The following is a 458,643-nucleotide window of genomic DNA, read 5'->3' on the forward strand; positions in this document are numbered from 1 at the left end:
GTTCTTCGAGCAACAGCCGGTTCGGCAGCTTGGTCAGGCTGTCCTGCAGGGCGAGCTCCATCAGCTTGCGGTTGGCCCGAGCCAGCGAAGAGCTGAGCAGCTCGGTTTTTGCAGCGAGGCGTGCGTCGAGCAGCGAGAGCAGGAGGGTTATTGCCAGAATGGCCACTGTGATGACGATCACCAGGCTCGCCAACCACTGTGTATCCAGTCCTTCGACCGCTGCCGCGCAATAGCTGCCCTCCGGGAAGTTGGCTGCCGCCATGCCGATATAGTGCATCCCGACGATGGCAAACCCCATGATGACCGCGGCGCCGCCGCGCATGACCTTGACCCGTACCAGGCGCCTGCGCAACGCGAAGGCGATGCGCAGGGCAGAGCCCGATGCGGCAGTGGCAACCAGCAGAGAGGCGACGACCAGCACCGGGTCATAAACGATGCCGGGCTGCATGCGCAGCGCACCCATGCCCAGATAGTGCATGGAGCTGATCCCCGCGCCCATGATCAACGCGCCGAGGAGATTGTCTCGCCAGGACATGTCAGGCTGGCTGACGAGCCAGAGAGCCAGGCCCGAGGTCAGTATGGCGAGGATCAGTGACCCCACCGTGAACGTCAGATCGTAACCAAGAGGAATCGGCAGCTTGAAGGCCAGCATGCCGATGAAATGCATCGACCAGATACCAAAGCCCATGGCCAGCGCGCCACCGCTTATCCAGTAGCGCACCGCTGCGCCCTTGGCCGACGCGATGCGTCCCGACAGGTCGAGTGCTGTGTAGGACGCAAGCATCGCGACGACAAAGGAGATCAATACCAGAAACAGATCGTAGCGGCCGGCCAGCATCGGGGACTCGTAATAACGGGGAGTGGCCTTGCGAAGGGTACGCCCAGGCCGTGATGGCACAATGATACGTGACCGTGCGGTTGGCCGATAACAACTTTGCACTATGGCCACATCGGTACCGACGAATGGACCCCGGGAAGGGCAAGGGGAGGAAGGGAGAGGAGAAGGACAAGGGATCAGGTGGCGACCTGATCCCTCATGCGCAACGTGCGCAGTTACTTCTCGTTGATCGAGATGGCCTTGATGTTGACGAACTCGTGCATGCCGAAGCCGCCGTGCTCGCGACCGTAGCCGCTGTCCTTCACGCCGCCGAAGGGCAGGTTGGGCTGGGCGAGGTTGTAGCCGTTGATGTTGATCATGCCGGTATCGAACTCGTCGCGAGCCAGCTTCACGGCGCGATCGGCGTCGGCTGAGAAGATGCCGCCGCCCAGGCCGAAAGGCGAATCGTTGGCTACGCGCATGGCTTCCGCTTCGTCGGCGACCTTGATCAGCGAGGCGACCGGACCGAACAGCTCGTCATCGTAGGCTGGCTGGCCGGGCTTGACGTTTTCCAGCACGGTGGCGGGGTAGTAATAGCCCTTGCCACCCGGGATCTCGCCGCCTACCGCGCAGGTAGCGCCGCCTTCGATGGAACGTTGGACCTGGTCATGCAGCTTGTCGCGCAGATCCTTACGGGCCATTGGCCCCATGACCGTATCCTTGCTGGTCGGATCGCCTGTGGTGATTTTGCCCATGGCCTCGACGAAGGCGTTACGGAACTGATCGTATACCGACTCGACAACGATGAAGCGTTTGGCCGCGACGCAGGTCTGGCCGGTGTTGTTGATACGACCCATGACGCAGAACTTCACCGCCTTTTCGATATCGGCGTCGTCCAGTACCAGATAGGCATCGTTGCTGCCTAGCTCCAGCACGGTTTTCTTCAGCACCCTGGCGGCTTTCTGTGCGATGTCAGCACCGGCACCCGGGCTGCCGGTCAAGGTAACGCCGCGTACCAGCTTGTGTTCGATCACCGCATCAGAGGTGTCGTGGTCGATCAATAGCGAACGGAAAGCGTTTTCCGGCAGGCCGGCATCGCGGTAGAGCTTCTCGACTTCCATCGCCATGCCCCAGACATTGCCAGCGTGCTTGAGCAGGATGGTGTTGCCGACCATGAGGTTGTCTGCGCTATAGCGGATCACCTGATAAAGCGGGAAATTCCAAGGCTGGATCCCATAGATCACGCCGATTGGCTGATAGCTGATCAACGCGCGACCCCCGCGGATGTCACGAGTCTGCTCCGCCAGTTCTTCCGGGCCATGCTCGGCAGCGTATTCGCAGATGGCCGCGCACAGTTCGCATTCCTGCTTGCCCGCGGCGATGGTCTTGCCCATCTCCTGGGTCATCAGCGCGGCGTAATCATCCTTGCGCTCGCGGATGAGACCGGCAACCTTGCGCAGCAGCGTGGCCCGTTCCTCGAAGGACGTCTTGCGCCATTGCAGGAAGGCTTCGTGGGTTTGCTCGATGACCTGATTGGCTTGCTCGCGGCTCATGAGGTCGTAGCTGGCGATGACTTCTTCGGTAGCGGGATTGATCGTCTGTTTGGAACGGGACATAAGGTCTCCTTGATCGTCGTGAGCGAAATCGCGGATTGAACAGGTTTGGGACGGCGCAGGCGGGGGAGAGTTCGTTGCCAGGTGTAGCGGGGTATTGCCGGTCACAGGCCAGGATAGCCGGAAGGTCGGTCTTTTCATGCGACCAGATCAGACGGCGACGATCCCACTCCGCAGGGATACCGTCTGAAGTTTCCGACAGCGCGTGCAACCGATGCCTCGACGAGAATCCGTGGCAGAAAGTCGTCGATTGAAACGCGCCGCGTCGACCGGCCCGTTCAGCGTCGCGACTTGAGCCATTCCTGCTTCAGCGAATTCCAAAAAACCTGCAGGCTGCTGAACTTGGTGTCCACTGCGTCGATATATCGATCGAGCTGGTCGATCTCTTCGTGCTGAGCCGCTTCCTCGCGCTCGAGGTCGTCCAGCTGCTGCTCGAGCGTGCCGAGCGAGTCGCGCAGTTCGCGCAGACGCTGCCGGGCTTCCAGTCGGTTCGGGTTCGAAGTCATGACAAAGGTCCTTTGAAATATCAGAGCTGGCTGAAGCCGATCATCAACAGTGGAAGGGCGAAGAAGACGCCCCCAATATAACCGACGACGTACAACTTGCTCCGTTCGGCAAGCCTGGCAAGTGTCTTTGCTATCCCAGGCGGGATACCACGCAGGAATGGCAGCGCATAGATAATGAAGATGCCGAGCAGGTTGAATAGCAGATGTACCAGCGCGATCTGCAGCGCCACTTCTGCTGTAGGGCCCGCAATCGCCGTCGCGGCCAGCAGGGCCGTCACACAGGTGCCTATGTTGGTTCCCAGGGTGAACGGATACACCTGTTTGAGAGAGAACACGCCAGTGCCCGCAAGCGGCACGATGAGCGCAGTCGTAGTGGAAGACGATTGAACAAGCACGGTGATAACGGCGCCCGAAGCGATGCCCGAGACCGGTCCGCGCCCTATGCTCGCGTGCATGATGCGTTTGGCACGACCAACCATCACGCGACGCAGTATCTTGCCGATGGCGGTAACGACGAACAGGATCGTACCGATGCCAATGATGATTAGCGCGACGCCGGTCCATACCGGGCCAGGCAGCCAGCTCACGCTGGCCTCGAGTATCTCGGAGGCCGGCGCGAGTAATGTATCCATGAAGTTGACGCTGTCCATGTCCAGGCTGGCGTCGGTGGACAGCAGCCCGGCTAGCGCCTCGGATACGCGCTCCAGAGGATGGAGGAGCAACTCAATCGGCAGCAGGATCGCGACGGCGGTGAAGTTGAAGGCGTCGTGAACGGTGGCCGCAGCGAAGGCTCGGCGAAATTCTGTCCCGCTGCGAACATGCCCGAGGCTGACGATGGTGCTGGTCAGTGACGTACCGATATTAGCGCCCATGATCATGGGAATCGCGATGGACACCGGCAACCCCCCGGCGACCAGCCCGACGATGATCGACGTGACGGTGCTCGAACTCTGAATGAGTGCGGTGGCGGCCAGCCCGATTGTGAGGCCGACCAGAGGGTTGGTAGCGAAGGCAAACAATTCTCTGGCATTGTCGCCCGCAGCAGCCTTGAATCCATCGCCAATCGCGCCGACACCGGCTAGCAGCAGGTAAATGAGCACCACTACAGCCAGCCAGGAGATCCATCGGCTACTGGTTGGTTCGGAACGTTGATCGGACAGCGTTTCGACATTGGTCGTCATGGCCAACACTCCATCAGAGAGGTGTGCAATCGATGATGGAAGCGGGGCGTGACTCTTTCATGACCTCCGATAGCTGCTGTCATACCTTCGGTCGGATGGGGACGAGCGGCGCGCTAATAAGGCCCGGCGTTTAAAGAAATCCGATCCATCGTCCAGCAACTACTGCACTCAGCCACAGGCATAACGAGAGCGCGGCCTGGAACCTGGTTGCGGCACGTTGGCTGCGTAGGTGCATCTCGCTACCGGATTGTCGACGGTGCAACCAGAGCGCATTGAGTACGGCCGCCGCGATCAGGCCCAGCTTGGCCTGGAACGCAGTATTTTCCACATAAACCGGGGCGTTCACGCTGAACAGCCACGCGCCGGTAAGGGCAGCCAGGCCGAGACCGCAGGCTGCCAGACGTGACAGCAGCGGCCATAGCGCAGACACCGGAACCGCGCGGAACGCTCCGAGCAAACGGAGATCCAGCGTGATAATGGTTCCGATCAACAGGCCGAGCGAGACGATGTGTGCAGCATTGACCAGCAGATAAGCAACGGCATTGCGCTGCAGCCAGATTGCAGGCGGTAAGGCCGATAGCGCTTGCCAGACGTCCGTCACGGCTTACTGCTTTTCGATTCGCTCCGGGTAGATGTCGTACGTCTTCCCCTCGATAGTGACCCGCACGGCTTTCATGCGCTTTTCGGACTTGTCCTGGCTGCGGTTGCCCACGGCGGTGATGCTGTCGCCCGGGCTGGCAGCGTTTTCATCGAAACCGGCTTTCGCCGTGTTGCGCGGGTTGCCCAGTTCGACTCGCCAGGTGCCATCCTCCGCCTCGACATCCAGCGAAGGATGGGGAGGTGCCATCTGAACGTTGGTGATGGTGCCGCTCAGTTGGGTCTGTTCCTGCTCGGCCCATGACCAGCCGTGATGAGCCGTCGCGGGTGAGACGAGCGAAGCCGTTAGCATGGCAATACCGAGCGTGCGCTTGATGAACATGGTGTGCTCCTTGAGGCTTGGGGACCGAGCGGTCGGCAGATGGAATGTGCACTGGCCGAATAGTCAGTATAGGAGTGCTGGCCGACGCTGCCGCGCGGAGACGTAACGCTTTGTTTGAAGCAAACGAACCACTCGTCTCGCTTCAGACAACCGCAACCAACCTATCATCGCGTCGTCATCTACGGGTGTTGCACTCAAGGTCCCGAAAAAACCTCACAGAGGACCTGATGATGAGTACTGATACGCCAAATGCCAGCCGTCGTAATCTTCTCAAGGGCAGTGTTGCGCTTGCCGTCGCCGCACCGTTCGTAGGTACCCTGCAAGCGTTCGCTACCCGACAGGCACATGCAGCCAATCCACTGCCACCCATTGCCGGTCCTTACGGCAGCCTGCGTCCGGTCAAGGATATGGCGACCGGGCTGGAGCTGCTCCAGCTTCCGCCGGGCTTCAATTACAAAAGCTTTTCATGGGCAGGCGACGTGATGAGCGACGGCCAGCCGGTACCGGGCAAGCATGACGGCATGGGCGTGGTGGGCGTGAGCCGTGGCCGTCGCGGTCGTGAGATCGTGCTCATCCGCAACCACGAAGTAGGCGGCAGCGCGAGCCGCATTCCCGCACCAGCGATTTATGATCAGGTTTCCCTGGCCAACGGTCAGCAGCCCGGTGGCGGCAACACCACGATCCGTTTCCCGTATGGCATTGGCCAGGACGTGCGGACCGAGCCGAGCCTCGGCGGTACGCTGGTCAACTGTGCCGGCGGCGTTACGCCCTGGGGCACCTGGCTGAGCTGCGAGGAAACCATTACCGACCTGACGTCATCAGGCGGCCTGAAGCATGGCTACGTGTTCGAAGTGCGCCCCGAGGCGGACAAGACCACTGGCCAGCCGATCGTCGCGATGGGCCGCTTCAAGCATGAAGCGGTATGCGTCGATCCGCGTACCAGCATCGTCTATCAGACCGAAGACCAGCGCAATGTGGCCGGGTATTATCGGTTTATTCCGGAGAACAGGAGCATGCGTCCCGCCGCGCTGGAAGAGGGCGGCCGGCTGCAGGCTGCCAGGGTGAAAGGCCTGAGCGGCGCCATGCTGCTGGCGCCCGAAGTGGGCGATGAGTACCAGCTGGAGTGGGTCGATATTGCCGAGCCCGACGCCGATCCACAGGGCAGCCAAAGTGGTCCCTATGTTCAGGCCAGGGCTGCGGGCGGTTTGACCATGAGCCGTGGTGAAGGCATCTGGTACCACCGGGGCAAGGCGTACATCGTCGACACCAGCGCCGGCCGCGACAGCCAGGGTCGCGAAGGGCAGGGCGAGGGGTGCGTTTGGATGCATGATCTGCGGACCGATCGCATCACCTGCATATTCGCCTCCAACGACAATGTCATCGCCAACAACCCGGACAACGTAACGGTTAGCCCGCGCGGTGGCGTACTGCTCTGTGAGGACGGCGGCGGCGTGCTGGATGAGTATGGTTTCGGTGAGCGTCTGATCGGCCTGACTGGCAGCGGCGAGCCGTATATCTTTGCCAAGAACAACATCGTGTTCAACGATGTCGAAGCGGCCGCGGCCGGCAAGAACGTGGCGGGCGGGGATTATCGCAACAAGGAGTTCGCCGGCGCCTGCTTCGATCCGACCGGCCATTTCCTCTTCGTCAACGCGCAGACTCCGGGCATCACCTTCGCCATCTGGGGGCCCTGGAAGCGCGGTTCCCTGTAGTTCAGGCGTCAGCTCAGGCAATACAGGATGCCCGCCATTTGGCGGGCATCCTGGTTCCGGTCAGAGCACCTCTACCCGGTCGCGGCCCTTGTTTTTGGCAGCATAGAGTGCCTGGTCTACCCGATCGAGCATGCGTTGCAAGGTTTCGTCTCCGCGGTACTGCGTGACGCCGAAACTCGCGGTCTTGCTCTGCACGGTGTCGAACTCGTGCCTGTTGATTCGCTGGCGGAGGATTTCCGCAGCTTCGTGCGCCTGCTTTTGCCCGGTTTCCGGCAGAACGATAAGAAACTCCTCGCCTCCCAGTCTGCCGACCTGATCAACCTGCCGCACGTTATTACGCAGTAGAGCGGCAAACTGACGAAGTACTGTGTCGCCGACGGTATGGCCGAAGGTGTCATTGACCTGCTTGAAGTGATCAATGTCGATCAGGATCACCGAGAAGGGTGTCCCGTAGCGGTTGGCGCGCAGGCACTCCTCGTTGAACAGCTGCTCGATTCTCGACCGGTTCCATAGTCCGGTAAGGCCATCGGTGCTGGCGGATAGGGCCAGCTCCTTGTGATTGATGAACATCACCTTGTGAGCCCGCTCGAGGATATACGCGTTGACGATACCGAAGGAGAAGGCTGCCATCAGCCAGATCAGGTGCAACCGTTCGATACCGGGCGCAATAGTGCCGGCCAGCGTCACCACGAGAATCAGCAGTGTTGACCCCGAGGCGGTGAGAATGGCCAGACGCAACTTCAGGCCCGAGATGGTGAACGTCCAGATGATGATGAAATAGAGTTCCGGCAGGAAATACACGAAGTCCTGATGGTGGCTGTTCAACCAGAGATTGGCTGCGGTGGAGGCTACCGGCGCGGTAGCGAGTAAAAACACCATAGGCTGACGCAAGCGATCGAAGAAACTCATCAGCAGGACCAGCAGCAGAGCAGCCGGGATCATGAGCCCGTGCACGGTCATCCGAGCGCCGTGCATGGATTCGGCAACGTCTTGCTCCATCCAGGCATAGAGCACGTACAGCACCATCGTGAGCAGTGCGATCAGCCGGATTTGCGGCAACTTCGTCTGGTGATACCAATCTGCAAACTCATCCCTGAAGGTGGCAGGGGACCCCTGCAAGGGGTCGAACGAACGTCGAATTGAATCCAAAGACTTCACAGGTACTCCGACAGCGGATGCCTGAACATCGGGTGATTGAGCTTCGTTGGCAATCAGATTGAACAATCACTTCCGATTCGATATCTATGCTGGACCCGCTTTGACCATCAGCGGTTCAATCGAAGCGGCAAAATGATGGCTCGCCCGACGCGACTGTGGCTTGGGGTGCCGCCTTTCCCGCCCATTCAGGTAAGCATTCGGCGTTATGGATTACTTCATTATTGCGATCATCACCGTGGCGGGGCTGGCCTTTCACTGGTGGATATTTGTGCTGATCAGGCGCTGGTCGCAGCGCGACCTGGCGTTGTCATTGGCAGGCAAGGACCCGATCAAGCAGGCATTCATGCTGGAAAAACTCGCCGAGGCGCAGCGCCTGAAGGTCAGGCGCAAGGAACTCGACGCGTGGCTCGAAGCCGCATCGCAGCGATACGATGCGCAGGCCGCTGGTACGGCTTCGTCTACGTAAGACCTACTTGTCGGTCACCGCCCCTTCCGAGGCGCTCGACACCAGTTTCGCGTATTTCGCCAGCACGCCGCGCGTGTAGTTGGCCGGAGGGCGTTTCCAGCGCCGTCTCCGTTCGGCAAGAACGTCCTCCCCGACGTCCAGCGTGATCTGCCGGCTCTCGGCATCGATGCTTATCGGATCGCCATCCTCGACCAGCGCAATCGGCCCGCCCTCGTAAGCTTCCGGGGTGATGTGGCCGACCACGAAGCCATGCGAGCCGCCGGAGAAACGGCCATCGGTGATCAGTGCGACCTCCTTGCCCAGACCCTTGCCCATGATCGCCGAGGTCGGCGAAAGCATCTCGCGCATGCCAGGCCCGCCCTTCGGCCCTTCGTAGCGGATCACCAATACGTCACCTGCCACGACCTCGCCGCCAAGGATCCCGGTCAGCGCCGCTTCTTCGCCGTGATACACCCGCGCCGTGCCCTTGAAATGCAAGCCTTCCTTGCCGGTGATCTTCGCGACGGCACCCTCCGGGGAGAGGTTGCCGTGCAGGATCACCAGATGCGAATTGGGTTTCACCGGGTTGGAGAAGGGTCTGATGATGTCTTGCCCTTCCGGATAGTCCTGCACGTCCGCCAGATTTTCAGCCAGCGTCCTGCCGGTCACCGTAAGCGTATCGCCGTGCAGCAGGCCGGCATCCAGCAGGCGCTTCATCAAGGGTTGAATGCCACCGATCGCCACCAGCTCGGACATCATGTACTGGCCGCTCGGGCGGAGATCGGCAAGGACCGGAGTGGTCTTGCCCAGCTCGGTAAAGTCGTCGAGAGACAGGTCCACGCCGACGGCGTGAGCCATGCCCAGGAGATGCAGCACGGCGTTGGTCGAGCCGGCGAGGGCGATAACGACGCGAATCGCATTCTCGAAAGCCTTCCGGGTCATGATATCGCTGGGCTTGATGTCCTGTCGCAGCAGCTCGAGAACCTGCCGTCCGGCGTTGATGCAATCTTCGCTCTTGTCGAGTGATACCGCGTTCTGCGCGGAGGAGCCGGGGAGCGACATGCCCAGCGCCTCGATCGCTGAAGCCATGGTGTTGGCGGTGTACATGCCGCCGCAGGAGCCTGGGCCGGGGATGGCGGTTTCCTCGATCTGCTGCACCTCGACCAGATCAATGTCACCCTTGGCGTGCTGGCCGACGGCTTCGAACACGGAGATGATGTCGGTGTGATTCGCCCCCGGTTTGATGGTGCCGCCATAAACGAAGATCGACGGCCGGTTCAGCCGCGCCATACCGATCAGGCAACCAGGCATGTTCTTGTCGCAGCCGCCTATGGCTACCAGGCCATCGAACCCTTCGCAGCCTGCGACCGTTTCGATCGAATCGGCGATCACTTCACGCGAGACCAGCGAGTACTTCATGCCCTCGGTACCGTTGGCGATACCGTCGGAGATGGTGATGGTGTTGAAAATCACGCTCTTGCCGCCGCTTGCATCCACGCCACGCCCGGCATCTTCGGCCAGCTTGTTGATATGCATGTTGCACGGGGTCACGTTGGCCCAGGTCGAAGCGATGCCCACCTGCGGCTTGGTGAAGTCGTCGTCGGTAAAGCCAACCGCGCGCAACATGGCGCGGGCAGGCGTTGCTGCGACGCCGTCCACTACTTGTGAGGAGTATTTTCGCATCGTGTCATCGGTCATCGCTCGGATCCTCGTGCTGGTTGTTGGTGTTGTGACAGGCCGGGCTCGAAAAGGTGTCCTTCTCTTCCGGCCCGGTCACCTCGGCTAAACACTCAAACCAGGTCGCGCTTTTCCTGACGCGCAGCCCGAGCGTCCTTGACCGTTGCGCCCAGAATCATCACCAGCACTGCCAGGGATACCGCCGGCCAGATAAGGACATAGCCTGCCAGAATGTAGGTTTGCATATTGATGTCTCCGATTATCACTTGGTTGGAAGCTCAGTCGTATCGTCGTAGTTGCCGACCGATTGTCCGATGCTGGCGAACTCGAACCTGTGTGAGCTCATCAGGCTTATCGTCACACAAACCAGTGTGCTCACACCGTAAGCGGTGAGCGACGCCAGCAGGATGGTGTAATCACGCAGGAAGCCGACAGCGAACCACGCCAGAACCACGGCGCCGAGTATTCCGACGATGACGCCGGCGCGACGTCCGAAGAAGCCGAAAGCCATCAGGCCGATCACTACGCCGCCGCCGATCGAAGCCAGCAGCTCGAAAAGCAGGCCAGTCACCCCGGCCATATTCAGCAGCTCGAAGCGGGCCACGCAGAACATCAACAGGCCGGCAATCACGGCCGAGGTGAACGCTGCGTTGGTCACGCGGTTCCAGAAGCAGCTGGCAATGACCGGGAAAACGATTGCGCCCCATAGCGCGCCCACGAAGACCAGCATGATGAGAATATCCATCGACAAGCTGGCAAGAACGACGCCGATGAGCGTGGCGACAATCATCGTCAGCCGACCAATGAATAGCATACGCGTCGGATCAGGCCGTCCCCTGGCGATGTTCTTGCCATAGACATCCGCCATGACGATCGCCGAGAGCGCGCAGAGATCCGAATCGGCAGTAGACGAGAGCGAGCCGATCACGAGGATGAAAAACAGTGCAATGAACACGGGCGACAGATACAGCGAAACCATCTGCGGGATGAGATTGTTCATGTCCCCGTCGATGGGCTCGAGGCCGGTCATCAGCGCCATCAGGCCGATCATGCCGAGGCCGATGACGATCGCGCCGTAGCCGATGGTCGCAGTGATGAAGGTCGGTTTGATGTGATCTTCGCGGACGGCGAACAAGCGTTGCGAAATGGTCTGGTTGCCAATGGCGTACGCCAGTACGGCGACGAAGAACGGCGCGCCCTGATTGAGGATGGCTTCGGTGGAAAACAGGTCGGCCTGCTCGGGCGTCAGTAGCGCCATCCCTTCACTCAACACGCCAGGCCCGCCCAGCGAGAACAGCACCGCAGGGATGATCAGGATGGCTATTGCCATCATTGCCATAAGCTGTGCGAAGTCGGTCAGTACCGAGGCGCGGAACCCGGACCACAAGGTATACGCCAGCACGCCGACACCGGCGATGATGACGCCGGCCTGGAAGGATAGGGGCGACAGCACCGAGACCAGCGCGCCGGAAGCAGTGAAATTGACCATCAGGCTGATGATGCTGCCCAGCACGTTGGACGAGGCCAGGATAAGCTGGCTGGAGGCACCGTGGCGCGCGTGGATCAATTCACCCAAGGTGTGCGCATTGGGAGCGAGTTTGCGAAACCGGCGACCGAACGGATAGATGAACAGGATCATCAACGCACCCCATAAGCCGTAGTGCAGAGGCCCGGAAATACCATAGGTGTAGCCGGAGGTGGCGGCAGCGTAAAACGAGGCTGCCCATATCCACGTGGCAGTCATGCTGGCCGCACCCAACCCGAAGCCGAGGTTGTGATTGGAAACCATGAACGCGTCGGTACTTTCCTTCTTGTTCTTGATCAACAGTGTGAGCAAGTAGGTGCCGCCATAAAAGGCGAGCAGGAGAGCGAGCACTGTAAAGGTCGAAAATTGGTAGAAGTCGGAGTCGTTCAAGCATATCCCTCTGTCGGTTCGCAAGGCTGCTTGCGCGGTCGGCCCGGCAGGGCGCTGCCAAACCCGGCAAGTAAAGATTTTCGCCGCACGGTCCCACCGGGACAGTTGCCTGGGTCGTGACGATCAGGTTACGCCGCGATCATTGGACGGTCAGAACAAATGGGGTCTGACCCGGGTGCGCCAGCGCAAAAGCTGGTAAACGAGACGTGCAAAACCGAGCTTTGCTGCAGCTCGGCGGAGACTTACCCTAACCGCTTGGGCGGGATTAGTCCACGACCGGAGCGCGCGTGCGGTGCGAAACAGGACGGGGAAAGGCTGGAGTTTCGCGCCACATAGCCGTCGTATCATCGAGGGCGGCTCTCACGGCAGCGGGCACGACAGTGAAGCGGGGCAAGTGCTTGGGAAGGTTGCGGCCGGTATGGAGATGCCCGGCCATATGGCCGGGCATCACTAGTGCGCCTACGGGGGGCAGTGCGGCTAGGCAGATGCTTCGGCTTCGTAATTTGCGTAGGAATGCTTCAGCGTCGCGTGGTTGAGTAACATCTCGGCCTTGAGCGTTTCGCCCTTGGCGTCATAAATTCGCGTCCGCACCCAATACGACTCGGTGCGCTTGCTTTCCGACAGCGCTGCGATTTCGCGGCGGATCACATACTCCTCGCCAACGAACAGCGGCCCGTCGACCATGCGGATTTCCTGGTCGGCAAACAGGCCGATTACCGGCTGCTTGACCGGGAAAGCGGCCTGCTTGCTGGTGTATTCAGCCAGCACACTGACCATCTCCAGCGGGATGATCGCCCGACCCCAAGGGGTGCTCTCGGCATCGGAGTACCACGGCGAATTTTCCGTTATGCGTTCGAGCTTCTGGTTGAGCGAGAACGGATACAGATTGCCCATATGCTGGTCGGCATCCATGCGCACGCGTTCTTCTTCAGCGCCTTTCATGCCTACCTGAAGATCCGACAGGATTACCAGCTTCTCCGGGGCGCGGAGCTTGGCCATGCGCTCGTCCAATAGCGTAGGTCCATCCCCAGGGCCGATGCTGGCGCTGGCTTCGAGCACTGGCGTGCCGTCGGCCTTTTCGGCCCAGCAGCGCAAGCGGGTTGCACCCGGGGCAGGCAGTTCGACGAAGGCGCGTACCTGCTCGCCTTCGACGACCATGTTCTGGAAGTGAGCGGAAAAACAGCCGCTCTCGAACCAGGCCTGGCCGAACACCTCGACCAGCAAGGGGACGAACTGGCTGAAGTGCGTGGGCCCTTCGATAGGGCCAGCCTTGAAGCCGAGCTTCTCGGCCATGCTGTCATCGTGGATCGATGTGTGGCCGCTGTATTCCTGTTCCTGCAGCATTTGCCGGGGCTCGCGCAGTGGGCCGCACAGGTGTAACGGAGTATCAAAACTCATGCGTGACTCCTTTATTTATCAGCCGTTGAGCATGCGGGTGAGGCGGTCACGCATGATCCCTTCAGCCTGGGCCATGATGCGATCGATCAGCTCTTTCACGGTCGGGACATCATTGATCAGCCCGGCGACCATGCCGCAGGACCAGGCACCGGCGTCCATCTCGCCAGTTTTCATGATGCGCGGATAGACGCCTGCAACTTCCTCGGCGATATCGGCGAATTTCAGGTCGGCGCCCAGCTTGCGCTCTTTCTCGAGCAGGCGCTCGACGGCACTGTTGTTCAGCACACGCTCGGTATTGCGCAGCGGGCGCATGACCAGGCGGGTATCCAGTTCGCTGGCCGCAACGATAGCCTGCTTGACGTTCTCGTGAACCGGGGCCTCCTTGGTGGCGATGAAGCGGGTACCCATGTTCATACCTTCGGCGCCCATCGCCAGCGCAGCGGCGAGCGAGCGGCCGTCTGCCATGCCGCCGGAAGCGACAAAGGGAATTTCCAGCTCATCCGCAGCGCGCGGCAACAGGATGAAGTTCGGTACATCATCTTCCCCGGGGTGCCCGCCACACTCGAATCCATCCACGCTGACCGCGTCGCAGCCGATCGCCTGGGCTTTGAGTGCATGACGTACCGCAGTGCATTTGTGGATCACCTTGACGCCGTGCTCTTTCAGCGCCGGTAGGTACTTCTGCGGATTGTTGCCGGCGGTCTCGACCACCTTCACGCCGCCCTTGATGATCGCCTCGACATAGCCCGGGTAGTCCGGCGGATTGACCGAAGGCAGGAAAGTCAGGTTGACACCGAAGGGCTTGTCGGTCATCTCGCGGCAACGGCGGATCTCTTCGGCCAGCGCGGCAGGGTTGGGCTGCGTGAGGGCGGTGATCATGCCCAGGCCGCCAGCATTGGCGACTGCGGAGGCGAGCTCGGCATAGCCGACATGGTGCATGCCGCCCTGGATGATCGGATGTTCGATGCCGAAAAGTTCGGTGATTCTGGTTTTCATATGGCCCTCTGTTCATTCCGCTGATCGGCCTGCCTGCAGCAGGCGCGGGTGGGAGAAGTTGGTCGAATCAACCGGAAGAGTGTAGGCGTGGTAACGCCTTAATTGCCATGTAAGTGCGGTATTCACCTGATTGATACTTCTCGCGCTAGCGACCGGCTGATGTAGGGTTCCACATACCTGCGACGACGTTGGCGAATGGGAGCGAGACAACATGTACAGCATCGAAGACGTCGAGCTACAGAAATGGACCGTCAGCGGGCTCGATGCTCGCGTCGCTGTACTCGGTCAAGGACCGGTCGCCCTCTGCGTACACGGCTGGCCAGAGTGCTGGTATTCCTGGCGGCATCAGATGGTCTTGTTGGCAAACGCCGGCTATCGCGTCATCGCGCCGGACATGCCCGGCTTCGGGCAAACGCAGGGATATGCGGAGATCGCCGATTACACGATCGAGCGGACAGGCAGGTTCCTCTCCGATTTGATCGCCGAGGCGGGCGTTTCCAACGTACTACTGCTTGGCCATGACTGGGGTGCGATCAACGTGTGGGGCTTCGCGCTGCAGTATCCGCACAAGGTCTCGAAGATGGTGGTCATGAGTGTGCCGCTGAAGCCCCTCGGCGAACAGCCGCCCACCGAACAGCTGCGTGAGTTGTTTCAGGATCGATTCTTCTACCAGTTGTACTTTCAGCAGCCCGGCGTCGCAGAAGCCGAATTTGACGCGGACCCGGAGGGAATATTGCGCGCATTGTTCTGCTCGCCCGACACGCCCCGCGCCAAACCGGTTCTGGGCAAGTCCATAAGTGAAGGCGGCGGCTGGATCGGCCGGCTGGGCAAGCCGCTGGAGCAACCCGGCTGGCTAACTGACGAGGCCATCGCCTATTACGTGAAAACCTATCGGCAGAGCGGCTTCGCCGGCGGGCTCCATTACTACCGAAACATCGACCGGAATTGGCGGATCATGCAGCGGTACGCCGATGCGCGTATCGATTGCCCGGTGTTGTTTTTATCCGGCGAAATGGATTACGCGACCCAGCGCGCTACGGCAGAGCATTTGGTCGCGCAAATGATCGATCGTGTGCCCAGCCTGACGGTCCAGGTTTTGCCAGACAAGGGACATTGGCTACAAGGTGAGGCGACCGAAGAGGTAAACCGGGCGCTGCTCCGATTTGTCGGGGTTCATGGTCAGTGAAGCCCGGCCGTCTCCCGGCACGTGTTTTTGCGACCCGGTCAATAACCGCAACCGACATGGCCTGGGGCGAGGGTTGCGATAAGTTTTCATAATAAGAAAGATAGCGACAATCCGCTTTGCCTATACGCCGCTTCGCTTGATGATGGCATACACACCTACACAAGAGGAGTATGTCAATGAAACTGATCAAGCGGATTCTGCAGCGCAAGCAATCTGACCAGATCGCCGGCCAGGATGCAGGCATCGAACACCCGAACTTCTGGATGTATCACTGAGTTGGCTGTGGGGGACCGACCGCCTCGGGCGCTGGTCCCTGCCTCGTTCTGCTATCCGCCGACCAAGCCAGATCGGTTTGGCTCCGACCGTTCTTCTGCGATGCGAGTGCTCGCGCATCGAGCAAGTTCCAGTACCTGTGCGTTCGTGTCGTTTTTCCTGAACTTGTTCGAAGGCGAGCAAGGTGAAACAGAGATTCTTCCTAAGCGAGAAATAAACTATCCCGGTGATAATAGCGTTATCTGAAGTTTCGCCATCACCCAAATAGGTGAATCGAGAGTAGTGCTGGAATCGTGTCATTGTGCCTGCAACCAGTTGATTTGGATCCATTGTTCGGCCATAACCCATACGGGTGAAATTGACGTTCTGACATTGACTTGCTTCTTTTCCAACTTACACTTCGAGAGTCTGATGTCCGGCTGTCCCCTGGAAACATCGGTCAAAGAAGTTTCGATAAAAACAAATTAGAAACTCTCGGAGTAAAAATGAATAACAAACTATTCCCGAAGTCGGCCCTGTCCCTGCTCGCCGCAAGTGCACTGCTTTTCTCTGCTTCCTCTATGGCTGGCAATCCCACGCCTCCGCCTCCGACTGATGGTGGTGACGGCAGCTACCAGCGCGGACCGGACCCAACCGTTTCGTATCTGCAAGCCGAAAGCGGGCCGTACAGCGTCCGGACCGAGAACGTTTCCAGCTATGTCAGCGGTTTTGGCGGCGGCACCATCCATTATCCGACGGGTACCACGGGCACCATGGCAGCGATCGTGGTCATCCCAGGCTTCGTTTCGTCCGAGTCGTCCATCGAGTGGTGGGGCCCCAAGCTCGCTTCCCACGGCTTCGTGGTGATGACCATCGACACCAACTCCGGTTATGACCAGCCCGCCAGCCGCGCGCGCCAGATCAACGCCGCGCTCGACTACATGATCGACCGCAACAACACCTCCAGCAGTGCTATCAACGGACTGATTGACGTCAATCGCCTCGGCGTGGTTGGTTGGTCGATGGGCGGTGGCGGTACGCTGCGCGTTGCCGAGGAAGGTCGCATCAAGGCGGCGATTCCGCTGGCTCCTTGGGATCAGACCACCTTCCGTGACGTTCAGGCTCCGACGCTGATCTTCGCTTGTGAATCGGACACCGTCGCTCCGGTTAGCCAGCATGCTTCGCCATTCTATAACCAGCTGCCAAGCGGCCTGCCGAAGGCGTTCTTCGAGTTGAACAACGGCAGCCACTACTGCGCCAATGGCGGCAACTCGTACAACCCTGCGCTGAGCCGCCTGGGCGTGTCCTGGATGAAATTGCACCTGGATAACGATGAGCGTTACGAGCAGTTCCTGTGTGGTCCTAACCACACTTCGGACTACACTATCTCCGAGTACCGCGGTAACTGCCCGTACTAAGCTGATAGTTGTGAAAAGCTCCGGTCACCACAGGTGGCCGGAGCTTTTTTTGTGCCGGCGAATTCATGCGTGCACGAGTATCGCCGCGCGACAGAGCCGCTCCATCTCGTTAGCCCAGGCGGCGGTCTCGTCACTTTCCAGCTGTAGCAACAAGGCGTAACGCCGCCCGCCCCACACAGCCAGATGCAGCGCTTCGATGGTCTGTGGCGATACTGAACAGGGCAGATCATCACAGGCATCGAATACCCGGTGCCACAGTTGCATGAACTCTTCATGAGCGCGCTGTTGATGTTTCAGCTCGGCCAGAGCCGGCTCCAGATCGAGCAGTTTCGGATGAAACCAGGGGAGGCCGGAGCGTTCGACACCACACACACGCTGCAGAAGACGGTGTATGCGCTCCTCCCACGGTAGACCGACCGGTTGTATAGCCGCCTCGTCCACGCAGCGGATGAGACTTTCGATGCAATACCGAATATATCCGGAATGCAGTGCCATCTTGTTGGGGAAATATTCGTACAGAGTGCCTACGCCAATTCCGCATTCAAGCGCGATGGCGCGGGTAGTAATCCGCTCCCAGCCATCGCGCTGCCAAATCCGAACATAGGTATCGAAAATGGCCTGCACGGTCGCTTTGGCACGGGCTTGAGAAGGGCGTTTCAGTGGCTTGAGCTTGGTTTCCGGCGGCGTCTTTTGCATGTCAGTGATAACCGAACCCGATAGGCGGAGCGATGCGATACAGTCCCTTCACACTTGGCCTCAGTCACGGAGAATAACGAGAGATGACTACTGTAACGCAGTTGCAAACCGACAAGTCTGCCTTGCATCACACCCGCATCGTCAGCGCGGGGCTGCCTGAGCTCAAGGCCGGCGAGGCGTTGTTGAAGATAACCGATCTGGCGGTCACGACAAACAACATCACCTACGCGGCCTTTGGCGACACCCCACATTTACGCTATTGGAGCTTTTTTCCGACGCACGCGGACGGCTGGGGGCTCATGCCTGCCTGGGGCTTCGCTGAAGTAGTCGAGTCGACCGTTGAGGGGCTAGCGAAGGGCGAGCGTTTCTACGGATACTGGCCGATTGCAACGCACCTGGTCATGCAGCCGGTCCGTGTCAGCGAGCGTGGATTCTACGATGGCACGCCGCATCGCCTGGAGCTGACCTCGGCCTATAACCAGTATCAGCGTACGACTACCGATGCGGCTTACCGTCCGGAGTACGAGCCCTATCAGGCGCTGCTACGTCCGCTGTTCATCACCTCGTTCATGCTTGCAGACTTTCTCGAAGACAACGACTTCTTCGGTGCCAGGCAGATCATCTTTTCCAGCGCCTCCAGCAAGACGGCATACGGCACGGCCTTTTGTCTGGAAAACCGCGATGACGTTCGCTTGCTCGGCTGGACCTCGACAGGCAACCGCCAGTTCGTCGAATCCCTGGGCTGCTACGCGCAAACCATCAGCTACGACGAGTTGGAATCGCTGGACCCCTCGATTCCGACGCTCTACGTCGACTTCGCCGGCAACAACGATCTGAGGGCGCGGGTGCATCGTCATTTCGGCGATCAGCTCAAGCACGACTGCTATGCCGGTTCGGCACAATCGCAGGACCATCTGGACAAGGCCGAGAAGAACCTCCCCGGCCCGCAACCACAGCCCTATTTCGCGCCCTATCAGATCAAGAAGCGAAACACTGACTGGGGCCCTGGTGAAGTCACCAGACGTTTCAATGAAGCGCAGCTGGCATTCATCAACCGCGTGAGCGATAGCAGCAACCCATGGATGAAGATCAATCAGCATGAAGGCTTCGAGGCGGCGCAAACGCTCGTCGCAGACTTGTGCGAAGGTCGGGTCGATCCCCGCGATGGCCATATCGTCTCGGTGAAGCAGGGCGCGAACTAAGCGCAGTGCGCCGATGGATCAGATGATCGAGCATTCATGTGGTTCATCGGCTTGTCGATTGCCAGACAGGGTTATACCGTCAGGCAAATTCGAACACGATCATCGGAGCTCAACATGTCCACCGACGCCCCTGTCTACACTCTCTATGGTGTATCGCATTCGCTCTATACCGGCAAAGCGCGTTGTTATCTGCGTAACCAGGGCATCGCCTACGTAGAACGGCCTACCTCCCACCCGGACTTTGCCAGCCGCATCCTGCCGCACATCGGTCGCGGCATCATTCCAGTGCTGGAAACGCCTGACGGCGAGATTATCCAGGACACCATCGACATCATCGATCACTTCGAGAAGCAGGGCGTGCCGTATCCCGCTTATCCCCAAGGTCCGCTTCAGCGGGTCATCGCGATCATCATCGAGTACTACGGCGGTCAGGCGATGCTCAAGCAGGCCATGCATTATCGATGGTCATATCGCGAGCAACAGGAAGCGTTTCTGCATCACGCGTTTGCCAGCGGCTCGGGCGCCGATTTCGCCGACAAGGTAATGGGCCGCATGCAGTCTTATTTGCCACGGTTGGGTGTCACCGAACAAAGCATCTCGCCTATCGAACGCTCCTACGAAACCTTGCTGGACCTGCTCGAAGAGCATTTCAGACACCTGCCGTATCTGCTGGGCGGTCGCCCATGCATCGCCGACTATGGGCTGATCGCCTCGATGTTCGCCCACCTCGGGCGCGATCCGGTTCCTGCACAGATCATGAAGACCCGGGCGCCGCGGGTATATCGTTGGGTCGAGCGCATGACTGCGCCAGGCCTGGACGTCGTCGAATATCAGAATGTGAACGCTGAGTTGTATGCCGATGATGAGATCCCGCCGAGCCTTGAGCCGGTGCTCAAGCACATCGCCGCCGATATATTCCCAGAGCTCAGCGACAAACTGGGTTTCATGGATGACTGGGTGGAGCGTGAACAGCCCGCTGACGGCCAACCTGTCACCGAGAAGCCGCAGCAGCGACAGCTGGGTATGGTGCAGACCCGCTACCACGATGCACCGATCGAAGTAGGCGTCGAGCCTTACCTGATGTTCGTCCTACAGCGTGCCGTGGATGTGTTCGATGGCCTTGAGGCAAGCCAGGCGGACCAGTTGAAAACCAGCTTGCGCCAGTACGGCCTCGAAGGCGCAGTACCGCTGGGACGCCGTTATGGCGTTGGCCGACAGAACAACATCGAGGTGTGGCGTCGGGGTTGAGTCGGCGGATTCTGCTTCGCGGTCATGCCCGCTCCTACTGGCAGGCGAGTCGAGCATCCACTGTAGGAGCGCACCTGGGCGCGAACGGGGTGGCGAAACGCGAGTTGACGGGTTCGATGCTACCTTGTCTGGTTGAACCGTAACCGATTCGACAGGGGAGCAATGATATGCGACAGGTACTTATCACCGGCGCCAACCGCGGTATTGGTCTGGAACTGGCGCGGCTGTATGCAGGCCGCGGCGACCAGGTTATCGGCGTATGCAGGGATACCTCTACAGAGCTCGACCAAGTGGCCACCCGGGTCATCAGCGGCATAGACGTGACGCGGCAGGAGAGTGTGGCGAAGCTGGTCGAGGCGCTCGGCAGCCAGCAAATCGACGTACTCATCAACAATGCCGGACTGCTGCACGACGAGCGCCTGGGCAGCATCGACTTCGACTCGATCCGCCAACAGATGGAAGTCAACGCCTATGCTCCGCTGCGCGTGACCGAAGCGCTGCTACCATTGCTGGGGCAGGGCGCCAAAATCGCCAACATCACCAGCCGTATGGGGTCCATGGCGGACAACGACTCCGGTGGGCGCTATGGCTATCGAGCTTCGAAAGCGGCGCTCAATGCATTCGGCAAGTCGCTGGCGATGGATCTCAAGCCTCGCGGCATTGCGGTCGCACTGCTGCACCCGGGGTATGTGAAAACCAGAATGACTGGGAACACCGGACAGCTCACCCCTGAAGAATCCGCTCGCGGCTTGGTGGCAAGAATCGATGCACTCAGTCTGGAGAACACCGGTTCGTTCTGGCATAGCAACGGTGAGTCGCTGCCCTGGTAATGGCAGCGACTCTGCGATTCGACGCGTTTCGGTGTATCGTTGCGGCTTCCTTTCCAAAACATCAGGCTCACCATGCACTGCGTTGTCACACAAGCCGACTACCATGACGCTGCGCACGCCCGCGCGATCGTCGAACTGCTCGATGCCTATGCACTGGACCCGATGGGCGGCGGCGAGCCGCTTCCCGAGCTGGTCCGGACTACGTTGGTCGGGCGTCTCGCATCGCTGCCGCACGCATTCAGCGTGTTGTGTTTCGTCGACGGCGTTCCCGCCGGGCTGGTGAATTGCTTCGAAGGGTTTTCCACTTTCGAAGCTCGGCCTCTGGTGAATATCCATGACGTCATCGTGTCGGCGCAGCATCGTGGCCAGGGCATCAGCCAGCAGATGATCGCAGAGGTCGAGCGCATTGCTCGGGAGCGCGATTGCTGCAAGTTGACCCTGGAGGTGCTGGAAGGCAACGAGGTCGCGCAAGGCGCCTACAGAAAGATCGGCTTCGCGAACTATGAGCTTGATCCGGCCATGGGGCGGGCCATGTTCTGGCAGAAGAAACTCTAACCACCCAAACGAGCGAGCCAGGAGCGAGCATGAGCCACAGCGAGTTGGCACCGAAGAAGGAAATATTCGGCTGGGCCATGTTCGACTTTGCCAACCAGGGCTATACGCTGCTGATCATTACGGTGATCTACGGCGATCTGTTCACCCGTGTGATCGTTGGTGACGCGCCGGACTACCGACTCGGCAACCTGCTGTGGAGCGTCGCGCTGGCGGCCAGCTATCTGCTGGTAGTGGTCGCCAACCCGATATGCGGTGCGATCATGGACTACACGCAGAGCCGCAAGCGTTTCCTGTTCGGCAGTTACGTGCTCACGGTCATCTCCACCGCCTTGCTGTACTTCATCGAACCGGGGTGGCACACCGCGGCGGTGCTGCTGATTATCCTGTCGAACTTCGCCTATTCCATCGGCGAAGGTTTCATCGCCAGCTTCCTGCCCGACCTCGGCCCGCGCAAGGCGCTTGGCTGGATTTCCGGCCTCGGCTGGGGGCTGGGGTACATAGGTGGACTGGTTGCCGCCATTTTTGCGCTGCTGTTTCTGGGCGATGTCTCGGCAGCGAACTACGAGACGATCCGCTGGGTCGGGCCCTTCGCTGGCGCCTTCTTTCTCATAGCGGCCATCCCGACCTTCCTCTGGCTCAAGGAACGACATGCGACGATGCCACCCGTCTCACAAACCGGGCTGGTGCGGATTGGCCTGCGTCGCGTGGCCACCACCTGGCGGGAAGTTCATCACTTCCGGGATCTTCGCGCGCTGCTGGTCTCGGTGTTCTTCACCATGTCCGGCGTGTACATCATCATCGCCTTCTCTTTCATCTACGGTGCGCAGGTCATCGGCTGGGACGAGGATGTGCGCGTGCTCATGTTCATTATCGTCCAGATCACCGCGGCGCTTGGCGCGGTAGGCTTTGGGTGGCTACAAAGCCGGCTCGGCGCGCGTACTACTTATCTGATGACGCTGGTGCTGTGGCTGGTGGCGATTCTGGCGATCTGGCAAACCCCGGCGCTGACCGAGGCGATGCGGGCCGGCTTTGGCGTCGATTGGGAAGCCCAATACGTGTTTCTAGTGGCCGGTGTGCTGGCTGGCGCAAGCCTCGGATCGTCCCAATCGGCAACGCGAGCGTTGGTCGGGGTACTGACGCCGCGCGGCAAGGAAGGGGAGTTTTTCGGCCTGTGGGGCATGGCCTCGAAGCTTGCTGCGGTGTTCGGCATGCTCGGCCTGGGTGCGCTGCAATGGGGGCTGGGGCTGGCCGATGCGATCGTGTTTTGCCTAGTGCTGTTCGCCATGGCGATCGTCACGGTATTGCCGGTCAACGAGAGCCGCGGCGCCGAGGCTGCCGAGCAGTGGCGTGACGCAGCGGCGCCTTAACTCGGAAGGGCAGTGTTCTCGGTAGTACTGTTGCTCAACGACTGTATCGCTCGGCCTAGCGTTCTGTTGCGTACACTGTCAGCCATTCCACCTGCAGGTGCCGACATGAGTCGAACGATTCCGGAATCGACCAAAGGCGTACTCTTCGGCCTGAGCGCCTATACGCTCTGGGGCTCGTTCCCATTGTTCTTTGCCCTGTTCGAAGGCGTCCCGGCCTTCGAAGTGCTCACCCACCGCATCATCTGGTCCTGCGTGTTCCTGGCATTGGTCATCAGCATTCTGCGGCGTTGGAATCCGGTGCTCGCAGCCTTGGCGCAGCCCCGGCGTCTGGGTCGGGTGCTGGGCTGTGCGGTGCTGATTGCGCTCAATTGGGGGATTTATATCTACGCCGTGGAAACGCGGCATGTGCTGCAGGCCAGTCTCGGTTACTTTCTGACGCCCTTGATCAACGTCGCGTTGGGTATGCTGGTGCTGCGCGAGCGAATGGAGCGCGTACAGGGGGTGGCGGTCGTTGTGGCTGCAATCGCCATCGTGGTGCAGATGGTCATGCTTGGCAGTCTGCCCTGGATCACGCTGGCGCTGGCTTTCAGCTTCGGTATGTACGGTCTGCTACGTAAGCAGGTCGAGCTTGACGGGCTTTCCGGCCTGTTCGTGGAGACCTTGCTGCTGCTGCCGCTGGGGCTGCTGGTGCTAGGTGGAATGGTGTGGATCGATGTCTCACACTTTGCCGACGAACCTCGTCTTACCGTTTTGCTGGTCGCCAGCGGGGTGGTTACCGCGGTGCCCTTGTTGGCCTTTGCCGGAGCGGCCCGGCGGCTGCGATTGGCCACGGTCGGTTTTCTGATGTACATCAACCCGACCCTGCAGTTCTTCATCGCTCTGCTGGTGTTCGACGAGCCGCTGAACCGCATCCAGCTGATCAGCTTCGTGATGATCTGGGCCGCGCTCGCTCTGTATTCATGGTCGGCCTGGCGCACTGCGGCCGGAGAGCGGCTGCGCGCACGTACCCATGCCAGCTCGACGGTTGCAGACTGATTCGCCTCTGGCCTTTTTCAGGCGCTGCGGACCACCGACAGCGGCACCGGGCGCGCTTCCCGCTGGGTTAGAAATCGGGTGCAGCTGACTCGGAGGAAGGAGGCGAAGTTGACCACCTCGCCGCGATACTCCATCAGTTCGTCGTATAGCTTGGTGATCAGCTGATTGGTGGTCATGCCGTCTACCTCGGCGATTTCCTGCAGGATGTTCCAGAACTGGTTTTCCAGGCGCAGTGTCGTCACCACCCCGCGAATGCGTAACGAGCGCGAGCGCGATTCATACAGAATCGGGTCGGCTTTGACGTAGAGTTCGCACATGTCGTTCTCCCAGCGAGGCCGCCCACCAGGGCGGCCAAAGCGATTTAAAGCGTGATCTTCGCGCCCAGCAGCTTGACGAACGCAGCCAGCCAGGCGGGGTGGGACGGCCATGCAGGAGCGGTCGCCAGATTGCCCTGCACGTGAACCTGGTCGGCCGGGATGTCGATGAAGGTGCCGCCTGCCATGCGTACATCCGGGCCACAGGCCGGGTAAGCGCTGCACTCGCGGCCTTCCAGAATGCCAGCCGCAGCGAGCAGTTGCGCACCGTGGCAAACCGCGGCGATCGGCTTGTCGGCCTGATCGAAGCTGCGCACGATATCATTAACCTTCTGGTTCAGCCGAAGATACTCCGGGGCGCGTCCACCCGGTACGACCAGCCCGACATATTCGGTCGTGTCGACCCGATCAAAATCGTAATTCAACACGAAGTTGTGGCCGGGCTTTTCAGTATAGGTCTGGTCGCCCTCGAAGTCGTGGATTGCCGTACGGACGCTATCGCCGGCGCGCTTGTCCGGACATACCGCGTGGACCACATAGCCGAGCATGCTCAGCGCTTGAAAGGGCACCATGGTTTCGTAGTCTTCGGTAAAGTCGCCGGCCAGCAACAGGATCTTCTTTTCGCTCATGCTGTGTTACTCCGCACCGTTTAGTGGAGAGCAGAGCTTGACGCGTATTGGGCTGGGGCGGGTAACAGCGGGGTACTACATGACCTTTGCACTTCCCGTTCTTCGGCGCACAGGTGCGCTGAGGTGGGCAGGAAAGCCGTGCTGACGGACGTGTGGAAGCCAGAAGGGCGCGGCTTTGCCGCGCCCTTCGTTGCGTCAATCGATCAGATCCCGGCCGAGCAGGACGGCAGGGACGGACGCTCTGGGGTGGTGAAGGTACAACCGTAGTCCGGGTCTGCGACCACCTTCGCATCGAGCACCTCGTCGCCCGCCGGCTTAATGCCGTTCTGCTCCCAGTTGATCATGTCGACGAACGCTTGCACCTGCTCCTCAGCGCTGAAGTCGCAATGCGAAGGAGCCCGAATGGCGCGCTGCACCAGTAGGTCATCGCTGCCACTGGCTTCGGCGCGCTCGCGGTGAATCTGCATGTGCTTGAAGGGCACGTACAGGTCGCCCAGTGTATGGATGCTCACGACCGGTACATCGAAGTCGCCGTTCACAACCGGAATCCAGCGCAGCCCGTCGTCACGCATGCCGTTAGCGGGCGGATGTCCAATTACGCGCAGAATGCTCTTGTTGAATTCGCGCTCTTCCTTGCTCTGACCGTCCTGTCCGTCGACGTTATAGCGGACCCCCTGATTGCCAGTAAGCGGCTTGGCCAGGATGCCGTTGATGCGACCATCACCGCCGCCGGTAGACATGACCGTGAACTGCAGAAAGGAGCGGAAACCTTCGGCGAAGATCGGGCGCTCGCCGCCGCTAAGGTCGCGTACGATATTCTCCAGCTTGAGCCCCTGCTCGTTAGGCACGAACGGGTAAGCTGTCCACAACTTGGTCTGAATCTGCGGTAGCTTCGCCTGGAAGTCAGTCGCCGGATAGCTGGTCGGCCCTAGCCCTGCCAGATGCTGGGCGGCGAAGGTGAAGTTGGCCAGATACTCGAACTCGTAGGTATCCCCCGTAACACCGCACATCGGCACCGAGCCCGCATAGCGCACTGGATTGTTGGCCGTCGCGAGGGTTTCTGCTTCCACGGCTGCCGCGGCTACATGACCGCCCATCGAGTGCCCGGTAATGTAGATCTTCGCAGGCTCCGCCTGGCCGGTAATCGAGCTGAATGCCAGCGCCAGGGCGTTGGTATCCTCCACGCCTACGCGCACGTCGTAGTAGTTCTTGCTATAGCTGGACGCTGCCCAGGCATAGCCGTTTTCCAGCAGCCAGGGCCGGAGTGCGGCCGGCGGCCCGACGGTCAGCGCGCTACCGGTTCCGCGATAGCCATGCGCATACATGACCAGCATGCCGTTCCAGTTCTGCGGCACCTCAACCTGATACGCGGCGCCCTGATTCACGCCAGTGAAGCGCTGTGTATCAGGAAAGGCCGCCAGTGGGGCAAGGGGCGATACGAGGGGAGTGAACTCGCGCGAATCCTGTTCGCGAACGTCGCTCCATTGCGATGGCGTCGGCGTTACGGGCTTGCCTTTGGCCATAGCTGGCGCAGTTGCAGCCACTCCGAGGGACAGCAGACCGGCGCAGATAAGCGCGGCCACGGGCTTTGTGGGGGTCAGGCTCATGGAAACTCCAGATATTGTTTTTATTGGTCAGGGTGCAGATCAGCAGGACCGAATGGGCGATCGAAGACTCGGCAAAACTGGCCAGCCATTCTGATATAAAGGGATACGCAAGCGGCGTCAACGAAGCGGCACTACCGCTGATCGGAAGAACTAATGTCAAATATCAGGCGTTTGGCGGGGAGGGCTCTGGCTCAGGTGTCTGGCAGTCCGGCAGACAGTGCGGGTTTGAAGCAGTGAGTCGGACTCGCCCGGGGCTCGGGACGAATCCGACCGATGGCGGAGGGATCAGTTGCCTTCGCGGCGCAAAGCCTGCGGCGAGAAGTCACGAGGCGACATCTGTGCGGTGAAATCGTACATCGGCTCGTTGTTGTCCAACCCGTCTACGAAGTAGTCACCGCTCTTGAGGTGATACAGCGTTTCCAGTGTGCTGTTGAACATCGGCAGCTCGTAATAGCTGATCGGATGGCTTTCCTGAACGCCAATCAGCTCACCTTTGCTGTCACGAAGGTCGACCGCAACGATCTGCCAGCTGTCTTCGTCGACGTAAAAACGGCGCGTCTGGTATGGGTGGTTATATCCGGTACGCAGGGTGGCATCGACTACCCAGACGCGGTGCAGCTCGTAGCGCAGCAGCTCGGGGTTCAAGTGCTGGGATTTGACGATACTGTCGTACGCGATGCCTTTCTGGTGTACGGCATAGCTGTTGTACGGAACGATCATCTCCTGCTTGCCTACCAGCTGCCATTCATAGCGATCCGGTGCGCCGTTGTAGGAATCCACGACGTCGGCGGTGGCCAGCCCGCTGGTGTCTGGTTGTACCGAATCGTAGGCGAGCGTGGGCAGGCGACGCACCCGGCGGTTGTCAGGGCTGTATCGCCAGGCTTTGCGAGTCGTCAGTACCTGGTCGAGCGGATCCTGCACCACCAATGCTGTGCCAGCCAGTTTGGCCGGCGCGGTAACGACGTATTTGTAGTACAGCAGGGTGTTGTCGAGATTCTCGAGCGTGGTGCCTTCGCGGTTGTATACGTAGTACAGATGGCGGTCGCGTCTGATCAGGCTGGTCTTGCCGTTGACGACTACCGCCTGGTTGTTGATGAAGCGGTTCTGCTCGCCCTTGTAGTGCAGGATGTGGTTCCAGATCACTTCCATCCCGTCCTGCGGGATCGGGAAGGGGATGCCGGCGGCAGCGCCACGAACGCCATTACCGTTGGCTATCAGCTCGGCGTTGACGGCATTTTCACGCGTGGCATCGTAAATGCGTTGGGGAGCGGCTGCGCTGCGGCGAGTAGGAAACACTTGCAGGAAATAATCGGGATAGCGCACGAGCAGATCGCTCAGACCTTCCGGAAGTTGCTGCCGATGCTGATCCAGGTTGCCGGCGTCGATGCGATAGAGCGATGCGTCCGCGCTATACGGATCGGGGTGGTGCATGCCCACTTCGTATCCTGCTGGCGGCTGTACGCCCCCGGTCCAGGCGGGAATGGTGCCGGCCTGATTGCCTGCAGCCTCGGCCCCGAGCGGGGTCAGATCGCGCCCGAGACGTTCTGCCTGGGTTGCGTCTACCTTGGCCTGCGTCTGACCGACGAACGCGGCCAGCATTGCGATTGCAAACTTCCTGTACATGTTTCACTCCCTGCAGCGCAGGCGCGGGCAAGCCCCGGCCTAGGGCTGATTCGGTTTGGTATAGGGGGGATTCGGCGGGATGCCTGGTTATTTTTCCGCCGATTGTAACCACGAAACAGGACGGCAAGCGCAGCGGCTACAAAAAGACACAATACATATCGACGAAAAGCGTGCGGCGAGTGTCGTTGCCCTATGGTGGCGCGTAATGGCGCGACTTTTCGGCGTCTGGAAGTTGTCATAATCGACTTTGGCGCGCGAACCTCGTCACAAATCCGCCACTGCAGATGTGCTCGGTTCCAGCATTGTCCTTATTCTTCTGGTCATGGATACGCTCGGTGCGCAACGCGCCGGGGCATGGCAGGAACAGGGTACGGACATGAGTTCTAAACGGGTTCTGATCGTCGACGATTCGCGCTCCGCTCGCCACGTCTTGAAGCGACAGCTGGTTCAATACGGTATTACCGTAGATGAGGTGGAGTCAGCCGAGGACGGACTGCAATATCTCCTATACAACAAGCCGCATGCGATTTTCATGGATCACATGATGCCCGGCATGGACGGGCTGCAGGCTGTGCGCATTATCAAGGGCAATCCGGCTACCGGCCTGATACCTATCATGATGTATACCTCCAAGGACGGTGGTGAAGTCTATGTCGGTCAAGCGCGTGCCCTGGGCGCGGTCGGCGTTCTACCCAAGGAAATCAAATCGGTCGACCTCGAGGCGGTGCTTCATTCCCTGCACTTGCTTGATGAAGAGCCTTCCGAGGCGCCGCCTGAGCAAGCGTGGCAGTCGTCTGCTGCCAGCGCAGCCGACCAGACGCGCTTGAAGGCCGATGCCGAAGCAGCCGCCATCGGCCCGCAACTGTCTGAACGGGAACTCGAAGTTCTGGCGCGCGAGGCAGCCGATGACGCCGTGGTCCGGCTACTGCGTCCGCATCTCGACGCGCACGCGCGCCGTCTGCAATCGAGCTTCAAGGCGGAGCTGCGCAATCTGGTCGAGAGCATTCCCGCCCCGCAAAACGAAGCGCCTCGGCGACGCTGGTCGACGACTGCCGCGGGAGTCGTGCTTGGCGCGTTGCTAGCGGGGGGGCTGCCACATCTGTTCGATGAAGATGAAGTGAGCGAGCCTGCGCAGGTGACGGTCGATCCTGCTCCTGCGAGAAGTGCTGCTCCGAAGGCCGGATTTTCACTGGCGTCGATGCCCCTCGGTCAGAGTGCTGCCCCGGCACCTGACGAGCCGCTCCTGCAGGCTCTGGAATGGGCGGTCAATCGAAACGGCGAATTCGCGCCGGGTGCAATGCCTTTCGACGATGCACGGCTGCGTTTCGTCGAAGAACTGGCCACGCGCCTGGATGCAAGCGGTTTCGCAGGCGTGATGCACGTCACTGCGTACCCGGGCAGCTTCTGCATGGTGCCGGACGATGAAGGCGTCATGAGGGTAGCGCCGGCCGACCTGCCGGTGACCGAGTGCCTGGACTTTGGTGTCGAAGCCGAGCGCCTGGAGCGTCGAGCTGAACTCGAGTCGGTTGCTTTCGCGTCGTTCGCCAATCGCAAGCCGTTATTTGACGATACAGCGCTGCGCATGGTTGTCGAAGCTTCGGCAGAGCCTGATGCGCGGGTCCCCTATCCGGTAATTGACGATCAGGTAGTCGCAGGGGAGTGGAACGCCATAGCACAGCAGAACCAGCGCGTTGAAGTGAAGCTTGTGCGTTGACTGTCGCGCGGTTTATGAGATGCAATAGCCCGTTGGCATATATTCGAAACGCCTGGTTGGGCGCCTGACACGTCCGGCCAGTTCCTTCACGGTCATGCCCGCTCCTGCGTGTTCCAGCGCAGGAGCCAGGCATGGACGCAGGCTGCTAACCAGGTACGGGAGCGTTCTCTTCCATCAAACCCTGTTGTTTCGCCGCTTTCCAGAATTCCGGGTTCACGGTTGCCGACATCGACGCTACGTTCTGGCGTACCTGTTCGGGAGTACTGGCGCCGTGGAGAACCGAGCTGACTACCGAAGGCGCGTTGCAGAAATGCAGAGCAGCGGTACGCAGATCGACATCGTGATCTTTCGCGAGCTGGCGGTAGCGCTCACGCTTCTGCTGCATCTCTTTCGGAACATCACGGCTGTAGTTGTAATACTCGCTACCCGCGAGATAACCGGAATTCAATGGCGCGCCCAACACGAACGATACATTGCGCTGTTCAGCCAGCGGAAACAGGTTGTCCAGGGCATCAGCGTGTTTGAGCAGCGAATACTGCGTGGCGAGCAAAATTACATCCGGATCCGATTCTTCGATGGCGCGCCGGGCTGGAGGGAGCTCGTTCACACCCATTCCCCACCCCTTGATCAGGCCTTCGTCACGCATCTTGCTGAGCTCGGGCATGGCCCCCTTCACCGCCACGTCGAAGTATTCGGTCCATTCGTCTCCCATGTCTTCGTTGTCTGGAGACAGATCATGGATGAACACCATGTCCAGGCTCGGCACACCCATGCGTTGCAGACTGTCTTCTATGGAACGACGGGTGGCAGAGGCGCTGTAGTCGTATTTGTAGTTGAAGTGGTTGGTGCCCTGCCAGGCCTCGTGTGAATAACCGGGGTCGGGGTAGAGCAGGCGGCCGGTCTTGGACGATAGCAGGTAGCTGTCGCGCTCGCGTGGCGACAACAGCATGGCATGGCGTCGTTCGCTCAGGCCCAAGCCGTACCAGGGAGAGGTGTCGTAATAACGGATGCCCTGTTCCCAGGCGGTCTTCAACAGCTCGAGCGCCTGCTCTTCGGACAGTTCCCGACGCATATCACCCAGGCCCACCGCGCCACCGAGTCCGACCCGCTGGGGTGGACGGTAGCGAGGTGAGTCGCCCGTGTTCATGGGTAATGCCTGGGAGGAACGGCCACCTTGGGAGCCCTGTGCATGAGCCAGAGCCAGAGCCGGTGCCAGCGCCAGACCGGCTCCGGCTATCGCGACATTTGAAAGAAAGGTACGGCGTTGCATGTTGCCTCCGATGGGTTAGGACGAGGACGGATGCTGCATTGGCTGTAGACGGGCTGGGTCATGACGGGTTCCGGGCTTCTGTGCAAATGCCAACCCATCGCAGCGACCACAACGACTTTCGGCTACGCTGAGTACCCATGACAGACATTCACCCGAGCCGTTTCGGCCTGCTGCTGATCGGCGACGAAATTCTCAACGGTCGCAAACAGGATGCTCATCTCCCTGCGATGATTCCGCGCTTCGCGCAGCGGGGCCTGGACATATCCTGGGTGCGTATGGTTACCGACGACGCGACGCTCATCACCGAAACGTTGAGTCAGACCTTTGCCGGCCCGGATATCGTTTTCAGTTTCGGTGGGATAGGGGCCACCCCGGATGATCTGACTCGTCAGTGTGCCGCCGCCGCCCTTGGTGTCGACATCGTCCTGCATCCTGAGGCGGAAAAGGAGATTCGGGCACAGCTTGGAGACCGGCTCAATGCCAATCACCTGCGCATGGGCGAGTTTCCGGTCGGCAGCCGCATAATTCCAAACCCTATCAATCGTATTCCGGGGTTTTCTCTCGGACGGCATCATTTCCTACCGGGTTTTCCCGACATGGCCTGGCCTATGGTCGAATGGGTGCTGGACCGGGATTATGCGGATATTCAGGCCCCGGGGCGCCAGGTTAGCCAGACGCTGCACCTGGCGGATACCAGCGAAGGGCCTCTGATTCCATTGATGGAAACCTTATTGCGCGAGTTTCCGGATCTGCGCCTGGCCTGTCTGCCGAACGCGCAGGGACGGCATGAAGTGGAGTTGAGCTTGAGGGGTGAGCCTGATCGCGTGGTGCAGGGCATGAATCGCTTTCGAGACATGCTACGCTCGGTCGGTAGTTGAGTGTGGCGAGACGCTTCGTTCATCTGAACTTCCGAGGCGGCTTCAGGGTCCCTCGGGTATCTGTCTGACTTTGGAAAAACGCGATCATGCCTACCCTGCGCTATCGACTTCCCAGTGGCCTGCTGGCTTTGCTGTTTCTGACAACGTTGTTGTCCGGTTGCGGTATCAACAACATCCCGCGTTACGATGAACAGGTGAAATCAGCCTGGTCGCAAGTAGAAAACCAGTACCAGCGCCGCGCCGATCTCATCCCGAACCTGGTCGAGACGGTTCAGGGTTTTGCCCGTCAGGAGCGCGAGACCCTGCGTGAAGTGACCGAAGCCCGCTCCAGGGCTACGTCGATCCAGATCAGTGCCGAAGATCTCGACGATCCGGAAAAGATGCGCCAGTTCGAACAGGCGCAAGCACAGTTGACCGGTGCACTCAGCCGGCTGATGGCGGTATCCGAGCGGTATCCTGAGCTACGTTCGAATGAGAACTTCCTGGCCTTGCAGTCTCAGCTCGAAGGCACCGAGAACCGCATCGCCGTAGCGCGTCGCGACTACGTGCAAGCCGTCGAGCGTTATAACACCGAGATTCGCACCTTCCCCGGCCGCATCTGGCACGGCATTCTTTATAGTGATATGCCGCTGCGCGAAAACTTCGAGGCGACCACAGCGAATGCGGATCAGGCACCGCAGGTGCAGTTCGAATGAGGGTTGTCAGCCTTTGCCTGTTGGGTCTGCTGTGCTGGGCGACAGGGCTGGCTGCCCAGCAGGCTGGCGACGAAACGGCTTTACCTGCACTCACCGGTCGGGTGGTGGATCAGGCCGAACTGCTCGATACTCAGGCCGAAGCGCGGTTGACGCAGATGCTTGCCGCGCACGAACAGGCGACCAGCGAGCAGGTCGTGGTGGTCACCGTTCCTGATCTGCAGGGGCAGAGCATCGAAGAATACGGCGTCGAGCTCGGTCGTAGCTGGGGCATCGGTCAGGAAGGCGAAGACAATGGTGCTTTGCTGATCGTGGCGCGAGATGATCGTCTGGTTCGGATTGAAGTCGGCTATGGTCTGGAAGGTCGACTGACCGACGCGCAGTCGTCGATCATCATCAACCGTATCCTGCTGCCTGCGTTTCGCGAAGGCGAATTTGAACGGGGCATCGTCGAGGGCACCCAGGCGATAGTCAGTGTGTTGGGCGGCGATCCATTGCGGGTGCCAGCCCAGCGGCCTGTTGGTCAGCGGCCGGATCAACCTCCGGTAGGCATCTTCATCCTATTGCTGTTCGTCGTGCTCGGCATGCTGGGTGGCGGGCGTGGTGGACGTGGTGGCCGGCGCGGTCGTTTCGGTCGCGCGCTGCTCGCCGGTGCGCTGCTTGGTGGGATGGGGCGTGGCGGCGGTGGCGGCTTTGGCGGCGGTGGTGGATTCGGTGGTGGTGGCGGCGGCTTTGGTGGCGGCGGTGCTTCAGGTGGCTGGTAAAACAAAGGACGACACAATATGACGCTTTTAACTGAGGCAGAGCAGCGCCAGGTCGCCGAGGCGATCGACCGCATCGAGCTGAAGACCGACGCCGAGGTGGTCACGGTGCTCGCCGAGCAAGCCGACGACTATCGCTATATTCCGGTATTATGGGCCAGTCTCATTGCGCTGATCGTGCCTGGCGCACTGCTGTTTTTGCCTGGGCTGCTCGGGGCCGGATACCTGTTGCTGGTGCAGTGGATCACCTTCGTGGTGCTCGCGTTGCTGTTTCGCATCCCGCGTATTGGCACCAACCTGATCCCGCGTTCGGTGAGGCATTGGCGGGCCAGCAATCTCGCACGTCGCAAGTTCGTCGAGCTTGATCTGCACCACACCGCTGGCGAGACCGGTATGCTGATTTTCGTCTCGGAGGCCGAGCGTTACGTGGAAATCATGGTCGATCGGGGCATTGCCAGCCACATCGACGACAGTGTCTGGGAGGCGATTGTCGAACGTTTCACCACGCGGGTTCGTCAGGGACAGGTGCTTGAAGGTTTCATCGAGTGCATCGACGCCTGTGGCAAGCAGCTCGAAACGCACCTCCCCGCCACCCATGAGCGAAACGAACTGCCCAATCGCCTGGTGGTGCTGTGAGGGTGGGGCGGGCTGTCTTCGTCATTGATTCAGATCAAGGCGAGATGACCGTCTAAAGAGTAGGGTTACTGCGCCGATATAGGAGAAGCTGGATGTAAAACGGACTTTGCCCGAACGGGCCCCAGCATCTCTGATGACTTTCGCTGGAGTGACCATGTTCAAGCTGTTCCGCAATATTGGCTTCCGTTGGAAGCTGACGCTGCCCCTAGGTTTGCTAGTAGCGCTCTTCTGCACGCTGGGGGCCGTATCCTATCTCGCCGTTTCCCAGCTGACCGGGCGGCTGCAACTGTTTTCCTCCGAACTCCTGCCGCAGGCTACCAACCTGCTCGAGGCCGACCGAGACCTTTACCAGGCGCTGGTGGCCGAGCGAACGCTGGTCCAGCTCGCGGGCAGCGCTAACCGATCCGAGCTTGAAGCAGAGCATCGGGACAATCTGCAGCAGGCCATGGATCGGGTGAAGGTCTATGCCGGCAAGACCGACTCCGCGCAGGGCCAGGCCCTGGCTCAGCGGTTTTACCAGGCGTTCGAGAGTTGGAAGCGGGCGAGCGATGAAGTGGTCGGGTTGACGCGCAGCGTGGCGCCGGCCGACGCCGAGCGAGCGCGTGCACTGAGCTTCGGTAGCTCGTATGAGCTGTTCAGCCAGGCGCGAGACCTGATCGATCAGATGACCCAGCAGGTCGATAGTCAGGCCGCGGCAGAATTGGCTGCTGCCGAGGCGGCGACCGCCCGCGACACGGCTACCTTCACTACGGTCGTACTGGTCGGCCTGGCCATCTGCGCGCTGTTGATCGTGTTCCTGCCTGGCCTAATCCTGAAGCCGTTGAACGCGATCCTCGGTCGGATCCGCGACATCGCGGACGGCGAGGGAGACCTCACCAAACGTGTCGAAGTCACCTCCACCGATGAGATCGGTCAGCTTGGTAGCAGCGTCAATACATTCCTCGAACAGCTGCAAGTGCTGATTCAGCAGGTAGCTGACTCGACTCTGCAGGTGGCCTCTGCCTCCCAGCAGATGAGTACGATAGCCGTCACTCAGCAGCAGCTGGTGACCGAACAATATTCGGCGATCGACCAGGTGAGTACGGCAGCGACAGAAATGAGCGCGGCGATTCACGAGGTCTCCGGTAACGCACACAACACCGCCGAAGCAGCTCGCCAGGCAGATATTCAGGGGCATTCAGCTTCGGGTCTGGTGGGCCAGACGATGGGAGCCCTGCGCAGACTGGCTGGCGACGTCGCCGAAGCAGCAGGCGTCATCAATCGCCTGGAGGAAGACAGCGACAGGATTGGCGGCGTGTTGAGCGTTATTCAGGCGATTGCCGAGCAGACCAATCTACTGGCGCTGAATGCCGCCATCGAAGCAGCACGCGCTGGCGAACAGGGCCGCGGCTTTGCGGTGGTGGCCGACGAAGTCCGCGCATTGGCTGGCCGTACCCAGGCTTCGACCCAGGACATCCAGAAGATGATACAAAGCTTGCAGACGGGCAGTGCTCAAGCGGTAAGCGTCATGCAGCGCAGCGCAGCGCTGGCAGCCGAGAGCGTCGAACAGGCCTCGGGCGCCGAGCGCTCGCTAGGCGAGACGGCTCAGTCGGTGGTGCGGATAAACGATATGGCCGCCCAGATCGCTGCGGCCTGTGAAGAGCAGAGCCAGACGACCGAGGAGATCGCCCGCAATATCAGTGGCATTCGAGACTTGTCGAATCAGGCCGCGCAAAGCTCTGAGGAAAGCCGTGACGCCAGCGAATCGTTGGCGCGCCTTGCGGCGGGACTGCAGCAGCAGGTGGGACGCTTCAGAACCTGACAGGGAAAGACGCAACGGCCGGGCACGATGAGGCACCCGGCCGATACGACTAGTGAGGAGCGGCAGCTACCTTATCGTGGCTGCTGCGGATGAACTCGGTGGTCACTTCCGGTTGGGTAATCGGAAGCATGTGCCCGCCGTCGACCAGTGTCAGCTCCGCCTGTGGCACGATGTCCTTCAAGGCCTGGCCCTGTTCGGCAGGATCGAGGATGCGGTCCTGGCGACCGTAGAGTATCGAGATCGGCAGCTGAAGGGTCGGGTAGCGCTGTTGCATCATCGGCAGGACGTCTTCCAGTGCATTCAGATCACGCGATGAAGCGATGAACTGACTGGGCCGCAGTCCAAGAAAGCCCCCGCCACGTACTCCAAAATCCTCCGGCGCGGCTTCCGGCCCGAATACGATGTTCATCACCTTGTCACGGTTGAGGATGGTCATCGGCGTCGCCAGGGTCCAGGCGATCAGGCGGCGCAGCCAGCTCTGGCGTACGGTCAGGCCAGCGAACGCCTTCGAAACGCCCTGCGGAAGATGCGTCAGCGGTGCGACCAGCGCCAGGCCGGAGACCTGGGTCGGGTGTCGCAACGCTGTGGCGAGGGCGACGGCTCCCCCCAGCGAGTGACCGACGATCAGCGGTCGTCTCAGGTCGAGCGCCTGAATCAGGCCGGCCATCACATCGGCTTGCACGTCCAGTCTGGCAGATGAGCGCCGGTGACGGCTGGAGTAACCGCTGCCAGGCCGGTCTACAGCCACCACCCGGAACTGCGTGGCGAGTTCGCCGAGTACCTGATAGTTGAAGTTGCGCGCGACGCCCCCCAGACCGTGGATCAGCAGAATGGTGGGGCCCTTACCGGCCTCGATGACGTGTAACCTGGCACCCATGACCTCGACGAACCGGCCTTCCGGGGGCAGGCCCGCTTCGACCCGCTTGGCGGTGAACAGGGTAAACAGCCAGAGTCCGGCCAGAACCAGCAGAACGATGACTGCCAATATCCCAATGATCTTCATGTCGATGTCTTCCCGGATGGTTAGGGTCGGTTGTTGGATGGCGCGGCCGGTTTGGCCAGCGCCGGGAAGAGGCGCCAGTAATTGACCGGTAGCAGCCGTTCAAGCCAGGACAGGATGCGCGCGTCGTTGCCGACCAGAACTCTGGGCTTATCGCGCTCGATGGCGGCAACGATGATCTCCGCCGCACGTTCCGGCGGCATGCGCAGCAGCTTCTGTGCTTGCTTGCGATTGCGCTCGACCTCTTCCGGGGCCACGTCTGCCGAGACCCGGGCGCTGGTGGCGATGGATGTCGCAACACCGCCCGGGTGCACGACGGTAACGCCTACGCTGGTGTCCTGCAGTTCCAGACGCAGCGCGTTGGAAAAGCCGCGTACGGCGAACTTGCTGGCGCAGTAGGCGGTCTGGCCGGCTGGAGTAACCAGCCCGAACAGGCTCGACACGTTGACGATGCGGGCCGCTGGGCGCTCCTGCAGAAACGGCAGGAAGGCCCGTGTCATGCGTACCACCGCTTCGAAGTTGATAGCCATGAGCCAATCGAAGTCGGCTTCGCTGACCTGATGAAAGTGACCGCCAAGCGCGACGCCAGCGTTGTTTATCAAAAGGTCCACCTGGCCATGCTCGGCAATGACGGCCTGGGGCAGGGCGGCAACCTGCTCCCGGCTGGCAACGTCGAGCTTATGCTCGCTGACGCGCACGCCCATCGCGCGAGCCTGTCGAGCCGTCTCCGCGAGCCCTTCCTCATTGATGTCGGCAATCGCCAGATGGCAGCTGCGACTTGCCAGTGCCAACGCGACCGCACGGCCTATGCCGCTACCTGCTCCGGTCAGAACCGCAACACAATCATTGATCTGCATGGCCTTTTCCCTGTTATTTGAATTGCATTACGCCGTCGTCGACACGGCCATATTGAATGGTAAGTTTGTCCTGCATGTAGTTCTGATAGACCTGCCAGGGCTTACGGTCGCCCTGACGCGGTAGCATCCCGGCGGCTCGCTGTACGTACCCCGAGGTGAAATCGAGGAATGGCGCGTCAGCTACCTGAGGGTCGCGTTTGGGCATGGCGATCTGGTAACCCTTGCGATCCATGTAACGCAGCAGTCGGCAGGTGTAATTCGCGGTGAGCTCAGCCTTCAATGTCCAGGACGAGTTGGTGTAGCCGAAGGTCAGCACGAGGTTGGGGATGTCGCTGAGCATCATTCCCTTGTAGGCCATGTGGTCGCCGGGCTTGACCGCCTCGCCGTCAACCGTGACTTTCACGTCGCCCAGCGCATTAAGCTTGAGCCCGGTGGCCGTGACGATGATGTCTGCCTCGATCTCTTCGCCAGAGCCAAGTTTGATGCCGGTCGGTGTGAAGCTGTCGATAGTATCGGTTACCACCGAGGCGCGACCGCTTCGTAGATCCTGGAACAGATCGCCGTCGGGCACCGCACAGATGCGTTGATCCCAGGGTTTGTATGATGGAGTGAAGTGCTTCATGTCGACCCCAGGGCCGACGTGCATCTTGACCATCTGCAACAACCGATCCTTGAACAGCTCCGGCTTGGTACGAGCGATACGGTAGAAGAAGCTGCCAACCAGAACGTTCTTCCATCGGGTGGCAGCATGCGCGGCCGGGAGCGGCAGCCATTTCTGCAAGTTCCTGGCGATACCGTCTTCGAGCGGGCGCGACACGACGTAGCTGGGAGAGCGTTGAAGCATGGTGACATGCGCGGCAGTCTTGGCCATTGCCGGGATCAGCGTAACGGCGGTCGCGCCACTGCCGATCACCACTACCCGCTTGCCAGCGTAATCGAGATTTTCCGGCCAGAACTGCGGATGGATGATCTGTCCCTTGAAGGCGGACTCGTTGGGAAAGTCCGGCCGGTAGCCTTCATCGTAGCTGTAGTAGCCAGCGCAAACAGAGAGAAGCCGTGCTTTGAAGATCTTGTCCTCGACCGTGCCGTCACTCACCGTCACCTGTGCGGTGACGGTCCAGCACGCTTCTTCCGTCGACCACTCAGCGGCTTTGACCTTGTGATGAAAACGGATGTTGTGGGCAATGCCGGCTTCTTCGGCTGTTTCTTCGATATAGCGCCGGATGTCCGCGCCGTCAGCGATCGCCTTGCGGTTGTACCAGGGCTTGAAGCTGTAGCTCAAGGTATACATGTCCGAGTCGGAACGGATACCCGGATAGCGAAACAGGTCCCAGGTGCCTCCAATCGTGTGGCGCGCTTCGAGGATCGTATAGCGCTTGTCCGGACATTGCGAGGCGAGCGCATGCGCTGTGCCGATGCCGGACAGGCCGGCACCGATAATCAGGACGTCCAGAGGCATGGGCTGGAATGTATTGTGTTGTGTGTTCATGTTGTTTTACCCACCGTGGTAGTGGTGACAATCTAAATTGTCACTTACAATTTGGCAATGCCCATTGTCAGAAACTAAACAACATGAATACACCGACCCCTGCGCAGCGGCGTTATCGCGGTTCCGCAGCAGAGGAACGCAAGGCGTTGAGACGGCAGCAACTGATCGACGCGGCGATAGATGTTTACGGGCGCAACGGCTACCGGCATTCCGGTGTGAAGCAGGTATGCGACGCGGCCGGGCTGACTCAACGTTACTTCTATGAGTCCTTTACGCATAGCGACGAGCTCCTCATCGCCTGTTATGAACAGGCTGCCAGGCAGATGCGCGAGGAGATCACCGCTGCGGCGGAAGCGGCTGGACCCGACCGAACGGAGCGGGGCAGGGCGATGCTCTTGGCCTATTTCCGCGCGCTCAAGGAGCGGCCGCTGATCGCGAACCTGCTCCTGGTGGAGATACGTGGTATCAGCCCGGCGGTAGACAAGGCGATCATCCGCGCGCTACAGGACATGAGCCGCGATATCACCCGCGTCGTCGCGCGTCCGGACCAGCAACCGGATGAGCTGTTGCGAGCCGGGATCATGGGCGGCGTCATCCATATCGCGTTGCACTGGATGGGTACCGGCTATCGGCAGCCAGCCGACATGGTCGCCGAGACGGCAGTCAAGCTCAGCGGTGCCATGCTCGGCGGCTGAGCAGGGAAACTTAACCGAAGCGTCACCAACGCGTCATTTCGGTGGGCCAATATCAAGCGCGCTACATCCACTCAACTTGTAAAGGGAGTCTGGTATGAAGTTACGCACGATGGCCGCGATGGTGCTGACCGCAGGAACGTTCGTTGTCGCTAGTCCGGTGGCACTGGGCAATAACTGGCAGAAACACGAGGATCGGTCCGCTCGACTGGAACATTTGCGCGATAAGATCGAGCAATTGCGACACAAGCACCGCAGGAGCAAATCGGTGGTGGAGTTGGGTCCACGTCCGATGTGGCTGGTTGACGACATGGACGACGGTCCGCTGAAGACCCGCCTGCAGGCATGCAGCAGCAAGCAGGCGAGGCCTACCGATTTTTCCATCGGCCATCGTGGCGCACCGCTGCAATTTCCTGAGCATACGTTGGAGTCGTATGTAGCTGCCGCTCGCATGGGCGCCGGAATCGTCGAGTGTGATGTCGCTTTCACCAAGGATCGGCAACTGGTATGTCGCCATGCGCAAAACGATCTGCACACTACGACCAACATCGTGGTCGTCCCCGAGCTGAACGCCAAGTGTACACAACCGTTCGTCCCGGCAGATCCGGCTACTGGTACTCCGGCAAAAGCCGAGTGCCGCACCAGCGACATTACCCTTGCCGAATTCAAGTCGCTCGAGGGCAAGATGGACGCATCCAATCCGATGGCCACCACCCCAGAGGAGTATCTTGGCGGTACGGCCGACTGGCGAACCGATCTGTATGCTTCACGAGGCACGCTGCTCAGCCACAAGGAAAGCATCGAGCTGTTCCAGGCGCTGGGTGTGAAGTACACGCCGGAATTGAAAACGCCGGTAGTCGATATGCCGTACGAGGGTGACTACAGTCAGGAGGACTACGCACGGCAGATGGTTGAGGAGTACGTGCAGGCTGGAATCGATCCGCGCAATGTCTGGCCGCAATCGTTCCGCCTCGATGACGTTCTGTTCTGGATTAACGAAACGCCCGAATTTGCATCCCAGGCGGTCTTCCTCGATGAGTCGCCTATCACGCCGGACACCAGCTCGCTGGCGTATATGGAAGAGTTGAGAGCGCAGGGGGTCCAGGTCTTGGCGCCGGCCATCTGGAAAATGCTGACGCTGAACGGCCGGGGCGACATCGTTCCGTCCGAGTATGCTGAAAATGCTCGCACCGCGGGGCTCGACATGATCGCCTGGTCAATGGAGCGCAGCGGTCCGCTCGCCAATGGCGGCGGTTGGTATTATCAGTCTATAAACGATGCGATTAACAACGACGGCGACATGCTCACGGTTATCGACGTGCTGGCACGTGACGTCGGGGTTATCGGGATCTTCTCCGATTGGCCGGCTACTACTACCTTCTATGCGAACTGCATGGGCCTGAAGTAAGCAAGACTGATCGGGGCCGATATGGCCCCGATCAGATTGCTGATGCCGCTTGGCCTCTCAAGTTCATTCGGTCGCTGGTTCGGTGAGGGCTTGAAGTGCTTCGGGGGTGCTTTTGAATGCCTTGGCAAATATGTCGCGATGCCGTGCCATATAGATGCTCACTTCCTCCGCATGTCGCTCACTCAGATCCGGAACACCGGCCTGCAATACAACCGATAGCGTTTCGGCCAGCTCCAGCATCTTGTCGTGACGGTCGGCTTCGGCTTTGTCCATGAACAGTTGCTCCGGGTCTCTGCTGCTTCGGTATACGATTTCTACGGCCACGTCGGCACCTCAAGCTGAATGAATCATTGGCTGCCCCTTGGGCCACCTGCAATGCAGGGCACGAGGATACTGTATATTCATACAGATATCGAGTGTCGGGCACAAAAAAGGGCAGCCGAAGCTGCCCCTTTTCAACTGTTGCTCTGGCTTATGCCTTGGGACCGAAGTCCGAGCAATTGCCTTTGCCAACGTATTTCTTCAACACTTTCCACTGCGGCTTTTCCTTGCCCTTCTTCGGTTCCATGGAAAGGAAATGGTTGCCCCATGCCGGGCCGCCAGCGAAGTAGGTGACCGGGATGCAGTTCTTCTGCAGGTGTGCCAGCGTGTTGTCCATCGCCTTCAACCAGCGCGCATCGTGCGGGGGAACACCCAGCTCGCCAATATGACCGCGCTTGCCGTTCTTCTTCAGCCAGTTGATGAAAGGTGTGACTCGCTTGACACCGACATTCATGTCGAAGTCCTTACCGGGCGACTCGACGTAGCGACCGCTGGCATCCTTGTCCAGGTATACGTGGGCAGAAAACACGATGTTGTCGGACGGATCCTTCAGGGCCAACAGTTTATCGGCGTACTTGGGCCAGCGCGCAGCGCTTGAATAAGACGCGCCTTCCACAAAGATGATGTTTTCACGGTCATACTTGCGCACGCCGTTGATGCCTGCCTGTGCTGCCTTCGGCCAATACTTGTCGGCCAGGCCGTAGGGCTCGTTCATTATGTCGTAGCCATACAGTGCCGAGTGCTTGCCCCAGCGCTTGGACATGCGTTGCAGAAGGTTCTGGTATGCGCCGTAGGGAACTGCTTTGGTACCCACGACTTGCTTGCGATACCGACCGTAATTGTGTACGTCGAGAATTACATCAATGTCGTTCAGTGCAGCGTTTGTCAGCATCTTGTCGATCTGTGCCGCGTAGAACGGATCGAACGCGCCGCGGAGTTTGGGCTGCAGACGTTCCCATTTGATCGGGAAGCGAATGGTTTTTATACCCCGCTCGGCCCAGTACTCAAAATAGGTGTTCTTGGGGAAGAAATAATGCTTGTTAAGTTGTCCCGGAAGAACGCCTCCGGTGAACTCGGCTCCTGCTACGTTCATGCCTACAAGATCAACTTTGGCGTGTGCGACGCCGGTAGTTACAAACAAGCCAAGTGCAATAGGTGCAAGCCACTTTCCGACTACTTTCTGGAATGTCATGCTAGCGATCTCTCCGCGTTTAATATATTTGTTACGCCACTACGAAGCCGTGGCCAAGCGCACTTATAAGTGCGGAGACCCGGGATCGAAACTTAAGGGTTGTTGTTTTCGAAGTGTTCGGAAAGTTGTCTTTCAGTTCGCTGCGAGAACGTGGGCATCCTACCCCAGGGTTCTAACTTGAAAAAGCATAAATTTGACGCCAGAACACGATCTGGGTAAGCGAAGCGGCGATATCGTTGTGACCTCATATAGATATCATTTGAAGGGCGACGGAGGACCGGCGTCAAAAACAAACCGCGCTATTTCGGTAAGCGAAGCATGATGGCACTTGGCGGAGACAAAAATAGGAAATGGATCACGCAGGGACTAGGAAGGGCTTGACGAGTCAGTAAAAGGCCGACGAACGGTCTAAAGAAAGTTCATTCACTACCGACGAGCGGTATCGATTTGTTTCAAGTTGGAAATACCTGGCGGCTTAGCCGCCTATGAGACGGTCAGATTTCGTGCATTGGCTGGTTTGAAGAAGGGAGCCGAGGCCGCCGTCGTCTGCAAGCAGAGTCGGACTGCGGCCACACCACGCCTAAGCCACGGGACCGAGGATCGACTATTACAAGCGCTAACGGGTAAGGCAGGACGAGAAGGTTGCTTTGTCAGTATTTGGGCTGGTGCAAGAAGGGCTTGTCAGCCGGAACGTTGCGAGAGGTCGCTTGGGCCGCGCCGTTGTTCATAGTCCGCTTCGTAAGCCCCGCCTGCCGAGAGGCAATGTTTTACCCAGGCCGAGCCGCGACTGGTGCTGAAATCCTCGTGAGGGCCAGTGATGATTGCTCGTTCCGCCTGTTCCCGGGAGTCGAATCGAACGGGCACGTGAAAGCCCGCCGCAGGCAGATTACTCATCGAAACCATCTGTATCCCAGGTCCATCCGCTACGCTCCATCCGGAATCGCTGAGCTGAACGGCAAATAGCCCCCGTTCGATGGGTACGGCCTGGATATAGTCGTTGCGTAGGGGCATCAGTATGTATCTCCGAGGAGGCGGGAGGGCACGGAAGCGAAACGTCTGAGGTTTGCTTCGATGTTTCATGCTGATCCGACATCCGGCAACTGGTGCGGTTCCTGAACCGCAGCCGTCTCCCGGCGGCTACGGTGCGGGTGCTGGATCGCTGGGAACAGTTGCGCCTGCCAGTACGCGCAACTGTCCGGGTACGGGTCCGCCTGCGCCACCACCGCGGGACTGGGCCCGGTAAGCTGCAGAACAACCTTCGGTTTCCGGCCGCAGGTGCAGGTGATCGTCAGGGGCTGAATCATGACGACAGTCAGCTGGTTGGCGCATTGCGGGCAGGCTTGAAGCTGACTGCTGCCGAGGCGGAGGTTGCGTTGATGCTGGCGGAAGGGGAGGGCGCGAACGATCGCAGAAGCGCGAAGCGTCTCTATCAATACGGTGCGCACCCAGTTACGCAATATTTACGACAAATTTGGGGAAAACGGCAGAGCGAGCCGGCCGCGCGTCTGCGGCCGCTTCGCTGAAAGCGGTCTGCGTCAGGAATCTGTCCGCTGAGCCTTAACTCTCGTTTCGTGCCCCTTCGTCGATGGTGATGATGGAGTCCGCTGTGACGGTGCGCGACCTGCCCAGCTCGGCGTCAAGAACGCCGTATACCATCACCGTGTCGCCCTGCTCGATTCGCATGGCGCCTTGCTCGTCCAAAGGGTTGTCCTTCATGGCGGACACGTCGACCATGAGCTCGCGGCGTCCGGTATCGATGGTAAAACGATCATCCTGGACCTTCCCCACCTCTCCCGTGTAGGTGAAAGCGCCCACGCGAACCGGAACGACCGGGATGATTTCTGGTTTGCCGAAGACCGTGTCGGTACGGGTGAAGAGCCTGCCCTCGCTTTCGACAAATACGCTGTTCGCGACGATTTCCGCAGCCGAGTCGGCCTGGTTGACTTCGCCATAGACCGAAACCGTAGCGCCTTCCTGAAACGGCCCCTGGGGCGCGTACCAGTCGGCATCGTTCATGTCGACACGAATCTGCCCTTCACCGTAGTTCAGCGTGAAGCCTTCTTCGGTGGGATTGGTTATCTGGCCGCTGATACTGACCCACGAGTTATGACTCTGCTCATGCGGTGCTTGAGCGTAGGAGAGGGGTGAGACAAGAGCGCTGGCTAGCGCGAGGGCGAGAAAATGGCGCTTCATGATTCTTCTCCTGCCGAATGATTCGGGTCAATGAGCAGGCGTGCTACCCGGTTCTCCGACTGCCATGACAAGGCACTGACCGGGAGGGTCACAGTGATGCTCTGCCGTCTGGCGCGGGCTACCGCTGCTTTTGGCCGCATCGCTCGGTAATTCCTGCAGCGTCGTGCAGCCGTGCGGTACTCGTATCGACCAGCGGCCTGCCGGACCTTTTCTGGTCCGGCAGGCCGCAGTCGTTCGCCGGTTATTGTTGCTGGCTGTTCTGCCCGCTGGTGCCGTTTTTCTGGTTATCGTCGGGCCCCAGCTCGCCGCCACCAATGGGCTTTTCGTTAGGGTAGGTCTTCTTGTACGCGCTTTCGTGCGTATCACGCGCATGCTTGGGGTCTTCGCGAGTCGTGGCTTCGCTTTGGCCCTGCTGCGAACCTTGGTTGCCAGCCGAGCTCTGGTTACCCGACGAGCCCATGCTGCCGGTTGTGCCCGAAGCGGAGCCCTGACCGGTGCTTTGAGTAGTGCTGGTAGTCTGACCACCAGCGGAGCCTGCCGAAGTAGAGCTTTCGGCCATAGCGGTGCCGGCCATGCCGAGCGAGGCAAAGGTGATTGCAGCTGTGAGCATCTTGAGGGTCTGCATTGTGCTTCTCCTTCTGTTAGAGGCCTAGTGCGCCTTTGTGCTATGGCGAGCCTCGGTTCTGGGTCGGACAGTCTGTCTGCGCTAGCGCAGCGGAGGCCTGAATCGACCACGGACTGTCGCTGGGTGTACGCAACGATAGACCAGTCCCAGGCCGGTCCGTTCAGCCGGTCTCGCTGTTCGGCTGCTGGCGGCTTGGCCGCAGGGGCCTGCTCAGCTATGCTCCGATTGTCGGGCGAGGCGTCTGGCATGGAGGTTTTCGAGTCATCAGGAGGAGTTTACGGATGGGACTGCAAAGGAAGGTATGCCTGGCTCTTGTTTCGTGGATATGGCTTGTCCCGGGAGCAGCATCGGCTGAGTCATTTCGCTGTGCAAACGGCATCGCCAGCGACGGAGACTCCAAAGCCGCCGTGCTGGGCAAGTGCGGTGAGCCGGTAATCCAGCATTCGTTTTGTCGCGCTGCTGCGCCGCCGAGCGAGGCGTCAGCGCGAGAGCCAGGGCCGGCGGTGACGGTAAATGTACTGCCTTGCATTACGGTCGATGAGTGGACCTTCAACCCCGGCAAGGGGAAATTTCTCACGACACTGCGATTCCACGATGGCGAGCTGGTTTCCATCGAGCAGGGCGACCGCATTCGCGACTAGCGCTTCACCACGTTCTTACGCGTCGGGGTCGCCAGGATACTGCGACTCCTTGAGCAGTCTGGCCAAATGCAGGCAATTTCGCGCCATGGCTGCAGTCGTCTGCACGACCTTCTCCGGGGTTTCGTTCAATTCCTTGAAGTCGGTGCCATGCATGGCTTCGCCGACCCAGTACGTGCAGCTGTTCGCGGGGATGGTAAAGCCGCAATCGTTGAGGCCCTGGAACAGTTCGGCGCAGACGTGATGAGCACCATCTTCGTTGCCGACTACCGCGACACCGGCAACCCGGCCGTACGAAACCATCCGCCCCTGATCGTCCATTTCACCCAGAAAAGCATTGAGGCGCTCCAGTACCCGTTGGCAGATACTCGATTGATGTCCCAGCCAGATGGGCGTCCCCAGGATGAGGATATCGGCTGCCAGGACCCGGGCGCGGATCGCCGGCCATTCGTCTCCGTCGCCTTCGTCTGACGTGACACCTGGTTTGATAGTATGGTCGGCCGCGCGGACCAGCTCGCCTTTGACGCCCAGCTTTTCCAATTCAGCAAGACTTTGGCGAAGCAGCAGATCGCAGGAAGAAGACGCGGGGGATTGCTTCAGGGTGCAGTTTATTGCCAATGCGGTAATGGCCATGTCGCCTCCGTTTTGCTTGAAGTGGCAGGGCTTTTGTCTTTCATCGGCAGACCTCGTTCCTCGCTCGGGACGGACGGCCAGGGCGCGACCGAGGCTGGCACAGCGCAAACAGTCAGCGAACCCCGGGCCGGGCCGATGGTCCCAAGCGAACATCCTCAAAGCGAATCGTCGTTATGGCTATTGTGCTAACGCTTCTTGCGGTCGTGCTGGCGGCCGTCATTCTCTGGGACCAGTTCGTCACGGTCTTCAGCACCAGTGGTGCCGGTCCGTTGACCCGCTTCGGTATGCGCCATGTATGGCACAGTTTGCTATTCGTTCACCGCCGGCGCCGCATGCACCGGGTATTAGCCTTCGCCGGCCCGTTTCTGTTGCTGCTGAGTATCGTGCTTTGGTATCTGCTGTTCGGTTTCGCGGTGTTTCTTGCTTTCGCGGCACATACCGGCTCGGTTATTGATAGCACCACGGACGTTCCGGCAAATAACATCGAAACGCTGTATTTCGTCAATACCACCATCTCAAGCCTCGGCTATGGCGATTGGGTTCCTTCGGGCTTTCCGTGGACGTTCGTCGGCACCCTGGCGACCCTGGCGGCCACGATCGTGCTCACGGTGTCGCTGTCCTATGTGCTGTCGGTGATATCGGCGGCGATTCAGCGACGAGCGCTGGCAAGCGGAATCTTCGCTATGGGCAGCAGCGTTTCGGAGGTCATCGAACACCTCCGGCTGGATGATCCTGAGGCATCGCTGAAAAACTATTTGCTGAGCCTGTCATCGACGATCGACAGTGTTGCTTTGCAGCATCTGGCTTACCCTGTGCTCAAGTACTTTCACTCGGCACGCGTCGATCTTTCGCCAGCCAGGGCTGTACTTCTGCTCTCCGACACGCTGTTCGTGATGAGTGTGAGCGACAGCAAGATGCCGGCCGGGGTTGTGAGCGTCGTACGAAGCAGTATCGACAACTTCGCCAAATATTCGCGAGCTGAGACCGGGTCTGCGCAGACGGCCAGTTCATTCCCGGGTTTTCTCAAGCAGTTGAGCATTGATCGCGGGATTCCCGCCGACGTGGTAGCGGCGGAGTTTGAGGCTTATTCGAAGGTTCGCGCTGGCCTGGTGGCCTTGACTTCCGAAGACGGTTGGCTGGAAGAAGCGCCCGCCCGACTGGACTGAACGCTGCGGTGCGCCGGGGTCAGGACTGAGGAGCTCAGATATCCGATGTACTAGCAGGCGCCTAGAACTCGGAGAATTCCACCCGGTTGCGTCCGTTTGCCTTGGCTCGGTAGAGGGCTTCGTCCGCGCGACGAATCAACTCGGCGGGCGTCACGGTGGTGGCTGGCGTCGCTACGCTGGTGACGCCCAGGCTGATGGTGACCTGTTGCTCGCTGCCCGGAACATGTGGCAGGCTCAGATCCTGCACTGCCAGCCGAAGTGTTTCGGCAACCTGCATGGCACCGAGTCGGTCGGTATTGGGAAGCACCACTGCGAATTCCTCGCCACCGTAGCGCGCCACCAGGTCGCCCTGACGGCAGACCGTATCACGCAGCGTATCGGCGATGCGCTGCAGGCAGGCGTCCCCGGCCGGATGGCCAAGAAGGTCGTTGTAGGGTTTGAAATGATCCACATCGCACATGATCAGTGACAGCGGCTGGAAGCGCCGCTGCAAGCGTTGGGAGGCTCGCTCGAGAAAATCATCCAGCCGCCTCCGGTTGGCCAGAGACGTGAGTGTGTCCGTGCTGCTCAGTTCTTCGAGGACGCGGTTGTTGCGCGTCATCTCCTGCTCGGCCATGTCGATTTCGCGATGGAACAGGTAGGAAAACACAGCCGAGAGCGTCAGGACGCCGAATACGCTTAGCGCGTACATGATCTGCAGATAGCGCTCAGGCAGAGTCAGCAGTGCGCGCTCGGGGGTGAAAACGAACTGGCAAACGCAATACAGTACGCCTACGCCCAGCGGTAACAGGATGAAACGCGAAGCGCGCATCTGTTCATGCACCAGCGCGAGGAATCCGGCTACCGCAAAGTAGAACAGATGTCCGCCCGCGGCCGAGCTCAGAAACACTGTCGCGGCCAGTGCATGCACGCAACCGCTTCCGACCAGCAAATTCCGCGCGGTAGTGCTTTCACCCCGGTAGTTCAGATACAGCACGGCCGCGTAGGCCAGCATGAACACCAGGTTGACGGTGAAGATGCCCGTGTACGGCGAGAGACCGTCCACCAGATAGAACAGCTGATACGGCAGAACGGTGACGCAGCCAAAAATCGCGACCTGATTGGTCAGGGCGATCTTCCTGCGCACGCGTGACGTCTTGCCCTGCGTCCCTGCCGACCAGAGCCAAGCGAGATTGTTTACCACCGACTGTCCTCATAACTGCATACGATGAGCACGTATCTGATCGCCATCCGTGCGATTTGGTTCAATTAGTATCGAAGTGCCAGCATATTGCTTTCCGGCCTGTCATACCAGCCAAAATACTGGTCCGTCCGGCACGGCCGTGCGGTCACGGTCCGGTGCGCACTCCGATGATCATCTCGCTGACCCATCGCGTCAACAAGTAGGTGTAAGCCTTCTGATGGCTTTCTCGGCTCAACGCATGATCTGCACCGTCGATGATCCGGTGGGTCAGCGAGTGGGCCTGCACGAAGGCTGACCGGTAGTTGACGATTGTCATGTGCGGGACATGCTCGTCGGATTCGGATTCAATCAGCAAGACGTCGCCGCGAAACGTGGCGCATGCCGCCAGAGCGCGGTTGGCTTCCGGACGAAGAGGCTGTTGGCGGTAATCGAGCAGCCGCGGCTTGTCGAGTTGTTGTTTCGGTGTCAGCCATTGGGCATCCCAGTAAATGGCTGGAACACGCAACGCCAGCCAGCACACTGGGCGCAGCTGCGTCAGGATGGCCGCCAGATAGCCTCCGTAGCTCGTGCCGATCACAGCGATGCAGGACGGGTCCACGTCCGGGTGGGCTATCAGTTGATCATACGCAGCCAGGATGTCGGTCAGGTTTTGCTCGCGGGTGACGCTCTTCTTCTGGTCCTGGGTTCCCTCATGACCGCGGAGATCGAAAGTCAGACACACGCAGCCCAAGCCGGAGATGCCTTGGGCCCGCTCGAGATCGCGCTGCTGGCTGCCGCCCCAGCCGTGTACGAATAGGATGCCGGGCAGCTTTTTCTGCGGCTCCATGAAGGTGGCGGCGATATGCTCACCGTCAACCAGCAGATCGAACGGAATCTTAACTGCGCTCATGACCCTGGATCCTTGTGTACTTGTTGATTCGTCCCGTCTCTTCGTCGTTACCAGAGTAGACAACGCTCGCACCGGCCGGTACGTCCTGTTCGGTACCGTAGCGCTCGATAGTCGACGCTTCGACGAAGGTCAGCGAAGGGTCGGTCGCGAATGCTTCCAGGGCGGCGATTTCGGCGCCGCTGGCGCCGCCGATGCGCCAGGATTGCTCCAGCACGCCGGATACCCGCTTGCCCTGCGCATCCTGCCCGGTCGCTACATCGTAATTGCGCCGCGATAGAATCAGGCCGGGCAAGGCGCTCAAGGCTGCAGCCTCGTACTGGCGTGCCTGCTTGATCACCAGTTGATAGCTTCGGGCCGCGGGGTGTTTCAACAGCGCTTCGTATTCCCCGCGGACTACGTATAGGTCAGACCCTCCGTATACCATTTGGCCGGTGGCGTCAGGTGTCAGATTTTGCGTGCCGCAATAGCTGGCGACAAGGCCGGCCGCGCGAACCTGCCCCACGCTGTAGGTGGCAACGTCGGTCAGATTGCTCTCTACCACCAGCCCCCAGGTGTTGAGCTCTCGTTCATCGAGCTGTCGAAGTGCTTGCCCCAGTTCTTTCGCGTCACGAATCACTACCTGTCCTCGGCCGGCCTTGGCGCGTACGGGCTTGATCCGAATCGATCCCGTTTCGAGCAAGTGTGTGCCGGCCATGCGCGCATCTTCTACACAGAACGCGCTGAAGCCGGGGAGCACGGAGTCGCCAGCAAGTTGGTGCAGCGCTTCGGCCCACCCGGATGGACGCTTACTGGCCCGAGGAAACAGCGGATGAGAAATCGCCTTGCCAGCCATATAAGGTTCGGAGACCACGCCGCCGAACAGGTCGGCTTCGCTGCGGATGCCGAGCGCTGCCGCTTCGCTCAGACTGGTGAGCGTGTCGGAAGGTATGTAGTAGGCGCGCTCGCCCTGGCCGGGTTCGTCACGACCAATAAAGGGGGCGTTCATCAGCCTCGACAGGCTCTGGCCGATGGCTTCATGGCAGGTTAGTTCGTGCGCAGGCACCGACTCGCTGGTAGGCAATAGTGCGATGCAGGTTGGTGATCTGGATGTCATGGATTCTCCGGCAGGGCAAACACCACCAGGCTGTCGCCCCGTTTGGTTTGCAATCGGACATGGCCGCCAGCGGCGATTGCCACATACAGGCGACGCTTATTCCGTTGAGGTATCGAACGCATGCAGAACGCGGCTTGCGCAGCGACCAAGCACATCAAACCACTGGCTGTCGTCGAGGTCCGTCTACCAACATGGATTTTCAGACGCGTCCTAGCCCTAAAAGGTCCCGTCTCATGACCAGTGCTGAGCGGCCGTATCGCCTTGCGTGCCTCAGTCCTTTATGAAGTGATTCGCTGAAAGTCGTTTTTCTCGAGTGTAGCGGTGTGCGCATGAGCGAACAGTTCCTGCTAGAACTCGATCAATACTCCGGCAGCGGTTTGCGCCCGCGCTGCGGGTGTTCAACCGCGAAGGATCCGACCTGCCACCAGCCCGGTAATAGTTCACGGACCTGAGGCTGGCCGAAGCGATCATCCAGCAGCATCACCATGCCGCGGTCAGATGTGGTGCGGATAACCCGGCCTGCCGCCTGAACCACCTTCTGCAGACCGGGATACAGATAGGCGTAGTCGTAGCCATTGCCGAACATGGTTTGCATGCGTGCACGGATTTCCTCGTTCACTGCGTTCACCTGAGGTAGACCTAGCGTGGCGATAAAGGCGCCAATCAGTCGCGCGCCAGGCAAATCGATGCCTTCGCCGAACGCCCCGCCGAGCACGGCGAAGCCGATGCCTCGCGACGAGTCGGTAAAACGGTCGAGGAAAGCCTGGCGCTCGGCTTCGCTCATACTGCGCGATTGTTCCCACAGCGGCACGTCGGGATGATGGATACGCACATGATCGAGCACTTGCTGCAGGTAGGCGTAGCTGCTGAAGAACGCCAGATAGTTACCCGGCTGCCTCCTGTATCGGTCAGCCAGCACCCGGCCGATTGCCTCAAGACTACCGCCACGGTGCTGGTAGCGCGTCGAAACGTTGCGCGCGATGCTCACGTCCAGCTGGTCGGCGGAAAACGGGGATTCGACTTCCAGCCAACGGGTACTCGAGGGCAGCCCAAGCAGGTCCATGTAATACCGCGATGGGCTCAGGGTGGCGGAGAACAGCGTTGCGCTGTGAGCCAGCGCGAAACGGGTCGCCAGATAAGGCGCGGGTACGATATTGCGCAGGCAGAGCGTGGAAAGCGTGCGCTTACCCGGCCGTGCGTGACGGGTTATATCGAAAAGGGAGTGGTCGCCGTACGTTTCCGCCAGGCGCGTGAACAGCATGGCGTCGAGGTAAAAGCGCAGCAGTGCGGCATCGTTGCCGGTGGGCTGGTCAGTCAGGTGATCCGTAATGGCGCTGACCGCTTTCTGCAAGCTGAGAATGAACAGGTCGGCGATGGCAGGATAGATCTGATAGTCGGCCTGCTGTTCCTTGTGTAGCTGGTTCCAGTGCCGGTTCACCCGGTCCAACGGTGACTTGAGCGCCGTCGGCGCGACCGCGCGCAACTCATTGAAGCGGCCCTGGTCGAGCTCGGCTGTGTACATGCCGCGCCCGCGATCGACCAGATTGTGCGCCTCGTCGACGAGCAGGGTCACACGCCACTCATTGAGCACGGTGAGACCGAACAGCAGTGCGGTCATGTCGAAATAATAGTTGTAGTCGCAGACCACCACGTCTACCCAGCGGCACAGCTCCTGACTCAGATAATACGGGCACACCTGGTGTTTGAGCGCAACGTCGCGAACCTGCTGCTGTGTCAGCCAGTTGCCAGCCAATGCTTCCTGGCGAGCGGCCGGCAGTCGATCGTAGAAGCCTGTCGCCAGCGGACAGGACTCCCCATGGCAAGCGCGATCCGGGTACTCGCAGGCCTTGTCTCGTGCCACGTGTTCCAACACTCGCAGCGGCATCGACTCTTCCTGACTGCGCAGCACCGCCAGCGCATCGAGCGCCAGGCGCCGGCCGGGAGTTTTCGCAGTGAGAAAAAACAGGCGGTCGAGGTTTTGTCCCGGGAAGGCCTTGAGTTGCGGGAACAGCGTGGCCAGCGTCTTGCCGATGCCTGTGGTGGCCTGCGTCATCAGTGTGTCGCCATCCCGTGCAGCGCGATATACGGCTTCGGCCAATTGACGCTGACCCTTACGGAAACTGTCGAACGGAAAGCGCAACTGCTCCAGGCTGGCATTGCGCGCCTGGCGGTGCGCATCTTCCTGACGCGCCCAGGCGACGAATCGCGAGCACTGCAGCTCGAAGAACGCACGCAGAGTGTCGGCGTCGAAGCGCTCGCGGAGCACCGTTTCCTTCTGCGAAATCACATTGAAATACACCACGGCCAGATCGATCTCGTCGAGCTCCTGCTCGGTGCACATCAGGTGTCCGTAGATTTTCGCCTGAGCCCAGTGCAGCATTCTATGGTTTTGCGGGATGCGATTGACGTCGCCGCGGTGAGTCTTGATCTCTTCGAGCAAATTGGCGACCGGGTCGTAGCCATCGGCGCGGCCAGCTACGAGCAGCCCCGGATACTCTCCGGCCAGCGATACCTCACTGAGGTAGGCAGGGCCCCTTCGCAGCACGACGGTGCGATGTCCGGCGATGCCTTCCTGGGCGGTGGGGGCGGGCGTGAAGCGCAGATCCAGATCGCCTTCCTTGGCGGTGAATTCGCACAGGGCGCGTACCGCGATGCGGTAGTTCATGCGCCCGCCCATCGGACCTGGCAGACGTCCACCGGTATGTCATGCACGGCACAGAACGCCAGCCAACGGCGCTGGTTATCCTGCAGCCGGTCGCCGGGGCCCTTCACCTCGATCATCCGGTAACGTTGCTCGGCTGGCCAGAACTGGATGAGGTCCGGCATGCCGGAACGGTTGGCCTTGATATCGTCAAGCAGGCGATGGAAGCAGGCCGAAAGCTGTCTGGCAGGCAAGCATTCGAGAGCAAGGTCGAGCAGGGCGTCATCCAGAGCGCCCCAGAACACGAACGGCGACTGAATCCCGCATTTCTCGCGAAACGCCCGGCGAATCTGCGTTGCGTGGCTTCCATCTTCCAGCGCGGCGAAACCCTTGGCGAACAAAGCCTGCCTGCGTGCGCGGAAATCGCTGTCGAGCAGGTCGGCAGGTGCGGCCTGGAACGGGTGGAAGAAGGCGCCCGGTAGCGGGGCGAAGATGGCATCCCAGAACAACAGCCCGAACAGGCCGTTGATGAGCGTGTTTTCAACGTAATATACCGGCGCTTCAGGCTGCGCGAGATGTTCGCGCACGGCATATTCCACCGAGCCGACGTCCGGGCGCGCTAGCACAAGCTCCAGCACCCCGTGGGTGGGCGTGGGGACGCGCGGGGGGCGGGGCTTGCCGAGCTTGCCCGCTAGCCGGGTCTGGGCGCGCAGCATGAGTTGCCGTTCGCTGTCGCTTTCCGGCGCTTCGAGTGCATTGCGTACAAGCTCCCAGGCCTCGTCAAAGCGCTCAAGCTTCTCCAGCACGCGGACGCAACGCTGACGCGCCCCGGGGAAAGCACTGATGCGGTAGAGCCCCAGCGCCATCTCGCAATCCTGGCTGCGTTCCAAGTGCTGAGCCATGCGAAACAGCAGCTTATGGTGACGCAGGCGCAGCTGACGGTTGGCGCTTTGGAACCCACTGACGCGTTCGAGCACAGCGTTTACGTCTTCGCCATTGTCGAATGCTTCGCGACAGCGGAACAGGTGCAAATAGTCATCCACGTCCTGGCGGCAGTCGAACCCACGTGATGCGCTGCAGAAAGCCACCTGTTCATAGCGGAACACTCCCAGATCCGCCAGTACGAACTCGGACCAGTCCTGATTCAGATTGCCGAAGAACATCAGCCGCAACCGATCACAGCAATCGCCGACGGTCAGGGTGAGGACGGTATCGGTCAGCGCAGGGCACCAGTCCGCCAGCGGCTGCTCGGCAGTGCAGGGCATCTTTAGCAAGACAACCAGTTCGCTCTTGGCGATCGAGCGGTGAGGCACCTTTTCGGCGAAGTGTTCGACCAGCTCATGGCGGCGCAGCAGGCTGCACACCTCGGCGATACTCAGGGGGTGATTATTTTTCAGCCAGCCGTTATCGAGCAGCGCAGCCGCGGCGGTGCGAATATCGCCGATCTCCACGTAGCTCAAGCGCGACAGCCGGAAGTGTGGCCCCTTCCGCATCACCAGGCGCACCAGTAACGCCTGACTCGGTTCTGGCAGCTGGGCGAACCCTGCAAGGAAGGTGGATTCGTCCTCGCCCAGCAGATCGCCGTAGCGGGTCGCCACCCAGTCCATTGCTGTGCGGAAGTTGCGCAGATAGTAATCGCTGGGAAGGTCTGGGAGCTGCATGGTCATCTAGCTGGTTGGTTATCCAGTATTCTCCTCGGCTACGCTGCACGGAACAAGTCGGCAAGGCTGCAGCCCGTCGGACATTCGCCAACACCCCCCGCCAGCCCGATACCCAGGCAAAAGGATCCCGAGTATCGGCCTGGAGCGCTGCGGGCTGGTGGGCCGCGGTGCTACTATTTCGCACATCGCGCTCAAGCGCCTCGTTCATGGACAAGCACGTGACTTTGGAAACCTGGCTGGCCTTTTTGCTGGCATGCTGGATCATCAGCCTCTCGCCAGGGGCCGGCGCAATCGCGTCGATGGCCAGCGGGCTCAACTACGGGTTCGCCCGTGGGTACTGGAACGCCATCGGGCTGCAGCTGGGGCTGCTGATGCAGGTCGGTATCGTCGCCGCTGGTGTCGGAGCGGTGTTGGCGACGTCTGCACTGGCGTTCACGCTGATCAAATGGTTCGGTGTGTTGTATCTGCTTTATCTCGCTTATCGGCAATGGAAGGCGCCGGTGGGGCAGATCGAGCCTAGCGCGCAACCCGCGCCTGCGGGCCGGCCTTTTGAACTGATAATGCGTGGTCTGGTTATCAACGCCAGCAATCCGAAGGCCGTGGTCTTCATGCTCGCCGTGCTGCCGCAGTTTCTCGACGTGACCAGGCCCTTGCTGGCCCAGTACACGGTTATTGCCGTGACGATGGTCGTCGTGGATCTGATCGTGATGGCCGGCTACACCGGGCTGGCCTCGAAAGTTCTGCGACTGCTGCGCTCGCAGCGTCAACAAAGGGTGGTTAACCGCAGCTTCGCCGGGTTGTTTGCCGCCGCGGCCGGGCTTCTCGCGCTGGTGAAGAAAGCCAGCGTCTAATCGGGCGGTGCTGTGTGCACCCGCTACGTAACCCCGATTTTTGAATGACTCGTCCTCTCGCCTGGGAGTGTAGTTGAACGGTCCTGGGCATTTCCGTGGTCGATGCTCTGTAGCGCGAATCGTCGCGGTTTCGACAGGGCGTGAACCCGGCCGAGCGTATATTTGCGTGCAAAAAGATCCGCAGTTTCCGCACTTTTTGTGTCTTCTGGTTTCAGACCGAATGGTACCCAGCGAAGCGATACGCACCCGCCGCGTACCGGCTCGATCAAACCAAACGTTCCAGACCGGACGGAAATGAGGAGGCACCGTGAGCCTGAAAGCGATCTGTTGGGCTTCTCTATTACTGTTAGCCACCGGGTGTGGCGGTGGCGGGGGCGGTTCAGATAGCCCGCCTCCAGAAGAGCCAGTTGAAACGCCTACAGAGCCAATTCCCGAGCCCGCGCCGACTCCGACGCCTGAGCCAGAACCCACCCCGGAACCGGAACCGGAACCAGAGCCGGATCCGGGTGGCGGAGGCGGAACAACCGATCCAGAACCAGAACCCGAGCCGGAACCTGAGCCCGAACCACTCCCTCCATCAGCCTCGCTGGGCTGCGGCGCAACCCAAATGTCTGCCGGCGTCAAATCGCTAACCATCAACGGCGTCCAGCGTCAGTACGAAGTGCAGCTTCCCAGTGGCTACGATGCGGACACGCCATACCCGGTGGTGTTCGGCTTCCATGGCCGCGGTCGAGAGGGAGAATTCCAGAATTCGTCATACGGCAATCTCCAGTCGACCATGGGCGACAGCGCCATTCTCGTTTATCCGAACGGACTCTACATCGAGGACCAGACTGCCACTGGAGAAAAGGTATCCAACAACGACGGAGAAAGCTGGGAGACCAGTGGGCCCGACGACTTGCTCTTTTTCGATGCCATGCTGACCGATCTTACCGAGGGCCTGTGCGTCAACGAAAATCGGGTGTTCGCCGCCGGTTTCAGCATGGGCGGGTACTTCAGCGCGAGGCTGGGCTGCGAACGCGGGGATGTCATCAGGGCATTCGCGGCAGCCGGAGCCGGGCCGCCGGAAGCCAGCGTGAACAGCTGCCCTGGTTTGTCTGGCGCCTGGGTCGCGCATGACCCGGAAGACGTCTATATCGACTACACCACAGGTGGTGTGGCGCTGCGCGAATATTGGAAGGACGCCAATATGTGCGGCGACGTCGAGACCGCGGTCGGTAGCAATGGCTGCGTTGAGTACACTTGTGGCGGCGAGAAGACCCGCTGGTGCGAATACAGCGAGGGCGCGCCCAACCACCACAGGTGGCCGGGCTTTGCGCCAAGCGAAGTGTGGAATTTCTTCCAGGCATTCAACTGAAGCGATCTATCCGACCGGCCCGCGTTGGGGGCCGGTCGGGCTGCTTCTCTGTTTGTGATACCCTTGCGCGCCGAGACAGCCTGAATCAGCAACTCGGATCAAAAATCAATGACTTCCAGCAAAGTATGGACCCACAAGGGTACCTTCCTTCTCGCCGCGGTAGGCTCTGCCGTCGGCCTCGGCAATCTGTGGCGCTTCCCGTATCTCGCCGGTGAAAACGGCGGTGGCGCGTTCATCCTCATATACGCGCTCACCATCGCCATGGTCGGCATCCCGATACTGATTGCCGAAACGCTCATCGGCCGGAACAGTCGGCGCAGCCCGATCATGGGTATGGCGCACCTGACCCGTACGCACGGGGCAAGCAGTGCCTGGCGCGTCATCGGCTGGATGGGTGCCGCGGCGGCGTTCATCATTCTGAGCTTCTATTCGGTCATTGCCGGGTGGGCGGTTCATTACACCGGGCTCATGTTCTCCGGATCCCTGGCCGGGGCGAGCGCCGAAACGATCAGCGGCTCGTTCGATACCTTGCTGGGTTCGCCCGGTTTGCTGCTGGCCTACCACAGCGTATTCATCCTTGTATCCGGTCTGATCGTGGGGATGGGCATTCACAAAGGTATCGAAGGCGGACTGCGCTTCATGATGCCGGCACTCTTTCTGATTCTGGTGATCGTGCTCGGATACGGCCTGGTGGTCGGTGACGCGGCGGCCGCTTTCAGCTTCCTGTTTACCTTCAATTTCGACGATCTGAGTCTCGAAGGCTGGCTGGAAGCCATGGGCCAGTCGTTCTTCACGCTGAGCCTGGGCATGGGCGCGATCATGGCGTACGGCGCCTACATGTCCAGCGAAGCGTCTCTCACCCGTACCGCTTTCTGGATTGCCGCAGTCGATACATTGATCGCTCTCATGGCCGGGCTTGCGATATTTGCCATTGTTTTTGGCAGCGGACTGGAAGCAGGGCAGGGGCCGGGTTTGATGTTCGTCACCCTACCCATTGCTTTCGCCGGCTTGCCGGGCGGCGCGATCCTTGGCGGCGTGTTCTTCGTGCTGGTTATCGGTGCGGCGCTGACCTCGGCAATTTCGCTGATCGAGCCGGTGGCTGCCTGGTTGGTGGAGCGCTTCTCCATGAGCCGTCCCGCCGCCGTCGCGCTGATGGTCGTATTATGCTGGGCGCTGGGTTTGGTCACGGTACTGAGCTTCAACCTCTGGTCAGAGGGAACGCTGACTCACGAACTGTTCGGCAAGTCGCCCTTCGATGTGCTGGAGTTCATCACCAATATTCTGATGCCGCTTGGCGGGCTGCTCATCGCCTTGTTCGCTGGCTGGACCCTGAGCCGCAACGAGGTGCTACGCGAGATGAACACCTCGGAAGGCTGGTTCAAACTGTGGCAATTCCTGGTGCGCTTCGTCGCACCGACCGCGGTCGCCTTCGTGTTCCTTCGGACCATCCCGCAGGTCGAAGGTTACGTAATCCCCGCAGTCGGCGCAGCGCTGATTATCGGCGGCTTTACCCTTGCGCGGACGCTCTTGGTGCGACGCTCCTGAGATAGGCAGCGGTATCCGTCGCTCCCATCGCCTGGGCAAGCTGCAGCGCAGTCTTGCCCTCGCTGTCGCGCATTTCGCTGTCGGCGCCTGCTTCGATCAATCGCAGCAGCAGGTCGGTGCGGTTGAACATCGCCGCGAACATCAGCGCCGTCTTGCCGCCCGGAGGCAGCTGGTCCACCTCGGCGCCATACTCCAATAGCAACTCGACGATCGCGTGGTCTCCCTTGAATACGGCGCCGGCCAGCGGCGTCTGGGCGCGGTCGTTGGCCAGAGAAGGGTCACCGCCGTGATCAAGCAGCAGGCGAGTGGTCTCAGTCCGGCCATGGTAACTGGCGAGCATGAGCAGACTGTCCCCGGTGGACGTCAACAAGTTGGCCGGCAAACCTGCGTCAAGCAGCGTGGCCAACTCGGCGGAATCCCCGTTGCGGCAGTGATTGAACACCTTGTGGGCAAAGGCAAGGGTGTCGTCGTCTAGCATCGTTGGCATGGAATGGTTCCTTTTGGCTACGGTCACAAGACTGGCACCGGATCGGGCGCAGGGAAAATAGATTTCGCCAATGCACTCGATCGGCACTGACAGCGCAACAGTCTGTTGCCGCCACGTCAGCGAGGTTTCTGTCATCATGTGTTGCTCCAGCGATCATTGTGTCTCGCTAGCCTTTCTGGTGGTTCATGACTTTACGACTGCTGCTCATACTGGGCGGCCTCAGCGCATTCGGCCCGCTGGCCATCGATCTGTATCTGCCAGCTTTTCCGGCTATGGCCGCCTCGTTCGGTACGGACAGCGAGCACATACAGCTTAGCCTGTCTGCCTATTTCATTGGGTTGGCTTCCGGTCAGCTGTTTTACGGGCCGGTCGCCGACCGCTTTGGCCGTCGCAAACCGTTGCTGTTCGGCATCGTGCTGTTCTGTCTGGCTTCGCTGGCCTGCGCGCTGGCGCCGTCACTGGAATGGCTGTTGGCGGCGCGTTTCGCGCAGGCCTTGGGCGGTTGTGCCGGCATAGTGGTGAACCGGGCGGTTGTGCGCGATCTGTGTACACCGATCGAAGCGGCGAAGGCGTTTTCCCAGTTGATGCTGGTGATGGGCGTCGCACCGATTCTCGCGCCTCTGGGCGGTGGCGCTCTGCTCGCCCTGGGCGGCTGGCCGCTGATCTTCCTGTTTCTGGCGGTGTTCTCCGGCGTGTATATCTTCGCGGTCTTCTTCGGCCTGCCGGAAACCATTTCGCAGACCACGCCCCGGGCGCCATTATCCAGTGCTTTGGGACGTTACGGCCGGCTGCTGCGCGAACCGGTGTTCATGTATCACGCGCTGACCGGTGGCATAGCCATGGCGGGGATGTTCGCTTACATCGCTGGTTCGCCTTTCGTCTTCATCGAACTCTATGGCGTGCCCGCGGAGCATTTCGGCTGGTTCTTCGGTGCGAACGCCGCAGGTTTCATTCTCTTCGCCCAGTTCAACAGCCGCCTGTTGCGCCGCCGCTCGCCGGTCAAGGTGCTCAAGCTGACCAGCACGATCTACCTGGTGTGCACCCTGTTGCTGCTGATTGTAGCGCTCAGCAATCCCTCTTCGTTGTGGGTGATGATGCCGCCGCTGTTTGGCAGTGTCGCGGTTATCGCGTTGGTGCTGCCAAACTCTTCGGCCAGCGCGATGGCTGGTCATGGCCACCAAGCAGGCGTGGCTTCCGCCTTGATGGGCACCATGCAATTCGTGATCGCCGGCATTACCTCGGCCGCAGTGGGCGTGCTGCACAACGGTACCGCGGTGCCCATGGCCGCTGTCATGGCAAGCTGCGGCGTGCTTGTGGTCATCATGGCGAGGCAGGCCCGGCGAGCCAGCGCCGCCCAAGCCTGAGGCGAGTCAGTCCACTGCGGTCGAAGTATTCCAGCACGGCAATGCTGTGATTGCGCCCGATCTTGGTCAGGTCACGGAATTCGGCTGCGGTGAAACCGCCGTCGGCGCTCTGGTTGGCCATACATTGCGCCGATCGATATAGCTGGTCGGCCAATTTGGGCAGCAGGTAGCGATTGCGTCCGACGAAGACGAGGATGCCCAAGGCACTCAGTTCATCCAGCGCCGTTTGCAAAACGCCACGCTCCAGTTCGAGCTCGTCGAGCAGCTCGCCAATGACTGGCGGACGCGGTTCGCAAGCTTCGAACAGAGGTTGCATGCGTGCGAAAAGCTCCTCGGTTGCTGCACTGGGTCTGGGTTGATGATCTGGCCAATGCAGCGACGGACCTGTCTGGACAATGCTGCCATCATCCAGTGCCACGCGCACCGCGTGTGACAGCAGCTGGCTGGGAAGCTTGATCTGCAATCGCCGCGCCAGTGCTGCGAAAGTCGGTCCGCGCAGCTGCGGTGATTCGGCATGGAACTCGCGCACGGTGGCGATAAGCGCCTGAGTGCATTGCGCGAACTGAGACGTCTTACAGGCCCAGTTCCCGCGTCGATACAGCTGGCCGGCCGCGAGCATCGAGGCGACCAGTGAATCCATTGCCTGCTCGCTGATGTGGCGGCCGCGACGAAGGTCGGCCAGGTCTATACCGTCTTCCGATGCCTCCAACCGATCCTGCAGGGTTCGCGGCAGGTCGCAGTTGTCCAACGCTCGCAGCATCACCAGGCGCTTGGCCGACTGCCGGCCGCGGGAAGGGGCCATTGGGTCGACGACGATCCCACTGCCGACCAGCCGATGGGTCGTCGCGTTGCGTATGACGAAACGATCGCCGCTGCGACAAGCGAGCGGTTCAGCGAGAATCCACTGTGAATAACCCTGGGGATGCCCGTCCTCGATACCGCGTAACGGCACCTGGCGCGCCACCACGGTACCACCACCCAGGTGCAGCTGCAGGTCGCCGCGTGCGGAATGCTTGGTCAGCCGATCCATCCGCGCGTCCAGCCGCTGGGTGAGCAGCCATGCCTTGTCGTCAAGCAATTGCGAGCCGCGCTCGTATGCGCCGTCTGCCAGGTCGCCGGCAAGGTCCAGTGCACCGCGTTGCCCAGCTGCCAAGCTGGCCGCTGGCTGGCCATGCCGTTGTATCGAGCGCACCCGGACCGTCGTGCCACCTGGTGTCAAGCGCAGCGTTTGACCCGGCTGCACCGACCCCTGGTACAGCGTACCGGTTACCACATGTGCCGCACCGGGGCGGTGGAAGTGCCGATCGATCCAGAACCGCGGCAGCAATTGCGTGTGAGCGGCGTGGTGACACCTGCCCAAAGCGAAGAGCATCTGGCGCAGGTGGTCGATGCCCAACCCGCTCAGACTGTCGACCTCTGCAATATGGACCGTCTCGATGCCGGCTTCGGCCAGCCGCTCACGCATGTCTTGCCGGAGCGCATCGCGCGCGTCGGCGGTGGCACGAGACACCTTCGTCAGTACTACGATCGCCATGTCCACTGCCAGTAAACGCATTAGTTCGACATGTTCCAGGGTCTGCGGCATCGGGCCGTCGTCTGCGGCCACCACGAGCATTACCGCATCAACCGCGCCGACTCCGGCCATAAGCGTGCGCATGAAGCGCTCATGCCCCGGAACGTCGACAATGTCGATCCCGCTGCCGTCAGGGGTCTGTAGCCAGGCGAAGCCAAGCTCGATGCTCAGCCCGCGGCGGCGTTCTTCTTCTGTACGGTCGGTATCCTGGCCGGTCAGGGCGCGCACCAATGCAGTCTTGCCATGGTCGACATGACCCGCAGTTGCAAGAATCACCGTCGATCCTTCAGCTGTTCAAGGAAAGCTGTTTCGTCATCCAGGCAGCGACAATCAAGAATCACCGAAGCATCCTGAATGCGCCCGATAATGGGTACCGGGAGTCCACGCAAGCTGGCAGCCAGAGCATTAAGCTGGCTACCGGACCGCTTCGCAGTGGCGCTGCGTAGCACCAGGGCTTGACTGGGGAGTTGCTCGATTGGTAGGGCGCCACTGCCAATCTGTCCCATTACGGCTTCACTGGTAACCTCGTAACCTTGCCCGACCCAGGCGGCGAGCGGTGCCATCAGCCGCTCGCATTGTTCCGCGATATTCTCGCGTGAGCGGCTCAGTGCCCGAAGGCTCGGCAAGCGTTCACCAAGCCGTTCAGGATCGGAATACAGGCGTAGCACGGCCTCAAGCGCTGCGATCGTCAGCTTGTCGCAACGCAAGGCACGCTTGAGCGGATTCTTTTTCAGACGGCCGATCAGTTCACGGCGGCCGACGATGATGCCGCACTGTGGCCCGCCGAGCAGCTTGTCGCCGCTGAACGACACCAGATCGGCGCCGTTGGCGATGCTGTCCATTGGCGTCGGTTCGGCTGGCAGACCCCAGCGACGCAAGTCGACAAGGCTGCCACTTCCCAGATCCACGATGTACGGCAGATCGTGATCGTGGGCGAGCTGAGCCAGGCGTTGTTCCGGCACGGTTGCCGTGAAGCCGACCACCTTGTAGTTGCTGGTGTGAACGGTCATCAGCAAGCTGGTGCGCGGGGTGATCGCCTCGGCGTAGTCGGCCAGGTGCGTGCGGTTGGTCGTGCCGACTTCGCGGAGTTTGCATTGGGCTCGGAGCATCACATCCGGCATACGGAATGCGCCGCCGATTTCCACCAGCTCACCGCGCGAGACGGGCACTTCCTTGCCTTTGGCCAGTGTGTTGAGCATCAACAGCACGGCGGCTGCGTTGTTGTTGACCACGGTGGCAGCTTCCGCGCCGGTGAGCCGGCACAGCCACGCTTCGAGGTGGGCATCGCGATCGCCACGCCGGCCGCTATCCAGATCGAACTCCAGATTGCTTGCGCCGCGAGCTACGGCTGTCATCGCCGCGATGGCTTCCTCGGGCAGTGGCGCGCGGCCCAGGTTGGTATGCAGCACGGTGCCGGTCAGGTTCAATACCCTGCGCAGCGAGGGCGATAGCCGGGTGGTCAGTATGTTTTGTACGGCGCCGCAGAAGGCATCGGCATCGAACGGAGTCACAGTGATTCGCAGCGTGGAAAGCGCCTGCGCAATGATCTCTTTTACCAGCGGCTGGCCATGCTGTGCAGCAAGCTCTGCCACCCACGGCCAGCGCAACAGCTGGTCGACCGAGGGAAGGGTGCGGCGGGGATCAGCGGAAAGGTCCATGTACATCCATAGCGTAACGGTTGAAAGGTTCGTTGAAACGCGTGGTTTCGGATGCCCGATAGGGAAGGGACGGGGCGACGAACCGCCCGCTGCCGTAAAGGCAGCGGGAACTACGAGACGTACTCGCGCGTGCCCAGGTTCGTTTCCGATCGGACCCGCAGCGATAGGTCAGGCTCGCTTGATGACTCAGGTGTCCTGTCTGGTCAGCGCCTCCAAGATGTTGGCGAACGCCTGATCAGCCAGTGCGCGTAGTTCATCATCGGTCCGGTCCTGAATCGGATGTGGTACGAAGACCATGTCCGGATTCATGCCCAATGCCTTGCTCTGCAGCGCCGCCGCTTCGACAAACTCGGTTGAAGCGATACCAACGCCCGGGATCTTGCGGCCTTCGAGGTCGCCTATGTCATGCATACAGCACGACGTACAGGAGCCTCAGTCAGCCAATCCTTCTACCAAAACGTCGCACTCGCTGGCGATGAGTTGCTTTAGTTCGGTCGGAGCGATCCGGGCGAACGTCGGCTTGCGATACCGCTTCACTTCGATACCGCGCTCCGAGAGCAGGGCATCCAGTCGATCGAGAAATACATCGCCGCGTGATTTGGAGATGTCCAGGAGACCGACGGTCAATCCTTCCAGGCTTGCCGGCCTGGCACTCAGGCTACGGCCGGCCGGGGACGATTCGGCGGTCGGGTCGAGCAGTGTGGTCGGCGCGTTCATGCCGTTACCTCCTTGCTTACCGGGGTGGAGCCAGTCGGGCCGGAGGCGGCCCAGCCAGCGATGACGGCGGAGAACAGACCGGCCGGACCTCCGGCCCGGACGATCAGCAACCCACCGGGTCGAAACTTGGGAATATCGGCGCTGGCGAAGTTCGCCGGCATGCCCTCGGCGATGCCATCGGCACCGACCACCAGATCCTTGCCAGGCATGACCAGCAACTTGTCCAACTCTTCGCGCAGGCGAGCCTTGCTCCAGCCCGCGTCAAGAAACACCCGCGCGTGCTCCGGAGAGACGACCAGCATGGCATCGCCATGCATGGCCAACTTGTAATGATCAACTGCGCGCAGCGAGAGGGCGAAGCTTCGGGCCAGCGACTCGGGCGTGCGGGACTTCTGATCGAGAATGCCCTGCACGCCTTCGGCAGCGAACAGGGTCACGACTGACTGGTCCTTGCCGAAGCCGCGCTCGACAGCCAGGGAGTCCCACTCGCCGTCCTCGGCTTCGGCAAAGCAGAAGGTGTATTTGCCGGGCGTACCGAGGGTGGCGCGATCAATCTCGCCGGGACGGCCGCCGCCGACGTTGCGTACGACCAGCTGCAGCGCGCGACCGATACTGGCGTTGGCGCGGTTTCCTTGCCCCAATGCATTCACGCCCGAATTCATTCCGATCTGCGTGGCGGCGGGGCCGTTTACCAGAACTAGCGGGCCCGCGAACATGGTCGTGCAGAGGAGACCGTGCATGCCGAACTCGTCGATCAGTGCAGCTTCCACTGCGGCAAGCACAACCGGCATATATTCGGGTTTGCAGCCAGCCATGACCGCGTTGATGGCGACTTTTTCGACGGTACAGGGCACCAGGTCTGGCGGCATCAACCCAAGCACTTCCTCCGGTTTGCGCGCGGTGCCTTGCAGCATCCGGTAAACGCGCTCCGGCGTCGGGGGCACAACCGGTAGTCCGTCGCTCCAGCCGCGATCGAAACAGGCTTCGATGGGGTCTTCGCTGTCGCCGATCTCAACTTCACGCGAAGCAAAGCTCACCGCGCCGAAGCGTATGGCGAGGCGATCCGAGACACCCGGGTCCTGGGTCTTCGAACCACAACCGGGACGGGAGGCGGGCAGGTCGGCGCCAAGCGCAGTGCAGCCGCTTATCCGCTCCCAATCTTCACGAAACCACCCGTAGGTCCGCTCGATCTCCGCACCGTGGTCACGGCGGATAAGCGTAGGGACGATTTCGCACTCAAGGGACCATGACCAGGCCAGGTCCGTGTCGTCTATCTGTCGCGCGTGACCGGCAGAGAAATCAGCGACGTCCTGGGCGACGACGGTGATGGGGATGCCGCTGTCGGACAGCTGAGCAAGCACCGGCTCGATGAGGCTGCAGGTCGGGCAGGCGCGCTTGACGATGACGATGAGTCCGTCAGGAAGAGCAGGGAGCAGATTATGTGTTGTCATCCCTTGTTTGTAGCAGGTTCCGTTCGGCAGGCAAGCACTATCAGCTGGGCTGATGAGTGCCGCCTTTTGTCGCAAATCGAGACACCCTCACCGGGAAGGAAGCAGCCCCGCGCATGATTCGTCACCGGTAGCGGTCTGTGGTCGGCTCTGGCCGGGTTGATTAAGCAGCGCCGAAAGCCGTACGTCGGCGCCCAGCACATAGCGCAACTGGCCCTGGCGATCGAATACCGGCGCCGATAAGGTGAAGCAGAATGCGTCGGTTGCGGATGAACGATACACCGGGCTGATGTACGGCTTGAGGTCGTCGCGCACGGCCTTGAACCACGGACGACCCACCCAGTTACGCCCACGGACGCTACCTTTGCCAGTGTCAGCCAGGTCTTTCGCAAAAATGTTCTCACTGACCTGGGTGCCATCGGCACCGACCAGATACATCAATTCGAAGCGATGATCACGCGCGATGTATTCCTGCATGGCGCGCTCGGCCTGAGCCGTTCCGTCGAGCAGAGCGGGTTCCGTTGCGAAGCGCTCGATTCGCTCGCGTACCTGCTGGTGCACGCCAAGCTGGAACCGGCCCAGTCCGTCGAGCAGGTGATCGCCTTCGCTTCTTACGGCCTCGCTGTGCTGGCTTACCTGAGCGGCCTTGCGCAGCAACTGATGGGCGACGCCCGAGATGCTTTGCACGTCTTCGCTAACCGAGCGAACTGCCGCACCGATCTGCTCGGTGCCGCTGGCCATGCTGGTCATGCGCTGATCGAGCTGCTCCATCCCCTGAACCGCATCGGCCAGCCGCTGATCGACGCGCAGGATGCCGTCGCGGCCCTCGGCGATCGAGCGATGCATGCTCTCACCGGCGTCCTGCAGGTGCTGCATGCCGCCACGAAACCCTTCGATGATGGTGCTTACCCGGTCGGTGGCTTCGGTGGTATGACCAGCCAGGCGCCGGACCTCCTCGGCGACGACGGCGAATCCACGACCCTGCTCGCCGGCGCGCGCCGCTTCGATGGCGGCATTCAGGGCGAGGAGGTTGGTCTGCTGGGAAATAGTGGCGATCATGCCGATTACCTGGGTGACTTCCTCGATCTGCTTGCCGAGTCGTTGTATTTCTCCGGCGAGCTGGCTCTCGGCATTTTGAATGGTGTCCACCTGTGTCAGCACCAGACGGCTGTCCGTTTCACACTGGCGAAGCTTGGAGGTGACCTGGCCGGCCAGGCCGGCAATCGCCGATGCGCTGGGCACCAGTTCCGACTCGAGCGTTGTGCTGATTTCCTCGATGGCGCTGGCAATCATCTCGGCGGACTGCGAGAGCTGTTCGCCGTTGCGTTCGGTCTCACCGGCGATCGAGGCGAGCTGGGGAGCGTGCGCGGCGATGCCGACTGCAGCGTCAAGGCTGGTTGCTATGCGCTGGTGCAACCGTTCGACGAATTCAGGCAGGCCGCTCAGCGAGCCGCGTTGCGCGGACGGCTTCACGCTCAGGTCAAGGTTGCCGAACAGGCGCGTGTATACAAGCGAATCGGCTGAGTTGATACGGGAAAAGGTAAACAGGCCCATGGTGTGTCCTTGCTCAGGGGGAACGATCAGGTTCGTCGAAGCAAGGATGGTGCCACTGGTACTGTGCCGATTTGTCAGGCTGGGAGACGGGAAGTTGCCCTGGAACAGGGCGAAACGGGAAGCAGATGCCCGCAGACGGGCGAGAAAGAGCAGTCTGGCGAGCGGCCTGGCAGGCCGCCCGCCAGCCGTATCAGGCTCCGGTCCAGCGCTTCATGATCAGGGTGGCGTTGGTGCCACCGAAACCGAAGCTGTTGGACATCACCACATCGACCGCTTGATCCAGTCGTTCACGCAAGATCGGCAGGTCACCGGCGTTCTCGTCCAGCTCCTCGATGTTTGCCGAGGCGGCCAGGAAGTTATCCCGAAGCATCAGCAGGCAATAGATCGCCTCCTGCACACCAGCGGCGCCGAGTGAGTGACCAGACAGGCTCTTGGTAGAGCTGATCTTCGGCGCCTTGTCGCCGAACACTTCACGAATCGCCTTGAGTTCGGCGACATCCCCGACCGGAGTAGAAGTGCCGTGCGTGTTCAGGTATTCGATGGTGTCGTCGACAGTCGCCAAAGCCTGCTGCATGCAGCGCACTGCACCTTCGCCGCTCGGCGCGACCATGTCGTGGCCGTCGGAAGTAGCCCCGTAACCAATGACCTCGGCATAGATCTTCGCACCGCGTGCCAGGGCATGCTCGAGCTCTTCCACCACGACCATGCCGCCACCGCCAGCGATCACGAAGCCGTCGCGCTTGGAGTCGTAGGCGCGCGATGCCTTCTCTGGTGTTTCGTTGTAATCGGTGGACAGGGCGCCCATGGCATCGAACAGCATCGCTTGGGACCAGTGCTCTTCCTCACCGCCACCGGCGAAGACGATGTCCTGTTTGCCGAGCTGAATCAGTTCCGCAGCGTGGCCAATACAATGCGCACTGGTCGCGCAGGCCGAGGAGATCGAATAGTTCACGCCCTTGATCTTGAAAGGCGTCGCCAGACAGGCCGATACGGTGCTGCCCATGGTACGCGGCACACGATATGGCCCGATCTTCTTGACGCCTTTTTCCCGCAGGATATCGACCGCTTCCATCTGGTTCAGCGTCGAGGCGCCGCCGCTACCGGCGACCAGGCCGGTGCGGACGTGACTGATCTGTTCATCGGTCAGACCTGCGTCAGCAATCGCCTGCTGCATGGACAGGTAGGCGAAAGCCGCTGCATCACCCATGAAGCGCTTGAGCTTGCGGTCGATCGCGGCATCCAGATCGATTTTCACGCTGCCGGAAACCTGACTGCGCAGGCCTTTCTCGGCGTATTCGGGGTTGAAGGTTATGCCCGGCTTGGCCGCCTTGAGGCTGGCCGCCACGCTGTCCAGATCCTGGCCAAGGCAGGAAATGATGCCCATGCCTGTAATCACGACGCGACGCATAATGGTGTCCTCAGAAGCTGTCTGTTGAAGTGAACAAACCTACCCGCAGCCCTTCCGCGGTGTAGATTTCACGGCCGTCGACGGCCATGCTGCCATCGGCGATGCCGAGGGTCAGCGAACGGTTGATGGTGCGCTTGATGTGAATGGTATAGGTCACTTTTTTCGCGACGGGAAGTACCTGACCAAAGAACTTGACTTCGCCGGAACCGAGTGCGCGACCGCGCCCTTCGTAGCCTAGCCAGCCGAGGTAAAAGCCGACCAGCTGCCACATCGCATCCAGCCCGAGACAGCCCGGCATTACCGGGTCGCCTTCGAAATGACAGGCGAAAAACCACAGATCAGGATGAATATCCAGCTCGGCCACGATCTCGCCCTTGCCGAACCGTCCCCCGGTATCGCTGATGTGCGTAACACGATCCATCATCAGCATGTTGGGTGCGGGCAACTGCGGGTTACCGGGGCCGAACAACTCGCCGCGACTGCACTTGAGCAGCTCTTCCCGGTCGTACGCGTTCTGTCTAGACATTAAAAGCTCCTGCTGTACCCCGCCTGGGCGGGATGCTGATTGTTCTGCTGGACGGTACTGATCCATCCGCCGGCGTAAGCTCAGACTGCCTGGCAGCGGTGAAAGTCACACCCGGTTTTAACCAGGCGCAGAGGATACCCGCAAGCCAGCCAAGAACAAAATTTCTTCGGTTCAGGCCGGCCAGGGCGATGACGCAGATCAATCCAGCTCGCCGAACTCCGCCTGGAAGCGGTCGCGCAGTTCGCGTTTCAGTACCTTGCCGATGGCGCTTCGCGGCAATTCGTCGGTCAGGATCATGCGGTTGAGCCGCTGGGTTTTGCCGACGCGCTGGTTGAACCAGTCAAGGATGTCCTCTGCCGCCGTGTTCGCACCCGGTTTGAGTACAGCATAGCCCACCGGAGTTTCGCCCCAGCTTCGCGACTGTACTCCGATCACCGTGACCTCCAGCAAGTCTGGATGCTGGCGGAGCTCTGCCTCCAGGTCGCTCGGATAAATGTTGAAGCCGCCACTGATGATCATGTCCTTGCGACGGTCCATCAGCGTCAGGAAACCATCCTCGTCGAAGCGACCGACATCGCCGGTTCGAATGAAGCGCTTGCCGTCGCTGTCGTACCACTCGGCTTCACGGGTTTTTTCCGGTTTGTTGAGGTAACCGGTCATCATCGCAGGGGAGTGTCCGACGACTTCGCCGATCTCGCCGTGTGCGAGTTCGTTGCCGTCTTCGTCAATCACGCGCATGTCATGGTTTTCCAGCGGCTTGCCGACGGTGCCGAGCTTGTCCGGGAATTGGTGAGCCGCAAGCATGCAAGAGCCACCGCCTTCGGTCATGCCGTAGAACTCGATCAGTCCGCCCGGCCAGCGAGCCAGGATGTCCGCCTTGAGTTCGGCATGGAAGGGTGCGCTGGTGCTGAATTTCATCACGAAGCTGGACAAGTCGTAGCTGCCGAAATCCTCCCGGGCCATGATGCGCTGGTACTGCACCGGCACCAGCATCGTATGAGTGACTCGATGCTCGGCGGCCAGCTTGAGATACTTCGCTGCGTCGAACTTGGCCATCAGCACGACGGTTCCGCCCAGGCCCAGCGTGGGCAAGAACGAGACCAGAGTGGTATTGGAATACAACGGAGTGGAAATCAGCGTGACGCAGTCCGGACCATAGCCGAAGACAATCCCGCGCTGAATGTGCGACCAGCGCATGCCATGGGATTGCACGATGCCCTTGGGTTCGCCTGTGGTGCCGGACGAATAGATCACGTTGAAGGATTGCTCGGGCTGGATCTGTACCGGTGCCGGCGCGCCTTCGGACAGCCAACCACTGAAGCCCTGCGCTGGGCGGCTATCGTCCAGCGTGAACAGCGGAATTTCGATTCGCTCCTTCACTCCAGCAAGAGCCTGGTCACTGCTCTGGTCGACAAAAAACAGCTTCGCCGCGGAGTCCTTGAGCATGGTCAGCAGACTCTCCGGCGTGGATGAAGGTGCCAGGGGGGCGACGATCACGCCGGCGCGTAGTGCGCCGAGAAACAGTACCGCGTAGGGAATCGAATTGGCCGAGCATATCGCGACCGATTCGCCGGGACGTACCCCGTCGCGCTGTAATGTCGCAGCGACCTGATCAACCAGCTTGTCGAGCTCACGATAGGTAACGACGCGCGCATCCTGAACCAGCGCCGGATGGTCCGCGCGCTCCCTGGCGTGCAGGGAAATCAAACTGGGCAGAGTGGTAAAAGGTGTCTCGAGGGTGATTGGAGAGCTGACGCTGGCATTCATTGTTGTTGGCCCTTGTACGGATGGGAATGGTCGCTAGTGTCGCCATTTGGCGCAGCGGAATCCATGCCGGACTGCTGCCGGCGGGGCGAAGAATGGTGAGCGATCAGTCTGGTCAATGATCGACTGTAGCGTCACCTATCCAGCGGCTCAGTGTCTGCTGCAGAGATTGGCGCGCCAGGGGCTTGCCGAGAAATGCCTGCATGCCGGCGTTCAGGCAGCGGCTGCGGTCGCCTTCGGTGGCGCTAGCGCTAAGCGCGATACAGGTAGTGACCGGGCGGCCATGGTTCTGGGCGAGCCGGCGGTAGCTGAGATAGACGCTTACGCCATCGCTGTCAGGAAGCTGAAGGTCCATCAGAACCGCCGCGAAGGGCTGTGCCGACGTCAGGTATTCCAGGGCTTGCTCGCCCGATTCGGCGACCACGACCTCATGCGAGAGGCTGCGCAACATACCCTCGATGACCATGCGGTTCACCGGGTTGTCCTCGACCAGCAGTATCGGGTCGCGAGAGCCTGTTCTCGAGACGGGGACGGGGAGTTCCGGCTCGGCGGGCGAGTCAGCCAGCTGCAGGGGAATGCTTAGCGTGAAACACGAGCCCTGGCCTTCCACGCTGCTGGCATACAGGTCGCCACCCATGCGACGAGCGAAAGTGCGCGCGATGGACAGCCCGAGCCCGGTCCCACCGAATCGGCGCGAGGTGCTGCTGTCGCCCTGACGGAAGGCGTCGAACATACTCTCCAGCCGGTCGTTAGCGATCCCGATCCCGGTGTCCTTGACCTGGCACTGCAACCAGACCCGGTCCGGCCCGTCTTCGTCCCAGTTTGCATGCACCGTGATCTCGCCTGTCTCGGTGAACTTCAAGGCATTGCCGATCAGGTTGACCAGAATCTGTCGTATGCGGGTCGGATCGCCAATGACCCGAGTCAACTCGGTCGGTCCGTGCAGGTCCGTGCGCAAACGCAAGGTTTTCTGCGAGGCGGGATGTTCGAAGGCAGCGACCGTCTGCCTGATCAGATCGGGCAGATCGAAGGTGAGCTCTTCCAGTTCTACCGCACCGTTTTCGATGCGCGAGAAGTCGAGGATATCGTTGATCACCTTGAGGAGATGGTGTGTGGAATCGCCGGCGATCTGCACATACTCGTCCTGCTCGCGATTGAGTTCGGTGGTTTCAAGCAGCTGCAGCATGCCCATTACCCCGTTCATCGGTGTGCGCAACTCGTGGCTCATCATCGCAAGAAACTCGGACTTGGCGCGGTTGGCCTGCTCGGCTTCTTCGCGCGCGGCAACGAGCTGAGCGATACTGCGCTGCTGGCTGTCCCGCGCTTGTTCCAGGTTCTGCGCCAGGGCATTGATGTTGCTCATCAACTGGCCGATCTCGTATCTGTCCTGGACAGGAAGCCGGGTATCCAGCTGGCCACCTTGCAGTGCTTTGACCGCCTTGCTCATCTGCTCCATCGGGCGGGCCAGCGCACGCGCCAGACGCACGGCCAGCGCGAGGGAAGCGAGTAGCACGATGAATGCCAGCAGGAGCGTATCGACCAGAATGTCAGCCTGCCGGGCGAGGAATGCACGCTTGCTGAGATACACCTGCACCTGACCCAGGTACTGGGAGCCCAATTCGGAAATGTCCGGCGCGTCGAGCAGGTAGCGGTCGCTGGCGATCGACACACGCTGGCGCCGGATGTCCGCAGTGAAAACGTTAAGCTCTTGCGACTCGATCTGTTCCGGTCTACTCAGACTCGCCAACCGCGTTCCGCGCGCATCATAGACCTCGGCACGCTGCACATTGGGCAGTTCCAGCGCGGCCTGAAGGAGCGCGCGCAGGTTGGCGGAGTTGCCGCTGATCACACTGTATTCGGCTGCGGGGGCGAGCTGGCCTGCAATGAGTTCGCCAGTGTCGCGCAATTCCCGGTCTACATCTTCGAGGCGAGTCGCGGTGAACCAGATCACGGCGAGCAAGGCGAAGAGAAGGGCGGGCACTACCGCAATGATGATCAGGCGGCCCTGGATCGTGCCTCTCTGCAGGACATTCACGGGAGCTGCTCCTGTTGGCTGAGGATCTCGGCCAGGCGGTCGTCGTCAGGAATCGGGAGCCCGAGCGAGCGCGCTACTTGCTGGTTGCTGAGTACGGAAAACTGCTCGGGATACCTCACTGCGGCGGGCGCCCAGGTCGCGTTGAGCATCTGATCGACGCTATCGGCCATCTCTCGCGCGGTGCTGTAAGTGGTGCTCAGGCTGCCAGCGGAGATGAACGGAGCGGAGGGCCCGATCAACACCTTGTTGCGCGCATAGCTGGTAAGCAGGATGGTCTTGAGGTTATCGGCGTTGTAAATGCTGGGATCGTCCAGCCCCACCAGCGCATCACTCGAGTCGAGTACATCGGCGACCCGGCGGGCCAGCTCGCTTGCTTCGCCAACCAGAGCCGCCGAAACCTCCAGCTGCTGCTCTTGCGCCGCCTTGCGCCAGGCATCAACCCGCGACGCCGTCGCCGGACTGTGCAACAGCCCGACCGTATCCAGGCGCGGTAGCAGCAGACGCGCCAGGGCCAACTGACGCTGTGGCTTCGGCGTTGCCAACAGTGCCTGAACCGAAGCCGGAAGCTGCGCTTCGATCGCCTGGACAGAGCTGGCAGTCACATAGGTAGCAATGGTCGGAGTGTCGGTCTGGCTTGCCAGCCGCCAAGCCATGCTGCGCTGACCCATGGTGACCAGAACGTCGGCGTCGGGTGTCGATTGCTCGTACTGTTGAACACTGGCGACAGTGACGCGGTCTTCAGGTCTCCGCTCGCGCAGCGCTTCGACGAACTCCTGAGTCAATGCCGTTTCGCCGGGAATGACCACGGCGATCTCGGCGGCATGCGCGAGCGAGGCTGCCAGCCAGACGAGTAGTGCCGATATCAGACGATGCGCGGGCAAGGCCGGTTACCTGATCCAAACCGATGAAGCATATGACATCCTTGTCTTGCGGTTGGGTGCGTTTTGGGTCGTTATTCGATCGGCCGTTAAAAACTCAATTCCGCGCTGAGATAGTACTGATCGCGTGTCTCGTACAGGTTTTCCGGCCAGGTAAGCCCTTCATCGTCCAGGCGATACTGCATGGTCAAGGCAAGCTCCAGGGCGCTGCTGGAGCCGATGGCCAATCGCTTGGCCAGGCGTCCATCGAGCCGCTCGAAGCGCCGCTCGTTCAGCTGATCGGCTCCATAATAGATCAGGCTGCTGTGGATCGCTGCGGGCCATTGGCGCAACCATGCGGCAGAACCGCTGTTGCGCGCGGTGAGACGCTGATCCAACCGGTTGCTCGCGGTGAAATCGACATAGGCATAGGTCAGGCGCAGGCGGTCGTGGCGAGTGGCCTCCCAATCAACCTGGATTTCGCCGCCGGTAAAACGAGCCGAAGCGTCGTTGGTGGGCCTGAAGTTGACGATCTGCAGCGGGTCGCTGATCAGATTGTCGATGTCTTCGTAGAAGCCGCGCACGTCCACTGCTAAGGCCAGAGCATGAAAGTATCCGTTATAGCCGACTTCGCTCGAACGGATCCGCTCCTGATCCAGGCCGCCAGGGGCCTCGGCAATAGCGTAATACTCGGCTCCGCTCACAGCCGGTCCGCTGAGATTTCTCGGTACGTAGGTCCAGCGTGCGTTGTTCTCGTACATGTCCGGCGAACGAACGGCTTCGGAATAGACCAGGCGCAGGCTGTGCGTCGGGCGGATGAAGTACTGCGCTGCGAGTCGCGGCGAGAAGGAGAAGCCGCTCAGCCGATCCTGTTCCGCCATCGCGCCGGCGTGGAACATCCAGCGGTCGAACGGTCGATACTCGAGATGCCCGAACAGCTGTCCGATGTGATTTTCCACCTTGCCACCAAACAGCGTTTCCGATTTGGCCTGGTCGTAGCGCAGATTGCCGCCGAAAACGCTGCGCAAGCGATCCGTGACCTGCAGTGTGTTCTGCAGCTCAGCCTCGTAGCGTGTTTCGCGCAGATTTTCATTGATGTCCCAGCAGGCTGGCGGGCCGCTGCGGGCGGCCGCGTGCTGGGCTACGACGCTTTCGACCAGGGGTAGCATGTCAGCAGGCAGGCCGTCGCCGGTCACCAGATAATCACGGTAGAAATCCGGATCGCCCCATTTTCCCCGGTTGCGGAGAATGTAATTGATGCGCCGCGGATAGACGTTGCCGGCCTCGTACAACGCTCTTAGCTCCGGTGAGAAAACCACCGGCGAGTCGCAGGCGCGCCAGTCGCTGAGGCGCTCCATGTGCTGCGCATAGGTTTTCAGCTCAATGCTGTGGGTGGGTGTCAGCTCGTTTTTCCAGCGCAGCTGCACAAAGTAGTCGCGCGCTGTCACGTCGGACACATCGTCATGCTGTGCCACCAGGCGGTCGTACAGATACGCATCGTTGGTCGGTTCGGCAAGCACGGTATAGTCGTTGTCGACCTGGTTGCTGCCTTCCTTCGCGCCAAGCTGCAAGTGAAGGCTTTGGCTCGCATCTATCTGCGTGGTCCCCAGCAGATTGACTGCGTTGAGTCGACGGCTGTCGCGATAGTCCTCGCCGTCATCGTCGAAATCGAAGCCGGTATCTTCCTTGGCAAAAAGGCTCAGCCGTGCGTGCGTACTGCCGATCACGCCCCCCTGACTGGCATACAGATCGCGCACGCCGCGGTTGCCGTCAGTGATTTTGAGGCGTGTGCCCTGACGCATCTCAGGGCGTGTGGAAATGATGTTGATGACGCCCATCAACGCGTTGGCACCGTAGGCGGCAGTATTCGGGCCGCGGAACACTTCGATGCGCTCGATGTCTTCGATGGCTAGCGGAATGTCGGTCCAATCGACCGTGGCCAGACCAGGACGGTAGACGGAGCGGCCATCAACCAGCACTTGCAGGCGCCGAGCCTCGGTAGTGTTCAGGCCATGATAATTGACGTTGCTACGATGGCCGACGGAATAGCCGACCATCATCCCGGGGACCAGACGCATGAGTTCCGGCACGTCGCGGGCGCCGCTGGCGCGGATCAGATCCCGGTCGAGCACGGTCATGCTGCCCGGCACCTCGGAAGGCGCCTGCTTCAAGCGCGTGGCGCTAAGCACGGTGGGCAACTCCATGCCCTGCAATTCCGGCTCGTCCATGGCTGCTGCCGGAACCCCTATCCCCATGAAAGCAAAAGAAAAAACAAAACCGCGTTGAAGCTTGTACATTTTTTAATTGCAACCTAGCACTGGCATTATGCGGCCATATTACCCAGCGCCATCCGATTTGCCAGCGGTTGTTCGCCGTCGGCGTGCCGGATGCTTATACTGGTCGGGTTTTGAACGACCAAGGAACTGTGCATGAGCGAGCAAAAGCAAGCTGTCTGCGTGTTGGGAGGCGGCAGCTTCGGCACGACACTGGCCAACCTGATGGCGACGAACGGTATTTCCGTGACCCTCTGGCTGCGCGACGAAGCCGTTGCCCGCCAGATGAACGAGGAGCGCGAAAATCGACGGTATCTGCCAGGGTTCAAGCTGGACCCGAGCCTGCGCATCACCACCGGTATCCAGGCAGCGCTGGGTTCGGCCGACATCATCTTTCTTGCCATCCCCAGCGGTGCCTTCCGCAGCGTATTGCAGCAGATCGGTGGTTCACTGGCCGGCAAGGCTGTTGTCAGCACGACCAAGGGAATCGAGCAGCCCGGCTTTCTGATGATGAGCGAAATCGTCGAGCAGGAGGCACCTGCCGCCCGTGTCGCGGTGCTCTCCGGCCCGAACCTGGCGAAGGAAATGGCCGCCGGCGCGTTGACGGCGACCGTCGTAGCCAGCGCCGACGAACAGCTTTGCCGTAAGGTTCAGGCTGTACTGGGCAGCAGGACGCTTCGTGTTTATGCCAGCCAGGATCGCTACGGGGTGGAGCTGGGCGGGGCGCTGAAAAACGTCTACGCCATCATCTCCGGCATGGCTGCCGCCATGGGCGTTGGCGAAAACACCAAGAGTATGTTGATAACCCGCGCGCTGGCGGAGATGACCCGCTTCGCCGTGCATATGGGTGCCAACCCCATGACCTTCCTCGGGCTCGCCGGGGTGGGTGATCTGATCGTTACGTGCACTTCGCCCATGTCGCGCAACTATCAAGTCGGTCATGCGCTGGGCAAAGGGCAAACGCTGGAGGAAAGCGTTGCCCAGCTCGGGCAGGTCGCAGAGGGGGTGAACACCCTGCGCGTACTCAAGCAGAAATCCGAAGAGGAGGGCGTCTATATGCCTTTGGTCACCGGCCTGCACGCGATCATCTTCGAACAGCGCACGCTCGAGGACGTTATCGCCCGGCTGATGTCGGGTGAACAGAAGGATGACGTCGAGTTCGCCGCGTTTTCGCAGCTAGGTCGGCGGGAGACGGGGCAATGAGTCGTTTCGCCGAAAATCTAGGCTCAGCTGATTTCTGGCTTCGCCTGCTTTACACATTGCTGTTCGGCGTCGCCTGGCAGGTGACAGAACTTCTGTTGCTGGCCATCGCCTTGTTGCAACTGGGCTTTCTGCTATTTACCGGAGCTCCTCACGCCCGTCTGACCGCGTTCGGTACCAGCCTGTCTCAGTATGCACGGCAAATCGGGCGCTATGTCAGCCAGGCCACCGAACAGAAACCGTGGCCGTTTCTCGAATGGCCGGCCCCTGACGTGCCAGCCGCGCCGTCACAATCAGACAAGCCCGACGCGCAAGCGACGGCCAGCGACAAGCCACCGCAGCCATGAGAATCTGGATACTCCGGCATGGCCAGGCCGAGGCCCGCGCCGCCAGTGATCCGGAAAGGGCCCTGACCGAGGACGGCCGCACCGAAGTCGCCAAGGTCGCGGCCCTGTTGCGCGATCAGCCAATCGACATGCTGCTGGCGAGTCCGTACCGCCGGGCGCAGCAAACCGCGGAAGTCGTTCGTGATGTGATCGGGTTCACCCGCGGCATTGCAACCGTGCCCTGGCTGACCCCGGACGATGAACCGTCGCTCTGCGTGGACTTTCTCGCGGAGCGTCCGGAGAGCAATCTTCTGCTGGTCAGCCACCAACCGCTCGTCAGCCAGCTGGTCAGTCTGCTGGTAGAGGGCAACAGGCGCGGCCACTATCCTTTACCGACGGCCGGACTCGCCTGCCTGGATACCGATTTCGTCGCGGCTGGGCTGGCACGTCTCAGCCTGCTGACCAATCCTGCGGACCTTGCCCAGCACAATAAGCTGTGCTGACTGTGGCTTGGGCGAGGGTGCTGCGGGTAGGATAGCGGATCACCCAAACGGGTGAGCATGGCTTTATCTGTTGAGAACAAAAACAATACCAAGAGGTCGATGCATGGCAGAACAGGCCAGGCCGGCGATATCGTCGGCTCTCGAGGCATTTTACCAGCGTGAGCTTGCGCACCCTGACAAGACCTATCTGGTCCAGCCGCTTGGCGATGGATCGGTTGTGTCGTATTCCTGGGCACAAGTAGGAGACCAGGCGCGGCGTATGGCCGCCTATCTGCGGAGCCTTCAATTCCCGGCGTCCAGTCATATCGCGCTGTTATCGCGCAACTGCGCGCACTGGATTATCGCTGACCTGGCGATCTGGATGGCTGGGCACGTATCCGTTCCGGTATACCCGACCCTCACGGCTGACTCGGTACGGCAGGTCCTGGAGCACTCGGATTGCCGCGCTGTTTTTGTCGGCAAGCTGGAGAACTGGCAGCAGCTGCGTGGCGGCCTGCCCGAGCAGCTCCCGTGGATAGCATTGCCGCTTGGTCCGGAGGATGCCCACCTGCTGCCCTGGCAGAGCCTGATCGACGCCAATGAACCCTGGACGCAAACGCATCGCGTAGCGCCTACCGATGTCGCGACGATCATCTATACCTCTGGCACGTCCGGAATCGCGAAAGGCGTCATGCTCAGCTTCGCGAGCATGTACTACGCCGCCAACAATGGTTTGCGGCTGTTCACTATCAGCGAGGATGACCGGCTGCTGTCCTACCTGCCGCTGAGCAACGTCGCCGAGCGTCAGTTCGTGGAAATCGCCTCGCTATTGTCCGGGCAGACCGTGTATTTCGTGCACAGCGCCCAGACGTTCGTCGAAGATAACCGACGCGCGCGTCCGACCGTGTTCTTCGGCGTACCGAGGATATGGTTCAAGCTCCAGCAAAGCGTGCTGCAGAAGGTCCCAGCGGGGCTGTTGAACACAGTGTTGGCGACGCCCCTGCTGGGTCCGCGTGTCGCAAGGCGTGTGCTGGAACGGCTCGGCTTCGACCAGATTCGCTACGCCGTCAGCGGCGCCGCTCCGATCGACGACCAGCTCCTGCTCTGGTATCACCGCCTCGGCATGAGCCTGGTGGAAATTTATGGCATGACCGAGAACGCCGGCTATTCGCATCTGGGCCGACCCAAACGCTTCAAGAGCGGTTGGATCGGTCTGCCGAATCCCGGAGTAGAGTGCCGCCTGTCCGGGGATGGAGAACTTCTGGTCCGCAGCCCGGCGAATATGCTCGGCTATTACAAGGATCCGGTCCGGACGGCGGAAACGCTCGATGAACATGGTTTTCTTCACACCGGCGATTGCGGTGCAATCGACAACGAAGGCTTCCTGCGCATCACCGGTCGTCGGAAGGACACCTTCAAGACCAGCAAGGGTCGCTACGTCGCGCCAGCGCCGATCGAAAAACGTCTACACGCCCACCCTTATATCGAGCAGGCGTGCGTCGTCGGCACGCAACTGCCGCAACCCATCGCACTCATACAGCTGTCTTCCGCGTCGATCGAGGGTGTCAGCCCGGTACGCGTCGAAGAATCGCTGTCAGCGGCACTGCTCGAACTGAACGGTCAGCTCAATCGGCAGGAACAGCTGGCTTGCGTAGTGGTGATATCCGACGCCTGGACCGTTGAGAACGGCTTCCTCACGCCCACGCTGAAGCTCAAGCGTCACGTAGTCGAGGCGACCTATCAGGATCAGCTGGAGTATTGGTCGGTGAGCGGTCGTACGGTAGTCGTGCAGTAAGGGATCGACACTTATGCCGCTGCATTCACGGCGCCGGCCGTTGCTTGTCGCGCCTGGCCCCGCGCCGTAGATTGCCAGCCTGACGAGTTCCAAACACAGGTTGATGACGATGGATTCAAACAGTCACGAGGTACGGTTTTCGTTGCCATCCATGGAGGTGGCAGCAAAGGTCTGGGGCGATCCGCAGGGCATCCCTGTGATCGGTTTGCATGGCTGGTTGGACAATGCAGCGACCTTCGACCTGATCGCGCCTCGCCTGAAAGGCGTTCACCTGGTCGCGCTGGATCTTGCCGGGCACGGGCTTTCAGGACATCTGGCGGCAGGCGGCTACAGCCTCTGGCAGCAGGCGGCGACGGTGTTGCAGGTAGCCGAAGACCTGGGTTGGGAACGCTTCGCGCTGTTCGGTCACTCGATGGGCGCCATCATCAGCGGTATCCTCACCGGCAGCCTCCCGGACCGCATAATCGGCGCGGCGATGATCGACGGTCTGCTGCCCTTCACATCAGAGGCTGACGATGCGCCGAAACAGATGGCACGCTTCTTCGAAGCGAGTCTGTCGGTGGGTAACAAGCGCAAGCCGGTCTACCCGGATGTCGACAAGGCAATCCGTGCACGCATGCTCGGCGGCAACACGTCCCTTTCACGCCAGGCAGCCACGTGTCTGGTCGAGCGCGGGCTGATGCCCCACGATGGCGGCTGGACCTGGCGAACCGATCCACAATTGATGCTGCCGTCACCGCTGCGCTTCACAAGCCGCCATGCAGAAGCCTTCATCGAAGCCATTCGCAGCCCGACCTGCGTGATTCTGGCCAACCAGGGCGTTATGCATAAACACCCTCAGGTTCTGGACCGCATAGAGCGCTTCGAACACATCCAGCGGCATCACATCGACGGCGGCCATCACCTGCATCTCGAAGAGCAGGCGCCCGAAGTCGCAACCATTCTTGACAATTTCTACCGCTCGCTGGCTTGACCCGGTGCGGTTGCTGGGCAAGGCTGTGTGCTGTGCGCCAGAATCGCGGTGCAGGGTCGGTCCTGATTATCGGCGGCCGGCAGCGCGATTTGGCATCCACCAAGGAGAGTCAATGCCATCGCAAAGTCGAGTAGCCCGGCTGATCATCAGTCTGGGTGTACTGCTGGCAACAGTCCCGGCCCTGGCCGCCGAGGAGTCCGCAACCCTGGTCATCGAACCCTTTCCGCGCGCCGAGCTGGTCGAACGCCGCCAACTGGACAATGCCGACCATGGCGTGGTCCTCGGCAATATCCGCCGTATCAACAATCAGCTGCGCGCCGAGCAGGAGGTACGGGCGGTGGGTGATCTGTTGCGCATGACCTGGCGTATTCCGGAAGGACACAGCGCTTCGGAAGCCTTTTTGCATGCCAAGCAGCAGTTGCTGGATCAGCCGCACACGATGCTGTACTTCTGCGAGGCGCGGGAATGCGGCAGCAGCAGCCTCTGGGCGAACCAGGTGTTTGGTTTTTCGCGCCTGTATGGACCAGAAGAAAATCAGGCATACGTTGCGATTCGGCTGGACAGCGAGCCGCAGCGTTTCGTAAGTCTCTACTCGATCACCCGTGGAAACCGAAAGGTCTATCTGCACATGGATCAGTTCACACCTGAGGACCCGGTGCAGACGCCCTTGTACCCAACGCCATCGACCCTCATCAAGGTCCTGCGCACCGATGGCGAGCTGCAGTTGCCCGAACTGGACGTGAGCGATGGTGACCGGGCTGACACCCGCACCTGGCTGGAGCTGCTCAACCGCATGCTGCGGTCCGATACGCGCCTGAGAGTGGCGCTGCACGGAGAGGACGCAGGCGCCGTCGCGCAGACATTGCGAGACCTGGGCCTGCGCGGTGACCGCGTGGAGATCGGCAATACCGAAGAGGCTGGATTGAGGGTGGAACGTCTTTGAGTGGTTAGCGTGGACGCCGCCGTGCGGGGATTAACTCCAGTCGATCGGGCAGGGCTTCGATTGCCCGCCAGTCGAACAGCTCGGCGCGGTAACGTCCTTCATTGAAGGCTTCTGCCTGATCCTTGTAATGCCTGTCCGACGGGTTACCCGACTGGCCGAGCGGGTTGATGCCCAGCCCCGCTTCCATATCTGCCAGATCGATCAGGCGCCGCGTAGATGGGCCGGCCTCGACGCGGTAGGCAGTGCCGCCCAAGGCGAAGCGCATGTTGTTCAGCGTTTCTCTGCCCCCATCGACCGGCACCGGAGCGGTGCTTAGGCGATCGGCGAAGGGCAGTTTGCCGTCGAGCGGGTGCTTATGCTGCAGATACGCAATCTTCTCCCAGCGCCACTGCTCGGGCTCGGTGCCCAGCTGGCTCGCCAGCGACTCGATGGTCTCTACCCAGGCGTATTCGATGGCCGCCTGCCGGCCGTCGCGGGTCGGCTGCTCCCGGTTGTCCCACCAGGGTGAAGCGGGGGTCCAGAACAGCTGCGCCAGGGTTTTTTGCGCCATGTTGGTGTTCTGGAAAAATTCGTAACGCGGTCCTAGTTCGTCGGCGAACAGGGCCCGCATGAGATTCTCCTCCCAGCGCTGGAATATGGTCGCACCGATGCTGTCGCGGTCGAACGCGCCGTCCCACTGCGCAAGTAACCCCCTGGCCTGGGCGGCGGGACCGCGCAATTCGGCGTTTAGCAGATCGTCACGTAGCAGGGGCAGCGCCTCGGTGACCATCGCCTGCGCCTGGGGCCGCCGACTATCCATCTGCATCGCCTTGAAATCGAGCAGATTCAGCGGCCGTTCGACATCCAGCAGCTCACCGATGCGATTGGCCCGGTCGGTAGGTGCATAGTAGCCCGGCAATACGCGCCTGGGATTGTCTGCTTCGGGCGGGTTGTTGGCACTCCACACCTGGCCTCGGCGCGGATTGATCTCCCGGGGGTTGGCGCTAAATGGCTGATAGCCCATGAATTCGTCGCGCTCCGCGGCGCCATTCAACAGCGCGAAACCGTTGTTGCTGTTGGGCCAGCGCTTGATGCGTCCGGCTGCCCATTTGGCGATATTGTCTTCGACGTCCGCATAGATGACGTTGAGCCCCGGCGACCAGTGTTTGGCCGCGGCTTCCTCGAACTCGGCCATGCTGGTCGCCCGCGAGAAACCGTAAAAAGCTTCGGTCGAATCGCTCTGCGGGTCGAGGAAAGTCCAGAACAGGCTCACTGGTCTGCGGTCGATCTCCTGCTGCAGTCCGCCGGGTTGATCGTTGATGATCGGGCCGCGTCGGGAGCTGAACATACGTACCAGCCGGTCTTCCTGGCCGCGTATACGGATGACTTCCTCGTGCTGCTCCAGCTCGCGCCAACGATTGCGATCCCATACCTGCCGCGGGTTGTCCGGGTTGACCCGCTCACGATAGAAATCAACCTCGTCATTCATCAGCATGGTCAGGCCCCAGCTGTGATGCCGGGTATGCCCCAGCAGCGGGAAGGGCAGGCCGGCGAGGAAGTGGCCATATACCTCATGCTCGGGCGTGCGGATGTGTGCCTCGTACCAGACCGCCGGCACGGCGAAGCCGATGTGAGGATCGTTGGCCAGCATGGGCTTGCCGCTCTGGCTACGGCGGCCATCGACTGCCCAGGCATTGCTGCCGAGGAACTGGCCGGCCGGCAACGCATGTTCGACCGCAGCCAGCTGTTCGAGCAATGGATCGAGGGTGGAGACCTGCCCCGTCGGAGCAGGCTTCGGACGGTTCGCCGGCCAGCCTGGGACCAGGTCGCGCAGATGACGCTCGCCGAGCGTACCGCGCACATGATCGACCAGCGCATCGGTCTTGAAGGCCTCGGCAAATGAATAGGCCATGTAGCCCATGACGTGCGCGATGTCCGCCAGGCTGAAGTAATCCGGGTGAGCCAGCAGCAGGCGATATTCCAGCGGCACGTTGCCTTGTTCGATGTATTGATTGATGCCGTCCTGGTAGGCCAGGATCAGCTTTACATGGGCTGCGTCCGGCTGGCTCTCAAGACGCTCGGCATAGGCTCGTGCATAACGGCTGATGCCGAGCGTGCGGAAAAAGCGGTCGGTAGCGTAGGATTCTTCGCCGAACAGCTCGGAAAGCCGGCCGGCGCCGATCCGGCGCAGAATATCCATCTGAAACAGGCGGTCCTGCGCATGGACGTAACCCAGCGCCCGGTAGGCGTCGGCGTCGTTGCCGGCGTCGATGTGCGGAATTCCCCAGGCGTCGTAGTGCACGGTCACCGGCTGCGTCAGTCCGGATAGCCCCAGTTCGCCGGAGCGTTGCGCCTGGGTTTGACGATAGGCCCACCAGCCCGCCGCGGCGATCAGTGCAACAATCAGCAGAAGCAGTGCAGTGAGTTTGAGCAGGGATCGGCGCTGGATCACAGGGTGCCTTGTATTAACGCAGATGAAGCCGGCATCATGCTGAGAGAGCCAATCGGCGTCAATCGGGATTCGCAAGGGAAGGGCAAATGGGAAAAAGCGTTGCGCTGGTGCTGGGCAGTGGCGGTGCCCGCGGGTATGCACATATCGGTGCGATTGCGGAAATCGAACGACGTGGCTATCAGATCGAATGTATCGCCGGCTGCTCCATGGGCGCCGTAGTAGGGGGTATTTACGCCGCTGGCGGGCTGGATGCCTACCGGGACTGGGTCTCCGGCTTGGACTATCTCGACGTGCTGCGGCTGTTGGATATCGGCTTTGGCAACCTCGGAGCGATACGCGGCGAAAAGGTCTTTGGACGCATCCGGGAAATCCTCGGTGAGGTGCAGATCGAAGATCTGCCGATCTCCTTCACCGCGGTGGCGACAGACCTGACCAACCAGCAGGAGGTCTGGTTTCAGCAGGGCTGCCTCCACCAGGCCATGCGTGCCTCGGCGGCAATCCCTAGCCTGTTCGCGCCGCTGCGCCAGGGCACTCGCGTGTTGGTGGACGGCGGGTTGCTCAATCCGTTGCCGATCGTGCCGGTGGTCTCGTCACACTGCGATCTGATCATGGCGGTCAATCTCAACGGGGTGCACACCAACGGCTACGCCATGCCGATCATCGAGCGCCCTGCGCCGATTCGTCAGCAGTGGGACCAACTGTTGGAGAACCTGAGTCCCCGCAGCTGGCTGGGACGCCGCGAAGCAGGCGAGGCGGATGTACTTGAACCGCTGCTCAGCGCCGAGGTGGAGGCGCCGGCGGAAGCCGCCGCCAAGCGACGCCGCGACGAGTCCGCACCGGTGGAAGTAGAGGAACATGTCGGCCCGGCGAGCATGCTGGATCTGGTCAACCTGTCGTTCGAAACCATGCAGGCCTCATTGACCCAGTACAAGATCGCAGGCTATCCGCCGGATCTGGTGATCGATATCCCCAAACGGCTGAGCCGCTTTTTCGACTTCCATCGCGCCCCGGAACTGATCGAGCTCGGGCGCCTGGTCGCCAGCGACACCCTGGATCGGTTCGAGGGCCGCCAGTCGCCCCGCTCGTAGGCCGGCATGGCGCAGCCTGCTAGAATGCACGGCTGGTTTACATCGAGAGGACGGCATGACAGAGCAGATCAGACTCACCGAATACAGCCATGGCGCCGGCTGCGGCTGCAAGATTGCGCCGAAGGTGCTCGACGAGATTCTCGCGGTGGGTCAGCCGGCCCCGTCGTTTGGCCAGCTCTGGGTTGGCAACGACAGTCGTGACGATGCGGCGGTATTCGGGCTGGACGACGAACAGGGCATCATCAGCACCACCGACTTCTTCATGCCCATCGTCGACGATGCCTTCGACTTCGGCCGCATCGCTGCGACCAATGCCATCAGTGATATATACGCGATGGGCGGCACGCCGATGATGGCAATCGCCATTCTCGGATGGCCGGTTAACGCGTTGCCGGCGGCGCTGGCGGGGGAAGTGGTGGCCGGTGCTCGTTCGGTATGCACCGAAGCAGGCATGCCGCTCGCCGGCGGGCACTCCATCGACGCACCCGAACCGATCTTCGGCCTGGCGGTGACCGGCCAGGTGCGTCGTGCTCAGCTCAAGCGCAACGATACTGCCCGGACCGGCGCACGCCTGTATCTGACCAAGCCGCTGGGTATCGGCATCCTCACAACCGCTGAAAAGCAGAAGAAACTCCGCCCGGAGGATATCGGCGTCGCCCGCGACCTGATGTGTCAGCTCAATCGTATCGGAGCCCGGTTCGCCACCCTCGAAGGCGTCCAGGCGATGACCGACGTGACCGGCTTCGGCCTGCTCGGGCATCTGGTAGAGATGGCCGAAGGCTCGAAGGTCAAGGCTCGTGTCGAGTACGCGAAGGTACCGCGGCTCGCCAGTGCCGAGCACTACTTGGCAGCCGGCTGCGTGCCCGGCGGTACTGGGCGAAACTTCGCGAGTTATGGACACAAGGTGGCCGAACTGCCCGAAGCCTGGCGTCACCTGCTGTGCGATCCGCAGACCAGCGGCGGTTTGCTGGTGGCCGTTGATCCGGCGCATGAGGCACGTTTCCTCGATCTAGCAGTGGCTAAGGGGCTGCATCTGACTGCGATCGGCGAATGCCTGCCGGCCGACGGCGGCGCCTGGGTCGAGGTTGTCTGATGCGGGACAACACAGAGGATTTTCGTCAGCTGTTTCTTTCCGGCGCCCCTCTGATGGACGTCCGGGCTCCCATCGAATTTTCCAAGGGCGCGTTTCCTAGCACCGTGAATCGTCCGCTGATGAACGACGGGGAGCGGCAGAAAGTTGGTACTTGCTACAAGGAGCATGGTCAGCAAGCTGCCATTGCGCTGGGTAATGAACTCGTTCGAGGCAAGACCAAACAGCAGCGTATCGATGAATGGAAGACCTTCGCCGAAGCTAATCCTGACGGCTATCTCTATTGTTTTCGCGGCGGGCTGCGCTCGCAGATCGTTCAGCAGTGGCTGAGTGAGGCGGGCGTGGAGTATCCGCGGGTGATCGGTGGCTACAAGGCCATGCGCCGGTTTCTCATCGATTCTCTGGAGCGCGCCATAACCGACAGCCGCTTGATGCTCGTCGCTGGCTTGACCGGCACCGGCAAGACCGAGGTCATCGCCGCGCTCGACAACAGCCTCGATCTGGAAGGGCACGCGCATCATCGCGGCTCGAGCTTCGGGCGACATGCTACGCCTCAGCCTGGGCAGATCGATTTCGAGAATCGCCTGGCGATTGAAGCGCTGCAGGTAGTGGAAGCCGGCCACCGTACGCTGGTGCTCGAAGATGAAGGACGCATCGTGGGTAGCTGCTCGGTGCCGGTCGAGCTCTTTCGTCAGATGCAGACGGCACCGCTGGTATGGCTGGATGATAGTTTCGACAACCGTGTCAGTCGCATTCTCAAGGACTACGTCATCGACATGCAGGCCGAGTTCGCCGAACTCTACCCGCAGGAGCCGGACAAGGCTTTCGCCGCGCTCTCCGAGCATCTGCTTGGCAGCCTTCTGCGCATCCGTAAACGTCTCGGCGGCGAGCGTCACCAGCAACTGGAAGCGCTCATGCAGTCGGCGCTCGACGTGCATCAGCGGACCGGAGACGTGCAGGAGCATCGATCCTGGATCGCCGCGCTGCTGGAGCACTATTACGACCCGATGTACGCCTATCAGCGCTCCGGGAAAGAAGAGCGAGTTGTATTCAGCGGCACGCAACATGAGGTCGTCGAGTATCTGCGTGCGCAGAGCAGCGTTGCTCGGCAATAGCGGGGACCACAGCTTTCCCTGACGCGTGCATCACGTCGGTCCTCGCGTTTTGAGAGCCTCCTGTTTCTTCGTGACCGCTATCATTAAAACGGATATCCGGTGAACAACATCGGGAATTCAGTCGGATTCTGACGCCCGCTCTCGTACTATTTCTCCCATTCGCCGGCCTCCGTCGGCGGCGCATGGGGAGACTGCGAAGTGAGCAAGCAATTCCAAGACAAGGTTGTTCTGGTGACCGGCGCGTCGGCCGGTATCGGTGAAGCTACCGCGCGCGCATTCGCCGCTGCTGGCGCCAGCGTGGTGTTGTCGGACATCAACAGCGAAGCAGGCGAGGCCGTATCAAAGGCCATTCGTGCCGAAGGCGGCGAAGCTACGTTCGTTGCCTGCGATGTGGTGAGCGGTCAGCAGGTCGCAGCGTTGATGGACGCGGTGATTGCACGCTACGGGCGGCTCGATTGTGCCTTCAACAACGCCGGTGTCGAGTTCGAAAAAGGTAAGCTTGCCGATGGCACGGAAGAGGAGTTCGACGGCATCATGGGCGTCAACGTCAAGGGCGTCTGGCAGTGCATGCGCCATGAAATTCCATTGATGCTCAAGCAGGGCGGCGGGTCGATCGTCAACACTGCCTCGGTCGCAGCCCTTGGCGCCGCGCCGAAGATGAGCATCTACAGTGCAAGCAAGCACGCGGTGTTGGGCCTGACTCGCTCCGCTGCGGTCGAATACGGGAAGAAGAACATTCGGGTCAATGCGGTGTGTCCGGCAGTGATCGACACCGATATGTTCCGCCGCGCCGCAGCGCTTGACCCGCGCAAGGCCGAGTTCGCTGCTGCCATGCATCCGGTAGGCCGGATCGGCACGGCAGAAGAGATCGCCGCCGCCGTGCTCTATCTATGCTCGGACGGTGCGGCCTTCACTACCGGCATCGCACTGCCGGTAGACGGTGGAGCAACCTGCGTCTGACAGCCGAGCGGCAAGCAGAGGGTCTGAACCCGGACCGACCCCTGCTTGCAGCTTGCAGCTTTCAGCTTTCGACCGAGATCTCGGTGCCTACTCGTCCCGCCCTTCAAGCATGGTGCGCTTGAGCAGTACATAGACCGATCCGGTTCCCCCGTGACGGGGAACGCAGGATGTGAAGCCAAGCACCTGCGCGTGCTGGCGTAGCCAGGTGTTGACGTGACTCTTGAGGATCGGCTTGCGGCCGTCCTTGCGCATCGCCTTGCCATGGGTCACCCGTACGCAGCGAATCTCCATGCGGGCAGCCTCGGCGAGAAATTCCCAGAGCAGTTCACGCGCCCGCTCCACGGTCATGCCGTGCAGGTCGATGCTTCCGTCGAACGGAATCTGACCGGTTTTTAGTTTCTTGAGCTGCGATTCCTGAACGCCATTGGCCGCCCACGCGAGCTCTTCCTCCGGATGCACATCGATGACGAACTGATCCGAAAGGCCATCCACCTTGATGCCTTGCTGGCTGCTGGTGGCGCGTGCCTGCAGCGTTTTCACCAGCTTCTTGTCGGTACGAGGTTTGCCGACGTCGGCCCGGTCGTTGGTGGTGATGCGCTTGACGCCCTGGGTGGCCTGCCGAAACAGATCCAGCTCGTCCGGTTCGTTGCTGTCCTGGGTCATGGGCGAGGCTATGCAGTGAACTGAAGTGGCCAGATTCTAACAGTAGTGCCGCACCGGGGCGATGCGGTTAGAATGGCGTTTTCCTCCTGCCGGGTCTGACCATGTTCGAAACTGCCGCACTCTCCACTATCCGGGACCTGGTGCGCTGGGGCGTGAGCCGTTTCCATCAGGCCGGCGTCTATTTCGGCCATGGCACTGACAATGCCTGGGACGAGTCGCGGCTGCTGGTGCTCGACGCGCTGTATCTGCCCTGGGAGACGCCGCTCGAATATCTGAACTGCCACGTTACCGACGACGAACGTGACGCCGTCCTGACTCTGCTTCAACGCCGAATCGACGAGCGCATTCCAGCCGCCTACCTCACAGGTCACGCACGGTTTGCCGGGTTTGATTTCATCGTCGACGAGCGCGTGCTGGTACCGCGTTCGCCGATCGCCGAGCTCATCGCAAACCGCTTCGAACCCTGGCTCGAACGCGACCCTCTGACCATTCTCGATCTGTGCACCGGCAGCGGCTGCATCGGTATCGCCTGCGCTCACGCCTTTACCGAGGCGGAGGTGGTGCTCGCCGACCTCTCCGGCGATGCGCTGGCAGTGGCGGAACTGAACATCGAGGCGCATGACCTGGGTGATCGTGTCGAAGCACGCTGGTCTGACGGATTCAGTGGCATGGCCGGGGAGCGCTTCGATCTGATCGTCAGCAACCCGCCTTATGTCGATGCCGAAGACATGCGTGACCTGCCCGACGAGTACCTGCACGAGCCGGAAATCGGTCTCGCCTGTGGCGAAGACGGCCTCGACCTGGTGCGCCGCATGCTGGCCGAGGCGGCCGATCACCTCACCGAAGACGGGTTACTTGTCATCGAGGTCGGCAACAGCATGGTTCACGTGATGGCCGAATGGCCGGAAGTGGACTTCGAATGGGTGAAATTCGAGCATGGCGGACATGGGGTATTCGTGTTGTCTGCCGAGCAATGCCGGCGATATCAGGATCTGTTCTAGCGCATCACTACCCAGAGCAGCAGCAATGCCTGGAAGATCGCCAGGGTCACCAGGCAGCCGATAGCAAAGCGGCTGCCCAGATCGCTCCGGCGTAGCTGATCGATCTGAGCGCGGAGCGTGGTGGTCTGCGATTGCAGTTTCAGATTTTCGGTTTCCTGTTCGCGCAGACGGCGCAGCAATTCGCCCACATCGATCGGCTCCACCCGCTGGGTGTCCCACGTGCTGATCAGATCACCGACGCGACGCACCTGAGCGCGTGCTCGCCCATCATCCAGTGCCTGAATGTCGAATCCCGCACGCCTGAGCAGCTTGTCGCGCGCCTCGACGACCTCGCTGCTCAATGCCGCATCGTTTTGCAAAAGAAGCGGGGTCACCACGTACTCGGGACAGGTCCGGTGACACCAGTCGATCAAACGCGCCAACATGAACCCGCCCAGACCCCGCCGTGCCGGTGCGATCTGAATGCCTTCTGTGGTAAAGCGCAGCCGCAGATTGCCGTGATCGACCAGCAGCTCCATGCGATTGCCCCCGGCAGCGCCCGCCTCGCCGTCCGCTTTGATCTCCAGGCGCAGCAATTCGAGCTTGCCGGCGCGCTGATTGGTCACGAGGATCTGAACCAGACGCTCGCTATGAATCAGCTGCCTTGCCTTGTACATCGGGCGCAGCAGAACCCAGAACTGTTCGGTGGGCTGTGCGCGCGCAAATGGATTCCGGGGAGGGGCTGTTTGCGCGTGCTCGATAAGGGTCGGTTCGCTGCTCATGGCTAGTACCTGCGGGTTACCCGGTGGTTATCGGCCGGGGCCTTGGATACTTGACTCACAGCCAGCCGTGGATAGCGGTCCAGGCCAGGCGCAGGGCAAGCAAGGTCAGCAGGACATTGAAGATCAAGGCGAAACGTTTGTCGCTCACCCGTTGCAACAGCCGCAGGCCGGCCCAGGTGCCAACTGCTCCGGAGGCGATCATGAGCAGCATCAAGCCCAGCCAGTCGCGAAACACGAAGCCTGCCGCACCGTACACCAAGGCCTTGGGGGCGTGCTGCAGGCTCATGGCCGCAGCAAAGGTCGCCACGGTGCTGAACCGCTCTCCGTTCTGCTGCTGTTTGACGAACGCTGCCACCAGTGGCCCCGTGGCCCCCACGAAGAGGCTGAGGAAGGTAGTCAAGGTGGAGGCGAGCAGGGTGCCGATACGGCCGGTCGCCACCTTGGGAATCGGTGGCCCCCAGCACAGCAGCAGGATAAAGACGGCAATGCACAGCTGCACCAGCGCGAGTGGCAGCTCCACCAGCAACAGGCTGCCGATGGCCGCGCCGACGATCACGCCGGGGGCGAACCAGGCGATCACCGGAAGGTTTATATGTCGAATGGTCATCAGTGCGCGGTTGGCGTTCGAGCCAAGCTGCACGACGCCGTGCACCGGAATGATGGCCGCTGGCGGCATGACCAGAGCCATGATCGCCAGGAGCAGGACCCCACCGCCGATTCCCAGCGCTGCGGTGACCGCCGAGGTGCAGCCTGCGGCGAGCACCAGCAACCAGATCGTGCCACTTCCCATGGCCGGTGGCATGAGCACTTCGAGCATGGCTTCCATTCAGAACGATCCGCTCGGCGAAACCCCAAGCGTAGCGCCGGAGGTTCGGACTGTCACGCATGCAGGCGTGACGCTATACTGCTCGCCTTTCGATAAACAGACGTCGGGTTCGAAGCATGTCCGGGAATACCATAGGCACCCTGTTCACCGTTACCTCCGCTGGCGAAAGCCATGGTCCGGCGCTGGTAGCCATCGTCGACGGTTGCCCACCCGGACTCGAGCTGAGTGCGGACGATTTGCAGCGTGACCTTGACCGCCGCAAGCCCGGAACCAGCCGGCATACGACCCAGCGCCAGGAGCCAGACGAAGTCGAGATACTTTCCGGTGTGTTCGAGGGCCGCACGACAGGCAGCCCGATCGGCCTGCTGATTCGCAATACCGATCAGAAGTCCAAGGACTACTCCGCGATCAAGGATCTGTTTCGTCCGGCGCACGCCGATTACACCTATCACCACAAGTACGGTACTCGCGACTATCGTGGCGGCGGGCGCTCGTCTGCACGGGAAACGGCGATGCGCGTGGCGGCCGGCGCCATTGCGCGCAAATATCTCGCGCAACAGGGTATTCAGGTGCGCGGGTACATGAGCCAGCTGGGACCGATCGACATCCCCTTCGTAAGCTGGGATGCGGTGCATGACAATGCCTTCTTCAGCGCCGACCCGAGCAAGGTCCCGGAGTTGGAAGCCTACATGGATCAGCTGCGGCGCGATCAGGACTCGGTGGGCGCACGCATCACCGTAGTCGCCGAGGGCGTTCCGCCCGGCCTGGGCGAGCCGATTTTCGATCGCCTCGATGCCGAACTGGCTTATGCCTTGATGAGCATCAACGCCGTGAAGGGCGTCGAGATCGGGGCAGGGTTCGCCTCGGTCGCCCAGCGCGGGACCGAGCATCGCGACGAACTGACGCCGGCCGGCTTTACCAGTAACAATGCAGGCGGTGTGCTCGGTGGCATCTCCTCCGGGCAGCCGATCGTCGCGCACATTGCGCTCAAGCCGACCTCCAGCATCACCACCCCGGGTCGCTCGATCGATGTGCATGGTCAGCCGGTGGAAGTGATCACCAAAGGCCGCCATGATCCATGCGTAGGCATTCGCGCCACCCCGATCGCCGAAGCGATGATGGCGCTGGTGCTCATGGATCATCTGCTGCGTCACCGCGGACAAAATGCCGAGGTGCGTGTCGATACGCCGGTATTGCCGCAGCTTTGAGCGGCGGTGGCGGCGCGTTGATCTTCCAGACCTGCGCGCCCGAAGTCGGTCATGACCAGCGCGGTTGAGCCTCCCCGGGCGGGGAGTGGCGTACCGGCGGTGCGCCTTTCGAGCTTCTACTTCGCTTACTTTGCCCTGCTCGGCGGCGTCGCGCCGTTCCTGTCGTTGTATTTCCACCATCTGGGCTTTTCGCCGGCACGCATCGGCGAGCTGGTCGCGATTCCGATGCTGATGCGCTGTCTTGCGCCGAACCTGTGGGGGTGGCTGGCCGATCGGTCTGGCCAGCGGCTGTTGATCGTCCGTCTCGGTGCGTTGTGTACGGCCGTGGCTTTCAGCGGGATCTTCATTCGCAACGACTACCTCTGGCTGGCCATGATCATGGTTTTGCACAGCTTCTTCTGGCATGCCGTGCTGCCCCAGTTCGAAGCAATCACCCTGTCACACCTGGGCGCGCAGTCCTCACGCTACGCGCGGATCCGGCTGTGGGGATCGGTTGGATTCATTGCGACCGTGGTGCTGCTGGGGATGGTGCTGGAATGGGCAACACTGGATCTGTACCCAGCGGTGATGCTTGGCATCATGCTGACGATATTTGCCTGCAGTTTGCTCGTCCCCGCTCCGCCGAGGCCTGCTGCGTCCATGGCGGGCGAGGCAGTGAGCGGGTTTCTCCAGCAATTGCGCCGGCCCGGTATCCTTGCTTTTTTCGTCTGCGTAGCCCTGATGCAGCTCTCGCACGGGCCCTATTACACCTTTCTGACCTTGCATCTTGAAGCGCTCGGCTACAGCAGATCCTTGATCGGTTTTCTCTGGGCGCTGGGCGTCGTTGCCGAGATCGTGCTTTTCCTGTTCATGGCCAGGGTCATGTCCGCGGTATCGCTCAAGCAACTGCTGGTGCTCAGCTTCGCTCTGGCTGCGATCCGCTGGCTCCTGCTTGGTTCGCTGGCGTCGAGCCTGCCGGTGCTGCTGTTCGCCCAGTTGCTGCATGCTGCGACGTTCGGCAGCTTTCACGTGGCTTCGATTCACTTCGTTCAACGCAGCTTCGACGAGCGTCTGCAAGGGCAGGGGCAAGCGCTCTATGCCACCTTGGCGGGGACTGGCGGAGCGCTGGGTGCACTGTATTCCGGCTATGCCTGGCATGGTCTCGGGCCGATGTGGACCTTCGCTCTGGCCAGCCTCGCGGCCGGCATCGCTGCGCTGGTGCTCTGGCGCCGCTTGCCGGGCTGAGGATCATACCAACGGAGTGTGCCGCTGATTGTCGGCTGAACCTATACTGCTCGAACGCTCTCGCGAAGGCCGCACCATGTTTCTAGCCGTGTACGATCTGGACAACCTGTTCTACCCGACGAAGGTTCTTACTCATCGGGACGATATCAACGCAGCGCTGGCGTCCAGCAGCATCGCCTGCGAGCGACACGAGTCTTTTGCCGCTCTGGATCCGTCCGTGCTTGAAAGCGATGCCGGTCTGCTCGCAGCATCGTCCGAGTACCGGACTGGCCCGTCCACCTGCAGCAGCGTGTTGTGCCTGGCTGGGCTGCCTGCCTACGTGAACCCTTCGGATGTTGTTGTCGAACCGGAGCAGCGCTGCGCAGATGCTGTCCGCTGGCTGTTCGTTCGGGGGACAGGGCAGCTGGCTGTCACCAGTCAGGATTCGCTTCTGGTGATGGAATGCAGCGCCGGTGACCTTGTCGCGCTGCCGTCGCAGGCCCGCCACTGGTTTCGCCCCGACCCCGGCCAATCCTGCGTCATCCTGACCATTGCGCAGAGCGCCGAGGGCCTGGTCCGGCGGCCGAGCGGCGGGGACCTCGCATCGCGTTTTCCCGGTTTTGGTCTGTAGGGTCCATCCAAATACGAACGATCACGCCTTGGTGCAGTCGGAAAACATGAGGCCCGAAGGCTCGTTCAGGAGCGTTTGGGATATGTCAATGTTCTACTAAGGGGGTTCATATGGATCTCGGTATAGGCGGAGGCCTGATCGGCCTGATCATTCTGGCGCTGGATATCTGGGCCATTATCAACATCGTCGGTAGCGCTTCGAGCACCGGCTCCAAAGTACTCTGGGTTCTTCTGGTCCTTTTCCTGCCTGTCATCGGCCTGATCATTTGGGCTATCGCCGGGCCGCGTAGCGCGAAGGCCTAGCAGCATGGCCTCGAAGGATGCTCGCGTCGCCTTGGTAACCGGCGCTGCGCAGGGGATCGGTCGCGGTATCGCGGCCGATCTGCTCGCTCGCGGATGGCTCGTGGTACTGGCCGATGTCAAGGCGGCGGAGGGCAACGACGCTGTAGACACGCTCGCGCCTGATGGCGGAGCGCTCTTCGTCGAGATCGATGTCTCGGACGAGTCCAGCGTCGAAGCCGGCCTCGAGACGGTTCGCTCACAGTTTGGCCGTCTCGATGCGCTGGTGAATAACGCTGGCATCGCGGATCCGGAAAACGGGCCGCTCGAACAGCTTTCTCTGGAGGAATGGAACAAGCGGTTGGGGACCAACCTGACCGGAGCCTTCCTGATGTCGAAACATGCCGTGCCGCTGTTGCGCGAGAGCCGCGGTAGCATCGTCAATATGGCCTCCACGCGAGCTGCACAGTCCGAACCGCACACTGAAGCTTACGCTGCGAGCAAGGGTGGGCTGGTGGCTTTGACCCATGCGATGGCCGTCAGTTTCGGTCCGGAGATTCGCGTCAACGCGGTAAGTCCGGGCTGGATCGATACCCGCAGCGAAGCCGAGCAGGACCAGGACCCGCTACGTCCGATCGACCACCGGCAGCATGCTGCTGGTCGTGTCGGTCGGCCCCAGGATGTGGCCTCGCTGGTGGCCTTTCTCATCGGTGAGGAAAGCGGGTTTGTGACCGGGCAGAATTACGTCATTGACGGCGGCATCAGTCGCCAGATGATCTACGCAGAATAGTACGGAGGCGTGACGTGCGCGGATGGCTTGAGCTGACGTGCGCGATCCTGTTGCTGTTCGCCAGCGCGCAGGCGGCCTCGGAACCGTTGGCCGCCGTTCGCGAGGGTAAAGCATTCGTGCTCCTGCGACATGCCCACGCTCCGGGAGTCGGCGATCCTGCTGATTTCAAGCTGGGCGACTGCAGTACCCAGCGCAATCTCAACGAGCAAGGTCGCAGGCAATCGAAGGCATGGGGCGAAAAACTGCGTCAGGTCGGTCTGGCTGATATCCGTTTGTATTCGAGCCGATGGTGCCGTGCGCTGGACACGGCCACCGCGATGGAGCTCGGTGCGGTCACCGAACTGCCGGTGCTCGACTCATTTTTCCAAGACCGGGATCGTGCCGCGCAGGTTACCGGAGCATTGAAAGGCTTTCTCTCGGAGACGCATGGGGACCAACCGGTCCTGCTGATCACCCATCAGGTCAACATCACTGCGCTTACCGGGCTTGTGCCTGCCTCCGGCGAAGCATTGTTGATTGCCTTGCCACTGGGGAATCCGCCCGAGGTTCTCTCGCGGATTCCCCCGCCGTGATCTGACTATTTCTCGACGAAGGCGCGCTCGATCACATAGTGACCCTGATCGCCGTGGCGTGCTTCCTTGAAGCCCTGCGAGTCGAGGATGGCGCAGGTGTCTTTGAGCATGCTCGGGCTACCACATAGCATGAACCGGTCATGTTCCAGATCAAGCGGTGGCAGACCGATATCTTCGTAAAGCTTGCCACTGCTCATCAGGTCAGTCAGCCGGCCCTGGTTGCGGAACGGTTCGCGGGTGACCGTGGGGTAGTAGATCAACTTCTCTCGTACCATGTCACCGAAGAACTCATGATTGGGCAGTTCTTCGGTGATCAGCTTTTCATACGCCAGTTCACGTACGTAACGGCAGCCGTGAGTCAGGATCACCTTGTCATACTGCTCATAGGTTTCGGGATCCTGGATGATGCTGATGAAGGGCGCCAGGCCAGTGCCGGTGCTCAACAGGTACAGGTTGCGACCCGGAAGCAGGTGGTCGAGTACCAGCGTGCCTGTCGGCTTGCGGCTCAGCATGATCTGGTCGCCCGGCTGGACGTTCTGCAGGCGCGAGGTCAGCGGGCCGTCCGGCACCTTGATGCTGAAGAACTCCAGGGTATCTTCGTAGTTGGGGCTGGCAATGCTGTAGGCCCGCATCAGCGGTCGTCCTTCGACCTCCAGCCCGATCATGATGAAATGACCGTTCTTGAAGCGGAAGGCCGGGTCGCGGGTAGTAGTGAAGCTGAACAGCGTGTCGGTCCAGTGATGGACCCTGAGTACGCGCTCGGTATTGAATCCGGACATTGCAGTTTCCCGTGATCGTTAGCGATGTGGGCAAGTCTATGGCCTGCTAACATATCGGTTAAGCGGGTTATATCCATAACTGTTAACGGAAAAACCGATAATGAGATTCACGTTGCGTCAGCTCGAGGTGTTCCTCGCCACCGCCTTTCATGAAAACCTCACGCGTGCCGCCGACAGTCTGGCGATGTCACAGTCGGCGGCGAGCAGCGCGCTGCGTGATCTTGAAAGTCAATTCGACGTGCAACTGTTCGATCGTGTCGGCAAGCGTCTGCAGCTCAACGAACTTGGCCAGACGATCCGGACCAGGGCACAAGGATTGATCGAACAGGCCGCGAGTCTCGAAACCGCATTGGCGCAGCACGAGGACGTCGGGCATCTGAAGGTCGGCGCGACGCTGAGTATCGGCAACTATCTCGCCGTCGAGATCATGGCCCGCTATATGGTCGAACAGCCGGGCGCGCGCGTCGAACTCGAGGTGGCCAACACCGCAACCATTGCGCGGAAGGTGGCCAATTTCGAGCTGGATATCGGCTTGATCGAAGGGGAGGTGTATCACCCTGAGCTGGACATGCAGCACTGGCGTGACGACGAACTGGTGGTGTTTTGTGCGCCTGATCATCCATGGGCCGGTAAGCCCTGGCTGACCGATGCCGAGCTGCTCAAGGCGGACTGGATCGTTAGGGAACCGGGCTCCGGTACTCGCCAGCATTTCGAATGGGCCATGCACGGTCTACTGCCAGAACTCGATATCAAGCTGGAGCTGCAGCATACCGAGGCGATCAAGCGAGCGGTGGAAGCCGGACTGGGGATTGGTTGTCTTTCGGCGATCACGCTCGGCGATGCGTTCCGCCGGGGCAGCCTGGTGCCGCTACCGGTTCCACAGCGGGACTTTCGTCGGGGCTTCTATTTTGTCCTGCAGAAAAACAAGTTTCGCAGCGCAGGAATTCAGCGCTGGATTCAGATGTGCCGTGAAGCGGTGCCGGGGGCAGGGGAGTAAGGTGCCCGCGGGCGGACACCTTACTGGGATTACTGCAGATTCAACGCCAGTTGGCCGTCCTGTAGCGCGATGCGATCGCCTGGATGACGATCCATGCGCACCGTGCCGGTCTGTTCGCCGATGCGGTAATCGACCTGATAGCCGACAAGCTTGTCAGAGATATCGTAAACAGTCTCGCAGCGCTGCTCGGTAGTGGTGTACGTGCTGTTGGCCTGCAACTGTTCCTGGGCCTTGTTCCCTGCGTATCCGCCAGCGGCCGCGCCTGCAACCGTCGCGACCTTCTTGCCGCTACCACCGCCCACCTGGTTGCCGAGCACACCGCCGATCACCGCACCAGCGACCGTGCCCAGTACCTGATGCTGGTCCTGGACCGGCTTCTGGCGTGTGACGCTGACGTCGCGGCATAGCTGACGCGGGGTTTTTTCCTGTTCCTTGATCTCGGCGACCTTGATTACCTCGGCATGGGTCGGGGTCTTGTTTGCCATCGCACTGTAGCCGGCAATGGCGCCGCCGGCTGTGGCGACGACAGCGCCGAGCACGATACCTGACAGCATTGACTTGTTCATGTTGTAGCTCCGCTAGGTTGATACCAGGAGGGAATCAGTTCCCGCCTGCGCGGATATTGCCACGCATGTGCCGCAGCCGTCTCGTTTGCGATCGACAGTGAACAAGCAAATATGTGAAGCAGGTCGCACGCGGAGTGCGGCGATCAGGTTCTCGACAGCAGATCCATGAATGCTGTTTCGTCAAGCGGTGGGCTGAACAGGTAGCCCTGGTAGCAATGGCAGGCCATCCCACGAAGAAACGTGAGTTGCTCTTCGGTTTCGACGCCTTCGGCGATCATGTCCAGCTTCAGACTGCGGGCGATGGCGACGATGGCTCGGACGATCTCGGCATCGTTACCGTTGCTCGCGCAGTCACGAACGAAAGACTGGTCGATTTTGAGCAGATCCAGCGGCAGACGCTTGAGATAGGACAGCGATGAATACCCCGTGCCGAAATCGTCGATGGCAAAGCTGACGCCAAGTTGCCGTAGCTCCTGCATTTTCTCCACCGTATCGCTGATATTTTCGATGACGACGCCTTCGGTGATCTCCAGTTTGATGCAACCCGGGGGCAGGTCCTGCGAGCCGATGCTGTCGCGAACAAGGTCGACGAAGCCGCTCTGACGGAATTGCCTCGGACTGATATTGACGCTGAGGCTGAAATTGTCGAACCCGACCAGGCCGCTTTCGCGCAGCCGCGAAAAGAACTGACAGGCTTCGGCAAGGACCCAGCGACCTGCCTCGATGATCATGCCACTTTCTTCCAGCACCTTGATGAAGCTGGCCGGACCGATCAGGCCCTGTTCGGGATGCTCCCAGCGAAGCAACGCCTCGGCGCCCACGACGCGGTGAGACAGGCTATCGAACTGGGGCTGGTAATACACTTTGAACTCGCCCAGAGCCAGAGCCCGGCGCAACTGATTCTCCACGACGAGTCGCTTGCTGGCGGTCACCTGCATGGATTGCTCGAAGAATGCCACGCCGTTGCGGCCGGCCTCCTTGACGCGATAAAGCGCTATATCGGCGCGCTTGAGCAAGTCGTCCGGGCTTTCCCCATGGTCCGGTATCAGCGCAACGCCAATGCTGGTGCTCAACTGCAGACTGTGGCCTTCGATGATCATCGGCTCGGACAGTACGAATCGCAGCTTTTCAGCGGTCGTCTGAACGCTGTCCGCGAAACTGCCATCATCGGCCTCCAATCCGCTGAGAAGCACGACGAACTCATCACCGCCGAGCCGCGCCACGGTGTCCTCGCGACGCACGTTCCCCGCCAGGCGTCGAGTCACTTCCTGAAGGACGGCGTCGCCGCATGAGTGCCCGAGCGAGTCATTGATGTGCTTGAAGTGGTCGAGGTCGAAGAACAGCAGGGCTCCCTTGAGCTGGTGCCGGTCATACAAGGCGATGTGTTGTTCCAGACGATCCTTGAGCAGGATACGGTTGGGCAGGTCGGTCAGCGCGTCGTGGTAGGCCAGATGCTTCACCTGCGCCTCGATAGCCTTGCGTTCGGTCACGTCGCGAAACCCGAATAGTACGCAGCGCTGTCGATTGATTGTCAGCAGCGAACTGGAGACCTCACAGATATGCGATCGGCGCTGGGCATCGCACAAGTCCATGGTTTCGTTGTGCAGCGACTCGCCGGTGGCCAGAACGCCGTGCACCCGATCGGCCAACGCGGTTTCGCTCCACAGACCGATCTCGCTCAGGGTTCGACCTATTATCTGCTCGGGTCGGTAGCCGAACACCTCCGCGAAACTGCGGTTGACTTCGATGAACACGTGCGTTTGCGTGTTGAGCAGAGCGTAAGGATCCGGAGAGCCTTGGAACAGCGAGGCAAACTTGTTCTCGCTATCGATCAGCGCCTGTTCGCTGCGTCGCCGTTCGGTGATATCCACCAGCGTGCCGACCATACCCAGGGGCCGGCCGCTGGCGTTGCGGTTGAGCGTGGCGATCGCTTCCAGCCAGCGCGGCTCGCCGGAGCGGCGTAGCAGGCGATAGGTTAGCCGGTAGCGCTGTTGCCCGCCGCGGCAGATGGCGACGAAGGCCTTGCGCATTGCTCGGCGGTCGCTCGGCGCGGTGTCTTCCATGAACGCTGCGAGTGTTCCTTCCCAGTCCGCCCCGGGGAACCCGTGCAGGCGCGCCGCCCTTGCCGAGGCGTGAAGCCTGCCGCTGCCCAGGTCGAGATCCCAAATTCCCATCTGAGCGGCGTCAAGCGCCAGGCGCAGACGCTCCTGGCTCTGTTCGAGCGCTGTATCGGTTTGCGCCAGGGCCGGCAGTCCGGGGCCGCCGATACTCCCTGCGTGGCCCTGGACGGTATATAGACGTGCCGCGACGCCGCCTACGTCGATGTATTCCATCGAGACCAGCGACGGCTTGATGGTGCCGTCGCGCCCGCGCAACAGCATTTCCAGCGGTTCGGATGCTCCTACAGCAGATCCTCCGTGCAGACGGCGCCGCTGCTGCGGGTCGCTCCACATCGGAAAATCGCGCTCAGGCTGGCCGATGATCAATTCGGGACGCCAGCCAAAACGCTGATGGAACGCTCGATTGAGATCAATGATGCGGCCGCTGCGGTGATCTACCAGCATGCACGCCATGGGCAGCCGATGAAAAAGCAGGCGAAAGGCCTCATCCTGATAAAACGAATTATCGGCCATGAATGCGCCCGGCGTATGGACCATAGCCTTTCCTCTGTTCAACTGTCCCGCAGTTCAACATAGTAGGCGGGGTTTGAAGCGACAAGTCGGACGGGCCGCCAGTGCGCGTCAGCCGTCGGTTTGCAGCAATTCGACCAGCGCACGTCCGGCGTTGGACAAGGTTCGGCCACTGTGCCAGATACAACCGAGTTGCCGGCTGATTTCGCCGTTGGACACCGCCACCGGTTTCACCTGTTCGTCGACCATGGTTCGCGGGAGCACGCTCCAGGCCAGGCCGATGGAAACCATCATCTTTATGGTTTCGAGATAGTTCGTGGTCATGCTGATTTGCGGCGTGACCCCCTCCCGCTGGAACAGACGGCTGACGACGCGGTGCGTGAAGGTGCTGGGCCCGGGAAATACTGCGGGGTATTCACCCAGCTGGCGGAGCGTAACCGAGCCCGAGTCCGCCAGGGGATGTTCGGGCGAGACGACGAAGTCCAGCGGATCGTCCCAGATGTGCCTGGCGACGACAGGTTCGTCGAGCGTAGGGGCCAGGGTGATCACCGCCAGCTCGATGTCGCCGTGCAGCACCTGGTCGTAGGCCACTTCGGAGTCGAGGAAGCGAATATCCAGCGCGACATCAGGATAGGTGGACGTGTAGCGGCGCAGTACCGGTGGCAGACGGTGCAGCCCGATGTGGTGACTGGTGCCGAGCACCAGACGCCCCTGCACCTGGCTGGACAGATTGCTCAGCGCGCGGCGGGTATCGTCCAGCGTCTGGAGGACCAGCGTCGCGCGAGGCAGCAATGCACGGCCGGCTTCGGTCAGCGAAACGTGCCGACCGATACGGTCGAACAGTCGCGTGGCGAGTTGCTGTTCCAGCGCGGCTATACGCTTGCTCACCGCGGGCTGGGTAAGGTGGAGAGCTTCTGCTGCCTGAGAGAACGAGCCGCTCTTGGCGACGGCTAGGAATGCGGTGAGGTTGGCGGTATCCATGAATTCCTCCTGGGAATACTTTCCATGAATATTATGAATTTGTTTTATTCGACGCCAGCTCTTACCATCGCTTCCTGATGATTCGAGGCCGATTCGAGCCCGGACGACCAGCCTGATTGGGAGCACAGCATGTCCGCCAAGACACTTTACGACAAGCTTTGGGATAGCCATCTGGTGAAGCAGCGCGACGACGGATCCGCGCTGCTGTACATCGATCGGCACCTGTTGCACGAAGTTACCTCGCCTCAGGCATTCGAAGGCCTTCGCTTGGCGGGTCGCAAGCCCTGGCGAATCGACGCCAACCTTGCCACGCCCGATCACAACGTGCCGACCACCAATCGCGCCGCGGGCGTTTCCGGGATCGACGATCAGGTATCCAAGCTGCAGGTCACCACACTGGACGACAACTGCCGTGACTTCGGAATTCTCGAATTCCAGATGACCGACCGCCGTCAGGGCATCGTGCATGTTGTCGGACCGGAGCAGGGCGCAACGCTGCCGGGCATGACCATCGTCTGTGGCGACTCCCACACCGCCACCCACGGCGCCTTCGCCGCGTTGGCGCACGGTATCGGCACCTCCGAGGTTGAGCATGTGCTGGCCACGCAGTGCCTGGTAGCGAAGAAAATGAAGAACATGCAGGTGCTGGTCGAAGGCAAGCTCGGCTTTGGCGTGACTGCCAAGGACATCGTACTTGCGGTGATCGGCAAGATCGGCACTGCCGGCGGCAACGGACACGCCATCGAATTTGCCGGCTCGGCGATCCGTGATCTGTCGGTCGAAGGGCGCATGACCATCTGCAACATGGCGATCGAGGCGGGTGCGCGCGTCGGCCTGGTTGCCTGCGACGAAAAGACTATCGAGTACGTCAAGGGTCGGCCGTATTCGCCGGCCGGCGAAGACTGGGACAAGGCCGTCGAGCTGTGGAAAGATCTGGTTTCCGATGCCGATGCGCAGTTCGACACGGTCGTGAAACTCGCTGCGGAAGACATCAAGCCGCAGGTTTCCTGGGGCACCTCTCCGGAGATGGTCGTAGCCGTGGATGCGGTCGTACCGAACCCGGTCGAAGAAGCCGATGCTGTGAAGCGCAACGGCTACGAGCGTGCGCTCAAATACATGGGACTGGAAGCCAATCAGCCCATCACCTCGATCAGGCTCGATCGAGTGTTCATCGGTTCGTGCACCAACTCGCGCATCGAGGATCTGCGGGCGGCAGCAGCGGTGGCCAAGGGTCGTCACGTATCGCCGTCGATCAAGCAGGCGATGGTCGTGCCGGGCTCCGGGCTGGTCAAGGAGCAGGCCGAGCGTGAAGGACTGGACATCATTTTCAAGGCAGCGGGTTTCGAATGGCGCGACCCGGGTTGCTCGATGTGTCTGGCGATGAATCCGGACCGCCTGCAGGCCGGCGAGCATTGCGCGTCGACCTCCAACCGCAACTTCGAAGGCCGTCAGGGCAATGGCGGGCGGACGCATCTGGTGAGTCCGGCCATGGCCGCTGCCGCAGCGATCGCCGGTCACTTCGTCGATGTTCGTGAAATGTTAAACAAAGAGGAGGCGCACGCATGAAGCCTTTTACACAGCACACAGGGCTTGTGGCGCCACTCGATCGCGCCAACGTCGATACCGACCAGATCATTCCCAAGCAGTTTTTGAAGTCGATCAAACGCACCGGCTTTGGCCCCAACCTGTTCGACGAATGGCGTTACCTGGACGAGGGCTATCCCGGCCAGGACAGCTCGCAGCGTCCGATCAACCCGGACTTCGTGCTCAACCTGCCGCGCTACCAGGGCGCCAGCGTGCTGCTGGCTCGCAAGAACTTCGGTTGCGGTTCGAGTCGGGAGCACGCGCCCTGGGCCTTGGACGAGTACGGATTCCGAGCGGTTCTTGCGCCGAGCTTCGCAGACATTTTCTATAACAACAGCTTCAAGAATGGGCTGTTACCCATTGTTTTAACTGAAGAAGAGATGGACGAGCTGTTCACTCAGGCTGAAGCGCAGGAAGGTTATCGCCTGACGGTCGATCTGGACACCCAGACCGTGACGCGGCCGGACGGCCAGCAATATAGCTTCGAGATCGACGCGTTCCGCAAACACTGCCTGCTCAATGGCCTGGATGACATTGGCCTTACCCTGCAGGACGGTGACGCCATCGCTTCATTCGAAGCCAGACACAAGGCCAGCCAGCCTTGGCTGTTTGGCGCGATCAAGTAGCTCAAGCGGGCATTCGGATACTGGCTCGCTATCGAGGGGTTTAAGGGATGGACCACCAGCAACTGATCGAGCAGCAGTTTGGAGATCGGGCCCAAGCCTATCTGGACAGCGAGGTTCATGCCCAGGGCGCGGAGCTGCAGATGCTTGCTGGCATTGTTCGCGAGCATCCCGTCGCGCAAGTGCTCGACCTCGGCTGTGGCGGCGGCCACGTCAGTTTCTCGGTCGCTCCGTGGGCGGACAGCGTCATTGCCTATGATCTGTCGGAGTCGATGTTGAGTACCGTCAGGTCCGCTGCAACAGCCCGAGGTTTTGCCAATGTGAAGGTCCAGCAAGGGGCTGCCGAAAGGCTGCCATTTGCGGACGACAGCTTCGACTTCGTGTTCAGCCGGTACTCGGCTCATCACTGGAGCGATCCTGCCGCCGCGTTGCGGGAGGTGAGGCGCGTGCTCAGGCCGCAAGGCGAGGCCATCTTCGTCGACGTGGTGTCGCCGGGTGTGGCTGTGCTCGACACGCATTTACAGAGCATCGAAGTGCTTCGCGACGCCAGCCACGTCCGAGACTATTCCGTCAATGAGTGGCTGAGCTTCATCACTTCGGCTGGGTTGATCGCGAGCGGGCACAGCATGCAGCGGTTGCGCCTGGACTTCGCTTCATGGACAGCGCGTATGCGCACTCCCGAGCTGCTTCGCCAGGCCATTCGCGCTTTGCAGGGGGCGGTCGGAGAAGAGGTGCGGCGGTATTTCGAGATCGAAATCGACGGGTCGTTTTCGGCCGACGTCGCGGTGTTGCGTTCGAGGAAATGATCCCGTCCGACACTGATATACATACACACCAGAGAGGAAACATGGTTAAGCATATTCTGATTCTGCCCGGCGACGGCATCGGCCCGGAAATCATGGCCGAAGCCGTGAAGGCGTTGAAAATAGCCAATGAGAAGTACAGCCTGGAAGTCGAACTGGAGTTCGACGACCTGGGCGGGGCGGCGTACGACCATTACGGCGTGCCATTGGCGGACGAGACCCTGGCTCGAGCGCGCGCTGCCGATGCGGTACTGCTTGGCGCCGTGGGCGGCCCCAAGTGGGACACCATCGAGCCGGCGCTTCGTCCGGAACGGGGTTTGCTGAAGATCCGCTCGCAGCTCGAGTTGTTCGGCAACCTGCGCCCGGCGATCCTCTATCCGCAATTGGCCAGCGCCTCGACCCTGAAGCCCGACGTGGTCTCAGGGTTGGATATCCTCATCGTCCGCGAACTCACCGGCGGAATTTACTTCGGCCAGCCGCGCGAGCGGCGCACGCTGGACAACGGCGAGCGGCAGGCATACGACACCTTGCCCTATAGCGAAAGCGAGATCCGCCGCATCGCCAAGGTCGGCTTCGATATGGCCATGGTGCGCAATCGCAAGCTGTGTTCAGTCGACAAGGCCAATGTCCTGGCTTCCAGCCAGCTCTGGCGGGAAGTGGTAGAAGAAGTCGCCAGGGACTATCCCGAGGTCGAGCTGTCACACATGTACGTCGACAACTGCGCCATGCAGCTGGTCCGCGCGCCGAAGCAGTTTGACGTGATCGTTACCGACAACATGTTTGGCGACATACTGTCAGACCAGGCTTCGATGTTGACAGGCTCGATTGGCATGCTGCCCTCGGCTTCGCTCGACCGGAATAACAAGGGCATGTACGAGCCGTGTCATGGCAGCGCGCCGGACATAGCCGGGCAGGGCGTCGCCAACCCGCTGGCAACGATTCTCTCTGTATCGATGATGCTGCGTTACACCTTCAATCAGGTGCAGGCCGCCGACGCGATCGAGAAAGCGGTCAGTCTGGTGCTCGACCAGGGCTTGCGCACAGGAGACATCATGTCCGACGGATGTCGCCGCGTGGGCACCGCCGAAATGGGTGATGCCGTGGCTTCCGCCCTGGAAAACCTGTAACCTGTACGGCTCTTTGCGCGCCCGGCAGGCAGCTGGGCGCCGTTGTCTTTGAATTTTTTACCCCACGGGGGTGGCTGTTATGAAAAGAGTAGGTTTGGTTGGCTGGCGCGGCATGGTGGGTTCCGTGCTGATGCAGCGCATGCGAGAAGAAGATGATTTCACCGGTATCGATCCGGTGTTTTTCACCACGTCCAATGTCGGCGGCAAAGGCCCGGATATCGGCAAGGACATTCCCGCGTTGCAGGACGCCTTCGACATCGAATCGCTCAAGCCCATGGAAGTGATCATCACCTGCCAGGGCGGCGATTACACCAAGGAAGTCTATCCGAAGCTGCGCGCCGAAGGCTGGAACGGCTATTGGATCGACGCCGCCTCGACACTGCGCATGGAAGACGATGCCGTGATCATTCTTGATCCGGTCAATCGCCGCAATATCGATCAGGCGGTACGTGATGGCATTCGCACCTACGTTGGCGGCAACTGCACCGTCAGCCTGATGCTGATGGGCCTGGGTGGCTTGTTCGAAAACGGGCTCGTCGAATGGATGAGCGCCATGACCTATCAGGCCGCGAGCGGTGCTGGTGCGCAAAACATGCGCGAGCTGATCGGCCAGATGGGCACCATTCACGCTTCGGTCGCCGACAACCTCGCGGACCCGGCCAGTGCAATTCTCGAGATCGATCGCACCGTTGCCGCGACGCTTCGTGAAGACTCGTTCCCGGCAGAGCATTTCGGCGTTCCGCTGGCGGGCAGCCTGATCCCCTGGATCGACAAACAGCTGCCCAACGGGCAGAGCCGTGAAGAATGGAAGGCTCAGGCCGAAACCAACAAGATCATCGGTCGCAGCGGTCGCCCGATCCCGGTCGATGGCATCTGCGTGCGTATCGGCGCCATGCGCTGCCATAGCCAGGCGCTGACCATCAAGCTCAACAAGGACGTACCGCTGGCTGATATCGAGGCGATGCTCGATCAACACAACCAGTGGTCGAAGGTCGTGCCCAACACCAAGGAAGACACCTTGCGTGATTTGACGCCGACTTCCGTCACCGGCACCTTGAGTGTACCGGTAGGGCGTTTGCGTAAGCTGAACATGGGCTCGCAGTATCTCTCGGCCTTCACGGTCGGTGATCAGTTGCTGTGGGGCGCGGCGGAGCCGCTGCGTCGCATGTTGCGGATTTTGCAGGAGAGCTGATACTCGGCAGAGTGCAGCACGATCAGGGCATCCCGGGAAACCGGGGTGCCCTTTGCGTTTTTAATGCTTAAAATTCAAGAGGCTGAATCGTATATGTCATGCGATATCGCAATTGTTGGAGTCACCGGGCTGGAGAGTGAAAGCCTCCTCGAGGTTCTGGAGGACGAAGGCTATCCATTCGCCAAAATCCACCTGCTTGAGCCAACCGATAGCGCTGGAGAGAGGCTGATGCTCAAAGGGCAGAGCCAGCGGGTCGAAGCGTTGGAGCGTTTCGATTTCTCCAGCGTCAAGGTGGTGATCTTCCTTGGTAGTCGCGAGGTGGCAACAGAATGGGCGCCCGCCATAACGGCCAAGGGCTGCGCCATAGTGGACGCCACCGGTGCGCATCGTGGCCAGAAAGACATCCCGGTCGTGGTGGCTGAGGTCAATCCGCAGCACATCGGCGAGTACGCGAGCCGACGCATCGTCGCTTGCCCGGATGCCCAGGTGGTGCAGACGGTTCTCGCGCTCAAGCCGCTACTCGATGAGGCGGGGCTGCGTTCCGTATCGCTGGCTACCTACCAGTCCATGTCGACCCACAGCAAGGATGCGCTGGAAGCTCTCGCGTTCCAGACCAGTCGTTTGCTCAATGGCCAGCCCGCGGAGCGCGGAGCCTTCGACAAGCAGTCGGCTTTCAATCTGCTCCCGCGTATTGGCGAAGTTGATGAGATGGGCGTGGCCGATGCTGAGCGCGCCCTGGCCGAGGACGTACGACGGGTGCTGGACCTACCCGACCTGCCGATCTCTGCGACCTGTGTTCTGGTTCCGGTGTTCTTCGGTAGCGCTCAGGCGATGCAAGCCGTGACCGAGCAGAAGGTCGCTTCAAAGCGTCTCGCCGGTCTGCTGCGCAAGGGAGCCGGTCTGAAGCTGCTTGACAAACCGGCCGCAGGCGGATATCCCACTCCTGTCAGCGATGCGACGGGCAGTGACCATGTGTGGATTGGACGATTGCGCCAGGACACGCTGGATCCGCACAGCGTCAGCATGTGGGTCGTCTCCGATAATCTTCGAAAAGGTGTCGTACTTAACAGTCTTGCGGTCGCAGCCCGGTTGATAAAAGACTTTTTGTAATCGATACTTGCTGGGGATTTTGTATCAAGCGGTTTAGGTTTGTACGGGAGCGCTGAAGGGAGCTCGTTGGACTCGCTGAATTGCTGGAATGACGCCTGTCGGCCGGATGGGGAGCAACACGATGGCTGGACGATGGGCGGCGAAATCTCTGGGACGCGTGAGAAAACGATAAAAGCAAAGGATTTTCGCTATGGTTCGCAAACTGGTTTTGGCTGTCGCCGCAGCAAGTGCGTTGATGTCTTCCAATATGGCGCACGCACTGGGAGTAGGGGACATCAACCTGCGTTCTGCCTTGAATCAGCCTCTCAATGCAGAGATAGAGCTGCTGCAGGTGAGAGATCTTTCCAGCGCCGAGATTCGCCCATCACTCGCTTCGCCAGACGACTTCGGCCGTGCCGGCATCGATCGTGACTTTTTCCTGACCGACCTGAAATTTACTCCTGAAGTGCGTTCAGATGGTCGCGCCATTATCCGCGTGACCTCGAACAAACCGGTCCGTGAGCCCTTCCTTAACTTCCTGATGGAAGTTAAATGGCCTTCCGGGCGAGTGCTACGCGAGTTCACGTTGCTTCTGGATCCGCCGCTCTATCAGCCGGGCCCTGCTCCAAGCCAGCCAGTGCCGGCAGCTGCCAGCGCTGCGCAGCCTGCTATGGCTCGTCAGCAACCACAGGTCACGCCGCCGCGCACCTCCGCTGCTCAGTCTGCGTCCGGTCCGGGCAGCGCCTCTGCTTCGTCCGATGCCAGTGGCGGGCAGGTCCAGGCCAACAGTGCCGACACGCTTTGGGAAATAGCCCAGCGTCATCGTCCCCAGGGTGCTTCCGTTCACCAGACCATGCTTGCGATCCAGGATCTGAATCCCAACGCGTTCATGGACGGCAACATCAACCGCATGCTGTCGGGCTCTACCCTTACACTGCCGAATTCCGAACAAGCCCATGCGCGCTCGCAGACAGAGGCGATCAACCAGGTTGCCGAGCAGAATGCAGCGTGGCAGCGTGGCCGACAGGTCGCCCAGCCTGCTCAACGGCAACTTGACGCACGCGAGCGCGACACCGCGGCGCCCGCCCCGGCTTCTGCCGATGGTGGTGATTCCTTACGTCTGCTTGCCGGAACCGGTGAAGGCGACGGTAGCGGGTCCGAAGCAGACGGCAACAATGGCGAATCGGCCCAGCTTCGTGACTCGCTCGACCGCACCAAGGAGCAGCTGGATTCAACCGAGCGGGAGAAGGCCGAGCTCGCCGATCGACTGCAGGATGTGCAGGGTCAGTTGGAGACGTTGCAGCGCCTGCTTTCCCTGAAGGATGCCCAGCTCGCCGCGTTACAGGGTCAGCTTGGCGCAGAAGAGCAGGCCGCGGGCGAGCAGGGTGACCCCGCAATCGCTCAGGTTCCGCCGCTGGCTACTACTGAAGAGGTCGCTGAGGCAAGTCCGAGCGAGAGCGGGGACGCGCCGGCGTCTGAGGCCGACCAGGCTGCCGAGACATCGCCTGCTGAGCCGGAACTGGCTGCTGAGCCGCTGCTGAACGATCAACAAGGGATGGTGGAGTCGGCGGACGCTGGCGACCAGGTAGAGACCGCCGAAGCAGCGGAAGCTGCCGAGACAACCGAAGTGGAACCGGCGGCCGAGGCCACTCCGGTGTTGCAACCGGCGCCGGCGGAGGAATCCGCGACAGCCCAGCAGACTTCGGCCGAACAGGATGACGGCGTTGAAGCAATGTTGCAGCGACTGTTGCAGAACCAGACGCTGATGCTGGTTGCCGGTGCGGCAGCCCTGTTGATCCTTCTGTTAATTCTCATGGCGCTTGCCCGTCGCAATGCGCGCCGCGAAGAGGCGATGTCGGGAGACTTCGTTGCCACGGCACCTCGCCATGAAGTAGAACCGGTGCGTGACGATTTCAACGTGGCGCTGGCTTCTTTCGATGCCAGCGAAGACGACCAGTCGATCGCTCAGGACCCGCTGACCGAGGCCGACGCTCTGGTCGCGTACGGTAAGCTGGAAGAAGCCGCCGAAGTCTTGCGCAACGGCATTGCCGACGACCCTGACCGTGCCGACCTGCGCCTCAAGCTTATGGAGGTCGAAGGTCTGCTGAATAATGAGCAGGGTTATGCCGCGCAGGCAGAGACTTTGCGCGCTATGGGTGGGCACGACGCCGACGTCGAAGCGTTGAACATGCGCTTCCCGATGATGGCCGCTGCGCTGCTGGGTGCCTCATCCGTATCGTCTGCCGATGACGATCGGGCGTACATGAACCTGGATGATGAAGCACCAGATACCGCAGCTGCTCCGGTCGCCGAAGAAGATCCGCAGGATTTCGATTTCAGTGACTTCGATCTGGGCAATGATGAGGTGACCGAACCTGTCTTGGTAGAACCGGAACCCGTGGTCCAGACGCAGCCGGCCGAAGAGGAACCGGAATTCGATCTGGACTTCGATCTGGAAGACACCCTCGCGGAAGAGGCTCAGCCGCAATCTCTCGAATACCCGACCGTAGACCAGGCTGATTCAGTTGAAACCGCGCCGACGACTGCCTCCTCGGAAGAGGTCGGTTTCGACGCGTCCGAGTTCGACTTGAACTTCAATCTGGACGAAACCGCAGCGACTGAAGAACCCAAGGCTCAGGCACCTCTGGATAGTTCTCTGGAAGCATCGCTCGACGATGATTACGATCTGTCGCTCACCGAGGATATGCAGGCCGAGCAGCTGCTTGCCGAGTTCGAGGCGATGCAGGACGACTCTGGTGAAGTCGAGTCAGCCGCACCTCGCACCGAAGCTTCCGTCGAAGATTTCAACCTGTCCGACGAAGACCTTGCCGGTTTCGAAGATGAATTGAATGCATCTATCGAGGCAGAAAGCGCCGAGGCTCAGCGCGTCGACGTTGCAACCGAGGAAGAACCGGTGGCGGAAGGTCGGGATGACGAACCGGCTGAGGAAGAGTCCGCGGGCCTCACCGACGCGCTGGATCCGTTTGCAGCGGATCTCCCGGCCGAGCAAGCGATGAGCGAAAGCATGGAAGACGAGTTCGATTTCCTCTCCGGTACTGACGAATGCGCGACCAAGCTGGATCTGGCGCGCGCATACATCGATATGGGTGACGAGGAAGGCGCGCGGGATATCCTTTCGGAGGTGGTCGATGAAGGTAGCGACCAACAGCAGCAGGACGCTCGGGACATGCTGGCTCAGTTGGGATGATTGATGGTTGAGAGTGACAAGGCGGCCGCCCCTGAGGCGGCCGCTGGCATTTCTAGGGTTGCCGCGTGCATCGAGTACCGCGGCACGGCCTACCGTGGCTGGCAGCGGCAGCAGCCTGGCGTCCGCAGCGTTCAGGAGGCGGTGGAGAAAGCTCTGTCCCGCGTCGCCAATCATCCGGTCCAGGTCTTTTGTGCAGGACGAACCGATGCAGGAGTTCACGCCTCTTGCCAGATCATTCATTTCGACAGCCCCGCACGTCGCTCACCGGAGAACTGGTTTCTCGGCACAAACGCTAATCTTCCCCCCGACATCAGCCTGGTCTGGGCGCGACCGATGGGCCTGGACTTCCATGCGCGTTTTTCCGCCATGGCAAGGCGATACCGCTATGTGATCTACAACGATCCGGTACGTCCGGCGCACCTTGCCCATGAAATCACCTGGAATTATCGTCCGCTTGATGTTGAGCGCATGCAGGCCGCTGCGAGCGTTCTTGTCGGCGAGCACGATTTCACGTCCTTTCGGGCCATTGGTTGTCAGGCCAAGTCGCCAATCAAGAAGATACATCACCTTCGTCTGGTGCGTTTTGGTCGGTTCATCGTGCTCGATATTCGGGCCAATGCGTTCCTCCATCACATGGTGCGCAACATTGCCGGGGTGCTCATGCAGATTGGCTGCGGCGAGCGACCGGTCGAATGGACGACAGAGATCCTCGAGGCGCGGGATCGACGGGCAGGGGGTGTGACCGCCCCGGCCTTCGGTCTCTATCTGGTGGACGTTACCTATCCCGATCGTTTCAGCCTGCCCGAGCGCTATTTAGGTCCGCATTTCCTCGCACCGCTCAATGAGTTGGACGACTGACGCCTCCGGACACATCTGCTACTATCGTCAGCCTTGTTGACAGCCTGTGTGGTCAAACCATGGTTCGAGTGAAAATCTGCGGTATCACCCGCCCGGAAGACGCGCTGGCTGCAGCGCAGGCCGGCGCAGATGCGATCGGCCTGGTGTTCTACCCGGAAAGTCCGCGCAACGTCTCGCCCCAGGTTGCGGCCCGCATCGTCAAGGCATTACCACCCTTTGTGACGTCTGTCGGCTTGTTCGTCGACGCCAGCGAGGCCGAAGTGCGAAGCGTGCTCGACGAGGTTCCGCTGGATATTCTTCAGTTTCACGGCGACGAGCCGGATGCATTCTGCCGACAGTTCGGACTTCCCTATATGAAAGCGCTTCGCGTGCGTCCCGGGGATGATCTCGACGCGCTGGCAGCCCAGTGGCCAGGGGCGTCAGGCATTTTGCTGGATGCTTATAAACCCGGGATTCCAGGCGGCACCGGCGAGCGTTTCGACTGGTCGATGATCCCTGCGCAGCGGAGCTGGACGCTGGTATTGGCTGGCGGTCTGGCTGTGGACAACGTGCGTCAGGCCATTGATCTGGCGCATCCCTGGGCTGTTGATGTCAGCGGCGGCGTCGAAGCCGGCAAGGGCATCAAGGATCCGCTCAAAATCAACGCTTTTATTCAAGAGGTGAAGCGTGTCTGATTCAAATCCCGTTGATTACAAGCTGATCCCCGATCAGCGTGGTCACTTCGGCCCCTATGGTGGCCGCTTCGTCTCGGAAACGCTGATGGACGCACTCCAGGAACTGGAGGCGCTGTACGCTCGTCTGTCGCAGGATCCGGACTTTCAGGCAGAATTCGACCGCGACCTGGCTTTCTACGTAGGACGTCCTTCGCCGCTCTATCTGGCCGAACGCCTGACCGCCAGGGTCGGCGGAGCGCAGATTTACCTGAAGCGCGAAGACCTGAACCACACCGGCGCCCACAAGGTGAACAACACCATCGGGCAGGCTTTGCTGGCCAAGCACATGGGCAAGCCACGCGTGATTGCCGAGACCGGTGCAGGTCAGCACGGTGTCGCGACGGCTACCGTGGCTGCGCGCCTCGGCCTCAAATGTCAGGTTTATATGGGCGCCGATGACGTCAAGCGCCAGTCGCTTAACGTGTACCGCATGAAGCTGCTCGGCGCCGAAGTCATCCCGGTTACCTCCGGCTCACGTACCCTCAAGGATGCGATGAACGAAGCGATGCGCGACTGGGTGACCAATGTCGACGATACCTTCTACATCATCGGTACCGTGGCTGGCCCGCATCCTTATCCGAAACTCGTGCGCGATTTCCAGTGCGTCATCGGCCGCGAAGCGCGGGAACAATGTCTGGCCCAGACAGGACGCCTGCCCGATGCGCTGGTTGCCTGTGTTGGCGGCGGATCCAACGCCATCGGGCTGTTCCATCCGTTCCTGGAAGATGACTCAGTCGCAATGTATGGCGTCGAAGCCGGCGGTCACGGAATCGCCACCGGCATGCACGCCGCACCGCTTAGTGCCGGTCGCCCCGGCGTGCTGCACGGCAACCGCACCTATCTGATGGAAGACGAAGCCGGCCAGATCATCGAGACCCATTCGGTCTCGGCGGGTCTGGATTATCCGGGTGTCGGACCGGAGCATAGCTGGCTGAAGGACATCGGTCGGGTCAGCTATGTCGACGCAACCGACGAGGAGGCTCTCGCAGCGTTCCGCGAGCTCACCCGCACCGAAGGCATCATGCCCGCGCTGGAGTCCAGCCACGCCGTGGCCTACGCGCTCAAGCTCGCCGCGACCATGCGCCCGGATCAGACCATCGTGGTCAACCTGTCCGGACGTGGTGACAAGGACATCCATACCGTAGCCGGCCTCGACGGCATCAGCATCTGACACGAGTACGCCATGAGCCGAATTCAAACATGTTTCCAGTCTTTGCGTGCCCAGGGTCGCAAGGCACTCATTCCTTACGTCACCGCGGGTGATCCGCAGCCGTCCATGACGCTGCCTCTGATGCACGCGCTGGTCGACGCAGGCGCCGACATTATCGAGCTGGGTATTCCATTCTCCGATCCGATGGCTGATGGTCCGGTGATCCAGTTGGCCATGGAGCGCGCGCTGGCTCACCACGTCAGCTTGCGCCAGGTGCTGGACATGGTCGCCCAGTTCCGCCAGACCAATGACTCGACGCCTGTCGTTCTGATGGGTTATCTGAACCCCATCGAGCGCATGGGCTACGAAGAATTCGCCCGGCATGCCTCCGAATCCGGCGTGGACGGCCTGCTGACCGTCGATCTGCCACCTGAGGAAGCTGACGATGTCATCGAGCTTTTCAAGCACCATGGCCTGGAGTGCATCTTTCTGCTCTCACCGACCACTACCTTGGATCGGGCGAGGGAGATTTGTACACGTGCCAGTGGCTATGTCTATTATGTTTCACTCAAGGGTGTGACCGGCTCCAGTGCATTGGACGTCACCGATGTAGCAGCAAAACTGGAAAAACTGCGCACCGTAACTGATCTGCCCATCGGAGTCGGTTTCGGTATCCGTGATGGCGCTTCGGCCAAGGCCGTCGCTGCCGTGGCGGACGGTGTTGTCGTCGGCTCGGTGCTGGTGAACGAAATCGCTCGCCACGCCGATCAGCCTGAACGCGCCCGCGAGGCGATCAGTGCGATCATTCGCGATATGCGCAGCGCAATGGACAGTTGAGCGACCCCCGAATTGGTACTGAATAACAGATAAGGATTGGCGATGAGCAACTGGCTGGTGGACAAACTGATTCCTTCCATCGTGCGCTCCGAGGCTCAGAAGAGCAGCGTACCCGAAGGACTTTGGCGGAAATGCCCGTCGTGCGACGCGGTGCAGTACCGGCCAGAGCTGGAAAAGAATCTGGACGTGTGCCCGAAGTGCAACCACCACTTGCGCATCAATGCCCGGCGGCGACTCGACATCTTCCTGGACGAAGATGGACGCAGCGAGATCGCCGCGGAACTCGAGCCGATCGACAAGCTGAAGTTTCGCGATACCAAGAAGTACAAGGATCGGCTCAGCGCGGCGCAGAAAGAGACAGGCGAGAAAGATGCGCTTGTCGTCATGCAGGGGACGCTGAAGGGCATGCCGCTGGTAGCGAGCGCATTCGAGTTCAACTTCATGGGCGGCTCCATGGGCAGTGTTGTCGGCGCCCGGTTCGTGCGCGGCGCCGAGGTCGCGCTACGCGAACGCATTCCCTATGTCTGCTTCCCCGCTTCAGGCGGCGCGCGCATGCAGGAGGCGCTGTTCTCGCTGATGCAGATGGCCAAGACCAGTGCTGCGCTCGCGCGGCTCAAGGAAGAAGGCATTCCCTTTATCTCCGTCATGACCGATCCGGTGTATGGTGGTGTATCCGCGAGTCTGGCCATGCTTGGTGATCTTAATATTGCCGAGCCCAACGCGCTGATCGGTTTCGCCGGACCGCGTGTCATCGAGCAAACGGTTCGAGAGAAACTGCCGGCCGGATTCCAGCGCAGCGAGTTTCTCCTCGAACATGGCGCGCTGGACATGATCATCCCGCGTAACGAAATGCGTGACCGTCTGGCCAGCATACTTTCCATGCTGCTTAACCAGCCCGCACCGGTCGACCAGCCGGTAGCGCTACCCGACGGCGAGGTCTGATGCTTCCGCGCAGCCTGCCCGAGTGGCTGGCACATCTCGAGGGGCTGCATCCGCGGGAAATCGACATGGGGCTTGCGCGAGTTGCCGAAGTGGCGGACCGACTCGGCGTGCTAAAGCCCGCCGATCTGGTCTTCACGGTAACCGGTACCAACGGCAAAGGCTCGGCCTGTGCCGGTCTCGACAGCTTGCTGCGTGCTGGCGGGTTGCGCACTGGTCTGTATACCTCACCTCATTTGTTGAATTACAACGAACGCGTCGCGATCGGCGGCGCTCCGGTTTCAGACGCAGACCTGTGTCTGGCATTCGAGGCAATCGAAGCGGCCCGCGAGCATGTTTCGCTTACCTATTTCGAATTTGGCACCCTCGCGGCGCTCTGGCTGTTCCGACGGGCTGAGGTTGCGGCAGTGGTGCTCGAAGTAGGCCTGGGCGGGCGTCTCGATGCGGTGAATCTGGTTGATGCGGACGTCGCTATCGTAACCAGCATCGGACTCGATCACGCCGAGTATCTAGGTGATACGCGTGATTCGGTCGGCTATGAAAAAGCCGGGATTGCCCGTGCCGCCCGGCCGCTTGTATGCGGCGAGCGGGACCTGCCCTCGAGCTTCACCGACGAAATCGAGCGTCGCCAGGCACGACTGGTACTACGCGATAGTGACTTTTCCGTCAGGCAGAGTGAACCCGGTCCCATCCTCGTCGGCCTCTCGGCTAGCGGGCAGCCGAAGCAATTGGCGCTGCCCGAGGTACAGCTACCCATCGACAACCTCGTTCTGGCCGTTCAAGCGTTCTGGCTGGCCGGGCTGGACCTGCCGGTCGCCGTTGCCGAGCAGGCCCTCCGCGACGCCTTCGTTGCGGGCCGACTGGAAAGACGGACCATTAGCTGGCATGGGCAGCCGCGTAAGCTGCTGCTCGATGTGGGACATAATCCACACGCAGCGGCGTTTCTTGCTCACACGCTGCGCACTGATCCAGTGCCGCGCCACGCTGTTTTCGGATTGCTCGCGGACAAGGATCTGAGCGGCATAGTGGCCGAGCTGCACGGCGTTTTCGAAAGCTGGTCGGTGGCGCCGCTGCCGAGCCCGCGCAGCCGTCCGGCGCGGGATCTGGTAACGCATCTGATCGCCACCGGAGAGCGCGCCGAGGCGTGCGACTCGGTGGCCGAGGCTCTGCAACTTTCTCTCGACGAGACACCGGCGGGCACGGAAATCGTTGTCTTCGGATCGTTTTTCTGTGTGGCTGAGGCCATACTCTGGCTTTCGAACCAGGTTCAGGAGTTGACCAATGGATAACGGACTCAAGCAGCGAATCATCGGCGCTATCGTTCTGGTGATCGCCGCTGTGATTTTCCTTCCCATGCTGCTATCCGGGCAGGACGAGACGGTTCGCGTGGAAATCGATGCGCCGGAGCCGCCGGAGCTGGACCCCACCCCCATCGCGCGAGCGGCGCCGGTCGAGCTGTCCGAGCCGGAACAACTTCCGGATATCCCGCCAAGTATCCCGACGCCTGATCCGATCGACCCGCCACGTCCTTCCGAGCCTGATGCGCCGCCTCAACCTGCTGTCGCCACCGCGGCACCGGTCGCTCCTGCGGTCGCACCGCCGCCAGCCCCGGCGACTCCTGCAGCTTCCGCCCCGGTTGCACCGCAGGGCGACTGGGTCGTGCAGCTTGGCAGCTTCTCCAGTGCCGGCAACGCTAGCGGGCTCGCGGAAAAGCTGCGCACCCAGGGCTATAACGCTTATACGGTCCCGTCCGAAGTTGACGGAAAGAGCATCACGCGCGTCTTCGTCGGTCCGGTTGTCGATCGAGAAGGGGCGAATCGGTTGCGCGACGAACTGGCTCGCCGTAGTGGAAGCAAAGGTTTGGTCGTCGCCTATGATGCGTCTACGCGTGCCCGTTAGATCGTCTGGATTGTTTCGAGACGGTATCCGCCTCTGTTAGAATGGCCTTCTTTCGGTAGCAGGGTAACGCAGCGTGACATTTGCCTGGGTGGATTGGCTGATCATAGGGATCGTGGCCGTATCGGCTCTGATCAGTCTGACGCGAGGCTTCGTCAAGGAAGCCCTGTCATTGGTGACCTGGGTGGTCGCCGGCTTGGTTGCATGGGCCTTCGGCGGGGCGCTGGCCGAGCTGCTGGTCGGCTACATAGAGACCCCCTCCATACGCGTCATCACTGCCTGCGCCATTCTGTTCGTGTTGACGCTGATCCTCGGAGGTCTGATCAACTATCTCATCGGGCAACTGGTGCTGGTCACCGGGCTCACTGGCACAGACCGGTTTCTCGGAATGGTTTTCGGCGCGGCTCGTGGTGTGTTGCTGGTAGTGGTCGCGGTAGGGCTGCTGAGTCTGGCGCCAGTGGAAGCCGATACCTGGTGGCGTGAGTCCGAGCTGATTCCTCATTTTCTTCTGGTGGCCGACTGGTCCAAGGGTTTCATTCTTGGCATGTTCGGACGCTGATGTCCGCGCCCGAAAGGCGTGAGCGTTTCAAATCTCAACGAAAGGTGTTCAGCCATGTGTGGCATTGTTGGCATTGTAGGTAAGTCGAACGTCAACCAGGCGCTCTATGATGCCCTGACCGTCCTGCAGCATCGCGGCCAGGACGCCGCCGGCATCGTGACCTGCGACAGCGGTCGGCTGTTCCTGCGCAAGGACAATGGCCTCGTTCGCGACGTCTTCCATCAACGTCACATGCAGCGGCTGATCGGAAACATGGGCATCGGGCATGTTCGCTACCCGACTGCAGGGTCTTCGAGTTCGGCCGAAGCGCAGCCGTTCTACGTCAACTCGCCCTATGGGATCACCTTGGCCCACAACGGCAACCTGACAAACGTGGAGCAGTTGTCGCGTGAAATCTACGAAGCCGATCTGCGCCATGTGAATACCAACTCCGATTCCGAAGTACTGCTGAACGTCTTCGCCCATGAATTGGCTGGCGGCGGAAAGCTGCGCCCGAATCAGGATGACATCTTCAATGCGGTCAGGGCAGTGCATAACCGCTGCCGTGGCGGATATGCCGCCATCGCAATGATCACCGGCTACGGCGTCGTCGGCTTCCGCGATCCCAACGGCATCCGTCCGATCGTCTTCGGCAAGCGTGACACCGAGCACGGTGTCGAATACATGATCGCCTCGGAAAGCGTGGCGCTGGACGTGCTCGGCTTCGAGCTGATCCGCGACCTTGAACCAGGTGAAGCGGTGTACATCACCAACGACGGCCAATTGCATACGCTGCAGTGCGCCACGAATGGTCATTACGCTCCGTGCATCTTCGAGCACGTGTATCTCGCTCGTCCTGATTCGATGATCGATGGCGTTCTGGTGTACAAGGCGCGTCTGCGCATGGGCGAGAAGCTCGCCGAGAAGATTCTTCGCGAGCGTCCCGATCACGGCATCGATGTGGTCATCCCGATCCCGGATACCAGTCGTACCTCGGCAGTGGAGCTGGCGAACCATCTCGGTGTGAAGTTTCGTGAGGGCTTCGTCAAGAATCGATATATCGGCCGCACGTTCATCATGCCCGGGCAGGCGGCACGGAAGAAATCGGTACGGCAGAAGCTCAACGCCATCGAATTGGAATTCCGCGGCAAGAACGTGATGCTGGTCGATGACTCCATCGTCCGTGGCACCACCTGCAAGCAGATCATCCAGATGGCCCGGGAAGCTGGAGCGAAAAACGTTTACTTCTGCTCGGCAGCCCCTGCGGTTCGCTACCCGAACGTCTACGGCATCGACATGCCCAGTGCGCATGAGCTGATCGCCCACGGTCGTACCACCGAAGAAGTGGCTGAGCTTATCGGTGCCGACTGGCTGATCTATCAGGATCTGGAAGATCTGGTCGAAGCGGTGCGCGAAGGCAACCCGAACATAACCGAGTTCGACTGCTCGGTTTTCGATGGCAAATACGTCACTGGTGATGTGAACGAAGCCTATCTTGGCAAGATCGAGCAGGCACGAAACGATGCGGCCATGTCGCAGGGCAACGTTGCCAGCGCGATCATTGACCTGCACAACAACTGAGCCCGGCTTAGCGGGCGGACGATAAGCCTCAGTGCCTCGCGGTGCTGTGGTGAGGGGAAAGAGCGATGAGCAATGAATGGGAAGCCGGCCGGCTCGACAGCGATCTGGATGACGTTGCGTTCGATACCCTGGCCGTGCGCGCTGGTCAGCGACGCGGGCCGGAGGCCGAGCATGGCGAGGCGTTGTACCTGACCTCGAGCTATGTGTTCCGCACCGCAGCGGACGCGGCAGCCTGTTTCGCCGGCGACGCGCCTGGCAACGTTTACTCTCGCTACATGAACCCGACCGTGCGGACCTTCGAGCAGCGCATTGCAGCGCTGGAGGGTGCCGAACAGGCCGTCGCTACGGCTTCAGGCATGGCGGCTATCCTCGCAACGGTCATGAGTCTGTGCTCGGCCGGCGATCACATCGTTGTCTCCCGCAGCGTGTTTGGCGCAACGGTTACGCTGTTCGAGAAATACTTCAAGCGCTTCGGTGTCGAGGTCGATTACGTTCCTCTCGCCGATCTGCAGGGTTGGCGCGCAGCGTGCCGTGCCAATACTCGCCTGTTCTTTGTCGAGTCTCCGTCCAACCCACTGGCCGAACTGGTCGACATTCGCGGTCTGGCCGACGTGGCTCACGAACAGGGCGCTCTGCTGGCCGTGGATAACTGCTTTTGCACCCCGGCGCTTCAGAAGCCCCTTGAGCTTGGTGCGGACATCATCATTCACTCCGCCACCAAGTACATCGATGGCCAGGGCCGGGCGCTCGGTGGTGTGGTTGCCGGTCGCCGCGAACATATGCAGGAAATTGTCGGATTCCTGCGCACGGCCGGGCCGACGATGAGTCCGTTCAACGCCTGGGTGTTCCTCAAAGGGCTCGAAACGCTGCGTCTGCGCATGCAGGCGCATTGTACTAGCGCGCAAGCGCTGGCCGAGTGGCTGGAGCAACAGCCGCAGGTCGAACATGTCTATTACGCCGGCTTGTCCAGCCACCCGCAGCATGCGCTAGCACGCGCGCAGCAAAGCGCCTTCGGTGCAGTGGTCAGCTTCGAGGTGCGCGGCGGGCGCGAGGAGGCGTGGCGTTTCATCGATGCGACTCGGTTGCTTTCCATCACCGCCAATCTAGGCGATGCCAAGTCGACCATCACTCATCCGGCCACCACAACCCACGGTCGGCTCACGCCGGACGCCCGGGCAGCGGCAGGCATCCGTGACAACCTGATTCGGGTTGCGGTTGGTCTGGAAGACGTTGCTGATATCCGTGCAGACCTGCAGCGCGGTCTCGACGCAGTCTGATCTGAATCGTGCCCGTCGTATGGCGGGCCGACTCCCTGCACCTCGCACGAAGCGGCGCTTTGGTTGCCTAGCGGTTCACATTTTCGGACATCCCGTTTGGCATCGATCGGATTTTGCCATAGGGTACGCCTGCCGCAGGGAAGCGGGTGTTTCGAGCAGTAAGCCTCTGTAGTCACCCTTGTTGTACGGCCCATATCAACTTCAAGGAGTGAATCATGAAAAAACTGATCAGCACGCTCATCCTCGTCGCATCCGCATGGCTCGTTACGCCAGCCTTCGCTGAAACCACTGCCCCAGCCGTCTCGGTCAACATCAATACCGCCAGCGCGGCAGAAATTGCGGAAAGCCTGCAGGGTGTGGGGGAGTCGAAAGCGCAGGCGATCGTTGCCTATCGCGAGGAGCACGGCCAGTTCGAGTCGGCGGATGCGCTCAGCTCGGTTACTGGTATCGGCGCCGCGACTGTCGAAAAGAATCGCGAACGTATTTCGTTGCAGTAACTCAATACCGGGCAGCGAGGCTGCCCGGCTCACGGATCAGGTCCGCAGCTTGCTGACCGATCCGCTCAGTTGGTGGGCGAGGGCGGCCAGCTGCTCGCTGGTCGAAGCGCTGCGGTGAGTCTGCTCCACGGTTTGTTCGGTAACATCGCGAATCTGCACCACGCTTTGGGTGATCGCTTCGGCTGCCTGGCTTTGCTGCTGCACCGCCGATGCGATTTCGCTATTGCCTGTCAGGATCTGACTAACGGCGGTAGTAATACGACCAAGCGAGGCACCTGCTTCCTCCACCTGTTCCACCGAGTCATGCGTCAGCTGCGCACTGGCTTGCATATCTCTTACCGCATCCTGAGTCCCGGCCTGCAGCGCCTCGATCATTCGATGGATTTCATCAGTCGACTTCTGTACGCGCTGGGCAAGAGCCCTTACTTCATCGGCAACCACAGCGAAGCCGCGACCGGATTCGCCGGCGCGCGCGGCCTCGATGGCTGCATTCAACGCAAGCAGGTTGGTCTGTTCGGCGATCTCTCGAATCACGCGGACCACGCCGCTGATTTCCTGGCTGTGGCCTTCGAGCTTCTGCATGTGTCGGGTACAACGCTCGATGCTGGTCGCCAACCCGGTAATGGTTTCGCTAACTTTGAGTACCTGATCGCGACCATTGCGCGCTAGCCGGTCCGCCTGGTCTGACTGGTCTCGCGATGCCGCAGTATTGCCGGCAATGTCCTGTACGGTAGCGCTCATTTCATTGGCTGCTGCGGCAACCATATCGGTTTCACCTTGCTGAGCGATCATGCCGTCGCGTACCTGGCTCATCAGCCGGGCGAGTTCCGCTGTGCCGCGGTCAAGATCTTCCGCTGCGCGTCGGACTGCCCCGACAACGTCCTGCTGCGAACTCTGCATAGCATTGAATGCGCGGGCGATGGAGCCAACCTCGTCGCGTGAATCGGCCCTGGCGCGAAGGGTCAGATCGCCGGTTTCCTGTACCGCCAACATGACATCACGCAGAGCGGTAATGTGCCGGGTGATGAAGAGGATCAGCAGCTGGGAGACGATCAATACGCCGAGCATCAGCACGAAGACCGCTACGGCGTAGAATGGCGCCTGGGCGACGAGCAATTCGAAATAGGGTTGTTGGCGCACCGCGAGATAGGCTGGCTGGCCATCCTTGTGCATGGCCCAGGCGCCATAGAGTTCATCCGAGATGCGCGGCGGCAAGTCTGCAGCGTCGATCCAGCGCGGCGTGGCGCCCAGCGACCCCTGGGCTGCATTCATCGCGTCAGCAGGCAACCAGCGCAGATGCGGCACCTCAACGCCCATCTGAATATGGCTAATCAGCTCTGAGGCGACCCCCTGGCGCTCCTGATGGAGGGTCCGCTGTTCGACCCATAGCGCGACCAGCACCAACAGCAAAGTGCTGATGAAGGTCACCCCATTGACCGCCCAGAACTTGTACTTCAACGGTAAATGCTGAAAAGCCATGCCTGCTCCACTCGCTGCGCTCGTTCCGTGCCATGCGGCGCGGTTGAGCGCCAATTATAAGAACCCATGGACTGTATCGGTTGATACGGATCAATCTTGATGGTGACAGGACACTTTCCGTATCGCTTTGAAGCCGAGCCTTGAGCCGTCGATCAGTTATACTGACGCCCCGCTCAAGGAACCGCGACATGACTGCAAACCGGGCCCGGCCCCTGATGATCGCCGAGAATTCCGAACTCGCCCGCTGGTGCGAGCGCTGGCAGCAGCTGCCGTTCGTGGCAGTCGACACCGAGTTCGTGCGCACCGAAACCTTCTACCCGATCGCCGGGCTGATCCAGATCGGAGATGGCGAGGCGGCTTATCTGATCGACCCGCTTGCGATTACGGACTGGTCGCCTCTGGTCGCGCTGCTGAGAAATCCGCGCGTAGTCAAGGTCTTGCACTCGTGCAGCGAAGATCTGGAAGTGTTTCATCACCTTTGTGGTGCGGTGCCGCAACCGCTGTTCGACACCCAGCTCGCGGCCGCGTATCTGGGCATGGATTTCTCGATGGGTTATTCCCGTCTGGTCAATGCACTGCTGGGTATAGAGTTGTCGAAGGACGAAACCCGCTCGGACTGGCTCCAGCGTCCCCTGAGCGAAACGCAGCTGCAATATGCTGCCGACGACGCCATTCACCTCGCCGCCATCTACCAGGTCCTCGCTCCGCGTATCGAGGAGGCGGGCTTTACCGGCTGGCTGCTTAGCGATACCGCAGAGCAGTCCGCTGCCGTCGGCTTGCAGCAGGATCCGGATCTTGCCTATCGGAGCATCAAGCAGGCGTGGCGGCTGCGACCGGATCAACTGGCTATCCTTCAGTTGCTGGCCGCCTGGCGCGAGCGTGAATCCCGCTCGCGCGACCAGGCGCGCAATCGTCTGTTGCGCGAGACGGCAATGGTGCCGCTCGCCCAACGTCAGCCGGAAAGCCTGCAGGATCTGGCTCGCATCGATGACATGCATCCGCGCTCGGTGCGACATGACGGGCAGCAAATTCTCGACCTGATTCGCCAGGGCAAGGCGGTGCCCCAGGAACAATGGCCGGACCGCCTGCCCGAGCCACTCCCGGCCGATGCCAATCGTGTGCTCAAGGCGCTTCGCAAAGTCGGACAGGCCCATGCCGTTCGCCTCGGCATCGCGCCGGAAATCATGTTGCGCAAGAAATTTCTCGAGGCATTGGTTCGTACTGGTTACCCCGGCGGCCCTTACGAGCTACCCGATGAACTCAGCGGTTGGCGGCGAGACCTGATGGGTGAGCAACTGCTGCAGGTAGCCAACGGTACCCAGGAGAGCAATGATGTCGATTGAATGCTCGATCTATCGGAGCAAGCGCAAGCAGGGCATGTATATCTACCTGAAACGCGGAGCGGATGTGACGAGTCTGCCTGAGCCGTTGATGCGCATGGCCGGCGCGCTGGAACATGCCATGGACCTCGAGCTCGACGAACAGCGCAAGCTGGCCAGGGAAGATGCAGCAACCGTCATTCGTAACCTGCAACAGCAGGGCTACCACGTGCAAATGCCGCCCCAGGCCGAGGACTGGATCGTTCATCTCCCGGACGAGCTGCTCACCCGCAATGATCCCATCTAAACGCGGGCGGTCTGGATCAGCAGCTCCGGACCGGTGTGGTGAATGTCTTCCAGCGCAGCCTGGACCATGGCGAGATCATGACCGGGTCAGCGCATTCGCGGCGTGGAGCGTAGCGGGTCGAGCAGGGGCGATAGCCCGTTGTGGTCGATTTCCTGCATCAACGCGAGCAGACGTCCGATCTCGCCCGGCGGAAATCCTTCGCGGGCGAACCAGTTGAGATAGTGACCAGGCAGATCGGCGATGAGCCGGCCTTTGTACTTTCCAAAGGGCATCTGCCGAGTGACCAGGAGTAGCAGATCTTCAGGTTTCATCACGTTGGGACCCTTGCAGCGAGACGCGCGCATTATGCCCAATCGGTTCGGCGAAATCCTCGCTCAGGGCTGTTCTTGCTTGTCGAGCCACTGCTCCATGCTGTCGGCGGACATGGGCCTGGCGATCAAATATCCCTGCAGCTCCTCGCAACCGAGATCGCTGAGGAAGTCTCTGGATTCTGTTGTCTCCACGCCTTCGGCAACCACGCTGTAACCCATCTCGTGCGCCATGGCGATCATGTTGCGCACCAGCGTCTGGCTACGTGTGTGGGTGTCCAGGCGACTGACGAATGAACGATCGATCTTGACCACGTGTGCCGGAATTTCCTGCAGGTAGGCAAGGCTGCTGTAGCCGGTACCGAAGTCGTCGATCGCCACAGTGATGCCTTGGGCGAGCAGGGTATTGAGCTGATCCGAAGCCGAGCGACTATTGCCAATCAGCGCGCTTTCCGTCAGCTCAATTTCCAATGCGGAGCTGGGAAGATCGAACTCAGCCATCATGGCCAGGACATTCGCCGCAAAGTCTTCCTCATCCAGGTTCGCTGCGGAAATGTTTACTGAAACGCGCAGGTTGCGTCCTTGCGCATTCCACGCAGCGCTGCGCTCGATGGCAGCGCGCATGACCCAGGCAGTCAAAGGACGGGCCAGCGGTGTCTCTTCGATCAGCGGAATGAACTCGGCCGGAGAGATCTCACCCAGGACTGGATGAGTCCAACGCAACAAGGCTTCGGCGCCGAGGCATTTCCCACTACCGGCGTCGACACGCGGTTGAAAGGCGAGGCGCAGCTGATGGTCGCTTGTAAGCGCACCACGCAGATCGGAAATGAGCGTAAAGCGGCGCTGGTGACCCGCATCGACCGTTACCGAAAACAGGCCTACCCCGGATTCCGTAGCGCGCGCATCGAGACAAGCGCTTTGCGCCGTACGTAGCAGGTCTGTCGCATCGACCGATCCTGGGCGGAACGGTGCGACCCCCAGGGCAGGGCGGATGTTGATCGACGTGCTGTGTTGCTGCGCCAGTAACAGCAGCTCCTGGCGCAGGCGCAAGGCGTGATTGACGACGCTGGTCTCGTCAGCGAGAGCGCATAGATAGAGATATTGACACGGGCCCAGCTGATAAACCCGCGCCCCGGCGGATAGCAAGCCGGACAGGAAACGAGCCGCTTCTCGCGACAGGCTGTCGAGTGCAGCCTGACCCACTACGCGCTGCACCGTCGAGATCTGCTGCGCATCGAGCAACTCGACGAACACAGCGAAGCGCTGCGTGTCGGGCGCATCCCGCGCCAGATCATCGAGATCTTCGACGAACTGGCTGCGGTTGGGCAGGCCGGTGGTCGGCTCGATCCTGCCGAAGGCGTGCTGCAGTTCGATTTGTGCCATGACCATCGCCGCCAGGTCCTGCAGCGCCGCGAGTTCCTCTGCGCTGGCCTTCCGTGGTTCCGTCCCCAGCACGCACATGGCGCCTAGGCAATACCCTTCCCGCGTAAGCAGCGGCGCGCCGGCATAAAAGCGGATGCCTGACTCTGCGAGCACGCTGTCGCGATAGATGTCGGACTCAAGCAGATCATCAACTACCAATAGTTGCGTGGTATCGGCCACTTCGCCGCAGCATGCCCGTTCACGCGGGATTTCCCAATGCTCGACACCCACCCTGGATTTGAACCACTGCCGATCCTCGTCGGTAAGCGACACCGCCGCAATGGGCAGATCGAACAGGCGAGCCGCCATACGCGTGATGCGATCGAAACTCTCGCTTGGTGGCGTATCCAGCAGGTTCAGCTGACGCAGCGCTTGAAGGCGGTCGCGCTCGTAACGGGCGAACGGGGGGACGGGATGCGCAATCATGGGATGGGTGGAGTCTCCTTTTGATGGTTGCAGTCTAGATAGCGGAGCGAAGCAAGCCTAATTGAAACAAACTATTCGTCGGTTAGCTCCTTTCTCCGACAGGCTGTGCGCGTTTCATGGCTTTGCGCAGCTCTTCAGGATGCATTGGGCGATCGAGGTAGTAGCCCTGAGCCTCAAAGCAGCCTAGGCGCTTCAGTTGTTCAAGCTGCTCGGCGGTTTCCACGCCCTCGGCGGTGATCGTCAAGTCAAGCGCGCTGCCCAGCGCGATAACCGCCTCGACTATTGCCTGACTGGAGGCGGACTCGCCGAGACCGGCGATAAACGCGCGATCGATCTTCAGGCCGTCGAAGGGAAAGTTGCTGAGGTAACTGAGCGAAGAATAGCCGGTACCGAAGTCATCCATAGCCAGCCGGACGCCCAGGGCTTTGAGCTGGTGCATGACTTCCAGGGCTCGGTCGGCATCCTCAAGCATGACGTTCTCGGTAATCTCCAGCTCCAGCCGCTGCGGGGCCAGGCCGGTTTCCTGCAGAACGTCGCGCACTTTGGCGACCAGGTCACCGCGGCGGAATTCGCTCGGTGACAGGTTGACCGAAACGCGCACGTCGTTCTCCCACGTCAATGCCTCGAGACAGGCGCTACGCATGATCCAGGCGCTCAGCGGATGAATGAGTCCTGTCTCTTCGGCGATCGGAATGAACAGGTCAGGCCCAAGCTGTCCTCGAACCGGGTGATACCAACGTACCAGCGTTTCCGCCGCGATCATTCGGCCGGAGCTGATGTGGTACCGCGGCTGCATGACGATATGCAGCGTCTGTTCCTTGATCGCCTGGCGCAAATCGCGCTCCAGCTGGTTTCGCTGGATGATGCGCTCGTTCATGTCGCTGGCGTAGAAGCACCAGGTCTTGCGACCGGCGCCCTTGGCCTCGTACAGTGCAATGTCTGCGTAGCGGAGGAGCTCCGCCGGATCGGTCGCATCGAGCGGTGCGATGGCAACGCCGATACTGGCGCTGATATAGATGCGCTGACTGCGGTAGTCGATGACGCGTTCAACGCTTTCGATCAGGCGCGAGCACAGTCTGGCGATGTCGTCCTGGTTGGCCAGCCCGCTGACGATGAGGATGAACTCATCGCCGCCCAGCCGCGCTACCAGGTCGCCCTCGCGAAGACAGCTCCGCAGTCGCCTGGCCACCTCCGTCAGTACCTGGTCACCAGCCTGATGTCCGAAGGTGTCGTTGACCGGCTTGAAGCGATCCAGATCAATGCTCAGCATCGCTAGAGGCTCGTTCTCGGCCGCGGTGCCCTTGAGCTTGCCATCCAGAAACTGCTGCAAGCGGTTGCGATTGGGCAGGCCGGTCAGTGCGTCGTGCTGTGAAAGATGCTCGATCTTCGCCCGCGCCTCGACTTCGTCGGTGATATCACGAGCGGTGCCGCGGTACCCTCCGGCGAACGGGCTATCTTCGATATACCGCAGGGACACCAGGCAGACCCGCCGTCGGCCGGCCCGATCGATGTAATAGCACTGCCAGGTCTCGCCGCCGGGGCCGCGCCCGATCTTTCCGTCCAGCCAGGCAGCCAGGTTTGCTGGGCATCTGAGGAATTCGGTGATCGGACGTCCGACCCAGTCCTTCTGGGCGTGGCCCGTGACCTTGGCAAAACGATCGGACAGGTAGGTGATCAGCAGCTCAGAATCGGTTTCCCATATCCAGTCGGATGACGCCTCGGCCACGTCTCGAAACCGCGCTTCGCTCGTTGCCAGAGCCGCCTGGCTGGCTGCCAGCGAGGCATAGCTCGCATCCACGTCCCGCGCAGTGCTGAACGCGCGGCGCAGAATCGCCAGAGTCAGGGCCGCACATAATGCTCCGGTCAGAAGAAGTAACGGCAACATGACGTAGAACAGTTGCTCGCCTGGCCGCGGCGGGTTCCACGTCAGGGCCATAGCGTCGGAGCTGCGCGTATCAAGGTTGAGTCTGGCGCCCTCGGGCGTGGACTTCTGGTCAGCGACGCGCAAGCCCTCGACGCCGAGATCCTCCCCTGCAGCACTTAGCTTGTCGGGTGTCATGAGCGAGACGAAAAAAACCACCGAGGCCGGACCGGGCACGGGTTCTACGGTGGGGTCGCTGCCTATGGTAATCGGCGCAGCTGAGACGAGCACCGGCTGGCCGTTCACACCGAGGATAGCGCTCAAGGGTTCTTCGGACTCGTATTGATCCCGGGCCTGAGCGACCAGTTCATCAAGTTCCCGACCGAGCCAGCGCTCGGCTGACAGATCGGTCAGCTCGCCGTTAATAACTGCGTAGGTGGTGTCATTCTCAGGGCCGACTACAAGCAGGCCTTCGTGCCCAAAGTCCTCGTAGATTGAAGGACCCATGTTGCGCCGCGTAAAGGCCCACTCGGTGTCGACGGTCACGTGCAGGTTGAGGTAAGCGTCACCCCAGAAAGCGTAATCGCTGGCAAGCGACTCCAGGGCGGTCAACCGAGCGTCGATGGCTCGGGTCGCGTACTGACGGGACTGCTCTATGGCAGCCTGATTCTGGTCAAGACCAATCTTGACCAGAGCTGCGCTGGCGACAACGAACAACGAAAGCATAAGCCCTGCGACCAGCAGCAGCGAGCGACGCGTGTGGCGAAAGCTGGGGCCGGCTTCAGTCAGAGCGACGGTGCGTTCGGATTGCTGCATTCACGAGTCCACGGATGGTTGCCACTGCGGTTGCGAGATGCAATAGCAGAATACTGACGTCAGTATATCGGCGATAGATGATAGCGCGTAGCCATCAGGTATCTTTTCGAAGGAATTTCCGACGGGTGATAGCTCAGCGGGCCGGAAGCCGTTGGCGGAGCGACCTCCGGAGGAGGCTGCGATAGTAATTCGCCGTTCGTGTTTCCCGGGAGTTCGGGATACCGCAACCAGCTTGCGGTTGCCTGCAGGTGGGGAGGCGAGAGCCTACAGCCAGTTTGGCATCATCAGTCGCCGCGGTAGATACAGCCGCTGGTGCAGGTTTCCCGAATGGTCACCTGACACAGTTCCGGTAACAGAGGCTTGAGTTCGCTCCAGATCCAGCGAGCCATGACTTCACTGGTAGGATTCTCCAGGCCCGGAATATCGTTCAGGTAGTTGTGGTCGAGTCGGTCGTAGATCGGCTTGAAGATCGACTTGAGCTCGGAGAAATCGCGGATCCAGCCGGTGTGTGGATCGACTTCACCGGCTATGTGAATAGCGACCATGAACGAATGGCCGTGCAGCCGCCCGCACTTGTGGCCTTCTGGAACATGCGGCAGGCGATGAGCCGCCTCGAAGGTGAATTCCTTGAAGATCTCCACGCTGGATCGCTACCTCGTCGCAAAAAAGGCGCAGTGTACCTGATCCGACATTTTTTCGAAGACTGGCTTTGCGCCATCGGCGGGCGCTGTCACCAGTCCCGCTGCATGTTCTTGACCGAGATCTGCTCGTTCAAGGTCCAGTAGTCGTACAGCACGCCAATCAGGAATAGCCCGCCGGTGCAGAAGTAGATGATCGCGGTGATCCACTTGCCCATGTACAGCCGATGGGCGCCGAAAATGCCGAGGAAAGTCAGCAGAATCCAGCAAAGGTTGAAGTTGGTCCGGCCGCTGCGAAAGCGCAGGTCAGCCTTGCGGTCCATTGCCGGAATCAGAAACAGATCGATGATCCAGCCGATGAAGAACAGGCCGAGCGTGAAGAACCAGAGAGTCCCGGTCCAGGGCTTGCCGTAATAAAAGCGGTGCGCGCCCATGAAACCGAAAATCCAGAGCAGGTATCCGATTCCCCTGCTATGTGTATCCGAATAAGCCATTGGCTCAATCCTCTATAGCGCTGAGTGGTTATGCAATACTGGGTTAGACCTTAAATGATTTTCGGAGTGAGTGCATGGCGGGAGTGAAAAATCAGCGTTGGTTGCGCCAGGCCAGAGAGCAGGCCGGGCGTCTGACTGGCCATCACCTTCGGGTGGGAGTGACTGGTCTGAGTGCTGCGGGTAAAACCACATTCATTACCAGCCTGATCAACCAGCTCGAGAACCATCGGCGTGGGCTGCTTGCGCGGCGGCCGCCATTCGATCGGCTGGAGTCGGTGCGCTGGCAGCGTGACGGCGTCGATCAGCCGTTCGGCTACCTCGACTCGCTCGCCGCACTGGCCTCGGAGCCGGCCGAGTGGCCAGCATCGACCACCGACCTGTCGCGGGTAGTCATTGATCTGCGATTCCGGCCTCAGGGTTTGCTCGGCAAGGTGCAGGGAGCCCGCTCACTACGGTTGGAAATACTCGATTACCCCGGCGAGTGGTTGTTGGACCTGCCGCTGCTGCGCGTCGATTACGGTCACTGGTGTGAGCAGATGCGCAGCTGGCTGGATGCCGAGCCGCGTCGCAGTATCGCCGGACCGCTGCGTGATCGGCTGCTGGCCATTGATCCGGCTCAGCCGCATGACCCGCAAGAACTGAACGAACTCACCGCGCAATGGACCGACTTTCTGCGCCGCTGCCGGACACAGGCCGGCCTCGCGCGTAACCAGCCCGGACGCTTTTTGCTCCCCGGTAGCGGCGTGTCTCCTGAAATGCTCGCGTTCGTTCCTTTGTTGGCGGGCAATCGTCACGCCAGCGGACCGGCCGGAAGCTGGTGGGCGCAATGCGAAGGGCGCTTTCGTTACTATCGCGATTATCTGGTAAAAGGCTTTTTCGACGAGCATTTCAGTCGCCTGGATCGGCAGGTGCTGCTAGTCGATATGCTCGCGCCCATGGACGCGGGCCAGCCGGCACTAAGCGATCTCAAAGGCGCGCTCGAGGCGGTTATGGAAAGCTTCCGTTACGGGCCTAGCAGCTTTTTCGAGCGGCTGTTCAAACCACGCATCAATCGACTGGCGATCTGCGCAACCAAGGTCGACCAGGTGACCCCCGGACAGCAGCGAGCTGTGCAGCAATGCCTGGAAGATCTGATCACCGATAGCCTGTCCGAGGTGCGCCATGGCGGGGTCAGCGTGCGGGGGCTACCGTTGTCTGCCGTCCGCGCCACACGTCAGGAAGGCGATGCCCTGGTAGCCGGCCTCGTTGGCCGGCAGGGTTGGGTGCGTTATCAGCCGGGCACTATTCCCGAACACCTGCCTCTGGATCTGACCGTCGACGGGCCGGAGCTACTCAAGCTGCGGCCGCCGCCAAGTCTGCATCGCAGTGAGCCCTTTCCGCATTACCGCATGGACGATCTGCTCGCCTGGATGCTGGAGGGACGGTCAATATGAAGGATCCCGGCAAGACGCGAATTCTCGAAACCTGGGAGCCGAGCGTGGCGAGCCAGCCGGACATCACCCGGGTGCTCGGCGAGGCGAACCTGTCGCCCCGGGAGCAGGAACTGGCAGAACAGCTTCCTTTGCCTGGCGCGCTCAACGCGCCGCCGCTCAGTCGTTGGCCGCAGCGGTTGGGCAAAATGGCTCTGGCCGCCGTATTCGGCGGCGCGGTTTACGAGTGGAGCCAATGGACGGTCTCGGCATGGCAATGGCAGCCGGCGGCTGGCGTTGTGCTGGGTGGCGTGGGAGCGGCGCTGGCGGTCAGCGGTTTGCTCGCCTGGCGTGACATCCGTCGTCAGCGTACCCGCCTCACCGCGTTGGAACAATTGCGCCTGGAGATGCAACGAGCCCTCGGCGACGGCCGCGAGCGGTTGAGTGTCGACTGGCTCGACCGACTTCAGGCGCTGTATCGCGATACGCCGCTGGCAGATCGACTGCGTGCCGTGTGCAAGGACCTGGATGTCTCGCACAGCGCTGAGGAAATCGCCCGGCGGCTCAACCTGCTGTTTTACCAGCCGCTTGATGAGCAGGCGCGGCGCATGGTCCGGCGCGACGCAATCGGCACCGGCATGCTGGTTGCCACCAGTCCGTGGGTGACCGTTGACCTGCTGCTGGTGGTCTGGCGAAATATCCGCATGATGCAGAAAGTAGCGGTCTGTTTCGGTCTGCCAATTGGTCAGTTGGGTCGCCTGCGCCTGGCGCGTCATGTATTGCGCAACATCGCTCTGGCTGGCGGCACGGAGATGGCAATCGGTGCTCTCAGCGACAGCCTTCTCTCCGGTTTGATGGAAAAGCTGGCCGCCCGTATCGGGCAGGGCGTCGGTATCAGTTTGTACAGCTCGCGTCTCGGACACTTCACCCTTGATCTTTGTCGAGCGGTGCCGATAACCGACAAAGACATGCTGATCGAAGACAATCGCGGCATCGTGCAAGGGCTCAAAGATCGGCTCGGCAGAGGCAAGGATGAAGAACAAGTTTAAATCCAGGCCGCGGTGGCTGGTTGAGCGTTGGGTGAAAGCCACGGCCGACGAGCTCAGCGAACGCTGGACCACGCTGCAAAAGCAGTTGTCGCCGGCTGACTGGCCGTCGCGCTGCGCGCGAATGCCTGGTTTGAGGGATGTCGATATCGGCCTGTGGCAACCGGCCGCTGGATCGAGCAGTGCGGAGCTGCTGTTGCTTTTGCAGGGTATCCCGGTGCGAGAGCGGCGCTGGCTAGGGGCACTGCTCGATGCGCCAGCGGCGGGTGCAGCGACTCTGGTCGAGGCGATCGAGCGCCAACAGCTTGGCTGGCGTGCGAAGCTCGATCCTCTGCATACGCATCGCCAATATGCCGATCAGCTGGCTACGCTGGCCGTGCAGTTGAGCTTGCCCAGCTCGGCAGCCGCGGCCTATCTGGACAACGAGCGAAAGATCGCGCCCCGCATCGATCAGTTGCTGTTCGAATCACTGCCGATGCGACTGCGCACGCGCATGGTCAACGAGGCGGAGCCGGGGAAGGGCGCCTATCTGATCTGGTGGCACGACCGCTTGCTGGCGCGCTGCGGCGAGGCGGACATGACGCTCGATGGTGCAGGTGAACATGACTGGCCCGACATTCCGCCAGCCTGGCTGGCGTTCGCCTGGATAGCGGCTTTGCGGGCAAGTGATGGCAAAAGAATGGCGCCTGGAAAATGACTGATCATTCCCTGTCGCTATGATACTCTTCGCGCCTTTGCGACCAAGCTACCGCCAGCCTACCATCGGCTGAAATCAACAACAGGGACTTTCCACACGATGACGTTCGCTGAGCTGCTTGCTGAACTAGCCGCATCCGATAATCAGGTGACAGTGCCGACCGGCTGGGCCCAGGGCCGCGCCGGATATGGTGGTCTGATCGCCGCGCTGGTATATGAAGGTATGCGCCAGAAGGTGGCCGAAGGTCGCCCGGTGCGCTCACTGGCGATCACCTTCGTCGGCCCGGTCGCGCCCGGTGAGCCGATGCAGGTCGAAGCCGATGTGCTGCGCGAAGGCAAGGCCGTCACCCAGATGCTCGGCCGCGCGATCCAGGGCGGGCAGGTGATGTGCATCATCCAGGGAAGCTTCGGTGCGTCCCGTGAATCGGTGGTCGACGTTGCCGCCAATCCGCCTCCGCATGCACGCCCGGCACATGACTGCGTCGAGATGCCCTTCGTCGAAGGCGTAAACCCGACCTTCCTCCGCCACTTCTCGGTGCGTTGGGCATTCGGAGATCTACCATTCAGCGGCAGCCGTAAACGCGAGATGGGCGGCTGGATGCGCTTCAAGGAAGACGAGGGTGCCATCGGTGCCGCCCATCTGCTTGGACTGGTCGATGTCTGGCCGCCAGCGGTCCTGCCTCATCTGAAGGAAAAGGCCCCAGCCAGTTCGCTCACCTGGACGATCGAATTCGTGCAACCCCAACCCGCCATAGCCAGCGACGACTGGCTGCTCTATCGCGCCGAGATCGAGCATGCGCGGGACGGGTATGGGCATGCTGCGGCAATGGTCTGGACTCCGCTGGGGGAGTTGGTCGCTATCAGCCGGCAAACCGTTACGGTATTTGGCTAGGCTATCGCCGTGCTGACGAGCCTTCGACCATACGCCGGTAGGATCATGTGCGTGTCAGCAGGATTGCTGGCGCTGCTCGCGGTGTCCATAGCGTTCATGCCGGTTCGGTATGTGCCGATGGCCGCAGGCCTGATGCTGATCTGCCTGGCGATACTGCTGGTGACGCTGCGATTGGGTCTTCGCGCCAGGGATCGCACCATCGCTACGATGCGGGACGATTCGGCACGTGTCATGCGCCGCAACATGCAGGTGCTTGGCAATATCCAGGACGTCATCTATCGCACCGACCTCGACGGGCGGGTCGCTTACATCAATCCGGCCTGGCAAGAGCTCACTGACATCCCGCCGACGCAGGTGATCGGCCGCAATCTGGTCGAATTTGTCCAGTCGGGGAATGGCTCGGAATTGGAAGACTTCTTCGCCCGGGTTCGGGACGGAGATAATGAAGCCCTCCAGACCACGGTAAAGGTGTTGGCGAAGGACGGCCGATATCGCTGGGCGACGCTTACCGCCAAACGCTTCACGACGCTTGAGACTGGCGCTGCGGTTATTGGAACGCTGCACGATACGCACGGCGAACAGCAACAGGCCCGGTTGCAGGCTGCCAGAACCAGTGTGCTCGACGGCCTGCTCAGCCATAGCAGTCTGGACTCGCTGCTCGACCGCATCGCTACTGAGTGGGAAACCTTCCAGCCCGGGCACCGGGTGACGATTCTCCTCGCTTGTTCCGACGGCTCGCTGCAGGTCGCCGCGGCGCCCAGCTTCGCCGCCGATTATCGGGAGCGGCTCAATGGGCTCGTGCCGGGCCCCTGTGTGGGTAGCTGCGGCACTGCGGTTTATCGCGGCGAACCGGTCTACGTGGCGGACGCTACCAGCGACCCGCTATGGGCTGACTTTCGGGATATTGTCGAGAAATGGAATGTACGCTCCAGCTGGTCGATTCCTTTCAAGGACGAGCATGGCGCTAGTCTTGGCTCCTTTGCTGTCTTTGGCGACCGCGTCGGCTTGCCGGACGAGAGAGAAGTGGCGGCGCTTGGCGAATTCAGCCGACTGGTGTCGCTGGTCGTGCAGAAATCACGGCTGGCTGCGGAACGAGAGGGCTCGGAAAAGCGCTTTCAGGCGATTTTCGAATACGCGGCAGTCTGCATTACGCTGGTGACACTCGAGGGCAGGCTGTTAAGCGGCAATCCCCGTTTCTACGAGCGTACGGGCCTGAACCGTGATGACGTCGTCGACTTCTATGCCAGGGAGCTGGTGCATCCGGATGACCTGGGCGAACTGCAGGCCGGGCTCAAGCAGCTGCTCGCGGGCGAAGTCGCCATCGTAGCGATGGAGGCGCGTTACCGCGGAGCCACCCAGCCCTTCAACTGGGTGAAGCTGACCATAACGCTGGTTCGAGATGATCAGGGCAAGGCCCTGTATTACGTGCTTTTTTCCGAAGAGATCGACGAGCGCAAAAAGAACGAGCAAGCGCTGCGCGAAGCGGCGGCCGTATTCGAAAGCAGTCGCGAGGGGATGCTGATCACGGATTCGGAATTCCGCATCGTCAATGTCAATCCTGCCTTCGAACGCATCACCGGAATGAGCCGCGAACAGGCGCTTGGCCGTCGGCCCTTCATGCGCGACCGCGTCCACGAGCATCGCAATCTGATACGTAACATTACCAACGCCCTGCGTGAGGACAGTTACTGGCAGGGCGAGGCGGTACTCGACACGCGGCGCGAGCAAGGGGTCACGCTGCTGGTGACGGCATCGGCGATCCGCGATGCCGAGGGCAAGGTCAGTCGTAACGTGATCATGTTCAGCGACATCAGTCGTCTGCGCCGGAGCCAGGAACAACTGCAGCAGCTGACTCAATATGACAGTCTTACGGGTCTGGCCAATCGCAACTTTGCCATGCAGCGCCTGGAAAGCGGGCTGCAGACCGCGGAGGTCAATCGGAGCAGCATCGCTGCGCTATTCATCGACCTGGACCGGTTCAAGGCGATCAACGACGGGCTGGGTCACGCGGCCGGTGATGCCGTACTCCGGCAGGTGGCGTCGCGCCTGCTGTCGATCTGCGAGTCCGGCAACCTTCTTGCGCGGCTGGGCGGTGACGAGTTTCTGCTCATTGCCCAGGATAGCACTCGTGACGCCATCCATCGGCTATCGGAAAATATCTGCTCGACGATGCGCATGCCGATCGTGCTGACTGACGGCCGCGAAGTATACGTCGGGGCAAGTGTCGGCTATGCCTGTTTCCCAGAGGATGGCCGGTGCGGTGCGGATCTGGTACGTAATGCCGACGCGGCGATGGACAACGCCAAGGTACTGGGCCGCGATCGGGTTTGCGGTTATTCCCGAGAAATGACCGAGGCGGCAAACGAGCGTTTCGAGCTGGACAGAGCGCTACGCAAGGCCCTCGAAAACGACCAACTGGAACTGTTTTATCAGCCGCTGATCCAGGTACGCAGCCGTCGAGCAGTGGGCGTCGAGGCGCTGCTGCGCTGGCGCCATCCAGAGCGGGGGCTGGTGGGTCCTGACGTGTTCATCCCGCTGGCCGAGCAGAACGGACTGATCGTGCCGATCGGCCGTTGGGTGCTCAACGAAGCCTGTCGCCAGGCAAGGCTGTGGCAGCAGCAGGGGTTGGGGCTGGAGTCGATCGCCGTGAATCTCTCGCCGCGTCAATTCGTGCAGCAGGATGTCGTCGAGCTGGTCAGCTCTGCGCTGCGCGAAAGCGGGCTGCCGGCGAGCATGCTGGAACTGGAGATCACCGAGAGCGCGTTGATGACCAATGCCGAGCAGGGCGAGCAGACCCTGCATGAACTCAAGAACCTCGGAGTCGGTGTGGCCATCGATGACTTCGGGACGGGGTATTCATCCCTGGCGTATTTGCGTCGCTTCCCGCTTGATCGACTGAAGATCGACAAGAGCTTTCTGGCCGGCGTCCCGGAGCGCCTGGAAGATAACCAGTTGGTTACCACCATCCTCGACATGGCCGCCAACCTGCAGCTGGATGTCGTGGCGGAAGGGGTCGAAAACGAAGCACAGTGGCGCTTCCTGCAAAGTCGAGGCTGCAACGTCTGCCAGGGTTATCTCTTCGCGCGACCGATGCCGGCCGCGGAGTTGGTTGAATGGTTGATCAGGCAATAGCCGTGTCAGCGTGTCGCTACGAGGGTCGCGCGTAGCGGAGCCGGATACCCCTCGCATGTTCGCGAGGCATCATGCGCATCGAGAAAATCAGGCAGGGACTGAAAGCGCATCCAGTCAGTGGTGCGCTGCTCCTCGGTGCTGGTCCGGTTCAGATCAACGCAGCGTACGGAACTGAACCCGGCGCGGCGCACGAACCGCTCAAGCATGCTTACCGACGGCAGGAACCATACGTTGCGCATTTGTGCATAGCGATCTTCTGGCACCAGACAAGCGGTCTCGTCGCCTTCGATAACCAGGGTTTCCAGCACCAGTTCGCCGCCCGGCCGCAGGCAGGCCCGCAACTGCAGAAGGTGGTCGATCGGCGAGCGGCGGTGGTACAGCACTCCCATTGAGAACACCGTATCGAAGCCTTCGGTCGGCTCCGGCAGATCCTCCAGCGTGAACGGCAGCTGCCACACTGGTGCCTCCGGCAGGTACTTGCGCACCGCTTCGAACTGGGTCATGAACAGCAGGTTTGGGTCGACCCCGATTACCATGGCCGCGCCGGCACCCCACATACGCCACATGTAATACCCATTACCGCAGCCGACGTCGAGTATCCGCTTGCCATGCAGATCGAGGTGGGGCGCGACGCGCTGCCACTTCCAGTCCGAACGCCATTCCGTATCGATATGCACCCCGAACAACTCGAACGGACCCTTGCGCCACGGATGCAAACCGCGCAGCGCCTGTTCCAGTTGCGCACGGCTGGTGTCGTCGAGCTGATCTGACCGACCGACCCGAACACCGTCAGCAAGCTCGGCGGGACTTTCTACGTCCGGCAACTGTGCCAGGCATGCTTGCCAGCGGGGCAGGTCGCCATGCCGGCTGGCTAGTGCCAGACGCTGGTCTAGCGCAGCGGGCAGCGGATCGAGCCAATGTTCCAGGGACGTGTTGCGTAGCTGTTCGAAAAGCGGGCTGTAATCAATCACGGGTAGGCAATCATCGAGCAGAAGTTGAGACATTGAAACCAGGCGTGTGCGTGACCGAAGCCCGCATCGGTCAACCGTTGCATATGAGTTTCCAGCGTGTCGGGGATCATGACGTTTTCGATCGCACTGCGTTTCTGCGCTATTTCCAGATCGCTGTAGCCATTGGCTCGCTTGAATGCATAGTGCAGCTGCTCGAGGCTGTGCTGGGTCGCTTCGTCGGCAAAGCGCAGCTTTTCGGAAAGAATCAATACGCCGCCGGGCAACAGTGCCTGGCGTATCCGCTGCAGCAGCTCGAGGCGCTGCTCGGGCGATATGAACTGCAAGGTGAAATTGAGTACCACGACGGAGCAGGGCCGGAGTTCCAGTGCCGTGATATCAGCTTCGATGACCTCCACCGGACAAAGCTCTTCCACCATCGAGTCCTGGGCGATCATGTATTCACGGCAGCGCTCGACCATCGCCGCGGCGTTGTCGACTGCGGTGATCCGGCAAGCGTCGGCGCTAACGTGGCGGCGCATCGACTGGGTCGCTGCCCCCAATGAACAGCCGAGGTCGTAGATGCGCGTGCCGGCCTGCGCGTGTTGTCCAGCAATGAGGCCGATGCTCTCGACGATGGTTGGGTAACCCGGCACGGATCGCTTGATCATGTCGGGAAAGACACGCGCCACATCGTGATCAAAGACGAAATCCGCCACGCGGGCCTGGCGAGTGGCGAACAGATTGTCGATGTGTGTCATGGCTGACGCTCGCAGTCGGGCAAAGCGCGATTCTACCGCAAGCTACCGGACATGACAGGACACTTGAACGGCCGGCTCGCTAACGGCAAGATGTGCGCATTGCGTCATGTTTACGTCTCTAGAGCTCTTTTCGCTGGTTTGTTGGAGCTTTTTTTGACGGATGGCGTGGGATTGTTCAGAATTTACTTCGCGTGATGGCATAATGATATCCAAGCATTCCCTCCGATTATGCCAGCGCAGGGACTCCCGCAGCGGGATGCGACGGACAGCATCGTTGAATGCAGGCCCATGCCTGCCATTCGTATGAATGAGGAATTGGTATGGCCGTGAAACGCCAGATAGTGTGGGGCGTCGCATCATTTGCGGCGTTGTATGTCGGCGTGGCCAGCGCACTGGGCCTGGGTGAGTTGAAACTCGACTCCGCGCTGAACCAGCCGCTCGATGCCACCATCGTCGTGCAGGGCGGTGAAAACCTCGATCCGACGGACATTCGTGTCAGCCTCGCAGATCCCGCTGCATTTCGTAATGCCGGACTGGACCGCCCGCATTTCCTCACCGAGTTGCGTTTCACGCCGACCGTTCAGAACAATCAACTGGTAGTTCGGGTACAGTCCCCGGCGCCCGTGCGTGAGCCTTACCTGAATTTTCTCGTCGAGTTGCGGCGTCCTAATGGGCGCTTACTGCGCGAATACACGCTGTTGCTCGACCCGCCGCTGTATCAGCCATCGAGCCCGGCCCAGCCCAGGCCTTTCGCCGCGCCGGCCACCAGCCCGGTGCGCGATAGCCGTCCGGCCAGCGCTGCGTCCACTCAGCCGAGGGCGTCCTCCGCAGCGGCATCGCTGCCCCAGTTGAGCCCGGCTGCCGATGCAGGCCAGTATCGTACCGCTGCGGGCGACAGCCTGTGGAGCATTGCATCCCGGGCGCGACCCAGCGAAGCCGTGTCCATTGCCGAGACGATGCGCGCTATACGCGCACTGAATCCCGATGCCTTCATTGATGGTGATCCCAGCCGGCTGCGTGTCGGCGAAGTGCTCACTCTGCCCACGGCTGAACAGCTCGGAGTGACCGGAGGTGTCTCAGTAGCGGTGGATGCCCCGGAGCGTGCACAACCAGATGAAACGCCCGCGCCGCTGATTCAGCCGCGCCGTGCCGCGCAGACATCATCGAGCACCGAAGGTGATGCCAGCCCGGGGAGCGCTATCGCTGCAGACCAGCGCGACAGGACCAACAGCACCGAGCCGGCCACCGCCCGCCTGCGTATCGAGGAGGAAGCTCTGCCCCAGCAGACCGGGGAGGACGCTGCGGTACTGGCCGAACGGTTGCGCAGCCTCGAGGCGCGTTTCAATGTGATGCTCGACGAACTCGATGCCCGCGATCGCCAGATCGCCAGCCTGCAAGCCGAGCTGGAAATCCTCCGTCAGGCGCAGGAGGCAGAAGGTGACAACACCGAGGGCGAAGGCGCTAACACGTCCGGGCCCGTTCTGACGCAAGCCGAAGGTACTGAAGGAGCCGTGTCCGCGACGGGGAATGAAAATCCCGCGTCCGGTGCAATCGATGCTGAAGTCCTGCCTGTACTCGCCGAGACACCTGAGCAGCCCATGGCCGATGCGGTCGAGCCACAGGAAGTCGAGTCTCAGGACGGCGTCCTCTCTCGTTGGTGGCCGGCGTTGCTTGGCCTGCTGGCGGTTCTGCTGGGGCTGCTGTTCTTCGCCCGTAAGCGCGCCGACGAGGATGACCAAGCGGAGCCGGAAGAACAGCCCATGCCGGCGCAGCCGACCCGGGTTGCTCCAGAAGCTGCGGCGCCGCTGGCTGCAGCGATCGCATCGAATCCGTCGTCCCGACCCGCTAGCGTCCGCGCAGCGCCCAAACCGGTGGATCCGCTCGATGGTGTCGAGTTGTACATCACCTATGGTCGCTTTGCAGAAGCCCGAAGCATGCTCGACAGGGCGATTGCCGACCAGCCGGACAGGCTCGACCTTCGCTACAAGCAGCTGCGAGTACTGGGCGAACTGGGCGACGCGCGTGCATTCAGCCTGCAGGAACAACGGATTCTGCAGAAGGGTGGTGATAGCGGACGGATCGAGCAAATCAAGGCGCGCTTTCCGAAGCTTTTCGCTTCCAACGATTCCGACATGGTCGAACACGTCGACCATCTCGAGCCCCTGTTACCGGATGAGCCTGCTTCTGAAGTCGAAGATCGGACCGCCAGGGAAAAAGCTGAGGATTTCACCGCTACCCAGCTGAACCTCAATGACTTCACGCTCGACCCGGATTGGGATCTGATCGAGGGCTTGACATCAGCGCCGCCACGCGAGGGCGGTGCAGGTGCAGGTCCCGCCGCGGTAGATGAAAGCTTCGAGAGCAGTCTGCACGAGTTTCCGGAGATCGAGGAGCTTGATGACGAGCACCACGAGCACTTCCCAAACATCCGCAAGGACGACAAGCCTCGCTCCGACGACAGATGACCGGCCTTGCTGATTTTAAAAAAGGGCGACCTCCGGGTCGCCCTTTTCATTTTGCCACTCAAGCGAACAGGCGCTTGGCGACATCCTTGTAATGGCTGGCAAAGTGAATGGTCATCCCCTCGGTCAGATATTCCGGTAATTCTTCGAAATCTCCTCGATTAGCTTCGGGCAGGATCAGCTCGAAGATGGATTGTCGCCGCGCGGCGATGACCTTTTCGCGAATCCCGCCCACTGGCAATACCTGACCGGTAAGCGTAATTTCGCCGGTCATGGCAAGGCCCGGCCGAGGTGCCTCGTTGCGTGCAAGCGAGAGCAGGGCGCTGGTGATCGTGACGCCCGCGCTGGGGCCATCCTTGGGCGTAGCGCCTTCCGGAACATGCAAATGCACGAAGGCCTCGTCGAAAAAGGTTTTGTCCGCCTTGTAACGTTCAAGGTTGGCACAGAGATAGCTGTAGGCGATCTCCGCCGACTCTTTCATGACATCGCCGAGTTTGCCGGTCAGCTTGAAGCCACGGTTCAGCGTGTGAATGCGCGTGGCCTCCACAGGCAGCGTTGCACCGCCCATTGAGGTCCAGGCCAGACCGGTAATGACGCCAACCCCTTTGAGCGTTTTTTCCACCCGGAAGGCCGGGGTACCCAGAAGGCCCTTGAGATCCTCCGGCTTGATACTGATTTTCGCATCCGGCTGCTCAAGCAGGGTGACCACTGACTTGCGCACCACCTTCGCCAGCTGTTTCTCCAGATTGCGTACGCCAGCCTCGCGGGCATAACCCTCGATCACCTGACGCATGGCCTTGTCGCTGATGCGCAACTGGCCCTTGCGCACGCCAGCGCGTTCCAGTTGCCTGGGCCAGAGGTGCTGTTTGGCGATCGCCAGCTTTTCCTCGGCGATGTAGCCGGAGAGACGGATCACGTCCATCCGGTCGAGTAGCGGGCCGGGAATCGAATCCAGGGTATTGGCCGTGCAGACGAACAGCACCTTAGACAGATCCAGACGCAGGTCGAGGTAATGATCGAGAAACTCGCCGTTCTGCTCAGGGTCGAGGGTCTCCAGCAAGGCCGAGGCCGGATCGCCCTGGTGGCTTGATCCAAGCTTGTCGATCTCATCGAGCATGATTACCGGATTCATGACCTTTACGTCCTTCAGCGCCTGGACGAACTTGCCCGGCATGGCGCCGATGTAGGTGCGTCGATGACCTTTGATCTCGGCCTCGTCACGCATACCGCCAACGCTGAAGCGGTAGAACGGCCGGCCCAGGCTCTCGGCAATCGAGTGTCCTATGCTGGTTTTGCCCACGCCGGGTGGGCCGACCAGCAGAACGATCGAGCCGGCGACCGATCCGCGATAAGCGCCCACTGCGAGAAACTCGAGGATGCGAGCCTTCACGTCTTCCAGTCCGCTGTGATCGCGGTCCAGCACCTTACGGGCATGCTGGATATCGAGCTTGTCTTCGTGAGTCACGCCCCAGGGCATCGCGGTGGCCCAGTCCAGATAGTTGCGCGTCACGCCGTATTCCGGCGATCCGGTTTCCAGCACCGACAGTTTCGCCAGCTCCTCGTCGATCTTGGTGCGCACGGTATCAGGCAACGTCTTGCCCTCGAGCCGCTCGCGAAACTGTTCGACGTCGGCGGTCCGGTCATCCTTGGAGAGTCCCAGTTCGCGCTGGATGATCTTCAGTTGTTCCTTGAGGAAGAATTTGCGCTGATGTTCGGAGATGGTGCGATTGACCTCGGCGCTGATTTCGCCTTGCAGTCTCGCGACATCGATTTCCTTCTTCAGCAGCACCAGGACCTTCTCCATACGACGCAGGATCGGAACAGTGTCGAGTACATCCTGCAGTTCGCCGGGTTTTGCCGACGTCAGCGCAGCGGCGAAGTCCGACAGCGGTGACGGCTGGTTCGGGCTGAAGCGGTTGAGATAGTTCTTCAGTTCTTCGCTGTATAGCGGATTGAGCGGCAGTAATTCCTTGATCGCATTGATCAGTGCCATCGCGTAGGCGCGTACTTCGTCGCGTTCGTCTGCTGGCGGCTCGGGATATTCCACCTCCACCAGATAGGGCGGTTTGCGGCTGAGCCATTGGGTGATCCGTACGCGAGTCAGCCCCTGGGCGATGAACTGGATTTTGCCGTCTTCCTTCACGGCGTGATGGATCTTTACGGCGCACCCGGTTTGCGGCAGATCCTCGCTGTCCAACGGACCGCTCTCGCCGAGTGGCGCATCGACGTAGAACAACGACAGGGCATGGTGGGGCGTATTCGATACCCGATCGATGGTTTCTGCCCAGGGAGTCTCGTTGACCACCACGGGCATCACCTGGGCGGGAAAGAACGGGCGGTTGTGGACCGGCAACAGGTAAAGCCTGTCGGGCAATCGCTGGTTCGGAATGACCAGCCCAGTGCCCGGCTGAAACCCGGTCTCCGGCTCCTGGCCTTCGATGATGTCTGGTTGAACGTTATCGTGCTCGGTCATCTACGCTACCTGTTCGGCGATGGATATGCCTACTGAGATGGTGGCGAGCGCCGAACAATTCAATCCGATCGATCTGGTTGTGACCTGACTCTGCGAGGACTACCATCACCTATGACCAGCAACGATGCCGTTTCATGCCGAAAACCAGGATTCTCGACCTTCCAGTAAAGAGCATCAGCCACGCCCATCCCGAGCACCAACTCGTGGTTGGCCTCGATGGCTGCGCAGATTTCGAGATCGCCGGGGCAGGGGCTGAGGTCAGCCGGCTCCACGCGTGCATCGTGCCGGGCGATGCGGCCCATGCCTTTTCTGGCCGCAGTGGTAACCGCATGCTGATCCTCGACGTTGCGCTGCACGAATTCGGTGATCGCGAATCAAGCCTGCAGCGACTCTTCGACAAGCCTCGCTTCGTCAATCTGGATGCTCGGCTGCATGGTCTGCTGGATTTCGCTTCCGTCGAGCTTGGTCAACAATCAAGCGATACGCCGCTCGCATGGCATCTGGGCAACACCCTGCTTCATGCGATCGGCGACCAGCTCGACGCATCTCCCGTGTCGCGCAGACCAACGCTGGACGTCGAAACCTTGAAGCAATACGTGATGAAGTACCTGGACAAACCGATCAGCGTCGAAGATCTAGCCAGACAGGTTCACATCAGCCCCAGTCATTTCTATTCCGTGTTCCGTCGCGCAACGGGTCACACCCCGCACCAGTACGTGCAGATCTGTCGGGTGCGCCAGGCCGCAAGCTGGCTCCGCGAGGGTCAGTTATCCATCGCGGAGGTGGCGAACCGCAGCGGCTTCTGCAGTCAGAGCGCGCTTACTCACGCCACGCGGCGGCATCTCGGACTCACTCCCGGGGCGATTCGGCAGGGCTTGCCCGCCGCTTCGTAGGTTTTCACAAGGCTTTCCGAGTTTTTTGCAAGAAGACGTCCGGTTTCGCTCCTACATTGGTCAGATGGCGCATTGCTTGATTTCGAGTGATGACAGCCACGAACAATGAATTCGATTCGCCGCCCGGGCGACCCTGAGCTAGGGTTACTGCAGGCGAATCCTTTTGTCCGGCAGCGTGCCGGGCGCGATTGGAGCGTGCCAGATGTTCAAAGCCAGTGAAGTGCTCGACGGTCAATTTCTTTCAGACGATCCTGAAGCGCTGTTCAGCGCCTTAAGCGCGACCTACGCCGTAGACGAAAACGCTTACCTCACCGAACTCATCACACTGGCCGAACCGGCCGATGCCGCTGCCTTGTCCGGTCGCGCACGCAAGCTGATCGAAGCCGTGCGCAAGCGGGACAATGCCGTGGACAGTATCGACGCGTTGCTGCAGCAATACAGTCTCGATACCCAGGAAGGCATCATGCTGATGTGTCTGGCCGAAGCCTTGCTTCGAGTCCCGGATTCGGAGACGGCCGATGCGCTGATCCGCGACAAGCTCAACGCCGCGCAGTGGGATCGTCACCTGGGCCAAAGTGAGCACACCCTGGTCAACGCTGCCGCATGGGGGCTGGTCATGACCGGCCGCGTGGTGAAAATGGACAAGCGCCAGGATGGCACTCCGGGCACGGTACTCGGCAAGTTGCTCAAGCGCAGCGGCGAACCGGTCATCCGTACCGCCATGCTGCAGGCCATGCGCATAATGGGCCGCCAGTTCGTACTCGGCCGTACCATCAAGGAAGCATTGAAGAACGGCAAGCCGCAGCGCGACGCCGGTTATACCTATTCCTTCGACATGCTCGGCGAGGCCGCGCTCACCCGCGCTGATGCCGATCGTTACCGGCAGGATTACAGCGACGCGATTCGCGCCATCGCCGAAGACAAATACAAGGGCAAGAGCCCGCGACCGACCATTTCGATCAAGTTGTCCGCACTGCATCCACACTACGAGCCGGCCCGCGAGAAACAGGTACTGCGCGAGTTGGGCGCGACACTGCTGGAGCTGGTGCGACAGGCGCGTGCAGGCGATGTCGGCATCACCATCGATGCAGAGGAAGCCGACCGGCTGGAGCTGTCGCTGAAACTGTTCCGCGAGGTCTACCAGCACCCCGACGTGCGAGGCTGGGGCAATTTCGGTCTGGTGGTCCAGGCCTATTCCAAGCGTGCGCTGCCGGTCCTGGCCTGGCTGACCCAGCTAGCCAAAGAACAGGGGGACCAGATCCCGGTTCGCCTGGTCAAGGGCGCTTACTGGGACACCGAAATCAAACTGTGCCAGCAGGCTGGGCTCGACGGTTACCCGGTGTTTACCCGCAAGGAAGCGACCGACGTCTCCTATCTTGCCTGTGCCCGCTACTTGCTGAGCCCGCTGACGGCTGGTCTGATCTATCCGCAGTTCGCTACCCACAATGCGCACACCGTCACCTGCATTCTCGATATGGGTCGCGGTCAGGAATTCGAGTTCCAGCGCCTGCATGGCATGGGCGACGCGCTGTACGACACCGTTATCGACGAAGTCGGCTGCCCGGTCCGCATCTACGCGCCGGTCGGGGCGCACAAGGATCTGCTTCCGTATCTCGTGCGCCGGCTGCTGGAGAACGGCGCCAACTCGTCGTTCGTGCATAAGCTGGTTGACCACCGGGTGCCAGTCGATACGTTGATCGAGCATCCAGTGGAGCGGCTGCGCCAATATTCGAGCCTGGCCAACGATCGGATTCCGTTGCCGCAGGCTATCTACGGTCCGGAGCGGCGCAATTCCCGCGGCATCAACATGAACGTGCAAAGCCAGTGGCTGCCACTCAAGCAGGAACTGGATGAGCATCTGGCGAGGACCTGGACCGGAGCGCCGATCGTCAGCGGCAAGCATCTGCAGGGCGAGGCGCGACCGGTGATGTGCCCTTATCAACTCGATCATCAAGTGGGCGAAGTTATCTGGGCGACCGGTGAGCAAACCCGTGATGCGATCACCGGGCTCTCGGCGGCCTTCGCGCAGTGGAACGCCACGCCTGTCGACACTCGCGCTTCGATTCTCGAGCGCACCGCTGATCTGCTCGAACAGAACATGCCGGAACTCATGGCCCTCTGCAGCCGAGAGGCGGGCAAGAGTTTGCAGGACGGCATCGACGAGGTGCGTGAAGCCGTCGATTTCTGTCGGTTCTATGCGCAGCAGGCTCGGCAGCGCTTCGCGGTGATCACCTTGCCAGGGCCCACCGGCGAAAGTAACGAGCTTTATCTGCAGGGCAGGGGCGTGTTCGCCTGCATCAGCCCGTGGAATTTCCCTCTGGCGATTTTCCTCGGTCAGGTATCGGCGGCGCTGGTCTCGGGCAACACCGTCGTCGCCAAGCCCGCCGAACAGGCCAGCCTGGTCGCGGTGCGCTGCGTCGAGCTGATGCTCCACGCAGGCTTGCCAGGCGAGGTCATCGCGCTGCTGCCGGGCGACGGCGCCCAGGTCGGTAGTGTGATCAGTTCTGATCCGCGAGTCGCAGGCGTGGCCTTCACCGGCTCGACGCAAACTGCGCACATCATCAACCGCGCATTGGCTGCACGCGACAGCGCGATCGCGCCGATGATTGCCGAAACCGGTGGGCAAAATGCGATGCTGGTCGACTCCACCGCGTTGCCGGAGCAGGTGATCAAGGACGTCCTGCATTCTTCTTTCACCAGCGCCGGTCAGCGCTGTTCGGCACTGCGTGTGCTGTTCATTCAGGAAGATATCGCCGAGCGGGTGATGGCGCTGCTCAAGGGTGCCATGGCCGAGCTGCATATCGGCGATCCATCGCGGCGGGATACCGACGTCGGCCCGGTGATCGACGCCGAGGCGCGCGACGGGCTGCGCGAGCACGTCAAGCGCATGAAAGACGCTGGTTACCTCATCGCCGAAGCGTCGATGCCCGAAGGGCTGAACGGGCACTTCCTGGCGCCGGTGGCATTCCGTCTGAAGAGCATCAGCGAGCTGGACCGCGAGCATTTCGGGCCGGTACTGCACCTGATCACCTGGCGTCACGACCAGCTCGACCAGATTATCGACGAAATCAACGCCACCGGGTTTGGCCTGACGCTGGGCATTCACAGCCGCAACGAAGACACCGCGCGCTACATCGATCAGCGGGTCCGCATCGGTAACGTCTACGTTAACCGGAACCAGATTGGCGCGGTGGTCGGGGTCCAGCCCTTCGGTGGGCAAGGGCTGTCCGGTACCGGGCCGAAGGCTGGCGGACCGCATTATCTGCTACGATTCGCCACCGAACGGACCCGTACTATCAATACGACAGCAGTGGGCGGCAATGCCAGCCTGTTGTCGCTGGGTAACGGTGAGCCATGAGCACTGGCCGGTTCCAGGCGGAGCCGGCAGCAAAGGGAGTGGAACGTCTCCCATACCAATAACAGGACAGGGATTGTCCGCAAGGAGATAAGCAAAATGACAGGTAACATCGGCACCGTCAGTGCCACCTTCGCAGTGTATATCGCGGTAATGCTCCTGTTGGGTTACGTCGCCTATAAACGCACGACCAACCTTTCCGACTATATCCTTGGCGGCCGAACCCTGGGCCCTGGCACGGCAGCGCTTTCGGCCGGTGCATCGGACATGAGCGGATGGTTGCTGTTGGGTCTGCCGGGTTATGCGATGGCTGCGGGCTATGAGGCTACCTGGATCGCCGCGGGCCTGTTGATCGGCACCTGGTTGAATTGGCTGATCGTCTCGCGTCGCCTGCGTGTTTATTCCCACGCCGTCAACGACTCGCTGACCCTGCCGGCCTACTTCGAATTTCGCTTCGAAGACAAGACCCGGCTGCTGCGAGTGATCTCGGCGATCTTCATTCTGCTGTTTTTCCTGTTCTACACCAGCTCCGGTCTGGTAGCGGCCGGCAAGCTGTTCGAAAGCACCTTCGGCCTTGATTATCGAATCGCCGTGGTCCTGGGGACGCTGATCATCGTTTCCTATACCTTCTTCGGTGGTTTCCTCGCGGTGTCCTGGACCGACGTCATACAGGGTCTGCTGATGGCCGCGGCGCTGGTGGTGGTGCCGATCTTGGCGCTGAATAGCGTAGGGGGCTGGGACCAGGCGCAGGCGTCGATGGAAGCCAGCAATCCGAACCTGCTGACCTTCTTCACCGATGTCGAGGGGGAGTCGCTGGGCTTCGTCGCGATCATTTCGCTGCTTGGCTGGGGCCTGGGCTATTTTGGCCAGCCGCACGTGCTGGCGCGCTTCAAGGCGATCGGTGACGACGCTGCGCTGCCGACCGCACGCCGCATCGCGGTTGTCTGGACCGCCGTGTGCCTGGTCGCTGCGCTGTTCACTGGCTGGATCGGCATCGGCTATTTTGGTGCCGAAAGTCTGGCGGACACCGAAACCGTGTTCCTCGCCCTGATTCAGGCGCTGACCCATCCGATCGTTGCCGGCATCCTGCTCGCTGCGGTGCTGGCGGCAATCATGTCTACGGCCGACTCGCAGTTGCTGGTATCTTCATCCGCGCTGGCCGAGGACTTCTACAAGGCGCTGTTCCGTCGTGACGCGTCTCAGCAACAGTTGGTATGGGTAGGCCGATTCGCCGTTGTCGGTATCGCCGTCATCGCGCTGATTTTCGCTTTCGATCCGGAAAGCACCGTGCTGGGACTGGTGTCCTATGCCTGGGCAGGTTTCGGTGCGGCGTTCGGCCCGGCGATACTGCTATCGCTGTTCTGGAAGCGCATGAACCGCAATGGCGCACTGGCAGGCATCATTGTCGGCGGCGTAACGGTCGTGATCTGGAAGCAGATCGACACGATCGGCCTTTACGAGATCATTCCCGGCTTCATTCTTGCCACCGTGGCAATCGTGATCGTATCGCTGGTCACCGCGCCTCCTTCGGCCTCGATCGAGCGTACCTTCGACGACGTGGCAGGGCGCTACTGATAGAGCCTGCACCGCTGCCGCCCGGCAGCGGTGTCCTTTTCCCGGACTGTTGTGCCACGCGCAACAGTCTTTTTCCGCCTGGCCGGCTTGTTCTAGCGCGTTAGCTGCTCTCTAATACGGACTGACTCGTCAGTCCATTAGCGAAACTCCATGCCAGACCGACCCAGCACGCCCGCAAGACGCCAGCGCAAATCCGCTGAGCAACGCCGGGAAGACATTCTCGTTGCCGCCGGCAAGGTGTTCGCGCAGCACGGTTTTCGCTGCGCGGAAGTACAGCAGATTGCGGACCTGGCCGGCATCGGCAAGGGCACCATTTACCGGTTTTACACAACCAAGGATGAGTTGTTCAAAGCCGCAGTCGAGGCTGCCATGCAGCGGCTCACGGGCAAGGTCGATACAGCGATCGAGCATTACGATGATCCGCTGGAACAACTGCGTGCTGCGTTTCGCGCCTATATCGAGTTCTTTCAGGATCATCCGGAAGTCGTCGAGCTGTTCGTGCATGAGCGAGCCGAGTTGCGCGGGAGCAAGCCGTTGTATTTCGTTTACTCCGACGCGCGGCGCCTGCGCTGGGTCGGCATATGTCAAAAACTGATCGATGCGCGTGATTGTCGGGTGACCGATGCCGAGCTGATCCTCGATGCGCTTGCCAACCTGGCCTATGGCAGCGTGTTCGCCAGCCGGATATCCGGACGCGACGACTCGCCGGACGACGAGGCCGAGAAACTGCTGGATCTGCTGTTTCACGGCATCCTCGGGCAACACTGACCATGATTCATCCGGCGTTGCTGCCGGACCAAAGATAACGACCAAGACGGAAATCAACATGAACTTGCGAGCCATCATTCCCGCGTTACCGCTTCGTTCAGCCTCGCGGCTGCTTGGCGTGACGACCGTCGCAGTCCTGCTCGGTGCGTGCGGCGGCGAGGAGCAGCCGGCCCAGGGGCAGAATCGCCCGGCGCCGGTCGTAACGACGCAGGAAGTGCAGCGTTCGGACGCACAGATGATCCAGGAATACCCGGCGCGGATCCGCGGCGCACGCGAAACGGAAGTGCGCGCGCGCATCTCCGGAGTACTGCTGGAGCGAGCCTATCAGGAAGGCGCGCATGTCGAAGAGGGTGATCTGCTGTTCCGCATCGACCCGACGCCGATGCGTATTCAGCTCAAGCAGGCCGAGGCGGCATTGGCCAATGCTCGTGCGGAGCAACGTCAGGCCGAGCGTGACTGGAAGCGCGCCGAACAATTGTTCGAACGTGGTGCTCTGAGCGCCAGTGAGCGCGATCGGATCCGCTCGCAGCTGGATTTTGCCGAGGCGGGGATGGCTCAGGCACAGGCGCAGCACGATGAGGCCAGGCTGAATCTGTCGTATACCGAAGTCCTCGCTCCGATCACCGGCGCGACCAGCCTGGAAGTGCTGCCCGAAGGCAGCTTGCTGGGCGTAGGCAGTCTGTTGACCACCGTGGTGCAGCAGGATCCGGTGCACATCATCTTCGCCTTGCCCGAACGCGATGCGGCGATTCAGCGCGCTGCACGTGTCGATGACACGTCTCTCGACTCGCACGTCGATATCCTGCTGCCGGATGGTTCGGTCTATCAGCGCCAGGCCAGCGTCGATTTCACCGCCAACAGCATCGACAGCGCCACTGGCACCATCACCGTTCGCGCCGTGGTCGATAATCCCGACCAACAGCTGATCCCGGGCCAGTTCGTTCGCGCCCGCGTGTTGCTGCGTCGGTTTGAAGACCAGATACTGGTGCCGACCGAGGCCGTGGGCGCTGACGCGCGCGGACCCAACGTCTGGGTCATCGACTCAGAATCCAAGGCTGAACTGCGGCCGGTGCGCACCGGCACGGTCATTGGCGATCGACAGGTGATCGAAGAAGGCCTTCAGCCAGGCGATCGCGTGGTGATCAATGGACAGGTTGGCTTGCAGCCCGGCATGCCGGTGCGCATCGCCGGCGACGAGCCGGCCAACGCTGCCGGCCGGGAGTAAGCGGCATGTTCCAGTTCTTCATTGATCGCCCGATCTTCTCCACCGTTCTGTCGATCCTGATTCTGATTGGCGGTGGTGCGTCGCTATGGCAGTTACCCGTCGAGCAATATCCGGAGGTCGTTCCGCCGCAGATCGTTGTACAGGCGACCTATCCAGGTGCCAGCGCGCAGGTCATCGCCGACACGGTGTCGGCCCCGCTCGAGCAGGCCATCAACGGCGTAGACGACATGTTGTACATGGAGTCGTATACCGCTGACTCCGGTGCCATGCAGCTGACCATTTCCTTTCGTATCGGGACCGATCCGGACCAGGCGACCATCAACGTCAACAACCGCGTCCAGCGGGCAACGGCCAAGCTGCCGCAAGAGGTGCGAGACCTGGGCGTATCGGTCCAGGCGCGTTCGACCTCGCTGTTGCAGGTCATTACGCTGTCCTCGGAAACCGGGCGCATGGGCACGCTGCCGATCAGCAACTACGCTCTGCTCAACGTGCTGGACGAGCTGGTACGTTTACCCGGGGTAGGCGACGCGGCACTGTTCGGCGCGCAGGACTATTCCATGCGCATCTGGCTGCGGCCGGACAAGCTCGCCGAGTATGGCCTGACCCCGAGCGATGTGGCGGCGGCGCTACGTGAGCAGAACGCCCAGTTTGCTGCCGGTCGGATCGGTGCCGAGCCGGCGCCGGACGATCAGGCGTTCACCTTCAGCGTCAGCACGCCAGGGCGCATGGTGTCGCCGGAGGACTTCGAGCGGATCATTCTGCGCAGCGACGCAGATGGCGCCACGCTACGCCTCGGTGACGTCGCTCGCGCCGAGCTGGGTGCGCAGAGCTACGACTTCACCGCAACGTTCAATGCCAAGGCAGCGGTGCCGATCGGCGTCTACACCCAGCCGGGTGCCAATGCGCTGGACACGGCTGCAGCGGTTCGTGAGGCCATGGCTGACCTGTCCGGACGCTTCCCGTCGGACCTGCGCTACGACATCCCCTACGACACCACTCTGTTTATCGACGTGTCGATTCGGGAGGTGATCATCACCTTCATTCAGGCTCTGCTGTTGGTGGTATTGGTCACGTTCCTGTTCCTGCAGCATTTGAAGGCGACGCTCATTCCACTCGTGGCGATTCCGGTTTCGCTGATCGGTACATTCGCGGGCATGTATCTGCTGGGCTTTTCGATCAACCTGTTGACGCTGTTCGGGTTGATTCTGGCCATCGGTGTGGTGGTCGACAACGCCATCATCGTCATGGAGAACGCCGAACGACTGATCAAGGAAGAAGGTCTGTCGGCATATGAAGCGGCCAGCAAGACCATGACGCAGGTATCGGGTGCGGTAGTCGGTTCGACCCTGGTTCTGGTGGCGGTGTTCGCGCCGGTAGCCTTTCTCGGCGGCTTGAGTGGTGAGCTTTACCGCCAGTTCGCCATCACCATTGCTGTGTCGGTGATGCTCTCCGGTGTAGTCGCGCTGACGCTGAGCCCGGTCATGTGCGCGTTGCTGTTGAGCCGGGAGGAAACCGAGCCTTCGAAGTACTTCGCCTGGTTCAACAACGGCTTCGACCGGCTGACGGATGGTTTCGCCTCCACCGTCGGTTGGATGTTGCGGCATGCAGTCGTGTCGCTGGTGCTGTTCATCGTCCTGATCGGCTCGACTGTCTTCATGCTCAATCGCATGTCTGGCGGCCTGGTGCCGCAAGAAGACCAGGGTTTCCTGATCACGGTGTTTCAACTACCACCGGTTTCTGCACTGGGCCGGACCGAAACCGTACGAGACGACCTGGCACGGAAGGTCGTCGATATGGAAGAGGTCAATGGCATCACTGCGTTTGCCGGTTTCGACATCCTCAACCGCGGGTTGAAGACCAACACCGGGGTGGGTTTCGTAACGCTGATTGACTGGGACGAACGGCCCGGTCCGGAGCACGGCGTAGAGGCCGTCGCCGGTCGCATCATGGGCCTCGGTGCCGGGATCCAGGAAGCAAACGTCATGGCCTTCGCGCCGCCGCCCATCCGAGGCTTGTCGCTCACCGGAGGCGTGGAGGGGTATCTGCAGGTTCGCGGGAACAGTGACCCGGTGAAACTCAAGGAGGAGGCCGACAAGCTTCTCGCCGCCGCTCGCGAGCGTCCGGAGCTGACCAATGTTCGAGCCGCAGTGAATGTCGGCGTGCCTCGTTTCGAAGCCAAGGTGGACTGGGACAAGGCCAAGGCGATGGGCATCGCCATCAACGATATCTTCACGACCATGCGTAGCACTTTCGGCGCGCTGTACGTCAATGACTTCACTCTGCAGGGTCGTAACTGGCAGGTGAACATGCAGGCCGAAGGCGAGTTCCGGAGCAACCCCGACGATCTGCGTCGCGTCTTCGTGCGCTCCGGCAGCGGCGAGCTGGTTCCGCTCAGCACCATCGTTACCCTCGAGCAGACCCAGGGCATCGACAGCGTCAGCCGCTTCAATATGTACCAGGCGACCAAGATCACCGCCGACCCTGCGCCCGGGTACAACACGGCCGCGGCGCTGGCCGCCATACAGGAGGTTGGCGCTGAGGCTCTGGGTGGTCAGGCACAGCTCGGCTGGATTGGTGAGGCCTACCAAATCGTCGACGCCGCTTCGGCAGGGGGCATCGCTTTCGCTCTGGGGATCATCATGGTGTTCCTGATTCTGGCCGCGCAGTACGAGCGCTGGAGTCTGCCGCTGGCGGTCGCCACAGCGATTCCCTTCGGTGTCTTCGGGGCGGTGATCGCTTCCATGCTGCGCGGCTTCCCCAACGATATCTATTTCCAGGTAGGGCTACTGGTGTTGATCGGTCTGGCTGCGAAAAACGCGATCCTCATCGTCGAGTTCGCCGCACAGAACCGCAAGGAGGGTATGGAGCCCTTCGATGCCGCTCTGACAGCCGCTCGCCAGCGCTTCAGGGCGATCATGATGACTGCCCTGACCTTCATCATTGGCAGCCTGCCGCTGGCGTTTAGCAGCGGTGCCGGGGCGGTGAGCCGGCAGGAGATTGGTACTGTGGTGGTCGGCGGGATGATTGCGGCGAGTACGCTGGCGTTGATTTTCGTACCGGTGTTCTACATGGTGCTGGAGCAGCGCGGCTTCAGGCGCAAGGCCTGAACGGACGGTCCGGGGCCCATGCCCCGGACATTCCCTGTCAGCTCTTCGGCTGTGTCCAGCCGGGGATCATCGCCAGAACGAAGCTGTACTCTTCCGCCAGCTCCCGGATCGCCTGATAGCGGCCACTCGCACCACCGTGACCCGCGGCCATCTGGGTTCTCAACAGCAACGGGTTCTGGTCGGTTTTCATGTAACGCAGCTTCGCTACCCACTTCGCTGCCTCCCAGTACTGCACTCGCATGTCGTGGTAGCCGGCTGTGACGAACAGGGCAGGGTAGGCTTGCGATTTCACCTGCTCGTAGGGTGCGTAGCCTTTGATCCGCTCGGCCACCTCCGGCTCGTTCGGATCGCCCCATTCTTCGTACTCACCGATCGTCAACGGCAGGTCAGGGTTGTTCATGGTGTTCCACACGTCGACGAAGGGAACGTCGGCAACCCCGGCGGCGAATAGTTCCGGACGCTGGTTGATGACGTTACCGATCAGCAAGCCGCCTGCGCTTCCGCCGGCGATAACCAGGCGATCGCGGTCGGTGACCTTGCTGTCCAGCAGCTCTTCGGCGCATGCGATGAAATCAGTAAAGGTGTTGTGCTTGTGTTCCAGCTTGCCAGCCAGATACCAGGCTTCGCCCATGTCTGCGCCGCCGCGGATATGGGCGATAGCGAAGATCCAGCCGCGGTCGAGTAGCGAAAGCCGGGCGTGGGAGAACCAGGGATCCATACTGGCGCCGTAGGAACCATACCCATACAGATACAGCGGAGCGGGTCGCTCGAACGCTTCCGGCCGACCAACCAGGCTGACGGGCACCCGGGTGCCGTCTGGCGCGGTAGCCCAGTGGCGCGCTACCCGGTAATCGTCCGCGCTGAACGTCCCTTCGACAGGTGTACGCTTGAGTACCGACTGCTCTCCCGTAGCCAGGCGCAGCGCTCGGATCTCTGCGGGCCGGTTGAGCGACTCATAACGGATCCGTAGCCTTTCACTGTCGTAGTCTTCGCCGCCCTGGACGCGTAAATTGTAGACCGCGTCAGGCATGCGCAGCGGGTAGGCTTCGCCCGTACAGGGCTGTACCTCGAGCAGGACCAGTCCCTGATCGCGGTAGTGCAGCACCAGCGCCTTTTGCTGGAGCGAGAAGTCTTCCAGCGTACGCCCGGGATCGACGTCGCGGAGAAGCGTCCAGGCTGCCCGCTCGGGTTGCAACGGATCGGCACTGTACAAGGCGAAGTTTTCACCGGCATCGTTGCTGCGGATGACCAGGCCGTCCGGACCGTGGTCGACATGGTACTCGTGGCCGGTTTTCCGCTCGCTGATCAGCCGCCACTCGCCAGTCGGCTGATCGGCGGCGAGCAAACGGATTTCGCTGGTGTTCTTGCTGTGACTGCCCGCCAGCAGCCATTCCTCGGAGCTACTGCGATACACGTGCAGCAGGAAACGCTGGTCGGCCTCGTGATAGACCTGCTGTGGAGCTTCGCTTCGGCTGAGGCGCCACAATGTACTCGGCCGCGACGCCTCATCCATGCTCACGGCGAACAGCGTGCTGCTGTCGTTCGCCCAGGTCATGCTGCCATCCGCGCGTTCGAGTGGTAACGTGAGAATATCGCCTGTGGCCAGCTCCTTCAGATACAGCGTGTATATCTCGTCCCCCTGGCGGTCGAGACTGTAACCGAGCCAGCGCTGGTCGGGACTGATGGCAAAATCGCCCAGCTGCAGGAATCCCTCGCCGGCCAGTTCGTTGAGGTCAAGCAACAGCATCTCGCTGGCCGCATCAACCTCCAGGCTATACGGTTCGCTTTGCCGACAACGGTAATAACGTGGGTACTCGGCACCGGCCTCGGTACGCTGGTAGTACAACCAACCCTGCCAGATGGATGGTAGCGACAGGTCGGTTTCACGGATGCGCCCGCGAATCTCGTTGAACAAGTCTTCCCGCCGGTCCTTGTGGTTAGCCAGCCAGGCCTCGGTGTGCTCGTTCTCTGCCTGCAGGTAGGCAACGACGTCGGGGTGGTCGCGCTGCTCCAGCCAAGCGTACGGATCGGATGCTGCGTCACGGCGGGCTACAGGTGGCATCGTGTTGGGACTCCTTGGCCAAAACCAGTATTATAGCGGCTCGCCCAAGCAACCCGGTCCACGCCACATGTTCAACGAGCAGGAATACCAGATCGTATGGATGATCTATCTCGCCGCGGCGGCTGGAGCGTTGCTGGTCTGGTGGCGCATGACGCGCTGGATTCGCTGGTGGTTTGTTCGTGAGCCCTTGGTCATTGCTATGGCCGTGTTGCTGTTTACACCGTCTCGGGTCGAACCGCTACAACCGGAATTGGCACCGGCCTTCATCGTTTGGCTGCTGGACACGCTATTCGCGACGGGCAGCAATCAGGCTCGCATGCTGGGCGATCTGGCCCTGACGATGGCGGTGGCGCTGGTGGCGTATGCAGGCCTGGCGTGCTTGAGAGCGGCCTGGCAATACTGGAGGGGTCGAAACGGGGAGCACGAAGGTGGCGGCCGGACGTCGAATCCGACCGCCTGATAGTTATTGCTCTTTGCCCTGCTCGTACAGGGTCCGGGCCAGGCGCATGATCTGTTCCTGAAATTCGGTACGCTGTTCGTCGGTCATCGGGCAGATACCGATCTGCTCGAACAGGCGGTAACCGCGTACAGAGAAAAACAGAATGCTCGCCTGAGCAAGGCCAAGCGGGGACTTGGCCAGAATGTCGAACAAGCCCTGAACATCATCGGCGGTCGTTTGCAGCAGCGCCGGATCGCTTGCCGCTGCAGCGAATATGGCCGAGTCGAGGTTCTTTTCTTCGCTGGATTCGCTGAGGTTGCTCAGCAATAGCGCCTTCAATTCGCGCATTGGCTCGTCCGGCAGGACGCTTTCATAGGCGCCCCAGCGAACGCGGAAGCGTTCCAGGCGGTGCTCGATCATCGCAACGAGTAACGCCTCGCGATCCGGAAACATACCGCGCAAGGTCGCTTCGTCGGTACCGGTACGCTCGCTCAAACTGGCGAAGCTGAGCTGTGATGCACCCAGCTCGCTGACGATGGCTTCGGCGGCTCGGAAGACCGTCAGCCGAAGAGAATCATTGGTCTTTTGTGATTGATTGCTTTCCACTGCGAAAACCCCTTCCGGACGTCTGGTTAGAGTCGGTCGCTACCGGGATCTGGCCGGCCTGTTGCGCCCACTACGAATGGGCATAGGGTACGATTTACCGGCTGCACAGGCGAGCGTTTTTTACCGGCATGCAGGAGCGGGGCGGAGGAAAAAAAGACATAAAAAAACCCGGCCAAGGCCGGGTTTTTTCTCAAATCATCGGTTAGATGATCTGAATGTTCGCAGCTTGCTTGCCCTTCGGACCAGTAGTGATGTCGAAAGACACCTTCTGGTTCTCGGCAAGGGACTTGAAGCCCTGAACCTTGATCTCGGAGAAGTGGGCAAACAGATCGTCACCGCCGCCGTCCGGAGTAATGAAGCCGAAGCCTTTAGTGTCGTTGAACCACTTAACTGTACCAGTTGCCATTTCGGTAATTCCTATCAAATTTAAGTACTTGAGCTTTCGCTCAATTTAGCGCGGGAATCAAAGATTGCGAGAATGACAAACTTACGTACTGGACAGTGCGCTTGCAGCCTACAACTCTATCTTGAAAACCTACGCGCCCACTCTGCGCCTTAAGACCGAACATGTCAAGCATTCGCCGTCTTTCAGTGGTCAGGCATATAAATGGACGAAATTCAGTATACGTCAGTTTCCAAAAAAGACATCCCTTTCGTCGGAAATTTTAAAAGACCTGGCTTACGGCTCGTTTCGTGCCGGTTTAGAGCGCCTGTACGGGTACACATCGATGATCAGGCCGGCGCGAATCTTGTCCTGCATGCCTTTCCAGTAGTCGGCATCGAACAGTTCGCCATGCATGCTGATGAACAGCCGGCGATGCTTGATATCCGCGAAGAGGAACACCGGAAACTCTTCAGGGAACACATCGTTCGGGCCGACGGAATACCAGGGCTCCCCCGACATCTCCTGTTCCGGGTACATGGGCTCGGGAATGTGTCGGAAATTCACTTCCGTGAGGTAGCTGATCTCATCGTAGTCGTAGAACACCACCCGACCGTGTCGGGTCACGCCAAAGTTCTTCAGCAGCATGTCGCCGGGGAAGATATTGGCTGCGGCGAGTTCCTTGATTGACTTGCCATAGTCATAGAGGGCCTCGCGGGTTTGCGTCTCGCTGGCGTTTTCCAGATAGATGTTGAGCGGGATCATGCGACGCTCGGTCCAGCAGTGACGAATCAGGATCACGTCGCCTTCTTCGATCACGGTCGAGGCAGCGACCTCCAGTAGCTCCGCCAGGCACTCCGGCTCGAACTTGTCGCGCGGGAAACGAAAGTCCGAAAACTCCTGGGTGTCGGCCATGCGTCCGACCCGGTCGTGTCGCTTCACCAGTCGGTATTTTTCGATGACGGTCGAGCGTTCGATGTTCTTGGACGGCGCGAAGCGGTCCTTGATGATCTTGAACACCGTGCTGAAGCCGGGGAGAGTGAACACGCTCATGACCATACCGCGCACACCTGGCGCCATCATGAAGCGGTCCTCGTTGTTCGCCAGGTGGTCGATCAGCGAACGATAGAATTCGGACTTGCCCTGCTTGTAGAAGCCAATCGCGGTATACAGTTCGGCAATGTGCTTGCCCGGCAGCAGACGCTTTATGAAGCCGACCACTTCGCACGGCACCGGTGCATCGACCATGAAATAGGAGCGGGTGAACGAGAAGATGATCGAGACTTCCGACTCGTCGGTAATCAGCGTGTCGACGCTGATACCCTGATTTTCCTTATGAACCAGCGCCAGCACGAAAGGCCACTGCTCGCCGTGGCTAAGCAGTCGCCCGACCAGGTAGGCTCCCTTGTTGCGATAGAACACCGATTGAATCATCTCTGCGGTCAGGTCGCTGTCGAGCTGTGCCCAGTCGGGCAGACCCTGCTTGAGCTGATCGACCACCAACTGACGGTCGCGGGCATAGTCTTCCCAGGGCACCTCGAAGGCGAATTCGTCGAGGATCTGTCTGGCCAAGTCGTCCAGCGATCCGCCGGAGATGAAGCCTCGGGTCAGCGGAATATGCGACGGCGGCCGTGTCAGCGGTCTGGTGCTATGTACGAACATGGTCTGGTCGCTGATCTCGTCGTGCTGATGCAGGCGACAGAAAATCGAGTTGAACCAGGTTTCAGCCAGCTCACCGTCGAAACGCTGATCGATCAGATCGATATACGCCTGCCGAATCCCAGGCCAGCTTTCCACTTGCATGCTGGTGTGTTCAGCGTCGACAGAGCCGAGGCTGTCAGCGGTCAGGTCTACACACTCTTCGTAAAGATTGATGCGGGCGGTCGAGGCATCCTGAATGTCGATCCAGCGCGCCTGCTCGAAGCGAGCCCGAGCGCCCAGGGTCAGCTGGCGAAAGCGTTTCCGGTAATCGTCGAAGCCGTCGATGATGTGTTGGGCAATGCGTTCGTAGCTGTTGGACATGAAGGGCCGCGCCTGGAAGAAGAAACAGCCGGCAGCATAGCCAGATTGTTTCGGTGGCGGAAGTGCTCTTCAGTCGCAGACGGTACGGCGAATGTGGCGGGGTAAGGGGAACAGCTCCGGCGTGATTGCGTTGCGCCGGAGCTGCTGCACAGACGGTTACTGCACGTTTTCCTGTTCGCTGAACAGGTCAGAGAACAGCATCGTCGAGAGGTAGCGCTCGCCGGAATCCGGAAGCACGACGACGATGGTTTTGTTCTGCATGGCCGGATCCTGCGCCAGGCGGACAGCAGCCGCCATCGCCGCACCACCTGAAATGCCGCAGAGAATGCCTTCTTCGCGCATCAGACGCAGCGCCACTTCCTTGGACTCGTCATCGGTGACCTGTTCGACCCGGTCGACCATGTCGAGATCGAGATTCTTCGGCACGAAACCTGCGCCGATGCCTTGAATCTTGTGGGGGCTGGGCTTGATCTCGTCGCCCGCCATGGCCTGGGTAATGACTGGAGAACTGACCGGCTCTACGGCGACCGAGAGAATGTTCTTGCCCTGAGTCTGCTTTATATAGCGGGAAACGCCGGTAATGGTGCCGCCGGTGCCGACGCCTGCAACCAGTACGTCGACCGCGCCGTCAGTATCGTTCCAGATCTCCGGTCCGGTGGTCTTCTCGTGGATGGCCGGGTTGGACGGGTTTTCAAACTGCTGAAGCAGCAGAAACTGCTCGGGATCGCTGTCGGCGAGCTCGCGGGCTTTTTCGATGGCGCCTTTCATGCCCTTGGCCGGCTCGGTAAGCACCAGTTCGGCACCCAGCGCCTTCAGCACCTTGCGCCGCTCGAGACTCATCGAGGCCGGCATGGTCAGGATAAGCTTGTAACCACGGCTGGCCGCGACGAAAGCCAGGCCGATGCCGGTGTTCCCGGACGTCGGCTCGACAATCGTCATGCCAGGCTTGAGCCGGCCGGCCGACTCTGCATCCCATACCATGCTTGCGCCAATACGGCATTTCACCGAGTAGGCGGGATTACGGCCTTCGATCTTGGCCAGGATGGTCACGCCCTTGGGCGCGAGTCGGTTGATGCGGACCAGAGGGGTATTGCCGATCGATTGGGAATTGTCGGCGAAGATGCGGGTCATGTCAGAAGACTCCATGTGGCGTTGCCAGAGTCATTCAGCGTAAAGCTGCCGGCCGAGACCTGCAAGCTGACCCTGAATAAACACCTGCCGCGGCTGATGCGCCGGGCACATGGTTATCAGACTTGTGAATATCCCCGTTCGTTTACACTCGATTCGGGAGCACGCTATAGTGATTTTTTCCCCGTATCCATGAATCGCCTGGTCAGCCGGGCTGTCGTCCAAGGAACATATTCAAGATGAAATTCGAAGGCACTCAGTCCTACGTCGCGACCGACGACCTGAAGCTCGCGGTCAACGCAGCCATTACCCTGCAGCGTCCGTTGCTGGTCAAGGGTGAGCCAGGTACCGGCAAGACCATGCTCGCCGAACAGCTGGCCGAGTCGCTGGGCGCCAATCTGATCACCTGGCATATCAAGTCCACGACCAAGGCACACCAGGGCCTGTATGAATACGATGCGGTAAGCCGTCTGCGTGATTCGCAGATGGGCGACGACAAGGTCCATGACATCCGCAACTACATCAAGAAGGGCAAGCTGTGGGAAGCGTTCGAGTCAGATCAGCGCGCCATTCTGTTGATTGACGAAATCGACAAGGCAGACATCGAGTTCCCCAATGACCTGTTGCAGGAACTGGACAAGATGGAATTCTACGTTTACGAGACCAATGAGACGATCAAGGCCAAGCAGCGCCCGATCATCATCATTACCTCGAACAACGAGAAAGAGCTGCCCGACGCCTTCCTGCGCCGCTGCTTCTTCCATTACATCGCCTTCCCCGACCGTGACACCATGCAGAAGATCGTCAACGTCCACTTCCCGGACATCAGCAAGGATCTGGTGGCCGAAGCGATGGACGTTTTCTTTGACGTGCGTAAGGTCCCGGGCCTGAAGAAGAAACCCTCGACGTCTGAACTGGTCGACTGGCTGAAGCTGCTGATGGCCGATCAGATTCCCGAAACAGTGCTGCGCGACCGCGACCCGACCAAGGCGATCCCGCCGCTGTATGGCGCCCTGTTGAAGAACGAGCAGGACGTCCAGCTGCTCGAGCGTCTGGCGTTCATGACGCGTCGGCAGAATCGCTGATCCAAACCTGCTCCGCGCTGGGGCAGGGCAACGGAGAAGGAGACTGACATGCATACTGGTAGCTGCCTATGTGGCGCAGTGAAATATCGCATCGATTCACCGATCCAGAGCCTGACCCACTGCCATTGCAGCATGTGCCGCAAGGCTCATGGCGCGGCGTTCGCGACATACGCGAGCGTGCCGCTGGACAGGTTTCACTTTACCCAGGGTAAGGATGAGCTGGGCGTTTACCACTCTTCCGAGCACGTCACGCGGACGTTCTGCAAGCATTGCGGGGCGAACCTGCAGTTTGTGGACAACCGCGAAGATGAAGTCGGTGTAGCGGCTGGCACGCTCGATTCGACGCTGGGCGTTCCGCAGCAATCGCATATCTTCGTCGCTTCCAAGGCCGACTGGTATGAGATTCGCGACGGGCTGCCCGAGCATGACGAAGACGCCTGACCCACATGATATTTCGCGCGCCTCGAGGCGCGCCCCAGAGGTTCCGTAACAATGCTGCTTGGCCTGTTTAATGAAATGCGCACCGCCAAGGTGCCGGTATCGGTCCGCGAGCTGCTGGATCTGATCAATGCGCTCAAGCATCACGTGGTGTTCGCGGATATGGACGAGTTCTACTATCTGTCGCGTACCATCATGGTCAAGGACGAGCGCCACTTCGACAAGTTCGACCGCGCGTTCGGGGCCTACTTCAATGGCTTGCAAGATTTGAATCAGTTGATCGAGGCGATGATCCCCGAAGACTGGTTGCGCAAGGAATTCGAGAAAATGCTCACCGACGAGGAGAAGGCCAAGATCCAATCGCTTGGCGGCCTCGACAAGCTCATCGAAGAGTTCAAGAAGCGTCTCGAAGAACAGAAGGAAAAGCATGCCGGTGGCAACAAGTGGATTGGCACCGGCGGTACCAGTCCGTTCGGCTCCGGTGGCTACAACCCCGAGGGCATTCGCGTGGGCGACGCCGGCAAACGTCAGGGCAGGGCGGCGAAGGTCTGGGATCAGCGCGAGTACAAGAATCTTGACGATTCGGTAGAGCTCGGTACGCGCAACATCAAGGTCGCGCTACGCCGCTTGCGCAAGTTTGCCCGCCAGGGTGCGCCGGACGAGCTGGATATCGACGGCACCATCGATCACACCGCCCGCGACGCCGGCCTGTTGAATATCCAGATGCGCCCCGAGCGCCGCAACGCGGTGAAGCTGTTGCTGCTGTTCGATATTGGCGGCTCGATGGATGCGCACATCAAGGTGTGCGAAGAGCTCTTTTCAGCCTGCCGGACCGAGTTCAAGCATCTGGAATATTTCTACTTTCACAACTGCGTCTACGAGTCGGTGTGGAAGAACAATCTGCGCCGGACGGCAGAGCGTACGCCGACCATCGATCTGCTGCACAAATACGGTCCTGACTACAAGGTCATTTTCGTCGGTGACGCGGCCATGGCGCCGTACGAGATCACCCAGCCCGGCGGCAGCGTCGAACATTGGAACGAAGAGGCCGGGCACGTGTGGATCCAGCGTTTCATGGAGAAGTACAAGAAGCTTATCTGGATCAACCCGTACCCGCGCGACACCTGGGACTACACCACCTCGACGCGGATCATCCGCGATCTGGTGGAAGACCGGATGTATCCCTTGACCCTGCAAGGGTTGGAAGACGGGATGAAGTTTCTCGCCAAGTAACGGTCAAGCGGGCAGCGAAACCCCTTCGCGGTCATACCCGCTCCTACAGCTCGAGGCTGGGTCGGGTGTTGATGTAGGAGCGCACCTGGGCGCGAAGCAGAGTCCCGAAACCCCTTCGCGGCCAGGTCCGCTCTTAAACAGGACGAGGCTGAATCGGTCTTGATGTGTTACCGCTCAGACCTCCGCCCAGCGTCTCAGCAGGTTGTGATACACCCCCGTCAATTGCAGGATATCGCCATCGCCCTTGGGCTGCCTTGGGGTAAGCGATTGGATTGACTGATCCAGATCGAACAGTAAGGTTCGCTTCCCTTCGTCGCGCACCATGCTCTGAATCCAGAAAAACGAACACACGCGGGCGCCCCGTGTAACGGGCTCCACCCGGTGCAGGCTGGACGAGGGGTAAAGCACCATGTCGCCCGCTTCCAGCTTGACCTGCTGCGCGCCGAAGGCAGTCTCGATCGTCAGTTCGCCACCGTCGTACTCATCCGGCTCGCAGAGGAACAAGGTGGCCGACAGGTCACTGCGCAGGGTGCCATGCACCCCAGGCAGCGGCATGACAGCTCCGTCGACATGTGCGCCGTAGTGCCCGCCGCCGCTGTAACGGTTGAACTTCGGTGGGTAGATCCTTTCCGGCAAGGCGGCCGAGATGAACAGCGGGTGGCTGCCCAGGCGTCGAAGGATGTGATTGCCGAGCTCGATCGCTACGCTCGCGTTCTCGTCCAGTTGCTGATTGTGCTTCACACCTGAAGCGAGCGAGCCGGCGGTCTTCGTACCGTCCTGCCAATCACTTTGATCGAGGTGCTTGCGAATTTGACGGACTTCGTCCTTGTTAAGAACACCGTCGATGGTCATCAGCATCGCGCTTCTCCAGTTACGCAGTCGGCAGTGATGTCGGCCAGGGCAGGGGTGCCGGCCAGCGCCATGCAAAGCTCGAGTTCGTCGCGTAGCAACTTGAGCATATGAGCGACGCCAAGTGCACCGGCGACAGCCAGTGCGTAACCCTGTAATCGCCCCACCAGCACAGCATCGGCACCGCAGGCTAACGCCTTGAAAATATCGGTTCCGCTGCGGATGCCGCCATCCATCAGCAACGGATAGTCAGCGCCGAGCGCTGCGCGGAGCCGGGGCAGGGCTGCCAGGGTCGAGGCGGAGCCGTCCAGTGCCCTACCGCCATGGTTGGACACGACGACACCGGTCACGCCCAGATCACGCATTTTCAGCGCATCGCCAGGATGCAAGGCACCTTTGGCGATTATTGGTAAACGGCTATGTTCCAACAGCCAGGCAAGATCGCTCCAGCGCGGAGCTTCGGACATCATCCCATGTAGCACGATGCTCTGCCCGGGCTCGAGTGTGACTTGCTCGGGAGGAGCGAATCCGGAGAGGTTGGTTGGCGGAAGATCGCTTGGAAAGCGAAAGTCGGCGACCTGCGCGCGACGACTCAGCGGCTGGACGGGGGTGTCCAGCGTGACGACGATAGCCTGATAGCCAGCTGCTTCGGCTCGGCGCAACAGCGCGAGGGTGTCGCTTCGACGCGGCTGGAAATACAACTGGAACCACTTTGGTGCGACCGTGATGTCAGCGATGTCTTCCAGACTGAGAGAGCTGAGCGTGCTGGAGACAAAGCCGCAGCCTGTCGCAGCCGCCGCCCGCGCCGATGCGCTTTCTGCGTCGGAATGCAGCAGTCGCTGATGTCCAAGCGGGGCAAGCAGAATGGGATGCTCAAGGGAAGTCCCGCAGAGCTCCACCCGCGTGCTGGCTGTGCTGAAATCATTCAGCAGGCGCGGCTGGATACGTACGTCGTCGAAGGCGTGTCGATTCGCACGCAGGGTTTGTTCAGTACCGCTGCCACCGGCCAGCCAGGCCAAAGTCGGCGGGGAAATATGGTCAGCTGCACGTTGTTCGTAATCGGCAGCTGAGAGAATATCGGCTGGAATTCGATCCAGCGGGGGAAGTACGGTCATGGTGATTCCTGGCGTAAACCCAGCGGGCACCGGTGACGATATCACCGGTGCCCGCCTGGCACGAATCAGAATTCGTAGGCCAGGGTCACGCGGGCGTTGCGACGGTCGCCGATGTAGGCGAACGAACCGCTACGATAGGCTGCGAAGTAGTAATCCTCGTCGGTGAGGTTGACCACGTTCAGTCGCGCCGACAGGTTGTCGGTGAAGTCGTAGGTGGCGAACGCATCGTATACCGTGTAGGAAGGCACACCGAGGTCGCTGGCCGCTGAGTCCGGCTGCCCTGTGTAGACTTCACTGCGGTAAGTCGCTGCGGTGCCGACCGCCAGAGCCGGTGTCAGCTGATAGCGCAGTTGGAGATACATGCTCTTGTCTGCAAACTGAGCCAGCGTGCCGCCTTCGTTCGCCTCCTCATAGCTCTCCAGCACCTTGGCATTCATCACCGTAGCGCCGAAAACAGTGCTCAGGTTCTCGGTGAGGTTGCCGGCCGCACTGACTTCAACGCCATGAACGCGGTTCTTTCCGGTGTTGTAGGTTCCGATGGTTTCATAGTCGTCACCCACGCTCTCCATCACGTCATCCTTGGTGATATGGAACGCGGCAGCAGTCAGGAGCAGCTTCTCGTCGAAGACGTTCCACTTGGTGCCGATCTCGTAGTTGGTGGACTTTTCCGGTTCGCTTTGCGTGATAGTGTCCGGGCTGCCGCAGATGCCGCCGTAGCCACAGTTGCCACCCACGTCGGACTCGCCGCCATTGATTTCTACCGCGGTGCTATAGGTCGCATAGACGTTGGCGTACTCGTTGATCTTGTAGGTCAGGCCGAGGTGCCCGTTCCACAGGGTGTCGGAATACTCGTAGCGGGTAACGTCGCCGTCATCAAAGATGTCGTTCGTGTATTCGAAGTGGTCTGCACGCACACCGGCTGCGAGGATCCACTTGTCCGTCAGATCAATGGTGTCCATCAGGGAGACGGAAACGGTCTCGATCGAATAGTCGGAGCTGCTTGCGCCACGCTCATCGCTGCGCTGAAGGAAGTCTCGCAGATTCGGTACCAGGTTACCGTTCGGATCAATTATGCAATACCCGGGAGATGTCCTACCACCGCGACCTGGCAGGACGCAGTTCGGCGTAGCGCCATTGCTGGTGTTGTAGTCCCCGTTTAGTACGTCGTGCTTGCTGTATTCCGTGCTGAACACGAACTGGTTGAGCTTGCCAGCCAGTTCCTTATCCCAGTACAGGTTGGTGATATTGGCGAAATAGTCGACTTCCTGCCAACCCTGATGCGTGCTCAGACCGATAGTCGGTGTGCCGGTGATCAAATCCGTATTGCCGCGCGCGCCGGTGACGACGTAGCCGTTCTCGGTAGTGCCGTAACGCATGGCGTTTTCGAGCCGCAGGTCGGTCGTGAAGTCGTAGCCGACGCGGAATGTGAAGGTTTCGACGTCCGACTCGAGGAAATCTCCGCGCTGCAGGTACACCGGGACGTCGTCATTGGGTTTGCCAGTGGCGCGATCAACGTAGGAGCCCAGATCCGGAGTGTCCTTCGCGTCGAGGTAGTAATAGTCGGCTTTGAAATCCAGCTTGTCCGTTGCCTGCCAGGCACCAGCGAGAGCAATACCGTTACGCTCACGGTCCGCTGGGCCGCGGTCCGGGATTTCGCGATAGGCATGGAGAAGGTTCAGGCGCACGGCGATATCATCTGTCAGCGCGACGTTGCTATCGAGAGTTGCGCGACGGTAGTCGTCAGTGCCGACGCCGCCTTCGATTTCGTTGAAGCTGTACTCGGTGCTTGCCTGCTTGGTCACACCATTGACAGCACCGCCAGTGGAACCGCGGCCTGCGAACGTCGAGCTCGGCCCTTTGGTGATTTCTACCTGCTCGAGAGCGAAGCTTTCACGCGTGGTCATGCCCGGATCACGCAGACCGTCAACGAACACGTCGCTGCGTGCTTCGTGGCCACGGATGATGTAACGGTCACCGAAGGCGTTGCCGTTTTCACCGGTACCCAGGGTCAGGCCAGGCTGGGCAGCGAGGATTTCTTTCAGATCGTCCTTGCCCGAATCCTTGATCTGGGTCTGGGTCAGAACAGTGATGGTCTGCGGGGTTTCGGCCAGCGGCTTGACCTTGCGCTTGTCACCGGAGTACTTCGCCTTGTACGGCGCGCCCGGCTCGGCGTAGGGGTTGGTGTCGATGGTGCGTTCTTCGATCTGCAGTGTGTCGAGTTCGAAGGTCTCTTCTTCCTGAGCCATGGCCAGCGGGCTGCACAGGGCGGCGGAGATGCTCAATGCCAGAGCAGTATGGGCACCAAAAGCAGGCTTGACCGGGTGGCGCAAGCTCAGAGGGCGCAAGGTTTTCGCTTGGTTCGCAGACATTCTGTTTTGATCCTTTATAAACGTCTATCGGGTGATGAGGGAGTATTCAACGGGTATGGCTATGCTGATCCGGTCCTTTTTCATCGAATCGGGGAGCGGCGGCAGTGGTTCAGCCTTCGCCAGCATGTCGAGCGCGGCTCGATCCAGCTCGGGGCTGCCCGAACTCTTCTTGATCGAGGCGCTCAATACATTGCCGCTCCGGTCGATGGCAAACTGCAGTGTGACGGTCCCCTGAATCTTTTCCTTCTTCAGGTGCGGCGGGTATTCCTTGTGTTCGTTCAGCCAGCTTTGCAGGTCGCTGAAGTAGTTCTTCGCATTGCTCTTGCGGCCTCCGGCATGGCGATCGGCCGCACGGCCAGTAGCACGATTGGCCGCAGCGACGCGCTTCTGAGCCGCTTTCCAAGGGTCGTCCGTCGCCGTCTCGGCTTGCGTCTCGATCTCAGGTTCAGCCTGCTCGGCTGGTTCCGGCTCGACAGGGGCGGGTTTCGCGGCGGGCTCCTGCTTGGTGACCTTCACGTCTTCAGCAGCTGGCTCGGCTTTTGCGGCCGTGCGTATTTCCGGGGCCGGCGCCGGGGTTGGCTTCGCCTCGGGGGCCGGCTCCGGTTTGGGCTCCGGTTTGGGCTCGGGCTGCGGTTCTGGCTCGGGAACCGGCTCCGGCGCAGGTTCGACCTTTTCCGCGACCGGCTCTGGTTCCGGTACTTCCTCTTCGGTGGTCTGTTCAGCGACATCTGCATAAGTGCCCGCCGCACCGAGTCCGATCTCCAGACCGAACTCGCCTTGATCCGCGGCACCGCCAATCGACATATCCGACCGCGCCACCAGCGCAATGGCCAGACCCACGTGCAGGACGATCGCGATCACGAAAGCGCTGATCCAGGTGCGCATCGGCATCAGTCGGCTTCCGTCAGTCGACTGTGCAACGTGATGGTGCTTACGCCGTGTTCACGCAGCTGATTGAACACGGCGTCGAGATCGGCGGCCGTGGCGTCCGTATCCGCTCGCAGCGACACACGCAGTTCCGCGCCGGCCTGCGTGAGTTCGGCGATGCGAGCTTCCAAAGCCGCTGCGTCAACCGGTTCCCCGCCGGAGCGAAGGTCTCCGGTAGCAGTGAGGGAAAGCTCCAGTTCGGCAGGCTCGAGCGCCTTCTCGCTGGCCGACTCCGGCGGATCGATGGTCATGTCCTGCTGCGGTGCGATCTGGCCTGCCACCATGAAGAAGATCAGCAGAAGAAATACGATATTGATCAGCGGTATGAGGTTGTCGTCAGGGTTGGCCGTGCCACGACGGGCCATCAGTGGATGATCTTGCATGTCCGCGTCTCAGTTCCCGCGACCGGTTGGGTCGGTCACGCCGCCCATCGTTACGGCCAGCCCCAGCCCCTTGAGCTCTTCGAGGCGGCTGACGATGATCTGTACTCTGGCGTCTGCCTCGGGTAGCAGCACCAGCACCGCATCGGTGGCGAAAGCACCCGCACCGACGGCCTCTCCAGCATTGAATGCATGGGACCCGTCGGCCATGCGCAGTGAGCCATCGGCGCTGAGAATCAGCACGTCGGGTTTTTTTAGGCTGGGTTCCGTGCTGGCGACCGGCGATTGGAAGTCCACTGCTTTCCACTGACTGAACGTCGAGGTCAGCATGAAGAACATGAGCAGAATGAACACCACATCGATCAACGCCGTGAGGCTTATCTTCTGTGGCTTGCGACTATAGAGACCGGCCGCTTGCATCAGGCGAGCTTCAACCGGGCCTTGGCGTCCGCCTGGGCATTGACCCGGGCCGCCTGCAAGCTCAACAGGTGTTCGAGATCATTCTGGATCACACCAGCCTGAGCCTCGACACGGCGCTCGAACCAGCTATTGAGCAGCGAGACCGGGATGGCCACGGCGAGGCCGACTGCGGTGGTCAGCAAAGCGACCCAGATGCCGCCGGACAGTACCGAGGGATCGACCTGAGTGCCGGCAGCTTCCATCGCCTGGAATGCCTGGATCATGCCCAGTACCGTGCCCAGCAGACCTAGAAGCGGGGCGAGGGTGGCGATGACTTCGAGCACGCGAAGGTAGCTGGCCAGACCAGCAACTGCCTGACGTGCCTGGCGCATGACTTCCTTGTGCAGCGCTTCGCCCTGCAGCTTTCCCGCCTCGATGAGCAGGAGTGTCTGGGCAATCAATTGCGGACGGGGAGCGCGACGCCCCTTGACCAGCACCAGTGCCTGGGAATGCTCGCCATTGGCGAAATGGTTGATCGCCTGTTCGGCTACGGCATTGCCGCCGTCTCGCATCGACCAGAACTGGATCGCCTTGACCAGCACTACGGTCAGTGCAATGACCGAGAACAGTGCCAGGATCCAGACTACCGGTCCGCCAAGGGCGAGAATCTCCAGAACAGGACCAAACATGTGAAGCGTTCCTAGGCAACAATGAGAAGGATTCGCATTCTACAGATTGGCCGCAAAGGTGCAACAGCTTTTTATTCGGTCAGCAACAGTGGCCGGAGGGGCAGCGAAGCTGCCGGTATAGACCCGCGTCGGCCGATCCGGACTGTCCGTGCAGGACGGCCGGCAGGGGCTGGCTTCGCAAAAAGCCGTCCCCGGCGGAGAAGCGGTTCAGTCCTGGATCGAGACCGATGGTAAAGAAGGGCGCGGCATGCTGGTCTTCTCGGTAGGCGCCATGACCGTAGCCACTCCATCCACAACTTGTTTGCCGTCCTGGTTGAACACCCGCGTGGCGATGCGAACGCGGTTCTTTGCGAGCTTCTCGAGCACCTCAAGCTCTACCCGTATCTCGTCATCCAGACGTACTGGGCGAAGAAAACTCATTTCCTGTCCTATATAAATGCTGCCTGGACCGGGCAGCTCGCAGGCAATGGCAGCAGAGATCAGCGCGCCGGAGAACATGCCATGGGCGATTCGTCCCTTGAACGGGGTGGTGGCGGCAAAGGCCTCATCAAGGTGCACAGGGTTGACGTCGCCCGAGACCGCAGCGAACAGCGTGAGGTCGCGCTCGGTTACCCGGTGGGTGACCTGGGCCTTATCGCCAAGGGCCAGTTCGTCATAGGTGCGGTTGTTCAGCATGTCCATGGAGATTTCCTTGTGGCGTCGTTAATCATTAACCGGCAGGCATTGTACTGCTGCGCTGGCTGATTGGGACGATGGCACTTTCATATACCAAATGAAACAGAACGGGGTTTCACGTTGCGTGACATAACTGGTAATTTTGCCGATCAGGCGTTTTGCCGTGAATACTTTCAACCCTGTCTTGCCGGGCAGGGTGACGATAAGCAGACGCATCAGCGTCGCCATACACCGTACAACGGGGAAGAGGATAAAAATAATGGAAGCATCGTTCTGGAGTGACAAGCGTCCCGCGGGCGTGCCGAACGACATTGACCTGACCGAGTACAGCTCGATCATCGATGTGCTCGAGCGCTCCTGCAAGAAGTATGCGGACCGTCCCGCCTTCAGCAACATGGGCGAAACCATGACTTACGGCGATCTGGACCGCTATTCGGCCGCCTTCGCCAGCTATCTCCAGAATCATACCGACCTGCAGCCTGGCGACCGCATTGCCGTGCAGATGCCCAACGTCCTGCAGTTCCCCATTGCCGTATTCGGAGCGGTGCGTGCCGGTCTGATCGTGGTCAACACGAATCCGCTGTATACCGCCCGCGAAATGCGCCACCAGTTCACTGACTCCGGCGCCAAGGCATTGGTGTACATGAACGTGTTCGGCCATCTGGTGCAGGAAGTACTTCCTGATACCAAGATCAAGTATCTGTTCGAAGCGCGCATGGGTGACATGCTGAGTCCGCTCAAGGGCTTCATGGTCAATACCGTGGTCAAGCGCGTGAAGAAGATGGTGCCGTCCTACGATCTGCCGCAGGCGGTGTCGCTGAAGACTGCACTGTCGCGCAGCAAGGGCGAGACGCCACGCCCGGTCACCAAAACCCTCGACGATGTCGCGGTGTTGCAATATACCGGCGGCACCACGGGCGTCGCCAAGGGCGCCATGCTGACCCACGGCAACCTTGTGGCGAACATGCTGCAGGTCTACGCCAACATGCAGCAGGTCGATAAAGACGGCAAGAAAATCATGAGCGACAGCGGCGAGACCGTTATCGCGCCGCTGCCGCTGTATCATATCTTCGCCTTCACCGCGAACCTGATGTGCATGATGCTCGCGGGTCATCACAACGTACTCATTACCAACCCGCGAGATATTCCTGGCTTCATCAAGGAGCTTAAAAAGTGGAATTTCTCTTCGATCGTCGGCTTGAACACGCTGTTCGTAGCCTTGATGGAGCACCCCGAATTCAGTGAGGTCGATTTCTCCAACCTCAAGAGCACTACCTCCGGTGGTACGGCGCTGGTCAAGGCGACTGCTGAACGGTGGGAAGGCAAGACGGGTAGCCGCATCGGTGAAGGTTACGGATTGACCGAATGTTCGCCCGTGGTCTGTTCCAGCCCGGGCGATGGCCAGGCACGGCTGGGTACTGTCGGTCTGCCGGTACCGGGCACGTCGCTCAAGGTCGTCGATGACGAAGGCAACGAAATGCCCATCGGCGAGCGCGGCGAGCTCTGCGTAAAAGGCCCGCAGGTGATGAAGGGCTACTGGGAGCGCCCCGAAGCCACCGCCGAAAGCATCGACCACGACGGCTGGTTGAAGACTGGCGACATCGCCATCATCGACGAGGACGGCTTCGTCGCCATTGTCGATCGCAAGAAGGATCTGATCATCGTTTCCGGCTTCAACGTCTATCCGAACGAGATCGAAGACGTCGTCGCCGCGCATCCGAAGGTAGCCAATGCGGCGGCGATCGGCGTGCCTGACGAGAAGTCCGGCGAGGCGGTGAAGCTGTTCGTCGTGCCCAGTGCCGACGATCTCACTATTGACGAACTGAAAGCTTATTGCCGGGCCAATTTCACCGGTTACAAGGTTCCTCGCCACTACGAAATCCGCGAGTCGCTGCCAATGACTCCGGTAGGCAAGATCCTGCGTCGCGAACTGCGCGACAAGTAAGTCCCGAGCGGCTCCGCCTGGCGGAGCCGCTTATCCTTTCGCTGCTCTGTCTCGCTTCGCGACACTTCTCCGGTTTACCCACTGTAACCGCCGCGCACTGGCCCGGGTTTTCAAAACCTGCTAGGCTTCGGCCACTTTTCGACTGCAAGCGGCAAAATGTTCACAAACTGCCTCGAAAAGACAAGAACTTCTATAAGAGCACCATCCCAAAAGAGAACATCGGTTGCAGGACGACCGAGCATGTTTCAGGAGCGAGCACGCATGCTTGAAGATTTCTGGAAGGACAAGTATCCCAAGGGTCTCCCCACCGAGATCAACCCGGATCAATACCCCAACATCCTCGCTGTAATGAAGGAGTCCTGCCAAAAGTTCGGCAACAAGCCGGCCTTCACCAATCTCGGCAAGACCATCACCTACGGGGATCTGTACCGTCTTTCCGGTCAGTTCGCTGCTTACCTGCAAAACCACACCGACCTCAAGCCTGGCGACCGCATCGCTATCCAGATGCCGAACGTACTGCAGTATCCGGTTGCCGTATTCGGTGCCATGCGCGCTGGCTTCGTCGTGGTCAATACCAACCCGTTGTACACCGCGCGGGAAATGGAACATCAGTTCAACGACTCCGGCGCCAAGGCCCTGGTTTGCCTAGCAAACATGGCGCATTTGGCTGAGCAGGTCGTGCCCAACACTGGCGTCAAGAAGGTCATCGTCACCGAAGTGGGCGATATGCTGCCGCCGCTCAAGCGCGCGCTGATCAACTTCGTCATCCGCAGCGTGAAGAAGATGGTGCCGGCCTACAACATTCCCGGCATGGTCAAGTTCAACGACGCCATGGCCAAGGGCAAGGGTGCGCGATTCACTGAAGCGAATCCGTCGAACGACGACATCGCGGTGTTGCAGTACACCGGCGGTACTACTGGCGTGGCCAAGGGCGCGATGCTGACCCACCGCAACCTGGTTGCCAACATGCTGCAGAGCAAGGCGCTGATGGGCTCGAACCTCCACGACGGTGAAGAAGTCATCATCTGCCCGCTGCCGCTCTACCACATCTACGCCTTTACCTTTCACTGCATGGCGATGATGATCAGCGGCAACCACAACATTCTGATCACCAATCCGCGGGATATCTCGGCGTTCGTCAAGGAACTGTCGAAGGTGAAGTTCTCCGGGTTTGTCGGTCTAAACACCCTGTTCGTCGCGCTGGCCAACGATGAAGGCTTCCGCAAGCTGGATTTCTCCAACTTCAAGGTGACCCTCTCCGGCGGTATGGCGTTGCAACTGGCTACGGCCGAGCGCTGGAAGCAGATCACTGGCTGCCAGATCTGTGAAGGCTATGGCATGACCGAAACCAGCCCTGTGGCGACGGTCAATCCGATCGATAACGTTCAGCTGGGCACAATCGGTATTCCGGTACCATCCACGCTGTGCAAGATCATCGACGACGCCGGCAACGAAGTGCCATTGGGCGAGCGTGGCGAGCTGTGCGTCAAGGGTCCGCAGGTGATGAAGGGCTACTGGAACCGCCCGGATGCCACGGCGGAAATCCTCGACAGCGAAGGCTGGTTGAAGACCGGCGACATCGCGATCATTCAGGAAGACGGTTACCTGCGTATCGTCGATCGCAAGAAGGACATGATCCTGGTGTCAGGCTTCAACGTGTATCCGAACGAGCTGGAAGACGTGATGGCTGCGATTCCCGGCGTCGCCCAGTGCGCCGCTATCGGCGTGCCGGATGAGAAGTCCGGTGAAGCGATCAAGGTGTTCCTGGTCAAGGCCGCTGGCGCAAGCCTGACCGAGCAACAGGTCAAGGATCACATGCGTGAAAACCTGACCGCGTACAAAGTGCCGAAGTTTGTCGAGTTCCGCGACGCGCTACCGACCACCAACGTCGGCAAGATTTTGCGCCGCGAGTTGCGCGACGAAGAGCTGAAGAAGCTCGGTACGAAGTAAGCGCACGTTGTGGGCCCAACACCCCGCTTCGGCGGGGTGTTTTCGTTCTGAACCTAGCCCGTCCGTCTTCGTAGGAGCGGGCATGACCGGGAAGAAGAATGCGCGGACCCCATTCGCGCCCAGGTGCGCTCCTACACGAAGCCGTCCGATCCTGCGCGGGTTGCCTGTAGGAGCGGGCATGACCGCGAAGAAGCATGCACGAACCCATTCGCGCCCAGGTGCGCTTCCACGCAAGGCATTGCTCATCCTGCCTCTCGACAGCCTCGCCGCGCCACCGGACAATACGCAAATGACCGATTCGTACAGCTCCGCACCCGATTTCAGCCACGCCATGGCCGCCGACCGCCATCGCCTGTCCCGGCAATTCAACGACCTTCGCAAGAAACCCGATCCGGGCGCCCAGAGCAAATGGCTGGAACGCTTCCAGTCTTCCTGCGCACGGGTTGAACAACGCCGTCAGAGCGTGCCGCCGATCCGCTATGACGACAATCTGCCAATCGCCGCCAAGCGCGACGACATTGCCGCAGCGATCCGCGACAACCAGGTAGTGGTGATCGCTGGTGAAACCGGCTCCGGCAAAACCACGCAGCTTCCCAAGATCTGTCTGGAGCTCGGCAGGGGCACTCACGGTCTGATCGGCCACACACAGCCTCGCCGACTCGCGGCTCGCAGCGTTGCGGCACGGGTCGCGGACGAGCTCGGCACGCCGCTCGGTGAAACGGTCGGCTATCAGGTACGCTTTACCGACCAGAGCAGCGAGAGCACGCTGGTCAAGCTGATGACTGACGGCATCCTGCTCGCCGAGACGCAGAACGACCGGTTCCTCAATCGCTACGACACGCTGATCATCGACGAGGCGCACGAGCGCAGCCTGAACATCGATTTCCTGCTGGGCTATCTCAGGACCATCCTGCCCAAGCGCCCAGATCTCAAGATCATCATCACCTCGGCGACCATCGATCTGGAGCGCTTCTCGGAACACTTCGACGGTGCACCCATCATCGAGGTATCCGGCCGGACTTTCCCTGTCGATGTCTGGTACCGCCCGCTGTCTGCGGAGATGGACGAGGAGGGCAACCGCGTCGAGGAAGACCTGAGCATCGACCAGGGCATCCTCGCTGCGCTGCGTGAGATTGACGAGCACGAGAAGGCCACGCGCGGCCTACCGGGCGACGTGCTGATCTTCCTGCCGGGTGAGCGGGAGATTCGCGACACTGCCGAATACCTGCGCAAAGCCAATCTCAGGCACACCGAAATCCTGCCGCTGTATGCGCGCCTGTCCGCTGCCGAGCAACAGAAAATCTTCGCCTCGCATTCCGGTCGCCGAGTGGTGTTGGCCACCAACGTGGCGGAAACCTCGCTCACCGTCCCGGGCATCCTCTATGTGATCGACCCGGGCGAGGCGCGAATCAGCCGCTACAGCCCCCGTTCGAAAGTGCAGCGGTTGCCGGTCGAGCCGGTATCCCAGGCCAGCGCTAACCAGCGCAAGGGGCGCTGCGGCCGCGTCGCGCCGGGTATCTGCATTCGTCTCTACAGCGAAGAGGATTTCAACAGCCGGCCGGCCTTTACCGATCCGGAGATTCTGCGCACCAACCTGGCCGCAGTGATCCTGCAGATGCTGCACCTGCGCCTGGGCCGGATCGAGGATTTCCCGTTCATCGAGCCGCCGGAAGGCCGCGCCATCAGCGATGGCTTCACGCTGCTGCAGGAGTTGGCTGCGGTGGACCGGAGCGGGGCGATCAGTGAGGTCGGGCGTCAACTCGCACGCCTTCCGGTCGACCCTCGCATCGGACGCATGCTACTCGAAGCGGTCAATCAGAACTGTCTGGAAGAGCTGTTGATCATCGCCAGTGGCCTGTCAGTGCAAGACCCGCGTGAACGACCGGTCGAGCGGCAACAGGCGTCCGATCAGGCGCATGCGCAGTGGGCGGATGAAGCCTCTGATTTCGCCGCGTTCGTCAATCTTTGGCGCGGTTTCGAAGAACAGCGTCAGGCAATGAGTCAGAACCAGCTGCGTAGCTGGTGTCGTCGCAATTTCCTCAATTATCTGCGCATGCGCGAGTGGCGCGAAACGCACCGGCAGCTGCTGCTTACCTGTCGCGACATGGGCTTCAGGACAAGCAACGAGCCAGCCGGTAGCGATCCGGTGCACAAGTCGTTACTGGCAGGCTTGCTCAGTCATCTGGGCAACAAGACCGAGGACGGCGATTACATGGGCGCGCGCCAAAGGCGTTTCATGATCCATCCTTCCTCGAAGCTGGCGAAGAAGCGACCGGTCTGGATCATGGTCGCCGAGCTGACCGAAACACGCCGGCTCTATGGGCGCATCGCCGCCAAGATCGACCCGGACTGGGTCGAGCCGCTGGCCGGGCATCTGGTCAAGACCAGCCACAGCGAGCCGCACTGGGAGAAGAAGCGCGGCCAGGTCATCGCTTACGAGCAGGTCAGCCTCTATGGTCTGGTCATCGTGCCGAAGCGCCGCGTGCACTTCGGGCCGATCGATCCGGTGATCGCGCGGGAGATCTTCATCCGGCAGGCTCTGGTTGCCGGCGAATGGCACGGCAAGGCTGCGTTCAACAAGGCGAATCAGACGCTGTTGGAGCAACTCGACGCACTGGAAGCCAAGGCGCGCAAGCGTGACATTCTGGTCGATGACGAGACGCTGTATCGCTATTTCGATGCGCGCATTCCGGCAAATATCTTCCAGCTGGCCAGTTTCGAGCGCTGGGTGAAAAAGGCGAGCGTGGATGAGCCAAGGCTACTGCACATGACCCGCGAGGATCTGCTGCAGCGTGATGCCAACGAGGTCACTGCCGAACAATACCCGGACACCTGGCGCTGGGAGCGTGTCGCGCTGCCGCTGACCTACCACTTCGAGCCGAATCACCCGGCGGATGGCGTCACCCTGAGAGTGCCGGCGGCGCTGCTTCGGCAATTGCCCGAAGAGCGGCTGGAATGGCTGGTGCCCGGGTTGATCTATGACAAATGCCTGGCGCTGGTGCGCGGTTTGCCCAAGGCGCTGCGCAAGAACTTTGTGCCGGTGCCGGATTTTGTTCGCGCGGCGCTGGAGCGCATGCCTTTCGGGCAGGGCAGTCTTACCCAGGCTTTGGCCCGGGAGCTGACGCGGATGACGGGCGCGCGTATTCCTGAAGACGCCTGGGCAGACGTCGACCTCGAGCCGCACCTGAAGATGCGCATTGAAGTGGTTGACGCGCAGGGGCGCGAAATCGCCTCGGGCCGCGACTATGGCGAGCTCTGTGCGCGCCTTGCTGGTCAGCCGATCGAAGCCGCTGCACCGGTAACCATTCAGGCCGAGCAGGATGCCAAACCTGCCGGTACCGCGGCCTTGCCTGAACAGGTCAGTCGCCGCCAGGCGGGCATTGACGTGACCTTCTGGCCGGCCTGGGTTGACCAGGGCGAGTCGGTGGTCGAGGAGTTGTTCGACGTCCAGGCCCAGGCCGAGGCAGCGCACCGCCGCGGAGTGCAGCGGTTGCTGTTGCAGTCGATGCCGGAACAGGCCAAGTTTCTCCGGCAGAAGGTCACTGCGCTGAAGGACGCATCCATCTACTATCGGGAGCTCGGTACCGTTCAGCAATTGACCGATGATGTACTGCTCGCGGCTATCGATCAGGTCTGTCTGCAACCGCTCGAAAGCCTGCCGCGCGATCCGCAGTCGCTCGCTGCGTGTGTCGAGCGCGGGCGTGCCGAATGGGTGCCGGCCACGGAGAAACTGGCAGGACGTGTATTGACCATCCTCAAGGATTGGCACGCGGTGCAAAAGCGGCTCAAGGGGCGCATCGATCTGTCCTGGGCGCTCGCGTTGAATGACATCCGCGAGCAATTGGCGAACCTTGTTTATCGTGGTTTCGTCCGTGATGTGCCGGGCGAGTGGCTGGAGCAATACCCGCGCTACCTGGCCGCGCTGCAGCAGCGGCTGGACAAGCTGCCGGGCCAGGTACAACGCGATCGTGTCTGGACCGATGAAATCCAGCATCTGTGGCAGCAGTATTCGGCGCGGTTGGAAAAACAGCGACAGGAAGGGCGGGTCGATCCACGGCTGCAAACCTGGCGCTGGATGCTCGAGGAATACCGCGTATCGCTGTTTGCCCAGCAGTTAGGGACGAAAATGCCGGTATCGCTCAAACGGCTGCAAAAACTTTGGCAGGAAATCACAGCCTGAATCGGCGACAGTCGATAAACTGAGATTTCGCTTCGCAAAGGACCAATCGTGCCCGACCTCAACGTCAGTACCTTGCAGTGCACCGTAACCGACGAGCTCGCGCTTCAGGTCAGTCGGCTCTTTACCGATCCGGGCGGGCCTGCCGTGTTGATGATTCATGGCCTGGCTGAAGACAGCGGCATCTTCTGTCCGCGCAACGGGGCAGGCCTGGCAGTGTTTCTGGCGGAAGCGGGCTTCGATGTCTTTGTGGCGGATCTGCGTGGCCATGGCGCGAGCCCTCCACGGCTGGCCCCGGGCGTCTCGATCACACAACACGATATCGTGTGCCAGGACATGCCAGCGCTGTTTGAGCTGATCGAAGCCCACCACCCGGGGGAGCATTTCTTCGCCGTTGGCCATGCCTGGGGCAGCGTGCTCCTGGCCGCTGCGCTGACCCGCCAACCGGCCTGGCTCGATCGCGTCGCCGGGCTCATCCATTTTGCTGCGCGGCGCGTGTCGCGTCGTGGAGGGTGGCGACATCGCCTCATGGTCGAAACGCTGTGGGCCAAGGTGATGCCGGCGCTGGGCAAGCGCCAGGGTCTGATTCCCGCCCGCTCCCTGGGCATCGGTTCCAATGATGTCTCGCTGGCGCTGCATGCCGGGCAATTGGCATGGTCGCGCGGCGCCGAATGGCGTGATCTGGAGGACGGATTCGACTATGCTTTGCGGCTAGAAGAGCTGTCATGGCCGGCGGGGTTGTATCTTGCGGGCAAACATGACAAATATTTGGGACAGTTTGATGACGTCAAGGCGTTTGCCCGGGAATTCGGGCCGCATGACATGCAACTGATCCTGCTGCAGAAAGGGACAGGCTGTTCTCGCAATTATGGCCACAACGACCTGCTCACCCACCCGCAGGCGTCACTGGATCATTTCCCCCTCGTGCTGGCCTGGATGCAGCAGCGAATCCACGGGGCGAAGACCAACGAGAGCGCCGCCTGACCTGTCGGCGGCACACAACGACATTGCCAACACCATAAAGAGGACCGACCGTGCAGAAAGTAGTGATCAGCGGAACGGGTTTGTACACACCGCCCTACAGCATCAGCAACGAAGAACTGGTTGAAAGCTTCAATGCCTACGTCGAGAAGTTCAACCAGGAGAACGCTGCCGCCATCGCTACCGGTGAAGTTGCACCGCTGGCTCCCTCGAGCACCGAATTCATCGAGAAAGCGTCCGGCATCAAGAGCCGTTACGTCGTTAACAAGGACGGCATTCTCGATATCAACCGTATGAAGCCGGACATTCCCGAGCGCGGCAATGACGAGCTGGCGGTACTGGCGGAGCTGGCGGTCAAGGCGGCCAATCAGGCGCTTGAGCGTGCCGGTAAGACCGCTGCCGACATCGATGGTGTGATCATGGCCTGCTCCAATCTGCAGCGCGCCTATCCGGCGATGGCAGTTGAAGTGCAGGAAGCGTTGGGTATCGAAGGGTTCGGCTTCGACATGAACGTCGCCTGTTCCTCGGCAACCTTCGGCATCCAGGCCGCAGCCAATGCTGTCCAGCTGGGTCAGGCACGTGCCGTGCTGATGGTGAACCCCGAGATCTGCACCGGTCACATGAACTTCCGCGACCGCGACAGCCATTTCATTTTCGGTGATGCCTGTACTGCTGTCGTAGTCGAACGCGCCGAAGACGCAACCTCGGCATATCAGTGGGAAATCCTCGGCACCAAGCTGCTGACCAAGTTCTCCAACAACATTCGCAACAACTTCGGCTTCCTCAATCGCGCCGATGATCAATACGCCGACCAGCCCGACAAGCTCTTCATTCAGCAGGGTCGAAAGGTGTTCAAGGACGTCTGTCCGATGGTCGCCGAGCTGATCGGCCAGCACCTGGAGCAAACCGGCCTGCCGGTCAGCGACATCCGTCGCTTCTGGCTGCACCAGGCCAACCTGAACATGAACATGCTGATTGCCCGCAAGTTGCTGGGGCGGGATCCGAACGAGCAGGAAGCGCCGGTAGTCCTCGACGAGTACGCCAACACCAGTTCGGCCGGCTCGATCATCGCTTTCCACAAACATCAGGACGATCTGCCCGCCGGCACTCATGGCGTGATCTGCTCATTTGGCGCGGGTTATTCGATCGGCAGCGTAATCGTTCGCAAACTCTGAGATTGCCTGTCACCAAAGCTTCACGACTGTGACATGGGCCCGCCATGACGGCCGGTCAGGATGACTTGCCGGGGATAGATGCTTCTGCATTGGTGCGCCCGGTCTGCTCCTTCAAACCCCACTCCGGTGGGGTTTTTTTATGGCTTTGATTTCTCCGGCTCCGGCGCCGCTGTGGCATGCTAGGGGCATGACCATACTGCAACTCGAATCGATCGATGAGGTCCAGCCGGAAGCGTGGGATGAGCTGGTTGGGCCGGGCTATCCCTTTCTCAGGCACGCTTTTCTGCATGCGCTGGAAGCCAGCGGCTCGGTATCGCCTGCGACGGGCTGGACGCCGGCGCATCTGGTTCTGCAAGGAGAAGGGGGCCGACTCGACGCGCTGTTACCGCTCTACCGGAAGATGCATTCCTACGGAGAATATGTGTTCGACTTCCAATGGGCCGATGCCTGGGAGCGGGCAGGGCAGCACTATTATCCGAAGTTGGTCGCGGCGGTACCGTTTTCGCCAGTGCAAGGACCGCGCCTGGTGGCGCGCGACGCGTCGCAGGCGGAACCGTTGCTGAATGGGCTGGACAGCCTGCTATCGAGTCGTGAGGCTTCCGGTGCGCATCTGCTATTCAACAACGGAGCCGAGAATCCGGCGCTTGAGCAGCACGGTTGGGTGCAGAGACTGGGCTGTCAGTTCCATTGGTTCAATCGAGACTACGCAACCTTCGACGACTTTCTCGCTGCGTGCAGCTCGCGCAAGCGCAAGAACTTCCGCAAGGAACGCGTGGCGGTGGCTGAACAGGGCTTCAGCTTTCATTGGGTGACCGCGCAGGACCTGAACGATTCGCACTGGGACACCTTCTACCCGTTCTACGCTGCGACCTACTACAAGCGCGGTCAGGAACCCTATTTGACCCGGGCGTTCTTTTCCATGCTGGGCTCGGGGATGGCCGACACGGTACGGCTGCTATTCGTCCGCCACGAAGGCCGAGACGTGGCTGGTGCGCTGTTCCTGGCCGGCGGCGACACCCTTTACGGCCGTTATTGGGGCTGCCTGGAGGAATACGACCGGCTGCACTTTGAAACCTGTTTCTACCAGGGGATGGAGCGCTGCATAGCCGAAGGATTCTCCCGCTTCGATGCTGGTGCGCAAGGCGAACACAAGCTGATCCGCGGATTCGAACCCGTCCTGACGCAGTCCTGGCACAAGCTGCAGCCTGGATTGCATGAGGCGGTGGCGGATTTTCTCAGGCGAGAGCGATCCGGTATCGAAGCCTATCGGGACGATGCGAGGAATTACCTGCCGTATAGGCAGCAGTAGGGCTTTGCCACCCGTTTGCCCCGAGCATCCTTCTTCGCGGTCATGCCCGCTCCTACAAGGGCGAGGGGTGCGCCGGACCGCTGTAGGAGCGCACCTGGGCGCGAAAGCGGAGTCCGTGCTCCTTCTTCGCGGTCATGCCCGCTCCTACATGAGCTGCGCGCTTACTCGGCGTCGCTCTCGACCCGCTTGGCATTGATGATGGTCACCGGGTTCTGCGGCACGTTCTGGTGCATCCCCTGGTTGCCGGTCGGTACCTTGGCGATGGTTTCGACTACATGCTGGCCATCGACGACTTTGCCGAACACGGCGTAACCGGCATTGCTATTGGTGCGATCCAGGAACTCGTTATTGGCCAGGTTGATGAAGAACTGGCTGGTGGCGCTGTCCGGATCGTTAGTACGTGCCATGGCCACGGTATAGCGCTCGTTCTTCAGATTGTTATCCGCCTCGTTCTTGATCGGCTTGCCGACGCTGCGCTGGCGCATGTCCGTGGTAAACCCGCCGCCCTGGATCATGAAGCCAGGAATGACGCGGTGGAACACTAGGTTGTCGTAGTGGCCTGCTTCGACGTAGCGAAGGAAATTGGCGACCGTAACAGGTGCCTTGTCTTCGTACAGCTCCAGTTCGATCTCGCCCAGGTTGGTATTGAGCACGACACGCGGATTGTCGGCGTGGGCGGTGGTGGCAAGCAGGAACAGGCCGCAGGCGGCGGCGAGGCGTTTGATCATTATCAAGCTCCGGTGATTTCTTGTTGGGGTTGCCTAGAAGACTCGGATTGGCGCAAAAAGTCCAGTATCAGGCGGTTGCAGTGCTCGGGCTGGTCGACGGGCGTGGCGTGGCAGGAATCGGCGATCACTTCCAGATGAGCGTCGCCGAGCCGGCAGACGTACTCGCGCTTGCGCTCGATGGGCATGTAGTCGTTGTCGCCGCTGATCACCAGAACCGGACAGCAGATCCGATCGAGCCGCTCGACCACACTCCATCCGATAATGGCCCGCAGCGAGGCGAGATAGGCCTTGCGGTCGTTCTCGCACCAACGCTGCTCAAAGGTCTCCCGCAGCGTCTGTTGTTCGGCTTTGGGGAAGAGTACCCGAGCCAGGCCGCGAGCAGTCACGCTCAAGGGCAGGGCATGCGCCAGGACAAGGCGCTGGGCGACCATCGCATATTCCTTCACGCGCTTGGGACGGACTTCTGGAGCGCTGTTGATGACGGTGAGGCTGGCGGGAATGTCGGGATGGTCGGTAGCAAGTTGAAAGGCGATCATGCCACCCATCGAGATTCCGATGATGTGAGGCCGCTGCAAATCCAGCGCTTCGGTCAGGCAGACAAGATCGTCGGAAAAGCCCTTGATGGAATAGTTGCCCTTCGGCTTGTCGCTCAGCCCGTGCCCGCGCATGTCAACGCAGACTACCCGATAGCGCTCGGACAGAGCGTCCGTTTGGTTCTCCCAGTCGCGGGTGCTGGATCCAAGGCCGTGAATCAGGACGACGGGCTCACCCTGGCCCTGGTCGGTGTAGTACAGGCGACATCCGTTGGCAGTAAGGTGCGGCATAGCAGTTCCTTTACAGGGTCGCTTATTCTTAACAGAGTCGCCGCACGGTTTGAAGCCTCAACCCTCGTCGGTCATCGAATGTTCAATCAAAAGGTCAGCCAGGATCCGCGTGGCCGGGCCCAGAGGCCGATCCTTGTTCGCATAGAGATACAAGAAGTGGGAGCGACTCGCGCCTTGCTGCAATGGCAGCGGCTTGAGCTGACCGTCCGACAGCTGTCGAGCGATCTCGTGGCCGGGGAGCCAGGCGAAGCCCAGTCCGCTGGCTACGAGTTCGGCCGCGGTGCTGAGGCTCGCGACGGTCCAGCGCTGCTCGGCGCCGAGCCAGCCGGTATCACGCGGCTGGCGCCGTCCCGAGTCGCGGATGACCACCTGCAGATGGGTTTCCAGGTCGGCGTGAGTCAGCTGCCGCTGAAGTTGGTGCAGAGGATGGTTGGGATTCGCCACAGCGACAAACTCCACGGCGTTCAGCTGCTGCGGCAGGTAGCCAGCGATGCTGATTCCCGAGATTGCCAGGTCAGCCGTCCCGGCCAGCAGACACTCCTCCACGCCAGACAGGACTTCTTCGCGCAACTGAACCCGGCAGCCCTGGCTCAGCGGCATGAACGCCTGCAGCGCCCTCGCCAGGCGGCCGGTCGGGTAGGCGGCGTCGACCACCAACTGAACCTCCGCTTCCCAGCCTTGGTCCATATTCCAAGCGAGCTGTTCCAATTGGCTTGCCTGTTTGACCAGTTGACGCGAGCGACGCAGCAATACCGCCCCGGCTTCGGTCAGCACTGCCTTGCGACCTTCGATCTCCAGCAGCGGCACGCCCAGTTGTTCCTGCATGCGCGCGACGGTATAGCTGATCGACGATTGCGAACGATGTAGCGCTTCGGCGGCCTGGGCAAAGCCGCCGTTGTCCACCACGGCTTGAAGTGTGCGCCACTGCTCCAGCGTGACCCGTGGTGCTTTCATAGAACTAGCCCTTGTGTCTGCCTATACGGAGAATCGATATGAAGCGGAAATTCCATGCGATCCTGGCTGCCTTGTTTCTGCCTGCCACTGCGTTTGCCTTCACCATCGACCTTAACGTGGAAAACGAAGGAGTCGATGTCAAAGGTACGACCGGTTACATCAGCAATGTTGCAACGATCACCTTGATCAACGAAGGCGACCAGGCGGCTCGTTGCGAGGTGTATTTCGAGAACGGACCTGAACGTCCACCCCGCAAGCGCCTGACGGTCGAGGCGGGCGAGAAGCTCACGGTGACCCAGGCGTTCGAACGGGAAATCAACCGCGTTCGCTCTCGCGTAGCATGCACACCCGAACAATAGCTTGTCATCGATAACATCGATCATTCTTAGCGTATATTTGTACTTTTATACAAGTGAATCTGATCATAGCATCTCTTCATCGAATCCACTGAAGAGGAACATGACATGACACAGATACTTGTATTGCAGACAAGCGCTCGCCGCGAAGGCTCTGCCTCACGCCAGCACACCGATCAACTGGTGCAGGCGCTTAGCGGTCAACACGCCGACGCCCGCATCGTGACCCGCGAATTGGGCATCGAGCCACTGCCGCATCTGGACGAAATCCTGCTGGGCGGCTGGACCAAACCGGCTGAGGCGCAAACCGAGGCCGAGCGCCAGGCTGCGGCACGGTCCGCTGAACTGATCGAGGAGCTCCTCGCCAGCGATATCGTTGTGATCGGCTCGGCCATGTACAACTTCGGCATCACCTCGACCTTGAAGGCCTGGTTGGACCATGTGCTGGCGGCTGGCAAGACGTTCCGCTACACCGAAAACGGCCCGATCGGTCTCGCCGGCGACCGCAAGGTTTATGTCGTTGCGGCGCGAGGCGGCCGCTATCAGGGCAGCCCGCTGGATCATCAGGAACCCTACCTGAGAACGGCGCTGGGCTTTATCGGGATCAGCGACGTGGTGTTCGTCTACGTGGAAGGGCAGGCCATGGGCGAAGCGGAGGCGGCGAAGGGCCGCGCCGAGGCGGAAGAAGCGATCAAGCGCGTCGCAGCCTGAATCGAAGCAATAAAAAAGCCTGTGTATCGCTACACAGGCTTTTTCAATTGGCTCCGCGACCTGGACTCGAACCAGGGACCCAATGATTAACAGTCATTTGCTCTACCGACTGAGCTATCGCGGAATTGACGCTGCGAACTTTATCAAAAACACCAGCCAAGTCAATGTCTTCACTGGATATTTTGCGTCAGGCGCAGCGCTTGACCCAGGTCTCAGGCGTCCTTCATTACGGCCGCGATGGCTTTGGCCACGTGATCGATATTTGCCGAGTTCAGTGCAGCCACGCAGATCCGTCCGCTGGACACGGCGTAGATTGCGAATTCGTCTGCCAGACGTTTGACCTGGTCCTTGTTCAGGCCAGAGTACGAGAACATGCCACGCTGCCGCTGGATGTAATCGACGTCCTGCGTGACGCCGGCTTCCTTGAGCTTCTCGGCCAGAGCTTGACGCATACCGCGAATACGCTCGCGCATCTCCGCCAGCTCGTCTTCCCACATGGCGTACAGTTCGGGGTTGTTCAACACCGCTGCAACCACCTTGGCTCCATGGGTCGGCGGGTTGGAGTAGTTGGTGCGGATCACACGCTTGAGCTGCGACAGAACGCGATCGCGCTCGTCCGGAGTGGACGTGACCAGGGTCAGCGCGCCAACGCGCTCGCCGTACAGCGAGAAAGACTTGGAGAACGAGCTTGCCACAAGGAACGGCATGCCGGTTTCGGCGAACAGCCGAACGGCCAGGGCGTCATCCTGCAGATTTTCGCCAAAGCCCTGATAGGCAATGTCGAGGAACGGGACATGGTTCTTGCGCTGGATCACATCTATCACCCGCGCCCAGTCAGCCAGACCCAGATCAACCCCGGTGGGGTTGTGGCAGCACGCGTGCAACAGCACGACACTGCCTTCCGGCAGGGCTTCGATGCCTTCGAGCATGCCATTCAGGTTCAGGCCGTTGGTCGCGGCGTCGTAGTAAGGGTAGGTCACGACTTCGTAGCCGGCCGCTTCGAACAATGCGCGGTGGTTTTCCCAGCTTGGGTCGCTGATCGCCACCAGCTTCTTGCCGGTCAGGCGAAACAGGAAGTCCGCGCCCAGCTTCAACGCACCAGTACCGCCGAGCGATTGCGCAGTGATCAAACGGCCTGATTCGACGATCGACGACTCGGTGCCGAACAGCAGCTTCTGCACGGCCAGGTCGTACGGCGCCAGACCTTCGATCGGCAGATAGGAGCGCGGCGCATGCTCGGCGACGCGTGCTTCTTCGGCGGCCTGTACGGCGCGCAGCAAAGGCACCTTGCCTGCTTCGTCGTAATACACCCCCACGCCCAGGTTGACCTTTTCCGCGCGCAGATCGGCGTTATAGGTTTCGTTCAGGCCCAGGATCGGATCATGTGGGGCCATTTCGACAGGGAAGAACAGACTCATGGTATCGGGGGTACTCGAGACAGGTGAATGTGAAGGTGTCGGCGAATGCGCTTGCGGCCGCACATTATAGACGTACCGAACAGGCGATGCGAGTGGCGCAGTGGACCCTTGAAACCATCCGACGCGGCCACCACTCTGATGGTCACAGGTGCCAGTGTTATGCTGGGGGCACGCAATCAAGAGGCAGAAGCGGTACTCATGAGCCAGTTCAAGTTGCAAACCCGGTTCAAGCCGGCAGGTGATCAGCCCGTAGCCATCCATCAACTGGTGGAAGGGCTGGAAGCGGGGCTGTCGCACCAGACGCTGCTGGGTGTGACCGGCTCCGGCAAGACCTTCACCATCGCCAATGTCATCAGCCAGGTACAGCGCCCGGCGATCATCATGGCGCCTAACAAAACGCTGGCCGCTCAGTTATACGGCGAGTTTCGCGAGTTCTTTCCGAACAACGCGGTCGAGTATTTCGTTTCCTATTACGACTATTACCAGCCGGAAGCCTATGTGCCGTCCTCCGATACCTTCATCGAGAAGGACGCCTCGATCAACGATCACATCGAGCAGATGCGCCTCTCGGCGACCAAGGCATTGCTGGAGCGGCCGGATGCGATCATCGTCGCGACCGTTTCAGCTATCTATGGTCTGGGTGACCCGTCGTCCTACCTGCGCATGGTGCTGCACATCAGCCGCGGCGATCAGCTAGACCAGCGCACCATGTTGCGGCGTCTCGCCGAGCTGCAGTACACGCGCAACGACATGGAGCTGGCGCGGGCCACGTATCGCGTGCGAGGCGACGTAATCGACGTGTTTCCGGCTGAATCGGATCTCGAGGCGATTCGTATCGAGCTGTTCGATGATGTGGTCGAGAACATCAGCTTTTTCGATCCGCTGACCGGTGAGGTTTTACGTAAGGTTCCGCGCACAACTATCTACCCCAAATCACATTATGTGACGCCACGTGAGAATCTTCTGGATGCCGTCGAGCAGATCAAGGTCGAGCTCAAGGAGCGTCTGGAGTATCTGCACGCGAACAACAAGCTGGTCGAGGCGCAGCGCCTGGAGCAGCGTACCCGGTTCGATATCGAGATGATCATGGAGCTCGGTTATTGCAACGGCATCGAGAACTACTCGCGCTATCTGTCCGGGCGCCCATCGGGTCTGCCGCCGCCGACGCTGTACGACTATCTGCCGGCCAACGCGCTATTGATCATCGACGAGTCTCACGTATCCGTGCCGCAGGTCGGCGCCATGTACAAGGGCGACCGTTCACGCAAGGAAACTCTGGTCGAGTACGGCTTCCGCCTGCCTTCGGCATTGGATAACCGCCCGATGCGCTTCGACGAGTGGGAGGCGATCTCGCCGCAGACCATCTTCGTTTCGGCGACGCCTGGCCCGTACGAGGCAGAACATGCCGGACGGGTGGTAGAGCAGGTGGTCCGCCCGACCGGTCTGGTCGACCCGCTCATCGAAGTACGGCCAGCGCGTACTCAGGTCGACGACCTGCTGTCCGAGATCAGCCTGCGCGTCGCGGAGAACCAGCGGGTGCTGGTCACCACGCTGACCAAACGCATGGCCGAAGACCTGACCGATTACCTGGCCGATCATGGTGCGAAGGTGCGCTACCTGCACTCGGACATCGATACCGTCGAGCGGGTAGAAATCATCCGCGACCTGCGCATCGGTAAGTTCGACGTGCTAGTCGGCATTAACTTGCTACGCGAAGGCCTTGATATGCCAGAGGTTTCTCTCGTTGCGATTCTTGATGCCGACAAGGAAGGCTTCCTGCGTTCAGAACGCTCGCTGATCCAGACCATCGGCCGAGCGGCGCGTAACCTTCACGGCAAGGCGATCCTGTATGCGGATCAGATGACCGGCTCCATGGAGCGGGCCATCAACGAGACCGAGCGTCGTCGTGAAAAGCAGATCGCGTTCAACCTTGAGCACGGCATCACGCCAAAGGGTGTCACCAAAAGCGTCGCAGACATCATGGAAGGCGCGGTGGTGCCGGGTAGCCGCTCGAACAAACGCAAGAAAGCCCAGGCGGCAGAAGAGGGCGGCGAGTACGCTGTCACGCTGCGCTCACCCTCCGAGATCACCAAACGGATTCGCCAGCTCGAGGAAAAGATGTTCCAGGCGGCAAGGGATCTGGAATTCGAGGCGGCGGCAGGGATTCGGGACGAAATCACCAAATTGCGCGATCAATTGAAAAAGGTCTGACCGGGGCGGCAAATGCCGCCTGGTCTTCGACCGATCGCGCCGGGGGCGACGCTCCCACGTCACGACCCTGCGGGAAACTTGCGGAGCGCATGCCTCCGCGGCTTCTTCTACGCGGCCCCGCCCGTTCCGACATCCGCGGTGGAATCGCCTGTAGGAGCGCACCTGGGCGCGAAGGGTTTTGCGGATTCTCCTTCGCAGTCATGACCGCTCCTACAGAACGTGTAGGTGGGGCCCGGCTCCATACGGTAGGCGCGCCGCGCTCGACGCGATGGGCTTCGCCACTGCAGCCCGCACCAATCCTGGCGCCTTGCCCGCCCACCCATTTAAATCGTATTTTTTCAGTCAGTTACGCTTGACAAGGTTCCGAGCCGTGCGTAAAGTTCGCGGCCATTGCAGGCACGTAGCTCAGTTGGTTAGAGCACCACCTTGACATGGTGGGGGTCGTTGGTTCGAATCCAATCGTGCCTACCAAACATTCCCGCACTGCACGGGACAAAAAAGGGCGATCCGAAAGGGTCGCCCTTTTTTATTCGCTAGCCGCGCTAAGCGGACCCCGCTAAGTCCCGTTCTGCCTCAGTTCGCACCCCGCACCGCTTCATTCTGCCCGCCGACGCGGACGTTTCCCCACAACTGCCGCGCCTGGCGTCCAATGATCCGATGCCGCGACTGGCAGTCGAGCTGCATCGCACGCTCAAGGAACCAAACAGCAGCGAACCGGCTCGCAGTTACAAATAACGACTCGGGGATGACGCAATGTACGAACTGAACATGAGTCTCGCCATTTTCGGGTTCGCCGCGATCCTGATCGCGCTGCTGTCGGGCCTCATCAAGCGCAGCGTCGTGTCCGAACCGATTTTGGCCATGACCATCGGCATCTTTGCGGGGCCCTATGGAGCAGGGTTGCTGGATATCGCCAAGTGGGGCGACCCCATGGTGATCCTCGAGCAGGCCGCGCGGCTTACGCTTGCCATCGGCTTGATGGGGATCGCGCTGCGACTCGATCGGGACAGCGTCAGACTGCTCCTGCGGCCTGTTTCGCTGCTACTGATCCTCGGCATGCTGGGGATGTGGTTGCTGTCGTCCGGCATTGCGCTGGTGTTCGGGTTGCCATTGCTTTCAGCGCTGCTGCTGGGTGCGATTGTGACGCCGACTGACCCGGTCGTCGCCAGCTCCGTGGTGACCGGCAAGTTTGCCCAAAAGTACCTTCCGCTTCGGGTTCGAGACGGGTTGTCCTATGAGTCGGGCGCTAACGACGGTCTCGCTTATCTCTTCGTCATGCTGCCCATCCTGGCCATGAGTCACCCACCTGCGGAGACGACACAGAAATGGCTGTTGGATGTCCTGGTGGTCGGCGTACTGCTCGCCACGGCCATAGGCGTGCTGGTCGGCTTTGCTGCAGCCAAGCTGCTGTCCGCAGCAGACCGCCGCGGGTTGGTAGCGAATCAGTCGATGCTGGGGTACACCGTTGCGTTTTCGCTGTTCACGCTCGGCGCGGCAAAGCTGGTTCACTCCGATGCGTTGATCGCCGTCTTCGCCGCAGGCCTCACCTTCAACCTCTGCAGCGATCGCAGCGAGGAACATGAGGAAGAAAACATTCAGGAAGCGGTTTCCAAGCTGTTTACGCTACCCATGTTTGTCCTGTTCGGGTTGAGTCTGCCTTTCAGCGAATGGTCCGGCATCGGCTGGCCATTGGTCATTCTGGTTGTGGCTCTTTTGCTATTTCGCCGGCTCCCGGTGCTCGCTGCGTTGATGCCACTGATCGGCCGGTCCTTCAATCGGGCGGATATTGCCTTTCTCGGCTGGTTCGGTCCGATCGGTATCGCAGCCATCTACTACGCGACGCTCGCCCACAAGCACACCCACGACCCCATGTTCTGGCACATAACGAGCGCGGTGGTTTTCGCTTCCATCCTGGTCCACGGCGTATCCGCGGCTTCGTTTACGCGGCTCCATCGCAAGCACGCAGGCGCCGCTCCCGATCGCACCAAACCACTCGATAGCGACGCATGAGGCGAAGCGAGACGGTACGGGCGATACCAAGTTGATCGGAACTAGCGCCATCCCCAGGGTCTGATTCTGCATAGGATCCTATTCGGAGGTCGCCATGAAATCGCTATCCACCGCCTTGCTGTCAGGTATCGCGCTGTCCCTCGTTATCGCAGCCGGCGCGCACGCCCAATCGACGGGCCCGGATTTCTCGAATCTGGACGCAAACGGCTCCGGCGAGATCGAGTTCGACGAATTTCACCATGAGCACTCGGACGGTGACGAGCCGCCGGCCGAGCAGACCGACGCCGAGCACGACGGCTTTGGTTACGACACCGGCGATTTCGATGCGCTTGAAGGTCGGGATCTGGACCAGACGTTGTTCGAGCGTTACGACGCTGACAACAGCCGCGGCCTCGATCGAGATGAATATCAGGAATATCAGGACAACGTTACCCGCCGCCTGCGGGACTTCTAACCCAGCCAACCCATAGGAGGCCCATCATGAAGCCTCGCTTGATCGTAATCCTTGCTGGCGTTGCCGTTGCCAGCACCCTGTCGTACGAATCGATGGCCCAGCAGCCGGTCGACAACCCGGTGATTCAGGATGCGGGTGAGAAGGGCGGTATCAATCTCAACCGTTTCCGTGATGATCCGGGCGAGCCGCTCGATCTGATGAATACCAATGATGACGACTATGACGAAGTCTCGGCCGAAGATCGGGAGCGCGAGCTGGACGATCGCGAGCGCAGGACGTATCAGCGTTATGACGCTGAGAAAACCGACCTGGGTCCCGAAGCGTATCGGATGGATCCGTCGCGCAGAGATTGATAGCGCAGGCTCGATCGCACCCCGCCCAGTTCACCATCTGCGAGCGTGCCGTCCGCCCCGGGATGTAGGAGCGGACCCGGCCGCGAAGAAGAATGCACAAAACCCTTCGCGCCAGGTGCGCTCCTACGCACGCACGGTCCCGCCTTGGGATGTAGGAGCGGACCCGGCCGCGAAGAAGGATGCACGAACCTTTATTCGCACCAGTTTGGTAGGAGCACCTATCCCGTTCTACCGCAGTACCACCGCAACGCTACAAGCCCCAGAACACTTGTGATAGAGTGCTCCGCTTCCCGTCGGGCGCACGTCGCCAGGCATTTCTCTCAGTCATTCGTGACGACCTTGCAGTAGCCCACCGGGGCTGTCGGCGATCGTGTGCCGCCTGAACTGCACCGTACACAGCGAATGGCAGTATCCATCACGTGGCCTTGCGTAGGGGTCACCACTGAGAAGGAGCGGCACATGCCCGTTATTACCCTTCCTGACGGCAGTCAGCGTACGTTCGAACAACCCGTATCCGTAGCCGACGTGGCTGCATCCATCGGCGCTGGACTGGCGAAAGCCACCGTAGCCGGCAAGGTCGACGGCCGCCTGGTCGACGCCTGCGATGTCATCGAACACGACGCCACGCTGCAGATCATCACGCCCAAGGACGAGGAAGGGCTGGAGATCATTCGCCACTCCTGCGCTCACCTGGTGGGCCATGCGGTCAAGCAGCTGTACCCGACTGCCAAGATGGTCATCGGCCCGGTGATCGAAGAAGGCTTCTATTACGACATCGCCTTCGAGCGCCCCTTCACACCCGAAGACCTGGCGGCGATCGAATCGCGCATGCGCGAGCTGATCGACACCGAGTACAACGTGATCAAAAAGGTGACGCCGCGCGAACAGGTGATCGAGGTGTTCAACGGCCGTGGCGAGGAATACAAGCTGCGCCTGGTCGAGGACATGCCCGACGAAAAGGCGATGGGCCTGTACTACCACGAAGAATACGTCGACATGTGCCGCGGTCCGCACGTGCCGAACACGCGCTTCCTGAAAGCCTTCAAGCTGACCCGCATTTCCGGTGCCTACTGGCGTGGCGATGCCAAGAACGAGCAGTTGCAGCGCGTTTACGGCACCGCCTGGGCCGACAAGAAGCAGCTGGCTGCGTACATCCAGCGCTTGGAAGAAGCCGAGAAGCGTGACCACCGCAAGATCGGCAAGCGCCTGGGCCTGTTCCACACCCAGGAAGAAGCGCCCGGCATGGTGTTCTGGCACCCGAACGGCTGGACCGTCTACCAGGTGCTCGAGCAATACATGCGCCAGGTGCAGCGCGCCGCCTCCTATAAAGAGATCAAGACGCCTCAAGTCGTCGATCGCGTGCTGTGGGAGCGCTCCGGCCACTGGGAGCATTACTCCCACGCCATGTTCACCACCGAATCGGAAAGCCGCGACTACGCCATCAAGCCGATGAACTGCCCGGGCCACATCCAGGTGTTCAATCAGGGCCTGAAGAGCTACCGCGAGCTGCCGCTGCGCCTGGCCGAGTTCGGCTCCTGTCACCGCAACGAGCCGTCCGGTTCCTTGCACGGTCTGATGCGCGTGCGTGCCTTTACTCAGGACGACGCCCACATCTTCTGTACCGATGAGCAGGTCAAGTCCGAGGCCGCCAACTTCATCGACCTGACCCTGCAGGTGTACAAGGACTTCGGCTTCGATGACGTCGAGCTCAAGCTGTCCACTCGTCCGGAAAGTCGCGTAGGCGACGATGCATTGTGGGATCAGGCCGAGAAGGGCCTGGAAGATGCGCTGAACGAGGCCGGCCTGCGGTGGGATCTGCAGCCGGGCGAGGGCGCGTTCTACGGTCCGAAGATCGAATTCTCCCTGCGTGACTGTATCGGTCGCGTCTGGCAGTGCGGCACCCTGCAGCTGGATTTCATGCTTCCGGGGCGTCTGGGTGCGCAGTATGTCGCCGAAGACGGCAGCCGCAAAACGCCGGTCATGCTGCACCGTGCAATCCTCGGATCCTTCGAGCGTTTCATCGGCATTCTGATCGAGCACTACGCGGGCGACTTCCCTGCCTGGCTGGCACCGACGCAGGCTGCGGTGCTGAATATCACCGATAATCAGGCCGAATTCTGCAAAGAAGTGGAGAAAACCCTCAATGAAAAGGGTTATCGAGCCGTAGCGGACTTGAGAAACGAGAAGATCGGCTTTAAAATCCGAGAGCATACTTTGCACAAGACTCCCTATCTGCTAGTGGTAGGTGATAGAGAAGTCGAATCGCACACAGTGGCCGTGCGCACGCGAGAGGGTAAAGACCTGGGTTCCATGACTGTTGCCGAGTTCTCCGAATTCCTGTCCCGCGCTGTCGCACAACGAGGCCGCCCGAATTCGGAGCTATAAAGATTAAACGCGAGATGAGACAAGACAAAAAAGCCGTACAGCGCCCGCCGATCAATGACAACATTACGGCGCGCGAAGTACGCCTGATTGGCGCCGAAGGTGAACAAATCGGTGTCGTGTCCATTCAGGAAGCGATGGCAGCCGCAGAGGAAGCCAAGCTGGACCTGGTTGAAATCTCTCCAGACGCGGCCCCGCCCGTTTGCCGAATCATGGATTACGGCAAGCACCTCTTCGAAAAGAAGAAGCAGCAGGCGGTCGCGCGCAAGAATCAGAAGCAGATTCAGATCAAGGAAATCAAGTTTCGTCCTGGGACGGAAGAGGGAGACTATCAGGTCAAGTTGCGTAACCTGATTCGTTTCCTATCTGAAGGGGACAAGGCCAAGGTATCGCTACGATTCCGTGGTCGCGAGATGGCTCATCAGGAGCTGGGCATGGAGCTGTTGAAGCGGGTCGAAGCTGACCTGCTTGAATACGGCACCGTTGAACAGCACCCGAAAATGGAAGGTCGTCAATTGATGATGGTCATCGCTCCCAAGAAGAAAAAGTAACCTCCGGGGCAACGCCAGGCCTCATGGTTATCTTATTAACGCTACATGCGGAGTACATGAACATGGCAAAAGTAAAAATGAAGACCAAGAGTGGTGCCGCCAAGCGCTTCAAGGTGACTGGCAAGGGCATCAAGCACAAGCATGCTTTCAAGAGCCACATCCTGACCAAGATGAGCACTAAGCGTAAGCGTCAACTCCGGGGTACCTCCGAGTTGAACCCTGCTGATGTGCAAAAAGTTGAGCGCATGTTGCGTCTCCGTTAAGTCTAGGTTAAGGAATTAGAGAATGGCTCGTGTTAAGCGTGGTGTAATGGCGCGCAAGCGTCACAAGAAAATCCTGAAACTCGCCAAAGGCTACTACGGTGCGCGCTCGCGCGTGTTCCGCGTTGCCAAGCAGGCGGTCATCAAGGCAGGTCAGTATGCCTATCGTGACCGCAAGCAGCGCAAGCGTCAGTTCCGTGCTCTGTGGATCGCCCGTATCAACGCCGGTGCTCGTCAGAATGGCATGTCCTATAGCCGTCTGATCGCTGGCCTGAAAAAGGCTTCCATCGAAATCGATCGCAAGGTTCTGGCCGATCTGGCCGTGAACGAAAAAGCGGCGTTTACCGCGATTGTCGAGAAAGCAAAGGCTAGCCTGGCTTAAGCCCTCGTTACGACAATCACCGGGGCCTCGGCTCCGGATGCAACGTCAATGATAGGGGAAGAGCCTCAAAGCTCTTCCCCTATTTTTGTTTCTGGAGTGCGTGTTAATGGAAAACCTCGACGCCCTGGTCTCCCAAGCCCTGGACGCAATCAAGCAGGCCGCTGACATCAATGCACTTGAGCAGCTGCGTGTGCAGTACCTCGGCAAGAAGGGCGAGCTGACCCAGGTGATGAAGACCCTAAGCAACATTCCTGCCGAAGAACGCCCCAAGGTCGGGGCGATGGTGAACGAAGCCAAGGAACAGGTTCAGAGCGTGCTCAACGCACGCAAGACCGAGATGGAAGCCGCCGCGCTGAATGCGCAGCTGGCCGCCGAGCGGGTTGACGTGACATTGCCGGGCCGCGGCCAGGTATCCGGTGGACTGCATCCAGTCACCCGCACCCTGGAACGGATCGAAGAATTCTTCACCCGCGTTGGTTATGCCGTCGCGGAAGGCCCCGAAGTCGAGGATGACTACCACAACTTCGAGGCGCTCAACATTCCCGGCCACCACCCGGCCCGGGCAATGCATGACACCTTCTACTTCAACGCGAACACGTTGCTGCGCACCCATACCTCACCGGTCCAGGTACGCACCATGGAAACCCAGGAGCCGCCGATCCGCATCGTTTGCCCGGGCCGTGTATACCGCTGCGATTCGGATATTACCCACTCGCCGATGTTCCACCAGGTCGAAGGCCTGCTGGTCGATCGTAAAGTGAGCTTCGCCGACCTCAAAGGCACCATCGAGGAGTTCCTGCGGGTGTTCTTCGAGAAGGACCTGGGGGTGCGTTTCCGTCCGTCCTTCTTCCCGTTCACCGAGCCGTCCGCCGAAGTCGACATGCAGTGCGTGATGTGCAACGGCAACGGCTGCCGCGTGTGCAAGCAGACCGGCTGGCTGGAAGTGATGGGCTGCGGCATGGTGCACCCCAACGTGTTCCGCTCCGCGGGAATCGATCCCGAGCAGTATCAGGGTTTTGCCTTCGGCATGGGCGTTGAGCGCCTGGCCATGTTGCGCTATGGCGTGAACGACCTGCGCCTGTTCTTCGATAACGACTTGCGCTTCCTTGCGCAGTTTCGCTGAACGCAGCCGCACCCGAGCAAACCCTTTGACAGCAGGAAACGACAATGAAATTCAGTGAACAATGGCTGCGCGGCTGGGTGAACCCCGAGGTCTCGCGTGACGAGCTGGTCGCCCGCCTGTCCATGACCGGCCTGGAAGTCGACAGCGTCACCCCGGCCGCGGGCGAGTTCAGTGGCGTGGTAGTCGGCGAGATCATCAGCGCCGAACAGCACCCGGACGCCGACAAGCTGCGCGTGTGCCAGGTCAGCGACGGCAAGGAACAGTTTCAGGTAGTGTGCGGCGCGCCCAACGCACGCGCCGGCATTCGCATCCCGTTTGCTCAGGTCGGCGCCGTACTCGGCGAAGACTTCAAGATCAAGAAGGCCAAGCTGCGCGGTGTGGAATCGCACGGCATGCTCTGTTCGGCTGCCGAGCTCAAGCTCTCCGAAGACCATTCCGGTCTGTACGAGCTGCCGGCCGATGCACCGGTAGGCCAGACGCTGCGTGAGTATCTGGGCCTGGACGACGCCATCATCGAAGTCGACCTGACGCCGAACCGCGGCGACTGCCTGTCGATCGCAGGTCTCGCCCGCGAAGTCGGCGCCAACTACAACGCACCGGTCGCGCGCCCGCAGATCGACGCCGTACCGTCCGTCAACGACGAAACCCGCCCTGTCGAACTGGTCGCACCCAAGGCCTGCCCGCGCTACGTTGGCCGCGTCATCCGCAACGTCGATCTATCCCGCGGCACACCGCTGTGGATGATCGAGCGTCTGCGCCGTAGCGACATTCGCAGCATCGACCCGGTGGTCGACATCACCAACTACGTGATGATCGAACTGGGCCAGCCGATGCATGCCTTCGATCTGTCCGAGATCAAGGGCGGCATTCGTGTCCGCATGGCCGAGGAGGGCGAGAAGCTCACCCTGCTCGACGGCCAGGACGTGACCCTGCGCAGCGACACCCTGGTCATCGCTGATCACGAACGCCCGCTGGCCATAGCCGGCATCATGGGTGGCGAGCACAGCGGCGTCAGCGACAAGAGCACTGACCTGTTCCTTGAAAGCGCCTTCTTCGACACCATCGCTATCGCCGGCAAGGCGCGTGGCTATGGCCTGCACACCGACTCTTCGCACCGCTTCGAGCGCGGCGTCGACTGGCAGCTGCAGCGCGAAGCGATCGAGCGCGCCACTGCACTGATTCTGGATATCGTCGGCGGCGAGCCGGGCCCGGTGATCGAAGCTGTAGAGCCCAGCGCACTGCCGACGATTGCCGAAGTGACCCTGCGCAACGAACGCATCACGCAGATGCTCGGCATGGAGCTGCCGGAAGCCGACATCGAGGCTTATCTGAGCAACCTGGGCCTGACTGTGAAGGCCAGCGGAGCAGGCGAGTGGCAGGTCACCGTGCCCAGCCACCGCTTCGACATCAGCCTGGAGATCGACCTGATCGAAGAACTGGCGCGCCTGTACGGCTACAACCGTCTGCCCGTTAGCGCACCAACCGCGTCGCTGAACCTGACCGCCAAGCCGGAAACCCGCGGCGAGCTGCCGATCCTGCGTCGTCTGCTGGTGGCCCGCGGGTATCAGGAAGCGATCACTTACAGCTTCGTCGAGCCGAGCCTGAACAAGCTGTTCGATCCGGAAGTCGAGCCGCTGGCCCTGGCCAACCCGATCTCAGCCGACATGGCCGTGATGCGCACCTCGCTGTGGCCGGGCCTGAGCAAGGCCGTGCAGCACAACCTCAACCGCCAGCAGTCGCGCGTGCGCCTGTTCGAAAGCGGCCTGCGCTTCGTCCCGCAAGCCAGTGGTGAGCTGCTTCAACAGCCCATGCTCGCGGGTATCGCCTGTGGCACCCGTCAGCCGGAAGGCTGGGCCAACGGCAACGACAAGCTCGACTTCTACGACGTCAAAGGCGACGTGGAAGCCGTACTGGGGCAGGGCGGTGCACTGGCCAGCTTCCGCTTCGAGCCGGCCAAGCACCCGGCGCTGCACCCGGGCCAGACCGCACGCATCACCCGCGACGGCGAAACTGTCGGCTGGCTGGGCGCGCTGCACCCGCAGCTGGTCAGTGAGCTGGACCTGCAGGCCCCGGTGTTCGCCTTCGAGCTGACGCTGAGCGCCATCACCGAAGGGCGCCTGCCGGCCTTCCGTGAACTGTCCCGCTTCCCCGAGGTGCGCCGCGACATCGCCGTGCTGGTCGATCAGTCCGTCGCTGCCGAAGACCTGCTCGCAACCATTCGCGACGCAGCAGGCGAGAACCTGACGAACCTCAGGCTGTTTGACGTTTACGCAGGTAAAGGCATTGATCCGAATAGAAAAAGTCTTGCCATCGGCTTGACGATGCAGCATTCATCGCGCACTCTTACTGACGATGAGGTGAACGCTGTCATGGACAAGGTACTCACGTCCCTGGAGCAAGGGTTCAATGCCACGTTAAGGAAATAAGGGTTATGGCGGCTCTGACGAAAGCAGAAATGGCCGAACGTCTCTACGAGGAGCTCGGCTTCAACAAGCGTGAAGCCAAGGAACTGGTCGAGCTGTTTTTCGAAGAGATCCGCAATGCTCTGGAGAGTAACGAGCAGGTCAAATTGTCCGGATTCGGCAACTTTGACCTGCGCGACAAGCGCCAGCGTCCCGGTCGCAACCCCAAGACCGGCGAAGAGATCCCAATCACTGCCCGGCGCGTGGTCACCTTCCGCCCCGGACAAAAACTCAAGGCCCGAGTAGAAGCCTATGCTGGAACCCACTCATAACGCCGAGCTGCCGGCGATCCCCGGCAAACGCTACTTCACCATCGGCGAAGTCAGCGACCTCTGCGCAGTCAAGCCTCATGTTCTGCGGTATTGGGAACAGGAATTTCCGCAGCTGTCACCCGTCAAGCGCCGTGGCAACCGTCGCTATTACCAGCGTCAGGACGTGATCATGATTCGCCAGATTCGCGGGCTGCTGTACGACCAGGGCTTTACCATCGGCGGCGCCCGTCAGCGGCTGTCCGGCGACGAAGCCAAGGAAGATGTCACCCACTTCAAGCAGCTGATCCGTCAAACGATCACCGAGCTCGAAGAGGTATTGCAGGTGTTGAAAGCGCACTGATACGACGGCCTGAAACCGAAAAAAACCTTTCTCATTTCAGGCGGTTAATGTATCATGCGACCCGCTTTGGCAGACAAATCAAAGCATCGTCGGGGCGTAGCGCAGCCTGGTAGCGCACTTGCATGGGGTGCAAGGGGTCGAGTGTTCGAATCACTCCGTCCCGACCAAATTAGATAAGGGGGATCAAGCACTTAGCGGCTTGGTCCCTTTTTTCGTTTCAGGCCTGCGCAATACCGGCGCAAAATACGCGCAAAACGTCACCCGGTAATCGCTGCAATGTCGAGGTCTGGCGTAGCATCGGCCCAGACGATTTCCGAATGGTCGCGCTGGTAGTTGCGCGTCATATCCTCGCTGGCGTGGCCAGCAATTCTCTGCCCGTCCTTGCCCGCCTTCTTGTACAGATGCAGTGACAGCGCTCTGATCTCATGAAAGCCTGGCTGCTCTTCGTCGGTCCAATCCTTGTAGCAACCGGCTGCTTCCCGCGCGGCTTTGAATGCCCTGGTCAGGTAGCGCTCTTCGATCTTCGTCCAGTGCACCTTGTTCTGTTGCTGCTTCTGCTTCATGCGCTCCGGTTGACGATGCACCAGAAACGGGGACAGTACGTTGTCCCGGCACCGGTCGATGACGGTCTGCAGTTGCGGTGTGACTTGGAAGCGGATCCATGCTGCGTCGGAGGCCTTAGCGGTTTTCTGCTGGACCACGTAGAGATACCCATCCTGTACATCTTCAAACTTCATCGTGAGCACATCCGAACGGCGCTGCGCTGTGATCAAGGCCAAGTCGATCGCGTTTTGTAGCCAGAGCGGGGCGGCTTCACGGATGGCACGGATCCCTTCGACCGTGTGACGCTTTCGCGCTTTCTTCTCGATCCTTGGCAGCGTGCTGGCTGCTGGGTTGTCAGGGCACAGACCTTTCGCGCAGGCGTGGTTGAACAGATCGATCAGCAGCGCCCGGCATTGGTTGCTTGCCCTGGGCGATAGCGGATCGAGCAGTGCTGCGATCATGCGGATAGTTACTTCGTCGATGGGCTGCGCGCCCATTGCTGCAATGATCTGGCGGAAACGGACGGCGTACAGCGCGAGCGTGGCCTTGGCCAGTTCTCGATGCGGGAGGACGTCTCGCTCGAACTGCGCGATGAAGTCGCGGACGAGCACCTTCTCGCTACCCATGACCCGCTGCACCAGGTCGACACCCGCCATCAGCAGGCTGTTCAGCTGGCGCGCTGCTGCGATTGCGTCTGCCTTGTTGCTGCCCATTGAATGCCAGCTGCCATCATCCGGCCGGCGATAACGATACGTACCGCGCCGCGCATCGGCGTAGAGGTTCGGCGGCAGTCCCTTGTTCTTCGAATTGCGCGGTCGCGGCGCCATCATGCTCTCCGTTTGTTCAGTACCCGGTCGACCAGGCTATTCCCTGTCTGCTGTTGATAGCGGGTCCAGTCGATGTAAAACAACTTGCCGATCTGTTTGCCGGGCAGGTCTCCGCGCTTGATCTGTTCGCGGATGGCGTTGGCGCACTGTGGGGTGCCGTTTTCACCCCAGACCCGGCGCTGGTAAACGCTGATCTTGATGAGCTCGCTCATAAGTACCTCATGGGGGCGGTTATTTGAAGCGGTAAAGCAACGCGATCGCCAGCGCTGAGATCAGGAGCAGTAGCGCGGCGGCGGGTAGGGCGTCTGGGTGGAGGGTCACGGGCCGAGCTCCTGCTGGGCTTGTGCCCAGGCCGTTTGCACCTGGTGGAACTGGTCGGAGCTGCCGCCGTGGTCTTCATGCGCTGCCTTGCGAGCGCGCATGTAGGCCTGGCGGGCTTCGGCCAGATCGGCGCCGTAGTAGTTCAGAACATCCCGCCACGAGCGACCCACTACCTGATCTGGCGCCGGCAGGCCTTGGAAGCCCACGAACGCGGCCTCGAACATCTGGCTGCCGTGTCGCTCTATCGTGCGCAGCGCTTCGATGGTGGCGGCTATCGCTGCGATGTTGTCCTCGATGCGGTTGTAGGTATCGCATGGGATGCAACGATCGCGCCCGTCGAGGTTGAAGTACACAGCGGCGCCCGGGTCGGCTGGCGCTCGCTGACCTGAACGAGGAAGGCCATCGCGGCGCAGTTGCAGGTCGGTGCTGATGATTACTGTGTCCGGATTGCAGCGCCAGGTGTGCCCGTGACGGGTGAACTTGCTGAGCTCTGCGAGAACGCGCCCGCAGGCCTGCTGCAACGTCAGCGACTTGTGGCTGTATCCCGAAGAGTTCTTGGTTTTAAAGCGGCCGTCCTTTCGTTCTCTCGCTGGAGTGCGCGGGAACCAGTGGGGCCAGGTGAGAGGGGAGCGGGTTGGTTCACTCATACATCACTTCCTTGTTACTCGGGGCGGACGTAGCGAATCATCGTGGTTCAGCTGACGAAACTCGGTGCAGATGACAACCGTGTCGGCGCCGTCTGTACGGTGTTTGGGCATGATGTTGAAGGGCAGTGCACTGCAATCTTCGCGCTGCTTGGCGCAGCCTCGGCAGCGGCCGCCTTTGGGGTAGTAGCGTTGCGTCATGCTGGCTGGCTCTGAAAGCTGATGCCGGGGATTGGCGCTGAGCCGTTCACAGGCGTGTGCAGTTGGACGCCATCCCCATCCCGGGCCCCGGCTGCAGCTGCGATAGCTGCTAGCTTGTTGCCTCGGGTGGCGGACTTGGGTTGCCGCGCCTCGGTGACCTTCTTGTTGTGGATCTCCTGCATGAAGCGGGTGTGCTTCCGGTCATCCTCCTCCCGGAGCGGGGCGGCGAACTCGAGTACGGTCGCCTGCACTGCCGACACCCAACCCTCGCAATAGCCCTGCGATATCTTTCGCTTTTGAGCCGGGGTGTACATGTTCGATACACGCTCTTCGAGGAAGCGTTTGCGTGCCTGTTTAATCTGGCGCATCAGAACCAAGGCGGTGAAGCCTGCGATATGCGCGTTCTCGGCGCGCCCCACGAACGATGTGGTGCGGTAGCCACTGAACACCGTGCACTGAAACGCACGGCCGATGATGGTGAGCAGCGCCTGCGCCCATAGCGGCTTATTGACGTGCTCGGATTCGATCTGCTCTAGGCCGAGTTCGGACAGCTCGACGTGTTCTTCGCTGAGGCCGTACTTGTCCATCATCTTGCGTGCCTGACGGAGCGCGGCTGCGGCTTCGTGTTCGTTGGCGCTGCTTGCAAGGGCCATGCACTTGCGCACCTTAGCGAGGATTTTGGCTTTGTTGTCCATAGTGGTGTCCTTGAGAGCTTCACTGGCTCTGGCATATCCGGGAAAACGTCAAGTGAATTAACTTCCGAAGAGCGGCAAAAATGATGAGCGTGCGTACTATTTCCGAACTTGGCACGAGGATTAGGCAATGCGATATTGGTGAGTAGGTCGATAAAGGGACTAGCGATGAACGAGCCACGTAGACGAATACCGTACGCTTTACACAGAGATGGATGGGAGGCCGACCCGGCTCAAGTAGCGACGCTGCGGGCGATCGCTAATGAAGTCACGATTGACCAGTACTCGCCTGAAATGGAGGGGTCTATCTTCTGCCCGCTTTGCGGAACGAATCTAAAGCGCGTACCCAAGTCCAAAGCGATCTTCAGTAATGAGCGAGAGCCATTTTTTTCCCACCAGCCCAAATGGCGACATGTTCGATGTGATCTGCGTTCTAAGAGGCCGGAGGGGAAACACTACGAGACGTGGGAAGAAGCGCGCCGCGCCGTAGAGAATGAAGAACTGGTAGTGATTAATGGTTTCATGCAAGGCGAGCCCGCTCTATCAGCCGCTGCTCCGGGTGAGTATCAAGAAACGATTGTCGAGGATGAAGAGGGGCCAGAAAGCAGCGTGCCCATAGGGAGACATGTCGGCGAAAATTTCACCGTTCCCAGTGTGGTGACGTCCGTGATGGGGATTTGCTCTCGTTTTGACACGCACCTATGGAAGTATTACCACTTGCCTGGCGCTGACAATGCCCGGCTGTTGGCCGATCTGCTGAGAGATGTAAAACAGGTGGACGACACCGAGGCTGTGCCTCGTTTGTACTTCGGGGTAGTCAGATCCGTGAGTGTGGCGGGTCAAGGTGGGCCCAACAACGTTTGTATGACGAGATTGGAATGCCACGAGGACGTCCGCGATTTCACCTTGAAAGTTTTGAATTCGACGGCTCAGCGCCGAGGACTGACCGCCAAGTCGGTTGGTCGTGTTGTGCTTGTCTATGGAGAAGTCACTCGCAGCGGGATTGGACTTGCTGTCGAACATCCAAGCTGGGGTGAATGGGCGCTCCTTCCTGATAAATACAAGCCGTTACTTGGATTTTCGCCCGCGTGACATGCCGCCGTGACTCTACGGCTGGCGCAGAAACTCGCGCAGCTTCTCGTCAGGTAGGCGGGCGGCGTTGTGGATGAGGCGGGTCAGGGCGTCTTGCTTCTCTTCGAGGTCACACACGGCCAGGACGCGGTCGAGGTGTTCGGCGGTAGCGTGGTAGACCTCGATCTGCAGGCGGTAGGCTAGGAGGCGGGCTTGCCGTTCTTCCTCGCGCAGCTTGTCGCGTTCGCGCTGCTCGCGCTTGCGCTCGGCGGCGGTCTTGGCTGACATCAGGTCGGCTCCAGCCGGTACCCGCGCTCGGCCTCCTGCTGGCGCTGTTGCTGCAGCTTGAAGTGCGCGGCGAGCGGCAGCTCTTTCACGGCGTAGTACACCGGTATGCCGAGGCGGCAGGCTTCGGCGATCTCGGCGCGGGTGCCGGCGCTGGCTTCGTGACCTGGTACGAGCACGACGGCGTCGCTGCGGCGCATGAGTTCAAGCGTTGCTTCGAGCCAGAACTCGTCTGGGATGGTCGGCGCGAAGAGGTCGAGGTCGCCGGTGTTGGCGTGAGGTATCAGCGCGGACCAGCCTTTCTCGATAGCGAGCAGGCCGACTGCGCGGGCGCTCTGGATATTGAGCGTGACCCGGGCGCGGTTTCCGGCGCGGTAGGGGCCGGCGACGTAGACGACGGGCAGGCTTGTGCTGGCGACGAGGCGAGGCAGCGTGCGTTCTTGCGTTCCCATGGCTATTCCTTCACGGCGCGCGCGGCCGGGCTGTGGTTGAGCTCGATTCCGTTCTCCTTGGCGGCGCGTACGATCATTGCGTAGCTGACGCCAAGGCTTTTGGATATCTGCAGGGTGGTGCACTGCTTTTCGCGCATTGGTGCGATCTGCTTGGCCAGCTCTTTGCGTCGTTCGCGGGCCTTGGCTGACCTGACCTCGTGAAGACTGGCGACTTTCGCCTTGTTGTCGGGCTTCGGCTTGGCGCAGTGTTTATCAGCGATGTTCTTGAGCTTGGCAGCCTGCGCCTCGTCAGCGCTGGCGCGGTTGCGACTGCGCCAGGTGTTGATTACGGGGCGCTGCGGCTGGACCGGCTCGGTAACCGGTGGGCGGTTCTTGGCGAGGAAATCTTTCACCAGGGCGTCGAGCTCTTCGCGCTCGGCTTGTTTGGCGAGGACTTCGGATGTGAGCATGGAGGTCATGATGCGGCTTTCCCTTCGCATTCTTGCCAGGCTTCCCACGCGGCTTGTGTCTCGCCGTAGCGATAGCCGCCGTGGTTGCTGCGGGTGATATCGAAACAGCGATCGACCGCCCAGGCTTCGAACCGGGCGCGCATGTCATCGCTGGGTGGCTGGTACGGGGCGAGGTGCAAGTATGTGCGTTCGTAGCGGTCCATGCCGGCCACCGGCAGCGGGAACTCAACGAACTGGGACTTGCCGCTGACGTCTAGCACGCGGCCATCCATAGGGCCGCCTATGAAGCGGTGGGCTGTCATGGGGACACCCCATGCTTGGCCGTCGGCCAGCGCAACGGCATCCCGTCTGGTTGGATCAAGTGGTTCGGCTGGTCGTCTTTAAGGCATCCCGGCACGCTACCCGCTCCGCAGCTTTCACAGCGGGCCACATCGACGCCACGGCAAAGCGGGTGAAGCTGGACGTGCCCACTGCGGCAAGTGTTTGTACGCGCTTCATATTCGCTGCATGGAGTAAGCATCACTCCCCCCCTTGGTCTGGCCGCGCCTGCTCAGCGATCTGCTTTGCTACCCAAGCCCGCATCCGAACCCACCGTTGCTCCGGCGTTTCTTGCTCGTAGCTACCGGTGGTTGGGTTCCGTCGATACATTCCACACTCGTCGTTCTCGTAAACGATTTCGCGCGCCAGGGCGTTAGCGATACCGAGCAGATTGGCGGCTTCCTCTGCATCTTCTGGATCGTTGGCTTTCAAGCCTCGTCCTGCAGCGACAACACCGAGCGTGCAGAACTCGCCGTCAGCTTCGAGCGCGCCTTCGACCAGTCGCTTCGATTCCATCGCGTCCATCTGCTCCAGTAGCTCGCGCAGGAACTGTTGGCCGCGCTTTCCTCGAATGGCTGAGTTAACCGCGCCTCGCCAACGGATAAGGTCCCAACCGCCGCTGTCGTCGCAATATCCTGAACGGCTCATGCCACCACCCTCAGCTGCGGCCGTGCTGGCGCCTGGCGGGCTTGTTCGAGCCGTTCGGCCTTGGCCAGGGCGTTGCTGTAGCTGGTGGCCCAGCCGACGACTGTGCCGCCGAGCGTGAGTTGCCAGAAGCCGCGGTCGTCGGGTTCGCTGGGAAGTACGCGGCGGCCGGCGGGCTTGATTACGATGGTGGTGTGCATGGGCATGGTCACGTCCTCGTGATGGTTACACGTCAAATGTGTCGTCGATGAAGTCGTCGCGGCGTCCGCCGCGCTGGGTGCGGGTGACGCGGTGTGGGCGTTGCATGTCGTCCGGTGCGCTGAGGCTGGCGCTGGTGCAGCAGACCATCAGCAGGAGGACGAGCGGGGCGATGATGGCGCGACGCATGGCTTCGGCGATCAGCTGGGCGCGGCGGGTGGCGCCGAGCTTGAACATGGCGCTGTATACGCGCTTGCGGACGCTGTCTGGCGCGAGGCCGGTTTCCCGGGCCATCTGCTTGTCGGTCTTGCCGGCGGCGACGCCGAGGGTGAACTCAAGTTCGCGCGGGCTGAGGATGCTGCCGACAAAGCCCTGCCAGTTGCCTCTGATCATGGTGTCCATACGTCACTCCCTGTGAATGTGTTGGCCGCTTACGCCCGGCCGGTCGCCCGTGTGTCGCCAGCGTCCGGGTGACGCTGCAATGGGGTCGCTTTCTCCCTGGCTTGCGGATTTCCTGCGGTGCGCCTTGCCTGTCCTGAGAACACAGGCGGGCCGTTGAGTAGAGACGGCCGGCTAACAGTCGCGGGCTTTGGCGATCCGCCGACGCGGTTGGGATGCTGTTACCCGCGAATCTGATCGCTCAGTTGCTTGATGCCGTCGAGCATCATTTGGAGCCGCTGTTCCTGGCTGGCAACAACGGACTGGGCGAGCGTGAAGGACCGAACTGCTTCGGTGATGGCGAGCATCTTGCGCCGCGCCTCGTCAGCCTGGCGTTCGGCGTATTCGGCACGGCGCTTAAGATCAATCTTCTGGTAGATCTCGTCATCGTCGTCGTCTTCATCGAAGTACTTGCCCAGCACCTCGGCGCCCGTCGCTTTCGCGGCCAGCTCCTCGATTCGCGCAACGAGATACTCCTCTCGGGGCGTGGTCGGTTCGATGACCGAGCGGATATGCTCGGGACGAGCTTCTCTGGCGATGACGGGTACGCCGGGCTGCCCGATCCAGTAGTCTGAAAACATCGCAAACCCTCCATGTTGGTTTCCCGGATGGCCCTGTCGCCAAGGCCATCGAGGAAACAGCCCTTACCAGTCCGCCAGGGTGGGGCGGGGCGCGGAGCGTGCCGGGTCATTCGCTCGGTTCGGTCGTACCAACCTCGTCCGCCGTCGGGTTCGTCCCGCGTGGGCAGGCTCATGCCTGTCGGATCGCCGGTCGCCGGTAGAGGCTGCGCGGTCTGTTTCATCAGGTTTACTGTTCTCCCCCTGAGGGTTGCCGGGAGTGACCTATGCCCAGCGATGCTGGGGGTAGTCGTTCATGGCGCTGATTGTTAATGAGCGTGGGGTCTCTTCGCCCCGGTGCGGCCTGCTGGCCGGCTTGGAACCAAATATGAACTACAGGTACACATCAAGTCAAGAACCATAAGTACATATTTTTCGTGAGCGGCTTCGCGACCTGGCGGTCACGGAATGCCAGGGTTTGCGGCCGATGGTAAGGTGCCGGCTCCACAGGAGGGAGGACTCGATATGCATACGAAGGATTGCGCACGCCTGGCAGGCTTGCTGCTGGCACCGGCCGGGCTGATCGTGATTGGTTCGCTGGCGCTGATGATGCTACCGATCCGCCCACCGGGGAGTACGGGTTATGAGCTGGACCCGATGCGGTGGGTGCCGGTAGGTTTGACGTTTGGTGGGTTGGTTTGGCTGACCGCAGCGATGGGGCGGTTGGTCAAATGGGAGTTCGAGGCGGAGCGGGAGGAGGGGTAGGGCGCAGGGCTACAAAAGCAAGGCCCGCAGAGGCGGGCCTTATTCTTCACACGAGGCGAGGATGCGGTCTGAAGCGCCGCAGATGCCTAAGCAATATTTCATACCGGCCGGACAACGAGTTCTGGTCGTTTGTCGTTCTGCCCATTGTGTAGTAATTCATCAACTCAGGGTCAGCCCTTTCCGGAGCCGTTCTCGACAGCTGCAGAGCTTCTTTTACCCGGGTGGTAAATTCTTCCAAGAAATCGCGCAGAACTCCTTTGCACAGATCCGGGTTCTCTCGCACTAACCAATAGTAAACTGGGATGTGCCCTTGGCTACCCAGCAGAGGATCGCGATCTCGGAATTCAGCGGCCATACTATCGAGCGTGAATAACGCTTTTTCTTCGGTATCCCGGTACTTCTCTAACAATGTTTGCCGTTCCTCCTCAGAAAGGCGAGGCCCACGTTTGCGGAACCCTTGGACAAAGTACGCTGCTCCTTGCTCGGCGAACTGATCCAGGTTCCGTGCCTTGGTATCAGTGAAACCGCCTTTGTACTCTATCAGCGCAAGTTTCGCGGCAAGGTTAAATTCCTGCATCCGCGATACATTGAAACGAATTTTGTTCATAAAAAAACGATTCGCAGTGATCTGTCTGATGACTGCTGTCGCGGGACCAGGGACTGCGTTGCGCTTTTCTGCGGAAGTAGTAGACATTCCGCTGTTCAGCCGCGTAAACATCTCTGTGATTTTAAGTTCATCATCCGTCACAATACTCATTACGGTCGGGACGTAATTTTCGAGCTTCGAAGCTAGCTTAGGATAGCGCTGCTGTACTTGCGCGAATGTCATGCCGGCAGCTTCCACGCTGGGATCTGCATCTAACGCAAAAGATTGGTTCAGCGGGAACTGGTTCGCGAGGAAATCGAAGAAAGCGCCGAATCGTTGCTTTCCATCGACGATAGAGTATGGTTTGCGAGCAGGGTTGAGTTCCGCGCTGCTGGATCGCGTGAAGTCCGCGACATAGAGTTTGGGGATGTCGAAGTCGTTTAGAACGGAGTCGATCAAATGTGCCTTTTTCCACTGGCTCCACAAGTTCCCCCGACGTTGATACTGGGGTTCCAGATCAAGCTGAGCTTGCTCATTCTGCGAAGCCCACCACCTGAGCGGACGGGGCTCGTGCTGAGTTACTCTGAAATGGCTCATGCGAAAAATCCATTCATCCGTTTGATCTCCAAAGCGAGCCCCTGGTGATCAGGGTACGCCACCGAGTCAGTATATCCAATGCAGAGCAAGTCGCGTAACAGCGCTTCGATATTCTCTTCCTTAATTACAAGTTCTTTCAGGCAGTTTTCTGGATAGCGCTTGGATTCGAATATCTTATCCATTGAATCCACACTCTTTCCGAATATGGTGAACACTCCCTTTTGCGCAAACATGCGCGCATTGTTAGCTGTGCCTAATATGGCCACAGGATCTTCGTACATGCCCACCTTTTCGGAGACCGTATAGTTGAGTCTCGGGAGATAACTGTTCAGTGTGCCGCTGTCCGGCGGCACCGGCCCGCGCTCGCCATAGGAGACCTGAACGAGCGATGCTTGGTTCCAAGACCACGGGTTCAAAATCCATACAGAGGCTGGTTCGGTATACTTCCCCCTTTTTTTACCGCGCTCTGCATCGGTGAGCGCAAAGTAGAGGGCAATAAAGGGGTTTGACGTCCAATCCAGCAGCCGCGTCGGTACGCCGTAATGCTGCATATAAAAAAGGGTGTCTATCTTCTCTTCTTCGTCTTTGTTCAACGAAGGAATCTGGTGCAATGTTCCCTGCCGTCTGAATTCCCGGATCATTCGCGACTCTAGGTCCAGGAGATCATTTGCCTCCTTAACAGACGGATGGCGATACAAACTGGGCTTGAGAGCATAGGATCGCATCCCATGGCCGCGGTACCAGTTATTGAGGTGAGCATCGTTCGCGTTTTCGGCTCTCGATGCCGTGAGCGCACCTTCAATGCAGCTCGCAAATGAGCTGAGCGAGTCCACTTCGATTCTCTTCGGCTTTGCCATCTTCAGTCCTTGTTTAGGCAGCTTTATCGCGCGTGACGTCTAGCTGGTCGCTCGTGTGTTGCTGTAGCAGGAATCTTTCGCAAACTCGCGCGACGGCATTTGCAAGAAGTGGCGGGACGGCGTTGCCGATTTGCATGATATTGGAAGTCGCCGAATGCGGAAAAACGAAGTCGTCGGGAAACGTCTGCAGCCGCGCGCACTCTCTAATAGTTAGTCTTCTCTGGAGAGAGTAGTGGAACTGAACACGAGACTTGGCATTAGCTCTTACCGTATATCCGGGCTTTCCTGCCTGCGATATTTCGTCGCCTTGGCCATGGCCGTTTTTCGCTCGGTTGGCTTTGAAATACTGACTCTGATTTGGGACGCTCTCGTCGTGAACACCAACCAGATCCCCAATAGCCCATTCAATTGATCGGTGGCTATCCGCGTACTGCGGGAGCGGCTTGTCCGGAAAACCGGAAATGTCGTTCCGGACGCCGACGATGAAGACTCGATAACGTGCTTGCGGCACCCCGTAGTCCGCAGCGTTGAGGCGCCAACACTCGACCCGGTAGCCCGCCTCACGAAAATCTCCCAAGATTCTTTCGATTACCTTTCCCTTATGCATGGTCAAAATATTTGCAACATTTTCAGCAACGAACATTTTCGGTTGGTGTATGGCGCAATATTGGACTAGCGAAGAGTAAAGTCGGCCGCGCTCTGATCCCAATCCCTTCCGGGGGCCACAAATCGAGAAGTCCTGACACGGGAAGCCGCCTATGAGCAAGTCGGCGCGGACCATCCCCGCAACGCAAGCTTGTGAAAGATCAGCACGATGGAAATGGTTGCCGATATTTTGCTTGTAGGTAATTTCGCAGAGCGGGTCGAGCTCGAACGCTTGCTCTATTTCGAAAGCCGTCCTGGGCACCGATTCACCCTTAAAGTGAAAGCCACCTTGAAACCCTAAATCCAAGCCGCCACAACCAGCGAAAAATGAGGCTACCGAGAAGGTTTCGGTCTGTGCTTGCATTATGATTGTCTCTTCAGGCGCCCAGCGGCGGTTCAAAGTTTATGCGCGTTCCAGACAAGAAGAGCGCGGGCGTGTACGGTAACCTCGGCGATCGGAATCTGGAAGGGGTCGTGCTCGCGGTTATCCGAGATGACTTTGAAGTGCGTCTTGGACTCTTTCTGAAGGCGTTTGATGTAGACCAGGTCGTCCCAGGTGAACACGTAGACGCCGTCGCCGTTGAAGGCGTTGACCCCGCGGTCGACGAACACTGGCTCACCGTGGTTGATGGTGCCGGCCATGCTCTGACCCCAGCCGGTGATCAGCGCGAGGTTGGCGGGGCTGGTATAGGTGATGCCGAGCATGTCCAGATGCGATTTGTGCATCGTGACATGGCGGATGATCTCGACGTAGTCGTTCGGCAGCTGGCCGCTGCCCATGGCTGCGCGTACGTTGAATTGGGGTATCGATAGTTCGCCAGTCTTGTCCTTGGCGGAGAAATCAGCAGCGATCACGTTGCTCTCCTTTTCCCTTACTGGGTAGCCGGCTTCCCGGTCGGCATCGCCCGTCGCATACCTAAAAGCTTGGTCTGCGTCGGAATTCATGGGTCCTTCCCCGTACTGCAACCACTCAACCCGCACGCCAAGTTCGCGGGCAATGCTCCGCATATTGGCCCGGCCGGGCATCGATTCTTCGTTCAGCCACTTGCTTGCTGCTTTGGGGGTCGTGCCGGTGACTTGCGCCAGGCGAACGCCCGCGCCCCATTCGCCGATCCCTGCGGCGGCTAAGGCTTGCTTCAAGCGCAAAACAAAAGCGCGGCGGAGATCATTGGACTGAACCATAGGTTCAGCATCGCATTTCCTTGCATGTACTTTCAGTTCCGCCATAATATGTACTCGAAGTTCAAATTCATAAGGGCGCTAGACCATGAGCTCTATCAAACTGGCAATTCAGAAGGCGGGCGGTCCGGCGCGTGCCGCACAGCTCTGCGGCATCAGTTCGCGGGCTATCTACAAGTGGATCTCTAGCGGCTCGCTACCTCGCACGGAGTACACCGGCGAGACCGACTATGCGCAGCGTCTCGCGGCTGCATCGGAGGGCGCGTTCACGGCTGAATGGCTTCTCGAAGAAGCCTCGCCGAGCAAGGCCGCCTGACATGAACAGATTACTGCGGTGCACGCTTTGCCATCAGCCCACTCGCAGTGCTGTGCAGCCATACAGGAGTTTTGACCTTCAGCACGATCGATAGCTAGGCCTGCCGGAGCGGCAGGAAAGGGCGCCTACGGGCGGGTCAGGAACGTGACGGGATAAGTCGCGGTAGACGAGAAGGAAGCCATGAAGGCCAAACAGTGTGATACCCCGGCTGCGCCTGGAGCGAGCCGAGCAGTAACCAAGGCAGAAAGGGCGCTGGCTCGTTACTTGAGGTCCGGCTCAGGGTTGGTCCGCTGCGCTTTAGTTTCAGTTCCCCGACCGAATGCTTCCCCGCGTTGCTTGCCGACGAATGGTCAGGCTGCGCGCGGGAAGTGTTTTGTGCAGGCAATAAAAAACCCCGGCTATTGGGTGACCGCCCAGCCGGGGCTTGTTACATCAGAGAGGTGATTATGAACACTGATGTCATGTTGGGCAATAGTGCGCCGGTGGCGTGGATGAGTAGCCAGGAGATAGCTGACCTGGTGGAGTCGCGGCACGACAGCGTGAAGCGGACGGTGGAGCGGCTGGTGGATCGGGGCGTTATATCCCAACCACCATTGGTGGATGGGCCGCGCTCCGGCAATGGGGTGGTGGTACAGGCGTATCGGATCAGCAAGCGCGACAGCTATGTGGTGGTGGCGCAGCTGTGCCCGGAGTTCACGGCGCGCTTGGTGGACCGGTGGCAGGCGCTGGAGGCGCAGGTGATGCAGCCGTCCGTGCCGCGCTCACTGCCGGAGGCATTGCGCCTGGCTGCCGACCTGGCCGAGCAGAACAACACGCTGCGGCTGGTGGTGCAGGAGCAGGCGCCACAGGTGGAAGCGCTGGCGCGCATATCCGCTGCGAGCGGGACGTTGTGCCTGACGGATGCGGCGAAGCACCTGGGCGTGCAGCGCAAGGCGTTGCTGGAGTGGATGCAGGCGAACCGCTGGATCTATCGGCGTGAGGGCGCGGCGCGCTGGTTGGCCTATCAGCCGCGGCTGCAGGCTGGGTTGCTGGAGCACAAGGTGACGGTGCTGGGTACCGAGGAGGATGGTGCGCAGCGGCTTGCGTCACAGGTGCGTGTCACGCCGCGTGGTTTGACGGTGCTGGCGCAGAAACTTGGGAGGGCCTGCTGATGGCTGGGGATTGGATCAAGTTCGAGATGGCGACCCTGGACAAGCCGGAGGTTTGCCAGATTGCCGACATGGCTGACATCGACGTGGATGCGGTGGTGGGCAAGCTGCTGCGGGTGTGGACGTGGTTCGACCAGCAGACGGCAGAAGGTAACGCTCCGAGCGTTACCAAACGGTTACTCGATCGTTTGGTTGGCGTTACCGGTTTCTGTGAACACATGAAAGCGGTGGGCTGGATGCATGAGGCGGAGGGCGTGATCAGCCTGCCCAATTTTGCCCGCCACAACGGGAAAACCGCCAAGAATAGGGCTCAGACGGCGAAGCGCGTGTCGCAGCACAAAACAGGTAACGCAAAAGGTAACGGTGGGAGCGTTACCAAAAGCGAAGAAAACGCGTTACCTAGAGAAGAGAAGAGAAGAGATATAAACCCCTCACACACACCGCGCGATGCTGCGGTGCCTTTTGCGATGTACCTCGACTGGCAACCCGACCCGAACACCCTGGCTGCGTACTGCCGCACCGCCGGCATGACTGTCGACCAGTTCACCCAGGAGGCGATCGGCCCGTTCATCTGCCACCACGAAGCCCGCGGTACGGTGAAGTCTGGCCCGGAGCACACGAGCGCGCTGGTTGCCTGGGTGAAACGGGACGCTGCGCGGGATGCCCGGGTGGTGCCGTTCGCTGGGCGCTCATCACGAGGGCCTGACCTCGATGACCGGGCCACCGGCTGGCTGGAGGAGCGCTGATGAAATCTGTGAACGCGTTGCTACCCGCCAACGGACAACTGCCGGTGATGCCTGCACAGACCACTGCGCCCATCCGTGCCGTGGACCTGCCGCCCGAGGTGAAGCGGCAGACCGAGCAGCTGATCAACCGAATGTTCGAGGAAATGCGGACGATCTTCACCGCCTGGAAACAGGCGTGGCCGACACAGGCGCTGTACCTGGTGGCGAAGGCGACCTGGACGCAGACGATGCTCGAGGAGGGCATTACCGATTGGGCGCAGGTGGAGCGGGCGCTGCGGGCGTGGCGGGCGGAGGGGGTCGAGTTTGTGCCGTCGCCGGGGAAGTTCTTCGCCCGCTGCTGGCCGACGCCGGAGGAGCTGGGAGCGCCTGGCACCGAGGCTGCGTACTGGGAGGCCCAGCGCAACAGTCACCCGTCAATGGCGGGTCATGAGCGCTGGAGCCACCGGGCGGTATTCCATGCGGCCAATGCGTGCAGCCGGCACAGCCTGCTGACCCTGCCTGCCGATGTGAGCCGGCTGAAGTTCGAGAAGGCGTATCAGGCGGTGATTCAGCGTATCGCCCGCGGTGAGGACTTGCCGGAGCCTGCGCCGTTGCTGCCGGCCGATGTGAAGCGAAAGGGTGACCCGGGCAAGGCCCGTGAGGCCTTGGCGGCGTTGCGGGCGGCTGTGAGCGGGGTGGCGGTATGAGGGAGCGTGAATTGCTGGAGCTGGCGGCTAAGGCGTATGGAATTGGACCGGTTATAGGCTTCGAAGACGGGCAACTGGTGATCGGCCCGATTCGCCAAAGGCGATATTGGGGCCCGCTCAACCAAGACGGCGATGCGGCGCGACTCGCTGCCAAGCTGAACATGGATGTCTCGTTTCGCGGGGAGGGCGACGAGCGAGTCGTACAGGTCAACGACACGATCATGTTCGTGAACAGCGACCTGGCTTGCGGAAACGAAATGAAGGCCTACCGAGAAGCGGTAGTTTCCGTCGCTGCCGAAATCGGGAGGTTGTTATGAGTCATCAGTTCAAGGCGGGGGATTTGGCGCTGACGCTGGTTGAAAACAAGGACTGGCCGGCGGGTTGCGTCGTCAGCTTGTATCTCTTCGTCCCAGAGGGCTCGACCGTTCGCGCTCCAAACGGGGTGTTCCATATGGATCGGGCCTGCTGGGTGTGTACCCGGGAAGGGCATGACTACGCCCAAGAATATTCGCCGAATCAGCTTATGCCCCTACGCGGCGACTTCCAGCCAGAGCGCGAAAAGGCGCAGGAGGTGCCGGTATGAGCGAGATCGAGATCGAGCGGCGCATGCAGCTGGACCTGCGCGGAGCGGTGCAGGAGAAGATTCAGCGTGGCTACGAGATCGTCAGCCGCGACCCGATCAGGCTGCGCCGGGTGGGCTGCGGGACGCAGTACGAGCTGCGCGGCAGAGTGCTGATCCAGATGCCGGTGAGCGAGACGACTGATGCATGACCGAGGAGGAGCGTTGTGCGGTACGCGCTGGCTGCAATCTGGCGACCCTGAGTGCCGCTGCGAAGGCAGCGCTGACGCAGGAGAGGGCAGCCAGTGCGGAGCGGCAGAGGTTGATTTACCAGCAGGCGGAGCGCTTGCACCGGATGAAGCGCAACAGCCTGAAGATTGAGCCAGAACTGGCCAAGTTGGGCGATCTGGAACCGGCCGTGCGCCGGCACCTGAAGAAGCTGATAGGAGCGGGACCGAATGGAGCAAGCCAGGGCAGTTGAGGGAGAGGCTGTTGAGCGCAAGACGGAGTACGCAGGGGTGACGATTCTGCGGTGGTTTGGGCTTTCGCTGGTTGGTTGGGTGGTGTTGGCGGGGCTGGCAGTGGTGGTTTGGGGCCTGTTGGTGCGGTTGATGTTCTGGTGGTGCAGCTGATGGCGTGTGTAGCGGTGGCGTTGAGCGATGCCGAGATCAAGCGGCAGGCGGAGGGGAGTGCGGCGGAGTTGCGCGACCCTCGGCATACGGGGCTGCGCTTGCGGTTCAGGCAGGATCGGGCCGGGGGCAGCTGGTTTCTGATCAAGGCGAAGAAGTGGCACAAGCTGGGCACCTGGCCGGAGTTGCCGGTGAAGACGGTGGTGGGGATGTTGCCGGAGGTGCGGGCGCGGTTGGCGGCGGATCCGGGGGCGTCTTTCGGCTCGTCGCAATGGCGGACGGTAGGCGAACTGCTTGAGTGGTACCGGGAGCGGTCCCAGCGTGACCGTGGGCTGTCGGCCAAGCGTCGAGCGGGCATCAAGTCGATGGTGGACTGCCACATGCTGCCGCGTCTGAAGGACGTTCTGTTGGCCGATCTCGACCGACCTCTGCTGGACCGCAAACTGATGTGGCCGCTGCAGGAGGAGCTTTCGCTGTCTTACACGCGCCAGGTGTTGCGAGCGCTGAGCAGCGCCTTCAAGCAGGCATTGCGGCTGCAGCTCATACCCAGCAATCCGCTGGACGGGGTTCGCTTCGTGGACTTCGTGCAGACGAAGGTGAAGCCCAAGGCGGCGCGGTTGCATGCGATGGATGTGCCGCGTCTGCTGCTGACGCTTCAGGACCTCTGGGATCGGGACCGGCAGGGCGCTCTACTGGCGCTGATGATGCTCTGCCACGGCACCCGGATTGGCGAGACCCGTCAGGCACGCTGGCGGCACATCAGCCTCAGCGACCGTGTGTGGATCATCCCTGCCGAAGTGACCAAGACCCGTACGGAGCATCAGTTGCCACTGACGGCGCAAGTCTGTGCGCTGCTGGAGCGGTACAGGGATGGCCTTGGTGCGAGACACAGAGATAGCGCATTTGTGTTTCCAGCGACTCCCGGCAAGTGCCTCAGTGAGAAGGGTGCCAGCGAGAAGTTCTGCCAGATGACGGGGGGCAACTGGTCGAGCCACGATCTGCGCAAGCTGGCCCGGACCGGATGGGCAGAGCTGGGCGTGGATTACCTGATCGGCGAGATGCTGCTGAACCACCAGATGAGCGCGATGGCGCGGACGTACATCCAGACCAGTGCGGATACCTTGAAGCGGGAGGCGCTGGAGAGGTGGCACGAGTGGTTAGATGCGCGGGGCTTCACCGCCGTTCATGGGTTGATCGACGGAGACAATGCGGATTGCGCTTTTCCTGCCGAGGCCGCATTGCAGAAGGCCGCGCAACGCAATGCCGCGTCCGCAATAGTGGAGGTACAGACGCATGGTTAAGCGCTGGGCGTCGGTACCGAAAAGCGCTTCGAAGGCCTCAGCCGGCAAGGTCGCCATACAGGCGCTGGGGCGACTCAAGCAAGGCCAGATGAACAAAACCGAGCAGGCTTATGCGGCGCACCTGGAGTTGCTAAAGGCCTGCGGCGAGGTGCTCTGGTACAGCTTCGAGGGTATGAAGTTTCGCCTGGCTGATTCAACCTTTTACACGCCTGACTTCCCGGGGATGCTGGCTGACGGTCACATCGAGATTCACGAGGTGAAGGGCGTCTGGACGGATGATGCCCGGGTGAAAATCAAGGTAGCGGCAGAGCTGTTCCCGTTCCCGTTTGTTGCAGTGAAGAAGGCGAAGACGGGGTGGGCCTATGAGCGCTTCGAATAAGCGGATCCAGTGGGAGCGCGTCGAGCCGGGCCTCGATGTCTGGGAAGCGGCCGGCGGTTACCGTCGCGAGCGGTATCGTCTGCGGGAGCGTGAAATATTCATCGTGACATGCCAGCGTGACGGCGGGTATTTCTTCAGCCATGACCCTGACGATCTGGACAAGTGCGTGCGCATCCACATGGAGGAGCACCAGTGAAGCGATCAGGGCCGGACTTGATGCAGCAGGTGACGATGCCGGAGCGCTGCGAGACCTGCAAAGGGCGCGGGGTGGTGCTCGGTGTTTTTCATGAACTGGACTGCCAGCCGTGCGAGGGGATCGGCTGGCTGCCGTCGGCAGGCCGCGATCTAGCCGTTGAGCTGGGCCGTATGTTGACGAAGCTGTATGCACACAATCGGCTGCTTCAAGCGCAGATGCCGCAACCAGCGGGTGCCGAAAGGGATTACCAAGCCAGCCCACGCGATGGCGCGCGCGGGCACTACACAGGGGACTGAGCCATGACCAAATGCGACGCGGAAAACTTGCTGCAGAACTGGGGCCGCTGGGTGTGGTATCAGGCTGGGGTTCCTACATATACGAGCCCCCTTTACGCGCTTATGCGTGACAACGTTGCTCAGACTTCAGCGCCAACCCCGGCTATTACCGACGACGAGGCGATGCTCGTAGACTCGATCGTGGCCAGAATGTGGCGTCGCGACGCGCAGATGGGAGACTGCGTTAGAGTTTACTACTGCACTGGGAGGTCGATGCACTCCGTCGGAATACTGCTTGGTCTGCCGAGGCTCAAAGTCCGAGAATTACTAGTTGCCGGAAGGGCTTACGTCGAGGCATGCCTCGACATGGCAGTCGTTGCCGCGTGAACTGAGTTGACTAGATCGAATACATCAATTAAGAAATCGGTTCGCGAACTCATCCAAGGAAAGGAATATGAAGCAAGGTCTAATCGCTTGTCTCTCTGCTGGATTCATCGCGGGGTGTGCTAGTCAACCACAGCTTACGAGAGACGAAGCGGCAATCGCTGCTGTGGACGCTAAGATCCTCGCTGCCCAGCAGCGGGATATCGAACCAGCCGACACGGGACGGACGCCTGCTGTTGGCTCGTTGCCAGACGTCGCAGTTCCACAGTCGACGGGTGGGGGCGGTGCCGATAGCAAGACCGTAGAAGACCTGCTTGCCGAACTCCAAACAGGCAATGTGGCGCTTGCTGCGGTTTTCCCTAATGCGGTATCCGCGGAAACCGACTACGCCTCCAGTTTGACTCCGCTCGACACTACCTTGAAAGTCAATCAATATCTGGAGCCCTGCGACACGTTCTTCGGAACCAGCAAGGTAGAAGCCGAAAACGGCGTATCGACCAGCTTGGTTATTACCGGAGTCGGGCTGGTCGCGGGGACTATGATTACCCCAGCACTATTAGCGGCGGCCCCCGCCGGAAACGCTGCATGGATCGCCCTTTCCAGCGGGCTGGCCGGAGCTTCCGCGGTAACCGTCAATGCGCTCGATGCTGCTGGTAAAAGTGGTAAGCACGGTTATGACTCGATGAACAAGGTGCGGCAGGAAATTAAGGGGCATGTGGCAGTCGCCATGAATGAAGCGAAGAAACCTTCCGAACGGCTACAGGCCGCGGCTGAGGCGGCGGTAGCGTGTAAATACCCGCTTTATCACGTGCCAGAGTTTAAAGTTGAAGACGGTTGATTTGTTAACAGCATTAACGTAGTTTTGCTTCATCTTGCGGTTTTACCGCTCAGGAACTCGAAACCCGGCCACCGCGCCGGGTTTTTTGTTGCCCAAACGTGCCCGCCTCGTGCGGGCATTTCTGTTTCTGGCTCCTGCACCTCTTCTCAGCTCCGAGCGGATAGATGCGTGACGGGAGCCAGGATCTACTTCCACGCGCTACGGACGGCCTGACAGCCACGCCTGGGAACACCCACCTATGAGGACGAGAGAGATGAGCGAGCCGGCTACTACAACTGCTGGCGGGCTGGCCCTGTACAAGATTGCGGCTTTCTGCGGCGTATTCGCGGTGCTGGCAGCGATCGTAGTCATGGCCATGACCATGCCGCGCAACCCTCGTGAGTACGGGGTTGCTCTCGTCTGTACCGTGGTGTCGGGACTCGCTGGCGGCGCGTTCGTCGTGCGCTGGTACGAGATGGCACATTGGGCTAATGACTACCTGGGCCTTGTCGCCATCGGAGGCGTGATCTTCGTGTGCAGCCTGCCGGGCTGGGTTTTGGTGCGCGCCTACTTCGCCTACGTCGAGGCGCGCAAGGAGCTGACCCTGCTCGAGCTGATCGTCGAGATCAAAGGGGCCATCTGGAAGTGATCAACATCGTTCCTGTCGGGTTCGCTGCAGCCCGCAAGGAGCTGGCCCGGCAGGAGAAGCAGATACCGTTCGCAACGGCCTTGGCGCTGACGCGGACGGCTCAGATCGCCGAGCGTGCGATCAAGCAGGAGATGGAGTCGGTGTTCGACCGGCCCACACGTTGGACGCTGAATAGCCTTCGCCTGATCCCCGCCAAGAAGACCAAGCTTCAGGCTCGCGTCGACCTGAAGGACGAGGCAGCCAAGGGCGTTCCTGCTGCACGCTGGCTGAACCCGGAGATCAAGGGCGGGCCGCGTCAGGACAAGCGCAGCGAGAAGCTACTCAGGGCGCGCGGGATCCTGCCCAATGACAAGTACATTGCCCCGGCTAAAAGCATGCGGCTCGATAAGTCGGGCAACGTGAGGCTCGGACAGATGCAGAAGATTCTGTCAGGGCTGGGTGCGCAGTTCGATCGGTACCAGAACAGCACCGACAGCGCCCGCAGCGCGGCCAACAAGCGCAAGTTCTTCGTCATGTATCAGGGCGATAAACCGCTCGGCATCGCTGAACGCACGAGCAGACGCAACATCAAGCTGCTGCTGGCCTTCGTAAGCCGGCCCACCTACAGCAAGCGGCTGGACTTCTACGGCATTGGCGATCGAGTGGCAGTGAAGAACCTGCCGATCGAGATGCGCAAGGCCTTCGAGCAGGCGATCCGCACTGCTCGCTAACTACACCAACCAACGCGTCGCGGGTCCTCCTGAGGGGGTACCCCGGCTGCGGGTAATTCGAGGCCCGATGTTTCGCTTCGTATGAGGTTTTTCTGGGGCGAGGTTGTTGTTTCGAAATGACCAAATCCGAACCCAAGAAGCAGCGCGGCTGGCTGAACAAATCCGAGATGGCGGCGAGCCTGGGCATTTCCGTCCAGGCCTTCGACAAATGGGGCGTCGAGCCGGTCGAGCGAATCGGCCGCGAAGCGTTCTACAACTGCCGATCCGTGGTCGCCAATCGCCTCGGCCGCGCCGAGGAGAAGCACCAACCGCCAGGCGACGAGGACCTCGACCCGCTGGCCGAGCACAAGCTGACGCAGGAAAAGCTGCGACTGACCGCGGCTCAGGCTGACGGACAAGAGCTGAAGAACGAGATCACCCGGCGCAAGTCGGTGCCGACCGAGTTCGCCACGTTCGTGCTTTCGCGCCTGGCTGCGGAGATCGGCTCGCTGCTGGACACCTTGCCGCTGACGCTCAAGCGCCGGCATCCCGACCTTGAGACGCGGCACATCGATTCGGTTCAGCGCGAGCTGGCGAAGGCACGCAACCGGGCCGCGACATTGGATGATCGCCTGCCCGGATTGCTGAATGAGTATCTCGACACCGCAGATTCATGAGTTCGCCGGAGCGATCCGACTCGGGCTGACGCCCTTGTCACGTCCGCTGCCGATGACTCCGGTGGAATGGGCAGATGCTGATGACGGTTTCTACCTGTCCAGCGAGTCGAGCTACCAGGAAGGCAAGTGGGAGACCCTGCCGTTTCAGGTCGCCATTCTGAACTCGATGGGCAACGACGAGATCCGCACTGTCAACGTGATCAAGTCTGCCCGGGTCGGTTACTCGAAGATGCTGCTCGCGGCATCGGCCTACCAGATCGAACACAAGCGCCGGAACATCCTGTTGCTGCTGCCAACCGATGGCGCCGCGCAAGGGTTCATGAAGGCGCACGTCGAGACCATGATCCGCGACGTGCCGAGCATCTACGCTCTGGCGCCGTGGTACGGCAAGAAGCACCGGGACAACACGCTCGACACCAAGCGCTTCTCACACTCGAAGCAGCTCTGGTGCCTGGGCGGCGCCGCGGCGAAGAACTACCGCGAGAAGTCCGTCGACACCATCATCTACGACGAGCTGGCTGCATTCGAGCCGGACGTGGAGAAAGAGGGGAGTCCGACCTTCCTAGGTGACAAGCGCATCGAAGGCTCGACCTTTCCGAAGTCGATCCGGGGCAGCACGCCAAAGATCAAAGGCACCTGCCAGATCGAGGCCGCCGCCAGCGAGTCTCCGCATTTCTTGCGACTGCACATTCCCTGTCCGCACTGCCGGGTAGAGCAGTACCTGAAGTGGGGCGGGAAGGATTGCAGCTTCGGCATCAAGTGGGATGCCGACCGGCCGCAGGATGCCTGGTATGTGTGTGAGGCGAACGGCTGCGTAGTCCAGCAGCACGAAATGCAGGATCAGCACGCCGCGGGCCGCTGGGTTTGCGAGAAAACCGGCATCTGGACCCGTGACGGCATCGACTTTTTCGACTCCGAAGACGAGCCGATACCCACGCCCGAATCACTGACCTACCACGTGTGGACGGCCTACAGCCCGTTCACCACCTGGGGGCGCATCGTTCTGGACTTCTACAAAGCCAAGGACGACATCAGCAAGCTCAAGACCTTTACAAACACCACGCTCGGCGAGACCTGGGAAGAAGACCGGGGCGAGAAAGTCGAGTGGGAAATGCTCTACGGCCGGCGCGAAGTCTACCCGCAAGTGCCCACCCGCGCGGTGGTGCTGGTAGGCGGAATCGATACGCAGGATGACCGGTATGAAGGTCGCGTCTGGGCGTTCGCACCAGGTGAGGAAAGCTGGCTCGTTGATCGCTGGATTCTCAACGGTGACCCGGCCAGCGACGAATTGCGGCGCAAGGTCGGGCTCAAGGTTCACGAGCTGTACACCCGGGCGGACGGCGTACCGATGAAAGTCGAGCGCTGGTGCTGGGACTCCGGCGGCCACTACACCGATGAGGTGTACGCAGAGAGTCGCAAGCATGGCGTGCACTGGGTGATCCCGATCAAGGGCGCCAACGTGTACGACAAGCCGATCGCCAGCTTCCCGCGCAAGCGCAACAAGGACCGGGTTTACCTGACCGAAGTCGGTACCGACAACGCCAAGGAACTGATCTACAGCCGCCTCCGGTTGCAGCCGCTGCCGAACGAGGCAGTGCCTGGCTGCGTACACCTGCCTGCCAATGACGAGATCTGCGGCGAGGACGAGCTCAAGCAGCTCACCGCCGAGACCAAGCGCCTGAAGATCGAGAAGGGCCGGCGCGTGTATCGGTGGGATGCCGGCGGGCGCAGGAACGAAGCGCTCGACTGCTTCGTGTATGCGCTGGCTGCCCTGCGCATCAGCCAGCAGCGCTACGGGCTGGACCTCGACGCGCTGGTTGAAGCAGTGCCGGCCGCGGCGGCCGAGCCAACACCTACACCCAAGCAAGCGGCCCCGGCAGCGGGGAGCTGGCTGCAAATTGACTCCGGAAGCTCCTGGCTATGACGATCGCTACCGACATGCTCGACAAGTACATCGAGGCCGAAGTGGCCGTGCTCGAAGGGCGCACCGTCACCTTCGGTGGTCGCACCCTGAGCATGGCCGACCTGAACCAGATCCGCGAAGGGCGCCAGGAGTGGGAGCGCCGCGTGCAGGCTGAGAGCACCAAAGGCCGCAGCAGCGGGCCGGCGCTGGCGAGGTTCGACTGATGAACATCATCGACCGATTGATTGCGCCGTTCGCCCCGGGCGCGGTTGCTCAGCGCCTGGCCGCGCGGCGCTTGATTCAGGCTTACGAAGCCGCCAAACCCAGCCGCACCCACAAGGCCAAGGGCGAGCCGCACAGCGCTGACCTCGCCATCAGCCTCGCTGGCAAGTCGCTGCGCGAGCAGGCCCGCTGGCTGGACGAGAATCATGACCTGGTCACCGGTCTGTTCGACCGACTGGAGGAGCGGGTCGTGGGTGGCGCAGGCATTGGCGTCGAGCCGCTGCCGCTGACTCTCGACGGCGAGGTCCATCTGGAATTCGCCGCTCAGATCAAATCGGCATGGGCTGAATGGTCGCTGCGGCCCGAGACATCGGGCGAGCTCAGCCGCCCGCAGATGGAACGGCTCGTGTGCCGCACCTGGCTGCGCGATGGCGAGGCCCTTGCGCAGAAGCTACGCGGTCGCGTGGCCAACTACGAATACAAGACCAGCATCCCGTTCGCGCTGGAGCTGCTGGAACCCGACTACCTGCCGCTCGAGTACAACGATCCGAGCCGCGGCATTTTGCAAGGCGTCGAGCGCGACGCATGGCGTCGTGTGCGCCGGTACCACCTGCACAAGTCTCACCCCGGCGACATGCAGGGTTACTACCAGGACACCAAGCCGGTCGAGGCTGACCGCATCATTCACATCGCGTATCGCAAGCGCCTTCGCCAGAACCGCGGCGTGCCGCTGCTGCACGCCGTGCTGATTCGCCTGGCCGAGATCAAGGATTACGAAGAGTCCGAGCGCGTCGCCGCGCGCATCAGTGCCGCGCTGGCCATGTACATCAAGAAGGGCGTGCCGGACCTGTACACCGCGCCGAAGGACGGCGCCGAGCGCCGCAGCTTCTCGATTGCCCCCGGCATGATCTTCGACGGCCTGGAGCCGGGCGAAGACGTCGGCATGATCAACAGCAACCGCCCGAACCCGTTCCTCGAAGGTTTCCGCAACGGCCAGCTTCGCGCCGTGGCGGCGGGTACACGCAGTGCGTACTCCACCGTTGCGCGCAGCTACGACGGCACCTATAGCGCGCAGCGCCAGGAGTTGGTCGAGTCGCAGTTGGGGTACGACCAGCTGCAGCATGACTTCGTCGACTACTGGTGCCGCCCGGTCTACCGCGAATGGCTAAGCATGGCGATCGCCTCCCGCGAGATCGTCGTTCCTGGTGACGTGGACCCGCTCACCGCATACGCCGCCGTTTACCAAGGACCGGTGATGCCGTGGATCAACCCGGTGCACGAAGCCAATGCCTGGGAGACGTTGGTCGAGGCTGGCTTCTCCGACGAGGCGGAAGTCGCTCGTGCCCGTGGCCGCAACCCGCAGGAGCTCAAGCGCTCCCGCGCCGCTGAGATCAAGACGAACCGGGAGCAGGGGCTGGTGTTCAGCTCCGACGCCTATCACCAGTACTACAGCAAACAGGAGGCGCCCAATGCGCAACCACAGGATGGCGGTGCTGCTGGCACCGATGGGAGCCCTGACGGCGACGAATAAGCCTGAGCAGAGCTGGTACACGATTCACGCACTGGCACGCGGCCAGGCCGAGGTGCTGCTGTACGACGAGATCGGCGCATGGGGCATTTCAGCCCAGCAGTTCGCGCGCGACCTCAAGGCAATGGGCGACCTGTCGTTGATCAGCCTGCGGATCCACTCGCCTGGCGGCGACGTGTTCGAAGGCACCGCAATCTACAACCTGCTCAAGCATCACCCGGCCCGGGTCGAGGCGCATATCGATGGGCTGGCCGCGTCGATGGCCTCTGTCATCGCTATGGCGGCCGACACCATCTACATGCCCGAGAACGCCATGATGATGGTGCACAAACCTTGGGGCATTCAGGGCGGCGACGCCGACGACATGCGCCGTTATGCCGAATTGCTGGACAAGGTCGAGGGCACGCTGGTGCAGGCCTACGTCAGCAAGACCGGGCAATCAGAAGAAGACATCAAGGCCTTGCTCAAGGGCGAGACCTGGATGACTGGCCGCGAGGCCGTAGAGGCCGGCTTTGCCGACCAACTCACCGAGCCGCTCGCAGCTGCAGCTCAGCTCAAATCAAAACGCATGCAGGAGTTTGACCACATGCCCGAAGCACTGAAAGCCCTGATGCAGCCGCGCGCGCAAGGTCCCCAAGCGCCCGTTACTGCTGAACCGATCGCGACCGCTCCGGTTGCTGCCACTCAACCCCCGGCACAGCCTGCCGTATCCGAGGCGGACATCCGCGCTCAGATGCAGGCCCGGGAAGAAGCGCGCCGCGCTGGCATTCGTGCTGCGTTCGGTGGCTTCAGCGAAGGCCACTCGGCACTGCTCAACGAGTGCCTGCTGGACATGAACGTCACCGCCGAGCAAGCCAAGGACAAGCTCCTGGCCAAGCTGGGCGAGTCCACCACGCCGAGCGCCGCGGCTACCAATCCGAACGTCATCATCCACGCCGGCAACGGCAACCTAGTTGGCGACTCGGTACGCAACGCTGTCGAGTCTCGCGTGGGGCTGGTCGCGGTTGAGTCCGGTAACTATTTCGCAGGCATGAGCCTGATGGAGCTGGCTCGCGCTTCCCTGAGTCATCGCGGCGTCGGCATCGCCGGCATGGACCGTAACGGCATCGTGGGTATGGCGTTCACTCACAGCTCGAGCGACTTCGGCACGCTGCTGGCAGACGTAGCCCGCAAGTCGATGCTCAAGGGTTTGGAAGAGGCGGGCGAGACCTTCCAGCAATGGACAGGGAAGGGCACGCTGACCGACTTCCGTCCGGCTCAGCGCGTTGACCTGACCAGCTTTCCCAATCTGGACAAGGTTGCCGAGGGCGCCGAGTACAAGTACGGCACCGTGGGCGATCGCGGCGAGCAGATCATGCTGGCCACCTACGGCAAGCTGTTCAGCATCACCCGCCAGGCCGTGATCAACGACGACCTGTCCGCCATGACCCGCGTACCGCAGATGATGGGCCGCGCTGCCATTCGCACTGTTGCGGATCTGGTGTACGCGGTGCTCACCAGCAACCCGGCCATGTCCGACGGCAAGGCGCTGTTCCACAACGACCACAAGAACCAGCTCGCCGCCGGTTCGCTGTCGGTCGGCCGTATCGACGAGGCCAAGAGCGCGATGCGTCTGCAGAAGGACGGGAAAGCCGCCCTGAACATTCGCCCGGCTTACCTGCTCACGCCGGTGGCGCTGGAGTCGACTGCCAAGGCGCTGCTCGCTGCCGAGTTCGATCCGGCTCTGGCTGATGCTCGCGTGCCGAACCCGATCCGCGGACTGGTTGAGGTGATCTCCGATCCGCGTCTCGACGACGCATCGAAGACCACCAGCTACATGACCGCCAGTGCATCCATGTACGACACCATCGAGGTTGCGTATCTGGATGGCAACGACCGTCCGTACCTAGAGCAGCAGCAGGGTTTCACCGTCGACGGCGCGGCCTTCAAGGTCCGCATCGACGCCGGTGTGGCGCCGCTGTCCTGGCGCACCATGGTCAAGCTGGCCGGCAACTAAGGCCCGCAACGCCCCGCCTCGGCGGGGTTTCTTTTTCGCCAATCGGAGAACGATCTCATGGCTAAGAATTACGTTCAGGACGGCCGCGTGCTGTCCTTCACCGCCCCTGCGGGCGGCGTGGTATCGGGTGGGCTGTATGCCATCGGCGCGCTGGTTGTCGTCGCGGCTTCCACTGCGGCAGAAGGTGAGCCCTTTGAAGGGCACACCGGCGGCGTATGGAACGTGCCGGCTGCTGCGGGCCTCACTGCCGGCGCGGCGGTTGGTTTGCTGGATGGCGAAGTGGTCGCGGCTGCTACGGCTGAGGCTGTTGCCTGCGGCAAGCTCGCCACCGCAACCGCTAGCGGCACTGCTGACCTGCTGTTGATCAACTGATGAGCAGCAGGTTCAGTCGGGCGGTGGGGCGCCTGAACAGCGTGGCCGCTGCCCGGCTGGCCGATGCGCTGGGCAGCTATCAGCACCAGTCCATTCTCGTCAGCAACATCCCGCTCCAGATCGATCGCGGTGTCAGCCTGGAAGGCGCCGAAGGCGTGTTTCGAGCCAGCACCGTGGCGATCACCTGGCCTGTGTCGAGTCTTGGGGCGGTGGACCGTGGCGGCCTTTTCATCCTCGACGGCGAGCGCTTCATCGTCGAGGACGAAATCGCCAACGACGGGCAGTGGATCACTGCAGCCTGCATGGAGCAGCGATGAACATTCTGTCCGAGGCGCGTAAGGCGCTGATTGCCAGGCTAGAGATGATCACCGTAGCAAACGGGTACCGGACTGACGCCGGCACCAACGTGCGCTCCGGCTGGTTAAACGAAGTGCTGGCTTCAAGCAAAACGGCCCTTCCGTTGATCGTCGTCAGCAAGGCGAAAGGTTTGGACCCGGAGCCGGGCGCGGGGGTGATCAAGACGTTCTGCGGCTTCAACATCATCGGCGCCGTGCAGGCGGGCGTCGACGATTACGAGGATGCGCTGGACGACCTCGAGCTAGATATCCTGCGCTGTGTGGGGCCTGTCATCGGCGCCCACATTCGCTGGGCCCCGCCGGGCGTGTGCGGTCTTTCTCTCGGCCCGGCGGAGCAATTCCCGCCTGGCGCTGGCGAGCCTGCCGCAAGCGTACTGGTACCCGTTTATTTGCACGCAGTGGTCAGGACTGAAACCTGACCGACACGAAGCCCGCACCTGCGGGTTCTTTTTTTGCTAGAGGAAACCCACCATGGATTCACGCGGCGCCTTCATCGGCAGCGGCAAGATTTACCTTGCCGACATCGCCACCCCGGAAAAGCTGATCTACATCGGCAACTGCTCCTCGCTCACGTACGAGGCCGAGCCGCAGGAAATCACGCTTCCCGATTACTCCACGCCTGGCGGCGGTACCGACGCGAGCATCAACCGCATCGTGGCCGTGAACATTGCCTATACCGCTCACCACTTCAACAAGGCAAACATTGCCCGGGCGCTGTATGCCACTGTCACTGACAAGGCGGCCGGCACTGTCGAAGGGGAGGCTCACACCGCCTACAAAGGCGCGCTGGTGAAAACCGCGTTCCCGAGCCCGTCCACGGTCGTGGTCAAGAATCAGGCGGGCGATACCACCTACGAGCTCGACACCGACTACATCGTCAACGAGGCGGGTATCGAGATCGTTGAAGGCGGCAACATCGCTGACGCTGCGGCCATCACCATCGATTACGCCTACCCACCGCACGCAGACATCCAGGCGCTGACCGCCAGCAACAAGAAATTCCGCATGGTGTTCAAGGGCTTGAACGAGGCGCGCACCGGTAAGCCGCAGATCATCGAGGTGTACAAGATCAGCCACAGTCCGTCGAGCCTGGGCGTGATCGGGGACAGTTTCGGCGAGATGCCCTTCAGTGGCAAAGCAGAGAAGGACGCGACCAAGATCGGTACCGGCCTGAGCCAGTACATGCAGATTCAGGACGTGGACTGAGAGATAGCGCGCTGCTACATCTGATTCCGGGCGATGACCGGAACACTGAAACCCGCTCCGGCGGGTTTTTTACGCCTGGAGATTGGCACATGTCACACAAGGTTTTGTTTCCCGAACGCCAGTTCGTGGATGTCGCTGGCCGAAAGGTAGAGGTGAAGCCGGTGCGCTTTCGCGACTTCGAGCGGTTCGGCAGGGCTGCGGGCAACGCGATCGCCATGGCAGCCAGCCAGACCACCGAACAGCTGTACGTGTACGCGACCAAATCCGGCGTGCTGCTTGATGTGCTTGGCCCGGCAACCAGCCTTTCGAAATGGCGGATCCGGCGGCTGCCTGCCGTCGTGGTGGTGCAGCTGATGTTCGAGGTGATCCGTGTGAACAAGGGTTTTTTCGAGCAAGCCCTGGTCAGCGCGGCAAGTGTGCTGGCTGGGGCCGAGTCGTCCAGCGACTGATTGCCCACGGGCACCGCTGGCAGGACGTTCAGGATTACACCCTCGACCAGATCGAGCTTTTCGCCGCCGAGTCCGGCGTCGACGACCGTGAGCGGCTCCGCGACATGATGGTTGCTGCGCGCGCGGCTCAATCCAAGAAAGAAGACTTTCAAAAGCTGATGAGGCAACTCGATGACAACTAAGACGCAGATCATCATCGAGGGCATCAACAAGGCCGGCCGGGCGTTCACCGACGCGAACAAGCAGCTGCTGAATCTCGACTCGGCTGCAAAGAAAGCCGGGGCTGCGATCGCTGGCGCGCTATCGGTTGGTGTCGTCAGCGCTTGGGTGAAGGAGAGCATCAACGCTGCCGACGAGTCGCGTAAGCTTGCTCAGGCGGCAGGCCTGACCACTGAGGCGTTTACCGGGCTGAGTTTCGCTGCCGGGCAGAGCGGTCTGAATGCGCAGCAGCTCACCAACTCGATGAGCCGGCTGAGCCAAGTGGTACAGCAAGCCGCAGAAGGTAGCGATCGACAAGCCACGCTGTTTCGCAGCATGGGCATCTCGATCAAGGATGCGGAAGGGAACCTGCGCTCGAGCGAGGCGATTCTCGGTGTAATCGCCGACCGCTTCCAGAGCATGCCTGACGGCATTGAGAAGTCCGCGCTGGCAGCCGAGCTGTTCGGTCGCAACCTCGGCGGCAAGATGATTCCGCTACTCAACGGTGGCGCTGAAGGTATCAAAGCACTGACCGACCAGGCCGAGCGGCTTGGGTTGGTAATCAGCGATGAGCAGGCGAAAGCGTCCGAGGAGTTCAACGACAATCTGTCTGTGCTCGGTGGCGTTTCCCGCGGTGCTGCGAACACCATCGCCGGCGAAGTACTGCCCACCTTGAACGAACTCTCTGGGCTGATGATCGACCTGTCCGAGGACGGCGATAACGCCCGCTCGGTTGCGGATGCGCTGGGTGCAGGACTGAAGTTGCTCGCGAGCATCGCCATCGGCGTAGCGACCGCATTCGGCATGGTCGGGCGCGCAATCGGCGGGGCGGCCGCAGCAGCAGCACTGGCTGCGCAAGGCGAGTTTTCTGCCGCAGCAGACGTATTGCGAAACGTCGTCGCTGACAACGAGGAAGCGCTGGCGAGCTCGTCGGAGCGGATCCGCAAATTGTGGGACGGCACCTACGCCGAGGTTGGGGCCGGAGCCGCTCAGGCGTCTGGAGATCTGCGTGAACTCAACGAAAGCATGGTCGAGAATGCCGAGCGCGCCCACCAGGCGATGTCCGATTCGTACAAGAACTTGGTGCGCGATGCGAAGGCCGCGTTACGCGAGCTGGTCAGCGACGAGAAGTCCGCTCAGCGCGACATTGCCAAGCTGCGAGAGGAGCGCCTGGCGATCGAGAGTCGCTATGCCGAGGCAATCGCCAAGTTCAATGGTGCCGGCGCTGGCGGTCCATCTTACTCGCAAGCGCAGGACCTCAAGCTAAGCGCCCGGCAAGCGTTGCAGCGCGGCGACATCGAGACCGCACAGAAGCAGGCTCAGGCAGCGCTGAAAATCCTCGAGCAGCTATCTGATGCCGGCGAGAACACCTACGGCTTCGAGGGGTTCGCGAAGGAGCTGCAGCGTATAGAGCTGGGAGCCAACGCCATCGAACAGTCGAATGCCGACAAGAAGATCGAGGGCATCAAAAGTCAGATGGAGTCGCTGCAGGCGAAAATCACTGAGCTTGAAAAGATCGACATCAAGATCGAGCTGCCGGAATCGGAAAAGCAGAACCTCATCAACCAGATGGAAGAGCTGCGGAAGAAGCTGGGTAAGCCGATCTCGATTCGTGCGGAGATTGCTGGCGCGAGTGGTTCTACGGGGTCGGATATTCCCGGCTTCGCTACAGGCGGTTCGATCCGCGGCCCTGGCACCGGTACCAGCGACAGCATGCTGATCCGCGCTTCCAATGGCGAATACATGATCAAGGCCGCCGCTGTTCGGAAGTACGGGGTTAACCTCCTGGATCAGATCAACGGCATGCGCCTGCCCAAGTTCGCCGACGGTGGCCTGGTCGGCAACATCCAGCCAGCGTCCAGCGGTACGCCTCTAAACCTCAGCCTAGAAGGCCAGACGTTCAGCCTAAACGGCGATTCCGGAACGATCGAAGACCTGGCCCGCGTCGTTCGCTCGGCCAAACTCAAGCGCAGGTAACACCATGACTCAACTGGTACTCGGAGGGATTCCGGTCACGCTGTATAGCGGTGCGCCTGACGTTCGGTATAGCGATGCAGGCGGGCGGACGGATGTGACGCTCAGCGGCGGTAAGCCGATTGCCATGCGCCACTTCTCCAAGCGGGTCATCACCATTACCGGAACCGGCTGGATGGCGACCGGGCTGGATGCGCTGGATTGGGATGCTGAGCATGTACTGCTGAGCCCGTCACCGCTGCGCCTGAGTGGCGCCGGCACGGCGTTTACCCTGACCGCTGACCCGCGCCCGGACGAGGCTGTAACCGCACAGGCTCTGGTTGGTGGTCGCTGGGTGAATGCGTCTGTGACCGCGACGGGCCGCGCCGCGACTGTGACACCGGTTACAGGTGCCACGCTCTACACCGTGGCATGGTTCCCGCAATTCACCGTACTCTGCACGCCGCCAGACGAAGGCTATGCAGGCGGCGCCGTCGATTGGCAGATCACCTGCCGCGAGGTCTGATCCATGCTGAACAGTCAACCGCTCAACAGCGGGCCGCTCAACAGCCTGGCAACGACATCGACAACCGGTCCTGATCCTGTCGAGCTCGCGCCGGGCGGCAGCTTCGCCTGGACAGTCGCGGTATCGGTCGGCGGCACGGACGTGAGCGACATTCTCACAGGCGGTATCAAGGTCGACCGCTCCGAGGATGGCGACAGCGTAGCGACCTTTGCCCTGTGGCTGGGGCTGGAACCGGTCAACGTGATTGCCTACACCGGCCTGCCAGTAGTGATCGACTTCATCGTCGCGGGCGATCCGGCTGTGATCGATCGGCGCTTCACTGGCTATCTGGTGCAACCTGAGTTCAATGTCTTGAGCCGCGTCCTGTCATGTGAGGCAACGACCCGCCTGCAGGATGGCGTCGAGGCGATGGAAATCGCTGCTGTCGACACGTTCGTTGGCGGGCTCTGGTCCGAGGATGTATTCGAGCCGGTCGAAGGCCGGTCCCGCTGGGACTATGCGCAGGAGCGACTGAGCACCCGCGCTGCCAGCCTCAACGCGGACCGCTACGGCGCGCCGCGCATTACCGACTGGCACAGTGCTGCTGTGGCCTATGAGTTCAAGCCCGGCTCGACCATTCACGAGTCCATCGATATTGGCCTGGCCTCGCTGAGCGAGACCACCAACGTCATCGAGCTGGAGCTGGACTACCGCTTCACCCGATACCGCCAGCGCAATCAGCGTTACAGCTGGGAGCATCCCGGCATCGGCGGCAACCGCAGCATTGACGGCTTCACCGCGTGGCGCTCCAACTCAACCGAGCTGCCCGACATTGCGATGATCGTCGAGGCGACCGAGTCGGCGGGCTGGTATCTGACGGCGCCGACCTGGTTCCGCCTGCCCGGCGACCTGCCGGATCTGCCGCAGCCCTGGTACAACAAGAATACCGACCTGCTGCTTGCCGCCGACTGGACCGCGTCTATCCGCTGGAGCCAGCGCGCCGTCGAGCAGTACCGCATTCGGCTGGAAGTGGCTGATGCCGTGGCGGCAGTGGGTGAGGTCATCAAGCGCGAGCGCGTGGTGCTCGATACCGACACTGATGCGGATCGCCTATGGGAAGCGGGCCGCGCCTCGCAGATCGACGAGAACCCGACTGACGTACCGGTCGACGTTCCGCAGCGTGACTCGGCCCGCCTGCAGGCAGCCATGGATTGCGCGCTGGCTCGCGGTCGGGCACAGCTGCTCGCCGCGCAACGGCAGAACCTTGTGAGCTGGCAGGTGCCGCTGGCCCATGCGCTGGGCGTGGACATCGGCCAGAAGCTGCGCCTGAACGATCAGGGCGCGACCGCGACAGGCATGGTCACGACGCTGGTCGACGAGATCGACATCGAATCCGGCGCGGCCATCCTGACCATCGGCCTCTCGGTCAGCCCGGGTTCGGCTACATCGGACGCGCTGGTCATGCCGCCCGCGCCGTCGTTCTTCGATGTGACCGGCCCGAGCGTGCCCGGCGCGCTGCCGACGCAGATCGGGCTGCGCAGCGACAGCCCGTTGTATGACGAAGAGCTGCCCGGCTTTGCTGGCTCCTACTCCATCGGCAACGGCGATCCAGCCCTGCGCTACCCGCGCCGCATGATGATCAACACACCAGAAATTCCCGAGCAGTGGCGAGACGAGATTCAGGCAGAGCGCGCCATGACCTACCGCATCGCGCCGCCAACCGACACGCTGGAGATTTGATATGCAGGAGCGTACCGACCGCAACCGGCAGAAGCTGGCTGAGCGGGAAGGGCGGATTCGGGGGAATCTGAACGCCCGGCAGAAGCGGCTTGAGCAAGGGCTGGTCCGTGATCTGTCCAGCCTCACCCCTGAGCCACCCCAGCCGACGCTAAGGCGGGAAGAGCCGCGGGGCCACATCCCGCCCGGTCGCGGCTACGCGGAACATAATCTGCAGCCGGGCACAGGTTCTCAGCCAACCGGCAGCGGCATTGCCAGCCCCCTGACCGAGACGGCGCGCACCTACGCCGCCGACCCCGTATGGGTCGAGTCGGTCGACGGGTTCGGTTACTGGCGCGTCAAGCGGGTGGCGTCGATCACCTTCGAGGACGCGGAAGGGCGTGAGGTCGTGTTCAATTACACAGGGACGCAGCCAGCGACATGAGCAATCCGACAGAATGGGTAGGCCCTGGCGAGCCTGAGCTGCTTGACCCATATCCGTGGCATGGACTGGTCTATGCCGAATCCGGCACAAACTGGCTGCAGCCGAGCGGCGGGCGACCGCGTCTGCCGCGGCCCGTCCCGCCGACAATTAACCCGTCCGTGATGCCAATAAACAATGCGTATGTGGCAGCGTTGGACGGCTCATTGTGGGATCTGGGTCGGGAAGACCCGCCGTTCTCGCAATATCTGCACGATGTGGGCGCCGAGTCGATGGCGCGCCGGATTCTGCCGAGCAATAGCGGTCTGACGCACAAAGGGCAGGGCACGGTGAATCTGTTCTTCCGTCGCGGCACCGATGGAATTCAGGTTTGGAAGAGTACGGGCCCCAGTAACCTGGATGAAACCAAGCTCGGGGTGCTTGCGCTGAGCATGTCATCGGTCACGCTGTCTGATCCGTACAGCAGGGCTGAATTCACGTTGAACCCTATGGACGGCACCTTGCGCGAGCTGGACCGCTCAGCGGACGGGCGTAAGCGATTGCTGGGACTGGTCACGTCAAGGCTGAACGGATCCCGTACCTACGTCTTTTTCGTCGCGATTCTGACCGTGGAGTTCACGCTCCAGCCCGACGGTGCGTGGACGTGGCAGACGGAAGTCGTCGCCGGTCTGCAGGAGTGTATCGGCAGCCTTGCCGTAGAACGGTTCGTCGATGCCCGTCTGTCTCAGCTCACCATTGATCAGGCTGGGCTAGAAGTGGTACGCACCTACAGCAGCACGACAGCCATCAACCCGACACCGTCTGCCGGCGCGATCTCCAACGGGCAGTACAGTCAAAGCCTCGCCCGCAACGGGCGGATTATGAGTGCCTGGTTCCGCGCCGATGACAGCATTGAAATGGTGCGGGCGGATTACACGTTCTTCGAGGAGCACACCGTCAGCCTGGCCGGGTCGTATTCCAGCAAATGGAACGCCAGCGATGAGAAGTACGAGCGCAAACACTGGCGCCTCGACAACTACAGGCGGGTAGGGCTGGAAGTGACGCTGCGGACTAGTCTTGCATCGGTCAGCCTGGAATATGAGCGGACCGAAGATTACGACCGCAACGTCGACCAAACCTTTCTAGAGGATGGGCCTGGCGGGCCCGGCGTATACGACGTGGGCACGCTCACGTTCGTTAGAGAGGAGCGGATACTTGGCACGCCGGCCTCATATGAGGAGACCTATGAAGAGGGTCCGATCGTGCAGGGCTACCCGGTGCAGCCCGGCATCGACGCGCCTTCAGCTTTGCCCTCTGGTCGGCTATGGGCACCGTTGGACATTTTCTCAGGCCAGCAACTCACCTTGCGCCCGGCATCAACGCGCAGCAACAAGACTGCCGCACTCGTCGGCGGCGGGCTGGGCTTTCAGACTGGCGCACCCTGGTGGCTGAGCGCTGTACTGACGCCGGCGGGCAAAGCCGGCGCCGTCGTCGAGACGGTCGAGGGTGCATCTGAAACCTGCATCTACAACCCCATCACAGGCCAAGTGGCGCGGCAGGCGGACACCCCCGGCCGCACACTGATTGGCTGGCAGTAACACTCACGAGGCGAACCCATGCTCAGATTCATCAACGACTTTCAGGTCAGCCTGAACGGTCCGCTCGACGCTGCGGGTACGGTTCTGCCGCTGGCTGCGGCTGATGCCGCCCGGCTCGACCTTGCCAGCGGCGGCGAATACCTGCTGACCCTGACCGACAACCTCGACGCCACCCAGCGCACCGCTGTGGAGATCGTTCGGGTCAGCGACGGCCTGGCCATTCAACGCGGGCTAGAGGGCACAGCGGCGCGTGCGTGGGGGTCCGGCGCGCTCGTCATGTGCTCGATCACGGCGGGCGGGCTGGCCGAAGTTGCCTCGACGCCTATCGTCGCGCCTGTGCCGCCGAGCTCTGCACCCGACAAGGTGGGCGCGGAATGGATCGCAGCTGTTGAGGAGGGTCTGCCGTTCATATACCGCGCTTCCGGCACCGGTCATGTCTATGACTGGCAGCGCATCGACCGGCAGAGCTTTGCGCCGTTTCAGGTCATCGCAATAGACGCTGACGCGCCGTTGCCGGTCCAAGTACTGCCGCACCATGCAGTCGATGTATATGTCAGCGGCGCCACGAACCCGGTTCAGCGGTTGGTCCTCCCTGCGCTGAAAGCGTTCAGCGATGTAGTCATTCCGTTTATCGTCGAGTCCGCCGACTCCCTGACCCTGGAGGTCGATTTCTCCAACGTGCCCGGTGGGCATTCTCAGTCCGGGCCAGGCGCGTGGCTGGACAATCGGTTGACCTCGCTCACGGTTACGCAATCGCAATCGTTGATCACCATCACATTGGGGCCGGGAGATTACGTCTTCTTTGATCTAGCCATCTCTACCGGCGACCCGGCGCAGAACATTTACTGCAGCGCCCGGATTCTGGCCGACTCCGAACCCGAAACTAGCCCTGTACCCATCGTTTAAGCATCAGCTTCCATAGACACCTCATCGGAGATAGCCGCCCATGCAGCCGGCCAACGTACCCCTGCGCCTGATTCCGGGCACGACTCACCGGGAGCTGCTTCGCGTCATGCAGCCCACCTGGACCTACAAGCCGGTGACAGCCATTGAGGCGAGCGCCCCGGTGCGCCTGACTATTCCCGCCCACGGCATCACCACAGACACCTGGCACGCCTGGCTATCCGGCGTGCAGCACATGCCCGAACTCAACCGCGAGGCCTTGCGGGAACTGCCGCACCGCGTGCACGTGATCGACGCCAACACGCTGGAGATCAACCGGATCAGCGCGACCGGGCGCAACCCGTCCGGTGGCGAGCTGCGCTACCAGCCTCCGGTCGACCTGACCGGCTGCACGCTGGAGATGCAGGTACTCGACAAGGTCGGCAACACGGTGCTGACGCTGGACAACGACAGCGGCCTGAGCATCTCAGGCCCCGGCACCATCGAGCGCGTGATCGGTGCGGATGTGCTGATTCCATCCACACCAGTGCGCTACTGGCTCGAAGTGCGCTACCCGGACGGCACCGAACACCGGTACTGGGAGGGCGCTATCACCCTTGGGGAGCGTTGAGATGGACGCCCCCTGCACCGTGCGCGAAGTGCCCATCGTGACCGCCGTCACGACCGAGAGCGAATCCGCCTCGCTGGTCGAGTCGGTCGAGCATGCCGTGGTCGTCGAGGCCGAGCCGGACGTGATGCTGGTGACTGCCGGCGAGCAAGGCCCGCCAGGCATCGGTGCGTTCGATGAGTGGTTGAAGCGCAACCCTGGCGGTACCTGGGAACAATTCATGACTGTCATCAGCGGCGATGGCGCAGCGGTTTGGCTAACAACGGAGTGGTAAACACATGGCATTGGTAAAATTTCACAAGGTAACGACCCTTCCCGCAACACTGGAAGCCAACGCGTTCTACTACGTTGAGAACGGCACGTTCGCTGAGAGCTACATCACCAACAGTGCAGGCGTGGCGCGCTCGGTGGGTAACACCGCGATGATCAACGCGTTGATTGATCAGGCACTGGCCGACTTCGAATCGGGCATGCAGAGCGAGATGGAGATCGTTCCCGACATCGCCGCGCGTGACGCACTGGCGCCGACCACCAACAAGCTGGTGCTGGTGATCGACGCCTCGGCCGATGCCACGGTGAGTGTGGGGTCGGCGACCTACGCGTGGCGGCAGAGCAGTGCCACGTGGATCAAGATTGCCGAGTACGAGTCGATGGACGTCGTGGTGACATGGGCGAACATCAATGATGGGCCGAGCTCGTCGCCAGCGCAGATCGACTCGGCAGTGAGCGCGTCGCACACGCACGCGAACAAGACGACACTGGACGCGCTGGGGACGAATACGGACGGGCTGACGCTCAACGGCACCAACGTGTCCTCGGTGTGGGCGACCAACGGCTGGTGAGGCGGCACCATGGCACGCATCAAGCACCACAAGGTCGTCTCGTCTCTGCCTGCTGAGCTGGAAGCGGATTCGGTGTACTACGTTCGCGTAGGTACCGGGTTCGATATTTACGTCACCAACGGCCTCGGCACGCTGGTGTCGTACGAGCTCAATACCAAGCCTACGTACCGCAACAAGCTGATCAACGGCGACTTCCGGGTATGGCAGCGCGGCACGTCGCTAACCGTGGGGCAGGGCACCAACCACTTCCTCGCGGATCGCTGGAAGCAGTGGTTCGGCAGCGACGCCGGCAGCGGCACAATAAGCCGAATAGTGCGTTCGCCCGGGCGGTTTGCCTATAGCTGGCAGCAGACAGCCGCGGGGTCGGGCGCTGTACCGCCGCAGCTGCGCCAGACCATCGAGAACGTAAGTACGCTGGCCGGGCAGCAGGCAGTGTTCAGCTTCGACATCCGCGTAACGGCGGGTACTCCGACGCTCCAGCTCTACTTCGTGCAGCACTTCGGTACGGGTGAGACGGAGGGGACGATACTCAAGCCGTTGCCGCTGGCTCCGTCAGCGGACGTAACCGTAACCAAGCCCATGCCGGTTACGCTGACTAGCAACTGGCAGCGCGTCTCGGTCGTGGTCGACATCCCGTCGATAGCAGGGCAAGTGGTCGGCACCAGCGGGACGGACTATCTGGCAGCGGGCTGGCTGGCCACTAACGGGGAGACGTTCACGGTGGAGCTGGCCGATGTTCAGATCGAGGCTAGCGCAGTGGCAACTCAGTTCGAGAGCCGCCCAATCGGGCTGGAGCTGACGCTGTGCCAGCGGTACTACGAGACGGCTCGGTTCCAGTGGAACGGGCTGGTCGGCGTATCGCATAACATCGCATTTCAGGTTCCGTTCAGGATTACCAAGCGTGCTGCGCCTACGGTCATTCAGACCAACGACGGCAACCCACTGAACCTCAGTGCGACCCCTTTCGCTACGGCGATAAATACCCAAGGGTTCCTCACCGTCAGGGACTCGACAGCAGCGGGGCAGAGTCAGGGAGCGTTCGCCGAGTTCTGGACTGCGGACGCGGAGGTGTAGTCATGTACCAGCAATCGAAGTATGGGATCGTGCGACTCCGCGATAACGCGTGCATCCCCGAGACTGAAGGTAACCGGGACTGGGTCGAATTTCAGACATGGGTCGCGCAGGGCAACACGCCTTTGTCTGCGCCGGAGCCGACGATCACGGAGCGCCTGCAGCGCAACAACGCCGCGTACAACGCCGCGACCGACGCGCTTACCGGCGACTACCCGCAGCTCGAAAAGGACACGTGGCCTACACAGGACACCGAAACCAAGACGTGGCTGGCCAGCCCAGGCAACGCCGAGACGCCGTGGATCGACCGGGCTGCGAAAGAGCGGGGTATCGACAAGGAGGAGTACGTCCGGCGTACGCTGATCAAGTCCCGGCAGTTCAAGGTGATGAGCGCGTTTCTCACTGGGCGCCGGCAGAAGTATGAGGACCAGATCAAGGCTGGCGGCAACCCCGGACTAGATTTCGAGTTGACGGAGGAGGTTCTACTGGAGCTGCACGCGATCCAGCAGACCGTGATGAACACCGCCGCGGCGGACCTTCAGGAAGCGATGCTATGAAGATAGTCTTTTCAACCGGCCCACACCTATCTTCTTGGGCGCTGCGTACCGCGCTCATGAGCGAGTGGAGCCACTGCGGCGTGATCATGGAAGACGACAAGACCGTAATCGAAGCATCGGCCAAACACGGCGTGGTCGAGACGCCGGTCGAGAAATTCACTCGCTACGGCAGATGGGTAATTCAGGACGTGCCAGTGCCGGACGAAGCGGCGGCATACGCTGCTGCGCGGGAAGAGCTCGGCAAGGGTTACGACTGGCTCGGCCTGCTCGGTATCGCTGCCCAGCGCGACTGGAACCATGCGGATCGCTGGTTCTGCTCAGAGCTGGTGCAATGGGCAAAGGTAAGCGGCGGGCTACTAGACCTGCGATTCGATCAGCGCCGGATTACCCCGCGTGATCTCTGGCTGTTGCCGTATCCGGTGACTGTATCGGAAGGCGTAAAAGCCGGTACTGCCTAACCCGGCATACAACAAGGAGTGCCGGGGCTGATCGTCCCCGACTTCTGTAGTGTGCCATTGCTGCGCCATCAAATCCGCGAACCCAATCACAAAGGCATGAGCGGGCGAAGCGTTGCAATCTGCATAATCGCAACGGCATACTGATATTGCTCCGAGGCGAGGTTGGCACAGTGGCCAACGAACCCGACGAGCGCTACCGACAATTCCAATTTTGAGGTGATTATATGCTCGGAAGTACCAGCAAATTTAAGGTCGATCGCATCCTATTTAATAAAGGCGGTTTTGCCATCGCTGCCGGATATTGGGAGGGCGGCGACAAGCCCAGCCTGGCCTGCCGCTGGCATGAGCCAGATGGGATCGGTTATCCGCAGACTTTCGGAAAGCCCCAGTGGATGATCTTACCGGCCACCATGGTCAATATTCACGATGCCCTTGACCCGGCCAACGCGAAGGTTGAGCTAACCTTCGGCTGAGAACGCTCTTTCAAAGAAACCCCGCTTCGGCGGGGTTTTTTATTGCCTGGAGAAAAGCACATGGCAGTGATCAAGCCCGACAAGGCTGGCGGTATCAACGTGGTCGCCTTCCTCGACATGCTCGCATGGAGCGAGGGGACCAGCACCATTCTGGCCAGCGATGACGGCTACAACGTGATCGTCGGCGGCGAGCTGTTCGACGACTACAGCGACCACCCGCGCAAGCTTGTGCCGCTGCCGAACCTGGGCATCAAGTCCACCGCGGCGGGGCGGTATCAATTCCTGTCGCGCACCTGGGATGCGATCGTGCGCAACTACGGGTTTCGCGGGCGCTTCATTCCTGAGGCGCAGGACCTGGCCGCGATCAAGCTGTTGCAGGAGTGCGGCGCGCTGCCGCTGATCCGCGAAGGCAGCATCGTCGAAGCCATCCGCCAGGCGGCGCCCATCTGGGCCAGCCTGCCCGGGGCAGGGTACGGCCAGCGCGAGCACAAGCTGGCCAGGCTGCTGGGCATCTATGGCGAAGAGCGCGTTGCCGAGGTCCGGCCGGACAACCAGCTGGTCGCCATCTACTGCAACTGCGGGGGTGCGCTCGCATGATCACCCGCGCAAAGCTGTTGCTGTACGCCGCCGTCATGGCCAGCCTGCTCGCGGCGGGTGCCGGCGGGGCGTGGTTTGTGCAGGACAATCGCTGGCAGGCGAAGTACAGCGATGCCGAAACGCTGCACAGCAACACCCTGGCCGAGATCGCCCGCGCCGGCGCGCGGCAGCTGCAGACCGAGCAGGCCAAGCGGATCCAGCTCGAGCAGGAGCGCGAGCTCATCGACCAACACCACTTCAAGGAATACACCGATGTCACGCAGACCAACGCTCAGCTTGTTGCTGACCTCGATGCTGCTCGCCGGCGGCTGTCAGTCCGCATCAACCCTCCAGCCCGTTGCGACAGCCTGCCCACCACCAGCCCAGCCGCCGGCTTGGATGATGAAGAAGTTCGAGCCGAGATACACCCAGCGGATGCAGCACGTATTGCAGCCATCACCGGAGACGCCGACGAGTGCGCCGTGACGTTGGGGGCATTGCAGGAGTGGGTGAGGGCGGAGAAGAAGCCTCCGGTGCCGTAGGAGGGGTCGTAAAAGGGAGCCCGCCTGAGCGGGCCACCAGCCTACCCAAGCATTGGCATGGGCAGGTTATAAACTACGATCCATAGCTCGACGAGCTTGATCAATAGTTGAACTACTTCCGTAAGGAATAAGATTTTCATCCTATTGAACCTTTGTACGAACGTTGATGTTCGTCGGCCGGTTTCAACCTTAAGTTGACAGGGTCGTCATCTTTTCCCAGTATAGAGAGGCTTATCGCTGTACCGAGAGATCGTCCTAGCCGACGGTTCTTTCGCAAGCTTTCGTGCGGATTTGCGCGCTAACGCTCTTTCGCATGAAAGCTTTTTATTTACTCTTCCATAGTTACCTCCTTGCCCAGTGGCTTGGCTTAGGTGCGGTTGAATCGTAGCACCAACTGCCAGCCATGTTATCAGCTGCGTTTGCTTCTCCAATACTACACAGACATTCTGTCCTTTATTGTGGTAATCCGACGAACGGTAGTTTACTTAAGCAAATAAATATGCAGGCCATAATTAGGTCCTTTTGAGGCCCTCTTTCGGGACTCATAGCTATGGCGGGGATTCAGTCTTCCTTTACGCAACAATCCACTGCAGCCTCAACCAATGCTCGCCGCCCGGCAACTGTGTCCAGGTCCTTCGCGCCCATCTTCATATCGGTATCAAGGCGTTCAGCGTCGCTCTGATCCTCCAGCGGGTTCCAGCCTTCCTTGTCCAGGGTGATGTTGCACAACGTGCCGTCACCGCAGTTCTGTATTTCGTATCCCGCGGCAGCGCCGGCGCGCTCCATCAGATGTTTGTCAGTCATATCGTTCCCCTTTTGGTTAAATCTCTCGCTCGATCAGATGGCTGCCTTCGTTGCGCACGTTCCCAACCGCTTTATCGACGGGAAACCACTCAAAGGCTTCGACTGGTTCGGCATGGTGTCGCGCCAGATCTTCGGCGCGCTCGGGTAGCAGCCCCGGCTCCAGCCATTCCCGCGCTACGTCAGGCGGCAGCACCACCGGCCGGCGATCGTGAATATCCACCATGCCTTGGTCGCTATCCGCTGTGATGATAGCGAAGCCGCCTGTGTCGTCCTCGTCCTTTGGCAGCTGTGCGATCGCAGCCATGAGCATGGGCGCATCGCTCGCGTGGCGGATGTAGTAGGGCTGCTTCTTCTTCGGATCGTTCGGATCCTTTACCCATTCAAACCAGCCGTCCGCAGGCACCAGGCACCGGCCGGTGCACCATATTCCCTTCCAGAACTTGCTCGTCGCGGCTGTCTCAAGCCTGGCGTTGATGGGAGGCGGGCGCTTGCCCTTCGCCCAGAATGGGGCATAGCCCCAGCGGACCGGCTCAACATGCAGTTGGTCGTCATGCTCGTGGATGATCTGCACTTGGGTGCTCGGAGGCACGTTGTAGCGCGCGATCGGTGCATCGCTGGGAGGGGAGGCGAGCCGCTTCGGGCTGGCCAGGTAGCGCATGTACTGTTGTAGAGCTCGGTGCTGGGCGATGCGTCCGCACATGGAAGGTCCTCGTTTGTTACTTCGAGGATAGGACACTGTTCAGCACGACGTGGCTCAGGTCACCGCTGTAGGCAAATCCAGCTCTGCGCGTAGCCCACTCCATCTACGAACTCGGTTCCGGTAAGTGTCATGCCGAGCGGCCCCATGGAATGAAGCTGGACGTCGACGAGGTCCGGCCACGGTGACGTTTGGAGCGGCCACTCACCCTTGAGCGTAGCAATGACCGATGCGCGGCCCATCTTCACCCCGTCGCCGATGTTGCTTTGGTGCTCAATGCGCACGTCCGCCGTGATCCTCTCGGCGTCGCGTAGCTGTTTCTTGTCGAGCGGTTTACCGAGGAGGCGCATGCGGGTGATCTGGAAATGCATAGGATTGTTTTTGTACTGGCTGGATATACAGCATTAAACCAGCAGAGGCGGGAGCACGCCAAGTGGAATCTCGGCGAGCCGGAGACGTGCCTGGCGACACGAGGGGAGGCGGGTTCGCGCAAAACCCCAACGTAAACCATTGATTCGCATAGATGGCGAAACGCACAAAACTCCCGAAAAAGGCGCTGGCGTAGCTGGCCTGTTTTGCGTAGAATCAACGGCTTAGCTGGCGTGAGACGCCTGCATGGGGTGCAAGGGGTCGAGTGTTCGAATCACTCCGTCCCGACCAAACATTAAAAAATCCAGTCACTCAACGGTGATTGGATTTTTTTATGCCTGAAGGTTTTCGCACGTTTTAGAATTTTGCGCGACTTTTTTGCCCTACCGATGCTTGAGGCTTCCATCAAGCCGGTTAATACGGGCTTCGAACTCCTGGTTCTTTTGCTGTTCAGGGGTCAAGGCTTTGCCCTCGGGAGGGTCGCCGTTGCGCGCGATTCGTAATTGGTCCACCCAGCGACGAAGTGCTGATTGGCCAACCCCAAAGGACTTGCTCGCCTAGATGACCGAGTAGCCCCTGGTCTAGAACTAACAACGCTGCATCATGCTTGAACTCTGGAACACGTGCGACGTTGTCTTGTTATCGCACCTTAGCTGTGCACCAACCATCTCGGTATCCGGGATTAGTAGACCGCTACAAAGGGTAAGTTTTCATGCTGCAGTCGACACCTCGCTTAGTTCGGCGCTGGATCCCATGCCGTACGATTCATCCGTACAAAGATGCTCAAGTTAGCAGTATCCTTGCCATCACAGCGGGTGCGGGCCGCCACGACGGCATAGGGCACGATGGAAGAAGAGACTCGCGAAATACTTACCCTCGACGATGTGGCTGCCTACCTGAAGGTAGGTAAGCGAACGGTCTATCGCTTGGCCTTTAAAGTCGGCGGGACATGGCGCTTCTCGGGCACTGATATCGATATGTGGATCAAGCAGTAGTCGATGGACGTTTTGAACGCTAGCCGGGCAGACAACACGGCCAAAAATCCAGGAAAGTGAATTGTTCATGAAACAAGAAAAAATAACCCTCTCCCAGCTCGAAGGTTTCCTCTTCAAAGCCGCCGACATCCTGCGCGGCAAGATGGACGCCAGTGAGTTCAAGGAATTCATCTTCGGCATGCTGTTCATCAAGCGCCTGTCCGACGAGTTCGACCGCAAGCGCGCGGTGTTGCGTAATACAACCTACGTCCACCTAATGGGCCAGCCCGCGGTGCTGGAGGAGCTGCTCAATGACAAGACCTCCTACGGCGACACCTTCTTCGTGCCGCCTCGCGCCCGCTGGCATGAAAGCTGGTTCGACGAGGAGGGCAACGAGGTGCCGGCGCTTAAGCACCTAAAGCACGACATAGGCAGCATGCTTAACAAGGCCATTGCTGCGATCGAAGATGAGAACGACGCCCTGGCCGGGGTGCTGAAGAACAACATCGAATTCAACGCCGTCAAGGGTAAGACCAAGATCCCTGATCAGAAGTGGAAAGACCTGCTCGATCACTTCAACCAGCCCCAGTTCGTGCTGGTCAATGACAACTTCGAGTTCCCCGACCTGCTTGGTGCTGCCTACGAATACCTGATTAAGTATTTCGCCGACAGCGCGGGTAAGAAGGGCGGAGAGTTCTATACGCCCGCTGAGGTGGTGCGCCTGCTGGTGCAGCTCACTAAGCCCAAAGCCGGCAATACCGTATACGACCCCACCGCCGGCTCCGGCGGCTTTCTTATTCAGGCGCACCAGTATGTGGAAGAGCAGGGCCAGGACCCGAATGACCTCGCTCTCTACGGCCAGGACTCCAATGGTACGGTCTGGTCTATCTGTAATATGAACATGATTCTCCACAACATCACCCGCTTCACCATTGAACACGGGGATACGCTGGAAGACCCGCAGATTCTTGAGAAAAACCAGCCGCGCAAGTTCGACTGTGTGCTCGCCAACCCACCGTTCTCGCAGAACTACAGCCGCGCCACTATGAGCTTCACCAACCGCTTCCGCGAGTTCTGTCCGGAAACCGGCAAGAAGGCTGACCTCATGTTCATGCAGCACATGATCGCCAGCCTTAAGCCCGAGGGGCACATGGCCACCGTCATGCCCCACGGCGTGCTGTTCCGCGGCGGTAAGGAAAAACTCATTCGCGAGTTACTGATCGAAGACGATTATCTAGAGGCCATCATCAGCCTGCCGCCCGGCCTGTTCTACGGCACCGGCATTCCCGCCTGTGTGCTTGTGGTCAACAAAAGCAAGCCCGACGCGCTACGCAACCAGGTGCTGTTCATCAACGCCGATCGCGAATACGCCGAGGGCAAGAACCAGAACAAGCTCCGGCCCGAAGACATCGAGAAGATCGACCACGTTTTCACCCACAAGCTGACCATCGATAAATACAGCCGTCTGGTGGACAAGGAGGAGATCGTCAAGCGGCACGACTACAACCTCAATATTCGCCGCTACGTGGACAACACCCCCGCCCCTGAACCGGAAGACCTGCAGGCTCACCTCATCGGCGGCATTCCCGAGAGCGAGGTCGCAGCCAAACGGTCCGAGTTCGACAAGTTTGGCGTGCAACCCGACACCCTGTTCGAACCTCTGCGCCCGGGCTACCTGGCCTTCCGTCCCGCGTTGGACACCAAGCCTGCTATCAAGGCGATACTGGAGTCGGACGAGAACCTTCAAGCAAGGGTCGCTGGGCATCACGCCGCACTGGAGCAATGGTGGCAGGTGGCACGAGGCGACTTCTCCCAACTAAGGGAAGGGCGCAAGCTGCCCGACGTGCGCAGCGAACTGCTCACCACGCTCAAGCACAAACTCCAGCCCCTGGGTGTGCTGGATGAATTCAAGAGCGCAGGCGTATTCGTTAACTGGTGGCAAGTCATCCGTTATGACCTGAAGACTGTCGTCTCCACTGGCTGGCACCACACCCTGATCCCGGACAGCTACCTCATCGCCGAGTACTTCCAAAAAGAGGCCAGCGAGATCGAGGTATTGGAGGGCAATATCAACGAGGCCCAGGGCGCGCTGGCCGAGGCAGTCGAAGCCGCCGCCGAAGCCTCCAATTACGAGCCGGAAGAGGCCGAAGGCGAAGAAGGCGAGGGCAAGCTCACAGCTGCGGTCATCAAGAAATATCTTAAGGCACTGATTGACGACCTCGCCGATGCCAGAACCGACTCCGCAAGAAAGGAGCGCGAGCGGTACGACAACCTACGCGACGGTATCAGCGCCGTTGAAAAGCGCATCAAGGAATTCAAGGATCGATTCAAGATCAAGCAGGGCGAGCTGCAGCAGAAGCTGCAGCTAAAACGTATTGGTGGAGAAGAGGTAAAGGCTGAAACCAGGACGATTATCGCCCATGCCAAGGGTGTTATTCAGACTTTGAACCCTGAAGTAAAGGACCAGAAGAAAAAGCTTATTGCCCTGCAGAGGGACCTCGCCGCGCTGGAGATGCGACTCGCCCGTGTCGACGGCCTGCTCGCTGCCATCGGCGGCCAGTTGAGCGAGGCGGACGCCAAACGCCTGGTCCTGAAAAAACTTCACGATAACGCTAATGAAGAACTGCTGCGCTATCTGAATGCTGAAAAACGCGCGCTGCTCGGCACCGTCGTTAACCTGTGGGACAAGTACCAGGTGTCGAGTCGCCAGCTTGAACGCGCACGCAGAGAGACCTTGGAAGCTCTCAATGGGTTCCTTAAGGGATTGGGGTATTTGGAATGACGCCTTCACTCACTCTCAGAGATTTTGGGGAATGCCTACTCGGTCTTGGTCGTGGGCAAAGTCCAACTTACGTCGAAGGTGAATCGCCAATTCATGCGATCAATCAAAAATGCGTTAGAAATGGAATCGTTGATGCCGCTTATTCGCGTGCACATGACCCGTTGGCCTTTGTTAAAGAATTTGCCGTGCTTCAGAATGGGGATGTCTGTATCAATAGCACCGGCACCGGCACGATAGGACGGGTTGGGCTTTGGGCGAAATCTCCGAGCGAGGTGGATCGCTTTTTCGCTGACTCACACGTGACAATCGCCAGACCAAATACTGCAGTTGTCAATCCGCGCTATTTGACTGCTTTGCTCCAAAGTCCGGCCGTCCAGACAGCGATGGAAACGTATTGCTTTTCTGGCAGCACAAACCAGGTCGAGTTAAATAAGAGTGCCTTGTCGTATCTGACGCTATCTCTGCTCTCCCGTGATGAGCAGGACGTAGTGGCTGAGGTCATTGCAGGCATGGACCGCGCCATCGAGCAAACCGAGGCGCTGATCGCCAAGCAGCAGCGCATCAAAACCGGCCTGATGCAGGACCTGCTCACCAATGGCATCGACGAGTACGGCAACATCCGCTCCGAAGCCACCCACGCCTTCAAGGATTCCCCGCTGGGAAGGATCCCGGTGGAGTGGGAGGTGCAGCAGCTTAATGCAGTTGCAAAGCAGCTTACTAGTGGTTCAAGAGGGTGGGCGCGCTACTACAGTAGCGAGGGAGCTATTTTCCTCCGAATCGGGAATTTAACCCGAGAGCACATTAACCTCCGTCTTGACGACCTGGTTTTTGTTCAGGTGCCAGGTTTGTCCGAGGGGAAACGGACCTCGGTCTGTGAAGGCGACCTCCTTATATCGATAACTGCTGATCTCGGAATCATCGGAGTTATTCCAGCAGATTTCGGCGAAGCCTACGTTAATCAGCATATCGCATTGGTGCGTTTGGACCGCGATGCGGTTAATCCGCGATTCGTTGGCCACCTTCTTAACGGGTTTATCGGTCGATCACAGATCGACAAACTGAATGAATCAGGCGCAAAGGCTGGGTTAAATCTACCAACAGTCGGTAAGCTGCTTATCGTCGTCCCGAAGGTTGACGAGCAAGAGCGTGTTGCTGAGTTACTGGATGCGACTGACAGACAGGTTGAACGTGACGGTGCTTATTTGAAGAAGCTTACTCGTCAGAAGGCTGGCCTTACGCACGACCTTCTCACCGGCGAACGCCGCGTCATCTCGCTTTTTGCACAATCCGCTGCACAATAACAAGGACTGCCGTATGGCCTACCAGGATAAGACACCCGTCCATATTTGCATCGACGAACGCAACCACGTCGAGAAACCGCTGCTCGATCAGCTGGAGGAACTGGGCTGGGAGGTCATGGATCTGGAGATGAAGCAGGAGCCGGGCCAAAGCTTTCGCGAAAACTTTACCGAGGTGGTGCTAGGGCCAGTGCTGCGCGAGCAGTTGAAGGTGATCAACCCCTGGCTGGAGGACGACCAGGTGGAGGAGGTCGCTAGGCGCCTCACTGCTGGCTTCTCCGGCAACAACCTGCTGGAAAACAACCGCCATGTGCTCAGCCTGCTGCTGGAAAACACCAGCGTCGCGGAGAACCGCCAGACTGGCGAAAAAAGTCCGACGGTGCGCTACATCGACTTTGCGACCGTGACCAACAATCGCTTTATTGCCATCTGCCAGTTCAAGGTGCGCATCCTCGGCACCGAGCACCATATCGTGCCGGACATCGTGCTGTTCCTGAACGGGCTGCCGGTGGTGGTGATCGAGTGCAAGTCCCCCAAGGTTAAGGAACCGATTCCTGAGGCTATCGATCAGATGCTGCGCTATAGCGAACAGCGCGGAGCAAAGGGGGAGGGCAGCGCGCCACTGTTCTACTTCAATCAATTCGTGGTGGCCACCTGCCGCAACCAGGCTAAGTTCGGCACCATCACCACCCACATTGAAAAGCATTTCTATCGCTGGTCTGATCCCTGGCCGCGCACGGTGGAGGACCTCGCTCACGGCGGTAGCAGTCCCAACGACCAGCAGCGTTTAGTGGCAGGGATGCTAGATCGGCAGAACCTGCTGGACGTCATCCGCACCTTCACCATTTTCTCGGAATCGGACAAGGGCGAGTTGATCAAGGTTGTCGGGCGTTACCAGCAGTTCCGTGCAGTGAAGTTGGCGGTACAACGCCTGCTGACCGGTAAGACCCCGAGAGCGCGCAGCGGTATCGTCTGGCACACCCAGGGGTCTGGCAAGTCGCTGACCATGATGTTTATGGTGCGCGAGATGTACCGCCACGCTCAGCTCTCAAAATGGAAGGTAGTGTTCGTTACCGATCGCACGCAACTGGAACAGCAACTCGGAGAGACTGGCGGCAGTATCGGCTTTACCGTAAAGGTGGCGGACAGCATCGCCAAACTGAAGGACCTACTTCGCAGCGACTCCTCTGACCTAGTGATGGCGATGATCCACAAGTTCCGCGAGACGGATTTGTCGGAATTCTTTCCAGAGTTGAATAGCAGCGCGAACATCCTAGTGATGACCGATGAGGCGCACCGTTCACAATACTCTTTGCTCGGCGCGAATCTGGACAGGGCTATCCCTAACTCGGCGCGCATTGGCTACACCGGCACCCCCATCGACAAGACCGAAACGGTGTTCGGCGACTATATCGACAAGTACACCATGCGCCAGGCCATTGAAGACGGCGTGACGCTGGAGATCGTCTACGAAGGGCGCACCCACAACGCTGAGTTGGCAGACCAGGCTGGCATGGACAGCGTATTCGCTGACGTATTCAGTGAATACATCCTGGAGCAGCGGCTGGAGATCCTTGGTTACGGTTCCCGCGACGCCTATCTGGAAGCAAAGTCCACCATCGTGGCCAAGGCCGAGGATATGGTGGCGCACTATCTGGAGCACGTGTTTCCCAACGGTTTCAAGGCCCAGGTAGTGGCCACCTCGCGTGAGGCGGCGGTGCGCTACAAGGAAGCGCTGGATGCGGCTTTGGCCGCGGCCATCGAGAAGTTGGAGCAGGCCAATCCGCTCAACCTTGACCGAGAAAGATTGAAAAAACTCAAAACAGACGTGGTGATCTCCGGTAGTCACAACGACCTGCCCCACATCAAGGCCTACACCGACAGTTCTCGCCACCAGCGCACCATCAAAAGCTTCAAGTTGCCCTTCGACGGCAGTGACGAAGGCGTGACCGGCGAGATCGGCATCGTGATTGTTAATAACATGCTGCTGACTGGCTTCGATGCACCCATCGAGCAGGTCATGTATCTGGACAAGGTGATTGTTGCCCATAACCTGCTGCAGGCCATTGCCCGGGTGAATCGGGTGGGCGGACTAGGCAAGGAGAAAGGCTTCATCGTCGATTATGTGGGCGTTGGTCATCACCTCAAGAAAGCCATCGATAACTATGACGAACGCGAGCAGAAGGAAGTGCTCGACTGCCTGAGCTTCCCCGAGGATGAACTGCGCGCCCTGCATGCCGACTACAAAGCCATCATGGATCTGCTGGAAAAGTACGGCCTGACCGACTTCAACGACCACGATGCCTTCTTTGACCTTTTCTACGACGAGGATGTGCGCTTTGAATTCATGCTGGCCTACAAGAAGCTGACCCGCAGCCTCGACTTGGTTTTCCCAGCCAAGGAAGCGCTGGGGTACCTGAAAACTTACAACGCGCTTACTGAGATTAATGTGCTGGCCGGCCGCCACCTGAACGACCAGCGCCTGAGCATGAAGGGTATTCCGCCCAAGTTGCGAGCGATCACCGATGAATATCTGGCTTCGAAAGGCATTGATCAGAAGGTAAAGCCGATTTCGATCCTCGACGAGGACTTCGAGAGCCAGGTTGGCAAACGTAAGCGGGCCAAGACCAAGGCCGCCGAGGTGGAGCACGCCATCCGTCACCATCTGGACATAGAACTGGACGACGACCCGGAGCTGCAGGCTTCTTTTTCCGTCGCGCTCGCGGAGATCCTGCAAGAATTCGCCAACAACTGGCAGAAAATCTACGAAGAGCTGGAGAAGCTTCGCAAACATATCATCGACGCCGCCAACGAGCCGACGTACGGCCTGCACAAGAAAAAGCAGATGCCGTTCTTTCGTATGTTCCAGGCCGAACTGGGTACTTCCTTGGAGCAACATCCTAGCTATGCAGGCAAACCGGAGGAGCGTATTGCCGTGCTGATCGATCTGACCCAACAGGTCTACTTGGTGATTGAGCGCGAGTTGAAACTGGCAAGCTTCTGGGAAAGTGTGCCAGCGCGTAACAAGCTTAAGGCGGAGATTCAGCAGATTTTGCTGTCGGAGTCCTTTGCTTCCTTGCCAGGGGTAGTCCCCCTTCGTCACCAGATCATTTCGCGTGTGATGGAAATCGCCGAGAAGAACAACGACCGAATTTTGTACGCGAGTTGATATGGAACTGGCCTATAAGGTTGTCTACTCAAAGCGCAAGAGCTTAACCATCTCGGTCGAGCGTGACCGCTCTATCGTAGTGAAGGCCCCGGAAGGCACAACGCTAGAAAAGATTCATCGGGTCGTGGAATCGCGCAAGCTGTGGCTTTACGAAAAGACCCGCCATGCGCAGAAATACAGCCCGCTTCCGCATCCGCCAGGTAAGGAGCTGGTGTCCGGAGAATCCCTGCCCTACTTGGGACGGCATTACCGCATTGAGTTGGTGGCAGGCGATGGCGGGATCCGCTTCGAGCAGAAATTCCTGGTACCGCAGGCGTTAGCGGGCAAGTCAGCGGCATTCCGGAATTGGTTCGTGGCGCGCGCCGAGGAGAAAATACTGCCGCGCGTGAAGATGTACGCCAACAGCCTCGGGGTCACTTACAAGGAAGCCAAAGTCGGGGACGGCAAATACCGCTGGGGTTCGTGCACACCGAACGACAACGTGATCTTCAACTGGCGCTTGATCAAGGCGCCTATGTTCGTGATCGACTATGTAGTAGTGCACGAGCTGGCCCACCTTATCGAACCTAACCACACGCCCCGTTTCTGGAACATCGTGAACGCACAGGCGCCAACAATGGATAAAGCCAAGGCTTGGCTACAGAAGCATGGCGCTCTGCTGGAGCAGGATATTTGACAGTGCCGCGGTAGCGGGATGATTCCTTTCTCGTTTCGTAAGTGAAGCGTGGGAGCAGGGCTCATGCTTCGCCCAGGATACCCGACTCGCTAGGCTTGCGGCTATGATCCGCTCACGCACATTCGCAAGGAAGCCCGATGCAGAAATGGACTGACCGCCCGTCAAACAAAGATCCGATTGATGCGGTGCTTGACTCGTCAGAAGCGCTGATTCGGCGGCATGCATCTTTGCTGAGCAAAGCCGTGCCTCCGGTGGTTGGCTTTGCCATCTTCCTTCTATATTTCTACCGCAACCAGTTTTACCCAAGTTTTGATCTGTTCCAGTTTTCATCGTTGCTACTGGCCGCAGCGTGCATCGGCTTCGCAGTCGTGGGCTTGGTCGTTATGACGATGTTCGCTCCCGGGTCGCTGCTCTTTCACCTTTTCATCAACAGCAAGGCAATCAAGGAAGAGCTTCAGTACGCCATGCCTTACGCGGAAGAGAAGCGCGGCGGTACGGTTTTGCAGTTGATTGGGCTGGCTTATTTCGGTCCGTTTTGCTTGTGCGGCCTAGCCGTGTTGGCGATGGTCTTGTTCGGCTATGCCAGCTTCACCATGGCGGCGTTTATCGTACCGGCGATCGTAGGGTTACTTTTCGGCTGCTTTCTGCAATGGCGCTTCGATCTTCCTCGTTACAGCTTTTTCAGCTTCGCTTGGATCGCTTATCTTGCGCAGCTCTTATTCGTGCTCCTGCTGATAGCTGTGCTGCGCAACGGCGCTCCTTTCCTAGATGGGCTTGACGCTACCTGGCAGTATCCCATCGTCTTAACGATCCCGATCAGCCTCGCGGTGTTGGTGACGATCTGCTCGATGGCGCACTTTGGGGGTTGGAGCGCCGCGATGCATTTCAGCCTGTTCTTCGGAATTCTTGCCGTCGCCTATAGCGGCGGCTTGACGACGCTTCCTGAGCAGGCGGTCCGGAGCTTAGGCCTTGGCGCCTATGAAGCAGAAATGGTCACCCTCGATCCGGCCTTTTGCGACCGTGACATGAGCAATTTAGGGATTAGCGAAGACTGCACGTTGCGGAACGTACATGTGGTGTGGTCCTTCGGGGACGCGATCATTCTGCGCCCAGAGCTAGAGCCCCTGAGGCACGTGCAGATTCCAACGAAGTTTGTTCGGTCGATTGTCCGTTCAGCCTCTGGCGATTAGTAACTGAGCTAGCGGCTGCCTGCTTTCCAATCAGTTCATAGGAGCGCAGGCTGGGGGCGCAGATGACCCCAACAAGCACAACCCCACCCCATCCTGTAAACTCCCCGAACTAATTCTCATCCAGGCAATCGGTTGTATGCCGTCTTTCAGAAAGGGGTAGGTCATGAAAGCAAAGCTATGGTTGGTGCCGGCATTGTTGCTGGTGAGCGCATTTGCGCAGGCGCAGGAGACGTTGAAGGTCGGGTTCATTCGTGTGATGGACGATGCGCAGGTAATGGTCGCCAAGGAGGCGGGCCTGTATGAAAAGCACGGGCTGAACGTGGAGCTTGTGGAATTCAGCTCGGGTACCGACTTGATCAAGGCGATCGTCGGCGGGCAGCTGGATACCGGCGTGCTGGGTTTCAGCAATGCCGTGGCCTGGGCCTCGAAGGGCGCGAATCTGAAAGTGGTTGGCGGCGCGCAGCGCGGTTATCACTCGATTCTGGCGCGTGAAGACAGCGGGATCAACACCTTGGCCGACCTGAAGGGCAAGACGCTCGCTTCGCAGCGCGAAGGCAGTACCGCCGATTCGGTACTGCGCGGCGTCACGCTGAAGAGCGCCGAGCTTGAGCCGGGCGACCTGAACATCATGGGCGTGAGCCCGGCGGTGGCGGTGCAGTCGCTGGTTTCCGGTCGGGTGGACGCAGCGTTCCTGTTCGAACCCTATGACCGCATTGCGCAGCTGGTCGCGCCGGTCAAGCAGATCTACGAGATCGGCGAAGTATGGCCGTTCCCCTGCATGGTGGTGATCACCGCCGGCGAGACGCTGGACAAGCGCAAGGAAGCCATCTGGAGTTCGCTCGATGCTCAGCGCGAAGCGATCGACATGCTGGAGAATAAGCCGGCGCAGGCTGCCGAGCTCATCGCTAGCTATTTCATCGCCGAGCCGACGCTGAAGACGCTCAACCGTGGCGAAGTGCCGCGTGAGAAGGTGATCGAAGAGGCCATTAGCACCCAGGACTTCGATGCCGGTCTGAGCGAGCAGGACCTGAGCCGCATCCAGGAGCTGGCGGATATTATGCAGGAGCAGGGTTCGTTGACGACCCGTGACGGCAAGCCGTTCGACACCCAGTCGATCCTTGATCTCTCCTGGCAGCAGGCGCGCGACCTCTAAGCCTGTTCGACCCTTGATCCGCGCCCGGCCTTAGTGCCGGGCGCCTTTCGATCCGCTGGCCGGATCGTTCACATGAGTTACACCGTCATGCAATTGAAGTTCGAAGACGTCAAAAAGCGCTTCGGCAGCCTGGAAGTGATCAAGCACTTCAATGCCGAAGTCGCCGAAGGCGAGTTGGTCGCGCTGGTCGGTCCGTCCGGCTGCGGCAAATCCACCATCCTGCATCTGGCCGCCGGGCTGGAAAAGCCCAGCGAGGGCAGGGTGCTGGCCGATGGCAAGCTGATCACTGCACCCAATCCGCAACGCACTTTGGTGTTCCAGGAGCACGCGCTGTATCCGTGGCTGACGCTGCAAGCCAACGTGGCCATGGCGCTGGAGCTTCAGGGAGTGGGCAAGAAGAAATCCTACTCCGAAGCCGAAGGCTGGCTGGAGCGGGTCAACCTGAAGGGCTTTGAGCATTACTACCCGCATCAGGTCTCCGGCGGCATGCGTCAGCGCACGGCGCTGGCCAGGGCATTCATGGTCAAGCCGGAGATTCTGCTGCTGGACGAGCCCTTCGGTGCGCTCGATGCGCTGACGCGTATGTCGCTGCAAGATGTGCTGCATGAGCTGATCGAGGAGCACAAGCCGTCGGTAATGCTGGTAACCCATGATGTGGACGAGGCGCTGTACCTGGCCGACCGCATTTTGGTATTCGGCCCGCGGCCGACACATGTACTCAAGGAGTTCAGTTTCGAGCATTGCGAACGCAGCCATGACTTGTCTGGCGTGGCGCAGCAGCGCAAGGAGATTCTGCAGTTGCTCGGAATCAAGACGGAGGTACGCGCATGAGCCAGGGACGTCGTTTGACCGGGCCCAAGAAGTACTTGGCCGTGGTGCTGGCGGTCGGTTTCATTTTGCTGATCTGGCAATCCGCGGCCTGGAGCCTGCCGGACTTTTTGATGCCGGACATTCCGGTGGTGTTCGCACGGTTGTTCCAGTCAGTACAGGAACAGGAATTTCTCGACGGGCTGATGGGCAGCATGAGTCGCCTGGGTACCGGTTACGGCTTTGCCATGCTGTTCGGTATCGGCTTTGGTCTGGTTGGTGGAGTGTTGTTCTTTTTCCGCGAAACGCTGCGTACGGCGATCATCATTTTGCAGTCGATTCCATCGATCGCCTGGGTGCCGCTGTTTCTGATCGTGATGGGTTTTGGCAACTTGCCGATCATCGTGGTGGTGGCGCTTGGGGCGTTCTTCCCGATGGCGCTTTCGGTCATGAACGCGACCGAAAGCGTGCAGCCGGTGCATGTGTCGGCGGCCCGGGTGATGGGTGCGTCGCGTTGGCAGTTGCTCAAGCGCGTGTACCTGCCGGCGGTGATGCCGGAGCTGATCACCGGTGCGCAGTTGGCCTTCGGTAATGCCTGGCGGGCGTTGATTTCAGCGGAGATGCTGGTTGGCTTTGGCCAGGGTCTGGGGCGGTCGCTGGCGTATTCAGGTGAGATCGCCGACATGGTCGGGGTGATGATGAACATCCTGGTGATCGCCATTCTTGCGACGCTGATCGATCAGGTGATCCTGGAGAAGTTCAAGCAGCGGGTGTTGCGCTATCAGTATGTGTGAGGGGTTTACGTAGGGGGATGGCCGAAGCCATCCACCGGGCGGGCTTTGGGGAGACACGGCATTTGGTATCGGTGGATAACGCTTTGCGGTTATCCACCCTACGGTTGGACGGGGACCAATAAGGTGTCGCCGGTGGCGACGAGTTTTTCCTCTCCGTCTTGGGTGGCGTATAGCTCGGCGGTGGTGAAGATCTGTTGCCGGCCGGGTTTGGTTACCTTGGCGACCACTCGGAATCTGTCGCCCACCGCCGGGCGCAAGCAGCGCACGGTGAATTGCGAAGCCAGCACACGGCCGCTCAGCGTTGCGGCGGCGAATCCGCAGGCGGTGTCGATCAATGCGCCCTGAACCCCGGCGTGCAAAAAGCCGCTGTACTGGCCCATCTCTTTCTTCCACTTCATTCTCAGTTCGACCTCACCCGGGGCGGCCGTAATCACCTCGAGCCCCAGCCAGCTGTTGAACTCGGCAAGGCGCGAGATGCCGCGCAGGCGTTCGAGCAGTTCGTTGTTGTCCGTCATCTCAGGCAGCTCCCTGGCTGGTCTTGATCTGCACCTTGAACACCGCCTTGGCGGTGGCGCAGAGCTCGTCGTTGGAATAGATCTTCGCTTCGGCAAAACACAGCGAGCGGCCCAGTCGAGTGGGCGTGGCGCGCACTTCGATCCAGTGGCCCTTGTGTGCCGTGCCGATGTAATCCGTGTTCAGGCTGATGGTGACCAGCCCGCCGACGTTGTCGATCAACCGGGCGCAGCTCAGGCCCATGGCATTGTCTGCCAGTGCGGAAAGCAGCCCGCCATGGACGAAGCCGCGACTGTTGACGTGGGGCTCGTCAGCAAAGAGGCCGAGACTGAACGTCTCCTCGGCGGTGGCGGCGTAGATCGGCTCCCAGGGGTCGGTCAGTCCGCTGCGCCGGGTATGGCGGGCAAAGCCTGCGGGTGGGGTAAATGCGGTGTCCATGCTGCGCTCCAGTTGAGATGATTGTCATGTAGACCAGTCACTATAATCTAGGCGTATTCGAATTTATTGCAAGCGAAATGGAGTGACAGGGGTTAGGGGTGTTTCGAACGAGCGCGCATCAGTCCGGCGACTTCTTCGGCCGATTCGATGATCGACGTGCTGCTCTGTTCGACGCGCGCTTGAATCAGCGAGCCTTCCAGCGTGGCGATGCTCAGCCTGGCGAGCCGGCGGGCGTCGTCCGGTTTGGCGCCGTCGGCCAGGAGGGCTTGTTCGAAGATGTCGCTCCAGGCCGCAAAGCCTGCTTGGGCTGCTGAAGTCAGGCCGGATGCGCGGGGGACGGTCTCCAGTATGGTCGTGGCCATCGGGCAGCCGTCCTGATATGCGGAGGCGGCCAGCCACTCGGCCAGCAGGTTGGCGAACGCCATCAATAGCGCCGGGGCAGTGGCATGCTCGGCACGCAAACCGGTCAGCGTGTCGGTAGCCTGCTGCGCGGCATAGCGCAGCGCTTCTTCGCCGAGCTGTTCTTTGCCGTTTGGGAAGTAGTGGTACAGCGAGCCCTTTGGCGCTTTGCTGACGGCGAGAATGTCGTTCAGGCCGGTGCGCGCATAGCCCTGCTGGCGAAACAGCCTGGCTGCTGCGCGAACGATGTTAAGGCGATGCTGAGATGCCGCAGGCATTGGCTTTCGTCCTGTTCTGGGTGCCTATAGGCGGTGCTTGAAGTTTACAGGCAAACCGCGCCTGAGCCAGAGCATAGAGCAAGCCCAGTACAGCGCCTTTCATCAGCTTACCGAAACCGCGGCGAGCTCGGCTGGTCTCTGAACTGCCTGCTCCGGCGAGGAGCGCTGACCCTAGAGCCAGCCATGCCCCGTGCGAACGACCGTGCTTCAATCAATGACCCAAAACGCGCTGACGATGCCAAGTCTGTGTTGCGCAAATTGCTCGATATTCAGGAACAGATGCAGGCCGGCGACTGTGCACGATTGCCGGATGGATTGCCGATAGACCGGTCGTACGAGGAGAGCGCGATCAACCTGCTGGGCTACCTCTGTCTGCGCCGGCACGAGCTGCGGCCGCTGCAGGCCCAGTTAACCGGGCTCGGCGTGTCATCTTTGGCCGGTTGCGAGGCGCATGCTCTGAGCGCGGTCAGCAAGGTGATTGCCTCCTTGTGCAGCCTGACCGGCGAAGCCCCCCCAAATCGCCAGGTTGCCGAGGTTGATCTCGCGCGCGGCCGGCAGTTGCTCACGAGCCATACCGAAGTCTTGTTGGGTGCTGTGCCCGCGGAGCGCCCAGTAAGAATCATGGTGACCTTGCCGGACCAAGCCGCAGACGATCCGATCATGGTTCGAGATTTTCTCCAGCAGGGCATGGACTGCGCGCGCATCAATTGTGCTCATGGCGACCCCGAGCGCTGGCGCCGGATGGCCGAACACGTTCGAAGTGGCTCCAAAGAGCTTGGCCGCGCCTGCAAGGTGGTGATGGACTTGGCCGGTCCCAAGCTACGAACCGGCCCGATCGATTCAGGACCGTCGGTGCTGAAGGTCAAGCCGGAACGCGACAAGTACGGAAGAGTTACGGAACCGGCCCGGTTCTGGCTGGCATCGGACCAGTCCGGGGTCGATGACGCCGAGCAGTCCACCTGGGTCGAGTTGCCGGACGCGTGGCTCAGCGAGCTGGCCTGCGGCGATAAACTACGTTTACGCGACGCGCGCGGATCGAAACGATCGCTGAAGGTGGTCGACAGCAACGCCAACGGTTGTTGGGTCGAGCTGCACAAAACCGCGTACTTCACGCCCCGCATCAAGATCAAAGCCAAAGGCAAAAAAGGCTCATGCGCAAAGGTTCTACGCGTACCTCCGCAGGAGCCCTATCTCGAACTGCAGCAGGGCGAAACCTTGCTGCTTACGCGAGACGGGGTAGGGCGCGCGGCTCAGTTTGACGATAGCGGGAAGGTCACCACGCCCGCCTCCATCCCGTGCGACGTACCGGAGCTTTTTCGTGATGCACAACCCGGGCAGCCAATCTGGTTTGACGATGGAAAGATCGGTGGCCGCATTGCAGCGGTTGCTGACGACCAGCTGGAAATCAGCATTGATCACGTCTCAGGTTCCGGTGGCCGCACCAAGCTGCGCAGCGAAAAGGGTATCAACGTGCCGGAAACGGATCTGCAGCTTGCAGCGCTGATCGAAAACGATCTCGAGGCAATGCGGGTCGCGGTCACTTGCGCTGACGTGATCGAGCTGTCGTTTGCCAATACGGTGGACGATGTCCAGGCTCTGGCAGCTGAGCTGAAAAAGCTGGGCGCGGAAGATATCGGCGTCATCCTCAAAATCGAGACGCGCAAGGGCTTCGAAAACCTGCCTTCAATGCTGCTGACCGGCATGCATTTTCCGCGCTTCGGGGTGATGATCGCCCGCGGCGATCTGGCTGTGGAGACGGGCTTTGAACGCCTGGCAGAAGTGCAGGAGGAAATTTTGTGCCTGTGCGAAGCGGCGCATGTTCCGGTGGTATGGGCAACTCAGGTGCTGGAAACGCTGGCCAAGAAGGGTTCGCCGTCCCGTGCGGAGATCACCGATGCGGCCATGGGCGTGCGGGCCGAATGCGTCATGCTCAACAAGGGGCCGCATATTCTGCAAGCGATCCGCACTCTGGATGATCTGCTCCGGCGTATGCAGGCACACCAACACAAGAACCGCGGGCTCATGCGGAGACTGAACGTGGCCAAGGAGCCGTTCGACTGACCCAACGCTAAGGTTCACGAGCAACGCCGAACGATATCGGGGAGCGTTGTGCTTGCAGATACTATCAATAAGCTATAGTGTCTGTAGGTACAGCGTTACACGAGGTCAACCATGCTCAGCTCCCTAGCTGCCCCGGAAATCAAATCCACTGCCGCCGCCGGCTTGCGCACCGCCGTGACCATCCTGGACAAGTGGGGCGCCACTGGCGAACAGGGCGAGGCGATTCTTCGTGTGTCGCACAGCACCTATGCACGGGCCAAGCGCAAGGACGGCCTGCAGTCGATCAATCTGGATCGCGATCAGCTCACCCGGGTGAGTTTCGTGCTCAACATGCATGCGGCGCTCCGCGTGGTGTTCGACAACCCGGAGAATCTCTACGGCTTCATGCGCATGCCCAACCACAACGCATTCTTCTACGGGCGCTCACCGCTCGAGGTGATGGGCAGCGGCGATTTCGTTGCGGTGTACGAGACCTTCCGGCGCATCGATGCGCTGCGGAGCAGCCAGTGGTAATAGCCGCGGAGCTGCCGGTTCTACCCGCCGGGCAGGTTCTCACGCATCGGCTGGTCAATTCGAAGTTTCCGCCAATCGCCATCTTCGATGACGTCGCCAGCGCTGAGGAGTTCGAGGATCTGTTCGCCATCCAGGCGCTGACCAATCCGCGGCTATCGAACCAGACCGGCCGGCTGGAGTTGATCCCGCGTGCGGATATCCCCTTCGGCATCCCCGGCTGTTCCTACGCTACGGCGCCCTTTACGCACGTGAACCCGGACGGCTCGCGCTTCAGCGATGGCTCCTTCGGCGTGCTTTATCTTGCCGACTGCATCGAGACGGCAATCGCCGAGGTACGACATCACCAGCAGGCCTATTGGTCGCAGGTGGAGGGGCTGCGCTACGAGCGCTTCACCTTCCGCGGGCTGGCGGCGCGGTTCGATGAGGCCGGCGCGCTGGATGCGCTGTCCGTGTCGCGCAACGATCTGATTTATTCGCCAGACGATTACAGCGCCTCGCGCCAGCTTGGCCGCGATACGTTGAATGCCGGGGCGACTGGCATTCGCTATCACTCGGTGCGCCAGCCCGGTGGTGTCTGCTGGGGGTTGCTGACGCCGAGGCAGGTGGTGTCCGTGAAGCAGACGTCGCATTACGAGATGATCTGGAGCGGGGAGATTGCGGCGGTGCACAAGTTGTCGCGTGATTTGGCGCGATGAGTGCGTGCGGTTTGGCTGATGCAGGTCGCGGGACCGAACGCCGGATTGCGGCGAGGACGCCGCTCCCTCGAACTATTGTAGGAGCGGACCCGGCCGCGAAGGGTCCTGTACGCTCTCTCTCATGAACCTTCCGTGAACGTCACGCAGCCGTAACACCCCGCACATAGCTTCAACCCATCGACAATTACAGATGGGTACAAATGATGAGCAATACATGGAAAGGGCTCGCCGGGCTGGCGATGTGTGTATCGTTGGCGGCGTGCAACAGCGACTCGGACAACGATGACGTCACTCCCGCGCCACCAGCCGAGCCGCAGCAGGCATTGTTGCTGAACATCGCCCACGTTAACGACAGCCACTCGCAACTCGAGCCCTTCAGCGGCTTTGAAGTGCAGTTGGCCGGTGAAGCAACCCAGTTGGAGCTCGGCGGCTATTCGCGAGTGACGGCTGCTTTCGCAGAACTTGAGCAAAGCCTTCCCAATCTGCTGAAGCTGCATGCCGGCGACGCCATCACTGGCACCTTGTATTACACCTTCTACAAGGGCGAAGCCGACGCGGACATGATGAACACCGTATGCTTCGATGCCTTCGCGCTCGGCAATCACGAATTCGACGATAGCGACGCAGGGCTGAAAACCTTCCTCGACTACCTCTCCGCAGGATCGTGCGACACGCCGGTCCTGGCTGCGAACGTCAAGCCCCAGGTAGGAACCCCGTTGGCACCTGCGGCGGTCGATGATTACATCAAGCCGTACGTGGTGAAGGAGATAGAGGGTGTGCAGGTTGGCATCGTCGGGCTGGACATCGCCGGAAAAACCACTAACTCATCACGCCCGTTGGACACCACAGTGTTCGAGGACGAAGTCGCCGCAGCGCAGGCAGCCATCGATACCCTGCAGGGCGAGGGAATTGAGCACATCGTGCTGCTGACCCACCAGGGCTATGAGAACGACCAAGCCATGGCTGCACAGCTGACCGGCGTGGATGTGATCGTCGGTGGCGACTCGCATTCCTTGCTGGGTGATTTCACCGAGCTCGGACTGTCGTCCTCCGGGGCCTATCCAACCCAGGCGCGCAATGCCGACGGCGAGCTGGTGTGCATTGGTCAGGCCTGGGAATACAGCAAGGCAATCGGGGTGATGAATGTTCAATTCGATACCGCCGGCATGGTAGAGAGCTGTGCGGGTCAGGCATCGCTGCTGATTGGCGACACTTTCCAGCAATCGGTTGACGGCAGCTTCGTCGCCGTGAGCGAGGCGCGTCGTGCCGAGTTGCTCAGCGCGGCCGAGGCGATCGATGGGTTGTGGGTCATTCAGCCTGATCAGGAAGCCGAAGCCATCCTTTCCGGTTACAAAGGCGAGATCGACGAGCGCAAGCAGGAGGTCATCGGCCAGGCTAACGAGTCGTTCTGCCTGGTTCGTGTGCCGGGTGAGTCGACCAATCGCAGTGCTGGCGTAGCCGGGTGCGAGTCCGCTAACACGCTGGCGCGCGGGAGTGATGCCGCCCAGTTGGTGGCCGAAGCATTTCTAGATGCCAGCCTGCGGGCGGACTTCTCGTTGCAGAATGCCGGCGGCGTGCGCATTCCGCTGGCTGCAGGCGACATCACCTTTGACACCGCTTCCACCATGCTGCCGTTTACCAACGTGCTTGTGGAATTGGACATCACCGGAGCGGAGGTTGTGGCCGCGCTGGAGGATGCTGTGGCGAACCATCTGGAAGAAGGCGGCTCGACCGGGTCACAGCCCTATGCGGCCGGGCTGCGTTGGGATCTGGACATGTCTGCCGCGCGCGGGTCGCGGTTCTCCAATGTCGAAGTGCGTAGCGATGCCGGCCTGTGGGAGCCGATCGATCTGTCTGTGACCTATGTGCTGGTGACCAATGATTTCATCGGCGAAGGTCGGGACGGGTATACCACTCTGGGTGAAGTGACCGAGGATGGGAGGTCGACCAATACCTATCTGCTGTATACGCAGAGCCTGGTCGACTATCTGCAGCGTCAGGGCAACGTGTCGCGGCCGGCACGGAGCGAGTATTCGCACCAGTCGGTGACTACCGCGGGAGGGGTCCTGTTGACGGATTGATCGGGCGGGGGCGCCGCTCCTACCGGGTGGGAGTAGGGCTGGGGTTTGTGGGAGCGTCCTTCTGGACGCGATGGGTTTTGTGCATTCTTCTTCGCGGCCAGGTCCGCTCCTACGGGGTCGGGGCTGGGTTTGGCTTGTGTAGGAGCGCACTTGGGCGCGAAGGGGTTGGTGCATTTTGCTTCGCGGCCAGGTCCGCTCCTACAGGGTCGGGGCTGGGTTTGGCTTGTGTGGGGCGCATCTGGGCGCGAAGGGGTTGGTGCATTTTGCTTCGCGGCCAAGTCCGCTCCTACAGGGTCGGGGCTGGGTTTGGCTTGTGTAGGAGCGCACCTGGGCGCGAAGGGGTTGGTGCATTCTGCTTCGCGGCCAGGTCCGCTCCTACAGGGTCCGGGCTGGGTTTGGCTTGTGTAGGAGCGCGCCTGGGCGCGAAGGGGTTGGTACATTCTGCTTCGCGGCCAGGTCCGCTCCTACAGGGTCGGGGCTGGGTTTGGCTTGTGTAGGAGCGCACCTGGGCGCGAAGGGTTTGGTGCATTCTGCTTCGCGGCCAGTTCCGCTCCTACAGGGTCCGGGGCTGGGTTTGGCTTGTGTGGGGCGCATCTACCGGGGATCAGCGGCGGGTGACGAGGCCGAAGAGGCCTTTGGCGGCCTGGCGGACGCGCTTGAACTCCTTGCTGGCAGAGAATGCACCGGCTTCGCGGCGGCGCCGGTTGAGCTGTACGTTCAGCGCCTTGTTATAGCGATCGTTGAGCAGGTCGCGCAGGGCATCGACGTTGTACTGTTCGCGCTCTGGCGATACGCAAATCGGCAGGATTTCATCCAGATGCAGTACCTCCCGGTTGAACGCCAGCGCTTCGCTGATCAGTTCAGCTTTCGGATCGGTGCTGTCCAGTTCATACGGCGGGTTCCAGTCGTTGTGGGTACCGAGGCGGTCGACCTGGTTCAGCAGACCGATGGTCGGCGGGGCCTGTACGTGAACGTGCTTCTGTCGCCACTCCTCGAAGCGTTTGCCGAATTCCTGATCGAGTTTGCGCGCGGGCTGGTTGGCGCGCAGTACCCAGAGCACCATGTCTGATTGCACCATTTCCTCGAAGAGGACCTTCTCCAGCTTTGGGTCGCCGTTCAAACCCGGCAAGTCCAATAGCCGAAGAAATGGGATGCCGTCCACCTTGCACTCGTAAACCAATCCTCGATCGGTGCTGGGTAGGGCGCTGGTTTCGGCTTGCCAGCCTTCGGTCAGTGCATTGATCACCGACGACTTGCCGGCACCGGTCTGGCCGATCAGGCAAATGCGGATCGGCTCGGGCTTCTCCGCCTGGCGCTCGTCGTCTTTCAAGGTCGCGGCGGTGAACGACAGCTCATCTTCATCAAAGCGGAAGTGGCCGCCATAGAGGTCGATCGCGGCGCGCAACACTTCCAGCAGGAGCAATCGCTTGAGCCGCTCCTGCATCTCATCGCTCAAGCCTTCGAACGACTGGCCAATCGCCTGGCTTCCTAGCTCGGCCAGCATGCCCTCTGGCGTCAGCATGCGAATCTTGCGGTATACGTTGAACACCTTTACCGCCGGTGCGAACTGATCGGCCTTCTCATCCAGCCAGAGCACATGGGATATCTTCAGATGGTCGATCCCCGGCACGTGCTCCTTGAGCGTGCGTCGATAGCGTTGCGAGAGCTTTTCGGCGATCGCCAGCAGGGCGATGGGGGAGAAGGCCCACTCGGCGTGGCGTTTGCCCTTTCCATAATAGGCTGCGACCCCCCGCGCCAATAGCATGGCGTCGTCCGGCATGGCACGCCAGGTGTCCTTGCGCTGAATCAGAGCGCTGACCTCTGGGAGCATCTCCCGCTGAACCTGGCGATCAAGCGGCGTCCAGTAATCGGGCGTTTCCATCTCTTCGATCAGTTCGGGCTCCACCGGTGGGGCACGTTTGAGCTTCCGTTTGCGGATGAAGAAGAACGGCAGCACCACGAACAGTGTGCATAGTCCGAGAAGCCCAACGAAGGTGAGGATGTAGTTGTGCCGGAAGATCGCATAGACCCCGAACAATGCGAGGACGACGATGGGTAATACCACGGCGATGAGCAGGAAAGGCGTGATCCTGTCCGAGAACTGAGCGGCCGCCCGAAAGGCCTTAACGGTTGTTTTCAGCGTCATCTTTGGCGACCGGCAGGATGTGTTCGAAGGCCTTGCGATAGACCTCCTGGAGCTCTTCGGTTGAGGTTGGCTTGCCGCTGATCTTGTTGAAGAAATAGATGCAGCCGACGCGGCCCAGCGCGTAGGTCACGCAGTAGCTGGTAACGGCCGCGGATGCTGCGCCGACAGTCTGCCCGTAAACCGGAATCAACTTGACCAGTTGCCGCAGACCGAGCCGGGAAGCGTAATGCACGCCGAAGCCGGCGCCCATGGCGCCGAGTAGTTCGGTAAGCAGCCGCCGATTCCAGGGCAAACCGTAGTGACTGGCCAGGCTGTGCAGCATCTTGGTCTGAATCGCCGGCACCGCAACCAGACCGACCATGGGGACCGCGTCGGTGGCCCCGGCGGCGCCGGCGTACCACATGATCTCGCTCTTGAATTTGCGGAAGTTCTTTTCCTCGGCCGTGTGCTTTCCTCGCCGCTCGAACAGTTCGGCAACGATCGGCAGAAAGTTGCCCAACTCATCGACCAGCCGCGTTATGCCGACTGGCTGACCGTCCCTGCCGATCAGATCGACCGGTGCGCTGCCGATGGGCCCCCAGACAGCTTCGACCGCCTGTTGATTGTGCAGGACGCACTTATCGCTTTCCTGCTTCGAATCCAGCGTGTCGATGGCTGTATGTACCAGCAGCGCGTTGCGGACTGTCCCTGAGCGCTTGATGCGCTTGAGCGCGTCGAGTAGCTCGGATTGCTCGGGGTCGTCGGCACGCATGACGATTACCAGGGCATGACTGTGGCGCGCGCAGGCGCGGATATCCTCGGTTGGGTCGTATTCGGCTTCCGATAGTCCTCGCGTGTCGAGAAAGCGCAGGACCGGCGTTTGCTGCGGAAAGTCGTACTGGGTGGCGGTTTGCGTGCACGGGCGGAAGCCCCGCCCGACTTCGATCTCGCTCAACCCGGTGAGCGCGCGAATCAACGTCGACTTGCCGGCGCCGGTCTTGCCGATCAACCACAGGGTCGGCAGGTGCTCTTCGCTGTGGCGAAAGGCAGGCTCCAGGTCTTCGGCCCGGGTAGGGTTGAGTTTTCTGTAGATGCGTTTGACCAGGCTCATGTACTTACCTTGAGGGCGCGCAGGCGCTTTTGCAAGAACCGACCGGAGGCAGCTCGGTTGGTTCGATACCCGATCACGCTTCGCGTCGACCGTACCAGAGGAATGCGACCAACAGGTTATGCACTGGATCGCCGGAAGGTATCGAACTCCCGCTGCAGAGCCGAATCGAAAGAGTGCACACCCTGTTCATTCTAGGAGGTCACATGTCCAACGATCCGAAACAACCAGCCGATTACGACGAGATGGAAGAGGGCGCACCAGAAGGTGCGGTGAACTCGGAAAATCTCGACAAGGTCGATGCCGAGAAGATCAAGAGCAATATCGACACTGACGAAAATGAGGTGCCTGGCTAGTGGATGCACGAAACGCAGTCACCGAGCCTACTGCGCAGTATGATCTGGAGCGCTTCGTAGACGCGCAGAACGGCGTCTACGAGCGTGCTCTGGCAGAGCTTCGGGCTGGTCATAAACAATCGCACTGGATGTGGTTCATCTTTCCTCAGCTTGCCGGACTGGGTCAGAGCGATATGGCTCGTCGCTACGCCATTGGCAGCCTCGACGAAGCGAAAGCCTATCTGGAACACCCTGTTCTCGGCGAACGCCTCGAGCGCAGCGCGGAAGCCTTGCTGCCCTGGGGTAACCGCTCGGCACGGCAAATAATGGGCTCGCCGGATGACATGAAGCTGCGTTCAAGCATGACGCTGTTTGCGCTCGCCGATCCACAGCGTGAGGTGTTTCGCCAGGTTCTCGAGCAGTTTTTCGGTGGGGAGTATGACCCTAAAACGCTGGCCATCCGCTCCGGAGGCGAGTAGCGGCCCGGAGCGGGTTGGCACGGAAACGTGTTACCGGGTTTCCTGAGTTTCGTGCAGTGATTTTTCCCCTGTAATGACGCCGCGCACGCCGTCGTCATCCTCTTCTTCGGCTCGTTCCCGGCGGTTTTCTTCGTCGTCCATGTTGCCTACATCATCGTAAGGGGTGATGTCTTCGGCGCCACCACCGGCGGACGGCACCTCTACCGAGCCACCCACGCCTTTCTCGCCGGGCGTTCCGCCCGCATCTTCGGCGGGGGAGTTGTGGTGTGGCATATGGTCGTCGCGCTTGTCGTCGGCGCCGGCAGTTCCGGCAAATACGAGCGTCGTGGCGAATAGCGCGGCCGATAGCATCTTCAATTCTTTCATGTGCTTCTCCTTTCAAGCGATCCTGTTCAATGGACCCCTCAGGTGAAGCGATGTTCATCTGCTCGGCGTCGTTGTGCCGGTTCATATGTCGCCCCAATCACAATATCAAGCCAGACCAAGCGAAGCGCTGAACTTCGCTTGTGGCCCTTTGTCACTATGTTGGTGGAAGGATGCCATAAGACGATTGTAAGTGGTATCAAAGTATCACTATCTCATCGATCGAGGGACGGCTTGCCAAGTTAGGAAGATATCAACTTCCGTTGAAAGCAGAACATAAGGCGAAATATGAACAAGCTTCATTTTTTGCCGGTGGCGGTATCGCTAGGATTGCTCTCAGGTTGTAACGGATTTACCCGACCTTTGCCCCCGGGGAATGACTACGCTGGAAGCCAGGCGATCTTTTCTGGCTTGCCCGCTCCCATGGTATTCATGGGCACCGCAACTCAATGGAACGACGAATATGCCGTAACCGCAGCGCATATCCCGTTTACTGACAATGTCGTACATCGCTGCAGCACTGGCTGCGATCTGGTATTTATCAAGCGCAAGGCGAAAGGCCCAGTGCCGCAATGGCGGGAGCCTGTTCCTGGAGAAGAAGTCGTTGCGGTGGGCTATAGCGGTGCGATGTTGGTCCCGGTACAGGGCACCGGGCACGCCAAGTCGACTCGGGTCCTCCTCGAAGACAAAAGTTCACAAGTTGCTTATGCCACGCACGATGCACCATTAACCGTCGGTATGTCCGGCGGCCCTTTATATGGTGCGGACAAGGCGGTATTAGGTATCAATCTTGGTTTCGGGCTCGACTATCAGTGGTACTCCGATCTGGATGACCCGAACAGTATCGGGCACTCCAAACGCAACAGTTATTATCTTTCTACCGATGTAATCCGCGCCGAATGGGAATTATTCCAACGGTCATTACCGCAAAACCAGATAACTCAAGCGCACTGATTCACCTGGGCGGCCGTTCGTGCGCCCGGTTACCGGCGGTCAGCGTTCGGATTTACTGCCGAGTTCCTTGGAACAAGCCACCTGACCTCCGGTCCATCAATCATCAGCGCAATGGCCGTTCCGGTCGCAGTTTGCAGCGCATCGCTCATCCCTTGCGGTAATGCAGGAGACTCTTCGTGGCAAAACTCGGCCGTATCCTTCTGATCGTCCTTCTGGTTCTACTGGCTTTGGTGATCGCCGCCGCGGTCGCGGTCGAAACGCGATGGGCTCGCGGCCTGATGGAAGATCAGCTCAGTCAACGCATGGAAGGTCGGGCGGTAAACATTGGCGACCTGGAGATCGACTGGGGATTCCCGCTCGGTATTCAGGCCAGCGATGTACAAATTGCTAATGCGGACTGGGCTGAGCATGAACAGCTGCTCAGTGTCGATGCGCTGGATGTCACGCTCAAGGTCGGTCCGCTGTTTCGCGGCCAGGTTGCCTTGGGCACTGTCGATCTGCAGCAACCAACCGTGCATCTGGCCCGCCGCGAGGACGGTACCACCAACTGGGATGCGCTGACTCCTGATGAAGAAAAGGAGGATAAGGAGCCGCCGGTTCAGCCGGACATCATCCGCATACGCGACGGGACATTCACCTACCGGGATGAAGCCCTGGATGCCGACATCGCTGTGACGGTGCAGACCGAGGAGAGCGAGGAGCAGCGGCAGCTTCAGGTCACCGGACGTGGCGAGTTCCAGGGAGAAACCTTCCAGCTCGACGCCCAGGGAGGTGCCCCGTCCGAGGCGCTGGAGCAGGGTTCGCGTTACCCGGTGACTATCGATGCGAGCCTCGGGGACATGCGGCTAGGGTTCGAAGGCGAATCCTTGAACATCTACCGTCTCGAGGCGCTACACGGTGATATCGAGTTCACCGCTCCGGATCAGGCCCAGCTGACCAAGCTGACGAATCTGCTGGACCAGCCCGGCCTGACTGTCCCTCCTGTGGACTTGCAGGCCGAGCTGAATCACCAGGACGAGCGATGGGCGCTTGAGAACATTCAGGCCAACGCGGGTAGCAGCGACCTGAGTGGCTCGGCTGCCGTCAGGCTGACCGACACGCCGCAGTTTGACGTTCAGCTCGATTCCGAACAGATCAATCTCAATGAATTTGGCGTAGCAGAGATGCTCGCAGAGAAGCGCGACCCCGCCAACCGCGAGCGCGGCGCGAAGGTCGGAGTGGAGCAAAGCACGGAAGAGAAGCAACAGGAGCAAGAGCAGGAGCAAGGCGGCGAAGAGCCGAGTTGGGACCAACGCATGTCCGACATGCTGGCGCCGCTGCGCGACTATGCCGGCAATGCGGATGTTCAAGTGGGCGAGCTGATATTGGGCGAAGCTCGTCTGAGCGATCTCGCACTGCAGGGTTCGCTTGAGTCGGGCAGGTTGCAGATTGATCAACTGAACGCCGCTCAGGATTCAGGCGGGCTGGGCGCGTCAGGCTGGATCGAAGCACAGGAAGACACCATCCGCGCCGACCTGACTGCCAATCTGGACCACCTGAACCTTGGTCAGGCACTGCAGCCGTTCGGAATGGAGCAGCTGGGTATCGTCGATGGTCAGCTGCACGGCGCATTCGATGGCGATGCATTGCGCATCAGCGATACCCAGCTCAGCCATGACAAGCCCGAGCAGGAGCTGCATATTCAGGCGCAGATAATGTCGCGCGAGGTCCCTGACACCGAAGCACCGGGGTTGCACGTCGAAGGTCAGGGCACGCGGCAAGGGGAAGGCTTTGAGTTCAACCTGACCATGGGCCCTTTGCTTGATCTCAAGGCGGAAGATCAACCCTATCCGGTCGAGGGCACGCTGACTTCCGGCGAAACCAGGGCAACCATCGACGGCAGCATCACCCAGCCTCTGGAGCTCAAGGCGTTCGATATTCGCTTCGACATCGCCGGACCCAACCCCGCCGAACTCAATCCGGTGACAGGGCTAAGTCTTCCCGACCTCCAGCAATATCAGGCCTCGGGGCGTATGCAACTGCAAAATCAGTTGCTGCGCGTGACCGATCTGCGAGCCACCATCGGCAAGAGCGACCTGAGCGGCGATGTACGGGTGGATTTCGACGGAAGGACGATGCTGTGGGCTACCTTGCACTCCAATCAGATCAACACCAACGACCTCATCAAAGTGGCAGAAGCCGCTGACACAGCCGACCAGCAGGACCCGGAGCAATTCAAGTCACCCGGAGAAGTGTTCGACCATGAGCCGCTGGATTTTCAGGTACTAGGTCAGATCGATGCAGAGATTCGCTACCGCGCGGATAACATCATCGCCAAGGATATTCCGATGAATGATGTAGTGCTCGATGCGAGCCTCGACGAGGGGGTTCTGCAGGTCAAGCCGCTGCGCGTTGGACTTGGCGGTGGCGATGTGAGCGTCGACGGCGAGCTTAACGCCCGGGAGCCCGCGTTGCAGGGCGATCTGAGCCTGTCGATAAAACAGGTCAATCTCACTCCATTGCTTGAAAGTGCGGATCTGCCGCAGCTGGCCAAGGACAGTGCAGGCGTGCTGGGCGGGAAGGGCAACCTGCGCTTCTCGGGTGAGTCGGTTGCCGAGTTGATGGCCGGCCTGGATGGCGTTATCGAATTAGCCATGTCAGGCGGATACCTGGATGCGCTAGCCGTCGAGGTGGTCGGGCTCGACGCAGGCGAGGCTCTGGTTTCGGCTGTGTCGGATGATCAGCGCGTACCGCTGCGCTGTACCTACGTCAAGGCGGACGCCGAGGACGGCCTGGTTACGATGGAGAATTTCTACATCAACACGGCCGACACCAACATCATTGGTGGCGGCACCATCAATCTGGCTACCGAGCAGCTGGATCTGGTAATCAAGCCGAATGCGAAGGACTTTAGTGTGCTGTCGGCCGATACCCCGGTTGAGCTGAACGGTAGCCTCGGTGATCCCAAGGTCAGTGTGTTGACCGGTAGTCTGGTTGCCAAGGGCATAGCGAGTGTAGTGGGTGCCCTGGTTGCGCCGCCGCTCGCCATCCTGCCGTGGATTGAAACAGGAACCGGGGAAGGCACCGGGCCGGGATGCCGGCAGGCATTGCAGGAGTTCCAGCAACCGCAGGAGCAGTGAGTGGGCGTGGTGTCGGCTTTGTAGGGGTGGGGCGGTGTGACTGCGAAAAAGGTTGCTCATGGCTCGCTTTCGCGCCCAGGTGCGCTCCTACACAGAGGGTCTAGTGGGGTGGTTTTTCTGTAGGAGCGGGCATGACCGCGAAAATCTTTGGAGAGTGGCGCGGGTGACTACCCGCGCCACTCTCCGCAGCCCACTAACGCTGGTAGGTTCCTATCAGTGTCCCGCTGGCCAGCACCTTGTCTCGCATCGACTCCAGCAATCTCGTACGTCCTACGCCAAACGGCAGGTTGAGCTTGCTGTTGAGCGCAAAGACGTGGAAATGATAGCGGTGAGGATTATCGCCCTTGGGCGGGCGTGGGCCGTAGTAGCCCAGCGTGCCGCGATCATTCTGCCCCTGTAGCGCGCCGTCCAGATGCGGTAGGCGAGGCATGCCGGGTACGCCGGAGGACAGCTCGGTGGTGTCCTCGGGGAGGTCATAAAGCAGCCAGTGCACGAATGGGCTGGCTGTCGGCGCGTCCGGATCCTCCATGATGACCACGTAGCTTCGAGTCCCCTCGGGGCCGGCATTCCAGCTCAGTTCCGGAGAGATGTCATCACCCTCAGCGACGTGTTCCTGGGGGATGCTGGCATCCTGGCCGAAGTCCGAAGAGCTCAGCTGCAGGTCCGGTCCGTCGTGCTGCAGCAACTCGGTAGCCAGCTTGTTCGAGGCGGGTGGACGCTGCTCGCGGTTCAGCTGTTGGTCATCGAGCATGCCGACCCACGCGCCTTCGGCATTGGTTGGCGTCAGCTCTACCGGTTCGGCAGACTGCGCCGCTTCCGGAGAATAGCTGATCCGGTAGATGATTCCGCCCTTGTCATCCGACACCAGCAGCGAGCCATCGCCGGCCTGGGCGAGGCCCGCCAGCCGGGCCGACTGTTTCCATTGGTCACCGTCCTGATTCAGAAAACCGGTCACGAACGGCTGAAAGGCGACCGGTCGGCCGCTTTCGAAGCGGACGCGCACAATCTCGTAACCAGACGGCGGCTTGCGATTCCAGGAGCCGCGCATGGCGACGAAGGCGTCGCCGCGGTATTCCTCGGGAAATTGCTCGCCACTGTAGAAGGCCATCTGCATCGGTGCCGCGTGCGGCACGTACAGGGCCACCGGATTGACGCTGCGCCGGGCCCACTGGTCATGCGTTATGCCGCCAGGCGGCTCGTCCGCCGGGTTGGGCTTGCCGTCATCGTAAATGTAGGGCCAGCCGTAACGCTGGCCCTCGCGTATCAGGTTGAGTTCTTCATGCTGCACGTTATCGCCGAGCCAGTCGGTGCCATGGTCGAAACCGTACAGGCGACCGGTCTCCGGTTCGAAGCCGAAGCCGATGGTGTTTCGCAGACCACTGGCGAAAACCTTGCGCGCCGAGCCATCCGATTTGACCTGCAGCATGGTGGCGTTTTCCGGGTTGTCTTCGCTGCAGCTGTTGCAGGTGGAGCCGACGCTCAGATAGAGCGCCTTGTCTGGCCCCACGACAAGCGTGCGGTTCGGATGCTGGCCTGCGTCAGGCAAGTCATCCAGTAGCCGTTCGAGCGGGGCGAAGCTGCCGTCTTCCTGAATGCTGGTGCGGTACAGGTTCTTGATCGTCACCAGATACACGGTGTTGCCGTCGATGGCGATGCCATGCATGTTGGGCCGGTTGGCGACGACCCGCTGTTCGTCCGCCTCGCCGTCACCATCGGTATCGCGCAGCATCAATACATCGCCCATCTCTTGCCGCGTCACATACACGGTGCCGTCGTCGCTCACCGCGATCATCCGCGGGTTGACGAGATCTTCGGCGAACCGGGTGATGGTAAAGCCGGCGGGCATGCGCAATTGCGACACCGTCTGCGACGCCTCGCCGGGCTGCAATACGTGGCCGACTACTTCCACGTCGGAAGCCTTGAGGCGCTCGACCTGCTCCTGGACCGGATCCTGGGCGAGGGCAGTGCCGCTGGCGACGAGGGGCAGAACGAAAAGAGGGCGCAGTGCTTTCATATGATGTGGCCTGTCGTGAAGATCGAGGCAGCGCTTGGCGCTGGCGGGATTACGGGCGTCATACGTGTGATAGCTCGTCTACCGGCGGAGTTCCGCTGCGCTTGGCGCTGTGAAACCATTCGGCACTCGACCTGAACCTCGGGGCTGCGACCGCCTCAAAGGTTGTACGCAGTCACCACGAGGAGATCCCTATGCAAGTTCAGGTAAACAGCAATCACATCCCAGGCAGTGTCGATCTTCAGGAATGGGTGGGTTCGACCGTGGTCGAGCGCCTCGAGCGCTATGATGAGCTGCTGACGCGGGTCGAGATCCATGTCAGTGACGAGAACGCGGAGAAGGGCGGCGCCGAGGACAAGCGCTGCCAGATCGAGTTTCGCCCCAAGGGCCACCAATCCATGTCGGTCACGCACAAGGCCGAATCCTTGTTGCTCGCGGTCGAAGGTGCCGCCGACAAGGCCCGCCACGCCCTTGATCACCTCACTGGCAAGCTCGATACGCACCCGGTTTCACCGGGCCGGATCGATGATCCCTTGCTCGACGAGCCACCGCAGGAGGTTAAGGACGCCATGCTCGAAGAGGACTTCCTCTCAAAGCAGGAGCGGCTCAACGGCGAATAAGCTCGCCAGGGCGCGGTGTGCCGTCACCGCGCCTGATTTCCTTCCGATGATCCCAACCCGAGGATGTCCGTGAGCCAGCTGAAAATCGCTACGTTCAACATCAACGGTATTCGCTCGCGATTGCCGGCCCTGCTGGAATGGCTGAAGCGAGAGGCGCCCGACATCGTCTGTCTGCAGGAACTCAAGGCCGGGGATGATGTGTTTCCCATCGATGACATTCGCGACGCGGGTTACGGTGCCATCTGGCATGGCCAGAAGTCCTGGAACGGCGTGGCCATTCTCGCCAAGGACATGGACCCGCTGCCTATCCGTCGTGGCTTGCCGGATGACCCGGATACCTCGCAAAGCCGTTATATCGAAGCTGCTGCCCATGGCATCGTTGTCGGAGGGCTGTATCTGCCCAACGGTAACCCGCAGCCAGGGCCGAAGTTCGACTACAAACTGGCCTGGTTCGAGCAGCTGATCAAGCATGCCCAGGGCCTGTTCGACTGCGGCCATCCCGTTGTGTTGGCCGGCGACTACAATGTGATCCCCACCGACTTCGATATTTACAACACCCGCTCCTGGAAAAAGGATGCGCTGCTGCAGCCGGAAAGCCGCGAATGCTATCAGCGCCTGCTCGACCAGGGCTGGGTCGACTCGTTGCGGCATCTCTATCCGGACGAGCGCATCTACACGTTCTGGGATTATTTCCGTCAGCACTGGCCGAAGAACTCCGGTATGCGCATCGACCACTTGCTGCTCAATGCCGAATTGGCGCCGCGCCTGCGCGCCGGAGGCGTGGATCGTTGGGTGCGTGATCTGCCCAAGGCCAGCGACCACGCACCCACCTGGATCGAAATAGACCTGTAGGGGCACACCCGGGCGCGAAGGGTTGCGTTGGTGGGCGCCGAGAGGTGGTTGATAACAGCGCAGATTCTTCTTCGCGGTCATGCGCGCTCCTACGGAAAAGCGCGTCGGCCTCGTCTGTAGGAGCGCACCTGGGCGGGAAGGGTTAGGCGGGCGGCGCCGCGTGCTGATTGATTAACGGCGTGGATTCTTCTTCGCGGTCATGCCCGCTCCTACGGAAAAGCGCGTCGGCCTCGTCTGTAGGAGCGCACCTGGGCGCGAAGGGGTTGGTTCGGAATCACGCGGCATCTTCCTCGGGCTGGATCTTTTTCTTGCTCAGCCAGCGGCGTACCACCAGGTAGAACAGGGGCGTATAGAACAGGCCGAGTGCAGTGGCGACGATCATCCCGCCCATTACGCCAGTGCCTACGGCAATGCGTCCGGCGGCACCAGCGCCGCTTGAGAGTACCAATGGGAGCATGCCGAGGATGAACGTCAGCGAGGTCATGAGAATCGGGCGGAAACGCATGCGTACGGCATCCATCACCGCGTCATGTACCGACTTACCCTGGGCTTCTTGCTCGATGGCAAACTCCACCACCAGGATGGCGTTCTTCGCCGATAGCCCGATGATGGTCACCAGACCGACGTTGAAATACACGTTGGCGGGCAGGTCGCGCATCATAGCGAACAGGATGGCACCTAGCGCGCCGAGCGGCACGACCAGCAGCACGGCAATTGGAATGGTCCAGCTTTCATAGAGCGCAGCCAGCACCATCAATACCATGATGAACGACAAGCCCAGCAGCAGCCCGACCTGACCGGAAGCCTGCTGCTCCTGGAACGACGCGCCAGACCATTCGTAGCCGAAGCCTTCGGGTAACTGGCTGGCAAGACGTGCCAGCTCTTCCATGGCCTCGCCGGTGGTATGCCCTCCAGCCGCGTTACCCGAGATACTCATGGCCGGATAGCCGTTGTAGCGGTGCAGCTGTGTTGGCCCCTGCGTCCATTCAACTGTCGCAAAGGAGCCGAATGGCACGTTCTCGCCTTCGTCGTTGGGAACCTTCAGATCGAGCACGTCCTGCGGCGTCATGCGATGCGGAGAGTCGCCTTGCAGCAATACCTGCAAGACGCGACCGTCAAGGTTGAAGTCATTGGCGTAGGCACTGCCGAAGGTCGCGCCGAGCGTGGCATTGACCTCGCTGATCGACAGGCCCAGCGCGCGAGCGCGGATGCGATCGATGCTGACCCGTAGCCGGGGCGCATCTTCGGCGCCTTCGGGACGCACGTTTTCGAGAATCTCGCTCTGGCTGGCCATGCCGAGCAACTGATTCCGGGCTTCGACCAGCGCGTCGTAACCGCGGCCGCCGCGATCCTCGAGCTCGAAACTGAACCCTCCTGCCACGCCCAGCGAGGGGATCGAGGGCGGGTTCAGTGCGATCACCCGGGCTTCGGCGACCTGCGACAGGGCACCCATCGCCTTGCGCACCAGAGCTGGCGCACTCTGCTCGGGCTCGGGGCGCTCTTCCCAGGGGGTAAGCCGTACGAAGGACATCGCATGGGCCTGGCCCTGGCCGAAGAAGCTGAAACCGTACACAGCCAACACGTTCTCCACTACAGGCTGGTCCTGATAGAACGCCTTGACCTGTTCCACCGCTTCGGCCGTACGTTCAATGGTTGCTCCGGGCGGCGCCTGCACGACTGTCATGACCGAGCCCTGGTCTTCCTCGGGCAGGAATGCAGTCGGCATGCGCAGAAAGAGGAAGGCGGTGAGCGCCAGCAGCGCAGCGAATCCGAGCAGGAAGATCATGGGGTGCGTCAGGACCTTCCCGACCCCGGCGTGGTACCGGGTGGTGGTTGCATCCATCAGCCTGTTGAACGGATGAAACACGCGTTCGCTTAGGCGCTTCTTGCCGCTCTCGTCGCGCGGTTTGAGCAGGGTTGCACACAGCGCGGGCGTCAGCGTCAGCGCAAGGAAGGTAGAGATGGCCACGGCGATGGACAGGGTTACCGCAAACTGCCGGTAGATTCCGCCGGTCGAGCCGGGGAAGAAGGCCAACGGCACGAATACCGCAATCAACGCCAGAGTCGTGCCGATGATGGCGGCACTGACCTGACTCATCGCCTGGACCGTCGCCTTGTAGGGCGACAAGCCTTCTTCGTCAATGAGGCGCTTGACGTTTTCCACCACGACAATGGTGTCATCTACCAGCGTACCGATCGCCAGGACCATGCCGAACAGGCTGAGCAGGTTGATGGAAAACCCCAGCAGCCATAGCCCCAGACAGGTGCCGATCAGGGTAATCGGAATGACGATGGTCGGAATGACTGTGGTCCGCCAGTTTTGCAAGAACAGCAGCATCACCAGAATGACCAGCAGCATGGCCTGACCTAGCGTCATCAACACTTGGCGGATGGACGACGAAATGAACGGTGTCGAGTCGTACGGCACGCTCCAGCTGATGTCCTCGGGAAAACTGTTCTCCAGCTCCGTCATGCGCGCCTTGACCGCGCCGGCGGTGTCCAGCGCGTTAGCGCCTGGTGACAACTGCACGGCCAGACCGGCGATGGGCTTGTCGTTAAGCTCGCTGCGGGAGGTGTAGTCCTGTGCCCCGAGTTCGACCCGGGCGACATCGCGCAGGCGAACGGCCGATCCGTCCGGATTGGCACGCAGTATGATCGAGCCGAATTCCTCCGGCGTGGTGAACCGGCCCTGGGTCTCGATCGGTGCGGTGATCTCGACGCCTTCGCTGAGCGGGGTATCGCCGATCGCGCCACCGGCGGCCTGGCTGTTCTGCTCACGGACCGCGGCGAGTACCTGGCTGGCGGACATCCCGAAATTGGCCAGCCGATCCGGATTCAGCCAGATACGCATCGCGTACGGGGTATAGAACTCGCGGATGTCACCGACGCCAGGTACCCGGCGCAGCTCATCGACGATATCCGTCGTAGCAAAATGGCCCAGCTCGAGGCTGCTGAGCGCGCCGCTTTCCGAGCGGATGGCGATAATCAGAAGGAAGCTCGAGTTTGCCTGGTAGACGCGAATGCCCTGGCGGCGGACTTCTTCGGGCAGACGCTGTTCAACGCGACTGAGCCGGTTCTGGACATCCATCTGCGCGGCGTCGATGTCGGTGCCCGGTTCAAGCGTCAGTTCGATTTGCGCGCTGCCGTTGGAGCGGCTGGTCGAATCCATGTACAGGTAACCTTCGACGCCGTTGAGTTCCTGCTCGATCACCTGCGTGACGTTGGTTTCCAGCACCTGTGCGTCGCCGCCGGGGTAGGTGACGTTGATGTTCAACGCCGGTGGCGCGATCTCCGGATACTGCTCTACCGGGAGATCCTGCAGGGCGATCAGGCCGCCGAGCAGAATGCCCAGTGCGACGACCCAGGCCAGTACCGGGCGACGAATGAAAAAGGCTGGCGACATGTCAGTTCTGCCCATCGGTGCTGGCAGCGTTCTCGTGCGGCGTCGGCTCGCGCTCGAAGGGGCGGGTGCGTACCTCGCTGCCGCTACGAACGCCTTGCCAGCCGTCGACGATGATGCGTTCGCCTGGCTCCAGTCCGTCTCTCACGACCCAAGCGCTGCCGCGCATGTCGCCCAGCTGGATCTGTCGTGTCTGGGCCTCGTTCGCCTCGCTGAGCACCATGACGCTGCCGCCGCGATTGGTCATCATCACCGCTCTTTGGGGGATCAATATTCCGGAGGGTCTGGAGCCGGCGAGGACTCTGGCTTGAACGAACTGACCGGGCAGCAGCGAGCGATCGGGGTTGGGAAACTGCGCCCGGGCGGCGACGGTCCCGGTTGAGCGATCAACCGTCATCGCCAGAAAGTCGATGTAGCCGGGGTGCGGATATTCGGCACCGTTCTCCAGAATCAGCCGAACCTCTACTTTGCCGTCCTCGGGCAGAACCAGTTGTCCGGAAGCGAACTGGGCGCGCAGGGCGAGCAGGTCGGAGTTGGATTGGGCTATGTTCACGTAGACAGGATCGGTCTGCTCCACTCGGGTCATCAGCGTGGCTTCGGCAGCACTGACCAGGGCCCCTTCGGTGACTTCCGCGCGTCCGGCGACTCCGGCAATGGGCGCGGTGACGCGCGAGTATTCCAGGCTCAGCTGGGCGCTTTCCACCGCTGCCTCGGCCTGGGAGACCGCCGCTCGGGCAGTACGTGCATTGGCGACGGCGGTGTCGTACTCCTGACGGCTGATGGCGCCGCGCTTGACCAGCTCCTCATAGCGCTCTGCGTTGCGGGTGGCGTTGGTGGCGTTGGCCTGGGCACTTTCCAGTGCGGCCTGGGCGGAATTCAGGTTCGCCTGCATCTCCCTCGGATCGATCAGAAATAGCTCCTGGCCAGCTTCCACCTCGGTACCTTCTTCGTACAGGCGGCGCTGGACAATACCGGTGACGCGCGCGCGAACCTCGGCTGTGCGGAACGCTTCAACCCGCCCGGGTAATTCGACCACGTTCTGCACCGGCTGGGTCTCCAACGTCATTACCGCCACTTCAGGCGGTGGACGGGACCCTTGCTGCTGCGACTGGTCCTCCGAGCAGGCGACAAGCAAGGTTGAAGCAAGCAGAAAACAATACTTTACGGCTGACGAAATCATCTGGGTTCCAGGATCGTTGCACAGGGCTCCGGAGAAGGCCGGGCTAAGGCTGCAATGGTTCTTTCTCGACAGCATTGACCGCCTGGCGTTCCGCTTGCCGCTCGTCCGGCGTACTCTAAACTTTCTGTTACATGCTCAGTCGCACTCACATGGATACAGGTTGCAGGGAAGTATCGAGACAGTAGTAAGCGTCGCCATAGGATCGGCAATCGGGTCGACGCACGAAGGAGCATGGAATCATGCTGTTCAATTCGACGGTCTTCATCGCCGGCTTCCTCCCGGTCGTCCTCCTCGGGTTCATTCTGCTTGCTGGTACTGGTCGCCAACGGTGGGCAGTGATCTGGCTCGCGCTGGCCTCGCTGTTCTTCTATAGCTGGTGGAATCCGGCGTATCTCCCTTTGCTCGTGGCGAGCATCGTGGCCAATTTCGTGCTGGGCGGGTACCTGATGCGCAGACCGTCGCGCTGGGTGCTGATTGCGGGCGTCGCCGCCAACGTGCTCCTGCTTGCCTACTACAAGTACACCGGGTTTCTGTTCGGCACGATTGATGGGGCGCTCGATACCGGTTGGCGTATCGATGACATCATCCTGCCGCTGGCAATTTCATTCTTCACCTTCCAGCAGATCGCCTATCTGGTCGATGCGTACGACGGCGAAGTGCAGGAGCACGACTTTTTCAACTATTGCCTGTTCATTGCGTTCTTCCCGCAGCTTATCGCTGGCCCGATCACCCACCATGGCGAGATGCTCCCGCAGTTTCGCGACCGCGATATGTTCAGGCCGCGCGTGCAGAGCCTGGCGATCGGGGCGACGGTGTTTCTGCTTGGCCTGTTCAAGAAGGTAATCATTGCCGATCCATTGGGGCAGATGGCTTCGCCAAGCTTCGCCGAGGCCGCGACAGGAAGCATTCCCGGTTTTGTCGAGGCGTGGACGGGCGCAGTGGGATATACGCTGCAGATCTACTTTGACTTTTCCGGCTACAGCGACATGGCGATAGGTCTGGCTCTGTTGTTCGGCATCAGCTTGCCCGTCAACTTCAACAGCCCGTTCAAGGCGCGAAACGTCATCGATTACTGGTCGCGCTGGCACATGACGCTGACGCGCTTCCTGACCGCTTACATCTACAACCCGATCGTTTTGCGCAAGAGCCGGGCGCGACTCGCTGCGGGTAAGCCGCAACCGCGGCGCGGCAGGATGACCGCAGGCACATTCGCCGCTCTGGTCGCGTATCCGACGATTCTGACGATGTTCATTTCCGGGGTCTGGCATGGCGCCGGGTGGCAATTCGTGGTGTTCGGTCTGCTGCATGGTTTCTATCTGGTCGTCGCCCATGGCTGGCGTGCCTGGAAAGTGCGCCGCGGGTGGGAGCTCGATAGCGACCGGGTTGTACATCGGGTAGCGGCAGTGCTGGTGACCTTCGGCTGCGTCGTCGTAGCCATGGTGTTCTTCCGTGCCGAAAGCGTTTCGGCAGCGACGGCAATGCTATCGGGGATGCTCGGCCTTTCCGGCGAGCGCGGCAATCTCGCCCGAGGCGATGCCTTGATGATCGCGGCGCTTATGGTAGTGGTTTGGGCGCTGCCAAACGTCGAGCAATGGATGGGCCATGCACGGACTGCGCTGAATTTCCGGGCGCAACCGAGCTGGACCGAACGCTGGCTGCCTGTGCTCACCTGGCGACTGACGCCTGTGATGGGAGCGGCGGTGGGTGTGGCGGGATTCTTTGCTTTGGCGGTGGCGTTTTCCGAAGCCCCCACGGAGTTTCTCTATTTCCAGTTCTGACACTGGCGGGCAGTTTCGACGCTGGAAGGAGTGTGGTTGATGGAACAGTTGTGTTGGCTCCCGCCTCATGCTGATCTTGCTGTGGCAATAGGGGAGGCCAAGCGCGAGCCGGATGCGGTCAAGCGTCTGCAGCTGGCCGCTGGGCTCGCTGGCTTCCGTCGAGACTTCATGTCGACCAACAAGCTTGATCGCCTTGCCGCTGAAGGCCTGTCACAGCTGGGCGATGATTCGCTGGCTGCCGGGCTGACCAGCCGCCGCGTGGCGATCCTCGCTTCCCACACGGTGGACCAACTTGTGCCGGCGTTGCGCGTGGCCGGGCTCGAACGTCGACTTGCGCTGTCCGTTCACGTCGCGCCATACGGAATGTATCGGCAGGCACTGCTCACTGACGACACCGACCTGGCCAGGTTCGCTCCGCAGGTAGTGGTGCTGGCGCTTGACGCGCGGGACGCACCGATCCAGCTGCCGCTCCAGTCTGGCGATGAGGATGTTGCCGAAGCGATCCAGTTGCGGGTGGACGAGTTACGGATGCTGTGGCGCCGCGCTCGCGAGCGCTTCACCGCGCAGATCATTCAGCAAACCCTGGTGCCGATGGATCCGCCGGTATTTGGTTCGTACGAAGCACTGGTGCCAGCGGCACCCTACAACGTCGTCCAGCGTCTGAACCACGCTATCCGACTTGCCGCACGGGAGGAGGGCGTTCTGCTGCTCGATCTCGCCTGGCACGCCGCGCAGGGCTCGTACGGTGACGGCCTGGCGGACGCGGTGCGCTGGCACCAGGCCAAGCAGTTGGTCAGCCCCAATCTTGCGCCCTTGTACGCCGACCATCTCGCGCGCGTCATTGCTGCCAGCGCCGGATTGTCGCGCAAATGCCTGGTGCTGGATCTGGACAACACCCTTTGGGGCGGGGTGGTTGGCGACGACGGGGTGAACGGCATTCAGATCGGGCAGGGCAATCCGACCGGGGAGGCCTATCTTGCGTTCCAGCATTACGTCGCGCTGCTGGCCCGGCGCGGGATCATCCTCGCGGTATGCAGCAAGAATGACCTGGCGGTCGCCGAAGCGGCTTTCGAACACCCGGAAATGGTGATCAAGCGCAGCGACATAGCCGCATTCGTTGCCAACTGGGATGACAAGGCCGGCAATCTGCGGCGGATCGCCTCGATGCTCGATATCGGCCTGGACAGCCTGGTATTCGTCGACGACAACCCGGCCGAGCGCGACATCGTGCGCCGTGAACTGCCTCAGGTGGCGGTACCGGAGCTGCCCGAGGACGTCGCCGACTATGCGGCGCGCATCGCTGCGGGCGGTTACTTCGAAGCCGTTTCTTTCACGGCCGACGATGCCGCCCGAGGCCGTAGTTATGCGCTCAACGTGGAGCGCAAAGCCGCACTTGGCCAGGCTACCGATATGGACGGCTATCTGCGCGGATTGCAGATGGTGATGCAGGCGACACAGGTGGGCCCGTCGGAGCTGCCACGTACCACGCAACTGATCAACAAGACCAATCAGTTCAACCTGACGACTCGGCGGTACAGCGAGGCGCAGGTCGAGCGCTTCGCCAGGGACCCGCGGTCGTTGGCGCTGGCTATCCGGCTCAGCGACAAGTTCGGTGACAACGGATTGATCAGCGTGGTGCTGGGTGGGCCTGAAGACCAGGCTGCCGAGGACTCCTTGCTCATCGACAGCTGGGTAATGAGCTGCCGGGTATTGGGGAGACAGGTCGAAACTGCCGTGCTCGATGCCCTGGTGCAGCTGGCACGCAGCAAGGGCTACGAGACGCTCATTGGCGTATACCGCCCGACCGCGCGTAACGGTATGGTCGCCGAACATTACCCGAAGCTTGGCTTCGAGGCGTGCCCCGCCCCGGCAGCCGCCGAGGCCGAAGCGACCTATTGGCGCCTTGCGCTTGATTCGGCCGCACCGAAAACACACCACATCGAGATCGAGATTCCATGACCGAAGATGAAGTACTGAAAGCGCTGCATCCGTTGTTTCAGGACGTGTTCGATGATGACGACATTGTGCTCACCCCAGAGACCTCGGCGCCGGATATAGAGGGCTGGGACAGCCTGGCGCATGTGAGCCTGATCGTCGCTGCCGAGCAGCGCTTCGGAGTCAAATTCCGTACCGCAGAGCTCGAGTCGCTGCGCAACGTCGGTCACTTCGCCGAGTTGATCAGCAGCAAGCTCAATGGAGTCTAAACAGCATGAAAGCGGGTGATTCCTTCAAGGATAAGCCAGCAGCAGGCCCTGAGCGCAGCCCGCGCGGTTACGCGATTGGCATGTTCGGAGGGCTGGTTGTCAGCATGGCGGTGTTTGCCACGTTGCTGCTGGGGCTCGGGCGCACCGGCCATCTTCCTCCGCCGGCGTTCTCCAACAGCATTTGCGTAGACGAAAAACTCGCCTTCATGCGAGACCACCCGGTAGCAGATCCGAACCTGCTCATCGTTGGCTCGTCAGTAGCCTGGCGTCACGTGGACAGCTCAACGCTTTCCGAGCATGCGCCAGGTGTCAGGCCGCTGAACGGGGCATTCTGCGGACTACATGCCAACCAGACGCTGTACGTCGCAAACTGGTTGCTCGACCGCGAGCCTGGCATTCGCGATGTGGTCATGGTCGTCGATCCCATCGACTTCAGCGAATGCGCGGTCAATCGCGACGCGATTTTCAACCGCGAGGACGCGGATCGCTATGTGTACGCTGATACCTGGCCATGGCAGTACTACATGCGTTATTTCGCGCCAGGGTCGCTGCTGCGCAACGCCGCCAGCATAAAGACCAAGCGAACCGATCCGCAGAGCATGGATCCGCTGCGGTTCACGCCATCCGGAGCGGGACCGCTGACCACGAGTAAAAGCCGTGGCCTGTTCTATGGAGCCCCTCCGCCGCTCGATCCGGTCTGTTTCGCATCGCTGAAGCAGCTTGCGACCCGACTCGATCAGGAAGGGCGCAGGTTCACCGTGGTGTCCACGCCGTTGCATCCGGCATGGAAGGCTCAGGTGGACCCGGACGGAACATTGCTCAAAAGCTTCGATTCGCACTTGCTGGAAGCCTTGTCTGGCACCGATGGGCAGTACTGGAATGTTGACCGCGAGTGGGCGCCGTCGGAAGACGGGTTCGTCGATGCCATCCATATGCGCTGGCCAGCCGCCAAGGAGTTTTCCGAAAACCTCGGGCGTCGGCTGCGCTGGCCGACGCTTGCCGGGCCGTCGTGACCGGTCTGCCGCTGGTCGAGCTCAGCGGCTGAATGGTGAACTGAATCGTCGCGCTCGTTTCTATACGGCATGCTATGCCGTAGGAACGAATCATGATCATTACCCCGCAAACGCCTGAGAAAGCGATCAAGGAAATGGAGACGGAAATCTTCGTCTCCCCGAAGGATCGTCTCGACTTCTACCGTCGCGAAATACACAACGAGACCAGTAACCTCTCCAGCCGCACCAACGCGTATCTCTCGGCTCAGTCGTTCCTGGTGATCGCCTACTCGTCGTCCATGGCAAACAGAAATCCCGAATGGGGTGAGATATTCACCCTGGTCGTTCCGGCGACGCTGGCGTTGTTCGGCATCCTCAGCTCGCTGAGCGCCTGGCCGGGGATCAAGGCAGCCTGCGATATCATCGACCACTGGTACGTCAAACAGACCGGGTTGCTCAACTGCGAACCGGTGATTGGCCAGGCCTATGATGATTCGCCGCTGTTTTCCACCTGGGAATCAAGCCATTCCGGGCAACGCAAGAGTCTGGTGTTTTCCAAACGAACCCCGTGGCTGTTCTCGGGATTCTGGTTGTTTCTAGGGAGCTTCGCGATCTGGATCAATCTTCTCTGAACCGCCTACTCACAAAGACGTAGTCGCGAGTGCCACCTTTGCGCGACGAAATGTGCGCATTGCTCTGCTAGCCTTTGCATGGTGATCACCGATACGGACCCCAGCCATGCACATTCAGACCTACGCCGATCTCATCGCCGCCGCACGCGCACAACCGGAGCCCCAGCGGCTGCTGTTCGTTTTCGCCCGGGCCGAGTTGCCCGATGGTGCCACGGCTGAGCAAAAGGCATCGTTCGAGCAAGGCGAGGGCGGTGCGCTCGCACCGGTGCTCTGTGTCGACAAGAGCACCGAGGAAGCCGCCGATTTCCAGACGCTGATCGAGGAATCCGCCCATACCGGGATGAGCTGGGATGTGGCCTTCGTGTCGGCGATGAGCGGCCGGGGCGGGGTGGCTCCCAGTAGCGACGAGACCGAACAGCCGTTACGCATGATGACCGAGCAGATCCAGGCCGCCATCGTCGGTCAGTTTCTGGCTGTCGATCGTCGGGGAAATCTTCTGCAGCTAGTGTGAGGGCGAAACGCTGACAGTGCTCCGACCGCAAAGTGCCGCGTAGCTTTGCGGTTTCATGAAAATGTAACCATTTCGACTCTGTTCGGTAATAGCAAACGGACATCCTTTCTTCAGCCGCGAGGGGGGCGACGACAAGCCCTGCAGACGGCCGCCAACGCGAATTCTCCAAAACTGGGAAAGCAAGAAAGGATAACTCTCTATGTCACGCAAGCTCTTCACTCTGACCGCCATCGCCGCTGCCCTCGCACTGCCCACTACAGCTAGCGCTTACGAGATCATCGGCAAGCAGCTGGAGATTTATGGTCAGGCTCACCTGTCCATGGACTTCGTTGACAACGATACCGATAGCGAACTGGCACTGGCCAGCAACTCTTCGCGCCTGGGCTTCAAGGGCGTGACTGCGATCAACGATCAACTCAACGCCATTTATCAGATCGAATCCAAGATCATCTTCGACGAGGGCGGTGACAACTTCGCTGGCCGCAATACCTTCGTTGGTCTGGGCGGCGATTTCGGCAAGGTACTGTTCGGTAACCAGGATACCCCGGTCAAGAATATCCGCGGCGTGTTCGACCTGTTCGGCGACACCGTGGCAGACGCTCGCAACGTGGCCGATCAGGCCAACCGCCGCGCCAAGAACAGCATCCAGTACATCACTCCGGAAATGGGCGGCCTGATCTTCGGCGCCATGTACTCGACCGCTTTCGAAGACACTGAAACCGAAGAAGGCCTGGAAAACAACGATTACTCGCTGATGAGCGCCGCCGTCGGCTACACCGCTGGTGGTTTCGAAATCACCGCTGGTTACGAGAAGACTGATGCTGACGTGACAGAAGACGAAACCGATGCGGCGCGTCTGGCTGCCGGTTACGACTTCGGTGGCTTCCGTCTCGGCGGCATGTATGACCGCGTTGAAGCAGACGATGCTGATCGTGACGCGTGGGGCGCTAACGGCATGTTCACCTTCGGCGCCAATGCTCTGAAAGTGCAGTACATGATGGCTGATGACTGGAGCGACGTGGATGACAGCGGCGCTACTCAGCTGAGCGTTGGTCTGGACCACTCGCTGGCTAAGAATCTCAAGCTATACGGCATCTACAGCCAGTTGGATAACGACGACAACACCGCTGCCTACCGCATCAAGGGCGGCCACGACACCGACGTGTACGAAGTCGTAGCAGCCGGTGACGACATCAGCGTGTTCTCGCTGGGTATGGTCTACAAGTTCTGATCTGCGCCTTCATGCCGGAGCCCTGCCTCCGGTTTGATCGAGAATCCCGCCTTCTGGCGGGATTTTTCGCTTCCGCCGCCTCGCTGCCATTTCTGAATTTTTCCGCTACGTCGCACCCTAACAAGCAGTGAAGCTGCCGGTGGCAGCGCCAGCGATTAGCGGGCCTGGCCCGATCGAACAGGGGCGATACAGTGGATTGGCGAGGCAGACGGCAGAGCAGCAATATCGAAGATCGGCGGGGCGAGTCCCTGCGAGGTGGCGCTGGCGGAGCGGGGCTGTTCATGCTGCTGCGCTTTCTTCCATTTTTGCTGCGTACCCGGGTGGGGCGCATCATTCTGGTGGTTGGCGTACTCGCATTTGTCGGCGCGCGAATGATGGGCATAGACCTGTTGCCAGCCTTGCAAGGCCAGGGGCCCGCCGTCGCGCAGTCTTCGCGCGAACTTACCGAACAGGAACAGGAACTGACCGAGTTCGTTTCGGTAGTCCTTGCCGACACTGAAGAGACCTGGAATACCATCTTCGCGCAGAGCGGCGAGCAGTACCGCGAGCCGACGCTCGTGCTGTTTGCCGACCGGGTGCGCTCGGCGTGCGGGACGGCCAGCGCAGCAGTCGGCCCCTTTTATTGCCCGGCGGACAATCAGGTGTATCTCGACCTGTCGTTCTTTCGTGACCTGGAGCGCCAGCTCGGGGCGCCGGGTGACTTTGCTCAGGCCTACGTCGTAGCCCATGAGGTCGGGCACCACGTGCAGAATTTGCTGGGGATTGGTGAGCGGGTGCGTCAGGCCGGTCAGGGCAAGAGCGAGGCGGAGATCAACGAGTTGTCGGTTCGCCAGGAGTTGCAGGCGGATTGCTTTGCTGGTGTCTGGGCACATGCCGCCAACGATGAACGAGACCTGCTCGACCCGGGCGACCTGGACGAAGCGCTCACCGCCGCATCAGCCATAGGCGATGACCGTCTGCAGCGTCGCGCAGGGCAGGAGGTTGTACCGGACAGCTTTACTCATGGCTCGTCGGAACAGCGCATGGAGTGGTTCCGTCGCGGCTTCGATAGCGGGAATGTGCGAGAGTGCGATACGTTCTCCGCTTCGTTGCAGTAATGTAGACGTTTGGTCTGAGCCTGCTGATGCTACGCATGATTGTGTTGTCAATTTTCACCCTGGTGGTCGTGCTGTCCAGCGTTTGGTCAGTGCTCGCCTTATGGTTTCAACTGCCGTGGCCGACTCCGGCACGGATCGCTGTCGCCGGATGCTGGATCCTGCTGGCGCTTGCCTCGCTCTGGCTGGCCTGGAGCGGGCGACACTGGTCCGGGGCGGGCACGTATGTGCTGATGTTCGCCGTGCTCATGCTCTGGTGGGGTCGGCTCGAGCCCTCCCATCAACGGCAATGGGCGGACGATCTGGCCCACATCACCACCGGTACGGTGGAGGGCGATCAGGTCACGCTGGAGCATGTCCGGAACTTCACCTGGCGATCTCGCGATGATTACGATGAGCTATGGGAAACCCGGAGCTATGACCTGTCCCGGCTGCGCTCGGTCGATCTGATCACCTCGGAGTGGGGCATGCCGGGCATCGCCCATGTGCTGGTCTCGTTCGGCTTCGATACCGGCGAGTTCATTACCTTCACCGTGGAAATTCGCCGCGAGCGCAACGAGAGCTTTTCGGCCATCGGTGGGTTCTTCAAGCAGTTCGAATTGGCCGTTCTGGCGACGGATGAAAACGACGCGGTGCGTGTGCGCACCAACGTGCGGGAGGAACAGGCGCATATCTATCGGGTAAGCATGCCGGAATCGGCGATGCGTGATCTGTTCATGGCTTACGTCAACGAGGCCAATCAGCTGGCCAGCGAAGCTCGGTTTTATCACACGGTTACCGCAAACTGCACCATCATCGTCTACAACATGATGCGGCGGATCGTTGACGGTTTGCCGCTCGATCACCGCTTGTTGCTTTCAGCGCGTCTTCCCTCCTATGTGAAGGACGTGGGCGGCCTGCAGGACAGCCCGCTGGAAGAGCTGAAGGAACGTGGACGCTTCAGCGAGCGGGCGCGCAATATTGATCAGGCTGAAGAATTTTCGGAAGTGATACGTCGAGGCGTGCCGGGCTGGGAAGGAAAGCTCTGAAACGGCCCGGTGCTTGCAGAGATGAAACGCAACGTCAAATTTCAGAGGTGGCTATGGACGCTTTCATGCAGGTAGCGATCGACGAGGCGCGTGAAGGTCTGGCTTCGGGCGGTATTCCGATCGGCTCGGTTATCGTGCACCGCGGGCGAATCATCGGCAGGGGACATAACCTTCGTGTTCAGAAGGGCAGCGCGATCCTGCATGGCGAGATGTCTGCGTTCGAAAATGCCGGGCGGCAACCGGCCGAAGTCTATGCCGAGTCGGTCTTGTACACCACGCTGTCACCGTGCTCGATGTGCAGCGGGGCGATCGTGCTCTACGGCATTCCTCGCGTCATTGTCGGGGAGAACGTTACTTTCCAGGGAGAAGAGGACTTTCTGCGCTCACGGGGCGTGGAGGTGACGGTTCTTCAGGATGAGCAATGTGTCGCCATGATGCGCGACTTCATCCGAGATCAACCGCAACTCTGGAACGAGGATATCGGCGAGCAGGACTGAAGAAGCCGACGGCGCGCTAGCGGCCGCCGGCAGTGGGAATGTGCATTAACGAGGCGCGGAATGAAGCTTGGATTGTTGCAATGCGATGATGTGACCGCCAGCCTGCAGGCCAGGCATGGTAATTACCCGGAAATGTTTCTGCGGCTGCTGCGGCAGCACATCCCTTCAGCGGAGGTGCAGGTATTTCGGACGCAGGATGGCGAACTGCCCGAGCACGTCGATGCCTGCGATGCGTATCTGACGACGGGAAGCAAGTACGGGGTCTATGACGGCTTGCCATGGATTGCGGAGCTGGAGGCGTTTGTCGTCGCGCTATGGGAGCGACACAAGCCCCTCGTCGGTATCTGTTTCGGACATCAGCTGATGGCACAGGCGCTTGGCGGTGAGGTGCGGAAGTCGGACAAGGGGTGGGGAGTCGGCGTGTCCTTCAACCGGGTCACCGCTCGCAAGCCCTGGATGGAGCCCTGGCAGGACAAGCTAGATCTCATCGTCAGCCACCAGGATCAGGTGATGCTGCTACCGCCTCAGGCGGAAGTATTGGCGCACAGTGAGTTCTGCAATTACTACCTGGTGCAGTACGGAGAGCATTTCATGAGCGTTCAGGGGCACCCCGAGTTTTGCAAGGGCTATTCCTGCGACCTGATGAATGCTCGGGAAGGCTTGATCCCCGCTGAGCGTTTGCGTGCCGGGCACGCTTCGCTCAACGCCGAGATCGACGGGCCGCTAATGATGCGCTGGATAGTCGCTTTCCTGCAGCGCGGGGCCTCTCGCTACCACGCCCTGGGGTCCGGCGCGGCGGCCGGCTAAGGCGATATCACGCGCGACCGAGCTGCCCAGGTTATCCAGGCCGGCACTGGTGCGTCGACGATTGGTGACTTCGCCACGGAAGTACATTTCGAACTGCAGGGTGATTCCGACGCGGGGATCAAAATCGTGTTCGCGGGTGAAGCGCAGTTCGGGCACCACGTCCACGAAGATGATGTCCTTGTGCAGATCGCGGCGATACTGCGCAAGCACGACATAGTCGTTCATCCGGGGCCGCGAAAAGCTTGTGCCCACCGCGGCTGCCGCATAGCGCAAGGCGCTGCGCTCACTGAGAATACGGTTCAGTTCGACGCTCTGAGCGAACTCCAGTGTGTCGTATTCTTCACGCCACTGAACGTTGCTGATGAAGCGCAGGTGCCGGGCTTCATCGAGGGGGCGACCAAAGTCCCAGCGCGTACGGACCGAGTAGCCATCACTGTTGAACCAGGACGCACGGTTGTAGGACTCGAGTTGCCAGGGACCTTCACCTAGGCCCCACAAACGCTCTGCGGTAAGGCGTACATAAGGGTCCAGCGGAAAGCGAAACTTCACACCGGCGCCGGCGCGGGTTTCCCAAGCAAGGGTCTTGTCGTTCCCGCCGAACTGGCTGAGGCCAATGATCGAACTGCTGCTGACGTTGCGGTCCCGCAGGATACGCTCTGCCGGCGCGTCGGCAAGGGTGCCCCGGGTTTCCTCGGGGTCACTTTCGATAATCAGACGCAGCCGTTCCTTGGTGGTGGGAAGGTCGAGTTTGAAGCGTATCCCGGTATCCGAATCGAATCCTTCGCGCTGCATGTACTCGAATTCCTGAGTGAGTCTGAGGTAGGACTCGTTGTTCACGGCACGGTAGTCGTCCGTTCCGAAGAAACCGTCGATGCTGCGAGATGTATTGGTGACCCAGCGCGATACGTTGTCATGCCAGGGGTCAATTTTTTCAACGGTCCACTCAGGTAGATCGGAACCGTCGTCTTCCGTAGGTGCCTGTTGTCCATGCGCAAGGCTCGAAGCAACCAGGAGGGCGCCGAGCAGTGGAGTTTTGTGCATCGTCCTTTTCTCCTTTAGCCTTGTTGAGTCCAATCCGCTTCGCTTAGTTCAATCGGGAATCGCAATGATCGAACTGTCTCACAATGTTTCGCTTGACGAGTCTGAGCTGGAAATCACCGCCATCCGGGCCCAGGGCGCCGGGGGGCAAAACGTCAACAAGGTGTCTAGCGCGATTCACCTCCGCTTTGATATTCGGAGCTCGAGCCTGCCGGATTTTTTCAAGGAGAGGCTTCTGGCGTTGTCTGATCATCGCGTCACGCGCGACGGGGTCGTGGTGATCAAGGCGCAGCAGTATCGCAATCAGGAGCAGAACAGGGAGGACGCCATACGTCGGCTGCAGGAACTGATCAACGAGTCGGTCGTGGTGCAGAAGCCGCGGCGCCCGACACGGGCCAGCCGCACTGCCAAAAAGAAGCGGGTCGACAGCAAAACCGCTCGTGGCAAGGTCAAGGCGCTGCGGGGGCGCGTGGATCCTTGAATCAGCCACGAGGGGTTTGTCGGCGGGCTCTGCTCAGCTGCTGGCTACCAGGCGCCGGTTGGCCGAGCCGATGAAGGTGGTCAGCGTTTTGCTGCGTGCCGCGTCGATTGAATGGCTGCGCTGTTTGACCGTGTCGACGAAGCGCCAGTCGGCCCGCGCCTGCTCGTCGTTGAACGTCACGATGAGGTAGCCGCGTTGGCTGGCGTTGAGATAGCGCAGGGGGTCGACCAACGTGGTGATCACCTGCTCGGTCTGGCCTATCATGTCTGGTGGCACTGCAAGATAGCTTTCCAGCCCCGGCGAGGTGACCGATGCGGTCGCGAATTCGACGCCCACTGCCGAGCCATCAAGTGTCTCGAGATCACTCGCCCAGGCATTGTGGGTATCGCCGGCGAGCACCACCAGATTCTTGTCCAGCGAGCGGCTCAGACCCAGAATCACTTCACGCTCGTAGGCGTAGCCGTCCCAGGCATCCAGGTTGTACGGGATGACCGTCTCGACGCGCGCAATCTCGGCGGCGGTCAGGGTGGGGTCGTTCATCTGCATGCGCAGCTTGATCTGCACCAGTTCGCTGAACTGGGTCAGCAAATCGCCCCCGCTGGGGTTGCCAAGCGCGGTCAGCAACTCTGCCGGGAGCATCATGCGGCCCATCAGTACTTGTTGGCCGAGCACCTGCCAGGTGGCGGTGGAATTCGCCAGGCGCGCCTGGAGCCAGTCCATCTGCGTTTGTCCGAGTAAAGTGCGGCTTGAGTCGCTGGCGTCGGCTGCGAAAGCCTGAGCATCGAAGCCTGACTCGGTCGTGTAGGTGCCGTAGGACAGCTGTTCATCGCGTCCGATTACCCGCGTGTCGAGCATGTGCAGACTGACCAGGTCGCCGAAATCGAAGCTGCGGTAGATGGTCAACTCGTCGTTCGGATCGGCCGGCCGTATCGGCATCCATTCGAAATACGCCTGCAAGGCAGCAAGCTTGCGCTCCGTGAACTCGCCTTCACCCTCGTTATGGTTCTCGGCACCGTCGCGCCAGGTGTCGTTGGTGATTTCATGGTCATCCCACACCGCGATCATCGGCGCGGCGGCATGCAGCGTCTGCAGGTCCGAGTCGGTGCGATACAAGGCGTAGCGCTTGCGATAGTCGGCCAGGGCGAGCGTCTCGACATCGTTGTCCACGGGCAATGCGCGGCCCATGGCTTCAGCATCTTCGGTCGCGTAACCGCCCATCGAATACTCGTAAATGTAGTCGCCCAGGTGAACCACGGCGTCGAGGTCGGCTTCCTTCGCAGCTGCGGCATATACATGGAAGTAGCCGGCGGGGTAGTTGGAACAGGACAACACGGCGAAGCGCACCTGTTCGATGCCAGCGGAGGGCAAGGTTTTCATGCTGCCCGCTGGAGAGGTAACGCTGTTCGAGACGAAGCGATAGTGATACCGCTTGCCCGGTTCGAGATTCTGCACGTCCACCTTGAGTGTGTAGTCGCGGTCCGCGCTGGTGCGAGCGTTGCCGCTATGCAGAAGCTCGGTGAACCCGGCATCGGCCGCCACTTCCCACTGAACTGCGATGTCCGCCGTCTGCTCGTCAAGCGGGGTAACGCGCGTCCAGATGATGACCCGGTCGGCTAGCGGATCGCCACTGGCCACACCATGCTGGAAGGCGACCTGACGCAGGACTGGCGCGGGTTCCGGCTCGGATCGATTGGACGAGCCACTGCCACTCAGACATCCCTGCAAACCGGTCGAGACGACCACTCCTCCCAGCGCCAAGCCGGAAACCCGAAGAAAATCTCGCCGTGACATACCTTTCATGAAGCCGCTACTCCGTCTCTCGCCCTCGGGGGCTGGTTGATGAAAACGCAGCGAGGATGGCAGGGCAGTGTTACAGGAAGACGTCTGTCACTGGCCCGGCAGAAACCATTGGGCAATCGCCTGGCGGGCGAGTTCGTCACGCTTGTCCGGCGCGGGGATCCAGTTGCGCCAGCATTGGGTGGCGTTGGTAAGGAATTCGAACAAGGGCAGGTGTTGACGCAGCACCCGCCGTTTTCGGTGGCTGATCACTGGATTGAAGTAGCCGAAGTAATCGAGCATCTGCTTCGGGTTCTTGCGCACCCAGAGCCAGGACCCCATCTCGAGTGTGAATGGCAGAAAGATGTTCTGCGGATGTGCGTCACGGGCGTGGTCGTACAGGTAGTCCCAGAGATCGCCGTGGGTGGTGTAGTTGATCGACTGCGGCTCGATGATGTAGGGGTGGTGGTTGGGAAAGGTTCGCTCGTACAGTTGCTTGAGCGCAAAGACCTCGCCAATGTGTTCGATCGGCCGATGGCTGCGGGCGTAGCTGGACCATATCCGGTCGCGCCTGCCGAAGCCGCTATGACAATCCACACTGAGCGAAAAGGGCGCCGTGAGCAGGCGCTCCTGGACCGTGCGCACCAGCGCGGCGGCCTCTGCCTGCATCGGTTCATCGCGGTCCCCCCGATACCAGGGCAGATGCGGACTGAGTCGGTGGCCGCCCACCAGCCAGGGCACCGGTCCCATGGCTTCGACGGGCGCGTTGCGCATCAGGTCCACGCCGTTGAGGTTGCTGCGCGTGCGGTGCCAGATGCCCCCGGGATTGATCATCGGCATGAACACCAGCCTGACCTGTTCGAGCTGACTGCTGAGGCTCGCATCCCATTCCAACCGATGGATGAGACTATGCAACCAGGACAGCAAGACCTGCGTGCCAATCCGCTCGACGCCGTGCACACCACCGAAAAAGCCGATTACCGGAGCGGTTTCGCTGCGGCTGCCTAGCTCGATGACGCGAAGAGGGATGCCTATGCCATTGATACACACTGTATCGGCAACGTGGCTGCGCAAGTGCCGAGCACCCTGGTCGAGCAGGCTGTCGAGTTGCAGATGTTCTGGAAGATGACGTTGAATTTGATGAAGCGTTTCAGCCATGGCGGGTCACGTCGTGTTCTGTGACAGCAGCATGACAAAAGGGTGTTACAGCCAGGTGACAAGCTCTGTCCTAGGCTGGCATTCCCCGCCCCAGCGGGGCTTATGTAGGAGCGGGCATGACCGCGAAGAAGGATGCACCACGTAACCGGTGCAAGCGCTGCCTACGCCCCCGTCTTCGCGCCCAGGTGCGCTCCTACAATGCGAGCACTCAGTCCACCAGTGCACCGTAAATGATCGCCCGCAGTTCCTGCCGGATCGCATAGCTGGAAGAGGGGATAAGCTGGGTCATGAAGATCATCGACAGGTCTTCCACCGGGTCGATGAAGAAATTCGTGCTGGCCATTCCGCCCCAGCCGTACTCGCCGGTAGAGCCGTTGGTCTGCGACTTGGCGACATCGGTCTTGACGGAGAAACCCAGGCCGAAGCCGGTTCCCTCGTACGGCGTTTCGCTGAACGAGCCAACAGACACCGTCGGAAGGTCCTGATTGTCCGGCAGATGGTTCATGTGCATGAACTCCAGGGTCTTGCGACCGATGATTCGAGCGCCGTTCAACTCGCCGCCATTAGCCAGCGCCTGCACGAATCGATAGTAATCATCCACGGTGGAGACCAGTCCGCCACCACCGGAAAGATAGCCGTGCGCCCTGGTGAAGTTCGATTGCTGGGGATCGTCCTGCAGGGTGAACCTGTCGCCCGGCTTGTATTGATAACAGGCAGCGAATCGATCAATGCGGTCAGCAGGGACGGTAAAAAAGGTATCCGTCATGCCCAGCGGCCGGAAAATGTGCTCGACGAAATAATCGGTCAGCTCCATGCCGGACAGCACCTGCACCAGGTACCCGCATACGTCGGTGGAGACAGAATAGTTCCAGGCGCTCCCGGGCGAGAACTCAAGGGGCAGGCGAGAGAGTTCGTCGATCAGCCGCTCCAGCGTCAACCCAGGCCCACCATCGAGCTTGAGCGCACGATATGCCGCATCGACATTGGTGCGGTTCATGAAGCCATAGGTCAGGCCGGACTGATGCGTCAGCAGATCGCGGATCGTCATCGGTCTCGAAACAGCCGTCGTCATGAAGGTCGGGTGAACGCCCGCCTTGTATACCTGCAGGTTCTTCCAGGACGGAATGTACTTGTGTACTGGATCATCCAGAAGAAACCGGCCCTGTTCGTACAGCTGCATCAGCGCGATAGACGTGATCGGCTTGGTCATCGAGTACACCCGGAACAGGGTGTCGCGCTGCACTGGCTTGTCACGTTCGACATCCATCTGGCCACGCATGTCCAGATACGCGATCTCACCACGACGGGCAACGAGGGTAAGCGTGCCGGGCAGTTTTCCCGGTTCGAGATATCGGGATTGCAGATGTTCGCCGATACGCGCCAGACGTGTCGTATCCAGTCCGGCGATGATGCTTGAGTCGCTGGTCATGCTTGAATCCTGTTCCGTGTGCCAAGCCGATGATAGTACCTGTTTGGCGCGCCAGACCAAGGCCGCCCGGCCTTTGTTTATGAGCAGGCATAAGCAGTTGGCGGGTGAGATAAATATATTTTTCGAAGCGGGGTTCGGCAACTTGTGCGGAGGGCTTGAGACACAGTACAAATTGCGCTCCGAAGCCACCCGAGGTATCCGATGAAATGAGCGACGTGCCCTGTCTGAACTGCGGCGCCTGTTGTGCCACATTCAGGGTTTCATTCTATTGGGGCGAGACCGATGCCGCCCCGGAGGGAAGCATCCCCTCGCATCTCACCGAGCAGGTCAATCACTATTACAGCTGCATGCAGGGAACCAATCAGCCGAGCCCGCGATGCGTCGCGTTGCTAGGCAGCATTGGCGACGGCGTGCGCTGCAGCATCTACGACAAGCGCTCCAGTGCTTGTCGTGATTTTTCCTATCACGGCGAAAAACGGTCAGGCCAGCCCGACCTGTCAGCGCGCAAGGGCCATTCACGGCCTGCCCCCGCTGCCTTTCGATCCACAGGGGCCGGAGCTGATCCCGACCATCGCCGCCTGACGCGTCACCCGGCGCTGCCGTAGTCCGAGACTACGGCGTGCACCAGAAACAGTTTGCGCAAACTGTCCACATTCAGCACGAACGGGTACAGGTCCGGCATACCCATGCTGCGCGCCAGGACGTTCAGCACACTGGACAGCTGCACCCACCGGTTGATGAACGCCAGGAAATCCACCGGATCGGCATCCCCGGCCCGGCAGCCAGCCAATACGCTGCTGTCGAACGGGTCGGTCTGCAGGGCAAGCGTTTCCACCTGAAGCCCGTAATCCAGCGCTACGTTCAACGTGTCGGTCATGTGCAGATAGTGCGCCCAGGTTTCGGCCCAGTCTTCCCAGGGATGGGTGGCGGCATAGCTGCTGATGTAATGCTGGTTCCAGTCAGCCGGAGGGCCTTCGTTGTAATGCTTCTGCAAGGACTCTTGATAATCCATGCGGTCATCGCCGAACAGCTGTCGCACCGGTTCGAGCCAGGCGGAGTCGCGGACGAGCCGATCCCAGTAGTAGTGGCCCGATTCGTGGCGGAAATGGCCGAGCAGGGTGCGGTAGGGCTCGTGCATGTTCTCTCGCACCTTTTCCCTGTGCGATGGGTCGGCCTCATCCACATTCAGCGTTATCACTCCGTCGGCATGGCCGGTCATGACCGGGTCGCCACCGGGCGTCTGACGCAGGAAATTGAATCCCAGACCCTGTTGCCCGTCGAGTTTGCGTGACACCACGGGCAATCCGAGCAGAATCAACTGCGCGACCAGGCGGCGCTTGGCCTGTTCGATGCGAGCCCAGTGTTCGGCATTGTCGATCAGGTTAAGGTCGGGAATGGTCAGGTTCAGCGAGCAGGCGATGCAGAAGGGCGCGCTTGCCGAGTCGGTCACCAGCCAGTTGCATTGGGCTGGACCCTGCGCATTGGCGCAGCGCGCGTAGGCATTGCCGTGCTGTGGGCCTTCGCTGACGACGCGCCATTGGCCGTTCGCAGTCGATTCGATGCTGAGCAGGTCGCCCGCGGTCGGATGGTAGCCCAGGTCGGTACTGCAGCGGACGCACGAGAGATTGTCAAAGAACACGGCCTGGCCGCAACGGCAGCGCTGCACATGACCATTGGGATGATAATCGAACAGATGCTTGCCATTAGTACGTTCGACCAGACGATCGAAATAAGTCATTTCAGGTGCGCTCCATCGGGTCAACCGGAGCGCACCGAGTGGCTCCTATGACTGCTGCTGATGTTGAGTTGCTTCATCAGGCCTGGCGAAGTAGGTCTGACGGATAGCTTCATGCAAATCGGTAAAGTCGATCTGGATCTCGTCGACGAAGGCGTGCAGACGTTCCGGCTCCGCCGCCAGACGCGCGATCTCGGCTGCGGAAATGTCATTGACGCAGCTTTCGACCTCCTGCAAAGCCTGTTCGTGCCGTGGCAGGCTGCGCAAAGCGACCGTCAGCCGGTCGAGCGAGCAGCATACCGAGCGCGGAAACTGCCGATCCTGAAGCAGGAAGCGCAGCACATCCGGGCCGCGAACGCGCAGACGAACGTGCTGGCGATACATCTGATAGCCGCTCAGGGACTTGAGTACGCTCATCCATTGGAGATTCTCGAAGGGCGTCAGTTCCTCTGCGTTCTTCGGCAACAGATTGGCCGATCGCACATCGATGATGCGTGTGGTCATGTCGGCGCGTTCTATCTGCCGGCCAAGCATCAGGAAGGTCCGTGCCTGGGTATAGCTGAGCGTCCCCTCAATCAGCCCGTTTACCGTCTGGCAACTGCGGATTACCCGGCCGAGGAAGGCGTCGCGACGGCGCGGTGTGATGCCCTGTTCGACCTGCTCCTTGACGCTTAGGAACAGATGATTGACCTCTTCCCAGATCTCCCGCGGGATGATGTCCCGGGTCGTACGCAGGTTCTCACGCGCCGAATTCAATGAGCACAGAATCGAGCCGGAGTAGCGGGTGTCGCCGCACATGAACGCCAGGACGCTCGACTCGTCACGAACCGAGTAGTGCTCATCGAACAGTGCGTCGTTACCGGTTATGGCGATGATCTCCGCCCAGCCCAGCTTGGTTGGCCTTGGCAGATCCAGCATCAAGTTGCTGCTGACGCTGAGCAGCCGGGCGGTGTCTTCGGCGCGCTCCAGGTAGCGGGCGAGCCAATAGATGTTCTCTGCAACTCTTGAAAGCATGATCAGTTCCCCGCGCCGTCGACGATCCAGGTGTCCTTGCTGCCGCCGCCCTGCGACGAGTTGACTACCAGCGAACCCTTGGTCAGCGCCACCCGCGTCAGCCCGCCGGTAGTCACCCAGGGTTTTTCTCCGGAGAGAATGAACGGGCGCAAGTCGACATGACGGCCTTCGAGTTCGTCGCCGCACAAGGTGGGGGACGTGGACAGGCTCAGCGTCGGTTGAGCCATGTAATTGCGCGGGTTGGCCTTGATCAGATCAGCGAATGCCTCACGCTCCTTGGCAGTGGCGTGCGGCCCGATGAGCATGCCGTAGCCGCCCGATTCGTTCGCCGGCTTGACGACCAGCTTGTCGAGATTGGCCAGCACGTACTCGCGATCCTTGTCGAACATGCATAGATAGCTGGGCACGTTGGGTAGCAAGGGTTCTTCGCCAAGATAGTACTGAATGATCTGCGGTACGAAGGCGTACACCACCTTGTCGTCCGCTACCCCGGCGCCGGGTGCGTTGGCCAGGGCAACGTTACCGGCGCGCCAGGCGCGCATCAGCCCTCGCACCCCGAGCGCGGAGTCGGGATTGAACACCTCCGGATCGATGAACATGTCATCGACGCGGCGGTAGATCACGTCGACCCGGGACACGCCGTCGATCATGCGCATGTACACGCAGTCGTCGTCGCCTACGTACAGGTCGCTGCCTTCGACCAACTGAATGCCCATCTGCTGTGCGAGATAGGAATGTTCGTAGTACGCCGAGTTGTAAATGCCGGGCGTCAGGATGACGATAACCGGGTCGTCGCCGGGCCGAGGCGACATGGAAGCCAGCATATCGTAGAGCTGGGAGGTGTAGTCATCGACCGGCTGGATCCGGCCGGTTGCGAACAGGTCCGGCAGAACGCGCTTGGTCACGTTGCGGTTTTCCAGCATATAGGAGACGCCGGACGGTACCCGTAAATTGTCTTCGAGCACGTAAAGCGTTCCGTCCTTGTCGCGGACCAGATCGGAGCCACAGATGTGCGCCCAGACGTTGTGCGGTGTCTTCACCCCGACGCATTGCGGGCGAAAGTTGACCGACTGCTCCAGAATCTCCGCGGGAAAGACCTTGTCCTTGATGATTCGCTGATCGTGGTAGAGATCATCGATGAACATGTTCAGCGCCTGCACGCGCTGCTTGAGCCCGGCCTCGGTCTTCTGCCATTCAGCCAGCGGAATGATTCGCGGCACAATATCGAACGGCCAGGCACGGTCGATCATGCTGCCTTCGGTATACACCGTGAAGGTGATCCCCATCAGCTGTATGGCGACTTCTGCGGCGGTCTTGTGCTCCGCCAGCTCGCGGGCATCCAGATCCGCAAGGTACTTGCAGAGCATGGCAGCCTCGGGGCGCGGCTTTCCCGGCGCAGCGATAAGTTCGTCGTAAAAGCCTTTGGCGGTGTATTGGTCCCAGTTCACTTTGCTCATTCATCTACTCTGTCGGCAGGTAGTGGTGAACGTTGCGCTGCAATTGCCATACCAGCGAGGCGGTGCGGCGGGGCGGCAGAACAGCGAGACGATCGCTCAAATAGGGCTATGCTGTGTATGTCACATGCTGGTGATATCAGCTTAGCAGGCGAGACGGAAAGCGCCCGTCACCGGCACGCAAAGCTCGCCATGAATCGTTGGCATAGCCATTGCTTTCGCCACTGGGCCAGCTCAGGCGTAGCGACAGACTCGAGCCTCAACCCCGGGAACTGATAGATGACCATCCGTGTAGCACTCAGGCATTCCACGCGTTACGACTTCGACAAGCCGGTATCCGTGGCACCGCATCAGGTTCGCCTGCGGCCCGCACCGCATTGCAGGACGCCGATCGAGGCTTATAGCCTGAAGGTCGAAGGAGGGGACTATTTCCTCAACTGGCAGCAGGATCCATTCGGCAACCATGTCGCGCGGCTGGTGTTCCCGGAAAAGATCGATCACCTGCACGTCACCGTCGAGCTGCAAATCCCGATGACGGTGGTCAATCCCTTCGATTTCTTTGTCGAGGAATACGCCGAGCATTTCCCTTTCGAGTACCCCGAAGCGCTGCGCAAGGAGCTAGGGCCGTACCTGGAGAAGTCCGAAGCTGGCCCGCTGTTGAACAAGTGGCTCGAGTCCGTTCCGCAGGATGAACGGCCGATTAGCGACTTTCTCGTCGACATCAACCAGCGGCTGTCGCAGCACATCGAATATCTCATCCGTATGGAGCCTGGCGTACAGACTCACGAGGAAACCCTCGAGCTCAAGCGCGGCTCCTGCCGTGATACATCCTGGCTGCTGGTGCAGATATTCCGTCAGTTGGGCCTGGCAGCGCGCTTCGTATCCGGTTACCTGATCCAGCTCACCGCCGACGTCAAGGCTCTGGACGGGCCGTCTGGGACGGACGTCGACTTCACCGATCTGCATGCCTGGTGCGAGGTGTTCATTCCCGGTGCCGGCTGGATCGGCCTGGATCCTACCTCCGGTTTGTTCGCTGGCGAAGGGCATCTCCCCCTGGCCGCCACGCCAGAGCCATCCAGCGCTGCGCCGATCACCGGAGCGACCGAGCCGTGCGAGGTCGAATTCGGCTTTGACATGACGGTCACGCGGGTCCACGAAGACCCGCGCGTCACCAAGCCGTATACCGAAGACGAATGGAAACGCATCGAGTCATTGGGCCAGCAGGTGGACGCACAACTCGACGCGCTTGATGTGCGCCTGACCATGGGTGGCGAACCCACTTTCGTCTCGATCGACGACATGGATGCACCAGAATGGACCATTGCGGCGCAGGGTCCGACCAAAAGAGGGCTTTCCGAGCAATTGCTCAAGCGACTGCGGCCGCACTACGCGCCGCGGTCGCTGATCCATTACCAGCAGGGTAAATGGTATCCGGGCGAGCCGCTTCCGCGCTGGGCGCTGGCCTGCTATTGGCGCCGAGACGGGCAGCCGATGTGGCAGGACGACCGCTGGCTGGCCGATATGGACACCGATTACGACATCAACGAAGACGACGCGCGAATCTTTGCCCGCGAGCTGGTCGGGCGGCTTGGGCTTAGCGACCGCTTCCTGATCCCCTGTTACGAGGATGCTTACTACTACCTGTGGCTGGAGCAGACCCAGCCGGTGGATATCGACCTGCTTGAGGCGGACCTGGACGACGACGAAAACCGTGCGCGCCTGGCCAGGTTGCTCGAACGCGGACTCGATTCGCTCACCGGTCTCGCCTTGCCATTGGCCAAGAGCGTCAAGGGCGATGAATGGGAAAGCGGCGCCTGGCCGGTCCGGCGCGACCATCTCTTCCTGGTTCCCGGTGACTCGCCGATGGGCTTGCGCCTGCCGCTGTCGGCCCTGCCGATTGCCAAGCGCGACGAACCTTTGCCGCGCTCACTCTTCGAGCCGCTACCGGCGTTGCCTGATATTCACGGCGAGGTCGCCAGCCGTTACAACGACCAGCAGGCGGCGAAGATCCGCGATATGGGCCGCCATCATCAGGGCTCTGGACAGGACTGGCAGGAGCAACAACCGGATATGGTCGACAGCGGGGTGATCGGAACCGCGCTTTGTATCGAGCCGCGTGACGGCAAGCTGTTCGTCTTCCTCCCTCCGCTGGTGCAGCTCGAGGACTACATCCAGCTGCTGGCGACCGTCGAGCAAACCGCGGCGCACCTGAACATGCCGGTGTGTGTCGAAGGCTATCCGCCACCATCGGATCCGCGCATCGAGAAGTTCATGATCACGCCGGATCCGGGCGTAATCGAAGTCAACGTCATGCCGGCTGCGAGCTGGAAGGACATGGTTCGCAATACGCGCATTCTGTATGAGGAGGCGCGCCTGACGCGTCTGGGTACCGAGAAGTTCATGCTGGACGGCCGTCACACCGGCACTGGCGGCGGAAACCACGTCACCCTTGGCGGACAGACACCGGCCGATTCGCCGTTTCTGCGCCGACCGGACCTGCTGGCCAGCATGCTGACCTTCTGGCAGCACCACCCGAGCCTCTCCTTTCTCTTCTCTGGACTGTTCATCGGACCGACCAGCCAGGCGCCGCGCGTCGACGAGGCGCGCCACGAAGCGCTGTATGAACTGGAAATCGCGCTCGGGCAGATGCCGAAAGGGGAGGTGCCGCAACCGTGGCTGGTGGACCGGCTCTTGCGTCATCTGCTCACCGATATTACCGGCAACACCCATCGCGCCGAATTCTGCATCGACAAGCTGTATTCACCGGACTCGGCTACCGGGCGACTTGGCCTACTGGAACTGCGCGGGTTCGAAATGCCACCGCATCCCGAAATGAGCCTGATGCAGCAGCTGCTTATCCGCGCGCTGGTGGCACGCTTTTTCGCCGAACCCTATCGGCAACCGCTGGTGCGCTGGGGTACAGCGTTGCACGACAAGTGGATGATGCCGCACTTCATCTGGGAAGATCTCGGAGAGGTCGTCGCCGATCTGCGCGCCCATGGCTTCCCGTTCGAACAGGAGTGGTTTGCACCGTTTCTGGAGTTTCGCTTTCCGCATATTGGCGATGTCCGTTACCAGGGCGTCGGCCTGCGCATCCGTCAGGCCATTGAACCCTGGCACGTGCTGGGAGAAGAGACCGCAGGCGGAGCTACTGCGCGCTACGTGGACTCGTCGGTCGAGCGAGTCGAGGTCAAGGTCAGCGACTTCAATGCCTCGCGTCATGTGCTGACCTGCAACGGGGTGCAAGTGCCGCTGCAGTCCACTGGCGTGCCGGGCGAAGCGGTCGCCGCGGTGCGTTTTCGCGCCTGGCAACCACCCTCTGCACTGCACCCGAACATCGCGGTGCATGCGCCGCTGGTCTTCGATCTGGTAGACACCTGGAATCAACGCTCGATGGGCGGATGCACCTACCACGTGGTGCATCCGGCAGGACGCAACTACGAGACCTTCCCGGTCAACGCGAACGAAGCGGAGGCCCGGCGCATGGCGCGTTTCTGGGATCACGGGCATACCCAGGGCCGGATCGTGCGGATCGAGCAGGCACCCGGTCAGGAATATCCGCATACCCTCGATTTGCGCCGTGCGGCGATCAGGCCGCCTGGGCTATAATGCCGGCCTGGTTTTACCATCGAGGCGCCTCCCGGTCAGGGTCTAGCGGAACATAACATGCAGCCTTCCGGCAAAATGGACCCTGCGGTCAAAGCGCTGCTCGGGGAATACCCTGGGCACGCCGCCCACGACGAGGTCTACAACGAGGATCGTCAGCCGCGCGCGCACTGGCAAGCGCTGCTGGATGACTTCGCCCAGTTGGGGCCGGACATGCTCTCCAGCCGATTCGAGGAAGCGCAGAACCTGCTTCACGAGAACGGCGTCACCTTCAATCCCTATGAAGATGACCCCGGTCAGCTGCGCTCCTGGCAGCTCGACACCATGCCGTGGGTAATCAGCACCGAAGAATGGCAGGATCTGGAAGCAGGCCTGAAGCAGCGCAGCCGGTTGCTGGAGCACTTGCTCGATGACCTGTATGGCGAGCGGAGGGTAATCCAGGACGGGCTTTTGCCTCCGGAACTGGTATTCACGCATCCGGGCTTTCTGTTCGCAGCCGCTGACTCGCCGTCCCACCTCGAACGCCCGCTGCTGATCTTCCACGGTACCGACGTCATCCGCGACCAGTACGGCCGCTGGCAGGTGCTGGCGGACTGGACCCAGTCGCCCTCCGGTGCAGGCTATGCACTGGAAAACCGCATCACCCTCGCTCGCGCCTTGCCGAGCATTTATCGCGATGCGCCGATCAAGCGCCTGGCGGGCTTTCTCCAGGCTCAGCATCGTTGTCTGGCGAGTCTCGCCAACACCCAGCGCGAGCAGCCGAATATCGTTTTGTTGTCGCCGGGCCCGGGTAGCGCCGGTTACTTCGAGCATGCCTGGCTGGCCAACTACATGAACTTTGCTCTGGTAGAGGGTGATGACCTGGTGGTGCGTGACGGCCAGGTTGCGATGCGCACCCTGGGTGGATTGATGCAGGTAGACGTCATCGTGCGCCAGATTAATGATCCCTGGTGCGACCCGCTGGAGTTGCGTGCCGACTCGCTGCTCGGTGTCCCTGGGCTGTTGCAGGCAGCCCGCAACGGCGAGGTGCGTATCGCCAACGCGCTCGGAGCTGGCGTGCTGGAGCATCCAGCCCTGTCTGCGTTTCTGCCTCGTCTGTGTCGGCACTTCCTCGGCGAAGAGCTTATCCTGCCGTGCCGCGAGACGCTCTGGTGTGGTAATCCCGAATCGATCGAGACGATCAACCACTCCATGGATGACTGGCTCCTCCGGGATATCGCTCGGCCGGGGAAGGTGCTGCGTCCCGATCAGATGAGTCTCGATGCGCTGAAGGACTTGCGATCAGACCTGACACGGCGGCCGCACATGTTCACCGCGCAGCGCCTGCTCGAGTCTGCAGTAACGCCCGGGTTCAATCCGCAGACCCGGTTGCTCGAACGGCAGCACACCACCTTGCGATTCTTCAGTCTAGTCGAGCCCGACGACCTGAAGAAACCGGTCAGCGAGCGCAATTTCCGCATTATGCCGGGCGGCCTGGCCTGGGTCGGCGAGCCGGGTGCGCCGCTGCTGCAAAGTCGTACAGTCAAGGATGTCTGGGTACTGGCGCCCGTGCCGCAACCGCATATCAGTCTGCTACGCCAGGCCCAGGGACCTATCGTGGTCACCCGCGATGGCAAGGACCTGCCTTGCCGCGTGGCCGAAAGTCTGTTCTGGATGGGCCGCTATGGCGAGCGGCTCGATACCCGATCAAGGCTGCTTCGTGAGGCACTTGCGCGTCTGCTGCAGGAAGACCGCCACGAATCAGGCTCCAACGTGTTGCCGGACCTGCTGACAGCACTCGAAATTACGCTGGAACCGGAAGAGACTGAAAGTGCAGCCGTGCCGCCGCTGGGATACGGTCGCTTCGGTCGCGATTATCTGGCCACTCGTGACCGGCTCTTGCAGCTATTCGCTGACGACCAGCCTGACGGCCTACCGGTGCTTTTCGGACACTTTGTCCGCAACAGCCGGGCGGTGCGCGACCATCTGGGCGACGATACCTGGCGAGCGATCAACAGCATGCGGCAGCGGTTCAACACCATTTCGCGTACCCGTGGCGTGGTGGTCGGCCAGCGGCATCTCGAAGCCATGATGATTGACCTGTCCGCGTTCTTTGGGCTGTGCAACGAAACCATGCCGCATCACTACGGCTGGCGTTTCCTCGATATCGGTCGATTTATCGAACGCGCTCTGGGGAGTCTGGAATTGTTGAAACTGGCGCTGCTCACGGCCAGTCAGCCGGGTATCCCTTTGTGGGAAGTGGTTCTCTCGTCCACCGACAATTTCACCGTGTACCGGCGGCGCTACCGGTCCCAGCTGCATCCTTCGGCGATCCTCGACTTGCTGCTGTTCGACGAGACCAATCCACGGTCGATCGGCTACATGCTCAAGCGACTCGGCCGGCAGATCGAGAAGCTCCCTTCCCCCGGTAGCTCTCCGTATCGCAACCTGGAGACCCGGTTGATCATCGAAGCGACCAGCCGACTGCACCTGGTGGACATCGACAAGCTGACCAATCTGGAGCGCTCGGCCGACGCCCGCGAGGCGCTGACCACTTTGCTGGATGGATTGATCGGCCCGATGGCCGAACTCTCCAATGCGATTTCGCACAGTCATTTCAGTCACGTGGAAAGTCCGCGGCAGCTGGTGACCGTTCAGTACAACCTGACCTGACCACGGCGCCCATGAGATACCACCTACGACACACCACCCGCTACGAATACAGCGGCTCGGTTACGCTCAGCCACAACGAGGCACGGATTCTGCCGCGTTCGTTGCCGTGGCAGCTATGCGACAACACGAGCATGGTCATCTCGCCGCAGCCCGAACGGATGCGCGAGCGGACCGATTTCTTCGGTAACCGCGTAGTGTACTTCTCGATCGAGAGTCTGCATGAAAGCCTGCAGGTCGATGTAAACAGCGACATCCAGACCTTCCCGCGCCCGCGGCCATCTCAGGACTTCTTCTCCAGCATCGCCTGGGAGGACGCAGTTCGCGAGATGCGCCAGGACACGGTGAACAGCAACCGCGACAGTCTGGACGCACGGCTCTATGCACTCGATTCGCCATTCATTCATGCGCATCGCAGCCTGGCTGATCTGGCTATCATCAGTTTCGGTGCTGGCCGCAATCTGCTGGACTCGGTGCTCGAACTCAATCAGCGCATCTATGCCGAGTTTACCTACGATCCCGAGTCGACGACCATCGCCACACCTCTACGCGACGTGTTGGCCAACCGGCGCGGGGTATGCCAGGATTTCGCTCACCTGGCCATCGGCTGTCTGCGCTCGCTAGGCCTGGCGGCTCGCTACGTCAGTGGATACATGGAAACCAAGCCGCCTGAGGGGCAGCAGAAACTGGTCGGCGCGGATGCCACGCACGCTTGGGTCGCTGTATTCATTCCCGGTTGGGGCTGGCTCGAGATCGATCCCACCAACGGCTGCTTGCCGGACGAGCGCTATGTGATTCTCGGCTGGGGCAGGGACTTTGCCGACGTGACGCCTTTGAAAGGGGTAATGACCGGGGGCGGGGAGCACACCCTGACCGTAGCGGTCGATGTGATCCCTTTGCATGACGAGCCGGTCGCGGGGTTGATGGCCAACATCTGAGCGGCGAGCGGTCCATCGCGGCTGGCGCCGCTCCCACCGGAACCCTCGATGGATTGTGCAGGGGAAGATCTGGGCCTGATAGTTCAGGTTGCAATGCACATAAAAAACCCGGCTTTCGCCGGGTTTTTTATGCCGCCAACATCACATGTTGGGGTAATTCGGACCACCGGTGCCTTCCGGCGCCACCCAGTTGATGTTCTGCGAAGGATCCTTGATGTCACAGGTCTTGCAGTGCACACAGTTCTGGGCGTTGATCTGGAAGCGCTTGCCTTCACCGTTGTCGGCGTCGACAACTTCGTATACACCGGCCGGGCAATAGCGTTGCGCAGGCTCGTCGTACAGCGGCAGGTTCTTCTCGATCGGGATGCTCGGATCCTTCAGCTTCAGGTGAACCGGCTGGTCTTCTTCATGGTTGGTGTTCGACAGGAACACCGAAGACAGCTTGTCGAAGCTCAGCACGCCGTCCGGCTTGGGATACTCGATCTTCGGCGCTTCGTCTGCCTTCTTCATGCACGCGTAGTCCGGAGTGAGATCGCGCAGTGTTACCGGGCTCTTGCCGCTGAAGATGTTCTGGTCGACGAAGTTGAAGGCACCGCCGAAGAAAGCGCCGAACTTGTGAATCGCCGGCCCGAAATTGCGCGAGCGGTACAGTTCGTCATATACCCAGCTGCCCTTGAATTTCTCGACGTAGCCGTTGAGCAGATCGCCGCCTTCGCTACCGCCGGCCAGTGCTTCCAGGATGGCGTCAGCAGCCAGCATGCCGGATTTCATCGCCGTATGGCTGCCCTTGATCTTGGCGAAGTTGAGCGTGCCCAGATCACAACCGATCAGCGCGCCGCCGGGGAAGACCATCTTCGGCAGGGCGTTGTATCCACCCTTGCAGATCGCGCGGGCGCCATAGGAGACGCGCTTGCCACCGTCCAGATACTGCTTGATGACCGGATGGTGCTTGTAGCGCTGGAACTCGTCGAACGGTGAGAGGTGCGGGTTGCTGTACGACAGGTCCACGATCAGACCCACCACGACCTGGTTGTTCTCCAGGTGATAGAGGAACGAGCCACCGGTGTTCTCGTTGCCCATCACGTCCAGCGGCCAGCCGGCGGTGTGTACCACCAGACCCTGCTCGTGCTTGGCCGGGTCAATGTCCCAGATTTCCTTGATGCCGATGCCGTAGTGCTGCGGGTCGGACTCGTCGCACAGGTTGTAACGGGCCATCAGCTGCTTGCCGATGTGTCCGCGGCAGCCTTCGGCAAACAGGGTGTACTTGGCACGCAACTCCATACCTGGGGTATAGAAGCCTTCCTTCGGGTTGCCTTCACGGTCAACACCCAGGTCGCCGGTGACGATCCCACGAACGATGCCTTCTTCGTCGATCAGTGCTTCCTGCGCGGCGAAGCCGGGGTAGATTTCGACGCCGAGGTTTTCGGCCTGCTGGGCCATCCAGCGGCATACGTTACCGAGGGAGACGATGTAGTTGCCCTCGTTGTGCATGGTCTTGGGCACCAGGAAGTTGGGCAGCTTGTTGCCTTTCTCCGGGCCGGTGAGGAAATAGATGTCGTCGCGCGTGACTTCGGTGTTCAGCGGGGCGCCCAACTCTTTCCAGTCGGGGAACAGTTCGGTCAGCGCACGGGCTTCGATTACCGCGCCAGACAAGATGTGGGCGCCCACTTCGGAGCCTTTTTCCACAACGCAGACGCTGATTTCCTGACCTTTTTCCGCTGCCTGCTTCTTGAGCTGACAGGCCGCACCGAGACCGGACGGGCCGGCACCGACGATGACAACGTCAAACTCCATGAATTCGCGTTCCACTATGTATCTCCTACTTTAGGCCCAATCAAAATCGATTTGTCGTGAGATCTTCCGTGATCGGTTTAGCCGGGCATTATATCAGCCCGAATAGGTCGCTCCAACGCAAAGATGTGTCGCGCGTTCAATACGACTTTTTATCTAGACCCAACTTGACCCTAAAGAGTGCGGTCGGCATGATAACAAATTCTGAATAAATGATGCCCCGGCGTCGATTTTGTGAACGATTTTATCGTTCTGGTCACCAAATAAGGCAGCGCATCGCGCTTTGCCTTATCGATTCACTCAAGCGAGGCTGCCATGAAGGTACTAGTAGCGGTTAAACGCGTGGTCGATTACAACGTCAAGGTTCGCGTCAAAGCGGACAACACCGGTGTCGATCTCGCCAACGTCAAGATGTCGATGAACCCCTTCTGCGAAATCGCCGTGGAAGAGGCCGTGCGCCTGAAAGAAAAAGGCGTGGCGACTGAAATCGTCGCCGTATCGGTTGGCCCGACTGCCGCTCAGGAACAGCTGCGTACCGCGCTGGCTCTGGGTTGCGACCGCGCCATTCTGGTCGAAAGCACCGAAGAACTGAGCTCGCTGGCCGTCGCCAAGCTGCTCAAGGGTGTGGTCGACAAGGAACAGCCCCAGCTGGTCATTCTTGGCAAGCAGGCGATCGACTCGGACAACAACCAGACCGGCCAGATGCTGGCTGCGCTGTCCGGCTACGGCCAGGGTACCTTCGCCTCTGAAGTCAATGTCGATGGCGAGCGCGTCAAGGTTACCCGTGAAATCGACGGCGGCCTGCAGACCGTTGACCTGAAGCTTCCGGCCATCGTCACCACTGACCTGCGCCTGAACGAGCCGCGCTACGCTTCGTTGCCGAACATCATGAAGGCGAAGAAGAAGCCGCTGGAAACCATCAAGCCTGACGACCTCGGCGTGAGCACCAGCTCCACCGTCAAGGTTCTCAAGGTCGAGTCGCCAGCTGCACGCAAGGGCGGCATCAAGGTCAAGAGCGTCGACGAGCTGGTCGACAAACTCAAGAACGAAGCCAAGGTGATCTGAACATGACAACTCTGGTTATTGCAGAACACAACAACGCCGAGCTCATCGCCTCGACTCTGAACACAGTGGCTGCGGCCAAGGCCATCGGCGGTGACATCGAAGTGCTGGTTGCCGGTGAAGGTTGCCAGGCCGTGGCTGACGCCGCTGCCAAGATCGAAGGCGTGTCCAAGGTGCTGCTGGCTGACAACGCGGCCTACGCGCACCAGCTGCCGGAAAACATGGGCCTGCTGATTGCCGAACTCGGCAAGAACTACAGCCACATCCTGGCCAGCGCCAGCACCAACGGCAAGAACTACATGCCGCGCGTTGCTGCCCTGCTGGACGTCGATCAGATCTCCGAGATCTCCGGTGTCGACAGCGCTGATACCTTCACCCGTCCGATCTACGCCGGTAACGCCATTGCCACCGTGCAGTCCAGCGCTTCGGTCAAGGTCATCACCGTACGTTCCACCGGTTTCGACCCGGTCTCCGGCGAAGGCGGCAGCGCCAGCGTCGAGAACGTCTCCAGCGCGCAGGATGCCGGTGTGTCCAGCTTCGTTGGTGAAGAGCTGGCCAAGTCGGATCGTCCCGAGCTGGCGGGTGCCGACATCGTCATCTCCGGCGGTCGTGGCATGCAGAACGGCGAGAACTTCGAGATGCTGTACAAGCTCGCCGACAAGCTCGGCGCTGCGGTCGGTGCCTCGCGCGCCGCGGTTGACGCAGGCTTCGTACCCAACGACATGCAGGTTGGCCAGACCGGCAAGATCGTTGCACCGAACCTGTACGTCGCAGTGGGCATCTCCGGTGCCATCCAGCACCTGGCTGGCATGAAGGACTCCAAGGTGATCGTGGCGATCAACAAGGACGAAGAAGCGCCGATCTTCCAGGTAGCTGACTACGGCCTGGTAGGCGATCTGTTCGAGCTGGTCCCTGAGCTCGAAAGCAAGGTCTAAGCGGTACGTTGCAACAGGAAACCCGGCTTCGGCCGGGTTTTTTGCTTGTTCGTGATCATCATTCAGTTGCAAGAGCGGGCATGGCCGCGAAGAACAATGCACGGTGTCCGAACAGGACCCTTGTGGTAGCAAAGAATCCGCTTTCGCGCCCAGGTGCGCTCCTACATCAGACTATGCGTTACGTGTAAGACGGGCGGGGTCGCCGAGGCATGACCGCGAAGAAGACTGCACTTCGGCTGATCGTGGACGCAAGAATTTAGGCGTCGCTACCTAGCTCAAACGACTCCAGCCGATAACCGCGTTCATCCACTTCCAGCACCCAACCCTGGCGATCCCAGTCCCCCAGCACGATGCGCTGCGCCGCTCTGCCGTCGATCTGCAGCTCATGTACGGCTGGCCGATGGGTATGGCCGTGAATTAGGGTGCGCACATCATGTCGGTGCATGACGGCTTCGACCGCCTGCTGATTCACGTCGGTAATGTCGCTGGCTTTCATACGGGTTCGCGTTTGGCTTTCGCTGCGCAGTTTTCGTCCAATGCGATGGCGGGTAGACAGGGGGAGGGCGTTGAGCACCGCGACCGATACAGGATTGCGCAGCCACCGTCGCATCTTCATGTAACCGACATCATCGACGCATAAGCTGTCTCCATGCATGAGCAGAACTCGCTCGCGATTCAATGTCACGATGCTCGGGTCCGGCAACAGGGTTGCCCCTGCCTTGCGGCAGAACCGTTTGCCGAGCAGGAAGTCGCGGTTGCCATGCATCAGATAAATCCGTGTTTCGGTATCGGCGAGCCGGGCGAGGGCAGCGGCAACCTGATCACCCAGAAGATTAGGATCATCGTCACCCAACCACACTTCGAAGAAATCGCCGAGGATGTACACCGCTTCGCAGCCGACGGCGTGTTCATCAAGGCAATGCAAAAACGCCCGGGTGATGTCCGGGCGTTCGGCTTCCAAATGCAGGTCTGACAGGAAGAGGTAGCGCATTCGGCGCTCAGTCGACCAGTTCGGCGCGCTCGATGATCACGTCGTCAGCGGGCACGTCCTGGTGGCCGTTACGCATGGTAGTCGAGACCGACTTGATCTTCTCCACCACGTCCATGCCTTCGGTAACCTGACCAAAAACCGTATAGCCCCAGCCCTGGACGGTCGGCGCACTGTGGTTGAGGAAATCGTTGTCGGCAACGTTGATGAAGAACTGCGCGCTGGCCGAATGCGGCTCCATGGTACGAGCCATGGCCACAGTGCCTTTTTTGTTGGCAACGCCATTGTTGGCTTCGTTCTTGATCGACTTGCGAGTTTCCTTTTGCTTCATGCCTGGCTCGAAACCGCCGCCCTGGATCATGAAGTTGGGAATCACACGGTGAAAAATGGTGTTGTCGTAGTGGCCGTCGCGGACATACTGCTTGAAGTTCTCCACGGTTTCCGGCGCCTTGTCGGCGAACAGTTCCAGGGTAATGACACCATAGTTCGTGTGCAGTTTGACCATGCAGGCAATCCTCGGCTGGATGTAAACAGGGGTTCGTTGTTGCGGTATGATAAGCGCTTTGGCCTGTACGGCCTAGCCACAATCCGCAGGTAGCCCGATACGGCTACCTGCCCGTAACGAGTCGCTCAACCCTATGAACAAACCGGACACCACCCCGCCAGCGAATTTTCTGCGGCAGATCGTCAAGGCCGACGTCGAGAGCGGCAAGCACGACAAGATTGTCACGCGGTTCCCGCCGGAGCCCAATGGCTACCTGCATATTGGGCATGCCAAGTCGATCTGCCTGAATTTCGGCCTTGCGCAGGAATTTGGTGGTGAGTGCAACCTGCGCTTCGATGACACCAACCCGGCGAAGGAAGAGCAGGAGTACATTGACGCGATCAAGGCTGACGTGGAGTGGTTGGGCTTCCAGTGGGCCGGAGAGATCCATTACGCCTCGGACTACTTCGACCAGTTGCACGCCTGGGCCATCGAGCTGATCAAGGCGGGCAAGGCCTATGTTGATGACCTGTCGCCCGAGCAGGCCCGCGAGTACCGTGGCACGCTGACCGAGCCGGGGAAGAACAGTCCTTTCCGTGATCGTAGTGTCGAGGAGAATCTCGATCTGTTCGCGCGCATGACCGCAGGCGAATTCCCCGACGGCGCCCGAGCACTGCGCGCCAAGATCGACATGGCTGCGCCGAACATGAACCTGCGCGACCCGATTCTCTATCGTATCCGCCATGCCCACCACCACCAGACCGGTGACAAGTGGTGCGTGTATCCCAGCTACGACTTCACCCATGGCCAGTCCGACGCCATCGAAGGCGTGACCCACTCGATCTGTACCCTGGAGTTCGAAGACCACCGCCCGCTGTACGAGTGGTTCATCAACAACCTGCCGGTCCCGGCTACTCCGCGCCAGTACGAATTCGCCCGACTGAACCTGAACTACACGGTGACTAGCAAGCGCAAGCTCAAGCAACTGGTCGATGAAGGTCACGTGGATGGCTGGGATGATCCACGCATGTCGACGCTTAGTGCGTTCCGTCGTCGCGGTTATACCGCCGCCTCGATCCGCAACTTCTGCGAGCGTATTGGCGTTACGCGTTCCGATGGCGTGGTCGACATGGGCGTGCTCGAATTCAGCATCCGCGAAGACCTCGATGCCAACGCGCCGCGCGCCATGTGCGTGCTGCGCCCGCTGAAGGTCACGATCACGAACTATCCGGAAGGGCAGACCGAGCAGTTGGAGCTTCCGCGTCATCCGAAGGAAGACATCGGTGTGCGGGTGTTACCGTTCAGCCGGGAGCTGTACATCGACCGCGACGATTTCATGATCGATCCGCCCAAGGGTTACAAGCGTCTCGAGCCGGGTGGCGAAGTCCGTCTGCGGGGAAGCTATGTGATTCGCGCCGATGAAGCAATCACCGACGCCGACGGCAATATCTTCGAGCTGAAGTGCTCCTACGATCCGGATACGCTGGGCAAGAACCCGGAAGGCCGCAAGGTGAAAGGCGTCATTCACTGGGTGCCCGCCGATGAGAGCGTCGAATGCGAAGTGCGGTTGTATGACCGTCTGTTCCGCGCACCGAACCCGGACAAGGGCGAGGAGGGCGGTACCTTCCTCGACAACATCAATCCCGAGTCGCTGGTTGTGCTAAAGGGCTGCCGCGCCGAGCCGTCGCTGGCTCAGGCGACCGCCGAAGATCGCTTCCAGTTCGAGCGCGAAGGTTACTTCTGCATCGACTCGAAGGATTCTCGCCCCGAGGCGCCGGTATTCAATCGTACCGTCACCCTTCGCGATTCGTGGGGTGGCTGATGACGCTGTCGATCTACAACACGCTCAGCAAGAACAAGGAAACGCTCAAGCCGCTGGTGGGCAACCAGGTGCGCATGTACGTCTGCGGCATGACCGTTTATGACTTCTGCCACATCGGGCACGCCCGGGTGATGGTTGCCTTTGACGTCATTGCGCGCTGGTTCCGCTATCGCGGATATGACCTCACCTATGTACGCAACATCACAGACATAGACGACAAGATCATCCGTCGCGCTAACGAAAACGGTGAGACATTTCAGCAGCTAACCGGCCGTATGATCGCAGCGATGCATGAAGACGAAACCCGTCTGAACGTGCTGCGCCCCGATCAGGAGCCGCGCGCCAGCGACCACGTAGCGGGCATGCACAGCATGATCCAGACGTTGATCGACAAGGGTTATGCGTACGCGCCGGGCAATGGTGACGTCTACTATCGAGTGGGCAAGTTCGAGGGCTACGGCAAGCTGTCGCGTCGACGGATCGAGGATCTGAAAATCGGCGCGCGCATCGACGTGGATGAAGCCAAGGAAGATCCGCTGGACTTCGTTTTATGGAAAGCCGCCAAGCCGGGTGAACCCAGTTGGGAATCGCCCTGGGGTGCCGGTCGACCCGGTTGGCATATCGAGTGTTCGGTCATGTCTACCTGCTGCCTGGGCGACACATTCGATATTCACGGCGGCGGTCCCGACCTGGTTTTCCCGCATCATGAAAACGAGATAGCGCAGAGCGAGGCGGCCACAGGCAAGCCTTACGCCGCGGCCTGGATGCATGCCGGCGCGGTACGCGTGGACGGAGAAAAAATGTCCAAGTCGTTGGGCAACTTTTTCACCATCCGTGAAGTGCTGGAAAAGTACCATCCCGAGGTAGTTCGTTACCTGCTGGTTTCTAGTCACTACCGCAGCGCCATCAATTATTCCGAAGATAATCTCCGGGAGGCCAAGGGCGCATTGGAGCGTTTCTATCTCGCTCTCAAAGGGTTGGCGGTCGCACCGGCAGCAGGCGGCGAAAGCTTCGCCGAGCGCTTTGCCGCGGCGATGGATGACGATTTCAATACGCCGGAAGCCTGCGCGGTGCTATTCGAGATGGTGCGCGAAATCAACCGCTTGAAAGACAGCGACGCCGATGCCGCCGCCGCGTTGGCTGGCCGCATGCGAGAGTTGTCCGAGACTCTGGGCATCTTGCAGCTCGAGGCAGACGCTTTCCTGCAGTCCGGAGCCGAAGGAAAGGTCGATGCAGCGCAGGTGGAGGCGCTAATACAGGCTCGTCTAACGGCGCGCACCGAGAAGAACTGGGCGGAATCCGACCGCATCCGTGACGAACTGACTGCCATGGGTGTGGTTCTGGAAGACGGCAAGGGTGGCACCACATGGCGACTGGCGGACTGAGCATGCCTGCTTCTCTGATCAATTTGCGTGACCGTGTTGCGTTGGTGACGGGCGCGGGCAGTGCCGAAGGTATCGGTTTTGCTACCGCCAAGCTGTTGTTCGAAGCCGGCGCCTGCGTTGCGCTGACGTCGACCACCAACCGTATATTCGAGCGCCAGAAAAGCCTCGACCCGGAGGGAGAGCGCAGTATTGCGCTGGTAGCCGATCTGACTCATCCGGAGCAGGCGCAGGAGCTGGTCGACAAGATCATCGAGCGCTTCGGGCGGATCGACGTACTGGTGAACAATGCCGGCATGACCCAATCGGGGGCGGAGGAGTTCGAGTCCAAACTGTTCCACCACATGCCTTTCGAGCACTGGCAGCGCGAGATCGATCTGAACCTGAATACCTGCGTCCACGTCACACAAGCGGTTCTGCCGCACATGCTCAAAACGGGCTATGGGCGCATCGTCAATGTTGCTTCGGTTACCGGGCCGTTGGTGACCTTCCCGGGGACGGCCGGTTACAGTGCCGCCAAGTCGGCGATGGTCGGTCTGACTCGATCGATCGCACACGAGGTTGCAGGGCAGGGGATCACTGTCAACGCGGTTGCGCCGGGCTGGATCGCGACGCACTCGAGTTTGCCGGACGAGCTACAGGCCGGGCGTCGTACCCCGGTCGGGCGCCCTGGCACGCCGGAAGAAGTCGCGCGAGTGGCCTTGTTTCTGGCCAGTCCGGGATGCAGCTATGTGACCGGACAGATGCTGGTTGTGGATGGTGGCAACAGCTTGCAGGAGATGAAAGGCTAAGCAAGCGGCGCTTCGCAAGCGAAGCGCCGCTTGCTTCAACGCCAGATATCGGTGTCGATTTTTTCTCGCAGCTCGGGATAGTCATTGCCGCGGAATTTCGGCACCTCACCGCTCTTGCGCTGTGCCATGTAGTCCTTGGTCAACTTGGCGACCGTTCCCGACAGCAAGACGATCGCGATCAGGTTGATGGTTGCCATCAGACCCATCGACGCGTCGGCGGCATTGAATACCGTGCCCACCGCTTCGTACGCTCCCCAGACCACCATGCCCAGTGCGGCGACGCGCAGTATCGTCAGGCCAAGCGTGTTCCCCGCCCCCAGATAGATCAACGAGTTCTCCGCATAGGTGTAGTTGCCGACGATCGAGGTGAACGCGAAGAAGAAGATCGCCACGGCGATGAAGTAGGTGCCGGCCGGGCCGATGTGCGCTTCCATCGCCTGCTGCGTCAATTGCGTGCCGGTGACACCGGAACCGGGTTCAAGCACGCCTGAGAGCAGGATCATTACCGCCGTTGCCGTGCAGATCACCAGAGTATCGATGAACACGCCCAGCGCCTGGACCAGACCCTGGGAGGAGGGGTGATGCGGCATCGGCGTTGCGGTAGCCGCAATGTTCGGCGCTGAACCCATACCCGCTTCGTTCGAGAACAGGCCGCGTTTGATGCCGTTCAGCATCGCAGCGGCTACTGAGCCGGCTACGCCGCCGGCGGCTTCTTCCAGACCAAACGCGCTGCGCACGATGGTGGCGAGCACGCCGGGCACTTCGGTGATGTTGACGACGATGACGTAGAGAGCCATGAGCACGTAGATACCCGCCATCAACGGCACGACCATCTCGGCGAAACGCGCAATCGAGCGCAGGCCGCCGAAGATGACGATACCCGCGAGCACCGCGACGACGACGCCGACCCAGATGTTGGGAACACCGAAGGCGCCCTCCATTGCGTCGGCAATCGAGTTCGCTTGCACGGCGTTGAAGACGAGGCCGAAGGAGAGGATGAGTGCCAGGGCGAAGATCACCGCAGCCCAGGGAGCTTTCAAACCTTTCGCGATATAGAACGCCGGCCCACCACGATACTGCCCTTTGCCATCGCGAACCTTGTACAACTGCGCCAGGGTGCTTTCCGCATAGGCAGTGGCCATGCCCACCAGGGCGACCATCCACATCCAGAAGATGGCGCCGGCGCCTCCGAGATAGAGAGCCACCGCCACGCCTGCGAGGTTCCCGGTCCCGACACGTGACGCAAGGCTGGTGCAGAGAGCCTGGAACGGAGAAATCCCGCTCTGGTCGCTGTGGCGGGAGCCCTTGATGGCACGAATCATCTCGCCAAAATGCACGAACTGGATCAGTCCAAGCCGGATGGTGAAAAACACCCCCACCCCAAGCAGACCGTAGATAAGGATGTAGCCCCAGAAGATATTGTTCAGAAAGTCGATGATCGCAGTCATGTCTGTCTCGCCATTCCCGTTGACGTAATAATCACGTCTTAATGTAGTCGTCTCGATTGATTCGGCCAGGGAATAACCGAAGCCGCTGAGGGCGATGGCCGCAATTGCCATAGGTTTTGGCGCTTTCTGGCGCTATCAGTGCGCCTTTGGCAGGACTATATTGGGTGGACCTGCGTCAAACTGCCCAAGGACTTGCCCATGAATTCGCTGACGCCCCGCGACCTGAAGATCGTTCCCCGTCGCATGGATTTTGCGCTCCCCGATCCGTTGCTGCGGCACTGGCATTCCAACGATCCGTTCAAGACTCATTTTTTCAATGCCATGTCGGTCCTGTTTCCTGATGGCGAGCGTTATTTCATCGACTCCGTGAGACTATTCCGGGACCGCATCGATGATCCGTCCCTGCAAGAGCAGATCCGGGGCTTCATCGGTCAGGAAGGGCACCACAGCCGCGAACATGTCGAGTACAACGATCGCCTGCGGGCGCTGGGGTACGACATCGATCAGCTCGAAATGCCGGTGAAGAAGCGTATTCGCTTCGTACAAAAACAGTTCACTGCGGAGCGGCAACTGGCAGGCACTGTCGCGATGGAACACTTCACGGCCATCCTGGCCGACGCGCTTCTGCGCGAACCGCAGTGGCTCGAGGGCGCGATCCCGGAGATGAAGCAGATCTGGCGGTGGCATGCATTGGAGGAGACCGAGCACAAGGCTGTGGCGTTCGACGTCTATATGCAGGTATGCGGAGACCGTGACCTGCTGCGCAAGGCGATGCGTCAGGCTACGTTCTTTTTTCTCAAGGACGTTACGCTCGGGACTTGGCACATGCTGCGCCGCGACGGGTGCGCGAATATCGGGACGTGGGCCAGGGGCATGCGCTGGCTCTGGGGTCGCGACGGCTTTTTTACCCGGCTCATACCGGTATATCGCGATTTTTACCGCGACGGCTTCCATCCATGGCAGCACGACAACAGCGAAGTCATGCGCATGAATGCTGCGGAGTTCGCAGACGGGCTGGTGCGTTAAGCTCACTTCCGTTCAGACGACGGTGATAGCATTTCGCCGTTGCGTATTTCTTACCTTTGGCGGGACAGTGTTGCGCAATCGCGACGCTGTCTCGTGTCGATAAGTAATTTTTTGTTGTCCGTAACGAATCCATGCTGAGCTTCTGTCTCGCTTCGGCTATGCTGTAGCGCAAAAAAACGGCTATTCATTTGCCCAGGAGTCTCCATGCCGGTAAAACTGTACGTCCCCCGGGAAACGCGGTTACACGAAAAACGCGTTGCCCTGGTTCCTTCTGTTGCTGCGAAATTGATCAAATTGGGTATCGAACCCAGCCTTCAGCCGGGTGCCGGCGAGGCTGCTCGCATCCCTGACAGCGCCTTCGTCGATGCAGGAGCAGTTGTCGGTGGCGACGCCTCCGCACAGCTGATCTTTAGCGTTCAGCCACCATCGCTGGAGCAGATTCAGCAGATGCAGCCTGGCACCGTTCTGTGCTGCTTCGTATATGCTCATCGCGAGCCGGAGATTGTCCGGGCGCTGCGCGATCGCAACATTACCTGCTTCGCCATGGAGCTGGTGCCGCGTACCACTCGCGCACAGGCCATGGACGCGCTGTCCTCCCAGGCTGCGCTTGCCGGTTACTACGCCGCGTTGCTCGCCGCTTCCAGCCTCAACCGCATCCTGCCGATGATGACCACTGCCGTCGGCTCGCTGCGCCCCGCCAAGATTCTGGTGATGGGCGCTGGTGTAGCGGGTCTGCAGGCATTGGCAACAGCCAAGCGCCTAGGTGCGATGGTCGAAGGCTATGACGTGCGTCCGGAGGTGAAGGAGCAGGTCGAGTCGGTTGGCGGCAAGTTTGTCGATACCGGCGTATCGGCTGCCGGTGCAGGCGGCTATGCCCGCGAGCTGACGGCCGAAGAGCAGGCCAAGGTAGCCGAGGTGCTGACCAGGCACATTCAGAACGCGGATGCGGTCATTACCACTGCATCGATTCCCGGTCGTCCCAGCCCGAAGATCATCAGCGAGGAGCAGATTCGCGGTATGAAGCCCGGCGCGGTGATCATCGACCTGGCTGCCGAAGGTGGTGGTAACACGCCGCTGACTCAGCCTGGCGAAACCGTCGAAGTCGGTCCTGCGACCATCGTCGCGCCGCTTAACGTCCCCAGCCATCTGGCCGAGCACGCCTCCGAACTGTATGCGCGCAACCTGCTGAATCTGGTTGGACTCATGGTCAAGGACGGCGAGCTGACGCTGGACTGGGAAGACGACATTCTGGCCGGAGCGGTACTTACCCACGCCGGTGAAATCAAGAACGAAACGGCTCGCAAAGCCGCCGAGCTGAGCTGAGGAGCACCCATGGACGTCACTACAGCCATTACAGGTTTCGTAGCGCTATACATTTTCATGCTCGCCGCCTTCACCGGCTACGAGATTATCGGACGTGTGCCGGCGATCCTGCACACTCCGCTGATGTCAGGCTCGAACTTCGTTCACGGAATCGTGGTAGTCGGTGCGATGTGGGCTCTGCTCAATGCAGCCACACCGCTCGAGCAGGCAATCGGTTTCTTCGGGGTGCTGCTGGGCGCCGGTAACGCAGCCGGTGGCTACGTGGTAACCGAACGCATGTTGGAAATGTTCAAGGCGAGCGACAAGCGCAAGCCAGACGCGACCGCCGACAAGGAATAATCAATGTACGCTAACTTCATTATCGAGGCGGCTTACTTCATCGCCGCGCTACTGTTTATCTACGGTCTCAAGCGTATGGCCAGCCCGGTCACTGCGCGTTCCGGTATCGTTGTCGCCGGTTGGGGTATGGTCATTGCCGTCGTCGCCGCGTTTCTCTATGGCCTGGACGTCAATCCGCGTGCCGAAGAGCATCTGACCGTCAATATCATCCTGGTCATCGTCGCTCTGGCGCTGGGTATCGGCTGGGCCTGGTTCAGCGGCAAGAAGGTCGCCATGACCGACATGCCGCAGATGGTCGCGCTGTATAACGGCATGGGCGGCGGCGCAGCTGCTGCGATTGCTGCCAGTGAACTGTTTTCGGGTAACGCTCAGGCCCATGGCCTGGTCGTCACCATCCTGGCTGTTCTTGGCGGTCTGATCGGCTCGGTCGCGCTGTCCGGCTCGCTGGTCGCCTGGGCCAAGCTGGACGGTCGGATGAACAAGACGTTGCGTCTGCCCTCTCAACAGTGGATCAACGCTGGTCTGTTCCTAGGCTCGCTGGCTCTGGGCGCTGCCATCACCGCCATGGGCGCCGAGGCTGGCGTACCCATGCTGTTGATCGCTGTGTTCTTCATTCTCGCGCTGATCCTTGGCGTGCTGCTGACCACACCGATCGGCGGCGCCGATATGCCGGTGGTGATCTCCCTGTATAACGCCTTCACCGGTCTGGCGGTTGCCTTCGAGGGCTTCGTGCTGCAGAACCCGGCAATGATCATCGCTGGTACCGTGGTCGGCTCGGCCGGTACGCTGCTGACGCTGATGATGGCCAAGGCAATGAACCGTCCGGTCTCCAACGTGATCTTCAGCCAGTTTGGCGAAGGCGGCGACGGCGACGACGGCGACATCGAAGGCTCCATGAAATCGGCCGAAGCCTCCGATGCGGCGATTGCTATGTATTACGCAAGCAAGGTGATCATCGTTCCCGGTTACGGTCTGGCGGTTGCCCAGGCTCAGCACAAGCTGTACGAGTTCGTGAAGCTGTTGCAGAAGCAGGGCGTCGACGTGCGTTTTGCCATCCACCCGGTTGCCGGACGGATGCCTGGCCACATGAACGTGCTGCTTGCCGAGGCGGGCGTGCCCTACGACATCATCTTCGATCTCGAGGACATCAACGAGGACTTCGGTCAGGCGGACGTGGCGATCGTTCTTGGCGCCAACGACGTGGTGAACCCGGCCGCACGTCACCGCAAATCGAGCCCGATCTACGGTATGCCGATCCTCAACGTCGACTACGCGCAGCAGGCCTACGTGGTCAAGCGTGGCCAGGGCAAGGGTTATTCCGGTGTGGAGAACGAACTGTTCTTTGCCGAGAATACCTCCATGGTTTACGGCGATGCGCAAAAAGTCATGGTGCAGATGATCGAAGCGGTCAAGTCGCTGGGCTGAGCCCAGGGAGTTTAAGCCCAAGCTGATAGCTTCAAGCTGAAAGCAAAGCCCCGGCAGCGATGTCGGGGCTTTTTTTGTTTGCGATACGCAATCGCGCGTGAGCGGCTTGCGTAGTGCCACCGACCGCGACAATAAAAAAACCCGGCTTTCGCCGGGTTTCTGCTTACCGCTTGAAGCTGCGAGGCGCTCAGCCTTTCGGTACGTAACCGAAGATAGACTTCATTTCCAGGAAGTCTTCAAAGCCATGGTGACCCCACTCGCGGCCGTTGCCCGATTCCTTGTAACCGCCGAACGGTGCGCGGTTGTCCAGCGGCGCACCATTGAGGTGGACCATGCCGGTACGGATGCGACGAGCGACGTTACGCGCGCGGTCGATGTCTCCGGACGATACATAGCCTGACAGACCGTATTGGGTGTCGTTGGCAATGCGTACGGCATCATCTTCGTTCTCATAACCGATGATCGACAGAACCGGCCCGAAGATCTCTTCGCGGGCGACGGTCATTTCATTGGTGACATTGGCGAACACGGTCGGCTTGACGTAGTAGCCCTTGCTGACGCCTTCCGGACGACCGGGGCCGCCGGCGATGACCTTTGCGCCTTCTTCGATACCCTGAGTGATCAGGTCCTGAATCTTGGTCCACTGCGTCTTGGATGCGACAGGGCCGATAACCGTATCTTCGGCATTCGGGTCGCCTGGCTTGACCTTGGCTGCGACAGCCTGGGCAATGGCAACGACTTCATCCATCCGGCTGTTAGGCACGAGCATGCGGGTCGGCGCGTTGCACGACTGGCCGCTGTTGTTCATGCAGGACATGACGCCATGAGCGACCATCTTCTCGAAGTTGACATCGTCAAGCAGGATGTTCGCTGATTTGCCTCCGAGCTCGAGCGCAACGCGCTTGATGGTCCCGGCACCATTCTGCATGACGTGACGACCGGCGTTGGTCGAGCCGGTGAAAGACATCATGTCGATGCCGCGATGGCCCGACATGGCCGCCCCAACGGTAGGACCGTCGCCATTCACCAGGTTGAAGACGCCAGCGGGTACCCCGGCTTCGTCCAGGATCTCGGCCAGCAGCAGCGCGGAGAGCGGGGCAACTTCCGAAGGCTTGAGCACCATTGTGCAACCGGTGGCGATCGCCGGTGCGACCTTGCAGGTGAGCTGGTTCATCGGCCAGTTCCAAGGCGTGATCAAACCACATACGCCGATCGGCTCCTTGACCACCAATGTGTTGCCGATCTGCTCTTCGAACTGGTAATCCTTGAGCACTTCCAGAGCGACGGCGAAGTGGCCCAGCCCGGATGGTGCCTGTGCCATCTTCGACAGCTTGGCCGGCGCGCCCATCTCCTGAGAGATCGCCTCAGCCACGTCGCCCATGCGCTTCTGGAAGACGGAGATGATCTTCTCCAGCAGCGCGATGCGTTCTTCCCGGCTGGTCTGAGAATAGCTTTCGAACGCCTTGCGCGCCGCAGAGACGGCGAGGTCGACATCTTCATGATTGCCCAGCGCGATAGTGGCTACCGCTTCTTCGGTAGCGGGGTTGACCACATCAACGGTTCCCTGGCCTTTGGGTTCCACCCACTGGCCGTTGATGTAAAATTGTCTGTGATGGCTCATAGCTACTAGGCTCCTATCGTACCGTTCGAGTAATAGGCGAAACGATAGCACTCTCTACCGTTTTGTATCATCCGTTTTGTTTTCGATCAGCTTTGGTGATTCTGCTGCATCGCGTCGGCTTCAAGCTGGCCACCAGTAGCCTTATACTGTGTGCGTCATCACCGGCGTAATAGTTGACTAAATTGCTTGGATATTGCATAGTTTCGGCCATGTAAACCGGCTCCGGGAGCATCTATGCGTCTTACCACGAAGGGTCGCTACGCCGTCACGGCCATGCTGGACCTGGCTCTTCATCAGGAGCAGGGACCGATCACTCTGGCCGACATTTCCGCTCGCCAGGGCGTGTCCATTTCCTATCTCGAGCAGCTCTTCGCCAAGCTGCGTCGCGGCAAGCTGGTCCAGAGCGTCCGAGGCCCCGGTGGCGGGTATCGCCTTGCCGGTGGTGCGGATTCGATCAGCGTCGCGCAGATCGTCGAGGCGGTGAATGACTCGATGGATGCTACCCGTTGTTTAGGTAAGGGCGATTGCCAGCACGGCGAGGTGTGTCTGACCCATCACCTGTGGTCGGACCTGAGTAATCGTTTGCGAGAGTTTCTAAATGAAATCACGCTCGCCGAGCTGGTTTCCCGCGACGATATCCAACGGGTGCGTACGCGCCAGGATAATCGTGGCTGCTCCAGTGCGCGGCAGGCTGTAGCCGAGCTGGAACGCATCATCTAAACGGCCCCAGAGCCGTCCGAATCGTGCGGTGACCCAGGGAGGTCGCCGCTAGCCTGAGACACATCGCGGGATGTCGGGAATGACATGACCGCAGAAAGAGGTGATACCGTGAGCGAGCAAGTCGAAAGTCTCATCAGGAAAGACTACGCGGCCGGATTTCATTCGACCATCGAGTCCGACACGCTTCCGCCGGGCCTGAACGAAGACGTCATCCGCTTCATTTCCGGCAAGAAGGGTGAGCCGGAATGGATGCTCGAATGGCGCCTCAAGGCGTATCACGCCTGGCTGGAGATGGAAGAGCCCACCTGGGCCCACGTCCATTACCCCGAGATCGACTTCCAGTCGGTCTCCTTTTACTCCGCGCCCAAGAGCATGGCGGATAAGCCGCAGAGCCTGGACGAAATCGACCCGGAGTTGCTTGCCACCTACGAAAAGCTGGGCATTCCCTTGCATGAACAGGAAATGCTGGCCGGCGTGGCGGTCGATGCGGTATTCGACTCGGTGTCAGTCGTCACCACCTTCCGCGCCAAGCTGGAAGAAGCCGGTGTGATCTTCTGTCCGATCAGCGAGGCCGTACACAAGTATCCGGATCTCGTACAAAAGTACATCGGTAGCGTGGTGCCGCAGCGCGACAATTATTACGCAGCGTTGAACTGCGCCGTGTTCTCCGACGGTTCGTTCGTCTATATCCCGAAGGGCGTTCGCTGCCCGATGGAGCTGTCGACGTATTTCCGCATCAACGAAATGAACACCGGCCAGTTCGAACGTACGCTCATCATTGCCGACGAAGGCTCCTACGTCAGCTATCTCGAAGGCTGTACCGCACCGATGCGCGACGAAAACCAGCTGCACGCGGCGGTCGTCGAGCTGGTTGCGCTGGATGGTGCGCAGATCAAGTACTCGACAGTACAGAACTGGTATCCCGGCAACGCCGAGGGCAAGGGCGGCATCTACAACTTCGTCACCAAGCGCGGCATTGCGCATACCAATGCGAAGATTTCCTGGACCCAGGTGGAGACCGGTTCAGCGGTTACCTGGAAGTATCCCAGCTGCATCCTCAAGGGCGACAACAGTGTCGGTGAGTTCTACTCGGTCGCACTGACCAACAACTTCCAGCAGGCCGACACCGGCACCAAGATGATCCACCTAGGCAAGAACACCCGTTCCACTATCGTGGCCAAGGGTATTTCGGCCGGGCGTAGCGATAGCGCCTACCGGGGGCTGGTGCGGATCAATCCGGGTGCAGATGGCGCCAGGAACTATACCCAGTGCGATTCGCTGTTGATTGGTGATCGCTGTGGCGCGCACACCTTCCCGTACATCGAGAGCAAGAACCCGAGTGCGGTGATCGAGCATGAGGCGACTACTTCTAAGGTGAGCGACGACCAGCTGTTTCTTTGTCAGCAGCGCGGGCTGGACGCCGAAAAGGCCATCTCCATGATCGTCAACGGATTCTGTCGCGAGGTGTTCAAGGAGCTGCCGATGGAATTCGCCGTCGAGGCGGGCAAGCTACTCGAAGTGAGCCTGGAAGGCTCGGTGGGCTGAGTAAGCCCCCCTTTTGGCGATCCATTTGAATACACAGTATCAGGCGTAAATTATGTTATCTATCAAAGGTTTGTGCGCGAAAGTTGAAGAGAAGGATATCCTCAAGGGGCTGAGCCTGGAGATCAAGCCGGGCGAGGTGCATGCCATCATGGGGCCGAACGGCTCGGGCAAGAGCACCCTCGGCAACATCCTCTCGGGTCGCCCCGGATACGAGGCCACCGCCGGTAGCGTAACGTTCAACGAGCATGACCTGCTTGAGATGGATACCGAAGAGCGCGCCCGCGAGGGTCTTTTCCTGGCGTTCCAGTATCCGGTGGAGATCCCCGGTGTCAGCAACATGGAATTTCTCAAGGCGTCGGTAGACGCAAAGCGCAAGCATAAGGGCCTGCCGGAGCTGTCGTCGGTCGACTTCATGAAGCTTGCGCGTGAAACCAGCAAACGCGTGAATCTCGATGCGAGCTTCCTCAAGCGTGGCGTCAACGAAGGTTTCTCCGGCGGCGAGAAGAAGCGCAATGAGATCATGCAGATGATGCTGCTCGAGCCGCAGCTGTGCATTCTCGACGAGACCGATTCGGGCCTCGATATCGACGCGCTGCAAGTCGTCGCGGACGGTGTCAATGCGATGCGTGACGGCCAGCGTAGCTTCATCGTCGTGACACACTATCAGCGCCTGCTGGACTACATCATTCCAGATTACGTCCATGTGCTGGCGGGCGGTCGAATCGTCAAGTCCGGGGACAAGAGCCTGGCTCTGGAACTCGAAGCCAAGGGCTATGGCTGGATCGAAAACGAGGTAGCCTGACGCATGAGTGACTTCAAACAGAGTGCCTTGCAGCTGGCTGCTCAACAGACCAGCCCCGACTGGCTCGCCGAGGTGCGCCAGTTGGGTGCTTCGCGCTGGTCGGCCGCCAAATGGCCGGGTCGCAAGACCGAGGCGTGGAAGTACACCTCGCTCGCCCCGCTGCAGAATGACAATCCGGTTCGCTGGGCCGCTGCCATCGACTCGGCTTGGCAAAGTGAAATCGAGACCCTGCACCTCGATTGCACTCGGCTGGTCTTCGTCAACGGACAGTTTTCGCCTGCCGACTCCAGCCCGTTGCCCGCCGAGGTCGTGCGCTTCGCTGATGCCGATGCGGCCCAGCAGGACCTGATCCGTCAGCACCTCGGCTCCGTCGTCGATACCGAGCGCCACCTGTTTGCCGCGCTGAGCAATGCCTGGGCGGCAGACGGCGTGCTGGTACATATACCGCGCAATGCCAGACTGACCAAGCCGGTATACGTGCTGAATGTCTCGATACCTGAGGAGCAGCCTGCTGCCAGCAACCAGCGTCTGCTGGTCGTGGCGGAAGAGGGTGCGCAGGCCGAGGTGATCGAGCATTACGTATCGAGCAGTCGTCAGCAGAACGGTTTCGTGAACAGCCTGACCGAGGTCGTTGTCGGCGCCAATGCGCAGGTACAGCACTATCGCTTGAACCTTGAGCAGGAAGATCTCCTGCACGTGGGTGGAGTGCATGTGGTATTGCAGCGCGACGCACGCTTTCATGGCTTTACCATTGCTCAAGGCAGCCGGTTGAAGCGCATCGACTATCACGTTTATCACCGCGGGCAAGGTGCGCATCTCGACCTGAATGGTATCTACCTGCCGCGTAACCGCCAGCTGATCGACTATCACACGACCGTCGAGCACTGTGTGCCCTGTTGTACGACGAACGAAGTGTTCCGCGGCATCGTCGGTGATTCCTCCCGCGCGGTGTTCAACGGCCGGATCCACATCCATCCCCAGGCGCAGAAGACGTTGGCCGAGCTGAGTAACCGGAACCTGCTCACCTCTCGCACCGCCGAGATCGATACCAAGCCCGAGCTGGAAATTTACGCCGACGACGTACGCTGCGCGCACGGGGCGACGATCAGCCAGCTCGACGAAACGTCACTGTTCTATCTGATGAGTCGCGGCGTAACGCGCGCCGACGCGGTGACCATGCTCAGCTTCGGTTTCATCAATGAGGTGATCAATCAGGCGCCCGAGGCGGCGGTCCGCGATTATCTTCGCCCGCGTCTGACGGCGCTGTTCGGCGAAGGCAACGAGCAGGTGGGGCATCTTGCCTATGAGTGAGGCAATGAACCGGCCCGTGTCGTTCGACGCCGATCAGGTGCGGCGTGACTTTCCGATCCTGCATCAGGACGTCAACGGTCATCCTCTGGTCTACCTGGATAACGCAGCGACGACCCAGAAGCCGGAGGCGGTGATTCAGGCCATCGTTGATTATTACCGCAACGACAACAGTAACGTGCACCGCGGTGCGCATACCTTGGCGGACCGCGCGACGGAAAAGTTTGAGTCGGCCCGTGCCAAGGTGGCGACGCTGATCAACGCTGCGGAGCCGCGACAGGTCATCTGGACGCGAGGAACCTCCGAGTCGATCAATCTGGTGGCGTCGAGCTGGGGTCGCAGTCAGCTGAAAGCGGGTGACCGCATCCTGGTGTCGGCTATGGAGCATCACTCGAACATCGTTCCCTGGCAGATGGTGGCAGCGGAGAAGGGCGCGACAGTCGAAGCGATTCCGGTCGACGACTCCGGCACACTGGATCTGGACGCGTTATGCTCGATGCTCGATGATCGTGTGCGCATGGTCGCCTGCGGTCATGTGTCGAACGCTCTGGGTACGATCAATCCGGTCGAGGACATCGTTCGGCTAGCACATTCGGTTGGCGCGCTGTGCCTGATCGACGGTGCCCAGGCGATCAGCCACTGGGCGGTGGATGTACAGGCGCTGGATTGCGACTTTTATGTTTTCTCTGCGCACAAGATGTTCGGTCCTACCGGGCTCGGAGTGCTCTACGGCAAGGTCGAAATCCTCGATGCGATGCCACCTTATCAGGGCGGTGGCGAGATGATCGAAACGGTAAGTTTCGAAGGGACCACGTACAACCAACTGCCGTATAAGTTCGAGGCGGGGACCCCGGATATCGCTGGCGTAATCGGTTTCGGTGCGGCCGTTGATTATCTGCAGGCCATCGATCGCGACGCAGCGGCGCGGCACGAGCAGGATCTGCTCGAGTATGCTGAACAGCGTGCGCGCGAAACGCCCGGCATCAAACTGATCGGCACCGCGGCGCGAAAGACCAGTGTCATGAGCTTTTTGCTTGAGGGCACGCATCCGCACGATGTGGGGATGCTGCTTGATCAGCAGGGCGTGGCCGTACGCACCGGGAATCACTGTGCCCAGCCGATCATGGACCAGTTCTGCATCCCGGGTACCGTGCGGGCGAGCTTCAGTTTTTACAACACCCGGGCTGACGTCGATCGCCTCTTCGAAGCGCTCGACAAGGCCCGGCAGTTTCTCCTATAGGAGTCGAAGCATGAGCGTAGAATCGTTTGATCCGCACGCGGCAGCCGTAGGCAGCCCGGCGGTGACCGTCACGCCAGCGGCTTTGGCGCACTTTCGCCGCCAACTGGCCAGCCATAGCGGTCAATCCGTCCGTTTGAGCATCAAGAAAAGCGGTTGCACAGGATTCATGTACGTCATCGACCTGGTTGAGCAAGGCGCGGCGGACGACGTGCAGTACCAGCTGGATGACGTTGTCGAGCTGCGGGTGGCGCGCGATGCGCTGCCCGTCGTCAGCGGTACGGAGATTGATCTGGTCAAGGAAGGTATCAATCGGCAGATCAAATTTCACAATCCGAACGTCAAGGATGAATGCGGCTGCGGCGAAAGCTTCAGTGTCAGCTAACGCCGAAGTCATCTTCCATACAGCTATCCGGACAGACTGCTCGGGTCTGCCGGCGAAAAGGAGCTAGGTCCCGAGATGGAAAGACGCATGGTAGTGGCGCAGGCAGATTGTCCTGCGCGCCGCGTTCCGGATGGTACGCCCCTGACTATTCCCAAGGACACTTTCGTCACCATCACACAGGCGCTCGGTGGCAACTACACCGTGACCTATCATGGCCAGATGGTTCGAGTGGACGGGACGGACGCTGCAAGCCTGGGCCTTGAGCCGGAGCTGTTGAGTTTTCCGCCAGCCGAAGACAATCAGATCCGCGAAGAGCAGGTCTGGGAGGCATTGGGCACCGTCTACGATCCCGAAATCCCGGTCGATCTGGTCAATCTGGGTTTGATCTACAACGTGACAATCGACCAACAGGCCAAGCGGGTAGACATCAAAATGACCCTGACAGCGCCAGCCTGCGGGATGGGTCCGGTTCTGGTAGGCGACGTCGAGTATCGAGTCAAACGTGTTCCGAACGTCGAGAAGGTGGACGTCGACCTCGTCTTCGATCCGCCCTGGAGCCGTGAGATGATGAGCGAAGAGGCTCAGCTCGAAACCGGAATGTTTTTCTGAGAGGTTTGCATGAGCCAGTTCGGCACTGACATCACCAGCGAAGACATCATCGACTCGCTGTCTTTTTTCGATACCTGGGAAGATCGTTACAAATACATTATCGATCTCGGCCGGGAGCTGCCTCCGCTGGACGACAGTCAGCGCACCGACGTGAATATCGTTCGCGGCTGCCAGAGCCAGGTGTGGCTGGTCAGCAGGCGAGAGGGCGATCGGCTGTACTTCGATGCGGATAGCGACGCGTTTATTGTCAAAGGTCTGCTCGCAGTCGTGCTGGCTGCGTACAATGGCAAAACGCCCGAACAGATTTTGAGTTTCGACATCGATGCATACTTCGAGCAGCTCAATCTGATGAAGCATCTCAGCGTGACCCGAGGGAATGGGCTGCGGGCGATGGTCAAACGGATTCAGGATACGGCGGCCGCCGCATCCTGAGGCGGGACAAAAACCTTTTCTGTCATGTCGATCGTTTCTGTCTCGTATTGAGCCTCTCTCTGATGGCAATAAGATATTGCCTGTAGCTTGAATTGCCGCTAAAGTCGCTTGGGGTCGCCCTGTCGGGTCCCCATTCACAACAATAGTGGCGACCCCATGCACAACGCCTGGAAGCGGCTGAATAACGATTTCCAGCTGTCAATCATCACCATGGTAGGCATCTGCTCGGTTGGCGGAATAACGCCGTACGCGGTCTACCGCCTGTTTGAAAGCAACTGGCTGGTCAGCCTGATCGACGCCTTCCTGGTACTGAATACCGTTATTGCAGTGCTTTACGCCTGGCGCACCGGCGATACCAGACGTCCGGGCCAGTACCTCGCGCTGGTTTACTCCATCGGCACCATCGTTATCGTCACCAAGCTCGGTATCAACGGCCTGTTCTGGGTCTATGTGCTCATCCTCTTCAACTTCTTCGTCGTGCCGCCGCTCCAAAGCGTGATCGCCACCCTGTCCATGCTGACGGTGCTGTGTCTTTACGGCTTGCTGAACCCGGGCACCTTGTTCGCTGATGACTTCCAGATGACCTCGTTCATGGTGACCAGCCTGCTCGCCAGTCTGTTCGCCTTTGTATTTGCCTATCGCGGCCGGGAGCAGCGTCAGAAACTTAGCGAATTGGCCACGATCGATCCGCTCACTGGAGTTGGGAATCGACGCACAATGGATACGGAGCTGGAAATAGCCTTCAACGAGCACACGCGCTACCAGGTCGGTTTTGGCCTGCTGATTCTCGATCTGGACCATTTCAAACTGGTCAATGACCGTTACGGGCATCGTGCCGGCGATGAGGTGCTTGTCGACTTCGTGGACATCGTGCGGTCTGCCTGCAGGCAATCTGACAGGTTGTTCAGATTGGGCGGCGAAGAGTTCGTTTTGCTGGTACCGCAGATCGACGAGCGGGGTATGGTGCGGCTTGCCAACAACATCCTCGCAGATATCCGCCGATTGCTAAGCGGCCCCGGCGGGCCTGTCACAGTATCGATTGGCGGAGCCTTGTTGGCCGATCATTCGGGTATCGAAACCTGGCTGCACGAAGCGGACGAACGCCTTTACCAGGCCAAGAAGAACGGCCGTGATCAGGCCATCATTCGTTCAGAGGGATCAAACTCGTCCGGGCTGGTGTCGAATTCAGCATCGGATGTCGCCATTCAAGGCTAACTCTGGCCTCTGGCCCGTCGCGCTTCCCGGAGGGAATACCCATGCTGAACAAGCCGTTTTCTGATAGACAGTTCTGGGACAAGCTCAATGGCTACGCTCGCAAGGCAGGGCGCGAGGGTGTCGATCGAGCGCTTCGCCTTTACTATGCGGCACGGCGCCCGGAAACGCCGACCTGGGCCAAGACGTCGATTTTCGGCGCATTGGCGTATTTCATCTCGCCGATCGACGCCGTGCCGGATCTGCTTCCATTTATTGGAGTCAGTGATGATCTGACAGTCATGGCCGCCGCCTTGGCCATGGTCTCGATGTACATCAACGATGATGTAAAGCGCAGGGCGCGCCAAACCACCGAAAAGTGGTTTGGGCCGGAAGTCATCGAGGCAGAGCGATTCCGCTAGGGTGTCGCATGGTTCGCTTGAGGGTAGCGAGCCAGTTCGGCCCGCTTGCCATCGCTGCCCACGGCCACGACGGTGTACGGATCCTGTCGGGACCCCATTTCCATGCCGGGCGAGCCGATCGGCATGCCCGGAACGGCAATTCCCGCTACGTCAGGCAGGCCCGCCAGGCGGCGAACGTCGCTGGCCGGAACGTGCCCTTCGACGAAGCGACCCATGACGACCCCGGTATGACAGGACGCGAGATCCGTCGGCACCCTCAGCTTCTGCTTGAGTTCGATCATATCGCTGGTGACATGATCGGTCACAATGAAGCCGCTATCGGTCAGGTGGGCGATCCACGCCTTGCAGCATCCGCAATTGGGATCGCGATAGACATCGATATGCATCGATTCTGCGGCGTGCGCTGTGCTCGCCAGTAATAGCAGTGACGCCAGAAGTTTCTTCATGCAGCCCCCTTGGTTTGCCCAGAGATTAAGCTGGGCAAACGCACTCCGCAACGACTGCGTAACGCCTGGTTACAGTCAGGAAGGATTAGCGCTGCGAGTAGGCGCGGCTGGTCAACGCTTGAGAATGATGTATACGGCGTGAATGATGCCCGGAACATAGCCGAGCAGCGTCAGCAGGATGTTCAGCCAGAACGCGCCGCTGAGACCGACCTGCATGAAAACCCCGACGGGGGGCAGGATGATGGCGAAGATAAGGCGGACGATGTCCATTGTAAGCTCCTCTAGCGATGCAGATGATCTGCTTGTTGCAAGCAGGGTTACAGCTGTGACCGTCCAGAGCAGGACGTGTTCCGATCAGCTTCCTGGCCGCGAATTCAAAGCCAGAACGAGCAGCCCGGCGACGAGCCCCCAGAATGCCGAACCGATCGACCATAAGGTCATGCCGGACGCGGTGACCATGAACGTGATCAGCGCTGCTTCGCGCCGCCTTGCGTCGGCCATAGCCTGGGTGAGACCGTTGCCGATGGATCCCAGCAACGCCAGTCCCGCCACTGACATCACCAATGCCGTGGGGAGGGTCATGAACGCTGCGGTAAGCGGGCCGGCGAAGCATCCGACGATTATGGCGGCCAGGCCGAAGGTCAGGGCAGCAGGGTAACGTCGACCGGGATCTGGGTGTGCGCCTGGCCCGGTACACAGGGCCGCGCTGATGGCGGCCAGATTGACGCCATGCGAGCCGAGTGCTGCGAAGAGCATCGAAGCCAGGCCGGTCGTGGCAATCAGCGGCTGGGGTTCGACGCTGTAGCCATCAGCGCGAAGGACGGCAAGGCCCGGCAGATTCTGAGATGCCATCGCCACGACGTACAGCGGTAGGCCTATGCTGATGATCGCGCTTGCGGAGAACGCGGGAACCGTCCAGCTTGGCTGCGTCGGGACCCAGTCGATGTCGGGCATCGTCGAACCGTCAGTGAGCCAGACCAGCACGCAGCCTGTCCCGAGCGCGGCAAGAATCGCCATGGTTTGGGAGCGACGTTTGGCGAGAAAGAACGCCGCGAGCATCGACAGCACCAGAAGCGCGTCTTGCTCTGCAGCGGTGAACACGTCGCTGGCGATACGGAACAGGATCCCCGCCAACAGGGCAGCGGCAAGCGCCGAGGGTAATTGGCGTGTCAGGTGCGCCAGGTGACTGCTGAGACCAGTCAGGGTAAGCAAGAGGCCACAAGCGATGAAGGCGCCGATCGCTTCTGCGTAAGGGACCCCGGGGAGGGCGGTGATCAGGAGTGCCGCACCGGGCGTGGACCAGGCGACCACTATCGGCAGCCGGTAGCGCAAGGTCAGCGCCAAGGTGCATAGTCCCATGGCGATCGAAATGGCCCAGATCCACGACCCGACCTGGTGCTCGTCAAGTCCCGCGGCAGTGCCCGCCTGCACCATCAGGGCCAGCGAGCTGGTATAGCCTGTCATGACTGCAACCAGACCGGCGACGAAAGCCGAAACGCTGAAGTCGGCGAGGCGAACACGGGCAGGCGGGAGGGTGTTACTCATCGGTGAGACCTGTCAATCCGAGAAACCGACAGGATATGCGAACCTCGATGCGTTGCAGCGATACAGTGGCAGTAGCGCTGCAGCGCAACAGTTCGACGTCAGTTTATTTCAGCCGCCGTTCGATGCCCTTGTGAACGAGGATCTTCGCTGAAATTTCTTCGACCGAGAAATGCGTCGAGTTGATGTTCGAAATGTTCTCGCGGCGAAACAGATTCTCCACCTCTCGCACTTCGAACTCGCATTGGGCGAAGCTGGCGTAACGGCTGTTTGGCCGACGCTCGTGGCGGATACTGGCGAGTCGTTCGGCATCGATAGTCAGGCCGAACAGTTTTTCCTTGTGTTCGCGCAGCGCCGGCGGCAGCTGCAAACGTTCCATGTCTTCTTCGGTCAGCGGATAGTTGGCCGCGCGTATACCGTATTTGAGCGCCATGTACAGGCACGTTGGCGTCTTGCCGCAGCGCGACACACCGACCAGGATTACATCCGCTTCGCTGTAGTGGAGGGTACGCGCACCGTCGTCGTTATCCATGGCGAAATGTACCGCGTCGATGCGGTCTTTATAGTGCGCATTGTGCTGAATCGAGTGCGATTTACCGACGGAATAGGAAGAACCATCACCTAATTCCATTTCAAGCGGAGCAAGAAAGGTAGAAAAGATGTCTACGATGTACCCGTTGCTCGTGGCCAACACTTTTCGGATATCCGAGTTGACAACGGTGTCGAAGATGATCGGGCGAACCCCGTCCTGCTCGGCAGCCGTGTTGATTTGTTGTACCATGTCGTGCGCTTTTTCGATGGTGTCCACATAGGGACGCAGCCGCTTTGTGAACTCGATGTTCTCAAACTGGGACAACAGGCTCTGGCCGAGAGATTCGGCGGTGATGCCAGTGCCATCGGATATGAAGAAAGCGGTGCGTTTCATGCGCGTAGCCTTGAGATATGTCGTGATTGGCTGAGTGCAGCGGTATCGGGAACCCTGTCGGGCTTCACTTTCGGCATTGTGGCGCATTTGTGACATGCAGGCCAGATGGTCAGCCGGATGCGCTACTCAATTCATTGATTTACGGAGAGATCACCTTGTTAGAGTACGTAGTGTCCTTCGAACAGCTAGGTGCTGGAGACGTTGAGCGTGTAGGCGGGAAGAATGCCTCACTGGGAGAAATGATCAGCAATCTGGCCAACGCCGGGGTGTCGGTCCCGGGTGGTTTCGCCACTACAGCAGATGCCTTCCGTGAATTCCTCGAACAAAGCGGTCTGAACGACCGCATCCACACCGCTCTCGATGCACTGGACGTTGATGACGTGGCGGCTCTCGCCCGCACTGGCACCCAGATTCGTCAATGGGTCATGGAGACCGAATTTCCGGCACCGCTGGATCAGGCGATCCGCGACTCTTTCGCCAAACTCTCCGATGGTAACGATAACCTCGCTGTCGCCGTCCGTTCTTCCGCTACCGCCGAAGATCTTCCCGATGCCTCTTTCGCCGGCCAGCAGGAAACCTTCCTTAATATCCGCGGCGTCGACAACGTTATCCGCGCGGTCAAGGAGGTCTTCGCATCGCTCTTCAATGATCGCGCCATTTCCTATCGCGTGCATCAGGGCTTCGACCACAGGCTGGTAGCGCTGTCCGCGGGTATCCAGCGCATGGTGCGGTCGGAAACAGGCACTGCCGGCGTAATGTTCACGCTGGACACCGAGTCCGGATTCCGCGACGTGGTATTCATCACCGGCGCCTACGGACTTGGTGAAACCGTCGTGCAGGGCGCAGTGAATCCTGACGAGTTCTACGTCCACAAGCCCACGCTGGAAGCCGGTCGCCCGTCGATCCTGCGGCGCAATCTGGGTAGCAAGGCGATCAAGATGGTGTATGGCGAAGTGGCTTCCGCTGGCCTCTCGGTCAAGACCGTCGACGTCGATCGCGCCGATCGCGCACGCTTCTGCCTGAGCGACGAGGAAGTGGTCAACCTGGCGAAGCAGGCGCTGATCATCGAAAAGCATTACCAGCGTCCGATGGATATCGAATGGGCCAAGGACGGTGATGATGGCAAGCTATACATCGTTCAGGCTCGACCCGAGACGGTCAAAAGCCGCACCACGGGCAATGTCATGGAGCGTTACCTGCTCAAGGAAAAGGGTCAGATTCTGGTCGAAGGCCGCGCCATCGGCCAGCGTATCGGTTCGGGCAAGGTAAAGATCGTCAACGACGTTGCCGAGATGGACAAGGTGATGCCAGGCGACGTACTCGTCTCCGACATGACCGATCCGGATTGGGAACCGGTCATGAAGCGCGCCAGCGCCATCGTGACCAATCGCGGCGGCCGTACATGTCACGCGGCGATCATCGCTCGCGAGCTGGGCATCCCTGCTGTGGTCGGCTGCGGCAACGCTACCAGCGAACTCAAGGATGGCCAGGAAGTGACCGTGTCCTGCGCCGAAGGCGATACCGGTTTGATCTATGCCGGTCAGCTGTCTTTCGACGTGCGCAAGAACAGCGTCGACGCCATGCCGGAGTTGCCGTTCAAGATCATGATGAACGTGGGCAACCCTGATCGTGCTTTCGATTTCGCCAACCTGCCCAACGAAGGCGTCGGCCTGGCACGTCTGGAATTCATCATCAACCGGATGATCGGCGTGCATCCGAAAGCGCTGCTGAACTTCGAAAGCCTGCCTGACGATGTGAAGGACAGCGTGCAGAAGCGTATCGCCGGGTACGCCAGCCCGGTTGATTTCTACGTCGACAAACTGGTCGAAGGTGTCAGCACGTTGGCTGCGGCTTTCTGGCCAAAGAAGGTCATCGTGCGCCTGTCGGACTTCAAGTCCAACGAGTACGCCAACCTGATCGGCGGCCGGCTGTACGAGCCCGAGGAAGAGAACCCCATGCTGGGTTTCCGTGGTGCTTCGCGCTACATCAGCGAATCCTTCCGCGACTGCTTCGAACTCGAATGCCGTGCGATGAAGCGGGTGCGCGACGAGATGGGACTGACCAATGTCGAAATCATGGTGCCTTTCGTACGCACCGTGGGCGAGGCGGCTCAGGTTGTCGAGTTGCTGGGCGAGAACGGTCTGAAGCGCGGTGACAACGGCCTGCGGTTGATCATGATGTGCGAGTTGCCAGCGAACGCGCTACTCGCCGACGAGTTCCTTGAGCACTTCGATGGCTTTTCCATCGGCTCGAACGACCTGACCCAGCTGACGCTTGGGCTGGACCGCGATTCTGGGATCATCGCGCACCTGTTCGACGAGCGTAATGCCGCAGTCAAGAAGCTGTTGTCAAACGCGATCAGTGCCTGCCGGAAGGCCGACAAGTACATCGGCATTTGCGGTCAGGGTCCTTCCGATCATCCGGACCTGGCGAAATGGCTGATGGAGCAGGGCATCGAAAGCGTATCGCTCAATCCTGATTCGGTGATGGATACCTGGTTCTTCCTCGCGGAAAACAACGTCTGAACTGACTCAAGGAGAAAGCCATGCATTACGTCACGCCCGATCTGTGCGACGCCTATCCCGACGTTCTGGTCGTCGAGCCGATGTTCAGCAATTTCGGCGGCCACGACTCGTTCGGCGGGCAGATTGTTACCGTCAAATGCTTCGAAGATAATTCCGTGGTCAAGGAGCAGGTCGACGAGGACGGTACCGGAAAGGTTATGGTCGTCGACGGTGGTGGCTCGCTGCGCCGCGCGCTTCTAGGCGACATGCTTGCCGAGAAAGCCGCCAGAAACGGCTGGGAAGGCATCATAGTTTACGGTTGTGTGCGTGACGTGGATGTCCTTGTGCAGACTCCGCTAGGGATTCAGGCGCTGGCCAGCCATCCGATGAAGACCGACAAGCGCGGAATCGGTGATTTGAACATGCCGGTGACGTTCGCCGGCGTGACCTTCCGCCCCGGTGAATTCGTGTATGCCGATAACAACGGCATTATCGTGTCACCAACCGCGCTCTCCATGCCGGAGTAATCCCCGGACCAGATCTCCAATCGCAGGAAACCGAAACCGGACGATGGTGACATCGCCCGGTTTCGGTGCGTCTGTCAGTAGTATCCATTAGAGGAGGCGGCAAACGTGAGCGATCCATTGGAAGATCGGTTGCGCAGTTTGATGCGCGCGGACCAGCAGAATGTTGGGCAAGACGATCAGCGTCTCGAGCGGGTGCTACACAAGGCCCACGTACGCGGCGGTGTGCTCGATCTATTGACGCTATTTTCCCGCTGGGGTGTGGTGCTTTCCGAAGCGGGAACGCATCACTCGCGGAATTCGCTCGGCAGAAACGCGAGCGAAGACGAAACAGCAACGACTACAGAGAGGAAGGACTGATCATGGAACTGGATACCTGGAGTCAAAGTTTCGTCGCAGCCATGACTACCATGTGGACCAAAGTCGCTTCGTTCATACCAGACTTGGTCGCGGCTATCGTCATTGTCATTCTTGGCTTTTTGGTGGCGAAGCTGATTGATGCGGTGTTGAGCAAGGGCCTGGCCAAACTGGGCATGGACAGGTTGCTGGCCGGGGTAGGGGTGAGCAAGCTTCTGGCGCGTAGCGGTATAACCAGCTCGCCCTCGGCATTGATAGGCAAGGTGGTTTACTGGTTCATCGTTCTGACTTTCCTGATTTCGGCTGCGGAATCGCTGGGGCTGGCCCGTGTGTCGTCCACGCTCGATGCCTTCGTACTCTATCTGCCCAAGGTGTTTGGTGCGGCGCTGATCCTCGTGGCGGGCCTGTTGCTCTCGCACTTCGCCAATGGCGTAGTGCGTGGTGCCGGCGAAAGCATTGGTATTGATTATGCTGCTGGGCTGGGTCGCCTGGCGCAGGGCCTGCTGGTCATCATCACGGCTTCGTTGGTTATCGGTCAATTACAGATCGAAACGGAGCTGCTCAACACGGTAGTGGCAATTGTGCTCATCTCGTTCGGAGCCGCAGCAGCGCTCGCCCTCGGACTCGGTAGCAGATCGGTCGTTACGCAGATTCTCGCCGGCATTTACGTACGCGAGCTGTACGAGGTCGGCGATCGCATTCACGTTGGCGATGCCGAAGGTGTAATCGATGAAATCGGGACGGTCAAAACCTCGCTAGTGGATGATGAAGGGCGCGTCGTGTCGATTCCCAATACGAGCTTGCTCGACCAGCGCGTTTCGCGTTGATTCGTTAACCCTGATGTCGGCGATCCGTTTTGACTAGCCATAGCGTCCCCCGGACACGGTATACCCCGGCAGATTTGTCGGATGAAGAACTCGCCACGCGGGCAGCGGGAGAGCTGTTTCACACCACTGTCGCCTACGAGGAGCTTATGCGGCGGTACCAGCGCACACTTTTCAATGTTTGCGCCCGTTACCTAGGGAACGAAAGAGACGCTGACGATGTCTGTCAGGAAGTAATGCTCAAGGTTTTACATGGCCTTAAGCAGTTCGAAGGCAAGGCAAAGTTCAAAACATGGTTGTATAGCATCACCTATAATGAGTGCATCACTCAGTACAGGAAGGAGAAGCGCAAAAAACGGCTTTTCGATGCACTTAGTCTGGAATCGCAGGAAGAGGCTCAAGAACCGGAAGAGCCACTCACCTCCCGCGGTGGGCTAGATCGGTGGCTGGTCCATGTAAATCCGGTGGATCGCGAGATACTCGTGTTGCGCTTCGTCGCGGAGCTCGAGTTCCAAGAGATCGCCGATATCATGCGCATGGGACTGAGTGCGACCAAGATGCGTTACAAGCGGGCGTTGGAAAAGTTGCGAAAGCATATAGACGCGCCTCTTTAGAAGCGTTCGGTATTGAGATTGTTATATTTCTGTTATACTCGCTTCGTGTTTTGCGCAAACCTAAACATCCTAATGGATTAAACGGGGATTGAATGATGAATTTGAAGAATACTGTTGGTCTCGTTGTTGGCGCAGTCATTTCGGCTTCTGCCCTGCCCGCGATGGCGCAATACGGCATGGGTGGCGGCGAAGTGAGCCGTGCAGGTTCCGTGGAAGCGGAAGCCTTTGCACAGCGCTACTTCACCGACGACAGCGTTCATGATCTGAGCCACGGCACGCTGGTCGGCGGTGGTTTGGGCTATTTTCTCTCGGATGATGTTTCGTTGAACCTGGGTTTGGGCACATACCGCAACCTGGATAGCGACGTCACTGGCGAAGACATCGATGGCCGCCTGGCTACGTTGAAAGCCGTTTATCATTTTGGCGAAGGCGCTGTACGCCCCTATCTGTCTGGTGGTGTAGGCCATCAGGAACTCGATCAGTGGGATCGTGACGGTCGTGACAAGACCACCATGCTCACCGCCGGTGCGGGTGTCAAAAACTACCTGAACGAAAACTTCTTCGTTCGCGCCGGCGTTGACGTGCTCTACGGTCTCGACCACTCCAATACCGAGTGGATGGCAGGCGTAGGTCTCGGCCTGAATTTCGGCAGCAGCACTGCTCAGGTTGCCCAAGCCGCGCCGACACCGGCTCCGGCCCCTGCGCCTGCACCGGCTCCTGAGCCGGAAATGCAGAACGTTCGCGTTGAGCTTGACGTGAAGTTCGATTTCGACAAGGCAACGATCCGTCCTGAGTTCCGCGACGATATCCGTAGCCTCGCCGAGTTCATGAAGAGCTACCCGTCTGTATCGACTACCGTTGAAGGTCACACTGACTCCGTTGGTAGCGAACAGTACAACCAGCGTCTGTCCAAAGAGCGTGCTCAGTCGGTCCGCCAGGCTCTGATCGACGAAGGCGTTGATGGTTCGCGTCTGGAAGCAGTTGGTCATGGCGAATCCCGCCCGATCGCTGACAACAGCACCGAGGAAGGCCGTCAGATGAACCGCCGCGTTGAAGCTGATGTTGAAACGCAGGTAGAGGTTCGCTAATAGCGCACCTACCCTGAAAAAAACCCGGTCATTGACCGGGTTTTTTTATGCCTGGGTGTTAACCGACACTGGCTACGTAGTTGACCCCCGGGAAGCGCAATCGGAAATCCTCCGGCATGGGAGCGACACGAGACGTAGTAAAGTCGTAGAACACGAAGCCTGATTTTGCCAAGGCAACCAGCTCGCCGCCTACTGCCTTGGTGATCCGGAAGATGATGTCTCCGCCATACTTGTTCAAATCCATAAGACCAACTTCAAAGATCAGTGGATCGCGCGCGAAGGCCTCACGTTTGTAAGTGGTCGCCAGGTCTGTAACGATGATGCCAGTGTCGTTCTCGCTGACTTCTTCGATTCCGAACTGGTAGAGAAACCGAGCGCGTGCTTCCGAGATCATCGAGATCATGGAATCGTTGGCCAGATGCTTGCCGGCATTGATGTCGGTAATCCGGACAGTCAGTTGCGTAGTGAAGTAGAACTGGTCTTCGGGAAATTCGAGGTGGAGGCGGGCCATACTTCTAACCTGATTTGAATACGAAAGCGAAGCTCGCCGCAGCGAGGAGATAAATTCGAGCGCGCATTCTACGCGACCTGACGCCGCTGTGCAGCCAAAGCGGCAATAAAAAAGGCCACCCGAAGGTGGCCTTTCAGCTCCGGGATTACTCCCGGGAACCAGTCCTTAGAACTGGTTCATGGTGTTGTCAGCACCGCCTGCTTTCAGCGCGGCTTCACCAGCAAAGTATTCCTTGTGGTTGTCGCCGATGTCGGAACCAGCCATGTTCTGGTGCTTGACGCACGCGATACCCTGGCGGATTTCCTGACGCTGAACGCCCTTGACGTAGGCCAGCATACCTTCTTCTGCGAAGTAACCTTTTGCCAGGTTGTCGGTAGACAGCGCAGCAGTGTGGTACGTGGGCAGAGTGATCAGGTGGTGGAAGATACCCGCTTCGCGAGCAGCGTCCTTCTGGAAGGTACGGATCTTCTCGTCAGCCAGCTGGGCCAGTTCGGTTTCGTCGTACTCGACGCTCATCAGCTTGGCGCGATCGTACTGGGAAACGTCCTTGCCTTCCTGCTGCATGGCATCGAATACCTGCTGGCGGAAGTTCAGAGTCCAGTTGAACGACGGGCTGTTGTTGTAAACCAGCTTGGCGTCCGGCACGACTTCGCGGATCTTGTTGACCATCTCTGCGATCTGACCAACATGCGGCTTCTCGGTTTCGATCCACAGCAGGTCGGCACCGTTTTGCAGGGAAGTGATGCAGTCCAGAACCACGCGCTCTACACCAGTGTCCTTGCGGAACTGGAACAGGCCGGAGGCCAGGCGCTTGGGCTTGAGCAGCTTGCCGTTTGCCTTGATGACCACGTCGCCGTTGTCGATGTCAGAAGCATTCTCGATGTAGTCGCCATCGAGGAAGCTGTTGTACTGGTCGCCCAGGTCGCCCGGCTCGTTGGTAACAGCGATAGCCTTGGTCAGGCCGGCGCCCAGGGAGTCGGTACGGGCAACGATGACGCCGTCGTCAACACCCAGCTCGAGGAACGCGTAACGCACAGCGTTGATCTTGGCCAGGAAGTCGGAGTGCGGAACGGTTACCTTGCCATCCTGGTGACCGCACTGCTTCTCGTCGGAAACCTGGTTTTCGATCTGAATACAGGCGGCGCCTGCTTCAATCATCTTCTTGGCCAGCAGGTAGGTTGCTTCCGGGTTACCGAAGCCAGCGTCGATGTCGGCGATGATCGGCACAACGTGAGTTTCGTAGTTGTCGATCTTGGCCTGAATTTCAGCTTCCTTCGACTTGTCGCCAGCTTTGCGGGCGGCGTCCAGGTCGAGGAACAGCAGGTCCAGTTCACGAGCGTCAGCCTGACGCAGGAAGGTGTACAGCTCTTCGATCAGGTCGGCAACGGAAGTCTTCTCGTGCATGGACTGGTCAGGCAGCGGACCGAATTCGGAACGCAGCGCAGCAACCATCCAGCCGGACAGATACAGGTAACGCTTGTTGGTAGTCTTCAGGTGCTTCTTGATGGAGATCAGCTTCTGCTGACCGATGAAGCCGTGCCAGCAACCCAGCGACTGGGTGTAAGCGCTGGTGTCGGCGTCGTATTCGGCCATGTCCTTGCGCATGATGGCGGCGGTGTACTTCGCGATGTCCAGACCGGTCTTGAAGCGGTTCTGGATACGCATGCGAGCAGCGTATTCCGGGTTGATTGCGCTCCAGGTGCTACCAGCGGCTTCTTTCAGCGCGGCAACAGCCTTGATCTCATTTTCGTAAGCTGACATGGTCAATCCTTCAAGTTTGCGATTGGTTCTGCACGATTGCGACCTTGAACCCGCCGGTGCGCCGTGTGAGACAGCGAAAGGCTAAAAAGGTTGCGCGGATGAAGGTGACACGGAGGAGGGGGGATAAAAAGACGAACAGAGTGGATGACGTGTGTCTGCAGTGAAGCCGCGCGAGCAGGTTCGACAGCAAATACTGATCCGTCACTCAGGCTGATACGTTTGAATCGCTTCCCCGTCCCTCAGGACAACTTCGTTCCAGTCGCAACCTCGTCAATCTGCCTTGTGGGCTGTCAGGACACGAATCGTTCCGGTGGTTGGGGAGACGATTCGAAGCACCTCTTTCGAGGGCTCTGGCTAGCGGGAGCGACGCAATAATGGGACCAAAGCGAGGAGAAGTCAATCTGCATGTAGTGTTTTTCTCGTCGCACTACACGCCTAATCGAGGCGTTCGACCTTGAGCCGAAGGCTGCTCTGGTTAGTGCCGCGCGTCGAGATTCGCTTGCCGATGCCGGTGTCGTTAATGGATTCGGAGTCGTCGATGCCCGCGACCGTCACCCATTCCCCAAGCGGGGCAGTGACAACCGTGTCGGCGCGCTGGATGTCGATAATTCGATTATCGCTTCGATTGACACGGTCATTGTTGGCGTTCAGATAGATCGTGGCCAGGTTGCCGTTGATTCGAACCGTAGCGTAAAAACCCTCTGCCACGTCACGATATTCGGTCTGTTGCAAGACTTGCCCGTAGGCGTTCGAGGTGGTCGTGGTGACAGGTACGCTACTGCCGCGCTGGATCATCACCGGGTACCCTTCGTTGGCGGTTATCTGCCGCACCCCGTCGGTAGCACCCCGCGTCTCTCGACGGATGATCCGTGTCTGGTTGCCGTTGCGGCTGTCGCCTGTGGTGACCTCGACACCCCCGCCTGCGATGCGGCCATTCACCTGATAGCCGCGTTGTGTCTGGTCAATCGCTTCGGTATTCGCCACGCTGATTCGTAGACGACTCGGTTGCTGATCAAGCGTCGAGATGGCTTCACGGATGGTGGTAATCCGGTTCGGCTCCGCACGCAGGATCAGCTGGTTGCCGTAAGCGGATATTCGCTCATCCTCGCTCAGTATCGGCTCAATCGCGGGGAGGAGCGACTCGGCCAGGGTATGGTTCAGTGAAATCACTTCGGTAGTCGGGGCGGCCTGGAGACCTGAAGCAAATAGCCAGGCAGCCAATACGCATCCAGCGGTTGGTGTTTTCATAACAGGAATCTCCTTAAGGCCGGATCGCTTTGGCTGCTCGCCCAAAGCTCTTCGAAACTTCCTTTCCAGCGGCGAACCTGGTCCGGGCTCTGGTAGCGAACGAAGCCTTTGCGCGTTTGGCGCTGGGGCAACATCAGAATTCCTTGGTTATCTGCCAGGAGATAAACCTGCGGCTCGCGCGGCAGGTGTGGATGAATGCGTCGGATCTCGCACATGCTGGGGAAGCGTTGAGCGAACTTGGCGAGACTATGGCCAAGGGCAAAATCTTTCGGTACGTCCTGCAGCAATACCCGGATCCGGGACTTCGGCTGTGCAAGCACCATCTGTTCGCAGCTGTCGATGAAGTAGCGTTGGCTGAATAACCAACCCGCCTGGTCAGCAGCGTGTACCGCCAAGTTGCGGCGGGTCTGCTGTGTCATGTGGCAGGCATGAACGCGCAGGTCGTATTCGTCGCATTCGATGATGCTTCGGCCTTCGCCTAGACGATGGGACAGGTCGGCGACGAACCGTTGGCGCGGCGGCTCTTCGGGATTGTGTATGGCGAAGCGGCCTGGCGAAGCGAAGTCGATTGGAGGTAGGGTTGCGTCGTCAACCTCCCAGACCATGGCGCAGTGTGGTATGCCCGCCTCAAGGTATTCTTCGCCTTTCGCCTGGTAGCCCAGTCGACGATAGAAATCCAGAGCGTAGGTCTGCGCCGACAGCAGCAGGCGCCTGTGCCCCAGCGTGCGCGCATGACTCATCACTTCGCGCATGAGCAGTTCGCCCAGTCCGAGTCCCCGATACTGGCGGAGGATGGCGACTCGGCCGATGTGCCCGTCAGGTAGAAGCCTGGCGGTGCCGGCAGCCTCGCCGGTGCGCACCAGCAGAAAATGCACCGCCCGTGCGTCGTCGGCGTCCCATTCCAGTTCTGGAGCAATGTTTTGTTCATCGATGAACACCGTGTGACGAATGCTGCGTAGTGCCTCGCAGGTTGCCCAGGCGACCACCTGAACCAGTGTTTCAGCCATCATCGTCTTCCAGTAACAGGTCTCCCTTGGCAAACAGCTGTTCGATCAATGTCCAGCCGTCCTCGTTGTCATGCCATGCCAGCAGCGCTTCAGGATCGAGATAATCTTCATTGCAGATTAGTTGAGCGAGAGGCAACAGGGAAGCCGACAACAGGCAGTGTTCCCCGCTAGCAAACAGAATCAGGTCGTCACCCGCTTCGAGCCGGTATGCCAGCCGCGCGCTGGGGTTGCGCACCAGCGCGTGGCCATCCTGAACCGCTTCCAGCAACTCGTCGGACTCGACCGGCTGGGCCTGGACCATTTCAGGATACTTGGGCTCGGTCATGAAGCGGCCAAACCACACGGCGAGCGCCGCGCGATCATCGACCAGTTCCAGAACGGTGTCACGCAACCGGTCGACAGTAGCGTCGTCGATCGCAGCAGCATCGGTAGGGGCATCCATCCCCGCGTCGCTATAGCGTTCCTGGTCGCTCATGTACTGACCGAGGAAGTCGGTGAAATGCGCAAGAATGTCCTGGTGACTGGGGGCGCGAAAGCCGATCGAGTACGTCATGCATTCGTCTTCGGCAACACCGTAGTGCGCGAGGCCAGGCGGCAGATAGAGCATGTCTCCCGGCTCCAGAACCCATTCGTCTCGCTGATCGAAGTTGGCCAGGATGCGCAGGTCCGGGTGATCCAGCATGGCGGTGTCTGCCGAGCAGTATTGTCCCACCTTCCAGCGTCGACGCCCGTGCCCCTGGAGCAGGAACACATCATAGTTATCGTAGTGCGGACCCACGCTGCCGCCAGGGGAGGCGTAGCTGATCATGACGTCATCCAGCCGCCAGCGGGGTAAAAATCCGAACGCCTTGAGCAGCTCGCCGACCTCAGGTACGAATTGGTCTACGGCCTGCACCAGCAATGTCCAGTCTCGTTCAGGCAGAGTTTTGAAGTCATCCTCGCTGAACGGGCCACGGCGTAGTTCCCACGGCTGCTGGCCGTGCTCCAGGACGATCCGTGACTCGACTTCGTCCTCCAGCGAGAGGCCTGCGAGCTCGTCGGGCGATAACGGATTTTCGAACTCAGGGAATGCCTGCCTGATCAGCAACGGCTTTTTCTGCCAGTACTCACGGAGGAACTGGTCGGCCGATAGGCCCCCAAGCGCGGATGGAGTAGAAGTGGTCATGGCATACCTCGATGGGAGTTCGGTTGGCTTCAACAAAAACGGCGACGTCCTGCAACGTCGCCGTATGGCCTCGCGTAGATTCGCAGGGCTATCAGATGCGGCGAGCCTGGTCGGTAGCATTACCGATGTAACTGGCCGGGGTGAGCGCCTTCAACTCACGCTTGGCATCTTCTGGGATTTCCAGGGCGTCGACAAAGGCCAGCAGGGCGTCCGGGGTAATACCTTTGCCGCGGGTCAGCTCCTTGAGCTTCTCATAGGCTTGAGGCACCGCATAGCGGCGCATCACGGTCTGGATGGGTTCGGCTAGTACTTCCCAGCAGTTGTCCAGATCCTCAGCAATACGTTGAGCATTCAGCTCCAACTTGCTGATTCCCTTGAGAGTGGACTCGTATGCGATCACGCTATGAGCGAAGCCGACGCCCAGATTACGCAGCACCGTGGAGTCGGTAAGATCGCGCTGCCAGCGCGAGATCGGCAGCTTGGAGGCCAGATGCTGCATGATTGCGTTGGCGATGCCGAGGTTGCCCTCCGAGTTCTCGAAATCGATCGGATTGACCTTGTGCGGCATCGTAGACGAACCGATTTCTCCGGCGACGGTTCTCTGCTTGAAGTAACCAAGCGAAATGTAACCCCACACGTCACGATCGAAGTCGATCAGGATGGTGTTGAAACGCGCGACAGCATCGAATAGCTCGGCAATGTAGTCGTGAGGCTCGATCTGAGTGGTGTAGGGATTGAACGCTAGTCCGAGGGTCCCTTCGATGAACTGTCGCGCGTTGGCCTCCCAATCCACATCCGGATACGCGGAGAGGTGTGCGTTGTAGTTGCCCACGGCGCCGTTGATCTTGCCCAACAGAGGGATGGTTGCGATCTGCTGGATCTGGCGTTCCAGTCGGTAGACCACATTGGCCATCTCCTTGCCCAACGTAGTGGGGGAGGCTGGCTGACCGTGCGTACGGGAGAGCATGGGTACGTCCGCATGCTTTACCGCGAGCTCACGGATGCCGTCGGCAATGCGCTGCATCAGCGGCACCAGCACCTCGTCCCGCCCGCTGCGCAGCATCAACGCATGCGACAGGTTGTTAATGTCTTCAGATGTGCAGGCGAAGTGAATGAACTCGTTTACAGCATTCAGCTCGTCCATGCCGGCGACCTGCTCCTTGAGCAGGTATTCAACCGCCTTGACGTCATGATTGGTGGTGCGCTCGATCTCCTTGATACGTTCGGCCCACTCCAGCTTGAAGTCCTCGGCCAGCGTGTCGAGCAGCTTGTTGGCCTGCTCAGAGAGCGGCTGCACTTCGGGGACGCCAGGATGGGCGGCCAGACATTGCAGCCACCGGACCTCCACCTGCACGCGGAAACGAATCAGGCCGTATTCACTGAAAATGCTGCGCAGGCTGGCGGTCTTGCTACCGTATCGACCGTCAACCGGGGAGACGGCAGTCAGGGAGGTGAGTTGCATAAGAGGGTCTCGTCAATGTGCTGGCAGAAAGGGGCCAAATCATACATCAGTTCGTGCTTTTTTTGGCCGGCTCGCTGGCATGGTCATGCTGATTAGTGTCGAGGCGAAGATCAAACCAGCGCCCATCCAGGAGGATAAACCGGGCATCTCATTCCAAAGCAGCCAGGCGAACAGTCCCGAGAAAACGATCGCCAGATAGCTTAGCGGCCCGATCTTGCCAGGTGGCGCCAGCGCATAGGCCTTGGACATGACCAGCTGGCTGGTGGTGGCGACCAGGCCGACTGCGAGCAGCAACCCGAGCTCGCGCACACTCAACGGCTGCCAGGCCCAGAGGAGCGGGATTGACGAGAGCAGCGCGGAAAAGGTCGAAAAATAGAAGACGATGCGACTAGCCGGTTCACTATTGCTCATTGCCCGAATAGACACGAAAGCACAGGCAGCCAGCAGACTGGCGCCGACGCCCGCCAGCGCCTTGGCCTCGAACAATGCGCCCGTGGGCTTGGCTACCAGCAGAACGCCGACGAAGCCAAGCAGCACCATGGACATCATCCGGGTGGTCAACGACTCTTTCAGCCACCACCAGGCGAGAACCGGAGTGAAGACCGGTGCTGCGTAGGTGAACACCATAGCGTCGGCCAGGGGTAGATGGGCGATAGCGTAAAAGAAACAATACATCGCCCCAAGACCGTAGAACGTTCGCAGGAAATGGTTGGTCAGGCGCTTGGTGCGGAAAGGACCGAATCCGCGGTAGGCGATCATCGGCAGGAAGAAGAACACCCCGACCAGATTGCGGAAGAACACCACGGTTTCGTTATTGACGGTCTCGGACACCTCGCGGATCAGCACGCCCATTATCGCGAACAGCAGAGCCGAGGTGGCGAGCAGCGCAGCGCCGCGTCGCGGTTGGTCCAGCCGTACCGCCTCAACCATAGCCGATGTTCCGCACCGCATCGAGAAGCTTGCGGCGCGAAACCAGCATCTGCCAGCGGTGCCCTCCCAGCTGTCGCCACAGGCGCGCGGAGCGGATCCCGGCCAGGAGTAGAGCGCGGATGCGGTTGGCGTTGTCCGGTTGTTGCAGGTGACGCATGTCGCCGTGTACCTGGATGCGCAGCCGAAGCGTGCTCAACGTGTCCTGATAGGTGCTGCCGAGGCCTGCCATGACGTTGTCGTGCAGCAGGCCGAAATGTTCGGTTTGCTTCTCGACCTGATCGAGGCGTTGCCCCAGCACGGTAAGCATGTCGTCACGCTTGGCCAGCTGCCGCTCGAGCGCGAGCAGGTTCATGACATAGCGCAGCGCTTCACGCTGCAGCGCTGCGGTGTCCCGTTCGAGCATGGCCTCGAGCGCCATCAGTCCCTGGCGCAGGGGGAGAAAAGAGCCACCATAGATCTGCTTTACGTCGTCCGGGTTGCGCTCGAAGATGCTGCGAACCAGGCAATGGACCGAGCCCTCGACGTATTGCCCGCTGCGAGCGAGCTTGTCGACCTGAAGAGCCGCCTCGAATACCGCGCCCAGCGCAACGACCTGTTCCTCTGTGGGGGTCAAGCTGCATGCTCCGTAGCGTTGCTGAGGGCGGACTCGATCACGCCGCCTCCCAGGCAGATTTCACCAAGGTAAAGCACCACCGACTGTCCCGGCGTGACAGCTCGCTGAGGCTCGTCGAAGCGCACCAGGAAGCCGCTCTCGGTGCGCTCCAGCGTGCACGCCTGGTCGGGCTGCCGGTAGCGAACCTTGGCCGTCAGCCGAAGTGGCAACGTCTCCTGCACCGGATTGACCCAGAAGATATCCGATACCTCCAATGCGTCGGCAAACAGGCAGGGGTGCGCGTTGCCCTGGCCGACCACGAGCACGTTGCGTTCCAGATCCTTGCGCAGCACGTACCATGGCTCGTCGCTGGCGTTCTGCATGCCACCGATGCCGAGACCCTGTCGCTGTCCGATGGTGTGGTACATCAAGCCATGATGACGGCCGATGACTTCGCCTTCGGTGGTTTCGATGTCGCCCGGCTGTGCGGGAAGATACTGCTTGAGAAAGTCGCTGAAGCGGCGCTCGCCAATGAAACAGATCCCGGTGGAGTCCTTTTTGCGCGCAGTTGCCAGCTGATATTTCTCAGCGATCCGGCGGACTTCGGGCTTCTCGAGCTCACCCACGGGAAACAATGTGCGGGCGATCTGTTCGCCGGCGACAGCATGCAGAAAATAGCTCTGATCCTTGTTGTTATCCACGCCGCGCAGCAGCAATGTTGCCCCGTCGCGATCCGCGCGACGCACGTAGTGGCCAGTGGCGATGAGATCCGCCCCGAGCATGACCGCGTAATCAAGGAAGGCTTTGAACTTTATTTCCCGGTTGCAGAGGATGTCCGGGTTGGGCGTGCGACCGGCCTTGTACTCCGCCAGAAAATGCTCGAAGACGTTATCCCAGTATTCGGCGGCGAAATTGGCAGTGTGCAGCTTGATGCCCAGCCTGTCGGAGACCGCTTGCGCATCGGCCAGGTCTTCCTTGGCGGTGCAGTACTCGGTGCCGTCATCCTCGTCCCAGTTCTTCATGAACAGGCCTTCGACCTGATAGCCCTGTTCCAGGAGCAAGGCCGCCGAAACCGAAGAATCGACACCGCCTGACATGCCGACGATGATCCGTGTCTCGGCGGGCTGCTTGGATGGTGAAAAAGTCATTTCAGCGAATCAAGTCCAGTGAATAAAGTGGTTTGTTCAGGTAATCCTGGATGCAACCCAGTACCAGCGGGCTACGCAGATCAGCGTGGCGCTGCTCGATTTCCTGCGGCGTCATCCAGAGGGCACGCAGGATGCCATCGTCGAGCTTGCGGCCGTCTTGGATCGACAGGGCACGAGCGTGGAAACAGGTGCGCTGGTAGGTAGTGCCGTTGTCCGCCTTGAACAGGTACAGCCCTACGAGCCCCGTAATTTCAACATGCCAGGCGGTTTCTTCCAGCACCTCACGGCGCGCAGCCTCGATAAGACTTTCGTCGGCTTCCAGATGACCGGCGGGTTGATTTAAAACGATGCGGTTGTCGCGGTATTCTTCAACCATCAGGAAGCGACCAGCATCTTCCACGATGGTTGCCACGGTTACGTGCGGTAGAAATCGCATTGAGAGTGGCTCCCCATCAAGTGGCATAGAGTAGCGCAAAACCTGCCTGCGGGTGAACCGGACAGGCGTAGCGCCGGCAGGCTGGATTTGATCGAAAAACGCGCTAGGATGCTCGTATTACCGTATGTAGTGGATTATGTAGTGAGACTACATAATTCATAGCCTTGGGCTTGTCTGTCGCAATCAAGACAATTAAAGCAAAGGCTTGAAAAAACATGCCTCGGTCCTGAGCGCAAAAACACGTGACAACGTGTAGGAAAACTACAACAATACGGCCACCAACACATCCGTATTCGCGGGCTTCGGTTACCCCCGAGGCCAGTACGACAACGACAACACAACGGAGTCAAACATGGGATACCAAAAGATCCAGGTGCCGGCTAGCGGCGACAAAATTACCGTAAATGCCGACCTGACCCTGAACGTGCCGGAAAACCCGGTCATCCCGTACATCGAAGGTGACGGGATCGGCGTGGACATTTCTCCGGTCATGATCGATGTGGTCGATGCGGCTGTGGAAAAAGCCTACGGCGGCAAGCGCAAGATCTCCTGGATGGAAGTATTCGCGGGCGAAAAGGCAACTCAGGTGTATGACCAGGACACCTGGCTGCCTGAAGAAACGCTGCACGCTGTGAAGGATTACGTCGTATCGATCAAAGGGCCTCTGACTACTCCAGTAGGTGGCGGCATTCGTTCGTTGAACGTTGCGCTGCGTCAACAGCTCGATCTGTACGTCTGCCAGCGTCCGGTTCGCTGGTTTGAAGGTGTTCCGAGCCCGGTCAAGAAGCCTGGCGACGTGGACATGGTCATCTTCCGTGAGAACTCTGAAGACATTTACGCTGGTGTCGAATGGAAAGCCGGCACAGCTGAGGCGGAAAAGGTCATCAAATTCCTCACCGAGGAAATGGGTGTTACCAAGATCCGCTTTACCGATATGTGCGGCATCGGCATCAAGCCGGTTTCCGAAGCTGGTACCAAGCGCCTGGTTCGCAAAGCTCTGCAGTACGCAGTGGATAACGATCGTGATTCGGTGACCCTGGTACACAAGGGCAACATCATGAAATTTACCGAAGGTGCGTTCAAGGACTGGGGCTATGAGATCGCCCGTGACGAGTTCGGCGCCGAGCTGCTCGACGGTGGTCCGTGGATGCAGTTCAAGAACCCGACAACCGGCAAGAACATTGTGGTGAAAGACGTCATCGCCGACGCCATGCTGCAGCAGATCCTGCTGCGTCCCGCCGAGTACGATGTGATCGCCACGCTGAACCTCAACGGCGATTATCTTTCGGACGCGCTGGCGGCAGAAGTAGGCGGCATCGGTATTGCTCCCGGTGCCAACCTGTCCGATTCGGTCGCCATGTTCGAGGCAACCCACGGCACCGCCCCGAAGTATGCAGGTCAAGACAAGGTCAACCCGGGCTCGCTGATCCTGTCCGCTGAAATGATGCTGCGCCATATGGGTTGGGTCGAGGCGGCAGATCTCATCATCAACGGCGTGAACGGCGCGATTGCCAACAAGACCGTGACCTATGACTTCGAGCGCCTGATGGATGGCGCTAAGCTGCGCAAGTGCTCGGAGTTCGGCCAGGACATCATCGCCAGCATGAGCTGAGCAGCGATGTCAGGGTACGAAATGAAGCCGGCATAAGCCGGCTTCATTTGTTTTGGTGGGGCAGCAGTCGAAGCAAGAGATGTCCGCGGTTACTGAGCGGTCATCGCCTCCTCGCGGCTTGGGGACACGACGCTGGACTCGGCAGCCTGAATATTCACGGCATGCAGACCCTTCGGCCCCTGGATGATGTCGAACTGCACGGGCTGGCCAGCCTTGAGCGTTCGGTAACCATCCATCTGGATTGCCGAGTAGTGGGCAAAAAGGTCTTCACTGCGTCCATCTGCTACGATGAAACCGTAGCCTTTGGCGTTATTGAACCATTTGACCTTACCATTCTCCATTACAACATCCTCTGCTTATCCATGAAGGGTTTACCGAAAGTGGCTGCATGTCCGGACGTAAAACAGCATAGCCGACCTGTCATGCATCATTTACACTTTTTAACATTGAATCACCGTAAGTCAAGTTGACCTCTGGCAAGCTGTGTACCAGTACGCAGTTTCCTGACAGGATGACTCCACATACCCTGCGACAAGCGAAGCTTGAAATGTTTCCAAAGATGAGAATTCTACTAACCTCGAATCAGGGGCCAGATGAGCCCGGACGCGAAGAAGAGGACGGTCTGGCGCTGGAAACCAGCAAGCCGGAACTTAAGCCGCCTGCTCGTTATCAGGTTGTTATGCTGAACGACGATTTCACTCCCATGGACTTCGTGGTAGAGGTGCTTGAAAGCTTCTTCCTCTTGAATCGCGAAGCAGCGACCCAAGTAATGTTGAAGGTCCACACGGAAGGTAGGGCGGTTTGTGGTGTCTATACTCGGGATGTAGCTGAAACCAAGGCCGCGCAGGTAAATGAGTACGCGAGGGAATGCCAGCACCCGTTGATGTGTCAGATACAACGGGAAGCGTAACGAAGCGACTCTTGTCGCACTATGAGGTGGCAAAATGCTCAATAGAGATCTCGAGATCACCCTGAACCTGGCGTTCAAAGATGCGCGCAACAAGCGCCACGAATTCATGACCGTCGAGCACTTGCTGCTTGCTTTGCTGGACAACCAGGCAGCTGTCTCCGTCATGCGCGCCTGCGGAGCCGATCTGGAGCGTTTGCGCCGCGAACTGACCGAATTTATCGATTCCACCACGCCGCTGATCCCCAAGCACGATCACGAGCGTGAGACGCAGCCGACGCTGGGTTTTCAGCGGGTGTTGCAGCGCGCCGTTTTTCACGTGCAAAGCTCCGGGAAGGGCGAAGTAAGCGGAGCCAACGTGCTCGTTGCGATCTTCAGCGAACAGGAAAGCCAGGCTGTCTTTTTCCTGAAGCAGCAGCAGATCGCCCGCATCGATATCGTCAATTACATTTCCCATGGCATCTCCAAGGTGTCGGGCGAGTCCGAGCAGGCGCAGCCTGATCAGGAGCCGATGGACGAAGAGGGTGGTGAAGCCACCGCGGCGAACAATCCGCTGGAAAGCTATGCCAGCAACCTGAATGAGCAGGCACGGCAGGGCCGTATCGATCCGCTGGTCGGACGGGCCTCGGAGGTCGAGCGTGTCGCTCAGATTCTTGTGCGTCGTCGCAAGAACAACCCCTTGCTGGTTGGCGAGGCGGGGGTGGGCAAGACGGCGATTGCCGAAGGGCTGGCCAAACGTATCGTCGATGGTGAAGTGCCGGACATTCTCGCTGAGGCCGTGGTGTATTCGCTGGATCTCGGTGCGCTGCTGGCAGGTACAAAGTACCGGGGCGATTTCGAAAAGCGCTTCAAGGCTTTGCTCAAGGCGCTGAAAAAGCGTCCGCAGGCGATCCTGTTCATCGATGAAATTCACACCATTATCGGTGCCGGGGCAGCTTCCGGCGGTGTGATGGATGCGTCCAACCTGCTCAAGCCGTTGCTGTCTTCGGGCGAGTTGCGCTGCATAGGCTCGACGACCTTCCAGGAGTTCCGCGGCATCTTCGAGAAGGACCGCGCGCTTGCGCGTCGCTTCCAGAAGGTCGACGTAGTCGAACCTTCCATCGAAGATACGATACAGATCCTCCGAGGCCTGAAAAGCCGGTTCGAAGAGCATCACGGCATCCCTTACACCGACGAGGCGCTGAAGGTCGCCGCAGAACTGGCTGCGCGCTATATCAACGACCGACACATGCCGGACAAGGCAATCGACGTCATTGACGAAGCCGGCGCCTATCAGCGGCTCAAGCCGGTCGAGGAGCGCGCCGAGCGCATCGACGTGAGCGAGGTCGAAGCGATCGTGGCCAAGATTGCGCGAATCCCTCCGAAGCACGTTTCCTCAAGCGACAAGGAATTGCTGCAGAATCTCGAGCGCGACTTGAAGCTGGTCGTGTTCGGTCAGGACAACGCGATCGACGCGCTCTCAACGGCGATCAAGCTGTCCCGGGCGGGTCTGAAGTCGGCCGACAAGCCGGTCGGTTCGTTCCTGTTCTCTGGGCCGACGGGCGTCGGCAAGACTGAAGTGACGCGCCAGTTGGCCAAGAGCCTGGGTGTCGAGCTGCTGCGCTTCGACATGTCCGAGTACATGGAGCGTCATACCGTGTCGCGCCTGATCGGTGCGCCTCCCGGCTATGTTGGTTTCGACCAGGGCGGACTGCTGACCGAAGCGATCAACAAGAGCCCGCACTGTGTGTTGCTGCTCGACGAAATTGAGAAAGCGCATCCAGAGGTCTTCAACCTGCTACTGCAGGTCATGGACCACGGTACGCTGACCGATAACAACGGGCGCAAGGCGGACTTCCGCAACGTGATCATCGTGTTGACCACCAATGCCGGCGCCGAATCGATGAGCCGTGCTTCGATCGGCTTCACCAAGCAGGATCACAGCACTGACGCGATGGAGGTCATCAAGAAGACCTTCACGCCGGAGTTCCGCAACCGTCTCGACACCATCATCCAGTTCGGTCGTCTTAGCCACGAAAGCATCAAGTTCGTGGTGGACAAGTTCCTCACCGAACTGCAGGCGCAATTGGAAGACAAACACGTGCTTCTGGATGTCGATGAGAGCGCGCGTGATTGGCTTGCCGAGCATGGCTACGATCCGCTCATGGGCGCACGTCCCATGGCTCGCCTGATCCAGGACAAGATCAAGCGACCATTGGCCGAGCAAATTCTGTTTGGCGAGCTCGCCGAAAATGGCGGCACGGTTCATGTCAGTCTGCGTGACGACGAGCTGGTGCTGGATGTCATGGAAGAAGAGCTGGCCTGAGCAGACCGGTAATAAAAAAACCCGCCGAAAGGCGGGTTTTTTATGCACGAGAGAAAGCTTTAGAGGGCGAAGCGCGCCCAGACTGGAGCATGGTCGGACGGCTTCTCCATGCCGCGGATATCGTAGTCGATACCCGCCTCAACGCAGCTGTCTATCAGCCCTTTGCTGGCCATGACCAGATCGATACGCAAGCCCCGTTTGGGCTCGGCCTCGAAGCCACGGCTACGGTAATCGAACCAGCTGAAGCGGTCCGCCACATCGGGGTATTGGCGACGAAACGTGTCTACCAGACCCCAGTCTTTCAGTCGTTGAAGCCAGGCACGCTCCTCCGGAAGGAAGCTGCATTTTCCGGTGCGAAGCCAGCGGCGCGCATTATCAGCACCGATGCCGATATCACAATCCTCGGGCGAAATATTGATATCGCCCATGACGACCAGGCGCGCATCCGGGCTGAAACTCTGCTCCAGGTGTGACTGCAGATCCGCGTAGAAACGCGTCTTGGCAGGGAACTTGACCGGATGGTCCCGGCTCTCACCTTGTGGAAAGTATCCATTGAAGACGATGACCGGTTTGCCATCCGGGCCGGGCACCTCGGCGGAAATCAACCGGCATTGTGCTTCGGGCGTGTCAGTTGGTAATCCCTTGGCTACCCAGGCTGGCTGTGCCCGAGTGAGTAACGCCACACCGTAGTGGCCCTTTTGTCCGTGGAAATGTACGTGATAACCCAGGGAAGCGACGTCATCGTAAGGGAATGACGTATCGTCGACCTTGGTTTCCTGGAGGCCGATCACATCAGGATCATGGCGCTCAACCAATTCGGCAAGCTGGTGAGGTCTGGCCCGCAACCCGTTGATATTGAAAGAAACGAATTTCATGGTGGTCCTGTATTCTGGTCAGTATCGGTCGGGACCAGCGCAAGGGAAACACGATACACAATGCAGGAACGTCTGCAAGCGAATGTACCTGGGCCCGAGCCGTTTCGCTTGCGCATGTTAGCATTACGCCTGCCAATTTGATGCCGGAAGACAAAAAACATGGCGCGTCCGTTACTCCTGATCAGCCTGCTCGCATGGTCGGCAGTCTGCCAGGCAGAACTGGTGGTTGATGTCGAACCCGCCAACGATAAAGTACGAGACAACATCCGCGCGTTCATCGGGCCGGTCGAGGCGCCGGATCATCGCACCATGTGGAGGCTGGCAAGACACAGCCGTGAGCAGGCGATCGATGCCGCCCGAGCTTTGGGCTATTACGATGTTACGGTCCGACCCGAGGTCACCGGCCCCGAAGATGACCCCATATTGAGTCTTTCGGTTCAGCTAGGCGAGCCGGTACGTTTACGCGAAGTCACCATAGCCATCGGAGGTGAAGGGCAGGGCACCGACCCTTTTCGGGTCCCGGAAACAGGGCAGCTGAAACCCGGCGCCGTGCTCAATCACGGCAATTACGAGTCGCTCAAGACACTGCTCTCCAACCAGGCGTTGCGCTACGGTTACTTCTCCGGAGAATTCACGCGAAACCGACTAGTGGTCAATCCGGACGCCCAGTACGCCGATATCCAGCTTCGCTACGACACCGGACAACGCTATCGCCTCGGCCAGGTGTCTTTTTCCGAAACCCCCTTCAATGAAGATCTCCTCGATCGCATGGTGCTATTCGAGCCTGGGGTTCCGTATAACTCGGATCTGCTCGCCGAGCTCAATCGCGATCTTCTCGCAAGTGGTTATTTCGATACGGTGCAGGTAACCGCGCCGGCCGAAGAGGCGGAGGATCTGCGGATACCGGTACGCGTTTATCTGGAAGAGCGCGAGCCGAATTCGCTGGGCCTTGGAGCCGGCTTTTCCACAGACGTGGGGCCGCGGCTGCGTGTGGATTGGCGTCAGCATTACCTCAATGCAAAGGGGCATAGCCGCGGTGCGGAGCTTGAGCTCTCAGCGCCCCGTCAGGAACTCACCGGTTTTTATCAGATTCCGTTGACCCCTCCGCAGTCGAGCAACCTGCGGCTGTTCACCGGGCTGCTGCGCGACACTGTTGAGGATGTCGATACGGTCAACTTCACCATAGGTGGGTTGCACCAGAGGCGCCTCGAAGACGGCTGGGAGCGCGGCATCGGTCTTCGCCTGCTTCACGAGCGCTTCACTATCGGCAACGATGAAGGGAACAGCACGCTGCTGCTGCCGAGCATTTCGTTCCAGAAGACCCACAGCGACGGGAGCGTCGATCCGGCGAAGGGCTATAGCCTCAGATTCGAGCTTCAGGGCGCGAAGGAAGGGCTCGTCTCCGATATCGATCTGATCCATGCGAGCGCCGCCGCACGCGGTCTGTACACTGTAAAAGAACGGCACCGCATGCTCGTTCGTACGCAACTTGGCGGCATGGTGACCAGCGATTTCGATAGCGTGCCACCTACGCTGCGCTTCTTCGCCGGCGGCGATCAGAGCGTACGAGGGTATGACTACAGGACACTATCACCCGTTGACGAGACCGGTGAGCACATCGGGGGTCAGTACCTGGTGGCTGGCAGTCTGGAATACCAGTACGAGTTCATCGACAACTGGCGTGGTGCGGTCTTTGTCGACCACGGCAACGCCGTCGATTCGCTGAGTGACCCGCTCAAGACCAGTGTTGGCGTGGGTATTCGCTGGGTTTCGCCAGTGGGTCCGATCCGGATCGATGTCGCCAAGTCCGTTAGCGACCCGGAAGAAGGGTTCAGAATCCATTTCGCCATGGGGCCTGAGCTGTGATCTGGTTTTTCGTCAAGGTGCTGTTGCGCGGGCTGCTGATTCTGGCGTTGATCCCAATCGTGCTAGGTCTGTTGCTCACTAGCGAAGGGGTCAACGCATGGCTGATTGAGCGCATTGAAGGCCTGGAGCCCAGGCTGCAGCTCGATCACACGGGCGGGACGCTGTGGGAGGGCTTCCAATTCGATCGCATCGTCTGGCAGGACGATGGCATTCACGTGGTGGTACGCGACGTCTCATCCGACTGGGAAACACGTTGTCTTGCCGATCGCCGACTCTGCATCGAGCATATCGATATTGGCAGTATCGTGGTACAGACCGACCCGGAGGCAGTGGTTGAGGAAGAAGAGCCAGCGGATGAAGGGCAGCCGGTTTCGCTGCCCGATATAAACCTGCCTATAGCGATTCAGCTGGACAGATTGCGTGTCGGCAGCCTCACCTTGAACGAACAGGACCCGCTGCTCAACGAAGTCGTGCTCGTTGCTCGTATGCGCGGCGATCAGCTGACAGTCATCGAATTTGTCGGTCAAGGCCCCGATCTCAGCTGGTCGCTGGACGGCGAGCTACGCACCTCAGGGGACTGGCCGTTGATGGTTAAAGCCGACGTCGACGCTCCGCCGGTCAATGACCAGCCGCTCAGCGCCAGCTTGCGACTGGGTGGCAGCCTGGAGCGTCTCGCTATCGACCTGCGCACCCGGGGCTACGTCGACGGAAGTCTGGAGGGGATCGTCCAGCCGTTGGAGCCTGATCTTCCTGTAAATCTTGAGTGGCGAGGCGAGCCCTTCCTTGTGCTGGATACGCTTCCGGAAACGCTTACGCTTGAAGAGTGGCAGATCAACGCCGAAGGCAACCTGGATCAGGGGATCGACGTGCGCGCCACGGCAACCCTGCCAGGCCAAGGGGGGGACGTCCGCCTTGCTCTCGACGCGTTAGTACAACAGACCCGATTGCCTGAACTGACGCTACGGTTGTCCGTCGCCGACGCGCCGGAGCGACATCTTTCCCTCGATGCGGTTGCCGAGTGGGCGGAGACACCGAGTGCAGACGCGACGCTACTCATGGAGGTGTTCCCCTGGCAGTGGCTGTATCCGGTCGAGACGGGCGAACTGGACATCAACCGGCTCGAGGCTGACGCCAGCCTGCGCGGGGAGGAATTTCGAGCGGAGCTGACCACATCGCTCACTGGCGTGGCCGGGCAGCCGGCGGACATTACACTTACAGCACAGGGCACCCCCGAGCAGGTGACAGTCAGCAACCTGTACATTTCCACCCCGGCTGGAAGCGCCCGGGGACAGGCGGTGGTCGGACTGGCAGAAGAATTGAACTGGGATGCTCAGCTTCAGCTTGAAAATCTTGACCCTGGGGTGTTCGTCGCAGACTTGCCAGGCCGACTCAACGGACCGGTAAGCAGTACCGGTCGCATCACCGATGACGGCCCTCGGTTCGAAGCGGACTGGAACCTTGAAGGAACGCTACGGGAGCAGCCCCTTAAGCTCAGCGGTGAGCTGCAGAGCGAAGAGGGTACCTTCACCGTCTCTGACCTCATACTCCGTCAAGGTCCCAACCGCATCACCGGTCAAGGCGCCTGGGGCGAGCGCATCGCTGCGGACCTGGATATCGATCTGAGCAACCTGGCGACGCTATGGCCGGGATTGACTGGCACGCTCCAGGGCACCGTCAACGCCACTGGCGACCCGTCCGAACCTACCCTGGTCCTGCAACTGGATGGCAACGAACTGGGCTATGCGGACATGGGCCTCGGCGAGCTCACAGCCAACGGCACCGTCACGCTATCTGAAACGCTACCGATGGATTTGACGCTGCAGGCCAATCGCATCCGGACTGGCGAAACCTGGCTGGGCAACCTGACGCTTGACCTGGACGGGGACAAGGCGCGGCATGCTCTCGACCTGGACCTTTCAGGCGGCCAGCTACAAGCGGACACCACCATAGTGGGCAGTCTTGATGAGGAGACATGGCAAGGTGCGCTAACCGCTGGTGAGCTTGCCTTCGAGGACATGGTCTGGCGGCTTGCAGAAGACGCCGGGATCCGTTACCAACTCCAGCCAGGGCGCCTCACGCTTGAAGGACATTGTTGGGCGCACGAGAGCGGCCGTCTCTGCTTCGACGGGCAGCAACAGCTGCTGCCTGACCGTGACATCGACCTGGCAATGGCGAACTTTCCCCTATCTTCGCTCGAGCAATGGCTGCCGGAGGACTTTGCCTGGCTGGGCGAGCTGGACGCCGATATCGATTTCAGCCAGCGCGCCGGTGGCCAGCCGGTCGCCAATATTGTGGTCAGCAGTCGCGATGGCGTAATTACGGTCAGCAATCCCGAGCAGACACTTGATTTCAATTACTCGAACCTCGAGTTGACCAGCGAGCTCGACGCAGGGCAGGCGCGTAATCGGCTGCTGTTGTCCGGCGAGACGCTCGGTGATCTGGACGTGCAGGCCAACGTCGACGACCCCGCTGGCGAACAGCGGCTCTCCGGGAGTTTCAGCCTGGACGGGTTCAGTCTGAACTTTCTGCAGCCTTTTCTACCCCAGGTGGCGACGCTGGAGGCTGAACTGCAAGGCCAGGGTGAGCTCGGTGGAACGCTGACCGAGCCCGCGGTGAACGGCGAGATCGTGTTGGAGGATGGTTTGATTGCCGGGCCGGAGCTGCCGGTGAGCTTCGAAGATCTCGACCTGCGGGTTGGGATTGACGGGCAAACTGCAGACATCAACGGGAACTGGCGCAGTGGCGCAAACGGTGAGGGCAGCCTTACCGGACAGGTGACCTGGGCGCCGGAACTCAACCTGTCGCTCACGCTTGCCGGCAGTGCACTGCCGGTCATCGTTGCGCCTTATGCCGATCTGATCGTCAGTCCCGATTTGCGCGTGTCCCTGCAGGAGAACCGCTTGCGCGTCCGCGGCAAGATCGCGGTGCCGGAAGGTAATATCACCATTCGCGAACTCCCCGAGCAGGCAGTACGGGTATCGCCCGACGAAGTAATAGTCGGCGAAGATGAAGAGACCGTGGAGGACGAGCTGCCGCTGGAGATCGACGCCCGGGTTCAACTGGTCATTGGCGATCAGCTGCGGTTCTCCGGTTTCGGTCTTACCGGTCGGCTGAGCGGGCGGATTCAAGTCGATGAAGAACTGACAGCCAACGGCGATCTGAATATCCTCAACGGGCGCTTCCGGCGGTTTGGTCAGCGCCTGACCCTACGCCGCGCTCAGATACTGTTCGCCGGGCCCATCAGCCAGCCCTTTCTGAACATCGAGGCAGTGCGTGAGGTGGACGACGTCACAGCAGGTCTGCGCCTGACTGGCCGTGCGGAAGCTCCACAATCCGAGGTATTTTCCGAGCCAGCCATGCCGCAGGAACAGGCGTTGTCCTACCTGATTCTCGGTCGCCCGCTGGGAAGCGATAGCGGCGACAATAACATGCTGGGTCAGGCAGCCCTCGCGCTGGGCATGGCAGGCAGCGGGCCTGTTACGCAAAACATTGCCGAATCACTGGGCATCCAGAACTTCCAGCTGGAAACCGAAGGCAGCGGCACCGAGACACAAGTGGTCGCCGCCGGTTACCTTACCGATCGCCTCAGCGTGCGCTACGGCGTTGGCGTGTTCGAACCAGCTAACCAGTTGGCTCTGCGATACGATCTTAGCAAGAGACTGTACCTCGAAGCGGTCAGCGGCTTGGCGAGTTCACTGGATTTCTTCTATCGTATCGACTTCTAGCCCGACCAACCCATCGGCTGCAACGCAGCCGTTCACAAGGAGCAGTTATGTCTAGCGTCACTCTCAAGGGCAATCCCATCAATGTAGCCGGCTCGCTTCCCGAAGTGGGTGCTCAGGCACCAGCGTTCACGCTGGTGGCCAAGGATCTGTCGGATGTCAGCCTGGCCAGCCTGAGCGGCAAGCGCAAGATCCTCAACATCTTCCCCAGCGTCGATACGCCAACCTGCGCCATGTCTGTCCGGCAGTTCAACAGCCGGGCGAGCAAGTTGGATAACACCGCCGTGTTGTGCATCTCCGCCGACCTGCCTTTCGCCCAGTCGCGCTTCTGCGGCGCCGAAGGACTCGACAACGTCATGACGCTCTCAACCATGCGCGGCCGCGATTTCCTGCGCGACTATGGCGTCGAGATTGAAAATGGTCCGCTAGCCGGAGTGTCGGCCCGGGCAGTAGTGGTCCTCGACGAGAACGACAAGGTTGTGCATAGCGAACTCGTCTCGGAGATCGCCAACGAGCCCGACTACGAAAAAGCATTGTCGGCCCTGAGCTGAGTCAGAAATCAGGGGCCAGGTTCACTGGCCCCACTTTCCACTGCGACGCATGGTGCCCCAGCTGTGCTTGCGCCGAGCGAACCACTGATACATTCCCCTGCATCGCCACAAGGTATTGAGCTGGCGATAGCCGAAGTTCTCCAGTACAGCCATGCCAAACAGCCTTAACACGTCGCGACGCCGGTTATAGACGCGAAACGACATCGTCTCCAGCAATAGGCCGTTCACTGACAACAAGATGCCCATACCTATCGCTACCAGCAGGAATATGGCCATGGCCGTGTGAGATATCCAGCCCATCGCCAGCCCGACTAACATGAAGAGGTAACCAGCCAGTTCGATCAACGGGCCCAACCATTCGAACACTGCCATGAACGGCCAGGCCAGCCAGCCGGGCGCTCCGCCGCGGGTACTGAAGCAGAGTCGGGGGTGAGCTGCCAGACTCTCGGCGAGGCCGCGCTGCCACCGGCTGCGCTGACGGCCGAGGGTACCGATGTCTTCCGGCGCTTCGGTCCAGCATATGGGGTCGGGCAAGTAGCGAATACAGTACGGAATGCGATTGAGACGATGATGCCGGTGTAGCCGGACCACCAGCTCCATGTCCTCGCCGACCGTGTCGCTGCGGTAGCCGCCTACCTGCATGACCCGCTCACGATCGAACAAACCGAACGCGCCGGAGATGATCAGCACAGCATTCAAAGGAGACCAGCCGAGTCGGCCGAACAGGAAGGCACGCAGATATTCGACGATCTGGAATCGCGCGATCCAGTTCGTGGGCAAACCGGCGCTGACCAGAAAGCCGCCACGTACGGTTGAGCCGTTGGCGATGCGGACGGTGCCTCCCGCAGCGATCGTGTGGGTGTCTTCAAGAAATGGCTGTACGACGCGCAGCAGGCTGTCTCGCTGCAGGATCGAGTCGGCGTCCACCCCGCAGAACAAGCCATGGCGTGCGGCATTGATGCCTGCGTTCAGCGCATCGGCCTTACCGCCGTTTTCCTTGTCGAGGACTTTCAGATTGGGGTAGCGTCGCGAGCGGTAGATGCCGACCACCGGCTTGTGCGGTACCGCCTGGCGCAGAGGCTCCGGATAGGCGAGCAGGTCAAACTCCTCGCTCAGCACCGCCAGCGTGCTGTCCTTCGAGCCATCGTTGATGACGATCACTTCGAGCTCCGGGTATTGCAACTGCAACATTGAGCGTACCGAGGTACGAATGGTCGCTTCTTCGTTGAAGGCCGGCATGAGCACTGAGATAGCGGGTTCGACACCGAGGTAGGGGGCGGCTTCGCCAATCTCGGCATGCCGGCGGATGTAGCCCAGCAGGCTGACCATCGATAACAGGTTCAATAGCAGATACGTGCCGTTGAGCAGCAGAAAATAGACAATGACCCCAACCTGCACCCACCAATGCCAGCCGGAGCTCATTCGCGTCGCTCCGCGATGACACGGCGCAGTGCATCCTGGCCGTACCGGTCGGGAAAAGTCTCGGCAAGCTCCAGCAGCTTCGCATCGCTATAACCGGGTAGCGAGGCGACGGCGTCGGCCGCAGCCTGGCGTACCCACCAACTCAAGTCGGTGAGCATGCCAATCAGCCACTCGGCGTCGTCTGGATCCGCCTGGTACCGAAAGGTCTGTACCGCTACGAGCCGAACGTTGGCATCGGTGTGGTCAAACTGAGCCAATATTCGCGTGCGGTCCCTTGGGTCGTTGATTGCGCCAAGACAGCGCAACGCGGTCTGCAGCAGGTCGGCAGCCGCTTCGCTGTCTAGCTGTAGACGAGCCCAGGGGCCAGTCAGCCGTGGCTCCGCGAAGGTCATCAAGCTCGCCAGGCGATGCCGTTGGGGCTCGTCGGCGGCATACATCGTGGCCAGCAGGGCGGGAGTAACAGCTGCGGGTTCGGCGTACTGACAGAGAGCAGCAAGCCGGGGCAGCGCCCAATCCTGTCGCTTCAGGGCGATGGGTAGCACCACCTCCATGGCTCGTGTCGCATCGATAGCGATGAGCGTCTGCGCCGCCGCCAACGCCAATATCGCGTTTCGGTGATCAAGCAATGCGGCAATCGCATCCCAGTGACGCAGACTGCCGAAGTAGCGCAAACAGGTGAGCGCAATCAGTCGCTTACGTACGCCTCCTCGCAAGAGTTCGAGGACGTAAGGCCCCATGCCGAGCGCATCCAGCGCGGCATTCATCCTTTCCCGTGCCGTACCACGCAAATGTTGTTGCAGGCGGTTCCATTGCAGTACCCACCACAACCGGTCTCGACGGGCCAGCTTCGGGGGGGCCGAGGGCAGCCCATCGCTGATGCTGCACAGCGCCAGAAAAGGCCGCCAGCTCTCATTGAATGTCTTGCGCCGGCGGGCTCGACGGTTTCCAAGCTCCGATAACGCGACGACCTGCAGCATGATCGCCAGTGTGATCAGGGTCAAAACGATGGCTGAATAGACCGCGATGCGCAACATGGGCTCCGTGGGAACCCAGTCTCGCCATACACTCAGAAGATCGCTCCGACACAGCCAGGCCGGACAAGCCAGGACGGTGTCAGAAAGCATGCCGCAGCCCGATCTGCAGCCACCGACGGGTGTAATAGTCGCCTTGTTCGTGGTGCCCGAGTTCCCAGGACAGCGCCCAGTCAGGCTCGAACCAGTGGCGACCCTGCAGCCCCATAGCGCGAACACTGCTGGTAAACAGCTGCGAACCTTCGATTGCTTCCTCTTCACCGGTTGTCAGCCTGAGTCCGGCGTAACTGAGCCCTGCGTAGTAGTAGTCGAGCGAAGCGTTATGGCCGACTGGAGTTCCAGCGTTGGATACATCGCTCACGTTCAGGGTGTAGCTCCCCCGCCAGGCGTCCCAGTAACGTTCGGCCGTCAAGCCGATACGCTCTACACGGCTGGTGGCGTATTCCGTGCGACGGAGGCTTGCCGCAGCGAGAAACCCCTTTGCAAGGCTGCGCTGAAGCCGCAAGTCGGCGTACCAGTCGGGCAGGAAAAACGGAGAAAACTGATAGCCGATCTCCGGCTGCAAACTCCAGTTCTGATCCAGCGTGAACACCGCACCAGCTTCGACGCCCTCATCCCACTCACCAAAACGCTGCTCGCGTAGCAACGCACCGTACCAGGCGATTCCCTCGGCCTGGGTAGAGAAATAGTCCAGGCGTTGCCGGCGCCAGTTGTCGAACCCGCTGTCCAGCCAATCCTGACGCAGCGACACCTCGAGTTCATGACGGCGGCGAGCTGAGCGCTGGGACAGGGTGATGCGATTGCTCGGCGCGCTGAGTGCCATCCGGGCCTGACGCATAGCGTTATCGATGTCCGGGTAGTCCGGGGCGATAAACGCAGCCGCTTCCAGCGTGGCGATGGCTGCGTGAACCTGACCGTCCCACAGCTGAGCCTGGCCCAGAGCGAGAAGATAATCGGCATTGCCCGGCGTTTCGCGCGATAACTGTTCCAGCAGCGGTATCGCCGCTGCGGTTTCTCCCTGCCAGGCAAGAACGCGAGCAAGCAGGAAGCGGACACTTTGGTCATCTGGCTGAGAACGCAGCTGCTGTTCGAGCGTCGCTCGTGCGGCGGCCAGATTGTCGGCGTCCACCTGTGTCCGGGCTTGCTGTACGTCGGCACCGACGGGGCCAGCAAAAATAACGAGCAGCAGCAGGGTAGAGCGGTATATCAACGGGGCCTCCGAATCAGCCGCTTGATGCGAGCGAGGAGCTCTTCGGGTTGAAACGGCTTGGTGACGTAATCATCCGCACCCAGCTCAAGCGCCTTGACGATATCGGCCTCGCGCGCTTTAGCAGTCAGCATGAGCACTGGCAGGTATTCCCAGCCGGGCGTACTGCGGAGCCGCTGAATGATTTCGATGCCGTCATGGTAGGGCAGCATGATATCCATCAACACCAGATCAGGCGGTGCCGACTGGGCCAGATAGTCCATGGCCTGCCTACCATCTGCGGCGTGGTCGACCGAGTATTGCTGACGCTCCAGCATGAAGCGGATGAGAAAAGCGATATCTTCCTCATCCTCGATGACCAGAATGTGCAAGTTATCCTGTTCGTTCATGGAGTGCCCTCGTTTCGGGCGGCTGCATCCACGGCCGGCCAGTGATGGAGCAGTTGCTGGATAAGCGAGGCCAGCTCGTCGCTTTCATGTCGAGACTTGACCAGTCGTTTGAGCACCAGGCGGCTTTCAGCAACGGGTGAATCGAGCGCGGAGAATATGATGACCGGGGTGGGTGGGCTAGCCTTCGCCAGCTCGCCAATGAGCTCCGAGCCGTCGCCGTCCGGCAACATGAGATCGAGAATCGCCAGGTCGTGGTGGCTCCGCGTCAGGGCTTCACGTGCCTCTGCCAAACTGCCTACGCCCACCACGTCGACGTCCAGGGGAGCCAGCAGGTTGGCCAGCAAGGTGCGTAGATCGGTATCGTCCTCCACGTGGAGGATCGAAGGGCGGCCGCCGGCCGGCCGCAGGATAGCCTTGACTACGTCGAGTACGCGCATCGGATCGATCGGCTTGTTCAGCCAATCCATCACGCCTACCGCGCTGCCGCGCATCACGCCTTGACGATCACCCGATTCCTGGCTTGGGTCGACGCTGACAACCAATATCGGCAAGTGGCGAAACCTGGCCTGCTCTCGTAGGTTCTGCAGAAATGCGATGCAATCTTCATCGCGCAGGGTAGGGCTCAACGTCAGTGCGTGCACAGGGCCGTGCGTGAGCAGTTCACGAGCCTCGCCAGCCGAACGTGCGCGTATCACCTCGTAGCCCTGGTGCGCTAGCATGGTCAGAAGAAAATCCGCAGCGCTGTCATCCGGCTCCAGCACCAATACAGAACGAACGTTCTGCGTCGAGGGCTCTTGCTCTAATGGTTGCGGAGTCGCAACGGTCACCTGGGAGTTCGCATGAGGTAAACGCACAAAGAAACGAGCGCCCTTGTCAGGTTCCGATTCGAACCCGATGGAGCCGTGCATCTGTTCGACCAGGGAGCGGGTAATTGCCAATCCCAGCCCGGTCCCGCCGAGACGCCGAACATTCGATGAATCTGCCTGTGCGAACCGCTCGAAAATGCGGCCACGAAACTCTTCCGGTACGCCGGGACCACGGTCGACGACACCGATTTGGACGCTATCTTCACTTTCGTCAACGGTTACCGTCACCAGGCCTCCCCGCGGCGAATGCTTGATCGCGTTGGACAGCAGATTGGCCATCACCTGAGCGAAACGATCTGCATCGACCAGCACTGTCCCCGGGTCCGCACCTGGCGCCTCCAACTGCAGGGTGACATCGAACTCGCGCGCATAGGGAAGGTTGGTCGACAGCGAATTATTTATCAGCGGCAATAGCGGCTGAGGCGAAAGGTTGAAAGCCAGCCGCCCCGAAGCGAGCTTCTCGATGTCAAGAATGTCGTTGACCAGACGAACCAGTCGCTCACTGTTCTTGTGGGCGATGTCGAGCAGAAGCTTCTGCTGTTCATCTACCGTACCGAGCGTACCGCTGACCAACATGCCTAGTGCGCCGCGAATGGCGGTCAAGGGCGTACGCAATTCGTGGCTGACAGTCGAAATAAATTCATTCTTCATGCGCTCCATTTCGCGTCTCAGCGAAATGTCCACGGCCACCGTCAGCACCAGACGATGTCCGGCCGACAGCTCGAAGGCGCGCTTGCATATTTGCAGGCAGATCTGCCGGCCGCCGATGAACAGGTCGAGCTCGGCTATGCGTAACTCAGGCTTGCCTTCAAGCAGTTCGGCATCGCCTTCAAACAGCGGGGAAAGCGTGTCGAATTGGGGTAAATCTTCGACGCCTTCGCCCTGCAATGCGTCGGGCCGGCTTCGTGACAAGCCGGCAAAGGCCTCATTGCAAAGCAGAAGCCGGCGCCTGGAATCCGTAACGAAGATGTAATTGTCGTCCGCATCGACCACACTGCGCAGGAAGAGGCGTTGATCGTCGACGCGTTTCTGACTTCTGTCTACGAGCCAGATGGCCCAACAAAACAAGCATGCAGCGAACAATCCGCCAATCCAGGCGATCCAGCGTGCCTGATGCACGCGAGCATCAACAGCGCGGTTCTGTGCGGCGAGCTTCGCTCGTTCCGACGACTGCAGTTCAGCAAACAAGCGTCGCAGCTGATCCATGGCGTCTTTGCCACCTGCACCCAGCAGACGATCCGCAGCACCGGCCAGACCGCTGTCCATGCGTGCCTCGATGTTGGCATCGGAAATATCAAGTTTACGATCGACCAATCGATCCAGATCTCCGATCCAGCCCGGGCGCGGCGCCCCGGACATCGCCAGCAACTGGCCAAGCTTGCGGCGACGCTCGGCCAGCCGCGCCTGAGCTGCCAGATAAGGCTCCAGGTAGCGTTCAACACCGGTAATCACGTAGCCGCGCTCACCGGTCTCGATGTCCTGAATCGATGAGAACATCTCTCTTGCAGCCGTGATCAGCTCGAGGCTATGTTGAACCGATTCGTTCGCATCGAGTAGAGAGCGCTGGGTGCGGGCGCCTTGCCAGGCAAGCAGCAAGAGAACGCTAAACCCCAAAAGGAAGGCGAGGAGATGCAAACTGAGCTTGGATGAAACGCGCAACCCGTGACTCCTTGGCCTTGGGCGGATTGAACAACCATACATGGCAGGGGGGGGCCACAGCGGATAGTGTAGATGGTTGAATGGGGTGGTGGATACCCACACAAAAGCTATGCTTTGTTAACGCATCAACGTGGCTAGCTTGAGCGAGAAGGAACGATCGCCTCTACTGCGATGGCGGCGGAATTGGAAGGGAAGGTGTAAGGCTTGGTAGAAAGCGCTGTGAACTGTATATCGCTGGCAATCGTGAGGGCATCGGCTTACATGGCGTGACGGGACACTTCTGTAAGTGACTGCAGCTGGGTCCGAAATTCAGCTGCAGCAGGCGGTGGGAGAACGCGACCAGATGAGAAGGGAAAGGAGGGCGCCGGGACATGAGCGTCCAGGGACGCATATGCGCGAGGCGTTGAACGCTGGCGCCGGAGGACGAAAATTCGAAGATTCCCGCTGCTGCGGTTTTTACGGACAGCCTTACAGCCATTCCGCATCCGAGTCGTCCGGGGCTCCTAGCTGCACGTAGTGTCGCGGTAATGAAGCGTGATGCCATGCGCTGCAAGCTGGCCCAGGTATGCAGCCGTCCGCCGATAAAAGTCGCTTGGATTGGAGTTGGCGCTTAGCCCGGCCCCGTTGACCACCGACCAGTGCCATTCTCCGGAGCGGCGCTGAAACAACGTCCAGCTGCTCTCCTCATCTCGTTCCACTTTCAGTTCCATTTGTCTTCACTCTCTCAATCGAGGACTGCAGATAGTCTGTGTTGGTTCGAACACAACTTTGTTACCAATTGGATATAGTGTAAATAAAACCGAGTACAGCAATAACAAGCAAGGTCGTGCTGGACATAACAGAAATAACCTTCTGATATTTTGTCGCAATCCGATGCTGCATAAAGAAAATGTAGGACGTTAGTATCGCGAGGTCTATCATTATCCACAGGGCGGTCAGAATCGTAACGCTTCCGCTAAAGGTGTTTGTTATGGATATGAATTGCGGGAAAAACGCCACAAAAAATATAATATCTTTTGGATTTGAAATTGCCACGGCAAACCCTTTCGCCAGGCAACTCAGCGTCGCACCTTTTCTCCTCGTAGAAGCAGTAAAGCCAACACCTGTTTTAGTGTCGGGCTCCGCCGCGAGCGTGGTTGATCTCAACGAGTCGATAGCTATATAAGCTATGAATAAACACCCCAGCAGACTCATCGCCGATATAAGTTCTCGACTAATCGACATGGCTCCACTAAGTATTAATACCGCGGCAGCTATTAGAACGAGAGAAGCCCAATTGGTGCCAAGTGCTGTAAAAACCGCCTGCCTCGCGCCTTGCCTAACACTGGTGTTGATAACCAAAGCTACAACGGGCCCTGGCGTTGCTACCAAAAGCATTACTGACACAACGTAAGCAGCTAGTATTGAGGTTTCCATAATGCGACCTGTTTATCGATCCAATTGGAGCGGATTTTAAGTGGGCAAACTGAAGCATATAGTCCGCCTGGTTCCTCTAGCTGATATTGCCGCCATTCCAGGCTATCATCATCCCCATAGAAACCCAGGGTGGGTGGAGAGAGGCCATCGTTGAATTGCTTAACCCGACCTCGTATTTTTTCCCGTATTTTTATGCCGCTTATGGTGTCTGCGCCCGCCACATGATCAAAATTCTCTCTGGGGTTTATAACAAAGGTAACCTGCTTTCCGAGGTTTCTACTTTGCATCTTTAAATGGCTAGGGCAGCTTATATTTATGAATAGCTGAACGCCGTGGAAGCAGAACGTGAACTGAGGGGAGTCGGGCGACTGTGCGACGCCTTCGGGCCAGGCGTACGCATCGTTATCATGCAGGTATTGAATTGCCTGCCAAGAAAACTCGTGCTCAGCCTTCAAGTTTTCTTTAAAGCTGTTCTGGAAAAAAATAACCAAGGGTGAGTACAGTCTGTGCTTAAGCTCAGTGCTTTTAACGAAATTCAGATACTGCGTCACACCTTCGATCAAGTCTCGCTGAATGCAGTTTTCCCGCACAAAAAGAAACTTTATCGAATTTTGCTTATGCGCCTTTTTACCAAACAAGCAAGGAAAGTCTGCTTCATCCAAGGTCGATTCGAAGCCTTCTACTGCATCCAGCATCCAATTGTCGTGCCGGCTTCCTGCTCTCGCGGGACATCCATTGCCTCGGTACAGAACCACCTGTCCAGCATCAGTGAGCATGACTTTGTTCCATGGTTTGAATAGCTTCTTGCCTGCCACGCCATGTTCGCCGAGGCCGACGGGATTGAAAAACGGATAAAGCGGAGGGATACTGTGAGTCAAAGTCATCATCAGGAGTTTTCGATGTCCGGAAGCTTGCCTCCACTCTACGCACTAAGGGCGTTCGAGGTCGCTGCACGAACAAACTCGTTCACGCGAGCAGCGGAAGACTTATCTCTCACTCAAGGAGCTGTCAGCCGGCACATCAAGAATCTCGAGGCAGTATTAGGCTGTCAGCTATTTGAGAGAAAAGGGCCAAAGGTTCAACTGACTGAACAGGGGAGAATACTTTCGCAAGAGCTAAGCGAGGGTTTCAGGACCATAGAGAATGCCTGCTACCTGTTTAAAGACAGCCGTACAAGAGTACGCCTGAAAGCTCCCACATCGTTGACCGTAAGATGGCTTCTCAACAGTCTGAGAAATTACAAGAGGGACAACCCATCCGAAGAGGTGCACTTGAACAGCGTCTGGATGGATGTCGATACAGTGGATTTCTACTCTGAGCCTTACGATTGTGCAATATTGCTTGGTAATGGCCATTTCGGAAGAAATCTAGGAATGATCAAGCTAATCGACGAGTGGTTGATACCTATTTGTTCGCCTGACTTGAGCAGGTATATAAAGGCAGAACAAGACCTGATTAACGCTACGATCATCCATCCATCTCCAGATAGACGAGACTGGAAAAGATGGCTATCACGACTCAATATTACAGGCGGGATCAATACGCACGGAGGCCTGGTGTTCGACACACTGGAACAAGGTGTGTTGGCGGCGATACAAGGGCATGGGGTCTCGATAGGAGATTTAAGCATGGTGGCCTCTGAAGTGCAGAGCGGCGTCTTGGAGCTGCCTTGCAAGAAGGCAGTCAGTACTGGGGATGGTTATTACCTTGTCTGGCCTAAAGGAAGCCCTAAAGAAGCTTATATAAACCGGCTGGGTGATTTTCTGAAAGATAATGTGCCAGATATCGAGATACCCGGCGTTGCCTTTCTAAGCATGACTCCTTAGGTTCGTCGAGCTGTCACTCGACATGAATGTCTAATCAAGACACAGGACCGATCGGGGTGACGACAGCAGAGGGCGAACGCCTGGACTGGAAAGCGCGCTGGCAAGCACGAGCGAGTAGTTGGTAAATAGTCGAAGGATCTGGCGTTTGGGAAACAGCCCGCATGTCGTGCCTCGTGACTTGGGGAGCCACCAATCAGGGTGGCGTCAATTGGTGCAGATGCAGCTTTATCAGAGCAAAGCGGATACCTTGATAGTTCAGCGCTTGCTAACTGCGGTAATGAAGCGACTGCCAGATGATTTCAGCGTTCTTGCGCGCATCAAGCAGGATCATAGTGGCTCGAACCAGAACGTCCAAGGGTTCGCATAATCTATATTATGTTAAATAGGGTATTACGACGACGGGATCGTTGGGTGGATTGGTATCTGGGGTTCTTTCGGGGTTCCCTCCCCATTGGCTTCAGCGCGAGCTTACCGAAGCACGCAATCTATCGTACCGCGTCGCTGTAGTGAACCTTAACGCCTTTGGAGGCGATGTTGCCTATGTAGCCTGCTGTGCGCCGGTAAAAATCGCTCGGATCCGGGTTGGACATGAGTCCTGCTTCAGCTACCTCGCTCCAATCGTGTTCTCCGGCTCGACGGAGCAACAAAGTTCGTCGTCCGGCATTGTTTACATCTACGCGTAATTCGACTGGCATGGGTCGGGCTCCCTTGTTGTTGTGCCCGAGAGTTAACCAAGCCCAGCCGCGCGTTACAACCTTTGCAAGCGTCTATCTTGCGCCTCTGCAATGAACTCGACAGATTCCTGCGCTTAGTCGGCACGTCACACGCGTGATATCTGCGTTACCAGGGTGTGACTCTCGCCAGGCGCCAGAACCCGATGGTCAGGTCCTGCATTTGCCGCCTCGATGCAGACCATCGTCTTGTAACCGTCCGCTGGGAATTGTCCAAGCCGCTGGCTTTTATCGGTCCATGGATTCCAGATCACGACCGACTCACTGCCTTCCCGCGTGACGACGAGATAATGCTGGCTGCTGTCATCCAGTTGAATGGCAGACGCATGGCCGTGGTAAATGCGATCCACCTCGCCGGAAAACGTGACCGGACCCTGCTGGCGGTGGTGATCCACACCGGTCAGCTGATCAAAGAATTCGGCACCTTCGAGCCCCCATAGCCGAGTCTCATGGATGTCGCGCACAGGTAGATAACTATGCAGTGCCTGGCTAAGAACTTGAGCTCGCCCACCGCTATTCGTCGTCCGCAAGGCGATACTCAAGCTGCTGCCCAGTTCGAACTCCACCTGCAGCTGCCAGTCATCATCCGGCAGATGGTGTTTGATAATCCCTCTTGGCAACTCGAGCGAGAGCCGAATCATGTCACCGGTATCCACAGCGCCAGTGAGCCTCCAGTCGCTGGTTCGCGCGATGCCATGGCTTGGTCCTGGACGTTCGTTGCCGAAATATGGCCAGCAGATGGGTATACCGCCACGTATTGGCCTATCGGGGCGCGCATCATTTTCGGGGCTCATCCAGAGTAGATCCCCCTGCCCCGTCGGTACGCAAGATGTGATATGTGCGCCTTGCAAGGCTATCCGAGCCTTGACGCGAGGATGTGAAATGTCGAGGAATGCCCGACCATGCTCATTGCGAACTAGCTGAATGTTTTCAGGGAGCGAAGCCGCTTCATCCATGAGCATTCGGTACTCCTTCGAGTGCGATTGAAACGAGGCGCCCGACTGCGAGCACCCCGCTCTGGTATCAGTGATAATGGCGGCAACAGTCGACGATCTGCTTGGCCATGTCAGCGTCTTTGCAATTATCTGCCATGTCGCTAAGGGACACCACGCCGACGAAGTCTTTGGAGTCCTGATTGTTCAGCACGATCATGCGCTGGACCTGCTCCTGTTCCATGTTCTGCAAGACGTTGATGACATCATCATCTTCAAAGCAATAGCGCACATCGCTGGTCATTACCGAACCGACCGTGTCGTCCGGTGACTTGCCGTTAGCCAGCGCCCGGACTGCCAGATCGCGATCGGTGATCACGCCCACCAGTTTTTCGCCCTCGGCTACCGGCGCGAAGCCGAGGTCATCGCGCTGCATGCGCATGGCCACTTCACGGATTGTCGTGTCAGTCGGAATGAATTCGGGGCGGGAAGTCATGAGATCTTTCACTTGCATGATGAGGCTCCTCTGGGTGTGAAATAGCGAAGTTGCACTTCAGAACCTAGTCTCTGCCAAACAACATGCAAGCGAAGCGGACTCTCTGGAACGGGGCTTTCAGAGGTATGGAGGTCGCAGACGGCATACGGGAGCCGCCTGCGACCTGCCGGATCAAGCGTCGGAGCCGATACGGAACCCTACCTTCAGAACCACCTGAAAGTGCGCCACCTGACCATCGGTCACATGGCCACGGGTCTCTGCCACTTCGAACCACTCGACATTTTTCACGGTCTGGCTGCATTTGGCGATGGCCGTTCGGATCGCATCGTCGATGCTGGTCGTGGACGAGCCGACGATTTCGATTTTCTTGTACACATGGTCTGACATAACACTCTCCGTTTGCGTCGTTTGCCTGCAACTAAGGCAGACGTCGCAACAGATAGTTCAAGCCGGTAAGCTTAGCTCGCTGTCCCTTGCTGCCTTGTCGGCTTCGAGTGGGTCGCCTGCTCGTTCCGGCACGAAGCTCTGGTATCCAGGCTGCCGGGGGCACGCAGTACCTGCCAGGTTCGGCAAATCGCCTCGCTGGAGCCTGCCATCTGGGTTACTGGTCGACGCATGACGCACCTCTTCTTTGAGTGATGCAACGAGTATTGCCGCCCGGTCCGGTATTTGCAAACGCGAACGCTTCGTATTCAGATGAATCGCTCTCGCTTATTGCAAAACGTTACAGCAGACCTATAATCCATCGAGAATAAATATCATTACCAAAAAAAGGATGGCTCGACATGGTTGTTCGTTTCCCATTGAAATCGCTTGCTGTCGTGGTATCTGCCAGCTGGTTGCTAGTTGCTTGTGATCGCCCTGAAGACACCCCGCCCGAGCCGCAGGTCAGTCAGGTCGAGGCGGACGCTACCGTATCGGCAGATCCTGCTACGTCCGCTGAGTCTGGCGTGAACCGCGAAGCAGTCGTCGAAACGTACGCCGACATCGCCTACGCCACCTATCAGGACGCGTTGACCACAGCACAACGTCTCGACAAGGCGGTAGACGAGCTGATCGCCAATCCGAATCAGGAGACCCTGCAGGCAGCACGCGAGGCTTGGAAGCAGGCACGGGTGCCTTACCAGCAATCCGAAGTGTTTCGCTTCGGTAATCCAGTGGTCGACGAATGGGAAGGTCAATTGAATGCCTGGCCGCTCGATGAAGGCCTCATCGACTATGTCGCCAACGACGGTTACGAGCACGAGATGGGGAATGACGGCGCCAATGCCAACATCATCGCCAGCCAGGAAATCAATATCGGTGGTACCACCCACGACGTAAGCGAGTTAACACCTGAACTGCTCGCCGAACTCAACGAGGTCGGTGGCTCGGAGGCGAACGTGGCGACCGGTTACCACGCGATCGAATTCCTGCTCTGGGGCCAGGACCGCAACGGTTTCGAGCGTGGGAATGGTGATAGACCGGCTACCGACTACGCCAAGGGCGACGAATGCACCAACGGTAACTGTGATCGCCGGGCGGAATACATCGATGCGGCGACAGACTTGTTGGTGCAAGACCTGGAATGGATGGTGCAGCAATGGGCACCTGGGAAGAACGAGAACTACCGTGCCGAACTGCTTGAACTGAAGCCGGAAGAAGCTCATCAGCGAATGCTGTTTGGCATGGGTTCGCTTTCATTGGGTGAGCTTGCCGGGGAACGCATGAAGGTCGCGCTGGAGGCCAACTCGTATGAGGACGAGCACGACTGTTTCAGCGATAACACCCATAACTCGCATTATTACAACGGGCTGGGTATTCAGAACGTATACCTCGGACGTTATGAGCGGGTCGATGGCGAGGTCGTCGAAGGCGCCTCTCTGTCCGATCTGGTCGCCCAGACTGATACCGAACTGGACCATAAGCTGCGCTTAGAGTTGGAACAGTCGATGCAGGCGCTTGGCGAAATGAAGAAAGCGGCGGAAGCAGAATCAGAACCGATGCCGTTCGACATGATGATCGCTCCGGAGAATGAGCGCGGTCACGAGCTGATAAACAACGCCATCAACGCTCTGGTCGAGCAGACTGGTTCGATCGAAGCAGTGGCTGCGAAGGTTGGCGTGGAGTCGCTCGAACCTGACGACGCAGGTCACTCCTTCTAAGTACTGAAGATAACACCGTCATGACCTGGGCCGCCCGGGCATGACGGTGCTGCTTCAGATTGCCGCAGATCAATGTCGCACTCGGTAAACCGCGTACCATCTGACGGCCAACCTCGTAAATCGGTACGTCAATGAAGAAACTTCACCTGCTGTTCGGAGTGGCGGCGCTGAGTCTGGCCTGTGAGGCGATGTCCAGCCCGCCGACGCAGCAGTCGCCTAAATCCGGTGGCGATGGGAGCATAGGGCTGGCTAATCAGAACGCCTATTCCCTCCCCCAGGCTAATCTGCCGATGACCAAGCGGCTGGATTTCAGCGTGGGCAACAGTTTTTTCCGCAATCCCTGGGTCGTCGCACCGGCCAGCACCGATGCACGGGACGGACTGGGCCCATTGTTCAACACCAATTCATGCCAGGGCTGCCACATCAAGGATGGCCGTGGAAATCCGCCTGGCGAAACTCTGAGTTCGGTCTCTCTGTTCCTGCGCTTGGCTATACCGCCGCGTGGTGAAAAAGATCGGGAATTGCTCGAACGCCATGGTTTCGTACCGGAACCCGTATACGGCAGTCAGCTACAAACCGCCGCCATTCCCGGTTCGAAAGCTGAAGCCGAGTTGGTCGTGGAATGGGAGCGCTTCGAGGAAGAACTGGCCGACGGTTCTCTCGTTGCCATGCGCAGGCCGATATACCGGATCGAGAACCCCAACTATGGCCCGTTGGCCAATGATGTACAGATTTCGCCCAGGGTGGCTCCGCCGATGATCGGGCTTGGTCTGCTTGCAGCTATACCCGAGCAGGACCTGCTGACCAATGCGGATCCCGACGATAGCGATGGCAATGGGATTTCCGGACGGACCAATAAAGTATGGGACCGCGCCTCGGAACAAACCGTCCTGGGACGCTTCGGCTGGAAGGCAGGCGAACCGAATATCATGCAGCAAAGTATGGGCGCCTTCGCCGGAGACATGGGCATCACCTCTGCGCTTGCGCCTTTCACCGACTGTACCCAGAGCCAGGGATGCGAACGCTTCCCCCATGGTGGCGAGTTCGAGGTCAGCGATGAAGTGGCAAACTTCGTCGCGTTCTATGCCAGTAGTCTTGCGGTGCCGATACGCCGCGACATGGACAAATCAGAAGTGAAAGCGGGCGCCGCCGCCTTCAACGAGGCCGGTTGCGCCGCCTGCCACACGCCCCGTCACGTCACCGGTGTAGTCGCCGACCGACCCGACCTGTCCCTGCAGGAAATCTGGCCATACACCGACTTGTTGCTTCATGACATGGGGCCAGGATTGGCTGATGGTCGTGGCGAGTTTCTGGCCGATGGAAACGAATGGCGTACTCCGCCGCTCTGGGGCCTTGGACTCGCCACGACGGTGAATCCTGCCGCCGGATACCTTCATGACGGACGCGCCGAAACGCTTGAGCAAGCCATCCTCTGGCACGACGGAGAAGCGCGTCCGGCAGCCGATGCTTACCGCGAGCTTGATGCAACCAAGCGCAACGCGATGTTGCAGTTTCTCAACTCTCTGTAAGGAGCTTGCCGTGTTCTCCGGTTCGAAAATCCCCCGCCTCGGCTTGTTGTGCCTCGGGCTGATCGGCTGCTGCGTCAGCCCCTTTGCCTTCGCAGACGCAGGCGCCCTTGAACGCTGGCACGACGAGATCGGCAGCGGTTATGCAGACCTGAGCGCATCCAGTGCTTCGTTGGCCCAGGCTGCTCATAGCTACTGCGAGCAAGACACTTCCACTGCCCTCACTCGGGATTCACTGGAGCAAGCCTGGCGAGACGCCTTCCTGGCCTGGCAGCGTGTTCGCTTCGTCGAGTTCGGTCCCATTCAGCAGGACAGCTTGACCTGGCAGTTTCAGTTCTGGCCGGATCCGAAGAATCTGGTGGGCAAAAAGGCCCGCGGTTGGCTTGCGAGCGAGAGAGAGATCACCGGCGAATCGATAGGCTCGGACAGCGTAGCAGTGAAGGGCTTTCCGGCTATCGAATACTTGCTCTTCGATGAGCAACAACAGCAGCGCGAAGATGCGCTTCCCACCGATCGAGCCTGCAGCTTGTTGACGACTGTCACGCAGCGGATCGAGGCCAACGCGCGACGCCTGACTTCCGACTGGCAACAGTTTCGTCCCCATTATGTCGAGCAACCAGCCTATGCCGACGACACCGTGCTGGCGGCCATGCATGCACTGGAACAGATGAAGGACCGGCGCCTGGGTGCGCCGATTGGTGCCGGAGGCAAGGGTCGCAAGAATCCGTATCTTGCCGATGCCTGGCGAAGTGGGCAGTCCCTGGCCGCCGTACGCGCCTCGCTCACCGGCTTGCGCGATCTTTTCCTGCCTGGCCTGGCGCTGCGCCTGCAGGGAGAAGAGCGTCAGGCGCTGTACAAGCGCTTTTCACAACAGCTCGATGGCACGTTGGAGCGACTCGATCGGCTCCCGCCCGACATGCGCTCGCTCCTGGAAGACGACGCAGGCTATCGTCAGCTTCAACTGTTGTTTCTCGACGTTGAGCGACTGACCACTCAGCTGTCTACCTCGATCGCGCCTGAGTTGGGCGTGGTGAAAGGCTTCAATTCCAGCGATGGTGATTGAGATGACGACGCGACGAGACGTCCTCTGCGCCCTGCTAAGCGGTATCGCTTTGAGTGCCCTCCCCTGGTCCATTCGTCAGGCCCGTGCCGCTACCCCGGTCGGCCGCATTCTTAGTGCCGTGGACGATACATCAGGACGGCATTTTATTCACTTGGGCCACGGTGCCGACGCAACCGGGGTCGATTTTCCCGTCACTCAGCGCTGTCATGGTGGCTGTCAGCGGCCCGGGTCTGGCGAGGCGGTCATTTTCGACCGTCGGCCGGGTCGATTTTTTCATGTGCTCGATATAGCGAACGGCCAAGTGCGCGCACATATCGAGGCCGCGACCGACTATCATTTCTTCGGCCATGGGGCATTCAGCCCGGATGGCGGGCTACTTTACGCGACGGCGAATCACATCCCCAGCGGAGAAGGCCAGATATGCGTGTATGACGCACGGTCCGGCTACGGTCTGATCGATGTCTACCCGGTCGGCGGAATCGATCCGCATGAGATCCGACTGATGCCGGACGGCTCCAGCCTGGTCATCGCCATGGGCGGTATCCTCACGCACCCGGACTACGAACGCATCAAGCTCAATCTTGATACGATGCAGCCGGCGGTAGTCTTGATGGACCGGCTGAGCGGCAAGATCCTGCAGCGCCACACACCTTCGAATCATCAGCTCAGCGCGCACCACCTGGACGTCGATTCGCGCGGTATGGTGGTGGTCGGCTATCAGTACGAAGGACCCGAGTGGGATACACCTCCTCTGATCGGGGTGCTCGACAGCAAGCAACAGACTTACCGGGAAATTACCTTTGAAGACGGGGTCCAGCGGCAGCTGCGTAACTACGTCGCCAGTGTGGCCCTGGATTCTTCCAGTGGTCTCGCTGCAATCACCGCTCCGCGCGGCAACCTTGTAGCCGTATTCGACTACAGCAGCGGAACCTTGCAGAGACTGGTCGCGGTACCGGATGTGGCCGGTGTGCTCGTCGACGGCGAGACATTCGTCGTTTCGTCGGGACGTGGGGGGCTGTACCGGGTAGATCCGCAGCGGGACGAGGCGGTACTCCTCGGTTCACAGGATCAGCGCTGGGACAATCACCTGACGCGCATAGGGCTCGCTTGAGCCCCTCGCCGACCAGATCTAGCGGCTGGCGACCATCTTTTCGATGCAGCCGCGGGAGTCGTCCGGCACGCGAGTAAACTGCAGGCCTGTCCAGAACTGTCCGCCGCCGATGCTTTCGCGGTTCCACAAACTTTCCGCATCCAGGCAGAATTCGGTTATGCCATTCAGGGTCATCGGAAGATTGATCTGCAAAGCGTATGACTTGAACATCTCGATCGGCTTGTCGCTTAACAACATCAACCCTTCAATGTGCAGATCGACTACTCGGCCCAGTAATGTACCGGTGTCGAGGTCGTATACTTCGAGGCTGCTGCTCACGCTGTGACGCTCCAGTTTTCGTCTTTCGTTCATGTCTCACTCGCCGACTTGGGATGCGTCCCTGACTCAACAACCTGCCATTCCCTCGCGCTACAGTGTGCGGTATTTGAATGCTGGCGAACAGCCATGACGCAGCAGTTTTGAGTTAACCGCCTCACACTTCTCCAACCCACGTGCCAATCCCAGCGCGATTTCGTGTCGACTGCGTACACAGACCTATCACAAGCGATTTGATTCGACGTGAATAGAGGGTTTATTTCAAAATCAAGACGTGGTTCAAACATTGCTGTTGCTGTCCGATAGCGCAGGGTAAGCTTCGTTCATCGCCATCAACGGAGTTTCCGATGACCCGCCTGACACTAGTTCTTGCCCTCCTCCTCTCCAGTACCGGTAGCGTGATGGCAGGGCAAAGCCAGCTTGACGACCTGCACATATCCCGCGCCTGGTCCCGTGCGCTCCCACCGGTTGCGCCAACCGGTGCGGCATATATGAGCATTGAAAACCGCGGAGGCCAGGCCGCCCGGCTTGTCGGCGTGAGCACGCCGATCGCCGAACGTGCGGAGGTACATCAACACACACACACCGAAGGTGTCATGCGCATGCAGCGTGTCGATGACGTAGTCATCGAACCCGGTCAGCAAGTGGATTTCGCACCGGGCGGTTACCACATCATGCTGTTCAATCTGAACGAGCCGCTGGCCGCTGGCGCGAGTTACCCCCTTACGCTGCGCTTCGAGCAGGCCGGAGACGTAGAGGTGCAGATCGACGTTCAGGACGATGCGCCGCAAGCCGGGCACCATCACTGATCAGTCGTGGCGGTCCCGGTCAAGCAAGTGGAAGCGCGGCAGTTGCAAATGCCAGCGAATGGCCGCCAGACGGATTCCGAGCACTGCCAGCATGGAGATAGTCACATCCACGCCTGGGGGAGTCGGGAGTGCATGCAATACGATATACACCAGCGACCCCGCGATGCACGCAGTGGCGTAGATTTCCTTGTGGAAGATGAGCGGGATCTCGTTGCAGATGATGTCGCGCATGACCCCGCCGGCAACGCCCGTCATAAGACCCATGATCACAGCGGCGCTAACCGGGACGTCCTGCTGCATGGCCACCTGGGTGCCAATAACGGTAAAGACCGCCAGCCCGAAGGCATCGGCCACCAGTAAACCCAACTCGGGTATTGGGCGGGTGAAACGTACCCAGGCGATCGTGCCCAGCGCAGCCAGCACCGCAACGACGATGTACCATTCATTGCGGATCCAGCTCACAGGGTGATTGTCCAGTATGGCGTCACGTAGCGTGCCGCCACCTAGTGCAGTGACCAGGGCAATCACCAGCACCCCGAACAGGTCCATGGATTTACGCCCGGCCATCAGGGCTCCGGTGATGGCAAAAACCGCCACACCGAACAAATCGAACGCGTAAAACCAGGTCATCCTTATACTCCGCCGCAAACAGGGCCGGCGCGGAGGCTCAGTCGACCCTCACCGGGGTGCGCATGGTAACGAATTCTTCCGCAGCGGTGGGATGAATACCCAGCGTAGCGTCGAATATCGCCTTGGTTGCCCCCGCCTTTACCGCGACGGCCAGCCCCTGAATAATTTCCCCGGCTTCGGGCCCGACCATATGCACACCCAGTATGCGGTCGGTGTCCTTGTCGACCAGCAACTTCATGAAGCTTTGCTCGGGTCGACCGGCCAACGTGTTGCGCATGGCGCGGAAGCGACTCTCGAATACCTTGAGTTTGTGGCCGCGGCTGCGTGCTTCGTCTTCGGTCATGCCCAGCGTGCCGATGTTGGGGATACAGAACACCGCGGTGGCTATGTCGTTGTAGTCGACCGGATGGTACTCCTCCGGCTTGTATAGCCTTCGTGCCAGGGCCATGCCCTCGGCCAATGCCACCGGCGTAAGCTGTACAGTGTGGGTCACGTCGCCAATGGCGAAGATAGCCGGATCATCGGTCTGGTACTGATCGTCGACCTTGACGAAGCCTTTCTCGTCCAGCGTGGCGTGTGTGTTATTCAGGCCCAAACCGGCCAGGTTCGGGCGGCGCCCGGTTGCATAGAGCACCAGATCGGTTTGAATGGAACCGCCGTCTTTCAACGTGACGTCGAAGGTGCCGTCCGGCTGTTTGTCGACCCGTTCCACATCGGTCTCGAAACGAAGGTCAAGACCCTTGGCTCGCAGCGTCAAGGCGACGTGCTCACGAACTCCGCGATCGAACCCCCGCAAAAAGAGATCGCCCCGGTAGAACTGGGTCACTTCGCAGCCAAGCCCATGGAAGATGCTGGCGAACTCCGTTGCGATGTAGCCACCGCCGACTACCAGGGTTCGTCTCGGCAAATGCTTGAGATAGAACACGTCGTTCGAGCTGATGACATGCTCATTACCGGGAAAATCGGGGATATGCGGCCAGCCGCCGGTTGCGATGAGCACGCGCTCGGCGGTGTAGGTCTGGTCGGCGACGGCCACAGTGTGCGAGTCAACGAAACGAGCGCGGCCGTTGATTACCTGCACGCCTGCCGACGTCAGCAGATTGTGATAGATACCGTTGAGGCGGGTGATTTCAGCGTTCTTGTTGTCGACCAGGCGCTGCCAGTCGAACCCTGCGTCCTGCAGATTCCAGCCATACCCACGAGCGTCTTCAAAGTCCTCGGAGAAATGCGCGGCATAAGCGAAGAGTTTTTTCGGGACGCAACCGACATTGACGCAGGTGCCGCCCAGGTACAGGTCTTCTGCGACCGCCACCCGCGCACCGAAGGTTGCGGCCATTCGGCTCGCACGCACGCCACCCGATCCCGCGCCAATCACGAAGAGATCGAAATCATATTCTGCCATGCTCGTTCTCGCTGCTATCCGAAAGGCGTCAGCATACCCGATCACGCGACGCTTTTGGCTCGCGAGTAGCAGCCAGGCTTAAGTCACCGCTTCCTTTTGCCCCGGATTCTTGCCATCGGCCGAAGCATGTTCGATCACCGCATTCATCTCGACTCCGAGCAATAATACTGCCGAGGAGATATAGAAATAGAACAGCAAAATGATAATCGCGCCGATGCTGCCGTAGGTCGCGTCGTAGTTGCCGAAATTCCTCACGTACAGGCCGAAGGCGATGGAGGCGACGATCCACACGATGACAGCGACTGCCGAACCCGGCGTAATGAAGCGAAACTGCTGTTTGACGTCGGGCATCAGATAATTGACCACCGCAACGACCAGCATCAATAGGAGTACGATCGCCGGCCAGCGTACCCAGGTCCAGATCGTCACGAACAGGCTACCGATTCCGACACGGTCGGCCAGCCACTGTACGGCCTGTGGCCCGAGAATCATCAGGCCGGCGACGGCCAGCAACATGATCGCAATGCCGATTGTGTAAAGAATCGAGAGAATGAACAGCTTCCAGATCGGCCTGCCCTCATCCACGCCATAGGCCTTGTTCATGGCGTTGATCAGCGAGCGTACGCCAACCGATGCAGTCCAGATCGCAATCAGCACACCGATGGACATGACCCCGGTGTTCTGGCTCTGCAACTGGTCTATGACCGGATTGACCTGCTCCAGCGCCTGGGAAGGCAAAGCCATCGCCGCCTGCTGACGGAGCCAGTCGAAAAATTGCGGTACATGCAAAAAGCCCAGCAGCGCTATCAGGAACAGCAGAAAGGGAAACAGGGCGAACAATGCTCGATACGCGAGCGCTGCCGCATAGGTCGACATATCGTCGTCGCCGAACGCCTTGAACGTGCGTTTGCATAGCTCGACGAAGCCTACCCCGCGTGTATCGAAGATCCCCATGGCTGCCTCCTGAAACGTATGGTCTGCAACCTGTGACGGTAGTTGTACAAAAGAGTTCGGGTTTGTACGTCGCTAAGGCAGGTCTCTCATAAGCACCATCCCTACCCCGGCCGCATAAATCAGGATCAGGCTGACGCTTTCGAAACCGATCTCGCCGAGCCCGCGCTTCTCCCGCCGGATCAGTCCCATCAGCAGCACACCGGTCATGACAATCGACAGCGCTACCCAGAGCAGGACCGAATCCGAGACCGCGTGATAGATCGACCCTTCGCGATAGGCTACGTCCGAGGCGGCCGCGAACAGCGTGTCGAATGCGTTCCCGCCGATGATCCCGCCGACCGCCAGCGTGAGCGCGCCGCGCCTGGCAGCGGCGACCGCGGTGACCAATTCGGGCAACGACGTGACGATGGAGGTAAGCAGGATGCCGACCGCCGCTTCGCCGATTGCCGTCTGGCTGGCGATGGCCGTTGCTGCGTGATGCAGGATCCAGCCGGAGATGCCGAGCAACGATGCCAGACCCAGGAACCAGCACCACAGGCTCGCAAGGGAGTGGCTGGCCGAATCCTCTGCAGGCCGGTCCTCCCGCGTCTCGGCCGTTTGCGTCGGCTGCCACATGTCCGCAGCCTGGCCGGAGCGAATAACGTGCAAGCCATACAGATAGCCGCCGAACAGGACGATGGTTGCCGGATGCACCGACCATATCGTGTATTCCGGCGCAAACGCGCCCACCATGATGATCGCGAGCAGACACAGCAGCAGCGTTCCCTGCAGCATGTTCCCGAGCGAGGCCGCTGCGTGCTCCAGATTGACGCGGCGCAGAGTCATGTCCGCTACTGTCAGAAACAGCGTTTGCACAGCGATGCCGCCTACCGCGTTGCTCATTGCCAGTTCCGCCTGGCCGCGGGAGGCGGCAGTGACCGACAACACGATGCCGGCCAGCGAGGTCGCCATGCCTAGAAGCAGCGCGCCGGCCAGCGCTTCGCCCATTCCGGTACGATCGGCCAGCTGGTCGACCACGGTGGCCAGCTTTACCCCGGCGAGGCAAATCACCACCGCGCAGACCGCTACCAGCAACATGCTAACCAGTAATCCTGGTTCGGTAAGGGCGTCCATGGGTTTCCTTGTTGTTGAACCGCTACCGCGACGGAGACCGGGCTCCATCCTGCTTCCCGCGGCCCGCGCCGTGCTCGATAACGGCATTGACCTCGGCGCCGAGCAGGAGCACCAGCGCGGAGACGTAGAAATACAGCAGCAAAACGATGATTGCCCCTAATCCGCCGTAAAGCGCGCCGTAGTCGCCGAAGTTGCGCACGTAGAAGCTGAATCCGATTGAAGAGAGGATCCAGACCGGAACCGCAAGCAAGGATCCTGGCGACACGAAGCGGAAGCTTTGCTCGACATCGGGCGTGACGTAGTAAAGCAGCGCTACCACGAGCAGCAGCAAAATCAGGATTACTGGCCAGCGCAGCCACCGCCATATCCAGGCGACTCGCTCGCCCCGATCGAACAGATCGACAAGCCGCTCGGTGACTTCCGGGCCAAGCATCATCACAGCTGCCGTGCAGAGCAACATCAGCGTGATCGTGAGCGTGGTGCCGACGGTTATGCAGGCAATTTTCCAGAACGGACGGCTTTCCTCCACGTCGTAGACATTATTCATAGCGAACATGAGATCGCGGATCGCAAGCGCGGCTGTCCACAGTGCAACCACGACACCGATGAGCAGGACGCCGCCTCGCCTGGTGCTCAGCTCATCGATGATCGGGTCGACCTGCTCCATTACCGCACTGGGCAGCGCCAGGGCAGCCTGTTGCCGCAGCCAGTCGAAAAACTCCGGTACGCCCAGGAAGCCGAGGATGGCGATCAGAAGGACCAGAAACGGAAACATCGCGAATACGATGCGAAACGCGAGCGCAGCGGCGTAGGTCTGCATGCGATCCTCAGCGAACGCACGCAGCGTCTGCCTCGTCACGGCAGACCAGCCCATTCCGCGAAGGGCTAGCAGACTCATGCCAGTCGCCCACTAAGGTGACGGCCCGCCTGGCGACCCCAAAACAAGGTTGGCTGGATCGCAGCGCCCCGCGACCGGACGCAAGGCCTGATAGCCACTACCGTGACGAACTCTGTTCCGGTTGCAACAAGCTTCGAAGAACCTGGGCTATGGTTTCGATGTTTTCGTGGGCGAGTACGTGGTACTCCTGTTCGCGCAGGAATATCCGCATGTCGGCGTCGCCCCCCTCCCGCTTGCGATTGAGATTCTGCTCCATACGGTCCAGTGCCGTTCTCGCCTGCTTGATCTGTTGCGGATCATAGGCCCAGCCGTAGTCCGAGCCAGCATCGTCAAGCGCGTTGACGAGATCGGCAGTGCTTTCGCGCAGCTCATCGAGCTGGTCGAGAAGCTGATGGCCGACGACGATGTCCAGATTGCGTGTATCCCAGCTACCACCCAACATCGCTGAAATCTGCGAGAGGTGATCGCCAAGGTTGCGAATCTGCCGGTTCACGGTGACGCCGGAGTCGTCATCCCCCAACCAGCTGAGCCAAGCTGCATCGGTGGAATCGGCTTTCTCATCCAGCTCGCGCCCCATATCGTCCAATTGCTGGCGTATCTGTTCCAGCGTCGTCTTGCGCTCAGGCCAGTTGTCGATACCGAGCCGGTCGCCAGCATCGAGCAAAGCGTCGATGAACTCAGCCGTAGAGTCTCGTACGTCGTCCAGCGCATCGATAACGCTATGTCCGACGATGATCGAAACTGTCGACGGTTGAGCTGGCTGCTGCGTTTTCTGGGCAAAGGATTGCATTGGAAGCGCGAGCGAGATGGCTCCGACCAACGCGGCGGCAGGGAGCGACATGGAAGACTTGCTGTTCACGGTTTCCTCCTCTGGTCGTTTCGTAGCGCCTCGTTCGGTTGCGCATGAACATTCGGCAGGAAGACGCGCCAAGGGTTCCTTGAATGCGCGACGAGGGTGCTACGACACAGGGAGGGTTGAGCTGCGGGAGGGCTCGGCTTGGATCAGCAGAAAGCTAAAAGGATAAAACGGAACGCGGTACGGAGCGATGGGATGTGGGAGCGCTACAACGGATGGTGCCCGGAGCCGGAATCGAACCGGCACGGAGTTGCCTCCGAGGGATTTTAAGTCCCTTGCGTCTACCAGTTTCGCCATCCGGGCTGACAGGTACCGTAAAACTGAATAATGGAGGCCGAGGTCGGAATCGAACCGGCGTACACGGATTTGCAATCCGCTGCATGACCACTCTGCCACCCGGCCTCTAAGGGGGCTGCCAGACCGGCGAAACCGGTATGACAAAAAACTGGAGCGGGAAACGAGACTCGAACTCGCGACCCCGACCTTGGCAAGGTCGTGCTCTACCAACTGAGCTATTCCCGCTTTGGAACGGCGCCCATTCTATCCTGCTCGAGCGCTCTGTCAAGTCATTGATTCAGAAAAAGTTATTTGTCGCTTTTTTGAACACTTTCCATGCTCATGTACGGCCACGCGGCGCGTAGATAAACGTACATTGACCATAACGTCAGCACCGCTGAAACCATCAAAAGCGCATAACCGAGGATGACCCAATTGGTCATCACCGGCGGGTTGGCTAGTAGCACGACCAGAGCCACCATCTGCGCGGCAGTCTTGTACTTGCCGAGCCTGGATACCGCCACCTTGCCGCGCGCACCGATCTCGGCCATCCATTCACGCAGCGCCGAAATGACGATTTCGCGCCCGATGACCACCGCCGCTGGAGCCGTGACCCAGAAGTTGGCATGGCTTTGCACCAGCAGAACCAGCGCCACGGCAACCATCAGTTTGTCCGCCACAGGATCGAGGAATGCGCCAAAGGGCGTGCTCTGCTCAAGCTTGCGCGCAAGGTAGCCGTCGAGCCAGTCGGTGAGGCTGGCGAAGGTAAAAACGATCGACGCAGCCAGGTAACTCCAGCCAAAGGGAAGGTAATACAGAACGATGAAAATCGGGATCAACGCAACCCGCAGGAGCGTGAGTATGTTCGGAATGTTCATGTAGTCTCGACTATCGGCTTTGTAGGCATTCTAGTCGCTATGCAGAACCGCATAAATCTGTTCCGCAAGTTTTTTACTGATCCCCGGTACCTTGGCGATCTCGACGGCGCTCGCCCGGCAGAGTTCCTGTAGCCCGCCGAAGTGCTTGAGCAGCTCGCGCCGACGCTTCGGCCCTACCCCTTCGATCCCTTCGAGCGTCGACGTGTTGCGCGTCTTGCCGCGACGCTGCCGATGCCCGGTGATGGCGAAACGGTGCGCTTCGTCGCGGATCTGCTGAATCAGGTGAAGCGCGGGCGAGTGCCCCGGCAATACCAGCTCATTGTTGGTTTCGTTCAGATACAGCGTTTCCAGACCCGGCTTACGTGTGATGCCCTTGGCGACGCCGACGACGGTCAGGTCATGAATCATCAGCTCGCCAAGCACTTCGAGGGCCATACCCATCTGGCCTTTGCCGCCGTCGATCAGCAGAATATCCGGCAGCTTGCCCTCGCCTTCCTTGACCTTGTTGAAGCGTCGGCTCAGCGCCTGGCGCATGGCAGCGTAATCATCACCGGCGGTCACGCCTTCGATGTTGTAACGGCGGTAATCGCTTTTGAGCGGTCCTTCCGGGCCGAAAACGACGCAGGAGGCAACGGTGGCTTCGCCGCTGGAATGGCTGATGTCGAAACATTCCAGGCGCGTGGGCATTTCATCCAGGCCGAGCGCTTCCTGCAGCATATCGAAGCGCGTCTGCATGTTCTGTCGATTGGCGAGCATCCCGCTCAGCGCAGCTTCGGCGTTGGTGACCGCCAGCTGCTGCCAGCGGCTGCGCGTACCGCGGACCCGGTGACTGATCGTCACGCCGAAGCCGCGCGCCACGGCGAGCGCTTCGGCAATAACCTCTAGATCTTCGTGCACTGCGTTGACGATGATTTCGCCGGGCAGCTCGCGTTCGGCACCGCCCAGGTAGTATTGCGGAAGAAAGGCGGCGACGACCTCCCCCGGCGTGTGTTCGATGCCGATGCGGGGAAAGTGGTTCTTGCTGCCAAGTACCCTCCCCTGGCGCACCATGACCACATGGACGCAGGCGCCTCCGGGTGAGACGGCCGCAGCGACGATGTCCACGTTACCTTGCTCGGTATCCATGCTTTGCTGGTCCTGCACGCGCCGCAGGATGCCGATCTGGTCGCGCACTTCGGCGGCGCGTTCAAAGTCGAGGTTTTCCGCGGCGCTTTCCATCGTCCGCGTCAGCTCGCTGGCCAGCGCGTTACTGCGTCCCTCAAGAAACATGACGGAGTGGCGTACGTCCTCGGCGTATTCCTGCGGGTCTACCAAGCCCACACACGGACCCTTACAGCGCTTGATCTGATATTGCAGACAGGGCCGGGTGCGGTTGCGGTAGTAACTGTCCTCACATTGGCGAACCTTGAACGCCTTTTGGAGGAGATTCAGGCTCTCCCGAATGGCACCAGCGCTCGGATACGGCCCAAAGTACCTGCCCTTCGCCCTCTTGGTGCCACGGTGCAGCCCCAATCGCGGAAAATCGTCCTGGCTGAGAAAGACGTAAGGATAGGATTTGTCGTCGCGCAGCAGAATGTTGTATGGCGGCCGTGAGGCTTTGATCAGGCTTTGCTCAAGTAGCAACGCCTCGGTCTCGTTGGCCGTGATGGTGGTGTCTATCGCACGGATGCGCGCCACCAGAGCCTCGGTCTTGGGGCTCAAGCCTGTCTTGCGGAAATAACTGGCCAGCCGCTTTTTGAGGTTGCGTGCCTTGCCGACGTAGAGCAGTTCGCCCTGCTCGTCGAGCATCCGGTACACGCCGGGTTTACTGCTCGCGGTGGAAAGAAACGCCTGGGGATCGAAAACGCTGTGATTCATGCTCAATTCGGGGCGGCATCGACCATGCCGTGACGCACAGCCAGAAGAGCCAGCTCCACGTCGCTGGTGATGCTGAGTTTCTCGAAAATACGATAGCGGTAGGTGTTCACCGTTTTTGGACTGAGGCACAACTTGTCCGAAATACTCTGTACTTTTTCGCAACCGACGATCATCAGGGCGATCTGCATCTCTCGGTCAGAGAGCGAGTCGAACGGGCAGTCGCTCGACGGATCGTAGAGCTTGGATATCAGCAGTTGGGCGACGTCCGGGCTCATGTACCGTTGGCCGGCAGCGACCTTGCGGATGGCACTGACCATCTCGTCGAGCGCCGCACCCTTGGTAACGTATCCGGACGCGCCTGCCTGCATCAGTCTGGTAGGAAAAGGTTCTTCGTCACAGACCGTGACGGCGATGACCTTGATGTGCTTGTCGTGCGAAGTGATCTTGCGAGTGGCTTCGAGCCCGCCGATGCCCGGCATGCGCACGTCCATCAACACGACGTCCGGTTTGAGCTTGCGCGCCTGATCGAGCGCCGATTCGCCGCAATCCGCTTCACCGACCACCGTCAGGCCCGGCACATCGCTCAGCATGCGGGTGATCCCCATGCGTACCAGATCATGGTCATCAACCACGAGTACCTTGATCAATTCGGACCCCTTCGCCAATACCGGACAGCTTCTTGTGCCCCCTGTCATCCGGCAACAAGGAGCGGAACATGTAGGAGCATATTCCGTTATTCAATGGGGGCAACCTTAGCAAATTGGCGCGCCCAGCGAAACGACCAACCACACCGGGAAGGCGTCTATCGGACGATCAGCTCGCGACGTTCAGCTGCAGGGCCTCCAATTGTATGGCCAACTCGGCCAGACATGCCGGGTCATCTATGGTGGAAGGCACCGTGTAGCTTTCACCTGCCGCCATCTGACGCATGATTCGACGCAGAATCTTGCCTGATCGCGTCTTCGGCAATCTGTTCACCACCAGCGCGCGCCGAAAACAGGCAACGGCTCCGATTTCCTGCCTGACCGCCAGTACCAGCTCATCGTTGAGCTTTGCAGCATCCCTGTCCACTCCGTCCTTCAAGACTACCAGCCCTAGTGGCAATTCGCCTTTCAGTTCGTCCGGAATGCCGATCACCGCACATTCAGCGACCGCAGGGTGTGCACCGAGTACTTCCTCCATCTCGCCTGTCGACAGTCTGTGCCCGGCAACGTTGATGATGTCATCCGTGCGCCCCATTACGAACAGGTAGCCTTCTTCATCGATATAACCGGCGTCGCCCGATTGATAATACCCCGCGAACCGGGCCAGGTAGCCGTCATGGAAGCGTTCTGAATCGCCCCAGATTCCGGTCAGGCATCCCGGCGGCATGGGCAGACGCAGGCAAATGTTGCCCTGGGCTCCGGCCTCCAGCATCCGACCGTCGTCGTCGAGCACCGCTACTTCGAACCCCGGCATGGGCCAGGTCGCCGAGCCCGGCTTGACCGGTTGAAGTTCGTATCCCGCAGGATTCGCGGCGATCGCCCAGCCCGTCTCGGTCTGCCACCAGTGGTCGATGACTGGCCGCTGGAAATGCTCCTGCAGCCATTTCCAGGTTGGTGGATCGAGCCGCTCCCCAGCGAGATAGATGCGTTCCAGCCGGCTCAGATCGTGGTTTCGGGCCAGCTTGGCTTCCGGATCTTCCTTGCGAATGGCTCGAAAGGCCGTGGGTGCGGCGAATAAGGTCTTTACCCCATGTTCAGCACACACCCGCCAAAAGCTGCCGGCATCAGGCGTACGCACCGGTTTGCCTTCGTACAGCACCGTGGTGCAGCCGGCCAGCAGCGGGCCGTAAACGATATACGAATGACCGACCACCCAGCCGACATCGGATGCTGCCCAGAACACGTCACCGGGGCCCACGCCATAAACAGCGGACATGCTGAAGCGCATCGCCACCGCGTGTCCACCGTGATCGCGCACGACGCCCTTGGGTTTGCCGGTGGTCCCGGAGGTATAGAGGATATACAGTGGATCGGTCGCTTTTACCGGTACAGCGTCGACTGGCTCAGCGGCGGCCATGGCCGTCGCCCAGTCCACGTCTCGCCCGTTTTGCATCTCTGCCAGACACCGCGGACGCTGGAGTACCACGCAGTGCCGGATCGCATGTTCGGCCTTCGCCATCGCGGCGTCGACCAGCGGCTTGTAGGAGATGGTGCGGTCGACCTCGATACCGCACGAGGCAGTCACCAGAACATCGGCACCGGCGTCATCGATGCGAACAGCAAGCTCGTGCGCGGCGAATCCACCGAACACGACACAGTGCACAGCGCCCAGTCGCGCACAGGCGAGCATCGCGACAACCGCCTCTGGCACCATCGGCATGTAAATAATGACCCGATCGCCGCGCCTGACCCCGAGCCCGCGGAGCATACCAGCGCAACACGCTACGTCTTCCAGGAGCCCGGCGTAGCTGATGTTCCGCTTGATACCCGTTACCGGCGAGTCGTAGATGATAGCTGTCTGTTCGCCCCGCCCTGCGGCAACATGGCCATCCAGCGCCAGGTAGGACGTATTGAGAAGGCCATCGGAGAACCAGCGGAACTGCCCGTCGTCCTGCGTCAGAACCTGAGTGGGAGCCGTGTGCCAGTCGATCAGAGACGCCTTGTCTGCCCAGAAATGTCCGGGCTGCCGGCAGGATTGTAGATAGTCGTCATGGTAGGTGCGATTCATGGGCGCGTCTCCTTGTTATCCGATCAGCCTAGACCCTACAAACCGAAAGGGAACTAGACTTACGTCGGATGGGAGCCCCATGCACCCGCGCTCACACTGCGGACACCAACAATAAGGTCTTGCCCATGAGTACAGACGCCTTCACGCAGGCCGGCAAAACCGCCGTGATGCAGAACGTGCACGGCACTATTACATTCCTGCTCAACTATCCGCCGTTCAACCTCATGGAAACGTCGCACCTCGCCTGGCTGGTGGAACATTGCCAACTACGCTTTTACGCGACAGGCGACTCCATCATCCGCCCGCAGGACGGCCCGGTTCAGTACTTCTATATCGTCAAGCAGGGCCTGGTGCGGGGGGAGCGGATGATCGCCGGACAGGACCATCCCGACACCACCTTCGAGATCAGTGCCGGCGAGTGCTTTCCCCTCGCGGCCTTGCTCGGCGAGCGCTCCACGCGCACCGAACACCTGGCAGGCGATGACACCTTTTGCCTGTTGCTGCCGCGCAATGACTTCGTCCGGTTGTTCAGCATGTCATTGCCGTTTCGTGATTTTGCCCTGCGCGGTGTGAGCAGCCTGCTCGACCAGGTCAATCAACAGGCCCAGGCGCAGGCGGCAGAAACGCTCGGGGCTCAGTATTCGCTCGACACCCGTCTGGCAGACATCGCCGTGCGTAGCCCGGTCACCTGCATGCCCTATACATCGGTTCGCCAGGCGGTGCGGGAGATGAACGAGGCCAGTGTCGGTAGCATCGTGGTCGTTGATGGGCAACGACGCCCTCAGGGCATCTTCACGCTGCGTGACCTGCGCAGCGTGATAGCAGACGAGACTCGCAATCTCGACGGTCCGGTCGATTCGGTAATGACCCCCGCTCCCTTCCATCTGCCGCCCGAGGCGTCGGCTTTCGATGCGGCTACTGCCATGACCAGCCGTCACATCGCACACATCTGCGTCGTGGAGCAGGGTCGTCTGGTCGGGGTGGTATCGGAGCGCGACCTGTTCTCGTTGCAACGAGTAGATCTGGTTCATCTTGCGCGCACCGTGCGCCAGGCCGGGCAACTGAGCACGCTGGCGGCCTTACGCGCCGATATTCGCAGACTGGTGGACAATATGTTGGCGCATGGGGCCTCCACTGCGCAGATCACGCACATCATCACGTTGCTGAACGACCACACCGTCTGCCGGGTCATCGAACTCTGCATCGAGGAACACGGGGATCCTGGCGTGCCCTTTACCTGGCTCTGCTTCGGTAGCGAAGGTCGGCAGGAACAGACGCTGCATACCGACCAGGACAATGGCATTCTCTTCGCCGCTGAGTCACCGCAACAGGCCGAGATGTACCGCCGCCGGTTATTGCCTCTAGCGGAGCGCATCAACCAGGCGCTCGCCACCTGCGGATTCAGCTTGTGCAAGGGCAACATCATGGCCAGCAACCCGAATCTGTGTCTCTCCGTTCAGGAATGGCAGGAGCGCTTTGAGCAGTTCATCCGCACCACGACGCCAGTCAACCTGCTCAATTCGTCCATCTATTTCGATTTTCGCGTCGTATGGGGCGACCAGGCTGATGCTAAGGCCATGTTTGCTCGCGTGCTCGAGCGGATCAGGGGGAATTCTTTGTTTCAGCGCATGCTGGCACAGACCGCGCTCACCCATCGCCCGCCGATCGGACGCTTTCGTGATTTCGTGGTCGCCCGGAGCGGCGTCGAGAAAGACACGCTGGATCTCAAGACTCAAGGTCTGACGCCCTTCGTAGACGGCGCCCGGGTTCTCGCTCTCGCCCACGGTATCGCTGAGTGCAACACCCTGGAGCGGCTGCGGCGGTTGCGGACGGCTGGCGCAATCCTGCCACTCGATGCGGCTGCGTATGAAGAGGCCTATCACTTCATCCAGCTGATTCGCATGCAGCAACACCAGGCACAGGACCGTGAAGGTGCCCCGTTCAGTAACCGCATCGACCCTGACACACTCAATAACCTCGATCGTCGTATTCTTCGCGAGTCGTTTCGACAGGCGCGGCGATTGCAGGCAAGTCTGATGCTGAGGTATCAGCTATGAGTCCTCTGGCGTGGATGTCGGGGTTCCGTGCCAGCAAGCTCAGCGAAGCTCAGCGGGCCCGCCGCGACGCCCTGCCCTCCCCCCAACCGATAGATGAGACGCCGCTCGATCAGCTTAGGATCGTGGTCGTGGACCTCGAAACCAGCGGGCTAAACACCCAGCGCGACAAGGTGCTGTCCATCGGCGCAGTGGTGATCGAAGACGGGGCGATCGATCTTGGCAGCCAGTACGAGCGCACGCTGTGTCGGATCGACCAACCGATCACCGAGTCGATACTGATCCACGGCATTGCGCCGAGCGAGCTAGCGCGTGGCACCGCTCCACCGGGTGCGTTGCTGGACTTCATGGAGTTTGCCGATCAGTGCATCTTTCTGGCCTTCCATGCGCCGTTCGATCAGCGAATGCTCGCTCGCAGCCTGAGACACGAGCTTGGTGTGCGCCTGCAACACAGGTTTATCGACGTGGCCGAGGTGGCGCCGATGCTGTGTCCCGACGTTGACGTCGGCCGTGGCGGTCTGGATGACTGGCTCGCGCACTTTCGACTGAACAACAGCCAGCGCCACCATGCGGCGGCTGATGCCTTGGCGACGGCGGAGATCGCCTTGATCCTGCTAAGCCGGGCTCGCGGTCAAGGTATTCACACCTTGCAGGACCTGCATACACGTCTGGCTGACTGGCGCCGATTACAGCGCAGCCGTTCCGGCTCGCTCTGACGAAAGACCGTTGCTGCACAGGCATGCGGCAATTCGTCTCGCCACGTTTGCCGAAAAAAAGCCACGCTTCGCTGGCCCGGGATCGAGCTATTTGCTACCGTCCGCGCCCTCGACAACGTGGAGCTTTCAATGGTCAGACGTACGTGGTTCAAGACAACTCTCGCCGCCGCCGTCGCTGTGGTGTCTTCGCCGGTCATGGCTAATGGTCTGGCGATCAACGAACAAAGCGCCAGTAGCATGGGCACCGGGTTCGCCGGTCGGTCTTCCTCGGTACTGGACGCCAGTACCGTTTTCGGCAACCCGGCCGGCATGTCTCAGCTCGATCGTACCGAGATCAGCGGTGGCCTGGCGCTGATCGACGCCAAGACCGATATCAGTGACGCCACCGGCGCTTTCCCTGGCAGCAACGAGGGCGATATGGTGCCGTTCACTCCGGTACCCTTCGGCTATTTCGTAACGCCACTGAATGATCGCTGGCATGCAGGCTTCGGTATCTACGTGCCTTTCGGTGTGATCAGTGACTATGAAAACGCATTCCAGGGCCGCTACTACGGTGAGTACAGCTCGGTACGCGTGGTCACCTTTCAACCCACTTTGAGCTACAAGATCAACGATCGCGTCAGCGTAGGCTTCGGTCCGACCATCAACCGGATCGACGGCAAGCTGACCCGTGCCGTGCCCTTCGTGCCCCCTGCCACACCCGTAGCCTTGCCTGACGGCCGCGTGAGTATTCTGGGCGACGACATCGGCTATGGTTTCAACGCAGGCGTGCTGGTCGACGTGACCGAGGCGCTGAGTTGGGGACTGACGTATCGTTCTAAGGTCGATTACACGCTCGAAGGTCGCACCAAGGTCTCAGGTTTCCCGGTAGCGGCGCTAAACGGGCAGTACGATGCTGAACTGGATTTCACCTCGCCCGAGTCCGTCGACACCTCGCTGACCTATGAGGTGGATGATCAATGGACACTGTACGGCGGTCTGACCTGGATGCGCTGGAGCCGTCTGCAGGAGATCGTGGTCGAGAACGATGCGGCGCCCGCGAACCTCGCTACCGTGCGTGAAGAGCAGAACTGGTCCGACACCTGGTCGTTCGCGCTGGGTGCGTCCTACCAGCTCAACCCGAGCTGGGTGCTGCGTACAGGTTTCGCCTGGGATCGCTCGCCGACCACCGACACAGACCGTACCGTGCGGATTCCCGTAGGGAATCGTCGGGTTCTGTCGTTTGGTGCCGGCTGGCGCCTGAGCGACGACGTCACTATCGACGCGGCTTACGCCTATCTGCATGAGGACACCGCAGAGGTCAACGAGCCGGCGTATCAGGCCGAGTACCGTAACAGCGCGCACGGGCTGTCGACTCAGCTGACGTATCGATTCTAAAGCGAGCGAGACCCACGCCAAACGCAAAAACGCCCCGAACCAGTCGGGGCGTTTTTGTTACAGCTACTTCCGGTTAGTGGGCAACGGCAGTGCCGGCACCGCGTGGGACACGAATGTCCTCAATCAGTACCTGAATACGCTCTGGCGGTGCTTTGGTGAAGCTGGCCACTGCCACGGCAGCGATGAAGTTGAAGATCATGCCCAGTGTGCCGATGCCTTCCGGCGACACGCCGAACCACCAGTACTCGGCATTATCCATTTCCGGGCTGATGAACTTGAAGAACACGATGTAGCAGAAGGTGAAGGTCAGACCGACGATCATGCCTGCGATAGCGCCTTCCTTGTTCATCCGCTTGGAGAAAATCCCCATGACGATGACCGACCGGGAAGAACGAGGCCGCAGCCAGGCCAAACGCGAAGGCAACCACCTGTGCCACGAACGCTGGCGGGTAGATGCCGAACAAGCCGGCGATGACGATGGCAACCCCCGCTGCCACGCGTGCCGCAAGCAGTTCCTGTTTCTCGGTGATGTTCGGCATCATGTTGCTCTTGAGCAGGTCATGCGATACCGAAGTCGAGATCACCAGCAGCAGACCCGCAGCGGTCGACAGCGCTGCAGCCAGGCCACCGGCAGCGATCAACGCCACAACCCAGCCAGGCAGTTCGGCGATTTCCGGATTGGCCAGAACCATGATGTCGCGGTCGACGTACAGCTCGTTCGCGTTGTCGGTGGGCTCGTTGGTGACGACACGCTGACCGTATTCGCCTGTTTCCCCTGCAAAGTTCGGAGCGCCTACGAAAGGTGCACCAGGGGCATACTGGACGATGCCGTCATCGTTCTTGTCGAGCCAGCCGATCAGTCCTGCGGTTTCCCAGGTAGCGAACCAGTCAGGAATTTCCTGGTAGGCGGTATTGGGCACGCTGGTCAGCAGGTTGGTCCGAGCGAAAGCCGCTACGGCAGGCGCAGTGGTGTAGAGAATTGCGATGAAGAGAAGAGCGTAACCTGCTGATTTACGAGCATCCCGGACGGTCGGTGTGGTGAAAAAGCGAACGATTACGTGTGGCAGACCTGCGGTGCCAACCATCAGCGCCATGGTGATGAAGAACACGTCGATGGTCGACTTGCTGCCATCGGTATATTCACTGAAGCCCAGCTCTGCACCCAGCCCGTTGAGGCGTTCGAGAACCGACGTATCGGTACCCACCACATCGCTACCGAAGCCAAGCTGCGGGATCGGATTGCCGGTGATCATCAGCGAAATGTAGATCGCCGGGACCATGTAGGCAAAGATCATCACGCAATATTGAGCAACCTGCGTATAGGTGATCCCTTTCATACCGCCCAGTACGGCATAAAAAAACACGATCGCCATGCCGATCAGAACGCCGAGGTTAATGTCCACTTCGAGGTAACGCGAGAACACGATACCGACACCGCGCATCTGCCCGGCAACATAGGTGAAGGAGACGAAGATCACGCAAATGACCGCCACTACACGTGCGGTTTGCGAGTAGTAACGTTCGCCGACAAACTCCGGCACGGTGAATTTGCCGAACTTGCGCAGGTAAGGCGCCAGGCACATGGCCAGGAGCACGTAGCCCCCTGTCCAGCCCATCAGGTACACACTGCCGTCGTAACCGGTGAAGGAGATTATACCGGCCATGGAGATGAAAGACGCCGCGGACATCCAGTCGGCGCCGGTGGCCATGCCGTTGGCGATCGGATGTACACCCTTGCTGGCTACATAATATTCACTGGTGCTCCCGGCTCGCGACCAGATAGCGATCCCGATGTACAGCGCGAAGGTCGCGCCTACCATCAGGTAGATAAGGGTTTGGGTTTCCATTGCACAGCTCCTTTTATTATTCTTCGTGGAAATCGTATTTACGATCGAGCGTGTTCATCCGCACCACGTAAACGAAGATGAGCACTACGAAGGTATAAATGGAGCCCTGCTGAGCAAACCAGAATCCCAGCGGGAAGCCGAAGAACTGAATGTTATCAAGCAGGTCGACGAACAAAATTCCAGCCCCGAAAGACACCGCGAACCAAATGATCAGCAAGATCAGCATGAGTCGCAGGTTTTCCTTCCAGTAGCCGCGCGCCGCGTCTTCTCTAGATAAGGACATAACCATCTCCAATTGTTGTTTTTATCGCATGTTCACGGTAGCACCGGGACGGGCATCACGAGACTAAGACTTTCGTCTGAAGGCTGGGCCCTGGATTCATGCGTTAGGAGAGATATATGTCGTATCTATCTGATTTATAAATATATAATAAATAACGTCAAGCTGGTCGCGTCCCTGCGACCATGGTATGAGTTGCCTACTGAGGTAGCGCATAGGCAATGATGTAATCGCCTGCGGCTGTGCCGGTTGAGCCATGCCCTCCCGCGACCACCACGACGTACTGACGCCCGTCCTCACCCTGATAAGTCGCTGGCGTGGCCTGGCCACCTGCTGGCAGCCGCGCTTTCCAGCGCTCCTCGCCGGTCGCCAGGTCGTATCCGCGCACGTAGTAATCCAAGGTTCCGCTGAGGAACGCGACGCCGCCGCGCGTCACGATCGGCCCGCCAATACCCGGAACGCCCATTTCGAAAGGCAACGGGATTGGTGACAGATCCCGTACGGTACCATTGACGTGCTTGTACACCGTCTCGCCCGTGGCGAGATCAACACCGGCGATATAACCCCACGGAGGTTGCTGACAGGGCAATCCGATCGGCGATTGAAACGCCCCCAGCTTGACGGCATACGGCGCGCCGAAGTTTTCGTTGATGACCGGATCGCCTTCCTTGCTTACTACGCGCTCGAACGCATCGGGGCGCGGCTCGAACTCGGAGGTGAAAGCCAGATAAACCGGCATGGCGAAGGCTATCTGACGATGCGGGTCCACCGCTAGCGAACCCCAATTGAACACACCGAAGTTGCCTGGATACACCAGCGTTCCGTCATGGGAAGGCGGCGTATAGATGCCTTCGTAGGCCAGCTGATTGAAACTGATGCGGCACATCATCTGATCGATCAGCGTAGCGCCCCACATGTCCTTCTCTTCCAGCGGATCAGGCCTGAACGAAATGGCTGATGCGGGCTGCGTCGGTGCCGTCCAGTCACCGTCGACCGCGCCATCCGGTGCGGGTCGTTCTTCCACGGCGTATACAGGCTCACCGGTCTCGCGATTCAGTACGAATATATCGCCCTGTTTGGTCGGAGTGATCAGCGCCGGTACCCGCTGCCCGTTCAAGGTCAGATCGACCAGCGACGGCTGCGCCGGCATATCGTAGTCCCACAGATCGTGGTGTACGCCCTGGAATTCCCACGCAATCTCGCCGGTATCGGCATCAAGGGCGAGGATGGTGTTGGCGAACCGTTCCTGATTTTCGGTGCGGTTGGCGCCGTACTGATCAGGCGATGGGACGCCCATGGGCAAATAGACCAGGCGCAGGTCCGGGTCGTAGCTGGCGATACTCCAGCTGTTCGGCGAATTGGCAGTATAGGTCTCGCCATCCGATATCGGCTGGGTGGCCTCCGGATTGCCCGCGTCAAAGTTCCAGACCAGCTCCCCGGTGTTCAGATCGAATGCGCGGATCGCTCCGGAGGGAGACGTCGTCGACACGTTGTCGTTGATGGCGCCGCCAACGATCACCAGGCGATCGGTGATTACCGGGGGCGATGTGGAGTAGACCGAGCCAGGAGTGATGTTGGGCATGTTTGCCCAGAGATTCACCGTGCCATCCTCGCCGCCGAAGCCGGGGCAGATCTCGCCAGTTTCCGCGCTGAGCGATATCAGCCGACCGTCGGGCGTCGAGTAGTACAGACGTCGTTGGCATTGCGCCGGCATGTCCACTGGGGGCTGAGCCGGCTGATGCACCACGTTCGGGTTTGGCTCACCTCGCTCCGCCTGCCCGGTCACTACGTTCTGCGGTACGCCGGCGGCATCCTGCGTCACGCTTTCGGCGCTGAGCCGCACCCGCTCCTGGGGATCCTGGGGATCCTGGGTCGAAGCTGCACCGTTCTGCGCTGCGGCTCCGCCGCCGTAATAGGACACACCGCGGCAACTCATGTGTTGAGTCGTCTCGCGCGGCGGCTTACGCAAATTCGGATCGAAGACCCATAGTTCTTCGCCGCTCACCGGATCGAGCGCGATCACGGTCCCAAAGGGCGTGCACACATAGAGGCGGTTATCTACGATCAGAGGGGTGGCTTCATACGTGGTCTCGACCGGATCGTCTTCAGGATCGCGGATCTCGCCGGTCCGGTAGCGCCATACTTCCTCCATCTCATCGAGATTGTCCGACGTGATCTGTGCCAGTGGAGAATAACGCTGGCCCGCAGATGTGCGTCCGTAGGCATGCCACTCTTCGTCGGGCACCTCCCCTGCAACCTGCGCAGCGGGCTCGGCATTCATCCGGTCGCTGGAAAACTGCCCCGTCACGTCATGGGGATTCTGGAAGAGCGCATAGACCCCTACCAGAGCGGAAATCACCAGCGAAGCGGCCAATGCGGCGGAGTGGGGACCGTATCCCGGGCGCGCATCAGCGTGATCAAGACTCCGTACCATCGGCGGCAAGAGTAACAGCACGCCCAGGACGAACAGCAGTCCGCCTCGAGGCGCAAGGGCCCACCAATCCGCTCCGACCTCCCATAGCGACCAGATCAGCGTGAGCAGTATCGCGGCAGCGTAAACCGATAACGCCAGAGGGCGATGTCCAAGCAGGAGCAAAGCGGACGCGAGTACGACCAGCCCAAGGATGAGAAAAAACCACGAACCGCCCAGCCAACCAAGCCAGCCGCCGCCAATGATCAGCGCCCCGCCCAGCAGCAGAACGAGGAATGCGAGAATAATCCGATACATAGAGCCCACCTCTGCCGTGCACGCGCCGAAATGGGCGCGCGTGCTACTTGCTCAGAGCTTTTCAGGCGGGCGTCGGTTCCCTGCTGGCTACGGCTGATTGAGCAGCCCGGCAACGATCCATGACGCCGAACACCTCGCGCCACATCGCATGGGATTTTTCCTTGAGCGCAGAAGAGTGATCGTTGAGCTGGGCGGAGAGCTGCGCGTGACGTTGCGGGTCGGTGATGTGGTTCAATGCGCCGGCGAGATCGGCGTCTGAAATATCGATATTCAGAACGCCTTCCTCGAACCCGTAGTCGGCAAACAACATCCGGTACTTGTGGCTCCAACCGGTCGCCAGGGACGGCACCCCCTGTGACAAGGCACTGACCAGGCCATGGAAGCGACTACCAACCGTGCCCTGGCACTGTCCGAGGATACCCTTGATCTTGAGCGGGTCCGATTCCTGAATGATCGGAAGTCCGCCACCGGCTTCGGCAATTTGCTGAGCCAGGCGGTAATCGTTCTCGCCCTCGTGTACCAGAAGGAACGGCTGCGCGCCGCGTTCGGATAACATCTTCGCCACCCGTTGCATGAAAGGCACGTAGCCGCCCGCAACGCTGTTGTCGGTCTTGTCGAGCATGCGGTAGTTGGGCACCAGGCAGACCCGGTTGCGCCCGGCATCGAAATCCTTCGGCACCACGCCTTCGACCAGATTGGTGAAGTCTGGGCTGAGACGAATCTTGTCCATCTCCCCCACTACACCGGTCAGATGTTCGTACGAGATCTGCTCGCGGGTATAGATCAGGTCACAATGCTCGACGAAGGCCTTGACCGCGTCCTTGCTGCGCTGATCCGTGAAAGGACCGAAAGCCTGAGGTAGGAGGATGACTTTGGTGCCACGCGCGTGCCAACGCCGCGCCGACCGTGCCAGCTCCTCGGACAGCTCAGGCCCCCACTGGTCGCTATAGGCGAAGCCAGCCGCATCGAGCACAACATCGATCTCGCTGTCGAGGACTACACCGTACTGTTCACGTATTCCGGCGGGCACCAGACGCGCCAGATCACCGAAGGGGACTCCTTTGCGCCAAAGCCAGGCTTTCTGGTAGAGACCGAGTTCGGAGCGCTTGGCGTAGGGATACGGACTGGCAGGGCGACCCGGCTCCATTACCCGCTTGGCATCCGGGTAACGTTCTGCCAGCTGTTGTAAAACCGCGTGCAGCATCAGTTCTGCACCCTTGTTGACGAAACCGGCCTTGCGGACTTCTACATACATGTCATGACCTCCTGAAATTACGAATCTGGGCGGGGACGCTTAAAAACGCATGCAGAAAGATGCTTCGAGTCATCATCCAGAATATTCCGCGAGTTTTCTTGGAAAGTAACAGGCTGAAATAACTTGCTATCGAATACGAGACGAGCGTGGCAATGGCTGCGCCCACAGCGCCGTGGGATTGGATCAGCCAGTAGTTCAGCAGGACGTTGCTGAAGGCACCCAGACCCTGGGTGATCAGGGAAAAAATGAAAACCTCTTCAAGAATGATCCACTTGCTGAACAGCGCTCGCATGAACACGAAAACCGAAGCGAAAATATGGATGGACAGTACCATCGCTGCTTCTGAATACGCCTCACCATACAGCACGGCGATGATCAGGTCAGAGAAGAGGAAAACGAAAAGCGACAAGCCTAGAGCCGCAAGAAACAGCAAGTCGAATGTGACCTGCAAGAAATCGTTGAACTTGCTCTTGTCACCATGGCTGATATCGATGATTTTCGGGAATATGGAAGCCATCAGGACTTGAGGAAGGATATACCAGGCTTCGGACAGCTTCGCTGCAGCCGCGTACTGGCCCACAGCGCTGTCGCCCACCAAATGTTGAAGCATGATCTGATCGACCTTCAGATAGATCACCGCTGAGAGCGAGCCAAGAAAAATCAGGAAGCTTTTGCCCAGTAACTCTTTGCTCAAAGACCACGAGAAGTCGAATCGGAAGCCGCGCTTGAGACGAAACGCGAAGAACGACAACAGTACGACGGTAATCACGATGATCGATACGTGTGCAGCTGCGACAGCTACCAGGCCGAACCCGGCCACCGCTGCAATGATTTTGAGCGAGCTGCCGCCGATCTGCCCTACCATGCCCGCCACGGCCGCGTATTTGGCTTTGACCCGCGATTGAAACCAGTCGTTGAGCATCTCGAATGGCGTGAAAATCAGCATTATCCCGACCAGGGGCAGGACGGCCATGCGGTGATCATCGTCAGCGAACCAGATCAGCAGCATCAGACCGTAAGCCAACACTGCAGCGCCGACTTTCAGCACGAATACCGACGAGAGGATACGATCCTCCTCTTCGGGACGGACCCTCAGTTCCTTGACCAGCAGTCCGGTCATGCCGAGATGACAAACAATCTGTAAAAGAGCGACAAGCGCCAGAGCGTAATTGAGATAGCCGAAATCCTCGGGGCCGAGGAAGCGTGCCACGATCAGACTGGCGGCTAACCCAGCCCCAAGCATCAGAATTTTGTCGAGTAACAGCCAGCCAGAGTTGAACAGGTATTTCCGTAATTCGCTGGTTTTTCCGCTACCCATTCCTCATCCCTAATGTAGTTAAACATGGCGCCTTGCTAAAACGCTTGTACCGAGTCCGGTAGGCGTCGCCGCATTGCCAGGGCCCAGGGCCCAGGGCCAGATCTGCTGCCATGCTCGTACTCATCGCAAGAAAGGCGCAGACGGCTTGGAGAATGCCTAGCGTAAACGCAATGTTGGCTACGCCGTACACGAGCAGTTGCAGACCCTAGCCGGAGGTCAAAAGTTCAACGTCAAAACCTTGAGTTCGAATTTGCGCCGGCCTTGCACACGCTTTGCGACGGGGTCTACATTCCCTTGCAAGAGTTTGAACGTTCGATGCTTGTGCTTGTCCTGACTGATACTTTGGGCCACCCTCGCAGAGTCGAAGCGTCGTGTGGCTCATCATCGGCGAGCAAAGCGCTATTCACCTGTCGTCGATGTGCTGCTTCTAACGGGCCGCCCCCAGCGCAGCGAGAAGACGCTTCAAGACAGCCTAATCCATCCGAACCGAAAGACAGCGATAGGTCTCCCGACTATCCGCACACAAGAGATTTGAGATGAGTATCGTTGAAGAAAAGGTAATTCCTGGCGGACTATGCATCGGATGCGGGGCGTGTGCCTACCTCGCGCCGGATAAGTACCACATCGGCTTCGACGAATTTGGCATGTTGCAAGCTTCCGCTGACAAGCAGGCGCAGGATAACGACGCAGTCGACACAGCCTGCCCATTCACGTCGGCCGGCAAAGACGAAACGACACTGGCCCGCGAGATCTTTGGCGAATCGATGCCGGGCCACGAATACGTTGGCAAGTATCTGGAGTGCTACATCGGCAATGTCTCCGCGGGCCAGTTCAGGGAATTCGGCAGCTCCGGCGGCATGGGTAAATGGTTGCTCACGGAATTGCTTTCCGGAGGGCATGTGGATTACGTGGTTCAGGTGGCCGCTGGCGACAAGGCGGAGCTTTACGAATACCGGATATTCGATAATGCAGAAGCGGTCATCGACGGTTCCAAATCAGCCTACTATCCGGTCACGCTGTACGAAGCGCTCCAGAGGATCAAAGCGCAGCCGGGCACCTACGCGGTTACGGCTGTGCCATGCTTTGCAAAGATGCTCAGAAACCTGACCGAAACCGACGATGTGCTCAAAAACCGTATTAAGTATGTGGCCGGGATCATCTGCGGTCATTTGAAGTCGACTGCTTTCGCAGAAGCACTCGGATGGCAGCTAGGCGTTGAGCCAAACGATTTGGCCGGCATCGATTTTCGCGGCAAGATTCCCAATCGACAGGCCAACGATAAAGGCGTGATCGCGACCGACAGGAGCGGCAAGCTTTCGCAAATGCGCTCTTCCAAGGAGCTGTTTGGCGGAAACTGGGGTTACAACTTTTTCAAATATAAAGCCTGTGATTATTGCGACGACGTCATCGTGGAGACGGCAGATATCGCGATTGGTGATGCCTGGTTGCCCGCGTACATGAAGGATCACAAGGGCAACAGTGTCGTAGTGGTTCGTAACAAGGCCTTGCACGACATCATCGAAGCTGCTCGAGCCGACGGCCGGCTCGATCTGACCCCGGCAGCACCGGAAGACGTCGTCGAGTCTCAGCTGGGTGGGATCCGTCATCGGAACGAGGGGCTGGCAGTGCGCCTGCACGACAGCCAAGCCGCGGGCGAGTGGTATCCGAAAAAGCGCGTCGAACCCTCGGACGAACTGAACGATGCTCGAAAGTCGATCTATCGCACACGCGTCGAGCTGCGGGATCAGTCCCACATCGCTTTTTCCGAGGCCAAGCGACGCGGCGATTTTGAGCATTTCAGAAACGAAATGAACCCGCTTATCAAAAAACTCAATTACAAACCGTTCCCGCGCAAAGTGGCAGGATTTCTATACAGGAAATTCAAGGAAATGCTCTGAATAGGAGCGGCTTGGTCACTCCCATCGAAAGCGATAGGTCTCATCTGCGAGACGTCCCTCGCAGCGGCCTGAATCAGCAGCAGCGCTGACCAGGAACCAGTCCGCCCGGGACGTTTCGCCCAGACTGGCTGCCTGGTCACGATCAAAGCAGACGTCCAGCTCCGAGGCAGGTACGAGCCCGTAGCCTTCGGGATTTTGGCGTAGCCAGCCTACCAACGGGTCCGAACCGGCGCCGCTGGCGAATCGGAAATGGACGATCGGCTGCCGGGCGAACAGCCAATGACCTTCGCGCCAGTGGATGATCGCCAGGGGTGCGCCGGCGCTGCGCTCGGCCGCCTCATGCATGACCTCCTCATGAGGGTTGGCTCCTTCAACCAGCGGCTCGACGAAGCCTCTGGCACACCACAATGCAAACCAGACCCCGGCAATCCAGATCGCGATGCGGCGCAGCCGCGGCCGCTGGCCGAACCAGCGCTGCAACAGCATCGGCACCAGAGGCGCAGTTGCCAGAACCAGCGCGGGCAAGGCCGGGTAGATATAGATCTTGCGCTTGCCCGTGCTGAGCGAGAAGAACAACAGCACCAGCACTACCCAGCCCAGAAGCAACAGCAGACGCGCGTCGCGCCGGCGCAACTCGCGGTACCAGGCCGGGATCAGCCAGGGCAGCGCGAGGAAGATGGGTAGCCAGTACTTAGGAATAACTTCCACGAAGAAAAACCAGAAGGGTTCAGGATGATGCCAGGCGTTGACATACCGCTCCGCCGTCTGCTTGAACAGAATTTCCTTCACATAGGCGATGCTCTCCGGCGCCTGGGCGAGATACACCGAAAGCAATAACGGTACCAACCAGATACTGACTGCCAGCAACATGCATCCGATTCCCAGCAACCAGCGCGCAGCATTGCCCGGCATCGGCACAACTGGCATCCAGCCGCGGCGTACGGCAAATGCATACGGGATCAACATGAGAATGGGCAGAAAGCCCACGCCCTTGCTTATGACCCCCAGGCCCATCGCGAAGCAACCTACGTAATACCAGCGCCAGGCAGGACCAAGCAGCAGATGCCGGACCATGCCGTACAAACCGATGGCGATCCACAGCGAGAGAAACCCATCGATCTGCCCGGTACGGTGAATGCTGTAAGTCTGGTAGCTCGCCAGATACAACAGCACGGCGATCACCCCAGTCTGCCGGTTCCACAGGCGCCAACCGAGATCGTAAAGACATAGGCTGGTGATGATTCCCGCCAGTAAAGCCGGCAGATACAGGGCGACGTGCGGCAGGCCGGTCAACCAGGTGAAGAAAGCGACAGCCCACATGAACAGCGGCGGCTTGTCAGGATAGATTTCTCCGGCGCGATGCGGAATAAGCCAGGAGTGGTTCTGCATCATTTCCAGAGCCACGCCAAGGAAGCGTTCTTCATCGACGTTCTGCGGCTGACGCAGACCCAGCCCTGCTCCGATCATCAGTAACGCTAGCGCAGCGACCCAGAGCAAATCGGTCGCACGGCTAGACCTCATCGCGGCCCTCCGCACGGCTCTGCTCCAACTGGTGACGCTTTCGAATCAATTGCAGATTGCGGATATACACGATGAAGCCGAAGGATTGCCCGACGATGAATACCGGATCGCGCCGATAGATTGCGTAGGCGAGCAACAACGCACTTCCCACCAGGCTGAGATACCAGAAGCCGAGCGGGATAATGCTGCGTTTCTTGTATTCGCTATACAGCCACTGCAAGGCGAAACGACCGGTGAAAGCCAGCTGCCCGGCGAACCCGACCGCAAGCCATAGTGTCTCTTTGGCCATCACGCCTCCCCTTCGTATTCGACCGGCGTTACCTCTAGACGGGTCCGCCGGATCAACCACCAGACGCCGACAAGATCCAGGATGCCGACCAGTGCGCGATCAAGATTGCCGTACTTCGATGTACCGGCACCCCGAGGCCGGTGGTTGACTGGATGAACCAGCATCTTTCCACCGTGACGCTGAATCAGCGCGGGTATGAAGCGATGCATATGGTCGAAATACGGCAAAGCGAGAAACGCCCGACGCTCGATCAACTTGATGCCGCAGCCGGTATCCGGCGTCGCGTCACGCAGCAATCTGCGACGCAGGCCATTGGCAAATCGCGAGGCCCAGCGTTTGCTGGCTGTGTCCTGGCGGTGGACGCGATGCCCGGCCACCAGTTTGATCTCTGACGAAGCGCCGTCGCCGTCGCGTACGCACGCAAGCATCCCGGGGATGTCGGCCGGGTCGTTCTGCCCGTCGCCATCGAGCGTGGCCAGCCAGCGCCCGTTAGCCTTATGGGCGGCATGGTAGATCGACGTGCTCTGGCCAAGGGAAACCCGGTGGCTGAGTATGCGCAGTTCGTGGAAACCGGCCTGCCGGAGCGCGGTCAACGCATCAAGCGTACCGTCAGTGCTCCCATCGTCGACGACGATCACCTCGTACCGCTCCCCACTGAGTGCGGCCTGGATCTCCGCCAGCAGCGGACCAAGGTTGGCAGCTTCGTTTTTCGCAGGAATCAGTACCGAGACATCGATCGTGTTGTGCATGGACAGTCCATTGGCGTGGGGATTGCTGACGTCAGATTGCATAGTACGACCGGTACCAGCCGACGAATTCCGCCAGGCCCTGTTCTAAAGTGGTGCTGGGCTGCCAACCGGTCAGTTCGGCGATGTCGCTGACGTCAGCGCAGGTTTCGGGGATGTCGCCTGGCTGCAGTGGCAGGAAGCGCTTGACCGCAGGCCGATCCAGAGCCTTTTCCAGATAGTCGACGAAATCGAGCAGTCGTACCGGCGACCCGCGACCGATATTGATCACCCGTGCCGGCGCCTGGTCGATCGCCTCCGCCCGGCCTGCGGGCGGTAGCGCCTGCAGGCGAAAGATGCCCTCGACGATGTCATCGATGTAGGTGAAATCGCGAGACATGGCGCCGTTGTTGTAGATATCGATCGGCTGCCCGTCGAGAATCGACCGGGTAAACTTGAACAGCGCCATGTCCGGTCGGCCCCAGGGGCCGTAAACGGTAAAAAAGCGCAGCCCGCTTACCGGCAGCCCATACAGATGCGCGTAGGTGTAAGCCATGAGTTCGTTGGCTGACTTGGTCGCTGCATAGAACGAAGCAGGCTTGCTGACGACATCGTCGGTCGAGAACGGGAGCTTCGCACTCATGCCATAGACCGAACTGCTCGAAGCGTATACCAGGTGCTCACAGGGAAACGCCCGACAGGCTTCGAGCAGATTGACGAATCCGATGAGGTTCGACTGCACGTACGCGGTGGGGTTGTCGAGGGAATAGCGCACCCCAGCCTGCGCGGCCAGATGGATCACTCGATCGAAGCGATGGTCGGCGAAGAGGGCCAGGAGCGCGGCCGGGTCGGCGATATCGATCAGGTAGAAACTGAACTGCGCTAGTGCTTCGAGCTCGTTGAGACGTGCCCGCTTGAGCTCGACACTGTAGTAATCATTGAGATTGTCGAGCCCGACGACGTCATAGCCTTCCGCACACAGCCGCCTGGCTGTGTGAAAGCCGATAAAACCGGCTACGCCGGTGACCAGGACTTTCATGCGCGCTCCGCACTCCTTTAAGACAGTCGCGCCGGGTCCCTGTTGAGCTGTTCACCGCTCCCGAGCCGGCGGACGATCTTAGCATGAGTGCGCCAGATGCAAACCGGTGCGGCGTCACACAGGCGCAACGATCCGTCCCTGGTGCGCACCGGTCGCGTTGAGCTGAGTTAGAGAAGTTTGTCCATTGTGATGGGCAGGTCGCGTACACGCTTGCCAGTCGCATGGTAGACGGCATTGGCGACTGCCGCAGCGACTCCGACTATGCCGATTTCGCCGACACCTTTCGAACCGAGCGCATTGACCACCTCGTCATGCTCCTCGACGAAGAAAACGTCGAGCTCACCAATGTCGGCGTTCACAGGCACATGATATTCCGCGAGATTGTGATTCATGTAACGGCCAAGCTGGTGATCGATCTGAGTTTCCTCGTGCAGTGCCATACCGATACCCCAGACAAGACCACCGACGATCTGGTTGCCGGCCGTCTTCGGATTGACCACCCGCCCTGCCGCCACCGCACTCACGGCGCGGCTGACCTTGACGGTGCCGAGCGTCTCGTCAACCCGCACCTCGACGAACACCGCTGAATGCGTGGCCATCGAATACGCGTCCCGCTCTTCGCCCGGTCCTGAATCGACTTCCGCCTCGAGGGCTCCGCTGACAGCAAGGATCGTTTCCAGCGCGACGACTGCATCCGGTCTGCCGTTGGCGCGCATCATGCCATCGCTGAATTCAAGATCCTCCACCCGCACGCCGGTAAACGGTGACGCCGGAGATTGCTGGGCTGCGTCGAGCAATTTCTGGTGCAGTGCCTGACACGCCTGCTGCACGGCACTACCGACCGAGGACACGGTAGCCGACCCGCCTTCAAGCGGAGCCTTGGACAGGCTCGAATCGCCGAGCCTGAATTCGACCCGATCCATCGGCAGACCCATCGCAGCGGCGGCTATTTGCGTCATCACCGTATAGGTCCCGGTACCGATGTCGGCGGTGGCGCTACTGACGACCAGCTTGCCGCCGGGTTCGATACGCGCCTTGGCACTGGCCGGCATCTGCATGGCTTCCCAGACACCGGTGCACATTCCCCAACCGATCAGCTTGTCGCCGTCTCGCATGCTGCGTGGGGCCTGCGAACGGCGATACCAGCCAAAGCGTTCCGCACCCTGCTCGTAACATTCGCGCAGGGCTTTGCTGGAGAACGGTTTGTCTTCGTTCTGATTACGCTCTGCGTAATTTTTCAAGCGAAACGCAAGCGGGTCCATACCGACCGCGTACGCCATTTCGTCGATCGCCGACTCCAGCGCGAAGACGCCGATCGCGGCGCCGGGCGCGCGCATATCCAGCGGCGTGTATACGTCCAGCGGCACCAGCCGGTAGTCCAGCCTGACGTTGGGGCATTGATACAGCATGCCGGACCACTCGACCTCGTGTTCGGTGAAGTCCTCGAAGCGCGACGTCTGGCCGATAGCCTGATGAGTAAGGGCCTGCAAGGTCCCGTCAGCGCACGCGCCGAGCGACAACCGTTGAACGGTGCGCGGGCGGTAGCCGAAGGTAAACATCTGTTGCCGCTTGAGCGTGACCCGCACCGAGCGCTTGAGCTTGAGAGCTGCCATCACGGCAAGGGGCAGCTGGTATTGCGGCCGCAACCCCGAGCCGAACGCGCCGCCAACGAATGGCGAAATGACCCGTATGCGCCCTTCCATGCCAAAGATGCCTTCCAGGTAATGCATGCAGTTCTGCACGCCCTGGGTCTTGTCGTAAATCTCCAGCGCCCCGTCGCCAAGGTAATGCACGGTCGAAGCATGTGGCTCCATGGGGTTATGGTGTTCCACCGGAGTGCTGTATTGCACGTCCACGCGGACCTCGGCAGCGCTCAGCGCCGCATCGACATCTCCGCGCGGCGCGGGCAGCTCGCCCGGTGCGGCGTGATCCTGTTCAAGGGCTGCCATGAGATCGGTCTGATGCGCTTCGGCCTGGTATTGCACCTGCACCAGGCTCCCCGCATAGCGGGCCAGTTCGAGGTTGTCCGCCACCACCAGCGCAATCGGCTGACCGTTGTAGAGGATGCGGTCGTTGAATAGCGGGCGAAACGGTGAGCCGTCGGCCGCGTCTTCGTCCTCGTAGGGCTCGTCATAACTGGCAATGGGAGGCCGGTTTTCATGTGTCAGCACCAGCTGCACGCCCGGCACCGCCTGCGCTGCGCTGGCATCGATCGACACGATCCGGCCGCGCGCGATGGTGCTGTTCACTACGCTGCCGTACAGCAGGTCCGGCACCTGAAACTCGCCGGCGTAGTGCGCCTGGCCGGTCACCTTGAGCGGACCGTCGACACGGCTGACTGGCTGGCCGAAGGGAGATGTAGCAGTGTTCATCGGGCGGCTCCTTTGGCTGAATCGCTCAAGGCGCGGACGATGGCCCGGCGCGCAAGATCGATCTTGAAGGTGTTGTGATCGAAGCCGACTGCTCCGTGCAACAGAATATCGGCAGCGGCATCAAAAGCGGACTCGTCGGCTTTCTTTCCAACCAGCGCTGCTTCGGCTTGCGGATCGCGCCACGGTTTGTGCGCGACGCCGCCCAGAGCCAGGCGGGCGCTGCGGATAGTGTCGCCATCGAAATCCAGCGCGGCGGCGACCGAGACAATCGCAAACGCGTAGGAGGCACGATCGCGCACTTTCAGGTAGGCGCTGTGGCTCGAATAATCTTCCGCAGGCAGCTCCACCGCTGTGATCAGCTCGCCATCGAGCAGATTGTTGTCGCGTTCGGGGTGGTCACCCGGTAACCGGTGGAATCCGCTCATGGGCAGGCGCCTTTCGCCCTGTGGACCCTGCACATGCACCGTGGCATTCAGCGCGGCGAGTGCAATACACATGTCAGATGGGTGCACGGCAATGCAGTGTTCGCTGTGTCCGAGTATTGCGTGCATGCGGTTCAGCCCCTCGCGTGCGCCGCAGCCGCTGCCCGGCTCGCGCTTGTTGCACGGTGTGGTGCTGTCGTAGAAGTAGTAGCAGCGGGTCCGTTGAAGCAGGTTGCCCCCGGTGCTGGCCATATTGCGTAGCTGAGCCGAGGCGCCGGCGAGTATCGCTTGTGAAAGCAGCGGATAACGCTCTTCCACCGCGGGGTGCCAGGCGAGATCCGAGTTGCTCACCAGCGCTCCGATAAGTAGTCCGCCCTCTGCGGTTTCCTCGATGCCCCGCAACGGCAACCGGGTAATGTCGATCAGCTGCGTGGGTCGCTCAACGTTCTCCTTCATCAGATCCAGCAGGTTGGTACCGCCGGCGATGTAACGGCTGTCTGGCTGGAAAAGGCGGATGGCTTCATCGACCTGCTGCGGCCGTGCGTAGCTGAAGGGATTCATGAGCGCACCTCCCTCGCTGACTGCGGCGCGGTAGCGTCTTTCCCCAACGGGGTCTGCGTCTCGGACATTGCCGCCTCGATGGCGCTGAGGATGTTCGGGTACGCTCCGCAGCGACAGATGTTTCCGCTCATCTGTTCGCGGATCTCGTCAGGGCTGTGCGCCCGCCCCTCGTTGACCATACCCACAGCCGAGCATATCTGCCCAGGCGTGCAGTAGCCGCACTGGAAGGCGTCATGCTCGACGAACGCGGACTGCATGGGATGGAGCTTCTCCCCGTCGGCCAGCCCTTCGATGGTTGTGATCGAAGCCCCATCGACCATGACGGCCAAAGTAAGACAGGAGTTGATGCGAACACCGTCTCGCAACACGGTGCAGGCGCCGCACTGGCCGTGGTCACAGCCCTTCTTGGTGCCGGTCAGGCTCAGTTGTTCCCGAAGCAAGTCGAGCAATGTGGTCCAGGGATGCACCTCGATCTCGCGGCGCTGGCCGTTCAGGTCAAGGCTGATCGCGCAGGCAGAGCGGCCTGTCTCGGGTTGTTTATTATCGGTCATGGCGGCCTCACGGTTGGCTGTATGGTGTGTGCCTTCCCTGGGCGAACTAAGGGCTACGACTCTTCGGATTGCGGGTACGTTCAACTTCGATCTGCCCCCATCGGCTCGCTGTATCTGCCTATTCAGCCGATGAACGCCTATCTCCCGGACGGTCGATATCCTGCAGCACGCCTGGATCGTCTAGTGCTACCTCCACGATCGGTTGCTCACCGGAGAACAGCGTTTGAGCACCGGCGTCACCGTCCAGTTCGAGCAATGCGGCCCAGTGCGCTGTGCCGATGCCACGCGGATGCCCGCGCTGGCCGTTGAAGGTCGGCACCACCACGTTCGATTCGTTGATCTCCGCGACGACCTTGAAAAGCGAGTCCCGTGTGACATACGGCATGTCGCCAAGGGCGACCAGCCAGCCGCGACGGGCCGGGAAACGAGCGACCGCCTGGGCCAGGCTGTGGCCCAGTCCGTTGGTCTGGACTGCAAACACCTCGGCCTGAAGTGCGCCGGCGTTTGAGGCGAGCCATTGGCGAAGCGGGTGATTGTCCGCCCTGACGACGACGACCGTGCGCTCGGCAACGCCACGCAAAGCGGTCAGGGTTGCCTCAAGCACTGGGGGAGAATCAGCGTCGCTGAAACTGGCTGCGAGCAGCTTGTCCTGGTCATGATGGGCGCGATAACGGCTCCCCTGCCCGGCAGACAACACCAGGGCGCAGATGCCTTCGTTGGGATTAGGCACAGCGCAGCGCCCCAGGTGACTGTTGCTGAGCCCCGTTACGGATGGCTACGACCTCGGCCATCAACGAAAGCGCGATTTCGGGTGGGGTACGGCTACCGATAGGCAAGCCTATGGGACCATGCAGGCGCTTCACTTCGGCCTCGGTGAGACCCAGCTCGATCAACCTTGTGCGGCGGCGCTCGTTGTTGCGCCGTGAGCCAAGGGCACCGACATACAGCGCATCCGAGCGCAACGCCTGGAGCAAGGCAAGATCATCCAGGACCGGGTCATGGGTCAAGGCGACCACCGCGGTATGAGCGTCCAGGCCAAGCTGTGCGACGGCATCATCCGGCATGCCCCCGATGAAGCGTACGCCGGCCGCAGCCCAGTCATGTTCGTAGCCGGGGCGTGGGTCGCAGACAAATACTTCGAATCCGAGCGCGCCGGCAAGCTCCGCCACATAGCGCGAGAGCTGTCCGGCACCGACCAGCATCAGTCGCCAGGCCGGGCCGTAAGGCGCGTACAGAGTGGTCCCGTCGAACCGGAGCTTTTCACCGCCGCGTGCAGACACCAGCGACACCTGTCCTGTAGCGATGTCGACCTGTCGGATCACACGTTCATGTTGCTCGCAGCGAGCAACAACGTCCTCGACCCAGCGACTGTCGCCCAACGATTCGCACAACAGTCGGACGGTCCCGCCGCACGGCAGGCCGAAGCGCGCCGATTCCTCCTGGCTTACACCGTAACTGATGATCTTGCAGCCACTCTGAGCATGCTCGGCCGAGCGCAGCAAATCGTCCTCGATACACCCGCCGGACACGGATCCTTCGACTCGGCCGTCGCTACGCAAGGCGAGCAGCGAGCCGACCGGCCGCGGCGCGCTCCCCCAGGTTTCGATGACGGTATATAGCACGACCGGATGGCCCTGATGCATCCAGTCGCGGGCGCTGCGCAACACCGCGAGATCGACGTTATCCACATAGTCCCCGTTTGCTTGAACAGTCGAGGCTGTGACTGGTTTGCTCCCAGCTAGTTCGGCACCGAATGTCGGTCTGGTGCGGGTCTCGGGACGCCTACTGGGACCAAAGTCGCATCAGGGGCGTTCAGCAAGAACCGAGGTTGTCATGGAGAGTCGGAAGCTACGAGCAGTGCGATTAGCACCCTCTGCGGTGTCGCGGTTCGGCAGGTATGGCGGTTCCGACGATGCCCGCATTGTTTTAGCCGGATCATCAAGCAGCGGGTGAATGGGCGGCGCCATAAAGTGTGCTCTGGATGCGGATGGCAGCCTCCGCCGCGTAAGGGTTGATGCTCACCCTGCGCTGCAGCGCAGGGTCAGATCGCTAAACCGCAGCGCACAGAGACGGCTCGGCTAGCCCATGCGGGTGTCTGCATCGTAGCCGGAATGAAGCGCTGGGTACGCAAGCATGGTTGCCACCCGGCTCGCCAATGCATCCAGCGTAAACGGCTTGGTCAGCAGCTGCATGTAAGGGCCGAGAAAGTCGGTCTGATCCATGGCGCTTTCTGCGTAGCCCGTCAGGAACAATACCGGCAGGCGCGGCTGCAGTTGCTGGATAACCTCTGCTAGCTGGCGGCCGTTCATCCCCGGCAAACCCACGTCGGTAATCAGCAGGTCAACGTGCTCAAGCTTATGGAAGCACTCCAATGCCTCCTCGCCATCCCGTGCTACGCAGACTTGATAGCCCAGTTCCTCGAGCACTTCCTGATTGATCAGACGTACCGATTCATCGTCCTCGACCAGCAGAACCGCCTGCCCTCTGCCCGACGCCGCCCGCTGTTGGGGCGACAACGAGTCTGTTTCGACCTTCGGATGCTCTGGCAGACAAATCGAAACGGTAGTGCCGACACCCGGCACGCTGTCGATCGACAGGCGGCCGTTACTTTGTTGGGCAAAGCCGAACACCATCGACAAGCCAAGCCCGGTGCCCTGACCGATTGGCTTGGTCGTGAAGAACGGTTCAGTGACTTTCGTCAGCACGGCCTCGGGAATCCCGCAACCGGTATCTATCACCTCAACGCAGACCAGGGCGGGGGTAACCTGCGTATTGACGATACGAGTACGAATCGACAGCTCGCCGCCATCAGGCATGGCATCGCGGGCGTTGATCGCCAGGTTGAGAATGGCGTTCTCCAACTGGTTTGCGTCAGCGTTGACCCAGGGATCGTCCTCACAAAGATCAAGCTTCAGAGCGATCTGTTCGGACACGGTTCGCTGCAAGAGATCCTTCAGGGCCACGGCGAGATGATTGATCGACAGCGGCTTGGCATCCAGCGGCTGCCGTCTGGAGAACGCCAACAAGCGCTGGGTCAAGGACGCGGCACGCTGGGCGGAACTGTTGGCCGCATCCATAAAGCGCAGTACATCGTCGGTATTGCCCTTCGCCATGCGCATCTTGATCAGTTCAAGCGCGCTGATGACACCGGTCAGCATATTGTTGAAGTCGTGGGCGATACCGCCGGTGAGCTGACCCACCGCTTCCATTTTCAGTGACTGTCGCAGTTGCTCCTCTGCACGCGCTCGCTCATCGCTTTCTGTCTTCAACTGCTCGATTGCGGCATTCAGCGCCTGCGTCCGGGCTTGTACCTGAGTCTCAAGCTCCTCATTGAAGCGTCGCAGCGACAGTTCGGCCTGCTTCTCTTCATTGATGTCGACGATGACTGCTGCTGCACCGATGATCTTTCGGTCATTGCCATAGAGCGGCACTGCGCTGACGCGCATCCATGACTCGTCGCCATCTTCAAGACTGTGACAGAAATCGACCCTGGCGCCCGATTCGCCCCTGAGCGCCTTGGCGCCTGGAAACATATGAGGCTCGAGCTTTCTGCCGTCCGCGTCCAACCCCACCCAGCTAGAGTCGGTTTCAGACTGCATGGAAGGAATGATGCCTCCCGGCACGTAATGCCGGTACAGGGGATTGCTGATGACCGACCGACCCTCGCCATCCATGAAACAGATGCCGACCGGGACGTTTTCCAGAAGAATCCGCATCCGGCCCCGCTCCTCGGCCAGTTCGGCAAGACGATCGCGCATCTCGAACTGGCGTTCGCGGGAGCCCCATGCAGCGGCAACGGCGCTCAGGAGCGAGGCGGAGCTAAGCGGCCGTTCGAGCACCACCACGTAGCCTGCCGATCGTGGAAGCCGGCGCCTGGCGATTTCGGTATCACGCCCCGAGCGTCCGTTGTTCGAAGCCAGCAGAATGATCGGGATGTCGGACCAGCTCGGCTGTCGCCCCAGGGCCTCGTCGAGGGCAGAGGCATCCCCCAGGAGCGATTCTTCCGTCAGGAGTATCAGACCTGTGCCCGAACCCAGGGCCGCGGACAGGGAAGAAAGGTCCTGATGGATCTGGAGCGAGTATCTTTCGCCGAAAAGCCTTTCCATGCTGAGCGCGTCGCCTTTGAACGGCGCGACGATCGACAGGGTCCTGGCTTGCGCTTGTTGCTCAACCGTCACGCTATCGCTCTTCCATTAGCGGACGATCGGCTCCGAAATATTCCGGTGTTCCGGTTAATACTCCGCGGAAGTCGCTCAACGGCTCACCTACACGCACGCCCTGGGAATCGATCCGAAGCTCACGGATAGCGTCTTCGTGTGCGCCGGCGCGATGCTTCAGGATGGAGATCGCCTTACGCAGACGCCCCTGCGCTTCGAAAAAGCGAATCAAAATCACCGAATCGGCAACATAGGAGATGTCCAGATTGGTCGCCATGGAGCCCAGCAGTCCATGCTGCGGATTGATCAGGAAGGTCACCACACCATGCTGACTGAGGTAGGAAAGCAGCTCATGCATCTGCAGGATAAGCTGCTGCTCCTGGGGCATGGCCGCCAGGTAGCCGTTCAGGCTGTCGACCACGATCATCGTGCAGCCCCGATCTTCGACCTCGGAGCGAACACGCCAGGCGAACTCGCCGGGAGAAATCTCGGCCGGGTCAATTTGCTGAATCACCAGCAAGCCGTTCTCGAGGAAGCCCGTGAAGTTCAGGCCCATGCTGTCCGCACGGGAGATCAGCGTGGTTACACGCTCGTCGAATTCATAGATGGTGCATCGCTCTCCGCGGCGACACGCGGCGGCCACGTAAACCAGCGCCAGCGTGGTTTTCCCGGCGCCCGCCGGGCCCGAAACAAGCGTACTGGTGCCCCGCATAGGCCCGCCGAACAGGAGATTGTCGAGCTCAGGGATGCCGCTCTTCACCGCTTCACCGGTGAATTCGACATGGCGCCCGGCAGCGATCAGTCGTGGATAGACCTCCAGCCCGCCCTTGCGAATGGTGAAGTCATGGAAGCCCGCGGTGAAGTCGACACCGCGGAGTTTCTGGATCTGCAAACGCCTTCGCGCGGGGCCGAAATCAAGCGTCAGCCGCTCGAGGGTAACCACCCCGTGACACAGACTGTGCAGATGATTGTCTTGCTCACCGCCTGCACCGGTCAGGTCATCCACCAGCAGGACAGTGATGTCGCGGCCGGCAAAATATTGCTTGAGCGCAAGTACCTGACGTCTATACCGCAGGGGATCCTGAGCGAGAAGGCGCATTTCCGAAAGACTGTCGAATACCAGTCTCTTCGGCTGCAACGCATCCACCCGCTCCTGGATGAGCCTGATGGTGTTCCCCAGCTCGGCTTCCCAGGGGTGCAGAATGGATTGCTCGTAACTCTCGCCCAGCACTTCAGCGGTGGAAGCGAATTCGAACAGATTAATGCCGTCCAGTGACCAGCCGTGCGAATGGGCGACGCTTTCCAACTCTTCCGCGGTTTCCGAAAGCGTGATGTAGAGCACCGGCTCGCCAGCCGCTACCCCGGTCAATAGGAATTGCAGACCCAGCGTCGTTTTCCCCGAGCCCGGCGTTCCTTCGAGCAGGTAAAGCCGGTTGCTGGGAAGCCCACCTTTCAGGACCGTGTCAAAACCGGGATTGCCCGTCGAGACGATTGGACGTGATCGAACCATTTCCTACCTCATGCATGGGACAGGGCTCCACCACGGTGGCGCTCCCTTTCCGAGCAGTATGAAGCTGACTATCCCGGCTCGCCAAGAGTATTTTCTCGGCAGAACTGGCTCCGGTAGGACCGTCGGGCTCGATCCATCCGCCTCTCGAACGCCTACCTTGACTCAATCAGTTGCGTGCTCGATTTGCCTCCAATGCACGGGCTGCGGTGAGTCGGCAGCCGAGCAGGACTCGAACGAACCACAGCGGGGAGGCGGGACGCCGCAGCCAGCCCTGAGTTACTTGCGCGAGAACGACACCGATTCTTTCCTTGGCTTCCGCTTGGGCAGGGCCCAGGGATCTGGAGCTATCAACGCTGTTCGGGCCAGAACTGAAAAAACCCCGCCTAAGCGAGGTTTTTTCAGTTATTTCTGCTCGTCCCTGATGCCTGGCTCCCTGCCATCGATCTCCTGTCCTTGAGATCATCCCTGCCACGTCGTCCCTGCTCGTCCATGACAGGCTCGCTTCCCGGCGCCAGCCCGATTCCATCTGGAGGCTTCCTGCCTCGCTTCAACACGATCGATACTATGCGGAAGCGGAATAGGGTGAAATAGTCATTTGCCACCACAACGTGTACGAGAAAGCTTACATGCTGGCATCCCCGGGCGCCGAGTGCGGGCACCGAAGCGATCTCCAGTTGGAGAGAACGCTAGCTGGCACCTGCGCACGGAAGCCGGACGACGAATATCGTGCCCTCCTCTGCGGTTGAGGTGACGTCGATCGAACCGCTGTGGGCAGTGACGATTTCAGAGGCGATGTACAAGCCTAGCCCCAGGCCTGCAATCGGTCCGGTGTCTTCCTGCGCATGCTGAGAATAACGACCCATTGGATTGAAAATGAAGGGCAACGCGTCCGCCGGGATTGGCGCTCCTCCGTTACGGACCGAAAAGACGACCTCCTCGGCTTCGGCGCCGAGCGTCACGGTAATTTCTGATCGTCTGTCCCCATGCTGTACCGCGTTGCTAATCAGGTTGGAAAAGACTTGTTCCAGCCGAGCGCTGTCGAACCAACCTGTCGCAGTTGGAGCGGTCTGCAGCTGAATATCGGCCTTGACGTGGAACGCCTTGACCTCCTCGACAATGCTCTCGCAGACGGGAACCAGGTCGATTTCCTCGCGCCTGACCGGAATGCCTGAAGGAAGCTGCGACCGTGTGAAGTCGAGCAAGTCGCCTACGATCCGGCTCAATCGTCTGACGCTGCTCTGAATCATCGAACAGATCTTCCGGGGCTTCTCGCCAAGCTGGTCCGTGCGAGCCAGCGCTTCGGCACCTAGCGATATGGCACCGAGGGGCCCCCGCAGATCGTGCCCGAGAACGCCGAGGAACACATTCCGCGATGCTTCGAGCGCACGTGAGTATCCGCCGATGGACTCTGCCAGAGCCTGGTCGATCGCCTCATTGAACCTAATGACATCGTCTATCTCGAGTTCGACCCCGCCTTTGACCCCCTCCATCCAGAGTCTGAGAACGCTGGCTCGGAGCGCTCGGTACTCGGAGACCATCTGATCGAGTGAAAACCCGGCCAGCAAGCGCGTCACCGCATGGGTTTCGGCTGCGGTCTGTGAATCTGACGGTTCTGCATGTCCCTGCGCTTTCTCGGTTCGTTCATGTGGCGACTGCCAGGTGCGCAAATCCGCTGCAACAGTGCGGAGAATGTCACCAGCATGGTCGCGCAGAGCGTCGGCATCCAGCTCTTTCCCGGGCGCATCAATCGTTCTGGCGAACCTTTCCCACTCCCGCAAAATGGGTTCGAGGTTCTGGTCAATGAATGCAGCGAGACGCATGGGTAAATCCTGGCGGAGATGTATAGGTGTATAAGACAAACGCCATAGCCTACACGAGTCTTCATTGTGCGCTTAGAGAGTAGCTTTGAAATCTTGTCAGGCGAGTCCGCGAACGCAGATGGCGTAGTGGTGAGCGGACTGGAAATGTCGCAGAACGCCGCCTGAATGGACTATCGTCAGCAGAGTATCGCTACTTCTGACAGGCACTTCCGGCGAGCCTCCTTTTCGAGGGTCAGGCCTTGCCGAGCAGCGACCGCGCAATGACCTCCTTCATCACTTCCGACGTACCGCCGTAGATGCGCTGTACGCGTGCATCCACGAAGGCGCGCGAGATGGGATACTCGCTGGAATATCCATAGCCGCCAAATAACTGAAGACACCCATCGCTAACCCGGCACTGCATTTCAGTCGCGCTGTACTTGGCCATCGAGGCGGTGGCTGCATCCAGCTCGCCGCGTTGGTACTGTTCGATGCATTGATCTACGAATGCCGCATTGATACGACATTCAGTCTCCATACGTGCGAGCTCGAAGCGGGTGTTCTGCAGTTGCGAAAGCTTCTGCCCGAACAGCTCACGCTCCTGAACATAGGCAATGGTCATATCCAGCGCGCCCCGTGCGGCGGCAACGCCAAGCGCGCCGATCATGAGTCGCTCGCGCGGCAGCTCTTGCATTAGATACACGAAGCCCCGTCCTTCCTCACCCAGCAACGCTGACGCAGGTACACGCAGATTCGAGAAAAACAGTTCCGACGTGTCGCCGCTATGCTGCCCGATCTTGGCGAGATTGCGGCCTCGGCTGAAGCCCGGCAGCGATGCGTCGACCAGAAACAGGCTGATGCCCTTCGCCCCGGCTGCCGGGTCGGTTTTCGCGGCGACGACGACCAGATCGGCGTGCTGACCATTGGTGATGAAGGTTTTTGAGCCATTCAGAACGTAGTCGTTGCCATCCTTGGTGGCACTGGTCCGCATCGCCTGCAGATCACTACCTGTCCCGGGTTCAGTCATGGCGATGGCGCCTACGGTTGCGCCAGATGCCATACCCGGCAGCCACCGCTGCTTTTGTTCTTCCGTGCCTAGATGGTTTAGGTAAGGCGCGACGATGTCCGAATGCACCATGACATTGGTCGCCAGGGCCCCGAATCCCATGCGCGCCAGTTCCTCCACCACCACGACCGAAAAACGAAACGGCGCAGCACAGCCGCCGCAACCCTCCTGCAGGTCTACACACAGCAGGCCGGCATCGCCCAGTGTGTTCCAAAGCGTGCGCGGTACGATGGACGCTTTTTCCCAGGCTTCATAATGCGGCGCAACCTCGTCATGCAGCAGTTTGATCACCGAATCACGGAACAGATCCACTTCCTGCTTGCTCACCGATTGCATCAAGGTGTTCTCCTGTAAAAGCCTACCGTTAGCGAGGGGGCCATGCGCAGGGTGCAGTCCAGACGGATAACTTCACCTTTGAGGATCGAGGTTCGCACCATCTGGTCGAGCATCACGCGGCACGCTTCCGTTTGCAGCACCCTCCCCGGCCCGGACGCTCCCAAGTTACTACCGCTGCGATATCCCGGACGTCGATTGTTCCTCGATTTCAAAGGCAATCTTTAACCGAGCCTTTCGATCATCAGAGCAATTCCCTGGCCACCGCCGATACACATGGTGATCAGACCGTAGCGACCCTCGACTCGGTCCAGCTCGGCCATCGCCTTGATGATCAAAATCGAACCCGTCGCGCCGACGGGGTGCCCCAGGGCGATCGCGCCGCCGTTGGGATTGACCTTTTCCGCAGGCAACCGCAACGACCTGCTGACAGCCAGCGCCTGGGCGGCAAAGGCTTCGTTGGACTCGATCACATCGAGATCACCTATCGCCAATCCGGTTTTCGTCAGCAGTTTTTCGACTGCCGGAATCGGGCCCAGGCCCATGACATCGGGGTTCACACCGCAGAATGCATAACCGACCAAACGAGCCCGGGGCTTCAAGCCCCGATTGCGCGCTTCTGCGGCACTGGTAAGTACCAGTGCCGCGGCACCGTCATTGATGCCCGATGCGTTACCGGGAGTGACTACCCCGTCCTGCTTGAAGGCCGGCTTGAGCTTGGCCAGGCTGTCGATAGTCGTATCGGGACGGACATGCTCATCGGTATGGAACATGCACTCGTTGCGGCCCTGCTTGACCGGAACCGGCACGATCTGCCTTTTGAAATGGCCATTGGCGATGGCGCGTCCAGCGCGAACCTGACTCTCGGCGGCAAACGCGTCCAGGTCGGCGCGGGTCAGGCCGTACTGTGCGGCGATTCGTTCCGCGGTCAGGCCCATATGACCGCTGCCGAACGGATCGCTCAAAATGCCCACGGTCATGTCTACTACCTTGCCATCGCCCATGCGCAGTCCTTTCCGCGCATTCGGCAGCATGTAGGCACCCTGGCTCATGCATTCCGTCCCGCCAGCCAGGGCAATACGGCTGTCGCCCATGACGATCATCTGAGCGGCGCTGATGACCGACTGAACCGCCGAACCACACAGACGATTGACATTAAGCGCTGCCGAACCGGTCGGCATGCCCACATTGAGCGCGATGTGGCGCGCGACGTAAGCGTCCTCGGGACCTGTTGGGATGATATGCCCGAACACCGCGTGATCGATATCTTCCGCCGCCACACCGGCGCGTTCAATCGCCGCATTGGCCGCAAATGTCCCCAGCTCAGCCGGACTGAAGGCGCTGAGACTGCCGCCAAAGCTGCCGATGGCGGTACGGGCCCCATCAAGTATCACAACGTCGGTCAGGTTCATGTGTACGTCCAATTTTTCAAGCATCAAGGAGCGCCAGAGCTCCTTCCGTCAACCCTGCCGCCTGGGCGCCTACACGCAGCCGTTCACGTGGCAGCTCCTGCCCTGCATCAGGTACGCAAAGCCATGCCCTTCTTCACCCAGCAAAGTCAGCCGGCACTTCGAATACTCATTAAAGCGCCTGTTTCGGCTCAAGGGTATGGCCTAGTACGCCGAAACAACTGGCTTCTCCGGCAAAAGACAGCGACGGCCACCTACTCTCGATTTCACTTTTCAGGCTCCACGGTTCCCTTCCCACCTTGATCTAGACTCTCCCTCAACGGCAAGCAACCATTCAACTATCCGGAGGCAGCATGAAAGTAATGACCGTAGGTTCGCCACGAGCTATGGAAAGTCTCACCCTGGCAGAGCGCCCCGACCCGGGCCAACCCGGCGCTGGCGAGATTCGTGTGGCGTTACATGGCAGCTCGCTCAATTTCCATGATCTGGCGGTGGTTAACGGTTATATCCCGAGTGAGGATGGACGCATTCCTTTGGCGGACGGTGCGGGGATCGTCGAGAGCGTTGGCGCTGGAGTTACCGAGTTCGCTGTTGGAGATATGGTCGTTTCCTGCTTCTTTCCTGACTGGCAGGACGGGGAGCCGGTGGCTGGCGGATTCAGACGTGTGCCCGGCGATGGCATCGACGGTTTCGCTCAGGAAGTGGTGGTGCAGCCGGCCACGGCCTTCACCCACGCCCCGCAGGGCTATGACGCGGTTGAAGCAGCGTGCATTACCACAGCAGGCCTGACGGCATGGCGCGCGCTGGTGGTCGATGGTCAGCTCAAGGCCGGGGATGTCGTGCTGTTGCTCGGTACCGGTGGCGTATCCATCTGGGCACTGCAAATAGCCAAGCTTATGGGGGCGACGGTGGCGATTACCTCGTCTTCAGAGGAAAAGCTCAAGCGTGCGAAGGATCTGGGCGCGGATTTCACCGTCAACTATCGCGAGGAGAAAGACTGGGGCAAAGTCGTACACAACTGGACCGGTGGACGCGGTGTGGATCATGTGATCGAGGTGGGTGGGCCGGGCACGCTTGCTCAGTCGATCAAGGCGGTACGCTTTGGCGGGCATATTTCTCTGATTGGTGTTCTGACCGGCGCGACGGGCGAGGTGCCGACGGCTGCACTGATGAGCAAGCAGGTGCGCTTGCAGGGCATCACAGTGGGCAACCGGCGCCAGCAACAAGACTTTATCCGTGCGCTGAACAGCAGTGGCATCCGGCCCGTGATCGATAGCCGTTTTCCGCTCGAGAAGCTTGCCGATGCGTTCAACCACGAAAGCAGTGGCGGCCACTTCGGCAAGATCGGCGTGGAATGGTAATCACAGAGTCGAACGAGAGTTCTCACGAGTAACCTGCCGACAAACGAAAAAGCCCGGCATAAGCCGGGCTTTCATTGATTGGCGGAGGGACAGGGATTCGAACCCTGGGAAGGCTTTCACCTTCGCCGGTTTTCAAGACCGGTGCATTCAACCGCTCTGCCATCCCTCCACGGCGGGCAATACTACCGGAAACTTGAATTCAGTCAATGGTCTAAAGCGTTAACTGAATGCTTTGCTCGTGGGCTGGCCGCTTCGGCTGCGCTGGTTGGGTCTGACGCAATCTGTGACAAAGCATCAGTCTGTAAAACGCCTGTTGGAGCGGCTGTGACTTGATTTGCCACCACCAGCCGGTATGATCAATTGCAGTCTTGAAGGACCATCAATCGTTACCATTTGGAGAGTTTGCACATGAATACACAACAGCGACCTAGCGCATATCAACATGCTGCGGTCAGCGAGGCGGAAGTCAGCAAGCTTTTCCGCAACACCTATACCCTGTTGGCAATGACCATGGCGTTCAGCGCGCTGGTGGCCTTTACATCGATGAGCCTCAACCTGCCGCACCCGGGCCTGATCGTCACCCTGGTTGGCTTTTACGGATTGCTGTTCCTGACTACCAAACTGCGCAACTCCGCGTGGGGTCTGGTCAGCACCTTCGCCTTCACCGGTTTCCTTGGCTATACGCTCGGTCCGATTCTGAACGCGTACCTGTCCCTGCCTAATGGCGGGCAGTTGGTCACCATGGCGCTGGGCATGACGGCGCTGGTGTTCTTTGGTCTCTCGGCATATGCCATTCTCAGCCGCAAGGACTTCAGCTTCCTGTCGGGCTTCATCATGGCGGGTTTCATCGTTCTGCTGTGTGCTGTCGTGGCCAGCTTCTTCATCCAGATCAGCGGTCTGCAGTTGGCTATTTCCGCCGGATTCGTACTGTTTTCTTCGGCGGTGATTCTGTATCAGACCAGCGCGATCATCCACGGTGGCGAAAACAACTACATCATGGCGACCATCACCCTGTTCGTCTCGATCTACAATCTGTTCCTCAGCCTGCTGCAGCTGCTCGGCATTTTTGGCAGCGACGACTGAACCACAGTTTGGCTATACTTCGGGGCCCGCTTATGCGGGCCTTCTTGTTTTCAACGGTCTGACTGATGAAATTTGCCATCGCCCTCCTCGCCGGCCCGCAAGATCCTGCCGCTCGCAGTGCACTCCGTTTCGCCCGCGCAGTTCTGGAACAGGGTCATCAGATTACTCATCTGTTCTTCTATCGCGACGGCGTTCATCTGGCGACCGAACTCGCCGTGTTGCCGCAGGACGAAGCCGACATCCACGTGGAGTGGCGTGAGTTCATCGCACAGCATCAGCTTGACGCGGTCATCTGCATCGCTGCTGCGCTGAAGCGAGGGATCCTTGATGATGACGAGGCCAATCGCTGGAACAAGCCGGGCAGCAATACGGGCACGCCCTGGGAGCTTTCCGGCCTCGGCCAATGGATTGAAGCGCTGCAAACTGCCGATCGCGCCGTGACCTTTGGAACCTGACATGCGTAGCTTGTTGATCATTACCCGACAACCACCGGCACGCCCGGCCGCTCGCGAAGCGCTCGACGTCGCCTTGGCTGCCGCGGCGTTTGGCGTTCCGACGGGCATCCTGTTCATGGACGATGGTGTGTTGCAGTTGCTCAAGGGGCAGGATGCGGAGCAATTACAGCTCAAGGCATTATCGGCGAACCTTCAGGCTCTGCCGATCTTCGACGTCGAAGACGTCATGGTCTGTCACCACTCGATGACCGAGCGTGGCATCCTGGCCAACCAATGCATGCTCGATGCCCGACCGGTAAGTGGCAGCGACATTCCGCTTTTGCTGGATAGTTACGATCAGGTGGTATCGCTCTGATGCTGCATCTAGTACGCCATTCACCACACAGTGACTCACGCTTCGCCAGCTGCCTACGCTCACTCGGTGCGGGCCAGCACCTGGTTCTTCTGGAAGACGCTGTCTATGCGTTGCTCCCGGGGACGGGTCAGGCGCAGTCGTTGGGGCTATTGCCTGCCAGTGTCAGGATTCATGCCATCGAGAGCGACATGCTTGGACGCGGACTGACTCTGGACGCCCTGCCTTCAAGGATCCAGGTAATCGGTTATGAGCAACTCGTCGAGCTATGTGTGGCGCACGAAAAGGTCATCAGCTGGTGAGCTCGAATACGCTGGCCGTCGGCGACCAGACTATCGCTCTGGACAAGGACGGTTTTCTGGTGGATCTCGCCGACTGGGACGAGTCGGTAGCTCATGCGCTCGGGCGTGGCGAAGGTCTCGACATCGGCCCCGAACACATGGAAGTGATCCGGGCTGTTCGACGTTTCTATCAGCAATATCAGCTTTCCCCGGCCATGCGGCCCCTGGTGAAACACATCGGGCTGGAACTGGGCGCGGAGAAAGGTACCAGCCTGTATCTCCTGAAACTGTTTCCCGGCAGCCCAGCCAAACTGGTGAGCAAACTCGCAGGGTTACCCAAGCCAGACAACTGTCTGTAAGAACCAAGGCGCGACGAAACAGGTCTGATGGAGCAGCATGGACAACTTCCAGAATATCTTCGGTATCGTGGTGGCCGGATTCTACTGGCTGCTGACCGCCGGGGTCACGGCCAGAGTAATCGCTTTGCGCAACCCGGTCAGCGTCACGCTGGCCTGGCTGCTGGTCATCTTCATTCTGCCGGTGGTGGGCGCAATCCTCTATCTGCTGGTCGGGGAGCTCAACCTTGGTCGTAAGCGGGCTGAACGGGCAGCGCAGATGGTCGAACCTTATCTTGGCTCACCCCGCTCCGGCAGTTATCCACCCGCATCGCTGCCTGGTGGAGAGTTGACCAGAGCACTTGACCAACTGCTGATCACCCAGGTCGGCATCGCAGCACAGAGCTATGCAGACCTGCGTTTGCTAGGCGCTGCCGAGGCGATCTTTGACGAATTGTGCCGCGATGTACGGTCCGCCGTGCACAACATCCGCATCGAGACGTATATCTGGCATCCGGGTGGGCGGGTCGACGAGCTGGTCGACGAGCTGGTCGAAGCCTGCCGACGCGGAGTCAGAGTGTCCTTGTTGCTCGATCACGCCGGCAGTCGCCCGTTTTTTCGCTCGAACGCATGCACTCGGCTGCAGGAGGCAGGCGCGGAAGTGGTCGCTGCGCTGCCGGTAAGACCGCTACGTGCCCTGGCGCACCGGATCGACCTGCGCCTGCATCGCAAGCTGATCGTGATTGACGACCGGGTAGCCTACACCGGCTCGATGAACATCGCCGATCCGGCGTATTTCAAACAGGATGCAGAAGTCGGCCAATGGATCGATGTCATGCTTCGGGTGGATGGGCAGGCCGCTGCCGGGCTGGCCAAGGTCTTCGCGTGGGATTGGGAGGTCGAAACCGGGGAGCGATATCTGCCGGCCTCCGATCTGGGCGAGGCAAGCCATTCGAAGTGGCTGATGGTCATTCCGTCCGGCCCGGGTAATGGCGAAGACCTCATAGGCCAGGCCGTCTTACTTGGCATCTATCGCGCCAACCAGCAGATCATCATCAGCACGCCGTATTTCGTCCCATCCGAAGCCATACTGGACGCCTTGTGTCAGGCCGCGCGGCGTGGGGTGCGGGTAAAGCTGCTACTGCCACGACGCAACGACTCCGTGATGGTCAACTGGGCCAGCCGGGCGTATTTCGCCGAACTCCTCGACGCGGGCGTGGAGATCCATCTGTTCTACGGCGGTTTGTTGCATACCAAGGCCATGCTCATGGACGACCAACTGGCATTGGTTGGGAGCGTGAACCTGGACATTCGCAGCCTGCAGCTGAACTTCGAGCTGACCGTGGCAGTGACCACCCCCGAGGGTTGCCGCGACGTCGCCAACCTGTTGGCCTCGTATCAGGCGAGCAGCGAGAGACTGATGCGCGAGCGCTGGGAGCAGCGCAGCCGTGCCGCCCGGGCATTGGAGCGACTGATGTATTTCATGAGCCCGCTACTGTGAATTCAAAGCTGGCTTTCGATCGGTAACCAACGGAAGAGCCAGGCGCCCAACCGACGCCAAGTGCCGGCTCGTGGCTCCCGCCGCCAAGTGCGCTGCCCATCCTGCCAATGCAACGAGCCGTCGCGTAGTTCCAGCTCGTAGGCGGTGTTTTCCCCCGTCCAGAGCTCGAAAAGCTCCGCCGTCTGCTGGGCAAGTTTGTCGTCGTAGACCAGCACGCCGGATTCGGTATTCAGGGAAATGGATCGAGGATCCAGATTGATCGAGCCGATGAACACGCGCTCCCTATCGAATACGAACGCCTTGGCGTGGAGGCTTGCAGTCGATTCGTTGAAAAAAGGTTGAACGTCGCGACGGGGGCCACGTGGCGGTTTCAGCTCCCATATGCGTACGCCACCGGCTAACAGCCCTTCGCGATATGGGGCATAACTGCTGTGCACCGCTACCACGTCAGTTGTCGCTAGCGAATTGGTCAGCACCTTGACGTCCACACCATTTTCAGCCAGGCGCAGCAGGAAGTCCTGGCCTTCATCTCCGGGGATGAAATAGGCGGTAATGGCGAGCAGCTCCCCGTCCGCCTCGGAGGCATGTCGAACGAGACTGCGCCCAACGAGCGGAACAGTATTGAGCCTATCGAATGGATCCGCCTTCGCTGGCGGATCGTATATCCAGTCTGCCAGGCCCCAATGCCAGCGAACCGCTTCGGTATCGAGGAAATGGCGAAATGCCGACACCTTGATGCGTTTGCGGTAGGCTTCTTCGTCGAAGCTCGATGTTGACCGGACCAGCCGCGCGCGCAGCGCCTGCAAGCGGGTCCGCCCTACCCGGCGCTCGAGCATCCCGATCGGCAATACCTTGTCGCTGTTCCAGTAGTGATCAAAACTGCGCGCAACCTCCGGGCTGACCGCACCGATCCCCATGATATCCAGATCGCGAAAATTGACTTCGCTGAGGGCGTAGTACTCGTCGCCGATGTTGCGTCCGCCGGTGATGAAAACCTGCCCGTCCGCAATCATCAGCTTGTTATGCATTCGGTGGTTTATGCGGCCGAACTCACTGATTTTGCTGATATTGCGCAACCAGCGCTGGCGAAGGGTGAGCGGGTTGAACAGGCGCACCTCGATGTTCTGATGACGGTCCAGGGCGGACAACCGCTCGCCGTCGAGCTGATTCCCGAGATCGTCCAGCAGCAGCCGTACGCGAACGCCACGATCGGCGGCACGTAGCAGCCTCTGCGCCACCAGGGCTCCGGTTCGATCCTGATTGTAGATGTAGTACTGAAGATCGAGACTCTGCTCGGCCCCCTCGATGAGCTGCAAGCGAGCAGCCAGTGCGTCCGGGCCCGCTTGCAGCAGCACGAACCCGGAAGCGGTAGGCTCAGGCTGTCGGCTGCCGACGTACGTCGCGATCTTGCTGTCCTGCCGCACTGACAACGTGTAGCTCGGGGGCAGGTCGTGCTCCGGCAGGCTGGTCGCGCAGCCAGTAAGCAAACAGAGCAACACCACCACACTCAACGGGTATCTGATTTTTCTTCTCTCGTTTCACAGGCAGCGCCGCAGCGCTGCCTCATGGTTACTGCTGGTTTTCGACGACGACCAATTGATATTCGGTCACCGGCTTTCCGCGGATGTCGATGGTCACATAACCCCGGCCAGTTGGCGTGAAGCTTTGGGTGTATGCGGCGCTCAACAGGGCTCTCCAGGTGCCTTCGACGTCGTTGCGCTGCGGGTCGAACGTCACTGCCAGAACCTTCGCAGGTTCACTGGAGTCCAGGGTATATCCGCCCACTGGCGTCGTGCCAGGGCTCACAGGGAAACTGACCTTGAGTTTCAGTAGCTGTTCACTATTGGCTGAAAGGTCATCGAACACCAGCGTTAGCGGGCCGGTGAGCTTGCCGCCGCCACGCCTCACCGCTGCCGTGCCGACCGTAGTGCCGATCTTGCGCAGCCGCTTACGCAAATCTTCCGGTGCGATCTGCAGAGGTCGTCCAAACAACGACATCGCCTCCCTCTCTTTCAGGCTGATGGAATACTCCTGACCGCCGTCCCTGACTACGTACACTTCGCCGGCGCGCAGATTGCCTGGCTTGGCTCTGGTGAGAGCAGGCTCGTATTCGGTAGCACAGAGCCGATCACTGATCGTAGCGCGAACCTGCTCGTTCAGATTCGGGTTTCCCTTGATACGCGCGCAAACCTGGCGATCGTATCCGCCCCACTCCTCCCGGGCGGCGCCAGCCTGAAGCAGGCTATCTATCAAGGCTCCCTGAGCGTGTGCAGCAGCGAACAGAAGCGCAGTCTGACGGGCGGCCTGAGCCTCCTTGCGGTCCGGCCCGCCCACGCCAGCGCCTTGATTCGGCGAGGTGTGCGCATGCACGTCGGCGCCACTATCCAGCAACAGCTCGGCGCTGGGTGCCTGGTCGAGTTGCGCGGCCATCATCAGTGCCGTCTTGCCCCAGGCGTTGCGTTGGTCTGGGTCAAAGCCTTCACGCAGCAGCAGCGCGAGCGTTTCCGGATTGCCCACGGCAGCCATGGTGGCAGAGTCGTTGTCCGGCCCCCTGCCTCGCTCGGCGCCCAACGCGTTGCTCTCGTAGTCGACGAAGTCCTGCACCACGTGCAACGGTGCGTTGTTCAGCACCACGCTGTGCAATGTGGAAAACTGCCGGCCCTTCTCCAGGTCGCCGGGCGCCGGAGCGATGGCGAAGCGCGGGCTGTATTGGGCGAACGCCGCTGGCGGCATCCCCGGATCCGCTGCGGGCGCCTCGAGATTTTCCATGGCGCGAGCGACAGTTTCGAGCAGTAAGAGGTCGGCCGCGCGCTGACTTTCCTCTGCGGACAGGCCGTGCTGGCCATACATGCCGCGCAGTTCCTGGTGGGCTGGCAGCAGTAACGGCATGACCCGCCGGTAGATCTGTTTGTTACGCAGGTTTCGCTCCGACCACGCAAAAAAAGCTTCCATCACGGCGTCGTTGCGCTCGCGAATGGCCGCGTCTCGACCGTATCGGGACCAGCCGTCGGCTCCCAGGAGCGGCAGGTTGAGCAGCGTCCACTGCCGTTCCTTCCAGCTCTGGTAGTTGTCGCGTCGCTCATGCTGTGCGTACCCCGGAAGCGGCTCGCCGGCTATGATCGACAGCGCGTCGTCGAGCTGGCTGTAAACAGCCAGCCCTGCGAGGGTATTGGTTCTCGGCGGGGTGAGGTAGGTCTGATACAGACAACGGCGCTGAAGCTTGCCGTCCTGCAGCTCGTATAGCCCGGCGTACGCTGACTCGCCCCTGGCGGCGGCAGAATAGAAGCCCCAGGTTTCACTGATCAGTACCAGGGTCTTGCCGTTGCGCTCGAATACATCGAGCGAGCCATAGTCTCCCGTCTGAGAGGAGGATGCGTGTGCCCGCCCGCCGTAGTTCGGCTGCTCGGCTACCCAGCGAGGCAGAGTGTGATCGTCTGCAACCGGCGCGCCATCGACGCTCAGGCCGCGGGGACGTATCTCGTACCCGCCGAACGGGCCTGCGTCGTGGACCGCCACTTCGACGCTGCGGCCATCGACGCTTGCCTGGTTTGCGGAGGCGTGGGTTCCGGCCAGCAGCGTGACCCCATCGAGCCGGCCAGGATTGGGCCAGCCATGACGGCGCAGGTCGTCGTTGAGTGCTGATGCGGTCGCCGCACAATAGCCTGCCTCCGCACCGTCCATGAGCCTATATTCGGCGTAGCTCGCGAGTGCATGCGGACGATCTTCTCCCGCCGGCTCGGCGGCCTGCCAATCCAGGATATCCTCACTGCGTCGACGGTACAGCCCGAGCAGGCAAGCCTGGACCTGCGCGTCGTCAGAGGCGGCTTCGTTCAACCCGCATTGCTCGGCGCGGCTGAGCTGCCACTGGCGCTGGCTGGCTTCAAGCAGTAGTGCTCCGGGCACGTCGAGACGGCGCAGCCGGTCGCGATACAGCGCAGCCAGCTGTTTATCGGCCCTGGCCAGCACCTCGCTGGAACAGATCGCCTGATGCACGGCCGGCAGCGCGCCTGCACACTCGAAGCTGGCGAGCGTCTCGACACTCGGTTGGAAGCTTCGAGGGCCGGTGTCGACCGGTTTCATCTGCATTACGTCGGGGGAGCTGCATGCTGCCAGCAGGACGACGATGCTGGCGAGTCCGGTTCGAGTACACATCACACGCATGACAGTCTCCGCTTACTTGATGAATATGGCTGTGCCGTAAATGGTGTAGCGGGTGCCGCCCTGGTTAGGTGGCGGCGGGAAGGGCCCGGCTTGCCTGATGGCCGCCTCAGCTGCGGCATCGAGCACTTCGTCTCCGCATCGATCGATCTCGTAACCCAGCAACGTTCCGTTCTGGTCGATGGTGATCTCGTACGGGATGTAGCATTGGCGCTTGAAGTCGTTCGGATCACCTTTGTACCCCGGCGGTGGCTTGTAGACCGACCCCTCCGGACGTTTCAGATTGGCGATCACGCGGTTTTTGACGGTATCGGCATAGCCGGATGGTACGGGCCGACCACGGCTGCTGGTGCTGTTCGATGCAGTGGATGGCGGCGGCGCCCAGTCCTGGTTTTCGCCAAATGAATGGCTAGGCGGCCCGGCCGGCTTCTTCTGTACGGGCTTGGGGTCGGGGCGCGGCTTCGGTGCTGACTTGGGCTCCGGCACCGGCTCGGGTTGAGGTTCCGGCTCGGGCTCGGGCTCGGGTTCGGGCTCCGGTTCAGGCTCGGCTTGCGGTTCCGGTTCCGGTTCCGGTTCCGGTTCCGGAGGCTGCACCAGCTCGACTGCCACGATAGTCTCCGCCGCTACCACCGGCTGCGAGAATCGCTCGCTGAAAAGCCAGGCGGCCAGCGTGGCATGCGCTGCCAACGAGGCTAGGATGACGGTCAGACGCAACGCCCAGCCGTTGGACTGGTTCGCCTTCATCAGGGGACCAGCTCTTCCGTGGCAACCAGACTGATACGGGTATAACCGGCCTTTTGCAGCGTGTTCATCACGCGCATCAGCGTTCCGTAGTCAACGGCCTGATCGCCGCGGAGAAAGACCCGCGTTTCAAGGTTGCCACTGGTCAGGTTACGCACCATCATCGGCAGCGCAGCAAGCGATGTGGTCTCCTCCTGGATGAAAAGCGCCCCGCTCGCCTGAACGCTCACGTAGATCGGTTCTGCAGGTGGCGCAGCCGGCGCGGCTGCATTGCTCGGCAGGTCCACCGGAATATCGACCGTCGCCAGGGGCGCCGCCACCATGAAAATGATCAGCAGTACCAACATCACGTCGACAAAGGGCGTGATGTTCATTTCCGCGTTCTGCTGATAGTTATGCCGCTTGACCATCGGACCTGAATCGAAGTGGATGGCCATCTCAGCGCACCCCGTCCATCTGTCTTGACGCCGAAGCAATCATCTCCGCCGAGAAGTTGTCGAGGGAACCGACGAAGCCGTTAATATCCCGCGCGAACTTGTTGAAGATCATCACCGCGGGAATCGCAGCGAACAGGCCGAGAGCCGTCGCTAGCAACGCTTCAGCGATACCCGGCGCTACCACCGCCAGGCTCGCTGACTTCAACGTAGCGATGCTGGCAAAACTGTTCAGAATCCCCCAGACCGTCCCGAACAACCCAATGAACGGGGCGGTAGCGCCGATCGTCGCAAGCACACCCATCATGCTGCCGAGGCGCGCCAGATCCCGCTCCTGCACGATGCTTGAAGTCAACGACATACGCTGGAGCAAACGATTGATCTGATCGGCCGGCGGGTTATCGCGGCGACCGAACTGTTGCAGCTCGGCCTGCGCTACCTGCCACATGCGGCCCATCGCGCTTCGCTCGGCCTGGTCCTGCATGGCTGCGGTATCGCCGCGCCGGAATGCGGCGAGAAATTGCAGATTGCCTCGCCTGGCTCGGCCGAACACGACGATCTTTTCCAGAAGCACGGCCCAGGTCAGGAGCGAACAGACCACCAGCACGATCATGACCGCCTTGACCACCAGATCAGCCTGCTCGAACATCTCTCGCACACCAAAAGAGCCAGTTTCCGCAGCCCCGAGTGCTGGCTCCACTTCGACCTGTGGCTGAGCTTGCGCGCGGCCCCTTTCAGTCGGTTCAGCTTGTGCCAGCACCAGCCCAGCGGACATGCCGCCGCAACCCAACAGTGTCAACAAGGCAACCAGCCGCAGCCGGGCTTGCCAGCGAGCAGAGACAGAACGGACAGCGTGCATGTACATGAAAACCCCTTTGTTATTGTGTTATCGGTTGGCGTTAGTTGGACGAATCCAGATCCTGGGGGGCCAGGATGGCGTGCAATGTAGCGACATACTGACCGAACGCTTCGCGCCCCTGCTGGCTGAGCTTGATTCGAGTACGGGGCTTCTTGCCGGCGAAATCCTTGACGATCTTCACGTAGCTGGCGTTTTCCAGCGTCGAAAGATGCGCGCCCAGGTTTCCATCCGTGGTGTCGACGATCGATCGCAATACCACGAACTCGAGCCAGCGCCCGGGCTCGAGCGTGTTGAGCGCAGCCATGACCTTGAGTCTTACCGGCTGGTGGATGATTTCATCCGGCGTCTGCATCACTGCTGCCTCAGCCACAGACCGGCGAGTATCAGACTTGCGCCGAAACTTCCTGCCATCCACCACCAGAAGATCGAATGAAAGACGAAAAGCCGGCGACGCTCACTATTGCGAGTAAGCCGCCGAGAGCCAGATACCGAGGCCGTAGCTGAACGCCGCGGATAACATACAGCGCCGCAACGAACAGTGGCCCGATCATCGAGCTCTGCTCTGGGCTGAGCGGCCACATGATGATGTTCAGAATGATGCAGAAGAGCAGGATGGCGCCGACCAGCGTCAGGTATCGCCATGCTATGCCGGGAATTTCGGGGTTGATGCGACAGGCAGTGACTGTGCCGGCTGTCAGGGCGCTAGCCACAACGAACAACCAGACCAGCAGGATGAAAGCGGGAAACAGGGCTGTCAGAACAAAGCCCAGTGCATAGGCGAAGCCCCACAGAATCAGCTGACTGGACTCGGCACGGTAGTCCTGAAACCCGGCAGCACGAGCGCGTATCGTCGCAATCTCACGCAGTGCGCGTGCGGCCTCTTCCGCCGATGGGGGCATGACAGTCTCGCTTTTATTTATGTTATGCAAAGTACTCTATGGTACAGAGCAAACAAAAACAAGCACCGTTCACCGCCCTTCAGACAACATTTTCGAACGAGGCCAGACGGAGCCCTTCCTGCCAGACGTGGCTCCGGTTTCGCCCAAGTTGCTTGGCGCGGTACAACGCGTGGTCAGCGCGCTCGATAAGATCATCAAGAACATGAGCGTCCCCTTGTGCCACGCTGGCCAGGCCAATAGAGACCGTAGCCGCCAGATTGGTCGTCCCGATGTCCAGCGGAACCCGCTGCCAGGCTTCGCGTACGCGCTCGGATAATTCACGCGCTTGAGCAAGATCGGTGTCAGGCAACAACACGACGAATTCTTCGCCACCATAACGGCAGGAGAGATCCGTCGCGCGTAGATGTCTGCCCAGATGACCGGCAAAAGCCTGCAGGACCAGATCGCCAGCCTTGTGACCATGTTGGTCGTTTATCGACTTGAACCGATCCAGATCCATCAGCAGCACGCTCAGCGGCCGCCGAAAACGTCGTGCCTGGGCGAGCAGCCGGGTGCTGGTCTCTTCGAAAGCTCGACGATTGAGCAGGTCGGTCAACGGATCGCGCGTGGCCTGCCGGCGCAGCGCCTGCTGAAGCCGAAGCGTGGTGAAGATGAAGCAGATAAGCGAGAACCCGTATATGAACGCGATGCCTTCGAGATAGTTGACTGCCTCGACCGATGACGCGGCGTGCATGCTGGTGACCTCGGCGTAGGCCGGGTCCAGGGCGTATAGCAAGAACCGCCGGCAGTACACCGTTGCGTGAGCGCCCCACAGGACTACCCAGGCCAGCAATAACGCCCGCTGACGCAGACGCATCAGCACGGCTTCAAGCATTGTAACGAGGCAGGCCCCGACCACGACTGCGCTGTGGATCATGATGCTGATACGCAGCGAATCCTGAAACGCGAAAAACGCGCTCCCCTGTATGAGACAAAGCAGCAGCATGACCTTGAAGAACTGGGGTTGCGCCTGGCCAAACCGATAACACCGCGTCCCCCACCACAGAATGAAATAGGCCTGGGTGATGATAACGGCGCTGATCCATAGCGGCAGTGGCGGGCTGAATACTTGCCAGAGCAGACCGGGTATGAACACGGTCAACCCACCGGCCCAATAACGGATGGCAACGATCTGACGGTTCAGGAAGCTGGCGACCAGCAGACCGACGACCGATATGACGGTGGTCAGTGCGAGAACCAGCATGAGAGTAGAGATATCTGGCGTCATTGTTCCCCGATCCCTGGGCGACGATTTCTATGGAGGTAGACTATCCGGTCAGGTGCCGGTTTGCCAAAGCACATGCGACGAGCTGTCGCTGCAATGGAACATTCGGTCGACCTGTCCAGCCCCGAGACTACCTGATCCGCTCTGCCCCGCTTTGCTTCAAGACTATCAGAACCCTTCGTTTTCCAGCCGGCCAGCGATCTCCTCAAGTATGCCGATGCCCTGGACATCGGTTTCCAGCCAGGGCAGCCGCGGTCGCGGCAGATCGCCCAGCTCGTCATCGATGCGCTGAAGATAAACGGCTTCCTGCTCACGCCGCCGGCTCAGGAACTGCCCATCGGCCTCACTGGGAATCACCCGGTTCACCAGCGCAGCGGCCACTGGCACCCCGGCTTCTCGCAAGGTGGCGACCGCACGGGTGGTCTCAAGTATCGGCAGTCGCTCAGGCGTGAGCACAAAGATGAAGCCGCTTTGTCGGGAGTCCTCGATCTGCCGTCGGGCCTGGTGAAAAAGCCTGCGTCTATTCAGCAGGACGGTCGCCACGTCACGGGTTTTCTGGTCCAGATCGCTCAGGCGGTCTTCGCGTGGGTCATCGAACGGGCTGGCAACATCGCGCCCAGCCTTCGGCGTAAGATGCTTGAGGACCTTGCCCAGCTGCTCCGAGCGCCGGTTATGCGATAGCAGCCCGTCGGTCCAGGCCGCCATTGCTTCCGGCAGCGTCAGTAGACGAAGCGTATGGCCGGTCGGCGCAGTATCGAAGATGATCAGATCGTATTCGCTGTGCTGGTCGGTGATCAGCCGCGCAATCCTTTCCAGCAGAGCTGCCTCCTGTGTGCCCGGCGAGTGGCGGGTGAGCTGCATTTGCCGCTGCAGTTCGGTCATCATTTCCGGCGCAGCGAAGCGACGCATCTGCTCGGTCACGCTTTCCAGATGAGCATCGACTTCAACGTCCGGATCTATTTCCATCGCGTCCAGATTAGGCAGGATGCGTTGCGGGTGGTGCCCGAGCGAACGATCCAATGCATCACCAAGGCTATGTGCCGGATCGGTTGACACCACGAGACAACGCTTGCCTCGGCGTGCGGCGAGGATTGCCAGGGCGGCGGATACCGTGGTCTTCCCCACCCCTCCCTTGCCGCCAACCCAAAGCAGGCGGCGCTCCAGCAAATCGAACATGGTGATTCCTATTGCAGCTGCCTAACAGCAGCAAAAATGATCCAGCGGGGAATGTTCCATACCTTGACGGCGATGCCAGTCATGGAACCGCTCAAGCAAAAGGGGTTGTAGCTCGAGGGTGTAGTACGCGGCAGGGTTGGGGACGCCCATCAGCTCAGCGAAGACCAGCAACATGAAGAGGTCGTCCTCGTCGCGCCGTGCGCGTGCTATAGCTCCCCGGTAGCGCGCGCTGTAGGCTTCCTCCAGAAAGAAACGGGCCTGGCTAAGCCAGGCCCGCGGAGCTCGCGGAAATGATCCGCGAGTCATCCCCGCTCCTCGTTAGCCACCCTGGTGCGGTGGCGCTTGAGGGAAGCGGCACATTCCATGGCGACCAGAATCGCGGCCACCAGCACCACGACATCAAGGAACAGCAGGAACCAATTGCCTTGCTCGTAGAAGGTGCGCAACTGGAAAACCAACGCGGTGACCGTCATAACCAGCAGGAAGCACAGCGGCGCCAGCGTGTACCACATCGGACGGCGCAGGTTGACCAGCATCACGGTGATTACGAGCAAGGTCAGACCTGCCAGCAACTGGTTGGTGGTACCGAACAGCGGCCAGATGATCATGCCGCCGGAGCCGTCCGCACCGCCGGCACCGAACGCCAGCAGGATACAGGAGCCGACCGCGAGCAAGGTTGCCGGGAGCGGCTTCTTCATCCACTCGAGGTTATAGATCTCGCCCCACTCCTGGAAAATGTAGCGCTGCAGGCGCAGACCTGTATCCATGGTGGTACCAGCGAACAACGCAGCCATTACCGTCAGCAGTGTTGCCGCGGTGACTTCCGGCAATCCGAGACCGTGGTGAATGATGTACGCACCGCCCTCCACGAAAGCCGTCACGCCGCCCTGGCCGAACGCACTGTACATCGCCTCCCAGTCGGCCAGGCTGGCAAAGCCCGCCGTCGCCACGAGGATCGCCGCAAGCGCCAGACCGCCTTCCCCAATCGCGCCGAAATAGCCGACGAAACGGGCGTCGGTCTCGCGATTGAGCTGCTTGGAGGTGGTCCCCGAGGAAACCAGACCGTGGAAACCGGAGATTGCTCCGCAGGCGATCGTAACGAAGAGCAGCGGGATGATCGACGGCGTCCCGGCCGGCACGTTGTCGTTGAACATCGGAGCGACCATGGTCGGATTCAGTACGCAAATGGCGCCGTAAAGAATGATCAGGCCGACGAACAACTGCAGGCCGTTGATGTAGTCGCGCGGCTGTAGAAGCACCCATACCGGCAGAATCGAAGCGATCGCCGCATAGGCGAACAGCAGCAGAATCCATACTGCGTTACCGGACATGCCGGCAACTTCCGCAGGCATCTGAAGCGGGACCGACGGACCGGCCAGGATCAATGCGTAAAGCGCGACAACCCCGAGCACCGATACCAGGCCAAGACCGATAATGCGCCGGTAGATCAACTGGCCGATGATCAGCGCAACGATGATGGCGCCCCAGACCGGCAAAACCGCGGTTGGGAAGTTCATCATCAAGCGGGCTATGACCACAGCGAACACCGCGTTCACCATCAGCAGCACGAGGAAGATGACAATCATGAAAATGCTGCGAGCCCGCTTGCCTACTACATCTCCCGTGAGCGAGCCGACGGATCGAGCCTTGTTGCGTACGCTGGCCCAGATGGCGCCGGCGTCATGCACCCCGGCAAAGAACACGGTACCCAGCACTACCCAGAGGAATGCCGGGGCCCACCCCCAGATCACCGCGATAGCTGGTCCCACGATCGGAGCGGCGCCAGCGACGGACGTGAAATGGTGCCCCCACAGGACGAATTTGTTGGTCGGAACGAAGTCCACACCATCTTCGAATTCGTGTGCGGGAGTACGGTAATCGGGATCGAGGCGATAAATCTTCTCGGCAATGAATTTGGAGTAGACGAAATACCCCAGGGCCATGGTGCCCAAACCCACAAGCAGCAGGATCACCGCGTTCATGCAAGACTCCTGATTATAATTTTAGTAATAAGCAAGTTTCAGACGCGGGCGACTGCAAGACAACCTAGACCTTGGTCTGAATTCCGTTTGCAGCGGTCGGGGTGACGACCGCTATCACTGCTCAAGTGTAGCGCTCATTTCGTGTTCGACGAATATCAGCTCGCCAGTATCGTAGCCAAGCTCTTTCGCTGTTTCGACGAAACGCTCGACCATCGCCTGGTCAGGCTGGGGCGACCGAGCCAATAGCCATAGATAATCGCGGTTGTGACCGGCGACCCAGGCATATTGATAGGCCTCATCCAGCTCGAAGATTCCATATGCGCTATAGAATGGCCCAAAGAACGACACCTTCAGATGGCCTATATCCGGCGACTCGACGAAATAGGCTTTGCCCTCGGCCTCGCTCCACTCGCCTTGTTCCTGATCGTAGCCCCGATTGAGAACGGCTATCCCGCCATCGTCACGCTCGCTGTACTGAGCGGTCACGCTGGTGAGGCCGCGCTCGAAAGAATGATCGAGCCGCGCTATTTCATACCAGGTCCCAAGATAGCGCTGCGGGTCAAAATTGCGGACCGGTTCCACCTCAGCTGGCAGCCGTACGCAGCCCCCCATCAGGCCGACCACTAACACCAGAACTGAGAACCTCAACACGTGCCGTTTAATCTGCATTGCTTCGCCTTTGGTATAGAAAATCGAGTATCTGCACCATAAGACGCCGCGCCTCCTCGAGCCGTTCCGCTTCGGTTGCCAAAATCGCTTCTGCAGACTGCACGTAGCGAGAAGGTTCAAGGTCGCCGCCGGATGACTCGATGAACTCCTCCAACAGCCGAGGAGTCGCTTCCAGATGAAACTGCAGCCCGATGACATTGCGGCCCAGTTGAAACGCTTGATTGCTGCAGGCCTCGCTGCGTGCCAGATGCACCGCACCGTACGGCATCTCGAATGTCTCTCCGTGCCAGTGCAGAACAGTGGCTCGCGCTGGAAAACGGAACACGTCGGCCTTGTCATGCTCTACCGCCTCGACCGGAAACCAGCCGATTTCACGCTCGCTATTGGCGAAAACGCGGCTGCCCATGACGTTGGCGATCAGTTGCGCACCGAGACATACGCCCAGGACCGGTATGCCTGCGTCGATGACGCCTCGAATAAACGCTTTCTCGCGCTCCAGCCATGGATACTGAGCTTCCTCGTTCACGCTCATGGGCCCACCCATCACGATCAGAAGGTCCACCTCGCGGAGCGAAGGCAGAAGATCGTCGGAATACAGTTGGGTTGCGGTAATGCCATAACCCTTGTCGCGAAGCCAGTCTTCGATACTGCCGAGCCCTTCAAACGGGGCATGTTGCAGGTAGTGCGCGCGCATTGATTACTCCTTGGTGAGGCGGCCGTCTTCTGTGGTCTGCTCGCCCGTCGTGTGGGTGGTCTCCCCCCGGTTCCCATGCGTTGTTCAGTATGTCGAGTTGGGCGTTGAGTCGGGGCGCAACTCACCCTGCACCTCGTCCGGGTCGACCCCATTCAAAAGCAGCATCTCCCGTACCGCCTGGATATCCGACAAAATGCGTTCATACTCATCGCCGTGTTCGTAACGGTTCACTTCGATGGCCTTGGGCATGTAGGTGAACGCGATTTTTAGCGCCTGAAGCGCGTCTTCGCTCATCTGATCGCTCATGCTGGTTTCCTCGCTAAACTGTCTGGAGTGTAAGCAATGCGTATTGATTTGTCCGGCAAAACGGCCCTGATCACTGGTTCAACCGCAGGTATAGGCTTTGCCATTGCCCAAGGACTGGCCGCCGCGGGAGCGAGCGTCGTTATCAACGGGCGAACCGAGGCACGTGTCTCGGATGCTGTTCAGCGCCTGAGGGAGGTAAATCCCGACGCGACGATCAACGGAGTCGCCGCGGACCTTTCGAAGGCAGATGGCTGCGCTGCGCTTCTGCGCCAGGTACCGGCCACAGATATCCTCGTTAACAACCTTGGCATCTTTAAGGCGCAGGACTTTTTCGATACGCCCGATGAGGAATGGCAGCGCTTTTTTGAGGTGAACGTACTGTCCGGGGTGCGCGTCTCGCGTGCCTACGTGCCGCACATGCTCGAAAAGAACTGGGGCCGCGTCGTGTTTCTGTCTTCCGAATCCGGCATCAACATTCCTGAAGACATGATCCACTATGGCTTTACCAAGTCGGCCAACTTGTCAGTGTCACGTGGGCTGGCGAAACGGCTGGCCGGTACCGGCGTGACCGTCAATGCGGTGCTGCCGGGCCCCACCCTATCCGATGGCGTCATGGATCTGCTGCGTCCGGGAGCGGACAAACAAGGCGTGCCCATCGAACAGGCTGGAAACGCCTTCGTCAAAGCCAAACGTCCCACCTCTATCATCCAGCGAGTGGCGACTCCGGACGAAGTCGCCAATATGGTGGTCTACGTCTGCTCGCCACAGGCTTCCGCCACGACGGGTGCGGCACTGCGAGTCGAGGGCGGGATCGTCGATACGCTCACCTGATCGGGCTTTCCAACTGCGGTGCCCGATGGATCGGGCGCCCTTCAGGCTTGGAAGCGCGCATCGCTTCCTTCTGGCATATCCCGGCGATGGGATTGTTTTGATCTGCTGCCGATACCTGCTTGTCGCTCGGGTAAACGCCGATTGCGCGGAACAACGCGGCCTTCGTGTAAGCGCTAGAGCGAGAGCCAGCCGCGACGACGGAAGAACACCACAAGCCCGATCACCGTTGCGATCATGACCATCCACACCATCGGGTAGCCATAGCGCCACTCAAGTTCAGGCATGTATTCGAAGTTCATACCGTACACCCCTGCGATAAAGGTCAGTGGCATGAACAGGGTGGCGAAGATGGTCAGAACCTTCATTACCTCGTTCATCCGGTTACCCACGCTGGACATGTACAGATCCAACATACCAACCAGCAGTTCGCGGAAAGTATCCACCGTCTCGACCACATGAATGGCGTGATCATAAACGTCGCGAAGGAACAGCCGCGTTTCGGGAGAGATAAGCGGATTCTCGTCTCGGCTGAGCCGGCTGAGCACCTCACGTAGCGGCCATACCGACTTGCGCAACAGCAGCATTTCACGCTTGTAATGGTGAATCTTGCCCAGCGTGTCAGGCGACGGCGTGGCGATCAGCTCGTCTTCCAATGCTTCGATCTGATCGCCCAGCTGCTCGAGCATGACGAAGTAGTGATCAACCACAGCATCGAGAAGCGCATAAGCGAGGTAGTCGGCTTGCATGAACCGAATGCGCCGGCCCGCCCTCAAGCGGTCGCGAACCGCTTCGAAAACGTCTCCCGGCTCTTCCTGCAACGACAGCACGAAGTGCGGGCCGAGCACCAGACTCAGTTGTTCGGACTGGATCTCATTGTTTTCCTCGCTGAAACGCAACATACGCAGCACAACATACAGATAGCCGTCGTAGTCCTCGATCTTGGCCCGCTGGTCAGTATTGACGATGTCTTCCATCACCAATGGGTGCAAGCCCAGCTCCTTGCCGAGCGCCTCGATCAGTTGCGGCTTGTGGACGCCATCGACGTTGAGCCATGACACCTTGTCGGTGTGGCGAAGCCGGGCGATTCGCTCCGGGTCTACGTCGTCGATATCGGTGTATTCGTCATCGTCGTATTCAATCAGACGAACCGGAACCGCGGCATCGCTTTCGCGCCCGATATGCACCAGCGTGCCGGGGGCGGCACCGGTCTTTTTGCCCCGTTTGACCACCAGCTTGCGTGCTAGTCGTTTGCCCTTGCTTCTCAGCATTCGTGCATGCGCTCCGCCTGACCTGTTGCCGCATAGGTAATCATCAAAGGACGCCGCCCGCTGCTTCCTGTTGCTGCGGGTCGAACCATTTCAGCTTGTCGCGCAGTTTCACCACCTCGCCGACGATAATCAGAGTCGGCGGCTTGATTTCTTCGCGCGCGACCAGTTCCGGCATGTTCGACAGTGTGCCGACCCACACCCGCTGGTTGCTGGTAGTACCTTGCTGTACCAGGGCGACCGGTGTGTCCGGCGACCGGCCATACTCCAGCAAACGCGCGCAGATATCCGGGAGGCCGACCAGGCCCATGTAGAACACCAGCGTCTGGCCTGGGGTGACGAGATCAGCCCAGGCCAGATCAGTGGTGCCATTCTTCAGATGGCCGGTGACGAAGCGTACCGACTGCGCGTGATCGCGATGAGTCAATGGGATACCCGCATAGGCGGAGCAACCGTTTGCTGCGGTAATGCCGGGAACCACCTGGAACGGAACACGGTGCTCGGCGAGCTCCTCGATCTCTTCTCCACCGCGGCCGAAGATGAACGGGTCGCCGCCTTTCAATCGAAGTACACGCTTGCCTTGTTTTGCGAGTTTGACCAACTGTTGATTGATCTGATCCTGCGGCACAGCGTGTTCCGAACGAGCCTTACCCACATAGATGCGGTCCGCGTCCCGCCGACAGAGATCGACGATAGCCGGAGCCACCAGTCGGTCGTACAGCACCACGTCGGCTTGCTGCATCAGGCGCAGCGCACGGAAGGTCAGCAGGTCCGGATCGCCGGGGCCGGCGCCCACCAGATATACCTCGCCGGTGTAGCTCTGGCCGGCCTGCTGAGTCAACCGCTCCGCCAGCAGCTGCTCCGCCGCCTGGTCCTGGCCAGCGAAGACGCGTTCGGCGATGTCGCCCTGAAATACGTTCTCCCAGAAGACTCGACGCTGATTGATCTTGGGAAAGGCAGCCTTCACCTGGCTGCGAAAGCGTTTGGCCAGCTGCGCCAACTTGCCGTAGCTATGCGGAAAAAGCGTCTCGATACGCGCCCGAGTCAGCCGCGCCAGCACCGGCGCATGGCTACCGCTGGACACCGCGATGATCAACGGCGACCGGTCGACGATAGCGGGAAAGATGACGGTGCACAGCTCAGGCGCATCCACTGCGTTGACGGGCAGGTGACGCGCCTGGGCATCGGCAGATACCTGGGCATTGAGCGCCTGGTCATCCGTCGCCGCGATAACCAGCACAACGTCTTCCAGGTCGCTGGCCTGATAGCCGCGCGTTTCGCACTGCCCGCCGCCCTGCTCTACCAGCGCGGCCAGCTCCGGCTCGATGTCGGGCGCAACCACCCGCAGCTTAGCGCCCGCCTCGGACAGCAAGCGCGACTTGCGCAACGCGATCTCGCCGCCGCCGATCACCAGGACGGTGCGCCCCTGGAGATTGTGAAACAGTGGCAGGAATTCCATACTCACATCGCCTCGTCAGATGGCTGAAGACGCCTCGCGCCTTGTAAAACAGCAGCGGCTACTAGCCGATGCGCTCGATCCCGCCCATGTATCCGCGCAGCGCGCTGGGCACGGTAACACTGCCATCTGTCTGCTGATAATTCTCGAGGATCGCGACCAATGTCCGGCCGACCGCCAGCCCGGAGCCATTCAGGGTGTGTACCAGCTCCGGCTTGCCCGTTTCCGGGTTGCGCCAGCGCGCCTGCATGCGTCGCGCCTGAAAATCACCGCAGTTGGAGCAAGACGATATTTCACGATATTTGCCCTGGCTTGGTACCCAGACTTCGAGGTCATAGGTCTTGGTCGCGCCGAAGCCCATGTCACCGGTACAAAGCGCCAGGGTGCGATACGGCAGTTCCAGACGCTGCAACACATCTTCGGCATGACCGGTAAGCTCTTCCAATGCCTGCATGGACTCGTCGGGTCGCACGATCTGCACCATCTCGACCTTGTCGAACTGATGCTGGCGAATCATGCCGCGGGTGTCGCGCCCGGCTGAACCGGCTTCGCTGCGAAAGCACGGCGTATGCGCAGTCATCCGCATCGGCAGGCTGGCGGCATCGATGATTTCGCCGCTGATGATATTGGTGAGCGAAACTTCCGCCGTCGGTATCAGATACAGGTCGCGCTGGTCTTCGCCGCGCGGAACCTTGAACAAATCCTCTTCGAACTTGGGCAGCTGGCCGGTGCCTTGCAGTGCTTCGGCCTGTACCAGATAAGGTGTATAGATCTCTTCGTAGCCGTGCTCATTCACATGCAGATCAAGCATGAACTGCGCCAGCGCGCGGTGCAGTCTGGCAATGGGTCCGCGCATCAGCGCGAACCGCGCACCGGACAGCTTGGCTGCGGTTTCGAAGTCCAGATAGCCGTGCTGCTCGCCGATGGCGACGTGATCCTTTACCTCGAAATCGAACTCCCGCAGAGTACCCCAGCGCCGGATCTCGACGTTCTCCTCCTCGCCTGCGCCGACCGGCACGCTGTCGTCCGGCAGGTTGGGGATGGTCAGTAGCAGAGCGTCCAGCTCCGACTGGATTGCATCGAGCTCCCGCTTGGCGTCGTTGAGCTCCTGGCCCATGCGGTCAACGTCGGCCAGCAACGGCTGGATGTCTTCGCCACGAGCCTTGGCCTGGCCGATCGCCTTGGAGCGACTGTTGCGTTCTGCCTGCAGGCTTTCGGTACGCGTCTGCACAGTCTTGCGACGTGATTCCAGCGACTCGAGCGACGCGACATCGAGAGTAAAGCCACGTTGGGCCAGGCGTTCAGCGATCAGTTGCGGTTGGCTACGAACCAGTTTCGGGTCAAGCATGTGTCATCACTTATCGGTTGCAGGTGGCAGCCTGGCTGACTAGCGCGTCAGAGCCAGACCGGCCCAGGTGGCGGCCAGGCAGGCGCACACACTGAGCAGGATATATCCCAGAGCCAGCAGGCTCTCGCCGCTCTCCATAAGACGCAGAGTGTCGAGGGAGAACGTGGAAAATGTAGTAAACGCGCCGAGGAAGCCGATAATCAGTCCCTGACGCAACAGTGGCGACGCCTCCGGTCGGGCCAGCCACAGGCCGTATAGTACACCGATCGCAAGGCAGCCTAGGACGTTGACGGCAAAAGTACCGAGTGGGTAGGCCTTCGGCCAGACGCTACTCACCCATTGCGCCAGGCCATAGCGGGAAACAGCACCGAGCGAGCCGCCGATGGCGACGGCGAGCAGCGTGTTGGTCAGCATTACCCCCTCCTTTTCTTTGCACTGCGCGCATCCAGGCCGCGCAAATACTCCAGTTTCTGGGCAATTTTCTGCTCAAGCCCGCGGTTGGCCGGCTTGTAGTACTGTCGGGGCTCCAGCTCGCTGGGGAAGTAATCTTCACCTGCCGCGTAGGCTTCCGGCTCGTCGTGGGCGTAGCGGTAGCCCTCGCTGTAGCCCAGTTCCTTCATCAATTTGGTTGGGGCATTCCGCAGATGCAGCGGTGGCTCGTACGAAGGCTGGGCCGCGACGTCCGCTCTGGCTGCGTTATAAGCGGTGTACACCGCATTGCTCTTTGGCGCGCAGGCCAGATAGACGATCGCCTGCGCGACGGCCAGTTCGCCTTCGGGGCTGCCTAGCCGCTCCTGTACGTTCCATGCGTTCAGGCATAGCTCAAGCGCACGCGGATCTGCGTTGCCGACTTCTTCGCTGGCCATCCGCACCACGCGTCGCGCTATGTACAGCGGATCGCAACCGCCATCGAGCATACGTACGAACCAGTACAGCGAGGCATCCGGATTCGAGCCGCGTACCGACTTGTGAAGTGCAGAGATCTGATCGTAGAAAGCCTCGCCGCCCTTGTCGAAGCGCCTGCTGGTGTCGTTGAGAAGGTCGCTTACCAAGGGCGTATCGATGGTGCCGCCGTCCTCGACCAGGTCAGCGGCGATCTCGAGCAGGTTGAGCAGGCGCCGTGCATCCCCGTCGGCCGCGCCGAGCAGAATGCGCCTGGCCTCGTCGGCCAATGCCAGCTTATGTTGGCCGAGGCCGCGCTCGGCGTCGGCCAATGCGCGATCGAGCAAGGCACTGAGTGCGTCTTCGTCAAGCGACTTGAGTACATAGACGCGAGCCCGTGAAAGCAGCGCGTTGTTCAGCTCAAACGAAGGGTTTTCCGTCGTAGCGCCGATGAATAGCAGCGTGCCGTCCTCTACGTAAGGGAGGAATGCGTCCTGCTGCGCCTTGTTGAAACGGTGCACCTCATCGACAAAGAGAATGGTCTGGCGGCCGCTCTGCGCCGCCTGGTGCCGGGCGACGTCCACCGCCTGGCGAATGTCCTTGACGCCAGCGAGGACGGCAGAAATGGTAACGAAATGGGCATCTGCCAGAGTGGCGAGCAGCCGCGCCAGGGTCGTTTTGCCGACACCGGGCGGCCCCCAGAAGATCATCGAATGCAGCGCACCCTGCTCCAGTGCAACCCGGAGCGGACGGCCCGGGCCAAGCAGATGGGCCTGGCCCGCGTATTCATCCAGCGTCGCTGGCCGCATGCGCGCGGCCAGCGGTTGGTGAGCGGCCTGGTCAGGGAACAGGCCCATGCTCACTCGCTGATCACATCGACCCCATCCGGGATATCGAAGGTGAACTGGCTGGGGTCGACGTTCGGGTTCAGTTGCACGTTCTGGAACAGGATGTTGGTGCGCTGCCCGATGGGATCATTCATCTGCATGTCATTGATCACGCCGTCACGAAACGACAGGCGCAGCGTCTCGAACATCGAGTCGTTGACCTTCGGCGTCAGGATGAAATCGACCACGTTGCCGCCTTCGGTGTGGGTGATATCGAAGTTTTCCTGCAGCGTGCTCACATCACCGGACAACAACAGCGCCGGCGTATGGGTCAGTCGCTTGTCCATTTTCTGTACCGTAACCTGCATCAGATCCGGGTCGTACAGCCAGATGGTTTCGCCGTCGGATACCAGCTCCTGCTCCAGCGGCGGATTCGTATGCCAGCGAAACATGCCCGGACGCTTCATCACCAGCGTTCCGGTCGTGTCCTGCATGTTGGCGCCGTTGGAGCTCAACGTCATCTGGGAAAAGTCTGCCTTGATCGTCTTGGCCTTGGAGAGCAGCTCGTTGAGGCGTGCTGCAGCTTGCGCCTGGTCAGCCAGGGCTACGGCGGGTGTAGCCAGCAGACAGATAACCGTGACGGTCGAGCGCAACAGGGTTTTGAGCATAATTAGATATAGTCTCCGCTAATCGCGAACAGGTGGCGGCGCGATGACCTCGCGCGAGCCGTTGGTATTCATTGAAGTGACCACCCCGGCCATCTCCATGGATTCGATCATCCTTGCAGCGCGGTTATAGCCGATTTTCAGCTTGCGTTGTACTGCCGAGATCGAGGCGCGACGGCTTTCGGTAACAAAACGTACGGCTTCGTCGTACAAGGCGTCTTCCTCTGCATCACCATCGCCTCCGCTACTACCGCCGCCATCGTAGCTTCCGCCGCCATCGTCGGCACCTGCGAGGATGTCTTCAATGTAGTTCGGCGCGCCGCGCTTCTTCCATTCGTCCACCAGCCTGTGCACCTCTTCGTCCGAAACGAAGGCGCCGTGCACCCGCATCGGCAGGCTGGTGCCCGGCGGCATATAGAGCATGTCACCGTGACCGAGCAATTGTTCGGCGCCGCCCTGGTCAAGAATGGTCCGCGAATCGATCTTGCTTGAAACCTGGAATGCCATGCGCGTCGGGATGTTCGCCTTGATCAGACCGGTGATCACGTCGACAGATGGGCGCTGAGTCGCCAGCACCAGATGAATACCCGCGGCACGGGCTTTCTGAGCAATACGCGCAATAAGCTCTTCAACCTTCTTGCCGACGATCATCATCATGTCGGCGAACTCATCGATGACTACGACGATGATCGGGAGGCTTTCCAGCTCGGGCGGAACGTCATCCATCGACTCACGGCGGTACAGCGGATCGGTTAGTGGTGTGCCGGCCTTCTGCGCGTCCTTGACCTTGCGGTTGAACCCCGCCAGGTTGCGCACACCCATGGCCGCCATCAGTTTGTAGCGCCGCTCCATCTCTGCGACGCACCAGCGCAAGGCATTGGACGCCTCCTTCATGTCGGTCACGACCGGCGTCAACAGATGCGGGATGCCTTCGTAAATCGACAACTCCAGCATCTTCGGGTCGATCATGATCAGCCGCACCTCGTCGGGATGCGACTTGAACAGAATGCTGAGCAGCATTGCGTTGACGCCCACAGATTTACCCGACCCGGTCGTGCCCGCTACGAGCAGGTGCGGCATCTTCGCCAGGTCAGCCATGATCGGATGGCCGCCGATATCGTGCCCCAAAGCCAGGGTGACCGGCGACTGCGCCTCGTCGAATTCGCGGGTTTCCAGCACTTCCGACAGACGAACGATCTCACGGTCTTCGTTGGGGATCTCGATGCCCACAGTAGTTTTGCCCGGGATAACCTCAACGACGCGAACGCTGATGACGGCAAGCGAGCGCGCCAGATCCTTGGCCAGGTTGGAGATCTTGCTGACCTTGACGCCCGCTGCCGGCTGAATTTCGAAACGGGTGATCACCGGCCCAGGCTGAACCTTCTCTACCAGAGCCTCGACACCAAAATCCTTGAGTTTGAGTTCGAGCAGCCGCGACATCCCTTCAAGCGATTCGGGCGAAAAACCCTTCTGTTTTTTACTGGCCGGGTCGAGCAGCGAAATCGGGGGCAACGAGCCGGGTTCAACCGAATCGGTGAACAGATACGATTGCTTTTCCTTGTGTAGCCGCGCGCTAGCCTCGACCGGCTTGGCCTCAGGCGGCACGATCTCCGGCGGCTGACGGCTGCCTTGGGCAGCGACATGCTTGGCCAGCGACTCCTGACGTTGTGTACGAGATGCTTCGGCTCGCCGCTGCTCTTCCGGGTTGAAGACTGGCTCAGCACGTTGCGCTGGCCGCGGTGCAGCGACCGAGCCAGAACGTGCAGGGGGATTACGATCGGCTTTGCCAGCCTGGCGCCGGGCTTGCCAGGCTCCCCAGCCCCTGCGCAGCAGATCGAACAGGTCGAGCGTGAGTCGGCCAGTGACGTCCATCACGCGGAACCAGGAAAGGTTGGTGAATACCGTGAGGCCGAACAGGAACAATGTCAGAAACAGCAGTGTGCTGCCTTGCATGTTCAGCACTGGACGAGCCAGATCGCTCAGCAGCTGCCCCAGCACGCCCCCGGCGCTCGCCCCGTCCGGGAAATCGGCAGGCGCAGTGCCATGCAATGCCGCGAGCGCAGTACCGGCGAACACGGTTAATACGAACCCGATCAAACGCCAGGAGAACAACCAGCCATTCCAGATGAAAGGCAAGTGGCGACGACGAAACATCTGCCACACTTTCACTGCGACGATCAGCGGAAACAGGAATGCGAGATAGCCCAGCACCAGCAAGAGGACGTCAGCGATCCAGGCCCCCATGCGTCCGCCAGCGTTCTGCACCTGAGCGACATCGCCGCTGCGAGTCCAGCCGGGATCAACCGTGCTGTAGGTAAACAATGCCATGCACAAGTACAGACACAGCGCGATCATCGCCAGCAATGCGCCCTCGCGCAGACGCAGCGTGAGCTGTTCGCGCCATGCGAAATGCGCTTTCTTGGCTTGGTTGTCCTTCAAGATCCTGGCTTCCATCTAAATTCCAGTCGCTATTGTAAGGTGTGCGAGGCATGAATGAACAACAGGCGGCCATCAGCCAGCAGCGGATGACGGCGTCTGATTCGCGACCTGCCTGGAGCAAGCCGTTTGCGCTCTGCCATGTTTAGGAACTATCTTGAGACCCGACAATAACTTATATCGTTTTCTTGATAAACCATTTAGACCCGTTCTTGCGACCTAAGGCATGCTCATGAGCCAATTGACCTGGCTGCGGCCGGATACGATCGACTTTCCTCCCGCCGGCCGCGCCCTCGCCGATCCGAACGGGTTGCTGGCCATCGGTGGCGACCTGTCGATCCCCCGCTTGCTCAATGCCTATCGCCAAGGGATCTTTCCCTGGTATCAGGATGGCCAGCCGCTACTGTGGTGGTGCCCAGATCCGCGAACCGTCCTCTATCCGCGTTCGCTGCACATTTCACGCAGCATGCGAAAATTCCGCAAACAGACTGGACTTCGCGTGACCTTCGATCGCGCATTCGCATCGGTGATGCGCGGCTGTGCCGAGCCGCGCGACTACACTGATGCCACCTGGATTACCACCGAGATGCAAGACGCTTACTGCGACCTGCATCGCCTGGGCTACGCACACTCAGTGGAAGTCTGGGATGGTCCCGCGCTCGTCGGGGGACTCTATGGCGTCGCGCTGGGTCGGGTATTCTTTGGGGAATCGATGTTCAGCCGTCGCACCAATGCGTCGAAGCTTGCCTTCATGCATCTGGTGGAGCGCCTGCAAACATGGAATTTTCAACTGATCGACTGTCAGATGCCGACCGACC

The 458,643-nt window shown here is 60.2% G+C and carries 420 protein-coding genes, 7 tRNA genes and 4 pseudogenes (2 of these 431 cut by a window edge); 228 read left to right on the forward strand and 203 right to left on the reverse strand.

Annotated features, from left to right (window positions below; translation table 11 throughout):
* From BLT85_RS04395 to BLT85_RS04420, 6 genes are all read right to left on the reverse strand, one after another.
* Positions 1-838: the beginning of a putative bifunctional diguanylate cyclase/phosphodiesterase gene (locus tag BLT85_RS04395; RefSeq protein ID WP_093392014.1), read on the reverse strand. The gene continues 1,244 nt to the left of window position 1, outside the view; 838 of the gene's 2,082 nt are visible here — the first part of the coding sequence; it begins with the start codon at positions 836-838; its stop codon lies beyond the left edge, outside the window.
* Positions 839-1,053: 215 nt separating this feature from the next.
* On the reverse strand, positions 1,054-2,433 hold the full coding sequence (locus BLT85_RS04400) for an NAD-dependent succinate-semialdehyde dehydrogenase (RefSeq protein ID WP_093392015.1): 1,380 nt from the start codon (positions 2,431-2,433) through the stop codon (positions 1,054-1,056).
* A gap of 275 nt (positions 2,434-2,708) precedes the next feature.
* A complete protein-coding gene (locus tag BLT85_RS04405) occupies positions 2,709-2,936 on the reverse strand; it encodes a hypothetical protein (RefSeq protein WP_093392016.1) in 228 nt (75 codons plus the stop codon).
* A 20-nt stretch (positions 2,937-2,956) separates the two neighbouring features.
* Positions 2,957-4,117, reverse strand: coding sequence for a Na/Pi symporter (locus BLT85_RS04410; protein WP_093392017.1), 1,161 nt, complete (start codon positions 4,115-4,117; stop codon positions 2,957-2,959).
* A gap of 130 nt (positions 4,118-4,247) precedes the next feature.
* Positions 4,248-4,718 (reverse strand): DUF6644 family protein, encoded by a 471-nt coding sequence (locus BLT85_RS04415; protein ID WP_093392018.1) that lies wholly within the window; start codon positions 4,716-4,718, stop codon positions 4,248-4,250.
* 3 nt (positions 4,719-4,721) lie between these two features.
* Positions 4,722-5,096, reverse strand: a complete 375-nt coding sequence (locus BLT85_RS04420) for a DUF6152 family protein (RefSeq protein ID WP_093392019.1) — start codon at positions 5,094-5,096, stop codon at positions 4,722-4,724.
* A gap of 227 nt (positions 5,097-5,323) precedes the next feature.
* Between BLT85_RS04420 and BLT85_RS04425 the strand changes: the two genes are divergently transcribed.
* Positions 5,324-6,808, forward strand: coding sequence for a PhoX family protein (locus BLT85_RS04425; RefSeq protein ID WP_231701536.1), 1,485 nt, complete (start codon positions 5,324-5,326; stop codon positions 6,806-6,808).
* Positions 6,809-6,868: 60 nt separating this feature from the next.
* On the opposite strand, the gene BLT85_RS04430 is transcribed toward BLT85_RS04425, so the two are convergent.
* Positions 6,869-7,867 (reverse strand): GGDEF domain-containing protein, encoded by a 999-nt coding sequence (locus BLT85_RS04430; RefSeq protein ID WP_231701537.1) that lies wholly within the window; start codon positions 7,865-7,867, stop codon positions 6,869-6,871.
* Between the two features lie 304 nt (positions 7,868-8,171).
* Here BLT85_RS04430 and BLT85_RS04435 point away from each other — a divergent pair, with 304 nt between their 5' ends.
* Complete coding sequence (locus BLT85_RS04435; protein WP_093392020.1) at positions 8,172-8,432, forward strand: hypothetical protein; 261 nt, start codon at positions 8,172-8,174, stop codon at positions 8,430-8,432.
* A gap of 3 nt (positions 8,433-8,435) precedes the next feature.
* On the opposite strand, the gene ilvD is transcribed toward BLT85_RS04435, so the two are convergent.
* The 5 genes from ilvD to BLT85_RS04455 all read right to left on the reverse strand — a co-directional run bounded on the left by ilvD (position 8,436) and on the right by BLT85_RS04455 (position 14,397).
* Entirely contained in the window at positions 8,436-10,109 is a 1,674-nt protein-coding gene (gene ilvD / locus BLT85_RS04440) for a dihydroxy-acid dehydratase (RefSeq protein WP_093392021.1), read from the reverse strand.
* A gap of 92 nt (positions 10,110-10,201) precedes the next feature.
* Positions 10,202-10,333 carry a putative transporter small subunit gene (locus BLT85_RS16800; protein ID WP_231701538.1) on the reverse strand — a complete coding sequence of 44 codons (132 nt, stop codon included), beginning with the start codon at positions 10,331-10,333 and terminating at the stop codon, positions 10,202-10,204.
* A gap of 17 nt (positions 10,334-10,350) precedes the next feature.
* Entirely contained in the window at positions 10,351-12,003 is a 1,653-nt protein-coding gene (locus BLT85_RS04445; protein ID WP_093392022.1) for a sodium:solute symporter family protein, read from the reverse strand.
* A gap of 477 nt (positions 12,004-12,480) precedes the next feature.
* On the reverse strand, positions 12,481-13,401 hold the full coding sequence (locus BLT85_RS04450; protein WP_093392023.1) for a hypothetical protein: 921 nt from the start codon (positions 13,399-13,401) through the stop codon (positions 12,481-12,483).
* An 18-nt stretch (positions 13,402-13,419) separates the two neighbouring features.
* Entirely contained in the window at positions 13,420-14,397 is a 978-nt protein-coding gene (locus BLT85_RS04455; RefSeq protein WP_093392024.1) for an NAD(P)H-dependent flavin oxidoreductase, read from the reverse strand.
* Between the two features lie 211 nt (positions 14,398-14,608).
* On the opposite strand from BLT85_RS04455, the gene BLT85_RS04460 reads away from it, so the two are divergent.
* Together BLT85_RS04460 and BLT85_RS04465 are read left to right on the forward strand one after the other, a co-directional pair.
* Positions 14,609-15,583 (forward strand): alpha/beta fold hydrolase, encoded by a 975-nt coding sequence (locus tag BLT85_RS04460; protein ID WP_093392025.1) that lies wholly within the window; start codon positions 14,609-14,611, stop codon positions 15,581-15,583.
* Positions 15,584-16,341: 758 nt separating this feature from the next.
* The gene (locus BLT85_RS04465) at positions 16,342-17,253 is read left to right on the forward strand and encodes an alpha/beta hydrolase family protein (protein WP_172829808.1); all 912 of its coding nucleotides are present in this window, start codon (positions 16,342-16,344) and stop codon (positions 17,251-17,253) included.
* A 63-nt stretch (positions 17,254-17,316) separates the two neighbouring features.
* On the opposite strand, the gene BLT85_RS04470 is transcribed toward BLT85_RS04465, so the two are convergent.
* Entirely contained in the window at positions 17,317-17,949 is a 633-nt protein-coding gene (locus BLT85_RS04470) for a TetR/AcrR family transcriptional regulator (protein WP_093392026.1), read from the reverse strand.
* An 83-nt stretch (positions 17,950-18,032) separates the two neighbouring features.
* On the opposite strand from BLT85_RS04470, the gene BLT85_RS04475 reads away from it, so the two are divergent.
* The 6 genes from BLT85_RS04475 (at position 18,033) to rarD (ending at position 24,186) form a co-directional block, all read left to right on the forward strand.
* Entirely contained in the window at positions 18,033-19,151 is a 1,119-nt protein-coding gene (locus BLT85_RS04475) for a DUF2855 family protein (protein ID WP_093392027.1), read from the forward strand.
* Between the two features lie 114 nt (positions 19,152-19,265).
* Complete coding sequence (locus BLT85_RS04480; protein WP_093397386.1) at positions 19,266-20,399, forward strand: glutathione S-transferase N-terminal domain-containing protein; 1,134 nt, start codon at positions 19,266-19,268, stop codon at positions 20,397-20,399.
* Positions 20,400-20,566: 167 nt separating this feature from the next.
* Entirely contained in the window at positions 20,567-21,229 is a 663-nt protein-coding gene (locus BLT85_RS04485; protein ID WP_093392028.1) for an SDR family oxidoreductase, read from the forward strand.
* A gap of 72 nt (positions 21,230-21,301) precedes the next feature.
* Complete coding sequence (locus BLT85_RS04490; protein ID WP_093392029.1) at positions 21,302-21,784, forward strand: GNAT family N-acetyltransferase; 483 nt, start codon at positions 21,302-21,304, stop codon at positions 21,782-21,784.
* Between the two features lie 29 nt (positions 21,785-21,813).
* Positions 21,814-23,151 carry an MFS transporter gene (locus BLT85_RS04495; RefSeq protein WP_093392030.1) on the forward strand — a complete coding sequence of 446 codons (1,338 nt, stop codon included), beginning with the start codon at positions 21,814-21,816 and terminating at the stop codon, positions 23,149-23,151.
* Between the two features lie 105 nt (positions 23,152-23,256).
* Positions 23,257-24,186, forward strand: a complete 930-nt coding sequence (gene rarD, locus BLT85_RS04500; RefSeq protein ID WP_093397388.1) for an EamA family transporter RarD — start codon at positions 23,257-23,259, stop codon at positions 24,184-24,186.
* A gap of 17 nt (positions 24,187-24,203) precedes the next feature.
* Here the strand turns inward: rarD and BLT85_RS04505 are convergent, their stop codons facing one another.
* The 4 genes from BLT85_RS04505 to BLT85_RS04520 all read right to left on the reverse strand — a co-directional run bounded on the left by BLT85_RS04505 (position 24,204) and on the right by BLT85_RS04520 (position 28,359).
* Positions 24,204-24,503, reverse strand: coding sequence for a ribbon-helix-helix domain-containing protein (locus BLT85_RS04505; protein ID WP_093392031.1), 300 nt, complete (start codon positions 24,501-24,503; stop codon positions 24,204-24,206).
* Between the two features lie 44 nt (positions 24,504-24,547).
* Positions 24,548-25,129, reverse strand: a complete 582-nt coding sequence (locus tag BLT85_RS04510; protein WP_093392032.1) for a DJ-1/PfpI family protein — start codon at positions 25,127-25,129, stop codon at positions 24,548-24,550.
* Between the two features lie 203 nt (positions 25,130-25,332).
* Positions 25,333-26,736 carry an alpha/beta hydrolase gene (locus tag BLT85_RS04515; protein ID WP_093392033.1) on the reverse strand — a complete coding sequence of 468 codons (1,404 nt, stop codon included), beginning with the start codon at positions 26,734-26,736 and terminating at the stop codon, positions 25,333-25,335.
* A 285-nt stretch (positions 26,737-27,021) separates the two neighbouring features.
* Positions 27,022-28,359, reverse strand: coding sequence for a DUF1329 domain-containing protein (locus tag BLT85_RS04520; RefSeq protein ID WP_093392034.1), 1,338 nt, complete (start codon positions 28,357-28,359; stop codon positions 27,022-27,024).
* A 376-nt stretch (positions 28,360-28,735) separates the two neighbouring features.
* On the opposite strand from BLT85_RS04520, the gene BLT85_RS04525 reads away from it, so the two are divergent.
* Positions 28,736-30,073, forward strand: a complete 1,338-nt coding sequence (locus BLT85_RS04525; protein ID WP_157718124.1) for a response regulator — start codon at positions 28,736-28,738, stop codon at positions 30,071-30,073.
* Between the two features lie 145 nt (positions 30,074-30,218).
* On the opposite strand, the gene BLT85_RS04530 is transcribed toward BLT85_RS04525, so the two are convergent.
* On the reverse strand, positions 30,219-31,343 hold the full coding sequence (locus BLT85_RS04530) for an aldo/keto reductase (RefSeq protein WP_093392036.1): 1,125 nt from the start codon (positions 31,341-31,343) through the stop codon (positions 30,219-30,221).
* A 137-nt stretch (positions 31,344-31,480) separates the two neighbouring features.
* On the opposite strand from BLT85_RS04530, the gene BLT85_RS04535 reads away from it, so the two are divergent.
* The 5 genes from BLT85_RS04535 (at position 31,481) to BLT85_RS04555 (ending at position 36,111) form a co-directional block, all read left to right on the forward strand.
* Positions 31,481-32,221 (forward strand): competence/damage-inducible protein A, encoded by a 741-nt coding sequence (locus BLT85_RS04535; protein WP_093392037.1) that lies wholly within the window; start codon positions 31,481-31,483, stop codon positions 32,219-32,221.
* Positions 32,222-32,307: 86 nt separating this feature from the next.
* Positions 32,308-32,916: a LemA family protein gene (locus BLT85_RS04540; RefSeq protein ID WP_093392038.1), complete on the forward strand. Its 609-nt coding sequence runs from the start codon at positions 32,308-32,310 to the stop codon at positions 32,914-32,916.
* The gene (locus tag BLT85_RS04545) at positions 32,913-33,677 is read left to right on the forward strand and encodes a TPM domain-containing protein (protein WP_093392039.1); all 765 of its coding nucleotides are present in this window, start codon (positions 32,913-32,915) and stop codon (positions 33,675-33,677) included. Before BLT85_RS04540 ends, BLT85_RS04545 begins: the two co-directional genes overlap by 4 nt.
* Before the next feature lie 18 nt (positions 33,678-33,695).
* Positions 33,696-34,310 (forward strand): TPM domain-containing protein, encoded by a 615-nt coding sequence (locus BLT85_RS04550; protein WP_093392040.1) that lies wholly within the window; start codon positions 33,696-33,698, stop codon positions 34,308-34,310.
* A gap of 154 nt (positions 34,311-34,464) precedes the next feature.
* On the forward strand, positions 34,465-36,111 hold the full coding sequence (locus BLT85_RS04555; RefSeq protein WP_172829809.1) for a methyl-accepting chemotaxis protein: 1,647 nt from the start codon (positions 34,465-34,467) through the stop codon (positions 36,109-36,111).
* A gap of 49 nt (positions 36,112-36,160) precedes the next feature.
* Here BLT85_RS04555 and BLT85_RS04560 read toward each other — a convergent pair whose 3' ends face one another.
* The 3 genes from BLT85_RS04560 to BLT85_RS04570 are packed head-to-tail and all read right to left on the reverse strand — an operon-like array spanning position 36,161 to position 39,457.
* Positions 36,161-37,114, reverse strand: coding sequence for an alpha/beta fold hydrolase (locus BLT85_RS04560; protein ID WP_093392042.1), 954 nt, complete (start codon positions 37,112-37,114; stop codon positions 36,161-36,163).
* Between the two features lie 20 nt (positions 37,115-37,134).
* The gene (locus BLT85_RS04565) at positions 37,135-37,968 is read right to left on the reverse strand and encodes an SDR family NAD(P)-dependent oxidoreductase (protein ID WP_093392043.1); all 834 of its coding nucleotides are present in this window, start codon (positions 37,966-37,968) and stop codon (positions 37,135-37,137) included.
* Between the two features lie 13 nt (positions 37,969-37,981).
* A complete protein-coding gene (locus tag BLT85_RS04570; protein ID WP_407920157.1) occupies positions 37,982-39,457 on the reverse strand; it encodes a flavin-containing monooxygenase in 1,476 nt (491 codons plus the stop codon).
* An 83-nt stretch (positions 39,458-39,540) separates the two neighbouring features.
* On the opposite strand from BLT85_RS04570, the gene BLT85_RS04575 reads away from it, so the two are divergent.
* Entirely contained in the window at positions 39,541-40,152 is a 612-nt protein-coding gene (locus BLT85_RS04575) for a TetR/AcrR family transcriptional regulator (RefSeq protein WP_157718125.1), read from the forward strand.
* 94 nt (positions 40,153-40,246) lie between these two features.
* Complete coding sequence (locus tag BLT85_RS04580) at positions 40,247-41,557, forward strand: glycerophosphodiester phosphodiesterase family protein (protein ID WP_093392046.1); 1,311 nt, start codon at positions 40,247-40,249, stop codon at positions 41,555-41,557.
* A gap of 63 nt (positions 41,558-41,620) precedes the next feature.
* Here BLT85_RS04580 and BLT85_RS04585 read toward each other — a convergent pair whose 3' ends face one another.
* The 5 genes from BLT85_RS04585 to BLT85_RS04610 all read right to left on the reverse strand — a co-directional run bounded on the left by BLT85_RS04585 (position 41,621) and on the right by BLT85_RS04610 (position 45,888).
* On the reverse strand, positions 41,621-41,881 hold the full coding sequence (locus tag BLT85_RS04585; protein ID WP_093392047.1) for a YebG family protein: 261 nt from the start codon (positions 41,879-41,881) through the stop codon (positions 41,621-41,623).
* 148 nt (positions 41,882-42,029) lie between these two features.
* Entirely contained in the window at positions 42,030-42,971 is a 942-nt protein-coding gene (locus tag BLT85_RS04590) for a glycoside hydrolase family 5 protein (RefSeq protein ID WP_231701539.1), read from the reverse strand.
* A 780-nt stretch (positions 42,972-43,751) separates the two neighbouring features.
* Positions 43,752-44,081 carry a hypothetical protein gene (locus BLT85_RS04595; RefSeq protein ID WP_093392049.1) on the reverse strand — a complete coding sequence of 110 codons (330 nt, stop codon included), beginning with the start codon at positions 44,079-44,081 and terminating at the stop codon, positions 43,752-43,754.
* Between the two features lie 546 nt (positions 44,082-44,627).
* Complete coding sequence (locus BLT85_RS04605) at positions 44,628-45,263, reverse strand: OB-fold nucleic acid binding domain-containing protein (protein ID WP_093392051.1); 636 nt, start codon at positions 45,261-45,263, stop codon at positions 44,628-44,630.
* 241 nt (positions 45,264-45,504) lie between these two features.
* The gene (locus BLT85_RS04610; RefSeq protein WP_093392052.1) at positions 45,505-45,888 is read right to left on the reverse strand and encodes a hypothetical protein; all 384 of its coding nucleotides are present in this window, start codon (positions 45,886-45,888) and stop codon (positions 45,505-45,507) included.
* Positions 45,889-46,169: 281 nt separating this feature from the next.
* Between BLT85_RS04610 and BLT85_RS04615 the strand changes: the two genes are divergently transcribed.
* Positions 46,170-46,529, forward strand: coding sequence for a DUF2845 domain-containing protein (locus tag BLT85_RS04615; RefSeq protein WP_093392053.1), 360 nt, complete (start codon positions 46,170-46,172; stop codon positions 46,527-46,529).
* 15 nt (positions 46,530-46,544) lie between these two features.
* Here the strand turns inward: BLT85_RS04615 and BLT85_RS04620 are convergent, their stop codons facing one another.
* Complete coding sequence (locus tag BLT85_RS04620) at positions 46,545-47,159, reverse strand: flavodoxin family protein (RefSeq protein ID WP_093392054.1); 615 nt, start codon at positions 47,157-47,159, stop codon at positions 46,545-46,547.
* 173 nt (positions 47,160-47,332) lie between these two features.
* Here BLT85_RS04620 and BLT85_RS04625 point away from each other — a divergent pair, with 173 nt between their 5' ends.
* Positions 47,333-48,325: a hypothetical protein gene (locus BLT85_RS04625; protein WP_093392055.1), complete on the forward strand. Its 993-nt coding sequence runs from the start codon at positions 47,333-47,335 to the stop codon at positions 48,323-48,325.
* Positions 48,326-48,386: 61 nt separating this feature from the next.
* Here BLT85_RS04625 and BLT85_RS04630 read toward each other — a convergent pair whose 3' ends face one another.
* The 5 genes from BLT85_RS04630 to BLT85_RS04650 form a co-directional block, all read right to left on the reverse strand.
* Complete coding sequence (locus tag BLT85_RS04630; protein ID WP_093392056.1) at positions 48,387-49,508, reverse strand: GGDEF domain-containing protein; 1,122 nt, start codon at positions 49,506-49,508, stop codon at positions 48,387-48,389.
* A 145-nt stretch (positions 49,509-49,653) separates the two neighbouring features.
* The gene (locus tag BLT85_RS04635; protein WP_093392057.1) at positions 49,654-50,397 is read right to left on the reverse strand and encodes an alpha/beta hydrolase family protein; all 744 of its coding nucleotides are present in this window, start codon (positions 50,395-50,397) and stop codon (positions 49,654-49,656) included.
* Entirely contained in the window at positions 50,384-51,490 is a 1,107-nt protein-coding gene (locus BLT85_RS04640) for a DUF3182 family protein (RefSeq protein WP_093392058.1), read from the reverse strand. The genes BLT85_RS04635 and BLT85_RS04640 overlap by 14 nt, the downstream gene beginning before the upstream one ends.
* A gap of 358 nt (positions 51,491-51,848) precedes the next feature.
* Complete coding sequence (locus BLT85_RS04645) at positions 51,849-54,155, reverse strand: ATP-dependent DNA helicase (protein ID WP_093397391.1); 2,307 nt, start codon at positions 54,153-54,155, stop codon at positions 51,849-51,851.
* A complete protein-coding gene (locus BLT85_RS04650; RefSeq protein WP_093397393.1) occupies positions 54,152-55,792 on the reverse strand; it encodes a VRR-NUC domain-containing protein in 1,641 nt (546 codons plus the stop codon). The genes BLT85_RS04645 and BLT85_RS04650 overlap by 4 nt, the downstream gene beginning before the upstream one ends.
* 218 nt (positions 55,793-56,010) lie before the next feature.
* Between BLT85_RS04650 and BLT85_RS04655 the strand changes: the two genes are divergently transcribed.
* From BLT85_RS04655 to BLT85_RS04665, 3 genes are all read left to right on the forward strand, one after another.
* Entirely contained in the window at positions 56,011-56,643 is a 633-nt protein-coding gene (locus BLT85_RS04655; RefSeq protein ID WP_093397396.1) for a LysE family transporter, read from the forward strand.
* Positions 56,644-57,250: 607 nt separating this feature from the next.
* The gene (locus tag BLT85_RS04660; protein ID WP_093392059.1) at positions 57,251-58,000 is read left to right on the forward strand and encodes an alpha/beta hydrolase family esterase; all 750 of its coding nucleotides are present in this window, start codon (positions 57,251-57,253) and stop codon (positions 57,998-58,000) included.
* Positions 58,001-58,108: 108 nt separating this feature from the next.
* Complete coding sequence (locus BLT85_RS04665) at positions 58,109-59,545, forward strand: sodium-dependent transporter (RefSeq protein ID WP_093392060.1); 1,437 nt, start codon at positions 58,109-58,111, stop codon at positions 59,543-59,545.
* On the opposite strand, the gene BLT85_RS04670 is transcribed toward BLT85_RS04665, so the two are convergent.
* Entirely contained in the window at positions 59,508-60,032 is a 525-nt protein-coding gene (locus BLT85_RS04670; RefSeq protein WP_093397399.1) for an ankyrin repeat domain-containing protein, read from the reverse strand. The genes BLT85_RS04665 and BLT85_RS04670 overlap by 38 nt on opposite strands.
* Before the next feature lie 185 nt (positions 60,033-60,217).
* Between BLT85_RS04670 and BLT85_RS04675 the strand changes: the two genes are divergently transcribed.
* Positions 60,218-61,396 carry a multidrug effflux MFS transporter gene (locus tag BLT85_RS04675; protein ID WP_093392061.1) on the forward strand — a complete coding sequence of 393 codons (1,179 nt, stop codon included), beginning with the start codon at positions 60,218-60,220 and terminating at the stop codon, positions 61,394-61,396.
* Here BLT85_RS04675 and selB read toward each other — a convergent pair.
* The 11 genes from selB to BLT85_RS04735 all read right to left on the reverse strand — a co-directional run bounded on the left by selB (position 61,353) and on the right by BLT85_RS04735 (position 77,164).
* Positions 61,353-63,245 (reverse strand): selenocysteine-specific translation elongation factor, encoded by a 1,893-nt coding sequence (gene selB / locus BLT85_RS04680; RefSeq protein WP_093392062.1) that lies wholly within the window; start codon positions 63,243-63,245, stop codon positions 61,353-61,355. The two genes, BLT85_RS04675 and selB, sit on opposite strands and share 44 nt — an antisense overlap.
* Positions 63,242-64,633, reverse strand: a complete 1,392-nt coding sequence (gene selA / locus BLT85_RS04685; RefSeq protein ID WP_093392063.1) for an L-seryl-tRNA(Sec) selenium transferase — start codon at positions 64,631-64,633, stop codon at positions 63,242-63,244. The genes selB and selA overlap by 4 nt, the downstream gene beginning before the upstream one ends.
* Before the next feature lie 180 nt (positions 64,634-64,813).
* Positions 64,814-65,344: a UGSC family (seleno)protein gene (locus BLT85_RS16970; protein WP_273701375.1), complete on the reverse strand. Its 531-nt coding sequence runs from the start codon at positions 65,342-65,344 to the stop codon at positions 64,814-64,816.
* A complete protein-coding gene (locus tag BLT85_RS04700; RefSeq protein WP_093392066.1) occupies positions 65,341-66,795 on the reverse strand; it encodes a thiol reductase thioredoxin in 1,455 nt (484 codons plus the stop codon). The genes BLT85_RS16970 and BLT85_RS04700 overlap by 4 nt, the downstream gene beginning before the upstream one ends.
* An 87-nt stretch (positions 66,796-66,882) precedes the next feature.
* Positions 66,883-68,346, reverse strand: a complete 1,464-nt coding sequence (locus BLT85_RS04705; RefSeq protein WP_093392067.1) for a methyl-accepting chemotaxis protein — start codon at positions 68,344-68,346, stop codon at positions 66,883-66,885.
* Positions 68,347-68,536: 190 nt separating this feature from the next.
* Positions 68,537-69,754: a beta-ketoacyl-ACP synthase I gene (gene fabB / locus BLT85_RS04710; protein ID WP_093392068.1), complete on the reverse strand. Its 1,218-nt coding sequence runs from the start codon at positions 69,752-69,754 to the stop codon at positions 68,537-68,539.
* Between the two features lie 10 nt (positions 69,755-69,764).
* On the reverse strand, positions 69,765-70,280 hold the full coding sequence (gene fabA / locus BLT85_RS04715; RefSeq protein WP_093392069.1) for a 3-hydroxyacyl-[acyl-carrier-protein] dehydratase FabA: 516 nt from the start codon (positions 70,278-70,280) through the stop codon (positions 69,765-69,767).
* A gap of 198 nt (positions 70,281-70,478) precedes the next feature.
* Positions 70,479-72,047, reverse strand: a complete 1,569-nt coding sequence (locus BLT85_RS04720; RefSeq protein ID WP_093392070.1) for a class I adenylate-forming enzyme family protein — start codon at positions 72,045-72,047, stop codon at positions 70,479-70,481.
* A gap of 112 nt (positions 72,048-72,159) precedes the next feature.
* Positions 72,160-74,079, reverse strand: a complete 1,920-nt coding sequence (locus BLT85_RS04725; RefSeq protein WP_093392071.1) for an ATP-binding protein — start codon at positions 74,077-74,079, stop codon at positions 72,160-72,162.
* Positions 74,076-74,960, reverse strand: coding sequence for a hypothetical protein (locus tag BLT85_RS04730; protein ID WP_093392072.1), 885 nt, complete (start codon positions 74,958-74,960; stop codon positions 74,076-74,078). The genes BLT85_RS04725 and BLT85_RS04730 overlap by 4 nt, the downstream gene beginning before the upstream one ends.
* A gap of 86 nt (positions 74,961-75,046) precedes the next feature.
* Positions 75,047-77,164, reverse strand: a complete 2,118-nt coding sequence (locus tag BLT85_RS04735; RefSeq protein WP_093392073.1) for a TonB-dependent receptor plug domain-containing protein — start codon at positions 77,162-77,164, stop codon at positions 75,047-75,049.
* Positions 77,165-77,365: 201 nt separating this feature from the next.
* On the opposite strand from BLT85_RS04735, the gene BLT85_RS04740 reads away from it, so the two are divergent.
* The 6 genes from BLT85_RS04740 to BLT85_RS04765 all read left to right on the forward strand — a co-directional run bounded on the left by BLT85_RS04740 (position 77,366) and on the right by BLT85_RS04765 (position 82,928).
* Entirely contained in the window at positions 77,366-78,412 is a 1,047-nt protein-coding gene (locus BLT85_RS04740; protein WP_093392074.1) for an NAD(P)H-dependent glycerol-3-phosphate dehydrogenase, read from the forward strand.
* Positions 78,409-78,756, forward strand: coding sequence for a DUF4389 domain-containing protein (locus tag BLT85_RS04745; RefSeq protein ID WP_093392075.1), 348 nt, complete (start codon positions 78,409-78,411; stop codon positions 78,754-78,756). The genes BLT85_RS04740 and BLT85_RS04745 overlap by 4 nt, the downstream gene beginning before the upstream one ends.
* Positions 78,753-79,238, forward strand: coding sequence for a phosphohistidine phosphatase SixA (gene sixA / locus BLT85_RS04750; protein ID WP_093392076.1), 486 nt, complete (start codon positions 78,753-78,755; stop codon positions 79,236-79,238). The genes BLT85_RS04745 and sixA overlap by 4 nt, the downstream gene beginning before the upstream one ends.
* Before the next feature lie 103 nt (positions 79,239-79,341).
* On the forward strand, positions 79,342-81,012 hold the full coding sequence (locus BLT85_RS04755; RefSeq protein WP_093392077.1) for an AMP-binding protein: 1,671 nt from the start codon (positions 79,342-79,344) through the stop codon (positions 81,010-81,012).
* A 109-nt stretch (positions 81,013-81,121) separates the two neighbouring features.
* Complete coding sequence (locus BLT85_RS04760; RefSeq protein ID WP_093392078.1) at positions 81,122-81,985, forward strand: alpha/beta fold hydrolase; 864 nt, start codon at positions 81,122-81,124, stop codon at positions 81,983-81,985.
* Between the two features lie 112 nt (positions 81,986-82,097).
* Positions 82,098-82,928 (forward strand): DUF4892 domain-containing protein, encoded by an 831-nt coding sequence (locus BLT85_RS04765; RefSeq protein ID WP_093392079.1) that lies wholly within the window; start codon positions 82,098-82,100, stop codon positions 82,926-82,928.
* 4 nt (positions 82,929-82,932) lie between these two features.
* On the opposite strand, the gene BLT85_RS04770 is transcribed toward BLT85_RS04765, so the two are convergent.
* The gene (locus tag BLT85_RS04770) at positions 82,933-85,359 is read right to left on the reverse strand and encodes a penicillin acylase family protein (RefSeq protein ID WP_157718127.1); all 2,427 of its coding nucleotides are present in this window, start codon (positions 85,357-85,359) and stop codon (positions 82,933-82,935) included.
* Between the two features lie 86 nt (positions 85,360-85,445).
* Between BLT85_RS04770 and BLT85_RS04775 the strand changes: the two genes are divergently transcribed.
* The 4 genes from BLT85_RS04775 to BLT85_RS04790 all read left to right on the forward strand — a co-directional run bounded on the left by BLT85_RS04775 (position 85,446) and on the right by BLT85_RS04790 (position 89,612).
* On the forward strand, positions 85,446-86,447 hold the full coding sequence (locus tag BLT85_RS04775; RefSeq protein ID WP_093392081.1) for a patatin-like phospholipase family protein: 1,002 nt from the start codon (positions 85,446-85,448) through the stop codon (positions 86,445-86,447).
* Between the two features lie 55 nt (positions 86,448-86,502).
* On the forward strand, positions 86,503-87,540 hold the full coding sequence (gene selD / locus BLT85_RS04780; protein WP_093392082.1) for a selenide, water dikinase SelD: 1,038 nt from the start codon (positions 86,503-86,505) through the stop codon (positions 87,538-87,540).
* Positions 87,540-88,652, forward strand: coding sequence for a tRNA 2-selenouridine(34) synthase MnmH (gene mnmH / locus BLT85_RS04785; RefSeq protein ID WP_093392083.1), 1,113 nt, complete (start codon positions 87,540-87,542; stop codon positions 88,650-88,652). Before selD ends, mnmH begins: the two co-directional genes overlap by 1 nt.
* A 198-nt stretch (positions 88,653-88,850) precedes the next feature.
* On the forward strand, positions 88,851-89,612 hold the full coding sequence (locus tag BLT85_RS04790) for an SDR family oxidoreductase (RefSeq protein WP_093392084.1): 762 nt from the start codon (positions 88,851-88,853) through the stop codon (positions 89,610-89,612).
* Between the two features lie 87 nt (positions 89,613-89,699).
* On the opposite strand, the gene BLT85_RS04795 is transcribed toward BLT85_RS04790, so the two are convergent.
* The gene (locus BLT85_RS04795; RefSeq protein WP_093392085.1) at positions 89,700-90,275 is read right to left on the reverse strand and encodes a Smr/MutS family protein; all 576 of its coding nucleotides are present in this window, start codon (positions 90,273-90,275) and stop codon (positions 89,700-89,702) included.
* 101 nt (positions 90,276-90,376) lie between these two features.
* On the opposite strand from BLT85_RS04795, the gene prmB reads away from it, so the two are divergent.
* Positions 90,377-91,276, forward strand: coding sequence for a 50S ribosomal protein L3 N(5)-glutamine methyltransferase (prmB, locus tag BLT85_RS04800; RefSeq protein ID WP_093392086.1), 900 nt, complete (start codon positions 90,377-90,379; stop codon positions 91,274-91,276).
* Here prmB and BLT85_RS04805 read toward each other — a convergent pair.
* Together BLT85_RS04805 and BLT85_RS04810 are read right to left on the reverse strand one after the other, a co-directional pair.
* Complete coding sequence (locus BLT85_RS04805) at positions 91,273-92,037, reverse strand: hypothetical protein (RefSeq protein WP_093392087.1); 765 nt, start codon at positions 92,035-92,037, stop codon at positions 91,273-91,275. The genes prmB and BLT85_RS04805 overlap by 4 nt on opposite strands.
* A 55-nt stretch (positions 92,038-92,092) precedes the next feature.
* Positions 92,093-92,863, reverse strand: a complete 771-nt coding sequence (locus BLT85_RS04810) for a sulfite exporter TauE/SafE family protein (protein WP_093392088.1) — start codon at positions 92,861-92,863, stop codon at positions 92,093-92,095.
* A 116-nt stretch (positions 92,864-92,979) separates the two neighbouring features.
* Between BLT85_RS04810 and aroC the strand changes: the two genes are divergently transcribed.
* The 6 genes from aroC (at position 92,980) to BLT85_RS04840 (ending at position 97,545) form a co-directional block, all read left to right on the forward strand.
* Positions 92,980-94,071, forward strand: a complete 1,092-nt coding sequence (gene aroC, locus BLT85_RS04815; protein ID WP_093392089.1) for a chorismate synthase — start codon at positions 92,980-92,982, stop codon at positions 94,069-94,071.
* A gap of 51 nt (positions 94,072-94,122) precedes the next feature.
* Positions 94,123-95,295, forward strand: a complete 1,173-nt coding sequence (locus BLT85_RS04820; RefSeq protein WP_093392090.1) for an MFS transporter — start codon at positions 94,123-94,125, stop codon at positions 95,293-95,295.
* Between the two features lie 28 nt (positions 95,296-95,323).
* Entirely contained in the window at positions 95,324-95,905 is a 582-nt protein-coding gene (locus BLT85_RS04825; protein ID WP_093392091.1) for a cupin domain-containing protein, read from the forward strand.
* A 110-nt stretch (positions 95,906-96,015) separates the two neighbouring features.
* Positions 96,016-96,207: a PLDc N-terminal domain-containing protein gene (locus BLT85_RS04830; protein WP_093392092.1), complete on the forward strand. Its 192-nt coding sequence runs from the start codon at positions 96,016-96,018 to the stop codon at positions 96,205-96,207.
* Positions 96,208-96,211: 4 nt separating this feature from the next.
* Complete coding sequence (locus tag BLT85_RS04835; RefSeq protein ID WP_093392093.1) at positions 96,212-96,973, forward strand: SDR family oxidoreductase; 762 nt, start codon at positions 96,212-96,214, stop codon at positions 96,971-96,973.
* Between the two features lie 14 nt (positions 96,974-96,987).
* The gene (locus BLT85_RS04840) at positions 96,988-97,545 is read left to right on the forward strand and encodes a histidine phosphatase family protein (RefSeq protein WP_172829810.1); all 558 of its coding nucleotides are present in this window, start codon (positions 96,988-96,990) and stop codon (positions 97,543-97,545) included.
* Between the two features lie 5 nt (positions 97,546-97,550).
* Here the strand turns inward: BLT85_RS04840 and BLT85_RS04845 are convergent, their stop codons facing one another.
* Positions 97,551-98,324, reverse strand: a complete 774-nt coding sequence (locus BLT85_RS04845) for a ferredoxin--NADP reductase (RefSeq protein WP_093392094.1) — start codon at positions 98,322-98,324, stop codon at positions 97,551-97,553.
* 100 nt (positions 98,325-98,424) lie between these two features.
* Between BLT85_RS04845 and BLT85_RS04850 the strand changes: the two genes are divergently transcribed.
* Positions 98,425-99,321 carry a LysR substrate-binding domain-containing protein gene (locus BLT85_RS04850; RefSeq protein ID WP_093392095.1) on the forward strand — a complete coding sequence of 299 codons (897 nt, stop codon included), beginning with the start codon at positions 98,425-98,427 and terminating at the stop codon, positions 99,319-99,321.
* Positions 99,322-99,350: 29 nt separating this feature from the next.
* Here the strand turns inward: BLT85_RS04850 and BLT85_RS04855 are convergent, their stop codons facing one another.
* The 3 genes from BLT85_RS04855 to BLT85_RS04865 form a co-directional block, all read right to left on the reverse strand.
* Entirely contained in the window at positions 99,351-99,887 is a 537-nt protein-coding gene (locus BLT85_RS04855) for a glycine zipper 2TM domain-containing protein (RefSeq protein WP_093392096.1), read from the reverse strand.
* A 143-nt stretch (positions 99,888-100,030) separates the two neighbouring features.
* Entirely contained in the window at positions 100,031-102,544 is a 2,514-nt protein-coding gene (locus tag BLT85_RS04860; protein WP_172829811.1) for a sensor domain-containing protein, read from the reverse strand.
* Positions 102,545-102,628: 84 nt separating this feature from the next.
* Positions 102,629-103,498 carry a LysR family transcriptional regulator gene (locus BLT85_RS04865; RefSeq protein ID WP_093392097.1) on the reverse strand — a complete coding sequence of 290 codons (870 nt, stop codon included), beginning with the start codon at positions 103,496-103,498 and terminating at the stop codon, positions 102,629-102,631.
* A gap of 129 nt (positions 103,499-103,627) precedes the next feature.
* Between BLT85_RS04865 and leuC the strand changes: the two genes are divergently transcribed.
* The 18 genes from leuC to BLT85_RS04955 all read left to right on the forward strand — a co-directional run bounded on the left by leuC (position 103,628) and on the right by BLT85_RS04955 (position 123,410).
* Positions 103,628-105,064: a 3-isopropylmalate dehydratase large subunit gene (leuC, locus tag BLT85_RS04870; protein WP_093392098.1), complete on the forward strand. Its 1,437-nt coding sequence runs from the start codon at positions 103,628-103,630 to the stop codon at positions 105,062-105,064.
* Positions 105,061-105,708 (forward strand): 3-isopropylmalate dehydratase small subunit, encoded by a 648-nt coding sequence (gene leuD / locus BLT85_RS04875; protein WP_093392099.1) that lies wholly within the window; start codon positions 105,061-105,063, stop codon positions 105,706-105,708. Before leuC ends, leuD begins: the two co-directional genes overlap by 4 nt.
* Positions 105,709-105,755: 47 nt before the next feature.
* On the forward strand, positions 105,756-106,511 hold the full coding sequence (locus BLT85_RS04880) for a class I SAM-dependent methyltransferase (RefSeq protein WP_093392100.1): 756 nt from the start codon (positions 105,756-105,758) through the stop codon (positions 106,509-106,511).
* Positions 106,512-106,552: 41 nt separating this feature from the next.
* Positions 106,553-107,635: a 3-isopropylmalate dehydrogenase gene (leuB, locus tag BLT85_RS04885; protein WP_093392101.1), complete on the forward strand. Its 1,083-nt coding sequence runs from the start codon at positions 106,553-106,555 to the stop codon at positions 107,633-107,635.
* 79 nt (positions 107,636-107,714) lie between these two features.
* Positions 107,715-108,827, forward strand: coding sequence for an aspartate-semialdehyde dehydrogenase (gene asd / locus BLT85_RS04890; RefSeq protein ID WP_093392102.1), 1,113 nt, complete (start codon positions 107,715-107,717; stop codon positions 108,825-108,827).
* Positions 108,828-108,920: 93 nt separating this feature from the next.
* Complete coding sequence (locus BLT85_RS04895; protein WP_157718128.1) at positions 108,921-109,937, forward strand: aspartate-semialdehyde dehydrogenase; 1,017 nt, start codon at positions 108,921-108,923, stop codon at positions 109,935-109,937.
* A gap of 190 nt (positions 109,938-110,127) precedes the next feature.
* Positions 110,128-113,124 (forward strand): FimV/HubP family polar landmark protein, encoded by a 2,997-nt coding sequence (locus tag BLT85_RS04900; protein ID WP_093392104.1) that lies wholly within the window; start codon positions 110,128-110,130, stop codon positions 113,122-113,124.
* 3 nt (positions 113,125-113,127) lie between these two features.
* The gene (gene truA, locus BLT85_RS04905) at positions 113,128-113,982 is read left to right on the forward strand and encodes a tRNA pseudouridine(38-40) synthase TruA (protein WP_093392105.1); all 855 of its coding nucleotides are present in this window, start codon (positions 113,128-113,130) and stop codon (positions 113,980-113,982) included.
* Positions 113,983-114,041: 59 nt separating this feature from the next.
* Positions 114,042-114,656, forward strand: a complete 615-nt coding sequence (locus BLT85_RS04910; RefSeq protein WP_093392106.1) for a phosphoribosylanthranilate isomerase — start codon at positions 114,042-114,044, stop codon at positions 114,654-114,656.
* On the forward strand, positions 114,649-115,866 hold the full coding sequence (gene trpB, locus BLT85_RS04915) for a tryptophan synthase subunit beta (RefSeq protein WP_093392107.1): 1,218 nt from the start codon (positions 114,649-114,651) through the stop codon (positions 115,864-115,866). The genes BLT85_RS04910 and trpB overlap by 8 nt, the downstream gene beginning before the upstream one ends.
* Before the next feature lie 12 nt (positions 115,867-115,878).
* Positions 115,879-116,682 (forward strand): tryptophan synthase subunit alpha, encoded by an 804-nt coding sequence (trpA, locus tag BLT85_RS04920; protein ID WP_093392108.1) that lies wholly within the window; start codon positions 115,879-115,881, stop codon positions 116,680-116,682.
* A 42-nt stretch (positions 116,683-116,724) separates the two neighbouring features.
* Positions 116,725-117,624, forward strand: coding sequence for an acetyl-CoA carboxylase, carboxyltransferase subunit beta (gene accD / locus BLT85_RS04925; RefSeq protein ID WP_093392109.1), 900 nt, complete (start codon positions 116,725-116,727; stop codon positions 117,622-117,624).
* Positions 117,624-118,910 (forward strand): bifunctional tetrahydrofolate synthase/dihydrofolate synthase, encoded by a 1,287-nt coding sequence (gene folC / locus BLT85_RS04930; protein WP_093392110.1) that lies wholly within the window; start codon positions 117,624-117,626, stop codon positions 118,908-118,910. The genes accD and folC overlap by 1 nt, the downstream gene beginning before the upstream one ends.
* Positions 118,903-119,520 (forward strand): SPOR domain-containing protein, encoded by a 618-nt coding sequence (locus tag BLT85_RS04935; protein ID WP_093392111.1) that lies wholly within the window; start codon positions 118,903-118,905, stop codon positions 119,518-119,520. Before folC ends, BLT85_RS04935 begins: the two co-directional genes overlap by 8 nt.
* Positions 119,521-119,593: 73 nt before the next feature.
* Complete coding sequence (locus BLT85_RS04940; RefSeq protein WP_093392112.1) at positions 119,594-120,076, forward strand: CvpA family protein; 483 nt, start codon at positions 119,594-119,596, stop codon at positions 120,074-120,076.
* A gap of 54 nt (positions 120,077-120,130) precedes the next feature.
* Positions 120,131-121,636 (forward strand): amidophosphoribosyltransferase, encoded by a 1,506-nt coding sequence (gene purF, locus BLT85_RS04945; protein ID WP_093392113.1) that lies wholly within the window; start codon positions 120,131-120,133, stop codon positions 121,634-121,636.
* Positions 121,637-121,701: 65 nt separating this feature from the next.
* Complete coding sequence (locus tag BLT85_RS04950) at positions 121,702-122,913, forward strand: O-succinylhomoserine sulfhydrylase (protein ID WP_093392114.1); 1,212 nt, start codon at positions 121,702-121,704, stop codon at positions 122,911-122,913.
* A gap of 215 nt (positions 122,914-123,128) precedes the next feature.
* Positions 123,129-123,410 carry a ComEA family DNA-binding protein gene (locus tag BLT85_RS04955; RefSeq protein WP_093392115.1) on the forward strand — a complete coding sequence of 94 codons (282 nt, stop codon included), beginning with the start codon at positions 123,129-123,131 and terminating at the stop codon, positions 123,408-123,410.
* 36 nt (positions 123,411-123,446) lie between these two features.
* Here the strand turns inward: BLT85_RS04955 and BLT85_RS04960 are convergent, their stop codons facing one another.
* Positions 123,447-124,889, reverse strand: coding sequence for a methyl-accepting chemotaxis protein (locus tag BLT85_RS04960; RefSeq protein ID WP_093392116.1), 1,443 nt, complete (start codon positions 124,887-124,889; stop codon positions 123,447-123,449).
* Between the two features lie 188 nt (positions 124,890-125,077).
* Here BLT85_RS04960 and rnd point away from each other — a divergent pair, with 188 nt between their 5' ends.
* Together rnd and BLT85_RS04970 are read left to right on the forward strand one after the other, a co-directional pair.
* Positions 125,078-126,232, forward strand: a complete 1,155-nt coding sequence (rnd, locus tag BLT85_RS04965) for a ribonuclease D (RefSeq protein WP_407920158.1) — start codon at positions 125,078-125,080, stop codon at positions 126,230-126,232.
* Positions 126,219-126,515, forward strand: a complete 297-nt coding sequence (locus BLT85_RS04970; protein WP_407920159.1) for a YcgL domain-containing protein — start codon at positions 126,219-126,221, stop codon at positions 126,513-126,515. The genes rnd and BLT85_RS04970 overlap by 14 nt, the downstream gene beginning before the upstream one ends.
* Positions 126,516-126,601: 86 nt before the next feature.
* On the opposite strand, the gene BLT85_RS04975 is transcribed toward BLT85_RS04970, so the two are convergent.
* The 5 genes from BLT85_RS04975 to BLT85_RS04995 form a co-directional block, all read right to left on the reverse strand.
* Positions 126,602-126,826: a DUF3820 family protein gene (locus BLT85_RS04975; RefSeq protein WP_093397410.1), complete on the reverse strand. Its 225-nt coding sequence runs from the start codon at positions 126,824-126,826 to the stop codon at positions 126,602-126,604.
* A gap of 63 nt (positions 126,827-126,889) precedes the next feature.
* The gene (locus tag BLT85_RS04980) at positions 126,890-128,671 is read right to left on the reverse strand and encodes a putative bifunctional diguanylate cyclase/phosphodiesterase (protein WP_093392118.1); all 1,782 of its coding nucleotides are present in this window, start codon (positions 128,669-128,671) and stop codon (positions 126,890-126,892) included.
* An 82-nt stretch (positions 128,672-128,753) separates the two neighbouring features.
* On the reverse strand, positions 128,754-131,348 hold the full coding sequence (locus BLT85_RS04985; RefSeq protein ID WP_093392119.1) for a bifunctional diguanylate cyclase/phosphodiesterase: 2,595 nt from the start codon (positions 131,346-131,348) through the stop codon (positions 128,754-128,756).
* A gap of 284 nt (positions 131,349-131,632) precedes the next feature.
* Complete coding sequence (queD, locus tag BLT85_RS04990; RefSeq protein WP_093392120.1) at positions 131,633-131,989, reverse strand: 6-carboxytetrahydropterin synthase QueD; 357 nt, start codon at positions 131,987-131,989, stop codon at positions 131,633-131,635.
* An 89-nt stretch (positions 131,990-132,078) separates the two neighbouring features.
* Positions 132,079-132,480, reverse strand: coding sequence for an NINE protein (locus BLT85_RS04995; RefSeq protein ID WP_093392121.1), 402 nt, complete (start codon positions 132,478-132,480; stop codon positions 132,079-132,081).
* Positions 132,481-132,554: 74 nt separating this feature from the next.
* Here BLT85_RS04995 and BLT85_RS05000 point away from each other — a divergent pair, with 74 nt between their 5' ends.
* The 5 genes from BLT85_RS05000 (at position 132,555) to BLT85_RS05020 (ending at position 139,655) form a co-directional block, all read left to right on the forward strand.
* Positions 132,555-133,913 (forward strand): YcjX family protein, encoded by a 1,359-nt coding sequence (locus tag BLT85_RS05000; protein ID WP_093392122.1) that lies wholly within the window; start codon positions 132,555-132,557, stop codon positions 133,911-133,913.
* Positions 133,910-134,938 (forward strand): TIGR01620 family protein, encoded by a 1,029-nt coding sequence (locus BLT85_RS05005; protein WP_093392123.1) that lies wholly within the window; start codon positions 133,910-133,912, stop codon positions 134,936-134,938. Before BLT85_RS05000 ends, BLT85_RS05005 begins: the two co-directional genes overlap by 4 nt.
* Positions 134,922-135,632: a hypothetical protein gene (locus BLT85_RS05010; protein ID WP_093392124.1), complete on the forward strand. Its 711-nt coding sequence runs from the start codon at positions 134,922-134,924 to the stop codon at positions 135,630-135,632. Before BLT85_RS05005 ends, BLT85_RS05010 begins: the two co-directional genes overlap by 17 nt.
* A gap of 99 nt (positions 135,633-135,731) precedes the next feature.
* Complete coding sequence (locus BLT85_RS05015; protein WP_093392125.1) at positions 135,732-136,523, forward strand: acyl-CoA thioesterase; 792 nt, start codon at positions 135,732-135,734, stop codon at positions 136,521-136,523.
* Between the two features lie 51 nt (positions 136,524-136,574).
* On the forward strand, positions 136,575-139,655 hold the full coding sequence (locus tag BLT85_RS05020; RefSeq protein ID WP_172829812.1) for a bifunctional diguanylate cyclase/phosphodiesterase: 3,081 nt from the start codon (positions 136,575-136,577) through the stop codon (positions 139,653-139,655).
* Between the two features lie 5 nt (positions 139,656-139,660).
* Here the strand turns inward: BLT85_RS05020 and cmoB are convergent, their stop codons facing one another.
* Together cmoB and cmoA are read right to left on the reverse strand one after the other, a co-directional pair.
* The gene (gene cmoB / locus BLT85_RS05025; RefSeq protein ID WP_231701540.1) at positions 139,661-140,626 is read right to left on the reverse strand and encodes a tRNA 5-methoxyuridine(34)/uridine 5-oxyacetic acid(34) synthase CmoB; all 966 of its coding nucleotides are present in this window, start codon (positions 140,624-140,626) and stop codon (positions 139,661-139,663) included.
* Complete coding sequence (cmoA, locus tag BLT85_RS05030; protein WP_093392128.1) at positions 140,623-141,363, reverse strand: carboxy-S-adenosyl-L-methionine synthase CmoA; 741 nt, start codon at positions 141,361-141,363, stop codon at positions 140,623-140,625. Before cmoA ends, cmoB begins: the two co-directional genes overlap by 4 nt.
* A 320-nt stretch (positions 141,364-141,683) precedes the next feature.
* Between cmoA and BLT85_RS05035 the strand changes: the two genes are divergently transcribed.
* On the forward strand, positions 141,684-143,828 hold the full coding sequence (locus BLT85_RS05035; RefSeq protein WP_093392129.1) for a type IV pilus assembly protein FimV: 2,145 nt from the start codon (positions 141,684-141,686) through the stop codon (positions 143,826-143,828).
* Positions 143,829-143,886: 58 nt separating this feature from the next.
* On the opposite strand, the gene lon is transcribed toward BLT85_RS05035, so the two are convergent.
* Positions 143,887-146,298: an endopeptidase La gene (lon, locus tag BLT85_RS05040; RefSeq protein WP_093392130.1), complete on the reverse strand. Its 2,412-nt coding sequence runs from the start codon at positions 146,296-146,298 to the stop codon at positions 143,887-143,889.
* A gap of 134 nt (positions 146,299-146,432) precedes the next feature.
* Here lon and BLT85_RS05045 point away from each other — a divergent pair, with 134 nt between their 5' ends.
* The 6 genes from BLT85_RS05045 to BLT85_RS05070 all read left to right on the forward strand — a co-directional run bounded on the left by BLT85_RS05045 (position 146,433) and on the right by BLT85_RS05070 (position 157,221).
* Entirely contained in the window at positions 146,433-147,191 is a 759-nt protein-coding gene (locus tag BLT85_RS05045) for a helix-turn-helix transcriptional regulator (RefSeq protein WP_093392131.1), read from the forward strand.
* A 202-nt stretch (positions 147,192-147,393) separates the two neighbouring features.
* Positions 147,394-150,549 (forward strand): bifunctional proline dehydrogenase/L-glutamate gamma-semialdehyde dehydrogenase PutA, encoded by a 3,156-nt coding sequence (gene putA / locus BLT85_RS05050; RefSeq protein WP_093392132.1) that lies wholly within the window; start codon positions 147,394-147,396, stop codon positions 150,547-150,549.
* A 96-nt stretch (positions 150,550-150,645) separates the two neighbouring features.
* Entirely contained in the window at positions 150,646-152,121 is a 1,476-nt protein-coding gene (gene putP / locus BLT85_RS05055; protein WP_093392133.1) for a sodium/proline symporter PutP, read from the forward strand.
* Positions 152,122-152,271: 150 nt separating this feature from the next.
* Positions 152,272-152,889 carry a TetR/AcrR family transcriptional regulator gene (locus BLT85_RS05060; protein WP_093392134.1) on the forward strand — a complete coding sequence of 206 codons (618 nt, stop codon included), beginning with the start codon at positions 152,272-152,274 and terminating at the stop codon, positions 152,887-152,889.
* 58 nt (positions 152,890-152,947) lie between these two features.
* Positions 152,948-154,114: an efflux RND transporter periplasmic adaptor subunit gene (locus tag BLT85_RS05065; RefSeq protein ID WP_157718129.1), complete on the forward strand. Its 1,167-nt coding sequence runs from the start codon at positions 152,948-152,950 to the stop codon at positions 154,112-154,114.
* 5 nt (positions 154,115-154,119) lie between these two features.
* Complete coding sequence (locus tag BLT85_RS05070) at positions 154,120-157,221, forward strand: efflux RND transporter permease subunit (RefSeq protein WP_093392136.1); 3,102 nt, start codon at positions 154,120-154,122, stop codon at positions 157,219-157,221.
* 37 nt (positions 157,222-157,258) lie between these two features.
* Here BLT85_RS05070 and BLT85_RS05075 read toward each other — a convergent pair whose 3' ends face one another.
* Positions 157,259-159,283 (reverse strand): S9 family peptidase, encoded by a 2,025-nt coding sequence (locus tag BLT85_RS05075; protein WP_093392137.1) that lies wholly within the window; start codon positions 159,281-159,283, stop codon positions 157,259-157,261.
* Positions 159,284-159,350: 67 nt separating this feature from the next.
* On the opposite strand from BLT85_RS05075, the gene BLT85_RS05080 reads away from it, so the two are divergent.
* Positions 159,351-159,743: an MFS transporter gene (locus BLT85_RS05080; protein WP_157718130.1), complete on the forward strand. Its 393-nt coding sequence runs from the start codon at positions 159,351-159,353 to the stop codon at positions 159,741-159,743.
* A gap of 3 nt (positions 159,744-159,746) precedes the next feature.
* Here the strand turns inward: BLT85_RS05080 and BLT85_RS05085 are convergent, their stop codons facing one another.
* From BLT85_RS05085 to cysK, 4 genes are all read right to left on the reverse strand, one after another.
* Complete coding sequence (locus BLT85_RS05085; protein WP_093392139.1) at positions 159,747-160,328, reverse strand: TetR/AcrR family transcriptional regulator; 582 nt, start codon at positions 160,326-160,328, stop codon at positions 159,747-159,749.
* A 202-nt stretch (positions 160,329-160,530) separates the two neighbouring features.
* Positions 160,531-160,734: a cold-shock protein gene (locus BLT85_RS05090; RefSeq protein WP_093392140.1), complete on the reverse strand. Its 204-nt coding sequence runs from the start codon at positions 160,732-160,734 to the stop codon at positions 160,531-160,533.
* A 273-nt stretch (positions 160,735-161,007) separates the two neighbouring features.
* Positions 161,008-162,732, reverse strand: coding sequence for a bifunctional isocitrate dehydrogenase kinase/phosphatase (gene aceK / locus BLT85_RS05095; RefSeq protein WP_093392141.1), 1,725 nt, complete (start codon positions 162,730-162,732; stop codon positions 161,008-161,010).
* A gap of 156 nt (positions 162,733-162,888) precedes the next feature.
* On the reverse strand, positions 162,889-163,863 hold the full coding sequence (cysK, locus tag BLT85_RS05100; protein ID WP_093392142.1) for a cysteine synthase A: 975 nt from the start codon (positions 163,861-163,863) through the stop codon (positions 162,889-162,891).
* A gap of 236 nt (positions 163,864-164,099) precedes the next feature.
* Here cysK and BLT85_RS05105 point away from each other — a divergent pair, with 236 nt between their 5' ends.
* The 3 genes from BLT85_RS05105 to BLT85_RS05115 are packed head-to-tail and all read left to right on the forward strand — an operon-like array spanning position 164,100 to position 166,616.
* On the forward strand, positions 164,100-164,945 hold the full coding sequence (locus tag BLT85_RS05105; protein ID WP_093392143.1) for an AAA family ATPase: 846 nt from the start codon (positions 164,100-164,102) through the stop codon (positions 164,943-164,945).
* Positions 164,946-164,993: 48 nt separating this feature from the next.
* Entirely contained in the window at positions 164,994-165,386 is a 393-nt protein-coding gene (locus tag BLT85_RS05110; protein WP_093392144.1) for a GFA family protein, read from the forward strand.
* Between the two features lie 51 nt (positions 165,387-165,437).
* Positions 165,438-166,616, forward strand: a complete 1,179-nt coding sequence (locus BLT85_RS05115) for a vWA domain-containing protein (RefSeq protein WP_093392145.1) — start codon at positions 165,438-165,440, stop codon at positions 166,614-166,616.
* 174 nt (positions 166,617-166,790) lie between these two features.
* Here the strand turns inward: BLT85_RS05115 and BLT85_RS05120 are convergent, their stop codons facing one another.
* From BLT85_RS05120 to BLT85_RS16635, 9 genes are all read right to left on the reverse strand, one after another.
* A complete protein-coding gene (locus BLT85_RS05120; protein WP_093392146.1) occupies positions 166,791-167,474 on the reverse strand; it encodes a Fe2+-dependent dioxygenase in 684 nt (227 codons plus the stop codon).
* Positions 167,468-168,580: an alpha-hydroxy acid oxidase gene (locus BLT85_RS05125; RefSeq protein ID WP_093392147.1), complete on the reverse strand. Its 1,113-nt coding sequence runs from the start codon at positions 168,578-168,580 to the stop codon at positions 167,468-167,470. The genes BLT85_RS05120 and BLT85_RS05125 overlap by 7 nt, the downstream gene beginning before the upstream one ends.
* A 65-nt stretch (positions 168,581-168,645) precedes the next feature.
* Positions 168,646-170,949 (reverse strand): TonB-dependent receptor, encoded by a 2,304-nt coding sequence (locus BLT85_RS05130; protein WP_093392148.1) that lies wholly within the window; start codon positions 170,947-170,949, stop codon positions 168,646-168,648.
* A gap of 24 nt (positions 170,950-170,973) precedes the next feature.
* On the reverse strand, positions 170,974-171,840 hold the full coding sequence (locus BLT85_RS05135; RefSeq protein WP_093392149.1) for a TonB family protein: 867 nt from the start codon (positions 171,838-171,840) through the stop codon (positions 170,974-170,976).
* Positions 171,840-172,259: an ExbD/TolR family protein gene (locus BLT85_RS05140; protein WP_093392150.1), complete on the reverse strand. Its 420-nt coding sequence runs from the start codon at positions 172,257-172,259 to the stop codon at positions 171,840-171,842. Before BLT85_RS05140 ends, BLT85_RS05135 begins: the two co-directional genes overlap by 1 nt.
* Before the next feature lie 9 nt (positions 172,260-172,268).
* Positions 172,269-172,676, reverse strand: coding sequence for an ExbD/TolR family protein (locus BLT85_RS05145; RefSeq protein ID WP_093392151.1), 408 nt, complete (start codon positions 172,674-172,676; stop codon positions 172,269-172,271).
* Positions 172,676-173,344 (reverse strand): MotA/TolQ/ExbB proton channel family protein, encoded by a 669-nt coding sequence (locus BLT85_RS05150; protein WP_093392152.1) that lies wholly within the window; start codon positions 173,342-173,344, stop codon positions 172,676-172,678. The genes BLT85_RS05145 and BLT85_RS05150 overlap by 1 nt, the downstream gene beginning before the upstream one ends.
* 207 nt (positions 173,345-173,551) lie before the next feature.
* Positions 173,552-174,025, reverse strand: a complete 474-nt coding sequence (locus tag BLT85_RS05155) for a MaoC/PaaZ C-terminal domain-containing protein (RefSeq protein WP_093392153.1) — start codon at positions 174,023-174,025, stop codon at positions 173,552-173,554.
* A gap of 21 nt (positions 174,026-174,046) precedes the next feature.
* A complete protein-coding gene (locus tag BLT85_RS16635; protein ID WP_157718131.1) occupies positions 174,047-174,235 on the reverse strand; it encodes a hypothetical protein in 189 nt (62 codons plus the stop codon).
* A 43-nt stretch (positions 174,236-174,278) separates the two neighbouring features.
* Here BLT85_RS16635 and BLT85_RS05160 point away from each other — a divergent pair, with 43 nt between their 5' ends.
* From BLT85_RS05160 to BLT85_RS05185, 6 genes are all read left to right on the forward strand, one after another.
* A complete protein-coding gene (locus tag BLT85_RS05160; RefSeq protein ID WP_093392154.1) occupies positions 174,279-175,964 on the forward strand; it encodes a long-chain-fatty-acid--CoA ligase in 1,686 nt (561 codons plus the stop codon).
* Between the two features lie 261 nt (positions 175,965-176,225).
* A complete protein-coding gene (fadD1, locus tag BLT85_RS05165) occupies positions 176,226-177,914 on the forward strand; it encodes a long-chain-fatty-acid--CoA ligase FadD1 (RefSeq protein WP_093392155.1) in 1,689 nt (562 codons plus the stop codon).
* A gap of 289 nt (positions 177,915-178,203) precedes the next feature.
* Positions 178,204-182,094 carry an ATP-dependent RNA helicase HrpA gene (gene hrpA, locus BLT85_RS05170; RefSeq protein WP_093397413.1) on the forward strand — a complete coding sequence of 1,297 codons (3,891 nt, stop codon included), beginning with the start codon at positions 178,204-178,206 and terminating at the stop codon, positions 182,092-182,094.
* Positions 182,095-182,142: 48 nt separating this feature from the next.
* A complete protein-coding gene (locus BLT85_RS05175; RefSeq protein WP_093392156.1) occupies positions 182,143-183,075 on the forward strand; it encodes an alpha/beta fold hydrolase in 933 nt (310 codons plus the stop codon).
* Between the two features lie 50 nt (positions 183,076-183,125).
* Entirely contained in the window at positions 183,126-184,247 is a 1,122-nt protein-coding gene (locus BLT85_RS05180; RefSeq protein WP_093392157.1) for a beta-ketoacyl-ACP synthase III, read from the forward strand.
* Between the two features lie 187 nt (positions 184,248-184,434).
* Positions 184,435-185,556 (forward strand): GNAT family N-acetyltransferase, encoded by a 1,122-nt coding sequence (locus BLT85_RS05185; RefSeq protein ID WP_093392158.1) that lies wholly within the window; start codon positions 184,435-184,437, stop codon positions 185,554-185,556.
* 161 nt (positions 185,557-185,717) lie between these two features.
* Here BLT85_RS05185 and BLT85_RS05190 read toward each other — a convergent pair whose 3' ends face one another.
* The 3 genes from BLT85_RS05190 to BLT85_RS05200 are packed head-to-tail and all read right to left on the reverse strand — an operon-like array spanning position 185,718 to position 188,062.
* Positions 185,718-186,284: a peptidylprolyl isomerase gene (locus BLT85_RS05190; protein ID WP_093392159.1), complete on the reverse strand. Its 567-nt coding sequence runs from the start codon at positions 186,282-186,284 to the stop codon at positions 185,718-185,720.
* Positions 186,285-186,286: 2 nt separating this feature from the next.
* Positions 186,287-187,108, reverse strand: a complete 822-nt coding sequence (locus BLT85_RS05195) for an alpha/beta fold hydrolase (protein WP_093392160.1) — start codon at positions 187,106-187,108, stop codon at positions 186,287-186,289.
* Positions 187,109-187,165: 57 nt separating this feature from the next.
* Positions 187,166-188,062 carry a LysR family transcriptional regulator gene (locus BLT85_RS05200; RefSeq protein ID WP_093392161.1) on the reverse strand — a complete coding sequence of 299 codons (897 nt, stop codon included), beginning with the start codon at positions 188,060-188,062 and terminating at the stop codon, positions 187,166-187,168.
* A 38-nt stretch (positions 188,063-188,100) separates the two neighbouring features.
* Between BLT85_RS05200 and BLT85_RS05205 the strand changes: the two genes are divergently transcribed.
* Positions 188,101-188,421, forward strand: a complete 321-nt coding sequence (locus BLT85_RS05205; RefSeq protein WP_093392162.1) for a hypothetical protein — start codon at positions 188,101-188,103, stop codon at positions 188,419-188,421.
* A 105-nt stretch (positions 188,422-188,526) separates the two neighbouring features.
* Positions 188,527-189,129: an FMN-dependent NADH-azoreductase gene (locus tag BLT85_RS05210; protein WP_093392163.1), complete on the forward strand. Its 603-nt coding sequence runs from the start codon at positions 188,527-188,529 to the stop codon at positions 189,127-189,129.
* 48 nt (positions 189,130-189,177) lie between these two features.
* Here the strand turns inward: BLT85_RS05210 and BLT85_RS05215 are convergent.
* A tRNA-Asn gene (locus BLT85_RS05215) sits at positions 189,178-189,253 on the reverse strand.
* A gap of 88 nt (positions 189,254-189,341) precedes the next feature.
* On the reverse strand, positions 189,342-190,547 hold the full coding sequence (locus tag BLT85_RS05220) for an amino acid aminotransferase (protein WP_093392164.1): 1,206 nt from the start codon (positions 190,545-190,547) through the stop codon (positions 189,342-189,344).
* A 198-nt stretch (positions 190,548-190,745) separates the two neighbouring features.
* Here BLT85_RS05220 and uvrB point away from each other — a divergent pair, with 198 nt between their 5' ends.
* From uvrB to BLT85_RS05290, 14 genes are all read left to right on the forward strand, one after another.
* On the forward strand, positions 190,746-192,758 hold the full coding sequence (uvrB, locus tag BLT85_RS05225) for an excinuclease ABC subunit UvrB (protein ID WP_093397416.1): 2,013 nt from the start codon (positions 190,746-190,748) through the stop codon (positions 192,756-192,758).
* A 394-nt stretch (positions 192,759-193,152) separates the two neighbouring features.
* Positions 193,153-193,229: transfer RNA gene (locus BLT85_RS05230), tRNA-Val, on the forward strand.
* A 282-nt stretch (positions 193,230-193,511) separates the two neighbouring features.
* The gene (locus BLT85_RS05235) at positions 193,512-194,768 is read left to right on the forward strand and encodes a cation:proton antiporter domain-containing protein (protein WP_093392165.1); all 1,257 of its coding nucleotides are present in this window, start codon (positions 193,512-193,514) and stop codon (positions 194,766-194,768) included.
* Positions 194,769-194,862: 94 nt separating this feature from the next.
* Positions 194,863-195,222, forward strand: coding sequence for a hypothetical protein (locus BLT85_RS05240; RefSeq protein ID WP_093392166.1), 360 nt, complete (start codon positions 194,863-194,865; stop codon positions 195,220-195,222).
* A gap of 26 nt (positions 195,223-195,248) precedes the next feature.
* Positions 195,249-195,575: a hypothetical protein gene (locus tag BLT85_RS05245; protein ID WP_093392167.1), complete on the forward strand. Its 327-nt coding sequence runs from the start codon at positions 195,249-195,251 to the stop codon at positions 195,573-195,575.
* A gap of 459 nt (positions 195,576-196,034) precedes the next feature.
* Complete coding sequence (gene thrS, locus BLT85_RS05250; protein ID WP_093392168.1) at positions 196,035-197,960, forward strand: threonine--tRNA ligase; 1,926 nt, start codon at positions 196,035-196,037, stop codon at positions 197,958-197,960.
* A complete protein-coding gene (gene infC, locus BLT85_RS05255; protein ID WP_172829854.1) occupies positions 197,957-198,508 on the forward strand; it encodes a translation initiation factor IF-3 in 552 nt (183 codons plus the stop codon). Before thrS ends, infC begins: the two co-directional genes overlap by 4 nt.
* Before the next feature lie 62 nt (positions 198,509-198,570).
* The gene (rpmI, locus tag BLT85_RS05260; protein ID WP_093397422.1) at positions 198,571-198,771 is read left to right on the forward strand and encodes a 50S ribosomal protein L35; all 201 of its coding nucleotides are present in this window, start codon (positions 198,571-198,573) and stop codon (positions 198,769-198,771) included.
* Positions 198,772-198,793: 22 nt separating this feature from the next.
* Complete coding sequence (gene rplT, locus BLT85_RS05265; protein ID WP_093392170.1) at positions 198,794-199,150, forward strand: 50S ribosomal protein L20; 357 nt, start codon at positions 198,794-198,796, stop codon at positions 199,148-199,150.
* A gap of 106 nt (positions 199,151-199,256) precedes the next feature.
* Positions 199,257-200,273, forward strand: a complete 1,017-nt coding sequence (pheS, locus tag BLT85_RS05270; RefSeq protein WP_093392171.1) for a phenylalanine--tRNA ligase subunit alpha — start codon at positions 199,257-199,259, stop codon at positions 200,271-200,273.
* 44 nt (positions 200,274-200,317) lie between these two features.
* On the forward strand, positions 200,318-202,699 hold the full coding sequence (gene pheT / locus BLT85_RS05275) for a phenylalanine--tRNA ligase subunit beta (RefSeq protein ID WP_093392172.1): 2,382 nt from the start codon (positions 200,318-200,320) through the stop codon (positions 202,697-202,699).
* A gap of 5 nt (positions 202,700-202,704) precedes the next feature.
* The gene (ihfA, locus tag BLT85_RS05280; RefSeq protein WP_093392173.1) at positions 202,705-203,007 is read left to right on the forward strand and encodes an integration host factor subunit alpha; all 303 of its coding nucleotides are present in this window, start codon (positions 202,705-202,707) and stop codon (positions 203,005-203,007) included.
* Positions 202,988-203,347, forward strand: a complete 360-nt coding sequence (locus tag BLT85_RS05285) for a MerR family transcriptional regulator (protein WP_093392174.1) — start codon at positions 202,988-202,990, stop codon at positions 203,345-203,347. Before ihfA ends, BLT85_RS05285 begins: the two co-directional genes overlap by 20 nt.
* A gap of 90 nt (positions 203,348-203,437) precedes the next feature.
* Positions 203,438-203,514, forward strand: a tRNA-Pro gene (locus BLT85_RS05290).
* A 90-nt stretch (positions 203,515-203,604) separates the two neighbouring features.
* On the opposite strand, the gene BLT85_RS05295 is transcribed toward BLT85_RS05290, so the two are convergent.
* The 4 genes from BLT85_RS05295 to BLT85_RS05315 form a co-directional block, all read right to left on the reverse strand.
* On the reverse strand, positions 203,605-204,717 hold the full coding sequence (locus BLT85_RS05295; RefSeq protein ID WP_093392175.1) for a tyrosine-type recombinase/integrase: 1,113 nt from the start codon (positions 204,715-204,717) through the stop codon (positions 203,605-203,607).
* A complete protein-coding gene (locus BLT85_RS05300; protein WP_093392176.1) occupies positions 204,717-204,929 on the reverse strand; it encodes a hypothetical protein in 213 nt (70 codons plus the stop codon). Before BLT85_RS05300 ends, BLT85_RS05295 begins: the two co-directional genes overlap by 1 nt.
* A 105-nt stretch (positions 204,930-205,034) precedes the next feature.
* The gene (locus BLT85_RS05305) at positions 205,035-205,685 is read right to left on the reverse strand and encodes a hypothetical protein (RefSeq protein ID WP_093392177.1); all 651 of its coding nucleotides are present in this window, start codon (positions 205,683-205,685) and stop codon (positions 205,035-205,037) included.
* A 194-nt stretch (positions 205,686-205,879) separates the two neighbouring features.
* Positions 205,880-206,578 carry a DUF2786 domain-containing protein gene (locus BLT85_RS05315; protein WP_093392179.1) on the reverse strand — a complete coding sequence of 233 codons (699 nt, stop codon included), beginning with the start codon at positions 206,576-206,578 and terminating at the stop codon, positions 205,880-205,882.
* A 165-nt stretch (positions 206,579-206,743) separates the two neighbouring features.
* On the opposite strand from BLT85_RS05315, the gene BLT85_RS05320 reads away from it, so the two are divergent.
* The gene (locus BLT85_RS05320) at positions 206,744-207,667 is read left to right on the forward strand and encodes a hypothetical protein (protein WP_093392180.1); all 924 of its coding nucleotides are present in this window, start codon (positions 206,744-206,746) and stop codon (positions 207,665-207,667) included.
* Between the two features lie 15 nt (positions 207,668-207,682).
* Here BLT85_RS05320 and BLT85_RS05325 read toward each other — a convergent pair whose 3' ends face one another.
* The 8 genes from BLT85_RS05325 to BLT85_RS05360 all read right to left on the reverse strand — a co-directional run bounded on the left by BLT85_RS05325 (position 207,683) and on the right by BLT85_RS05360 (position 211,012).
* Complete coding sequence (locus tag BLT85_RS05325) at positions 207,683-207,934, reverse strand: hypothetical protein (RefSeq protein WP_093392181.1); 252 nt, start codon at positions 207,932-207,934, stop codon at positions 207,683-207,685.
* Positions 207,934-208,383, reverse strand: a complete 450-nt coding sequence (locus tag BLT85_RS05330; protein WP_093392182.1) for a DUF7768 domain-containing protein — start codon at positions 208,381-208,383, stop codon at positions 207,934-207,936. Before BLT85_RS05330 ends, BLT85_RS05325 begins: the two co-directional genes overlap by 1 nt.
* Before the next feature lie 2 nt (positions 208,384-208,385).
* Entirely contained in the window at positions 208,386-208,841 is a 456-nt protein-coding gene (locus BLT85_RS05335; RefSeq protein WP_093392183.1) for a hypothetical protein, read from the reverse strand.
* Positions 208,838-209,134 (reverse strand): hypothetical protein, encoded by a 297-nt coding sequence (locus tag BLT85_RS05340; RefSeq protein WP_157718132.1) that lies wholly within the window; start codon positions 209,132-209,134, stop codon positions 208,838-208,840. Before BLT85_RS05340 ends, BLT85_RS05335 begins: the two co-directional genes overlap by 4 nt.
* Before the next feature lie 217 nt (positions 209,135-209,351).
* Entirely contained in the window at positions 209,352-209,798 is a 447-nt protein-coding gene (locus tag BLT85_RS05345) for a hypothetical protein (protein ID WP_093392185.1), read from the reverse strand.
* Positions 209,795-210,001 (reverse strand): hypothetical protein, encoded by a 207-nt coding sequence (locus BLT85_RS05350; protein WP_093392186.1) that lies wholly within the window; start codon positions 209,999-210,001, stop codon positions 209,795-209,797. Before BLT85_RS05350 ends, BLT85_RS05345 begins: the two co-directional genes overlap by 4 nt.
* 19 nt (positions 210,002-210,020) lie before the next feature.
* On the reverse strand, positions 210,021-210,395 hold the full coding sequence (locus BLT85_RS05355) for a response regulator transcription factor (RefSeq protein ID WP_093392187.1): 375 nt from the start codon (positions 210,393-210,395) through the stop codon (positions 210,021-210,023).
* Between the two features lie 218 nt (positions 210,396-210,613).
* Entirely contained in the window at positions 210,614-211,012 is a 399-nt protein-coding gene (locus BLT85_RS05360; RefSeq protein WP_093392188.1) for a hypothetical protein, read from the reverse strand.
* Positions 211,013-211,513: 501 nt separating this feature from the next.
* Here BLT85_RS05360 and BLT85_RS05365 point away from each other — a divergent pair.
* Positions 211,514-211,753, forward strand: coding sequence for a hypothetical protein (locus tag BLT85_RS05365; RefSeq protein WP_093392189.1), 240 nt, complete (start codon positions 211,514-211,516; stop codon positions 211,751-211,753).
* A 46-nt stretch (positions 211,754-211,799) separates the two neighbouring features.
* Here BLT85_RS05365 and BLT85_RS05370 read toward each other — a convergent pair whose 3' ends face one another.
* The 4 genes from BLT85_RS05370 to BLT85_RS05385 are packed head-to-tail and all read right to left on the reverse strand — an operon-like array spanning position 211,800 to position 215,665.
* Positions 211,800-212,936: a DUF262 domain-containing protein gene (locus BLT85_RS05370; protein WP_093392190.1), complete on the reverse strand. Its 1,137-nt coding sequence runs from the start codon at positions 212,934-212,936 to the stop codon at positions 211,800-211,802.
* Positions 212,933-213,793, reverse strand: coding sequence for an FRG domain-containing protein (locus tag BLT85_RS05375; protein WP_093392191.1), 861 nt, complete (start codon positions 213,791-213,793; stop codon positions 212,933-212,935). Before BLT85_RS05375 ends, BLT85_RS05370 begins: the two co-directional genes overlap by 4 nt.
* Before the next feature lie 13 nt (positions 213,794-213,806).
* Positions 213,807-214,802, reverse strand: a complete 996-nt coding sequence (locus BLT85_RS16805) for a DNA cytosine methyltransferase (protein ID WP_093392192.1) — start codon at positions 214,800-214,802, stop codon at positions 213,807-213,809.
* A 32-nt stretch (positions 214,803-214,834) separates the two neighbouring features.
* Positions 214,835-215,665 carry a LexA family transcriptional regulator gene (locus BLT85_RS05385; RefSeq protein ID WP_093392193.1) on the reverse strand — a complete coding sequence of 277 codons (831 nt, stop codon included), beginning with the start codon at positions 215,663-215,665 and terminating at the stop codon, positions 214,835-214,837.
* Positions 215,666-215,705: 40 nt separating this feature from the next.
* On the opposite strand from BLT85_RS05385, the gene BLT85_RS05390 reads away from it, so the two are divergent.
* The 41 genes from BLT85_RS05390 (at position 215,706) to BLT85_RS05590 (ending at position 245,520) form a co-directional block, all read left to right on the forward strand.
* Positions 215,706-215,933: a helix-turn-helix domain-containing protein gene (locus BLT85_RS05390; protein ID WP_093392194.1), complete on the forward strand. Its 228-nt coding sequence runs from the start codon at positions 215,706-215,708 to the stop codon at positions 215,931-215,933.
* Between the two features lie 446 nt (positions 215,934-216,379).
* The gene (locus BLT85_RS16945; RefSeq protein ID WP_269432725.1) at positions 216,380-217,084 is read left to right on the forward strand and encodes a phage antirepressor KilAC domain-containing protein; all 705 of its coding nucleotides are present in this window, start codon (positions 216,380-216,382) and stop codon (positions 217,082-217,084) included.
* A gap of 26 nt (positions 217,085-217,110) precedes the next feature.
* Positions 217,111-217,827 (forward strand): DnaT-like ssDNA-binding domain-containing protein, encoded by a 717-nt coding sequence (locus tag BLT85_RS05400; protein ID WP_231701541.1) that lies wholly within the window; start codon positions 217,111-217,113, stop codon positions 217,825-217,827.
* Entirely contained in the window at positions 217,827-218,513 is a 687-nt protein-coding gene (locus tag BLT85_RS05405) for a replication protein P (protein WP_093392196.1), read from the forward strand. Before BLT85_RS05400 ends, BLT85_RS05405 begins: the two co-directional genes overlap by 1 nt.
* An 11-nt stretch (positions 218,514-218,524) precedes the next feature.
* Positions 218,525-218,830 (forward strand): hypothetical protein, encoded by a 306-nt coding sequence (locus BLT85_RS05410; protein WP_157718133.1) that lies wholly within the window; start codon positions 218,525-218,527, stop codon positions 218,828-218,830.
* Positions 218,827-219,096 (forward strand): hypothetical protein, encoded by a 270-nt coding sequence (locus BLT85_RS05415; protein WP_093392198.1) that lies wholly within the window; start codon positions 218,827-218,829, stop codon positions 219,094-219,096. Before BLT85_RS05410 ends, BLT85_RS05415 begins: the two co-directional genes overlap by 4 nt.
* On the forward strand, positions 219,093-219,284 hold the full coding sequence (locus tag BLT85_RS05420; protein WP_093392199.1) for a hypothetical protein: 192 nt from the start codon (positions 219,093-219,095) through the stop codon (positions 219,282-219,284). The genes BLT85_RS05415 and BLT85_RS05420 overlap by 4 nt, the downstream gene beginning before the upstream one ends.
* Positions 219,281-219,553, forward strand: coding sequence for a hypothetical protein (locus BLT85_RS05425; RefSeq protein ID WP_093392200.1), 273 nt, complete (start codon positions 219,281-219,283; stop codon positions 219,551-219,553). Before BLT85_RS05420 ends, BLT85_RS05425 begins: the two co-directional genes overlap by 4 nt.
* Positions 219,554-219,604: 51 nt before the next feature.
* A complete protein-coding gene (locus BLT85_RS05430) occupies positions 219,605-221,002 on the forward strand; it encodes a tyrosine-type recombinase/integrase (protein WP_231701542.1) in 1,398 nt (465 codons plus the stop codon).
* Positions 220,995-221,381 (forward strand): DUF1064 domain-containing protein, encoded by a 387-nt coding sequence (locus BLT85_RS05435; RefSeq protein ID WP_231701543.1) that lies wholly within the window; start codon positions 220,995-220,997, stop codon positions 221,379-221,381. The genes BLT85_RS05430 and BLT85_RS05435 overlap by 8 nt, the downstream gene beginning before the upstream one ends.
* Positions 221,365-221,577 (forward strand): hypothetical protein, encoded by a 213-nt coding sequence (locus BLT85_RS05440; RefSeq protein WP_093392202.1) that lies wholly within the window; start codon positions 221,365-221,367, stop codon positions 221,575-221,577. The genes BLT85_RS05435 and BLT85_RS05440 overlap by 17 nt, the downstream gene beginning before the upstream one ends.
* Positions 221,574-221,873 (forward strand): hypothetical protein, encoded by a 300-nt coding sequence (locus BLT85_RS05445; protein WP_157718134.1) that lies wholly within the window; start codon positions 221,574-221,576, stop codon positions 221,871-221,873. The genes BLT85_RS05440 and BLT85_RS05445 overlap by 4 nt, the downstream gene beginning before the upstream one ends.
* 3 nt (positions 221,874-221,876) lie before the next feature.
* On the forward strand, positions 221,877-222,239 hold the full coding sequence (locus BLT85_RS16985; protein WP_093392204.1) for an antiterminator Q family protein: 363 nt from the start codon (positions 221,877-221,879) through the stop codon (positions 222,237-222,239).
* A 67-nt stretch (positions 222,240-222,306) separates the two neighbouring features.
* Positions 222,307-223,074, forward strand: a complete 768-nt coding sequence (locus BLT85_RS05455) for a hypothetical protein (protein ID WP_093392205.1) — start codon at positions 222,307-222,309, stop codon at positions 223,072-223,074.
* A gap of 253 nt (positions 223,075-223,327) precedes the next feature.
* Complete coding sequence (locus BLT85_RS05460) at positions 223,328-223,702, forward strand: hypothetical protein (RefSeq protein ID WP_093392206.1); 375 nt, start codon at positions 223,328-223,330, stop codon at positions 223,700-223,702.
* On the forward strand, positions 223,699-224,412 hold the full coding sequence (locus BLT85_RS05465; RefSeq protein ID WP_093392207.1) for a hypothetical protein: 714 nt from the start codon (positions 223,699-223,701) through the stop codon (positions 224,410-224,412). The genes BLT85_RS05460 and BLT85_RS05465 overlap by 4 nt, the downstream gene beginning before the upstream one ends.
* A gap of 116 nt (positions 224,413-224,528) precedes the next feature.
* Positions 224,529-225,068: a terminase small subunit gene (locus BLT85_RS05470; protein ID WP_093392208.1), complete on the forward strand. Its 540-nt coding sequence runs from the start codon at positions 224,529-224,531 to the stop codon at positions 225,066-225,068.
* Complete coding sequence (locus tag BLT85_RS05475) at positions 225,040-226,992, forward strand: phage terminase large subunit family protein (RefSeq protein ID WP_093392209.1); 1,953 nt, start codon at positions 225,040-225,042, stop codon at positions 226,990-226,992. The genes BLT85_RS05470 and BLT85_RS05475 overlap by 29 nt, the downstream gene beginning before the upstream one ends.
* Positions 226,989-227,195, forward strand: coding sequence for a primosomal replication protein PriB/PriC domain protein (locus tag BLT85_RS05480; RefSeq protein ID WP_231701544.1), 207 nt, complete (start codon positions 226,989-226,991; stop codon positions 227,193-227,195). The genes BLT85_RS05475 and BLT85_RS05480 overlap by 4 nt, the downstream gene beginning before the upstream one ends.
* Positions 227,195-228,724 (forward strand): phage portal protein, encoded by a 1,530-nt coding sequence (locus BLT85_RS05485; RefSeq protein WP_093392211.1) that lies wholly within the window; start codon positions 227,195-227,197, stop codon positions 228,722-228,724. The genes BLT85_RS05480 and BLT85_RS05485 overlap by 1 nt, the downstream gene beginning before the upstream one ends.
* Positions 228,663-230,717 (forward strand): ClpP-like prohead protease/major capsid protein fusion protein, encoded by a 2,055-nt coding sequence (locus tag BLT85_RS05490; RefSeq protein WP_093392212.1) that lies wholly within the window; start codon positions 228,663-228,665, stop codon positions 230,715-230,717. The genes BLT85_RS05485 and BLT85_RS05490 overlap by 62 nt, the downstream gene beginning before the upstream one ends.
* Before the next feature lie 57 nt (positions 230,718-230,774).
* Positions 230,775-231,089: a DUF2190 family protein gene (locus tag BLT85_RS05495; RefSeq protein ID WP_093392213.1), complete on the forward strand. Its 315-nt coding sequence runs from the start codon at positions 230,775-230,777 to the stop codon at positions 231,087-231,089.
* Positions 231,089-231,406 (forward strand): hypothetical protein, encoded by a 318-nt coding sequence (locus BLT85_RS05500; RefSeq protein ID WP_093392214.1) that lies wholly within the window; start codon positions 231,089-231,091, stop codon positions 231,404-231,406. The genes BLT85_RS05495 and BLT85_RS05500 overlap by 1 nt, the downstream gene beginning before the upstream one ends.
* Positions 231,403-231,864, forward strand: coding sequence for a hypothetical protein (locus BLT85_RS05505; protein WP_093392215.1), 462 nt, complete (start codon positions 231,403-231,405; stop codon positions 231,862-231,864). The genes BLT85_RS05500 and BLT85_RS05505 overlap by 4 nt, the downstream gene beginning before the upstream one ends.
* Before the next feature lie 52 nt (positions 231,865-231,916).
* Entirely contained in the window at positions 231,917-232,651 is a 735-nt protein-coding gene (locus BLT85_RS05510; protein ID WP_093392216.1) for a phage tail tube protein, read from the forward strand.
* Positions 232,652-232,740: 89 nt separating this feature from the next.
* The gene (locus tag BLT85_RS05515) at positions 232,741-233,100 is read left to right on the forward strand and encodes a hypothetical protein (RefSeq protein WP_093392217.1); all 360 of its coding nucleotides are present in this window, start codon (positions 232,741-232,743) and stop codon (positions 233,098-233,100) included.
* Positions 233,101-233,271: 171 nt separating this feature from the next.
* Positions 233,272-235,275 carry a hypothetical protein gene (locus tag BLT85_RS05520; RefSeq protein WP_093392218.1) on the forward strand — a complete coding sequence of 668 codons (2,004 nt, stop codon included), beginning with the start codon at positions 233,272-233,274 and terminating at the stop codon, positions 235,273-235,275.
* A gap of 4 nt (positions 235,276-235,279) precedes the next feature.
* Positions 235,280-235,777 (forward strand): hypothetical protein, encoded by a 498-nt coding sequence (locus BLT85_RS05525; protein ID WP_093392219.1) that lies wholly within the window; start codon positions 235,280-235,282, stop codon positions 235,775-235,777.
* 3 nt (positions 235,778-235,780) lie between these two features.
* Positions 235,781-237,496: a hypothetical protein gene (locus tag BLT85_RS05530; RefSeq protein WP_093392220.1), complete on the forward strand. Its 1,716-nt coding sequence runs from the start codon at positions 235,781-235,783 to the stop codon at positions 237,494-237,496.
* Between the two features lies 1 nt (position 237,497).
* Complete coding sequence (locus BLT85_RS05535; protein WP_093392221.1) at positions 237,498-237,917, forward strand: hypothetical protein; 420 nt, start codon at positions 237,498-237,500, stop codon at positions 237,915-237,917.
* Complete coding sequence (locus BLT85_RS05540) at positions 237,914-239,491, forward strand: hypothetical protein (RefSeq protein WP_093392222.1); 1,578 nt, start codon at positions 237,914-237,916, stop codon at positions 239,489-239,491. The genes BLT85_RS05535 and BLT85_RS05540 overlap by 4 nt, the downstream gene beginning before the upstream one ends.
* Before the next feature lie 18 nt (positions 239,492-239,509).
* Positions 239,510-240,397: a hypothetical protein gene (locus tag BLT85_RS05545; RefSeq protein ID WP_093392223.1), complete on the forward strand. Its 888-nt coding sequence runs from the start codon at positions 239,510-239,512 to the stop codon at positions 240,395-240,397.
* A gap of 40 nt (positions 240,398-240,437) precedes the next feature.
* A complete protein-coding gene (locus BLT85_RS05550; protein ID WP_093392224.1) occupies positions 240,438-241,004 on the forward strand; it encodes a hypothetical protein in 567 nt (188 codons plus the stop codon).
* A gap of 1 nt (position 241,005) precedes the next feature.
* The gene (locus BLT85_RS05555) at positions 241,006-241,275 is read left to right on the forward strand and encodes a hypothetical protein (RefSeq protein WP_093392225.1); all 270 of its coding nucleotides are present in this window, start codon (positions 241,006-241,008) and stop codon (positions 241,273-241,275) included.
* Positions 241,276-241,279: 4 nt separating this feature from the next.
* A complete protein-coding gene (locus BLT85_RS05560; protein WP_093392226.1) occupies positions 241,280-241,843 on the forward strand; it encodes a hypothetical protein in 564 nt (187 codons plus the stop codon).
* 9 nt (positions 241,844-241,852) lie between these two features.
* Positions 241,853-242,917, forward strand: a complete 1,065-nt coding sequence (locus BLT85_RS05565) for a hypothetical protein (RefSeq protein ID WP_093392227.1) — start codon at positions 241,853-241,855, stop codon at positions 242,915-242,917.
* A gap of 2 nt (positions 242,918-242,919) precedes the next feature.
* Positions 242,920-243,471 (forward strand): hypothetical protein, encoded by a 552-nt coding sequence (locus tag BLT85_RS05570; protein ID WP_093392228.1) that lies wholly within the window; start codon positions 242,920-242,922, stop codon positions 243,469-243,471.
* Positions 243,468-243,929 carry a YiiX/YebB-like N1pC/P60 family cysteine hydrolase gene (locus BLT85_RS05575; RefSeq protein ID WP_093392229.1) on the forward strand — a complete coding sequence of 154 codons (462 nt, stop codon included), beginning with the start codon at positions 243,468-243,470 and terminating at the stop codon, positions 243,927-243,929. The genes BLT85_RS05570 and BLT85_RS05575 overlap by 4 nt, the downstream gene beginning before the upstream one ends.
* Before the next feature lie 224 nt (positions 243,930-244,153).
* Positions 244,154-244,402 carry a hypothetical protein gene (locus BLT85_RS05580; protein ID WP_093392230.1) on the forward strand — a complete coding sequence of 83 codons (249 nt, stop codon included), beginning with the start codon at positions 244,154-244,156 and terminating at the stop codon, positions 244,400-244,402.
* Positions 244,403-244,462: 60 nt separating this feature from the next.
* Positions 244,463-244,999: a glycoside hydrolase family 24 protein gene (locus BLT85_RS05585; protein ID WP_093392231.1), complete on the forward strand. Its 537-nt coding sequence runs from the start codon at positions 244,463-244,465 to the stop codon at positions 244,997-244,999.
* Entirely contained in the window at positions 244,996-245,520 is a 525-nt protein-coding gene (locus BLT85_RS05590; protein WP_093392232.1) for a lysis system i-spanin subunit Rz, read from the forward strand. Before BLT85_RS05585 ends, BLT85_RS05590 begins: the two co-directional genes overlap by 4 nt.
* 561 nt (positions 245,521-246,081) lie before the next feature.
* Here BLT85_RS05590 and BLT85_RS05595 read toward each other — a convergent pair.
* The 4 genes and pseudogenes from BLT85_RS05595 to BLT85_RS05610 all read right to left on the reverse strand — a co-directional run.
* The gene (locus BLT85_RS05595; protein ID WP_093392233.1) at positions 246,082-246,324 is read right to left on the reverse strand and encodes a hypothetical protein; all 243 of its coding nucleotides are present in this window, start codon (positions 246,322-246,324) and stop codon (positions 246,082-246,084) included.
* Positions 246,325-246,340: 16 nt separating this feature from the next.
* Complete coding sequence (locus tag BLT85_RS05600) at positions 246,341-247,024, reverse strand: SOS response-associated peptidase family protein (RefSeq protein ID WP_093392234.1); 684 nt, start codon at positions 247,022-247,024, stop codon at positions 246,341-246,343.
* 59 nt (positions 247,025-247,083) lie between these two features.
* A complete protein-coding gene (locus BLT85_RS05605; protein ID WP_157718135.1) occupies positions 247,084-247,392 on the reverse strand; it encodes a hypothetical protein in 309 nt (102 codons plus the stop codon).
* Positions 247,393-247,794: 402 nt separating this feature from the next.
* Positions 247,795-247,984: pseudogene (locus tag BLT85_RS05610) on the reverse strand (transposase); the annotation flags it as partial.
* Between the two features lie 251 nt (positions 247,985-248,235).
* Between BLT85_RS05610 and BLT85_RS05615 the strand changes: the two are divergent.
* From BLT85_RS05615 to BLT85_RS05655, 9 genes are all read left to right on the forward strand, one after another.
* Entirely contained in the window at positions 248,236-248,385 is a 150-nt protein-coding gene (locus tag BLT85_RS05615) for a helix-turn-helix domain-containing protein (RefSeq protein WP_093392236.1), read from the forward strand.
* Between the two features lie 67 nt (positions 248,386-248,452).
* Positions 248,453-251,146, forward strand: coding sequence for a type I restriction-modification system subunit M (locus tag BLT85_RS17025; RefSeq protein ID WP_093397430.1), 2,694 nt, complete (start codon positions 248,453-248,455; stop codon positions 251,144-251,146).
* On the forward strand, positions 251,143-252,447 hold the full coding sequence (locus tag BLT85_RS05625; RefSeq protein ID WP_231701545.1) for a restriction endonuclease subunit S: 1,305 nt from the start codon (positions 251,143-251,145) through the stop codon (positions 252,445-252,447). The genes BLT85_RS17025 and BLT85_RS05625 overlap by 4 nt, the downstream gene beginning before the upstream one ends.
* A gap of 13 nt (positions 252,448-252,460) precedes the next feature.
* Positions 252,461-255,613 carry a type I restriction endonuclease subunit R gene (locus tag BLT85_RS05630; RefSeq protein ID WP_093392237.1) on the forward strand — a complete coding sequence of 1,051 codons (3,153 nt, stop codon included), beginning with the start codon at positions 252,461-252,463 and terminating at the stop codon, positions 255,611-255,613.
* Between the two features lies 1 nt (position 255,614).
* Positions 255,615-256,289: a M48 family metallopeptidase gene (locus tag BLT85_RS05635; RefSeq protein ID WP_093392238.1), complete on the forward strand. Its 675-nt coding sequence runs from the start codon at positions 255,615-255,617 to the stop codon at positions 256,287-256,289.
* Positions 256,290-256,426: 137 nt separating this feature from the next.
* Positions 256,427-257,479 carry a hypothetical protein gene (locus tag BLT85_RS05640; RefSeq protein WP_093392239.1) on the forward strand — a complete coding sequence of 351 codons (1,053 nt, stop codon included), beginning with the start codon at positions 256,427-256,429 and terminating at the stop codon, positions 257,477-257,479.
* A gap of 163 nt (positions 257,480-257,642) precedes the next feature.
* Positions 257,643-258,632, forward strand: coding sequence for an ABC transporter substrate-binding protein (locus tag BLT85_RS05645; RefSeq protein ID WP_093392240.1), 990 nt, complete (start codon positions 257,643-257,645; stop codon positions 258,630-258,632).
* An 87-nt stretch (positions 258,633-258,719) separates the two neighbouring features.
* Positions 258,720-259,463 (forward strand): ABC transporter ATP-binding protein, encoded by a 744-nt coding sequence (locus BLT85_RS05650; RefSeq protein WP_093397435.1) that lies wholly within the window; start codon positions 258,720-258,722, stop codon positions 259,461-259,463.
* Positions 259,460-260,233, forward strand: a complete 774-nt coding sequence (locus tag BLT85_RS05655) for an ABC transporter permease (RefSeq protein ID WP_093392241.1) — start codon at positions 259,460-259,462, stop codon at positions 260,231-260,233. Before BLT85_RS05650 ends, BLT85_RS05655 begins: the two co-directional genes overlap by 4 nt.
* 98 nt (positions 260,234-260,331) lie before the next feature.
* Here BLT85_RS05655 and BLT85_RS05660 read toward each other — a convergent pair whose 3' ends face one another.
* The 3 genes from BLT85_RS05660 to BLT85_RS05670 all read right to left on the reverse strand — a co-directional run bounded on the left by BLT85_RS05660 (position 260,332) and on the right by BLT85_RS05670 (position 261,861).
* Positions 260,332-260,748 carry a PaaI family thioesterase gene (locus BLT85_RS05660; RefSeq protein WP_172829813.1) on the reverse strand — a complete coding sequence of 139 codons (417 nt, stop codon included), beginning with the start codon at positions 260,746-260,748 and terminating at the stop codon, positions 260,332-260,334.
* Position 260,749: 1 nt separating this feature from the next.
* A complete protein-coding gene (locus BLT85_RS05665; RefSeq protein WP_093392242.1) occupies positions 260,750-261,184 on the reverse strand; it encodes a PaaI family thioesterase in 435 nt (144 codons plus the stop codon).
* 92 nt (positions 261,185-261,276) lie between these two features.
* Positions 261,277-261,861, reverse strand: coding sequence for a TetR/AcrR family transcriptional regulator (locus BLT85_RS05670; RefSeq protein ID WP_093392243.1), 585 nt, complete (start codon positions 261,859-261,861; stop codon positions 261,277-261,279).
* A gap of 183 nt (positions 261,862-262,044) precedes the next feature.
* On the opposite strand from BLT85_RS05670, the gene BLT85_RS05675 reads away from it, so the two are divergent.
* From BLT85_RS05675 to BLT85_RS05690, 4 genes are all read left to right on the forward strand, one after another.
* The gene (locus tag BLT85_RS05675) at positions 262,045-263,922 is read left to right on the forward strand and encodes a pyruvate kinase (RefSeq protein ID WP_093392244.1); all 1,878 of its coding nucleotides are present in this window, start codon (positions 262,045-262,047) and stop codon (positions 263,920-263,922) included.
* 111 nt (positions 263,923-264,033) lie between these two features.
* Positions 264,034-264,435, forward strand: coding sequence for an MbcA/ParS/Xre antitoxin family protein (locus BLT85_RS05680; RefSeq protein WP_093392245.1), 402 nt, complete (start codon positions 264,034-264,036; stop codon positions 264,433-264,435).
* On the forward strand, positions 264,435-265,130 hold the full coding sequence (locus tag BLT85_RS05685) for an RES family NAD+ phosphorylase (protein WP_093397441.1): 696 nt from the start codon (positions 264,435-264,437) through the stop codon (positions 265,128-265,130). Before BLT85_RS05680 ends, BLT85_RS05685 begins: the two co-directional genes overlap by 1 nt.
* 200 nt (positions 265,131-265,330) lie before the next feature.
* Positions 265,331-267,211 (forward strand): 5'-nucleotidase C-terminal domain-containing protein, encoded by a 1,881-nt coding sequence (locus tag BLT85_RS05690; protein WP_093392246.1) that lies wholly within the window; start codon positions 265,331-265,333, stop codon positions 267,209-267,211.
* Positions 267,212-267,815: 604 nt separating this feature from the next.
* On the opposite strand, the gene BLT85_RS05695 is transcribed toward BLT85_RS05690, so the two are convergent.
* A complete protein-coding gene (locus BLT85_RS05695; protein WP_093392247.1) occupies positions 267,816-269,357 on the reverse strand; it encodes a GTPase family protein in 1,542 nt (513 codons plus the stop codon).
* Entirely contained in the window at positions 269,335-270,447 is a 1,113-nt protein-coding gene (locus BLT85_RS05700) for a YcjF family protein (protein WP_093392248.1), read from the reverse strand. Before BLT85_RS05700 ends, BLT85_RS05695 begins: the two co-directional genes overlap by 23 nt.
* 203 nt (positions 270,448-270,650) lie before the next feature.
* Between BLT85_RS05700 and BLT85_RS16640 the strand changes: the two genes are divergently transcribed.
* Positions 270,651-270,800: a hypothetical protein gene (locus tag BLT85_RS16640; protein WP_157718136.1), complete on the forward strand. Its 150-nt coding sequence runs from the start codon at positions 270,651-270,653 to the stop codon at positions 270,798-270,800.
* Positions 270,800-271,258 carry a DUF1810 domain-containing protein gene (locus tag BLT85_RS05705; RefSeq protein ID WP_093392249.1) on the forward strand — a complete coding sequence of 153 codons (459 nt, stop codon included), beginning with the start codon at positions 270,800-270,802 and terminating at the stop codon, positions 271,256-271,258. Before BLT85_RS16640 ends, BLT85_RS05705 begins: the two co-directional genes overlap by 1 nt.
* 30 nt (positions 271,259-271,288) lie before the next feature.
* On the opposite strand, the gene BLT85_RS05710 is transcribed toward BLT85_RS05705, so the two are convergent.
* Positions 271,289-271,624 carry a hypothetical protein gene (locus BLT85_RS05710; protein WP_093392250.1) on the reverse strand — a complete coding sequence of 112 codons (336 nt, stop codon included), beginning with the start codon at positions 271,622-271,624 and terminating at the stop codon, positions 271,289-271,291.
* 285 nt (positions 271,625-271,909) lie between these two features.
* Between BLT85_RS05710 and BLT85_RS05715 the strand changes: the two genes are divergently transcribed.
* Positions 271,910-272,575, forward strand: coding sequence for a trypsin-like peptidase domain-containing protein (locus tag BLT85_RS05715; protein WP_157718137.1), 666 nt, complete (start codon positions 271,910-271,912; stop codon positions 272,573-272,575).
* Between the two features lie 176 nt (positions 272,576-272,751).
* A complete protein-coding gene (locus BLT85_RS05720) occupies positions 272,752-275,694 on the forward strand; it encodes an AsmA family protein (RefSeq protein WP_093392252.1) in 2,943 nt (980 codons plus the stop codon).
* Positions 275,695-275,887: 193 nt separating this feature from the next.
* Here the strand turns inward: BLT85_RS05720 and BLT85_RS05725 are convergent, their stop codons facing one another.
* Positions 275,888-277,708 carry a YbhB/YbcL family Raf kinase inhibitor-like protein gene (locus BLT85_RS05725; protein ID WP_093392253.1) on the reverse strand — a complete coding sequence of 607 codons (1,821 nt, stop codon included), beginning with the start codon at positions 277,706-277,708 and terminating at the stop codon, positions 275,888-275,890.
* A gap of 191 nt (positions 277,709-277,899) precedes the next feature.
* Between BLT85_RS05725 and BLT85_RS05730 the strand changes: the two genes are divergently transcribed.
* The gene (locus BLT85_RS05730; RefSeq protein ID WP_093392254.1) at positions 277,900-278,325 is read left to right on the forward strand and encodes an HPF/RaiA family ribosome-associated protein; all 426 of its coding nucleotides are present in this window, start codon (positions 277,900-277,902) and stop codon (positions 278,323-278,325) included.
* A 69-nt stretch (positions 278,326-278,394) separates the two neighbouring features.
* Positions 278,395-279,177, forward strand: coding sequence for an exodeoxyribonuclease III (xth, locus tag BLT85_RS05735; RefSeq protein ID WP_093392255.1), 783 nt, complete (start codon positions 278,395-278,397; stop codon positions 279,175-279,177).
* Between the two features lie 274 nt (positions 279,178-279,451).
* On the opposite strand, the gene BLT85_RS05740 is transcribed toward xth, so the two are convergent.
* A complete protein-coding gene (locus tag BLT85_RS05740) occupies positions 279,452-282,580 on the reverse strand; it encodes a multidrug efflux RND transporter permease subunit (RefSeq protein ID WP_093392256.1) in 3,129 nt (1,042 codons plus the stop codon).
* A 1-nt stretch (position 282,581) separates the two neighbouring features.
* On the reverse strand, positions 282,582-283,757 hold the full coding sequence (locus BLT85_RS05745; protein WP_093392257.1) for an efflux RND transporter periplasmic adaptor subunit: 1,176 nt from the start codon (positions 283,755-283,757) through the stop codon (positions 282,582-282,584).
* 239 nt (positions 283,758-283,996) lie between these two features.
* On the opposite strand from BLT85_RS05745, the gene BLT85_RS05750 reads away from it, so the two are divergent.
* The 11 genes from BLT85_RS05750 to BLT85_RS05800 all read left to right on the forward strand — a co-directional run bounded on the left by BLT85_RS05750 (position 283,997) and on the right by BLT85_RS05800 (position 294,531).
* A complete protein-coding gene (locus tag BLT85_RS05750) occupies positions 283,997-285,535 on the forward strand; it encodes an MBOAT family O-acyltransferase (RefSeq protein ID WP_093392258.1) in 1,539 nt (512 codons plus the stop codon).
* A 39-nt stretch (positions 285,536-285,574) separates the two neighbouring features.
* On the forward strand, positions 285,575-287,494 hold the full coding sequence (locus BLT85_RS05755; RefSeq protein WP_093392259.1) for an HAD-IIIC family phosphatase: 1,920 nt from the start codon (positions 285,575-285,577) through the stop codon (positions 287,492-287,494).
* A complete protein-coding gene (locus tag BLT85_RS05760) occupies positions 287,491-287,739 on the forward strand; it encodes an acyl carrier protein (RefSeq protein ID WP_093392260.1) in 249 nt (82 codons plus the stop codon). The genes BLT85_RS05755 and BLT85_RS05760 overlap by 4 nt, the downstream gene beginning before the upstream one ends.
* A gap of 5 nt (positions 287,740-287,744) precedes the next feature.
* Positions 287,745-288,752 carry a hypothetical protein gene (locus BLT85_RS05765; protein ID WP_093392261.1) on the forward strand — a complete coding sequence of 336 codons (1,008 nt, stop codon included), beginning with the start codon at positions 287,745-287,747 and terminating at the stop codon, positions 288,750-288,752.
* 92 nt (positions 288,753-288,844) lie between these two features.
* Positions 288,845-289,363, forward strand: a complete 519-nt coding sequence (locus BLT85_RS05770) for a hypothetical protein (protein ID WP_093392262.1) — start codon at positions 288,845-288,847, stop codon at positions 289,361-289,363.
* Positions 289,364-289,469: 106 nt separating this feature from the next.
* The gene (locus BLT85_RS05775; RefSeq protein ID WP_093392263.1) at positions 289,470-289,874 is read left to right on the forward strand and encodes a ribonucleotide reductase subunit alpha; all 405 of its coding nucleotides are present in this window, start codon (positions 289,470-289,472) and stop codon (positions 289,872-289,874) included.
* A gap of 199 nt (positions 289,875-290,073) precedes the next feature.
* A complete protein-coding gene (locus tag BLT85_RS05780) occupies positions 290,074-291,105 on the forward strand; it encodes a porin (protein WP_093392264.1) in 1,032 nt (343 codons plus the stop codon).
* 191 nt (positions 291,106-291,296) lie between these two features.
* The gene (gene ypfJ / locus BLT85_RS05785) at positions 291,297-292,202 is read left to right on the forward strand and encodes a KPN_02809 family neutral zinc metallopeptidase (protein ID WP_093392265.1); all 906 of its coding nucleotides are present in this window, start codon (positions 291,297-291,299) and stop codon (positions 292,200-292,202) included.
* Between the two features lie 35 nt (positions 292,203-292,237).
* Entirely contained in the window at positions 292,238-293,227 is a 990-nt protein-coding gene (locus BLT85_RS05790) for an Lnb N-terminal periplasmic domain-containing protein (RefSeq protein WP_231701546.1), read from the forward strand.
* Positions 293,228-293,280: 53 nt separating this feature from the next.
* The gene (locus BLT85_RS05795; protein ID WP_093392267.1) at positions 293,281-293,724 is read left to right on the forward strand and encodes a nucleoside deaminase; all 444 of its coding nucleotides are present in this window, start codon (positions 293,281-293,283) and stop codon (positions 293,722-293,724) included.
* A gap of 60 nt (positions 293,725-293,784) precedes the next feature.
* Positions 293,785-294,531, forward strand: a complete 747-nt coding sequence (locus BLT85_RS05800; protein ID WP_093392268.1) for a glutamine amidotransferase-related protein — start codon at positions 293,785-293,787, stop codon at positions 294,529-294,531.
* On the opposite strand, the gene BLT85_RS05805 is transcribed toward BLT85_RS05800, so the two are convergent.
* Positions 294,448-295,572 (reverse strand): hypothetical protein, encoded by a 1,125-nt coding sequence (locus tag BLT85_RS05805; RefSeq protein ID WP_197673872.1) that lies wholly within the window; start codon positions 295,570-295,572, stop codon positions 294,448-294,450. The two genes, BLT85_RS05800 and BLT85_RS05805, sit on opposite strands and share 84 nt — an antisense overlap.
* 64 nt (positions 295,573-295,636) lie before the next feature.
* Between BLT85_RS05805 and arfB the strand changes: the two genes are divergently transcribed.
* A complete protein-coding gene (gene arfB / locus BLT85_RS05810; protein WP_093392269.1) occupies positions 295,637-296,050 on the forward strand; it encodes an alternative ribosome rescue aminoacyl-tRNA hydrolase ArfB in 414 nt (137 codons plus the stop codon).
* A gap of 33 nt (positions 296,051-296,083) precedes the next feature.
* On the opposite strand, the gene BLT85_RS05815 is transcribed toward arfB, so the two are convergent.
* From BLT85_RS05815 to BLT85_RS05825, 3 genes are all read right to left on the reverse strand, one after another.
* A complete protein-coding gene (locus BLT85_RS05815) occupies positions 296,084-297,850 on the reverse strand; it encodes an alkaline phosphatase D family protein (RefSeq protein ID WP_093392270.1) in 1,767 nt (588 codons plus the stop codon).
* Between the two features lie 87 nt (positions 297,851-297,937).
* Positions 297,938-298,984 carry a DUF2817 domain-containing protein gene (locus BLT85_RS05820; RefSeq protein WP_093392271.1) on the reverse strand — a complete coding sequence of 349 codons (1,047 nt, stop codon included), beginning with the start codon at positions 298,982-298,984 and terminating at the stop codon, positions 297,938-297,940.
* Positions 298,985-299,192: 208 nt separating this feature from the next.
* Positions 299,193-300,413 carry a serine hydrolase domain-containing protein gene (locus BLT85_RS05825; protein ID WP_093392272.1) on the reverse strand — a complete coding sequence of 407 codons (1,221 nt, stop codon included), beginning with the start codon at positions 300,411-300,413 and terminating at the stop codon, positions 299,193-299,195.
* Positions 300,414-300,619: 206 nt separating this feature from the next.
* On the opposite strand from BLT85_RS05825, the pseudogene BLT85_RS05835 reads away from it, so the two are divergent.
* Positions 300,620-300,995 (forward strand): annotated as a pseudogene (locus tag BLT85_RS05835) (YkgJ family cysteine cluster protein).
* Between the two features lie 4 nt (positions 300,996-300,999).
* On the opposite strand, the gene BLT85_RS05840 reads toward BLT85_RS05835, so the two are convergent.
* The 3 genes from BLT85_RS05840 to BLT85_RS05850 are packed head-to-tail and all read right to left on the reverse strand — an operon-like array spanning position 301,000 to position 304,619.
* Positions 301,000-302,151, reverse strand: coding sequence for a zinc-binding metallopeptidase family protein (locus BLT85_RS05840; protein ID WP_093392274.1), 1,152 nt, complete (start codon positions 302,149-302,151; stop codon positions 301,000-301,002).
* 45 nt (positions 302,152-302,196) lie between these two features.
* Positions 302,197-303,162, reverse strand: a complete 966-nt coding sequence (locus BLT85_RS05845) for an alpha-E domain-containing protein (protein WP_093392275.1) — start codon at positions 303,160-303,162, stop codon at positions 302,197-302,199.
* Between the two features lie 2 nt (positions 303,163-303,164).
* Entirely contained in the window at positions 303,165-304,619 is a 1,455-nt protein-coding gene (locus BLT85_RS05850; protein ID WP_093392276.1) for a circularly permuted type 2 ATP-grasp protein, read from the reverse strand.
* A 276-nt stretch (positions 304,620-304,895) separates the two neighbouring features.
* Between BLT85_RS05850 and BLT85_RS05855 the strand changes: the two genes are divergently transcribed.
* Genes BLT85_RS05855 through BLT85_RS05865 form a run of 3 tightly spaced genes read left to right on the forward strand, consistent with a single transcriptional unit; the run spans position 304,896 to position 311,809 of the window.
* On the forward strand, positions 304,896-308,225 hold the full coding sequence (locus tag BLT85_RS05855) for a transglutaminase family protein (protein ID WP_093392277.1): 3,330 nt from the start codon (positions 304,896-304,898) through the stop codon (positions 308,223-308,225).
* Positions 308,226-308,282: 57 nt separating this feature from the next.
* The gene (locus BLT85_RS05860) at positions 308,283-310,874 is read left to right on the forward strand and encodes a circularly permuted type 2 ATP-grasp protein (RefSeq protein WP_093392278.1); all 2,592 of its coding nucleotides are present in this window, start codon (positions 308,283-308,285) and stop codon (positions 310,872-310,874) included.
* 11 nt (positions 310,875-310,885) lie between these two features.
* On the forward strand, positions 310,886-311,809 hold the full coding sequence (locus BLT85_RS05865; protein WP_093392279.1) for a transglutaminase family protein: 924 nt from the start codon (positions 310,886-310,888) through the stop codon (positions 311,807-311,809).
* A gap of 141 nt (positions 311,810-311,950) precedes the next feature.
* Here the strand turns inward: BLT85_RS05865 and BLT85_RS05870 are convergent, their stop codons facing one another.
* Entirely contained in the window at positions 311,951-313,618 is a 1,668-nt protein-coding gene (locus BLT85_RS05870) for an electron transfer flavoprotein-ubiquinone oxidoreductase (protein WP_093392280.1), read from the reverse strand.
* A gap of 297 nt (positions 313,619-313,915) precedes the next feature.
* Here BLT85_RS05870 and BLT85_RS05875 point away from each other — a divergent pair, with 297 nt between their 5' ends.
* Positions 313,916-314,665 (forward strand): electron transfer flavoprotein subunit beta/FixA family protein, encoded by a 750-nt coding sequence (locus tag BLT85_RS05875; protein ID WP_093392281.1) that lies wholly within the window; start codon positions 313,916-313,918, stop codon positions 314,663-314,665.
* Between the two features lie 2 nt (positions 314,666-314,667).
* The gene (locus BLT85_RS05880; RefSeq protein ID WP_093392282.1) at positions 314,668-315,597 is read left to right on the forward strand and encodes an electron transfer flavoprotein subunit alpha/FixB family protein; all 930 of its coding nucleotides are present in this window, start codon (positions 314,668-314,670) and stop codon (positions 315,595-315,597) included.
* A 256-nt stretch (positions 315,598-315,853) separates the two neighbouring features.
* On the opposite strand, the gene lpxH is transcribed toward BLT85_RS05880, so the two are convergent.
* Positions 315,854-316,588, reverse strand: coding sequence for a UDP-2,3-diacylglucosamine diphosphatase (gene lpxH, locus BLT85_RS05885; RefSeq protein WP_093392283.1), 735 nt, complete (start codon positions 316,586-316,588; stop codon positions 315,854-315,856).
* 7 nt (positions 316,589-316,595) lie between these two features.
* On the reverse strand, positions 316,596-317,090 hold the full coding sequence (locus tag BLT85_RS05890; RefSeq protein WP_093392284.1) for a peptidylprolyl isomerase: 495 nt from the start codon (positions 317,088-317,090) through the stop codon (positions 316,596-316,598).
* 133 nt (positions 317,091-317,223) lie between these two features.
* Between BLT85_RS05890 and BLT85_RS05895 the strand changes: the two genes are divergently transcribed.
* Genes BLT85_RS05895 through BLT85_RS05905 form a run of 3 tightly spaced genes read left to right on the forward strand, consistent with a single transcriptional unit; the run spans position 317,224 to position 321,064 of the window.
* Positions 317,224-318,891, forward strand: coding sequence for a glutamine--tRNA ligase/YqeY domain fusion protein (locus tag BLT85_RS05895; protein WP_093392285.1), 1,668 nt, complete (start codon positions 317,224-317,226; stop codon positions 318,889-318,891).
* Positions 318,891-320,276 carry a cysteine--tRNA ligase gene (gene cysS / locus BLT85_RS05900; protein WP_093392286.1) on the forward strand — a complete coding sequence of 462 codons (1,386 nt, stop codon included), beginning with the start codon at positions 318,891-318,893 and terminating at the stop codon, positions 320,274-320,276. The genes BLT85_RS05895 and cysS overlap by 1 nt, the downstream gene beginning before the upstream one ends.
* 2 nt (positions 320,277-320,278) lie before the next feature.
* Positions 320,279-321,064, forward strand: a complete 786-nt coding sequence (locus BLT85_RS05905) for an SDR family NAD(P)-dependent oxidoreductase (protein ID WP_093397444.1) — start codon at positions 320,279-320,281, stop codon at positions 321,062-321,064.
* A gap of 35 nt (positions 321,065-321,099) precedes the next feature.
* Here the strand turns inward: BLT85_RS05905 and BLT85_RS05910 are convergent, their stop codons facing one another.
* Positions 321,100-322,512, reverse strand: a complete 1,413-nt coding sequence (locus BLT85_RS05910) for an alanine/glycine:cation symporter family protein (protein ID WP_093397447.1) — start codon at positions 322,510-322,512, stop codon at positions 321,100-321,102.
* Positions 322,513-322,710: 198 nt separating this feature from the next.
* Here BLT85_RS05910 and BLT85_RS05915 point away from each other — a divergent pair, with 198 nt between their 5' ends.
* From BLT85_RS05915 to BLT85_RS05930, 4 genes are all read left to right on the forward strand, one after another.
* Complete coding sequence (locus tag BLT85_RS05915; RefSeq protein ID WP_093392287.1) at positions 322,711-323,538, forward strand: metal-dependent hydrolase; 828 nt, start codon at positions 322,711-322,713, stop codon at positions 323,536-323,538.
* Between the two features lie 204 nt (positions 323,539-323,742).
* Positions 323,743-324,861 (forward strand): NAD(P) transhydrogenase subunit alpha, encoded by a 1,119-nt coding sequence (locus BLT85_RS05920; RefSeq protein WP_093392288.1) that lies wholly within the window; start codon positions 323,743-323,745, stop codon positions 324,859-324,861.
* 9 nt (positions 324,862-324,870) lie between these two features.
* Complete coding sequence (locus BLT85_RS05925; RefSeq protein ID WP_093392289.1) at positions 324,871-325,200, forward strand: NAD(P) transhydrogenase subunit alpha; 330 nt, start codon at positions 324,871-324,873, stop codon at positions 325,198-325,200.
* Positions 325,201-325,203: 3 nt separating this feature from the next.
* The gene (locus BLT85_RS05930; RefSeq protein ID WP_093392290.1) at positions 325,204-326,625 is read left to right on the forward strand and encodes an NAD(P)(+) transhydrogenase (Re/Si-specific) subunit beta; all 1,422 of its coding nucleotides are present in this window, start codon (positions 325,204-325,206) and stop codon (positions 326,623-326,625) included.
* A 187-nt stretch (positions 326,626-326,812) separates the two neighbouring features.
* On the opposite strand, the gene BLT85_RS05935 is transcribed toward BLT85_RS05930, so the two are convergent.
* Positions 326,813-328,246, reverse strand: coding sequence for an aldehyde dehydrogenase family protein (locus BLT85_RS05935; protein ID WP_093392291.1), 1,434 nt, complete (start codon positions 328,244-328,246; stop codon positions 326,813-326,815).
* Between the two features lie 234 nt (positions 328,247-328,480).
* Here BLT85_RS05935 and iscR point away from each other — a divergent pair, with 234 nt between their 5' ends.
* From iscR to BLT85_RS05985, 10 genes are all read left to right on the forward strand, one after another.
* On the forward strand, positions 328,481-328,966 hold the full coding sequence (gene iscR, locus BLT85_RS05940) for a Fe-S cluster assembly transcriptional regulator IscR (RefSeq protein WP_093392292.1): 486 nt from the start codon (positions 328,481-328,483) through the stop codon (positions 328,964-328,966).
* A gap of 84 nt (positions 328,967-329,050) precedes the next feature.
* Positions 329,051-330,511, forward strand: coding sequence for a Fe-S cluster assembly protein SufB (gene sufB, locus BLT85_RS05945; protein WP_172829814.1), 1,461 nt, complete (start codon positions 329,051-329,053; stop codon positions 330,509-330,511).
* A 52-nt stretch (positions 330,512-330,563) separates the two neighbouring features.
* Positions 330,564-331,313 (forward strand): Fe-S cluster assembly ATPase SufC, encoded by a 750-nt coding sequence (gene sufC / locus BLT85_RS05950; RefSeq protein ID WP_093392293.1) that lies wholly within the window; start codon positions 330,564-330,566, stop codon positions 331,311-331,313.
* A 3-nt stretch (positions 331,314-331,316) separates the two neighbouring features.
* Positions 331,317-332,624 carry a Fe-S cluster assembly protein SufD gene (sufD, locus tag BLT85_RS05955; RefSeq protein WP_093392294.1) on the forward strand — a complete coding sequence of 436 codons (1,308 nt, stop codon included), beginning with the start codon at positions 331,317-331,319 and terminating at the stop codon, positions 332,622-332,624.
* Between the two features lie 4 nt (positions 332,625-332,628).
* Complete coding sequence (locus BLT85_RS05960; protein ID WP_197673873.1) at positions 332,629-333,861, forward strand: aminotransferase class V-fold PLP-dependent enzyme; 1,233 nt, start codon at positions 332,629-332,631, stop codon at positions 333,859-333,861.
* A gap of 10 nt (positions 333,862-333,871) precedes the next feature.
* Positions 333,872-334,243, forward strand: a complete 372-nt coding sequence (locus tag BLT85_RS05965; RefSeq protein WP_093392296.1) for a HesB/IscA family protein — start codon at positions 333,872-333,874, stop codon at positions 334,241-334,243.
* 75 nt (positions 334,244-334,318) lie between these two features.
* The gene (gene sufT, locus BLT85_RS05970; RefSeq protein ID WP_197673874.1) at positions 334,319-334,852 is read left to right on the forward strand and encodes a putative Fe-S cluster assembly protein SufT; all 534 of its coding nucleotides are present in this window, start codon (positions 334,319-334,321) and stop codon (positions 334,850-334,852) included.
* 9 nt (positions 334,853-334,861) lie between these two features.
* Positions 334,862-335,284 (forward strand): SufE family protein, encoded by a 423-nt coding sequence (locus tag BLT85_RS05975; RefSeq protein WP_093392297.1) that lies wholly within the window; start codon positions 334,862-334,864, stop codon positions 335,282-335,284.
* A 156-nt stretch (positions 335,285-335,440) separates the two neighbouring features.
* Positions 335,441-336,499, forward strand: coding sequence for a GGDEF domain-containing protein (locus BLT85_RS05980; protein ID WP_093392298.1), 1,059 nt, complete (start codon positions 335,441-335,443; stop codon positions 336,497-336,499).
* Positions 336,500-336,540: 41 nt separating this feature from the next.
* On the forward strand, positions 336,541-336,897 hold the full coding sequence (locus BLT85_RS05985) for a YkvA family protein (protein ID WP_093392299.1): 357 nt from the start codon (positions 336,541-336,543) through the stop codon (positions 336,895-336,897).
* Here BLT85_RS05985 and BLT85_RS05990 read toward each other — a convergent pair.
* The 4 genes from BLT85_RS05990 to ppsR all read right to left on the reverse strand — a co-directional run bounded on the left by BLT85_RS05990 (position 336,894) and on the right by ppsR (position 339,810).
* Positions 336,894-337,343, reverse strand: a complete 450-nt coding sequence (locus tag BLT85_RS05990; RefSeq protein ID WP_093392300.1) for a DUF411 domain-containing protein — start codon at positions 337,341-337,343, stop codon at positions 336,894-336,896. The genes BLT85_RS05985 and BLT85_RS05990 overlap by 4 nt on opposite strands.
* A gap of 111 nt (positions 337,344-337,454) precedes the next feature.
* The gene (locus BLT85_RS05995) at positions 337,455-337,613 is read right to left on the reverse strand and encodes a YqaE/Pmp3 family membrane protein (RefSeq protein ID WP_093392301.1); all 159 of its coding nucleotides are present in this window, start codon (positions 337,611-337,613) and stop codon (positions 337,455-337,457) included.
* Between the two features lie 84 nt (positions 337,614-337,697).
* Complete coding sequence (locus BLT85_RS06000) at positions 337,698-338,888, reverse strand: benzoate/H(+) symporter BenE family transporter (protein WP_093392302.1); 1,191 nt, start codon at positions 338,886-338,888, stop codon at positions 337,698-337,700.
* A gap of 103 nt (positions 338,889-338,991) precedes the next feature.
* On the reverse strand, positions 338,992-339,810 hold the full coding sequence (gene ppsR / locus BLT85_RS06005) for a posphoenolpyruvate synthetase regulatory kinase/phosphorylase PpsR (RefSeq protein ID WP_093392303.1): 819 nt from the start codon (positions 339,808-339,810) through the stop codon (positions 338,992-338,994).
* Between the two features lie 155 nt (positions 339,811-339,965).
* On the opposite strand from ppsR, the gene ppsA reads away from it, so the two are divergent.
* The 6 genes from ppsA (at position 339,966) to BLT85_RS06035 (ending at position 345,721) form a co-directional block, all read left to right on the forward strand.
* The gene (gene ppsA / locus BLT85_RS06010; RefSeq protein WP_093392304.1) at positions 339,966-342,335 is read left to right on the forward strand and encodes a phosphoenolpyruvate synthase; all 2,370 of its coding nucleotides are present in this window, start codon (positions 339,966-339,968) and stop codon (positions 342,333-342,335) included.
* Between the two features lie 20 nt (positions 342,336-342,355).
* Positions 342,356-342,841: a ribonuclease E activity regulator RraA gene (rraA, locus tag BLT85_RS06015; RefSeq protein WP_093392305.1), complete on the forward strand. Its 486-nt coding sequence runs from the start codon at positions 342,356-342,358 to the stop codon at positions 342,839-342,841.
* A gap of 105 nt (positions 342,842-342,946) precedes the next feature.
* The gene (locus tag BLT85_RS06020) at positions 342,947-343,198 is read left to right on the forward strand and encodes a hypothetical protein (RefSeq protein WP_093392306.1); all 252 of its coding nucleotides are present in this window, start codon (positions 342,947-342,949) and stop codon (positions 343,196-343,198) included.
* Between the two features lie 2 nt (positions 343,199-343,200).
* Positions 343,201-344,022, forward strand: coding sequence for a mechanosensitive ion channel family protein (locus BLT85_RS06025; RefSeq protein WP_093392307.1), 822 nt, complete (start codon positions 343,201-343,203; stop codon positions 344,020-344,022).
* A gap of 29 nt (positions 344,023-344,051) precedes the next feature.
* Positions 344,052-344,633, forward strand: a complete 582-nt coding sequence (gene sigX / locus BLT85_RS06030) for an RNA polymerase sigma factor SigX (RefSeq protein ID WP_093392308.1) — start codon at positions 344,052-344,054, stop codon at positions 344,631-344,633.
* Between the two features lie 95 nt (positions 344,634-344,728).
* Positions 344,729-345,721 (forward strand): OmpA family protein, encoded by a 993-nt coding sequence (locus tag BLT85_RS06035; RefSeq protein ID WP_093397454.1) that lies wholly within the window; start codon positions 344,729-344,731, stop codon positions 345,719-345,721.
* A gap of 58 nt (positions 345,722-345,779) precedes the next feature.
* Here BLT85_RS06035 and BLT85_RS06040 read toward each other — a convergent pair whose 3' ends face one another.
* From BLT85_RS06040 to BLT85_RS06085, 11 genes and pseudogenes are all read right to left on the reverse strand, one after another.
* Positions 345,780-346,232: a thioesterase family protein gene (locus BLT85_RS06040; RefSeq protein WP_093392309.1), complete on the reverse strand. Its 453-nt coding sequence runs from the start codon at positions 346,230-346,232 to the stop codon at positions 345,780-345,782.
* Positions 346,233-346,397: 165 nt separating this feature from the next.
* Positions 346,398-347,993, reverse strand: a complete 1,596-nt coding sequence (locus BLT85_RS06045; protein WP_093392310.1) for an isocitrate lyase — start codon at positions 347,991-347,993, stop codon at positions 346,398-346,400.
* Between the two features lie 435 nt (positions 347,994-348,428).
* Positions 348,429-349,241 (reverse strand): secretin N-terminal domain-containing protein, encoded by an 813-nt coding sequence (locus tag BLT85_RS06050; RefSeq protein WP_093392311.1) that lies wholly within the window; start codon positions 349,239-349,241, stop codon positions 348,429-348,431.
* On the reverse strand, positions 349,238-349,846 hold the full coding sequence (locus BLT85_RS17030) for a DUF7931 domain-containing protein (RefSeq protein WP_456236157.1): 609 nt from the start codon (positions 349,844-349,846) through the stop codon (positions 349,238-349,240). Before BLT85_RS17030 ends, BLT85_RS06050 begins: the two co-directional genes overlap by 4 nt.
* Positions 349,841-350,248 (reverse strand): annotated as a pseudogene (locus tag BLT85_RS16820) (GNAT family N-acetyltransferase); the annotation flags it as partial. The gene BLT85_RS17030 and the pseudogene BLT85_RS16820, both read right to left, overlap by 6 nt.
* The gene (locus BLT85_RS06060; protein ID WP_093392313.1) at positions 350,241-351,413 is read right to left on the reverse strand and encodes a ribosomal protein uL16 3-hydroxylase; all 1,173 of its coding nucleotides are present in this window, start codon (positions 351,411-351,413) and stop codon (positions 350,241-350,243) included. The pseudogene BLT85_RS16820 and the gene BLT85_RS06060, both read right to left, overlap by 8 nt.
* A 91-nt stretch (positions 351,414-351,504) precedes the next feature.
* Complete coding sequence (gene purB / locus BLT85_RS06065) at positions 351,505-352,875, reverse strand: adenylosuccinate lyase (protein ID WP_093392314.1); 1,371 nt, start codon at positions 352,873-352,875, stop codon at positions 351,505-351,507.
* 39 nt (positions 352,876-352,914) lie between these two features.
* The gene (locus tag BLT85_RS06070; RefSeq protein ID WP_093392315.1) at positions 352,915-353,805 is read right to left on the reverse strand and encodes a DMT family transporter; all 891 of its coding nucleotides are present in this window, start codon (positions 353,803-353,805) and stop codon (positions 352,915-352,917) included.
* Positions 353,798-354,418: a high frequency lysogenization protein HflD gene (gene hflD / locus BLT85_RS06075; RefSeq protein WP_093392316.1), complete on the reverse strand. Its 621-nt coding sequence runs from the start codon at positions 354,416-354,418 to the stop codon at positions 353,798-353,800. Before hflD ends, BLT85_RS06070 begins: the two co-directional genes overlap by 8 nt.
* A complete protein-coding gene (mnmA, locus tag BLT85_RS06080; RefSeq protein WP_093392317.1) occupies positions 354,415-355,545 on the reverse strand; it encodes a tRNA 2-thiouridine(34) synthase MnmA in 1,131 nt (376 codons plus the stop codon). The genes hflD and mnmA overlap by 4 nt, the downstream gene beginning before the upstream one ends.
* 1 nt (position 355,546) lies before the next feature.
* The gene (locus BLT85_RS06085; protein WP_093392318.1) at positions 355,547-355,981 is read right to left on the reverse strand and encodes an NUDIX hydrolase; all 435 of its coding nucleotides are present in this window, start codon (positions 355,979-355,981) and stop codon (positions 355,547-355,549) included.
* A 352-nt stretch (positions 355,982-356,333) separates the two neighbouring features.
* Between BLT85_RS06085 and icd the strand changes: the two genes are divergently transcribed.
* Complete coding sequence (gene icd, locus BLT85_RS06090) at positions 356,334-357,593, forward strand: NADP-dependent isocitrate dehydrogenase (RefSeq protein WP_093392319.1); 1,260 nt, start codon at positions 356,334-356,336, stop codon at positions 357,591-357,593.
* An 89-nt stretch (positions 357,594-357,682) separates the two neighbouring features.
* Here the strand turns inward: icd and cspD are convergent, their stop codons facing one another.
* Entirely contained in the window at positions 357,683-357,934 is a 252-nt protein-coding gene (gene cspD / locus BLT85_RS06095) for a cold shock domain-containing protein CspD (protein WP_093392320.1), read from the reverse strand.
* A 206-nt stretch (positions 357,935-358,140) separates the two neighbouring features.
* Here cspD and clpS point away from each other — a divergent pair, with 206 nt between their 5' ends.
* Positions 358,141-358,503 (forward strand): ATP-dependent Clp protease adapter ClpS, encoded by a 363-nt coding sequence (gene clpS / locus BLT85_RS06100; protein WP_093392321.1) that lies wholly within the window; start codon positions 358,141-358,143, stop codon positions 358,501-358,503.
* A gap of 34 nt (positions 358,504-358,537) precedes the next feature.
* On the forward strand, positions 358,538-360,805 hold the full coding sequence (gene clpA / locus BLT85_RS06105; RefSeq protein ID WP_093392322.1) for an ATP-dependent Clp protease ATP-binding subunit ClpA: 2,268 nt from the start codon (positions 358,538-358,540) through the stop codon (positions 360,803-360,805).
* A gap of 59 nt (positions 360,806-360,864) precedes the next feature.
* On the opposite strand, the gene xthA is transcribed toward clpA, so the two are convergent.
* A complete protein-coding gene (gene xthA / locus BLT85_RS06110; protein WP_093392323.1) occupies positions 360,865-361,680 on the reverse strand; it encodes an exodeoxyribonuclease III in 816 nt (271 codons plus the stop codon).
* 159 nt (positions 361,681-361,839) lie between these two features.
* Here xthA and BLT85_RS06115 point away from each other — a divergent pair, with 159 nt between their 5' ends.
* From BLT85_RS06115 to tpx, 3 genes are read left to right on the forward strand one after another with little or no spacing between them, the layout of a single operon-like run.
* On the forward strand, positions 361,840-363,546 hold the full coding sequence (locus tag BLT85_RS06115) for an autotransporter assembly complex protein TamA (RefSeq protein WP_093392324.1): 1,707 nt from the start codon (positions 361,840-361,842) through the stop codon (positions 363,544-363,546).
* Complete coding sequence (locus BLT85_RS06120; protein WP_093392325.1) at positions 363,543-367,271, forward strand: translocation/assembly module TamB domain-containing protein; 3,729 nt, start codon at positions 363,543-363,545, stop codon at positions 367,269-367,271. The genes BLT85_RS06115 and BLT85_RS06120 overlap by 4 nt, the downstream gene beginning before the upstream one ends.
* 47 nt (positions 367,272-367,318) lie before the next feature.
* The gene (tpx, locus tag BLT85_RS06125) at positions 367,319-367,819 is read left to right on the forward strand and encodes a thiol peroxidase (RefSeq protein ID WP_093392326.1); all 501 of its coding nucleotides are present in this window, start codon (positions 367,319-367,321) and stop codon (positions 367,817-367,819) included.
* A 21-nt stretch (positions 367,820-367,840) separates the two neighbouring features.
* Here tpx and BLT85_RS06130 read toward each other — a convergent pair whose 3' ends face one another.
* The 7 genes from BLT85_RS06130 to BLT85_RS06165 all read right to left on the reverse strand — a co-directional run bounded on the left by BLT85_RS06130 (position 367,841) and on the right by BLT85_RS06165 (position 376,696).
* Positions 367,841-369,241, reverse strand: a complete 1,401-nt coding sequence (locus tag BLT85_RS06130) for a glycosyltransferase family 2 protein (RefSeq protein ID WP_093392327.1) — start codon at positions 369,239-369,241, stop codon at positions 367,841-367,843.
* Entirely contained in the window at positions 369,238-370,275 is a 1,038-nt protein-coding gene (locus tag BLT85_RS06135) for a HEAT repeat domain-containing protein (RefSeq protein WP_231701547.1), read from the reverse strand. The genes BLT85_RS06130 and BLT85_RS06135 overlap by 4 nt, the downstream gene beginning before the upstream one ends.
* A gap of 79 nt (positions 370,276-370,354) precedes the next feature.
* Positions 370,355-371,482, reverse strand: a complete 1,128-nt coding sequence (locus BLT85_RS06140; protein ID WP_093392329.1) for a YaiO family outer membrane beta-barrel protein — start codon at positions 371,480-371,482, stop codon at positions 370,355-370,357.
* The gene (locus tag BLT85_RS06145) at positions 371,479-371,868 is read right to left on the reverse strand and encodes a response regulator transcription factor (RefSeq protein WP_093392330.1); all 390 of its coding nucleotides are present in this window, start codon (positions 371,866-371,868) and stop codon (positions 371,479-371,481) included. Before BLT85_RS06145 ends, BLT85_RS06140 begins: the two co-directional genes overlap by 4 nt.
* Complete coding sequence (locus tag BLT85_RS06150; RefSeq protein WP_231701548.1) at positions 371,865-374,393, reverse strand: CHASE3 domain-containing protein; 2,529 nt, start codon at positions 374,391-374,393, stop codon at positions 371,865-371,867. Before BLT85_RS06150 ends, BLT85_RS06145 begins: the two co-directional genes overlap by 4 nt.
* 771 nt (positions 374,394-375,164) lie before the next feature.
* Complete coding sequence (locus BLT85_RS06160) at positions 375,165-375,809, reverse strand: LysE family translocator (RefSeq protein ID WP_093392333.1); 645 nt, start codon at positions 375,807-375,809, stop codon at positions 375,165-375,167.
* Positions 375,791-376,696, reverse strand: coding sequence for a YqcI/YcgG family protein (locus BLT85_RS06165; protein WP_093392334.1), 906 nt, complete (start codon positions 376,694-376,696; stop codon positions 375,791-375,793). Before BLT85_RS06165 ends, BLT85_RS06160 begins: the two co-directional genes overlap by 19 nt.
* 12 nt (positions 376,697-376,708) lie before the next feature.
* Between BLT85_RS06165 and BLT85_RS06170 the strand changes: the two genes are divergently transcribed.
* Positions 376,709-377,635, forward strand: coding sequence for a LysR family transcriptional regulator (locus BLT85_RS06170; protein ID WP_093392335.1), 927 nt, complete (start codon positions 376,709-376,711; stop codon positions 377,633-377,635).
* A gap of 820 nt (positions 377,636-378,455) precedes the next feature.
* Here BLT85_RS06170 and BLT85_RS06175 read toward each other — a convergent pair.
* The 3 genes from BLT85_RS06175 to BLT85_RS06185 all read right to left on the reverse strand — a co-directional run bounded on the left by BLT85_RS06175 (position 378,456) and on the right by BLT85_RS06185 (position 380,181).
* On the reverse strand, positions 378,456-379,328 hold the full coding sequence (locus BLT85_RS06175) for a D-hexose-6-phosphate mutarotase (RefSeq protein WP_093392336.1): 873 nt from the start codon (positions 379,326-379,328) through the stop codon (positions 378,456-378,458).
* Between the two features lie 61 nt (positions 379,329-379,389).
* Entirely contained in the window at positions 379,390-379,812 is a 423-nt protein-coding gene (locus BLT85_RS06180; protein WP_093392337.1) for a CBS domain-containing protein, read from the reverse strand.
* A gap of 153 nt (positions 379,813-379,965) precedes the next feature.
* Positions 379,966-380,181, reverse strand: a complete 216-nt coding sequence (locus BLT85_RS06185) for a dodecin (RefSeq protein ID WP_093392338.1) — start codon at positions 380,179-380,181, stop codon at positions 379,966-379,968.
* 398 nt (positions 380,182-380,579) lie between these two features.
* Between BLT85_RS06185 and BLT85_RS06190 the strand changes: the two genes are divergently transcribed.
* The 4 genes from BLT85_RS06190 (at position 380,580) to BLT85_RS06205 (ending at position 385,638) form a co-directional block, all read left to right on the forward strand.
* Entirely contained in the window at positions 380,580-381,938 is a 1,359-nt protein-coding gene (locus BLT85_RS06190) for an imelysin family protein (RefSeq protein ID WP_093392339.1), read from the forward strand.
* A 131-nt stretch (positions 381,939-382,069) separates the two neighbouring features.
* A complete protein-coding gene (locus tag BLT85_RS06195) occupies positions 382,070-383,467 on the forward strand; it encodes a di-heme oxidoreductase family protein (RefSeq protein WP_093392340.1) in 1,398 nt (465 codons plus the stop codon).
* A gap of 10 nt (positions 383,468-383,477) precedes the next feature.
* A complete protein-coding gene (locus BLT85_RS06200) occupies positions 383,478-384,527 on the forward strand; it encodes an imelysin family protein (protein ID WP_157718138.1) in 1,050 nt (349 codons plus the stop codon).
* 1 nt (position 384,528) lies between these two features.
* Entirely contained in the window at positions 384,529-385,638 is a 1,110-nt protein-coding gene (locus tag BLT85_RS06205; RefSeq protein ID WP_093392342.1) for a DUF1513 domain-containing protein, read from the forward strand.
* An 18-nt stretch (positions 385,639-385,656) separates the two neighbouring features.
* Here the strand turns inward: BLT85_RS06205 and BLT85_RS06210 are convergent, their stop codons facing one another.
* Positions 385,657-385,989, reverse strand: coding sequence for a PilZ domain-containing protein (locus BLT85_RS06210; protein WP_093392343.1), 333 nt, complete (start codon positions 385,987-385,989; stop codon positions 385,657-385,659).
* Positions 385,990-386,300: 311 nt separating this feature from the next.
* Between BLT85_RS06210 and BLT85_RS06215 the strand changes: the two genes are divergently transcribed.
* Positions 386,301-386,762 (forward strand): copper chaperone PCu(A)C, encoded by a 462-nt coding sequence (locus BLT85_RS06215; protein ID WP_093392344.1) that lies wholly within the window; start codon positions 386,301-386,303, stop codon positions 386,760-386,762.
* Here BLT85_RS06215 and BLT85_RS06220 read toward each other — a convergent pair whose 3' ends face one another.
* From BLT85_RS06220 to BLT85_RS06280, 13 genes are all read right to left on the reverse strand, one after another.
* Positions 386,763-387,392, reverse strand: coding sequence for a trimeric intracellular cation channel family protein (locus BLT85_RS06220; protein WP_093392345.1), 630 nt, complete (start codon positions 387,390-387,392; stop codon positions 386,763-386,765).
* Positions 387,393-387,429: 37 nt separating this feature from the next.
* Positions 387,430-388,794 carry a glutathione-disulfide reductase gene (gene gorA, locus BLT85_RS06225; RefSeq protein WP_093392346.1) on the reverse strand — a complete coding sequence of 455 codons (1,365 nt, stop codon included), beginning with the start codon at positions 388,792-388,794 and terminating at the stop codon, positions 387,430-387,432.
* A 78-nt stretch (positions 388,795-388,872) separates the two neighbouring features.
* Positions 388,873-389,748: a YihY/virulence factor BrkB family protein gene (locus tag BLT85_RS06230; protein WP_093392347.1), complete on the reverse strand. Its 876-nt coding sequence runs from the start codon at positions 389,746-389,748 to the stop codon at positions 388,873-388,875.
* Between the two features lie 72 nt (positions 389,749-389,820).
* Positions 389,821-390,861: a sodium:calcium antiporter gene (locus tag BLT85_RS06235; protein ID WP_093392348.1), complete on the reverse strand. Its 1,041-nt coding sequence runs from the start codon at positions 390,859-390,861 to the stop codon at positions 389,821-389,823.
* 22 nt (positions 390,862-390,883) lie between these two features.
* Entirely contained in the window at positions 390,884-391,759 is an 876-nt protein-coding gene (locus tag BLT85_RS06240) for a YihY/virulence factor BrkB family protein (protein ID WP_093392349.1), read from the reverse strand.
* A gap of 97 nt (positions 391,760-391,856) precedes the next feature.
* On the reverse strand, positions 391,857-392,618 hold the full coding sequence (locus tag BLT85_RS06245) for a hypothetical protein (protein ID WP_093392350.1): 762 nt from the start codon (positions 392,616-392,618) through the stop codon (positions 391,857-391,859).
* Positions 392,619-392,831: 213 nt separating this feature from the next.
* Positions 392,832-392,918, reverse strand: a tRNA-Leu gene (locus BLT85_RS06250).
* A 25-nt stretch (positions 392,919-392,943) separates the two neighbouring features.
* Positions 392,944-393,017, reverse strand: a tRNA-Cys gene (locus BLT85_RS06255).
* 44 nt (positions 393,018-393,061) lie between these two features.
* Positions 393,062-393,137: transfer RNA gene (locus BLT85_RS06260), tRNA-Gly, on the reverse strand.
* Positions 393,138-393,199: 62 nt separating this feature from the next.
* Positions 393,200-393,769: a CDP-diacylglycerol--glycerol-3-phosphate 3-phosphatidyltransferase gene (pgsA, locus tag BLT85_RS06265; protein WP_093392351.1), complete on the reverse strand. Its 570-nt coding sequence runs from the start codon at positions 393,767-393,769 to the stop codon at positions 393,200-393,202.
* Between the two features lie 30 nt (positions 393,770-393,799).
* On the reverse strand, positions 393,800-395,626 hold the full coding sequence (gene uvrC, locus BLT85_RS06270; protein WP_093392352.1) for an excinuclease ABC subunit UvrC: 1,827 nt from the start codon (positions 395,624-395,626) through the stop codon (positions 393,800-393,802).
* A gap of 2 nt (positions 395,627-395,628) precedes the next feature.
* Positions 395,629-396,273: a response regulator transcription factor GacA gene (gene gacA / locus BLT85_RS06275; protein ID WP_093397456.1), complete on the reverse strand. Its 645-nt coding sequence runs from the start codon at positions 396,271-396,273 to the stop codon at positions 395,629-395,631.
* A 166-nt stretch (positions 396,274-396,439) separates the two neighbouring features.
* On the reverse strand, positions 396,440-398,338 hold the full coding sequence (locus BLT85_RS06280; protein ID WP_093392353.1) for a propionyl-CoA synthetase: 1,899 nt from the start codon (positions 398,336-398,338) through the stop codon (positions 396,440-396,442).
* 125 nt (positions 398,339-398,463) lie between these two features.
* On the opposite strand from BLT85_RS06280, the gene BLT85_RS06285 reads away from it, so the two are divergent.
* The 3 genes from BLT85_RS06285 to BLT85_RS06295 all read left to right on the forward strand — a co-directional run bounded on the left by BLT85_RS06285 (position 398,464) and on the right by BLT85_RS06295 (position 402,485).
* Positions 398,464-400,395, forward strand: coding sequence for a DUF294 nucleotidyltransferase-like domain-containing protein (locus BLT85_RS06285; RefSeq protein ID WP_093392354.1), 1,932 nt, complete (start codon positions 398,464-398,466; stop codon positions 400,393-400,395).
* Positions 400,392-401,108 carry a 3'-5' exonuclease gene (locus BLT85_RS06290; RefSeq protein WP_093392355.1) on the forward strand — a complete coding sequence of 239 codons (717 nt, stop codon included), beginning with the start codon at positions 400,392-400,394 and terminating at the stop codon, positions 401,106-401,108. Before BLT85_RS06285 ends, BLT85_RS06290 begins: the two co-directional genes overlap by 4 nt.
* 129 nt (positions 401,109-401,237) lie before the next feature.
* Positions 401,238-402,485 carry an OmpP1/FadL family transporter gene (locus BLT85_RS06295; protein WP_093392356.1) on the forward strand — a complete coding sequence of 416 codons (1,248 nt, stop codon included), beginning with the start codon at positions 401,238-401,240 and terminating at the stop codon, positions 402,483-402,485.
* A gap of 73 nt (positions 402,486-402,558) precedes the next feature.
* On the opposite strand, the pseudogene BLT85_RS06300 reads toward BLT85_RS06295, so the two are convergent.
* The 5 genes and pseudogenes from BLT85_RS06300 to BLT85_RS06320 form a co-directional block, all read right to left on the reverse strand.
* Positions 402,559-404,332 (reverse strand): annotated as a pseudogene (locus BLT85_RS06300) (sodium:solute symporter family protein).
* A gap of 16 nt (positions 404,333-404,348) precedes the next feature.
* Positions 404,349-404,615: a DUF4212 domain-containing protein gene (locus tag BLT85_RS06305; protein WP_093392357.1), complete on the reverse strand. Its 267-nt coding sequence runs from the start codon at positions 404,613-404,615 to the stop codon at positions 404,349-404,351.
* Between the two features lie 196 nt (positions 404,616-404,811).
* Positions 404,812-407,340 (reverse strand): membrane-bound PQQ-dependent dehydrogenase, glucose/quinate/shikimate family, encoded by a 2,529-nt coding sequence (locus tag BLT85_RS06310; RefSeq protein ID WP_093392358.1) that lies wholly within the window; start codon positions 407,338-407,340, stop codon positions 404,812-404,814.
* Between the two features lie 61 nt (positions 407,341-407,401).
* Positions 407,402-408,595, reverse strand: a complete 1,194-nt coding sequence (locus BLT85_RS06315) for a polysaccharide pyruvyl transferase family protein (RefSeq protein ID WP_093392359.1) — start codon at positions 408,593-408,595, stop codon at positions 407,402-407,404.
* 1 nt (position 408,596) lies between these two features.
* Positions 408,597-409,913, reverse strand: coding sequence for a flippase (locus BLT85_RS06320; protein ID WP_093392360.1), 1,317 nt, complete (start codon positions 409,911-409,913; stop codon positions 408,597-408,599).
* 536 nt (positions 409,914-410,449) lie between these two features.
* Between BLT85_RS06320 and BLT85_RS06325 the strand changes: the two genes are divergently transcribed.
* Positions 410,450-411,811, forward strand: coding sequence for a Coenzyme F420 hydrogenase/dehydrogenase, beta subunit C-terminal domain (locus tag BLT85_RS06325; protein WP_093392361.1), 1,362 nt, complete (start codon positions 410,450-410,452; stop codon positions 411,809-411,811).
* A gap of 15 nt (positions 411,812-411,826) precedes the next feature.
* On the opposite strand, the gene BLT85_RS06330 is transcribed toward BLT85_RS06325, so the two are convergent.
* The 14 genes from BLT85_RS06330 to bktB form a co-directional block, all read right to left on the reverse strand.
* Positions 411,827-413,332, reverse strand: coding sequence for an ArnT family glycosyltransferase (locus tag BLT85_RS06330; RefSeq protein WP_093392362.1), 1,506 nt, complete (start codon positions 413,330-413,332; stop codon positions 411,827-411,829).
* Positions 413,322-413,621, reverse strand: coding sequence for a lipid-A-disaccharide synthase N-terminal domain-containing protein (locus BLT85_RS06335; protein ID WP_093392363.1), 300 nt, complete (start codon positions 413,619-413,621; stop codon positions 413,322-413,324). The genes BLT85_RS06330 and BLT85_RS06335 overlap by 11 nt, the downstream gene beginning before the upstream one ends.
* Entirely contained in the window at positions 413,621-414,370 is a 750-nt protein-coding gene (locus BLT85_RS06340; protein WP_093392364.1) for a glycosyltransferase family 2 protein, read from the reverse strand. The genes BLT85_RS06335 and BLT85_RS06340 overlap by 1 nt, the downstream gene beginning before the upstream one ends.
* A 31-nt stretch (positions 414,371-414,401) precedes the next feature.
* Positions 414,402-415,385, reverse strand: a complete 984-nt coding sequence (locus BLT85_RS06345) for an NAD-dependent epimerase (RefSeq protein WP_093392365.1) — start codon at positions 415,383-415,385, stop codon at positions 414,402-414,404.
* 167 nt (positions 415,386-415,552) lie between these two features.
* Entirely contained in the window at positions 415,553-417,757 is a 2,205-nt protein-coding gene (locus BLT85_RS06350) for a xanthine dehydrogenase family protein molybdopterin-binding subunit (protein WP_093392366.1), read from the reverse strand.
* A complete protein-coding gene (locus BLT85_RS06355; RefSeq protein WP_093392367.1) occupies positions 417,754-418,740 on the reverse strand; it encodes an FAD binding domain-containing protein in 987 nt (328 codons plus the stop codon). The genes BLT85_RS06350 and BLT85_RS06355 overlap by 4 nt, the downstream gene beginning before the upstream one ends.
* Entirely contained in the window at positions 418,737-419,291 is a 555-nt protein-coding gene (locus BLT85_RS06360; protein WP_093392368.1) for a (2Fe-2S)-binding protein, read from the reverse strand. Before BLT85_RS06360 ends, BLT85_RS06355 begins: the two co-directional genes overlap by 4 nt.
* Positions 419,292-419,409: 118 nt before the next feature.
* Positions 419,410-420,021: a nucleotidyltransferase family protein gene (locus BLT85_RS06365; RefSeq protein ID WP_093392369.1), complete on the reverse strand. Its 612-nt coding sequence runs from the start codon at positions 420,019-420,021 to the stop codon at positions 419,410-419,412.
* Complete coding sequence (locus tag BLT85_RS06370; protein WP_093392370.1) at positions 420,014-420,979, reverse strand: XdhC family protein; 966 nt, start codon at positions 420,977-420,979, stop codon at positions 420,014-420,016. The genes BLT85_RS06365 and BLT85_RS06370 overlap by 8 nt, the downstream gene beginning before the upstream one ends.
* A gap of 390 nt (positions 420,980-421,369) precedes the next feature.
* Positions 421,370-423,469, reverse strand: a complete 2,100-nt coding sequence (locus tag BLT85_RS06375; protein WP_093392371.1) for a hybrid sensor histidine kinase/response regulator — start codon at positions 423,467-423,469, stop codon at positions 421,370-421,372.
* A gap of 1 nt (position 423,470) precedes the next feature.
* Positions 423,471-424,958 (reverse strand): ATPase domain-containing protein, encoded by a 1,488-nt coding sequence (locus BLT85_RS06380; protein ID WP_093392372.1) that lies wholly within the window; start codon positions 424,956-424,958, stop codon positions 423,471-423,473.
* 686 nt (positions 424,959-425,644) lie between these two features.
* The gene (locus BLT85_RS06385; RefSeq protein WP_093392373.1) at positions 425,645-426,778 is read right to left on the reverse strand and encodes a sensor histidine kinase; all 1,134 of its coding nucleotides are present in this window, start codon (positions 426,776-426,778) and stop codon (positions 425,645-425,647) included.
* A 232-nt stretch (positions 426,779-427,010) separates the two neighbouring features.
* The gene (locus tag BLT85_RS06390; RefSeq protein ID WP_197673875.1) at positions 427,011-428,159 is read right to left on the reverse strand and encodes an acyl-CoA dehydrogenase family protein; all 1,149 of its coding nucleotides are present in this window, start codon (positions 428,157-428,159) and stop codon (positions 427,011-427,013) included.
* Between the two features lie 221 nt (positions 428,160-428,380).
* Entirely contained in the window at positions 428,381-429,568 is a 1,188-nt protein-coding gene (bktB, locus tag BLT85_RS06395) for a beta-ketothiolase BktB (RefSeq protein WP_093397458.1), read from the reverse strand.
* Positions 429,569-429,918: 350 nt separating this feature from the next.
* On the opposite strand from bktB, the gene BLT85_RS06400 reads away from it, so the two are divergent.
* A complete protein-coding gene (locus tag BLT85_RS06400) occupies positions 429,919-430,926 on the forward strand; it encodes a zinc-dependent alcohol dehydrogenase family protein (RefSeq protein ID WP_093392375.1) in 1,008 nt (335 codons plus the stop codon).
* A 79-nt stretch (positions 430,927-431,005) separates the two neighbouring features.
* On the opposite strand, the gene BLT85_RS06405 is transcribed toward BLT85_RS06400, so the two are convergent.
* Positions 431,006-431,095, reverse strand: a tRNA-Ser gene (locus BLT85_RS06405).
* Between the two features lie 239 nt (positions 431,096-431,334).
* Here BLT85_RS06405 and BLT85_RS06410 point away from each other — a divergent pair.
* The 6 genes from BLT85_RS06410 (at position 431,335) to cls (ending at position 434,933) form a co-directional block, all read left to right on the forward strand.
* A complete protein-coding gene (locus BLT85_RS06410) occupies positions 431,335-432,009 on the forward strand; it encodes a Bax inhibitor-1/YccA family protein (protein WP_093392376.1) in 675 nt (224 codons plus the stop codon).
* 65 nt (positions 432,010-432,074) lie between these two features.
* Entirely contained in the window at positions 432,075-432,464 is a 390-nt protein-coding gene (tusD, locus tag BLT85_RS06415; protein WP_093392377.1) for a sulfurtransferase complex subunit TusD, read from the forward strand.
* A gap of 1 nt (position 432,465) precedes the next feature.
* Positions 432,466-432,819 (forward strand): sulfurtransferase complex subunit TusC, encoded by a 354-nt coding sequence (tusC, locus tag BLT85_RS06420; RefSeq protein WP_093392378.1) that lies wholly within the window; start codon positions 432,466-432,468, stop codon positions 432,817-432,819.
* Positions 432,819-433,118 carry a sulfurtransferase complex subunit TusB gene (tusB, locus tag BLT85_RS06425; protein ID WP_093392379.1) on the forward strand — a complete coding sequence of 100 codons (300 nt, stop codon included), beginning with the start codon at positions 432,819-432,821 and terminating at the stop codon, positions 433,116-433,118. Before tusC ends, tusB begins: the two co-directional genes overlap by 1 nt.
* Positions 433,115-433,456: a TusE/DsrC/DsvC family sulfur relay protein gene (locus tag BLT85_RS06430; protein ID WP_231701549.1), complete on the forward strand. Its 342-nt coding sequence runs from the start codon at positions 433,115-433,117 to the stop codon at positions 433,454-433,456. The genes tusB and BLT85_RS06430 overlap by 4 nt, the downstream gene beginning before the upstream one ends.
* Positions 433,457-433,493: 37 nt before the next feature.
* Positions 433,494-434,933 carry a cardiolipin synthase gene (gene cls / locus BLT85_RS06435; protein WP_093392381.1) on the forward strand — a complete coding sequence of 480 codons (1,440 nt, stop codon included), beginning with the start codon at positions 433,494-433,496 and terminating at the stop codon, positions 434,931-434,933.
* Positions 434,934-434,935: 2 nt separating this feature from the next.
* Here the strand turns inward: cls and BLT85_RS06440 are convergent, their stop codons facing one another.
* The 14 genes from BLT85_RS06440 to BLT85_RS06510 form a co-directional block, all read right to left on the reverse strand.
* Positions 434,936-436,432, reverse strand: a complete 1,497-nt coding sequence (locus BLT85_RS06440) for a phospholipase D-like domain-containing protein (protein ID WP_157718139.1) — start codon at positions 436,430-436,432, stop codon at positions 434,936-434,938.
* A gap of 70 nt (positions 436,433-436,502) precedes the next feature.
* The gene (locus tag BLT85_RS06445; protein WP_093392383.1) at positions 436,503-439,094 is read right to left on the reverse strand and encodes an ankyrin repeat domain-containing protein; all 2,592 of its coding nucleotides are present in this window, start codon (positions 439,092-439,094) and stop codon (positions 436,503-436,505) included.
* A 12-nt stretch (positions 439,095-439,106) separates the two neighbouring features.
* Positions 439,107-439,835, reverse strand: a complete 729-nt coding sequence (locus tag BLT85_RS16725) for a TonB family protein (RefSeq protein WP_172829815.1) — start codon at positions 439,833-439,835, stop codon at positions 439,107-439,109.
* Positions 439,835-440,269, reverse strand: a complete 435-nt coding sequence (gene exbD / locus BLT85_RS06460; protein WP_407920160.1) for a TonB system transport protein ExbD — start codon at positions 440,267-440,269, stop codon at positions 439,835-439,837. The genes BLT85_RS16725 and exbD overlap by 1 nt, the downstream gene beginning before the upstream one ends.
* Position 440,270: 1 nt before the next feature.
* A complete protein-coding gene (locus BLT85_RS06465) occupies positions 440,271-441,131 on the reverse strand; it encodes a MotA/TolQ/ExbB proton channel family protein (RefSeq protein ID WP_093392385.1) in 861 nt (286 codons plus the stop codon).
* Positions 441,132-441,165: 34 nt separating this feature from the next.
* On the reverse strand, positions 441,166-441,477 hold the full coding sequence (locus BLT85_RS06470) for a winged helix-turn-helix domain-containing protein (RefSeq protein ID WP_093397463.1): 312 nt from the start codon (positions 441,475-441,477) through the stop codon (positions 441,166-441,168).
* A gap of 31 nt (positions 441,478-441,508) precedes the next feature.
* Positions 441,509-442,024 (reverse strand): hypothetical protein, encoded by a 516-nt coding sequence (locus BLT85_RS06475; RefSeq protein ID WP_093392386.1) that lies wholly within the window; start codon positions 442,022-442,024, stop codon positions 441,509-441,511.
* A 79-nt stretch (positions 442,025-442,103) separates the two neighbouring features.
* On the reverse strand, positions 442,104-443,291 hold the full coding sequence (locus BLT85_RS06480; RefSeq protein ID WP_093392387.1) for a GGDEF domain-containing protein: 1,188 nt from the start codon (positions 443,289-443,291) through the stop codon (positions 442,104-442,106).
* 165 nt (positions 443,292-443,456) lie between these two features.
* Positions 443,457-444,464: an ArsA family ATPase gene (locus BLT85_RS06485; protein WP_093392388.1), complete on the reverse strand. Its 1,008-nt coding sequence runs from the start codon at positions 444,462-444,464 to the stop codon at positions 443,457-443,459.
* Positions 444,465-444,485: 21 nt separating this feature from the next.
* Positions 444,486-444,770: a cory-CC-star protein gene (locus tag BLT85_RS06490; RefSeq protein WP_093392389.1), complete on the reverse strand. Its 285-nt coding sequence runs from the start codon at positions 444,768-444,770 to the stop codon at positions 444,486-444,488.
* On the reverse strand, positions 444,767-446,446 hold the full coding sequence (locus BLT85_RS06495) for a carbon starvation CstA family protein (protein WP_093392390.1): 1,680 nt from the start codon (positions 446,444-446,446) through the stop codon (positions 444,767-444,769). The genes BLT85_RS06490 and BLT85_RS06495 overlap by 4 nt, the downstream gene beginning before the upstream one ends.
* 114 nt (positions 446,447-446,560) lie before the next feature.
* Complete coding sequence (locus tag BLT85_RS06500) at positions 446,561-447,115, reverse strand: lipocalin family protein (protein ID WP_093392391.1); 555 nt, start codon at positions 447,113-447,115, stop codon at positions 446,561-446,563.
* Positions 447,105-447,809, reverse strand: a complete 705-nt coding sequence (locus BLT85_RS06505) for a type 1 glutamine amidotransferase (protein WP_093392392.1) — start codon at positions 447,807-447,809, stop codon at positions 447,105-447,107. Before BLT85_RS06505 ends, BLT85_RS06500 begins: the two co-directional genes overlap by 11 nt.
* Before the next feature lie 84 nt (positions 447,810-447,893).
* Positions 447,894-448,115 carry a penicillin-binding protein gene (locus tag BLT85_RS06510; RefSeq protein WP_093392393.1) on the reverse strand — a complete coding sequence of 74 codons (222 nt, stop codon included), beginning with the start codon at positions 448,113-448,115 and terminating at the stop codon, positions 447,894-447,896.
* Positions 448,116-448,151: 36 nt separating this feature from the next.
* Between BLT85_RS06510 and BLT85_RS06515 the strand changes: the two genes are divergently transcribed.
* Positions 448,152-448,946 carry an SDR family NAD(P)-dependent oxidoreductase gene (locus tag BLT85_RS06515; RefSeq protein ID WP_093392394.1) on the forward strand — a complete coding sequence of 265 codons (795 nt, stop codon included), beginning with the start codon at positions 448,152-448,154 and terminating at the stop codon, positions 448,944-448,946.
* Positions 448,947-449,119: 173 nt separating this feature from the next.
* Here BLT85_RS06515 and corA read toward each other — a convergent pair whose 3' ends face one another.
* The 7 genes from corA to BLT85_RS06550 all read right to left on the reverse strand — a co-directional run bounded on the left by corA (position 449,120) and on the right by BLT85_RS06550 (position 457,843).
* Complete coding sequence (corA, locus tag BLT85_RS06520; protein ID WP_093392395.1) at positions 449,120-450,214, reverse strand: magnesium/cobalt transporter CorA; 1,095 nt, start codon at positions 450,212-450,214, stop codon at positions 449,120-449,122.
* Positions 450,215-450,257: 43 nt separating this feature from the next.
* Positions 450,258-451,670 carry a siroheme synthase CysG gene (gene cysG / locus BLT85_RS06525; protein WP_093392396.1) on the reverse strand — a complete coding sequence of 471 codons (1,413 nt, stop codon included), beginning with the start codon at positions 451,668-451,670 and terminating at the stop codon, positions 450,258-450,260.
* A gap of 61 nt (positions 451,671-451,731) precedes the next feature.
* Positions 451,732-453,015, reverse strand: a complete 1,284-nt coding sequence (gene serS / locus BLT85_RS06530) for a serine--tRNA ligase (RefSeq protein ID WP_093392397.1) — start codon at positions 453,013-453,015, stop codon at positions 451,732-451,734.
* Between the two features lie 39 nt (positions 453,016-453,054).
* Positions 453,055-453,426 (reverse strand): fluoride efflux transporter CrcB, encoded by a 372-nt coding sequence (crcB, locus tag BLT85_RS06535; protein ID WP_093397466.1) that lies wholly within the window; start codon positions 453,424-453,426, stop codon positions 453,055-453,057.
* A gap of 2 nt (positions 453,427-453,428) precedes the next feature.
* Positions 453,429-454,754 (reverse strand): replication-associated recombination protein A, encoded by a 1,326-nt coding sequence (locus tag BLT85_RS06540; protein WP_093392398.1) that lies wholly within the window; start codon positions 454,752-454,754, stop codon positions 453,429-453,431.
* A 2-nt stretch (positions 454,755-454,756) separates the two neighbouring features.
* Complete coding sequence (lolA, locus tag BLT85_RS06545) at positions 454,757-455,392, reverse strand: outer membrane lipoprotein chaperone LolA (RefSeq protein WP_093392399.1); 636 nt, start codon at positions 455,390-455,392, stop codon at positions 454,757-454,759.
* Positions 455,393-455,410: 18 nt separating this feature from the next.
* Positions 455,411-457,843 carry a DNA translocase FtsK gene (locus BLT85_RS06550; RefSeq protein ID WP_093392400.1) on the reverse strand — a complete coding sequence of 811 codons (2,433 nt, stop codon included), beginning with the start codon at positions 457,841-457,843 and terminating at the stop codon, positions 455,411-455,413.
* A gap of 214 nt (positions 457,844-458,057) precedes the next feature.
* Between BLT85_RS06550 and aat the strand changes: the two genes are divergently transcribed.
* Positions 458,058-458,643, forward strand: partial view of a leucyl/phenylalanyl-tRNA--protein transferase gene (gene aat, locus BLT85_RS06555; protein ID WP_093392401.1) — the 5' portion only. 116 nt of this gene lie beyond the right edge of the window; 586 of the gene's 702 nt are visible here — the first part of the coding sequence; its start codon is at positions 458,058-458,060; its stop codon lies beyond the right edge, outside the window.

The sequence above is a fragment of the Halopseudomonas xinjiangensis genome (assembly GCF_900104945.1).
GTDB classification, from domain to species: Bacteria; Pseudomonadota; Gammaproteobacteria; order Pseudomonadales; family Pseudomonadaceae; genus Halopseudomonas; species Halopseudomonas xinjiangensis.

Excerpts from the sequence above, each read along its gene's own strand:
- tpx (WP_093392326.1), top strand. The coding sequence starts at position 367,319 with ATGTCTAGCGTCACTCTCAAGGGCAATCCCATCAATGTAGCCGGCTCG.
- BLT85_RS17030 (WP_456236157.1), bottom strand. The coding sequence starts at position 349,846 with ATGGTCTGGGAGGTTGACGACGCAACCCTACCTCCAATCGACTTCGCT.
- BLT85_RS05815 (WP_093392270.1), bottom strand. The coding sequence starts at position 297,850 with ATGAAAGGTATGTCACGGCGAGATTTTCTTCGGGTTTCCGGCTTGGCG.
- BLT85_RS04675 (WP_093392061.1), top strand. The coding sequence starts at position 60,218 with ATGACTTTACGACTGCTGCTCATACTGGGCGGCCTCAGCGCATTCGGC.
- BLT85_RS05570 (WP_093392228.1), top strand. The coding sequence starts at position 242,920 with ATGTACCAGCAATCGAAGTATGGGATCGTGCGACTCCGCGATAACGCG.
- BLT85_RS04540 (WP_093392038.1), top strand. The coding sequence starts at position 32,308 with ATGCCTACCCTGCGCTATCGACTTCCCAGTGGCCTGCTGGCTTTGCTG.
- BLT85_RS04480 (WP_093397386.1), top strand. The coding sequence starts at position 19,266 with ATGTCCACCGACGCCCCTGTCTACACTCTCTATGGTGTATCGCATTCG.
- BLT85_RS05725 (WP_093392253.1), bottom strand. The coding sequence starts at position 277,708 with ATGAAAGCACTGCGCCCTCTTTTCGTTCTGCCCCTCGTCGCCAGCGGC.
- lon (WP_093392130.1), bottom strand. The coding sequence starts at position 146,298 with ATGACCGAGCACGATAACGTTCAACCAGACATCATCGAAGGCCAGGAG.
- BLT85_RS06470 (WP_093397463.1), bottom strand. The coding sequence starts at position 441,477 with ATGCAGACGCCGGATGAAATCATCCACCAGCCGGTAAGACTCAAGGTC.
- BLT85_RS06325 (WP_093392361.1), top strand. The coding sequence starts at position 410,450 with ATGAGTATCGTTGAAGAAAAGGTAATTCCTGGCGGACTATGCATCGGA.
- truA (WP_093392105.1), top strand. The coding sequence starts at position 113,128 with ATGGTTGAGAGTGACAAGGCGGCCGCCCCTGAGGCGGCCGCTGGCATT.
- BLT85_RS05820 (WP_093392271.1), bottom strand. The coding sequence starts at position 298,984 with ATGGCTGAAACGCTTCATCAAATTCAACGTCATCTTCCAGAACATCTG.
- BLT85_RS05880 (WP_093392282.1), top strand. The coding sequence starts at position 314,668 with ATGACAACTCTGGTTATTGCAGAACACAACAACGCCGAGCTCATCGCC.
- BLT85_RS05850 (WP_093392276.1), bottom strand. The coding sequence starts at position 304,619 with ATGAGCAAAGTGAACTGGGACCAATACACCGCCAAAGGCTTTTACGAC.
- BLT85_RS04670 (WP_093397399.1), bottom strand. The coding sequence starts at position 60,032 with ATGCCAACGATGCTAGACGACGACACCCTTGCCTTTGCCCACAAGGTG.
- iscR (WP_093392292.1), top strand. The coding sequence starts at position 328,481 with ATGCGTCTTACCACGAAGGGTCGCTACGCCGTCACGGCCATGCTGGAC.
- BLT85_RS05125 (WP_093392147.1), bottom strand. The coding sequence starts at position 168,580 with ATGACCGTACTTCCCCCGCTGGATCGAATTCCAGCCGATATTCTCTCA.
- BLT85_RS16640 (WP_157718136.1), top strand. The coding sequence starts at position 270,651 with ATGTCCAACGATCCGAAACAACCAGCCGATTACGACGAGATGGAAGAG.
- BLT85_RS04995 (WP_093392121.1), bottom strand. The coding sequence starts at position 132,480 with ATGGCTTATTCGGATACACATAGCAGGGGAATCGGATACCTGCTCTGG.
- BLT85_RS05895 (WP_093392285.1), top strand. The coding sequence starts at position 317,224 with ATGAACAAACCGGACACCACCCCGCCAGCGAATTTTCTGCGGCAGATC.
- BLT85_RS06130 (WP_093392327.1), bottom strand. The coding sequence starts at position 369,241 with ATGAGCTCCGGCTGGCATTGGTGGGTGCAGGTTGGGGTCATTGTCTAT.
- BLT85_RS05300 (WP_093392176.1), bottom strand. The coding sequence starts at position 204,929 with ATGAGCGAGCTCATCAAGATCAGCGTTTACCAGCGCCGGGTCTGGGGT.
- BLT85_RS04405 (WP_093392016.1), bottom strand. The coding sequence starts at position 2,936 with ATGACTTCGAACCCGAACCGACTGGAAGCCCGGCAGCGTCTGCGCGAA.
- BLT85_RS05925 (WP_093392289.1), top strand. The coding sequence starts at position 324,871 with ATGGACGTCACTACAGCCATTACAGGTTTCGTAGCGCTATACATTTTC.
- BLT85_RS05665 (WP_093392242.1), bottom strand. The coding sequence starts at position 261,184 with ATGGACACCGCATTTACCCCACCCGCAGGCTTTGCCCGCCATACCCGG.
- BLT85_RS05800 (WP_093392268.1), top strand. The coding sequence starts at position 293,785 with ATGAAGCTTGGATTGTTGCAATGCGATGATGTGACCGCCAGCCTGCAG.
- BLT85_RS05080 (WP_157718130.1), top strand. The coding sequence starts at position 159,351 with ATGTTCAACGAGCAGGAATACCAGATCGTATGGATGATCTATCTCGCC.
- BLT85_RS05315 (WP_093392179.1), bottom strand. The coding sequence starts at position 206,578 with ATGGACAACAAAGCCAAAATCCTCGCTAAGGTGCGCAAGTGCATGGCC.
- BLT85_RS05405 (WP_093392196.1), top strand. The coding sequence starts at position 217,827 with ATGAAATCTGTGAACGCGTTGCTACCCGCCAACGGACAACTGCCGGTG.
- BLT85_RS04620 (WP_093392054.1), bottom strand. The coding sequence starts at position 47,159 with ATGGCCATTACCGCATTGGCAATAAACTGCACCCTGAAGCAATCCCCC.
- ppsR (WP_093392303.1), bottom strand. The coding sequence starts at position 339,810 with ATGAAACGCACCGCTTTCTTCATATCCGATGGCACTGGCATCACCGCC.
- BLT85_RS04610 (WP_093392052.1), bottom strand. The coding sequence starts at position 45,888 with ATGCAGACCCTCAAGATGCTCACAGCTGCAATCACCTTTGCCTCGCTC.
- BLT85_RS04700 (WP_093392066.1), bottom strand. The coding sequence starts at position 66,795 with ATGACAACACATAATCTGCTCCCTGCTCTTCCTGACGGACTCATCGTC.
- BLT85_RS04555 (WP_172829809.1), top strand. The coding sequence starts at position 34,465 with ATGTTCAAGCTGTTCCGCAATATTGGCTTCCGTTGGAAGCTGACGCTG.
- BLT85_RS05890 (WP_093392284.1), bottom strand. The coding sequence starts at position 317,090 with ATGGTCAAACTGCACACGAACTATGGTGTCATTACCCTGGAACTGTTC.
- BLT85_RS05010 (WP_093392124.1), top strand. The coding sequence starts at position 134,922 with ATGAAGAACAAGTTTAAATCCAGGCCGCGGTGGCTGGTTGAGCGTTGG.
- BLT85_RS06285 (WP_093392354.1), top strand. The coding sequence starts at position 398,464 with ATGAGTACAGACGCCTTCACGCAGGCCGGCAAAACCGCCGTGATGCAG.
- BLT85_RS05840 (WP_093392274.1), bottom strand. The coding sequence starts at position 302,151 with ATGACTTATTTCGATCGTCTGGTCGAACGTACTAATGGCAAGCATCTG.
- BLT85_RS04900 (WP_093392104.1), top strand. The coding sequence starts at position 110,128 with ATGGTTCGCAAACTGGTTTTGGCTGTCGCCGCAGCAAGTGCGTTGATG.
- BLT85_RS04665 (WP_093392060.1), top strand. The coding sequence starts at position 58,109 with ATGACTTCCAGCAAAGTATGGACCCACAAGGGTACCTTCCTTCTCGCC.
- BLT85_RS04410 (WP_093392017.1), bottom strand. The coding sequence starts at position 4,117 with ATGACGACCAATGTCGAAACGCTGTCCGATCAACGTTCCGAACCAACC.
- BLT85_RS06240 (WP_093392349.1), bottom strand. The coding sequence starts at position 391,759 with ATGAGTCTGCTAGCCCTTCGCGGAATGGGCTGGTCTGCCGTGACGAGG.
- sufB (WP_172829814.1), top strand. The coding sequence starts at position 329,051 with ATGACCGCAGAAAGAGGTGATACCGTGAGCGAGCAAGTCGAAAGTCTC.
- BLT85_RS05220 (WP_093392164.1), bottom strand. The coding sequence starts at position 190,547 with ATGAGTCTGTTCTTCCCTGTCGAAATGGCCCCACATGATCCGATCCTG.
- BLT85_RS05865 (WP_093392279.1), top strand. The coding sequence starts at position 310,886 with ATGAGATACCACCTACGACACACCACCCGCTACGAATACAGCGGCTCG.
- sufD (WP_093392294.1), top strand. The coding sequence starts at position 331,317 with ATGAGTGACTTCAAACAGAGTGCCTTGCAGCTGGCTGCTCAACAGACC.
- BLT85_RS06185 (WP_093392338.1), bottom strand. The coding sequence starts at position 380,181 with ATGTCAGACCATGTGTACAAGAAAATCGAAATCGTCGGCTCGTCCACG.
- BLT85_RS06350 (WP_093392366.1), bottom strand. The coding sequence starts at position 417,757 with ATGAACACTGCTACATCTCCCTTCGGCCAGCCAGTCAGCCGTGTCGAC.
- BLT85_RS05510 (WP_093392216.1), top strand. The coding sequence starts at position 231,917 with ATGGATTCACGCGGCGCCTTCATCGGCAGCGGCAAGATTTACCTTGCC.
- BLT85_RS05375 (WP_093392191.1), bottom strand. The coding sequence starts at position 213,793 with ATGGCAAAGCCGAAGAGAATCGAAGTGGACTCGCTCAGCTCATTTGCG.
- BLT85_RS04755 (WP_093392077.1), top strand. The coding sequence starts at position 79,342 with ATGGCAGAACAGGCCAGGCCGGCGATATCGTCGGCTCTCGAGGCATTT.
- uvrB (WP_093397416.1), top strand. The coding sequence starts at position 190,746 with ATGAGCCAGTTCAAGTTGCAAACCCGGTTCAAGCCGGCAGGTGATCAG.
- putP (WP_093392133.1), top strand. The coding sequence starts at position 150,646 with ATGACAGGTAACATCGGCACCGTCAGTGCCACCTTCGCAGTGTATATC.
- BLT85_RS04660 (WP_093392059.1), top strand. The coding sequence starts at position 57,251 with ATGTCTGCCGGCGTCAAATCGCTAACCATCAACGGCGTCCAGCGTCAG.
- BLT85_RS05695 (WP_093392247.1), bottom strand. The coding sequence starts at position 269,357 with ATGACGCTGAAAACAACCGTTAAGGCCTTTCGGGCGGCCGCTCAGTTC.
- BLT85_RS16635 (WP_157718131.1), bottom strand. The coding sequence starts at position 174,235 with ATGCGTCTGCTTATCGTCACCCTGCCCGGCAAGACAGGGTTGAAAGTA.
- aroC (WP_093392089.1), top strand. The coding sequence starts at position 92,980 with ATGTCCGGGAATACCATAGGCACCCTGTTCACCGTTACCTCCGCTGGC.
- BLT85_RS05550 (WP_093392224.1), top strand. The coding sequence starts at position 240,438 with ATGCAGCCGGCCAACGTACCCCTGCGCCTGATTCCGGGCACGACTCAC.
- BLT85_RS05875 (WP_093392281.1), top strand. The coding sequence starts at position 313,916 with ATGAAGGTACTAGTAGCGGTTAAACGCGTGGTCGATTACAACGTCAAG.
- BLT85_RS05145 (WP_093392151.1), bottom strand. The coding sequence starts at position 172,676 with ATGCAAGCGGCCGGTCTCTATAGTCGCAAGCCACAGAAGATAAGCCTC.
- BLT85_RS06385 (WP_093392373.1), bottom strand. The coding sequence starts at position 426,778 with ATGCGTCTCGCTGCATTCATTGACCAGAACCTCGAACCCATTTTGCGG.
- BLT85_RS04980 (WP_093392118.1), bottom strand. The coding sequence starts at position 128,671 with ATGATTGCGCATCCCGTCCCCCCGTTCGCCCGTTACGAGCGCGACCGC.
- BLT85_RS04605 (WP_093392051.1), bottom strand. The coding sequence starts at position 45,263 with ATGAAGCGCCATTTTCTCGCCCTCGCGCTAGCCAGCGCTCTTGTCTCA.
- BLT85_RS05370 (WP_093392190.1), bottom strand. The coding sequence starts at position 212,936 with ATGAGCCATTTCAGAGTAACTCAGCACGAGCCCCGTCCGCTCAGGTGG.
- BLT85_RS05530 (WP_093392220.1), top strand. The coding sequence starts at position 235,781 with ATGCTGAACAGTCAACCGCTCAACAGCGGGCCGCTCAACAGCCTGGCA.
- BLT85_RS05115 (WP_093392145.1), top strand. The coding sequence starts at position 165,438 with ATGCTGCTTGGCCTGTTTAATGAAATGCGCACCGCCAAGGTGCCGGTA.
- BLT85_RS04515 (WP_093392033.1), bottom strand. The coding sequence starts at position 26,736 with ATGAGCCTGACCCCCACAAAGCCCGTGGCCGCGCTTATCTGCGCCGGT.
- BLT85_RS05770 (WP_093392262.1), top strand. The coding sequence starts at position 288,845 with ATGATCATTACCCCGCAAACGCCTGAGAAAGCGATCAAGGAAATGGAG.
- BLT85_RS06380 (WP_093392372.1), bottom strand. The coding sequence starts at position 424,958 with ATGGTTCGATCACGTCCAATCGTCTCGACGGGCAATCCCGGTTTTGAC.
- BLT85_RS05990 (WP_093392300.1), bottom strand. The coding sequence starts at position 337,343 with ATGAAGAAACTTCTGGCGTCACTGCTATTACTGGCGAGCACAGCGCAC.
- BLT85_RS06195 (WP_093392340.1), top strand. The coding sequence starts at position 382,070 with ATGAAGAAACTTCACCTGCTGTTCGGAGTGGCGGCGCTGAGTCTGGCC.
- BLT85_RS06210 (WP_093392343.1), bottom strand. The coding sequence starts at position 385,989 with ATGAACGAAAGACGAAAACTGGAGCGTCACAGCGTGAGCAGCAGCCTC.
- BLT85_RS04565 (WP_093392043.1), bottom strand. The coding sequence starts at position 37,968 with ATGCAGATCAATGATTGTGTTGCGGTTCTGACCGGAGCAGGTAGCGGC.
- BLT85_RS04720 (WP_093392070.1), bottom strand. The coding sequence starts at position 72,047 with ATGAATGCCAGCGTCAGCTCTCCAATCACCCTCGAGACACCTTTTACC.
- BLT85_RS05475 (WP_093392209.1), top strand. The coding sequence starts at position 225,040 with ATGAGTATCTCGACACCGCAGATTCATGAGTTCGCCGGAGCGATCCGA.
- accD (WP_093392109.1), top strand. The coding sequence starts at position 116,725 with ATGAGCAACTGGCTGGTGGACAAACTGATTCCTTCCATCGTGCGCTCC.
- BLT85_RS06345 (WP_093392365.1), bottom strand. The coding sequence starts at position 415,385 with ATGAAAGTCCTGGTCACCGGCGTAGCCGGTTTTATCGGCTTTCACACA.
- BLT85_RS05130 (WP_093392148.1), bottom strand. The coding sequence starts at position 170,949 with ATGTCTGCGAACCAAGCGAAAACCTTGCGCCCTCTGAGCTTGCGCCAC.
- BLT85_RS06310 (WP_093392358.1), bottom strand. The coding sequence starts at position 407,340 with ATGTATCGGATTATTCTCGCATTCCTCGTTCTGCTGCTGGGCGGGGCG.
- BLT85_RS05305 (WP_093392177.1), bottom strand. The coding sequence starts at position 205,685 with ATGAGTGAACCAACCCGCTCCCCTCTCACCTGGCCCCACTGGTTCCCG.
- cspD (WP_093392320.1), bottom strand. The coding sequence starts at position 357,934 with ATGGAGAATGGTAAGGTCAAATGGTTCAATAACGCCAAAGGCTACGGT.
- leuD (WP_093392099.1), top strand. The coding sequence starts at position 105,061 with ATGAAGCCTTTTACACAGCACACAGGGCTTGTGGCGCCACTCGATCGC.
- BLT85_RS05760 (WP_093392260.1), top strand. The coding sequence starts at position 287,491 with ATGACCGAAGATGAAGTACTGAAAGCGCTGCATCCGTTGTTTCAGGAC.
- BLT85_RS05330 (WP_093392182.1), bottom strand. The coding sequence starts at position 208,383 with ATGGGAACGCAAGAACGCACGCTGCCTCGCCTCGTCGCCAGCACAAGC.
- BLT85_RS04820 (WP_093392090.1), top strand. The coding sequence starts at position 94,123 with ATGACCAGCGCGGTTGAGCCTCCCCGGGCGGGGAGTGGCGTACCGGCG.
- BLT85_RS05355 (WP_093392187.1), bottom strand. The coding sequence starts at position 210,395 with ATGGACACCATGATCAGAGGCAACTGGCAGGGCTTTGTCGGCAGCATC.
- BLT85_RS04960 (WP_093392116.1), bottom strand. The coding sequence starts at position 124,889 with ATGGCTTTTCAGCATTTACCGTTGAAGTACAAGTTCTGGGCGGTCAAT.
- BLT85_RS04855 (WP_093392096.1), bottom strand. The coding sequence starts at position 99,887 with ATGAACAAGTCAATGCTGTCAGGTATCGTGCTCGGCGCTGTCGTCGCC.
- BLT85_RS06335 (WP_093392363.1), bottom strand. The coding sequence starts at position 413,621 with ATGGCCAAAGAGACACTATGGCTTGCGGTCGGGTTCGCCGGGCAGCTG.
- BLT85_RS04765 (WP_093392079.1), top strand. The coding sequence starts at position 82,098 with ATGCCATCGCAAAGTCGAGTAGCCCGGCTGATCATCAGTCTGGGTGTA.
- BLT85_RS06045 (WP_093392310.1), bottom strand. The coding sequence starts at position 347,993 with ATGTCAGCTTACGAAAATGAGATCAAGGCTGTTGCCGCGCTGAAAGAA.
- BLT85_RS04650 (WP_093397393.1), bottom strand. The coding sequence starts at position 55,792 with ATGCAGCTCCCAGACCTTCCCAGCGATTACTATCTGCGCAACTTCCGC.
- BLT85_RS05660 (WP_172829813.1), bottom strand. The coding sequence starts at position 260,748 with ATGACGGACAACAACGAACTGCTCGAACGCCTGCGCGGCATCTCGCGC.
- BLT85_RS05460 (WP_093392206.1), top strand. The coding sequence starts at position 223,328 with ATGAGCGAGCCGGCTACTACAACTGCTGGCGGGCTGGCCCTGTACAAG.
- BLT85_RS06500 (WP_093392391.1), bottom strand. The coding sequence starts at position 447,115 with ATGCAGATTAAACGGCACGTGTTGAGGTTCTCAGTTCTGGTGTTAGTG.
- BLT85_RS04835 (WP_093392093.1), top strand. The coding sequence starts at position 96,212 with ATGGCCTCGAAGGATGCTCGCGTCGCCTTGGTAACCGGCGCTGCGCAG.
- BLT85_RS05045 (WP_093392131.1), top strand. The coding sequence starts at position 146,433 with ATGCCGAAAACCAGGATTCTCGACCTTCCAGTAAAGAGCATCAGCCAC.
- BLT85_RS04570 (WP_407920157.1), bottom strand. The coding sequence starts at position 39,457 with ATGAACACACAACACAATACATTCCAGCCCATGCCTCTGGACGTCCTG.
- leuC (WP_093392098.1), top strand. The coding sequence starts at position 103,628 with ATGTCCGCCAAGACACTTTACGACAAGCTTTGGGATAGCCATCTGGTG.
- BLT85_RS06220 (WP_093392345.1), bottom strand. The coding sequence starts at position 387,392 with ATGACCTGGTTTTACGCGTTCGATTTGTTCGGTGTGGCGGTTTTTGCC.
- BLT85_RS06495 (WP_093392390.1), bottom strand. The coding sequence starts at position 446,446 with ATGAACGCGGTGATCCTGCTGCTTGTGGGTTTGGGCACCATGGCCCTG.
- tusC (WP_093392378.1), top strand. The coding sequence starts at position 432,466 with ATGCGTAGCTTGTTGATCATTACCCGACAACCACCGGCACGCCCGGCC.
- BLT85_RS05775 (WP_093392263.1), top strand. The coding sequence starts at position 289,470 with ATGCACATTCAGACCTACGCCGATCTCATCGCCGCCGCACGCGCACAA.
- BLT85_RS06515 (WP_093392394.1), top strand. The coding sequence starts at position 448,152 with ATGCGTATTGATTTGTCCGGCAAAACGGCCCTGATCACTGGTTCAACC.
- BLT85_RS16945 (WP_269432725.1), top strand. The coding sequence starts at position 216,380 with ATGAACACTGATGTCATGTTGGGCAATAGTGCGCCGGTGGCGTGGATG.
- BLT85_RS05975 (WP_093392297.1), top strand. The coding sequence starts at position 334,862 with ATGAGCCAGTTCGGCACTGACATCACCAGCGAAGACATCATCGACTCG.
- clpS (WP_093392321.1), top strand. The coding sequence starts at position 358,141 with ATGTTTCCAAAGATGAGAATTCTACTAACCTCGAATCAGGGGCCAGAT.
- BLT85_RS04955 (WP_093392115.1), top strand. The coding sequence starts at position 123,129 with ATGAAAAAACTGATCAGCACGCTCATCCTCGTCGCATCCGCATGGCTC.
- BLT85_RS05390 (WP_093392194.1), top strand. The coding sequence starts at position 215,706 with ATGAGCTCTATCAAACTGGCAATTCAGAAGGCGGGCGGTCCGGCGCGT.
- BLT85_RS05285 (WP_093392174.1), top strand. The coding sequence starts at position 202,988 with ATGCTGGAACCCACTCATAACGCCGAGCTGCCGGCGATCCCCGGCAAA.
- BLT85_RS04560 (WP_093392042.1), bottom strand. The coding sequence starts at position 37,114 with ATGAAGATCATTGGGATATTGGCAGTCATCGTTCTGCTGGTTCTGGCC.
- BLT85_RS05345 (WP_093392185.1), bottom strand. The coding sequence starts at position 209,798 with ATGAGCCGTTCAGGATATTGCGACGACAGCGGCGGTTGGGACCTTATC.
- BLT85_RS04505 (WP_093392031.1), bottom strand. The coding sequence starts at position 24,503 with ATGTGCGAACTCTACGTCAAAGCCGACCCGATTCTGTATGAATCGCGC.
- BLT85_RS06510 (WP_093392393.1), bottom strand. The coding sequence starts at position 448,115 with ATGAGCGATCAGATGAGCGAAGACGCGCTTCAGGCGCTAAAAATCGCG.
- rraA (WP_093392305.1), top strand. The coding sequence starts at position 342,356 with ATGCATTACGTCACGCCCGATCTGTGCGACGCCTATCCCGACGTTCTG.
- lolA (WP_093392399.1), bottom strand. The coding sequence starts at position 455,392 with ATGCTCAAAACCCTGTTGCGCTCGACCGTCACGGTTATCTGTCTGCTG.
- BLT85_RS05630 (WP_093392237.1), top strand. The coding sequence starts at position 252,461 with ATGGCCTACCAGGATAAGACACCCGTCCATATTTGCATCGACGAACGC.
- aceK (WP_093392141.1), bottom strand. The coding sequence starts at position 162,732 with ATGTCCAACAGCTACGAACGCATTGCCCAACACATCATCGACGGCTTC.
- gorA (WP_093392346.1), bottom strand. The coding sequence starts at position 388,794 with ATGGCAGAATATGATTTCGATCTCTTCGTGATTGGCGCGGGATCGGGT.
- BLT85_RS05920 (WP_093392288.1), top strand. The coding sequence starts at position 323,743 with ATGCCGGTAAAACTGTACGTCCCCCGGGAAACGCGGTTACACGAAAAA.
- BLT85_RS05650 (WP_093397435.1), top strand. The coding sequence starts at position 258,720 with ATGCAATTGAAGTTCGAAGACGTCAAAAAGCGCTTCGGCAGCCTGGAA.
- BLT85_RS05715 (WP_157718137.1), top strand. The coding sequence starts at position 271,910 with ATGAACAAGCTTCATTTTTTGCCGGTGGCGGTATCGCTAGGATTGCTC.
- BLT85_RS05740 (WP_093392256.1), bottom strand. The coding sequence starts at position 282,580 with ATGTCGCCAGCCTTTTTCATTCGTCGCCCGGTACTGGCCTGGGTCGTC.
- BLT85_RS05150 (WP_093392152.1), bottom strand. The coding sequence starts at position 173,344 with ATGTTTGGTCCTGTTCTGGAGATTCTCGCCCTTGGCGGACCGGTAGTC.
- BLT85_RS05845 (WP_093392275.1), bottom strand. The coding sequence starts at position 303,162 with ATGCTTTCAAGAGTTGCAGAGAACATCTATTGGCTCGCCCGCTACCTG.
- trpA (WP_093392108.1), top strand. The coding sequence starts at position 115,879 with ATGAGCCGAATTCAAACATGTTTCCAGTCTTTGCGTGCCCAGGGTCGC.
- BLT85_RS06340 (WP_093392364.1), bottom strand. The coding sequence starts at position 414,370 with ATGCACAACACGATCGATGTCTCGGTACTGATTCCTGCGAAAAACGAA.
- BLT85_RS05915 (WP_093392287.1), top strand. The coding sequence starts at position 322,711 with ATGAATTCGCTGACGCCCCGCGACCTGAAGATCGTTCCCCGTCGCATG.
- BLT85_RS04455 (WP_093392024.1), bottom strand. The coding sequence starts at position 14,397 with ATGAAAACCAGAATCACCGAACTTTTCGGCATCGAACATCCGATCATC.
- BLT85_RS04490 (WP_093392029.1), top strand. The coding sequence starts at position 21,302 with ATGCACTGCGTTGTCACACAAGCCGACTACCATGACGCTGCGCACGCC.
- BLT85_RS05960 (WP_197673873.1), top strand. The coding sequence starts at position 332,629 with ATGAACCGGCCCGTGTCGTTCGACGCCGATCAGGTGCGGCGTGACTTT.
- BLT85_RS04640 (WP_093392058.1), bottom strand. The coding sequence starts at position 51,490 with ATGACATCCAGATCACCAACCTGCATCGCACTATTGCCTACCAGCGAG.
- BLT85_RS04470 (WP_093392026.1), bottom strand. The coding sequence starts at position 17,949 with ATGCAAAAGACGCCGCCGGAAACCAAGCTCAAGCCACTGAAACGCCCT.
- tusB (WP_093392379.1), top strand. The coding sequence starts at position 432,819 with ATGCTGCATCTAGTACGCCATTCACCACACAGTGACTCACGCTTCGCC.
- BLT85_RS05035 (WP_093392129.1), top strand. The coding sequence starts at position 141,684 with ATGGCCGTGAAACGCCAGATAGTGTGGGGCGTCGCATCATTTGCGGCG.
- xthA (WP_093392323.1), bottom strand. The coding sequence starts at position 361,680 with ATGAAATTCGTTTCTTTCAATATCAACGGGTTGCGGGCCAGACCTCAC.
- BLT85_RS04520 (WP_093392034.1), bottom strand. The coding sequence starts at position 28,359 with ATGTACAGGAAGTTTGCAATCGCAATGCTGGCCGCGTTCGTCGGTCAG.
- BLT85_RS05470 (WP_093392208.1), top strand. The coding sequence starts at position 224,529 with ATGACCAAATCCGAACCCAAGAAGCAGCGCGGCTGGCTGAACAAATCC.
- BLT85_RS04795 (WP_093392085.1), bottom strand. The coding sequence starts at position 90,275 with ATGACCCAGGACAGCAACGAACCGGACGAGCTGGATCTGTTTCGGCAG.
- BLT85_RS06490 (WP_093392389.1), bottom strand. The coding sequence starts at position 444,770 with ATGACTCGCGGATCATTTCCGCGAGCTCCGCGGGCCTGGCTTAGCCAG.
- lpxH (WP_093392283.1), bottom strand. The coding sequence starts at position 316,588 with ATGCGCTACCTCTTCCTGTCAGACCTGCATTTGGAAGCCGAACGCCCG.
- BLT85_RS06025 (WP_093392307.1), top strand. The coding sequence starts at position 343,201 with ATGGAACTGGATACCTGGAGTCAAAGTTTCGTCGCAGCCATGACTACC.
- BLT85_RS06315 (WP_093392359.1), bottom strand. The coding sequence starts at position 408,595 with ATGTATGTAGAAGTCCGCAAGGCCGGTTTCGTCAACAAGGGTGCAGAA.
- BLT85_RS05680 (WP_093392245.1), top strand. The coding sequence starts at position 264,034 with ATGCTCAGCTCCCTAGCTGCCCCGGAAATCAAATCCACTGCCGCCGCC.
- BLT85_RS04975 (WP_093397410.1), bottom strand. The coding sequence starts at position 126,826 with ATGAAACCTGAAGATCTGCTACTCCTGGTCACTCGGCAGATGCCCTTT.
- exbD (WP_407920160.1), bottom strand. The coding sequence starts at position 440,269 with ATGGCCATCCACTTCGATTCAGGTCCGATGGTCAAGCGGCATAACTAT.
- BLT85_RS05640 (WP_093392239.1), top strand. The coding sequence starts at position 256,427 with ATGCAGAAATGGACTGACCGCCCGTCAAACAAAGATCCGATTGATGCG.
- BLT85_RS05585 (WP_093392231.1), top strand. The coding sequence starts at position 244,463 with ATGGCAGTGATCAAGCCCGACAAGGCTGGCGGTATCAACGTGGTCGCC.
- BLT85_RS04880 (WP_093392100.1), top strand. The coding sequence starts at position 105,756 with ATGGACCACCAGCAACTGATCGAGCAGCAGTTTGGAGATCGGGCCCAA.
- pgsA (WP_093392351.1), bottom strand. The coding sequence starts at position 393,769 with ATGAACATTCCGAACATACTCACGCTCCTGCGGGTTGCGTTGATCCCG.
- BLT85_RS04425 (WP_231701536.1), top strand. The coding sequence starts at position 5,324 with ATGATGAGTACTGATACGCCAAATGCCAGCCGTCGTAATCTTCTCAAG.
- BLT85_RS06070 (WP_093392315.1), bottom strand. The coding sequence starts at position 353,805 with ATGGTTGAGGCGGTACGGCTGGACCAACCGCGACGCGGCGCTGCGCTG.
- BLT85_RS05070 (WP_093392136.1), top strand. The coding sequence starts at position 154,120 with ATGTTCCAGTTCTTCATTGATCGCCCGATCTTCTCCACCGTTCTGTCG.
- BLT85_RS04575 (WP_157718125.1), top strand. The coding sequence starts at position 39,541 with ATGAATACACCGACCCCTGCGCAGCGGCGTTATCGCGGTTCCGCAGCA.
- BLT85_RS04760 (WP_093392078.1), top strand. The coding sequence starts at position 81,122 with ATGGATTCAAACAGTCACGAGGTACGGTTTTCGTTGCCATCCATGGAG.
- BLT85_RS05670 (WP_093392243.1), bottom strand. The coding sequence starts at position 261,861 with ATGCCTGCGGCATCTCAGCATCGCCTTAACATCGTTCGCGCAGCAGCC.
- BLT85_RS05110 (WP_093392144.1), top strand. The coding sequence starts at position 164,994 with ATGCATACTGGTAGCTGCCTATGTGGCGCAGTGAAATATCGCATCGAT.
- sixA (WP_093392076.1), top strand. The coding sequence starts at position 78,753 with ATGAGAATCTGGATACTCCGGCATGGCCAGGCCGAGGCCCGCGCCGCC.
- rplT (WP_093392170.1), top strand. The coding sequence starts at position 198,794 with ATGGCTCGTGTTAAGCGTGGTGTAATGGCGCGCAAGCGTCACAAGAAA.
- BLT85_RS05560 (WP_093392226.1), top strand. The coding sequence starts at position 241,280 with ATGGCATTGGTAAAATTTCACAAGGTAACGACCCTTCCCGCAACACTG.
- BLT85_RS05210 (WP_093392163.1), top strand. The coding sequence starts at position 188,527 with ATGACACAGATACTTGTATTGCAGACAAGCGCTCGCCGCGAAGGCTCT.
- BLT85_RS04775 (WP_093392081.1), top strand. The coding sequence starts at position 85,446 with ATGGGAAAAAGCGTTGCGCTGGTGCTGGGCAGTGGCGGTGCCCGCGGG.
- cysS (WP_093392286.1), top strand. The coding sequence starts at position 318,891 with ATGACGCTGTCGATCTACAACACGCTCAGCAAGAACAAGGAAACGCTC.
- BLT85_RS05930 (WP_093392290.1), top strand. The coding sequence starts at position 325,204 with ATGTACGCTAACTTCATTATCGAGGCGGCTTACTTCATCGCCGCGCTA.
- cysK (WP_093392142.1), bottom strand. The coding sequence starts at position 163,863 with ATGACCCGCATCTTCGCCGACAATTCCCAATCGATCGGCAATACCCCT.
- BLT85_RS06085 (WP_093392318.1), bottom strand. The coding sequence starts at position 355,981 with ATGCGATTTCTACCGCACGTAACCGTGGCAACCATCGTGGAAGATGCT.
- BLT85_RS06230 (WP_093392347.1), bottom strand. The coding sequence starts at position 389,748 with ATGGGGATCTTCGATACACGCGGGGTAGGCTTCGTCGAGCTATGCAAA.
- uvrC (WP_093392352.1), bottom strand. The coding sequence starts at position 395,626 with ATGAATCACAGCGTTTTCGATCCCCAGGCGTTTCTTTCCACCGCGAGC.
- pheT (WP_093392172.1), top strand. The coding sequence starts at position 200,318 with ATGAAATTCAGTGAACAATGGCTGCGCGGCTGGGTGAACCCCGAGGTC.
- BLT85_RS05600 (WP_093392234.1), bottom strand. The coding sequence starts at position 247,024 with ATGTGCGGACGCATCGCCCAGCACCGAGCTCTACAACAGTACATGCGC.
- BLT85_RS05855 (WP_093392277.1), top strand. The coding sequence starts at position 304,896 with ATGACCATCCGTGTAGCACTCAGGCATTCCACGCGTTACGACTTCGAC.
- BLT85_RS06170 (WP_093392335.1), top strand. The coding sequence starts at position 376,709 with ATGTCCGGAAGCTTGCCTCCACTCTACGCACTAAGGGCGTTCGAGGTC.
- BLT85_RS05415 (WP_093392198.1), top strand. The coding sequence starts at position 218,827 with ATGAGTCATCAGTTCAAGGCGGGGGATTTGGCGCTGACGCTGGTTGAA.
- BLT85_RS04450 (WP_093392023.1), bottom strand. The coding sequence starts at position 13,401 with ATGAGTTTTGATACTCCGTTACACCTGTGCGGCCCACTGCGCGAGCCC.
- BLT85_RS05495 (WP_093392213.1), top strand. The coding sequence starts at position 230,775 with ATGGCTAAGAATTACGTTCAGGACGGCCGCGTGCTGTCCTTCACCGCC.
- sufC (WP_093392293.1), top strand. The coding sequence starts at position 330,564 with ATGTTATCTATCAAAGGTTTGTGCGCGAAAGTTGAAGAGAAGGATATC.
- BLT85_RS04485 (WP_093392028.1), top strand. The coding sequence starts at position 20,567 with ATGCGACAGGTACTTATCACCGGCGCCAACCGCGGTATTGGTCTGGAA.
- BLT85_RS05765 (WP_093392261.1), top strand. The coding sequence starts at position 287,745 with ATGAAAGCGGGTGATTCCTTCAAGGATAAGCCAGCAGCAGGCCCTGAG.
- BLT85_RS06390 (WP_197673875.1), bottom strand. The coding sequence starts at position 428,159 with ATGCAATCGGTGAGCAAGCAGGAAGTGGATCTGTTCCGTGATTCGGTG.
- BLT85_RS06190 (WP_093392339.1), top strand. The coding sequence starts at position 380,580 with ATGGTTGTTCGTTTCCCATTGAAATCGCTTGCTGTCGTGGTATCTGCC.
- BLT85_RS05675 (WP_093392244.1), top strand. The coding sequence starts at position 262,045 with ATGCCCCGTGCGAACGACCGTGCTTCAATCAATGACCCAAAACGCGCT.
- BLT85_RS04460 (WP_093392025.1), top strand. The coding sequence starts at position 14,609 with ATGTACAGCATCGAAGACGTCGAGCTACAGAAATGGACCGTCAGCGGG.
- BLT85_RS05440 (WP_093392202.1), top strand. The coding sequence starts at position 221,365 with ATGAGCGCTTCGAATAAGCGGATCCAGTGGGAGCGCGTCGAGCCGGGC.
- BLT85_RS04830 (WP_093392092.1), top strand. The coding sequence starts at position 96,016 with ATGGATCTCGGTATAGGCGGAGGCCTGATCGGCCTGATCATTCTGGCG.
- BLT85_RS05190 (WP_093392159.1), bottom strand. The coding sequence starts at position 186,284 with ATGATCAAACGCCTCGCCGCCGCCTGCGGCCTGTTCCTGCTTGCCACC.
- BLT85_RS04420 (WP_093392019.1), bottom strand. The coding sequence starts at position 5,096 with ATGTTCATCAAGCGCACGCTCGGTATTGCCATGCTAACGGCTTCGCTC.
- BLT85_RS06355 (WP_093392367.1), bottom strand. The coding sequence starts at position 418,740 with ATGAATCCCTTCAGCTACGCACGGCCGCAGCAGGTCGATGAAGCCATC.
- BLT85_RS05625 (WP_231701545.1), top strand. The coding sequence starts at position 251,143 with ATGACGCCTTCACTCACTCTCAGAGATTTTGGGGAATGCCTACTCGGT.
- BLT85_RS05340 (WP_157718132.1), bottom strand. The coding sequence starts at position 209,134 with ATGACAGCCCACCGCTTCATAGGCGGCCCTATGGATGGCCGCGTGCTA.
- BLT85_RS06115 (WP_093392324.1), top strand. The coding sequence starts at position 361,840 with ATGGCGCGTCCGTTACTCCTGATCAGCCTGCTCGCATGGTCGGCAGTC.
- BLT85_RS05425 (WP_093392200.1), top strand. The coding sequence starts at position 219,281 with ATGACCGAGGAGGAGCGTTGTGCGGTACGCGCTGGCTGCAATCTGGCG.
- BLT85_RS05090 (WP_093392140.1), bottom strand. The coding sequence starts at position 160,734 with ATGGCAACTGGTACAGTTAAGTGGTTCAACGACACTAAAGGCTTCGGC.
- BLT85_RS05005 (WP_093392123.1), top strand. The coding sequence starts at position 133,910 with ATGAAGGATCCCGGCAAGACGCGAATTCTCGAAACCTGGGAGCCGAGC.
- BLT85_RS05400 (WP_231701541.1), top strand. The coding sequence starts at position 217,111 with ATGGCGACCCTGGACAAGCCGGAGGTTTGCCAGATTGCCGACATGGCT.
- BLT85_RS06445 (WP_093392383.1), bottom strand. The coding sequence starts at position 439,094 with ATGCGTGTGATGTGTACTCGAACCGGACTCGCCAGCATCGTCGTCCTG.
- BLT85_RS04545 (WP_093392039.1), top strand. The coding sequence starts at position 32,913 with ATGAGGGTTGTCAGCCTTTGCCTGTTGGGTCTGCTGTGCTGGGCGACA.
- BLT85_RS04860 (WP_172829811.1), bottom strand. The coding sequence starts at position 102,544 with ATGGTCCATACGCCGGGCGCATTCATGGCCGATAATTCGTTTTATCAG.
- BLT85_RS16805 (WP_093392192.1), bottom strand. The coding sequence starts at position 214,802 with ATGCAAGCACAGACCGAAACCTTCTCGGTAGCCTCATTTTTCGCTGGT.
- BLT85_RS05935 (WP_093392291.1), bottom strand. The coding sequence starts at position 328,246 with ATGAGCCATCACAGACAATTTTACATCAACGGCCAGTGGGTGGAACCC.
- fabA (WP_093392069.1), bottom strand. The coding sequence starts at position 70,280 with ATGTCTAGACAGAACGCGTACGACCGGGAAGAGCTGCTCAAGTGCAGT.
- BLT85_RS05155 (WP_093392153.1), bottom strand. The coding sequence starts at position 174,025 with ATGGACATGCTGAACAACCGCACCTATGACGAACTGGCCCTTGGCGAT.
- rnd (WP_407920158.1), top strand. The coding sequence starts at position 125,078 with ATGACTGCAAACCGGGCCCGGCCCCTGATGATCGCCGAGAATTCCGAA.
- BLT85_RS06180 (WP_093392337.1), bottom strand. The coding sequence starts at position 379,812 with ATGCAAGTGAAAGATCTCATGACTTCCCGCCCCGAATTCATTCCGACT.
- BLT85_RS04475 (WP_093392027.1), top strand. The coding sequence starts at position 18,033 with ATGACTACTGTAACGCAGTTGCAAACCGACAAGTCTGCCTTGCATCAC.
- BLT85_RS05575 (WP_093392229.1), top strand. The coding sequence starts at position 243,468 with ATGAAGATAGTCTTTTCAACCGGCCCACACCTATCTTCTTGGGCGCTG.
- BLT85_RS06280 (WP_093392353.1), bottom strand. The coding sequence starts at position 398,338 with ATGAATCGCACCTACCATGACGACTATCTACAATCCTGCCGGCAGCCC.
- BLT85_RS05745 (WP_093392257.1), bottom strand. The coding sequence starts at position 283,757 with ATGATTTCGTCAGCCGTAAAGTATTGTTTTCTGCTTGCTTCAACCTTG.
- BLT85_RS04435 (WP_093392020.1), top strand. The coding sequence starts at position 8,172 with ATGGATTACTTCATTATTGCGATCATCACCGTGGCGGGGCTGGCCTTT.
- BLT85_RS05605 (WP_157718135.1), bottom strand. The coding sequence starts at position 247,392 with ATGCATTTCCAGATCACCCGCATGCGCCTCCTCGGTAAACCGCTCGAC.
- BLT85_RS04745 (WP_093392075.1), top strand. The coding sequence starts at position 78,409 with ATGAGTCGTTTCGCCGAAAATCTAGGCTCAGCTGATTTCTGGCTTCGC.
- cls (WP_093392381.1), top strand. The coding sequence starts at position 433,494 with ATGGACAACTTCCAGAATATCTTCGGTATCGTGGTGGCCGGATTCTAC.
- BLT85_RS04495 (WP_093392030.1), top strand. The coding sequence starts at position 21,814 with ATGAGCCACAGCGAGTTGGCACCGAAGAAGGAAATATTCGGCTGGGCC.
- BLT85_RS06165 (WP_093392334.1), bottom strand. The coding sequence starts at position 376,696 with ATGATGACTTTGACTCACAGTATCCCTCCGCTTTATCCGTTTTTCAAT.
- BLT85_RS05200 (WP_093392161.1), bottom strand. The coding sequence starts at position 188,062 with ATGAAAGCACCACGGGTCACGCTGGAGCAGTGGCGCACACTTCAAGCC.
- BLT85_RS05910 (WP_093397447.1), bottom strand. The coding sequence starts at position 322,512 with ATGACTGCGATCATCGACTTTCTGAACAATATCTTCTGGGGCTACATC.
- BLT85_RS04535 (WP_093392037.1), top strand. The coding sequence starts at position 31,481 with ATGACAGACATTCACCCGAGCCGTTTCGGCCTGCTGCTGATCGGCGAC.
- BLT85_RS05525 (WP_093392219.1), top strand. The coding sequence starts at position 235,280 with ATGACTCAACTGGTACTCGGAGGGATTCCGGTCACGCTGTATAGCGGT.
- BLT85_RS05500 (WP_093392214.1), top strand. The coding sequence starts at position 231,089 with ATGAGCAGCAGGTTCAGTCGGGCGGTGGGGCGCCTGAACAGCGTGGCC.
- cmoA (WP_093392128.1), bottom strand. The coding sequence starts at position 141,363 with ATGACACACATCGACAATCTGTTCGCCACTCGCCAGGCCCGCGTGGCG.
- BLT85_RS05240 (WP_093392166.1), top strand. The coding sequence starts at position 194,863 with ATGAAATCGCTATCCACCGCCTTGCTGTCAGGTATCGCGCTGTCCCTC.
- BLT85_RS04625 (WP_093392055.1), top strand. The coding sequence starts at position 47,333 with ATGGCTATTGTGCTAACGCTTCTTGCGGTCGTGCTGGCGGCCGTCATT.
- BLT85_RS05120 (WP_093392146.1), bottom strand. The coding sequence starts at position 167,474 with ATGCTGATGACCATCGACGGTGTTCTTAACAAGGACGAAGTCCGTCAA.
- BLT85_RS05535 (WP_093392221.1), top strand. The coding sequence starts at position 237,498 with ATGCAGGAGCGTACCGACCGCAACCGGCAGAAGCTGGCTGAGCGGGAA.
- mnmA (WP_093392317.1), bottom strand. The coding sequence starts at position 355,545 with ATGACTTTTTCACCATCCAAGCAGCCCGCCGAGACACGGATCATCGTC.
- BLT85_RS05135 (WP_093392149.1), bottom strand. The coding sequence starts at position 171,840 with ATGCCGATGCGCACCTGGATCAGCGCTTTCGTGATCGCGATCGTCCTG.
- BLT85_RS06135 (WP_231701547.1), bottom strand. The coding sequence starts at position 370,275 with ATGTTGCGCATCGCGGTCTATTCAGCCATCGTTTTGACCCTGATCACA.
- leuB (WP_093392101.1), top strand. The coding sequence starts at position 106,553 with ATGGTTAAGCATATTCTGATTCTGCCCGGCGACGGCATCGGCCCGGAA.
- BLT85_RS06485 (WP_093392388.1), bottom strand. The coding sequence starts at position 444,464 with ATGTTCGATTTGCTGGAGCGCCGCCTGCTTTGGGTTGGCGGCAAGGGA.
- BLT85_RS04645 (WP_093397391.1), bottom strand. The coding sequence starts at position 54,155 with ATGAACTACCGCATCGCGGTACGCGCCCTGTGCGAATTCACCGCCAAG.
- BLT85_RS05565 (WP_093392227.1), top strand. The coding sequence starts at position 241,853 with ATGGCACGCATCAAGCACCACAAGGTCGTCTCGTCTCTGCCTGCTGAG.
- BLT85_RS06290 (WP_093392355.1), top strand. The coding sequence starts at position 400,392 with ATGAGTCCTCTGGCGTGGATGTCGGGGTTCCGTGCCAGCAAGCTCAGC.
- arfB (WP_093392269.1), top strand. The coding sequence starts at position 295,637 with ATGATCGAACTGTCTCACAATGTTTCGCTTGACGAGTCTGAGCTGGAA.
- BLT85_RS05795 (WP_093392267.1), top strand. The coding sequence starts at position 293,281 with ATGGACGCTTTCATGCAGGTAGCGATCGACGAGGCGCGTGAAGGTCTG.
- BLT85_RS05980 (WP_093392298.1), top strand. The coding sequence starts at position 335,441 with ATGCACAACGCCTGGAAGCGGCTGAATAACGATTTCCAGCTGTCAATC.
- BLT85_RS06410 (WP_093392376.1), top strand. The coding sequence starts at position 431,335 with ATGAATACACAACAGCGACCTAGCGCATATCAACATGCTGCGGTCAGC.
- BLT85_RS04465 (WP_172829808.1), top strand. The coding sequence starts at position 16,342 with ATGAATAACAAACTATTCCCGAAGTCGGCCCTGTCCCTGCTCGCCGCA.
- purB (WP_093392314.1), bottom strand. The coding sequence starts at position 352,875 with ATGCAACTCACCTCCCTGACTGCCGTCTCCCCGGTTGACGGTCGATAC.
- BLT85_RS05540 (WP_093392222.1), top strand. The coding sequence starts at position 237,914 with ATGAGCAATCCGACAGAATGGGTAGGCCCTGGCGAGCCTGAGCTGCTT.
- BLT85_RS04985 (WP_093392119.1), bottom strand. The coding sequence starts at position 131,348 with ATGCAGCAATCCGAACGCACCGTCGCTCTGACTGAAGCCGGCCCCAGC.
- BLT85_RS06305 (WP_093392357.1), bottom strand. The coding sequence starts at position 404,615 with ATGTCCTTATCTAGAGAAGACGCGGCGCGCGGCTACTGGAAGGAAAAC.
- bktB (WP_093397458.1), bottom strand. The coding sequence starts at position 429,568 with ATGAACCTGACCGACGTTGTGATACTTGATGGGGCCCGTACCGCCATC.
- BLT85_RS05420 (WP_093392199.1), top strand. The coding sequence starts at position 219,093 with ATGAGCGAGATCGAGATCGAGCGGCGCATGCAGCTGGACCTGCGCGGA.
- BLT85_RS16725 (WP_172829815.1), bottom strand. The coding sequence starts at position 439,835 with ATGAAGGCGAACCAGTCCAACGGCTGGGCGTTGCGTCTGACCGTCATC.
- prmB (WP_093392086.1), top strand. The coding sequence starts at position 90,377 with ATGTTCGAAACTGCCGCACTCTCCACTATCCGGGACCTGGTGCGCTGG.
- folC (WP_093392110.1), top strand. The coding sequence starts at position 117,624 with ATGCTTCCGCGCAGCCTGCCCGAGTGGCTGGCACATCTCGAGGGGCTG.
- BLT85_RS05730 (WP_093392254.1), top strand. The coding sequence starts at position 277,900 with ATGCAAGTTCAGGTAAACAGCAATCACATCCCAGGCAGTGTCGATCTT.
- sufT (WP_197673874.1), top strand. The coding sequence starts at position 334,319 with ATGGAAAGACGCATGGTAGTGGCGCAGGCAGATTGTCCTGCGCGCCGC.
- corA (WP_093392395.1), bottom strand. The coding sequence starts at position 450,214 with ATGCTGAGAAGCAAGGGCAAACGACTAGCACGCAAGCTGGTGGTCAAA.
- tusD (WP_093392377.1), top strand. The coding sequence starts at position 432,075 with ATGAAATTTGCCATCGCCCTCCTCGCCGGCCCGCAAGATCCTGCCGCT.
- BLT85_RS05690 (WP_093392246.1), top strand. The coding sequence starts at position 265,331 with ATGATGAGCAATACATGGAAAGGGCTCGCCGGGCTGGCGATGTGTGTA.
- BLT85_RS05350 (WP_093392186.1), bottom strand. The coding sequence starts at position 210,001 with ATGCCCATGCACACCACCATCGTAATCAAGCCCGCCGGCCGCCGCGTA.
- BLT85_RS04530 (WP_093392036.1), bottom strand. The coding sequence starts at position 31,343 with ATGCAACGCCGTACCTTTCTTTCAAATGTCGCGATAGCCGGAGCCGGT.
- rarD (WP_093397388.1), top strand. The coding sequence starts at position 23,257 with ATGAGTCGAACGATTCCGGAATCGACCAAAGGCGTACTCTTCGGCCTG.
- BLT85_RS05985 (WP_093392299.1), top strand. The coding sequence starts at position 336,541 with ATGCTGAACAAGCCGTTTTCTGATAGACAGTTCTGGGACAAGCTCAAT.
- BLT85_RS06295 (WP_093392356.1), top strand. The coding sequence starts at position 401,238 with ATGGTCAGACGTACGTGGTTCAAGACAACTCTCGCCGCCGCCGTCGCT.
- BLT85_RS05825 (WP_093392272.1), bottom strand. The coding sequence starts at position 300,413 with ATGACCAGCGACTCAAGCATCATCGCCGGACTGGATACGACACGTCTG.
- BLT85_RS05485 (WP_093392211.1), top strand. The coding sequence starts at position 227,195 with ATGAACATCATCGACCGATTGATTGCGCCGTTCGCCCCGGGCGCGGTT.
- BLT85_RS04845 (WP_093392094.1), bottom strand. The coding sequence starts at position 98,324 with ATGTCCGGATTCAATACCGAGCGCGTACTCAGGGTCCATCACTGGACC.
- BLT85_RS04850 (WP_093392095.1), top strand. The coding sequence starts at position 98,425 with ATGAGATTCACGTTGCGTCAGCTCGAGGTGTTCCTCGCCACCGCCTTT.
- BLT85_RS05860 (WP_093392278.1), top strand. The coding sequence starts at position 308,283 with ATGCAGCCTTCCGGCAAAATGGACCCTGCGGTCAAAGCGCTGCTCGGG.
- clpA (WP_093392322.1), top strand. The coding sequence starts at position 358,538 with ATGCTCAATAGAGATCTCGAGATCACCCTGAACCTGGCGTTCAAAGAT.
- BLT85_RS05295 (WP_093392175.1), bottom strand. The coding sequence starts at position 204,717 with ATGGCGCCGCGACCGCGCAATTCGAAGAACAAGGGACTGCCGCCGAAC.
- rpmI (WP_093397422.1), top strand. The coding sequence starts at position 198,571 with ATGGCAAAAGTAAAAATGAAGACCAAGAGTGGTGCCGCCAAGCGCTTC.
- BLT85_RS05595 (WP_093392233.1), bottom strand. The coding sequence starts at position 246,324 with ATGACTGACAAACATCTGATGGAGCGCGCCGGCGCTGCCGCGGGATAC.
- BLT85_RS05545 (WP_093392223.1), top strand. The coding sequence starts at position 239,510 with ATGCTCAGATTCATCAACGACTTTCAGGTCAGCCTGAACGGTCCGCTC.
- BLT85_RS05140 (WP_093392150.1), bottom strand. The coding sequence starts at position 172,259 with ATGCAAGATCATCCACTGATGGCCCGTCGTGGCACGGCCAACCCTGAC.
- BLT85_RS05505 (WP_093392215.1), top strand. The coding sequence starts at position 231,403 with ATGAACATTCTGTCCGAGGCGCGTAAGGCGCTGATTGCCAGGCTAGAG.
- BLT85_RS06060 (WP_093392313.1), bottom strand. The coding sequence starts at position 351,413 with ATGACCACTTCTACTCCATCCGCGCTTGGGGGCCTATCGGCCGACCAG.
- BLT85_RS05490 (WP_093392212.1), top strand. The coding sequence starts at position 228,663 with ATGCGCAACCACAGGATGGCGGTGCTGCTGGCACCGATGGGAGCCCTG.
- BLT85_RS05520 (WP_093392218.1), top strand. The coding sequence starts at position 233,272 with ATGACAACTAAGACGCAGATCATCATCGAGGGCATCAACAAGGCCGGC.
- BLT85_RS06235 (WP_093392348.1), bottom strand. The coding sequence starts at position 390,861 with ATGGACGCCCTTACCGAACCAGGATTACTGGTTAGCATGTTGCTGGTA.
- BLT85_RS05965 (WP_093392296.1), top strand. The coding sequence starts at position 333,872 with ATGAGCGTAGAATCGTTTGATCCGCACGCGGCAGCCGTAGGCAGCCCG.
- BLT85_RS06000 (WP_093392302.1), bottom strand. The coding sequence starts at position 338,888 with ATGAGTAACACCCTCCCGCCTGCCCGTGTTCGCCTCGCCGACTTCAGC.
- BLT85_RS05075 (WP_093392137.1), bottom strand. The coding sequence starts at position 159,283 with ATGCCACCTGTAGCCCGCCGTGACGCAGCATCCGATCCGTACGCTTGG.
- ilvD (WP_093392021.1), bottom strand. The coding sequence starts at position 10,109 with ATGACCGATGACACGATGCGAAAATACTCCTCACAAGTAGTGGACGGC.
- BLT85_RS06050 (WP_093392311.1), bottom strand. The coding sequence starts at position 349,241 with ATGAAAACACCAACCGCTGGATGCGTATTGGCTGCCTGGCTATTTGCT.
- BLT85_RS05360 (WP_093392188.1), bottom strand. The coding sequence starts at position 211,012 with ATGTTTTCAGACTACTGGATCGGGCAGCCCGGCGTACCCGTCATCGCC.
- BLT85_RS05655 (WP_093392241.1), top strand. The coding sequence starts at position 259,460 with ATGAGCCAGGGACGTCGTTTGACCGGGCCCAAGAAGTACTTGGCCGTG.
- serS (WP_093392397.1), bottom strand. The coding sequence starts at position 453,015 with ATGCTTGACCCGAAACTGGTTCGTAGCCAACCGCAACTGATCGCTGAA.
- BLT85_RS04735 (WP_093392073.1), bottom strand. The coding sequence starts at position 77,164 with ATGGACGAGCCGGAATTGCAGGGCATGGAGTTGCCCACCGTGCTTAGC.
- cysG (WP_093392396.1), bottom strand. The coding sequence starts at position 451,670 with ATGGAATTCCTGCCACTGTTTCACAATCTCCAGGGGCGCACCGTCCTG.
- BLT85_RS05700 (WP_093392248.1), bottom strand. The coding sequence starts at position 270,447 with ATGAGCCTGGTCAAACGCATCTACAGAAAACTCAACCCTACCCGGGCC.
- BLT85_RS04595 (WP_093392049.1), bottom strand. The coding sequence starts at position 44,081 with ATGCCCCTACGCAACGACTATATCCAGGCCGTACCCATCGAACGGGGG.
- BLT85_RS06400 (WP_093392375.1), top strand. The coding sequence starts at position 429,919 with ATGAAAGTAATGACCGTAGGTTCGCCACGAGCTATGGAAAGTCTCACC.
- BLT85_RS05320 (WP_093392180.1), top strand. The coding sequence starts at position 206,744 with ATGAACGAGCCACGTAGACGAATACCGTACGCTTTACACAGAGATGGA.
- BLT85_RS06540 (WP_093392398.1), bottom strand. The coding sequence starts at position 454,754 with ATGGGCCTGTTCCCTGACCAGGCCGCTCACCAACCGCTGGCCGCGCGC.
- selA (WP_093392063.1), bottom strand. The coding sequence starts at position 64,633 with ATGTACATGGACCTTTCCGCTGATCCCCGCCGCACCCTTCCCTCGGTC.
- putA (WP_093392132.1), top strand. The coding sequence starts at position 147,394 with ATGTTCAAAGCCAGTGAAGTGCTCGACGGTCAATTTCTTTCAGACGAT.
- BLT85_RS05580 (WP_093392230.1), top strand. The coding sequence starts at position 244,154 with ATGCTCGGAAGTACCAGCAAATTTAAGGTCGATCGCATCCTATTTAAT.
- BLT85_RS06475 (WP_093392386.1), bottom strand. The coding sequence starts at position 442,024 with ATGCCCCCATCGGCGGAAGAGGCCGCACGCGCACTGCGTGAGATTGCG.
- pheS (WP_093392171.1), top strand. The coding sequence starts at position 199,257 with ATGGAAAACCTCGACGCCCTGGTCTCCCAAGCCCTGGACGCAATCAAG.
- BLT85_RS05385 (WP_093392193.1), bottom strand. The coding sequence starts at position 215,665 with ATGGCGGAACTGAAAGTACATGCAAGGAAATGCGATGCTGAACCTATG.
- BLT85_RS05515 (WP_093392217.1), top strand. The coding sequence starts at position 232,741 with ATGTCACACAAGGTTTTGTTTCCCGAACGCCAGTTCGTGGATGTCGCT.
- BLT85_RS05065 (WP_157718129.1), top strand. The coding sequence starts at position 152,948 with ATGAACTTGCGAGCCATCATTCCCGCGTTACCGCTTCGTTCAGCCTCG.
- BLT85_RS06205 (WP_093392342.1), top strand. The coding sequence starts at position 384,529 with ATGACGACGCGACGAGACGTCCTCTGCGCCCTGCTAAGCGGTATCGCT.
- BLT85_RS05185 (WP_093392158.1), top strand. The coding sequence starts at position 184,435 with ATGACCATACTGCAACTCGAATCGATCGATGAGGTCCAGCCGGAAGCG.
- BLT85_RS05790 (WP_231701546.1), top strand. The coding sequence starts at position 292,238 with ATGATTGTGTTGTCAATTTTCACCCTGGTGGTCGTGCTGTCCAGCGTT.
- BLT85_RS04895 (WP_157718128.1), top strand. The coding sequence starts at position 108,921 with ATGTCATGCGATATCGCAATTGTTGGAGTCACCGGGCTGGAGAGTGAA.
- BLT85_RS05060 (WP_093392134.1), top strand. The coding sequence starts at position 152,272 with ATGCCAGACCGACCCAGCACGCCCGCAAGACGCCAGCGCAAATCCGCT.
- purF (WP_093392113.1), top strand. The coding sequence starts at position 120,131 with ATGTGTGGCATTGTTGGCATTGTAGGTAAGTCGAACGTCAACCAGGCG.
- BLT85_RS05750 (WP_093392258.1), top strand. The coding sequence starts at position 283,997 with ATGCTGTTCAATTCGACGGTCTTCATCGCCGGCTTCCTCCCGGTCGTC.
- BLT85_RS05325 (WP_093392181.1), bottom strand. The coding sequence starts at position 207,934 with ATGTCAGCCAAGACCGCCGCCGAGCGCAAGCGCGAGCAGCGCGAACGC.
- BLT85_RS04400 (WP_093392015.1), bottom strand. The coding sequence starts at position 2,433 with ATGTCCCGTTCCAAACAGACGATCAATCCCGCTACCGAAGAAGTCATC.
- BLT85_RS05245 (WP_093392167.1), top strand. The coding sequence starts at position 195,249 with ATGAAGCCTCGCTTGATCGTAATCCTTGCTGGCGTTGCCGTTGCCAGC.
- BLT85_RS16985 (WP_093392204.1), top strand. The coding sequence starts at position 221,877 with ATGACCAAATGCGACGCGGAAAACTTGCTGCAGAACTGGGGCCGCTGG.
- BLT85_RS04865 (WP_093392097.1), bottom strand. The coding sequence starts at position 103,498 with ATGGATACCGCCAACCTCACCGCATTCCTAGCCGTCGCCAAGAGCGGC.
- BLT85_RS05555 (WP_093392225.1), top strand. The coding sequence starts at position 241,006 with ATGGACGCCCCCTGCACCGTGCGCGAAGTGCCCATCGTGACCGCCGTC.
- BLT85_RS06360 (WP_093392368.1), bottom strand. The coding sequence starts at position 419,291 with ATGACCGATAATAAACAACCCGAGACAGGCCGCTCTGCCTGCGCGATC.
- BLT85_RS05645 (WP_093392240.1), top strand. The coding sequence starts at position 257,643 with ATGAAAGCAAAGCTATGGTTGGTGCCGGCATTGTTGCTGGTGAGCGCA.
- BLT85_RS04910 (WP_093392106.1), top strand. The coding sequence starts at position 114,042 with ATGGTTCGAGTGAAAATCTGCGGTATCACCCGCCCGGAAGACGCGCTG.
- BLT85_RS05195 (WP_093392160.1), bottom strand. The coding sequence starts at position 187,108 with ATGCCGCACCTTACTGCCAACGGATGTCGCCTGTACTACACCGACCAG.
- BLT85_RS05995 (WP_093392301.1), bottom strand. The coding sequence starts at position 337,613 with ATGGACATCGTCCGCCTTATCTTCGCCATCATCCTGCCCCCCGTCGGG.
- BLT85_RS05235 (WP_093392165.1), top strand. The coding sequence starts at position 193,512 with ATGTACGAACTGAACATGAGTCTCGCCATTTTCGGGTTCGCCGCGATC.
- fadD1 (WP_093392155.1), top strand. The coding sequence starts at position 176,226 with ATGCTTGAAGATTTCTGGAAGGACAAGTATCCCAAGGGTCTCCCCACC.
- BLT85_RS04525 (WP_157718124.1), top strand. The coding sequence starts at position 28,736 with ATGAGTTCTAAACGGGTTCTGATCGTCGACGATTCGCGCTCCGCTCGC.
- BLT85_RS05635 (WP_093392238.1), top strand. The coding sequence starts at position 255,615 with ATGGAACTGGCCTATAAGGTTGTCTACTCAAAGCGCAAGAGCTTAACC.
- BLT85_RS05905 (WP_093397444.1), top strand. The coding sequence starts at position 320,279 with ATGCCTGCTTCTCTGATCAATTTGCGTGACCGTGTTGCGTTGGTGACG.
- selD (WP_093392082.1), top strand. The coding sequence starts at position 86,503 with ATGACAGAGCAGATCAGACTCACCGAATACAGCCATGGCGCCGGCTGC.
- BLT85_RS05615 (WP_093392236.1), top strand. The coding sequence starts at position 248,236 with ATGGAAGAAGAGACTCGCGAAATACTTACCCTCGACGATGTGGCTGCC.
- BLT85_RS05365 (WP_093392189.1), top strand. The coding sequence starts at position 211,514 with ATGCATACGAAGGATTGCGCACGCCTGGCAGGCTTGCTGCTGGCACCG.
- BLT85_RS05205 (WP_093392162.1), top strand. The coding sequence starts at position 188,101 with ATGAAGCGGAAATTCCATGCGATCCTGGCTGCCTTGTTTCTGCCTGCC.
- BLT85_RS06160 (WP_093392333.1), bottom strand. The coding sequence starts at position 375,809 with ATGGAAACCTCAATACTAGCTGCTTACGTTGTGTCAGTAATGCTTTTG.
- BLT85_RS04580 (WP_093392046.1), top strand. The coding sequence starts at position 40,247 with ATGAAGTTACGCACGATGGCCGCGATGGTGCTGACCGCAGGAACGTTC.
- BLT85_RS04950 (WP_093392114.1), top strand. The coding sequence starts at position 121,702 with ATGAGCAATGAATGGGAAGCCGGCCGGCTCGACAGCGATCTGGATGAC.
- BLT85_RS06465 (WP_093392385.1), bottom strand. The coding sequence starts at position 441,131 with ATGTACATGCACGCTGTCCGTTCTGTCTCTGCTCGCTGGCAAGCCCGG.
- BLT85_RS05015 (WP_093392125.1), top strand. The coding sequence starts at position 135,732 with ATGACGTTCGCTGAGCTGCTTGCTGAACTAGCCGCATCCGATAATCAG.
- BLT85_RS17025 (WP_093397430.1), top strand. The coding sequence starts at position 248,453 with ATGAAACAAGAAAAAATAACCCTCTCCCAGCTCGAAGGTTTCCTCTTC.
- BLT85_RS06035 (WP_093397454.1), top strand. The coding sequence starts at position 344,729 with ATGAATTTGAAGAATACTGTTGGTCTCGTTGTTGGCGCAGTCATTTCG.
- BLT85_RS05780 (WP_093392264.1), top strand. The coding sequence starts at position 290,074 with ATGTCACGCAAGCTCTTCACTCTGACCGCCATCGCCGCTGCCCTCGCA.
- BLT85_RS04615 (WP_093392053.1), top strand. The coding sequence starts at position 46,170 with ATGGGACTGCAAAGGAAGGTATGCCTGGCTCTTGTTTCGTGGATATGG.
- BLT85_RS06040 (WP_093392309.1), bottom strand. The coding sequence starts at position 346,232 with ATGGCCCGCCTCCACCTCGAATTTCCCGAAGACCAGTTCTACTTCACT.
- BLT85_RS04935 (WP_093392111.1), top strand. The coding sequence starts at position 118,903 with ATGGATAACGGACTCAAGCAGCGAATCATCGGCGCTATCGTTCTGGTG.
- BLT85_RS04635 (WP_093392057.1), bottom strand. The coding sequence starts at position 50,397 with ATGAGCGCAGTTAAGATTCCGTTCGATCTGCTGGTTGACGGTGAGCAT.
- fabB (WP_093392068.1), bottom strand. The coding sequence starts at position 69,754 with ATGCGTCGCGTCGTGATTACAGGCATGGGCATCATTTCCTGCCTTGGC.
- BLT85_RS05435 (WP_231701543.1), top strand. The coding sequence starts at position 220,995 with ATGGTTAAGCGCTGGGCGTCGGTACCGAAAAGCGCTTCGAAGGCCTCA.
- BLT85_RS04705 (WP_093392067.1), bottom strand. The coding sequence starts at position 68,346 with ATGGGCCTGTTTACCTTTTCCCGTATCAACTCAGCCGATTCGCTTGTA.
- BLT85_RS04810 (WP_093392088.1), bottom strand. The coding sequence starts at position 92,863 with ATGGAAGCCATGCTCGAAGTGCTCATGCCACCGGCCATGGGAAGTGGC.
- BLT85_RS16800 (WP_231701538.1), bottom strand. The coding sequence starts at position 10,333 with ATGCAAACCTACATTCTGGCAGGCTATGTCCTTATCTGGCCGGCGGTA.
- BLT85_RS06550 (WP_093392400.1), bottom strand. The coding sequence starts at position 457,843 with ATGGAAGCCAGGATCTTGAAGGACAACCAAGCCAAGAAAGCGCATTTC.
- asd (WP_093392102.1), top strand. The coding sequence starts at position 107,715 with ATGAAAAGAGTAGGTTTGGTTGGCTGGCGCGGCATGGTGGGTTCCGTG.
- BLT85_RS06320 (WP_093392360.1), bottom strand. The coding sequence starts at position 409,913 with ATGGGTAGCGGAAAAACCAGCGAATTACGGAAATACCTGTTCAACTCT.
- BLT85_RS06145 (WP_093392330.1), bottom strand. The coding sequence starts at position 371,868 with ATGAACGAACAGGATAACTTGCACATTCTGGTCATCGAGGATGAGGAA.
- BLT85_RS05805 (WP_197673872.1), bottom strand. The coding sequence starts at position 295,572 with ATGCACAAAACTCCACTGCTCGGCGCCCTCCTGGTTGCTTCGAGCCTT.
- BLT85_RS05105 (WP_093392143.1), top strand. The coding sequence starts at position 164,100 with ATGAAATTCGAAGGCACTCAGTCCTACGTCGCGACCGACGACCTGAAG.
- BLT85_RS05755 (WP_093392259.1), top strand. The coding sequence starts at position 285,575 with ATGGAACAGTTGTGTTGGCTCCCGCCTCATGCTGATCTTGCTGTGGCA.
- BLT85_RS05000 (WP_093392122.1), top strand. The coding sequence starts at position 132,555 with ATGGCGGGAGTGAAAAATCAGCGTTGGTTGCGCCAGGCCAGAGAGCAG.
- BLT85_RS06505 (WP_093392392.1), bottom strand. The coding sequence starts at position 447,809 with ATGCGCGCGCACTACCTGCAACATGCCCCGTTTGAAGGGCTCGGCAGT.
- hrpA (WP_093397413.1), top strand. The coding sequence starts at position 178,204 with ATGACCGATTCGTACAGCTCCGCACCCGATTTCAGCCACGCCATGGCC.
- BLT85_RS04550 (WP_093392040.1), top strand. The coding sequence starts at position 33,696 with ATGACGCTTTTAACTGAGGCAGAGCAGCGCCAGGTCGCCGAGGCGATC.
- BLT85_RS05710 (WP_093392250.1), bottom strand. The coding sequence starts at position 271,624 with ATGAAAGAATTGAAGATGCTATCGGCCGCGCTATTCGCCACGACGCTC.
- BLT85_RS04510 (WP_093392032.1), bottom strand. The coding sequence starts at position 25,129 with ATGAGCGAAAAGAAGATCCTGTTGCTGGCCGGCGACTTTACCGAAGAC.
- BLT85_RS06175 (WP_093392336.1), bottom strand. The coding sequence starts at position 379,328 with ATGCTCATGGATGAAGCGGCTTCGCTCCCTGAAAACATTCAGCTAGTT.
- mnmH (WP_093392083.1), top strand. The coding sequence starts at position 87,540 with ATGCGGGACAACACAGAGGATTTTCGTCAGCTGTTTCTTTCCGGCGCC.
- BLT85_RS04590 (WP_231701539.1), bottom strand. The coding sequence starts at position 42,971 with ATGAACGTAGCAGGAGCCGAGTTCACCGGAGGCGTTCTTCCGGGACAA.
- BLT85_RS04970 (WP_407920159.1), top strand. The coding sequence starts at position 126,219 with ATGATGTCGATTGAATGCTCGATCTATCGGAGCAAGCGCAAGCAGGGC.
- BLT85_RS06330 (WP_093392362.1), bottom strand. The coding sequence starts at position 413,332 with ATGAGGTCTAGCCGTGCGACCGATTTGCTCTGGGTCGCTGCGCTAGCG.
- BLT85_RS05590 (WP_093392232.1), top strand. The coding sequence starts at position 244,996 with ATGATCACCCGCGCAAAGCTGTTGCTGTACGCCGCCGTCATGGCCAGC.
- BLT85_RS05335 (WP_093392183.1), bottom strand. The coding sequence starts at position 208,841 with ATGACCTCCATGCTCACATCCGAAGTCCTCGCCAAACAAGCCGAGCGC.
- BLT85_RS04740 (WP_093392074.1), top strand. The coding sequence starts at position 77,366 with ATGAGCGAGCAAAAGCAAGCTGTCTGCGTGTTGGGAGGCGGCAGCTTC.
- BLT85_RS06215 (WP_093392344.1), top strand. The coding sequence starts at position 386,301 with ATGACCCGCCTGACACTAGTTCTTGCCCTCCTCCTCTCCAGTACCGGT.
- BLT85_RS05160 (WP_093392154.1), top strand. The coding sequence starts at position 174,279 with ATGGAAGCATCGTTCTGGAGTGACAAGCGTCCCGCGGGCGTGCCGAAC.
- BLT85_RS04805 (WP_093392087.1), bottom strand. The coding sequence starts at position 92,037 with ATGAGCAGCGAACCGACCCTTATCGAGCACGCGCAAACAGCCCCTCCC.
- ihfA (WP_093392173.1), top strand. The coding sequence starts at position 202,705 with ATGGCGGCTCTGACGAAAGCAGAAATGGCCGAACGTCTCTACGAGGAG.
- BLT85_RS05455 (WP_093392205.1), top strand. The coding sequence starts at position 222,307 with ATGAAGCAAGGTCTAATCGCTTGTCTCTCTGCTGGATTCATCGCGGGG.
- thrS (WP_093392168.1), top strand. The coding sequence starts at position 196,035 with ATGCCCGTTATTACCCTTCCTGACGGCAGTCAGCGTACGTTCGAACAA.
- icd (WP_093392319.1), top strand. The coding sequence starts at position 356,334 with ATGGGATACCAAAAGATCCAGGTGCCGGCTAGCGGCGACAAAATTACC.
- BLT85_RS05480 (WP_231701544.1), top strand. The coding sequence starts at position 226,989 with ATGACGATCGCTACCGACATGCTCGACAAGTACATCGAGGCCGAAGTG.
- BLT85_RS06480 (WP_093392387.1), bottom strand. The coding sequence starts at position 443,291 with ATGACGCCAGATATCTCTACTCTCATGCTGGTTCTCGCACTGACCACC.